This is a genomic window from Mammaliicoccus vitulinus, from assembly GCF_029024305.1.
Classification (GTDB): domain Bacteria; phylum Bacillota; class Bacilli; order Staphylococcales; family Staphylococcaceae; genus Mammaliicoccus; species Mammaliicoccus vitulinus.
This window is the reverse complement of the sequence record NZ_CP118974.1, coordinates 1,384,111-1,845,483: the sequence shown is the minus strand read 5'-3', so window position 1 is coordinate 1,845,483 and position 461,373 is coordinate 1,384,111. Positions and strand designations below refer to the sequence as shown.

458 protein-coding genes, 1 tRNA gene, 9 pseudogenes and 3 riboswitches (2 of these 471 cut by a window edge) are annotated in these 461,373 nt (G+C 32.1%); of the genes and pseudogenes, 380 read left to right on the top strand and 88 right to left on the bottom strand.

Annotated features, from left to right (window positions below; translation table 11 throughout):
* Together PYW35_RS09335 and PYW35_RS09330 are read left to right on the top strand one after the other, a co-directional pair.
* On the top strand, positions 1-365 hold the 3' end of the coding sequence (locus PYW35_RS09335) for a glycosyltransferase (RefSeq protein ID WP_103323325.1). Its footprint begins 961 nt before the window's first position; the window shows 365 of its 1,326 coding nt (coding positions 962-1,326); the start codon falls outside the window, past its left edge; its stop codon occupies positions 363-365.
* Positions 366-489: 124 nt separating this feature from the next.
* Positions 490-771 carry a hypothetical protein gene (locus tag PYW35_RS09330; RefSeq protein ID WP_016911267.1) on the top strand — a complete coding sequence of 94 codons (282 nt, stop codon included), beginning with the start codon at positions 490-492 and terminating at the stop codon, positions 769-771.
* A 143-nt stretch (positions 772-914) separates the two neighbouring features.
* Here the strand turns inward: PYW35_RS09330 and qoxD are convergent, their stop codons facing one another.
* The 7 genes and pseudogenes from qoxD to PYW35_RS09295 all read right to left on the bottom strand — a co-directional run bounded on the left by qoxD (position 915) and on the right by PYW35_RS09295 (position 6,705).
* Complete coding sequence (gene qoxD, locus PYW35_RS09325) at positions 915-1,208, bottom strand: cytochrome aa3 quinol oxidase subunit IV (protein ID WP_016911266.1); 294 nt, start codon at positions 1,206-1,208, stop codon at positions 915-917.
* Positions 1,205-1,813, bottom strand: coding sequence for a cytochrome aa3 quinol oxidase subunit III (gene qoxC / locus PYW35_RS09320; RefSeq protein WP_016911265.1), 609 nt, complete (start codon positions 1,811-1,813; stop codon positions 1,205-1,207). Before qoxC ends, qoxD begins: the two co-directional genes overlap by 4 nt.
* Positions 1,806-3,800: a cytochrome aa3 quinol oxidase subunit I gene (qoxB, locus tag PYW35_RS09315; RefSeq protein ID WP_016911264.1), complete on the bottom strand. Its 1,995-nt coding sequence runs from the start codon at positions 3,798-3,800 to the stop codon at positions 1,806-1,808. Before qoxB ends, qoxC begins: the two co-directional genes overlap by 8 nt.
* Complete coding sequence (gene qoxA / locus PYW35_RS09310) at positions 3,800-4,915, bottom strand: cytochrome aa3 quinol oxidase subunit II (protein ID WP_016911263.1); 1,116 nt, start codon at positions 4,913-4,915, stop codon at positions 3,800-3,802. The genes qoxB and qoxA overlap by 1 nt, the downstream gene beginning before the upstream one ends.
* Before the next feature lie 334 nt (positions 4,916-5,249).
* Positions 5,250-5,675: pseudogene (locus PYW35_RS09305) on the bottom strand (immunoglobulin-like domain-containing protein); the annotation flags it as partial.
* Between the two features lie 159 nt (positions 5,676-5,834).
* A pseudogene (locus PYW35_RS09300) lies at positions 5,835-6,146 on the bottom strand (immunoglobulin-like domain-containing protein); the annotation flags it as partial.
* 130 nt (positions 6,147-6,276) lie between these two features.
* Positions 6,277-6,705, bottom strand: coding sequence for an RrF2 family transcriptional regulator (locus PYW35_RS09295; RefSeq protein WP_103323327.1), 429 nt, complete (start codon positions 6,703-6,705; stop codon positions 6,277-6,279).
* A 184-nt stretch (positions 6,706-6,889) separates the two neighbouring features.
* Here PYW35_RS09295 and PYW35_RS09290 point away from each other — a divergent pair, with 184 nt between their 5' ends.
* Positions 6,890-8,047, top strand: a complete 1,158-nt coding sequence (locus tag PYW35_RS09290; RefSeq protein WP_103323328.1) for a globin domain-containing protein — start codon at positions 6,890-6,892, stop codon at positions 8,045-8,047.
* Between the two features lie 158 nt (positions 8,048-8,205).
* Here PYW35_RS09290 and folD read toward each other — a convergent pair whose 3' ends face one another.
* A complete protein-coding gene (gene folD, locus PYW35_RS09285) occupies positions 8,206-9,063 on the bottom strand; it encodes a bifunctional methylenetetrahydrofolate dehydrogenase/methenyltetrahydrofolate cyclohydrolase FolD (RefSeq protein ID WP_016912082.1) in 858 nt (285 codons plus the stop codon).
* A 208-nt stretch (positions 9,064-9,271) separates the two neighbouring features.
* Here folD and purE point away from each other — a divergent pair, with 208 nt between their 5' ends.
* From purE to purD, 11 genes are read left to right on the top strand one after another with little or no spacing between them, the layout of a single operon-like run.
* Positions 9,272-9,754, top strand: a complete 483-nt coding sequence (gene purE / locus PYW35_RS09280) for a 5-(carboxyamino)imidazole ribonucleotide mutase (RefSeq protein WP_026023237.1) — start codon at positions 9,272-9,274, stop codon at positions 9,752-9,754.
* A complete protein-coding gene (purK, locus tag PYW35_RS09275) occupies positions 9,741-10,868 on the top strand; it encodes a 5-(carboxyamino)imidazole ribonucleotide synthase (protein WP_103323329.1) in 1,128 nt (375 codons plus the stop codon). The genes purE and purK overlap by 14 nt, the downstream gene beginning before the upstream one ends.
* A 1-nt stretch (position 10,869) precedes the next feature.
* Positions 10,870-11,571 carry a phosphoribosylaminoimidazolesuccinocarboxamide synthase gene (purC, locus tag PYW35_RS09270; protein WP_103323330.1) on the top strand — a complete coding sequence of 234 codons (702 nt, stop codon included), beginning with the start codon at positions 10,870-10,872 and terminating at the stop codon, positions 11,569-11,571.
* Complete coding sequence (purS, locus tag PYW35_RS09265) at positions 11,572-11,832, top strand: phosphoribosylformylglycinamidine synthase subunit PurS (RefSeq protein WP_016912086.1); 261 nt, start codon at positions 11,572-11,574, stop codon at positions 11,830-11,832.
* On the top strand, positions 11,832-12,503 hold the full coding sequence (gene purQ / locus PYW35_RS09260) for a phosphoribosylformylglycinamidine synthase subunit PurQ (protein ID WP_103323331.1): 672 nt from the start codon (positions 11,832-11,834) through the stop codon (positions 12,501-12,503). The genes purS and purQ overlap by 1 nt, the downstream gene beginning before the upstream one ends.
* Positions 12,496-14,685: a phosphoribosylformylglycinamidine synthase subunit PurL gene (purL, locus tag PYW35_RS09255; protein WP_103323332.1), complete on the top strand. Its 2,190-nt coding sequence runs from the start codon at positions 12,496-12,498 to the stop codon at positions 14,683-14,685. The genes purQ and purL overlap by 8 nt, the downstream gene beginning before the upstream one ends.
* Positions 14,664-16,160 carry an amidophosphoribosyltransferase gene (gene purF / locus PYW35_RS09250; RefSeq protein ID WP_016912089.1) on the top strand — a complete coding sequence of 499 codons (1,497 nt, stop codon included), beginning with the start codon at positions 14,664-14,666 and terminating at the stop codon, positions 16,158-16,160. The genes purL and purF overlap by 22 nt, the downstream gene beginning before the upstream one ends.
* A complete protein-coding gene (gene purM / locus PYW35_RS09245; protein WP_103323333.1) occupies positions 16,144-17,178 on the top strand; it encodes a phosphoribosylformylglycinamidine cyclo-ligase in 1,035 nt (344 codons plus the stop codon). Before purF ends, purM begins: the two co-directional genes overlap by 17 nt.
* Complete coding sequence (purN, locus tag PYW35_RS09240) at positions 17,175-17,741, top strand: phosphoribosylglycinamide formyltransferase (RefSeq protein WP_016912091.1); 567 nt, start codon at positions 17,175-17,177, stop codon at positions 17,739-17,741. The genes purM and purN overlap by 4 nt, the downstream gene beginning before the upstream one ends.
* 15 nt (positions 17,742-17,756) lie before the next feature.
* The gene (gene purH, locus PYW35_RS09235) at positions 17,757-19,235 is read left to right on the top strand and encodes a bifunctional phosphoribosylaminoimidazolecarboxamide formyltransferase/IMP cyclohydrolase (RefSeq protein WP_016912092.1); all 1,479 of its coding nucleotides are present in this window, start codon (positions 17,757-17,759) and stop codon (positions 19,233-19,235) included.
* A 9-nt stretch (positions 19,236-19,244) separates the two neighbouring features.
* Positions 19,245-20,495 carry a phosphoribosylamine--glycine ligase gene (gene purD / locus PYW35_RS09230; RefSeq protein WP_103323334.1) on the top strand — a complete coding sequence of 417 codons (1,251 nt, stop codon included), beginning with the start codon at positions 19,245-19,247 and terminating at the stop codon, positions 20,493-20,495.
* A 105-nt stretch (positions 20,496-20,600) separates the two neighbouring features.
* On the opposite strand, the gene PYW35_RS09225 is transcribed toward purD, so the two are convergent.
* The 4 genes from PYW35_RS09225 to PYW35_RS09210 form a co-directional block, all read right to left on the bottom strand.
* Positions 20,601-21,392 (bottom strand): energy-coupling factor transporter transmembrane component T family protein, encoded by a 792-nt coding sequence (locus PYW35_RS09225; protein ID WP_103323335.1) that lies wholly within the window; start codon positions 21,390-21,392, stop codon positions 20,601-20,603.
* On the bottom strand, positions 21,382-22,785 hold the full coding sequence (locus PYW35_RS09220) for an ABC transporter ATP-binding protein (RefSeq protein WP_016912094.1): 1,404 nt from the start codon (positions 22,783-22,785) through the stop codon (positions 21,382-21,384). Before PYW35_RS09220 ends, PYW35_RS09225 begins: the two co-directional genes overlap by 11 nt.
* An 11-nt stretch (positions 22,786-22,796) precedes the next feature.
* The gene (locus PYW35_RS09215) at positions 22,797-23,372 is read right to left on the bottom strand and encodes an ECF transporter S component (RefSeq protein WP_016912095.1); all 576 of its coding nucleotides are present in this window, start codon (positions 23,370-23,372) and stop codon (positions 22,797-22,799) included.
* A 91-nt stretch (positions 23,373-23,463) separates the two neighbouring features.
* A riboswitch (TPP riboswitch) is annotated at positions 23,464-23,568 on the bottom strand.
* A 171-nt stretch (positions 23,569-23,739) separates the two neighbouring features.
* Complete coding sequence (locus PYW35_RS09210) at positions 23,740-23,865, bottom strand: hypothetical protein (protein ID WP_016912096.1); 126 nt, start codon at positions 23,863-23,865, stop codon at positions 23,740-23,742.
* Positions 23,866-24,012: 147 nt separating this feature from the next.
* Between PYW35_RS09210 and auxA the strand changes: the two genes are divergently transcribed.
* From auxA to ptsP, 7 genes are all read left to right on the top strand, one after another.
* Positions 24,013-25,311, top strand: coding sequence for a lipoteichoic acid stability factor AuxA (gene auxA, locus PYW35_RS09205; RefSeq protein ID WP_103323336.1), 1,299 nt, complete (start codon positions 24,013-24,015; stop codon positions 25,309-25,311).
* A gap of 547 nt (positions 25,312-25,858) precedes the next feature.
* Positions 25,859-27,031, top strand: coding sequence for a class I SAM-dependent rRNA methyltransferase (locus PYW35_RS09200; RefSeq protein ID WP_016912880.1), 1,173 nt, complete (start codon positions 25,859-25,861; stop codon positions 27,029-27,031).
* Between the two features lie 72 nt (positions 27,032-27,103).
* Complete coding sequence (locus PYW35_RS09195) at positions 27,104-27,640, top strand: hypothetical protein (RefSeq protein WP_016912881.1); 537 nt, start codon at positions 27,104-27,106, stop codon at positions 27,638-27,640.
* A 150-nt stretch (positions 27,641-27,790) separates the two neighbouring features.
* Positions 27,791-28,882 (top strand): carbohydrate kinase, encoded by a 1,092-nt coding sequence (locus tag PYW35_RS09190; RefSeq protein WP_103323337.1) that lies wholly within the window; start codon positions 27,791-27,793, stop codon positions 28,880-28,882.
* The gene (locus PYW35_RS09185) at positions 28,882-29,799 is read left to right on the top strand and encodes a pseudouridine-5'-phosphate glycosidase (protein WP_103323338.1); all 918 of its coding nucleotides are present in this window, start codon (positions 28,882-28,884) and stop codon (positions 29,797-29,799) included. Before PYW35_RS09190 ends, PYW35_RS09185 begins: the two co-directional genes overlap by 1 nt.
* A 136-nt stretch (positions 29,800-29,935) precedes the next feature.
* Positions 29,936-30,202 carry a phosphocarrier protein HPr gene (locus PYW35_RS09180; RefSeq protein ID WP_016912884.1) on the top strand — a complete coding sequence of 89 codons (267 nt, stop codon included), beginning with the start codon at positions 29,936-29,938 and terminating at the stop codon, positions 30,200-30,202.
* The gene (ptsP, locus tag PYW35_RS09175; protein ID WP_016912885.1) at positions 30,202-31,914 is read left to right on the top strand and encodes a phosphoenolpyruvate--protein phosphotransferase; all 1,713 of its coding nucleotides are present in this window, start codon (positions 30,202-30,204) and stop codon (positions 31,912-31,914) included. The genes PYW35_RS09180 and ptsP overlap by 1 nt, the downstream gene beginning before the upstream one ends.
* A gap of 413 nt (positions 31,915-32,327) precedes the next feature.
* Here the strand turns inward: ptsP and PYW35_RS09170 are convergent, their stop codons facing one another.
* Together PYW35_RS09170 and PYW35_RS09165 are read right to left on the bottom strand one after the other, a co-directional pair.
* Positions 32,328-33,098 carry a metallophosphoesterase gene (locus tag PYW35_RS09170; protein ID WP_103323339.1) on the bottom strand — a complete coding sequence of 257 codons (771 nt, stop codon included), beginning with the start codon at positions 33,096-33,098 and terminating at the stop codon, positions 32,328-32,330.
* Entirely contained in the window at positions 33,095-33,328 is a 234-nt protein-coding gene (locus PYW35_RS09165) for a glutaredoxin family protein (protein ID WP_103323340.1), read from the bottom strand. Before PYW35_RS09165 ends, PYW35_RS09170 begins: the two co-directional genes overlap by 4 nt.
* Positions 33,329-33,513: 185 nt before the next feature.
* On the opposite strand from PYW35_RS09165, the gene PYW35_RS09160 reads away from it, so the two are divergent.
* Genes PYW35_RS09160 through PYW35_RS09150 form a run of 3 tightly spaced genes read left to right on the top strand, consistent with a single transcriptional unit; the run spans position 33,514 to position 36,566 of the window.
* Positions 33,514-34,860, top strand: coding sequence for a cytochrome ubiquinol oxidase subunit I (locus tag PYW35_RS09160; RefSeq protein ID WP_016911296.1), 1,347 nt, complete (start codon positions 33,514-33,516; stop codon positions 34,858-34,860).
* Positions 34,860-35,879, top strand: a complete 1,020-nt coding sequence (locus tag PYW35_RS09155) for a cytochrome d ubiquinol oxidase subunit II (RefSeq protein WP_016911297.1) — start codon at positions 34,860-34,862, stop codon at positions 35,877-35,879. The genes PYW35_RS09160 and PYW35_RS09155 overlap by 1 nt, the downstream gene beginning before the upstream one ends.
* A gap of 24 nt (positions 35,880-35,903) precedes the next feature.
* Positions 35,904-36,566: a potassium channel family protein gene (locus tag PYW35_RS09150; RefSeq protein WP_016911298.1), complete on the top strand. Its 663-nt coding sequence runs from the start codon at positions 35,904-35,906 to the stop codon at positions 36,564-36,566.
* A gap of 62 nt (positions 36,567-36,628) precedes the next feature.
* Here PYW35_RS09150 and rnjA read toward each other — a convergent pair whose 3' ends face one another.
* Together rnjA and PYW35_RS09140 are read right to left on the bottom strand one after the other, a co-directional pair.
* Positions 36,629-38,302, bottom strand: a complete 1,674-nt coding sequence (gene rnjA / locus PYW35_RS09145) for a ribonuclease J1 (RefSeq protein ID WP_103323341.1) — start codon at positions 38,300-38,302, stop codon at positions 36,629-36,631.
* Entirely contained in the window at positions 38,303-38,515 is a 213-nt protein-coding gene (locus tag PYW35_RS09140; RefSeq protein WP_016911300.1) for a DNA-dependent RNA polymerase subunit epsilon, read from the bottom strand. It lies immediately after the preceding gene.
* A 233-nt stretch (positions 38,516-38,748) separates the two neighbouring features.
* On the opposite strand from PYW35_RS09140, the gene PYW35_RS09135 reads away from it, so the two are divergent.
* Together PYW35_RS09135 and PYW35_RS09130 are read left to right on the top strand one after the other, a co-directional pair.
* Positions 38,749-39,528 carry a Cof-type HAD-IIB family hydrolase gene (locus PYW35_RS09135; protein WP_103323342.1) on the top strand — a complete coding sequence of 260 codons (780 nt, stop codon included), beginning with the start codon at positions 38,749-38,751 and terminating at the stop codon, positions 39,526-39,528.
* A gap of 12 nt (positions 39,529-39,540) precedes the next feature.
* Positions 39,541-39,813, top strand: coding sequence for a hypothetical protein (locus tag PYW35_RS09130; protein WP_016911302.1), 273 nt, complete (start codon positions 39,541-39,543; stop codon positions 39,811-39,813).
* 102 nt (positions 39,814-39,915) lie between these two features.
* On the opposite strand, the gene def (PYW35_RS09125) is transcribed toward PYW35_RS09130, so the two are convergent.
* Positions 39,916-40,470: a peptide deformylase gene (gene def, locus PYW35_RS09125; protein WP_103323347.1), complete on the bottom strand. Its 555-nt coding sequence runs from the start codon at positions 40,468-40,470 to the stop codon at positions 39,916-39,918.
* 120 nt (positions 40,471-40,590) lie between these two features.
* On the opposite strand from def (PYW35_RS09125), the gene PYW35_RS09120 reads away from it, so the two are divergent.
* The 13 genes from PYW35_RS09120 (at position 40,591) to PYW35_RS09060 (ending at position 52,727) form a co-directional block, all read left to right on the top strand.
* Entirely contained in the window at positions 40,591-41,223 is a 633-nt protein-coding gene (locus PYW35_RS09120) for a YkyA family protein (RefSeq protein ID WP_016911304.1), read from the top strand.
* A gap of 163 nt (positions 41,224-41,386) precedes the next feature.
* Positions 41,387-42,499 (top strand): pyruvate dehydrogenase (acetyl-transferring) E1 component subunit alpha, encoded by a 1,113-nt coding sequence (gene pdhA, locus PYW35_RS09115; protein ID WP_016911305.1) that lies wholly within the window; start codon positions 41,387-41,389, stop codon positions 42,497-42,499.
* A 3-nt stretch (positions 42,500-42,502) separates the two neighbouring features.
* On the top strand, positions 42,503-43,480 hold the full coding sequence (locus tag PYW35_RS09110) for an alpha-ketoacid dehydrogenase subunit beta (RefSeq protein ID WP_016911306.1): 978 nt from the start codon (positions 42,503-42,505) through the stop codon (positions 43,478-43,480).
* A 42-nt stretch (positions 43,481-43,522) separates the two neighbouring features.
* Positions 43,523-44,809 carry a dihydrolipoamide acetyltransferase family protein gene (locus tag PYW35_RS09105; RefSeq protein ID WP_016911307.1) on the top strand — a complete coding sequence of 429 codons (1,287 nt, stop codon included), beginning with the start codon at positions 43,523-43,525 and terminating at the stop codon, positions 44,807-44,809.
* Between the two features lie 2 nt (positions 44,810-44,811).
* Positions 44,812-46,218: a dihydrolipoyl dehydrogenase gene (gene lpdA / locus PYW35_RS09100; protein ID WP_016911308.1), complete on the top strand. Its 1,407-nt coding sequence runs from the start codon at positions 44,812-44,814 to the stop codon at positions 46,216-46,218.
* Positions 46,219-46,284: 66 nt separating this feature from the next.
* Positions 46,285-46,557, top strand: a complete 273-nt coding sequence (locus PYW35_RS09095) for a UPF0223 family protein (RefSeq protein WP_016911309.1) — start codon at positions 46,285-46,287, stop codon at positions 46,555-46,557.
* A gap of 113 nt (positions 46,558-46,670) precedes the next feature.
* Entirely contained in the window at positions 46,671-47,213 is a 543-nt protein-coding gene (locus tag PYW35_RS09090; protein ID WP_016911310.1) for a helix-turn-helix domain-containing protein, read from the top strand.
* Positions 47,214-47,223: 10 nt separating this feature from the next.
* Positions 47,224-48,321, top strand: coding sequence for an ABC transporter ATP-binding protein (locus PYW35_RS09085; protein WP_016911311.1), 1,098 nt, complete (start codon positions 47,224-47,226; stop codon positions 48,319-48,321).
* A complete protein-coding gene (locus tag PYW35_RS09080) occupies positions 48,314-49,117 on the top strand; it encodes an ABC transporter permease (protein WP_016911312.1) in 804 nt (267 codons plus the stop codon). The genes PYW35_RS09085 and PYW35_RS09080 overlap by 8 nt, the downstream gene beginning before the upstream one ends.
* Position 49,118: 1 nt before the next feature.
* Positions 49,119-49,931 carry an ABC transporter permease gene (locus PYW35_RS09075; RefSeq protein WP_103323343.1) on the top strand — a complete coding sequence of 271 codons (813 nt, stop codon included), beginning with the start codon at positions 49,119-49,121 and terminating at the stop codon, positions 49,929-49,931.
* On the top strand, positions 49,928-51,001 hold the full coding sequence (locus PYW35_RS09070) for an ABC transporter substrate-binding protein (RefSeq protein ID WP_103323344.1): 1,074 nt from the start codon (positions 49,928-49,930) through the stop codon (positions 50,999-51,001). The genes PYW35_RS09075 and PYW35_RS09070 overlap by 4 nt, the downstream gene beginning before the upstream one ends.
* A 79-nt stretch (positions 51,002-51,080) precedes the next feature.
* Positions 51,081-52,109 (top strand): DUF4064 domain-containing protein, encoded by a 1,029-nt coding sequence (locus PYW35_RS09065; RefSeq protein ID WP_103323345.1) that lies wholly within the window; start codon positions 51,081-51,083, stop codon positions 52,107-52,109.
* Positions 52,110-52,169: 60 nt separating this feature from the next.
* Entirely contained in the window at positions 52,170-52,727 is a 558-nt protein-coding gene (locus PYW35_RS09060) for a DUF4064 domain-containing protein (protein ID WP_103323346.1), read from the top strand.
* Between the two features lie 141 nt (positions 52,728-52,868).
* Here PYW35_RS09060 and PYW35_RS09055 read toward each other — a convergent pair whose 3' ends face one another.
* Positions 52,869-53,480, bottom strand: coding sequence for a YktB family protein (locus tag PYW35_RS09055; RefSeq protein ID WP_103323136.1), 612 nt, complete (start codon positions 53,478-53,480; stop codon positions 52,869-52,871).
* Positions 53,481-53,584: 104 nt separating this feature from the next.
* On the opposite strand from PYW35_RS09055, the gene PYW35_RS09050 reads away from it, so the two are divergent.
* On the top strand, positions 53,585-54,409 hold the full coding sequence (locus tag PYW35_RS09050) for an inositol monophosphatase family protein (protein WP_103323135.1): 825 nt from the start codon (positions 53,585-53,587) through the stop codon (positions 54,407-54,409).
* A 71-nt stretch (positions 54,410-54,480) separates the two neighbouring features.
* Here the strand turns inward: PYW35_RS09050 and PYW35_RS09045 are convergent, their stop codons facing one another.
* Positions 54,481-54,666 (bottom strand): DUF5325 family protein, encoded by a 186-nt coding sequence (locus PYW35_RS09045; RefSeq protein WP_016911319.1) that lies wholly within the window; start codon positions 54,664-54,666, stop codon positions 54,481-54,483.
* Between the two features lie 222 nt (positions 54,667-54,888).
* Here PYW35_RS09045 and typA point away from each other — a divergent pair, with 222 nt between their 5' ends.
* Complete coding sequence (gene typA, locus PYW35_RS09040) at positions 54,889-56,730, top strand: translational GTPase TypA (RefSeq protein WP_016911320.1); 1,842 nt, start codon at positions 54,889-54,891, stop codon at positions 56,728-56,730.
* Between the two features lie 5 nt (positions 56,731-56,735).
* On the top strand, positions 56,736-57,074 hold the full coding sequence (locus PYW35_RS09035) for a YlaH-like family protein (protein ID WP_016911321.1): 339 nt from the start codon (positions 56,736-56,738) through the stop codon (positions 57,072-57,074).
* Positions 57,075-57,242: 168 nt separating this feature from the next.
* Here the strand turns inward: PYW35_RS09035 and PYW35_RS09030 are convergent, their stop codons facing one another.
* Positions 57,243-57,386: a DUF2197 domain-containing protein gene (locus tag PYW35_RS09030; RefSeq protein ID WP_083840514.1), complete on the bottom strand. Its 144-nt coding sequence runs from the start codon at positions 57,384-57,386 to the stop codon at positions 57,243-57,245.
* Positions 57,387-57,391: 5 nt separating this feature from the next.
* Positions 57,392-57,874, bottom strand: a complete 483-nt coding sequence (locus tag PYW35_RS09025; RefSeq protein ID WP_016911323.1) for a hypothetical protein — start codon at positions 57,872-57,874, stop codon at positions 57,392-57,394.
* A 140-nt stretch (positions 57,875-58,014) separates the two neighbouring features.
* Between PYW35_RS09025 and PYW35_RS09020 the strand changes: the two genes are divergently transcribed.
* The 3 genes from PYW35_RS09020 (at position 58,015) to PYW35_RS09010 (ending at position 63,143) form a co-directional block, all read left to right on the top strand.
* A complete protein-coding gene (locus tag PYW35_RS09020) occupies positions 58,015-58,290 on the top strand; it encodes an Fpa/YlaN family protein (RefSeq protein ID WP_016911324.1) in 276 nt (91 codons plus the stop codon).
* 66 nt (positions 58,291-58,356) lie between these two features.
* Complete coding sequence (locus PYW35_RS09015; RefSeq protein ID WP_103323134.1) at positions 58,357-59,556, top strand: FtsW/RodA/SpoVE family cell cycle protein; 1,200 nt, start codon at positions 58,357-58,359, stop codon at positions 59,554-59,556.
* Positions 59,557-59,693: 137 nt separating this feature from the next.
* The gene (locus PYW35_RS09010; protein WP_103322629.1) at positions 59,694-63,143 is read left to right on the top strand and encodes a pyruvate carboxylase; all 3,450 of its coding nucleotides are present in this window, start codon (positions 59,694-59,696) and stop codon (positions 63,141-63,143) included.
* A gap of 52 nt (positions 63,144-63,195) precedes the next feature.
* Here PYW35_RS09010 and PYW35_RS09005 read toward each other — a convergent pair whose 3' ends face one another.
* The gene (locus PYW35_RS09005; protein WP_103322630.1) at positions 63,196-64,107 is read right to left on the bottom strand and encodes a COX15/CtaA family protein; all 912 of its coding nucleotides are present in this window, start codon (positions 64,105-64,107) and stop codon (positions 63,196-63,198) included.
* 375 nt (positions 64,108-64,482) lie between these two features.
* Here PYW35_RS09005 and cyoE point away from each other — a divergent pair, with 375 nt between their 5' ends.
* From cyoE to PYW35_RS08970, 7 genes are all read left to right on the top strand, one after another.
* The gene (cyoE, locus tag PYW35_RS09000; RefSeq protein WP_040808144.1) at positions 64,483-65,370 is read left to right on the top strand and encodes a heme o synthase; all 888 of its coding nucleotides are present in this window, start codon (positions 64,483-64,485) and stop codon (positions 65,368-65,370) included.
* Positions 65,371-65,407: 37 nt separating this feature from the next.
* Positions 65,408-66,475, top strand: a complete 1,068-nt coding sequence (coxB, locus tag PYW35_RS08995; RefSeq protein ID WP_103322631.1) for a cytochrome c oxidase subunit II — start codon at positions 65,408-65,410, stop codon at positions 66,473-66,475.
* Positions 66,476-66,498: 23 nt separating this feature from the next.
* Positions 66,499-68,400: a cytochrome c oxidase subunit I gene (gene ctaD / locus PYW35_RS08990; RefSeq protein ID WP_016911330.1), complete on the top strand. Its 1,902-nt coding sequence runs from the start codon at positions 66,499-66,501 to the stop codon at positions 68,398-68,400.
* Complete coding sequence (locus tag PYW35_RS08985; protein WP_016911331.1) at positions 68,400-69,029, top strand: cytochrome c oxidase subunit 3; 630 nt, start codon at positions 68,400-68,402, stop codon at positions 69,027-69,029. Before ctaD ends, PYW35_RS08985 begins: the two co-directional genes overlap by 1 nt.
* A 1-nt stretch (position 69,030) precedes the next feature.
* Positions 69,031-69,384 (top strand): cytochrome C oxidase subunit IV family protein, encoded by a 354-nt coding sequence (locus PYW35_RS08980; protein ID WP_016911332.1) that lies wholly within the window; start codon positions 69,031-69,033, stop codon positions 69,382-69,384.
* A gap of 160 nt (positions 69,385-69,544) precedes the next feature.
* A complete protein-coding gene (ctaG, locus tag PYW35_RS08975; RefSeq protein WP_016911333.1) occupies positions 69,545-70,498 on the top strand; it encodes a cytochrome c oxidase assembly factor CtaG in 954 nt (317 codons plus the stop codon).
* An 11-nt stretch (positions 70,499-70,509) separates the two neighbouring features.
* A complete protein-coding gene (locus tag PYW35_RS08970; RefSeq protein WP_016911334.1) occupies positions 70,510-70,971 on the top strand; it encodes a DUF420 domain-containing protein in 462 nt (153 codons plus the stop codon).
* A gap of 143 nt (positions 70,972-71,114) precedes the next feature.
* Here the strand turns inward: PYW35_RS08970 and ytvI are convergent, their stop codons facing one another.
* Positions 71,115-72,161, bottom strand: coding sequence for a sporulation integral membrane protein YtvI (gene ytvI, locus PYW35_RS08965; protein WP_103322632.1), 1,047 nt, complete (start codon positions 72,159-72,161; stop codon positions 71,115-71,117).
* Between the two features lie 85 nt (positions 72,162-72,246).
* Entirely contained in the window at positions 72,247-72,618 is a 372-nt protein-coding gene (locus tag PYW35_RS08960; RefSeq protein WP_016912901.1) for a YugN family protein, read from the bottom strand.
* A 168-nt stretch (positions 72,619-72,786) separates the two neighbouring features.
* On the opposite strand from PYW35_RS08960, the gene PYW35_RS08955 reads away from it, so the two are divergent.
* Entirely contained in the window at positions 72,787-73,854 is a 1,068-nt protein-coding gene (locus tag PYW35_RS08955) for a CAP domain-containing protein (RefSeq protein ID WP_103322633.1), read from the top strand.
* A 14-nt stretch (positions 73,855-73,868) separates the two neighbouring features.
* Positions 73,869-74,309, top strand: a complete 441-nt coding sequence (locus PYW35_RS08950) for a YlbF/YmcA family competence regulator (RefSeq protein ID WP_103322634.1) — start codon at positions 73,869-73,871, stop codon at positions 74,307-74,309.
* Between the two features lie 57 nt (positions 74,310-74,366).
* On the opposite strand, the gene PYW35_RS08945 is transcribed toward PYW35_RS08950, so the two are convergent.
* Positions 74,367-75,281: a glycerophosphodiester phosphodiesterase family protein gene (locus PYW35_RS08945; protein ID WP_016912904.1), complete on the bottom strand. Its 915-nt coding sequence runs from the start codon at positions 75,279-75,281 to the stop codon at positions 74,367-74,369.
* Positions 75,282-75,440: 159 nt separating this feature from the next.
* Here PYW35_RS08945 and PYW35_RS08940 point away from each other — a divergent pair, with 159 nt between their 5' ends.
* Positions 75,441-75,707 (top strand): DUF2129 domain-containing protein, encoded by a 267-nt coding sequence (locus PYW35_RS08940; RefSeq protein WP_016912905.1) that lies wholly within the window; start codon positions 75,441-75,443, stop codon positions 75,705-75,707.
* A 1-nt stretch (position 75,708) separates the two neighbouring features.
* On the opposite strand, the gene PYW35_RS08935 is transcribed toward PYW35_RS08940, so the two are convergent.
* Complete coding sequence (locus PYW35_RS08935; protein WP_016912906.1) at positions 75,709-76,098, bottom strand: DUF7147 family protein; 390 nt, start codon at positions 76,096-76,098, stop codon at positions 75,709-75,711.
* A gap of 81 nt (positions 76,099-76,179) precedes the next feature.
* Between PYW35_RS08935 and rsmD the strand changes: the two genes are divergently transcribed.
* The gene (gene rsmD, locus PYW35_RS08930) at positions 76,180-76,734 is read left to right on the top strand and encodes a 16S rRNA (guanine(966)-N(2))-methyltransferase RsmD (RefSeq protein ID WP_016912907.1); all 555 of its coding nucleotides are present in this window, start codon (positions 76,180-76,182) and stop codon (positions 76,732-76,734) included.
* Positions 76,727-77,221: a pantetheine-phosphate adenylyltransferase gene (gene coaD, locus PYW35_RS08925; RefSeq protein WP_016912908.1), complete on the top strand. Its 495-nt coding sequence runs from the start codon at positions 76,727-76,729 to the stop codon at positions 77,219-77,221. The genes rsmD and coaD overlap by 8 nt, the downstream gene beginning before the upstream one ends.
* A gap of 171 nt (positions 77,222-77,392) precedes the next feature.
* Here the strand turns inward: coaD and PYW35_RS08920 are convergent, their stop codons facing one another.
* Positions 77,393-78,550 carry a nucleotidyltransferase gene (locus PYW35_RS08920; RefSeq protein WP_103322283.1) on the bottom strand — a complete coding sequence of 386 codons (1,158 nt, stop codon included), beginning with the start codon at positions 78,548-78,550 and terminating at the stop codon, positions 77,393-77,395.
* 125 nt (positions 78,551-78,675) lie between these two features.
* On the opposite strand from PYW35_RS08920, the gene PYW35_RS08915 reads away from it, so the two are divergent.
* The 5 genes from PYW35_RS08915 to pheT all read left to right on the top strand — a co-directional run bounded on the left by PYW35_RS08915 (position 78,676) and on the right by pheT (position 84,126).
* Positions 78,676-79,221, top strand: a complete 546-nt coding sequence (locus PYW35_RS08915; RefSeq protein ID WP_016912840.1) for a YceD family protein — start codon at positions 78,676-78,678, stop codon at positions 79,219-79,221.
* 38 nt (positions 79,222-79,259) lie between these two features.
* On the top strand, positions 79,260-79,433 hold the full coding sequence (gene rpmF / locus PYW35_RS08910) for a 50S ribosomal protein L32 (RefSeq protein ID WP_016912839.1): 174 nt from the start codon (positions 79,260-79,262) through the stop codon (positions 79,431-79,433).
* A 192-nt stretch (positions 79,434-79,625) separates the two neighbouring features.
* Positions 79,626-80,366 carry a TrmH family RNA methyltransferase gene (locus tag PYW35_RS08905; RefSeq protein ID WP_016912838.1) on the top strand — a complete coding sequence of 247 codons (741 nt, stop codon included), beginning with the start codon at positions 79,626-79,628 and terminating at the stop codon, positions 80,364-80,366.
* Between the two features lie 296 nt (positions 80,367-80,662).
* Positions 80,663-81,721 (top strand): phenylalanine--tRNA ligase subunit alpha, encoded by a 1,059-nt coding sequence (gene pheS, locus PYW35_RS08900; RefSeq protein WP_016912837.1) that lies wholly within the window; start codon positions 80,663-80,665, stop codon positions 81,719-81,721.
* Positions 81,721-84,126 carry a phenylalanine--tRNA ligase subunit beta gene (pheT, locus tag PYW35_RS08895; protein ID WP_103322282.1) on the top strand — a complete coding sequence of 802 codons (2,406 nt, stop codon included), beginning with the start codon at positions 81,721-81,723 and terminating at the stop codon, positions 84,124-84,126. Before pheS ends, pheT begins: the two co-directional genes overlap by 1 nt.
* 190 nt (positions 84,127-84,316) lie before the next feature.
* On the opposite strand, the gene rnhC is transcribed toward pheT, so the two are convergent.
* A complete protein-coding gene (rnhC, locus tag PYW35_RS08890) occupies positions 84,317-85,243 on the bottom strand; it encodes a ribonuclease HIII (RefSeq protein ID WP_103322281.1) in 927 nt (308 codons plus the stop codon).
* A 178-nt stretch (positions 85,244-85,421) separates the two neighbouring features.
* Between rnhC and zapA the strand changes: the two genes are divergently transcribed.
* The 16 genes from zapA to PYW35_RS08810 all read left to right on the top strand — a co-directional run bounded on the left by zapA (position 85,422) and on the right by PYW35_RS08810 (position 100,212).
* The gene (gene zapA, locus PYW35_RS08885) at positions 85,422-85,694 is read left to right on the top strand and encodes a cell division protein ZapA (RefSeq protein WP_103322280.1); all 273 of its coding nucleotides are present in this window, start codon (positions 85,422-85,424) and stop codon (positions 85,692-85,694) included.
* Positions 85,691-86,218: a CvpA family protein gene (locus PYW35_RS08880; RefSeq protein WP_103322279.1), complete on the top strand. Its 528-nt coding sequence runs from the start codon at positions 85,691-85,693 to the stop codon at positions 86,216-86,218. The genes zapA and PYW35_RS08880 overlap by 4 nt, the downstream gene beginning before the upstream one ends.
* 61 nt (positions 86,219-86,279) lie before the next feature.
* Positions 86,280-87,983 carry a DNA polymerase/3'-5' exonuclease PolX gene (polX, locus tag PYW35_RS08875; protein ID WP_103322278.1) on the top strand — a complete coding sequence of 568 codons (1,704 nt, stop codon included), beginning with the start codon at positions 86,280-86,282 and terminating at the stop codon, positions 87,981-87,983.
* Positions 87,984-88,010: 27 nt separating this feature from the next.
* The gene (locus PYW35_RS08870) at positions 88,011-90,359 is read left to right on the top strand and encodes an endonuclease MutS2 (protein ID WP_016911442.1); all 2,349 of its coding nucleotides are present in this window, start codon (positions 88,011-88,013) and stop codon (positions 90,357-90,359) included.
* 122 nt (positions 90,360-90,481) lie between these two features.
* Positions 90,482-91,228, top strand: coding sequence for an enoyl-CoA hydratase/isomerase family protein (locus PYW35_RS08865; protein WP_016911440.1), 747 nt, complete (start codon positions 90,482-90,484; stop codon positions 91,226-91,228).
* Between the two features lie 111 nt (positions 91,229-91,339).
* Entirely contained in the window at positions 91,340-91,654 is a 315-nt protein-coding gene (gene trxA, locus PYW35_RS08860; protein ID WP_016911439.1) for a thioredoxin, read from the top strand.
* Positions 91,655-91,828: 174 nt separating this feature from the next.
* Positions 91,829-93,610: an excinuclease ABC subunit UvrC gene (uvrC, locus tag PYW35_RS08855; RefSeq protein ID WP_103322277.1), complete on the top strand. Its 1,782-nt coding sequence runs from the start codon at positions 91,829-91,831 to the stop codon at positions 93,608-93,610.
* Positions 93,611-93,804: 194 nt separating this feature from the next.
* Entirely contained in the window at positions 93,805-94,416 is a 612-nt protein-coding gene (locus tag PYW35_RS08850) for a succinate dehydrogenase cytochrome b558 subunit (RefSeq protein ID WP_103322276.1), read from the top strand.
* A gap of 32 nt (positions 94,417-94,448) precedes the next feature.
* Positions 94,449-96,212: a succinate dehydrogenase flavoprotein subunit gene (sdhA, locus tag PYW35_RS08845; protein WP_016911436.1), complete on the top strand. Its 1,764-nt coding sequence runs from the start codon at positions 94,449-94,451 to the stop codon at positions 96,210-96,212.
* 2 nt (positions 96,213-96,214) lie between these two features.
* A complete protein-coding gene (gene sdhB, locus PYW35_RS08840) occupies positions 96,215-97,024 on the top strand; it encodes a succinate dehydrogenase iron-sulfur subunit (protein WP_016911435.1) in 810 nt (269 codons plus the stop codon).
* 160 nt (positions 97,025-97,184) lie between these two features.
* Positions 97,185-97,619 (top strand): MarR family winged helix-turn-helix transcriptional regulator, encoded by a 435-nt coding sequence (locus tag PYW35_RS08835; protein WP_016911434.1) that lies wholly within the window; start codon positions 97,185-97,187, stop codon positions 97,617-97,619.
* On the top strand, positions 97,616-98,413 hold the full coding sequence (gene racE, locus PYW35_RS08830; protein WP_016911433.1) for a glutamate racemase: 798 nt from the start codon (positions 97,616-97,618) through the stop codon (positions 98,411-98,413). The genes PYW35_RS08835 and racE overlap by 4 nt, the downstream gene beginning before the upstream one ends.
* A gap of 12 nt (positions 98,414-98,425) precedes the next feature.
* Positions 98,426-99,010, top strand: coding sequence for an XTP/dITP diphosphatase (locus PYW35_RS08825; RefSeq protein ID WP_103322275.1), 585 nt, complete (start codon positions 98,426-98,428; stop codon positions 99,008-99,010).
* A complete protein-coding gene (locus PYW35_RS08820) occupies positions 99,007-99,513 on the top strand; it encodes a YfcE family phosphodiesterase (RefSeq protein WP_103322274.1) in 507 nt (168 codons plus the stop codon). The genes PYW35_RS08825 and PYW35_RS08820 overlap by 4 nt, the downstream gene beginning before the upstream one ends.
* Before the next feature lie 287 nt (positions 99,514-99,800).
* A complete protein-coding gene (locus tag PYW35_RS08815; protein WP_016911430.1) occupies positions 99,801-100,016 on the top strand; it encodes a hypothetical protein in 216 nt (71 codons plus the stop codon).
* A 122-nt stretch (positions 100,017-100,138) separates the two neighbouring features.
* Positions 100,139-100,212 (top strand) — tRNA-Arg (locus PYW35_RS08810).
* A gap of 124 nt (positions 100,213-100,336) precedes the next feature.
* Here the strand turns inward: PYW35_RS08810 and PYW35_RS08805 are convergent.
* From PYW35_RS08805 to PYW35_RS08795, 3 genes are read right to left on the bottom strand one after another with little or no spacing between them, the layout of a single operon-like run.
* Positions 100,337-101,368: a tyrosine-type recombinase/integrase gene (locus PYW35_RS08805; protein ID WP_103322273.1), complete on the bottom strand. Its 1,032-nt coding sequence runs from the start codon at positions 101,366-101,368 to the stop codon at positions 100,337-100,339.
* A 48-nt stretch (positions 101,369-101,416) separates the two neighbouring features.
* Positions 101,417-101,989, bottom strand: a complete 573-nt coding sequence (locus PYW35_RS08800; protein WP_103322272.1) for a hypothetical protein — start codon at positions 101,987-101,989, stop codon at positions 101,417-101,419.
* 43 nt (positions 101,990-102,032) lie between these two features.
* Positions 102,033-102,377 (bottom strand): helix-turn-helix domain-containing protein, encoded by a 345-nt coding sequence (locus tag PYW35_RS08795; protein ID WP_103322271.1) that lies wholly within the window; start codon positions 102,375-102,377, stop codon positions 102,033-102,035.
* 164 nt (positions 102,378-102,541) lie between these two features.
* On the opposite strand from PYW35_RS08795, the gene PYW35_RS08790 reads away from it, so the two are divergent.
* Positions 102,542-102,742, top strand: a complete 201-nt coding sequence (locus PYW35_RS08790) for a helix-turn-helix transcriptional regulator (RefSeq protein ID WP_103322270.1) — start codon at positions 102,542-102,544, stop codon at positions 102,740-102,742.
* Between the two features lie 39 nt (positions 102,743-102,781).
* Positions 102,782-102,976 (top strand): hypothetical protein, encoded by a 195-nt coding sequence (locus PYW35_RS08785; protein WP_103322269.1) that lies wholly within the window; start codon positions 102,782-102,784, stop codon positions 102,974-102,976.
* On the opposite strand, the gene PYW35_RS08780 is transcribed toward PYW35_RS08785, so the two are convergent.
* Positions 102,963-103,343 (bottom strand): DUF2513 domain-containing protein, encoded by a 381-nt coding sequence (locus tag PYW35_RS08780; RefSeq protein ID WP_103322268.1) that lies wholly within the window; start codon positions 103,341-103,343, stop codon positions 102,963-102,965. The two genes, PYW35_RS08785 and PYW35_RS08780, sit on opposite strands and share 14 nt — an antisense overlap.
* A gap of 49 nt (positions 103,344-103,392) precedes the next feature.
* Between PYW35_RS08780 and PYW35_RS08775 the strand changes: the two genes are divergently transcribed.
* The 3 genes from PYW35_RS08775 to PYW35_RS08765 are packed head-to-tail and all read left to right on the top strand — an operon-like array spanning position 103,393 to position 103,949.
* Positions 103,393-103,623, top strand: coding sequence for a DUF771 domain-containing protein (locus tag PYW35_RS08775; protein ID WP_103322267.1), 231 nt, complete (start codon positions 103,393-103,395; stop codon positions 103,621-103,623).
* Positions 103,620-103,799, top strand: coding sequence for a hypothetical protein (locus tag PYW35_RS08770; protein WP_103322266.1), 180 nt, complete (start codon positions 103,620-103,622; stop codon positions 103,797-103,799). Before PYW35_RS08775 ends, PYW35_RS08770 begins: the two co-directional genes overlap by 4 nt.
* A complete protein-coding gene (locus PYW35_RS08765) occupies positions 103,800-103,949 on the top strand; it encodes a hypothetical protein (RefSeq protein WP_169925674.1) in 150 nt (49 codons plus the stop codon). It begins immediately after the preceding gene.
* Here the strand turns inward: PYW35_RS08765 and PYW35_RS08760 are convergent.
* Positions 103,939-104,145, bottom strand: coding sequence for a hypothetical protein (locus tag PYW35_RS08760; RefSeq protein ID WP_103322265.1), 207 nt, complete (start codon positions 104,143-104,145; stop codon positions 103,939-103,941). The genes PYW35_RS08765 and PYW35_RS08760 overlap by 11 nt on opposite strands.
* Before the next feature lie 169 nt (positions 104,146-104,314).
* Between PYW35_RS08760 and PYW35_RS08755 the strand changes: the two genes are divergently transcribed.
* The 37 genes and pseudogenes from PYW35_RS08755 to PYW35_RS08575 all read left to right on the top strand — a co-directional run bounded on the left by PYW35_RS08755 (position 104,315) and on the right by PYW35_RS08575 (position 128,790).
* The gene (locus PYW35_RS08755) at positions 104,315-104,590 is read left to right on the top strand and encodes a hypothetical protein (protein WP_103322264.1); all 276 of its coding nucleotides are present in this window, start codon (positions 104,315-104,317) and stop codon (positions 104,588-104,590) included.
* Complete coding sequence (locus PYW35_RS08750) at positions 104,590-104,988, top strand: VRR-NUC domain-containing protein (protein ID WP_204107835.1); 399 nt, start codon at positions 104,590-104,592, stop codon at positions 104,986-104,988. Before PYW35_RS08755 ends, PYW35_RS08750 begins: the two co-directional genes overlap by 1 nt.
* Before the next feature lie 58 nt (positions 104,989-105,046).
* The gene (locus tag PYW35_RS08745) at positions 105,047-106,144 is read left to right on the top strand and encodes a helicase-related protein (RefSeq protein WP_240594795.1); all 1,098 of its coding nucleotides are present in this window, start codon (positions 105,047-105,049) and stop codon (positions 106,142-106,144) included.
* On the top strand, positions 106,145-106,366 hold the full coding sequence (locus PYW35_RS08740) for a DUF2483 family protein (RefSeq protein WP_103322262.1): 222 nt from the start codon (positions 106,145-106,147) through the stop codon (positions 106,364-106,366).
* The gene (locus tag PYW35_RS08735; RefSeq protein ID WP_226908862.1) at positions 106,359-107,117 is read left to right on the top strand and encodes an ATP-binding protein; all 759 of its coding nucleotides are present in this window, start codon (positions 106,359-106,361) and stop codon (positions 107,115-107,117) included. The genes PYW35_RS08740 and PYW35_RS08735 overlap by 8 nt, the downstream gene beginning before the upstream one ends.
* 45 nt (positions 107,118-107,162) lie before the next feature.
* A complete protein-coding gene (locus PYW35_RS08730) occupies positions 107,163-107,696 on the top strand; it encodes a DUF669 domain-containing protein (protein ID WP_103322260.1) in 534 nt (177 codons plus the stop codon).
* A 78-nt stretch (positions 107,697-107,774) separates the two neighbouring features.
* Complete coding sequence (locus tag PYW35_RS08725) at positions 107,775-107,963, top strand: hypothetical protein (RefSeq protein WP_103322259.1); 189 nt, start codon at positions 107,775-107,777, stop codon at positions 107,961-107,963.
* On the top strand, positions 107,960-108,337 hold the full coding sequence (locus PYW35_RS08720) for an SA1788 family PVL leukocidin-associated protein (protein WP_103322258.1): 378 nt from the start codon (positions 107,960-107,962) through the stop codon (positions 108,335-108,337). Before PYW35_RS08725 ends, PYW35_RS08720 begins: the two co-directional genes overlap by 4 nt.
* Complete coding sequence (locus tag PYW35_RS08715) at positions 108,334-108,570, top strand: hypothetical protein (RefSeq protein ID WP_103322257.1); 237 nt, start codon at positions 108,334-108,336, stop codon at positions 108,568-108,570. Before PYW35_RS08720 ends, PYW35_RS08715 begins: the two co-directional genes overlap by 4 nt.
* A complete protein-coding gene (locus PYW35_RS08710; RefSeq protein ID WP_169925672.1) occupies positions 108,571-108,744 on the top strand; it encodes a hypothetical protein in 174 nt (57 codons plus the stop codon). It begins immediately after the preceding gene.
* 2 nt (positions 108,745-108,746) lie between these two features.
* Positions 108,747-109,046, top strand: coding sequence for a hypothetical protein (locus tag PYW35_RS08705; protein ID WP_103322256.1), 300 nt, complete (start codon positions 108,747-108,749; stop codon positions 109,044-109,046).
* A 1-nt stretch (position 109,047) separates the two neighbouring features.
* Positions 109,048-109,263 (top strand): hypothetical protein, encoded by a 216-nt coding sequence (locus PYW35_RS08700; protein ID WP_103322255.1) that lies wholly within the window; start codon positions 109,048-109,050, stop codon positions 109,261-109,263.
* A gap of 93 nt (positions 109,264-109,356) precedes the next feature.
* A pseudogene (locus PYW35_RS08695) lies at positions 109,357-109,661 on the top strand (MazG-like family protein).
* Positions 109,662-109,732: 71 nt separating this feature from the next.
* Entirely contained in the window at positions 109,733-110,125 is a 393-nt protein-coding gene (locus PYW35_RS08690; RefSeq protein WP_103322254.1) for a YopX family protein, read from the top strand.
* Between the two features lie 3 nt (positions 110,126-110,128).
* Positions 110,129-110,326, top strand: a complete 198-nt coding sequence (locus PYW35_RS08685) for a hypothetical protein (RefSeq protein ID WP_103322253.1) — start codon at positions 110,129-110,131, stop codon at positions 110,324-110,326.
* Complete coding sequence (locus tag PYW35_RS08680) at positions 110,323-110,559, top strand: hypothetical protein (RefSeq protein WP_103322252.1); 237 nt, start codon at positions 110,323-110,325, stop codon at positions 110,557-110,559. Before PYW35_RS08685 ends, PYW35_RS08680 begins: the two co-directional genes overlap by 4 nt.
* Before the next feature lie 2 nt (positions 110,560-110,561).
* Entirely contained in the window at positions 110,562-110,729 is a 168-nt protein-coding gene (locus PYW35_RS08675; protein ID WP_169925671.1) for a hypothetical protein, read from the top strand.
* Positions 110,730-110,845: 116 nt separating this feature from the next.
* Positions 110,846-111,697 (top strand): primase alpha helix C-terminal domain-containing protein, encoded by an 852-nt coding sequence (locus PYW35_RS08670; protein WP_103322251.1) that lies wholly within the window; start codon positions 110,846-110,848, stop codon positions 111,695-111,697.
* Positions 111,698-111,717: 20 nt separating this feature from the next.
* Entirely contained in the window at positions 111,718-113,091 is a 1,374-nt protein-coding gene (locus tag PYW35_RS08665; RefSeq protein WP_239102417.1) for a DNA primase family protein, read from the top strand.
* A gap of 309 nt (positions 113,092-113,400) precedes the next feature.
* Positions 113,401-113,763, top strand: a complete 363-nt coding sequence (locus PYW35_RS08660; protein ID WP_103322846.1) for a hypothetical protein — start codon at positions 113,401-113,403, stop codon at positions 113,761-113,763.
* Between the two features lie 5 nt (positions 113,764-113,768).
* Complete coding sequence (locus PYW35_RS08655) at positions 113,769-113,987, top strand: hypothetical protein (RefSeq protein WP_103322847.1); 219 nt, start codon at positions 113,769-113,771, stop codon at positions 113,985-113,987.
* A 6-nt stretch (positions 113,988-113,993) separates the two neighbouring features.
* The gene (locus PYW35_RS08650; protein WP_103322848.1) at positions 113,994-114,407 is read left to right on the top strand and encodes a DUF722 domain-containing protein; all 414 of its coding nucleotides are present in this window, start codon (positions 113,994-113,996) and stop codon (positions 114,405-114,407) included.
* Positions 114,408-114,645: 238 nt separating this feature from the next.
* Positions 114,646-114,966: an HNH endonuclease gene (locus PYW35_RS08645; protein WP_103322849.1), complete on the top strand. Its 321-nt coding sequence runs from the start codon at positions 114,646-114,648 to the stop codon at positions 114,964-114,966.
* Between the two features lie 105 nt (positions 114,967-115,071).
* Positions 115,072-115,374: a P27 family phage terminase small subunit gene (locus PYW35_RS08640; RefSeq protein WP_103322850.1), complete on the top strand. Its 303-nt coding sequence runs from the start codon at positions 115,072-115,074 to the stop codon at positions 115,372-115,374.
* On the top strand, positions 115,371-117,023 hold the full coding sequence (locus PYW35_RS08635) for a terminase TerL endonuclease subunit (RefSeq protein ID WP_103322851.1): 1,653 nt from the start codon (positions 115,371-115,373) through the stop codon (positions 117,021-117,023). The genes PYW35_RS08640 and PYW35_RS08635 overlap by 4 nt, the downstream gene beginning before the upstream one ends.
* A gap of 41 nt (positions 117,024-117,064) precedes the next feature.
* Entirely contained in the window at positions 117,065-118,216 is a 1,152-nt protein-coding gene (locus PYW35_RS08630) for a phage portal protein (RefSeq protein WP_239102415.1), read from the top strand.
* A complete protein-coding gene (locus PYW35_RS08625; protein WP_103322853.1) occupies positions 118,197-119,039 on the top strand; it encodes a head maturation protease, ClpP-related in 843 nt (280 codons plus the stop codon). Before PYW35_RS08630 ends, PYW35_RS08625 begins: the two co-directional genes overlap by 20 nt.
* A gap of 2 nt (positions 119,040-119,041) precedes the next feature.
* The gene (locus PYW35_RS08620) at positions 119,042-120,247 is read left to right on the top strand and encodes a phage major capsid protein (RefSeq protein WP_103322854.1); all 1,206 of its coding nucleotides are present in this window, start codon (positions 119,042-119,044) and stop codon (positions 120,245-120,247) included.
* A 15-nt stretch (positions 120,248-120,262) separates the two neighbouring features.
* The gene (locus PYW35_RS08615; protein ID WP_103322855.1) at positions 120,263-120,448 is read left to right on the top strand and encodes a hypothetical protein; all 186 of its coding nucleotides are present in this window, start codon (positions 120,263-120,265) and stop codon (positions 120,446-120,448) included.
* Complete coding sequence (locus PYW35_RS08610) at positions 120,442-120,726, top strand: hypothetical protein (RefSeq protein ID WP_103322856.1); 285 nt, start codon at positions 120,442-120,444, stop codon at positions 120,724-120,726. The genes PYW35_RS08615 and PYW35_RS08610 overlap by 7 nt, the downstream gene beginning before the upstream one ends.
* A complete protein-coding gene (locus PYW35_RS08605; protein WP_103322857.1) occupies positions 120,713-121,063 on the top strand; it encodes a phage head-tail adapter protein in 351 nt (116 codons plus the stop codon). Before PYW35_RS08610 ends, PYW35_RS08605 begins: the two co-directional genes overlap by 14 nt.
* Entirely contained in the window at positions 121,060-121,455 is a 396-nt protein-coding gene (locus tag PYW35_RS08600) for a hypothetical protein (protein ID WP_103322858.1), read from the top strand. Before PYW35_RS08605 ends, PYW35_RS08600 begins: the two co-directional genes overlap by 4 nt.
* Complete coding sequence (locus tag PYW35_RS08595; RefSeq protein WP_103322859.1) at positions 121,455-121,850, top strand: hypothetical protein; 396 nt, start codon at positions 121,455-121,457, stop codon at positions 121,848-121,850. Before PYW35_RS08600 ends, PYW35_RS08595 begins: the two co-directional genes overlap by 1 nt.
* Positions 121,851-121,905: 55 nt before the next feature.
* Positions 121,906-122,538, top strand: a complete 633-nt coding sequence (locus PYW35_RS08590) for a major tail protein (RefSeq protein WP_103322860.1) — start codon at positions 121,906-121,908, stop codon at positions 122,536-122,538.
* Positions 122,539-122,614: 76 nt separating this feature from the next.
* Complete coding sequence (gpG, locus tag PYW35_RS08585; protein ID WP_103322861.1) at positions 122,615-122,929, top strand: phage tail assembly chaperone G; 315 nt, start codon at positions 122,615-122,617, stop codon at positions 122,927-122,929.
* A 95-nt stretch (positions 122,930-123,024) separates the two neighbouring features.
* Entirely contained in the window at positions 123,025-123,171 is a 147-nt protein-coding gene (locus PYW35_RS08580; protein WP_169925688.1) for a hypothetical protein, read from the top strand.
* A gap of 39 nt (positions 123,172-123,210) precedes the next feature.
* Complete coding sequence (locus PYW35_RS08575) at positions 123,211-128,790, top strand: peptidoglycan DD-metalloendopeptidase family protein (RefSeq protein ID WP_103322862.1); 5,580 nt, start codon at positions 123,211-123,213, stop codon at positions 128,788-128,790.
* On the opposite strand, the gene PYW35_RS08570 is transcribed toward PYW35_RS08575, so the two are convergent.
* A protein-coding gene (locus PYW35_RS08570; protein ID WP_204107834.1) for an IS3 family transposase occupies positions 128,787-129,928 on the bottom strand; the annotation gives its coding sequence in 2 pieces (ribosomal slippage) (positions 128,787-129,658 and positions 129,658-129,928; 1,143 coding nt in all). The two genes, PYW35_RS08575 and PYW35_RS08570, sit on opposite strands and share 4 nt — an antisense overlap.
* A 298-nt stretch (positions 129,929-130,226) precedes the next feature.
* Here PYW35_RS08570 and PYW35_RS08565 point away from each other — a divergent pair.
* Entirely contained in the window at positions 130,227-140,057 is a 9,831-nt protein-coding gene (locus PYW35_RS08565) for a putative Ig domain-containing protein (RefSeq protein WP_204107833.1), read from the top strand.
* A 108-nt stretch (positions 140,058-140,165) separates the two neighbouring features.
* Here the strand turns inward: PYW35_RS08565 and PYW35_RS08560 are convergent.
* A protein-coding gene (locus PYW35_RS08560; protein ID WP_204107796.1) for an IS3 family transposase occupies positions 140,166-141,307 on the bottom strand; the annotation gives its coding sequence in 2 pieces (ribosomal slippage) (positions 140,166-141,037 and positions 141,037-141,307; 1,143 coding nt in all).
* A 94-nt stretch (positions 141,308-141,401) separates the two neighbouring features.
* Here PYW35_RS08560 and PYW35_RS08555 point away from each other — a divergent pair.
* The 11 genes from PYW35_RS08555 to PYW35_RS08505 all read left to right on the top strand — a co-directional run bounded on the left by PYW35_RS08555 (position 141,402) and on the right by PYW35_RS08505 (position 154,000).
* Entirely contained in the window at positions 141,402-142,946 is a 1,545-nt protein-coding gene (locus tag PYW35_RS08555) for a phage distal tail protein (protein WP_103322830.1), read from the top strand.
* Positions 142,947-142,961: 15 nt separating this feature from the next.
* Positions 142,962-147,827 carry a phage tail spike protein gene (locus PYW35_RS08550; protein WP_103322829.1) on the top strand — a complete coding sequence of 1,622 codons (4,866 nt, stop codon included), beginning with the start codon at positions 142,962-142,964 and terminating at the stop codon, positions 147,825-147,827.
* Positions 147,827-147,991 (top strand): hypothetical protein, encoded by a 165-nt coding sequence (locus PYW35_RS08545; RefSeq protein ID WP_169925687.1) that lies wholly within the window; start codon positions 147,827-147,829, stop codon positions 147,989-147,991. Before PYW35_RS08550 ends, PYW35_RS08545 begins: the two co-directional genes overlap by 1 nt.
* 37 nt (positions 147,992-148,028) lie before the next feature.
* Entirely contained in the window at positions 148,029-148,310 is a 282-nt protein-coding gene (locus PYW35_RS08540) for a hypothetical protein (RefSeq protein ID WP_103322828.1), read from the top strand.
* A 66-nt stretch (positions 148,311-148,376) separates the two neighbouring features.
* On the top strand, positions 148,377-148,700 hold the full coding sequence (locus tag PYW35_RS08535) for a hypothetical protein (protein ID WP_103322827.1): 324 nt from the start codon (positions 148,377-148,379) through the stop codon (positions 148,698-148,700).
* A 9-nt stretch (positions 148,701-148,709) separates the two neighbouring features.
* Positions 148,710-149,159, top strand: a complete 450-nt coding sequence (locus tag PYW35_RS08530; RefSeq protein ID WP_103322826.1) for a hypothetical protein — start codon at positions 148,710-148,712, stop codon at positions 149,157-149,159.
* Positions 149,152-149,403 (top strand): phage holin, encoded by a 252-nt coding sequence (locus PYW35_RS08525; RefSeq protein WP_078356257.1) that lies wholly within the window; start codon positions 149,152-149,154, stop codon positions 149,401-149,403. The genes PYW35_RS08530 and PYW35_RS08525 overlap by 8 nt, the downstream gene beginning before the upstream one ends.
* A 50-nt stretch (positions 149,404-149,453) precedes the next feature.
* Complete coding sequence (locus tag PYW35_RS08520) at positions 149,454-150,869, top strand: SH3 domain-containing protein (RefSeq protein WP_103322825.1); 1,416 nt, start codon at positions 149,454-149,456, stop codon at positions 150,867-150,869.
* Positions 150,870-151,068: 199 nt separating this feature from the next.
* On the top strand, positions 151,069-151,872 hold the full coding sequence (locus PYW35_RS08515; RefSeq protein WP_103322824.1) for a glycerophosphodiester phosphodiesterase family protein: 804 nt from the start codon (positions 151,069-151,071) through the stop codon (positions 151,870-151,872).
* Positions 151,873-152,499: 627 nt separating this feature from the next.
* The gene (locus tag PYW35_RS08510; RefSeq protein ID WP_103322823.1) at positions 152,500-153,342 is read left to right on the top strand and encodes a hypothetical protein; all 843 of its coding nucleotides are present in this window, start codon (positions 152,500-152,502) and stop codon (positions 153,340-153,342) included.
* Positions 153,343-153,361: 19 nt separating this feature from the next.
* Complete coding sequence (locus PYW35_RS08505; RefSeq protein ID WP_275068753.1) at positions 153,362-154,000, top strand: hypothetical protein; 639 nt, start codon at positions 153,362-153,364, stop codon at positions 153,998-154,000.
* A 44-nt stretch (positions 154,001-154,044) separates the two neighbouring features.
* Here PYW35_RS08505 and PYW35_RS08500 read toward each other — a convergent pair whose 3' ends face one another.
* A complete protein-coding gene (locus PYW35_RS08500; RefSeq protein ID WP_103323583.1) occupies positions 154,045-154,317 on the bottom strand; it encodes a hypothetical protein in 273 nt (90 codons plus the stop codon).
* Positions 154,318-154,342: 25 nt separating this feature from the next.
* A complete protein-coding gene (locus PYW35_RS08495) occupies positions 154,343-154,753 on the bottom strand; it encodes a YolD-like family protein (protein WP_103323582.1) in 411 nt (136 codons plus the stop codon).
* A gap of 561 nt (positions 154,754-155,314) precedes the next feature.
* On the opposite strand from PYW35_RS08495, the gene PYW35_RS08490 reads away from it, so the two are divergent.
* A complete protein-coding gene (locus PYW35_RS08490) occupies positions 155,315-155,611 on the top strand; it encodes a hypothetical protein (RefSeq protein WP_103323591.1) in 297 nt (98 codons plus the stop codon).
* A 365-nt stretch (positions 155,612-155,976) separates the two neighbouring features.
* Here the strand turns inward: PYW35_RS08490 and PYW35_RS08485 are convergent.
* Positions 155,977-156,171, bottom strand: a pseudogene (locus tag PYW35_RS08485) (tyrosine-type recombinase/integrase); the annotation flags it as partial.
* Between the two features lie 156 nt (positions 156,172-156,327).
* Here PYW35_RS08485 and PYW35_RS13295 point away from each other — a divergent pair.
* The 5 genes and pseudogenes from PYW35_RS13295 (at position 156,328) to PYW35_RS08460 (ending at position 158,325) form a co-directional block, all read left to right on the top strand.
* Positions 156,328-156,705: a DUF6941 family protein gene (locus PYW35_RS13295; RefSeq protein WP_410250563.1), complete on the top strand. Its 378-nt coding sequence runs from the start codon at positions 156,328-156,330 to the stop codon at positions 156,703-156,705.
* Entirely contained in the window at positions 156,686-157,057 is a 372-nt protein-coding gene (locus PYW35_RS08475; RefSeq protein WP_226908846.1) for a hemolysin XhlA family protein, read from the top strand. The genes PYW35_RS13295 and PYW35_RS08475 overlap by 20 nt, the downstream gene beginning before the upstream one ends.
* Positions 157,058-157,215: 158 nt before the next feature.
* A complete protein-coding gene (locus tag PYW35_RS08470; RefSeq protein WP_016911404.1) occupies positions 157,216-157,410 on the top strand; it encodes an LSm family protein in 195 nt (64 codons plus the stop codon).
* 144 nt (positions 157,411-157,554) lie between these two features.
* Positions 157,555-158,031 (top strand): annotated as a pseudogene (locus tag PYW35_RS08465) (DUF4355 domain-containing protein).
* 114 nt (positions 158,032-158,145) lie between these two features.
* Positions 158,146-158,325 carry a hypothetical protein gene (locus PYW35_RS08460; protein WP_103323474.1) on the top strand — a complete coding sequence of 60 codons (180 nt, stop codon included), beginning with the start codon at positions 158,146-158,148 and terminating at the stop codon, positions 158,323-158,325.
* Between the two features lie 164 nt (positions 158,326-158,489).
* Here PYW35_RS08460 and PYW35_RS08455 read toward each other — a convergent pair whose 3' ends face one another.
* Positions 158,490-158,753 (bottom strand): YrhK family protein, encoded by a 264-nt coding sequence (locus PYW35_RS08455; RefSeq protein WP_103323473.1) that lies wholly within the window; start codon positions 158,751-158,753, stop codon positions 158,490-158,492.
* A gap of 539 nt (positions 158,754-159,292) precedes the next feature.
* On the opposite strand from PYW35_RS08455, the gene PYW35_RS08450 reads away from it, so the two are divergent.
* Positions 159,293-159,529, top strand: a complete 237-nt coding sequence (locus tag PYW35_RS08450) for a hypothetical protein (RefSeq protein WP_103322466.1) — start codon at positions 159,293-159,295, stop codon at positions 159,527-159,529.
* 52 nt (positions 159,530-159,581) lie between these two features.
* On the opposite strand, the gene PYW35_RS08445 is transcribed toward PYW35_RS08450, so the two are convergent.
* Positions 159,582-160,664, bottom strand: coding sequence for a branched-chain amino acid aminotransferase (locus PYW35_RS08445; protein ID WP_103322440.1), 1,083 nt, complete (start codon positions 160,662-160,664; stop codon positions 159,582-159,584).
* Positions 160,665-160,830: 166 nt separating this feature from the next.
* On the opposite strand from PYW35_RS08445, the gene PYW35_RS08440 reads away from it, so the two are divergent.
* Entirely contained in the window at positions 160,831-161,823 is a 993-nt protein-coding gene (locus tag PYW35_RS08440; RefSeq protein WP_103322441.1) for a YdcF family protein, read from the top strand.
* A 164-nt stretch (positions 161,824-161,987) separates the two neighbouring features.
* On the opposite strand, the gene PYW35_RS08435 is transcribed toward PYW35_RS08440, so the two are convergent.
* Positions 161,988-162,434 carry an N-acetyltransferase gene (locus tag PYW35_RS08435; protein WP_103322442.1) on the bottom strand — a complete coding sequence of 149 codons (447 nt, stop codon included), beginning with the start codon at positions 162,432-162,434 and terminating at the stop codon, positions 161,988-161,990.
* 134 nt (positions 162,435-162,568) lie between these two features.
* Here PYW35_RS08435 and bshC point away from each other — a divergent pair, with 134 nt between their 5' ends.
* From bshC to PYW35_RS08275, 32 genes are all read left to right on the top strand, one after another.
* Positions 162,569-164,185, top strand: coding sequence for a bacillithiol biosynthesis cysteine-adding enzyme BshC (gene bshC, locus PYW35_RS08430; protein ID WP_103322443.1), 1,617 nt, complete (start codon positions 162,569-162,571; stop codon positions 164,183-164,185).
* Positions 164,186-164,330: 145 nt separating this feature from the next.
* Complete coding sequence (mraZ, locus tag PYW35_RS08425; RefSeq protein ID WP_016911082.1) at positions 164,331-164,762, top strand: division/cell wall cluster transcriptional repressor MraZ; 432 nt, start codon at positions 164,331-164,333, stop codon at positions 164,760-164,762.
* An 11-nt stretch (positions 164,763-164,773) separates the two neighbouring features.
* Positions 164,774-165,709 (top strand): 16S rRNA (cytosine(1402)-N(4))-methyltransferase RsmH, encoded by a 936-nt coding sequence (rsmH, locus tag PYW35_RS08420; protein ID WP_103322444.1) that lies wholly within the window; start codon positions 164,774-164,776, stop codon positions 165,707-165,709.
* A 19-nt stretch (positions 165,710-165,728) separates the two neighbouring features.
* A complete protein-coding gene (gene ftsL / locus PYW35_RS08415) occupies positions 165,729-166,109 on the top strand; it encodes a cell division protein FtsL (RefSeq protein WP_016911080.1) in 381 nt (126 codons plus the stop codon).
* A complete protein-coding gene (locus PYW35_RS08410) occupies positions 166,096-168,336 on the top strand; it encodes a penicillin-binding protein (RefSeq protein ID WP_103322445.1) in 2,241 nt (746 codons plus the stop codon). The genes ftsL and PYW35_RS08410 overlap by 14 nt, the downstream gene beginning before the upstream one ends.
* Positions 168,337-168,382: 46 nt before the next feature.
* A complete protein-coding gene (gene mraY / locus PYW35_RS08405; protein WP_016911078.1) occupies positions 168,383-169,348 on the top strand; it encodes a phospho-N-acetylmuramoyl-pentapeptide-transferase in 966 nt (321 codons plus the stop codon).
* 1 nt (position 169,349) lies between these two features.
* Positions 169,350-170,699, top strand: a complete 1,350-nt coding sequence (gene murD, locus PYW35_RS08400; protein ID WP_103322446.1) for a UDP-N-acetylmuramoyl-L-alanine--D-glutamate ligase — start codon at positions 169,350-169,352, stop codon at positions 170,697-170,699.
* A gap of 26 nt (positions 170,700-170,725) precedes the next feature.
* On the top strand, positions 170,726-171,670 hold the full coding sequence (locus tag PYW35_RS08395) for a cell division protein FtsQ/DivIB (RefSeq protein ID WP_169925678.1): 945 nt from the start codon (positions 170,726-170,728) through the stop codon (positions 171,668-171,670).
* A 109-nt stretch (positions 171,671-171,779) separates the two neighbouring features.
* Positions 171,780-173,159, top strand: coding sequence for a cell division protein FtsA (ftsA, locus tag PYW35_RS08390; protein ID WP_103322447.1), 1,380 nt, complete (start codon positions 171,780-171,782; stop codon positions 173,157-173,159).
* 28 nt (positions 173,160-173,187) lie between these two features.
* Positions 173,188-174,345 (top strand): cell division protein FtsZ, encoded by a 1,158-nt coding sequence (gene ftsZ, locus PYW35_RS08385; protein ID WP_103322448.1) that lies wholly within the window; start codon positions 173,188-173,190, stop codon positions 174,343-174,345.
* A 59-nt stretch (positions 174,346-174,404) separates the two neighbouring features.
* Complete coding sequence (gene pgeF / locus PYW35_RS08380) at positions 174,405-175,196, top strand: peptidoglycan editing factor PgeF (protein ID WP_103322449.1); 792 nt, start codon at positions 174,405-174,407, stop codon at positions 175,194-175,196.
* 8 nt (positions 175,197-175,204) lie between these two features.
* Positions 175,205-175,876: a YggS family pyridoxal phosphate-dependent enzyme gene (locus PYW35_RS08375; RefSeq protein ID WP_103322450.1), complete on the top strand. Its 672-nt coding sequence runs from the start codon at positions 175,205-175,207 to the stop codon at positions 175,874-175,876.
* Positions 175,877-175,887: 11 nt separating this feature from the next.
* A complete protein-coding gene (locus PYW35_RS08370; protein ID WP_016911070.1) occupies positions 175,888-176,463 on the top strand; it encodes a cell division protein SepF in 576 nt (191 codons plus the stop codon).
* A 12-nt stretch (positions 176,464-176,475) separates the two neighbouring features.
* The gene (locus tag PYW35_RS08365; RefSeq protein WP_103322451.1) at positions 176,476-176,772 is read left to right on the top strand and encodes a YggT family protein; all 297 of its coding nucleotides are present in this window, start codon (positions 176,476-176,478) and stop codon (positions 176,770-176,772) included.
* 71 nt (positions 176,773-176,843) lie between these two features.
* Positions 176,844-177,617, top strand: a complete 774-nt coding sequence (locus PYW35_RS08360) for a YlmH family RNA-binding protein (RefSeq protein ID WP_142381053.1) — start codon at positions 176,844-176,846, stop codon at positions 177,615-177,617.
* Between the two features lie 18 nt (positions 177,618-177,635).
* Complete coding sequence (locus tag PYW35_RS08355) at positions 177,636-178,220, top strand: DivIVA domain-containing protein (RefSeq protein WP_016911067.1); 585 nt, start codon at positions 177,636-177,638, stop codon at positions 178,218-178,220.
* A 199-nt stretch (positions 178,221-178,419) separates the two neighbouring features.
* Complete coding sequence (gene ileS, locus PYW35_RS08350) at positions 178,420-181,170, top strand: isoleucine--tRNA ligase (protein ID WP_103322453.1); 2,751 nt, start codon at positions 178,420-178,422, stop codon at positions 181,168-181,170.
* Positions 181,171-181,283: 113 nt separating this feature from the next.
* Positions 181,284-181,763 carry a signal peptidase II gene (gene lspA, locus PYW35_RS08345; protein WP_103322454.1) on the top strand — a complete coding sequence of 160 codons (480 nt, stop codon included), beginning with the start codon at positions 181,284-181,286 and terminating at the stop codon, positions 181,761-181,763.
* Entirely contained in the window at positions 181,760-182,683 is a 924-nt protein-coding gene (locus PYW35_RS08340; protein ID WP_016911064.1) for an RluA family pseudouridine synthase, read from the top strand. Before lspA ends, PYW35_RS08340 begins: the two co-directional genes overlap by 4 nt.
* Before the next feature lie 213 nt (positions 182,684-182,896).
* Positions 182,897-183,424: a bifunctional pyr operon transcriptional regulator/uracil phosphoribosyltransferase PyrR gene (gene pyrR / locus PYW35_RS08335; protein ID WP_016911063.1), complete on the top strand. Its 528-nt coding sequence runs from the start codon at positions 182,897-182,899 to the stop codon at positions 183,422-183,424.
* 142 nt (positions 183,425-183,566) lie between these two features.
* A complete protein-coding gene (locus tag PYW35_RS08330) occupies positions 183,567-184,868 on the top strand; it encodes a uracil-xanthine permease family protein (protein ID WP_016911062.1) in 1,302 nt (433 codons plus the stop codon).
* A gap of 19 nt (positions 184,869-184,887) precedes the next feature.
* Positions 184,888-185,790 (top strand): aspartate carbamoyltransferase catalytic subunit, encoded by a 903-nt coding sequence (locus PYW35_RS08325; RefSeq protein ID WP_016911061.1) that lies wholly within the window; start codon positions 184,888-184,890, stop codon positions 185,788-185,790.
* Complete coding sequence (locus tag PYW35_RS08320; protein WP_103322455.1) at positions 185,778-187,052, top strand: dihydroorotase; 1,275 nt, start codon at positions 185,778-185,780, stop codon at positions 187,050-187,052. The genes PYW35_RS08325 and PYW35_RS08320 overlap by 13 nt, the downstream gene beginning before the upstream one ends.
* Position 187,053: 1 nt before the next feature.
* Positions 187,054-188,154: a carbamoyl phosphate synthase small subunit gene (locus tag PYW35_RS08315; protein ID WP_103322456.1), complete on the top strand. Its 1,101-nt coding sequence runs from the start codon at positions 187,054-187,056 to the stop codon at positions 188,152-188,154.
* Complete coding sequence (carB, locus tag PYW35_RS08310; protein WP_103322457.1) at positions 188,147-191,320, top strand: carbamoyl-phosphate synthase large subunit; 3,174 nt, start codon at positions 188,147-188,149, stop codon at positions 191,318-191,320. Before PYW35_RS08315 ends, carB begins: the two co-directional genes overlap by 8 nt.
* Before the next feature lie 12 nt (positions 191,321-191,332).
* Positions 191,333-192,091 (top strand): dihydroorotate dehydrogenase electron transfer subunit, encoded by a 759-nt coding sequence (locus tag PYW35_RS08305; RefSeq protein ID WP_103322458.1) that lies wholly within the window; start codon positions 191,333-191,335, stop codon positions 192,089-192,091.
* The gene (locus PYW35_RS08300) at positions 192,088-193,014 is read left to right on the top strand and encodes a dihydroorotate dehydrogenase (protein WP_016911056.1); all 927 of its coding nucleotides are present in this window, start codon (positions 192,088-192,090) and stop codon (positions 193,012-193,014) included. The genes PYW35_RS08305 and PYW35_RS08300 overlap by 4 nt, the downstream gene beginning before the upstream one ends.
* Entirely contained in the window at positions 193,015-193,707 is a 693-nt protein-coding gene (gene pyrF / locus PYW35_RS08295; RefSeq protein WP_103322459.1) for an orotidine-5'-phosphate decarboxylase, read from the top strand. It begins immediately after the preceding gene.
* A 3-nt stretch (positions 193,708-193,710) separates the two neighbouring features.
* Positions 193,711-194,319 (top strand): orotate phosphoribosyltransferase, encoded by a 609-nt coding sequence (gene pyrE / locus PYW35_RS08290; RefSeq protein WP_103322460.1) that lies wholly within the window; start codon positions 193,711-193,713, stop codon positions 194,317-194,319.
* 25 nt (positions 194,320-194,344) lie between these two features.
* Complete coding sequence (locus PYW35_RS08285) at positions 194,345-194,623, top strand: hypothetical protein (protein ID WP_103322461.1); 279 nt, start codon at positions 194,345-194,347, stop codon at positions 194,621-194,623.
* Between the two features lie 199 nt (positions 194,624-194,822).
* Positions 194,823-196,406 (top strand): SLC13 family permease, encoded by a 1,584-nt coding sequence (locus tag PYW35_RS08280; protein WP_204107831.1) that lies wholly within the window; start codon positions 194,823-194,825, stop codon positions 196,404-196,406.
* A gap of 244 nt (positions 196,407-196,650) precedes the next feature.
* Entirely contained in the window at positions 196,651-197,058 is a 408-nt protein-coding gene (locus PYW35_RS08275; protein ID WP_016911051.1) for a VOC family protein, read from the top strand.
* A gap of 99 nt (positions 197,059-197,157) precedes the next feature.
* On the opposite strand, the gene PYW35_RS08270 is transcribed toward PYW35_RS08275, so the two are convergent.
* Positions 197,158-198,846 (bottom strand): Rqc2 family fibronectin-binding protein, encoded by a 1,689-nt coding sequence (locus PYW35_RS08270; protein ID WP_103322462.1) that lies wholly within the window; start codon positions 198,844-198,846, stop codon positions 197,158-197,160.
* A gap of 173 nt (positions 198,847-199,019) precedes the next feature.
* Here PYW35_RS08270 and gmk point away from each other — a divergent pair, with 173 nt between their 5' ends.
* The 4 genes from gmk to priA all read left to right on the top strand — a co-directional run bounded on the left by gmk (position 199,020) and on the right by priA (position 203,618).
* The gene (gene gmk / locus PYW35_RS08265; protein WP_016911049.1) at positions 199,020-199,643 is read left to right on the top strand and encodes a guanylate kinase; all 624 of its coding nucleotides are present in this window, start codon (positions 199,020-199,022) and stop codon (positions 199,641-199,643) included.
* Entirely contained in the window at positions 199,643-199,843 is a 201-nt protein-coding gene (rpoZ, locus tag PYW35_RS08260; RefSeq protein WP_016911048.1) for a DNA-directed RNA polymerase subunit omega, read from the top strand. The genes gmk and rpoZ overlap by 1 nt, the downstream gene beginning before the upstream one ends.
* A gap of 167 nt (positions 199,844-200,010) precedes the next feature.
* On the top strand, positions 200,011-201,213 hold the full coding sequence (gene coaBC, locus PYW35_RS08255; protein ID WP_103322463.1) for a bifunctional phosphopantothenoylcysteine decarboxylase/phosphopantothenate--cysteine ligase CoaBC: 1,203 nt from the start codon (positions 200,011-200,013) through the stop codon (positions 201,211-201,213).
* Positions 201,210-203,618 (top strand): primosomal protein N', encoded by a 2,409-nt coding sequence (priA, locus tag PYW35_RS08250; protein WP_103322464.1) that lies wholly within the window; start codon positions 201,210-201,212, stop codon positions 203,616-203,618. Before coaBC ends, priA begins: the two co-directional genes overlap by 4 nt.
* A 556-nt stretch (positions 203,619-204,174) precedes the next feature.
* Here priA and PYW35_RS08245 read toward each other — a convergent pair.
* The gene (locus tag PYW35_RS08245; RefSeq protein ID WP_103322465.1) at positions 204,175-205,062 is read right to left on the bottom strand and encodes a nuclease-related domain-containing protein; all 888 of its coding nucleotides are present in this window, start codon (positions 205,060-205,062) and stop codon (positions 204,175-204,177) included.
* A gap of 309 nt (positions 205,063-205,371) precedes the next feature.
* Here PYW35_RS08245 and def (PYW35_RS08240) point away from each other — a divergent pair, with 309 nt between their 5' ends.
* From def (PYW35_RS08240) to PYW35_RS08180, 13 genes are all read left to right on the top strand, one after another.
* Complete coding sequence (gene def / locus PYW35_RS08240) at positions 205,372-205,860, top strand: peptide deformylase (protein WP_016911568.1); 489 nt, start codon at positions 205,372-205,374, stop codon at positions 205,858-205,860.
* Positions 205,853-206,785 (top strand): methionyl-tRNA formyltransferase, encoded by a 933-nt coding sequence (fmt, locus tag PYW35_RS08235; RefSeq protein ID WP_016911567.1) that lies wholly within the window; start codon positions 205,853-205,855, stop codon positions 206,783-206,785. Before def (PYW35_RS08240) ends, fmt begins: the two co-directional genes overlap by 8 nt.
* Positions 206,782-208,092: a 16S rRNA (cytosine(967)-C(5))-methyltransferase RsmB gene (gene rsmB / locus PYW35_RS08230; RefSeq protein WP_103323478.1), complete on the top strand. Its 1,311-nt coding sequence runs from the start codon at positions 206,782-206,784 to the stop codon at positions 208,090-208,092. Before fmt ends, rsmB begins: the two co-directional genes overlap by 4 nt.
* Before the next feature lies 1 nt (position 208,093).
* Entirely contained in the window at positions 208,094-209,185 is a 1,092-nt protein-coding gene (gene rlmN, locus PYW35_RS08225; protein WP_103323479.1) for a dual-specificity RNA methyltransferase RlmN, read from the top strand.
* A gap of 3 nt (positions 209,186-209,188) precedes the next feature.
* Positions 209,189-209,935, top strand: a complete 747-nt coding sequence (locus PYW35_RS08220) for a Stp1/IreP family PP2C-type Ser/Thr phosphatase (protein ID WP_103323480.1) — start codon at positions 209,189-209,191, stop codon at positions 209,933-209,935.
* Positions 209,932-211,923, top strand: coding sequence for a Stk1 family PASTA domain-containing Ser/Thr kinase (gene pknB / locus PYW35_RS08215; RefSeq protein WP_103323481.1), 1,992 nt, complete (start codon positions 209,932-209,934; stop codon positions 211,921-211,923). Before PYW35_RS08220 ends, pknB begins: the two co-directional genes overlap by 4 nt.
* Before the next feature lie 161 nt (positions 211,924-212,084).
* Entirely contained in the window at positions 212,085-213,281 is a 1,197-nt protein-coding gene (locus tag PYW35_RS08210) for a hypothetical protein (protein WP_103323482.1), read from the top strand.
* Between the two features lie 75 nt (positions 213,282-213,356).
* Positions 213,357-214,646: a cytochrome P450 gene (locus tag PYW35_RS08205; protein ID WP_016911561.1), complete on the top strand. Its 1,290-nt coding sequence runs from the start codon at positions 213,357-213,359 to the stop codon at positions 214,644-214,646.
* A gap of 152 nt (positions 214,647-214,798) precedes the next feature.
* Positions 214,799-215,479 carry a response regulator transcription factor gene (locus PYW35_RS08200; protein ID WP_016911560.1) on the top strand — a complete coding sequence of 227 codons (681 nt, stop codon included), beginning with the start codon at positions 214,799-214,801 and terminating at the stop codon, positions 215,477-215,479.
* Positions 215,469-216,854, top strand: a complete 1,386-nt coding sequence (locus PYW35_RS08195; RefSeq protein ID WP_016911559.1) for a sensor histidine kinase — start codon at positions 215,469-215,471, stop codon at positions 216,852-216,854. Before PYW35_RS08200 ends, PYW35_RS08195 begins: the two co-directional genes overlap by 11 nt.
* A gap of 58 nt (positions 216,855-216,912) precedes the next feature.
* Entirely contained in the window at positions 216,913-217,788 is an 876-nt protein-coding gene (gene rsgA / locus PYW35_RS08190; protein WP_103322978.1) for a ribosome small subunit-dependent GTPase A, read from the top strand.
* On the top strand, positions 217,788-218,435 hold the full coding sequence (gene rpe, locus PYW35_RS08185; protein WP_103322977.1) for a ribulose-phosphate 3-epimerase: 648 nt from the start codon (positions 217,788-217,790) through the stop codon (positions 218,433-218,435). Before rsgA ends, rpe begins: the two co-directional genes overlap by 1 nt.
* A 2-nt stretch (positions 218,436-218,437) precedes the next feature.
* A complete protein-coding gene (locus PYW35_RS08180) occupies positions 218,438-219,079 on the top strand; it encodes a thiamine diphosphokinase (protein WP_103322976.1) in 642 nt (213 codons plus the stop codon).
* Between the two features lie 54 nt (positions 219,080-219,133).
* On the opposite strand, the gene rpmB is transcribed toward PYW35_RS08180, so the two are convergent.
* The gene (gene rpmB, locus PYW35_RS08175) at positions 219,134-219,322 is read right to left on the bottom strand and encodes a 50S ribosomal protein L28 (protein ID WP_016911555.1); all 189 of its coding nucleotides are present in this window, start codon (positions 219,320-219,322) and stop codon (positions 219,134-219,136) included.
* 312 nt (positions 219,323-219,634) lie between these two features.
* Here rpmB and PYW35_RS08170 point away from each other — a divergent pair, with 312 nt between their 5' ends.
* From PYW35_RS08170 to rplS, 22 genes are all read left to right on the top strand, one after another.
* Positions 219,635-220,009: an Asp23/Gls24 family envelope stress response protein gene (locus PYW35_RS08170; protein WP_016911554.1), complete on the top strand. Its 375-nt coding sequence runs from the start codon at positions 219,635-219,637 to the stop codon at positions 220,007-220,009.
* A 15-nt stretch (positions 220,010-220,024) separates the two neighbouring features.
* A complete protein-coding gene (fakA, locus tag PYW35_RS08165; RefSeq protein WP_103322975.1) occupies positions 220,025-221,674 on the top strand; it encodes a fatty acid kinase catalytic subunit FakA in 1,650 nt (549 codons plus the stop codon).
* Between the two features lie 124 nt (positions 221,675-221,798).
* Entirely contained in the window at positions 221,799-222,461 is a 663-nt protein-coding gene (sdaAB, locus tag PYW35_RS08160) for an L-serine ammonia-lyase, iron-sulfur-dependent subunit beta (RefSeq protein ID WP_026023204.1), read from the top strand.
* Between the two features lie 16 nt (positions 222,462-222,477).
* The gene (gene sdaAA / locus PYW35_RS08155; protein ID WP_016911551.1) at positions 222,478-223,347 is read left to right on the top strand and encodes an L-serine ammonia-lyase, iron-sulfur-dependent, subunit alpha; all 870 of its coding nucleotides are present in this window, start codon (positions 222,478-222,480) and stop codon (positions 223,345-223,347) included.
* A 188-nt stretch (positions 223,348-223,535) separates the two neighbouring features.
* A complete protein-coding gene (recG, locus tag PYW35_RS08150; protein ID WP_103322974.1) occupies positions 223,536-225,575 on the top strand; it encodes an ATP-dependent DNA helicase RecG in 2,040 nt (679 codons plus the stop codon).
* Positions 225,576-225,633: 58 nt separating this feature from the next.
* Positions 225,634-226,254 (top strand): class A sortase, encoded by a 621-nt coding sequence (locus tag PYW35_RS08145; RefSeq protein ID WP_016911549.1) that lies wholly within the window; start codon positions 225,634-225,636, stop codon positions 226,252-226,254.
* 154 nt (positions 226,255-226,408) lie between these two features.
* Complete coding sequence (gene fapR / locus PYW35_RS08140) at positions 226,409-226,978, top strand: transcription factor FapR (RefSeq protein WP_103322980.1); 570 nt, start codon at positions 226,409-226,411, stop codon at positions 226,976-226,978.
* Positions 226,971-227,957: a phosphate acyltransferase PlsX gene (gene plsX / locus PYW35_RS08135; protein ID WP_103322973.1), complete on the top strand. Its 987-nt coding sequence runs from the start codon at positions 226,971-226,973 to the stop codon at positions 227,955-227,957. Before fapR ends, plsX begins: the two co-directional genes overlap by 8 nt.
* Positions 227,950-228,870, top strand: coding sequence for an ACP S-malonyltransferase (gene fabD, locus PYW35_RS08130; protein ID WP_103322972.1), 921 nt, complete (start codon positions 227,950-227,952; stop codon positions 228,868-228,870). Before plsX ends, fabD begins: the two co-directional genes overlap by 8 nt.
* Positions 228,870-229,607, top strand: a complete 738-nt coding sequence (gene fabG / locus PYW35_RS08125) for a 3-oxoacyl-[acyl-carrier-protein] reductase (protein ID WP_103322971.1) — start codon at positions 228,870-228,872, stop codon at positions 229,605-229,607. The genes fabD and fabG overlap by 1 nt, the downstream gene beginning before the upstream one ends.
* Positions 229,608-229,694: 87 nt before the next feature.
* Positions 229,695-229,928 (top strand): acyl carrier protein, encoded by a 234-nt coding sequence (locus PYW35_RS08120; RefSeq protein ID WP_016911544.1) that lies wholly within the window; start codon positions 229,695-229,697, stop codon positions 229,926-229,928.
* Between the two features lie 210 nt (positions 229,929-230,138).
* Positions 230,139-230,753: a CHAP domain-containing protein gene (locus PYW35_RS08115; RefSeq protein ID WP_103322970.1), complete on the top strand. Its 615-nt coding sequence runs from the start codon at positions 230,139-230,141 to the stop codon at positions 230,751-230,753.
* Between the two features lie 216 nt (positions 230,754-230,969).
* Positions 230,970-231,689 carry a ribonuclease III gene (gene rnc, locus PYW35_RS08110; protein WP_016910734.1) on the top strand — a complete coding sequence of 240 codons (720 nt, stop codon included), beginning with the start codon at positions 230,970-230,972 and terminating at the stop codon, positions 231,687-231,689.
* 10 nt (positions 231,690-231,699) lie between these two features.
* Positions 231,700-235,266, top strand: coding sequence for a chromosome segregation protein SMC (gene smc / locus PYW35_RS08105; RefSeq protein ID WP_103322969.1), 3,567 nt, complete (start codon positions 231,700-231,702; stop codon positions 235,264-235,266).
* Positions 235,263-236,435, top strand: coding sequence for a signal recognition particle-docking protein FtsY (gene ftsY, locus PYW35_RS08100; protein ID WP_016910736.1), 1,173 nt, complete (start codon positions 235,263-235,265; stop codon positions 236,433-236,435). The genes smc and ftsY overlap by 4 nt, the downstream gene beginning before the upstream one ends.
* Positions 236,422-236,757 carry a putative DNA-binding protein gene (locus PYW35_RS08095; protein ID WP_016910737.1) on the top strand — a complete coding sequence of 112 codons (336 nt, stop codon included), beginning with the start codon at positions 236,422-236,424 and terminating at the stop codon, positions 236,755-236,757. Before ftsY ends, PYW35_RS08095 begins: the two co-directional genes overlap by 14 nt.
* Positions 236,758-236,769: 12 nt before the next feature.
* Entirely contained in the window at positions 236,770-238,134 is a 1,365-nt protein-coding gene (gene ffh, locus PYW35_RS08090; RefSeq protein ID WP_016910738.1) for a signal recognition particle protein, read from the top strand.
* Between the two features lie 175 nt (positions 238,135-238,309).
* Complete coding sequence (rpsP, locus tag PYW35_RS08085) at positions 238,310-238,585, top strand: 30S ribosomal protein S16 (protein ID WP_016910739.1); 276 nt, start codon at positions 238,310-238,312, stop codon at positions 238,583-238,585.
* Between the two features lie 13 nt (positions 238,586-238,598).
* On the top strand, positions 238,599-238,826 hold the full coding sequence (locus tag PYW35_RS08080; RefSeq protein WP_016910740.1) for a KH domain-containing protein: 228 nt from the start codon (positions 238,599-238,601) through the stop codon (positions 238,824-238,826).
* A 62-nt stretch (positions 238,827-238,888) separates the two neighbouring features.
* On the top strand, positions 238,889-239,389 hold the full coding sequence (rimM, locus tag PYW35_RS08075) for a ribosome maturation factor RimM (protein WP_103322968.1): 501 nt from the start codon (positions 238,889-238,891) through the stop codon (positions 239,387-239,389).
* Positions 239,389-240,111: a tRNA (guanosine(37)-N1)-methyltransferase TrmD gene (gene trmD, locus PYW35_RS08070; RefSeq protein WP_103322967.1), complete on the top strand. Its 723-nt coding sequence runs from the start codon at positions 239,389-239,391 to the stop codon at positions 240,109-240,111. The genes rimM and trmD overlap by 1 nt, the downstream gene beginning before the upstream one ends.
* Before the next feature lie 128 nt (positions 240,112-240,239).
* Positions 240,240-240,590 (top strand): 50S ribosomal protein L19, encoded by a 351-nt coding sequence (rplS, locus tag PYW35_RS08065; protein WP_016910743.1) that lies wholly within the window; start codon positions 240,240-240,242, stop codon positions 240,588-240,590.
* A 179-nt stretch (positions 240,591-240,769) separates the two neighbouring features.
* Here rplS and PYW35_RS08060 read toward each other — a convergent pair whose 3' ends face one another.
* The 3 genes from PYW35_RS08060 to PYW35_RS08050 all read right to left on the bottom strand — a co-directional run bounded on the left by PYW35_RS08060 (position 240,770) and on the right by PYW35_RS08050 (position 247,082).
* Complete coding sequence (locus PYW35_RS08060) at positions 240,770-243,331, bottom strand: YfhO family protein (protein ID WP_103322966.1); 2,562 nt, start codon at positions 243,329-243,331, stop codon at positions 240,770-240,772.
* 186 nt (positions 243,332-243,517) lie between these two features.
* On the bottom strand, positions 243,518-246,127 hold the full coding sequence (locus tag PYW35_RS08055; RefSeq protein ID WP_103322965.1) for a YfhO family protein: 2,610 nt from the start codon (positions 246,125-246,127) through the stop codon (positions 243,518-243,520).
* Between the two features lie 25 nt (positions 246,128-246,152).
* Positions 246,153-247,082 carry a glycosyltransferase family 2 protein gene (locus PYW35_RS08050; RefSeq protein WP_103322979.1) on the bottom strand — a complete coding sequence of 310 codons (930 nt, stop codon included), beginning with the start codon at positions 247,080-247,082 and terminating at the stop codon, positions 246,153-246,155.
* A gap of 72 nt (positions 247,083-247,154) precedes the next feature.
* On the opposite strand from PYW35_RS08050, the gene ylqF reads away from it, so the two are divergent.
* The 26 genes from ylqF (at position 247,155) to infB (ending at position 277,684) form a co-directional block, all read left to right on the top strand.
* On the top strand, positions 247,155-248,039 hold the full coding sequence (gene ylqF / locus PYW35_RS08045; RefSeq protein ID WP_103323023.1) for a ribosome biogenesis GTPase YlqF: 885 nt from the start codon (positions 247,155-247,157) through the stop codon (positions 248,037-248,039).
* Positions 248,020-248,796 (top strand): ribonuclease HII, encoded by a 777-nt coding sequence (locus PYW35_RS08040; protein ID WP_103323024.1) that lies wholly within the window; start codon positions 248,020-248,022, stop codon positions 248,794-248,796. Before ylqF ends, PYW35_RS08040 begins: the two co-directional genes overlap by 20 nt.
* Before the next feature lie 104 nt (positions 248,797-248,900).
* Entirely contained in the window at positions 248,901-250,067 is a 1,167-nt protein-coding gene (gene sucC / locus PYW35_RS08035; protein ID WP_103323025.1) for an ADP-forming succinate--CoA ligase subunit beta, read from the top strand.
* A 17-nt stretch (positions 250,068-250,084) separates the two neighbouring features.
* The gene (sucD, locus tag PYW35_RS08030) at positions 250,085-250,993 is read left to right on the top strand and encodes a succinate--CoA ligase subunit alpha (RefSeq protein ID WP_016910750.1); all 909 of its coding nucleotides are present in this window, start codon (positions 250,085-250,087) and stop codon (positions 250,991-250,993) included.
* 504 nt (positions 250,994-251,497) lie between these two features.
* Positions 251,498-252,382, top strand: a complete 885-nt coding sequence (gene dprA / locus PYW35_RS08025) for a DNA-processing protein DprA (protein WP_103323026.1) — start codon at positions 251,498-251,500, stop codon at positions 252,380-252,382.
* A 96-nt stretch (positions 252,383-252,478) separates the two neighbouring features.
* On the top strand, positions 252,479-254,551 hold the full coding sequence (topA, locus tag PYW35_RS08020) for a type I DNA topoisomerase (protein WP_103323027.1): 2,073 nt from the start codon (positions 252,479-252,481) through the stop codon (positions 254,549-254,551).
* A 185-nt stretch (positions 254,552-254,736) separates the two neighbouring features.
* Positions 254,737-256,038 (top strand): FADH(2)-oxidizing methylenetetrahydrofolate--tRNA-(uracil(54)-C(5))-methyltransferase TrmFO, encoded by a 1,302-nt coding sequence (gene trmFO / locus PYW35_RS08015; protein ID WP_016910753.1) that lies wholly within the window; start codon positions 254,737-254,739, stop codon positions 256,036-256,038.
* A 62-nt stretch (positions 256,039-256,100) separates the two neighbouring features.
* The gene (xerC, locus tag PYW35_RS08010; RefSeq protein ID WP_103323028.1) at positions 256,101-256,982 is read left to right on the top strand and encodes a tyrosine recombinase XerC; all 882 of its coding nucleotides are present in this window, start codon (positions 256,101-256,103) and stop codon (positions 256,980-256,982) included.
* A gap of 13 nt (positions 256,983-256,995) precedes the next feature.
* Positions 256,996-257,538 (top strand): ATP-dependent protease subunit HslV, encoded by a 543-nt coding sequence (gene hslV, locus PYW35_RS08005; protein WP_016910755.1) that lies wholly within the window; start codon positions 256,996-256,998, stop codon positions 257,536-257,538.
* Between the two features lie 36 nt (positions 257,539-257,574).
* Positions 257,575-258,957 (top strand): ATP-dependent protease ATPase subunit HslU, encoded by a 1,383-nt coding sequence (hslU, locus tag PYW35_RS08000; RefSeq protein ID WP_371868268.1) that lies wholly within the window; start codon positions 257,575-257,577, stop codon positions 258,955-258,957.
* 18 nt (positions 258,958-258,975) lie between these two features.
* On the top strand, positions 258,976-259,749 hold the full coding sequence (codY, locus tag PYW35_RS07995) for a GTP-sensing pleiotropic transcriptional regulator CodY (protein ID WP_016910757.1): 774 nt from the start codon (positions 258,976-258,978) through the stop codon (positions 259,747-259,749).
* 156 nt (positions 259,750-259,905) lie between these two features.
* Positions 259,906-260,682 (top strand): 30S ribosomal protein S2, encoded by a 777-nt coding sequence (gene rpsB, locus PYW35_RS07990; RefSeq protein ID WP_016910758.1) that lies wholly within the window; start codon positions 259,906-259,908, stop codon positions 260,680-260,682.
* Between the two features lie 92 nt (positions 260,683-260,774).
* The gene (gene tsf / locus PYW35_RS07985) at positions 260,775-261,662 is read left to right on the top strand and encodes a translation elongation factor Ts (RefSeq protein ID WP_182475362.1); all 888 of its coding nucleotides are present in this window, start codon (positions 260,775-260,777) and stop codon (positions 261,660-261,662) included.
* 84 nt (positions 261,663-261,746) lie between these two features.
* The gene (pyrH, locus tag PYW35_RS07980) at positions 261,747-262,469 is read left to right on the top strand and encodes a UMP kinase (protein ID WP_016910760.1); all 723 of its coding nucleotides are present in this window, start codon (positions 261,747-261,749) and stop codon (positions 262,467-262,469) included.
* 17 nt (positions 262,470-262,486) lie between these two features.
* A complete protein-coding gene (frr, locus tag PYW35_RS07975) occupies positions 262,487-263,041 on the top strand; it encodes a ribosome recycling factor (protein ID WP_016910761.1) in 555 nt (184 codons plus the stop codon).
* Positions 263,042-263,181: 140 nt separating this feature from the next.
* A complete protein-coding gene (locus PYW35_RS07970; RefSeq protein WP_103323029.1) occupies positions 263,182-263,934 on the top strand; it encodes an undecaprenyl pyrophosphate synthase in 753 nt (250 codons plus the stop codon).
* Between the two features lie 11 nt (positions 263,935-263,945).
* Positions 263,946-264,728 (top strand): phosphatidate cytidylyltransferase, encoded by a 783-nt coding sequence (locus PYW35_RS07965; RefSeq protein WP_016910763.1) that lies wholly within the window; start codon positions 263,946-263,948, stop codon positions 264,726-264,728.
* A 15-nt stretch (positions 264,729-264,743) separates the two neighbouring features.
* The gene (dxr, locus tag PYW35_RS07960) at positions 264,744-265,874 is read left to right on the top strand and encodes a 1-deoxy-D-xylulose-5-phosphate reductoisomerase (RefSeq protein WP_103323030.1); all 1,131 of its coding nucleotides are present in this window, start codon (positions 264,744-264,746) and stop codon (positions 265,872-265,874) included.
* Positions 265,875-265,876: 2 nt separating this feature from the next.
* The gene (rseP, locus tag PYW35_RS07955) at positions 265,877-267,163 is read left to right on the top strand and encodes an RIP metalloprotease RseP (RefSeq protein ID WP_103323031.1); all 1,287 of its coding nucleotides are present in this window, start codon (positions 265,877-265,879) and stop codon (positions 267,161-267,163) included.
* Positions 267,164-267,180: 17 nt separating this feature from the next.
* Positions 267,181-268,884, top strand: a complete 1,704-nt coding sequence (locus tag PYW35_RS07950) for a proline--tRNA ligase (RefSeq protein WP_103323032.1) — start codon at positions 267,181-267,183, stop codon at positions 268,882-268,884.
* 103 nt (positions 268,885-268,987) lie between these two features.
* Positions 268,988-273,304: a PolC-type DNA polymerase III gene (locus tag PYW35_RS07945; RefSeq protein ID WP_204107886.1), complete on the top strand. Its 4,317-nt coding sequence runs from the start codon at positions 268,988-268,990 to the stop codon at positions 273,302-273,304.
* A 121-nt stretch (positions 273,305-273,425) separates the two neighbouring features.
* A complete protein-coding gene (rimP, locus tag PYW35_RS07940) occupies positions 273,426-273,893 on the top strand; it encodes a ribosome maturation factor RimP (RefSeq protein WP_016910767.1) in 468 nt (155 codons plus the stop codon).
* 18 nt (positions 273,894-273,911) lie between these two features.
* Positions 273,912-274,979, top strand: coding sequence for a transcription termination factor NusA (gene nusA / locus PYW35_RS07935; protein ID WP_016910768.1), 1,068 nt, complete (start codon positions 273,912-273,914; stop codon positions 274,977-274,979).
* Between the two features lie 17 nt (positions 274,980-274,996).
* Positions 274,997-275,281 (top strand): RNase P modulator RnpM, encoded by a 285-nt coding sequence (gene rnpM / locus PYW35_RS07930; RefSeq protein ID WP_016910769.1) that lies wholly within the window; start codon positions 274,997-274,999, stop codon positions 275,279-275,281.
* A complete protein-coding gene (locus PYW35_RS07925; RefSeq protein WP_016910770.1) occupies positions 275,278-275,604 on the top strand; it encodes a ribosomal L7Ae/L30e/S12e/Gadd45 family protein in 327 nt (108 codons plus the stop codon). Before rnpM ends, PYW35_RS07925 begins: the two co-directional genes overlap by 4 nt.
* A 4-nt stretch (positions 275,605-275,608) precedes the next feature.
* Positions 275,609-277,684: a translation initiation factor IF-2 gene (gene infB, locus PYW35_RS07920; RefSeq protein ID WP_103323034.1), complete on the top strand. Its 2,076-nt coding sequence runs from the start codon at positions 275,609-275,611 to the stop codon at positions 277,682-277,684.
* 135 nt (positions 277,685-277,819) lie between these two features.
* On the opposite strand, the pseudogene PYW35_RS07915 reads toward infB, so the two are convergent.
* Positions 277,820-279,418: pseudogene (locus PYW35_RS07915) on the bottom strand (IS1182 family transposase); the annotation flags it as partial.
* 353 nt (positions 279,419-279,771) lie between these two features.
* A complete protein-coding gene (locus PYW35_RS07910; protein WP_204107830.1) occupies positions 279,772-279,987 on the bottom strand; it encodes a hypothetical protein in 216 nt (71 codons plus the stop codon).
* 145 nt (positions 279,988-280,132) lie between these two features.
* On the opposite strand from PYW35_RS07910, the gene PYW35_RS07905 reads away from it, so the two are divergent.
* The 33 genes from PYW35_RS07905 (at position 280,133) to rny (ending at position 315,174) form a co-directional block, all read left to right on the top strand.
* Positions 280,133-280,453 carry an ArsR/SmtB family transcription factor gene (locus PYW35_RS07905; RefSeq protein WP_103323483.1) on the top strand — a complete coding sequence of 107 codons (321 nt, stop codon included), beginning with the start codon at positions 280,133-280,135 and terminating at the stop codon, positions 280,451-280,453.
* Entirely contained in the window at positions 280,450-281,739 is a 1,290-nt protein-coding gene (arsB, locus tag PYW35_RS07900; RefSeq protein WP_103323484.1) for an arsenite efflux transporter membrane subunit ArsB, read from the top strand. Before PYW35_RS07905 ends, arsB begins: the two co-directional genes overlap by 4 nt.
* A gap of 20 nt (positions 281,740-281,759) precedes the next feature.
* Positions 281,760-282,167 carry an arsenate reductase (thioredoxin) gene (arsC, locus tag PYW35_RS07895; protein WP_103323485.1) on the top strand — a complete coding sequence of 136 codons (408 nt, stop codon included), beginning with the start codon at positions 281,760-281,762 and terminating at the stop codon, positions 282,165-282,167.
* Positions 282,168-282,436: 269 nt separating this feature from the next.
* Complete coding sequence (locus tag PYW35_RS07890) at positions 282,437-282,862, top strand: GNAT family N-acetyltransferase (protein WP_233709571.1); 426 nt, start codon at positions 282,437-282,439, stop codon at positions 282,860-282,862.
* Between the two features lie 223 nt (positions 282,863-283,085).
* Positions 283,086-283,859, top strand: coding sequence for a MurR/RpiR family transcriptional regulator (locus PYW35_RS07885; protein ID WP_103323411.1), 774 nt, complete (start codon positions 283,086-283,088; stop codon positions 283,857-283,859).
* A gap of 122 nt (positions 283,860-283,981) precedes the next feature.
* On the top strand, positions 283,982-285,541 hold the full coding sequence (gene malX / locus PYW35_RS07880) for a maltose/glucose-specific PTS transporter subunit IIBC (protein WP_103323410.1): 1,560 nt from the start codon (positions 283,982-283,984) through the stop codon (positions 285,539-285,541).
* A 19-nt stretch (positions 285,542-285,560) separates the two neighbouring features.
* Positions 285,561-286,721, top strand: coding sequence for a MalY/PatB family protein (locus PYW35_RS07875; RefSeq protein WP_016910778.1), 1,161 nt, complete (start codon positions 285,561-285,563; stop codon positions 286,719-286,721).
* A gap of 184 nt (positions 286,722-286,905) precedes the next feature.
* The gene (locus tag PYW35_RS07870) at positions 286,906-287,520 is read left to right on the top strand and encodes a LysE/ArgO family amino acid transporter (RefSeq protein WP_103323544.1); all 615 of its coding nucleotides are present in this window, start codon (positions 286,906-286,908) and stop codon (positions 287,518-287,520) included.
* 80 nt (positions 287,521-287,600) lie between these two features.
* A complete protein-coding gene (locus tag PYW35_RS07865) occupies positions 287,601-288,590 on the top strand; it encodes an alpha/beta hydrolase fold domain-containing protein (protein ID WP_103323543.1) in 990 nt (329 codons plus the stop codon).
* 26 nt (positions 288,591-288,616) lie between these two features.
* The gene (locus tag PYW35_RS07860; protein ID WP_016910781.1) at positions 288,617-289,060 is read left to right on the top strand and encodes a hypothetical protein; all 444 of its coding nucleotides are present in this window, start codon (positions 288,617-288,619) and stop codon (positions 289,058-289,060) included.
* A gap of 89 nt (positions 289,061-289,149) precedes the next feature.
* On the top strand, positions 289,150-289,494 hold the full coding sequence (gene rbfA, locus PYW35_RS07855) for a 30S ribosome-binding factor RbfA (RefSeq protein ID WP_016910782.1): 345 nt from the start codon (positions 289,150-289,152) through the stop codon (positions 289,492-289,494).
* A gap of 175 nt (positions 289,495-289,669) precedes the next feature.
* On the top strand, positions 289,670-290,854 hold the full coding sequence (locus PYW35_RS07850) for a glycerate kinase family protein (protein WP_103323542.1): 1,185 nt from the start codon (positions 289,670-289,672) through the stop codon (positions 290,852-290,854).
* Positions 290,851-292,230, top strand: coding sequence for an SLC13 family permease (locus tag PYW35_RS07845; protein WP_103323541.1), 1,380 nt, complete (start codon positions 290,851-290,853; stop codon positions 292,228-292,230). Before PYW35_RS07850 ends, PYW35_RS07845 begins: the two co-directional genes overlap by 4 nt.
* A gap of 11 nt (positions 292,231-292,241) precedes the next feature.
* Positions 292,242-292,919, top strand: a complete 678-nt coding sequence (locus PYW35_RS07840; RefSeq protein WP_103323540.1) for a response regulator transcription factor — start codon at positions 292,242-292,244, stop codon at positions 292,917-292,919.
* A 4-nt stretch (positions 292,920-292,923) separates the two neighbouring features.
* Entirely contained in the window at positions 292,924-294,276 is a 1,353-nt protein-coding gene (locus tag PYW35_RS07835) for a sensor histidine kinase (RefSeq protein WP_103323539.1), read from the top strand.
* A 4-nt stretch (positions 294,277-294,280) separates the two neighbouring features.
* Complete coding sequence (locus tag PYW35_RS07830) at positions 294,281-294,919, top strand: hypothetical protein (RefSeq protein WP_103323538.1); 639 nt, start codon at positions 294,281-294,283, stop codon at positions 294,917-294,919.
* A gap of 86 nt (positions 294,920-295,005) precedes the next feature.
* Positions 295,006-295,917, top strand: a complete 912-nt coding sequence (gene truB, locus PYW35_RS07825; protein WP_103323537.1) for a tRNA pseudouridine(55) synthase TruB — start codon at positions 295,006-295,008, stop codon at positions 295,915-295,917.
* A 12-nt stretch (positions 295,918-295,929) separates the two neighbouring features.
* Positions 295,930-296,883, top strand: a complete 954-nt coding sequence (gene ribF / locus PYW35_RS07820) for a riboflavin biosynthesis protein RibF (RefSeq protein WP_103323536.1) — start codon at positions 295,930-295,932, stop codon at positions 296,881-296,883.
* A gap of 104 nt (positions 296,884-296,987) precedes the next feature.
* Positions 296,988-297,257 (top strand): 30S ribosomal protein S15, encoded by a 270-nt coding sequence (rpsO, locus tag PYW35_RS07815; RefSeq protein ID WP_016910790.1) that lies wholly within the window; start codon positions 296,988-296,990, stop codon positions 297,255-297,257.
* 120 nt (positions 297,258-297,377) lie between these two features.
* Positions 297,378-299,492: a polyribonucleotide nucleotidyltransferase gene (gene pnp / locus PYW35_RS07810; RefSeq protein ID WP_016910791.1), complete on the top strand. Its 2,115-nt coding sequence runs from the start codon at positions 297,378-297,380 to the stop codon at positions 299,490-299,492.
* A 70-nt stretch (positions 299,493-299,562) separates the two neighbouring features.
* On the top strand, positions 299,563-300,780 hold the full coding sequence (locus PYW35_RS07805; RefSeq protein WP_103323535.1) for a M16 family metallopeptidase: 1,218 nt from the start codon (positions 299,563-299,565) through the stop codon (positions 300,778-300,780).
* Positions 300,781-300,925: 145 nt separating this feature from the next.
* Positions 300,926-302,599, top strand: coding sequence for a ribonuclease J2 (gene rnjB, locus PYW35_RS07800; protein WP_016910793.1), 1,674 nt, complete (start codon positions 300,926-300,928; stop codon positions 302,597-302,599).
* 87 nt (positions 302,600-302,686) lie between these two features.
* Entirely contained in the window at positions 302,687-304,999 is a 2,313-nt protein-coding gene (locus PYW35_RS07795) for a DNA translocase FtsK (protein WP_103323534.1), read from the top strand.
* Between the two features lie 9 nt (positions 305,000-305,008).
* Entirely contained in the window at positions 305,009-305,722 is a 714-nt protein-coding gene (locus PYW35_RS07790) for a GntR family transcriptional regulator (protein ID WP_103323533.1), read from the top strand.
* A 73-nt stretch (positions 305,723-305,795) separates the two neighbouring features.
* Entirely contained in the window at positions 305,796-307,070 is a 1,275-nt protein-coding gene (gene yfmF, locus PYW35_RS07785; RefSeq protein ID WP_103323532.1) for an EF-P 5-aminopentanol modification-associated protein YfmF, read from the top strand.
* Entirely contained in the window at positions 307,063-308,352 is a 1,290-nt protein-coding gene (yfmH, locus tag PYW35_RS07780; RefSeq protein WP_103323531.1) for an EF-P 5-aminopentanol modification-associated protein YfmH, read from the top strand. Before yfmF ends, yfmH begins: the two co-directional genes overlap by 8 nt.
* Entirely contained in the window at positions 308,345-309,049 is a 705-nt protein-coding gene (ymfI, locus tag PYW35_RS07775; protein ID WP_103323530.1) for an elongation factor P 5-aminopentanone reductase, read from the top strand. The genes yfmH and ymfI overlap by 8 nt, the downstream gene beginning before the upstream one ends.
* Positions 309,050-309,065: 16 nt before the next feature.
* Entirely contained in the window at positions 309,066-309,881 is an 816-nt protein-coding gene (locus tag PYW35_RS07770; RefSeq protein ID WP_016910799.1) for a YmfK family protein, read from the top strand.
* 21 nt (positions 309,882-309,902) lie between these two features.
* A complete protein-coding gene (locus PYW35_RS07765; RefSeq protein WP_016910800.1) occupies positions 309,903-310,298 on the top strand; it encodes a helix-turn-helix domain-containing protein in 396 nt (131 codons plus the stop codon).
* Positions 310,299-310,362: 64 nt separating this feature from the next.
* Complete coding sequence (gene pgsA / locus PYW35_RS07760) at positions 310,363-310,944, top strand: CDP-diacylglycerol--glycerol-3-phosphate 3-phosphatidyltransferase (RefSeq protein WP_103323529.1); 582 nt, start codon at positions 310,363-310,365, stop codon at positions 310,942-310,944.
* A 57-nt stretch (positions 310,945-311,001) separates the two neighbouring features.
* Positions 311,002-312,159 carry a CinA family nicotinamide mononucleotide deamidase-related protein gene (locus PYW35_RS07755; protein ID WP_103323528.1) on the top strand — a complete coding sequence of 386 codons (1,158 nt, stop codon included), beginning with the start codon at positions 311,002-311,004 and terminating at the stop codon, positions 312,157-312,159.
* A gap of 202 nt (positions 312,160-312,361) precedes the next feature.
* A complete protein-coding gene (gene recA, locus PYW35_RS07750; RefSeq protein WP_050997830.1) occupies positions 312,362-313,399 on the top strand; it encodes a recombinase RecA in 1,038 nt (345 codons plus the stop codon).
* A gap of 215 nt (positions 313,400-313,614) precedes the next feature.
* Positions 313,615-315,174: a ribonuclease Y gene (gene rny / locus PYW35_RS07745; RefSeq protein ID WP_016910804.1), complete on the top strand. Its 1,560-nt coding sequence runs from the start codon at positions 313,615-313,617 to the stop codon at positions 315,172-315,174.
* A gap of 208 nt (positions 315,175-315,382) precedes the next feature.
* Here rny and PYW35_RS07740 read toward each other — a convergent pair whose 3' ends face one another.
* The 4 genes from PYW35_RS07740 to PYW35_RS07725 all read right to left on the bottom strand — a co-directional run bounded on the left by PYW35_RS07740 (position 315,383) and on the right by PYW35_RS07725 (position 318,282).
* On the bottom strand, positions 315,383-315,964 hold the full coding sequence (locus PYW35_RS07740) for a DUF5067 domain-containing protein (protein WP_103323527.1): 582 nt from the start codon (positions 315,962-315,964) through the stop codon (positions 315,383-315,385).
* 39 nt (positions 315,965-316,003) lie between these two features.
* Positions 316,004-316,675, bottom strand: coding sequence for a hypothetical protein (locus PYW35_RS07735; RefSeq protein ID WP_103323526.1), 672 nt, complete (start codon positions 316,673-316,675; stop codon positions 316,004-316,006).
* Between the two features lie 19 nt (positions 316,676-316,694).
* Positions 316,695-317,762 carry a type I restriction endonuclease gene (locus PYW35_RS07730; protein ID WP_413481914.1) on the bottom strand — a complete coding sequence of 356 codons (1,068 nt, stop codon included), beginning with the start codon at positions 317,760-317,762 and terminating at the stop codon, positions 316,695-316,697.
* Between the two features lie 139 nt (positions 317,763-317,901).
* Positions 317,902-318,282 (bottom strand): helix-turn-helix domain-containing protein, encoded by a 381-nt coding sequence (locus tag PYW35_RS07725; protein ID WP_103323666.1) that lies wholly within the window; start codon positions 318,280-318,282, stop codon positions 317,902-317,904.
* Between the two features lie 116 nt (positions 318,283-318,398).
* Between PYW35_RS07725 and PYW35_RS07720 the strand changes: the two genes are divergently transcribed.
* The 4 genes and pseudogenes from PYW35_RS07720 (at position 318,399) to PYW35_RS07705 (ending at position 321,201) form a co-directional block, all read left to right on the top strand.
* Positions 318,399-318,620, top strand: coding sequence for a helix-turn-helix transcriptional regulator (locus tag PYW35_RS07720; RefSeq protein ID WP_204107828.1), 222 nt, complete (start codon positions 318,399-318,401; stop codon positions 318,618-318,620).
* Between the two features lie 722 nt (positions 318,621-319,342).
* Positions 319,343-319,798 (top strand): annotated as a pseudogene (locus PYW35_RS13320) (hypothetical protein).
* Positions 319,799-320,057: 259 nt separating this feature from the next.
* The gene (locus PYW35_RS07710; protein ID WP_103323625.1) at positions 320,058-320,606 is read left to right on the top strand and encodes a hypothetical protein; all 549 of its coding nucleotides are present in this window, start codon (positions 320,058-320,060) and stop codon (positions 320,604-320,606) included.
* Entirely contained in the window at positions 320,596-321,201 is a 606-nt protein-coding gene (locus PYW35_RS07705) for a hypothetical protein (protein ID WP_204107827.1), read from the top strand. The genes PYW35_RS07710 and PYW35_RS07705 overlap by 11 nt, the downstream gene beginning before the upstream one ends.
* A gap of 748 nt (positions 321,202-321,949) precedes the next feature.
* Here the strand turns inward: PYW35_RS07705 and PYW35_RS07700 are convergent.
* Positions 321,950-322,387: a GNAT family N-acetyltransferase gene (locus PYW35_RS07700; protein WP_103323626.1), complete on the bottom strand. Its 438-nt coding sequence runs from the start codon at positions 322,385-322,387 to the stop codon at positions 321,950-321,952.
* 243 nt (positions 322,388-322,630) lie between these two features.
* On the opposite strand from PYW35_RS07700, the gene PYW35_RS07695 reads away from it, so the two are divergent.
* From PYW35_RS07695 to PYW35_RS07680, 4 genes are all read left to right on the top strand, one after another.
* Positions 322,631-322,843 (top strand): hypothetical protein, encoded by a 213-nt coding sequence (locus PYW35_RS07695; protein WP_204107826.1) that lies wholly within the window; start codon positions 322,631-322,633, stop codon positions 322,841-322,843.
* A 15-nt stretch (positions 322,844-322,858) separates the two neighbouring features.
* Positions 322,859-323,554 (top strand): hypothetical protein, encoded by a 696-nt coding sequence (locus tag PYW35_RS07690; protein ID WP_204107825.1) that lies wholly within the window; start codon positions 322,859-322,861, stop codon positions 323,552-323,554.
* A 335-nt stretch (positions 323,555-323,889) separates the two neighbouring features.
* Positions 323,890-324,099 (top strand): hypothetical protein, encoded by a 210-nt coding sequence (locus PYW35_RS07685; protein WP_239102408.1) that lies wholly within the window; start codon positions 323,890-323,892, stop codon positions 324,097-324,099.
* 96 nt (positions 324,100-324,195) lie between these two features.
* Positions 324,196-324,330, top strand: a complete 135-nt coding sequence (locus PYW35_RS07680; protein ID WP_267910609.1) for a hypothetical protein — start codon at positions 324,196-324,198, stop codon at positions 324,328-324,330.
* A 591-nt stretch (positions 324,331-324,921) separates the two neighbouring features.
* Here PYW35_RS07680 and PYW35_RS07675 read toward each other — a convergent pair.
* Positions 324,922-326,649 (bottom strand): IS1182 family transposase, encoded by a 1,728-nt coding sequence (locus PYW35_RS07675; RefSeq protein ID WP_204107824.1) that lies wholly within the window; start codon positions 326,647-326,649, stop codon positions 324,922-324,924.
* A gap of 334 nt (positions 326,650-326,983) precedes the next feature.
* Between PYW35_RS07675 and PYW35_RS07670 the strand changes: the two genes are divergently transcribed.
* The 11 genes and pseudogenes from PYW35_RS07670 (at position 326,984) to PYW35_RS13275 (ending at position 334,909) form a co-directional block, all read left to right on the top strand.
* A complete protein-coding gene (locus PYW35_RS07670) occupies positions 326,984-327,511 on the top strand; it encodes a Panacea domain-containing protein (RefSeq protein ID WP_103323564.1) in 528 nt (175 codons plus the stop codon).
* Between the two features lie 263 nt (positions 327,512-327,774).
* Positions 327,775-329,019, top strand: a complete 1,245-nt coding sequence (locus tag PYW35_RS07665; protein ID WP_204107823.1) for a Fic family protein — start codon at positions 327,775-327,777, stop codon at positions 329,017-329,019.
* A 101-nt stretch (positions 329,020-329,120) separates the two neighbouring features.
* Positions 329,121-329,768, top strand: a complete 648-nt coding sequence (locus tag PYW35_RS07660; protein WP_103323581.1) for a hypothetical protein — start codon at positions 329,121-329,123, stop codon at positions 329,766-329,768.
* 21 nt (positions 329,769-329,789) lie between these two features.
* A complete protein-coding gene (locus PYW35_RS07655) occupies positions 329,790-330,023 on the top strand; it encodes a hypothetical protein (protein WP_103323580.1) in 234 nt (77 codons plus the stop codon).
* Between the two features lie 249 nt (positions 330,024-330,272).
* Entirely contained in the window at positions 330,273-331,313 is a 1,041-nt protein-coding gene (locus tag PYW35_RS07650) for a YdcF family protein (protein ID WP_338086583.1), read from the top strand.
* 153 nt (positions 331,314-331,466) lie between these two features.
* Positions 331,467-331,910, top strand: coding sequence for a selenium binding protein (locus tag PYW35_RS07645; protein ID WP_204107821.1), 444 nt, complete (start codon positions 331,467-331,469; stop codon positions 331,908-331,910).
* Positions 331,911-332,052: 142 nt separating this feature from the next.
* On the top strand, positions 332,053-332,322 hold the full coding sequence (locus PYW35_RS07640) for a hypothetical protein (protein WP_204107820.1): 270 nt from the start codon (positions 332,053-332,055) through the stop codon (positions 332,320-332,322).
* Positions 332,323-332,340: 18 nt separating this feature from the next.
* Positions 332,341-332,946, top strand: a complete 606-nt coding sequence (locus tag PYW35_RS07635; RefSeq protein ID WP_204107819.1) for a phospholipase A2 family protein — start codon at positions 332,341-332,343, stop codon at positions 332,944-332,946.
* Between the two features lie 31 nt (positions 332,947-332,977).
* Positions 332,978-333,208 carry a hypothetical protein gene (locus tag PYW35_RS07630; RefSeq protein ID WP_204107818.1) on the top strand — a complete coding sequence of 77 codons (231 nt, stop codon included), beginning with the start codon at positions 332,978-332,980 and terminating at the stop codon, positions 333,206-333,208.
* Between the two features lie 651 nt (positions 333,209-333,859).
* Positions 333,860-334,153 (top strand): annotated as a pseudogene (locus PYW35_RS13280) (collagen binding domain-containing protein); the annotation flags it as partial.
* Complete coding sequence (locus tag PYW35_RS13275) at positions 334,130-334,909, top strand: SpaA isopeptide-forming pilin-related protein (protein WP_338086594.1); 780 nt, start codon at positions 334,130-334,132, stop codon at positions 334,907-334,909. The pseudogene PYW35_RS13280 and the gene PYW35_RS13275, both read left to right, overlap by 24 nt.
* A 246-nt stretch (positions 334,910-335,155) precedes the next feature.
* On the opposite strand, the pseudogene PYW35_RS07615 reads toward PYW35_RS13275, so the two are convergent.
* Positions 335,156-335,452 (bottom strand): annotated as a pseudogene (locus tag PYW35_RS07615) (transposase); the annotation flags it as partial.
* On the bottom strand, positions 335,421-335,576 hold the full coding sequence (locus tag PYW35_RS07610; protein WP_169925724.1) for a hypothetical protein: 156 nt from the start codon (positions 335,574-335,576) through the stop codon (positions 335,421-335,423). The gene PYW35_RS07610 and the pseudogene PYW35_RS07615, both read right to left, overlap by 32 nt.
* A 144-nt stretch (positions 335,577-335,720) precedes the next feature.
* On the opposite strand from PYW35_RS07610, the gene PYW35_RS07605 reads away from it, so the two are divergent.
* Positions 335,721-335,933: a YozE family protein gene (locus tag PYW35_RS07605; RefSeq protein WP_103323639.1), complete on the top strand. Its 213-nt coding sequence runs from the start codon at positions 335,721-335,723 to the stop codon at positions 335,931-335,933.
* A gap of 560 nt (positions 335,934-336,493) precedes the next feature.
* Here PYW35_RS07605 and PYW35_RS07600 read toward each other — a convergent pair.
* The 4 genes from PYW35_RS07600 to PYW35_RS07585 form a co-directional block, all read right to left on the bottom strand.
* Complete coding sequence (locus PYW35_RS07600) at positions 336,494-337,060, bottom strand: LysE family translocator (RefSeq protein ID WP_103323605.1); 567 nt, start codon at positions 337,058-337,060, stop codon at positions 336,494-336,496.
* A gap of 71 nt (positions 337,061-337,131) precedes the next feature.
* On the bottom strand, positions 337,132-337,542 hold the full coding sequence (locus PYW35_RS07595; RefSeq protein ID WP_103323604.1) for a YolD-like family protein: 411 nt from the start codon (positions 337,540-337,542) through the stop codon (positions 337,132-337,134).
* Entirely contained in the window at positions 337,529-337,858 is a 330-nt protein-coding gene (locus PYW35_RS07590) for a hypothetical protein (RefSeq protein ID WP_142381100.1), read from the bottom strand. The genes PYW35_RS07595 and PYW35_RS07590 overlap by 14 nt, the downstream gene beginning before the upstream one ends.
* A 133-nt stretch (positions 337,859-337,991) precedes the next feature.
* Positions 337,992-338,327 carry a magnetosome magnetite crystal formation protein family gene (locus tag PYW35_RS07585; RefSeq protein WP_103323602.1) on the bottom strand — a complete coding sequence of 112 codons (336 nt, stop codon included), beginning with the start codon at positions 338,325-338,327 and terminating at the stop codon, positions 337,992-337,994.
* 150 nt (positions 338,328-338,477) lie between these two features.
* Here PYW35_RS07585 and PYW35_RS07580 point away from each other — a divergent pair, with 150 nt between their 5' ends.
* The 3 genes from PYW35_RS07580 to PYW35_RS07570 all read left to right on the top strand — a co-directional run bounded on the left by PYW35_RS07580 (position 338,478) and on the right by PYW35_RS07570 (position 341,692).
* Complete coding sequence (locus PYW35_RS07580; RefSeq protein WP_016911592.1) at positions 338,478-338,639, top strand: hypothetical protein; 162 nt, start codon at positions 338,478-338,480, stop codon at positions 338,637-338,639.
* Positions 338,640-338,665: 26 nt separating this feature from the next.
* Positions 338,666-339,169 carry a Rossmann-fold NAD(P)-binding domain-containing protein gene (locus PYW35_RS07575; protein ID WP_103323601.1) on the top strand — a complete coding sequence of 168 codons (504 nt, stop codon included), beginning with the start codon at positions 338,666-338,668 and terminating at the stop codon, positions 339,167-339,169.
* Between the two features lie 216 nt (positions 339,170-339,385).
* The gene (locus tag PYW35_RS07570) at positions 339,386-341,692 is read left to right on the top strand and encodes a CDP-glycerol glycerophosphotransferase family protein (protein ID WP_103323407.1); all 2,307 of its coding nucleotides are present in this window, start codon (positions 339,386-339,388) and stop codon (positions 341,690-341,692) included.
* 64 nt (positions 341,693-341,756) lie between these two features.
* Here the strand turns inward: PYW35_RS07570 and PYW35_RS07565 are convergent, their stop codons facing one another.
* Complete coding sequence (locus PYW35_RS07565) at positions 341,757-341,975, bottom strand: hypothetical protein (protein ID WP_103322964.1); 219 nt, start codon at positions 341,973-341,975, stop codon at positions 341,757-341,759.
* A 161-nt stretch (positions 341,976-342,136) separates the two neighbouring features.
* Between PYW35_RS07565 and PYW35_RS07560 the strand changes: the two genes are divergently transcribed.
* The 19 genes from PYW35_RS07560 (at position 342,137) to hfq (ending at position 364,889) form a co-directional block, all read left to right on the top strand.
* On the top strand, positions 342,137-342,928 hold the full coding sequence (locus PYW35_RS07560; RefSeq protein WP_016911588.1) for a TIGR00282 family metallophosphoesterase: 792 nt from the start codon (positions 342,137-342,139) through the stop codon (positions 342,926-342,928).
* A gap of 105 nt (positions 342,929-343,033) precedes the next feature.
* Positions 343,034-344,791 carry a 2-oxoacid:acceptor oxidoreductase subunit alpha gene (locus PYW35_RS07555; RefSeq protein ID WP_103322963.1) on the top strand — a complete coding sequence of 586 codons (1,758 nt, stop codon included), beginning with the start codon at positions 343,034-343,036 and terminating at the stop codon, positions 344,789-344,791.
* Complete coding sequence (locus tag PYW35_RS07550; protein ID WP_103322962.1) at positions 344,792-345,658, top strand: 2-oxoacid:ferredoxin oxidoreductase subunit beta; 867 nt, start codon at positions 344,792-344,794, stop codon at positions 345,656-345,658.
* A gap of 74 nt (positions 345,659-345,732) precedes the next feature.
* On the top strand, positions 345,733-346,023 hold the full coding sequence (locus tag PYW35_RS07545; RefSeq protein ID WP_016911585.1) for a thiamine-binding protein: 291 nt from the start codon (positions 345,733-345,735) through the stop codon (positions 346,021-346,023).
* Positions 346,024-346,171: 148 nt separating this feature from the next.
* Positions 346,172-347,896, top strand: a complete 1,725-nt coding sequence (locus PYW35_RS07540; RefSeq protein WP_103322961.1) for an ABC transporter ATP-binding protein — start codon at positions 346,172-346,174, stop codon at positions 347,894-347,896.
* Positions 347,893-349,737, top strand: coding sequence for an ABC transporter ATP-binding protein (locus tag PYW35_RS07535; protein WP_103322960.1), 1,845 nt, complete (start codon positions 347,893-347,895; stop codon positions 349,735-349,737). The genes PYW35_RS07540 and PYW35_RS07535 overlap by 4 nt, the downstream gene beginning before the upstream one ends.
* A 13-nt stretch (positions 349,738-349,750) precedes the next feature.
* Positions 349,751-350,257 carry a GNAT family N-acetyltransferase gene (locus PYW35_RS07530; RefSeq protein ID WP_103322959.1) on the top strand — a complete coding sequence of 169 codons (507 nt, stop codon included), beginning with the start codon at positions 349,751-349,753 and terminating at the stop codon, positions 350,255-350,257.
* 148 nt (positions 350,258-350,405) lie between these two features.
* Positions 350,406-351,941 carry a tRNA (N6-isopentenyl adenosine(37)-C2)-methylthiotransferase MiaB gene (gene miaB, locus PYW35_RS07525; RefSeq protein WP_103322958.1) on the top strand — a complete coding sequence of 512 codons (1,536 nt, stop codon included), beginning with the start codon at positions 350,406-350,408 and terminating at the stop codon, positions 351,939-351,941.
* Positions 351,942-352,373, top strand: coding sequence for a YlbF/YmcA family competence regulator (locus PYW35_RS07520; RefSeq protein ID WP_016911580.1), 432 nt, complete (start codon positions 351,942-351,944; stop codon positions 352,371-352,373).
* Between the two features lie 9 nt (positions 352,374-352,382).
* A riboswitch (TPP riboswitch) is annotated at positions 352,383-352,474 on the top strand.
* Positions 352,475-352,539: 65 nt separating this feature from the next.
* Positions 352,540-353,037, top strand: a complete 498-nt coding sequence (thiW, locus tag PYW35_RS07515) for an energy coupling factor transporter S component ThiW (protein WP_016911579.1) — start codon at positions 352,540-352,542, stop codon at positions 353,035-353,037.
* 122 nt (positions 353,038-353,159) lie between these two features.
* Complete coding sequence (mutS, locus tag PYW35_RS07510) at positions 353,160-355,685, top strand: DNA mismatch repair protein MutS (protein ID WP_103322957.1); 2,526 nt, start codon at positions 353,160-353,162, stop codon at positions 355,683-355,685.
* Positions 355,686-355,699: 14 nt separating this feature from the next.
* The gene (gene mutL, locus PYW35_RS07505; RefSeq protein ID WP_103322956.1) at positions 355,700-357,712 is read left to right on the top strand and encodes a DNA mismatch repair endonuclease MutL; all 2,013 of its coding nucleotides are present in this window, start codon (positions 355,700-355,702) and stop codon (positions 357,710-357,712) included.
* 9 nt (positions 357,713-357,721) lie between these two features.
* Positions 357,722-358,255: a glycerol-3-phosphate responsive antiterminator gene (locus PYW35_RS07500; RefSeq protein WP_016911576.1), complete on the top strand. Its 534-nt coding sequence runs from the start codon at positions 357,722-357,724 to the stop codon at positions 358,253-358,255.
* A 192-nt stretch (positions 358,256-358,447) separates the two neighbouring features.
* Positions 358,448-359,266 (top strand): MIP/aquaporin family protein, encoded by an 819-nt coding sequence (locus tag PYW35_RS07495; protein ID WP_016911575.1) that lies wholly within the window; start codon positions 358,448-358,450, stop codon positions 359,264-359,266.
* Between the two features lie 26 nt (positions 359,267-359,292).
* Positions 359,293-360,786, top strand: a complete 1,494-nt coding sequence (gene glpK, locus PYW35_RS07490) for a glycerol kinase GlpK (RefSeq protein ID WP_103322955.1) — start codon at positions 359,293-359,295, stop codon at positions 360,784-360,786.
* 117 nt (positions 360,787-360,903) lie between these two features.
* A complete protein-coding gene (locus tag PYW35_RS07485) occupies positions 360,904-362,580 on the top strand; it encodes a glycerol-3-phosphate dehydrogenase/oxidase (protein WP_103322954.1) in 1,677 nt (558 codons plus the stop codon).
* 198 nt (positions 362,581-362,778) lie between these two features.
* Complete coding sequence (locus PYW35_RS07480; protein ID WP_169925693.1) at positions 362,779-363,726, top strand: alpha/beta fold hydrolase; 948 nt, start codon at positions 362,779-362,781, stop codon at positions 363,724-363,726.
* Positions 363,719-364,648 (top strand): tRNA (adenosine(37)-N6)-dimethylallyltransferase MiaA, encoded by a 930-nt coding sequence (gene miaA, locus PYW35_RS07475; RefSeq protein WP_103322952.1) that lies wholly within the window; start codon positions 363,719-363,721, stop codon positions 364,646-364,648. The genes PYW35_RS07480 and miaA overlap by 8 nt, the downstream gene beginning before the upstream one ends.
* Before the next feature lie 13 nt (positions 364,649-364,661).
* The gene (gene hfq / locus PYW35_RS07470; RefSeq protein WP_016911571.1) at positions 364,662-364,889 is read left to right on the top strand and encodes an RNA chaperone Hfq; all 228 of its coding nucleotides are present in this window, start codon (positions 364,662-364,664) and stop codon (positions 364,887-364,889) included.
* Between the two features lie 88 nt (positions 364,890-364,977).
* Here the strand turns inward: hfq and PYW35_RS07465 are convergent, their stop codons facing one another.
* On the bottom strand, positions 364,978-365,451 hold the full coding sequence (locus PYW35_RS07465; protein ID WP_103322951.1) for a glutathione peroxidase: 474 nt from the start codon (positions 365,449-365,451) through the stop codon (positions 364,978-364,980).
* Between the two features lie 108 nt (positions 365,452-365,559).
* Between PYW35_RS07465 and hflX the strand changes: the two genes are divergently transcribed.
* From hflX to PYW35_RS07440, 5 genes are all read left to right on the top strand, one after another.
* Complete coding sequence (gene hflX, locus PYW35_RS07460) at positions 365,560-366,798, top strand: GTPase HflX (RefSeq protein WP_016912285.1); 1,239 nt, start codon at positions 365,560-365,562, stop codon at positions 366,796-366,798.
* An 11-nt stretch (positions 366,799-366,809) separates the two neighbouring features.
* Complete coding sequence (locus tag PYW35_RS07455; RefSeq protein WP_103322950.1) at positions 366,810-368,057, top strand: methionine gamma-lyase family protein; 1,248 nt, start codon at positions 366,810-366,812, stop codon at positions 368,055-368,057.
* Positions 368,058-368,145: 88 nt separating this feature from the next.
* A complete protein-coding gene (locus tag PYW35_RS07450) occupies positions 368,146-368,502 on the top strand; it encodes a MerR family transcriptional regulator (RefSeq protein WP_016912283.1) in 357 nt (118 codons plus the stop codon).
* An 18-nt stretch (positions 368,503-368,520) separates the two neighbouring features.
* The gene (gene glnA / locus PYW35_RS07445; protein ID WP_016912282.1) at positions 368,521-369,861 is read left to right on the top strand and encodes a type I glutamate--ammonia ligase; all 1,341 of its coding nucleotides are present in this window, start codon (positions 368,521-368,523) and stop codon (positions 369,859-369,861) included.
* 155 nt (positions 369,862-370,016) lie between these two features.
* On the top strand, positions 370,017-370,634 hold the full coding sequence (locus PYW35_RS07440; protein WP_103322949.1) for an FMN-binding negative transcriptional regulator: 618 nt from the start codon (positions 370,017-370,019) through the stop codon (positions 370,632-370,634).
* Between the two features lie 52 nt (positions 370,635-370,686).
* Here PYW35_RS07440 and PYW35_RS07435 read toward each other — a convergent pair whose 3' ends face one another.
* Positions 370,687-371,208 (bottom strand): MepB family protein, encoded by a 522-nt coding sequence (locus PYW35_RS07435; RefSeq protein WP_103322948.1) that lies wholly within the window; start codon positions 371,206-371,208, stop codon positions 370,687-370,689.
* 132 nt (positions 371,209-371,340) lie between these two features.
* Here PYW35_RS07435 and PYW35_RS07430 point away from each other — a divergent pair, with 132 nt between their 5' ends.
* The 3 genes from PYW35_RS07430 (at position 371,341) to PYW35_RS07420 (ending at position 372,756) form a co-directional block, all read left to right on the top strand.
* A complete protein-coding gene (locus PYW35_RS07430; protein ID WP_103322947.1) occupies positions 371,341-371,832 on the top strand; it encodes a GNAT family N-acetyltransferase in 492 nt (163 codons plus the stop codon).
* A 77-nt stretch (positions 371,833-371,909) separates the two neighbouring features.
* Entirely contained in the window at positions 371,910-372,383 is a 474-nt protein-coding gene (locus tag PYW35_RS07425) for a pyrimidine dimer DNA glycosylase/endonuclease V (protein WP_103322946.1), read from the top strand.
* Positions 372,384-372,387: 4 nt separating this feature from the next.
* Positions 372,388-372,756, top strand: coding sequence for a YbgA family protein (locus tag PYW35_RS07420; protein WP_103322945.1), 369 nt, complete (start codon positions 372,388-372,390; stop codon positions 372,754-372,756).
* Here PYW35_RS07420 and PYW35_RS07415 read toward each other — a convergent pair whose 3' ends face one another.
* Entirely contained in the window at positions 372,757-372,948 is a 192-nt protein-coding gene (locus PYW35_RS07415; RefSeq protein ID WP_016912274.1) for a hypothetical protein, read from the bottom strand.
* A gap of 125 nt (positions 372,949-373,073) precedes the next feature.
* Between PYW35_RS07415 and PYW35_RS07410 the strand changes: the two genes are divergently transcribed.
* The 3 genes from PYW35_RS07410 (at position 373,074) to PYW35_RS07400 (ending at position 373,964) form a co-directional block, all read left to right on the top strand.
* Positions 373,074-373,238 (top strand): hypothetical protein, encoded by a 165-nt coding sequence (locus tag PYW35_RS07410; protein WP_169925685.1) that lies wholly within the window; start codon positions 373,074-373,076, stop codon positions 373,236-373,238.
* Between the two features lie 156 nt (positions 373,239-373,394).
* Positions 373,395-373,604, top strand: coding sequence for a hypothetical protein (locus tag PYW35_RS07405; protein WP_103322737.1), 210 nt, complete (start codon positions 373,395-373,397; stop codon positions 373,602-373,604).
* A 156-nt stretch (positions 373,605-373,760) separates the two neighbouring features.
* Positions 373,761-373,964 carry a TM2 domain-containing protein gene (locus tag PYW35_RS07400; RefSeq protein WP_103322736.1) on the top strand — a complete coding sequence of 68 codons (204 nt, stop codon included), beginning with the start codon at positions 373,761-373,763 and terminating at the stop codon, positions 373,962-373,964.
* Between the two features lie 246 nt (positions 373,965-374,210).
* On the opposite strand, the gene PYW35_RS07395 is transcribed toward PYW35_RS07400, so the two are convergent.
* Positions 374,211-375,134, bottom strand: coding sequence for a diacylglycerol/lipid kinase family protein (locus tag PYW35_RS07395; RefSeq protein ID WP_103322735.1), 924 nt, complete (start codon positions 375,132-375,134; stop codon positions 374,211-374,213).
* 128 nt (positions 375,135-375,262) lie between these two features.
* On the opposite strand from PYW35_RS07395, the gene PYW35_RS07390 reads away from it, so the two are divergent.
* A complete protein-coding gene (locus PYW35_RS07390; protein ID WP_016912269.1) occupies positions 375,263-375,802 on the top strand; it encodes an N-acetylmuramoyl-L-alanine amidase in 540 nt (179 codons plus the stop codon).
* A gap of 136 nt (positions 375,803-375,938) precedes the next feature.
* Here the strand turns inward: PYW35_RS07390 and PYW35_RS07385 are convergent, their stop codons facing one another.
* Complete coding sequence (locus PYW35_RS07385; protein ID WP_103322734.1) at positions 375,939-376,655, bottom strand: hypothetical protein; 717 nt, start codon at positions 376,653-376,655, stop codon at positions 375,939-375,941.
* Between the two features lie 255 nt (positions 376,656-376,910).
* On the opposite strand from PYW35_RS07385, the gene PYW35_RS07380 reads away from it, so the two are divergent.
* The 3 genes from PYW35_RS07380 to PYW35_RS07370 all read left to right on the top strand — a co-directional run bounded on the left by PYW35_RS07380 (position 376,911) and on the right by PYW35_RS07370 (position 378,805).
* Positions 376,911-377,795, top strand: coding sequence for an NAD(P)-dependent oxidoreductase (locus PYW35_RS07380; RefSeq protein ID WP_103322488.1), 885 nt, complete (start codon positions 376,911-376,913; stop codon positions 377,793-377,795).
* A 4-nt stretch (positions 377,796-377,799) separates the two neighbouring features.
* On the top strand, positions 377,800-378,129 hold the full coding sequence (locus tag PYW35_RS07375) for a nucleoside triphosphate pyrophosphohydrolase family protein (protein WP_103322487.1): 330 nt from the start codon (positions 377,800-377,802) through the stop codon (positions 378,127-378,129).
* Positions 378,130-378,211: 82 nt separating this feature from the next.
* Complete coding sequence (locus PYW35_RS07370) at positions 378,212-378,805, top strand: hypothetical protein (protein WP_103322486.1); 594 nt, start codon at positions 378,212-378,214, stop codon at positions 378,803-378,805.
* Positions 378,806-379,119: 314 nt separating this feature from the next.
* Here the strand turns inward: PYW35_RS07370 and PYW35_RS07365 are convergent, their stop codons facing one another.
* The gene (locus PYW35_RS07365) at positions 379,120-380,493 is read right to left on the bottom strand and encodes an aspartate kinase (protein ID WP_103322485.1); all 1,374 of its coding nucleotides are present in this window, start codon (positions 380,491-380,493) and stop codon (positions 379,120-379,122) included.
* Positions 380,494-380,690: 197 nt separating this feature from the next.
* On the opposite strand from PYW35_RS07365, the gene PYW35_RS07360 reads away from it, so the two are divergent.
* From PYW35_RS07360 to PYW35_RS07345, 4 genes are all read left to right on the top strand, one after another.
* Entirely contained in the window at positions 380,691-381,968 is a 1,278-nt protein-coding gene (locus PYW35_RS07360) for a homoserine dehydrogenase (RefSeq protein ID WP_016911673.1), read from the top strand.
* Between the two features lies 1 nt (position 381,969).
* Positions 381,970-383,034: a threonine synthase gene (gene thrC / locus PYW35_RS07355; RefSeq protein ID WP_016911672.1), complete on the top strand. Its 1,065-nt coding sequence runs from the start codon at positions 381,970-381,972 to the stop codon at positions 383,032-383,034.
* Positions 383,031-383,942, top strand: coding sequence for a homoserine kinase (gene thrB, locus PYW35_RS07350; protein WP_103322484.1), 912 nt, complete (start codon positions 383,031-383,033; stop codon positions 383,940-383,942). Before thrC ends, thrB begins: the two co-directional genes overlap by 4 nt.
* 70 nt (positions 383,943-384,012) lie before the next feature.
* On the top strand, positions 384,013-384,819 hold the full coding sequence (locus PYW35_RS07345) for a Cof-type HAD-IIB family hydrolase (protein WP_103322483.1): 807 nt from the start codon (positions 384,013-384,015) through the stop codon (positions 384,817-384,819).
* Between the two features lie 98 nt (positions 384,820-384,917).
* Here PYW35_RS07345 and PYW35_RS07340 read toward each other — a convergent pair whose 3' ends face one another.
* The 4 genes from PYW35_RS07340 to rpmG all read right to left on the bottom strand — a co-directional run bounded on the left by PYW35_RS07340 (position 384,918) and on the right by rpmG (position 388,593).
* Positions 384,918-386,315 (bottom strand): phosphoribosyltransferase domain-containing protein, encoded by a 1,398-nt coding sequence (locus PYW35_RS07340; protein WP_103322482.1) that lies wholly within the window; start codon positions 386,313-386,315, stop codon positions 384,918-384,920.
* Positions 386,316-386,327: 12 nt separating this feature from the next.
* A complete protein-coding gene (locus PYW35_RS07335) occupies positions 386,328-386,642 on the bottom strand; it encodes a hypothetical protein (protein WP_016911668.1) in 315 nt (104 codons plus the stop codon).
* 150 nt (positions 386,643-386,792) lie between these two features.
* Complete coding sequence (locus tag PYW35_RS07330) at positions 386,793-388,238, bottom strand: amino acid permease (RefSeq protein WP_016911667.1); 1,446 nt, start codon at positions 388,236-388,238, stop codon at positions 386,793-386,795.
* Positions 388,239-388,443: 205 nt separating this feature from the next.
* Positions 388,444-388,593: a 50S ribosomal protein L33 gene (rpmG, locus tag PYW35_RS07325; RefSeq protein ID WP_083840518.1), complete on the bottom strand. Its 150-nt coding sequence runs from the start codon at positions 388,591-388,593 to the stop codon at positions 388,444-388,446.
* Between the two features lie 161 nt (positions 388,594-388,754).
* Between rpmG and PYW35_RS07320 the strand changes: the two genes are divergently transcribed.
* The 3 genes from PYW35_RS07320 to PYW35_RS07310 all read left to right on the top strand — a co-directional run bounded on the left by PYW35_RS07320 (position 388,755) and on the right by PYW35_RS07310 (position 391,801).
* On the top strand, positions 388,755-389,699 hold the full coding sequence (locus PYW35_RS07320) for a metal ABC transporter solute-binding protein, Zn/Mn family (protein WP_016911666.1): 945 nt from the start codon (positions 388,755-388,757) through the stop codon (positions 389,697-389,699).
* 88 nt (positions 389,700-389,787) lie between these two features.
* Complete coding sequence (guaC, locus tag PYW35_RS07315) at positions 389,788-390,765, top strand: GMP reductase (protein WP_103322481.1); 978 nt, start codon at positions 389,788-389,790, stop codon at positions 390,763-390,765.
* A gap of 19 nt (positions 390,766-390,784) precedes the next feature.
* Positions 390,785-391,801 carry a CAP domain-containing protein gene (locus PYW35_RS07310; protein ID WP_103322480.1) on the top strand — a complete coding sequence of 339 codons (1,017 nt, stop codon included), beginning with the start codon at positions 390,785-390,787 and terminating at the stop codon, positions 391,799-391,801.
* 309 nt (positions 391,802-392,110) lie between these two features.
* On the opposite strand, the gene lexA is transcribed toward PYW35_RS07310, so the two are convergent.
* Complete coding sequence (lexA, locus tag PYW35_RS07305; RefSeq protein WP_016911663.1) at positions 392,111-392,731, bottom strand: transcriptional repressor LexA; 621 nt, start codon at positions 392,729-392,731, stop codon at positions 392,111-392,113.
* Positions 392,732-392,875: 144 nt separating this feature from the next.
* On the opposite strand from lexA, the gene sosA reads away from it, so the two are divergent.
* From sosA to PYW35_RS07275, 6 genes are all read left to right on the top strand, one after another.
* Positions 392,876-393,085 (top strand): DNA damage-induced cell division inhibitor SosA, encoded by a 210-nt coding sequence (gene sosA / locus PYW35_RS07300; RefSeq protein WP_016911662.1) that lies wholly within the window; start codon positions 392,876-392,878, stop codon positions 393,083-393,085.
* Positions 393,086-393,163: 78 nt separating this feature from the next.
* The gene (locus tag PYW35_RS07295) at positions 393,164-393,400 is read left to right on the top strand and encodes a DUF896 domain-containing protein (protein ID WP_103322479.1); all 237 of its coding nucleotides are present in this window, start codon (positions 393,164-393,166) and stop codon (positions 393,398-393,400) included.
* An 85-nt stretch (positions 393,401-393,485) separates the two neighbouring features.
* Positions 393,486-395,474 (top strand): transketolase, encoded by a 1,989-nt coding sequence (tkt, locus tag PYW35_RS07290; RefSeq protein ID WP_103322478.1) that lies wholly within the window; start codon positions 393,486-393,488, stop codon positions 395,472-395,474.
* A gap of 126 nt (positions 395,475-395,600) precedes the next feature.
* Positions 395,601-395,831, top strand: coding sequence for a YneF family protein (locus PYW35_RS07285; RefSeq protein ID WP_016911659.1), 231 nt, complete (start codon positions 395,601-395,603; stop codon positions 395,829-395,831).
* Between the two features lie 176 nt (positions 395,832-396,007).
* Positions 396,008-396,694: a cytochrome c biogenesis CcdA family protein gene (locus PYW35_RS07280; protein WP_016911658.1), complete on the top strand. Its 687-nt coding sequence runs from the start codon at positions 396,008-396,010 to the stop codon at positions 396,692-396,694.
* Between the two features lie 38 nt (positions 396,695-396,732).
* A complete protein-coding gene (locus PYW35_RS07275) occupies positions 396,733-397,203 on the top strand; it encodes a CcdC family protein (protein WP_016911657.1) in 471 nt (156 codons plus the stop codon).
* 18 nt (positions 397,204-397,221) lie between these two features.
* Here the strand turns inward: PYW35_RS07275 and PYW35_RS07270 are convergent, their stop codons facing one another.
* Positions 397,222-397,734 carry a DUF2621 family protein gene (locus PYW35_RS07270; RefSeq protein WP_390894089.1) on the bottom strand — a complete coding sequence of 171 codons (513 nt, stop codon included), beginning with the start codon at positions 397,732-397,734 and terminating at the stop codon, positions 397,222-397,224.
* Between the two features lie 69 nt (positions 397,735-397,803).
* Here PYW35_RS07270 and sbcD point away from each other — a divergent pair, with 69 nt between their 5' ends.
* The 3 genes from sbcD to PYW35_RS07255 all read left to right on the top strand — a co-directional run bounded on the left by sbcD (position 397,804) and on the right by PYW35_RS07255 (position 402,672).
* On the top strand, positions 397,804-398,931 hold the full coding sequence (gene sbcD / locus PYW35_RS07265) for an exonuclease subunit SbcD (RefSeq protein WP_103322477.1): 1,128 nt from the start codon (positions 397,804-397,806) through the stop codon (positions 398,929-398,931).
* Position 398,932: 1 nt separating this feature from the next.
* Entirely contained in the window at positions 398,933-401,956 is a 3,024-nt protein-coding gene (sbcC, locus tag PYW35_RS07260) for an exonuclease subunit SbcC (protein WP_103322476.1), read from the top strand.
* Between the two features lie 95 nt (positions 401,957-402,051).
* The gene (locus PYW35_RS07255) at positions 402,052-402,672 is read left to right on the top strand and encodes an SCO family protein (protein WP_103322475.1); all 621 of its coding nucleotides are present in this window, start codon (positions 402,052-402,054) and stop codon (positions 402,670-402,672) included.
* Positions 402,673-402,753: 81 nt separating this feature from the next.
* Here PYW35_RS07255 and mscL read toward each other — a convergent pair whose 3' ends face one another.
* Positions 402,754-403,113, bottom strand: a complete 360-nt coding sequence (gene mscL, locus PYW35_RS07250) for a large conductance mechanosensitive channel protein MscL (protein WP_016911652.1) — start codon at positions 403,111-403,113, stop codon at positions 402,754-402,756.
* Between the two features lie 195 nt (positions 403,114-403,308).
* On the opposite strand from mscL, the gene PYW35_RS07245 reads away from it, so the two are divergent.
* The 3 genes from PYW35_RS07245 to menI all read left to right on the top strand — a co-directional run bounded on the left by PYW35_RS07245 (position 403,309) and on the right by menI (position 408,488).
* A complete protein-coding gene (locus PYW35_RS07245; RefSeq protein ID WP_016911651.1) occupies positions 403,309-404,934 on the top strand; it encodes a glycine betaine uptake BCCT transporter in 1,626 nt (541 codons plus the stop codon).
* Positions 404,935-405,246: 312 nt separating this feature from the next.
* The gene (gene acnA, locus PYW35_RS07240) at positions 405,247-407,952 is read left to right on the top strand and encodes an aconitate hydratase AcnA (RefSeq protein WP_103322474.1); all 2,706 of its coding nucleotides are present in this window, start codon (positions 405,247-405,249) and stop codon (positions 407,950-407,952) included.
* 89 nt (positions 407,953-408,041) lie between these two features.
* Positions 408,042-408,488: a 1,4-dihydroxy-2-naphthoyl-CoA hydrolase MenI gene (gene menI, locus PYW35_RS07235; RefSeq protein WP_103322473.1), complete on the top strand. Its 447-nt coding sequence runs from the start codon at positions 408,042-408,044 to the stop codon at positions 408,486-408,488.
* Positions 408,489-408,541: 53 nt separating this feature from the next.
* On the opposite strand, the gene PYW35_RS07230 is transcribed toward menI, so the two are convergent.
* Both PYW35_RS07230 and plsY read right to left on the bottom strand, forming a co-directional pair.
* The gene (locus PYW35_RS07230) at positions 408,542-408,841 is read right to left on the bottom strand and encodes a HesB/YadR/YfhF family protein (RefSeq protein WP_103322472.1); all 300 of its coding nucleotides are present in this window, start codon (positions 408,839-408,841) and stop codon (positions 408,542-408,544) included.
* Between the two features lie 13 nt (positions 408,842-408,854).
* Entirely contained in the window at positions 408,855-409,436 is a 582-nt protein-coding gene (plsY, locus tag PYW35_RS07225; protein ID WP_232059961.1) for a glycerol-3-phosphate 1-O-acyltransferase PlsY, read from the bottom strand.
* Between the two features lie 200 nt (positions 409,437-409,636).
* On the opposite strand from plsY, the gene parE reads away from it, so the two are divergent.
* The 3 genes from parE (at position 409,637) to alsT (ending at position 415,711) form a co-directional block, all read left to right on the top strand.
* Positions 409,637-411,640, top strand: coding sequence for a DNA topoisomerase IV subunit B (gene parE / locus PYW35_RS07220; protein ID WP_103322470.1), 2,004 nt, complete (start codon positions 409,637-409,639; stop codon positions 411,638-411,640).
* Entirely contained in the window at positions 411,640-414,054 is a 2,415-nt protein-coding gene (parC, locus tag PYW35_RS07215; protein WP_016912514.1) for a DNA topoisomerase IV subunit A, read from the top strand. The genes parE and parC overlap by 1 nt, the downstream gene beginning before the upstream one ends.
* A gap of 85 nt (positions 414,055-414,139) precedes the next feature.
* Positions 414,140-415,711, top strand: a complete 1,572-nt coding sequence (alsT, locus tag PYW35_RS07210) for a glutamine transporter AlsT (protein ID WP_103322469.1) — start codon at positions 414,140-414,142, stop codon at positions 415,709-415,711.
* A gap of 205 nt (positions 415,712-415,916) precedes the next feature.
* Here alsT and PYW35_RS07205 read toward each other — a convergent pair whose 3' ends face one another.
* The gene (locus PYW35_RS07205; RefSeq protein WP_103323043.1) at positions 415,917-416,903 is read right to left on the bottom strand and encodes a DUF1002 domain-containing protein; all 987 of its coding nucleotides are present in this window, start codon (positions 416,901-416,903) and stop codon (positions 415,917-415,919) included.
* Between the two features lie 100 nt (positions 416,904-417,003).
* Here PYW35_RS07205 and glcT point away from each other — a divergent pair, with 100 nt between their 5' ends.
* From glcT to mprF, 4 genes are all read left to right on the top strand, one after another.
* A complete protein-coding gene (gene glcT, locus PYW35_RS07200) occupies positions 417,004-417,840 on the top strand; it encodes a glucose PTS transporter transcription antiterminator GlcT (RefSeq protein WP_016912984.1) in 837 nt (278 codons plus the stop codon).
* A 123-nt stretch (positions 417,841-417,963) separates the two neighbouring features.
* The gene (gene ptsG / locus PYW35_RS07195) at positions 417,964-420,030 is read left to right on the top strand and encodes a glucose-specific PTS transporter subunit IIBC (RefSeq protein ID WP_103323042.1); all 2,067 of its coding nucleotides are present in this window, start codon (positions 417,964-417,966) and stop codon (positions 420,028-420,030) included.
* Between the two features lie 218 nt (positions 420,031-420,248).
* Entirely contained in the window at positions 420,249-421,403 is a 1,155-nt protein-coding gene (locus tag PYW35_RS07190) for an AI-2E family transporter (RefSeq protein WP_083840533.1), read from the top strand.
* A 563-nt stretch (positions 421,404-421,966) separates the two neighbouring features.
* Entirely contained in the window at positions 421,967-424,492 is a 2,526-nt protein-coding gene (mprF, locus tag PYW35_RS07185; protein ID WP_103323560.1) for a bifunctional lysylphosphatidylglycerol flippase/synthetase MprF, read from the top strand.
* Positions 424,493-424,564: 72 nt separating this feature from the next.
* Here mprF and PYW35_RS07180 read toward each other — a convergent pair whose 3' ends face one another.
* Together PYW35_RS07180 and msrA are read right to left on the bottom strand one after the other, a co-directional pair.
* Positions 424,565-425,182: a DedA family protein gene (locus PYW35_RS07180; RefSeq protein WP_016912288.1), complete on the bottom strand. Its 618-nt coding sequence runs from the start codon at positions 425,180-425,182 to the stop codon at positions 424,565-424,567.
* A gap of 96 nt (positions 425,183-425,278) precedes the next feature.
* On the bottom strand, positions 425,279-425,779 hold the full coding sequence (gene msrA / locus PYW35_RS07175; RefSeq protein WP_103323445.1) for a peptide-methionine (S)-S-oxide reductase MsrA: 501 nt from the start codon (positions 425,777-425,779) through the stop codon (positions 425,279-425,281).
* A 154-nt stretch (positions 425,780-425,933) separates the two neighbouring features.
* On the opposite strand from msrA, the gene PYW35_RS07170 reads away from it, so the two are divergent.
* A complete protein-coding gene (locus PYW35_RS07170) occupies positions 425,934-426,911 on the top strand; it encodes an LCP family protein (protein WP_016912290.1) in 978 nt (325 codons plus the stop codon).
* 87 nt (positions 426,912-426,998) lie between these two features.
* Here the strand turns inward: PYW35_RS07170 and PYW35_RS07165 are convergent, their stop codons facing one another.
* Together PYW35_RS07165 and PYW35_RS07160 are read right to left on the bottom strand one after the other, a co-directional pair.
* Complete coding sequence (locus tag PYW35_RS07165; protein WP_016912291.1) at positions 426,999-427,184, bottom strand: 2-hydroxymuconate tautomerase; 186 nt, start codon at positions 427,182-427,184, stop codon at positions 426,999-427,001.
* A 2-nt stretch (positions 427,185-427,186) separates the two neighbouring features.
* Entirely contained in the window at positions 427,187-428,197 is a 1,011-nt protein-coding gene (locus PYW35_RS07160; RefSeq protein ID WP_103323444.1) for a cation diffusion facilitator family transporter, read from the bottom strand.
* A 400-nt stretch (positions 428,198-428,597) separates the two neighbouring features.
* Here PYW35_RS07160 and mqo point away from each other — a divergent pair, with 400 nt between their 5' ends.
* The 7 genes from mqo (at position 428,598) to PYW35_RS07125 (ending at position 436,411) form a co-directional block, all read left to right on the top strand.
* Positions 428,598-430,082 (top strand): malate dehydrogenase (quinone), encoded by a 1,485-nt coding sequence (gene mqo / locus PYW35_RS07155; protein ID WP_103323293.1) that lies wholly within the window; start codon positions 428,598-428,600, stop codon positions 430,080-430,082.
* 225 nt (positions 430,083-430,307) lie between these two features.
* A complete protein-coding gene (locus PYW35_RS07150; RefSeq protein ID WP_016912294.1) occupies positions 430,308-430,712 on the top strand; it encodes a sporulation protein in 405 nt (134 codons plus the stop codon).
* Between the two features lie 135 nt (positions 430,713-430,847).
* Complete coding sequence (locus PYW35_RS07145; protein ID WP_103323292.1) at positions 430,848-432,071, top strand: Y-family DNA polymerase; 1,224 nt, start codon at positions 430,848-430,850, stop codon at positions 432,069-432,071.
* A 168-nt stretch (positions 432,072-432,239) separates the two neighbouring features.
* Positions 432,240-433,319: an energy-coupling factor transporter transmembrane component T family protein gene (locus PYW35_RS07140; RefSeq protein WP_103323291.1), complete on the top strand. Its 1,080-nt coding sequence runs from the start codon at positions 432,240-432,242 to the stop codon at positions 433,317-433,319.
* A 26-nt stretch (positions 433,320-433,345) separates the two neighbouring features.
* Positions 433,346-434,626, top strand: coding sequence for a hypothetical protein (locus PYW35_RS07135; protein ID WP_103323290.1), 1,281 nt, complete (start codon positions 433,346-433,348; stop codon positions 434,624-434,626).
* 112 nt (positions 434,627-434,738) lie between these two features.
* Complete coding sequence (locus PYW35_RS07130; protein ID WP_188350450.1) at positions 434,739-435,155, top strand: VOC family protein; 417 nt, start codon at positions 434,739-434,741, stop codon at positions 435,153-435,155.
* Positions 435,156-435,268: 113 nt separating this feature from the next.
* Entirely contained in the window at positions 435,269-436,411 is a 1,143-nt protein-coding gene (locus PYW35_RS07125) for a glycerate kinase family protein (protein ID WP_103323289.1), read from the top strand.
* A 78-nt stretch (positions 436,412-436,489) separates the two neighbouring features.
* Here PYW35_RS07125 and PYW35_RS07120 read toward each other — a convergent pair whose 3' ends face one another.
* Positions 436,490-438,004, bottom strand: a complete 1,515-nt coding sequence (locus PYW35_RS07120; protein ID WP_103323288.1) for a Na+/H+ antiporter NhaC family protein — start codon at positions 438,002-438,004, stop codon at positions 436,490-436,492.
* Positions 438,005-438,212: 208 nt separating this feature from the next.
* Here PYW35_RS07120 and PYW35_RS07115 point away from each other — a divergent pair, with 208 nt between their 5' ends.
* Both PYW35_RS07115 and PYW35_RS07110 read left to right on the top strand, forming a co-directional pair.
* Positions 438,213-438,416, top strand: coding sequence for a helix-turn-helix transcriptional regulator (locus PYW35_RS07115; protein WP_016913215.1), 204 nt, complete (start codon positions 438,213-438,215; stop codon positions 438,414-438,416).
* Complete coding sequence (locus tag PYW35_RS07110) at positions 438,413-439,138, top strand: DUF3169 family protein (RefSeq protein WP_103323287.1); 726 nt, start codon at positions 438,413-438,415, stop codon at positions 439,136-439,138. Before PYW35_RS07115 ends, PYW35_RS07110 begins: the two co-directional genes overlap by 4 nt.
* Before the next feature lie 128 nt (positions 439,139-439,266).
* Here the strand turns inward: PYW35_RS07110 and PYW35_RS07105 are convergent, their stop codons facing one another.
* Positions 439,267-440,358, bottom strand: a complete 1,092-nt coding sequence (locus tag PYW35_RS07105; RefSeq protein ID WP_103323286.1) for a prephenate dehydrogenase — start codon at positions 440,356-440,358, stop codon at positions 439,267-439,269.
* Positions 440,359-440,471: 113 nt separating this feature from the next.
* Here PYW35_RS07105 and PYW35_RS07100 point away from each other — a divergent pair, with 113 nt between their 5' ends.
* The 12 genes from PYW35_RS07100 to PYW35_RS07045 all read left to right on the top strand — a co-directional run bounded on the left by PYW35_RS07100 (position 440,472) and on the right by PYW35_RS07045 (position 452,347).
* The gene (locus tag PYW35_RS07100; RefSeq protein WP_103323285.1) at positions 440,472-441,518 is read left to right on the top strand and encodes a M42 family metallopeptidase; all 1,047 of its coding nucleotides are present in this window, start codon (positions 440,472-440,474) and stop codon (positions 441,516-441,518) included.
* A 508-nt stretch (positions 441,519-442,026) separates the two neighbouring features.
* Positions 442,027-443,430: an anthranilate synthase component I gene (locus PYW35_RS07095; protein ID WP_103323284.1), complete on the top strand. Its 1,404-nt coding sequence runs from the start codon at positions 442,027-442,029 to the stop codon at positions 443,428-443,430.
* Positions 443,427-444,023: an anthranilate synthase component II gene (locus tag PYW35_RS07090; RefSeq protein WP_016911474.1), complete on the top strand. Its 597-nt coding sequence runs from the start codon at positions 443,427-443,429 to the stop codon at positions 444,021-444,023. The genes PYW35_RS07095 and PYW35_RS07090 overlap by 4 nt, the downstream gene beginning before the upstream one ends.
* Positions 443,989-445,005 carry an anthranilate phosphoribosyltransferase gene (gene trpD, locus PYW35_RS07085; RefSeq protein ID WP_103323283.1) on the top strand — a complete coding sequence of 339 codons (1,017 nt, stop codon included), beginning with the start codon at positions 443,989-443,991 and terminating at the stop codon, positions 445,003-445,005. The genes PYW35_RS07090 and trpD overlap by 35 nt, the downstream gene beginning before the upstream one ends.
* Complete coding sequence (gene trpC, locus PYW35_RS07080) at positions 444,989-445,783, top strand: indole-3-glycerol phosphate synthase TrpC (protein ID WP_103323282.1); 795 nt, start codon at positions 444,989-444,991, stop codon at positions 445,781-445,783. Before trpD ends, trpC begins: the two co-directional genes overlap by 17 nt.
* Complete coding sequence (locus PYW35_RS07075; protein ID WP_103323281.1) at positions 445,773-446,390, top strand: phosphoribosylanthranilate isomerase; 618 nt, start codon at positions 445,773-445,775, stop codon at positions 446,388-446,390. Before trpC ends, PYW35_RS07075 begins: the two co-directional genes overlap by 11 nt.
* A gap of 5 nt (positions 446,391-446,395) precedes the next feature.
* Entirely contained in the window at positions 446,396-447,616 is a 1,221-nt protein-coding gene (gene trpB, locus PYW35_RS07070) for a tryptophan synthase subunit beta (protein WP_103323280.1), read from the top strand.
* Positions 447,609-448,340, top strand: a complete 732-nt coding sequence (trpA, locus tag PYW35_RS07065) for a tryptophan synthase subunit alpha (protein ID WP_016911469.1) — start codon at positions 447,609-447,611, stop codon at positions 448,338-448,340. Before trpB ends, trpA begins: the two co-directional genes overlap by 8 nt.
* Positions 448,341-448,420: 80 nt before the next feature.
* Positions 448,421-449,080: a type 1 glutamine amidotransferase domain-containing protein gene (locus PYW35_RS07060; RefSeq protein WP_016911468.1), complete on the top strand. Its 660-nt coding sequence runs from the start codon at positions 448,421-448,423 to the stop codon at positions 449,078-449,080.
* Between the two features lie 144 nt (positions 449,081-449,224).
* The gene (locus tag PYW35_RS07055; protein ID WP_103323279.1) at positions 449,225-450,478 is read left to right on the top strand and encodes an aminoacyltransferase; all 1,254 of its coding nucleotides are present in this window, start codon (positions 449,225-449,227) and stop codon (positions 450,476-450,478) included.
* A 32-nt stretch (positions 450,479-450,510) separates the two neighbouring features.
* Positions 450,511-451,770 carry an aminoacyltransferase gene (locus PYW35_RS07050; RefSeq protein ID WP_016911466.1) on the top strand — a complete coding sequence of 420 codons (1,260 nt, stop codon included), beginning with the start codon at positions 450,511-450,513 and terminating at the stop codon, positions 451,768-451,770.
* A 280-nt stretch (positions 451,771-452,050) separates the two neighbouring features.
* Positions 452,051-452,347: an MFS transporter gene (locus PYW35_RS07045; RefSeq protein ID WP_204107816.1), complete on the top strand. Its 297-nt coding sequence runs from the start codon at positions 452,051-452,053 to the stop codon at positions 452,345-452,347.
* Between the two features lie 258 nt (positions 452,348-452,605).
* Here the strand turns inward: PYW35_RS07045 and PYW35_RS07040 are convergent, their stop codons facing one another.
* Both PYW35_RS07040 and PYW35_RS07035 read right to left on the bottom strand, forming a co-directional pair.
* Complete coding sequence (locus PYW35_RS07040; protein WP_267910607.1) at positions 452,606-452,728, bottom strand: hypothetical protein; 123 nt, start codon at positions 452,726-452,728, stop codon at positions 452,606-452,608.
* Between the two features lie 416 nt (positions 452,729-453,144).
* Positions 453,145-453,894: a MerR family transcriptional regulator gene (locus tag PYW35_RS07035; protein ID WP_103323278.1), complete on the bottom strand. Its 750-nt coding sequence runs from the start codon at positions 453,892-453,894 to the stop codon at positions 453,145-453,147.
* A gap of 143 nt (positions 453,895-454,037) precedes the next feature.
* Here PYW35_RS07035 and PYW35_RS07030 point away from each other — a divergent pair, with 143 nt between their 5' ends.
* On the top strand, positions 454,038-454,616 hold the full coding sequence (locus PYW35_RS07030) for a GNAT family N-acetyltransferase (RefSeq protein WP_016911461.1): 579 nt from the start codon (positions 454,038-454,040) through the stop codon (positions 454,614-454,616).
* An 82-nt stretch (positions 454,617-454,698) separates the two neighbouring features.
* Here the strand turns inward: PYW35_RS07030 and PYW35_RS07025 are convergent, their stop codons facing one another.
* Positions 454,699-455,040, bottom strand: coding sequence for a hypothetical protein (locus PYW35_RS07025; protein ID WP_016911460.1), 342 nt, complete (start codon positions 455,038-455,040; stop codon positions 454,699-454,701).
* 228 nt (positions 455,041-455,268) lie between these two features.
* Between PYW35_RS07025 and pepF the strand changes: the two genes are divergently transcribed.
* Both pepF and PYW35_RS07015 read left to right on the top strand, forming a co-directional pair.
* On the top strand, positions 455,269-457,065 hold the full coding sequence (pepF, locus tag PYW35_RS07020) for an oligoendopeptidase F (protein WP_103322319.1): 1,797 nt from the start codon (positions 455,269-455,271) through the stop codon (positions 457,063-457,065).
* A 154-nt stretch (positions 457,066-457,219) separates the two neighbouring features.
* Positions 457,220-457,966 carry a DeoR/GlpR family DNA-binding transcription regulator gene (locus tag PYW35_RS07015; RefSeq protein ID WP_197932457.1) on the top strand — a complete coding sequence of 249 codons (747 nt, stop codon included), beginning with the start codon at positions 457,220-457,222 and terminating at the stop codon, positions 457,964-457,966.
* 236 nt (positions 457,967-458,202) lie between these two features.
* Here the strand turns inward: PYW35_RS07015 and PYW35_RS07010 are convergent, their stop codons facing one another.
* On the bottom strand, positions 458,203-459,105 hold the full coding sequence (locus tag PYW35_RS07010) for a CvfB family protein (RefSeq protein ID WP_103322318.1): 903 nt from the start codon (positions 459,103-459,105) through the stop codon (positions 458,203-458,205).
* Between the two features lie 143 nt (positions 459,106-459,248).
* On the opposite strand from PYW35_RS07010, the gene PYW35_RS07005 reads away from it, so the two are divergent.
* Together PYW35_RS07005 and PYW35_RS07000 are read left to right on the top strand one after the other, a co-directional pair.
* Complete coding sequence (locus tag PYW35_RS07005) at positions 459,249-460,847, top strand: ABC-F family ATP-binding cassette domain-containing protein (protein ID WP_016911456.1); 1,599 nt, start codon at positions 459,249-459,251, stop codon at positions 460,845-460,847.
* A gap of 202 nt (positions 460,848-461,049) precedes the next feature.
* Positions 461,050-461,225, top strand: a riboswitch (Lysine riboswitch).
* Between the two features lie 87 nt (positions 461,226-461,312).
* On the top strand, positions 461,313-461,373 hold the start of the coding sequence (locus PYW35_RS07000; RefSeq protein WP_103322317.1) for an aspartate kinase. Its footprint extends 1,142 nt past the window's final position; only the first 61 of its 1,203 coding nucleotides appear in the window; it begins with the start codon at positions 461,313-461,315; the stop codon falls past the right edge of the window.

Here is a 461,373-nt window from a genome sequence, read left to right as displayed (position 1 = left end):
GAGAAGCTTATTTAGGCTTTCAAGTATTGCAAAATATATGTTTCAATCATTATTCCGCCAGTTCAAATAAATTATTTGAATATATGATGGCACATGTTCCTGTAATAAGTTGTGACTTTCCAGAAATTAAAAAAGTTGTAAATGAAACAAAAACAGGATTAGTAGTTGATCCTCACAATGCAGCTGACATTGCACGAGCAGTTAATAAGTTGGTAAAAGATGAGGCATTGAGAAATAGTTTGAGTGAGAATACTAAGCATGCTAAAGAAATATATAATTGGAATAATGAAAAAGCAAAGCTAATTGATATTTATGACGAATTTGCCCCTTTAACGAGTAAAGCCATTCTACTAAATATTAATTAATTTAAACTGTCTACAAAGCTCTATGCTTGTAGACAGTTTTTATTTAGTTAACTTGTATTTAGTAAACATAGATATTACAATGATATAGCTAATATAGATAGGGATAAAAGGAGTTTAGTTTAAGATGTACATAAATAAAGGCATTAATCGCGTGAGCAATTTTATAGAAGCAGGTAATGATTATGAAGCAATGATGTTATTAAGAGACCTGGAAGCTAACGTAATGAGATATGATTTTGAAATTATGGGTGAAGGATTTAACAACTTTGCAGATTTATATGTTTCATTAAAAAATAGAAAGAAAGCAATTGAAATGTATCAAAAAGCCATTCTATACTTTAGAGAAGTAGGGAATCAAAATAAAGTAGGCGAGGTTAGTCGTAAGTTCGAAAATCTAATTTTATAGAATTAAAGAGTTTAGGACATAAACGTTCTAGAAACTTACAAAATTAGAAATATAAAAAACACCCAATCCGTAAATGAATCCAACGGATTGGGTGTTTTATTTTGAGAAAGGGAATGATATCCCAAGCTCTTAATATATAGATATTACATATGGGCGCTGTGTCCGCCAACCATAACCCAATAAGTACCGATTACTACTAATAAAGTAATAATGACTGCGAAGAGTACTTTGAAGGCTGTTGCGCGTCCATCTGGTCCTTCTGTTAAATGCATAAACATTAATAATTGAACGATTGCTTGTATAAATGCAAAACCTATAATGATTGATGTTCTTACTTGTAATGACATGCCAGTGTATAACATGACATAAACAGCTAACAACGTAAGTACAATTGAGAAAATTAAACCGACTGTATGCGAAACGACTGTTTTATTCATGATCCACTCACCATCCCTACAAGATAGACTAGTGTAAAGATAAAGATCCATACAACATCAAGGAAATGCCAATACAAACTTCCGATAAATACTTTTGGTGCGTTATGTTCATTTAATCCACGAGTAGCAATTTGGATTAAAACGCCTGATATCCAGAATATACCTACAGTTACATGGAGACCATGTGTTCCTAATAGGATAAAGAATGAAGACCAGAATGATCCTAGTTGTGGTGTAACACCTTCATGAACGTAATGTGTGAACTCGTAAACTTCAAATCCAACGAATCCTGCACCTAATAATATTGTGATAATCATCCATACCATCATCATTTTGACATTTTGTTTACGCATGTAATAAACTGCGATACCACAAGTGTAACTACTTACTAATAATAAGAATGTCATAATCATAACTAATGGTAATTCAAATAGTTCAGGTGTAGTGAATCCACCATATGAACCACTTTTTTGTAATACTAAGAATGTAGCAAATAATGTACCGAATAACGCAACTTCCGCAGTAAGAAAGACCCAAAATCCGAGTTTATTTAATTGCCCTGTTTCATTAACAGTATCAATTGTATTATGTTGTTCATTACTCATCTTTATTGTCCTCCTTTTCCTGCAATTCTTGTTTGCGTAATTCACGTAGTTTTGCTTCATTTTCTTCTAATTCTTCAGCATGAATATGGTAACCATAGTCTTTTTCGAAACTTCTCCATATCATACATGCAAATATACCTGCACCAAAGATGATTGCTGGAATATAAGTTTCGAATATGAGGAAGAATCCACCAAATAGGAAGCAGACTGCCATCCAGAAACCAACATGTGTATTGTTAGGCATGTGTATATCTTTATAATCTTGATCATCAAGATAGTGTTTACCATTTTCTTTCATTTCTACAAATGTTTCAGTGTCATACCATTTTGGTGTAATCGCAAAGTTGTAGTGAGGTGGCATAGCTGAAGCAGTAGCCCATTCTAATGTTCTACCTAAGCCATTCCAGTTGTCACCAGTTGCTTCACGTTTAGCTTTACCAAAGCTATATACGACGTTCCATACTAAAGCTAAGAATCCTATACCCATCAAGAATGCACCCATCGTTGAGATGAAGTTTAATGTGAACCATCCATCTGCTTGAGTGTATTTGTATAAACGACGAGGCATACCATCTAAGCCTAATAAGAATTGTGGTAAGAAACAAAGGTTAAATCCTAAAGTAAATGTCCAGAATAACCATTGATTAATTTTTTCATTCAATTTGTAACCAAACATTTTTGGATACCAGAAAATTAAACCTGCGAAACATGCGAATACAACACCAGCAATAATAACATAGTGGAAATGTGCCACTAAGAAATAAGTATTGTGGTACTGATAGTCTGCAGCTGCCATGGCAAGCATGACACCTGTAACACCACCTAAAGTAAAGTTAGGGATGAATGCTAATGAGAATAGCATTGGTGATTCAAATGTAATTCGGCCTTTATACAAGGTGAATAGCCAGTTGAATATTTTAACACCGGTTGGTATTGCGATCAACATAGTTGAGATTGAGAAGAATGAGTTTACTAATGCACCATTACCCATAGTGAAGAAATGGTGAACCCATACTAAGAAACTTAGGAACGCAATACCACTAGTTGCCCAGACCATACTTTGATGTCCGAATAAACGTTTTCTTGCAAATGTTGGGATAATTTCTGAATAAATACCGAATGCTGGCAATACAAGTATATATACTTCAGGGTGACCCCAAACCCAGAAGAAGTTAGCCCATAGCATTGGCATACCACCATTAGCTATTTCAAAGAAGCTTGTGCCCATTAAACGGTCGAAAGTCATTAAAGCAAGTGCGACAGTTAAAATAGGGAAGGCTAATATGATTAATAATGATGTTATTAATGTTGTCATAGAGAACATTGGGATTTGCATAAATTTCATAGATTTAGTACGCAATTTTAAGATAGTAACAAAGAAGTTAATACCAGTCATTAATGTACCAATACCTGAAATTTGAATAGCAACTAAATAATAATTAATACCTGTACCTGGACTGAAATCAGTTGCTAGTGGAGCATAGTTTGTCCAACCAGCAGCTGGAGCGCCACCAAGTACGAATGAAATATTGAATAGACCCATACCTGCAGCAAATAACCAGAAACTCAAGTTATTTAACATAGGGAATGCAACATCTCGAGCACCTAATTGTAATGGTACAACGACGTTCATTAAACCAATTAAGAACGGCATAGCCATGAAGATAATCATGATAACACCATGTGTTGTAAAGATTTCATTATAGTGCTGAGATTCGAGTAATTTACTATCTGGTGCCATTAATTGTAGACGAATAAGAAGTGCATCCATACCACCACGGAAAAACATAATGATTGCAGATATAATGTACATTACACCGATTTTTTTATGGTCTACTGATGTTAACCATTCAGTATACAACCATTTCCATTTTTTGTAATAAGTCAATCCACCAACAACAGCTATACCTGTTAATACAAGCATAACTTGCGCTATTGTGATCATCCAGTCATTTTGTATGATTAATTCATTCCATGGAAAATTCATTACTTGTCACCTCCATGGTTATTGTTAGAAGACTGCTTATCTTGTTTTTCATCTTCAGATTTAGCGTCTTCTTGGATTTTTTCCATTTCATCCATATGATGTTCTTCTTCTTTTTTGAAGTCACTGTCATATTTTTCATTATTTTTAAGAATCGTAGGTTTCATTCCATGACGTTCGTAGTTTGGATTAGTAACAGTTACTTTACGAGCTGGTAATACTGGTTTATCTGTTACGCCTTCACTTTCGTCATAGAAGTTTGGATCTTTCGGCTCATAACGGTAACGTTTAAATGCATGGAAGATATATTCCGGATCCGCAGCTGGATCAACATATGCTAAATGTGTACCACTATAAGTAAGTTCCTGATTCTTAGTTGTAGGTAAAAGTTGGTGATCAAATGTGTCTTGATCTATTGTTTTACGTTTCTGTGATTTTGAAACCCATTTATCGTAATCTTTAGAGCTTACTGAGTTTACGTTAAATGTCTGTCTAGAGAAACCTTCACCATTAAAGTTTGAATTTCTTCCTTTAAAAGTACCAGTTTCATTGGCTTGTAATGTCCAATCCATTGTCATGCTTGTCATAGCATATTTCTGACCACCTAATTGTGGAATCCAGAAACTTGTCATCATATCCATAGATTGTAGTTTGAATAAAACTGGACGACCTTCTGGAATTGTTACATGATTTACTGTTTCAACTTTTTCATCTGGATAACTAAAGAACCATTTATAACCAGCACTTGTTGCATAAATAACTACTGGATCTTCATCAGATTTAGGTGGTTCCTCATAAGAATACAGAGATTTAATCGTTGGTACAGCTAAAATCACAAGTATGATAACAGGAATTGTAAACCATACTGCTTCTAAGATGACGTTGTGATGCATAGTACCTGATGTTTCATTTTTTGTTTTTCTATATTTTATAATAAATATTAAAAACAAAATTGAGACCACTATAACAATAAAGACCATCATGATAATTGAAAAGATAATTAAGAAATGTTGATCTTCTGCCATAGGGCCTTTGGGGTTTAATACTTCTAAATTTGAACAACCACTAAGTAAAATACCTAATGTTGACATGAGAAGTATTGATTTTAACTTTGCCACGTTTTTTACCTCCCAATTTTCTATATACCTATATATATGGCTAGACCTCAATTTTAAAGGATTTGAACATATTTACAAGGCTAGTAAAAGGGATGTAAGCGTTATAATTTGAAAATGTATGAGAATAACTTTGATATGACGGCTTTTTATCTAAATGTTAAATTTTTGTGTACATTTAAAAAGATAATAAAATAAGCAAAATATTAGTAAAAACATTGATTTTTCAGCATATTAAGAAAATTGAAAGGTGAAAAAATTTGTAAATTGATACTATAATTTTGCTCATAAATAAAAAAGGAAGATTTCAATTAAATATTGAAATCTTCCTTTTGTGTTATTTCACTGTTATTGTTCTACCTTGAGCAGTAATATGGCCATCAGCATCTGATACTGCATATCCTACTTTATACTTACCAGGTTTATCTGTATTTACTTCACCACTTGTTACAATGTCTGAAGTTAAGTCTTTACCTGAGTTGTCTTTAGCTTTTACATCTTTTAATAGATCGAAATCTTTACCTTTTTTCACTGTTATATCTTTTATACCCGTTATTTCTGGTTTAGGTGCTAATTCAGCATCATTTACATAAACGCCACGTTTATAAGTGTAGTAATAACCATCTGAATCTTTGACGTGATAAGTGATATATTGCAAACCAGTTTTCGAAGTATCAATATTACCTTTAACAGTAACTTTATCAGTGATGTCGCCATCTTTCTTATCTAAAGCTTTAACACCTTTCATTGTGTCAAAATGATCGCCTTGATAAACTAAATCTTTAGTTGGTACCGTAATAAGAGGCATGTTATCGTCTAAGTTTTTAGTTGAAGTTTTTTTGTTAGAAGCAACTTCTGCTTTTGATTTATCTTTATCATGAGTCGTTTTATCTTTAGATCCGTTTAAAGAACCTTCTTTGACTACATAAACATAGTGCCACTTAGTTCGATATGCACCATCAGAATCAGTAACTTTATACTGTACTTTATATTTACCTAATTTAGAAGTATCAACATCTCCACTAACTTTAATTTTGTTAGTTAAGTCGCCATCTTCTTTATCATAAGCTTTAATGCCTTTTAATGAATCATAATCAGCGCCTTTTTCAACAACGTCTCCTTCAACACCTTTAATTTGTGGAAGACTGTTACCAGTAGCACTAGCAGTTAATGAAGGTGTAACTAATGATGCCGACACACCAAGAACTGTTAATGACTGTATTATTTTGTTCATCATAATTATGTACTCCTTTGTTGTAAGCTATAAGGAAAGAATAACATGACTCGTGCATCAATTCCTTATTAATTTAAATATTATCGCAATCTTGTCACATTTACATCGACCTTAAGACCGATTTCAACGTTTAAGGTGTATAAAGTGTTTCTTTTAGAGTATTTTTAGGGATAATATCACTTAAATAATATTTATCTAAAGTAAGTAAGTATTCATTTAAAGCATGATTAAGTGCACCTTTTAATCCACAGTTTAATACAATGGGGCATGTGTTTGTCTCCATATTAAAACATTCTACCAATTCGAAGTGATCTTCAGTTTGTCTGACAAGCTTTCCGATATTTATTTCAGAAGGAGATTGATTAAGAATTATGCCACCATTTCTTCCACGAATAGATTTTAAGTAGCCTAATTTTACAAGTTGATGTACGACTTTAGTTAAATGATTTTTGGAAATGCCATAAAATGTCGCAATCTCTTCTATTTGAGATTGTTTATTCTGTTGAGCAAGGTACATAAGTACGCGCAACGAATAATCCGTATATTGGGTGAGCTTCATAAAGTTCATCCTCCTTATAATATATTAATTATACTTAAAACAAAGTCTAAAAAACAATGATTGAATTTGAAAATCATGAAATATTGACAATTTTGTAAACAAACACAAATTATATTGAAAAACATTGTGAAACTATTTACAATTAAACATGTATTTAAAATATATCTTTAAGAGGGGGATTCTGATGTTATCAGAACAAACTAAAGAAATCGTTAAACAAACAGTACCAGTATTAGAACAATACGGAAATGAAATTACTAAAGTCTTTTATGAAAGATTATTTGAAGCACACCCAGAATTATTAAATATCTTTAATAAATCAAACCAAAAACAAGGGAAACAACAAACGGCATTAGCACAAACTGTATTAGCAGCAGCTAAACATATCGATCAGTTAGAAGCAATTGTGCCTAATGTTAACCAAATTGCTCATAAACACCGTGCGTTACAAGTAAAAGAAGAACACTATCCAATAGTTGGAGAGTATTTATTAAAAGCGATTAAAGAAGTATTAGGCGACGCAGCTACAGACGATATTATGAATGCTTGGGAAGAAGCATATGGTGAAATCGCGAGCGTATTCATTCAAATGGAAAAAGCAATGTATGAACAAGCTGCTTGGGACGACTTTCAATCATTTAAAATTACTAATATCGAAGACCAAGGTACTTCAATGAAATCATTCGAAGTTGAACCAGAAGAAAATATTAAAGTACCAGAGCTTATAGCTGGTCAATATATTACAGTACGTATTAAACCAACAAATGATGAAAACTTGGCGTTAAGACACTATTCAATTTTTTCAGTTAAAAATGATGGAAAAATCAGATTTGCTGTTAAAAGAGAAGGTGCGGGCGAGAAAAAAGGACTTGTATCACATGACCTACACGATAGTTACTCAGTAGGAGATACTTTAGAAATCTCAGCTCCAGCAGGTGATTTCAAAGTAGAATCACCTGAAGATAAAAAATTATTGCTATTATCTTCAGGAGCTGGTGTAACACCAATGTTAGCTATGTTAGAAGATGAAGGTTATAAAGGTAGAGATGTTCATTTCGTACATGTTAACGAATCAGAAGCAGATGTACCATTCAAAAAAGAAATAGATGCATTAAATGTAATGAACAATAATGTTGAAGTTACTTACCACTTAAGAGAAAGAGACGGTTACTTAACAAGTGACGAACTAAAATCTTGGATAAATGAAGATGTAGAAATTTATTTATGTGGTGGTATAACATTTATGGATACAATTTTTGAAGAATTAAACAAATTAAACATTGATCAATCAGGTGTACATTTCGAACCATTTGGTCCAAAAATGAGTATTACAAACGTATAATTCCGATACACGCAAAAAACCAATCCGTTGAATTCATTTCAATTAGCGGATTGGTTTTTTTATTAATCAACTTATAAAAAAATATGAAAAAACAGAGCCAACATTGGATAACATGTGTTGGCTCTGTTTTCATTTTTAGTCTAGAGACTATTATATGTTTATTCTATTCCATTTTTCCATTTTTCAGCTAATAGTGTGTTGTTCAAGACCATTGTGATTGTGAGTGGGCCGACACCGCCTGGTACTGGCGTGATTGCTCCGGCAACTTCTTTAACCGCTTCGAAATCTACGTCACCTTTAAGTTTACCGTCTTCGCCTGGTGTGTTACCAACGTCAACAATGACTGCACCTGGTTTTACTAAGTCTTTTGTTACGAGGTGTACGCGTCCTACTGCACTTACTATTACATCTGCTTGTTTTAAAACTTCTTCTGTATTTGTCGACTTAGAATGCAATAGCGTTACAGTTGCATCTTGATCTGTTAATAATTTACTTACAGGTTGACCGACGATATGACTTCTACCGATTACAGCCACGTTTTTACCTTTTAAGTCGATATCAGCATGTTTGAGTATTTCCATAATGCCTAATGGTGTACATGGAATAAACGTACGTTCACCAGTATATAATCTACCAATATTAATAGGGTTGAAACCGTCTACGTCTTTATCTGGATTAATTGTTTCTAATACTTTAGCTTCAGAAACTTGTTTAGGAAGTGGTACTTGCACTAGAATACCGCTCACAGAATTATCGTTGTTTAATCTTTCTAATTCATTAAGAACTTCTTCTTCTGTAGATGATTCGTCCATATGTATGATTTCAGATATCATACCGATCTTCTCAGCTGCTTTCTTTTTAGAATTAACATAACTTTGGCTCGCACCGTCATTACCTACAAGAATGACAGATAGTTTTGGTACGATGTTATGTGTCTTTAATCTTTCTACTTCACTTTGAAGACCAGCTCTGTAAGCCTTCGCTATTTCTCTACCGTCTAATATCTTAGCTACCATGAAAATTGCCTCCTAAATAATAAATCGAACTTTAGTGTTGGTTACACTGTAAATTATCTCTTTAATACGAACATAAATCAATTATTTTTGTAAAAAAGATATAAAATGTTCGTTTTTCCATTGAAAATAGCATTATCAATTGTTATGCTATATCTGTAATATACACAATAAAAGTTAAATATTTCAACTATTTGAAAGGGTGACTTACATGAAAGTGGCAGTAATAATGGGTAGTTCATCAGATTGGCCTATCATGAAAGAAGCATGTGATATGCTTGATTATTTTGGAATTCAATATGATAAGAAGGTTGTATCTGCACATAGAACACCATTAGAAATGGTTGATTTTGCAAAAAATGCTACTAGTCAAAACATCGATATTATTATCGCTGGAGCAGGAGGCGCAGCGCACTTACCAGGAATGGTTGCTTCGCTAACGACAGTTCCAGTTATAGGTGTACCAATTGAATCGAAAAGTTTAAAAGGCATGGATTCTTTACTATCTATAGTACAAATGCCAGGTGGAATTCCTGTCGCAACTACTGCTATAGGAAAAGCAGGATCTAAGAATGCTGGTATTTTAGCAGCGAGAATGATTGGTATGACTGATGAAAATGTAAGAAATCAATTAGTGAATTATGAAAAAAGTTTACGCGATAAAGTGGAGGAAATGCAAAATGACTTATTATAACCTTGAATCAGGTGACATGATAGGTATTGTGGGCGGCGGTCAATTAGGCAAAATGATGGCGCAATCTGCACAAAAAATGGGATTTAAAGTCGCAATCCTAGATCCTGATGAAAATTGTCCTGCACAATTTGTAGCACATGAATTTATAAATGCTGATTACTCTAATGAAAAGGCACTTAATCAATTAGGTAATATCTCAAAAGTCGTTACTTATGAATTTGAAAATATAGATGCACAACAATTAGAAACACTTTCCAATAAATATAATATACCTCAAGGAAGTGAAACAGTTGCTTTATTACAAGATAGATTAACTGAAAAGCAAACTCTAGAAAGCGCTCATGTAAATATAGTGCCGTTTTTAGAAGTGAAGCAATCTCAAGACTTGGATGAAGCGATTGAAACAATAGGCTTTCCATTTATTATAAAAACACGTTTTGGTGGTTATGACGGAAAAGGACAACTTGTCATACGGTCTAACGATGACTTGGATGAAGCAAGAGAACTTATTGCCGATACACCATGCGTAGTTGAAAAATATCTCCCTCTATATAAAGAAGTATCCATAACAGCTACACGTGACATTTATGATCAAACAGTTTATTTTCCTCTACAAGAAAATGAACATAGAGATCAAATATTATATAAAACAATCGTTCCAGCTCGTTTAGATTTTGAAGAACAAGCTATAAATGAAGTTGAAAAGATCATGTCTAAAGTTCATTTCATTGGTATTTTTACTGTGGAATTTTTCGTGACTGATGATTATAAGCTATTTGTAAATGAAATTGCACCTAGACCTCATAATTCTGGACATTATTCTATAGAAGCTTGTGATTATTCTCAATTTGATACACACATACTTGCTGTAGCAGGGTGGCACTTGCCAGAAAAAATTAATTTATTACAACCAGCTATTATGATGAATTTATTAGGTCAAGATGTATCGAACTTGAAGCATGAATTTTATAAGCATCCAGATTGGCATGTTCATATATACGGCAAAAAGATTAATAAAGTTAACCGTAAGATGGGACATATTACTAAACTATCAACAGATTTAGATAAGGATGAACAACAATTTAATCAAACTTTTGAAGGGCGGAACAAGTAACATGTCACTACTTTATGAAGGTAAAGCTAAAAGAGTATTCAATACAGAACAAGAAGATGTTTTAAGAATTGAATATAAAGATGAAGTAACAGCAGGTAACGGAGCTAAAAAAGATGAAATGTTAGGAAAAGGTAGATTAAACAATTTAATTACATCTAAAATTTTTGGAATATTGAAACAAAAAGGTGTTCCGAGCCACTTTATAGAACAAATATCTGAAACAGAACAACTTGTTAAAGCTGTAGAAATCTTTCCATTAGAAGTCGTTGTTCGTAACGTAGCTGCAGGGTCTATTTGTAAAAGGCTTGGCTTTGAAAAAGGTCATACATTTGAAGAACCATTATTAGAATTATTTTATAAAAAAGATGAGTTAAATGATCCTCTAATTACAGACGATCACGTCGCATTACTTAATATTGCTACACCTGATGAACTATCTACTATTAAAAATGAAGCTTTAAAAGTTAATGCTGTATTAAGTGAAGTAATGAATGAAATGAACTTGATATTAGTAGATTATAAAATCGAGTTTGGTGTTACGAAAGATGGTCAAATTTTATTAGCTGATGAAATATCTCCAGATACTTGCAGAATTTGGGATAAAGAGACACAAGAAAACTTTGATAAAGATGTATACAGAGAAGATACTGGCTCATTAATCGATACTTATGAAACTTTTTACAAAAAATTGGAGGAACTATAAATGAAGAAGATTGAATTGCACATCACATTACAAGGTCAGGTTTTAGATACTCAAGGTCAAGCATTAAACAGAGCAGTACATGATTTAGGATACGAGCAAGTAAATGATATTAGAGTAGGTAAAGTTATATATATGACAGTTGATGAAACAGATGAAAATACAATCAAAAATGTTGTCAATACGTTAAGTGAAAAGTTATTTGCTAATACTGTAATTGAAGAATATAGTTTCAAAATCTTAGAAGACGAGGAGAACGCGTAATGAAATTAGCTGTATTAGTATTTCCGGGATCTAATTGCGATCGTGATATGTTTAATGCTGCTAAACATTCTGGTGTTGAAGCGGCATATGTAGATTATAGAGAAACTTCACTTGAAGGTTTTGATGGTGTCTTAATACCTGGTGGGTTCTCTTTTGGTGACTATCTAAGATCTGGTGCGATGGCTCGTGTAGCACCAATTATTAGTGAAGTAAAAAGACTTGCTCGTGAAGGAAAACCAGTATTAGGCGTTTGTAATGGATTCCAAATCTTAACTGAAGTTGGATTGTTACCAGGTGCTTTATTGCATAATGATAGTCATTTATTTGTTAGTAGAAATGAACAATTAACAATTGTAAATAATAAAACGAAATTTACTCATCAATATGACAAAGATGAAACAGTCGTTTATCCTGTTGCGCATGGTGAAGGACATTATTATTGTACAGATGACATTTATGATGATCTTGTAAAAAACAATCAAATTATTTTAACTTATAATGACAATCCAAATGGTTCATATAAAGATATAGCTGGTATAACAAATAAGGAAGGTAATGTTTGTGGAATGATGCCACATCCAGAACGTGCGATGGAAACATTACTTGGCTCAGATAGCGGTGTTAAATTATTTCAATCTATAATCGAAAGTTGGAGGGAACAACATGTCTAAGTTTTTAGAACCTAGTATAGAAGAAATAGAAAAAGAATATTTATATAGAGATATGGGCTTAACAGATAAAGAATATCAAAAAGTAATCAGTATTTTAGGTAGAAAACCTAATTTTACTGAGATTGGTATTTTTTCAGTAATGTGGAGTGAACATTGTTCTTATAAGCATTCTAAGCCATTTTTAAAGCAATTCCCTACTTCTGGCGAACATGTATTGATGGGACCAGGTGAAGGTGCTGGTGTTGTCGATATCGGCGATAACCAAGCAGTTGTATTCAAAGTAGAATCTCACAATCACCCTTCAGCGATAGAACCTTACCAAGGTGCTGCAACTGGTGTCGGCGGAATTATTCGTGACATCGTTTCAATTGGTGCAAGACCAATTTCATTATTAAATAGTTTAAGATTTGGTGAATTAACAAATAAAACTAATCGTAGGCTATTTAGTGGTGTCGTAAAAGGTATTGGTGGCTATGGTAACTGTATTGGTATCCCTACAGTTGCTGGTGAAATTGAATTTGATGGCCGTTATGATGGTAATCCACTTGTAAACGCAATGTGTGTCGGCATTATTGATCATGACAAAATTCAAAAAGGTACTGCTAAAGGTATAGGTAATCCAGTTATTTATGTTGGATTAAAAACAGGTAGAGACGGTATTCACGGTGCTACTTTTGCTTCAGAAGAATTAAGTGAAGCATCTGAAAGTAAGAGACCATCTGTACAAATAGGTGATCCTTTCGTCGGTAAAAAATTAATGGAAGCTACTTTAGAAGCGATAACATATCCAGAATTAGTCGGAATTCAAGATATGGGTGCTGCTGGTTTAACGTCATCATCATCAGAAATGGCTGCTAAAGGTGAAGGTGGTATACATCTACATTTAGAAAAAGTCCCTACACGAGAAGAAGGTATTTCTCCATATGAAATGATGTTATCAGAAACGCAAGAACGTATGTTATTAGTAGTAGAAAAAGGAACAGAACAAAAATTCTTAGATTTATTTGAACATCACGAATTAGATTCTGCAGTAATTGGTGAAGTAACTGATACAAATAGATTTGTATTATCTTACGAAGACGAAGTTTATGCAGATATTCCAGTTGAACCATTAGCTGACGAAGCACCAGTATATATTTTAGAAGGTGAAGCGAAAGAGCATAATGAAGATGCGCATCAATACGACAATATAGATGTTAAAGATGTATTTTCTAAGCTGATTAATCACCCTACAATTGCTTCAAAACATTATGCATATGACCAATATGATCAACAAGTTGGTGCGAATACAATTATTAAACCAGGTATTAGCGCCGGTGTCGTTAGAGTTGAAGGTACTAAAAAAGCAATTGCTTCAACGATAGATGGTGAAGCAAGATATGTTTATAACAACCCATATGAAGGCGGAAAAATGGTTGTAGCTGAAGCATATAGAAACCTAATATCTGTAGGTGCTAAACCTTTAGCAATGACAGATTGCTTAAATTATGGATCTCCTGAGAAGAAAGAAATATATCAACAATTAACTGATTCTACACGAGGCATGGCAGAAGCATGTGAAGCTTTAAATACACCAGTCGTATCTGGAAATGTTTCTTTATACAATGAAACTAAAGGAACTTCAATCTTCCCAACGCCTGTAGTAGGAATGGTCGGCTTAATTGAAGATGTAAGTTATTTGAATGACTTTGAACCAAAAGTTAACGAACGTATTTATATCGTTGGAGAAACAAAAAATGATTTTGGTGGAAGTCAAATCGAAAAATTATTATATAAAGAAGTTAACCATGAACCAAGTTCAATAGACTTAAACGCAGAAGTTCAACGTGGCGAACAAATTAAAGAAGCGATTCATGCTCAAACTGTTTCTCACGTCCAAGCAATAGGTAAGGGCGGTATTGCAATAAGTCTTGCAAAAGTATCATCACACTTTAATTTAGGATTAGATGTTACAGTACCACTTTCAAATGCACAATTATTCAGTGAAACACAAGGTAGATATATTTTAGTTGCTAAAGAAAGTCAAACAGTAGAAGTAGATGGTGCAGTTGAGATAGGTAAAATAACTGACGACGGTGAATTTACATTAACTAATGAATCATCACAAATTAAATACCATGTATCTGATTTGGATGAACAGTTGAAAGGGGCAATCGCTCAATGCATGAAATCAAGAGTTTAAATGAAGAATGTGGTGTATTTGGCATATGGAACCATCCAGATTCTGCACAATTAACTTATATGGGACTTCATAGTTTACAACATAGAGGTCAAGAAGGTGCAGGTATAGTTTCTTCAAATGGATTTGAGCTTAAAGGTGAAAGAGGTTTAGGATTGTTGACTGATGCAATTTCTGATGTTCAATTAGAAGGATTTAAAGGTAATCAACATGCAATTGGTCACGTAAGATATGCAACATCTGGAAATCAAGGTATTGAAAATATCCAACCTTTTTTATATCACTTTTATGATATGAGTGTAGGTGTTTGTCATAACGGAAATTTAGTTAATGCACAAAGTTTGAGAAAAGATTTAGAAAAAGACGGTGCTATTTTCCATTCTTCTTCAGATACAGAAGTGATCATGCATCTTATTAGAAGAAGTAAAGCATCCACTTTTGAAGAAGCATTAAAAGAAAGTTTGAATATAATAAAAGGCGGATTTACATTCGCTTTATTAACTAAAGATGCGCTATACGGTGCTGTAGATCCAAATGCAATTAGACCGTTAGCAGTAGGAAGAATGAAAACGGGTGCTTATATAATCGCTAGTGAAACATGTGCAATTGATGTTCTTGGCGCAGAGTTTATTAGAGATATTCATGCAGGAGAATTTATAGTCATTAATGATGATGGTATAAGAGTAGAATCATATACAACAGATACGACAACAGCAATTTCAGCTATGGAATATATTTATTTCGCTAGACCAGATTCCACAATAGCAGGTAAAAATGTACATGCTGTGCGCAAAGAATCAGGAAAAAGATTAGCACAAGAAAGCCCTGCTATTAATGCTGATATGGTTATAGGTGTGCCGAATTCATCACTTTCAGCAGCGTCTGGATTTGCTGAAGAAAGCCATTTACCGTATGAGATGGGACTTGTTAAAAATCAATATGTCGCTAGAACATTTATACAACCTACTCAAGAGTTACGTGAACAAGGTGTACGCGTCAAATTATCAGCTGTAAAAGATATTGTACATGGAAAAAATATTGTGCTTGTAGATGACTCAATTGTGAGAGGTACAACAAGTAAAAGAATCGTGAAAATGTTGAAAGACGCTGGAGCAAATGAAATTCATGTTCGCATTGCTTCTCCTGAATTTATGTTCCCTAGCTTTTATGGTATCGATGTATCCACATCATCAGAATTAATATCTGCAAATAAATCACCTGAAGAAATTAGAGACTATATTGGTGCAGATTCTTTATCTTATTTATCAGTTGATGGATTAATTAATTCTATTGGTTTAGATAAAGAGGTGCCATATCACGGTCTTTGTGTTGAAAGCTTTACGGGTGACTACCCTGCAGGACTGTATGATTATGAAGAACGATATTATGAAAATTTAAGTCCACGTCAAAAGGCTTATTTAGCAAATAACAAACAATACTTTGATAAAGAGGGTAATCTTAATGTCGAAAGCATATAAAGCATCTGGTGTAGATATAGAAGCAGGTTATGAAGCGGTAAATAGAATGAAGTCTCATGTACAAAGTACGATGAGAAAAGAAGTTTTAGGTGGATTAGGTGGATTTGGTGCAGCCTTTGATCTATCTCAATTAAATATGGAAAAACCAGTATTAGTATCAGGTACTGATGGCGTTGGAACTAAATTAAAACTCGCTATTGATTATAATAAGCATGACACAATAGGTATTGATGCAGTTGCAATGTGTGTAAATGATATTTTAACAACAGGTGCAGAGCCTTTGTATTTCTTAGATTATATTGCGACAAACAAAGTGGACCCAGAAACAATTGAAGCAATTGTTTCTGGCGTGTCTGTTGGTTGTAAGGAGACAAACTGTGCATTAATAGGTGGAGAAACTGCTGAAATGGGCGAAATGTATCATCAAGGTGAATATGATATTGCAGGATTTTGTGTTGGTGCAGTTGAAAAAGACGCGTATATCGATGGCAGTACCGTTGACGACGGTGACATATTAATCGGTATAAAATCAAGCGGTATACATTCTAACGGATACAGTTTAGTAAGAAATTTAATTAAAGAAAGTGAAATTGATTTAAATGATCAGTTTGATGAAAATAGAACGTATTTAGAGGCGTTTCTTGAACCAACTAAATTATACGTTAAACCGGTCCTTTCAGTATTAGAAAAAGTGAAAGTGAAAGGTATGTCACATATAACTGGTGGTGGCTTTATAGAGAATATCCCTAGAGCCATTCCTGAAGATAAAGACGCTGATATAGATGTGAGTTCATATGAAGTGCCTAAAATCTTTGATTGGTTAAAAGAACAAGGCAAGATTGAAGCAACAGAAATGTATAATGTCTTTAATATGGGTATTGGTTTTGTACTGATTGTTAATAAAGAAGATCAAGAGGAAACGCTGAATATTCTAAAAGGTCATAATGAAGAAGCTTTCGTTATTGGTAAAATTTCTAATGGAACAGGAAATGTCAATTTGTCGGGGGTTCAATCATGACAAAAATTGCTGTATTCGCATCAGGAAACGGATCAAACTTCGAAAAGATAATGGAAAATATTGAAGCAGGTTATTTAGATCATATTGAAGTGACAGCTTTATATACAGATAATCCAAATGCTTTTTGTATTGAAAGAGCAAGACGTTTTAATTTGCCGGTATATATTATCGATCCAAGAACATACGATAATAAAAAAGATTACGAAGAAGCGCTTTTAACAAAATTATCTCAAGATAGAGTCAGTTGGATTATTTTAGCAGGTTATATGAAAATTGTAGGTCCAACATTACTGAAGCAATATGAAGGAAAAATGTTAAACATTCATCCTTCTATTTTACCGAGCTTTCCAGGTAAAGATGCAGTTGGACAAGCACTTGATTATGGTGTTCGAGTGACAGGTGCAACAGTACACTATGTTGATAGTGGCATGGATACAGGTGAGATTATTGATCAATTAAGTTGCTCAGTACATCCAGATGACACAAGAGAAACATTGCAATTAAGAATACAAAACTTAGAATATGAATTATATCCACGTGTCATAAAAGAAATTATTCAATAAAGGAGTCTTTACAAAATGAAGAATGCAATATTAAGTGTTTCAGACAAAACCAACATAGTAGAATTTGCAAGCAAACTTATAGAAAATGGTTATAAAGTATATTCGACTGGCGGTACTAAAAAAGCATTAGAAGAGGCGAATATTGAAGTGTATTCTGTCTCTGATTTAACAAATTTCCCTGAAATAATGGATGGAAGAGTAAAAACATTACATCCAGGTGTACACGGCGGGATCCTTGCCAATCGTTCTATACCTGAACATTTATCAGCATTGAAAGAACAAGATATCGATTTAATTGATTTAGTTGTCGTAAACTTATATCCATTTAAAGAAACAATCAAAAAAGAAAATGTTACTGAAGATGAAGCAATCGAAAATATAGATATTGGTGGACCAACTATGTTAAGAGCTGCTGCCAAAAACTATAAATTTGTGACGACTATTGTTGACCCAACTGATTACAATGAGGTTATTAATCGCATAGAAAATAATGAGTTAGATGAAGCATATCGTAAATCTTTAATGGTTAAAGTATTTAAACATACAAATGATTATGATAAAACGATTGTTGAATTTTTCGCAAATGAATCAGAACAATTGAGATATGGCGAGAATCCACAACAAAATGCAACGTTTGTCAAAACGTCAAACGAATCAAATACTTTAGCGGGTGCTAAACAATTGCATGGTAAAGCGTTAAGTTTTAATAATATTAAAGATGCGGACGCAACTTTATCTCTTATTAAAAAATTCGAACAACCAGCTGCCGTAGCTGTTAAACATATGAATCCATGTGGTGTAGGTGTGGGCGAAACAATTGAAGAAGCATACGATTACGCTTATGAAGCAGATTCTCAATCTATATTTGGAGGCATCGTTGCTTTAAACAGACCCGTTACTAAAAAATTAGCTGAATCACTACATGCAATATTCTTAGAAGTCGTGATTGCACCAAGCTTTGAAGAAGAAGCTTTAGAAGTATTAACGACTAAGAAAAATATTAGATTGTTAGAAGTTGACATGACAGAAACGAAAGATGAACAAGAATTTGTCTCAGTGTCCGGTGGATACTTAGTACAAGATAAAGATAATGCCACGATATCTAGAGAAGATATGAAAGTTGTAACTGACGTTGAACCTACTGAAGCACAATGGAAAGCATTAGAATTATCATGGAAAGTTGTACGTTCTGTTAAAAGTAATGCCATTGTACTTGCTAATGACCATCAAACTGTTGGTGTAGGAGCTGGTCAAATGAATAGAGTTGGTTCTGCAAAAATAGCAATTGATAGAGCAATTGAAATGAATGAAAATGTTGCTTTAGCATCTGATGGCTTTTTCCCAATGGGAGATTCTGTAGAAACAGCTGCCAAAGCAGGTATCAAGACAATTATCCAACCAGGTGGTTCTATTAAAGACCAAGATTCAATTGATATGGCTAATAAATATGGCATCAGTATGGTATTTACTGGTATGAGACACTTTAAACATTAGGAGGTCACTATGAAAGTACTTGTGATAGGATCAGGTGGAAGAGAACACGTATTAGCTCAAAAATGTAGTCATTCAAAGTTAGTTGATGAAGTATTTGTTATTCCTGGAAACGATGCGATGAGCAAAGTAGCTACAATTGTTTCTGAAATTCAAGAGTCAGATCATGAATTAATTAAAGATTTTGTTGTCGAGCATGAAATTGAATGGGTTATTATTGGCCCAGAACAACCTTTAATTGACGGTTTAACAGATGCATTAGAACAAACGAATGCAAAAGTGTTTGGACCTAATAAAGCAGCAGCACAATTAGAAGGTTCTAAAGAATTCGCAAAGAAAATTATGGAAAAATATAATATTCCTACTGCAGAATATCAAACCATTACTAATAAAGATGAAGCGGCTGAATATGTTGAACAATGCAAAATTCCAATTGTACTTAAAAAAGACGGCTTAGCTGCTGGTAAAGGTGTTATCGTTGCTTTAACGCGTGACGAAGCGAGAGAAGGTATTGAAACATTATACGAAACACAAAATGAAAAAGTCGTTTTCGAAGAATTTCTTGATGGTGAAGAATATTCTGTGATGACTTTTGTTAATAATGAGTTTGCTGTTCCATTCGATTGTATTGCGCAAGATCATAAGAGAGCTTTTGATGGTGATCAAGGACCAAATACAGGTGGAATGGGGGCATATTGTCCAGTTCCTCACATTTCTGAAGAAGTATTACAAGAAACGAACCAAAAAATAGCACAACCTATAGCGGACGCTTTAGTAAGCGAAGGTATAAATTATTTCGGCTTAATTTATATTGGTGCTATCCTAACGGAGAATGGGCCGAAAGTAATAGAATTTAATGCGAGATTTGGTGATCCCGAAGCTCAAGTACTACTTACTCGATTAGACTCTGACTTTGTCGAGCTTTTAGAAAAAGTATATAAAAAAGAACCTATAACATTAGAGTGGAAAGACGAAAGTGTGGTAGGTGTAGTGCTTGCTTCTAAAGGTTACCCTGGTACTTATAAAAAAGGTTATGTAGTTGAAGGATTAGAAGAACTGGATCAATATTTTGTTAGTGCTCTGAAAAAGAATGACAATGGGCAATTTGAGAACAATGGCGGTCGTGTTATGATTGCAATTGGTACTGGAGATCATATCGAATCAGCTCAAAAAAATGCTTATGAACAAGTTAGTAAAATTAAAAGTGATATATTGTTTTATAGAAATGATATAGGGCATAAAGCTTTAAAAGCTCAAAAATAATCAAAAGGTCGATTCAAATTTATGGAAAATAAATTTGAATCGACCTTTTTCATTGCGCTATATTTCAATCTTTTTGGGAAAGGTATGGTCAAATATAACGCAATGTTATCTAATATCTGCAATATTTGTAATCGGTATATAAATACTTAATAAATATGCAATAACGACTAGCAATATCGTTAATAGTACAAAATATAAATCATTTATTGTAAAAGGAACTTTATAATAGTATGTTCTTTTTTGATTAGTGAAACCTTTAGCTTCCATGGCAACAGCTAATCGATGAGACTTTCTAATGCTTTGACTTAAAGTAGGTATGAGTAGATGATTGATCCATTTCAAACCTTTGCGATTACTTTTATCGATAACGGCGTAACGCATCTTTAAAGCTTGTCTTAACTGCATAAAAGAACTAAACATTATTGGAATCATTCGTATTGAAGCCATAAAAGCATATGCTATTTTAGGTTTTAATTTTAAATGTTGCATGAAACTGTAAAATACAAAAATTATTTGAGAGGTAAAAGGGATTACCATGCCATAAAATGAAATGACGAGTGTACGCATAGTAACATGCAAACCTCTTAGCAAACTTTCATTTGTTATATGAATAATGCCGAATTTTAGTAATGTACGTTCTCCTTCACCGTAAAAAATCATAAATAACGATGAGGTGATTCCAAAGAACATTGTAATGGCTATTACGATAAGAAGTGGTAACCATCTAACGCCACTCATTACAATTAAATATATAAACATAATGATTGTTAAATAAATCATGAAGTCAAATTGGTGAATAAATATCGCATAGAAAAATAACATTATACCTAATAACAGTTTCGTTAAAATATTCACATGATCAATAAAAGTAGAGTATTTCTTCCAGTTAGTTAACATGTGATTCACCACCGTTAACGGTTAATTGCGCGTCATTTATGGTAAATGTCCTTGTCGCATATCGATTTATAATTTCCTGTTCATGTGTAATCATTAAAATGGTTTGACCGTTACGAACTCTATCGTGGAATAATTTAATGAGCTCGAATGTATTGTGACTATCTAAACCAAATGTTGGCTCATCTAGAAGTATAATTTCTGAGTTCGTACTTAACGCTGTAGCGACACTTAAACGTTTCTTTTGTCCTATGGATAGTTCAAATGGATGTTGATCTTTAACATGATCTAGTTTTAATAAATTCAACATTTCATTAGTTTTTTCGTAAGCGGTATTTTTATCTTGATGTGAGAAATTAATCATAATTTCATTGAAAACAGATATTTCTATAAATTGTAATTCTGGATTTTGGTACACAAAGTACATATGTTTGGATGCATCTTTCACTTTCTTAATGTGCTCATCTTTATATTTAATTTGTCCCTTATACTTTATAAGCTGCATAAGTGACTCTAAAAAGGTGGTCTTTCCAGCACCATTTTCTCCTGTAAGCGCAATCCACTCGCCTCTATATATAGACAAGTTATCTACATGGAATAAGTTCTTGTGCTTGCGCAGTATATCTAAATGATTAATATTTAATAATGTTTCTTGTGTAGAAGGTATTTCACTTAACTTTGGCGCGTAATGCCAAGAGTTTGGATGCCACACACCATAGTCATTTAGAACATCCGTATGATTACGTAATATATCATCAGGTGTACTATCGTGTGTGATTTCTCCGTGCTCGTTCATCACAATTACTCTGTCTACATAATTCCAAATATAGTCTACTTTATGCTCTACAATCACTACAGTTTGATTTTGCCAATTTTGCATAATTAAATCCCATAGCTGCGTTGTAGATTGATGGTCAAGCATAGCAGTAGGTTCATCTAGAAATAATGTACTCGTATCTTGTAACAATATAGAAGCAATGGCTAATTTTTGTTTCATGCCTCCGCTTAAACGGTTGATTTTCAATGAAGGATCAGCATTTAAATTTACTTTATTCATTGCTTCAATAATTAACTTATCCATCTCAGTAGGTGGAATATTCATGTTTTCCAACACGAAGGCTAATTCTTCTTTAATTTCTGGCATACAAAATTGTGTATCGGGATCTTGGAATATAACGCCAGGAAGGGTATCTATTTTTTTAGAATCGACTTTCATTGGAATATCCATTGATCTCGGAATAATGCCACTTAAAACATTTAATAACGTGCTTTTTCCTGAACCACTAGGTCCTAATAAAAGTACTTTTTCTTTATCGTTAATTTGAATATCTAAATTTTTGAAAATAATGCGTTTATCGTCAGGATACTTAAGTCTTAAATTTTTTAGTGATAACAATTGGCTAACTCCTATAATAAGTCATAATCTTTTTTAGATGCTGGTCTAAACAACTTAGTGACACCAGTTTGGTCAAGTGCTCTTACAATCGCATATCCTAATGCGCCACCTACAATCGCGCCACTCAATATTCTAATTGCGAACATTAAGATTACATTCCATAATGCAACATCACTTAAATAATTATAGAACCAATCAATAGGTAGTGTGATAATACCAGCAGTCATCCCAGCTACAACAGCAACAGATAACTTTCTCGTTTTATAACGAACTGCCAAAAAGACAATTTCGCAAGCTAAACCTTGAAGTAATGCATAGATAAATGTAGGGATATCAAATTGTCCCATTACAATTGTTTCACCAGCACCTGCAGCAAATTCAGCAAGTAATGCGACACCTGGTTTTTGAATTATTAAATACGTTACAATTGCTGCAATAAACCAAAGGCCATATACTGATTGTTCTAAATGTAATCCTAAAGGTTTTAAAATTTCATATGGAATCCATAAAAATTTATAAATGATTGCAAATAACGCACCAATCAATACCGTAACTAGAATATCAGACAAAGTTAATCTTTTTGACATGTTATATATCTCCTTTTTTATAAAAAAATGTGCACTCCTATATCTAAATAGAAGCGCACAAAAATATTGTTATCATTTAAAATGAATATTATATGATTTACGAACACTTTCCTACGCTAGTATCATCTAGATCAGGTACAAAGGGTTCAGACCTTTTCATGTCTGTCTCAGTTTTTAAACACCCCTAGTGCAGTTATTAAATTGTTAACACTACGATAAGTCTTATCATACCTTTTGTCAATAGGTTATAATAAACGTGAAATCTATTTTTTTAAAAGAATGAGTTGATTATAAGCATAATAAAATCCTCCATGAAATGAAGTATTCATTTACGATGGAGGATTATTATACAGATGAGGGAAATAGATTATTCGAAAGTATCTTGAATATTATCTTTTGTTTCGTCTTGTCCTTTTTTATCATCTTTTTTATGATCTTGTTCCTTTTTCTTAGCTTTTTCTGCTTCGTCTTTATGTTTATCGTTTTGAGTCATGATAACACTCCTTTAAAATGTATGATATTATTATATACCCAACTACGTATGAGTTTTAAACTTCTTGCTAGTACTTGGGACCGATTTTCAATATAATTAAAGACAATTGAAAACGAAACAATTATAATGTTCAATGAGGTGAAGAACATGTCTATAAAGAAAAAAAGCTGGGAAGTTCATTTTAGTCGTATTATAGGTATATTCATTTTAATTACAGGATTACTTATATTATTTAATGCGCCACGTATTAAAGATTATAATATCAAAGATTCAAATGATATCCATATAAGAAATATTTGGGACTTTTTTGTAGCTTTTTTTGATGAACTGGTTAGAATAATGCACCATTATATTGGTGGTTTTCCAGTGATAGCAGCAATCATAATTTTATTGATTGGTATTTTTGTTTTACTTATTGGACGTACTTTAAGAAGAACGACGAATTATGATTACGATATTTCTATATTTTATATAGGACTAACGATCTTATTAATGATTGTCATTATGATGACGATGTTTCAAGTTTACAGTTTTGCATCATTCTTATTTATCATTCCATTTAGTATTCACGTGGGATATGTTGTTTATAAAAATGAACTGAACCCGATGAATCGTAAAAAACATTATTTATGGATTATCATTTCATATGGTATGTGTTATTTCATTTCACAATTTGCAATGAACCATAATATTGATGCTGCAAATGTAAAACCTATAGATGTAATGAGTATTAATTTATTCTTTATATTATTATGGTGTTTTAGCCAAATGTCCGTTTGGATTAGTTTATATTTAAGAAGATCATTACCAGTAAGTGATGAAGATGCAGAAATGATTATTGATGAAAAATACTCAAGAGTAAAAAATAATCGACTAACGCGTAAAATATTTAGTATGTCTCAAGGTTTTTATCAGAAACTACAAACTTTCAAACAAACAACTTTAGAGAAATTCAATTCTGAAGAGGCTATTGCTAAACGAAAAAAACGTAATGAAAAATGGAAAGAAATGATTAGAATAGAAGACGATGACATTCCTAAATGGATGAGAAGACCTAAATGGTTAAAGAAAAGCTATATAGAATGGATTAGTACAGCTATTTTATTCTTATTTACATTTATTGAATTTAATAATCGTAACGGTTTGTTCTTGTCAGGTGAATGGAAATTATCACAAATACAATATGTGTTCGAATGGTTAACATTGTTTATTTTAATGTTACTCATCATTTTATATGCATACTTTAATTACACGACAAACTACAAGAATAAAAATAATTTTGGAAAACTTTTTGTTATATCGGCACTGTTCTTTGAAATTGCAACAACGTTCTTTGTTTCAGCGTTACAAACGTCGCAATTATCAGTATTTATAACACCAATATCCTTCTTATTATTACTGTTTGTCACACCAGCATTTATTATTCATTTGAAAAAATCTTTCTAACACATTTAAAATCATGTGTGACAAAACATACTAAGATTAATATAGAAGAGCGTAAATTCTTAAAAAATAAGAATTTACGCTCTTTTTACTTTATTTTTCGATTCTTCGTGCGCTTTATCTAGTTATCACTTGAATTATTCCTCACGATTTTGCAAAGTGCTGACGCCCGAGGGAATAGTATGAGAGAGAGACTACAGGCTCGAACCATACCCCTAGGCAAGCATGCACTTTACAAAATCGTAAGATTTTAAAATATAAAAAGATCTCTTCACTACTAATCTTAGTACCTTTTATTTATATTCTAATATGTAATAAGTAAACTTTTTTAATGAATTTCTTTGAAAAATGTATTGCACGGAACAATCTTATCCTTTATACTATTTTTAGTAAGCGTTTACATAAAAGGGGATCAAAACTTTCTGGGGGAAATTTTGATTAATAAATTCGGTTAACAGAGTATTCTAAAGGGGGATACTCTGTTTTTTTGGTGTTTTGCGTAATATACGTTATAATATGTGAGACATTTCGAAAGGATGGCCAAAAAATAATGAAACAGTTAATGCTTAAAAGAGGTAAAGAAGATAAATATTTAAGAGGTTACCCTCTAGTTGAAAAAGATGACATATTTGATATGCCTAACACAGATGAAGGTGAATTAGTAGCGCTTGTAGATTCTGGTAAAAGATTTATTGCTACTGCTTATTATGGTGAACAAAATAAAGGTATCGGTTGGGTATTATCACTAGAATCAACTGAAAAGATAGACCACCAATTTTTTGTAGATTTATTTACTACAGCTAAAAATGAAAGAGAATATTATGATCGTGTTAATGGCATCAATGCATACAGAATTTTTAATGCTGAAGGTGATGGTATTGGCGGATTAACAATTGATAATTATGACGGACATTTATTAATTCAATGGTATTCTGTTGGAATCTATCGTTTGAAAGACAGATTATTACCTGCAATTAAAGAAGTATTTGAATATAAATCTATTTTTGAAAAAAGAAGATTTAAAGGTATGGAAACTGCTTCTGACTTTGTTGACGGAAAAGCACCTGGTTTCCCATATGTAATAGAAGAAAATCATTTATTCTACAATATTGATTTAGATGATGGACCGATGACTGGAATTTTCTTAGATCAAAAAGATGTAAGAAAAAAATTAAGAGATCATTATAGCCAAGATAAAGATGTACTTAACTTATTCAGTTATACGGGCGCTTTTTCTGTTGCAGCAAGTGCAAATGCTAACTCTACAACGAGTGTGGATTTAGCAAATAGAGCTAGATCGCTAACTGAAGCTAATTTTGGATTAAACACTGTGGATTTAAATAATAATCATATTTTCATCATGGATGTGTTTGATTATTTCAAATACGCTTTACGTCACGGTTTAAGTTATGACGTAGTAGTCGTTGATCCTCCAAGCTTTGCTCGTAACAAGAAAAAAACGTTTAGCGTACAGAAGGACTATCCGGAATTAATAGAAGGATCATTGGAACTTTTAAATGAACAAGGTACTTTAATATTAAGTACGAATTCTAGTGCATTCCCTCAAAAAGCATTTAAGAAAATGATTAATCAAACTTTAGATGCTTTAGATGTAGACTATACTATTCTGGATGTTATGGGATTACCTAAAGACTTTAAGAGCCATCCACATTACAAACCTAGCAAGTATTTAAAAGTAGTGTTTGTACAAATAAATGGTTAAAAATTCCTCATACGGGTATATATTAGTATTCTAATTATTGAATATTAATGAACTGTGAGGAGAATGGAAATAATGGGTATATTTAATAAAATTACTAATAAAGCCGGAAATAAAGCATTAGGCATAGAAGAAATTAAAAAGCGTTCTGAATTACCAGTAACGCAAGATGAGTTATTAAATCGTAGAAAAAGAGCTAAAGACTTAATTCATAAAAAATCATTAATGTCATCTGCAGCAAATGTTGTTCCAATACCTGGATTAGGTGTTGGTATGGACATCAAGCTAATGAGCGATATCATTGAAGATATTAACAAAATTTATGGATTAAGCCATAAGCAAGTGAATAAAATGCAAGATGACTTAAAACAAAAAGTGCTAACATCTGCCGCTATGAAAGGTAGCCAATTTATTGGACAAAAAGTTACAAATGCTATGGTAAAAGTATTCTTTAAATCTGTAGTTAAACGTGAAGCGGCTAAACAATCTAGATGGATACCACTTGTAGGTCAAGCTGTTGCTGGATCTATTAGTTATTATTTAATGAAAAAAATGGGTGAGGATCACATTAAGAAATGTGAAACAGTCATTCAAGACTTTATAAGTGAATAAATTTTAAAAAGTTAGTATCAGGAATTAATCTTGATACTAACTTTTTTTATTTGAATTATTTTAATATTTGCATTATTTATGAAAGCGCTTTATAGTATGATGTGTAAACTAAAGTTTAAAATGTAAACATTTGTTTGTGAGGTGAGTGGTTTGAATAAAAATGAAAAGATTATACTTAATTTAATTAAAGAGAATCCATTTATATCACAACAAGAATTATCAGAAGAAGTTGGATTATCAAGACCAGCTGTAGCAAATATCATATCGGGGTTGGTTAAGAAAGAATATGTGCAAGGGAAAGCATATGTTTTGAATGAACAAAATCCTATTGTGTGTATAGGTGGTGCAAATATTGATAGAAAATTTCACATTACCGATAAATTAATAGAAGGCACCTCTAATCCTGTTACTTCAGAATTATCTATTGGTGGTGTTGCTAGGAATGTTGCAGAGAACTTAGGAAGAATAGGAGAGGATGTCCTGTTATTAACAACGTCTGGAAATGATGCAGAATGGCAACATATTGCAGATTTATCATCACCATTTATGAATGTAGATTATGTTGAAAAAATATCTAGTGAGGCTACGGGAAGTTATACAGCATTGTTAGACCAAAATGGAAACATGACGATGGGACTCGCAGATATGTTAGTATATGACAAAATCACGCCAGAGTTTATGATCAAAAATACTTATTTATTAAATAAAGCAAAGTGTATTATTGCAGATTTGAACTGCCCAAAAGAAACGATTGAGTTCTTGTGTGCTTATGCTGAGAAAAAACAAATTAAATTGGTATTAATTGCAGTTTCAGGACCAAAAATGAATCGTCTGCCAAATAATTTACATGCTGTAGATTGGCTGATTTTAAATAAAGATGAAGTTGAATCCTTTGTAGGCAAAGAGGCAGAGTCAGAAGAATATTTACTAAAATTTATCAATGACATTAAATCATTAGGCGTTACCAATATCATTGTTACATCAGGTAAAGAAAAAATATTTTATGATGGCATAGAAGGAAAACGGCAGTTTAAAGTTAAAGCAATTGAGCATGTTGTCGATGTGACAGGTGCCGGAGATGCATTTACGTCAGGTTTAATTTATGGATGGTTAAATTCATATGATATACGACAAATTATTGATTTAGCTAAAGCTAATGCTTCTAAGACAATACAAATATCTTATACCGTTAGACAAGATTTAGACAGAAAACAACTTATAAAAGACATGGAGGCGTTATAATGAAAAGCTATATTCAATTCTCAGAAGAAGTGGAAAATGCTAAACAGGAAGGCAAAGCAATTGTTGCTTTAGAATCTACAATTATTTCACATGGTATGCCATATCCACAAAATGTACAAATGGCAAAAAACGTAGAACAAATTGTAAGAGATAACGGCGGTGTGCCTGCAACTATCGCTATTATTAATGGAGAAATCAAAATTGGATTAAATGATCAAGAATTAGAGTTATTAGCAAGTGCTGAAAATGTTGCTAAAGTTTCAAGAAGAGATATAGCAGAAATTATAGCAACTCAAAGAATTGGTGCAACTACAGTAGCTTCCACAATGATTTGTGCACAATTAGCAGATATTAAGTTCTTCGTTACAGGCGGTATCGGCGGTGTTCATAAAGGTGCAGAGGATACAATGGATATTTCAGCCGATTTAGAAGAACTTTCTAAAACAAATGTAGCTGTCATTTGTGCTGGTGCAAAATCAATCCTTGATTTAGAAAAAACATTAGAATATTTAGAAACTAAAGGTGTACCAGTTGTAGGCTATCAAACAGATGAACTTCCTGCATTTTTTACAAGAAAAAGTGGGCTTAAATTAAATACTAGAATGGATGACGTTGAAACGATAGCACAATTAGCAGAGGTGCACTGGGATTTAGGTTTAGATTCTGGTATTGTGATTGCCAATCCGGTTCCTGAAGAAGATCAATTAGAGCCTACATTTATAAATAATATTATTGATAAAGCATTAGCAAAAGCTGAAGAAGAAGGTATACATGGCAAAGATTCAACGCCATATCTGTTAGGTGAAATTGTTAAGCAGTCTGAGGGTAGATCATTAGATACGAATATTAAACTCATTGAACACAACGCAATGGTTGGGACACAAATAGCAGTTGAATATATGAAGCTTCCTAATTAAGGCAGAATTGACTCAAATAATTGCATACTTATGTAATTTGATTGAATTGTAAGTGTTTTTTTGATATTCTTTAATCGTATAGATAAAATTTGATTTTATACAAATTAAATATAGGAATCAGAAGGAGATAATAAATATGGAACAAAATTCTTACGTAATAATTGACGAAACGGGTATTCATGCACGACCAGCAACTATGTTAGTTCAAACTGCATCTAAATTTGATTCAGATGTACAATTAGAATATAATGCTAAAAAAGTAAACTTAAAATCTATTATGGGTGTAATGAGCCTTGGTGTTGGTAAAGATGCTGAAATTACTATCTACGCTGAGGGTAGTGATGAGAAAGAAGCAATTGAAGCAATCACTGAAGTATTATCTAAAGAAGGATTAACTAAATAATGTCTGAATTATTAAAAGGTATAGCTGCATCTGATGGTGTGGCTATTAGTAAAGCATACTTATTAGTCGAGCCTGACTTATCTTTTTCTAGCGATAATATCAGCGATGTAGATGGCGAAGTTGAAAAGTTCAAAGCAGCTGTTAATCAATCTAAAGTTGAATTAACTCAAATTCGTAATAATGCTGAGAAACAACTTGGAGCTGATAAAGCTGCGATTTTTGATGCGCACTTATTAGTGTTAGAAGATCCAGAGTTATTAAATCCGATTGAAGATAATATTCGCAATAATAAAGTCAATGCGCCAACTGCATTAAATGAAGTATCAACAAATTTCATTACGATTTTTGAAAATATGGATAATGAATACATGAAAGAACGCGCGGCAGATATTCGTGACGTTTCTAAACGTATTTTGGCACATATATTAGGAGTGGAATTACCGAATCCTAGTATGATCAATGAAAGCGTTATTATTGTTGGAGAAGATTTAACACCATCTGATACAGCTCAACTTAACAAAGAATTTGTTAAAGGTTTTGCTACAAATATTGGTGGAAGAACTTCACACTCAGCGATTATGAGCCGTTCATTAGAAATTCCAGCTGTAGTAGGTACAAAAGACATTACTGACCGCGTTAAACACGGTGATGGTCTTATCATCGATGGATTATCTGGTGATGTAATTATTAACCCTACAGATGATGAAGTTCTAGCATATGAACAAAAACAAAAAAACTTCTTAGCTGAAAAAGAAGAATTAGCAAAACTTGTTAATGATGAATCTGTTTCTAAAGACGGTGTTCATGTTGAGCTTGCAGCTAATATTGGTACACCTAATGATTTAAAAGGTGTTAAAAATAATGGCGCAGAAGGTATTGGTTTATACCGTACTGAGTTCTTATACATGGGTAGAGACAATATGCCTTCAGAAGAAGAACAATTTGAAGCATATAGTAAAGTGTTGAAAGAAATGGATGGTAAGCGAGTAGTTGTTCGTACTTTAGACATTGGTGGAGATAAAGAATTATCTTATCTAAACTTACCTAAAGAGATGAATCCATTCTTAGGATATAGAGCAATTCGCTTATGCCTAGATCAAACAGATATCTTTAGAACACAATTAAGAGCTTTATTACGTGCATCTGAGTACGGTAAATTAAATATCATGTTCCCAATGATAGCTACAATTAACGAATTCAGAGACGCTAAAGCAATCTTACTTGAAGAAAAAGAAAAATTAGTTTCTGAAGGTGTTAAAGTAGACGATGATATCGAAATCGGTATTATGGTTGAAATTCCAGCAACTGCTGCACTTGCAGATATCTTTGCTAAAGAAGTTGATTTCTTTAGTATCGGTACAAACGATTTAATCCAGTATACGATGGCTGCTGACCGTATGTCTGAACGCGTTGCATACTTATACCAACCATATAACCCAGCAATTCTTCGCTTAATTAAGCAAGTAATTGAAGCATCTCATAAAGAGGGTAAATGGACAGGTATGTGTGGAGAAATGGCTGGAGACAATACGGCAATTCCATTATTACTTGGATTAGGCTTAGATGAATTCTCTATGAGTGCGACTAGTATTCTTAAAGCAAGAAAACAAATCAAACAATTAGATCAAAAAGAAATGCAAGAATTAGCAGGTAGAGCAATTAATTGTGCAACTGAAGAAGAAGTTGTAGAACTTGTTAATCAATTATCGTAAATTAATAAATGAAAATAGTCCGGGATATTAATATCTTAGATTAATGTAAAAGAGCGCAAATTCTTGTTTCGAAGAATTTACGCTCTTTTTACTTTATTTTATGAGTCTTCGTGCGATTTACCAGTGAATTTATCAAGTCGAGGTCCACATGATAAATAGAGCTGTTGAATTTATCAAGTCAGCGTCCACATGATAAATAGGGCCGTTGAATTTATCAAGTCGAGGTCCACATGATAAATAGCAATAAATTTTTATAATATTCCTCACGAGACTACAGGCTCGAACCATACCCCTAGGCAAGCATGCACTTTCAAAACCTTGAAATTCCTCAATATAAAAAGATTTCTTCACTAGGCTATAACCTAATGAAGAAATCTTTTATTTTAACTATATTCACTTAATGTTAATGATATCTACTGAGTATGATTAGGTTTCAAGTTAAAGACAGCTATTTCTGGTGAACAAAATATTCTAATAGGTAATCTTGTCATGCCTATCCCTTTATTTACAAAGAGATATTGCTCATTTCTAATATGATATAAACCTTGTATATAATTTTTGCCAAAAGTAGGTGTATATATAGCACCTATTATGGGTATACGGACTTGACCGCCATGTGTATGACCAGATAATACTAAATTGATATAAGGATCTAACAATTTAACTTTGTCTGGTTCATGCATTAGTCCTATTCTATAATCGATGAGCTCATCTGGTGTTTGGAATGAACTATTGAAATTGGGTTGGCCGAAACATATATCATCTATGCCATGAATTAAAATATTACCGTCTAGTGTCTTAACTTTAAAATAATCATTTAAAAGTGATTGGAAACCAGACTTATTCATGATGTCCAGTATGATATCAATGCCATTTGATCCATAATCATGATTACCTGGAACAAAAAACTTTCCATATTTTGATTGAATAGTTCTAAATAAAGGTATAACTAGACAAGGATCAAATGAAACATCGTTAATATTGTCAAAACAGTCACCTGTAAAACAAACGATATCAGCTTCTTGTTGATTAATGAGAAGTACGAGTTGATGTAAATCTTTTAAATCAGAATAATAACCTAAATGTAAATCTGAAATATGAACAACTTTCAAATTGTTTTTAAGATTACTTTGTAGATCGTGCTTTACAATTTTTATTTTAGAACTAGGGAATTGAATGCTCATGAGTTTATACCTAATTCTTTATTGAAAGAATCTATATCAACTTGGTAAAAAACTTTATCATTAATCAGAACAGTAGGTGTTGAAAAGCTATCTAAATCTATTAATTCACTTTTATACTGTTTGTTTTTTATGTTTTTTTCAATGTAATCAATTTCTTTTTCCTTGAAATATTGTTTTACAAATTGGCAAGGAGGGCATTGGTCTTGAGTATAAATAGTAACTTTATTCATTTCTTTCACCTCGACTTTATATAGTCATATTATAATGATTTCTTACAGTGTTCAACGATTATGTTTAAATACTGACATGAATTTGTCATTACTTTGTAAATGTTAAACATTTTACTAATGTTTAAAATGTTGTATAATAAGAATAAATTGTGATATAAATCACAAACGTTGAATGGAGGAATATTATGGATGCAGTAGTTATAAGTCGTTTACTGACTGCGATGACCTTGGGATTCCATATCATATTTGCAACAATTGGTGTGGGAATTCCTTTAATGTTTGCGATTGCTGAATTCATAGGAATTAAAAAAAATAATCCTATGTACATTGCAATGGCAAAACGTTGGTCTAAAGGTTACACGATTACTGTAGCGGTCGGAGTAGTTACAGGAACGATTATAGGGTTACAATTATCATTATTGTGGCCATCATTTATGCAATTGGGTGGGCAAGTCATTGCACTACCATTATTCATGGAAACATTTGCCTTTTTCTTTGAGGCTATTTTCTTAAGTATTTATTTGTATACTTGGGATAGATTTAAAGGGAAGTGGACACACTTTTTAATTAATTTACCAGTTATTATTGGTGGTACTTTCTCAGCATTTTTCATTACATCCGTGAATTCTTTCATGAATACGCCTAGTGGTTTTGACTTTATTAATGGGAAATTAATGAATATCGATCCAATAGCAGCGATGTTTAATGCATCATTTGGTGTGAGAGCATTTCATGTCATTTCAACTGCTTTCATGACAGCAGCATTTATTTTAGCAAGTATCGCAGCTTATCGTTTAATTAAAAATAAATTTATTGATGATAAAGAATATCATAAAAAAGCGCTAAAACTTACAATGACAGTAGGGCTTATAGCGAGCTTACTTGCGATGCTTGCAGGTGACTTATCTGCAAAATTCTTACATCAAGAACAACCGGAAAAATTAGCAGCCATGGAATGGCATTTTGAAAGTGAATCTAAAGCTGACCTTGTATTATTTGGTTTAGTAGATGAAGATAAACAAGAAGTTAAAGGTGCTATTAAAATTCCAGGAGCTTTGAGTTTCTTATCAGATAGTAATTTTAATACAGAAGTTAAAGGTTTAAATGAATTTAAAAAAGATGAGACACCACCGCTTATCATTCATTACTTCTTCGACTTAATGGTATTCTTTGGTGTTTACTGTTTTGTCGTTTCAGCATTATTCATTGCCTTAAAATGGTTCAAAAAATGGTCTCAATTTAGTAAACCAATACTATATTTAGCTGTTTTAACTGGTCCATTAGCAATGTTTGCTATAGAGTTTGGATGGTTCTTAGCTGAAATGGGTAGACAACCATGGATTTTAAGAGGTTATTTAAAAGTTGCACAAGCAGCAACTCATGCTGACGGTTTAAGTCTTGTGTTTATAGCATTTGCAATTCTTTATTTAATACTAGGCATTTCATCAAGTTATGTCCTTATTAGAATGTTCAGTCACAGTAAAGCAACTGATGATGTGAATAAAATAATAGACAGAAAGGGTGAAGTATAATGGATTATCAATATATAGGTATTACAGTACTTTGGCTCTTTTTGTATAGTTATATCATCATCGGTGCGATAGATTTTGGTGCTGGATTCTTTGCTTTTCATGCAAAATTAACGAAACAAGATCATATCATTAACAATTTAATTTCAAGATATTTAAACCCGGTATGGGAAGTGACCAATGTATTCTTTGTATTCTTCTTTGTAGGTATAGTTGGATTCTTTCCTGATTCAGCATATTACTTTGGATCAACGCTATTAATACCAGGAAGTGTTGCATTGATACTTCTATCCATTCGTGGTAGTTTTTACGCATTTGAAAACTACGGTCAAGATAGCAAGTTATCATGGTTATTCTTATATGGTGCAACAGGACTACTTATACCTGCATCATTTTCAACAATATTAACGATTGCTGAAGGTGGGTATATTACAGAAACAAGTAAGGGCGTCCATTTAGAGTGGCTTGATTTATTATTAAGTCCTTATGCTTGGTCAGTTGTATTTTTAGCAATTATCTCTGTATTGTATATTTCTTCAGGTTTCTTGACATATTATGCGAATAAAGCAAAAGACACTGAAGCGTATCATTTATTGAGACAATGGTTCCTTATATGGGCTGTTCCAATGATTATCATTTGTCAATTTGTGTTCTTATCATTAAGACAACATAACGAAGACCACTTTAATAATGCAGTTGGAAGCTTTTGGTGGTTATTTGGCTTAAGTGTCGTATTTTTCATTATTGCAGTTGCACTCATTTACTTTAAGAAAGCACATGGGTTAGCATTTATTATGATATTACTACAATTCGGTACTGCATTTTTCGGTTACGGTTTGAGTAAATTACCATATCTTTTAGATCCATTTATCAACATTGATAAAGCGGTCGTAAATGATCAAATGGCCTTATCGCTTGTAATCGTATTTATTTTAGGTTTACTTTTACTCGTACCATCGCTAATATTATTATTAAGATTATTTATCTTTGATGCAGATTACGTTAAAGGCAAAAAGAAATAACAATCTATAGTATGGAGGCGTATCATGGGTAAGGAATATGTAGTAATAGGTTTAGGTCGTTTTGGTGGAAGTATTGTTAGAGAGTTAAACGCTTTAGATATGGATGTCATGGCTATTGATGCTGATGAAGCAAGAGTGAATGAATATAGTGATATCGCCACACATGCAGTTATTGCGGATACAACAGATGAAGCGGTAATGAAGAGTCTAGGTATACGAAACTTTGATCATGTGATTGTAGCGATTGGAGAGAACATACAGGCAAGTACACTGACTACATTAATACTTAAGGAACTAGGTGTTAAAAAAGTTACTGCTAAAGCTCAAAATGATTATCACGCTAAAATATTAAACAAAATTGGTGCAGATACAGTTGTACACCCAGAAAGAGATATGGGTCGTAGAATTGCCCATAACGTCGCTAGTGCTTCAGTTTTAGACTATTTAGAACTGTCAGATGAATATTCTATCGTTGAAATAAAAGCAGGGGAGAAACTTGCTGGAAGTTCGATATTAGAACTAGACGTTCGTGCGAATTATGGCATTAATATTATTGCAGTAAAAAGAGGTAAAGATATTATCGTTGCCCCTGATCCAAATGAAAAAATAGAATATCATGATATATTGATTGTAATAGGTCATGATAATGATTTAAATAGATTTGAGAAAAAACTCGTAAATGAATAATATTTGAAATATAGAAAAATGACCCACAATGTCAGAAGACGTTGTCGGTCATTTTTCTATTATTATTTAATTTTCATGATGATTGGTAAAATCATTGGTTTACGAGCTGTTTTTTCATATAAATATGGTTGTAATGCTTCAGTAATTGTAGATTTAACATGATGCCATTCTACTTTTTCGTTATTATTTAACTTTTCAATGACTGATTTTTTAATTAAACGTTGTGCATCGTAAATTAAATGTCCTGATTCTCTCATGTAAACAAATCCTCTAGAGATGATATCTGGACCTGAAAGTAATTGCTTCGTTTTAAAATCAATACTTACAACAACGATTACAAGACCTTCTTCAGATAACACTTTACGATCTTTAATAACGACGTTGCCGATATCTCCTATACCACTACCATCAACAAATACGTTGCCAGAAGGTATACGTCCAGCATATCTTGCTGAATCTTTCGTAAGTGCTAGGACATCGCCAATTTCATAAACGAATATATTGTCAGGTTCTACACCACAGTTAATCGCTGTTTCACTATGTTTTCTAAGCATTCTGTACTCACCATGAATTGGCATAAAGTACTTCGGATTAATTAAACGTAACATCAATTTTTGTTCATCTTGTGAACCGTGACCTGATGTATGAATGTTGGATAATTTTCCGTGAACAACATCAGCACCAGCTTTATATAAAGAGTTGATTGTTCTATTAACACTCTTAGTGTTACCAGGAATAGGTGAAGAACTGAAGACAACTGTATCATCAGGGATAATACTTATTTGTCTATGTGTACCATTGGCAATTCGAGATAATGCTGCCATAGGTTCACCTTGAGATCCTGTACATAAAATAAGAATTTCATGTTTAGGAACGGAATTAATTTTGTTAGGTTCAATAAATGTTTCTGGTGGTACTTTAATATATCCTAATTCGGTACCGATTTTAATGTTATTCTCCATAGAACGACCGAAGACAACAATTTTACGATTGTATTTAACAGCAGCTTCAACAGCTTGCTGAACTCTGTAAATATTAGATGCAAATGTTGCGAAAATAATTCTACCAGAACATTTACGGAAAATTTCGTCGACATTTTGTCCTACTTCTTTTTCACTTAAAGTAAAATTAGGAATTTCTGAGTTTGTAGAGTCTGATAATAAACAAAGAACGCCTTCTTCACCAAGTTGAGCCATTTTAGCGATATTAGCAGGTTTACCTACAGGTGTGAAATCAAATTTGAAATCTCCTGTATGAACAATTTTACCTTCTGGTGTGTCTGCAATAATACCATAAGCTTCTGGGATACTATGCGTCGTTAAATAGAAAGAAATTTTGAAGTGTTTAAATTCAAAAACAGAATCTTCGTCTATTTCATTTAATTGAGCTGTTTTTAACAAATGGTGTTCTTCCAACTTGTTTCTAATAAGTCCTAAAGCAAGTGGACCACTATAAATTGGAACGTTCATTTGTTTGAGTAAAAATGGAACGCCACCAATATGGTCTTCGTGTCCATGTGTAATAAATAAAGCTTTAACTTTATGTTTATTTTGAATTAAGTACGTATAATCCGGTATCACGTAATCGATACCAAGAAGATCATCGTCTGGGAATTTTATACCCGCATCAATCACGATGATTTCATCTTGATATTCGAGGGCGTACGTGTTTTTACCAATTTCACCGAGACCACCCAGTGCGTATACGCCTACTTCATTTTTTTGTAGAGGTTTCATCTAGATATTCTCCACTTTGAAGTGATCTGATTGTTTTTCATAATCTAAATGAGCGCCCTCTAATTTTTGGACAAATTCGATATTGTAATTACGGTCTGTTAAATATTTTCTAATTTCTTCTTCAGTTTGTCCTTCGAAATACTTTGTTTGTGTACTTTCACGTACAATTACTTCACTTTTATCTTCTTGAAAAAATACTTTAAATACTGACATATATAAATCCTCCTAGGTTAATTAACATAAATAAAGCCCTAGTTTTAAGTCTAGGGTGAGTCAATGTTGAATTTTGATTCCCGTACATTTTTAAAAGTAGTTATATGAATATATATAAATACCTTTTTAATAAGTTCATTTTACATGATAATTAGAGATAAATAAAGTTATTTAACTAAATCTTTCATATATATTGAATATGGACTAAAATAGATTTAAGGAGGCGATCAAAGTTGGATAAGAAATTAATATTTTTTGATATAGATGGAACAATCTATGATGAAAATAAAGAAATACCCGAATCTACAATTACTGCCATAACAAAATTAAAAGAAAAAGGGCATATAGTCGCTATTGCAACGGGAAGAGCGCCTTACATGTTTAAAGAAGTTATTAAAGAAACTGGAATAGAAACATTTGTTTCATTAAATGGACAAATTGTCGTTTATAACGGAGAAATCATTGGCAAACATCCATTAAATAAAGAAGAATTAAGTAATATAGTAGACAAAGCACATGAAAATAATCATCCGTTAGTATTTTTCGGAGAAACGACTGTTTACGCAAATGCCGAAAGCCATAATGACATATCAGAAAGTTTAGGGTCATTAAAAATGGATTACCCTGAATATCACAATACATATTATCTTGATCATCCAGTTTATCAAGCACTTATTTTTCATGGTGATGATGAAGATGACAAATACGATAATCAATTTAATTCATTAAAATTTTACAGATGGCACCTTCTAAGTAGAGACGTTGTACCGAATGATCGATCAAAAGCAGAAGGAATAAAAGAATTAAGTGAAAAATTAGGATTTTCATTAAGTGAAGTCATAGCATTTGGAGACGGACCTAACGATATCGAAATGATTTCAGAAGTAGGCTGTGGAGTGGCAATGGGGAATGCTGTTGATGCTTTAAAAACAGTTTGTGATTATGAAACATCGTCAGTTGATGAAGATGGCATATACAACGCATGTATAGAATTAGGATTGATAGAAGAATAGGAAGTGAAACATATGGATAAAGTGGAACGTATTATTAGAACCGTTGAAGGTGAAAAAGAAAGATCTGACAAACAATTTAAAGGCATTGAATTTAATATACGTAAAAATGAAGTTGTCATGATTTATAATTATGATGAAATGGTCAATAATGTTAAACAAGACCCACATTACATTAGACACAATAAAGATCCAGAATGGTTAAGCTTAGACGAACTTACAACAGTCCAAAAAGCATTAAAAGAAAAAAATATACATTTTATAGAGCGTAGAGACGAATTTATGTAACGTGTATTTTGTTTAAAATCTCTAAAAAAATAAACGCATCAATCCGATTAGAAAATTTAATGGATTGATGTGTTTTTATATGACGATATTGATATTTGATTATTAGTTTATTTCAACTGCATCTTCTAACGGTTTGAATGGATCTTCTTGATTAATATAATCGTAGAACATTACACCATTTAAATGATCGATTTCATGTTGCAACACGATTGCCGGATATCCTTTGAATCTTTTTTTGAATAGATCTCCATTTATATCATAGGCTTGTATTGTTACTTTAAAGTTTCGATGTACTAATCCTGGTTTGGATTCATCTACGCTTAAACATCCTTCACCGCCGTTTAAATACGCTTTTTGTACACTATGACTAACAATTTTAGGGTTGATCAGTTGTAGTTCTATTGAATTTCCTTTGCCATCATCTTGAATATAAACTGCTAACATTTGTTTAGAAACGTTTATTTGTGGCGCAGCAAGACCAACACCTGAACGTAATCCATATTTTTTAGCTAATACTTCATCTTGAGAATTTTTTAGGAATTCTAGCATATCATTTAACGTTTCTTTCTCTTCATTTGAAATTGGTAAATCTACTTCAGCGGCTTTTTTTCTAAGTGTTTCGTGGCCGTCACGAATAATATTTTCCATTGTTATCATTTTCATGCACCTTCCTCATATAAAATATATCAAAAACTATTCATTTTTACATCTATTATTAATTGTATAAATAAAAAAAACAGAGTAACATGTTTATAGATATGTAAGGAGGCAATATAAATGATTGGCAAGAAATTTTTAACATTAACACTAGCAACCACAGTCATTTTATCAGCATGTGGTCAATCTAAAGAATCACTTGAGGCTTTTTATAAAAAGGTAGAAAAAGCTAACCAAGAAGAAAAAGTAATTGTTGATTTAAACGAAAAAATGGCGAAAGCTGAAAAAGAAAAGGTTAAGAAAATTGAAGAACTCAATAAAGCTAAAGATGGAGAATTTAAATCTAAAGCTGAAGAGATTACAAATGATATTAAAAATAGAGAAAAAATCATAAATGATGAAAAAGAAGCAATGGATAAATCTAAAAAAATATACGAATCTTCTAAAAATGATTACAAAGCAATAGAAGATGAAGAACAATCAAAAGAAGCTGCTGATTTAAAGAAAGCTTTGGATGAGAAATATAAAGTACATGATAAAGTAATCAAAGGTTATAAAGAGGTGCTGAATACAGAAGAAAAATTATTTAGCTATCTATCTGATGACAATGCAACGCAAGAAGGCGCGAACGATCGCTCTAAAAAATTAGCAGAAGTAAACAAAAAGACCGAAAAAGTAGTAACGGAATATCAAAACAATCTTAAAAAAGTACAACAAGAAAAGAAAGATGTTTCAGCTATTTTAAACGAATAATTTGTATTAGTACAGATGCAAATATGTTGTAATACAGTTTTTAAAAAACCTTTTGTACAGGGCTTTTTGTAATGTTAGTATTTTTTATTTAACAGTAAAACAGATTTATGTTAAACTAATTAAGAAATGATTATTTAATATAGGGAAAGGTATGGTGAATTGAATGGCTCCGAGAAAAAAAGCCCAATTCGATGCAGTAGCGACTTTAAATGAAATAGAGTCTAATTTTGAAATGGTTCAAGTGTTAGATGAAGAAGGAAACGTCGTAAATAATGACTTATTACCAGACTTATCAGATGAAGAACTTGTTGAATTAATGGAAAGAATGGTTTGGACTCGTGTTCTAGATCAACGTTCTATCTCATTAAATAGACAAGGTCGTTTAGGTTTCTATGCTCCAACAGCAGGTCAAGAAGCTTCACAATTAGCTTCACATTATGCTTTAGAAAAAGAAGATTACGTACTTCCAGGTTATCGTGATGTACCTCAATTAATTTGGCATGGTTTACCATTAACTAAAGCGTTCTTATTCTCACGTGGACACTTTATTGGTAACCAATTCCCAGAAGGTGTTAATGCTTTAAGTCCACAAATTATTATCGGTGCACAGTTTATTCAAACTGCTGGTGTAGCACTAGGTCTTAAAAAACGTGGTAAGAAAAATGTAGCAATCACTTACACTGGTGATGGTGGTTCTTCACAAGGTGACTTCTATGAAGGTATTAACTTTGCGTCTGCTTACAAAGCACCTGCAATTTTCGTAATTCAAAACAACAACTATGCGATTTCAACACCACGTGACAAACAAACTGCAGCTAAAACATTAGCTCAAAAATCAGTAGCAGTTGGTATTCCAGGTGTATTAGTTGATGGTATGGATGCATTAGCTGTATATGCAGTGACTAAACAAGCTCGTGACCGTGCTGTAAATGGTGACGGCCCATCTCTAATTGAAACTTTAACTTATCGTTACGGTCCACATACAATGGCTGGTGACGACCCAACTCGTTATAGAACATCTGATGAAGATTCAGATTGGGAAAAGAAAGATCCATTAGTTCGTTTCAGAAAATATCTTGAAGCTAAAAACTTATGGTCTGAAGAAAAAGAAAATGAAGTTATGGAAAAAGCAAAAGAAGAAATTAAAACAGCTATCAAAGAGGCAGACGGTACACCTAAACAAAAAGTTACAGACTTAATGGAAAATATGTATGAAGAAATGCCTCATAATTTAGCTGAACAATATGAAATTTACAAAGAGAAGGAGTCGAAATAAGTCATGGCACAAATGACAATGATTCAAGCGATTAACAATGCGCTTCAAAACGAATTGAAAAGAGACGAAGACGTTCTATTATTCGGTGAAGACGTTGGTGTAAACGGCGGTGTATTCCGTGCAACAGAAGGTTTACAAAAAGAATTCGGTGAAGATCGTGTATTTGATACACCTCTAGCTGAATCAGGTATTGGTGGTCTAGCTTTAGGTTTAACGCTTGAAGGTTACCGTCCTGTCATGGAAATCCAATTCTTTGGTTTCGTATTTGAAGTTATGGACTCAATTGCTGGTCAAATAGCTCGTCATCGTTTCCGTTCAGGTAACTCAAAAACAGCTCCAGTAACAATCCGTGCTCCATTCGGTGGTGGTGTTCATACACCAGAATTACATGCTGATAACTTAGAAGGTTTAATGGCGCAATCTCCAGGTTTGAAAGTTGTTATTCCTTCAAATCCATATGATGCTAAAGGATTATTAATTTCTGCAATCCGCAGTAATGATCCAGTTGTATATTTAGAGCATATGAAATTATACCGTTCATTCCGTGAAGAAGTACCTGAAGAGGAATATGAAGTGGAAATCGGTAAAGCTAAAGTTAAACGTGAAGGTACTGACTTAACAATCATCACTTATGGTGCAATGGTTCAAGAATCATTAAAAGCAGCAGAAGACTTAGAAAAAGATGGTTATTCAGTTGAAGTAATTGACTTAATCACTGTTCAACCTTTAGATGTTGAAACAATTGTGAAATCAGTTGAAAAAACAAACCGCGTAATTGTAGTTCAAGAAGCTCAAAAACAAGCTGGCGTTGGTGCAACTGTTGTAGCAGAAATCTCTGAAAGAGCTGTTCTTTCATTAGAAGCTCCTATTGCACGTGTAGCTGCTGCTGACACTATTTATCCATTCACACAAGCTGAAGGTGTATGGTTACCAAACAAAAAAGATATCGTAGCGCAAGCTAAACAAACATTAGAATTTTAATGCGCATTAAAATACGGATTTAATATTTAGGAGGAAAAAATCGTGTCATTCGAATTTAAATTACCAGATATCGGAGAAGGTATCCACGAAGGTGAAATTGTAAAATGGTTTGTTAAAGCAGGAGACGAAATTCAAGAAGACGATGTATTATGTGAAGTTCAAAATGATAAATCAGTCGTTGAAATTCCATCACCTGTTTCAGGTAAAGTAGAAGAAGTTATGGTTGAAGAAGGAACTGTTTCTGTTGTTGGTGATACAATTGTTAAAATTGATGCACCAGATGCAGAAGGTATACAATTCAAAGGCCATGATGACGATGAAGAAGAAGCACCAGCAGAAGAAGCGAAAGAAGAATCTAAAGAAGAAGCAACTGCTGAAACTCAATCAGAAGATGTTGATGATTCTAAACGCGTAATCGCTATGCCTTCAGTTCGTAAATTTGCTCGTGATAACGATGTAAATATTAAAGCTGTTTCAGGTTCAGGTAAAAATGGACGTGTCTTGAAAGAAGACGTTGAAGCTTACTTAAACGGCGGTTCTAAATCAGAACAACCAGCTGCAGAAGAAGCTCAATCTTCAAGTGAAGATACTCAATCTGTACAAACTCCACAAGTACCAGAAGGAGAATATCCTGAAACTCGTGAGAAAATCCCAGCGATGCGTAAAGCAATTGCTAAAGCAATGGTTAACTCTAAACAAACTGCTCCTCACGTAACATTAATGGATGAAATTGATGTTCAAGAATTATGGGATCACCGTAAAAAATTCAAAGAAGTTGCTGCTGAGCAAGGTACTAAATTAACATTCTTACCATACGTTGTTAAAGCATTAGTATCAGCACTTAAGAAATATCCAGCATTAAATACTGAATTTGATGAAGAAAATGGTGAAATTGTTCATAAACATTACTATAATATAGGTATAGCTGCAGATACTGATCGTGGTTTATTAGTACCAGTAGTTAAAAATGCTGATCATAAATCAATGTTCGAAATTTCAGATGAAATTAACGAATTAGCTGTTAAAGCACGTGACGGTAAATTACAAGCTAACGAAATGAAAGCCGCAACTTGTACGATTAGTAATATTGGTTCAGCAGGTGGACAATGGTTCACTCCAGTAATCAACCATCCTGAAGTTGCAATTTTAGGTATTGGTCGTATTGCTCAAAAACCTATCGTTAAAGATGGAGAAATTATAGCAGCACCTGTGTTATCATTATCATTAAGTTTCGACCATAGACAAATTGATGGTGCTACTGGACAAAATGCTATGAACCATATTAAGAGATTATTAAATAATCCAGAATTATTATTAATGGAGGGGTAAAAATGGTAGTTGGAGATTTTCCTATTGAAACAGATACTATTGTAATTGGAGCAGGTCCTGGTGGATATGTTGCAGCAATTCGTGCAGCACAATTAGGACAAAAAGTAACAATCGTTGAAAAAGGCGAATTAGGTGGCGTTTGTTTAAACGTTGGTTGTATTCCATCTAAAGCTTTATTATCAGCATCACACCGTTTCCATAATGCACAACATTCAGAAGACATGGGTGTTATTGCTGAGAAAGTTGCATTAAATTTTGAAAAAGTTCAAGAGTTCAAAAATGGCGTAGTTAATAAATTAACTGGCGGCGTTGCTGGATTAATGAAAGGTAACAAAATTGATGTAGTTAAAGGTGAAGCGTATTTTGTAGATGAAAATAACTTAAAAGTTATGACTGAAAAAGCTTCTCAAACTTATACGTTTAAACATGCAATTATTGCTACAGGTTCACGTCCAATTGAAATTCCTAATTTCAAATTCGGTAAACGTGTGATCGATTCAACTGGTGCTTTAGCACTTCAAGACGTACCAAAAAAATTAGTAGTAGTTGGTGGCGGTTATATCGGTTCTGAACTAGGTACTGCTTATGCTAACTTTGGTTCTGAAGTAACAATCCTTGAAGGTGCAAAAGATATTTTAGGTGGATTTGAGAAACAAATGACTCAAATCGTTAAAAAAGGTCTTAAAGCAAAAGGTGTAGAAATCGTTACTGAAGCAATGGCTAAATCTGCTGAAGAAACTGATAATGGCGTAAAAGTTACTTACGAAGCTGGCGGAGAAACAAAAGAAATCGAAGCTGACTATGTATTAGTTACTGTAGGACGTCGTCCAAATACTGACGAATTAGGTCTAGAAGAATTAGGTCTAAAATTATCAGAACGTGGATTAGTTGAAGTTGATGAACAAAGTCGTTCTTCAATTGAAAACATCTATGCAATCGGTGATATCGTTGCTGGACCTCCACTTGCTCATAAAGCAAGTTACGAAGCTAAAGTAGCTGCTGAAGCTATCTCTGGTGAAAAATCTGCTGTAGATTACTTAGCAATTCCTGCAGTATGTTTCACAGAACCAGAATTAGCAACAGTTGGTCATTCAGAAGCAAGTGCTAAAGAAGAAGGATTAGAAGTGAAAGCTGCTAAATTCCCATTCGCTGCCAATGGCCGTGCATTAGCTTTAAATGAAACTGCTGGTTTCGTTAAACTTGTAACATTAAAAGAAAATGGATTATTAGTTGGTGCACAAGTTGCTGGTACAGGCGCTTCAGATATTATTGCTGAATTAGGTTTAGCAATTGAAACAGGAATGACTGCTGAAGACGTATCATTAACTATTCATGCTCACCCAACATTAGGTGAAATTTCTATGGAAGCTGCAGAAGTAGCTCTTGGAACACCTATTCATACAATGTAATAATTGACAATACTAAAGAATCACTGTTCATTCAGTGATTCTTTTTTTATAAAGGAGAAAGGTAAAATGGAATATAGTTATCCAATAGATGTTGATTGGACGCAAGAAGAAATACTTCAAGTGATAGAGTTTTTCAATCATATTGAAGATGCATATGAAAGTAGTACTGACAAAGAACAATTTAAACGAGCATATAAAAACTTCAAAAAAATTGTTCCAGGAAAGTCAGATGAAAATAATATTTATAAAGAATTTAAAGAAGTAAGTGGTTACGATGGTTATAAAGCAGTAAAAGCGTTAAATGAAAATAACGAAGAATCAAACATTACAATTAAATAAAATATTGATATCCCCCAAAAAAGTGTTGAACTATAAAATAATTTCTGTTATTTTATTAAAGGTACTAAACTTAATGTTTAGTAAAAGTAAACAACACATTTTTTGGGGGATTTATGAATATAGGAGAAAAACTTAAAAATTTAAGGTATCAGAAAAATTTAACTCAAGAAGAATTAGGTGAACGTACAGATTTGTCAAAAGGTTATATTTCACAGCTGGAAAGAAATTTATCTTCTCCTTCTATGGAAACTTTTCTGAATATATTAGACGTATTAGGTGTAGAGCCAAGCGAATTTTTTAATGAAAAATTATATCAAGCTCGTATACATTATCCTTTAGATGAACAAACAATATATGATGAATTTGATCTTGGATATAAGATTAAATGGTTAGTACCTGATTCAAATGAATTTGAAATGGAACCAGTCATTATAACTTTGAAAAGTAATTCGAAATATAAATCATTTAGTCCATCATCATCAGAGACATTTGCTTACGTTAAAAAAGGTTATATAACATTGAAAATAGGAAAACAGACATACACCGCTAAAAGTGGGGAATGTTTTTATTTTAAAGCGCATGAAGAGCATCAGTTCTTAAATGAATCAACTAAAGATGCAGAAGTATTAATAGTTGCTACAGAATCGTATTTATAGGAGGTAAGGCATGAAACAGCCCATCATAAAGTTTGAAAATATTTCAAAAAAATTTAATAATACTCAAGTATTAGATGATGTCAGTTTTGAAATTGAAGAAGGTAAATTTTACACATTATTAGGTCCTTCAGGATGTGGAAAAACAACGATTTTAAAGTTGATAGCAGGATTTGAAACGCCATCTAATGGTGACATATTATTCAATAATAAAATAATCAATAAAGTACCAGCTAATAACAGAAAAGTTAACACGGTGTTTCAAGATTATGCTTTATTTCCACATTTGAATGTGTACGATAATGTAGCATTTGGACTAAAGATAAAGAAACTCAATAAAAAAGATATTCAGCAAAAAGTAAAAGAAGCCTTAAAATTAGTAAAGCTTGAAGGTTATGAACAGCGTAATATTACTGAAATGAGTGGTGGTCAAAAGCAAAGAGTTGCTATAGCAAGAGCGTTAGCTAACGAACCAGAAATCATTCTTTTAGATGAACCTCTATCAGCATTAGACTTAAAATTAAGAACTGAAATGCAGTATGAATTGCGTGAATTACAACAAAGGTTAGGGATTACGTTTATATTTGTTACACATGATCAAGAAGAAGCTTTAGCAATGAGTGACTACATATTTGTAATGAAGGACGGTAAAATTCAACAAAGTGGTACGCCCGTTGATATTTATGATGAACCTGTAAATAGATTTGTTGCAGATTTTATTGGAGAGTCGAATATCGTGAGCGGTGTTATGAAACGTGATTATGAAGTCGAAATGTATGGCATTTCATATGAATGTGTTGATGCAGGCTTTAAAAAAGATGCTAAAGTTGATGTTGTCATACGTCCAGAAGATATTACGATAAAATCAGAAAGTGAAGGCCGTATTTCTGCAGTCGTAGATTCTCAATTATTTAGAGGTGTTCATTATGAAATATGTTGTTTTGATGTTCAAGGTAATGAATGGATTATACAATCGACTAAAAAAGCAACAATTGGTGAAACTGTCGGATTAGATTTTGACTCTGAAGCCATTCATATTATGTTACCTGGTGAAACTGAAGAAGAATTTGATCGTCGAATTGAAAGTTATGAGGAAGATGGCAATGCGTAAAATAAAATCAATATTACTTGTACCTTATATGATATGGATTGTATTGTTCATTATTGTACCTATAGCTATGATTTTTTATTCTTCTTTATTAGATATTCATGGACACTTTTCTTTTGAAAATTATAAGAACTTTTTTACAAGTAGTTATTTGGAAATGACTTTAAGCTCAGCATGGTATGCATTTATTATTACGTTCTTTTGTTTAATCATTAGTTATCCTTTAGCACTCATATTGAGAAACGCTAAGTATAAAGAAATATTACTTTTACTTGTCATATTACCAACTTGGATAAATTTATTGTTAAAAACGTATGCCTTTATCGGTATTTTAAGCCATGATGGATTATTAAACAAAATTTTAAACGTCTTTAATGTGCCTTCTACTGAATTATTATTTACAAGTACAGCCTTTATCATCGTTTCTGTATATATTTATATACCTTTTATGTTATTACCCATCTTTAATTCGATGGACGAAATACCTGAGAATTTACTACAAGCTTCTAAAGACTTAGGTGCAAGCCCTTTAACAACTTTTAGAAGGGTAATCGTGCCATTAACTTTAGAAGGCGTCAAAACAGGTATACAAATTACATTTATACCTGCATTATCTTTGTTTATGATTACGAGATTAATTGCAGGAAATAAAGTGGTTAACTTAGGTACCGCTATACAAGAGCAGTTTTTAGTGACACAAAATTATGGAATGGGTTCAACGATTGCAGTGTTTTTAATATTAGCAATGGCATTTATACTCATTGTGACAAAATCTAAATCAGAGAATAAGGAGGTATAGTATGAAAATAACTGGAAAAATCTATTTTACATTTATACTCATATTTCTATACTTACCAATATTCTTTTTAATTTATTATTCCTTTAACGATGCGGGGAATATGACACAATTCAAAGGATTTACGCTTGATCATTATATATCAGTATTTCAAAATAAACGTTTACTTGTCATAATTGTGAATACGATAGCGATTGCGTTATTAGCAGCTAGTATATCAACTGTAATTGGTATTTGTGGCGCGATTGGTATTTACTATTTGAAAAATAAAAAATTGAAAGTTGGCTTATTAACTTTAAACAATATATTAATGGTTAGCTCTGATGTAGTCATCGGTTCTTCCTTCTTATTATTATTTACTGTGATTGGACACTTCACAGGTATGGGACTAGGATTTTGGTCAGTATTAATTTCACATATTGCTTTTTGTGTGCCTATAGTCGTTCTATTAGTGTTACCGAAACTATATGATATGAATACATCTATGATTGATGCAGCTAGAGACTTAGGAGCATCTTCATGGCAAACACTTATTAAAGTGATTATTCCTCATATACTTCCTGGCGCTATCGGTGGTTTCTTTATGGCGCTAACATATTCTTTAGATGACTTTACAGTAAGTTTCTTCGTTACGGGTAGTGGATTTAGTGTATTATCAGTCGAAGTTTATTCAATGGCTAGAAAAGGTATTACGATGGAAATTAATGCGATTTCTACATTGCTATTTGGTTTAGTTATGATACTGATTTTAGGTTATTATTTCATAAAAAGTGGTCAACAAAGAAGAGTTGAAAAAAGAGGGGGCAGTTTAAGATGAAACAATTAATGCAATTAGTTGGTATTTCGTTGATCGTTGGATCACTATTAATGCTATCAACTAAATTGATTGATCCGCCACCTTCTAAAGGAAAAAAAGATGTTATATACGTATATAATTGGGGAGAATATATAGATCCTGAGCTGACAAAGAAATTTGAAAAAGAAACAGGTATAAAAGTCGTATATGAAACATTTGATTCAAATGAAGCGATGATGGCTAAAATTAAAAATGGTGGTACATCATACGACGTTGCAGTACCAAGTGAATATACTGTACAAAAAATGAAGAAAGAAAAATTATTAATTCCAATTGATCATAATAAATTATCAAACTTAAAAAATATGGATAAATCTTTCATGAATTTACCATTTGATCCTGGAAATCAATATTCAATTCCTTATTTTTGGGGCACTGTCGGAATATTGTATAATCCTGAAAAAACGAAAGGTATCAATTTCAATTCTTGGAATAGCCTGTGGGATAAACGATTAAAAGATGATGTGTTAATTGTCGATGGCGCAAGAGAAGGAATTGGATTTGCTTTAAACAGTATGAATGAAAGCTTGAATGAAACGGATGAACAAAAACTTAAAAAAGCTCAAAATAAATTAATTAAACTATCTCCTAATGTAAGAGGTGTTGTAGGAGATGAAATTAATACGATGATGGTTCAAAATGAATCAGATGTTGCAGTTGTATGGAGTGGAATGGCCGCGGATATTATGACTGAAAATGACCAATTAGACTTTGTTGTACCGAAAGAAGGTTCAAACTTATGGTTTGATAATCTCGTTATTCCAAAAACTGCTCAAAACGTGGAAGGTGCATATAAGTTTATTGATTTCTTATTAGACGAACAAAATGGTAAACAAAATACGGAATGGGTTGGTTATGCTACACCGAATAAAGCTTCATTTAAACTTCTAGATAAAAATGTTAGAGAAGATGAACGATTTTATCCTGATTCAACTCTTAGAAACAAGCTTGAAGTTTATCAAGATTTGGGTAAAGAAAATATTTCAGAATATAATGAAGCATTTCTTAAATTTAAGATGTCATTAAATTAATGTTTATAAAGGGTCTTTGTGAGAAACAAGGCCCTTTTTTTGTTATAATTAAAACCAATTCATTATAGAGGAGGTAAATATGATGAATTCATATGTAGAACATGTGAAACAGCCAGTTAGTAGAGGCGCAGAGAAGTTTTTTGGATGGCTAGCTTGGATAATAGTGTTAGGTATTACAGCATTGTCTCTATTTGCTGCACTTGTCGTATTAAATAATCCTGACAATTTAAATAGACTAGAATCTTTGATTAATCGCTTAAATATTAATATCACAGCTAATGGTCAATTATTATCTGCGAGCGAAGTTGCACTCAATATTCAAAATGGAATATGGCTATTCATAATTTATTTGATAATTGTTTTAATTTTTTCTTTTATAGGATTAGTATTGATGAGATGGAGAATATTTTCAGGTATTGTATTTTTACTTTTAGCAGTTATTACTATTCCATTATTTATTGTTTTAGTTCCACTCTTTTTCTTTATAGTAAGTATTTTATTATTTGTAAGAAAAGACAAAATATTACCTATCCAAGGTATGGGACAACAACAATATTTTCAAGATGATCGTGAAAGTGTGAATCAACAACCTAGACAAACTCAACCATTACAACCTGCAAGGAAGCATCAAGAAAAAACAGAGCCACACAATGATCAAACAATAGGTTCAAATCAGCCAAATACAAAACAAGAAGAGCCTATAAAACAAGAAGAACCTATAGAACAAAAAACTGAAGAAGAGACTTATCACGACGCTTCTAACAGCGAAGAAGTTTTATCTCGTCGTAAAAAGCATCAAAAGCATAAAAAACAAAAAGATCAAATTGACGAATCATACAATGATGAGAACGAGCTTGACCAAGAAGATTTAGAGCATCAAGAAGATTTAAGTCAAAGGAAACAAGATCCGTATAATTATGAAACGACTCAATCAGATGAATATCAAGAAAATCTTGGGAAACAAAAGAAAGAAAAGAAAGTTAAAAAAGAAAAACCAAATGCTACAATAGAAAGAAGAAATAATTACGAAAAACGAATGCAACAACAGAAAAAATATTTTGAAGGAAAAAATAGTTCTGACCAAGAAGTTGCAAAAAATGATAAATAAGGTTGAAAAATAAAGAGTAGATTGAGATAATTAGAAGTGACAAATTTTAGGAGGATTTCAATGAAAAGAACTATTGAATATACATTATTAATATTAGGTGCTATTTTTTCTTTAATTGGTATCGTATTTGCTTTTATAATTAAAACTTTTTCCAAAACACCTGAGTTTAAATCAGAATTTGAAAAGTCATTTAATGAGCAAATCCAAGGTTCACAAGATGTACCTAGTTCAGTTACAGCAGATCAAATGTTAAACGGATTTTCAGCATTTGGGAATTTTGCAATAGTGATTCTCATAATAAGCATCTTATTAACAGTTGTTGCGGTTGTATTTGTTAAAAAACAAAGAATTTTATCAGGTGTATTAGCAGTAGTAGCAGGATTAATTTCAATCCTTACACTAAACGTTATATCATTCTTATTATTGATTATTGCAGGTATAATGCTATTTGTGAGAAAAAATAAAACAAATAATCAATTTGAAGATGTAAACTTCCAAAATGATATAAAGCATGATCAAAATCAAAGTGAAAATGAATTTGATTCAAATGAACAGCAACAAAATCGTATAGAAGAAACAGATAAAAAGAAAAAAGACGATGATCCATACATTTATTAAATCAATTATTTTATAGAACATTACAGTTATATAGATTAGTGCTAAATATTATATTACGACACAAATCAAAATCCTCCCAATCCGCTAAATTTTACATTTGGATTGGGAGGATTGTTTTGTCTTATGGAAAATAGGTAATGATTAACTATAGAATTTTATTAATTCATTAAATGTCTCGTCTAAATATGCTGTGAACGATTTATCAGAATTTAATACTTCTGATTTAGGATCGAGTGTTCTAGCTACGAAAAACTCAGCTTTTTTAACATCTTTAAGTCTTTTAATATGATGTTTTAAATCTTCTTGTGACAATGAATCAATTGGTGATTTATCAATATTATAATGGTCAAAACATAATGAATAGTCACTTGGTAGTGATTCAAGTAAATGTATGTTTTTATTTAAAAAGTCTGCCATATGACCTTTATTTTTATTTTCATGCATCACACCAAACATAATGAATAATTGAGACTCAAATAAACCTATTTGAAAATGTGGTAACATTTTGTAACCACGTTGATTAGTAGCAAACGCAACCCACGTATCTTTTGGTGGATTCACGGTTCTACGAGCATGTTTAGCAACATGATAATAGAATGTATCACCTGTTTGTTCAGTTAAATAATTGCTGTATCTTTCGCCTAAAGCATTTAATTGAGGTCTTACTTGTTCGTCTAGTGCTTGCATCCTATTTTCTAAACCTTCAACACTAAAAACTTTAAAATCCTTTTGTTTAAAAGTATACTTAGTCATAGTTGTCCTCCTTGTAACTGTGGTACATATGTATATTTTATCATAATTTTTTTTGAATATATAAAGAACAATGCTAATATAAAAATAACATAGGAGGTCTTGTCATGGAAATATACAAATTTGCATATCAAATTATAGCTGAAGCCGGTAAGGTTATTCGTGATTCGATTGATGAAGAAATTCAAATTGAAACGAAATCAAATCCTAACGATTTAGTTACGAACATAGATAAAGAAACAGAAGAAAGATTATTTAATCAAATTATGTCTACATACCCTGAACACAGAATTTTAGGGGAAGAAGGGCATGGTAAAGATATTCAAGATACAAGTGGTGTGTTATGGATAGTTGATCCAATAGATGGAACATTGAATTTCGTTCATCAACAAGAGAATTTTGCGATTTCAATCGGTATATATATAGATGGTGAAAAGTATGCTGGATTTGTATACGACGTTATGAATGATAAGATGTATCACGCTTTAGCTGGTAAAGGGGCATGGCTAAATGAAGAACCATTAAAACCGTTAAAAGATACTGAATTAAAGACAAGTTTAATTTCCACGAATCCATTATGGTTAACTAAAGAAAAGCTTTCAGGTATATATGTTCCTATTGTAGACAATTCTAGAAGTACAAGAGCATATGGATCAGCGGCGTTAGATTTTGCAAATGTCGCTAAAGGTATTACAAGCGCTTATTTAACAATGAGATTACAACCATGGGATTTTGCAGGTGGTTTAATTATCGTTGAAGAGGTAGGAGCTGTTGTAACGAATCAATTAGGTGAGCAATTAAATATATTAGAAGCAAATTCTATTTTGATAGGTAATAAGGCTATTCATAATGAGCTGCTAAATGAATATTTCTTACCTCATAAACCTCTATTAGAACAAATTCATACTGAAAGATTTCGAGGGAAGTCATAAGTGAATATAAATAGATAAAATAAAAAAGATGCGAAGTCATATCGCATCTTTTAATTTTATGTTGTTTGAAATTATAGCCAGCCGTTTTCACGGTATTTCTTTTTAAGTGTAAAACCAAATCCCATAGTCGCGACGATTAGCAATACTGCTAATAGCATAAATAATATAGAACCTTCAGCTAATGCAAAGCTAAACACTAAAAGGAAAAATGTTACAATTAAAGCAAGTAGTACAAAAATTGCTTTAGATTTTTTCATTTATATCCATCCTTTAACCGTTTTCATAACTTTATTATGCGTTACATTTTAATAAAAATCAACCAGTTAATATTAAACAACTCATATAAAAAATAAAGAAATTTGAGTAAATATGGTCAATAATAGTTATTTTTCTAATGATTTGTGTTATAATTATCTGGTTATAAATATAAGTCGAATAAAAAGTCGATTAATTTTAAATCGGAGAGGAAAATTTCTTGCATGACTAATTTAAGAGAGAATGTACGTAACATTGCAATTATAGCCCACGTTGACCACGGAAAAACAACTTTAGTAGATGAATTGTTAAAACAATCAGGTATTTTTCGTGAAAATGAACATGTAGCAGAACGTGCGATGGATTCAAATGATATAGAAAAAGAACGAGGAATTACAATTTTAGCTAAGAATACGGCTATAGATTATAAAGATCACCGTATCAATATATTAGATACACCTGGACATGCTGACTTCGGAGGAGAAGTTGAGCGTATTATGAAAATGGTTGATGGTGTCGTTTTAGTTGTAGATGCTTATGAAGGTACAATGCCACAAACGCGTTTCGTACTTAAAAAAGCGCTAGAACAAGATTTAAAACCTGTAGTAGTCGTAAATAAAATAGATAAACCTTCTGCAAGACCAGAACAAGTTGTAGATGAAGTATTAGATTTATTTATTGAATTAGATGCTAATGACGAACAACTTGATTTCCCAGTTGTATACGCTTCAGCATTAAGTGGTACAGCTAGTTTGAATTCTGACAAACAAGATGAGAACATGAAATGTCTTTATGAAACAATTTTAGATTATGTTCCAGCCCCAGTTGATAATAGAGACGAGCCATTACAATTTCAAGTTGCATTATTAGATTATAATGACTATGTAGGACGTATCGGTGTTGGTCGTGTATTTAGAGGTACAATAAAAGTAGGACAACAAGTTTCATTAGTGAAAATTGATGGTACAGTCAAAAACTTCAGAGTATCTAAAATATTCGGTTACTTCGGTTTAAACCGTGTTGAAATTGAAGAAGCTTACGCTGGTGATTTAATTGCAGTAAGTGGTATGGAAGATATCAACGTTGGTGAAACAGTAACACCTCAAAATAATGTTGAAGCATTACCTATTTTACGTATTGATGAACCAACATTAGAAATGACTTTCTCAGTAAATAATTCACCATTTGCTGGTAAAGAAGGTACTTTTGTTACTGCTCGTAAAATTGAAGAAAGACTAGAAATGCAATTAGAAACAGATGTATCTTTACGTGTAACACCAACTAATTCACCTGATTCATGGGTAGTTGCTGGACGTGGAGAACTGCATTTATCTATTTTAATTGAAAATATGAGACGTGAAGGTTTTGAACTACAAGTTTCTAAACCTCAAGTTATTGTAAAAGACGTAGACGGTGTTAAATCAGAGCCTTATGAACGTGTACAAATTGACGTGCCAGATGAATATACTGGTGCTATCATCGAATCTTTAGGATCTCGTAAAGGTGAAATGTTAGATATGCAATCGAACGAAAATGGACAAACTAAATTAACATTTATGGTTCCTGCACGTGGTTTAATCGGTTACTCAACTGAATTTATGTCAATGACTCGTGGTTACGGAATTATTAACCATACATTCGATTCATATCGTCCAAAAATTAAAGGACGTATTGGTGGAAGAAGAAATGGTGTTCTAGTATCAATCGATAAAGGTGTAGCAAGTACTTATGCGATTATGAACCTTGAAGATAGAGGTATCAACTTCATGGAACCTGGTACAGAAGTATATGAAGGTATGGTCGTTGGAGAAAACAATCGTGAGAATGATCTATCTGTAAACATTACAAAAGTTAAAGCTGCAAACAACATTCGTTCAGCTAATAAAGAACAAACAACTACTATGAAAAAACCAAGAATTTTAACACTTGAAGAAGCGTTAGAATACTTGAATGATGATGAATTATTAGAGGTAACTCCAGAATCTATTCGTCTAAGAAAGAAAATTCTAGATAAATCTGAAAGAGAAAGAGATCAAAAGAGAAACAAAATATCCGATGAGGAGTGATATAGATGCTCTTAGTTGCTAAAAATGTAAGTGTTAATCCGACAGACAGGCTTTCATTTTTTGGTAAGTTATTTAGAGTAGATGAGAACCCAGAACTTGGTATGTGGCTTTTGTTATTAACAATATTCGCATTAAGTGCGATTGTTTATAATCTAGGGTTTGCAAGAAAGCTTAAGTTTTGGCAGAACATTATTATCTATATATTACTGTTTCTAGGTTGTCTATTATTAACATTCCTTGCAGTATTTTTACCTGTAGGAGAAAGTTTAATAATAGCAGCAATTGTTTTAGGTCTATATCGTTACAGACTTCATAAAGAACGAAGTGGCGAAAAACAACAGTAAAAAGGTAGCTCACTTGTAGGTGGCCTTTCAGAATGTCGACAAAGTCTTTTATTAGACTTTGTCGACATTTTTTGTATATATAATTAGAGACAAACAGTATAGTTACAAAAAAATAAGTATATCACTTTGAATACTGAGTATCTCAGTAGCGTGATATACTTATTTATTTTAATCTTTAGGTTTATCTAATCTAGCTTTACAATCATCACACATGAATGTGCGAATAGGGTGATTTCTTAGTCTTTTTGCTTCTTTAGATTTAGAATCTAAGTTGACGACTGAATCACAGATAACGCATTTTACTTTCATAATCATGGTTATACAACCTCGATTTCAGCTACATAGCTGAATTTATTTTGGTAACCATTTTCTTGGTCGTAAGTGAATGCATCAATTTTCCCATCTTTGTATATCATTTTTCCTTCATTTGAAAAGTGGAAAAATAAATACGGCCATTGTTCAATTGGAATATCTATAGATTCTTTGTCATTTTTTAAAACAACTTTTGTAGCATTTTCATTCGGCTCTGAATTTTTTATGAAAGGCATTGCATTGATTACAAAACTTTCTTGTAAAAACGAACGTTTTTTATAAGTTGTTTCACTATTTAATGTAGGAGGCATTGTAGCGCCTTCTAAAATAGCGCGGTTCCATGCTACGTTGTTCTCAAATTCAATTGGTCTTTCTCCATTGAAAATGCCTTGTTCTAAATCTTCAATTTTCACTTTACGATCGTCAAAGATCCATGTTGTTGCGTCTAAAGTAATATTAAATTTTGAATTCCCTTTAATTTGTATCATTTTTTTCACTCCTATCAATCTCACATTTTAATTTTAACATATTTGTAATTAATAACCTTCTGTTTTCGCTTGCAATTTTCACATTTCTAGTCTAAAATTTTATAAGTATAGAAACTAAAAAGATTAAGGGGGAGTATGTCATGCATAACGATTCAGAAATTTGTCAAAAGGCATATGACCAATTATATAACGATTCTGAAAAAATCCTCCAGTTAATAAAGGTACAAATGGACAATTTAACTATGCCACAATGTCCTTTATATGAGGAAGTTTTAGATACGCAAATGTTTGGTCTTCAAAAGGAAGTAGATTTTGCAGTACAAATTGGACTTGTTGATAGAGAAAAGGGTCAGACACTTATGGCAAGTTTAGAAAAGGAACTATCTAAATTGCATGATGCTTTCACAAATGCTTAAATGATACAAAGTCTAGAGAGGAGAAATCTTTCTTTAGACTTATTTTTTTAGAATTGGAATGAGTAGATGGACTATATTAAGATGTTTTTTCGCTACATTAAAAATTACTCGAAATACATAGATTTCACATTGTTAATTACGTATATCATTTTATCTTTCATTGGCTTAGTGATGGTTTATAGTGCAAGTATGGTAGCAGCTACAAAAGGAACGTTAACAGGTGGATTACCTGTATCAGGTACATACTTTTTCATAAGACAGTTAGTGTATTGTATTGTTGGATTTTCCATAGTATTTTTCATGTCATACTTTATGCACATTAATATTTTGAAAAATAAACGTGTACAACAAATTGTAATATTTACGATTTTCGGATTGTTAATACTGACATTATTAATTGGTACTGAGATAAATGGTGCGAAAAGTTGGATTAATCTTGGCTTTATGAATTTACAAGCTTCAGAAATTCTTAAAGTAGCGATGATTTTATATTTATCTTTTATTATTGATAGAAGACGAAATCGACTCAAACAGTTTAAGCTCGCACTCATGATGCCATTATTTTTAATTGGTACTTGTATTGGTTTAGTTTTACTACAAAATGATACTGGACAAGCTCTTATATTATGTATGATAGTGTTATGTATTTTCGCTTATTCTGGTATAGGTATTAAAGCTATTTTAAAATGGTCGGGTCCCATTTTTGCTGGTGTAGTATTATTGATCATTTTTAGTATTATATTTAAAGGCGGTATACTATCCCAGCACCAAGCAGACCGTTTTCACGTATTAGAAAATCCATTTAATTATGAAAGTGGCATCGGTTATCATTTAGCTAATTCATTGTTAGCAATCGGCAATGGTGGCATTTTTGGTAAAGGATTAGGTAATGGTATTATGAAGTTAGGTTACTTACCTGAGCCACATACAGATTTTATCTTTGCAGTTATTGCTGAAGAATTAGGTTTAGTCGGTGTATTATTTATTCTTGGATTATTGTTCTTTATTGTATATAAAGGATTTTTATATGCTGCACTTACAGATTCATATTTCTTCAAACTTGTATGTGTAGGGATCTCAAGTTATATTGGCGTACAAACATTTGTAAACTTAGCAGGTATTTCTGGAACGATTCCATTAACAGGTGTCCCATTACCATTTATGACGTTCGGTGGTTCGTCCATGTTGAGTTTAAGTATAGCTACTGGAATATTACTTTTAACGGCAAAACAAATTAGAATTGATGAATCTCATAGAAACAAATAAAATGCATATTTAATCAGTGAAATTAATAAATTATATGAAAAAAACGGATTATAGTAGAATATAATCCGTTTTTTTAATATAATAGAGTAATATATTGTTTTTAGAATATTCAAATACATTGAGGGGAGCCTCCAAACATGAGCAAAATAAACAAATTATTAGTAGCCAATCGAGGCGAAATTGCAATCAGAATTTTTAGAGCAGCAACAGAATTAGATATAGAAACGGTAGCAATTTATTCTAATGAAGACCTAGGTGCTTTACATAGGTATAAAGCGGATGAATCATATTTAGTTGATGAAAATCTAGGACCAACAGAAAGTTATTTAAATATAGAAGCGATTATAAAAGTAGCTAAAAAAGCAGATGTTGATGCGATACATCCAGGATATGGTTTCTTAAGTGAAAATAAAATGTTCGCCAAACGATGTGCTGAAGAAGGCATCAAATTTATAGGGCCAGAACTAAGGCACTTAGATATGTTTGGTGATAAAATTAAAGCAAGAGAAACGGCTATTGCAGCTGGTGTGCCAGTTATACCTGGGACTGAAGGTTCTGTAGAATCATTTGAAGAAGTTGAAGAATTTACTAAACAAAGCGGATTTCCAGTAATTATTAAAGCGATCTCTGGTGGCGGTGGTAAAGGTATGCGTATCGTAAACGACGCAAGTGAATTAGAAGATTCATACCAACGTGCTAAATCTGAAGCAGGAAAATCATTTGGTAATAGCGAAGTTTATGTCGAAAAATACATAGATCAACCTAAACATATTGAAGTACAAGTAATAGGTGACGAACATGGAAATCTTGTTCATTTATATGAAAGAGATTGTTCCGTTCAACGTAGACACCAAAAAGTTGTAGAAGTAGCACCATCTGTATCACTAGGTGATGAACTAAGACATCGTATTTGTAATGTTGCATTAGATTTAATGAAAAAAATTGGTTATGTCAACGCAGGTACGGTAGAATTTTTAGTTTCAGGAGATGAGTTCTTCTTTATTGAAGTTAACCCACGTGTGCAAGTTGAGCATACAATAACTGAAATGGTAACGGGTGTAGATATCGTTAAAACTCAAATATTAGTAGCTGAAGGCGAACCTTTATTCGGTGATAAAATTGAAATGCCACAACAAGAAGATATTACAACTTTAGGTTTTGCAATTCAAAGTCGTATTACGACAGAAGATCCATTAAATGACTTTATGCCAGACACAGGTAAAATTATTGCTTACCGTTCAAGTGGTGGTTTCGGAGTTAGACTAGATGCTGGTGATGGATTTGAAGGCGCAGAAATCTCACCATACTATGACTCGCTATTAGTGAAAGTTTCAACTCATGCAATGTCATTAAGACAAGCAACTGAAAAAATGTTACGTTCACTGAAAGAAATGAGAATAAGAGGTATTAAAACGAATATACCGTTCTTATATAATGTCGTTAACCATGAGAAATTTGCCAAAGGAACATATACAACTAAATTCTTAGAAATCAATCCAGAGCTATTTGATATAACGCCATCACGAGATAGAGGAACTAAGACATTACAATATATTGGAAATATATCCGTTAATGGTTTCCCTAGTGTTGAAAAACGGGAAAAACCACATTTTGAAAAATTTAAAATAGAAGAAGTAACGGATGAAGAAATAAAAGCTTTATCAGGTACTAAACAAATATTAGAGCAACAAGGACCTGAAGGTGTGAGCAAGTGGTTAAAAGAGCAAAATGAAGTATTGTTAACAGATACAACATTTAGAGATGCACATCAATCATTATTGGCAACACGTATGAGAACGTATGATATGTTGCAAATTGCACCTGAAACTGCGAAATATTTAAATGACGCATTTTCTTTAGAAATGTGGGGTGGCGCAACATTTGATGTAGCGTATAATTTCTTAAAAGAGAATCCTTGGGAACGTTTAACGAGATTGCGCAAAAAAATTCCGAACGTTTTATTCCAGATGTTGTTAAGAGCATCAAATGCTGTAGGTTATAAAAACTATCCAGATAATGTTATAGAAAAGTTTGTTAAAGAAAGTGCGGACGCAGGAATAGATGTATTTAGAATATTTGACTCTCTAAACTGGTTAGATCAAATGAAAGTAGCTAACGAAGCGGTACAAAAATCAGGTAAAATATCTGAAGGAGCTATTTGTTACACGGGTGATATTTTAAATCCGGAAAGATCTAGTGTCTATACTTTAGATTATTACATCAACTTAGCTAAAGAATTACAAAGTGAAGGTGTTCATATTCTTGGAATTAAAGATATGGCCGGTTTATTAAAACCAAAAGCTGCATATGAGTTGATCAGTGAGTTAAAAACACAAATAGATATTCCAATTCATTTACACACACATGATACAAGTGGAAATGGTTTATTAGTATATCAAAGTGCTATTAACGCAGGGGTAGATGTAATTGATACAGCTGTTGCAAGTATGAGTGGTACAACATCTCAACCTTCTGCTAACTCTTTATACTATGCTTTAAGTGGTAACGAAAGAGATGTAAGAACGAATATAGATGGACTAGAAAGATTATCTCAATATTGGGATACAGTTCGTAATTATTATTCAGACTTTGAAAGTGATATACGTTCACCACATACAGAAATTTATCAACACGAAATGCCTGGTGGACAATATTCGAACTTGAGCCAACAAGCTAAAAGTTTAGGTTTAGGTGAAAGATTTAATGAAGTTAAAGACATGTATAAACGTGTTAACTTATTATTTGGAGATATTGTTAAAGTTACACCATCTTCAAAAGTTGTAGGTGATATGGCTTTATACATGGTCCAAAATGACTTAGATGAAGAAAGTGTTATTAAGCGAGGTCACTCATTAGATTTCCCTGAATCAGTCGTATCATTCTTCAAAGGTGAAATAGGTCAACCAGTAAATGGATTTAATAAAGAATTACAAAAAGTAATCTTAAAAGGTCAAAAAGCAATCGAACAAAGACCTGGAGAATTATTAGAACCTGTTGATTTTGATGCTTTACGTGAAGAGCTACAAACTAAACAACAAGGTGAAGTGACAGAACAAGACTTAATAAGTTATGCAATTTACCCTAAAGTTTATGAGCAATATATTAAGACGTACGAAAGTTTTGGTAACTTGTCATTATTAGATACGCCGACATTCTTGTTTGGTATGGCTAAGAATGAAACAGTAGAAATTACGATAGATAAAGGTAAAATCCTTATCGTTAAATTACTTTCTATTGGTCATGTATATGAAGATGGACATCGTTGGGTATACTATGAATTAAATGGTCAGCCAAGAAAAGTATATGTTAAAGATGAACATGTAAAAGTTTCAGAAGCAGTACTTCAAAAAGCAGATTTAAGCAATGAATCTCACATTGGAGCGCAAATGCCTGGAACAATATCTGAAGTTAAAGTTAAACAAGGTGATGAAGTTAAACAAGGTGATGCATTAATTATTACTGAAGCTATGAAAATGGAAACAACAATTCAAGCACCATATGATGGAACAATCAGTAATATTTACGTATCAGCAGGTGATAGTATTCAAACACACGATTTAATCATAACGATAGATAAATCAGAATAAGATACAAAAAAGAAGGCTTGGGTATTTATAACCCAAGCCTTCTTTTTAATGATTAATTTTTTCGTTTTGATCGTACGATTAACATGATGAAATAACATAATAATCCAAATAACATTGTAATAAATAAAGCGTGTAGTAACGCGATAAATAAATTCACTCTCGTTATGACTGATAAAGCACCAGTTGTAACTTGTAAACAAACTAATATAAAGGCTAAAGTCCAACCATATTTAATGACACGATATTGTGCATAATTTTTAAATGCATAGATGAAAATGTATAATATCCAAATAAATATGATAAATGCTAATGATCTATGGGACATTTGAACCCATTCATAAAAGTTCTGAGGTAATCCTGCATTACCATTTTGACAAAGCGGCCAACTTAAACATGCTAAACTTGCATCTGCATGTCTTACTAAAGCGCCAGAATAAATGACGATGTAAATGAAAGTTGTTACAGCGTAAGTGTGAAATTTTAAATGATTATCTATTATTAAACTTTTTGCTTCGAATTTTTGATCAATTTCATAAATAATCAATGTAAGTAATAATACTGAAGCAAAACTAATGAGCGATATTCCAAAATGTAAAGATAAAATGAAATCATTTTGTTGCCAAATAACTGCAGCTGCACCTATAAGAGCTTGTGCAAAAATGAATGCAATACTTGTTATGCAAAGCGGCTTAACTTCTTTGATATATCCGATTTTGACCCAACTTATATATGCGAGCATACATACTAATATAAGTGCTAATCCAGATACACCTCGGTGAGCTAATTCAATAATCGTTTCAATTGGCCAATTTGAAGGAATGAAAGACCCATTACATAACGGCCAAGAACTCCCACAGCCATCAGCAGACCCTGTTTTTGTTACTAAAGCTCCACCTAGTTGGACAAATAACATGACAATTGTCGCTAAAGTCGATAGCCATTTTAAAAATTTATCAGTAAACAATACGAACACCTCAAGTAAAATTTAAATTCATATTTAAAGTACTATAAAATGGGCTATATTCAAAAATAAACCTTATTTATATCTAAAAATATGATAGAATTTAAGAGAACAACGTATTAACAATTATTATTACCTTAATACGATTATAATTTAAACACTAATATCTATAGTATAACAATGAATGAGCATTGTAAATGTTACACAATAATGACTTTTTATGCGAACTGATTACAAGTAATAAAATGTCAAAATTTTGTTTCAAAAATGTATAGATTATGTGACAATTTTCATATATCATTGAGTTATATGTGAAAGATAATGGAAGGAGGGACAAAATTGCAACAAAATCAATATAGTGTGACTTCTGAAAAAGAAATGGATACAGGACGTCTCACGTTATATGAAATTAAAGCCATCATTAAAATGGGCCTTGTTCAAGGGAATCTGATCCCAACATTTGCAGGTGCATGGCTTGCAATAGTTTTTGGTGGATTTAACTTCTTCCAAAGTTTGCCTGTTGTATTATTAATGATTGTAGGGTCAACACTCATTATGGGTGGAGCTTGTGCTATCAATAATTACTACGACCAGGATATTGACTCTATCATGCCGTCTAAACAAAAGAGACCAACTGTTAATGGACGAATTAGTGATCGCCATTTAATTCAATTAAGTTTTGGTTTAATGGTTGTGGGTGAAATTTTATTATTCATGATTAATATTCCAACAGGGATAATTGGATTGCTTGGTATATTTGGATATGTCGTATTGTACTCAATTTGGTCTAAAAGACATACCGTATGGAATACTGTAGTAGGTAGTTTTCCTGGCGCAATACCACCACTAATTGGTTGGGCGAGTATTGATCCAGCATTAAGCCCATTAGCATGGACGCTATTTTTAGTGTTATTTGCATGGCAACCTGCTCATTTTTATGCTTTAGCTTATCGTCGTAAAGACGAATATGCCTTAGCTAATATACCGATGTTACCATCAGTTAAAAGTTTCAAGAGAACGCGATTAAGTATGTTACTTTGGGTAGTTCTTTTATTGCCACTACCGTTCTTGATGGCTCAACTAGGTATTGTGTTTATTGTTATTGCAACAATACTCAATTTAGCGTGGATGTTATTAGCTTTATATGGATTTAAAAAAGAAATAAACAAATCAAAATGGGCTACGAGTATGTTTGTTTTTTCATTAAATTATCTTGTTATTTTCTTTGTAATGACGGTATTAGTTACTGTTATACAATTGATATAAATAATATGAATGAATGCATGAAAGAGGGGTTAAACGAATGAAGACACGTTTAAAAAACACGAAAATGTTCGGTTTGCTTGCTACACTGCTATTTATTTTAGCGGGTTGTGGCGAACCACATTTATCAGTGCTTCGACCAGCTGGTGAAGTTGCTGATAAACAATTCTTTTTATTAATGCTTTCAATAGGCATTATGTTGCTTGTTATTGTTATAGTTGTTGTTATTTTCTTATTAGCAATGATTAAATTCCGCAGAAAAAAATTAGGTGAAGATTTTGTGCCTAAAGATGTGGAAGGAAATCACAAATTAGAATTAGTTTGGACAATCATTCCAATCATTTTACTTATTATTCTTGCTATTCCTACTGTTATGCTTACGTTCTCTCTTGGAGATACGAAAGCAATAGATAAAGTAGATGAAAAAGGTAAAAGTAAGGAACTTGTTATTGATGTGACTGCTAACCTTTATTGGTGGGAGTTTAGTTATCCAAATGAAAAAATTGTTACCAGCCAAGAGCTTGTAGTACCAACAGATAAAAAAGTTTACTTCAGATTACATTCTGCTGACGTTAAACACTCATTCTGGGTACCTGCAGTTGGAGGGAAACTGGATACTAACGTAGAAGGTATTAATAAGTTCTACTTAGAATTCAATGATAAAAAAGCTAAAGAAGTTAAAAATCTATTCTATGGTAAATGTGCTGAGCTATGTGGACCATCACATGCATTAATGGACTTTAAAGTGAGAGCCCTACCACAAGATGATTTTGACAAATGGGTTAAAGATATGAAATCTGTTGATAAGCCTGTAGCTGCTACGAGTAGTCAAGCTAAAGAAGGTGAAAAGGTATTTAATAAATCATGTGCCGGATGTCACGCTGTTACACCAACAGGAGAAGGTGCTAAAGGACCTAACCTTACTAACTTTGGTGATCGTGATTTAATTGCTGGTTACTTAAAACATGATGAAGAAAACCTTAAAAAATGGATTAAAGACCCAGAAAGCGTTAAACCTGGTAATAAAATGACTGGTCAATACAAAGTTTCTGATGAAGACATTGATGCTTTATCTGCCTACTTAATGGAAAGAAAAGTTGATAAGTAAGAATTGAAAGGGAGGTTACTCTAGTGTCTACTCAAAGTAAAAAGGGGTTTGGATCAACTGTTTGGGACTATTTAACAACAGTTGACCACAAAAAAATTGCTATTTTATATTTAATTGCTGGGGGATTATTCTTTGCCGTTGGTGGAATAGAAGCAATGTTAATCCGTATCCAGTTAATAGTTCCAGAAAATGACTTTGTGTCAGCTGGTCTGTTTAATGAAATTATAACGATGCACGGTACAACGATGATATTCTTAGCTGCCATGCCATTGCTATTCGGCTTTATGAATGCTGTTGTTCCATTACAAATTGGTGCACGAGATGTTGCATTTCCATTTTTAAATGCATTAGGTTTTTGGTTATTCTTATTTGGTGGAATATTCTTAAATTTATCTTGGATTTTAGGTGGCGCACCAGATGCAGGTTGGACATCTTATGCAAGTTTGTCTCTTGAATCTGCAGGACATGGAATTAACTTCTATGCTCTTGGTTTACAAATTTCAGGTGCTGGTACATTAATTGCTGGTATCAACTTTGTAGCAACAATTGTTAACATGAGAGCACCTGGTATGACGTATATGCGTATGCCTTTAATGACTTGGACAACATTTGTTGCTTCAACATTAATCGTATTTGCGTTTCCACCATTAACTATCGGTCTTTTCTTATTAATATTCGATAGAATGTTTGGGACATCATTCTTTGTTGCTTCTCAAGGTGGTAACACAATTATTTGGGAACATCTATTCTGGATCTTTGGACACCCAGAAGTTTACATTCTAGTATTACCAGCATTTGGTATATTCTCAGAAATTATACCTGTGTTCGCTAGAAAACGTTTGTTTGGTTATTCAGCGATGGTATTCGCAACAGTATTAATCGGTTTCTTAGGATTCATGGTATGGGCTCACCACATGTTCACAGTAGGTTTAGGCCCAGTTGCCAATGCTATTTTCGCGGTTGCGACTATGGCAATTGCAGTACCAACAGGTGTTAAAATCTTTAACTGGTTGCTCACTGTTTGGGGCGGTAGTGTAGAATTTACAACACCTATGTTATATTCACTATTCTTCATTCCATCATTCGTTATGGGTGGGGTAACAGGTGTCATGCAAGCATCAGCTCCTGCTGACTATCAATTACATGACTCATACTTTATCGTTGCTCACTTCCACTACGTTATCGTTGGTGGTGTTGTACTTGGAATATTAGGTGGATTACATTATTGGTTCCCGTTAATAGCTGGAAAAATGTTAAGTGAAAAATTAGGTAAAATCTCATTCTGGTTATTCTTAATTGGTTTCCATTTAACATTCTTAATCCAACATTTCTTAGGACTTTGGGGTATGCCTCGTCGAGTATTTACATATTTACCAGGACAAGGATATGATATTCCAAACTTAGTATCTTCAATTGGTGCTTTATTTATGGCAGTAGCTGTCGTTATTTTACTAACTAACGTGGTTATGACATTGATTAAAGGTGAAAAAGTTGGTAGAGATGCTTGGGGAGATGGCCGTACTCTAGAATGGTCATTGCCAATACCTACACCACATTACAACTTTGCACAAACACCTTTAGTGCGTGGTTTAGATGCATTATGGGTTGAAAAAACACAAGGTGATGGAAAAATACTTCCTGCTGAATCTCTTGATGAGATACACATGCCTAATAATTCAATAGTTCCATTTATGCAAGCTTTCGGACTATTTGTAGCATCATTTGGTGCAATGTATTTTGCAGATGGTAAAGAATGGGCTTTAGATGCAGTGAAAGATTTAAATGAAAAACCTTGGGCAGTATACGTACTTATTCTTGGTTTAGGTATTACTGCAGGAAGTATGATTGTAAGATCACTTAAAGATGATCACGGTCATCATATTTCTAAAGAAGAGTTATTAGAGTATGAAAGGGGTGAACGTTAATGTCACATGAAGAAGTTAAATTTACTGCTGACAATTGGCCAGAACATCCTGAAACAGCATCAATGGAAGGGAAAAATAAACTTGTAGGTTTTTGGATATTCCTAGGTGGAGAGGTTGCATTATTTGCTTCATTATTTGCAACTTACTTAGCATTGAAGGATGCTGTGCCAAGTGAAGATCATTTATTAGCTAAAGATTTATTCCATCTACCATTAGCGTTCGTAATGACGATGTTATTATTAACATCATCTTTAACAAGTGTTTATGCTTTATATCACATGCGTAACTTTAATGCTAAAGGCTTGTTTATATGGATTGGCATTACCGTATTACTAGGTTTAGGATTCTTAGGACTAGAAATTTATGAATTCGTGGAATACGTACATCAAGGTCATACATTCCGTTCAAGTGCCTTTGGTAGTGCATTCTACTTCTTAGTAGGAACACACGGTTTCCACGTAGTTATTGGTCTAGTATGGTTGTCATTACTTGTCATCCGTAATAAGGGTAGAGGTTTAAGTATTTATAATGCACATAAATTTAATACTGCTGCTTTGTATTGGCACTTTATTGATGTTGTATGGGTGTTTATCTTTACAGTAGTATACTTGATGGGAGCGTTAGGATAATATGAGCCAACAATTAAATCATGACGCACAATTACTAAAAGCATATAAAAAGCGTAAAAGTACAAAAGAAATGCGTATGCAGGTTACGAACTTTTCGATTATGATTTTTGTTACATTTATTGCTTTCGCATTAGTAGCTGCAGAACTTCCTAAAGAATTTGTTATTCCAGTAATTTTAGGATTAGCAGTTTTACAAGTCGTGTTACAATTCTATTATTTCATGCATATGAAAGCTGAAAAACATGGTGTGCCCAAATTGTTTATGATTACAGGTATATTCTTTGGATTATCATTTGTTGTAACATTTATCTATATTGTATGGTTAGGCGATCCATTATTTGTTAAAACAAAATAATGATTTTAAGACTCAAAAACTTTGTTATATAAGTTTTTGAGTCTTTTTATCCTTTTCATTATTTGGTCATATCATTGTCATAATTATTTATATAGTTGGGTTGTTTAACTGAGCATTAAATTTTATAATAAGAGTAATGACTTTATGAGGAAGTGTGATTATGGGTAACTTAACCTCAATATCAATATTTGGATTTTGGGCAAATTGGACTCCGTTCTTTTTTGTAGGGGTATTATGCGTTATTGTTTTATACTTTTTGATTTGTGGGAAATGGTATAAAGATATACCAGGAGGTAGACCATTAAAAAAAGGAGAGGCAATTTTATTTGTCATATTGATGCTATCTATATATTTATTAGAAGGTGGACCGATAGATCTGCTTTCTCACATTATATTTAGTTTTCATATGCTTCAAATGGCAGTGCTGTTTCTAATTATTGCGCCAATGTTATTCTTTGCGATTCCTGAATACATTGTGAAATACGTAGAAGGACTGCCTGTTATCAATAAAATTGTTCATTTATTTACTAAGCCTATTTTAGCGATATTTCTTTTTAATGGTTTGTTCTCTGTATACCATATACCATTGGTATTAGATACTTTAAAACAAGATGTTGTATTGCATGATTTATACACTATTATTTTATTCATTAGTGCTTGGTTTATGTGGCATCCAATATTTAATAGACATATACCTGAAGAAAATCATATGTCTAATATCAAAAAGATACTTTATATTTTCTTCATCGGCGTGTTATTAACGCCATCATGTGGTTTAATTATCTTTAGTGGAAACGCTATGTATGACACATACACGTCAGGAGAGGCATGGTTAGGCGCAATGACTCTATGTGTACCTACAGATACCTTGAACGCTGTCGTCCAAGGTACAGGCTTATCTGGTCCTGAATACTTTACGAACTTTACACCATTAGAAGACCAGCAAACTGGTGGCGTCATTATGAAAGTAATGCAAGAAATCGTATTCGGTATCTATTTATATATTATATTTATAAAATGGTTCCGTTACGAAAGAAAAAATGAAAAACAGATTACAGATGATAGCTTGAAAAAATTACAAGAACAAAGAGCTTTATACAAACAATTCAGATAGGATGTATGAAAATGAACTTACCTATATTACCTACAATTAGTACGACTTTTATAGTATTAAGTGCAGTCTTAGTAGCTATAGGATGGTATTTTATTTCTCAAAAAAAAATAGAAACACATAAAAAATTTATGTTGTCTGCTGCAGTTGCTGCCATAATATTTTTCACAATTTATGCTAGTAGAACAATATTTATCGGCAACACTTCTTTCGGTGGACCCGATAGTATCAAAATTTATTATACTGTTTTCTTAATTTTCCACATAACGCTTGCTACAGTTGGGGCAATGATGGGAATATACACAATATATTTAGGATTGAAAAACAAATTGGACCAACATCGTAAATTTGGACCAATTACATCTATAATATGGTTTTTTACAGCCATTACAGGTGTTGCAGTTTATTTATTATTATATGTTTTCTACCACGGTGGCGAAACAACTTCAATGATAAAAGCAATCTTAGGACATTAAATTAAAAGAGTTTTGAACATAAATCTCAACTTAAAATAAAACACCCAATCCGTTGGAATCATTTTCGGATTGGGTGTTTTTTATATTTCTGATTTTGTAAAGTGCTGACGCCCGGGGAAATAGTATGTGCCAGACTCTTATTTTTATATTTTAAAGTCTGTTTTAATAAATCCTGATTCTAAAATTGTTTTGATAATGATTAAAAATAATGGACCGACAAAAAATCCTAAAAATCCTAGTAATTTTAATCCGATAAACATTGAGATTAAAGTAGGTAGCGGTGTTAAACCAACACCTGTACCAAATATTTTTGGTTCTAATATCTTTCTTTGTACTAATAATATAATAGAAAGTATAATCAGTTGAATACCTAAAGTAGGGTCTCCAACGATATATGCATAAATAGCCCATGGTATTGTTAAACCTGTCGCGCCAATGATTGGTAGCAAGTCAATAAACCATATAAATAGGCTAATGACAAATGCTGAGTCCACTCCGATTATGAGGAGTCCTACATAAGTAAACACCCATGTAATAAAGCTTAAAACAATACTTGCTGTAAGCATTCCGATTATAGAATGTCCAATTTTGTTATATATTTTAAACACTTCTCTATAAGTTGAAGGGTATAAGTGTTTTTTTATGAAGTTATGAATGTTCGGTATTTCTAACATAAATAGAAATAGTGCTACAAGAAATACTACAAGACTGATAATAAATCCAGGTAACGATGAAACAACCTCTGTTATATTTTGTACGCTAAAATAATGCGTGATGGAATCCCTCAATGTTGCGACAAAATTTTGGAGTTCTTTATTGATCGTTACAGCCATTTCATCAGGTAGCACGGCTTTCATTTTGTCATCGTATTGTTCAATAATTGTTATTAAGATATTTATTTTATTAGGCAAATCTTTTATAAATAGCACGATTTGATCAATTAACTTTGTTGAAAATAAATATATAACAAATCCTGTTATTGTAATCATAAGTGAATATATAAGCGCTACGCTCCATTTTCGACTATTAATTTTATGTGTCAATTTGTTAACTAAAGGATTTAATGCAAGCGCAATAATGAGTGCTAAAATTAAAGGTATGGATATTGGAATAATAAAATAAATAAATAGTATAAATAGAAATATGATGATAAATATACTGACGTTACGTTTGTTTATCCATTTTTTCATAATTATGACCTCTTTACTTAACTTAGATATAAATTAAGAGACGTGAAAAATCACGTCTCCGATTATATCTTTTGGAATTGTATAATTAATGAGCACTTAATGTGTTTAATGCTTTAATCTCTGACGTGATACGTTCAATTAATAAATTGCAATGTGCAACTAAATTATCTGGATAAACTTCGTCATCACCGTATTCTACACCAGTTGGATAGTAATGTTTACCTAGATAAGGATCCATTAATTGAATTGTTGCGTTATTAGCACCGATGTCCCCTTTAAGTGCATAACCTGGAATTCTTAAGTAATAAATACCTTCACTTATTTCGTATTTAAAATCATAAGTGATGCGTTCATAATCCCAATGTCCTCCAGCAGCAAAACCATGCTTATTCATAACATCTTTTAATAGTTCTTGTTCAATGATTACCTTTTCAAGACCTGTATTATCAAATACCATGTATTTTTCCTCCCTCTATGTACCTTTATGTATATTTTATGATAAAAGCTTCAATGTTGCAATGTACATTTAAATTTAACAAGAATATTAAGATTTAGATTGATTTAACTAAAAGTTTTACTGTAAAATGATATAATTAATGTTAGAAATAAAAGAGGAGGTAAATAGTTGAAAAATATTATTATTAAAGTTGTAGCAATAACTATTTTAATCATTGTACTCTTTTATTTATTCTATTCGCCTAAATTAGAATTTGATGTCTTGAAGAATCCTAACTATTCACATGACAAAGCAAATGAAAATTATTATGAGCAACAAGCTGAAAAATCAACTGGCAATGCCAAGTTGAAAGAGGGCGTAGGTACATATATTTATAAAAATATAGACGACGTCATTAACGATTTAGGCCAACCAGATAGGGTATATAAGGCAGAGCATGATAGAAAAAATTATGTCTTTAAAAATAAAGAACATTATTATTTAGTTTCGACTAAAAATAATAAAGTTTCATCAGTATTTGCTACAGGAAACAAAGTTAATGTTTCTCCGATAAAAATCAAACAAGATGCTACAAAATTCTTTAATGGAACAAATATAGATATGGAACCTGTTGTCGATAGTTCATACGGTAAATATCAACTTGAGCTTTCAGAAAGAGATATAAAGACACAGTTACTGATTAAATATGGCAATGTGTATGCTCAAGTCTTAATCGATAGTGAAACAAATGAAGTCATGGGTGTACAATTTATGGATTCAAATGTTGTTATTGAAAACGCACCATTCTCAATGTCGAAAATATCAGGAGATAAAGATCACAAACTCAATCGAACAGATAAACAAAACTTCCAATCACACATGAATAAAGATTTATCTCTTCTTGAAATTGTAAATGAAATCAGAAAAATGAAGGGTGTTAAACCTTTAGAAATGAATGATCAATTAACATACATTACGCAATTAGAAGCCGACTTAATAGAAGATGATGTTGATGAAGAAGAAGCGGTTAAATCATTAGAAGATGGTATAATGAAACATATCAACAATCAAAAAATTGAATACGAAGCAATTAACCAAAACTTAGCATTTAATTACTATGATGTACCAAGTTTAATTAATAGTTGGTTGAATAATAATACTTATAGAGAAAAATTATTAGGTAGTCAATATGATGAGTTTGGTGCTGGTAATTCACGCGAATACTATTCACTTGTTTTTAAAGAGAATAAAAAATAAGGAGGTCTCATATTATGTTTACAGTAGAAACAGTTCACATACTAGATCAATCTGATGAACTCAGTGCATGTATAAAAGAATCAGATATTTATCAAGAATATCAAGAAGCAAAATATAGACTTGAAACAGATTTAGAAGTGAGAATTTTAAAACAGAAATTTGATCAAATTAAATCACATTATGATGATTGTCTGCGATTCGGAAGATATCATCCTGATTATAATAGAGTTATGAAAGAAACGAGACAGCAAAAAAGAGCATATGAAATGCATCCTGTAGTATCTAACTTCAAAACTAAAGAAACAGCACTACAAAACTTATTAGACGAGGTTATAAGCATTGTATCTTACTCTGTTTCAAACAACGTTAAAGTTGATACGGGTAATCCATTTTTCAGTAGTGACAGCCATGGTGATAGTTGTTCGACTGGTGGCTCTTGCGGATGTTCATCTTAAGATAATAAAAAAGGAACTTTCCATTAGATTATATCTAGTAGAAAGTTCCTTTTCTTTTTAATACTGTTTTTTAATTAAAAAATGTGCCGTATCTGGACGGTCAGTTACAATTGTATGTGCACCTTTTTGGATAAGGTCATCCATTGTATCTATTTGATTAATTACCCAATAAGCAACGGAAATATTAAGTGAAGTTAAAAATTGAATAAATCCTTTAGAATCTAATGGTAGCCCTTTAGATTGTGCGGGTATTTGGAAAGTATCTGTTTTAGGTTGGTAAGTGTGACCATACCCTGAGTGATAAGCTAAAAATGCTTTTGTCACTTCATTTTGACCAGTTCCTAATGAAATAGAATCTTGTGCATATAAGTTAAATCTTTCTATTTGTTCATCATAAAAACTTGTAATATTAACACGATCTTCAGCTTTTAATTCAGAAATAACTCGGAATAAATGAGAAGGTGCTAAACTTCCTGTGTATGATTCAGGATGATCTTTAATATCGATATTAACCAATACATCTGGATATTCAGTTAATAATTCTTTTAAAGTAACAATTTTAGCTTTGTCATCCCCTCTATATGGATGTTCGTTATTGATATCTTTAAAGTGATAACCAAAATCTAATTGTCGTAATTCTTCTAATGTGTGATCACCTACAAAGCCAGAACCATTACTCGTTCTATCTACAGTGTCATCATGTGTGACAACAAGTACTTCGTCTCTAGTAAGACGTACATCGACTTCGAATCCAGTTACTTCATACTTTAATGCATGATCAAAAGCTAAACGTGTGTGTTCTGGTCTTAAAGCCATACCTCCACGATGTGCAAAGACATACGGAGCTGGTTGTGTGAAGAATGGTTTGATTTTGCGCGGTTTAACGTTTGAAGTAGATTTTGTAACTACCCATGAACCCGCAACGATGCCTCCGATAAGACCTGTTGTTTTTAATAAATTATTTTTTGACATTTTATCCAATCCTTTCGAAATGCAAATAAAGACTCATATATATTCTATCAAATTGGTATAAGATAGAAAAGCAAGTCACTTGTTGTATGAAGTTATCTTCTTCCATCATCTTCTATAAAATGCTAATATAAAAATAAAAAGCGTAAGGAGGATATTTTAATGGAGCTAGTTGAACGAATTAGTATAATTGTATATTTAAAAAATATGAAACACGAAAGACAACTGCGTAAATTTGGTAATATATATCATTCAAATAAAAAAGAGCAGTATGTCATGTTATATACTAACGAAGATAAAATAGATGATACTGTTCAACACTTAATGAAACTTAAATATGTTAAAGATGTTAACGTATCACCATTTAAATACGTTAAAAGAGATTATTCAAATGCTAAAACGGATAAAAAAGAATATTTGAATTTTTAATTTACTGAAGTGGTGGCAAATAACGCTCAAGTCGTAATACACCTTTTAAATAAGCGAAGTAAAGTTCATCTTCTGCAAAATCAGAGCGAGGCTTTACATCCAACCCTTTAATTTGGATATTATATTCATTTGCCCATTCAGTAATTAAATCGAATTTTTTATTAGATTCTGGATATGGATATTTAAATCCATCTAAAATTGTATAAATGGCTTGGAAATGCTTACCTTCTGTTGGTTTCATAATGATACATGCAGAAGATAATTTTTCTTGAGATAATGGTGTGTGTAACATTAAAATATCGGAAATACGTTCGTGATTGTATTCAATTAATGTTTGGAACTCAAATAAATCTGTTAGACCGTGACCAATGACGATAAATGATTGTTTCATTTTTATAACCCTCGTTTTCGTTAATATACTACAACACTAAGTATAAATAATAATTAATAATAAAGAAAGTGATGATTAAAATTGAGAGTAATAGGTGGAAAATATAAAAGATTACATATAAAAACGATAGATGGTCAATCAACTAGACCGACCACGGATAAAGTGAAAGAAAATATTTTTAATGGTCTACAAGACATAGAAGGATTAGGATTAGATTTGTTCGCAGGTAGTGGTGGTTTAGGTATCGAAGGATTATCTAGAGGATTAAGTAAGGTTATTTTTGTAGATGGTAATTTTAAAGCTACAAAAATAATTAAAGAAAACTTAAACACATTACATATACCAGATACGCAATTCGAAGTTTATAAAAATGATGCAATTAGAGCTTTGAAAGCTTTAAATAAACGCGACATAAAATTTGATTATATATTTTTAGACCCACCATATAAGAAAGAGTTAATTAATCGTTCATTAGAAAAAATCGAAGCATTTGACTTATTAAATGTAAATGGTACAATAATTTGCGAATTTGATAAAAGTGAAAAAATAGATACAGGTAAGTTTGAGGTTCTCAAGAAATATGAATATGGACTTACTCACGTAATGTTGCTAACAAAAGGAGAAAACAATGACTAAGAGAATAGCAGTTGTTCCAGGTAGCTTTGATCCAATTACTTTGGGACATATTGATATCATTAAACGAAGCGCTAAAATATTTGATGAGATTCATGTATCGGTATTAAAGAATTCATCTAAAAAAGGGCTGTTCACAACCGATGAACGCGTTGTTCTAATCGAAGAAGCGGTAAAAGACGTACCGAATATAGTGGTCCATTCATTTCATGGTTTGCTCGTTGACTTTTGTAAAGAAATTAATGCTACAACTATTGTAAGAGGCCTTAGAGCTGTTAGTGACTTTGAATATGAAATGCAACTGACATCTATGAACAAGAAACTAGATGATGATATTGAAACATTATATATGATGACAAATAATAATTATTCATTTATCAGTTCAAGTGTTGTAAAAGAAGTAGCACAATTTCATGGCGATATTTCAGAATTCGTACCTGAAAATGTAAATAAAGCATTAAAAGAAAAAATTAAAAATAAAGAATCATAATCAAAAACGCATGATATTTATCATGCGTCATATCGTGGACAAACTAAACGTGGACAAACGTTTGGTTTGTTTTTTGTCTTTTTTGCTTGTTTCATTCAAAATCGTAAGATTTTAAAATATAAAAGGATCTCTTCACTAGGCTTAACTAATGAAGAAATCTTTTATTTTGAGTTAGGAATTATGTCCCAGATCTTTGATATATACTGGTTGGTTGAAATCTGTTGCGGTGTCACCTGATATCATTTGGTATAACTCTGTAGCTTTTATTTCATTTGTGAAATAAGATGCGGATTGTTTATTCACATTTGTAATAATCGGAAGGGGACATTGATCTTTAATGGATTTCAAATATGCCTGACCTTTTTGAGACATTGCGAGTACACGAATTGCTGATGGTTCATAATTTATGACGTCGACTGTTTTAATATTTAATAATATAGCGGTCAACAGACGTTGTAATCGTGTCCAAGTATACCTTTTTGATTTTAGCCTTTTGACAAACATTTCAAAATTGGTGCTATCTTTAATTTCTTTTTTGATTTTATATTCTAAACCTTCAGTCATCATATAGATTTCTCTTAATTCTTCATGGGTTGATCTTAAAATAGTCCATTTTAATAAAGTGAAGAAATGCTCCCAATTGAGACCATTAGATTGACTTAAAATCTCAGAACTTGTTTGAGGTAAACTGAGTTTATAATTTTCTTCATGATTAAAATAAGCATTTCGGATAGAGGTTGCACTTGAAATATGCGTCGTTCTATTTAAGTCTGGATCTAAATACATATTATCTTTTCTTTGTATCGTAACAGGTTTAATGGATAGGTTATTTTGCATAATGTGCTTAACATATTCTATAGCGAGAAGGTTGTTAGATCCTTTAAGTAAGTGCGTATCTTGAACTAATTCAGCAATAATTCTAGGATGGGATTTACCTTCTTTAATCATGCTTTGATATCTGTCATCTTTAGTCAATTGTTCAATTTGGTGAATGGCACTTTTTATATCTTCAATATTTCCTGACTCACTTCCAAAAGATAATGCATCACATTGAAGTTGTTCTGCAATTTGGACGCCACCTTTTGCAAACAAGTCACCTGAAGAAATGGCATATACAAGTGGTAATTCTACGACTAAATCTACATATTGAATCGCCATTTCAGCACGTTTGAATTTATTTAAAATAGCAGGTTCTCCCCGCATAGTAAAAGAACCGCTCATAATAGAAATTGTCACATCACTATTCGTTTTATTTCGAGAAGACTCCGCATGATAAACATGCCCATTATGAAATGGATTGTATTCAGTAATTAAAGCAACACTTTTCATTTGCATTTCCTCCCGTTTCACTTCATCATTAGTATTGTATCAGATAATGAATGTTAAGAAAAAATCTTGACAAACATTGTCGTTAAGGTTACAATAATTTTTGTGTTTGTAAGAGGTGAACCCAGATGAAGTGGTCAATAACGCAACTTAAAAAAAACCAAAACGAACCATTTACTTTTGATAAAGAAATCGATATGAATTATCTTACCGATAGGGTAGATGAACTTATCGATATATCTCCAATAAAAGTAACAGGAGACGCTCAAGTGCGAATGCATGAGATAATTGTCAATCTTGACATTAGTGGTGTATTGACGTTACCATGTGCCCGTACTTTAAAGCCAGTAGAGCTACCATTCGATACTACATCCGTAGAAATATTTGAATTAGACGAGTTCAGTGAAAGTAATGATGAAGATGATGACGATTTGAGGCATAAACTCGAAGGTGGCATGATTAATTTATTACCGATTATTGAAGAACTTGTCATTTTAGAGAAACCATTACAAGTGTTCTCTGAAGAAAGTGAGAATATATCAATGGCAGGCAATGGTTGGGAAGTTATTGGCGAAGATCAATTTGAGTCAACCGATGATTCAGTGGAAGAAACTGAAAAATCAGTTGATCCAAGACTTCAAAAATTACAACAATTCTTCGATGACGAAAAATAATCGGACAAGTGTTTATAAAATTTAAGGAGGAATAAGACATGGCAGTTCCAGCTAGAAGAACTTCAAAATCAGCTAAGAGAAAACGTCGTACGCATTTCAAAATCTCAGTACCAGGTATGGTAGAATGTTCAAACTGTGGAGAAATGAAATTATCTCACCGTGTATGTAAAGCTTGTGGATCATACAAAGGTAAAGAAGTCGTTTCTAAATAATAAGTTATATGTAAATATCCTGAATAAGGACGTTTCAGACTGTCGATATTATCGGCAGTCTTTTTTTATGAAATTTTAAAAGGGCAATAGTGAATATCGTGGTATGTATGCATTATGAAAGATATTCTATTAAATTAGGTTTTTTTCATATATACTAGGTATATAAGTCTATATAGAACATGAGGAGTTTTTATGGAAGAGATTACTTCAGTACAAAATAATAAAATTAAACAAATGAATAAGCTAAAGAAGAAAAAAGAACGTGTTAAACAAGGTCAATTTTTAATTGAAGGTTTCCATCTGGTTGAAGAAGCTTATAATAGCAAACTTAAAATCGTTTCTTTATTAGCTGTTGATTATTCAAGAGTTGACGATCAAATTGTTCAATATGCGGATGAGTCATACGTTATCAACTTTAAAGTGGCTGAATCTTTATCGGATACAACAACACCACAAGGGATTTTTGCTGTCGTTGAACTTCCAACATATGAAATAAGCAATTTTAAACAAGTGCTTGTGCTAGATAGAGTGCAAGATCCTGGCAATATGGGTGCATTGATTCGTAATGCTGATGCTGCTGGAATGGACGCTGTTGTATATTCAAAAGGCAGTGCAGATCCTTATCAAGATAAAGTATTGCGCGCATCTCAAGGTAGTGTATTTCACTTACCAGTAGTTGAAGAAGATATTTATGAATTTATCGAAAAATTTGAAGGTAACACTTATGGCACAAGTTTGAATCATGCAGTTCACTATAAAGAAATTGAAAGCCAAGAAAACTTCGCTTTAATCATGGGTAACGAAGGTGCTGGAGTTGAAGAAGAATTATTGAACCAAACTACAGAAAACCTCAACATTCCTCTTTATGGAAAAGCTGAAAGTTTAAATGTTGCTGTATCTTGTGGCATATTACTTTACCATTTGAAAGGTTGACCAAAGATATAATATTTAATATAATGATTTCATAATCAATATGAGCTTATAAAGGGACGTAAATTAATGGATACGCATAATTAGGGAAAGGATTCTAGACTGAGAGATCCTATGTCGTAACTTAATTTTTTTCATCCTTTTAGCTACTTAAAGAAATTTAAGTCGGAATGTAGATCCGTTATCAACATATAAGTGTATGCATAAGTATGTATAAATTTGGGTGGTACCACGGAAGACTTCGTCCCTCTATTATGAGGGGGCGAAGTCTTTTTTTTCGACTAAATAGGAGGATATATATGTCATTACAAGAGAAATTATCTGAATTACGACAAGAAGCCCTTGTAAGAATTAACGAGGCAAAAGCTGAAAGAGCGTTACAAGATGTAAAAGTGAATTATTTAGGTAAAAAAGGTGTTATAACAGGTCTTATGAAAGAAATGAAAGCATTACCTAAAGAAGAAAGACCTGAATTTGGCCAATTCGTTAATGAAGTGCGTAAAGCAGTTGAAATAGAAATTGAAGCTAAAAAAGTGCTTTTAGAAGAAGAAGCCTTAAATGCACAACTAGAAAACGAAACGATTGATGTAACATTGCCTGGTAGAAAAGTGACTTTAGGTGCGAAACATCCTCTTACTAAAATAAATGAAGATTTAGAAGATTTATTCATAGGATTAGGTTATGAAATCGTTGAAGGTTATGAAGTAGAATCAGATTATTATAATTTCGAAGCTTTAAACTTACCAAAATCACATCCAGCACGTGACATGCAAGATACTTTCTATATTTCAGAAGAAATTTTAATGCGTACACATACTTCTCCAGTTCAAGCTAGAACTTTAGAAAAGCGTAATGGCGTTGGACCAGTTAAAATTATTTGTCCGGGTAAAGTATATCGTAGAGACTCTGATGATGCGACACATAGTCACCAATTCACGCAAATTGAAGGTTTAGTTGTTGCTGAAAATATTAAAATGAGTGATCTTAAAGGAACGTTAGAATTATTAGCACGTAAACTATTTGGTGCTGATCGTGAAATTCGACTAAGACCAAGTTTCTTCCCATTCACAGAACCTTCTGTAGAAGTGGATGTTTCATGTTTTAAATGTAAAGGTCATGGTTGTAATGTATGTAAACAAACTGGATGGATTGAAGTACTAGGATCAGGTATGGTACATCCAAACGTATTAGAAATGGCAGGATTTGATTCAAGTAAATATTCAGGCTTTGCCTTTGGTTTAGGACCAGACAGAATGGCGATGTTGAAATATGGAATTGAAGACATTAGACATTTCTATACAAATGACGTGAGATTTTTAGAGCAATTTAAGCCTGTAGAAGATGGTGGTGAAGCATAATGTTAGTGAGTAAAGAATGGTTAAATGAATATATTAAAATAGATGCTGATATAGATGCATTAGCTGAGAAAATAACAAGAAGTGGTATAGAAGTAGATAGCATTAAAAAATACGGTGAAGATATTAAAAAATTAGTTGTAGGACATGTTGTATCAAAAGAAAAACATCCTGAAGCTGATAAACTAAATATATGTAAAGTAGATGTTGGGGAAGAAGAACCCGTACAAATCGTATGTGGTGCACCTAACGTTGATGTAGACCAATATGTAATTGTAGTTAGAGTTGGTGGACGTTTACCTGGTGGCGTTAAAATTAAAAGAGCGAAATTAAGAGGCGAAGTTTCTGAAGGTATGATTTGTTCTTTACAAGAAATAGGTTTAGATGCTAATGTCATGCCTAAAAAATATGCTGACGGAATCTATGTATTTTCTAATGAACCGACTCCTGGTAGCGATGCTTTAGAAGCTTTATTGCTTAATGATGAAGTGATGGACTTTGATTTAACACCAAACAGAGCAGATTGTTTAAGTATGTTAGGTGCAGCACATGAAGTGAGTGCACTGTATGGTAATGAAATAAAATATCCAAATACAGATTTAACTGAAGCGCCAGAAAAAGCAACTCAAGAGATTAGTGTTGCGGTTCAAAATGAAGAAGCGATACCTTATTACGCAGCTAGAGTAGTTAAGAATGTTACGATTGCACCATCACCAACTTGGTTACAATCAAGATTAATGAAAGCTGGAATTCGTCCAATAAATAATGTAGTTGATATTTCGAATTATATTCTATTAGAACATGGTCAACCTCTACATATGTTTGACCAAGATCACATTGGATCAGAACAAATTGTTGCGCGTTATGCACAAGAAAATGAAAAAATCACTACACTAGATGGTGTTGAAAGAGAATTACTTGCTTCTGATGTTGTCATTACAAATGGTTCAGAACCGATTGCAATTGCTGGTGTTATGGGTGGAGATTTCTCAGAAGTAACAGACAAAACACAAAATGTCGTTATAGAAAGTGCGATATTTAATGCTACAAATGTAAGACAAACTTCAAGAAGATTAGGTTTAAGAAGTGAAGCATCAAGTAGATTCGAAAAAGGCATCGCAAGTGAAAGAGTTATAGATGCTTTAAATAGAGCAGCATTCTTGTTACAAGATATTGCAGGTGGCACAGTACTCAGTGAAGTTGTGTCAGATGGTACTTTACCTGAAACATCTAAAACAATTGAAATCTCTACTCATGATGTAAATCAATTAATAGGATTTGAACTTTCAACTGAAGAGATAAATGTTATTTTTAACCGTTTAGGATTTGCGACAAACGTGTCAGAAGATTCATTTGAAGTTAACGTTCCTTCAAGAAGAAATGATATTTCTATTAAAGCAGACTTAATAGAAGAAGTTGCAAGAATTTATGGATACGATCAATTACCATCAACTTTACCAAACTTTGAAAGTACAACAGCTGGATATTTAACAGATAATCAACTTAAAACACGTAAAGTTAAAGAAATACTTGAAGGTGCTGGATTAGATCAAGCCATTACGTATTCATTAGTTCATAAAGATGTTGCTAAAGATTACGCACTTGAGGAACAAGAAGTTGTAGAACTTATGATGCCTATGAGTGAAGATCAAGCCGTATTGCGTCAAAGTTTATTACCAAGACTAATAGATGCAACGCGTTATAACGTAGCTAGAAAAAATAAAAACGTAGCATTATATGAGCTAGGCAGAGTTTTCTATAGTAATGGAGAAAATCAATTACCTACAGAAGTTGAATTTTTAAGTGGTATATTAACGGGTCAATATACAGGTAATAAATGGCAACAAAAAGATGAACCTGTAGACTTCTTTTTAGTTAAAGGGATTGTAGAACGTATTGCAGAGCAATTAAACGTTTCATTCACATTTGAAGCGGCGAAATTAGACTTGTTGCACCCAGGTAGAACAGCGTACGTGAAATTAAATGATGAAGTAGTAGGTTTAATAGGAGAATTGCATCCTAAGGTAGAAAAAGAAAATGACTTAGACCGTACTTATGTTTTTGAGTTAAACTTTACAAAAGTGTTAGAACAACCAGTCGGTAAAATAGAATATGAAGCTATTCCTAGATTCCCTGGCGTATCTAGAGATATAGCATTAGTGGTAAATACTGAAGTAACGACATCTACATTAATTAGCACAATTAATGAAAATGGTGCTGATATACTGAACCATGCTGAAGTATTTGATGTTTATGAAGGTGAACATATGGAAGAAGGTAAGAAGTCAGTAGCAATTCGAATTGATTATTTAGATGTTACTGAAACTTTAACAGAAGAAAAAGTTTCATCAGTTCATAATCAAATATTAGAAGCATTAGAACAACAAGGTGCTACTTTAAGAGCATAATTAATTTGAATATCAAATTTATATTTAATAAAACCACAGTAATCTGTATATTTTGCAGATTACTGTGGTTTTTACTTATTTTTTATTCTTATTTGTGATTTTGATAAGTTGTTTGCCGATAAACCAGATTAAGTAGCAGATAATAACAATGGCTAATATAACTTGCCAACTAAGTGTTATGAGTAACATACTAATTTCTCCTTTTACGTTTTATGAGATCTAATACTTTATCTCTATTTTTAAAATGTTTTTTAGTTATTGCATCAAGCTGATTAATATCATATTTTTGAACGATTTTGGCTGCTTGTAAGTCTACTTTATTACTTGCGCCTTTTGGTATGATGACGTTTAATTCTTGAGCTAATCTATCCATATGTTTAACAAATGCATATCTTGCTATGATGCTTGCCGCAGCGATTGCGATAGATTTTGATTCACCTTTTGTTTCGAAAAATGTAATATCTTTTCGTGGCATTGAACCTATAATATTCTTTTCATATGTACTGGCTTGGACAAATTGATCGATTACAATTTGTTCTAATTCAGATTCCTCTACGCGCGTTATGACATTTTTGATCGCTTGATTGTGTAAGACGGCTTTCATTTTAACTTGACTCCATCCCTCTAATTGCTTCGTATTATAGTTGGGATTATCAAGTACGATTAATGAATGTGGACATATTTGAATAATATGTTCTGCTAGTTCTACTATTTTTATGTCCGTTAATGATTTAGAGTCCATCACACCTATTTCTTTTAATATTTTAGCATTCTTTTTAGAAACGTATGCTGCACACACGGTTAAAGGTCCAAAATAATCGCCACTGCCTGCTTCATCACTACCAATTGTATTGTGTAAGTCGAAGGTATGTGTTTTATTTGGAATAGATTTACTAGGAGTAGAAGGCATAATTTTTTCTCCTAATACTGAACTTGCAACTTGCTCAGCATCTTTGCCTTGAAACATGATTTTTTGAGAACGATATATTTGTACTTGTGTGCTTTTTATTTTTTTACGCGCTAAAGTACCAGTTGGTAGGTTTTCAGTGTCCATATTATATTGTTTTATTAGTTTATTGATTGTTTGAGAATCAATCTTTTTTACGATATTTGCCAAGTTTGTGTCCTGCCTTTAATATATTTTCTATAAATAGAGTAGCACAAATTTATGATATAAACGAATATTCTCAGATGAACTTAGTGGATATCCATACACAAATGAACATATGTCATGTATAATATAGTATGATTAAATATATAGAAATTCCATTTATAATTTGAACAGGGGTAGTATAATGAGTGAAAACAAAAACAGAGTGACAGTAGTTATAAATGATCAACATTATACAATAATTGGTGAAGACGATCCTTCGCATATTCGATATGTAGCTGGAAGAGTCGATGAGAAGATTCAAGCGTTAGGACAGCTGAATGCTGGATTAGATACTACGCGTAAATCTGTACTCACGGCTGTTAATGTTATGCATGAATATGTTAAATTAGAAGAGGAAAATGAAAAGTTAAAAGAAGAAATCAAACAATTAAAAAATAAAGGATATTTAGAATGATTACATTATTTATAATTTTATGTTTAATATTAGGAGTCATCATTGGCTATAGACGTAGTTTAGTACTCCAGTCACTACACACTATTGGTACTATTTGTTCATTGGTAATCGCCACTATATGTTATGCACCATTTAGTAAACAACTGCATTTAATTTTGCCTTACCCTAGTGCGTCTACGGAAGGGAAAAATACTATATTTAATAATATTAATAATGAGAATGCATTTTATAATATTATGGCGATTCTCATTTTATTTGTTTTTACTAAAGTGATTTTACAAATTGTAGCAACAGTGTTTGATTTTTATCACCAAATGGATTTTGGAGGCAAATATGCAAGATACTTTGGTATGGCACTTGGTTTTATAGAGGCGTACTTAGTCGTTATTATCACGTTAGCTGCAATTGCAGTCATTCCAGTTCCATCATTTATAGATGCATTCCACCAATCATCTATTGGGAATGTGATATTATCGAAGACACCATTCTTATCTGAACAATTAGTAAAATGGCTTGCAAATTAAATGAATTTATATTAAAAAAAGTCATGGGACAACCTATGACTTTTTTTACGGAGGAATAGATATGTTAACTAAAAAAGATATCGTAAAAATGTTAGAAACAATCGCAATTTATATGGAAATTAAAGGAGAAAATCCTTTCAAAGTCTCTGCTTATCGAAAAGCAAGTCAATCTTTAGAAACAGATGAAAGAACGATCAATGAAATAGAAGACGTTACAACTTTAAAAGGTATTGGTAAAGGAGTGGGTGATGTGATTAATGAATATATTAATCATGGCACTCAAAGTTACTTAGACGAACTTAAAGAAGAAATTCCAGAAGGATTAATACCATTGCTTAAAATACCTGGATTAGGTAGCAAAAAAATTGCTAAACTATATAAAGAATTAAATATTAAAAATAAAGAAGACTTAATTGAAGCGTGTGAAAATAATCAAGTTTCTGCATTATCTGGCTTTGCTAAAAAAACAGAACAAAAACTTTTAGAAGAAGCAAAAGTTTTAGGACAAAGACCTGAGAGATATCCAATTAATACAATCATTAAAGCACACGAAGTGATTAATCAATTTTTGGACGACATTGATGAAATTATTCAATATCAAGTAGCGGGTAGTTTTAGAAGAATGAGAGAAACGAGCAAAGATTTAGATTATATTATTTCTACAGAAGATGAGTTGAAAGTACAACAACTATTGTTAAAATTCCCAGAAATTAAAGAACAAATTGCAGTTGGACAAACGAAAGTTTCATTAGATTTGTTAATTGGAGATGAAGTCATAGGTGTTGATTTTAGACTCATTAAACCAGAAGCGTTCTATCACACTTTACAACATTTCACTGGATCAAAAGACCATAACATTAAAATTAGACAACTCGCCAAACAAAGAAATGAAAAGGTGAGTGAATATGGTATAGAAGAAAGCAATGGTAACGTTATTACTTATCAAAGTGAAAAAGAAATATATGACCATTTCAATGTTCCATACATTCCTCCAACTATGAGAGAAGATGGGACGGAGTTTGATAAGAATATCCAAGATATTATTAAATTAGAAGATATCAATGGAGATATTCATATGCACACTACATATAGTGATGGTGCATTTAAATTAGAAGAAATGATTGAAGCGGCTATTGAACGTGGGTATCAATTTATTTGTATCACAGATCATTCTAGAAGTTTAGCGGTCGCTAATGGTTTATCAATAGAACGTTTATTAGAACAAAACAAAAAAATTAAAGCGTTAAATGAAAAGTATAAAGAAATCGATATTTATAGCGGAACAGAAATGGATATTAAGCCAGATGGTACGCTAGATTATCCTGATGAAGTTTTGAAAGAATTAGACTATGTCATAGCAGCTATTCACCAAAGTTTTAATCAAACTGAAGGAGAAATTATGAATAGACTGAAAGTGGCATGTGAAAACAAATATGTAAGACATATTGCACATCCAACTGGTCGTATTATCGGGAGAAGAGAAGGATACAAAGTAAATATTGAACAACTTGTTAAAATGGCTAAGGAAACAAACACAGTATTAGAATTGAATGCTAATCCACAAAGATTAGATTTAAATGCGGAAGTGTTGAAAAACAATCCTGATTTAATGATTACAATAAATACTGATGCACATCATATTGATCATTTTGATTTTATGAAATATGGTGTCGGTACAGCACAAAAAGGTTGGGTAAAACAATCACAAGTAATCAATGCTAAAACACGTGAAGAATTTAAACAATGGATTAAATCTAATAAATAAAAGTATTCAAAGAAGAGGGAAGATAGTATGAATGAAAAAACATTAAAAGTTCTTGAGTATCCCTTAATTATTCAACAATTATCTGCTCATGCAACAAGTGATATTGCAGAGCGACTCATTAATGAACTTAAACCAAGTGATGAAATGGAAACAGTTCAACATAGTTTGAATGAAACAGATGAAATGACTCAAATATATAATAAACATAGAGTGCCAGGTTATTCAGGGTTAAAAGATATTAAATCTTTTGTTAGAAGAGCTGAAATCGGTAGTTTACTAAATGTTGAAGAACTGAATCAAATTAAACGAAATATTCAAGTTCAAAATAGATTTAAAACGTTCTATGCAAGTATCGTTGACGAAGATGAAGATATTCTTTATCCAATCATTGATGGATATGTTGCTCAACTACCTGTGTTGAGTGAATTACTCAATCAAATTAGTGAACAATGTGATGAACACGATTTATTTGATACTGCGAGTCCGAAGTTAGCAGAATTAAGACATCAAATTAAAAAAACGAATGATCGCATTAAATCAAGATTAGAACAAATGGTAAAATCATCAGCCAATCAAAAGAAATTATCTGATTCTATTTTAACGGTTAGGAATGATAGATACGTACTGCCGGTTAAAGCTGAATATCGCCATGATTTCAGTGGTATCGTGCATGACCAATCTGCATCAGGACAAACTTTATATATTGAACCAAGTGCAATAGTAGAAATGCACAATCAAATATCACAAGTTAAAGCTAAAGAGAAAGAAGAAAAAGATAGATTGCTTTATATCTTAACTGAGTTGGTTAGCGAAGTGGGTTACGAATTATTGTCGAGCACGAAAGTCATGGGACATTTAGACTTTATAACAGCTAAAGCAAAATTTGGGGCAACAATTAAAGCGACAAAACCTGTTTTATCAGATGATAGAGCAATTTATTTACCAAAAGCGAGACACCCATTAATTAACAAAACTGAAGTAGTTAGTAATACAATTGAATTTAAAGAAAATATAAACGCTGTTATTATTACAGGTCCAAATACTGGTGGTAAAACAGTAACACTTAAAACAGTAGGTTTGATTACATTAATGGCTCAGTCAGGATTGTTGATTCCTACATTAGATGGCGCAATTATTACGATTTTTAAAAAAGTATTTTGTGACATTGGTGATGAACAGTCTATAGAACAGTCGCTTTCAACATTCTCATCTCACATGAAAAACATCGTCAATATTATAGATCAAGCTGATAAAGATTCTTTAATTTTATTTGACGAACTTGGTGCAGGTACTGATCCGAGTGAAGGTGCAGCTTTAGCGATGAGCATACTTGATTACACAATTGAAAGAGATGCTTTAATTATGGCTACAACACATTATCCTGAACTTAAAGCATATAGTTATAATCGTGATAAAGTTATGAATGCGAGTGTTGAGTTTGATGTGGAAACGTTAAGACCAACATACAAATTATTAATGGGCATACCAGGACGATCTAATGCATTTGAAATTTCGAAAAAATTAGGATTAAAGAATGAATTAATTAACCATGCAAAATCTTTAATTGGTCAAGATGAAAAAGAAATTAATGTGATGATTGAATCTCTAGAAAAAAATGCGAAGTCTGTAGAAAATGATAGAATTGAAGTTGAGAAATTAAAACAAGAATCAACAGAACTACATCAATCATTAGCTCATGAATTACAACGTTTCGAAAATTTCAAAACACAATTAATGGACGAAGCAAGAAATAAAGCAAATCAAGAAGTAAAACAGAAAACAAAAGAAGCTGAAACAATTTTACAAGAATTGAGAGATATGCGAGACAATTCAGCCGCTAATGTTAAAGAACACGAACTCATTGAAAGAAAAAAACGACTAGACAATCAATATACAGCTGAATCAATTAAACAAAATGTTAAAAAAGAGCGTCATGATAAAATTGAAAAAGGCGATGACGTTAAAGTATTATCTTATGGTCAAAAAGGTGAAGTGATTGATGTTGTAAATGATGACGAAGTAGTCGTTCAAATGGGTATATTAAAAATGAAAATCGAAGTAAAAGATTTAGAAAAACTTGATAAAAAGAAACAACAACCAAGTAAAGTCGTACCAAGAACAAACCGTTCAACAATAAAAATGGACTTAGATTTACGTGGCTATCGTTATGATGAAGCTATGGTAGAATTAGATCAATATATCGACCAAGCTGTTCTTTCAAATTACAGTACTGTAAACATTATTCATGGTAAAGGTACTGGAGCATTACAAAAAGGTGTAACGGACCATCTGAAAAGACATCGTTCAGTAGATTCTTATAGAACAGGCATGCCATCAGAAGGTGGGTTTGGTGTTACAGTTGTGACATTGAAATAAGGAGGAAACATATTGGATAATTTTGATATGTATAAACTAGCAAAAGTGTTGCTCGTTATTTCTGCTTTAACATTTATTGCAGGTATTGCTTATTTAATATTCTTATAGAGGTGGTTATTAAATTGATTAAAACACATGTAGAGAACCAAGTTCTTTTTATTCATTTAAATCATGGTCCTGTTAATGCTTTGAATGAAGAAGTTTTAACAAATATTATTGAGGCAATAGAGACTCAAGGATTTGATGATCATATAAAAGTTATCGTCATTAAAGGGAATGAAAAATGTTTTTCTGCTGGTGCAGATATTAAATCATTCCCAGATTTAACTAAACATGAAAGACTAGATCTCGCATCAACAAGTGCTAAATTATTTAGATTAATCAAAACTTGTCATAAACCAGTTATAAGTTCTATTCATGGTGTGTGTTTAGGTGGCGGATTTGAACTCGCTTTAGCATGCGATATGAGGTTGATTACGAAAGATACGAAAGTAGGATTACCTGAAATTAATTTAGGTATATTTCCTGGATTTGGTGGCGTCAGAAGACTGTCTTATATGATCGGTCAACATAAAGCGTTACAAGTTGCTTTAACTGGTGAGAATGTCAATTTAGATGACATTCAGCATTTGTTCAATGAAATTGTTGAAGATAAAGAAGAACTAGAAAAAGCAACTGAAAAGTTAGCTTATAGTATTGCTTCTAAGTCTTTAAATTCTATTAAAGTGATTAAACAAATGTCTAATTTAGATTTATCATTAGAAAGTGATCAAATAGAAGAAAGACATTTTGTCGATATTATTGAAAGTGAAAATGCAGAAGAAGGCATAAATGCATTTATCACTAAAAGAAAACCGCAATTTAAGTAATTGATTCCAAGTGCAACATCTATTACAATACAGTTTGAGCAAACAACATGCATTGCTAAATAAAGCGTGCTATACTCTCATTATCATAAGTTAACAAGGAGGATTTTTCCAATGGCATTAGTAAAAGCAACAGATGCAAATTTTGACGAACAAATTAAAGAAGGCGTAAGTTTAGTGGACTTCTGGGCACCTTGGTGTGGACCTTGTAAAATGATCGCGCCAGTATTAGAAGATTTAGCTAAAGACGTTGAAGGTAAAGCTAATATCGTTAAATTAGACGTAGATGAAAATCAAGCAACAGCTGCTAAATACGAAGTAATGAGTATTCCAACATTAATCGTATTCAAAGATGGCGAAGCTGTAGATAAAGTAGTAGGTTTCCAACCTAAAGAACAACTAGAACAAGTATTATCTAAACACTATTAATATAAACGTGTAAAGGTAACCATAGACTGTCTACAAAGTGAAAGACTTTGTAGACAGTTTTTTTTGCGTAACTATTGTAAAAACTTATGGTTATTTCTAATATAGTATAGAACGTATGTTTTGGTTAAACTAAATTTTGTTGATATAATTACTATAAAAAGGTAGGTGAAAAAGGTGGAAGACTACCAAAAAAGAATTAAACAAAAACTAGATGTACTGCCTACTGATCCGGGCTGTTACATTATGAAAGATAGACATCAATCTGTTATATATGTTGGGAAAGCAAAGCGTTTAAGAAACAGAGTGAGAAGCTATTTTACAGGCGCACATGATGAAAAGACAACTCGATTAATCGGAGAAATAAGAGATTTCGAATTTATTGTGACATCTAGTGAAATTGAATCATTATTACTAGAGTTGAACCTTATAAAAAAGCATCAACCTAGATACAATATATTATTAAAAGATGATAAAAGTTATCCATTTATTAAAATAACGAAAGAAAAACATCCACGATTAATCGTGACGAGAACGGTGAAAAAAGATTCAGGTAAATACTTTGGTCCATATCCAAATGCTTATGCAGCACATGAAACGAAAAAGTTACTAGACAGAATTTATCCTTTAAGAAAATGTGTAACGATGCCGAATAAAGTTTGTTTATATTACCATATAGGACAATGTTTAGGTCCATGTGTATATCCTGTAGAGCAAGCTCAATATCAGGCGATGATTAAAGAAATTACAGACTTTTTAAATGGCGATGATAAAACGATTGTCAATGACTTGAATGATAAAATGAACGCAGCAAGTGAAATGTTGAAATTTGAAGAAGCTAAAGAATATAGAGATTTAATACAACATATAGAAATGTTGAATTATAAACAAAATATGATGTCATCTGATATGACAATGAGAGATATATTTGGTTATTCAGTAGATAAAGGCTGGATGTGTATTCAAGTATTCTTTATTAGACAAGGGAAATTAATAGAAAGACAAGCTTCTATGGTTCCAATCATACAAACTGCTGAAGAAGAATTTTATACATTTATAGGTCAGTTTTATACTTTAAATCAACATTTAACGCCTAAAGAAATACACATACCAATGAATGTGGATATTAAAACTGTAGAGTCAGTAGTTGATTCAAAGGTTATTCAACCTAAAAGAGGTAAGAAAAAAGAAATGGTGGATTTGGCAATTAAGAATGCGAATATTTCATTGAAAAATAAATTTGAACTTATCGCTAAAGACGAATCTAGAACTGTTAAAGCTATAGAAAATTTAGGGGAAGCTATGGGTATACAGACACCTATAAGAATTGAAGCTTTCGATAACTCTAATATACAAGGTGTGGACCCTGTATCTGTAATGATTGCCTTTGTAGATGGTAAGCCAAGTAAAAAAGATTATCGTAAATACAAAATTAAATCTGTCAAAGGACCTGACGATTATAAATCTATGCAAGAAGCAGTTAGAAGAAGGTATACGAGAGTATTAAAAGAAGGCCTGCCAATACCAGATTTGATCATTGTTGATGGTGGTAAAGGACATATGTCTTCAGTTAGAAATGTGTTAGAGAATGAGTTAGGACTCGATATTCCAATAGCAGGATTAAGTAAAAATGATAAACACCAAACGTCAGAATTACTTTATGGTGCGCAAGCAGAAATTATACCACTAAAGAAAAACTCACAAGAATTTTATTTACTTCAACGTATCCAAGATGAAGTGCATAGATTTGCCATAAGTTTTCATAGATCGACGAGACAAAAGACAACTTTAAAATCTGCGTTAGATGAAATAGAAGGAATAGGACCGAAACGAAAGCAATCATTGTTGAAACATTTTGGTTCTATTAAAAAAATGCGTGAATCAAATATAGAAGATTTTATTAAAATTGGCCTTCCAGAAAAAGTTGCCCAAAACTTAGTAAATAAGCTTAGTAATTAAAGAGTAAATTTACAATAAAAAATGAATATATTTGGGCATGAGAATAATTCTCATGCCCAAATTCTTACTTAATGATGTTACAATATACATGTAATGCTCATCGAATTTTTTTTAGGATATATGTAATCGTTTTCAGGTTATGATATCTATAATATAACGATAGAGCCATAGAATAAAGTTAGGGGGGACTTCTTTTGGCGTCAAGCGAAAAACAGTTTATTTTACGTCGTATTCATTCATTATTAGGTGTAATTCCTATAGGAATATTCTTAATTCAGCATTTATTAATTAACCACTTTGCAACTATTAGCCCAGAGGCTTTTAATAAAGCGTCTGATTTTATGTGGAATTTACCATTTAAAATAGTGTTAGAGGTTGTAGTTATTTATATTCCTATACTATTCCACGCTATTTATGGATTATACATAGCGTTTACAGCTAAAGAAAATGTAGGAAGACATTCATTATTCAGAAACTGGATGTTTTTATTACAACGTGTAACTGGCATAATTTCATTTATATTTATAGCTGTACATGTGTATCAAACACGTATTCAAGCTGCATTAGGTCATCATGTTGATTTTGATATGGTATCAGATATTTTATCTAATCCTATTTCTGTAACGCTTTACGTTGTGGGTGTATTAAGTGTTATATTCCATTTTTCAAATGGTCTATGGTCATTCTTCATCACATGGGGAATTACACAATCAGCTAAATCACAACGTGTTATGACATATGTAACTTTATTTGTATTTATCGTAATTAGTATTATTGGCTTAAGAGCTATATTTGCATTCGTATAGGATTTATACTTTTTAGGGGAGTGACAATTTTTATGGCAAACAACAAAATCATTGTTGTCGGTGGTGGTTTAGCAGGTTTGATGGCAACGATTAAAGCTGCAGAAAAAGGTGCACATGTTGATTTATTCTCATTAGTACCTGTTAAACGTTCACACTCTGTTTGTGCACAAGGTGGTATTAACGGAGCTGTTAATACAAAAGGTGAAGGCGACTCTACTTTAATTCACTTTGATGACACAGTGTATGGTGGAGATTTTCTAGCTAACCAAACACCAGTAAAAAATATGACTGCAGCAGCACCTAGTATCATACATTTATTAGACAGAATGGGTGTTATGTTTAACCGTACGCCAGAAGGTCTATTAGATTTCCGTAGATTCGGTGGTACTTTATATCATAGAACTGCATTTGCAGGTGCAACAACTGGACAACAATTACTATATGCATTAGACGAACAAGTTAGAAGTTATGAAGTTAAAGGATTAGTTACAAAATATGAAGGCTGGGAATTCTTAGGAATCGTTAAAGATGATGAAGATGCAGCTCGTGGTATTGTAGCTCAAAACTTAACAGATTCTAAGATAGAAGCATTCGGATCAGATGCTGTCATTATGGCAACAGGTGGTCCTGGTATTATCTTTGGTAAGTCTACAAACTCAATGATTAATACTGGTTCTGCAGCTTCTGTCGTTTATCAACAAGGTGCTAAATATGCAAATGGTGAGTTTATTCAAATCCACCCAACAGCTATACCTGGTGATGATAAGTTAAGATTGATGAGTGAATCTGCACGTGGTGAAGGTGGACGTATTTGGACTTATAAAGACGGTAAACCTTGGTATTTCTTAGAAGAAAAATATCCGGATTACGGAAACTTAGTACCTCGTGATATTGCAACACGTGAAATATTTGATGTGTGTGTAAACCAAAAACTTGGTATTAACGGTGAAAACATGGTTTATCTTGATTTATCACATAAAGACGCACATGAATTAGATGTTAAGCTTGGTGGTATAATTGAAATATATGAAAAATTCACTGGTGACGACCCTCGTAAAGTCCCAATGAAAATTTTCCCAGCTGTCCATTATTCAATGGGTGGAATTTGGGTAGACTTTGATCAAATGACTAATATTAAAGGTTTATTTGCAGCAGGTGAATGTGACTACTCTCAACATGGTGGTAATAGATTAGGGGCTAACTCTTTATTATCAGCAATATATGGCGGTATGGTTGCAGGACCAAACGCAATGGAATACGTTAAAAATATTGAAACATCATACACTGAGTTAGGTGAAGAAATATTCCAAAAACGTATTGATGAAGAACAAGAGAAGTTTGACCATCTTCTAAATCTTAAAGGTACTGAAAATGCTTATAAGTTGCACAAAGAATTAGGAGAAATAATGACTGCAAACGTTACTGTTGTTCGTCATAATGATAAACTGCTCGAAACAGATAAGAAAATTGTTGAATTAATGAAGAGATATCAAAATATTGATATGGAAGATACTTCAACATGGAGTAACCAAGCTGTATTCTTCACACGTCAATTATGGAATATGTTAGTTCTAGCAAGAGTTATTACAATTGGTGCATACAATCGTAATGAATCTCGTGGGGCACACTATAAACCAGAATTCCCTGAACGTAATGATGAAGAATGGTTGAAAACGACTATTGCTCAGTTCAGAGGACCAGAAGAAGCACCTGAGTTTTCATATGAAGAAGTGGATATTAGTCACATTAAACCTCGTAAACGAGATTACTCTAAGAAATCTGAAGGGAGTAAATAATAATGGCAGACACTCAAACAGTTGAACAAAATGAACAAAGTCAAAAACAAGAAAACAAAACAATTTCAATTATTATAAAGCGTCAAGAAAATGGCGAATCACAACCATACGAAGAAAAATTTGAGATTCCTTATAGACCAAATATGAACGTAATTGCAGCTTTGATGGAAATACAAAGAAATCCAATTACTTCAAATGGTGAAAAAACAACACCAGTCACTTGGGATATGAACTGTCTTGAAGAAGTATGTGGTGCTTGTTCTATGGTTATCAATGGCAAAGCGCGTCAATCATGTTCAGCAATTATTGATCAGTTAGAACAACCGATTAAGCTAGAACCAATGAAGACATTTCCAATAATACGTGACTTGCAAGTCGATCGTTCTCGTATGTTTGATAACTTGAAAAAAGTTAAAGCATGGGTTCCGATTGATGGTACTTATGATTTAGGTGCCGGTCCACGTATGCCTGAGAAAAAGCGTCAAACTGCTTATGAGTTATCTAAATGTATGACTTGTGGTGTATGTTTAGAAGTATGCCCTAACGTTAATGTGAATAATAATTTCATGGGTGCTCAAGCAATTTCTCAAGTTCGTCTTTTCAACTTACACCCAACAGGTAGTATGACTAAAGATGAGAGAATTAAAGCATTAATGTCTGATGGTGGTATTCAAGAATGTGGTAGTTCACAAAACTGTGTTAATGCTTGTCCAAAAGGTATTCCTTTAACAACATCTATTGCAGCTATGAACAGAGAAGCGACATTCCAAATGTTTAAATCATTCTTCGGATCAGATCACGAAGTTAACTAAATATTTTAACTCAAGAACCTTTAAAGCCAATTATAAAGTTGGTTTTAAAGGTTTTTTGCTATTTTGAATAGGGGAAAATAGACCAATTAATTAACTGCAAATATATGTATGTGTTATTATAAAGAATATAAGTTTTAAGTGAAAAGAGGTACAAACAACAATGGAAGAAATAACTAAACAGATTGAATATTCGTTACGACATATTGTAGAAAGAACTAAATTAAGATCAAGAGGACAGTTAAAAGTATATGAAATTTCACCACCACAATTTATAGCATTACAATGGTTAAATGAACATAAACAATTAACGATAGGTGAATTATCAAAAAGATTATTTTTAGCATATTCGACGACAACCGATATCATTGATAAACTTGAACAAAAAGAATTAGTTTTAAGAATTCAATCTGAAGAAGATAAAAGAGTATTCCATGTTAAGTTGTTAGAAAAAGGTACAGCATTGATTGATGAAGTCGTTCACGCAAGACAATTATATACTGAAGAACTTTTATCGGTGATGGACGATGAAGATAAAAATAAATTTAATGAAGCTTTAGAGATTATGTTAAAAAGAATGAGAAGTGAAGATAAATGAATAAACCAATAGGAGTAATTGATTCAGGTATCGGTGGGTTAACTGTAGCTAAAGAAATAATGCGACAATTACCTAACGAAACGATTTTTTATTTAGGTGATATAGGGAGATGTCCTTATGGTCCGAGATCAAAAGAAGAAGTAAAAGCATTTACAATTCAGTTAGCTGAATTTTTAGTTGAAAAGGAAATTAAAATGCTTGTAATTGCTTGTAATACTGCAACTGCCGTAGCTTTAAAGCCATTACAGGAGATGTTGTCGATTCCTGTTATAGGCGTTATTGATCCAGGTTCTAGAACAGCCATTATGACAACGAATAATAATCGTGTGCTTGTATTAGGAACAGAAGGCACAATCAAGTCTGAAGCATATAGAAGAAGTATAAAGTCTATTAATCCACAAGTAGAAGTTAAAGGTATAGCATGTCCAGGATTCGTCCCATTAGTAGAACAAATGAGGTACAAAGACCCAACGATAACAAGTATTGTTATACATCAAACACTTAAACAATGGCGTTATGATGATTCAGATACAGTGATATTAGGTTGCACGCATTATCCATTATTATATGATGCGATTCACCAATATTTTGATGATGGGAAGACCATTATATCTTCAGGTTTGGAGACTGCTAGAGAGGTCAGTGCTTTATTAACATTTAGTAATGAGCATTCTTATTATACGCCAAATCCTAAGCATAAATTTTTTGCAAATGGTGATGTAGAGCATATAACGAGAACAATTAAAGAATGGTTACATATAAAAGATGCTAAAGTAGAAAGAATAACTTTGTAAGGAGAGATAAACATGAATGAAATCATTGTCGCATCAAACAACAAAGGTAAAATAAATGACTTTAAAGCAATTTTTCCTAAAGCGAATGTTATAGGTATTTCTGAAATTGATCCAGATTTTGATGTAGATGAAACAGGCACAACATTTGAAGAAAATGCTGTTTTAAAAGCAGAATCAGCGTCAAAACAGCTTAATAAAATCGTTATAGCAGATGATAGCGGACTATCCGTTAAAGCTTTAAACGGTGAACCAGGCATATATTCAGCACGATATGCTGGAGAACAAAAAAATGATCAAGATAATATTAATAAATTATTAAATAATTTAAAAGGCGTAGAAGATAGAGAAGCAGAATTTGTGTGTGCTATAGCTGTTAGTGAACCAGGTAAAGATACCCTTACTTATATCGGTAAAGCACAAGGTGAAATAATAGACGAACAACGAGGTGAAAATGGATTTGGTTATGATCCGATTTTCTTCGTACCATCATTAGATAGAACGATGGCAGAATTAACAGCTGCAGAAAAAAGTGCAATTAGCCATCGAGGAAATGCTATTAAATTAATGAACGAAGATATAGGGGAGAGATTCCAATGAAATGGATAGTTGTCAGTGATAATCATGGAGAGCAAGGGGTTCTACATGAAATATATGATAAATATAGAGAAGCGGATTTATTTCTACATATAGGAGATTCAGAATTTGATTATGATGATACTGAATTAAGCTTATATCAAAGAGTAAAAGGAAATTGTGATTTTGATCCACGTTTCCCAATAGAAGATCAAGGTAAGATGCAAGATGTACCATACTTCTTTACGCATGGACATCGATACGAAGTTAAAGGTTCTAGAAATGTATTGAGTGCGCACGCTAAAAATGCACGTGCTAAATTCGCATTCTATGGTCATAGTCATGTAGCTTTATGTGAATTAATTGATGGCGTGTATTGCATAAACCCAGGCAGTATTTCTCAAACGAGAGGTCGATGGGAAGAAACATATGCGATGATAGAATTTGATCGTGAACTTAAAAATGCTAGTCTAACATTTTTAAATAGAAATCATGAAGAAATAGATAAACAAATTTTAGCATTATAAAAAAGTTTCTTCATTAGGTTATAGCCTAGCGAAGACAATTTTTTATTAAAATCTCACGATTGTGAAAGTCATGCTTGCCTAGGGCTATGGTTCGAGCCTGTAGTCTCTCACGCATACTATTCCCCCGGGCGTCAGTATTTTGCATTAACCTCAAATGTTAATCTTTCAGCCTCTTTAATAAATAATTAGAATAACTTTCAATTAAAGTCAAATTGTTTTATAATTATTAATGTCGTTAATTTAATGTAAATAAGTAGGAGCTGTAATGTTATCGGGAGGGTGTTAAAATGAATAGAACACATGTAACATCAGTTATTAATCAAGAAAAATTTTGTATTAATAAAAATGAAGACAATGATTTGCATAAAAGTGAAAATATATATGTATTAACTGCACAAGGACTTGTTCACGCTAGTGTACTAGAAATATTTGAAGATCAATCGATATGTAAAGCAGATAAAGCAAATGCAGTTAAAGTAAATGACATCGTAATCATAGAATAAAAGCAGAACATTTATATCAAACATGTAATAATACTTGTAAAGCGATTTAATAAACCTTTTTCTTTTTAAAAGGTATTGATAAATCAGCGCCGATTAGATATAATTATTCTTGTGTTGAAGATGTCCTGGTAGCTCAGTTGGATAGAGCAACGGCCTTCTAAGCCGTCGGTCGGGGGTTCGAATCCCTCCCAGGACGTAAATTACCAATATCCCGTTGTATCTCGTGGTTAAAAACCTTGATATGACGGGATTTCTTTGTATATAGATATACCTCGTTATATTCGGTAACTACACCAAAACTACACCAAAACTACACCAAGCTATAAAACTTTCAAAGCTTCAACTGCTTTCTTATTCTCTTCTTCAAAACTTTCTTCTAGTAAGTGTGAATAAACCTCTAATGTCACTTTAATATTTTTGTGACCTAATCTCTTAGAAATATAATGTATAGATACATCTTTAGATAATAAATAAGAACAATGAGTATGTCTGATGGCGTGCGTTGTAATTTGTTTAATGCCTAATCGTTCACAATAACCTTTTAAAGCCTTGTTTACTGCGTTAGTACTTATACCATTACTAAATACAAAACCGTCCATTGTAGCAGGTCTTTGCTCCAATACTTTTAAAATATGGTCCATATCTTCTTTAGATACTTCTACTGTTCTAGGTGAAGTGGTTGTTTTTTGCTCATTGATATAAATCGTTCTTTTAAACCTATCTATATATTCATATTTCAAATTGATAGCACCAGATATTCTACAACCCGTAACGACCATAACAAATAGAACTAGTGATGAATCGGTATATTTTGTTTTCAATTCTTTCTTTAGATCTGAATATTGTTTTAATGTGATATATTTATCATCTTCTTGCTGTGCTTCATTTTTACCAACATACTTTATTTTGTATGTGAAGTTCTTTTTAAGTATTCCTTCATATATAGCATCATCTATAGAACTTCTTATTTTACCGTTTAATTTTCTTACAGACTCATCTGTGTGAGTTTTAGCAAACTTATTTATAAACTTTTGATATTTAACTTTGGTAATATCTTTTAGTGTTATCTTACCGATAGATGCCTTTTCCAAATGATTCATGATAGTAGTATAGGACACATAAGTTTTTTCACTTACAACAGGTTTTTTATATGTTTCTGACCATTCTTTGAAATAATCGAACAATGTAATATTGTTATCAAACTGAAACCCGTCTAATAAATCATTCTTAGCTTTTGTTTCTGCTTCTACTGCTTCACGTTTAGTTGTAAATCCACTTTTTCTATAAGTCTTACCTTCATGTCCAAAAGCGTATTGCCATGTGCCACGCTCTTTCCTTTTTGTTACTGTCATATTTATCGCTCCTTATAAGAAAACCCCACGATTTGTGAGGTATGTTAGTTATTTTGCTAATTCTTCTTGCATCTCGTCTTCAGTCATCAAACCGGCATCAACCCATGATTGATATCTTTCCGCTAGTTGATCTTTTTCTGATTCTCCATTCTGAATACCTTTAGAACTTTCATATGCTGCTTGAGCTGAACCTTCTGATACAGTTCCTTGAGGTATTACTCCATTTGCAACTGCGCTATTATATGCTTGAATTTTCTGTTCTTCACTAAAATTTCCATTTAATACACTTTGTAACTGAGTTTCATTAGAAATGTTAGAAGTATTCACTTGTGTTTGTTGTTCTTGAACAACTTCTTCGGTAGAGTTAGCTTCTCCTTGTGTAGACTGTTGTTCATTAGTTGCTACTTCTTCAGTAGTTTGTTCTTCTGTCTTAGGTTCAGACTTTTTAGCAGACTCTTTTTCTTTTTTAGTTTTAGCTTTGCCTGATTCTTCCTTTGTTTTATCTTTCTTAACTTCTTTTTTCGTTTCCTTAGCATCATCTTTAGATGAACTTTCTTCTTTTTGACCACATGCACCCAATACTAATAAACTTGCGAATAATAATACCAATAACTTTTTCATTCCACATTCTCCTTTATTTATATTAAGCACCACCGAAGTGATGCTATTTCCCTTGTTGTGATTTCAAAAACTTCACATATTCTAACACTTTTTGCATTTCGTCTTCGTTTAGATCAGCAACTTCTCCATCAAGATGAGCTGCAATTGTAGTAGGTTGATAAGTAGGTTCTTTCTTCTGTTCAGTTATAGAAGATTTAGGAACATTAAAATACTGGGCTAACATTTCTATTTTATCAATTCTAGGATATTTAGTTTCTTGTATCCAATTAGATATAGTTGACTGACTTACGCCTAATTCCTCAGATAATTCTTTTTGAGTCACATTTTTTCTATTCATAAGACTTTGTAGATTTTCTGATAAAATTTTTCTAGCGCTTTTATATTCCATAGTTTTTGCTCCTTTAATATTACTTAATGTAATATTAATTTACCACATATCAATTTACTTTACAAGAAGAAATATCACTTTTAGGAAATTTTAATTACTTTAAGTGTTGAAATATTACTTTAAGTCATAGTAGTATTGAGTTACCGAAAGCGAGGTGAACAAAAATGCCACAGACTTTTACTATAAAAACATGGCGTATTAATGCCAAAATGACACAACAAGATGTTGCTGATCGATTAGGTGTTAGTAAACCAACAGTCATCAAGTGGGAACGTGAAGATGCGGTACTAAAGAATTTAGAGGTATATGCACTTGCATACTTATTTGGTGTTAGTGTGGACAATATTCAAGTTAAAATTTTATGACCAATATCACTTTAAGTAATAATACAAGGAGGAGACAGAATGAAAGAAGTAAAAAAAGTCATCCATTACTACTATGACAAAGCAGGTAATAGACGACCGTTAGACGTCCAGATAAATGAGGGTTATGACTTAATGGTCGAAAGTCACTTTATCGATAGTTTTTTAAAAGAAAATCCTCATTTACGTAATAACTTTTATGCATTAGTTGATGGAATTGAATTTAAGTTAGATTGAATTCATCAGAGAGATATTTAAATGCCAGTTTACCCAATAAACTAACCGACATACTGGAAGACTTTTTAGCAACATCTTTGACGTATTTCCAAGTTTTATCATCTCTAATATTATCTAAAAATTCATGCCCTGACCAAGTGATGTCATTTATTATCCATGCATGTATTTTTCCTGAAGACCAAGTAAGTTTTACATTGATGTATCCGGCTTCTTTCAATTTTAGAAGTGTATACATTACAGTATCAAAATCATATTTTTCAAATACAATATTATCTTTGAAATTATATTCAGAAAGTGCCTCACCTAACTTTTTATTAGATTCGATTTCTAATAACAAATGTCTAACGCAATCATGATTTAATTTCATATTTATCACCACCTTATAAAAATATTATACACGAAAGGAGTGATAAACAATGTACACAAAAACATGGTGGAGCATGGAAGATTTAGAAAATGAAACTGGACGTAATAGAAATTGGTTGAAGGCAAGAGTTTTAAAAGTACCTAGGTTCAGAGAAGAAATTCAAAATTTTGCACATTATCCAATAAACAATAATGATCAATATCGTTTCGTAGGTTCTGAAATGCGAAAGTTCTTAGAAGATAATTTCAAAGAAATATTTGAATTGGAGGAAGTCAAATGACAGCAACTTGGAACGTATTAAAGTATCCAATGCTTACATTGTTAGTCGTGATTGAGTTCTTCATCATAGCATCATTCAGTACAGCGCCAATTGAACACTCATTACTGATGTGGTTAATGACTGGAATAGCATTTGCAATGTATGACGAGAGTTTGAAAGAAGTGGAGGGAGAATAGATGAAAAAAATAAAACTTATAAAAATAACACTCCTAATCATCATCTTGGCGGAGGAGATTAGAAGTGTTAGAAAACCAAAATATTTTATAAAAATGGATTTAGATGAACATAAATTAAAAGAAATTGTAAATGATTATCTTACTTCTTGAAGTTTAAGTCTAAGTTAATAGTTGAACCACAATATTTACATTTCCCTTTACCATTTTTAAATTTTATTTTTCGTTTCTTTTTGCATTCTGGACATTCAATTTCGTGAGTGGTATTTAATAATTCTTTATTCACATGAGATTTCATATCTTTTTCAATGTTTTTGAAAAATTTATTAATATCCTTATTTTTAACCATATTTTCTCACCACACTTTCATAACAAATTAATTTAATTGTACCAAATAAAAGGAGTGAGAATATGATTTATCAGAATAAAAAACTCCTACTGTTGGCAGACAGAAGGAGTAATGAAATTAAAAATATTATATACCAATAATATACAACAAATTTGAAAGGATGACAAGTATGCATAATACACATCCATTGAATATATTGAATCGTATTAACAAAGAAGTTTTTCAGTTCTTGCATTTGAATGGTTATACCTTCGATTACAAAATTGAAAACTACTACGGTGATATGACGTTGAAGTACTCAATAGATTTCACACAAGGCACTGAACGTGGACAAGTCATTCTCGATATAGAAGGATTACAAACATTGAAAAATAAAATGAACATTGCATTTTTCAATGAACCAGAACGTTTTACTCACCCAATAACTATGAAAGTTGTTTTCTAATGGGACCAGAGAAGAAAGTAGAACAATCAATCATCAAATGGTTGGAGTCGTACAACGGAGTAGATGGACCACCTTATCACACAGTGGTTTATAAGATACATGGTGGTAGTCAATTTCAGAAGTCTGGTATACCAGATATCCTATGCAATTATTTTGGTCACTTCGTAGCAATCGAAGTTAAGCGACCAGATGGTCAAGGTGAATTAAGCACTAATCAAATTATCAATTTAATAAAAATAAATATGTCTGGAGGAGTTGGGATTGTCGCAAAGTCACTCGATGAAGTTAAACAAGGACTTAGTAAGCATGGTATCTACAAACCTAATCCTCAAGCCTACGCAAGTGGAAGTACTCAAAGAATCACCCAAGAACACATTGATGGCTTTAGGGACATCTAGTGGCAAAACCTTAATGTCACTGCACCATTTCTTGAAATGGAATGAAGGAGAAAAGTTATTGATTGTCGCACCACCAGCGAAAATATTAGAAGGTGGTTGGTCACATGAAATTGATTTTGTGAATACGAGATACAACATTGATATACCTTACGAAATGTTAAGTTACGGCAAGTTAAGACAAAAAGACGTGTGGAAACAATATCAAGACTATTACGTGATATTTGACGAGTGTCAAGGTATTAAAAACCCCACAAGCAATCAAGGTAAATTTGCTCGTAAGTTAATTGATGTAAGTACAGGTTGGTGCATGTTATCAGCTACACCAGCAAGTAATGGTTGGGGTGATTGTATTAATTACTTCATCATCAATGATTACGTTAAAAACAAAACGCAATTTGAACGTGACTTTGCTATCAAAGAAATGAAGAAACGAAAAGATGGCAAACAATATCCAGTGATTACTGGTTACATCAATGAACGTACTTTAAAACAATGGTTCGATTCTTTTAGTGTAAGTCGTGACACAGATTACTTTCACGATCTACCAGCAATACAGTTTGAGGAAATCAAGTTACCTAAGTCAACGGAATACAAGAAGATATTAAAAGATAGAGCGTTAATTGATATAGATACACAAACAATCATTCAATATGATACGCAACCTAAATTACAAGCAGCACTAAGATACTACGGTAACCAACAAGCAAAGTTAAGTTGGCTTGAAATGTTACTTGATGGCACAAAAGAGAATGTACTGATTTTCTACCACTTCACGAAAGAAAAAGACGAAATGGTTAAGTTAGCAGAGAAGTTATGCAAAACCATATATGAAGTAAGTGGTCAACGAAAGGTATTAGCTCCTAAAAATGAATGGGATAAGTTACAAAACAGTGTAACCATTGTTCAGTATCAAGCGGGTGGTGCAGGGATTGAATTACAGTACAACTCATTATGTGTCATATATACACCAACGTACAGTTATCAAGATTACACGCAAGCACTAGGTAGAGCGCAACGTGTAGGTATGAAAAACCGTTTGACAGTATATGAATTAAAAGTTAAAGGCACAGTTGATATGAAAGTTTACCAAGCACTAAAAAATAAAAAAGATTTCACTGATGAATTGTTCAGTGAGTATGTAAATGAGGTGGAGTAAATGAAACAAATAACCACTTATATTATTAAACACAAATTATTGAAAGCATATGTAACTAACAAGCCATCTGAAAATGCACCAGACATCAGTTACTCAACTAACTTTGGTAGAGCAAGAGAGTTTGATGGTTTAGATAATTCAAAAATAGATATGAATGATCATATCGCAATCAGAAAAACAGTAACAGAGCAAGTTGAATATGAGGAGGTTTCACATGAGTGACATTTTAAGTAAGTTACGCATACAAGATATATCGAAACGTAACAGTGATAAGTATTACAAGTTCGTTGTATATGGTCGATTTGGTACTGGCAAGACAACAACATTAACGAGAGAAAACAACGCACTAATATTAGATATAAACGAAGATGGTACGACAGTAACAGAAGATGGAGCAGTAGTAGAGATTAAGAATTACAAACACTTGGAATATGTTATTACGAGTTTACCGCAAATATTAGAAGCGTTACGTGAACAAGGTAAGCAAATAGATATAGTGGTCATCGAAACGCTTCAAAAATTACGTGATATCACAATGGAAGACATTATGGAAGGTAAATCTAAAAAACCGACATTTACAGACTGGGGCGAGGCAGCTACAAGAATAGTTGGCATGTATAGATTGATTGGTAAGTTACAACAAGCACATAAATTCCACTTTGCCGTAACAGGTCATGAAGCGATGAATAAAGATAAAGATACAGAAGGTGCAATACTTAATCCTACTGTAACGATTGAAGCACAGGAACAAATTAAAAAAGCAGTCGTGAGCCAATCGGATGTGCTAGCAAGAACAGTAATTGATGTAGCAGAAAAGGACGGCAAAAAACATTTTAAATATATCTTTTCAGTTGAACCATCAGACTTATTTGAAACGAAAGTTAGACATTCACCAAACGTGACGATCACAAATAAAAGATTTGAAAATGCAACGTTAAGCACATTAGTAGATGCAATTAGAAATGGAAACTAAGCATTACACAAAAAAACTAAAAATTAAAAGGACGGTATATAAATTATGAAAATGACAATTGATTTCTCAAACGCAAAAGAACAAGGAAACTTCTTACCAGCAGGAAAGCACACAGTAAAAATTAAAAACATCGAAGCAAAAGAAACAAAAAACGGACACCCACAATTAATTATCACATTTGTAGATGCGAATGGCAGAGAATTTACACATTACCAATTAGCAGATTTTGAACAAGATTGGGTTAAGAACTGGTTTTATAACTTTACAAAAAACGCTGGTCTACCAGTTAAAAAAGAAAATTTCACATTTGATACGAATGATCTAGTAGGTAAACCAATATTTGTTGACATTCAAAGAGAGTATAACGATTACAGCGAAAAGTATAAAAATAAATTGAAATACACTGCTAAATACGACAAAGGCAAAGCAGACCAATGGGATGAAGAATACGCAATAAGTGATGAAGAAAAAGCATTAAAAGCAAAACAAGGCGGTGCCACTTCGTCAAGTAACAACAGTAACCCGTTCGCAAATGCTGATGGACCAATTGATATAGATACGAACGAATTACCTTTCTGAGTTTAATACAAGCGCTAGCAATTTATAAGTCTAGCGCTATCTTTATATCAAAAATGAGGTTAATTAAGGAGTGATCCAATGAAAGCATACAAAGTTGTGACTGAAACACCTATGACATATAGAAAGACTTATTATATTGAAGCACACGACGAAGAAGATATAAGAAATCAATTAGATATAAGAATGAAAGCTAATCCATTAGATTTTACAGATACTCAAGATTATAAAATTGGCGAATATGAATTAGAGGAGATAGATATCAGATGACGAATTTAACTGTTAAGTATAAGCAACCATTTCATGAAGATAACATAACTATTGCAGAAAATAATAACATACCAAAGATTATTTATAGATCAAGAATATTAGGTGGTTGGACTATTGATGAAGCAGTACATGCATTTCCTTCTAATGAGGAACTCGAAAAAAATAAATTAAAAAGTAATGACTTAAAGTATACAGGAAATCATTTAGGTACTTTAGAAAAAGTAATGGTTTTCGAAGAAGAACAAAGACGTGTTCGTTATAGAGTGCGTTATAAAAAGCAAAAACCATGGTTAGAGAAGTACCCTCAAACATCAGAATTTGGTGATTATGCTCAACGGTTATTTAACGAGTGTTGTGGAAGTTGGGCGAAATGATAACCAAAATTTATGACAATTACTACACATATGAAGTAGGCGTTAAAAATGTTGGCTACATTACAGAGTGGTCAGTTGGTAAAGACACAGTCGATATATTCCATATAGCAGACGAGAACAATAAGATTATTGTATTTCATGGATATACACATAAGGATTATGTTGTAGAACATGATGACGAACCAATTGAAGATGGACAGATAACATTATTCGATTTAAAGGAGATTAATTGAATGAGTACGATTTTAGACGAATTAAAAGTAGCTAACCATAACTTGAATAAGAATAACACTGGAGATTTGCATATAGATAATATGACCGATTCATTCGGCAAAGAAATATTCAGAGAAGTCATGAAACAAATTGAGAACGGTGCAAAATTAGATGATGAATATAAGAAGTGTTAAGTATGGTCACAATCAAACACACACGAGAATCAATCGCAGAGTTAGAGAAACAACTCGATCTATACAAAACAGCGCATCATAAATTAACTGCTGGATTAAAAGAAGCAGTCGCAGAAAGTATTAAGTATAAGCGTGAGCGTGACTCGCTTATCAAAGATGTATCAAACTATCGCAGAGTGTTAAAAGTATTCGCTAGATTAATCAAAAATAAATTAGATATCAATGCTAGCGATAGATATATTCCGTATCAGCATATGTTAGATGATATTGGCATTAATACAGATGAATTGGAGGCTGATTAGAATGGCTAAAGTGAATTACAAAGATGCGTGGCAGACGCTAAAAGAAGAAATATTAAAAGAATATCCAGGTGCAGTTAACATTCAAAAATATTATGCAGGTAGTTATGAATTTGCCATTGCTCAGAAACTAGAAGAAATCGGTAAGAAAATGGATAAACTAGACGGCACACATGAATTTAGCAATTTACTAGATGATATGAATAGGGAGGAAAAATAAATGACTAACACTGTAACTATAGATTTAAAAACTTATAACAAATTACTTGTGAATACATTAATGTATAACATTAAAAAAGAAGAAAAAAGTAACATGAACAACTTAATCAAACAAATAGAACAATGGTCAATAGATAAAGGGTTAGATAAGGGTAATAGTTTCACACAATTTACTAAGACGATTGAAGAACAAGGTGAAATTGCAGCAGCACTTTGTAGGAATGATATAGACGAACTTAGAGACGGTATAGGGGACGTTATCGTTACATTGGTTATATTGTGGCATAACAAAACGATATGACATTATATGAGTGCTTAGAACAAGCGTACGGAGAAATCAAAGATAGAACAGGAGTTATGAGTAAAGATGGGACGTTCATCAAAACCGAAGATCTATGAGGATAAGGGTGGCGAAAGTCACCCAGATATTTTAGATAAGATACGAGAAATATTGAATAGGAAGTGATTAGATGTTACCGAAGTTTAGAGTTTGGGATAAAGTCGCAGAAGATATGTTTACACCTGAAGTATTAGAATTAGATAAATATGGTAAAGTAACTGGAATTTTTTCGAAAGGAACGATGTTTAGCATTGAAGATTTCGAACTCCTACAATCAACAGGATTATTCGACAAGAACGGTGCAGAGATATTTGAAGGGGATATATTAAAAGTGTTTGTTTTAGGTGATGAAGGGGCAATAGCTAAAGTGATTTTCAAAAATGGAATGTTTGGAATCGAAGATGATATGCATGGATATGGTTATGATAGAGGACTTTATTCATTACACCAAATACTATCGCTTAGAGATGCTGAAATCATAGGTAACAAATTCACACACCCACACTTACTAGAGGAGGAATAAGTTATGAACAGACTAGAAGAAATAGTAAATAAATTAAATAATAATATCAAAAATTTTAACTTCGGAGTTATCCATGACTGTATATATGATTTGCACAATGAAGGATATATAACCCAACATGATGCGCAATATTTACTTGAGGATATTATGAACGATAGATGTCCTATACCACTTTCTTCATTTAAGGAGGATACACAATGAAACCAACACTAATTAGCAAATTAATGGAAAAACAAATACATTTTACTATAGAGTCCGACACAAAAGGAGAAGGGACAATAACAATCCCTTTGAGTGATATAGCTGAAATAGAAATCATCAAAAATAGCGACTATAAGATATCGATGCCATCAACTAGACCATTCACACCACCAACTATAACAACTTTTCAAACCGAACAAGAAGTTATAGAGTTTTTATTTAAGGAGGACTAACAATGAAACTATTAATCACACTATTACTAAGTACGCTCACATTAATCGTATACATTAAGCATTCATATAAATACGCTACTGTGCAAGACACAGTTGATGCACCAATAGATTATGAATCAGATCAATATAAAGAAGCTGAAACGTGGTTCAGCGGAGTTGGTAGACATTGACATTCGGATTAATACTATTCGCAGTTATAGTCATTGCGTTAGTGATAAATGCAGTTAAGGAATAATTATTATAGAAGGAACACGTCACAATAAATTAAAAGGAGAGTTTAATAACAATGATTACTTTGCAACACGATACACAAGTATCTATGACACTTTATAAATCACCAGATGCCACAACTTATATCAACACTTACAACTTGAAATGGTCTGAACTATTACACGCATTATCTAAACCAGCATTACACACTAGGAAATATGCAAGAGGAACTGGTGTGTATGGTCAAATAAAAAATAATGATAACTACCGTCGTAAAAACGATAATGTCATTGATCGTTCTATCATCGCAATAGATTATGACGAACTGCCACTTGATGTAGATTTTAACCAACATGTATCTGATGTTGTAAAGTTCTCATATGGTATTTACTCATCACATAATAATGCACCAAATAATCAGCGTTACAGACTCTTAATACCAATCAGTCAACCAATTACTCCAGAATTATATGGTGGTGTTGTACGAGCGTTTCAGTACGCTTTGAAGTTACATGGATATGATGAACAATCAGAAATACCATCACAAGCTATGGCATTACCAACAGTTGCAGATGATGGACAATATTTCGAGTTCTATTACCAAGATGCACCTATATTACCTTATGAGTCGGCAGTTAAAATGGGTGAACACTTTAAAAAACGAGATACAGATAACGAAATCAAAGCAGCAACATCAGATGAAGATTGGTTAGTCATACTAAGTGGACTTAATCAATCAGAAGGACCAGGTAGAAATAACGGTATGACAAAATTATTAGGTCACTTACTATCTAAAAATGTTAATCCAACTGTTATATATGGACTACTTAAACATTGGGACTACTCAAACACACCACCATTGCAAGACGAAGGAGCATTCGATAAAACGTTTCAATCAATATTTAAAAAACATCATAGATCTAAATAGGAAGGAGTGAACAAGTCAATATGGAATTACCAGATGACATCAAAAAAGTTATAGAAGAAAATCAATCACCACATCAAAGTATGTTCTTTAGTTCTAAAGGCGTATTCTTACACTTTGAATTTGCACAATATCTACAAGAAAAACACAACGGTGTACTGTTAGATGGCAAACCACATATATTTACAGGTAAGAAGTACGAGCCACTAGACGTTAACACCATACGTAACTTAACACTTAAATATATACCATCGCTTAAAGAGTCACAGAATAAAGAAGTGTACTACAAATTATATGCACTATGTTCGCAAAAAATAGTACAACACGCACCACCACAATATATTGGCGTTAAAAATGGTATATACGATTTGTTCAAAGGACAATTAGAACCATTTAGTCCAGATATTCACATCACAAATATTATAAACGTTGATTATGATCCAAACATCAAGAGTTATGACGTTGATAATTTTATCGCTAACATATCGAATGATGACAAGGATATACAAAAATTAATTGTTCAACTTATTGGTTACGGATTATATAGAGAAAACTTTTTACAAAAAGCATTCTTCTTCTATTCACCAGGTGGTAATGGTAAGTCAACGCTATTTAAACTACTACATCATTTTTATGGTAGTGAAAACACAACAGCATTATCATTCAAAGATATTCAGTCACGATTCAAACCAGCATCGCTACAAGGTCAATTAGTTAATATAGCAGATGATATTGATGCAAGCTACATCACAGAAACAGGGAACTATAAATCAATCGTTACAGGTGATGACATCAACGCAGAACGCAAAGGTCAAGATGACTTTAACTTTAGTCCATACGTTAAGTTATTATTTGCAGGTAACGCATTACCACAAACAAACGACAGAACGGACGGTTTTTATAGACGTATGGTTATCATACCTATGTTACGTAAATTCGGTGACGGTCACCACAAGATTGACCCAACACTTATACACAGATTGAAACAACCTAAGAACTTATCAGCATTATTAAACAAGGCATTAACTGGACTCAAACAAATCATAGATGACACTTACATTCATATGCCAAACGTATCAAAAGAATTAGTTGAGAAGTATAAATATGAGAATGATCCATTCATGCAATTCATTGAAGAAGCGCAGGATGACAAATATAGAGAAATACCAGTAGTAGAAGGACGACCAACAGAAAAAGCATTTAACATATATGTACAATGGTCTGAACGTAACAAACACGCAACAGTCAGTAAGACGAAGTTCACGCAAGAAATGAGAAGGTTAGGATACGAAACCAAAGTTAAACGTTCACCAGATAACGAAGGCAAGACTACAAGGTTTTACGCTAAAGAAAGTACTATTACATTCTATGATTTTCATGGTTTAGCTTTATATTAATAGTTAAAAAAATCAGTTGTAACAGTTTGTGTAACACTTTTTAACAGTTTTTAAACAAAAGTGTTACAGCTGTAACCGTTGGGGCAATAAGGTTACAAGAATCTTGATACACTTCTACACTTTTTCACGAAATTTCTTTATATATATACTACTTTACTATTTATATTAACTTAATAATAAAAGTGTAATAGTGTAACAGAAGTAGTATATCCATTGGGGCAGTAAGAACGAAAGGTGTTACGCTTTTTTTGAATAAGTGTTATAAAGTGTTAAAAGTGTTACAAGAATAAAAAGGAGACGAATTAATTAATGAAAACATTCAATAAAAGTTTGATAAGAAAATCGCTAACTTATGAAAAAACAATCGCAAAAGATAAATGGATAAAGTTGCAAGAGTTGATTAGAGAGTCTGGCGTTAATATAAAAATAGATAGAAATGATGAGATGTTTTTAACTGTAGATTATAAAGTTGATATTGAGTTGTATCCATTAAATAATGATTATAATGTTGAATTCGTACATGTTCAATTATGGTATTACAAGTTCGAAGCTGAACGACTTAACCAAATCCATTTAGAAACAAGTCATAACTTTAGTGGCATACCTGCTGCGTTTGAATATATCAATAGAATATATTGGGATGTAAACATAGATAAGAGGTTAAAGGAGTGAGTCGTATGACAACAATCTGGGTCATCATATCAATCTTATTAGCCATTAACTCAATGTGGCTACTTAAATTAAATAAGGATTTAGCACAAACGAATGACGAACTGATAGCTAGGAATATAATGAGGAGTTTAATAGAGAATGAATATAAGATACCAATTAAACCATTAACAGACAAACAAAAAGAATTAGTCAATAGATGGTTCAATAACAACAAGGAGGACTAACAGTATATGCGAAACAGTACGATTAAATACTTAGAAGAAGAGTTATGTAATTATGATCATACACGTAAGCGTATGAAAGAATTAAGGGAAGAGGTTAGAACTCCTTGGAAGCCTCAAGATGAGAACATTGGTGGAGGTCGAAGTAATAGTAATGTAAGTACAACAGAAATGACCGCTACAAGGTTGGTTAATGATAAACGTATAGAACATCTCGAGCGTGTAACAATAGCTATAGAGAAGGTATTTGAAGAAGGGAATCTATTAGAACAGCAACTCATGAATCTATATTACTTTAAGAAACCTAGACTATTAACAGTAGATGGAATTGTAGATAAGTTACACATTAGTCGTAGTCACTTCTTTAGAATAAAGAAAGGTATCATCATTAAGTTAGCAGATGAGTTAGGCATAGAACATTAGTAATGAGACTATCATGAGACTTTTGAGGTGTGTCAAGGTGTTATTATGGTAGTGTAGAAAGATTATAGATATCAATTAATCACATCCTTTACGATAGACAACTAATCTCATATCTATAATTAATCAACGGACTGTACTCAATAGAGTATGGTCCTTTTGTTTTGCTTACTCAAGCTGAGAGGTATGTGATCCATTATGGTTGTAATGTATCTATGATATGCAGGAGGCAACAGGTTAAATGAATACTGATTACAACGATATTAAAAACAGAAAAGCCTTTTATAAAAGTAAACAATGGAGAATGATAAGATTAAGAGTATTGAAAAGGGATAATTACGAGTGTGTGAATTGTCGTAAAGAAGGTAAGGTCACTTTGAATAGATTTGATAAACATAAAACCTTAGATGTTGACCATATAAAAGAACTTGAAACACACCCAGAATTAAGATATGACTTAGACAACTTACAAACATTATGCATTTGGTGTCATAACAAGAAACATAATAGATACCAAAAGAAAATAAATAAAAAAAGATGGACTGACGAAAGATGGGACTAGCCCCCACCCTAAAACAAATCAACTAAAATTTTGATATAAAGGGAACGGCGAGGGGGTCGAGTCTACAATAATATTCAAAAAAATATACGTTAAGGGGGTATGAATATGAAGAATGTTAGGGTTCTAAAAGAATATTTACTTACAAAAATAGAAAAAGACAATCCAGTTCAACTTGAAAAAGTGGAGCGGTACATCAATTTACTTTTAATATTTTACAAGTTAGATGAAAACATCAAAGAACATGGCACGATGGTTGAAACCGTAAATGCTACTCAAACATTTTTAAAAGCAAATCCGGCAGTAGCAGAAAAGAATAAGATTAATGGTTCACTTCTTGCACTAGAAAAATCATTTGGATTTGGAAAAAACGAAATAGAATTAGATAAACCCTCCGATGATTATGTATGATCAATCAAAAGTATGTATCTGAATATATCGAGATGTGGAGAAAAGGAGAAATTGTACTAAATCAAGAAAGAATTGATTTAATCCATTATCTTGAAAACCATATTTTGACAAGGGATGATGTTTATTTCGATGAAAAGACAATCGAGAACTGTATTAAATTTATTGAAAGATGGTACTTTCCAACTGAACCTTTTCAAAGATTTATTATAGCTTTTGTTTTTATGATAGACAAAGAACTGAAACAAGCTTACTTTACTGAAATAGTTATTTTTATGGGACGAGGCGGAGGAAAAAACGGACTCATAAGCGCGATAAGTGATTTTTTATCTACACCTTTGCATGGTGTTGAAGACTACGATATATCTATTGTTGCAAACAGTGAAGAACAAGCTAAAACATCATTCAATGAAATCTATAAAACGATAACAAAAAGTAAAAGAAACAAATCAGCTAAAACGCCAAACGGACAATACATTGTGAGTAAAACAGAAATTCAAAATAGAGATACAGGTTCCATTATTAAATACAACACATCAAACACAAAGACCAAAGATGGTGGGCGTGAGGGGTGTGTTATTTTTGATGAAATTCATTATTTTGAGGGTCCCGGTATGGTTAACGTAAAGCGTGGTGGATTAGGTAAAAAACTTAATCGTCGTACATTTTACATAAGTACAGACGGTCATTTGAGAGAAGGGTACATGGATTCGATGAAAGATAAAATTAAAGCTATTTTATCCGGAGAATATAAGAACAGTCGCATGTTTCCTTTCTACTGCAAATTGGATGATTTAAAAGAAAAGGACGATGAAACAATGTGGGAAAAAGCTAATCCTATGTTTCATAAACCTCTTTCAGATTATGCAAAAACATTATTAAGCACAGTAAGAGAAGAATATGAGGACTTACCTTTCAATAGATCTAACAGAGCTGAATTTGTAACTAAACGAATGAATCTACCAGAACAAGACCCAGAAAGCGTAGTAGCACCATATGAAGAAATCAAAGCAACAAATAGACCTATGCCGGATTTAAAAGAAAAAGTGTGTATAGGTGGTTTAGACTACGCATTCGTAAAAGACTTTGCAAGTGTAGGACTACTTTTTAGAGATGGCGAAGAATATATATGGAAAACACATTCGTTTATTAGGAAAGGGTTTTTAGACACTACTAATTTGGACCCACCAATTGAAGAATGGGCAAAAGACGGATTATTAACAATTGTAGATACAGAAGTTATAGAAATTAAGTTCATCATTGATTGGTTTATTGAAATGTCAAAAGACTACAATTTAGTTAAAGTTATAGCAGATAACTATCGTACTGATATTGTAAGACATGCTTTTGATGAGGTGGGTGTTGAATTAGAGGTATTAAGAAATCCAAAAGCACTACATGGACTATTAGCACCAAGAATAGATACAATGTTCGCTAAAAAACAAATTATATTTGGCGATAATCCATTAATGAGATGGTTCACTAATAACGTAGCAGTTAAGATGATGCCTGACGGATCTAAACAGTATATCAAAAAAGATGAAATCTACAGAAAGACAGATGGATTTCACGCAATGCTACATGCATTATATCGTGCGGATGAGTTATTAGATTATGACCAACCATTTATTATGAACGAAATTGCATTTTAATAATGAAAGAGGTGATTAAAATTTCAATTTTTGAAAGAATCATGGGAAAAAATGAAGCAATCGAATTTAGCTATGATTTAGATTTGTTAAGAGACACTTCTCATAAAGCGTACATAAAAAAATGGGCGTTGAACACATGTATAAATCATATTGCTAGAACGATTAGTCAAACAAAGTTTGAAGTAATAGATAAAGGTGTGAAAGATGAGACGTCAGTCACTTACTACAAATTAAATGTTAGACCTAACACTGATGAATCAGCATCTACATTTTGGCAACGTGCAATCAGAAAACTTATTTTTGATAATGAGGTTTTGATTGTTGTGACAGACACAAAAGATTTAATCATTGCAGATGATTTTGAAAGAGAAGAATACGCATTATACGATGATATATTTAAACATGTGAAAGTAAAAGATTTTGAGTTTGAACGCAATTTTAAAATGAGTGAAGTCATTTATATAACGTATTCAAATGAATCTATTTCAAGTTTATTAGATGGATTGTTTACTGATTATGGAAATATATTTGCAAGAATTGTTAAATACAATTTAATGAGTAACCAAATAAGAGCGACACTTTCATTTGATGGTAATGTAAACGCTCAAACACAACAAAACATGCAAAATTTTATTAATAAATCTTATGAAGCGTTTGAACAAAACGATATTGCAATTGTACCTGTACAAAAAGGATACGAGTATAAAGAACATACAACGCAGTCGCAAAGTAAAAGCACATCACAGATTGAAGATTTAACAAAAGTACCAAACCAACTTTTGAAATATGTAGCTTCTAGCTTAGGTATACCATTCCCACTCATAGATGGTTCTGTAGCAGACATTGAAGCTATGACTGATAACTATATGAAGTTCTGTATTATGCCAATTTTAGAAAATATCGTGGACGAATTAAACGCTAAATGTTTCAGCGAAAAAGACTATAGAGAAGGTAAACGAATTAAAGCTATATCTATAGATGCATATGATCCGATTCAAAAAGCAGAAGCGATAGATAAATTAATAGCGAGTTCAGTATTCACTGCAAATCAAGTGTTGGATATGTTCGGCTACCCACCTAGTGATGATGAGGATGCGGATAAACGTGTCATTACTAAAAACTTACAATCTGTAAAAGAAGTGAGTGAAAGTTCATTGAAAGGTGGTGAGAATAATGAAGATAGACCGCAGTAAAGGTTTTTTTAATGCCACTAAACAATCGGATAAAAAAGCTAAAATGGATATTTTCGGAGAGATAGTTGACGACCAAATATCCAACTCACAAACAAGCGCAATTTCATTTAGAGATGCTTTAAACAGTTTCGGAGATGTAGAAGAAATTGAAATAAACTTAAATTCTCCAGGTGGTTCGGTATTTAGTGGTATCGCAATAGCGAATCAGATATCGAGTCATTCAGCTAGAGTTACTGTAAATATCAGTGGTGTAGCAGCAAGTATCGCATCAGTGATTGCTATATCCGCAGACCATGTAAAAATGGCTAAGAACTCAATGATGATGATACATGAAGTATGGTCACCTTTTGTAGGGTCACACAATGAAATGAGAAAGTTTGCAGATGACTTAGAAAAAATTAATGAAACGGTGTTTAACAGCTACTTACAGAAGAACCCTAAAATTGAGCATGCGCTTCTAAAAGATATGATGGCTAAAGAAACATGGTTGAGTAGTGATGAAGCACTTGAATTAGGATTAGTTGATGAAGTAACGCATGCCAATAAAGCATCTGCAAAAATTTCAAAAGAAATGGAGGCTCAATTTAAAAATATGCCTGAATTAAATAATGATGTGGTTGAAACACCTAAAGAAACCGAAGAAGTAACAGTTGACGATGTTATGGCAATATTGAAAGCAATTCAGTCAGACGTCAAAGAGATTAAAGAAAACACTAAAACTAAAGAAGAAAAAGAAGAAAAGTCTGACGAAACTAAAACGCAGGAAGTTCCTGTTAACAGTTTTGCTAGGCTTTTTAATTTATCAAGAGAGGATGACAAATAATTATGGCAATTAACGATGTATTAGAAAAACAAAAGTTTCAAAACTCACAGGAGTTATTAAAAGAATTCGCTGAATTAAATCCAGAAGCAAAACAAGAGGACGTTGTAAAAGCGTACTCAAAATACATGAGTGCTTATACAGAAGATTTAACAAAAGCGTTAAAAGAAGAAATCAGACAAGAACAAGGTGACGTAGCAGTATTGAATAAACGTAGTGTGAACGCGTTAACTTCAGATGAAAAGAAATTCTACAATGCTTTAGTTTCTGAAGACCACGTTAACACAGATACAAACTGGAAAGATGGAGAGTTATTACCTGAAACAGTTGTTGACCGTATCTTTGAAGATATTGAAGCAGACCACCCATTATTAAAACACATCAACATTCAACGTTCTGGATTAAAAACACGTGTTATTCGTTCGAATACAGAAGGTCAAGTAGTGTGGGGAAAAATCTTCGGAGAAATTCGCGGACAATTAGAAGCAACATTCTACGAACAAGACATTTCACTTGGTAAAGCTACAGCATTTGTAGTTGTTCCTAAAGACTTAAAAGATGCTGGTGTACAATGGGTTGACCGTTTTGTACGCGCACAAATCAAAGAGGCGTTTGCAGTAGCAATTGAAAAAACAGCTATACAAGGTTTAGGTAAAGCACAATATCAACCTGTTGGATTAATGAAAGAAATTAATCGTACAAATGGTGCAGTTGCTGATAAAGTTGTTGCAGGTAACTTAACATTAGCAACACCTGAAACGGCTATAAAAGAAATTGGTAAGATTATTAGTAACTTATCAACTAAAGAGTATTACGACAAAGACGGTAATGTTAAAACATCTAAAGGTGCTAATGTGATTAACAACGTCGTTATCGCATTAAATCCAGTAGATTATATCTATACAGGCGTTGCGTTTATGCAAGTACACAATGGTGCATTTGTAAGCCCAATTCCATTCAATGTAACATTCGAACAATCTGAATTTGTCCCTGCTGGTAAAGCTGTTGCTTATGACAAATCACGTTACAATTTCTACGCAGGCAGTGAGGTTATCGTACGTACGTTTGACCAAACGTTAGCATTAGAAGATATGGATTTATATACTGCGAAACAGTTCTTATACGCAGAGCCTGATGATAACAAAACATCATTTGTATATGATGTAGACTTCTCATCACATGGTGCGCCTGTATCTACACCAGAAGCATAATAAGGAGGAACTCAAATGGCTAAATTTAAAGTTCTAAAAGAATACAAAGATAAAAAACTTAATAAGATTGTTAAAGCTGGAGAAGAAATCGACATCACAGTAAAACGTGCTGACGAAATCAACGAAGCTTTAAAATCTCATGATGGTCCTTTTGTTGAACGTGTTGAAGAACCTAAAGAAAAGAAGTTATCTAAATGGTAGAACAAGAACATGTTCAAGAATTTAAATCACGTAACAGAATATTTTATGATATGGAGGACGCGAGGTTAAAAAGAGACCTCGAGTTCTCTTATCAAGATATTCAAGACAAGTGTGGAGTGTTTAACATTAACGAAAGCTTTAAAGGTAGAGAACTTGTGTATGAACGTACGAGATATGAATTTAATGACTGTTTAGAAGACTTTTATGACAACTTTTTATCTGATATAGTTCAATTCCAATTAACGAATATGGAAGTGATAGAAGATGGCACAATATAATAGGAAATTTGTAACAGGCGGTCAAATGAGAACACCTGTTATTTTTTATGTCGTAAAACCGAGTGACGATTTTATGCCTGGTGAATCGGTCAGTGAAACCTATTACCAATGTTTTGCGAATGTATATCCACCTTCACAAAAAGATATGAACATGACAGATAACAAAGCAGTCGTCACAATGGTCACATACTACCCAGTAGGTTTAGAGATAACAGATGATATGAAATTCGAAATCGATTTACCTCGTTATAAAAGGAAACTATTCAACATTCACACTTTAGAAGACGATACCGATAATCATAGAAATATAAAAATTATTGGAGAATATTCTGAATGAGTGCAGAAATAAAAGGCACACGCTCAATGCTTGAAAAGATAAGGGCTAAATACGGTGAAACTAAAATGTTGAAAGCTCAAGATAGAGCATTGAGACGTGGTGCTCAATATTTTACCAGTGTGATGAAAGAAGAATTTGAAGTTTTCAGAGATACGGGGGCAACAATTGACGAAATGACCACAACTGAACCTTACTTCATACATGGTCAAGTTCGTATCATAAAAGTATATTGGAGCGGTTCTAAAAGTAGACAATCTATTATTCATATTAATGAGTACGGAAGTGTCAAAAATACCAATCCAAGAGGTAGAGGGGCTATCGCTCGAACGATGTATAGGACAGAAGAACCTTACAAAGATATTATCAGAGAAAGCTTGAGAGGAGACTTGTAATGTTAGACATGATTAATATCATTAAGACGCATTTATTAGAAAATGAAGTAATTGCTACGCATTGTACAGGTCGAATAAGAGCATACCATTATGATGAAACCTCTGATACAAAAGGACCTTACATCCTAATTAGCCCTTTAATGCCACCTCAACCTACAACATACGCAAGCGATAAGAACTTAACAACAGAATACCTATATCAAATAGACGTTCGTACAGATAGTGAAAAACAAGCTAAAATGCTATCTGAAGAAATTAGAAAAACAATGTTCACGATTGCCTTTAGGCAACAACGTGGTGGACTAGATGATTATGATCACACAGTAAAAAGATATTTAGATGCAAGAAGATATTTAGGTATGCCTTACACAATTGAGGGCTTACAAAATTTGTAGCTTTACGTGAGAAACGTAAGGCTATTTTTTATATAAAAATTAGGAGGAATAAAGAATGGGAAAATATAATGCTAACACTGGGTTAAGTGAAGTATGGTACTCGGTATTACAAAGTGAATCAGGAAGTGCGGTAACACTAAGTGATATCGACATGATTGATTACTTAAAAGAAATGTCATTTGAAGTTGGGGAAGAATTAACGCGTGGTTATGGTTCTAACAAAACGGCAGAGGTTGCTAAATCTGGTGGAGAACCTACGTTAAACTTAACGTTCCACAAATTACCTGTATCAGTACAAGAAAAGATTCTAGGCTTAACAAAACATGCAACAAATCAAAAAGTGTACGGTATGGTCGGAAGTAAGAAAATCGTTTATGTTGCACTTGCATTTGCGAGAACAATGGAAGACGGCTCAAAAGAATGGTTTGGATTTGCTAAAGGTGTATTCACTAAACCTAACAAAGAAGGACAAACAAAAGAAAATGACGTCGAATTTGGTCAAGATGAGATTGAAGGTCAGTTTATGGAACGCTATATCGACGGATTCGACGAAAAAGAAGCGGTTATCATGACTTATGATGAAGCGGGCGAAACTGATGGACGAGATACAGTGTTCGAATCAATCTTCGGTAAACCTTATCCAGGTATTATTGATGAGCCTGTAGTACCAACAGTACCAGAAGCTTAAAACATGAGGGCATAAAGCCCTCTTTTTATTTATGCGCATATTTAAAAAAACTACAAATCGAAAGAGGTAAATAAACATGACAAAATCAATTACTTTAGAAATTAATGGCGAAGAGAAAAAATACCATAGAGAAAACATTAAAGGTCGTCAAGCAAGAAAAGGTATTAATTTAACAATGAAAGTATCAGCATTAGCGAATGACATGAAAGTTGATGAAATAGATAAATTTGACGACCTACTCGATCAATGTGAAGAATTTATCGTTAATGATTTATATGGTAAACAATTCACTAAAGACGAGTTACTAGACGGTGTAGACGGAGATAAATATGTCGAGTTCTTAATGGAACAAGTAGCTGGAACTGATGAAACATCGGGAAAGAAAAAATAGATGATTCTGCTTTAACCGATGAAGATTTCACATATGAAAAACAAGCTGAATATATTGATTTAATTTATAAAAATTTACTTGAAGCAGATTGGAAAATGCCTGATATAGATAATACTGATATATATGAGTTGTTGAGAATCATGAACTCAACACCTTCTAAAGATTCTAATGTGAAAACAGTGAAAGCAAACGAAAGTTTAATTGGTGCAATTACAGGTACAGACCCTCGTAATACTGGTTAAACTTTTTTATTTGAATAAATTTAAGAAAGGAGGATTTACATGGCAGGAGAACATATTGATGGCTTTACAATTGATCTCGGAATAGATACATCCGATGTTGACAGAGGCATGGCTAATCTTCAACGTAAGTTAAAAACAGCTGATGCACAAATGAAAGCAAATTTATCTACATTCAATAAAGTTGAAAAATCAGTTGATAAGTTCGAGACACAATTAGATGGCTTGAATAAATCTATGACACAACAAGCAAGAGCCGTAGATAAATCAAAAGAAAAGTTGGATAAGTTAAAAGGCGCACAAGATAAAACGACAGAATCGCTTAAAAAAGCAGGTATTGAAGCAGACAAAGTGAAACAGAAACATGAACGTCTTACTAATGAATATGAAGATATTAACAAAGTGTTGAAAGAGCATAAAGCGAATGTGAAGTCTGCTCAAGATGCGCAAAAACAAATGCAAAATACGGTAACAGCATTAAGTGCTAAAACTAAAAATGCTAAAAGTTCATTAGATAGTTTAAGTAATGAATTAAAAGAATTAGAAAAAGATACTGCTGGAAATGCAGGAGAAATATCAGACCTCACTTTTGAAATAGGACGTGCAGAAAGAGAATATAAAAAGCTATCTACTTCACTAGATGGAGCAACACGTGATTTAAACGAATCTAAAGCAGCGACTGCGAGTGCAAAAAATGAGTTAGAAAATTTCAGCAATGCGAATAAAGAAGCGATGGCAAGCGCTAAAACTGCAATGTCCGAAGCTAAGAAACAAGCAGACAGTGCAGAAAGAAGTTATGCAAAGCTAAATAGAGAAGTAGGAGAACTTCCTTCTAAACTAGATAAAGCTGAAAAAGAAGTATACGAACAAGCACTTGCTTATAACGTACTTCAAAATCGTATTGATGAAACAACTGATGAATTAAAAGAATTGAATAGACAACAAACATTCTTCGGTAAAATGTCACTTGGTATAAAATCATTTGATGAACGTTGGCAAGCTGTTAATGCTAAGATCAATAAAATCGGCGATAGCTTCAGAAATGTCGGATATGTCGCACAAGGTGTTATTAACGGCATTCTTATTCAGAATATATCTACAATTATTCCGGTTGCTGGTGCTGCTACAAGTGCCGTTGCCGGTATTGGTGGTGCTGCAGTTGCTGCAGGTGGTGGCGCTATAGGTCTAGCAGGCGTATATGGTACGGCTCTCGGTGGTGTTTCAATATTTGCTGGAATGGCTGCATCTTCATTGAAACGTTTAGAAGATGGAACGCTTAAAATCACTGGAGAAGTTACAAGGTATCAAGGTGCTTTAGAATCGCTTAAAAATACATGGAACGGATTAGCTGACAGAAACCAAGCAAACATATTCAATACGATAACAAATGGTATTAGAATAGCCATTCTTTCGTTACAAAGATTAACACCTGCGATAGATAGTATTTCAGGTATCATCAGTAAAGCAACACTCAAAATGTTTGAGTGGGTACAAAACAGTAAGAACGCTAATCAAGTATTCACTGTTATTAATTCAACTGCGCCACCTATATTCCAAAATTTAGTTAACGCTATTATGAAAGTAACAGACGGACTAGCACATATGTTTGTACAGTTCGCACCGTTATTTACATGGGTAGGTACAGGTATTGAAAGTTTAGCAACTAAATTTAGTAAATGGGCGAACAGTGCAAGTACAGATTCAAGTACTGCTAAATTCATACAGTACACGAAAACGAATTTACCTATTGTAGGTGCGATATTCGGCAATATATTCGGTGGGATTATTGGATTAATTAAAGCGTTTAGTGGTCATTCACATACCGTTTTAATTGGCATGCAGAACGTTACTAAAACATTTAAAGAATGGGGTCAAAGCCTTTCAAGTTCTGATAAGTTTAAAGCGTTTATTGATTATTTAAATACGAATGGTCCGATAGTTTGGCAATTACTAAAAAATATTGGTTCTATATTAGTAGGATTAGTACAAGGTATGGCGCCTATCGGTGCAATAATGTTGAGAGTAACAACATCGATCACTGGATTTATTTCTAAAATAGTAAACTCAAGCCCTGCAGTAGGCGCGTTCATTGGTATTCTATCTGCAATTGTAGGTGGATTAATGGCATTAGTACCACCAATCGCTTTAGCACGTACTGTTTTTGGTGGACTAGGAGGTGCAGCAGTAGCCTCTGGTGGAAAAGTAGGCTTTATGAGTAAAGCTTTAGGTGTGTTACGCGGTGCCTTTAGATTACTATTAGGACCGTGGGGTCTTGCAATCGCCGCCTTAGTCGGAGGTTTTGTATTAGCGTATAAGAAATCAGAAACGTTCAGAAATACAGTGAATAGGGCTTTAGAAAGCGTTAAAAATACATTTAGTAATGTCGCTACTATTGTGAAGGGTTTCTTCCAATTATTTCAAGGAAATGGTCAAGATGGTGTAATAACATTATCTAAAATTTTACCACCTAACGTTGTTGTAGGATTGACTAATTTTGCTAACGCAGTTAAGACTAACTTTTTTATTGCGTTTAATGCGTTAAAAGCATTTGGCACTCAAGTATCCAACCAACTTTCTACAGCATGGGCTCAAATTAGTAACAGTTTTAAAAAATCAGTTGGCAACAATACTTCTGTAGTGAATAGTATTTATACAGTTATAAAAGTTGTGTTCACGAAAGTTTATCAATTTATCAATTGGATAATGCCTGCTTTAAAAATAATTGTAAAAAATAGTTGGCAAGGGATTAAACAAATTATTTCTGGTGCGCTCGATATTATTATCGGTGTTATTAAAGTGTTTTCAGTTATATTCACTGGAGATTTTAAATTAATGTGGTCGGGCATTAAGCAAATTTTCAGAGGTGCAATTAAGATTGTAGTTGGATTTATTAGAACGTCACTTGTCGGTCAAATAATAGCGTTAATACGTGGGTTTAGTTCTAACATAAAAGGCTACTTCTCAAAAATGTGGGCGACTGTTAAATCAATATTCTTTGCATCTGTAAACTATATTTATAAACAAGTGAGATTAAAATTCAATCAATTGTATAGATCAATTCGTGCAATATTTAGTAGTGTTTCTAAATATATTCGGGTTATTTGGTCGTCAATTAAAAAATCTATTGTGAAACTTGCAATAAGTATTTGGACGAACGTAAAATCTAAATTTAACGGATTGTATAAGTCAGTTAAATCTATTTTTAACAATGTATCTAAATTCAGTAAAACTGTTTGGAACAATTTAAAGAATGCGATTACTAAAACAGCGAGTAATTTATGGAAAAATATCAAGAATAAATTTAATGGATTATACAAATCTACACGATCTATTTTTAATAGTTTATCTAAATTCGCTCGTAATCTTTGGACTAATTTAAAGAACGCAATTACTAAGACGGCTCAAAACTTGTGGAATAATGTACGCAATAGATTCACAGGTATGTACAAATCAATTAGAACGATATTCACAAATGTCAAAAATAGTATGGTCAATAAATGGCGTGAAATTTCATCTTCCGTAACAGGCATTGCATCAAATATTTGGAAAAAAGTTGGCGGAACTTTCCGAGGTATGCGTGACGGATTGAAAGGTATTATAGGGAAAATTAAATCGCATATTAACGGTATGGTTACTTCTGTTAAAAAAGGTTTGAATAAACTAATTGAAGGTGTTAACTGGGTAGCAGGTAAAATTGGTATGGATAAATTACCGAAATTCAAACTATCAACAGGTACAACACATACACAAACAATCAACAGACAAGTTAAAACAACATCAGATGGACGATTAAAACAACCAACACGCGCTATTGTAGGCGACAGAGGTCGTGGCAATGGTCCAGGTGGTTTCAGAAATGAAATGATTGAATACCCTAACGGTAAATTTGCAATGACACCTAGCAAAGATACGGAAGTCATGTTACCTAAAAATGCAAGAGTGCATAACGGTACGGCAACATATAATGCGTTACAAGCACAACAAGCGCCTATGCCTAGATTTAGTACAGGAACATTGCCACGTTTTAAACTTGGTACGGTCACAGACGGATTAGTTAAAATTGGTTTAGGTGTTGAAAGTGGAAAAGCAAAAGCCAAGCAGAAAAAGAAAGAAGTTAAAGCAGGCGCGAAAGCAACAATTGACGGTGGTAAAAAATACGCCAAGAAGAAAACGGGCGAGGCATTAAGTTACGCAGGCGATAAAGCAGGCGAGGCTTTCGCGTTCGGTAAAGATATATATGATTGGGCAAGTAATCCCGGAAAATTAGTAAACAAAGTATTGTCTAAATTCGGAGTTAACTTCGACTTTGCTAAAGGTGATATTTTAGGCGGATTAATGAAAGCAGCATACAAGAAATTACAAGGCGGCGTATCTGATTTATTCGGTGGTTGGTTAGAAGATAGCGGCGGTGGCGACGGAAGTTCATTTATGAAATTTAAAGAAACGGTTGGCTACAGTCCTAACAAACCATTACCCGGATATCCATACAACGGTGGACGACATTGGGGACGTGACTATGCAACACCAATTGGAACGCCATTAGAGGCACCGACAAAAGGTACGGTTTCAAGACAACATGACCATGGTGGTGGATTAGTTGCAAGATTGGTAAACGGTAAGTTTGCACAATACTTCTTACACTTATCTAAAATTCTTAAAACTGGTCCTGTTAAAAAAGGTGAGAAGTTCGCAGAAACAGGTAATAGTGGCGCTTATACATGGGGACCACACGTACATTACCAAGTTGAGAAAGGGCCAACGCCAAGTATTTCTAATAGTAATACAATCGACCCACTTAAATTCCTAAAAGGAAGTGGTGGAGGTAATCACGGCAGTGGCAGTGGCGCAGCACGAAGTATTATTAAGAGCGCACAAAATATCATGGGCGGTAAGTTTAAATCCGGTTATGTAACAGAACAAATGATGAGATTAGCAAAACGTGAAAGTAATTATGACGTCAACTCAATCAACAATTGGGATAGTAACGCAATGGCAGGTAATCCATCACGTGGTATGTTCCAGATGATTAAAACAACATTTGATGCTTACAAAACTAAAGGACATGGTAACTATAAAAATCCTGTAGACCAAGCTACAGCTGTATTGAATTACATCAACAAAAAATATACACCACATTACGGATTTAACGGTGCTTTCAAACGTTCAGCAGATCGTGCATATGCTACTGGTGGACTTATCAACCAAAAAGGTATGTACAATCTTGCTGAAGGTGGTTTCCCTGAATATGTTATCCCTACAGACCCTAAACGTCGAACTGATGCTATGAAATTATTAGCATTAGCAGGACAAGATATTCAAAAAGGTAAAAACAAACGACCTAACCAATTGAAAACACCTAAGACTAATAATAGTGGTAGTGATGATACAGCTTTATTACTCAAAATGATTGAAGGTCAACAACAACAAATCGCTTTATTAGCTGAAATGGTTAAATCTAATCAAGAAATAGCAAGTAAAGATTATGAGCCTAGCATAAGCAAGTATCCTTTTGAAGAACAAGTAAAAGGTGTAATAGACAAATATGACAGAACAAAACAACGTGCAGGTAAATTCGGCACTGCACCCTTACTAAGGGAGCTCAATAAAAACACTATTTTCTAGGCTGCTAATTTCCTATATTCTATAGGGGATAAGTAGCCTAGTTTTTGTTGAATTCTAACTTTATTATAGTTTTCAATGTAATTTTCGACAATATCTATTACAATGGTATTAGAGCTTCTAAGCTCACTGTTTAAGTAGAATGTTTCACACTTTAGAGAGGCATGAAAACATTCCATTGGGGCATTATCAGCTGGCGTTCCCTTACGGGACATGCTTCTGGTAATGCCTTTTTCTGTACATAGGGCATAGTATTCATAAGAAGTATACACACTTCCTTGATCACTATGTAATATAGTACCTGGTTCCAATTGAAGTTGTTTTAATGTCTCATTTACTAATTCTTGATTTTGTTTATTACCGATTTTATATGCCACAATTTCACCATTGTAAGCATCCATGATAGATGAAAGATACAACATTGTATTCCCGAAGGGTAAATAAGTGATATCTGTTAAAAGTACTTCTAAAGGTTTCTCTGCTTTGAAGTTTCTATTTAATAGATTATGTGTTTTATAATATGCATTCCCTGGTCTTTTCGATTTTTTCATTCGTACTTTACAATTTAAATTATGTTTTTGCATAATCCTTTGTACTTTTTTGTGATTAATTGGTTTATTATTTTTTCTATTTAACAAGGCAGTTATTTTTCTATAACCATATGTAAAACGATGTTTCTTACATAGTTCTATAATTTCTCGTTCATCCTCAGATATACTGAAATCTTTGTTTTTCCATCTGTAATAATTTGATTTTGGAATATCTAAAGTTTCTAAAATGACTTTCACTGTATATTTAGATTTCAATTCATTTACTAATTCAACAACTACCTCTGGGACCACTTCCTTTCCAATTCCTTGTACTTTTTTAAAATTTCATTTTCTACTTCTTTGCGCTTTAATTCAATTTTTAGCGTCTCAACAGTACTCAATTCTTCATTTCCTTTTCCGTAGGAATATTGTTTACCTACTTGTTGATTGAATCTATGTGTTTCCCCATTTCTATACCATTTCCACCACACTTTAACTTGAGATTCATTTTTAATATTTAAAGCATCCATTATTTCTCTTGTACTATATCCTTTAAGTTTCATTTCTACTACTTTATATTTTGTTTCAACTGAATATGCCACTCTTTTCATAGAAAAAACACCTCCGTATAAATTCATTTTAATATGAATTCAACGAAAGTGTTTTTATTTTACTCCCACATCATGGGGTTAGCGCAAAAGGGGTTCGTTGGCTTTTTGATTTTAAGAATAAAATTTTGATTAATGAAAAGTTTAATAAATAAAATTTTTTTGTTTTTAAAATTGCTAATATTTAAATGTTATCTATGTAATAATTTCGAATTTACAAAAAAAGTATATTCACATCTTATTTTTTTTGTTACTATTATGCTAATTATTATTATATCCAAAATATGAGAGGAAGTATTTAATGTTTAAAAATAACAGATATTCTATTCGCAAATTTTCTGTTGGAACTGGGTCAGTAATCATTGGTGCAATGCTTTATTTGAGTACACCTAATATCGTAAATGCAGAAGAATCAAATGCATTAAAAGAAGAAAGTCAGAGTACAGAAACGACTACAAATACAGATTCAAATAAGAATATAGAAACATCAAATGAAACTGAAGTACCAAATTCAGTTGAAATACCAACTGAAGAATCGACTGAGAATTTGCCAACTGAAGAGAAAACAAATGATTCTACAGAAACAGCAGAAGATTCAACAACAGAAGAAAATACATCAGATTCAAATGCTTCAGGAGATAATACGACAGCAGAACCAAAAGAACAAAGTGATTTTACTATTGAACAAATTGATAATCAAACTGTGAATTCAGAAGACGCAATTAATCCAATAAGGATTAATGTGGAAGGTTCTGAGAATAATACAAATGAAGTCCGAGGATTACCAGATGGCCTTACATATGATTCAAATACTGATACAATTTCAGGCACCCCTAATACTCCTGGTAACTATATGATCACAGTTACTTCTAAAAATGATTCAGGCGTTCAAAAAGAGTCTACTTTTACCATTAATGTAGAAGAAGCTGAAAAACCATCAACAGAGGAACCACAAACAAACGATGACTCGAAATCAACTGAAGAAGATACGACTGAAGTGCCAACATCAGATGAACAAAAATCAGATGGAAATTCAAAAAGTGAAGATCCTAAAGAAGATAAAAGTGATACAACAGAGGAACCAAAATCAACTGAAGAAGATACAACAGAAGAACCAAAAACAGATGACAAAAAATCTTCAGAAGACTCAAAAGAAGCTGACGCAGATCAATTGAAGAATCCTTCTGAAGAACAAAAAAGTGATAAAGACTCAATAAAAGAACAACCAAAAGCTGACGACAAGAACTCATCAAAAGAAGATGCAAAAACTGATGAAAATTCAACGAATGAAGATTCTAATGAAAATAAAAAAGACACAACAGAAAAACCGAAATCAACTGAAGAAGACACAATAGAAGAACCATCAACAGGGGAACCATTAAATAATAATAATCAATCTGATAATGTTGGCAATGGTTTGTCTACAGGTGACTCTGAAAATGATAACAAAATAGACCCAAATGTTGATGCTACAGACTTAAAAACAACTAAGCCATTAACAGATAAAGAAAAAGAAGATATAGACCAGAAATCAAAAAATAAAAGTAAGACTGATAAAAATTTAAAAGCTTTAAGTGCATCTTCATCAAAAGTGGAAAAAGAAGCAACAAAAGCTGATGGTAGTCCATTGGGTGGAGATGATGTAAATAGCAAGATTAAATCTAGTAATGTTAAGTTTCAAGATGGTACTTGGAAAAAGGGTGCTGCTTTTGAAATAGGTTTTGATATTTCCATTCCAAATGATGTGAAAAGAAATGACTATTTTACTGTACATATACCTAAAGAGATTAATCCAACATCAGCAGATAGAGATAATGGCATACTATTAGGAAATGATGCAAATAGTATTTATGCAAAAGGTACTTATAATCGCTCCGATAATTCATTTACTTTCAAGTTTACAGATAATGTAGAAAAATATAAAAACAATAGTGCACATGTTGATTTCCTAGGTTTAATCAATTTTAAAGAAGCAACTAAAACAGATAACTATAACTTGAATTTAAAAATTGGTGATTCAGAATATAATGCTACAAGAAAAATTGAATATTCAACTGATGCACGAAATTTAGATTTATATCAAGATTCAAGTGTTCAAGAAAAAGTTGATGATCATAATCCATATAACACAACTTATACAGTAAACGGAAAAGCTAGAACTTTAAATAATGCCAAGGTTAAAATAACTCCATATAATGGTACTAAAAAGAATCCTGATGTAATTAGCCAATTTAATAAAGATATTACTAAAGTTCAAATTTTGAAAGTTACTGATAGGAATACATTGAATCAAAGTGGAAGTGATAAGAATGTCGCTTATGTAGATGTATCATCATCACATAATATAATCTTTAATAGTGACGGTACTATTAGTATAGATTTAGGAAATACTAATAGTACATACTTAATCGTAGTGAATTCTGAAACAAGTAAACCTTTTGTGCCTGAAACTTTTATAGAAGGTACAATACAATTAAGTGCAAGCAATGCTGCCACTGGAAGTAGCCAATCTAAAATAGGAAAAAGCAAACCTTCAAGTAATAACTCATCAGGTGTAATTGTTGATGACACAACTCCACCAGTTGTTGATAAAGTTAATAATCAAACAACAGAGGTAAATTCGGCAATAGATCCGATTGTTATCAATGCGAATGATAATAGTGGTGAAACAGTTCGAAATGACGTATACGGACTACCAGATGGTGTCACATATAATTCTGAAACGAATACAATTTCAGGTACACCAACAAAAGCAGGAACATATGAAGTAACTGTTATTTCGTCAGATAAAGTATATAACGAAATAGAAACGACATTTACAATCACAGTAGAAGATACAACAGCACCAACGGTAGATCCAATTGAAGATCAAACAACTGAGGTGAACACACCAATAACTGATGTTACTTTAAACGGTAAAGACAACAGTGGAGATGCAGTGACTCATAATGTAACTGGTTTACCAGACGGTGTGACTTACAATGAAGAAACAAATACAATTTCAGGTACACCAACAAAAGCAGGAAACTATAATGTGATTGTTATAACGAGTGATGATGCAGGCAACGAAACAGAATCAACATTTACGATCACAGTAGAAGATACGACAGCGCCTGATGTGGATCCGGTTGAAGACCAAACAACAGAAGTAAACACACCTATTAAAGATGTAACATTGAATGGTCAAGATAATAGCGGTCAACCAGTGACACATGAAGTAAATGGCTTACCAGAAGGTGTGACGTATGATCCAGAAACGAATACCATTTCAGGCACACCGACAACAGTAGGAAGTTACGACGTAACAGTAATTTCAACAGATGAGTCTGGTAATACAACAGAAACAACATTTACAATCACTGTTGAAGACACAACAGCACCTGATGTAGATCCAGTAGAAGACCAAACAACAGAAGTAAATACACCAATCAAAGATGTAACATTGAATGGTAAAGATAATAGTGGAAAGCCTGTCACACATGGAGTAAATGGCTTACCAGAAGGTGTGACGTATGATCCAGAAACGAATACAATCTCAGGTACACCAACAATGATAGGTAGTTACGACGTAACAGTAATTTCAACAGATGAGTCTGGTAATACAACAGAAACAACATTCACGATAACAGTTGAAGATACATTACCACCAACGGTAGATCCAATTGAAGATCAAACAACAGAAGTGAACACACCTATTAAAGATGTAACGTTGAATGGTAAAGATAATAGTGGAAAACCAGTGACACATGAAGTATCAGGGCTACCAGAAGGTGTGACGTATGATCCAGAAACGAATACTATTTCAGGTACACCAACAATGGTAGGTAGTTATGAAGTAACAGTAGTTTCAACAGATGAATCAGGTAATACAACAGAAACGACATTTACAATCACTGTTGAAGACACAACAGCACCTGATGTAGATCCAGTAGAAGACCAAACAACAGAAGTAAATACACCAATCAAAGATGTAACATTGAATGGTAAAGATAATAGTGGAAAACCAGTGACTCATGAAGTGTCAGGATTACCAGAAGGTGTAACATATAATCCAGAAACAAATACAATTTCAGGTACACCAACAAAAGCAGGAAACTATAATGTGATTGTTATAACGAGTGATGATGCAGGCAACGAAACAGAATCAACATTTACGATCACAGTAGAAGATACGACAGCGCCTGATGTGGATCCGGTTGAAGACCAAACAACAGAAGTAAACACACCTATTAAAGATGTAACATTGAATGGTAAAGATAATAGCGGTCAACCAGTGACACATGAAGTATCAGGGCTACCAGAAGGTGTAACATATAATCCAGAAACAAATACCATTTCAGGTACACCAACAACGGTAGGTAGTTACAATGTAACGGTTGTTTCAACAGATGAATCAGGTAATACAACAGAAACGTCATTCACAATAACAGTAGAAGATACAACAGCGCCTGATGTGGATCCGGTTGAAGACCAAACAACAGAAGTAAACACACCTATTAAAGATGTAACATTGAATGGTAAAGATAATAGTGGAAAACCAGTGACTCATGAAGTGTCAGGATTACCAGAAGGTGTAACATATAATCCAGAAACAAATACCATTTCAGGCACACCGACAACAGTAGGAAGTTACGACGTAACAGTAATTTCAACAGATGAGTCTGGTAATACAACAGAAACGTCATTCACAATAACAGTAGAAGATACAACAGCACCTGATGTGGATCCAGTTGAAGACCAAACAACAGAAGTAAACACACCTATTAAAGATGTAACATTGAATGGTAAAGATAATAGCGGTCAACCAGTGACACATGAAGTATCAGGGCTACCAGAAGGTGTGACGTATGATCCAGAAACGAATACTATTTCAGGTACACCAACAATGGTAGGTAGTTACAATGTAACGGTTGTTTCAACAGATGAATCAGGTAATACAACAGAAACGTCATTCACAATAACAGTAGAAGATACAACAGCGCCTGATGTGGATCCGGTTGAAGACCAAACAACAGAAGTAAACACACCTATTAAAGATGTAACATTGAATGGTAAAGATAATAGTGGAAAACCAGTGACTCATGAAGTGTCAGGATTACCAGAAGGTGTAACATATAATCCAGAAACAAATACCATTTCAGGCACACCGACAACAGTAGGAAGTTACGACGTAACAGTAATTTCAACAGATGAGTCTGGTAATACAACAGAAACGTCATTCACAATAACAGTAGAAGATACAACAGCACCTGATGTGGATCCAGTTGAAGACCAAACAACAGAAGTAAACACACCTATTAAAGATGTAACATTGAATGGTAAAGATAATAGCGGTCAACCAGTGACACATGAAGTATCAGGGCTACCAGAAGGTGTGACGTATGATCCAGAAACGAATACTATTTCAGGTACACCAACAATGGTAGGTAGTTACAATGTAACGGTTGTTTCAACAGATGAATCAGGTAATACAACAGAAACGTCATTCACAATAACAGTAGAAGATACAACAGCGCCTGATGTGGATCCGGTTGAAGACCAAACAACAGAAGTAAACACACCTATTAAAGATGTAACATTGAATGGTCAAGATAATAGCGGTCAACCAGTGACACATGAAGTAAATGGCTTACCAGAAGGTGTGACGTATGATCCAGAAACGAATACCATTTCAGGCACACCGACAACAGTAGGAAGTTACGACGTAACAGTAATTTCAACAGATGAGTCTGGTAATACAACAGAAACAACATTCACGATAACAGTTGAAGATACATTACCACCAACGGTAGATCCAATTGAAGATCAAACAACAGAAGTGAACACACCTATTAAAGATGTAACGTTGAATGGTAAAGATAATAGTGGAAAACCAGTGACTCATGAAGTATCAGGGCTACCAGAAGGTGTGACGTATGATCCAGAAACGAATACAATTTCAGGTACACCAACAAAAGCAGGAAACTATAATGTGATTGTTATAACGAGTGATGATGCAGGCAACGAAACAGAATCAACATTTACGATCACAGTAGAAGATACGACAGCGCCTGATGTGGATCCGGTTGAAGACCAAACAACAGAAGTAAACACACCTATTAAAGATGTAACATTGAATGGTCAAGATAATAGCGGTCAACCAGTGACACATGAAGTAAATGGCTTACCAGAAGGTGTGACGTATGATCCAGAAACGAATACCATTTCAGGCACACCGACAACAGTAGGAAGTTACGACGTAACAGTAATTTCAACAGATGAGTCTGGTAATACAACAGAAACAACATTTACAATCACTGTTGAAGACACAACAGCACCTGATGTAGATCCAGTAGAAGACCAAACAACAGAAGTAAATACACCTATTAAAGATGTAACGTTGAATGGTAAAGATAATAGTGGAAAACCAGTGACTCATGAAGTATCAGGGCTACCAGAAGGTGTGACGTATGATCCAGAAACGAATACAATTTCAGGTACACCAACAAAAGCAGGAAACTATAATGTGATTGTTATAACGAGTGATGATGCAGGCAACGAAACAGAATCAACATTTACGATCACAGTAGAAGATACGACAGCGCCTGATGTGGATCCGGTTGAAGACCAAACAACAGAAGTAAACACACCTATTAAAGATGTAACATTGAATGGTCAAGATAATAGCGGTCAACCAGTGACACATGAAGTAAATGGCTTACCAGAAGGTGTGACGTATGATCCAGAAACGAATACCATTTCAGGCACACCGACAACAGTAGGAAGTTACGACGTAACAGTAATTTCAACAGATGAGTCTGGTAATACAACAGAAACAACATTTACAATCACTGTTGAAGACACAACAGCACCTGATGTAGATCCAGTAGAAGACCAAACAACAGAAGTAAATACACCTATTAAAGATGTAACGTTGAATGGTAAAGATAATAGTGGAAAACCAGTGACTCATGAAGTATCAGGGCTACCAGAAGGTGTGACGTATGATCCAGAAACGAATACAATTTCAGGTACACCAACAAAAGCAGGAAACTATAATGTGATTGTTATAACGAGTGATGATGCAGGCAACGAAACAGAATCAACATTTACGATCACAGTAGAAGATACGACAGCGCCTGATGTGGATCCGGTTGAAGACCAAACAACAGAAGTAAACACACCTATTAAAGATGTAACATTGAATGGTCAAGATAATAGCGGTCAACCAGTGACACATGAAGTAAATGGCTTACCAGAAGGTGTGACGTATGATCCAGAAACGAATACCATTTCAGGCACACCGACAACAGTAGGAAGTTACGACGTAACAGTAATTTCAACAGATGAGTCTGGTAATACAACAGAAACAACATTTACAATCACTGTTGAAGACACAACAGCACCTGATGTAGATCCAGTAGAAGACCAAACAACAGAAGTAAATACACCTATTAAAGATGTAACGTTGAATGGTAAAGATAATAGTGGAAAACCAGTGACTCATGAAGTATCAGGGCTACCAGAAGGTGTGACGTATGATCCAGAAACGAATACAATTTCAGGTACACCAACAAAAGCAGGAAACTATAATGTGATTGTTATAACGAGTGATGATGCAGGCAACGAAACAGAATCAACATTTACGATCACAGTAGAAGATACGACAGCGCCTGATGTGGATCCGGTTGAAGACCAAACAACAGAAGTAAACACACCTATTAAAGATGTAACATTGAATGGTCAAGATAATAGCGGTCAACCAGTGACACATGAAGTAAATGGCTTACCAGAAGGTGTGACGTATGATCCAGAAACGAATACCATTTCAGGCACACCGACAACAGTAGGAAGTTACGACGTAACAGTAATTTCAACAGATGAGTCTGGTAATACAACAGAAACAACATTTACAATCACTGTTGAAGACACAACAGCACCTGATGTAGATCCAGTAGAAGACCAAACAACAGAAGTAAATACACCAATCAAAGATGTAACATTGAATGGTAAAGATAATAGCGGTCAACCAGTGACACATGAAGTATCAGGGCTACCAGAAGGTGTGACGTATGATCCAGAAACGAATACTATTTCAGGTACACCAACAACGGTAGGTAGTTACAATGTAACGGTTGTTTCAACAGATGAATCAGGTAATACAACAGAAACGTCATTCACAATAACAGTAGAAGATACAACAGCGCCTGATGTGGATCCGGTTGAAGACCAAACAACAGAAGTAAACACACCTATTAAAGATGTAACATTGAATGGTAAAGATAATAGTGGAAAACCAGTGACTCATGAAGTGTCAGGATTACCAGAAGGTGTAACATATAATCCAGAAACAAATACCATTTCAGGCACACCGACAACAGTAGGAAGTTACGACGTAACAGTAATTTCAACAGATGAGTCTGGTAATACAACAGAAACGTCATTCACAATAACAGTAGAAGATACAACAGCACCTGATGTGGATCCAGTTGAAGACCAAACAACAGAAGTAAACACACCTATTAAAGATGTAACATTGAATGGTAAAGATAATAGCGGTCAACCAGTGACACATGAAGTATCAGGGCTACCAGAAGGTGTGACGTATGATCCAGAAACGAATACTATTTCAGGTACACCAACAATGGTAGGTAGTTACAATGTAACGGTTGTTTCAACAGATGAATCAGGTAATACAACAGAAACGTCATTCACAATAACAGTAGAAGATACAACAGCGCCTGATGTGGATCCGGTTGAAGACCAAACAACAGAAGTAAACACACCTATTAAAGATGTAACATTGAATGGTAAAGATAATAGTGGAAAACCAGTGACTCATGAAGTATCAGGGCTACCAGAAGGTGTGACGTATGACCCAGAAACGAATACTATTTCAGGTACACCAACAATGGTAGGTAGTTATGAAGTAACAGTAGTTTCAACAGATGAATCAGGTAATACAACAGAAACAACATTTACGATAACAGTTGAAGATACATTACCACCAACGGTAGATCCAATTGAAGATCAAACAACAGAAGTGAACACACCTATTAAAGATGTAACATTGAATGGTCAAGATAATAGTGGAAAGCCTGTCACACATGGAGTAAATGGCTTACCAGAAGGTGTGACGTATGATCCAGAAACGAATACTATTTCAGGTACACCAACAATGGTAGGTAGTTACAATGTAACGGTTGTTTCAACAGATGAATCAGGTAATACAACAGAAACAACATTCACAATAACAGTAGAAGATACAACAGCGCCTGATGTGGATCCGGTTGAAGACCAAACAACAGAAGTAAACACACCTATTAAAGATGTAACATTGAATGGTAAAGATAATAGTGGAAAACCAGTGACTCATGAAGTATCAGGGCTACCAGAAGGTGTGACGTATGACCCAGAAACGAATACTATTTCAGGTACACCAACAATGGTAGGTAGTTATGAAGTAACAGTAGTTTCAACAGATGAATCAGGTAATACAACAGAAACAACATTTACGATAACAGTTGAAGATACATTACCACCAACGGTAGATCCAATTGAAGATCAAACAACAGAAGTGAACACACCAATCAAAGATGTAACATTGAATGGTAAAGATAATAGCGGTCAACCAGTGACACATGAAGTAAATGGCTTACCAGAAGGTGTAACATATAATCCAGAAACAAATACAATCTCAGGCACACCGACAAAACCTGGTGAATACACTGTTACAGTTGTAACTAGAGATAGTGAAGGCAATGAAACAACGACAAAATTCGTTATAATTGTAAAAGATGATTCATCAAATGATGGTAACAATCCAGGCGATGATGAAGATGACGACAACTCAGGAGATAACGGAGACGATTCATCAAACGATGGAAACGACAACTCAGGAGATAATGGAGACGATTCAACAAACGGTGGAAACGACAACTCAGGAGATAATGGAGACGATTCAACAAACGGTGGAAACGACAACTCAGGAGATAATGGAAACAATTCATCAAATGATGGGAATGATTCTAAAGAATTGCCAGATACAGGTGAACAGGATAAAAACTTAACTTTATTTGCATCTGTTATTGCGTTATTTGGTGGAATTTTAACATTTAGAAGAAAGAAAAAAGATTCTAAGACCGATAAGTAAAATAGTTAGAATCTTAACTAAAAGATAAACATTTTTAAACACAAAAGGACTGATAAGAAAATTTGGCACTGCACCCTTACTAAGGGAGCTCAATAAAAACACTATTTTCTAGGCTGCTAATTTCCTATATTCTATAGGGGATAAGTAGCCTAGTTTTTGTTGAATTCTAACTTTATTATAGTTTTCAATGTAATTTTCGACAATATCTATTACAATGGTATTAGAGCTTCTAAGCTCACTGTTTAAGTAGAATGTTTCACACTTTAGAGAGGCATGAAAACATTCTATTGGGGCATTATCAGCTGGCGTTCCCTTACGGGACATGCTTCTGGTAATGCCTTTTTCTGTACATAGGGCATAGTATTCATAAGAAGTATACACACTTCCTTGATCACTATGTAATATAGTACCTGGTTCCAATTGAAGTTGTTTTAATGTCTCATTTACTAATTCTTGATTTTGTTTATTACCGATTTTATATGCCACAATTTCACCATTGTAAGCATCCATGATAGATGAAAGATACAACATTGTATTCCCGAAGGGTAAATAAGTGATATCTGTTAAAAGTACTTCTAAAGGTTTCTCTGCTTTGAAGTTTCTATTTAATAGATTATGTGTTTTATAATATGCATTCCCTGGTCTTTTCGATTTTTTCATTCGTACTTTACAATTTAAATTATGTTTTTGCATAATCCTTTGTACTTTTTTGTGATTAATTGGTTTATTATTTTTTCTATTTAACAAGGCAGTTATTTTTCTATAACCATATGTAAAACGATGTTTCTTACATAGTTCTATAATTTCTCGTTCATCCTCAGATATACTGAAATCTTTGTTTTTCCATCTGTAATAATTTGATTTTGGAATATCTAAAGTTTCTAAAATGACTTTCACTGTATATTTAGATTTCAATTCATTTACTAATTCAACAACTACCTCTGGGACCACTTCCTTTCCAATTCCTTGTACTTTTTTAAAATTTCATTTTCTACTTCTTTGCGCTTTAATTCAATTTTTAGCGTCTCAACAGTACTCAATTCTTCATTTCCTTTTCCGTAGGAATATTGTTTACCTACTTGTTGATTGAATCTATGTGTTTCCCCATTTCTATACCATTTCCACCACACTTTAACTTGAGATTCATTTTTAATATTTAAAGCATCCATTATTTCTCTTGTACTATATCCTTTAAGTTTCATTTCTACTACTTTATATTTTGTTTCAACTGAATATGCCACTCTTTTCATAGAAAAAACACCTCCGTATAAATTCATTTTAATATGAATTCAACGAAAGTGTTTTTATTTTACTCCCACATCATGGGGTTAGCGCAATTCAGACCTGCATATTAAGGAGGTTTTTATTATTGAAACAATAATCGTAAATGGTAAAAAACTTCCATGGTTAGAAGTTGAAAGAGGGTTTAATATACCCTCTTTTAATTTTGTTACTGAACGAGAAAAAATAAATGGAAGACCAGGAAGTGTTAAGAAGTCTAGACAATTAGATGAATACGAAATAGAAATACCAATACTTGTGAGAAACGATTATTTATCAGATGGTGGTATTAAAGACCATGACGAAATCTCACAAGAAATAATTAAATTTGTAAACTATGATGAACCCATCACTTTTCGTTTCAGTTCCCAAAGTTGGTATTGGAATGTACAAATAGATGGACCTATTGAAATACCTTTAAATACAGAAGGGCAAATCATACAATTTACCTTGAAAATTATTCTTACTGATCCTTATAAGTATTCAACAAATGAATATACAAACACTGCAATATCTGATGAAGTAGCAATAGTGAATAAAGGGACGGCTGATACACCAATTGTTATTGAAGCAAGGGCAATAAAAGATAGCACAAACTTTATGATTGCAAAAGGTAAAGATGGCGTAGCTGAAGATTATTTTATGATTGGTAAGTCGGAAGACGCCAATAAAGTAAATAAAGACGAAGAACCTATTTTATTTAATGATGAATTTCATACAGGTATTGGTAATTGGGCTTATGTTGCAGCGAACACGTCGTTTGGTAATAAATTAGACGGTGGGGATGCAAATGGGGGACGTTTTGGTGTTTCGGAATTAAAGGATAGTATTTATCCAAGTAACTATGGAACAACAATTTCAACGAATTGGCACGGTGCAGCGATATATAAATCACTTGGTAAAAGTTTAGGAGATTTAAGAGTGAAATTTAAAGTACTTGTAAGACATCATGCAGATACAGGTCCTGGCAAAGGATTTACTTATATATTAGATGAGAAAAATAGAACATTATTCAGTATTGGTTATGTTAATACTTCTACAAGTCGTAACTTTGGACAAATCATTGCATATGCTTATAACGAGCATGGTGAGGCACAACGTATTTATACAAGAGAAACGCCTTTTAAGTATTTGAAAATTGATAATATGCATGTGTTCATGACATTGGAACGTAAAGGTAATGAAATATATATCGAAACTTGTAAGTACGATTATGCTAAAGACAAAGGACGTAGAAAGCCTTTAGATAAGCATTCCAGAACTTATACAGATAGCGGTAACTTTTATCAACGCAAAGTACGCATCAGTCAAATGTATGTTGGTAAATCTGCTAAATATGAAAAGAGATTGTATGTCAATATATTAGGGTATTCCATTCAGGAATTATTGCCTAAACAATCGGATGTTACACCAATAGTGATACGTACAGGAGATTTAATTGTAATCGATACAGGACAAAATCTTGTCACGCTAAATGATGAGAGTGTTTTGAAAATGAAAGACTTCGGTTCAAATTATTTTAATATTGATAGTGGTTCGTCAGAATTAGTTATAGATCCACAAGGTAAGTTTGATACAAAAATTATATGGCGAGATAGATTCTTGTAGGGAGGAGGTGGAATTTTGATACATGTACTCAATTTCAATAGCGAAATTATAGATTTTATTAGCAAAGATGATTTGTCAGTTATTCGTGCGGAGTATACAAGAAGCAGAGAAGATAAGAGTGAAATGTTAAACCTCACAATATTATCAGAACGTGCAGAATATTTTAAAGAACGTAACAGAATTATTATTCAAGATAAGAATAATGCATATCGTGAATTTATTATTAATCGCGTAGAAGATGTAGAAGACTATATAGAGGTCGAGTGTGATGCTTCATACGTTGAAGATATAGGCAAAGCTAAGCCTATACCAGCTGGTCAATTCACTAAACTAACTGTAAACCAAGCTTTGTCTGAAACATTAAAAGATTCTGGTTGGGAAGTCGGATTGTGTGAGTATGGTGGCATTAAATCCATGTCATGGACTTCTGTTAGAACACCACACGAAATGATAGACCAATTAACCACAACTTATAAACTGGAACCGGATTATGAAATTGAAATTAAAAATAACGAAGTTGTAAGTCGTAAAGTAAATATGGTACAACCTAAACCTTTATTTGAAGGCAAGGAAATTATATACGGTAAAGACTTGATATCCATGAAAAGAACAGTTGATATGACAGAAGTTAAAACAGCTTTATTTGCTTTTGGTCCAGAAAAGGACGACGGAACAAGAATAAGTACTGTTGTAGTAGATGATGAGGCACAACAACAATTCAATTTACCAAAACGATACTTATGGGGTATTTACGAACCAGAATCAGATGACCAAGATATGACGCTTGAAAGACTTATCACTCTAACTAAAACAGAATTAAATAAACGTAAGTCATCAGCGCTTAGCTATGAAATTGAAGCTTTTGATTTAGAGAAAGAATACCCGCATGAAATTATAAGATTCGGGGATATCGTCCGAATCAAAAATTCAGATTACACGCCAAGTTTATATGCTGAAAGTGAAGTAGTAGGCTTTACGCATGAGCTTATATCTGATGAACTAACTTGGAATATTGGAAATATTGTCGAATATAAAGAAGATGATTTATTAAAGTATTTTAGAAGTCGAATGGAAGAAATTGAAAAGAAATTAACCAATAACATCAATAATTCAAATACAATTATTACTGATCGTATTGAAGAAGAAATCGATAAATTGCAACAAAAAATACACAAAGGCACAACACCACCCGACAATCCAGAAGAAGGACAGTTTTGGTATGATACATCAAATCCAAACGTTGCAGTATTACGTGAATTTGTTAATGGTAAATGGCAAAACGCGTCAGCACATGATGTCGAACAAATTGGTGGTATGACAAAAGAAGCAATCATATACAACGAAATAAATGGCACATACATTATTTTATCAGTACAACATGCAAAAATAACCAACGAGGTGTATGAGGCTTTAAATAGTGAATATTTAGTTGATGAAGATATAAGAGCTTGGTTAAACAATGAATTAGACACAGTTAACAGTTTATTTAATAACGCTAGAGATTTAATTGGAAGTATGACAATTGAAACAGCAACTATAGGTAAATTAATGGACGCGCAAAGTATGATTGTTCAATATCGAGCGCAAATATATGCGCTTAATGACGCGTTACTAAATGCTAGAATGGCTATTGATGAACGATTTAAATTGTTACAGGCTCAATATACAGAAGAAAAATTTAACGAGGCTATGCAAGGTGTAGCAACAGCGATAGGTGGAACGTTTAACGAAGATACAGGGCAATTAATAGCAGACATACCTAATAACGATATGTTAGAAGATTTACGCGCCACGCTTGAACAATCATTAAGTGATTTAACACAAGCAAACCAAGTTAAATTACAAGAGTTGCAAGATGGCATAACAGAAACTAATCAACGTATAACAAATACTAACGAGGAATTAAGCGCAGGTATTACGTCGGTAACTCGAAAAGTCGACGGTTTAAAAGTTGGCGGTAGGAATTTATTACAATCATTTAACGAAAGTGAAGCAGGTAAAATTTACCCTAATTTAACAAGCACTAAAGAATTTGATTTTTCTGGTTGGGCTACTGAATTATATAGTGCTAATTATCTTAAAAATGTTTTAGAAGAAGGAAAAACTTATACGCTTTCATATGAATTAGAAATAACGGAATTAGCAACGTCTGAAATGGTATACGGCAAAAGTCATGGACTACTATTCCATGTTGCAAGTGGTAATAGTAGCATGTCTATAGACACTCAACAACAACTTGAACGTGAATTAGGTAATAAAATGATAGTGAAACATACTTTCACTATCAATACTTTATATGATTATAGATTGATTGGATATTCTGGAAGATATACAGGAGACGGAACAGCTTATGGAGAACCTATTACTTTTAATAAAACGAAAATAACTAAATTAAAACTTGAAGAAGGTAACATAGCAACATCATGGACGGCCGCACCAGAAGATATTGAACAGCGAATAGCGTTAGCGCAACAAGACGCAACAAACGCAGCGCAAGCATACGCGGACGCACAAGATAACTTGAAAGCGATTGAAACAAAAGCATATGCGGACGGTGTAGTCGACGAAGAAGAAAAACGCGCAATAGCCGACGCGCAAGCTAAATTAGCACAAGCTAAAACTTATGCCGATCAAAAGGCAGCGGAGGCAAAAACTCACGCAGATAATGCAGTAGGCACTATAAGTACAACCGTTACAACACAAGCAGCAGACATAAAAATCTTGAAAGACGGCATTGCATTAAAGGCAAACAATACGGAAGTTACTAAGATATACGACCAGTATTTAACGCCGTTACAAACGCAAGTAGATGTGCAAAAGGCAACGCTTGATGTCTTACCTAGCCAAATAGCCGCAAAGGTATCACAAGCGCAGTATGACGCAGATATAAACAGCGTAGTTGGTCGATTAAACACATCAGATACTGAACGTGTTCAACTTGCCAATCAAATAGCCGATCGTGTGACGTTAAACGAATACCAAACAACTAAAAAGAAAATTGATAATTTAAGCGTTGGTACGCGTAACTTATTAAAAAATAGTAAAGAGCGTTCTGATTTGTTTGGTAGCACTACGCACCGAAGAATTGTATATGATTTAACTACGCCTTTAAAAATAGGTAGCGAGTATACTTTAATATTTGATATGGAGGTTACAAGTGGCGATAACTTCGGTAAAACGACAGTGTTACCTTATGAGCCTAGTGGTGGTTCTATTAACATCAATATTGATAATAGTACGCATAACAAACTTACCTTTACAGCTACAGCGCCGAGTACGTTATTCCTAATTTATTCAGCTACCAATTCAACGCCAGAAAATACAACAACAGAGGTAAAAGTAACTAATGCAATGTTAGTTGAAGGCAATACAATAGGGAATTATCACCAAGCACCCGAAGAAACAGATGAAAGATTATCAACCATGCAAACAAGCATTGAACAAAATGGTAAAGATATTGAATTAAAAGCTAGTGAAGAAGAATTTAATAAAACTAAACAAACCTTATCAAAGACAATATCAGAAATTTTAATGAACACGACTACAGGTGTCACACTCTCTTATGATGACAATGGGGACGTAATTGATTTAAATGTCGGACCAAGTGGTGTGAAAATAAATACCAATGTTTTTGAAATAAACGACGGTGACGTGATTGTTAAAGACGGCGTAACTACTATCAAAGACGCTTATATTGATAAATTATTTTCTAAACAAGCGACGATCAATTATTTAAACAGTGTTGATATTACTGCAAAACGTATTCAAGCTAAAGATAACAAGTCAGAAGTGAATATCGAAAATGGCACGATAACTATGAACAGAACTGACGGTTATAAATTAGATATGGGTATAAATGGTATTACAATGACTAATCCTAATGGGTCAACTAGATTTACAATGAATACAACTTTTGTACAATCGGCAGCTATAGGCACAACAAATGCAAATGTATATTTAGCTGCTCAACAAGGCTATGAAATACGTGCGGTTGATTTTACACAAATACCAAGTGATGGAGCGTGGGATAGTTATCGTTATGTACCGATTAGAGCAGATAGCTTTATAGGAGATAAATTAATGACTAACGCAGGTACTAATTTGTATTTAGGTACGGATAACGAAGTGCGAGCAACTGCGAGAGGTGGATATAACGGAACAGATACTGTTTATCGTAACGTTAGGGCATTAGGTTACTATGGTGACTTTATTGAAACGAACAGTGTAACTAGCGGTGTAAACATTTATATACGACCTGATTCAAACGCAGAAGTACGATTTACTGCAAAAGGTACAACCGATTCCTATGTAGATACTAGAGCAAAGAACATATATGGTAGTTCATTAATAACACGAGATACTGGTAATTTATATTTGGGTACTGATGACGGCGTAAGAATAACAGGACGGTCTTTATATAATGGAGGAAGTCCAATATGGCGTAATCTAGCAGCAAATGGATTGTACGCTAACTTTTTAGATATCAACCCTAATACCAGTGCCACAAATCTTTATTTAAGAGCAGATAATGAGGTGCGAATAACTAAAAGAAATACTACTGATAGCTATATTCCAATCCGAGCAGCAAGTGCTACATGGACGTCATCTGAAAGATATAAATACGACATTGAAGATTGGAATATTGATGTGTTAGATCATCTCGTTAATCGCATTAAATTATATAGTTATAAATTATATTCGGAACAAGATGACGAAAGCGATCGTATCAGACATGGCGTTATTTTAGAGAGAGAAACGCCAGACGAATGGAAAAATGGTGACGGTGTTGATTCGTATGAAATGACAGCATGGTCAATTAAAGCAATACAAGAATTGGCAAAAAAAGTGCAAATACTAGAGGCGAAATCGGAGGAAAAATAATGAACGAACAAAACAACATTCAAGCAAACCCTCAAATTGTTATCAACAATTTAGTACAGGAAAACGCAAGATTAATGCATGAAAATGCAGTTTTAAAAGCAATAGTGCAAGAACAAAATGAACAACAACAAACTGATAATCAAGCACCTACTCAAAGTGAGTAAGGTGTTTTTTATATAAAAAATTAAAGGAGTGTTTTAAATGGAAATGAATATTAAACAATATTTTTTAGTAGAGCGTGATAGTAATAGTCAAGAGTCTTGTTTGATCAAAAATTATGGTAATGGTTTTAATAGAGGTGGCACACCTCAATCTGCTCACAAGTTTTCAAGTGAGGAAGACGCAAAAACTTCATGTACAGTACAAAACACATTAGCAACTATCTTTGGTAATAATACATTCACTTATTACGTTGAAGAAACAATTACGCGTGTTAAAAAGCAAGATAATGGTACTGAACTTGCAGAAGAGACACAAGCATAAATCACAAGGCACTGATTAATTTCAGTGTCTTTTTATATAGATAAATAAATTAAGGAGGGTGTCGAGGTGATAGATGACCTAACTAATGAAGATTTACAAGACCCTACTAAACTTAGATTAGTAATCAAAGATGTAGATAGAAACTTGAGAAATCTCAAACGGAAATTAGATGAAATAGATAGAACTCTAAATGATGATGAAAAGGGTTTGAAAAATGTTTTGAAAGATGTCATTGATGATGTAGAAAAAATTGATGATAAGTTAGAAGAAATATTAGAATCGCAAAAGGACACCCGCAAGACAGTAAAAAATATACTCCTTTCTGGAAGCATAGGAACAGCCGTCACTTCAATTTTCGGCTTTGTGCTTAAACAGTTAGGCATATGGTAGGTGATTTAAATGAGAAAGTTAGGAACTGGAGAACAAATCGGTGCACTATATGGCGCTTATTTCTTTATAACACTTTATTATTCAGAAAATTTGTTTGGAGAGCCAAATTCAGATCTATATAGAGCGTTTTTACAAGTAATACCGAGTCAAAAAGCTTGGATGTTGTTTGGGTTATCCATCACGTTATTTTATGTGGTAAGTATGATTTGGCAACATCATATTGTCATCATGTTTGTGAACGTGTTAAGTGGTTTATTCTTCACACTTATAGCGGTAACATATTTATTTACTTATCCAAATATCGGATTGGCACTATATACATTAGTCGGTTTTAAGAATTTTCAATTTGTGTTTAGGGTGAGTAACGAACATGAAAAACATAAGACGGATAAATTAAAAATGAAAATGAAATCAAAAGGTAGTTTGAATGATTACGAGAAGGAGGATAACAATGAATAAAGATAAAACGAAACAGTTCATCGCATTAGTCGGTGGTTTTCTAGGTGCTTTATATCTAGCGTTAAACGCATCAGGTATAAGCGCTGAATGGATTAATCCACAAAAGGTTGACGCGTGGGTAAACGTGCTTAACACAGGCATACCAATCGCGTTAACGTTCTATGGCGTATATAAGAATACGTTTATTGTAACTGATAAAGCTAAGAAACAAGAAGAAATGTTGAAACAAAAAGGTATGAAATGAGAGTCGGCTAAATAGTCGGCTTTTTTAATACAATAAAAGGAGTGTTATTAATGACTGCGAAATTAACGAAGAATGAATTTGTGAAATTTTTAAACGGTACAATTGGGAAACAATATGACTTTGACGGTTGGTATGGTTTCCAATGTTTTGACTATGCTAATATAGGTTGGCAACAATTATTTGGTCATGGTTTAAAAGGCGACGGTGCTATCGATATACCATTCAATAAAGAGAATAAACAGTATTTCAAAAAAGAAGCTACTGTATATGAAAATACACCAGATTTTTTAGCACAACCAGGAGATATGGTTATATTTAACGCTAACTATGGTCAAGGTTATGGTCATGTCTCATGGGTAATTAATGCTACATTGAACACAATTACAGTATTGGAACAGAATTGGTTAGGCTATGGCTGGACTGACGGAATTGAACAAGGTGGCAAAGGTACTGAAACAGTTACTAAACGTAATCATACTTATGATACTAAGATGTGGTTTATCCGACCAAACTTCAAAACAGAAATTCATAAAACTGCAACTGCTAAAAAACCAAGTAAAACTAAAACCAAAACTTTAAAATACAATCGTGATGAAGTAACGGGTTATAAATTGCCTAAACGTGGTTATAAACCTAAAGGTGTAGTTATCCACAATGATGCTGGAAGTTTATCAGCTATGCAATATCTCGACAGTTTAGTAAACGCACCATTAAGTCGATTAGAGAACGGCATAGCGCATAGTTACATTAGTGGTAATACAGTATGGCAAGCACTCGCAGAAGGGCGTACAGCATGGCATACAGCTAATAATGATGGCAATACTAATTATTATGGCATTGAAGTATGTCAATCAATGTCAGCAAGTGATAAAGACTTCTTAGCAAGTGAACAATCAGCATTTCAAGAGGCAGCGAGAATGTTGAAGAAATGGGGACTGCCAGTCGATAGAAATACAGTTAGACTTCATAATGAGTTTGCGCCAACAGAATGCCCACATAGATCAATGAAATTACATGCTGGCTATGCGTCTAGCGATAGAGCGCCACAATCTGTTGTGAATAAAACTAAAGATTATTTCATTAGCCAAATTAAAGCATATTATAATGGCAATATACTGATAGGTACAACTGTTAAACTAAGTAAACCTAAACCAAGTAAACCAAATGTATCAACTGGCAAATGGCAGAAGAATCAATACGGTACATGGTGGATGAAAGAATCTGCAACATTCACTTGTGGCGGAAGTCCAATACTAGCGCGTGTAGGTTCACCATTCTTAACTGCACCAGAAGGTTATTGGTTTCAACCGAAAGGGTACACACCTTATGACGAAGTTTGTATTCAAGATGGTCATGTATGGATTGGTTACACATTCAAAGGTGTAAGATACTACTTGCCAGTAAGAACAGCTAAAGGTACGCCACCGAATCACATCGTCGGTGCAGCATGGGGGACTTTCTCATAAATATTAGACCTAAAAATTATTGAAAGAATAGTCTGATAATGATACGATGTTTATAGGCTAACTATGCTCACTAAAATTATCTCCATAATTTTACAACACTATTATTTACCCTAGCTTACTGGAATAGGCTAGGGTTATTTTTTGTATTATTTATGATAATATAGCGAAGAATACTAAAATGCGAGCGAGGTTTTTAAAGTTGAATAGAATCATAGTAGTAAGCTTAATAAGTTGTATAGCATTAGTTGGTTGTAATAGTAAAGAAAGTGTATTAGAAAAAGACTATATAAATATAGCACATAGAGGTGCAAGTGGCAGTACTCCAGAGCATACATATGCTGCATACGACAAAGCGATAAAACAAAAAGCTGATTATACAGAACTTGATTTACAAATGACTAAAGATAATAAACTAGTAGCGATGCATGATAGCAAAGTGGATAGAACTACAAACGGTACAGGAATGGTTAAAGATAAAACATTGAAAGATATAAAAAAACTCGATTCTGGATCATGGTTTGATAAGAAATATAAGGGTGAGAAAGTACCAGAATTAAATGACGTATTAAGCAAATATAAAAAGAAAACAAACTTCTATATTGAAACTAAAAAACCCGATATGTATCCGGGTATGGATGAAAAACTAATAAAAGATTTAGAAGATAACACTATCTTAAAAGAAAATGATTTAGATAATGGAAAACTAATCATTCAATCATTTTCTGAAACAAGTTTGAAAAATATACATAAATTAAATGAAAATATTCCGTTAATCCAGTTAGTAGACGATAAAGTAGTAAAAAGCTTAAACGATAAAGAATTAAAAAATTTATCCAAATACGCATATGGTTTGGGATTTAATAAAGAGGTTGTAAATAAAGATTTAGTAAAAAAATGTCATGAAAATGGGTTGAAAGTTCATGTCTTTACATTAAATAATCAAGATGAAGTTAAAGAAATGAAAGAGTTAGGTGTAGATGGAGCATTTAATAATAATCCGTAACAATCTCGTGCAAGTTCTAATCTTTAAAAATAATTTTAATGTAAAAATATATTTATAATGACTAAAGAAAAAAACCTACTTAGCGTATACTAGGTATGGTTATTTTTTATGCCTTTCACAAATTATATGTTATTATTCAGAAAGACATATTAAACACAATATGACGGCGACCCTACTTTTTATTAAGTGGGGTATTTTTATGTTTATGATAAAAAAGTAAGGGGTAATAAGTTAATGTCAAGATACCCCTGTTTTATAGATCTTGATGCATTTTCATGTATTAAACACCCTTAAGTGATTTTGGCACCTCGCTAAAAAGCGGGGTGTTATTATTTGATTAAATACTAAAAGTGTATTATTACTATATATAAGCACTTTTGTTATGCTTGAGTATCATATTAAACACCTGTTACCTTACCCTGTCACAATAGTGATGGGGTTATATTTTTGCCTATAATTAGTATCTACTAATAGTATCAACTCTTAATATGTGGTATAATATAAGTGTGTATTAGCAACTAATGTCCTTCCCTGATGTTAGTTGCACTTTTTATAAATTAACTCTTTCAACTTTATTGTGTAAAATGTATAATATTGTTAAATACACAATGAAAGAGGTTTGGGGAAATGGCAAATATATATTTAGCGAAATTAAATGTAAATGAAAAAATCCACAGTGTCTATAAAGGGGAAACTACAATAAAAACCTTTTTAGATCAACTGTATATAGACATTGATTCCAATCGAGTCATGGAAGATGAAATGTCTGGCGTAAGATATAAGATAGTAGACATTGAAAAAAATCCAAATGATTTTGTAATAAATGGAAAGTTTTTAAGAATTGAAAAAAGTAAAACTCAAAATACTTATGATGAGAAAAATGATGAATTAAAAGAACAAATAGTAGAAAGTCCAGCAGACTATATAGCTTTTTCATTTTTTGTACATAGGGAAATGATAGCATTTGTTCCAAAACAAGCATTCTCAAGACAACATTTCTTGAAAGTTTTTGCTGATTTTATTTATCTTTGTAGTCCTCAAATAGGTCGAGTTAATTTGCAAATAAAGTTAGATAATAAAGAATTAGATAAAAAATTTGCAGAAATAAATACTATGAAAAAGATATCAGTTGTGATAGTTCCTCCAAATTCAGATAAGGATTTATGGAAAGGACTTGAAAGTATATCAGAAGAATTAGAAGAAACTGAAGCGACAGAAATGGAGTTTTCTTTAAAAGCCAGTATCAGAAAACCATTAGTTAAATCATCAGAATTAGTAAAGGGACTATATAATTTTGTGAAAAGAGGATATGGTGAAATGGTTGCAGAAGGAAAAGGTATTGATGGCATGCCACTTGAAATAAATACTTTAAAAAACAAAGAATTAATAGAAAAACATAAAATACCCGAAAGTATAAAAAACTCTCCAAATGAAATCGCATCAGAAGTAATAGATAAAAATATTTTATAATGAAAAAAGAGGTGTTAAATTGAAAAATATAATGAATAAAATTTTTATTGAAACCTCTCCGAATATATACTTATTAAAAAGAATAAAAGAGTTGATTTGGTCAATCGAAGCATTAATATCATTGTTATTGTCTGCGATCACTATATTTATTATGTACTATTTTTTTCAATTAGATTCTATATTATATAAATCTGTGATTTCAGAGTTGATTTTAACTTTTATTGGTGGACTTATCACGATGATTGCTTTTTCTCTATCAGCACTAGCTTTAGTTTTATCGATTTTTAAAACCGAGGATATTGAACGTATATCAAAAGTAGGTATAGAAGAGTTTTCTAATAGTAACAAGAAATTAATTTTTAGCAAAGTAGAAATTTTTGCTATCTTAATTTATAGATTTTATGCATCAGGTATACTTAATTTGATTTCTATATTTTTATTGATTATAGGGTATTTTATTGTTAATTTACCAATAACTTTTTCTAATTTTGTTCTATATCCTTTAACCCTGGTAAGTGTATATATAGTCTATTTTAGTTTGATTTTTACAGTTCTATTAATACCTACTTGTATTAAGTTTAAGTTTATTGAATATATAGATACGAATGATAAAAAACAAAATCCCATATCATCTGATGATTCAGTCGATAATCAATAAGATAAATAACATAAAGAAACCCACCTTAATTGGTGGGCTTTTTTTTATATTAGTCCTTCACGTTCGACTTCATTCAATTTATGCATATTAACCATAAAGTCGTGTTCTCTAAATTTTCCATTCAGCTCATAACGAGGCCTATCAATTATACCCGAATACAGAAGAACATTTAGAATATCAGAAACATCTTTGTCATCATGTCCGTTTTGATAGACCCTGTCTTTTAATACTTGTGTACTCGTTATTTCTTCCTTGAAAATGGAATTAGTAATTACTTTTACAACTTCCTTATCATAATTGTGTATTTCTTGATTCATTTATATCCCCTCCATTATATTAATATTACTCTATCTCCACAATACAATCCATACTCAATATTACTTTCTCACCATTCTCTAATACTTCTAACTTATTACGTTCACTATCAAACTTGTTAATCTCACATTCAATTGTCTTATAATATCCGTTATCCCAATATTTAATCGTCGCTGGTGGATCATAAAATAACTTTTGTGCTAACACATCATTTAAATCACGTAGCGCTAATTCATCAAATACAGGCTTATCAACTTTGTTTTGATTTTCTTTATACTGCCTAATCGTTTCATACTGTTGTGGCATCGTTGCAAATGGCGCCCACTTAATCATCTTACGACCTTGCGGAATATTAGTATTCAAATACTCCTTAGGAATCTTACGATAGTCAGTTTCATACTTATATGGTTCGGGCATAGTAGGGTTAATGATTTTCATTTTTTACACCTCACGTATAATTAGTAGTTTCATTATACGAACGAGTGTTCTGTTTTGTAAAGGGGCTAAGCGAGAGGTCTTTTTTATGATGAAAATCATTTACTACACCAGGACTACACCAAATGTACATAAATATTGGTGTTATAGCGTTTAGGGAATCCCTCCCAGGACGCTAAATTACCAATATCCCGTTGTATCTCGTTATTCGTAACGATGGTACAACGGGATTTCTTTGTATAAAGAAATAGCTTGTTATATTTGAATTAGACCAAACTATTCTTAAACCTGATTAAAGCACCTACATTAAGTTGTGGGTGCTTTAATTTTAATATGTTAAATAAAGATAAAGAAATCGAAATTGGAAAGTTGCAACAAAAGATTAACTATATTGATGAACATGTGGGTATTATATTAAAGGATATATCATATAACTAAAATAAATACTTCTATTATTAAACTCTACTTAGTAGAAACTAGGTAGGGTTATTTTATGTTTATTGTATATAATATAGGGATAAAGCAAAACTACGTATATTCAGTAAAAAGGAGGATTAACTGATTATGTTTGATATAGTAATCTCTATTAGTTGCTTTTTAGTATCTATTTTATTGGCAATATATGTCGCATACTCTAAAAACTTAAAAATTATTGCATCAATCGATCATGAAAAGGTGCGACCAGAAAATAAAAATAAAATAGCGTATTTATTTTCAATTTGTTTAGTATTAGGAACTATTTTTATTATTTCAAGTGGATTGTTACACGACTATAATTTTTATTTATCGATTTTACTTTTTGTGGTTGGTTTTGCAATATTAGTTTTATTTTACATTATTTTCTTAAAATTGAATAAATGATTTATTTAGAACTTCATAATTTGCCTGTCACTTTGAGTGATGGGGTTTTATATATAAACTAATTTATATGAAGAGTTATAAAAAATATTAGGATACCAATTATATTAAGAATGGGAAAATGGATTTAGTTTTAAACTAAATGATGTTTATATAGTATTCTTTAAAGTAGAAGAAGAATATAAAGAACACGGTTATCACAGAAAAAGCATTGGATTGAATCATTTAGCTTTTGGTGTAAAAAATAAAGGTATATCTATACTATATAAAGATAAACACCTATATGCTAGGGGACCAGATAATGACGTATACTAGCCTATAATATTAATGTTTCAAGCTTGCAGGTGTCAACATATGTGCCAAGAGAATCATTCTCTGACACGTTGACCTTGTTCTTTTTTATATACTTCTAACAGATGAGAGTGAATTTCTAAAGTTATAGATATATTCCCATGTCCTAATCTTTTACTAATGTATTCTATTGGAATGGACTTACTTAATAAATAAGATGTATGTGTATGTCTTAATGCATATGGTGTAATAGAATCATCTTCAAAGCCAATTTTTCTACTGAACATGAATTTATGCAATTAGTTATTCAAACTGAAAAAGAATACCCTGAAATTTCATATGAAGATGAAATATTAAAACGGATTTGTTTGACGGATTTAGATTATTATCGTGAAGGTAAAAGTTTTTAATTTACCCCACCTAAATGAATAGATGGTTGTTCGATTCACGTTCTATCTTTTGCACAATTAAATTTAGAAGTATTACCTAATAACTATTCTTTTGATGTATCATTTGGGATAATAGGTATAGATGAAATAAAAACTTATACTTTACAATTTGAGTTAATAGATCCTGATGATAAAATTATGTTTAATACTACTGTAAAAATTGATAAGAAAAAGATGGATGAAGAGAATGGAGATAAAAAACACTTAAATGTCTTTGAAACTAATGCTCGCTTTAATAATTTGAGATTCGAAAAAGAGGGTATTCATTCTATTAAGTTAACTATTGAAGATAATACATCTAATGCATACTTTAATGTTATGAAAGGTAATCTAGAAAATGGCGAACGAAAAAATTAGTAGACTTGATAAATTTAAATTAGAAAATAGGGACGAAAGAATAACAAAAGATTTAAAAGAATTATCAAAGGCTAGTGGATTAGATTTTCATCAATATAGTGCAGGTAGTATAAGTTCAAATGAGGTGTTAAATATGAATGAATATATAAGTAGAAAAGAATTTGAACAGTTCGAGAAAAGAATCGACGATAAATTCGATAATCTAAACCATAAAATAGATGACCTACCTATGAAAATAGAAGATAAAATAAAACTTCAAATTTCTGAAATGAAGAACACACAAATGAAATGGTTTATTGGAACACTTATCGCTATTTTGGGGGTAGCAGGGAAAGTTTTTGGTTTTTATTAATAACAAAACCCACCTTAATTGTGTACTGCACCCCGAAAGTTAGAGTAAAAACCTAACATTCGGGGTGTTTTTATGTCCAAAACGTACTTAAGGCGTTAAAAGGTGCACTACTCAAAAACTGGAACTCATATTGTACCGTACGAAAAGGAGGATAAGTTATGAAACTATGGACTTATGTGGGAAAAAAGGTACGAATAGAATTGACGAATGGAAAACAATTTATTGGTGAAGTTACAGATTACGATGATGAAATAGTTAATAACAGTGGGGAACCTTCTATACATTTGGCTACTGGATTTCAATTATATGACTTCGATGAAAGCAAAATAAAGTCGATTGAAACTTTAGATTAAGCACCTAACCGAAAATTAATGGTTATGGCGCTATTTTTATACACTTTTTTAAGCTATTACAACAATGTAATGGCTATTTTTTATGTCCAAAACGTGCTGATGACTTTAAAAGCTTGTATGGAATATAGAGTCGACGGACTATAAATGGAGGTATATTTTATGGAAAAAAATAAACTTAAGCTTAATTTACAATTCTTTTCCAATCAAGAAGGAACAAACGAAAATACCAATGATAATAATGATTCTAAAGATGAACAAGACAAGCAAGAAGAAGTAACTTTTACACCAGAACAACAGAAAAAAGTTGATGAAATTATCGAACGTCGACTAGCAAAAGAAAAGAAAAATGCAGATAAAAGAGTGCAAGATGCAGTCGAAGAAGCCAAACGTTACGCCAAAATGAATAAAGACCAAAAAACAGAATGTGAGAATGAAAAGTTGTAGCAAGAATTAGCAGAGCTAAGAAAAGAAAAAGCATTAAACGAAATGAAAAATACTGAAAGAGTTGCATTTAATGATTCTGGAATAGTAGCAACTGACGAGTTGCTAGATTTGGTGGTAACTGCAGAGGCAGAAACGACAAAAGCAAATGTTGAATCATATACAGAATTAAGGATATAATTAACTAAATTAGGTATTAAAGGAAGTGTACCTGGTATATTAACTAATATAGGTTATATGGAAGTATCTTGTTCACTAAGTGTAGATCAAAAGTTTAAAAAGTAGGTTTTAAAAATGAAGAATATATTAAAAGGTATTGCTTACGTAGCGCTCATGTTTTTATTATTAACATTACTAAATATAATCGTTGATGATGAAATAGATTGGTCTAAGAACATAATCATTTCTATTTTTAGTTATCTTGCTTATCTTTTTTTTGAATGGGCATTTGATTCTAATTCGACTAAAAAATAATGATTATATATGTATTATTAGCAATGTTAACCACTCATATCAATGGGTGGTCTTTTTCATTTTATCCCCACAATCCTATCCGAATTCAAAGACATTTAAAGTGTCTAATGCGTGTCAAAATAGTCCGATTTATGATGAGCAGTTAAGTATTATTGCTTATTAATTTATTTATTCTTTTTGATTTTACTAATATGAATATCTCTTGATATCGCAATTAAAGGACGAATTAGCATTTGAAAACTGCCGATAACAAATAAAACAGTGCCAGCAAAAGTAGTAGATTCATTAAAGAATAGGAAACTACCAACTATAAAGAACATTGCAAGGATTATATCGTTAACTTGATATAGGAACTTATAAAATGTCACAACTTTTATATCAATATTGAAAATGTTGAATTCAAGTTCTTTTTTGTTATCTGTATACATTTTCCTCACCTCAAGCTCATGATAACAATGTGCCTATTAAATTCAAAGCAAACACAATATGAAATAAATGATTTAGTCTAAAACAATTAAAGGGAAATATGAACGAGGGTGGAGCAGGGTTGAGTGATCAGTTAAGAACTTTAAAGTTAATAAGCTATTTTGAACCTTTACATAAATACCAATAAATACAATTGTATATAAAAAATTTATATAATTTAGTGTTTTTAAGATTTATAATAAATACTATTGATATAAATGAATAAATGTAATAAAATGTATTTTCAAGTGCTACTTTAGAGTTAAAATACAATAAAATAAAGAGGTGAAAATGTATATAGCGTATTGAAAATGAACGTTCGACTAAAAAGTTAATCTAAGTTATTGCACTTGCACTTTAGTATAGTAATTAATATTAATGACAGGATTTTTTAGTTCCTATAGTTTTTAGTAATACAGTTTTGGATATTTATTATTTTGTTATGACGGATTTTTAATAAATCTAAATGATTATATTCTTTGAAAAAAATGGAGGATTACTGATGACATATATAAATTTTTGGAAGCAAATATTCGATTATAAAAGCAAATCTAGTTTTAAAGAACTTATCATAAGCATGGTTATGAATATTGTAATATTAGTTTTATTAATGGCACTTGGATTTATTGTTCCAATGTCTTGGGAGAACGCTGTTGTTAATATTTATTATATCGTTTTAGTGTTAATGATATTTCCAACGGTAGCTATGATCGTTAGGGTTATAAAAAACTATAAATAATATACAGAACACCCTATCCGAAATTTCAAATTTCGGATAGGGTGTTTTGTTTTTATATTGTTGTAGGTTCTCGTTGTATTGAATAATTCCAGTTACGTATGTCAGGCAGTGTTTTATTTTGTATGAAGCTATAAGTTTTAAATAAATGTTGTGTGATCGGTCCGGTCTTATGATTATTTATAATTAATGTATCACTTTTATATTTAACTTCACTTACTGGTGTTAGTGAATGTAAAGTATCTGTACAAAATATTTCTGTTAATGATCCTTCTTTGTAGCGCTCACTTATTTCTTCAATGCTTATTTTACGTTCTTCTATTTGATATCCGAGTTCTTTTGCGAGTTCTATTATTGACTGGCGTGTAACTCCTGGAACAATACTACCATTTAATTCAGGTGTTATGATTTGCTGATTGATGACGAAAAATACATTCATATTACCTATATCTTCTATATAGCTTCTATTGATTCCATCTAACCACAATACTTGATCATATCCTAGCTGTGTCGCCATTGACGTAGCTGCATATGTTGAGGCGTAATTGCCTCCATACTGAGTGTATCCCGCGCCTCCAGGAACGGATTTAACATAGTTATCTTCAACATAGACTTTAATAGGCTCTGGGATATGGCATTTTGTATTTGAAGTTAATGGTGATAAGAATGCTATAAACTCGTAAGTATCAGATTTACTAACGCCTAGCTTACTTTCGGATGCATACATAAATGTTCTAATGTAAATTGAATGATTATGATTTTCTTCAAATAGTTGTTGTTCTTGATTGAGTAATTGATTTAACCTTAATAATACACTTTCTACTTCTACTTCTGGCATTTCTATTCTTTTTAAAGAAAGGTTGAATTTTTCTAAATGTTCTTGAGGCTTAAATATATGTATTGAATGTTTAATAATATATGCTTTCATATCTTCGAATACTGTTTGTCCATAATGAAGGCATTGTGCACTTGGAGAAATTGTAATGGGCGCATAAGGTTTAATATGTGGTGAAGACCAACCTTTGGCTGAATCATATGACATGATTAACATTTTATTGCCAAACTGATGACCAAATGGGGATTCACCTTCATCTAATGTCTCAACCGCTGCTGATTTTCTTGAACTTTTGTTTTCCATGATAAATTGCCTCCTGTATGTATATTGGTAATGTGAAATATTATATCAGCTGTGTTGACCTAATTCAATATTTATTTTGAAAATTCTGAAAATAATTAAATGTGTATAATATTCACGATGATGATATACTTTTATTGTTGAAATAATATATTAGGAGGTGACAATCATGTTCATTACATTATTCTTTTTAATGTTGCTCATCATTAGTTATATTGTAGACTTTAGGCAATATAAGAACGTTTTTTTGCTTGGAATTTTTCTTGTAAGTTTATTTACCAGCATTGTTGTTGAAGTTTTAATTCCATTTTTAAATTTGCATATGAATATTAATTATCTTTTAATGTCAAATATCATTTATGCTTTAATTGTCATTGTCGTCATGCTCTTGTCACTTTTGAATATAAAGAAGAAGATTGCAAACGAAGGCAGGTTCGTCACGAACATGATTGTCTTAGGTTATGGCACATTTATTCTTATTAACTTTTTGATTATTATCTTTAAACCTCATATCTTAGTTGACGATTTAAATGGGCTTATCGTTATTGTCATTTCATGCTTGTTTTATTATTTGAATCTATTCTTCATCCTTCATAACTTATACTCTTGGATATTAAGTGGTGTAGCTAAAAGAAAAAAGGGTGACTTTATCATAGTTCTAGGTGCAGGTATCATTGGTGAAAAAGTGACACCGTTATTACAAGCGAGACTACACAAAGCTATTAAATTGAAAAAGAAAAGTTTAGATACAATGATTATCGTAAGTGGTGGGCAAGGACCCGATGAAATAATTAGTGAAGCGGAAGCAATGAGAAGATACTTAGTCGATCAAGGTATTCGAAATGAAGAGATTATAATGGAAGATGCGTCAACAAATACCGAAGAAAATTTAGTTTTTTCAATGAAGGTAATGGACGAGTATAAAAAAGGAGCAATTGCTACAATTGTGTCGAATCATTTTCATATATTGAGAGCGGCGTTTTTATCTAAAAAACTAAATATAAATGCAACTGTAACAGGTGGATCATCAAAGTCTTATTTTTATCCTAATGCATATATTAGAGAATATTTAGCAATTATGTACATGTTCAAGAAGACACATGCAACTGCAATCATTATGATGTTAGTTTTCGTAATTGCATATACTTTGCTGCGATCTTAATTAAAGATGCATTGTTTATCAAAAAAAGAATTTGGGACATAAATAACCATTCTCAAAATAAAAATTCTCTTCATTAGGTTATAGCCTAGTGAAGAGATTTTTTTAATTTCACGATTTTGAAAGCACTTTATAAGTGTCTTCTCTGCTTTTTATTTTTTAAGCTATTAATTATCTGGCGTCCAAATGACAATATCTTCGCCAGATTGGTTTTGCTGTTCTATATCTTGGAAACCATGCTTCAAGAAAAAGTCTTTAGATTGGTTACGAGCGATACATTTGATAGGTAACTTGAAACTCTTAGCATAATCTAATAACTGATTACCATATCCTCTGTCTTGGTAATCTTTAATTACTTCAAGTTTCCATAATATAAGGTAATCATTAAATTGTGGGAAGTAAGTTTTTTCGATTTCATCTTGTTTATATAAACACATTCGCGCTACTAACTTGTCCCCAACGTAAATACCATAAAATGGTGAATCTGAACTAGCATCTATCATTTTTCCTTTTAGTTCTTCAACCATATATAAACCTTCGTTACCGAAGTTACGGAATTGTTCAAATGCTTCTTCAGTCTTGTAATTAATTTGTAAATGTACTACTTTAGCCATGATAATCCCCCTTGCTCTTTTCTCAATTATACTTCATTTAGATAAAATTTTAAATTATAAGCCGTTAGATTGTTTTATTTAACTACAATCTTTATACTATTGGTAGTAATTAATTTTGAAGGAGAAAGACTCGTATGGACTGTAAGAAGACTGTAATTGATCAACAAAATAGCTTTATAGATAGATATACAAATCAAAGCGATGAAATTTTGGATTTTTATGAATATAAACCTGGAGAACAATCTGAATTTGAAAGACGTGCTAAATTAAATTCTAATGGTAGAGAAAAAGCATTGTCAGAAGTGATTCATAGTTATATGTCTGACTTAGAACTGACAGAAGCACAGCTTAAGAATATTGAGAATTTAAGAAATGGTCACAAAGTTATAATTGGTGGTCAACAAGCAGGTTTATTTACTGGGCCGCTTTATACTTTCCATAAAATTATTTCTATAATAATTTTAGCGAATGAACAAAGTGAAAAATTAAACACAACAGTTGTGCCAGTTTTTTGGATAGCAGGAGAGGATCATGATTTTGATGAAGTAAATCATACTTTTGCTTATGACCGTGTTTCTAGGCAGTTAAACAAAGTGAAATACAGCACTTTAGAACCTCCTGAAAAAAGCGTGTATCAGTATCAGTTCGATAAAGAACTTGTCATGGATGCTTTAAGCGATATGTTTAGTGCTATAGGGGAAACAAATCATTCAAAGGCTGTTAAAGAAATGGTTACGGATGCGATAGAAGCATCTGATTCATGGAGCGATATCTTTAAGGTTATGACGAATGAAGTGTTTAAAGAGCATGGTTTATTATTAATTGATGCGAGCTATTCAAAATTAAGAAAAATCGAGATACCATTATTTAAAGAAATAATCGAAAAACGTGAAGAGATAGATAATGCCTTCCGTAACACGCAAGATCAATTTGCTAATGTTATTAAAAAACGTATGATTTTAACAGATAGTAACGTACATTTGTTTTATGACTACAATCAGAAAAGACAATTGCTTATGTATGAAAATGAAAAATATTATTTAAGCAAAGATACGGATGTAACTTTTAGCAAAGATGAATTAATCAGTGTGTTGGAAAAACATCCTGAAAGATTTTCTAATAACGTTGTCACAAGACCTTTAATGGAAGAATATTTATTTAATACGTTAAGCTTTATTGGTGGCCCAAGTGAAATTATATATTGGGGCGAACTTAAAGAGGTATTTAAAACGTTAAATATTGAAATGCCTATCGTTACGCCGAGAATGCGTATTAGTTATCTTACTCAAGAAAGCAAGAAGTGTATAGATACTTACGAACTGGATTTAGATAACCTGTTGATAAACGGTATTAAAGATGACAAAGATAAGTTTATTAGAGAAAAAGCGTCTGATGAAGTATTGAGAGAAATTGAAGAAATAAAAGTAGTTCAATCAAGTTTCCATCAAAAGCTTATCAATCAAATTGGTGATAATTATCAAAACAGAAAATTGGTTGAAAAGAACAACCAGATTCATCAGCATCAATACCAGTATTTGATAGATAGATACTTGTTAAATGTAGAAAGAGAAAACGAAATTAGTATGAGACATTTTGAAATAGTGGAGAATACATTACATCCTCACCACGGACTACAAGAAAGAGTGTGGAATCCTATCCAATTAATGAATCAATTTGGGATTACTATGTTCAGTCCCTCCACTTATCCACCACTTCGTTACACTTTTGAACATATCACGCTTGAACTATAGTCAAATCAATGTTTAGCACCCAATTTACGAAATCGTAAATTGGGTGTTTTTTTAACTTTTTACACAAAGTTTAAGAAAACTTGCATAAATAGTGGAGGATTGTGGGGGAATGTGGTAAATTATAAATAAGGTGAGGTGAAATAAAATGTTCATGGGTGAATATCAACATCAATTGGATATAAAAGGTCGTATAATTGTGCCTTCTAAATTCAGATATGATTTGAACGAACGTTTTATTATCACTAGAGGCCTAGATAAATGCTTGTTTGGCTACACTCTTGAAGAGTGGGCGCGCATCGAAGAGAAACTCAAAACCTTACCCATTACAAAAAAAGATGCCCGTAAATTTATGAGAATGTTCTTCTCAGGTGCTATTGAAGTGGAGTTAGACAAACAAGGACGTATTAATATTCCTCAAAATTTAAGAAGTTACGCTAATTTAAGTAAAGAATGTACTGTAATTGGTGTTTCTAATAGAATTGAAATTTGGGATAGAGCTACGTGGAATGATTTTTATGATGAATCTGAAGACAATTTTGAGGACATTGCGGAAGATCTCATTGATTTTGATTTTTAGGAGTGAATTAAATGTTTCATCACGTATCCGTACTATTAAAAGAAACAGTAGACAAGCTAGATATTAAACCCGATGGTACATACGTTGATTGTACATTAGGTGGAGCTGGGCATAGTTTATACCTGGTTGAACAATTGAGTGACGAAGGTCGACTGATTGCAATCGATCAAGATGAAACAGCGCTAGAGCATGCTAAAGAGATTTTAAAAGATCACTTGCATAAAATAATTTTTGTACAAGACAACTTTAGAAATTTAGAACATATATTAGAAGAACTACATATTAGTGAAGTAGATGGCGTACTATATGACCTAGGCGTATCTAGTCCACAACTCGATACACCTGAACGAGGTTTTAGTTATCACTATGATGCTAAGTTAGATATGAGAATGGATCAATCACAATCATTATCTGCTTATGAAGTGATAAACGAATGGTCATATGAACAACTTGTGAGAATCTTTTTTAGATATGGTGAAGAGAAGTTTTCTAAACAAATAGCTAGAAAGATTGAAGCAAGAAGAGAACAAGTACCTATAGAAACGACTTTCGAATTAGTGGATTTAATTAAGCAAGGTATTCCAGCTGCTAAACGTAGAAAAGGTGGACATCCAGCAAAACGTGTCTTCCAAGCAGTGAGAATTGCAGTGAATGATGAGTTAGGTGCTTTTGAAACATCAATTGAAGCTGCGATACAACACGTGAAAGTTGGCGGAAGAATCTCGGTAATTACGTTCCATTCTTTAGAAGATCGTTTGTGTAAACAAGTCTTTCAAGAATATGAAAAAGGACCAGATGTACCAAGGGGATTACCGGTTATACCGGAAGAGTACAAGCCGAAATTGAAACGAGTAAATAGAAAACCAATTATTTCTGATGATCAAGAACTTGAGCAAAACAAACGAGCAAGAAGTGCGAAGTTAAGAGTAGCAGAAATTTTGAAGTAAGCAGAGGAGTGGCAATTGAATGGCAGTAGAAAGAATATATCCAAATTATAGACCTGATGAGTGGCAAGAGCCACAACTCGAACCGAAGAAGAAAAAAGTTACAAGGACCAAAGTTGTAGGTATATCTAGAATCGAAAAAGTCGTATACATATCATTAATAACTATGATTGCGTTGATAAGTATTTATATGCTATCTTTAAAAATGGATGCGTATAACAACAAGACTCAAATTGCAGAATTAGACAGTAAGATTGAACAACAACAAACAACTAATAGTGATTTGAAGACGGAATCTATGAAACAATCGTCATACGAGCGCATCTACGAAAAAGCTGAAGACTACGGTCTAAAGTTGAATAATGACAATGTAAAGGTAGTGCGTAGTGATGCCAAAAATTAAAATAAAGAAAAATAAAATAGGAGCAGTCCTCTTAGTAAGCTTTTTCGGACTGCTCTTTTTTATATTGGCTGTAAGATATTCATATTTAATGATCAGTGGACACTCTGCTGGTGAAGATTTAACTTACAGGGCCAGTGAAAAATATTTAAGACAATCAGTTGCAGAGCCAGAACGTGGAAAAATTTATGATAGAAATGGGAAAGTTTTAGCTGAAGATACAGATAGCTATAAATTAGTAGCAATTTTAGATAAAAAAATGAGTGAAGGTAGCGATAAGCCAAAGCATGTTAAAGATAAAGAAAAAACTGCTAAAGCGTTATCTAAAATCATTGATATGGATGAAAAAGATATATTAAGTAAACTTAAGACAAAAAAAGCCTTTCAAGTTGAGTTTGGACAAAAAGGTAAAGATTTAACATATAAACAAAAAACGCAAATTGAAAAATTAAAATTACCTGGACTTACATTTGAAACTGAGAAAAAAAGATTTTATCCTAATGGAAACTTTGCATCTCATCTTATTGGTCTGGCAGATAAAGACCAAGAAACAAATCAATTAAAAGGCGTTGCAGGTGCTGAAAAAGTGTTTGATAGTTATTTAAGTGGTAAAAAAGGTAAAAATTCATATAAACAAGATATATGGGGCATGCTCGTACCAAACAGTGAAAACAGTATTAAAGCTAAAAATGGTGATGATGTGCACTTGACTTTAGACTCTAATATTCAAGTATTCGTTGAAAATGCACTTAATGAAATGGATGATCGATATAAACCTAAAGACTTATTTGCTGTCGTAATGGATGCAAAGACTGGAGAAATATTAGGTTATAGTCAACGTCCAACATTTAATCCGGATACAAAAAAAGATTTTGGTAAAAAATGGGCGAACGATTTATATCAAAATACATATGAGCCAGGTTCTACATTTAAGACATATGGACTTGCTGCAGCAATTGAAGAAGGTAAGTTTGAACCTAAGAAAAAATTCAAATCTGGTCATAGAGAAATTGATGGATTTAAAATTTACGATTGGAACGATGATGGTTGGGGCAATATACCTATGACGACTGGGTTTACTTATTCAGCTAATACACTCATGATGAAATTACAAGATTTAGTTGGAGAAGATAAAGCGAAAGCTTATTATGAAAAGTTTGGTTTCGGTAAGAAAACAGGAGGCTTGTTCGATAGTGAAGCGCCAGGTAATATTGCGTTTGACAATGAACTTCAAAGAAAGACATCTGCATTCGGACAATCAACTACTGTAACACCAGTACAAATGTTGCAAGCTGAAACAGCAATATTAAATCAAGGTAATATGTTAGAACCTTATTATGTACAATCAATTCAAAATAAAGAAAATAATGAAACAATTAAAAAAGGCGATAAAAAAGTCGTCGGCAATCCAATTTCTAAAGATACTGCTCAAAAAACAATGGATGAATTAGATAAAGTCGTAAATAGTAAAGAAAGCCACGCAACAAATTACCAAATTGATGGCTATCGTGTAGCAGGTAAAACGGGTACTGCTCAAGTTCCAGATACTAAAAATGGTGGTTATGTTAATGGCGCAAACCCTTATTTTGTTAGTTTCATGGGTTACGCACCTGCAAAAGATCCAGAAGTAGTTGTTTATGCAGGTATGTCATTGGCACAAAAGCGTGACTTAGAAGCATATGAATACGGTGTTTCAAGAGGGTTTAATCCTATTATGGAAAACACATTGAAATATTTAGATGTTGAAGAAACTGAAGGAAAGACTAAGGATAAATCGTCAGAAGTTCCGGATGTTGTCAACATGAGTATTCAAAAAGCAACTGATGCAATTAAAGGTAAGAAATTAGAACCAATTGTCATCGGCAATGGTCAAAAAGTTAAAAAACAATTGCCTCTTAAAGGGAAAAATGTTCAAGACAAAGAAAGAATCTTGCTAGTCACTGACGGAGAAATGACGATGCCAGATACTCAGAAATGGACTAAACGTGATCTCTTGAAACTACAAGAAGCTACTGGAATCGATGTGGAAACAGAGGGTTCTGGTTATGTGTCTGAACAATCAATAGAAGGAAATCAAACGATTAAAGCTGGTACAAAAGTGAAATTCACACTTTCGAATAATCATCCAAATGGTGATGATTCTATAGGGCAAGTACCAGAAGAAGATGCTTCTAAAGATACAAAGGAAAGTAAAGATGATAGTAAAGAAGAGACATCTAGTGATTCATAAAATCACTAGATTCCCGATAAAAAAATAAAAGAAAAGGTGAACAATTATGAATTTTACGCTACCTGTCATTGCGTTTTTATTGACTTTGATACTCGTGCCAGTTTTAATTCCAACACTTAAAAAATTAAAGTTTGGTCAGAGTATAAGAGAAGAAGGACCAAAGAGTCATATGAAAAAAACAGGCACACCAACAATGGGTGGGTTAACATTTTTACTTTCAACTATTATTGTTACAATCATTGCATTATTTTATGTAGAACAAGTAGGTCCACTTATTCTATTGCTATTTGTAACAATTGGATTCGGTTTAATTGGTTTTATAGACGACTATATTATTGTCGTTAAAAAAAATAATCAAGGCTTAACAAGTAAACAAAAATTCTTCGCACAAATTGCGATCGCGATTATATTTTATATTGTGAGCGTTATTTTACCGAATTATGATTTTGAAACTGCAATCAATATACCATTTACCGATTGGTCATTACCTTTATCTATCTTTTACATAATATTTATTGTGTTCTGGCAAGTTGGATTCAGTAATGCTGTAAACTTAACAGATGGATTGGATGGCCTATCAACAGGTTTATCTATCATTGCATTTGGTTTTTATGCAGTTTTATCGTTTATCTTAGATAAACCAGAAATAGGTTTATTCTGTTTAGTCATGTTAGCAAGCTTGATTGGATTTTTAATTTATAATAAATATCCAGCGAAAGTATTTATGGGAGATACAGGAAGTTTAGCATTAGGTGGTATTTTTGCGACAATTTCAATTATGCTTAATCAAGAAATCACTTTGTTATTGATAGGTTTAGTATTTGTAATTGAAACATTGTCAGTAATGTTACAAGTTACATCATATAAACTTACAGGTAAGAGAATATTTAAAATGAGTCCATTGCATCATCACTTTGAACTAGTTGGTTGGAGTGAATGGAAGATTGTCTTAGTATTCTGGGCTACAGGTATCATTACAGGTGCAATTGGTTTATGGATTGGAGTAATGTGATATGAAGGAATATGATGTATTAAAAGGAAAAGATGTACTCATATTAGGTTTAGCTAAGAGTGGGTATGAAAGTGCGAAATTATGCCATAAACTAGGTGCAAATGTCACTGTGAATGATGGTAAAGATTTAACTTCTGATCCTCACGCGCTTGAATTGATTAACCAAGGTATTGACGTGATTAGCGGTGAGCATCCAATTAGTTTACTGGATAATAATCCGTTAGTGGTAAAGAATCCAGGTATTCCATATAGTATTCCTTTATTACAAGAAGCGCTTAATAAAGGGTTAGATATCATTACAGAAGTTGAATTGAGTTATTATATTTCTGAAGCACCTATTATCGGTATTACAGGAACGAACGGGAAAACAACTGTGACTTCTTTAATAGGGGACATGTTTGGAAATAGTAAAGTTAATGGACAAGTTTCTGGGAATATTGGTGTAGTTGCATCGAAAGTGGCACAAGAAGTTACAAAAGACGATTACCTCATTACCGAATTATCATCATTCCAACTTTTAGGAACGATTAATTACAGACCTCATATTGCAATTGTTACGAACATCTATTCTGCTCATTTAGATTATCACGGTAATTTGGAAGAGTATCAAAATGCTAAAAAGAATATTTTTAAAAATCAATCTGAAGATGATTATTTAATCTTTAATTATGAGCAAAGACATCTCATCAATAAAGATGACATAAAATCTAAAATTCTTTATTTCTCTACTCAACAACAAGTTGATGGTATTTATATAGAAGATGATTACGTCGTTTATAAAGGTGTCAGAATTATTCATACGAATGATATTGTTTTACCGGGTAAACATAATTTAGAAAATGTACTTGTAGCTGTTCTAGCTGCTTTATTATCTGGAGTAGATGTTAAATCGATTGTTCATACATTAACGACATTCTCTGGTATTAAGCATAGACTACAATATGTTGGTAATAATCGAGGAAATAAATATTATAATGACTCTAAAGCAACAAATACTTTAGCTACTCGATTTGCTTTGAGTGCCTTTAATTCTCCAATTATATGGTTGTGTGGAGGCTTGGATCGAGGTAATGATTTTGATGATTTGATACCTTATATGGACAATGTTCGATTGATGGTTACTTTTGGAGAAACAAAAACCAAGCTTAAAACATTAGGTGCAAGTCAAGGTAAAGAAGTTATACAAGCAAATGATGTAAAAGATGCTGTCGATAAGATACAAGATTATATCCAGTCAAATGATGTTGTATTATTATCGCCTGCATGTGCGAGTTGGGACCAATATGATACGTTTGAAGCGCGTGGTGAAGAATTCATCGAAAGTTTCCAAAAACATTTACCAACTTTTTAGAAATTGTATAAAAAGGAGTGACAACCGTGAATAAAAGTTCTGATAATAATGAGGATATATTGCAATTTGAAACGACTACTGAAGACGAACGTTTGAAAATTATAAGAAAAAAAAGAAAACGTAGACGTCAAATTCAATTAGGTGTATTCATAGGTGTTATACTCCTTGTCATTTTGATTGTTATTTATATGTTTACAGATATAAGTAAAGTTGATCAAGTTGATATTAAAGGTGAAGAAATCGTAGCAAAAAAAGATATTGAAAAAGCCTTGAATATTCAATCTGATTCTAGAATTTATAATTTGTCAAAAAGTGATATGACAACAAAAGTCGAAAAAATCGAAGGTGTTAAAAGTGTTAAAATTAAAAGACACTTCCCAAATGATTTAACCGTTGAAGTGAATGAGTATGAACCAATTGGTTTGATTAAAAGTAAAAAAGGATATACGCCTTTGTTAGAAAATGGATCAACTATGAAAAAGTTATCGACTGATTTACCAATTGATGTTCCTATTTTAAATGATTTTAGTTCGAAAAAATTAGAGAAATTGATTCCTGAATTAAAGAAAGTTAAGCCTAAAGTCAAAGCGATGATTTCAGAAGTGAATTATAAACCAGGTGAAAATAATGAAAATAGAATACAGTTGTTTATGACAGATAATGTCGAAGTTGTTGGAGATATTCAAACTTTCGCGAGCAAAATCAACTATTATCCGAGTATTTCTGATAAATTAGAAAGAGATAACTCTGGAGCGCTCAAAACACCTGGATTTGTAGATTTGCAAGTTGGCGTGACGTTTTTACCTTATGAATCAAAAGAACAACAAAAAGAACGTTCTGAAAAAGAGTCTGAACAAGACGAAAATGCTCAAACAGAACAAAAAAAATTAGACAAAGCGCTGCAAGATTTATCTAAAGAATTGGATAAATCAGGTGAAGAATCAAAATCATCTGAGAAATCGGAAGAATAAGTAAAAAAATCAATAAATAAACCTATAATTAGTTCACATTAAATCATCTATCATGTAAACTAATAATAGTGTAAATTTGATTATCATGTGTTAGAGGAGGTGCCTATCGATGGAGGAACATTATTATATCAGTTTAGATATAGGTTCATCGAGTGTAAAAGTAATAGTAGGAGAAAAGTTTCATAATGGCATTAACGTGATAGGTACAGGGCAAACGTATACGAATGGTATAAGAAATGGTTGTATTGATGATTTTGATATTGCTAAACAAGCAATTAAAGATACAATCAAAAAAGCAGCGATTGCTTCTGGTGTAGACATTAAAGAAGTATTTTTGAAAATGCCTATCGTGAATACAGAAATATACGACGAGAAATTTGAAATACCTTTTGAAGGAACAGAAACTGAAATAAATGGAAGTCATATTGAATCAGTATTAGACGGGATTAGAGATTTAAATGACGTTCCAGAAACTGAAGTGATCGGCGTATTTCCAATGAAATTTATTGTCGATGATTTGCATGAAGTATCTGACCCTAAAGAAATGGTAGCAACTCAATCATTAAAAGTAGAGGCAGGCGTTATTGCAACATCAAAATCACTTTTAATCAATATAATTAAATGTGTTGAATCATGTGGAGTAGATGTTTTAGAAGTATTTTCAGATGCTTATAATTATCAATCTATACTATCGCCAACTGAAGTAGAACTAGGTGCTTGTGTAATTGATATAGGTGAAGATTTAACTCAAGTAGGTTTTTATGAAAGAGGAAATCTTGTTGATGCTGATACGATTGAGATGGCAGGTAGAAGTATTACAACAGATATCGCAAAATCGTTAAATACTACATATGACAACGCTGAGAAGATTAAACAACAATATGGACATGCATTTTATGATTCTGCATCAGACCAAGATGTTTTTAGCGTTGAGCAAGTCAATGAAGATGGTCACGCACAATTTACTCAAAAAGAGCTTAGTGAAATTATCGAATCTAGAGTAGAAGAAATATTCTTTGAAATATTCGATTTACTACAAGACATGGGTATAACTAATGTTAATGGTGGATTTATTGTGACTGGAGGTACTTCAAACCTACTTGGAATTAAAGAACTATTACAAGATATGGTCAATGAAAAAGTACGTGTACATACACCGTCACAAATGGGTATACGTAAACCTGAATTTACTTCTAGTATATCTACAATATCTAGTGGAATAAACTTTGATGAGCTACTAGATTATGTTACAATGAATAATTATGATATCGATAATGTTGAAGAAGAAACATACGAAGATGTAAATCAAGAAACTAAAGCTAAACCATATGAACAATGGTTTAAGAAAAAAACAAACAAAGACAAAAATAATGACGCAAAAGCTTCAAATTCTGGTACAGACAATTACTCCGAAGCTGATTATGATTCGGATAGTCAAGAAGAGAAGCCTAGTGTATTCAAAAAATTAATGAAATCGTTATTTGATTGATGGGTCATAAAGATTAGGAGGATAATAAATGTTAGAATTTGAGCAAGGGTTTAATCATTTAGCTACTTTAAAAGTAATTGGTGTTGGTGGCGGAGGTAATAACGCTGTTAACCGTATGATAGATCACGGTATGAATAATGTAGAATTTATTTCTATTAATACAGATGGTCAAGCTTTAAATTTATCAAAAGCTTCATCTAAAATTCAAATTGGTGAAAAATTAACGCGTGGACTTGGCGCAGGAGCTAACCCAGAAATCGGGAAAAAAGCTGCTGAAGAATCACGTGAACAAATAGAAGATGCGATCCAAGGTGCTGATATGGTATTCGTTACTGCTGGTATGGGTGGCGGAACTGGTACAGGTGCGGCACCTGTAGTTGCTAAAATCGCTAAAGAAATGGGCGCTTTAACAGTTGGTGTTGTAACACGTCCATTTAGCTTTGAAGGTCGTAAACGTCAAACTCAAGCTGCTGCTGGTGTAGAATCTATGAAAGCTGCAGTAGATACGCTAATCGTTATACCAAATGACCGCTTATTAGATATCGTTGATAAATCAACGCCTATGATGGAAGCGTTCAAAGAAGCAGATAACGTATTACGCCAAGGTGTACAAGGTATCTCAGATTTAATCGCTGTATCTGGTGAAGTTAACTTAGACTTTGCAGATGTTAAGACAATTATGTCTAACCAAGGTTCAGCATTAATGGGTATCGGTGTATCTTCAGGTGAAAACAGAGCAATCGAAGCTGCTAAAAAAGCAATTTCTTCACCGTTATTAGAAACATCTATAGTCGGTGCTCAAGGTGTCTTAATGAACATTACTGGTGGAGAGTCATTATCACTATTTGAAGCTCAAGAAGCAGCAGATATTGTACAAGACGCAGCAGATGAAGATGTGAATATGATATTTGGTACAGTTATTAACCCAGAATTACAAGACGAATTAGTCGTTACTGTAATTGCTACTGGTTTCAATGACAAACCTTCTAGTGCTCGCAAACCTCAAACTGGTGGAGCATTTGGTGGAACTACAGAAGAACCTACTTCTAAAAGAGAAGAAGGGGAATCACTAGGTAGAACAGCTTCATTTGAAAATAAATCAGCAAATGAATCAACTGATGATAGTGATATCCCAAGTTTCATTCGAAATAGAGAAGATAGACGTTCTAGACGCTCTAGACGATAAATGAACTTAAAAAGTCATCAGGCTAAGTCCTGATGACTTTTTTTGTTAGGAGAGATGAAATGAAAGAGATATTTAGTCAGCATAAACATTATTTGGCATATGACATCGATGACAGATCTGATATAACGCTTGGCATAACAACACGTCGAGATGGTTATAGTTTATATCCGAAGAATGCGTTCAATATGGCACGTTATATAGATGACAATCCAGAAAATGTTACAAAACACCAAAGCATATTAGCTGATGAAATTGATTTCAGTCGTGAAAATTGGGTCTTTCCAATTCAAACACATGAAAACAAAGTGCAAGAAGTATTTTCAACAGATAAAGGTAAAAACATTAATGAATTAACAAATGAACTGCATGGTATTGATGGACTATATACTTATGAATCTGATTTACTATTAACAATGTGTTTTGCTGATTGTGTGCCTATTTATTTGTATGATATTAAAAATGAGTATGTTGGTATTTGTCACGCTGGTTGGAGAGGGACTTATTCTGAAATATTAAAAGAAATGATTGCTAAATTTAAGGGAGATAAATCCGATTTAAGAATCGTTATCGGCCCATCTACTTCTAATAGTTATGAAATAAATGAAGATATTTATAATAAATTCACAACTTTGCCTATAGACGCTCATTTATATACAGAACAAAGAGGTTATGATAAATACGGTATTGATTTAAAACTTGCTAACGAGTTGTTAGCTATTCATTACGGCATCAGTCCGAAGCATATTGTTAAAACGAGTCATTGTACTGCAAGTGAAACAGATTTATTCTTTTCATATAGGGTAGAAAAAGGTAAGACCGGTAGAATGTTAGCATTTATTGGCAGAAAGTAGGTAAAACTTTGAAATCAGTAAAAGAAAATTTGATCGATATAAATTCACAAATTTGTAATAGTAGTAAAGAATCAGCATTCGAAACGACACCTCAAGTGATTGTTGTGACAAAATATGTTACAATAGACCGAGCTATAGAAGCTTATCAAGCTGGATTGAAAAATTTTGGTGAGAATAGAATAGAAGGTTTCTTAGAGAAGAAAAAACATCTACCTGATGATGCTGTAATGCACTTTATTGGTTCATTACAAACAAGAAAAGTTAAAGAAATAATCAATGAAATTGATTATTTACATGCGTTAGATAGAATAAAATTAGCTAAAGAAATTGATAAACGTGCTAATCATGTTGTAAAATGTTTTGTTCAAGTGAATGTTTCTGGTGAAGAATCTAAGCATGGTATTTCACCTGAAGAAGTGATTCCATTTATTAAAGAACTTGAAACTTTTAAACATATTGAGATAGTTGGTTTAATGACTATGGCACCTTTGACTGAAGATAAATCAAAATTAAGACAATATTTTAATCAACTAAGAACAATAAAAGATAAAGTGCAGTTATTAAATTTAGCATATGCGCCATGTACAGAATTATCCATGGGTATGAGCAATGATTTTAACGAAGCAATTTTAGAAGGTGCTTCATACGTAAGAATTGGGACTAAATTAGTTGGTGAATAGGAGTGTAAATTATGGCAATTAAAGATGTATTTAAAGGTTTCTTCGTAGTTGATGAAGAAGAAGAAGTTTACGAAGAACCCGAGAGAGAACAAAGCAAAACACCACAACAAGAACCATCAACTCAAGACAAAAAAACGAATCAACAATCTATTCAAAGTATACCTACACAAAAAACAAATACAACAAGATATCAATCACAGCGTTCACGTGATTTTAAAAAACCTGAAAGGAAAGAGGCCATGACTGAAAAACGTACAAATTCATCTCAAACGAATGTGGTTAGCATGAGTGGTAATATGGATTTTGCGCAAAGTTCTAAAATGTGCTTATTTGAACCGAGAGTGTTTTCTGATACACAAGATATCGCTGATGAGTTAAAAAACAGAAGAACGACATTAGTAAATTTACAGCGCATTGATAAAGTATCTGCTAAAAGAATTATAGATTTCTTAAGTGGTACTGTTTATGCTATAGGTGGCGACATTAGAAGAGTTGGTACTGATATTTTCTTATGTACACCTGATAACGTTGAAGTAGCAGGATCTATAACTGAACAATTAGAGCAAGTTGAACCTTATCAAGAATAGAGGAAATAAGATATGGATAGTGGATTATTAAGTACAATTTTAGGATTTGTATTATTTATAGTTAAAATTTATCAATATGGTATGATCGTTTATTTCCTTACATCTTGGTTGCCAGGCGTTAGAGAAGGCGCATTAGGACAATTTTTAGGAAAAATATATGAACCGTTTTTAGAACCATTCAGAAAAATCATTCCACCTTTAGGTATGTTAGACATATCTTCAATAGTGGCATTTATTACTTTGAGTTTATTCTATGTCGGTTTAATCAATATATTTAATATGATTGTGCCTGTAGTACCTATTTTATAAATGAACAATGAATGACAGTAGGGTGAGACGAAATGTCACATCCTATTTTTTATATAATTAGAGGTGTAAAAATGGATATATATCAACACTTTAGAAAAGAAGAAAAAGAAGAAATTGATTTATTTTTAAATAAATGTGAAATTGCCGAAAGAAATTACCAACATGTATTAACAGATTTTTTAGACCCTAGAGAACAATATATTTTGCAAACGATCGTTGGAGGATTTGACGAGCTGAACGTACATTATTTTGGCGGGGATGATAAATTAGAAAGAAAACGTGCAATCATTGCGCCAGATTATTTTGTTCCAACAGAAGAAGATTATGAAATTGTTCTGATTGAACTTACATATCCTTCTAAGTTTGTTAAACTGACGCACAGAAATGTTTTAGGAACGATTATGTCTCTTGGGATAGATAGAAACCAACTTGGCGATATTATTGTCAATGATCGCATACAGTTTGTTTTGACAAAAAGATTTGAATCATATATTATGATGGAATTAACAAAGATTAAAGGCGCTGGAATCAAATTGAGTTCTATTCCATTCGGAAATATGATACAATCAAGTGAGAATTGGATTACTCATGATATAACAGTTAGCACGATGAGACTTGATGTAATCATTAAACATATTACAAATACAAGTAGAACGATAAGTAAAAAGCTTATCGAAGGTAAACGTGTTAAAGTGAATCATAGAGAAATTGAATCAGTAGACTTTACAGTCGAAGAGAATGACTTATTATCTATTAAAGGATACGGTCGAGCTTTGATCATAGCAAACAATGGAGAGTCTAAAAAAGGCAAGATAAGAATAACTTATCGAACTTTGTTTAAATAGTGCTGAGGAGGAAAACTTATGGCATTTACCCCTGAAGAAATCAAACAAAAAGAATTCAGTAGAGTCCATAAAGGATTAGATGAAACAGAAGTACGTGAATACTTACAGACTTTAAGTAATGAAATTGAAAAGTTAAAAGCTGATAAAGAACAATTACAAACTTTAATAAATGATAAAGATGAAAATATCAACCGTTTTAAAGCGGTTGAAAATACAATATCTGAAGCGTTATTACAAGCACAAAAAGCAGGCGAAGAAACAAAGCATACGGCTATTTTGAGAGCAGATGCTATTGTTAAAGAAGCAGAAGGTCGTTCTGATCAAATCATTAACGATGCACTTCAAAAAGCGCGTCATATCAGTTTCCAAACTGAAGATATGAAACGTCAATCTAAAGTATTCCGCTCTCGTTTCCGCATGTTAGTAGAAGCGCAATTAGATTTATTGAAAAATGAAGATTGGGATTATTTACTGAATTATGATGTCGATCAACAAAAAGTTACTGAAGAAAATATTGACATTTTGAATAAAGAAGAAGAAAATAATCAAGAACAGATAAATAATCAATCAGTTAAAAGTGAAGAGGACACGTCTAAAGAATAATGAATTGCTAAGCGAATTAGGGATAGTGAGAGCCTAATGAATTCAAAGCTTTAGGTATCACCTGTTTACAAAATGATATATTGTTGATGAGTGAACTCTAAGTTGAGTTAATGAGGGTGGTACCGCGATTAAAGTCGTCCCTATTATTTCAACTTAGAGTTTTTTATTTTAATTTAAATGATGAAGGAGATTAAGACTTATGGATTACAAAGATACGTTACTAATGCCTAAAACAAGTTTTCCAATGAGAGGTGGTTTGCCAAACAAAGAACCACAAATTCAAGAAGAGTGGAAAGAGAAAGACCTATTTAATAAAATTTTAGAGAAAAATAAAGGGAATACACCATTTATTCTTCATGATGGACCACCATATGCAAATGGTAATTTACATATGGGACATGCCTTAAATAAAATTTTGAAAGACATCATCGTTAGACAAAAATCAATGTCTGGTTATTATGCACCATACGTTCCTGGTTGGGATACACACGGTTTACCAATTGAGCAAGCTTTAACGAACAAAGGTGTTAAAAGAAAAGAAATGTCTATAGCGGAGTTCCGTGAAAAATGTAAAGAGTTTGCATTAGAGCAAATTGAATTACAAAAAGCAGACTTCAGACGTTTAGGTGTTAATGGTGATTGGGATAACCCATACATTACTTTGAAACCTGAATTCGAAGCAGCTCAAATTAGAGTGTTTGGTGAAATGGCTGCCAAAGGATTAATCTATAAAGGGAAAAAACCAGTATATTGGTCTCCTTCAAGTGAATCTTCATTAGCAGAAGCAGAAATTGAATATCAAGATAAAAAATCTCCTTCAATATATGTAGCATTTAATGTAGTCGATGGTAAAGGAATCGTTGATGAAGATGCAGCGTTTGTTATTTGGACAACTACACCTTGGACAATTCCATCTAACGTTGCAATTGCTGTAAATCCAACATTAAATTATGTTCAAGTAAACGTTGAAGGTAAAAAATATGTTGTTGCAGAAGCTTTATTAGATACAGTTTGTGAAGCGTTAGAATGGAATAAAGAAACAATCGTCAGAGAGAAAGAATTTAGTGGTTCTGAATTAGAATATGTAACAGCGCAACATCCATTTATCGATAGAACATCATTATTAATTCTAGGTGACCATGTTACAACTGATGCTGGTACAGGATGTGTTCACACAGCACCTGGACATGGTGAAGATGACTATGTTGTAGGACAAAAGTATGGTTTAGACGTTATTAGTCCTATTGATGACAAAGGTGTATTCACTGAAGAAGCTGGTGAATTCGAAGGACAATTTTACGATAAAGCAAACAAAACTATTACTGAAAAATTAGATGAAGTTGGCGCACTATTAAAACTTTCATTCTTTAAACATGCATACCCTCATGACTGGCGTACTAAAAAACCAGTCATCTTTAGAGCAACAGAACAATGGTTTGCATCTATCAGCAAAGTAAGACAAGACATTTTAGATGCAATTGATGATACGAAGTTCAAAATTGATTGGGGTAAAACGAGATTATATAACATGATTAGAGATAGAGGAGAATGGGTTATCTCACGTCAAAGAGTATGGGGTGTACCATTGCCAGTATTCTATGCTGAAAATGGCGATATCATCATGACAGACGAAACAATTAATCATGTTGCAAATCTATTTGAAGAGCATGGTTCAAACATTTGGTTTGAAAGAGATGCAAAAGATTTATTACCTGAAGGATTTACACACGAAGGTAGTCCAAATGGAGTATTCACTAAAGAAACAGATATTATGGACGTTTGGTTTGATTCAGGATCAACACATAGAGGTGTTCTAGAAACACGTCCTGAATTATCATACCCAGCAGATATTTATTTAGAAGGTAGTGACCAATATAGAGGTTGGTTCAACTCTTCAATTACAACATCTGTAGCAACTAAAGGTATCTCTCCATATAAAATGTTACTATCACATGGTTTCGTTATGGATGGAGAAGGTAAGAAAATGAGTAAATCTTTAGGTAACGTTATCGTGCCAGATAAAATTGTTAAGCAAATGGGTGCCGATATTGCTAGATTATGGGTAAGTAGTGTAGATTACTTAGCAGACGTACGTATCTCAAATGACATCTTAAAACAAACTTCTGACGTATATCGTAAAATTAGAAATACGTTCCGTTTCTTACTAGGTAATGTGAGTGATTTCAATCCTGCTACAGATAGCGTTAAATATGAAGACATGCTTGAAATTGATCAATATATGCATAACAGATTAAATCAATTTATTGGTAGAACGTTATCTCATTATGAAGCATTTGATTACTTAGATATTTACCAAGATATTCAAAACTTTATTAACGTAGAATTAAGTAACTTCTACTTAGATTATGGTAAAGATATTTTATATATCGAAGAAGTTGATTCATTGAAACGTCGTAGTATGCAAACCGTGTTAAACGAAACATTAGTGAAGTTAACTAAAGTGTTAGCACCTATTATTCCACATACTGCTGATGAGACTTGGGGACACATTCCACACGTAGAAGAAGAAAGTGTTCATTTAACGAATATGCCTAATCCACATGAAGTTGATATTGAATTAGTTGAAAAATGGTCTAAACTTATGAAAGTAAGAGATGATGTGAACAGAGCTTTAGAAGTTGCGCGTAACGAAAAAGTTATTGGTAAATCATTAGAAGCGCATATCACACTTTCAAATTCAGAAGACTTTAATACTGTAGAATTCTTAAGTCAGTTCCAAGACTTACAACAACTATTTATCGTATCAAAAGTTGATGTAGTTGATGAATTAACAGACGGTGAAGCTTACGAATATGTTAAAGTAAAAGTTGAACATGCTGACGGAGAAAAATGTCAACGTTGTTGGAATTACTCAGATGAATTAGGTTCAGTTGGTGAACTTGATCATCTATGCCCACGTTGTCAATCAGTTGTTAAAACATTAGTATAAGAATTCAGAAAAGCACAAATCAAAATGAGTTGATTTGTGCTTTTCATTGTTTATGAAATTAACATTCCAGTCGTATTATGTGGTAAAATAATCAAGATTGGAGTGAAATATAGATGCGTAAAGGTTACAATATACCGATATGGAGTACTTTTATTATATTATTAATAGCAATTGATCAATTTACTAAGCTTTTAATTGTTAAATCATTAGAAGTTGGTGACTCTATAAAAGTAATCAGTAATGCTATATATATAACGTCTCATAGAAACCAAGGTGCTGCTTGGGGGATTTTACAAGGAAAAATGTGGTTGTTTTATATCGTTACTGTTGTTGTACTTGTTATTTTATTTATGTTCTTTAAAAATGAAGGATATGGTCAACCTGTTATACAACTTGGTTTAAGTTTATTAATTGCAGGATCTATTGGTAATTTTATAGACCGTTTATTTAGAGGCGAAGTTGTTGATTTTATTGATACATATATCTTTAGTTATAATTTTCCGATATTTAATGTAGCAGATGCTGCTTTAACAATAGGCGTAATTGTACTAATCATTGTGATTTTATTTGAAGGTAAGGAGGAAAAAGCTTGAATACATTTGAATTTAAGATTGAAAAAGATAGTGAAAAAGGCGTTAGAATAGATAAGTTATTACCTGAATTAAACCCAGATTGGTCTAGGAACCAAATTCAAGACTGGATTAGATTAGGTTTAGTTGAAGTAAATGGCAGTGTTATTAAAGCTAACTACAAAACAAAATTAAACGACGTAATCGTTGCTACTGAGAAAGTCATCGAAGAAGTAGACATCGTTGCAGAAGATTTAGGTATTGAAGTATATTATGAGGACAAAGATGTAGCGGTAGTATACAAACCTAAAGGCATGGTCGTTCATCCAGCACCAGGGCATTATACAGGTACTTTAGTAAATGGTTTAATGCATGTTATTAATGATTTGTCTGGAATTAATGGTGAAATTAGACCGGGAATTGTTCATCGTATCGATAAAGATACTTCAGGTTTATTAATGATTGCTAAAAATGACATTGCTCATAGAGGCCTTGTTGAACAATTAGTTAATAAAACGGTGACAAGAGAGTATACTGCGCTCGTTCACGGAAATATACCACATGAATTTGGAACGATTGAAGCTCCAATAGGAAGAAATCCTAGAGAACGTCAAGAAATGGCCATTGTTGATGATGGTAAAGAAGCAGTGACACATTTTAATGTTATTGATAAATTCGATAAATATACATTAGTAAATTGTCAGTTAGAAACTGGCCGTACTCACCAAATTAGGGTTCATATGAAACATATTGGCTTCCCATTGGTCGGCGATCCAAAATATGGACCTAAAAAGACGATGAATATAGACGGTCAAGCACTTCATGCTGGTTTATTAGGTTTTGAGCATCCAGTCACAGGTGAATATATTGAAAAAGAAGCACCACTACCTGAATACTTTGCAACAATATTAGAAAAATTAAGAAATCACGAAGATAAAAAATAAATAGAACGTGTAAAAATACTTAATTAATTCAATATAAACTTTGACATCAACAGAAAAAAACGATAATATAGGTTTAACAATTAAATCGTCTTTAACAGACAGTCCAGAGAGGCTGAGAAGACTTAATATGTACGTGTGGACCTATTTATAGGTACCAGTATATACTCATGTCTTCTAAAGACGTGAGTATTTTTTTGTGGAAGGAGATTGAATATGGCTGAAAGGTTAATCATGGATGATGCTGCTATAAATAGAGCATTAACAAGAATGTCACATGAAATACTTGAGAAGAATAAAGGTACTAAAGATATCGTCTTGTTAGGTGTTAAGACAAGAGGCGTATTTCTTGCGAATAGAATCGAGAAAAAAATCGAAGCGATTGAACAAGTTCAAGTGCCAACAGGTGAAATTGATGTGACACATTATCGCGATGATGTTCAAAATCAGCATGATGCAATTAAAGTGAAATCATTTAATATCGATGTTGATATTAATGATAAGCACGTCATTATTGTTGATGATGTCTTGTACACGGGTAGAACTGTCAGAGCTTCATTAGATGCTATATTAGATCATGCGAGACCACGAAAAATAAGTCTAGCTACCTTAGTTGATAGAGGCCATAGAGAGCTTCCAATTAGAGCTGATTATGTTGGTAAAAACGTACCAACATCTTCTAATGAATCAATTGTTGTAGAACTAGAAGAATTCGATAATCAAACAGCTGTAAAATTAAATTAAATAAATCCTTTTAAATCAGTACGAGAGACTGGCAAAGGAGTATATATGAGACAGGATACATCTATTACGATAGGTGTCACTGTACCCATAGATCCCTTTGCATATCTTGTGAAGGGATCTTTTTTTGAATAGGAGAATGAAAATGTCACACAACGAAGAAATGTTTGAACGCACCGTCGAGCCAATACTTGATGTAAATGAAAAACCAAAAGCATCGCAATGGTTTTTCTTAAGCTCGCAACACTTGTTTGCAATGTTTGGAGCAACGGTACTTGTACCATTTTTAACAGGATTGCCTGTTTCAGCAGCACTTATCGCTTCAGGACTTGGAACATTGCTTTATATTTTGATTACGAAAGGTAAAATACCTGCATATCTCGGATCAAGCTTTGCTTTTATAACACCTATAATCGTGGGACTTAAGACACATGACTTAGGTGAAATGCTGGTCGCACTATTTATGAGTGGTGTGCTTTATGTCATTATTGGCATCATTATTAAAATAACAGGAACAAATTGGTTGTTAAACTTATTACCACCAGTTGTAGTTGGACCAGTTATTATGGTAATCGGACTTGGTTTAGCACCAGTTGCGGTTAATATGGCAATGTATACAGATTCTAATGCAATGGAAGGATATAGTGGTGTTTACATTACAGTAGCGCTTATAACATTAATAACAACAATAATTGTCTCGGTATTCTTTAAAGGTTTCTTATCAATTATTCCAGTACTTATTGGGATAATTGTTGGATATATATCATCATTATTATTCGGAATTATAGATTTGAGTCCAATTTCAAAAGCTAAATGGATACAAATGCCTGACATTTACGTGCCATTTCATGATTACACACCATCTATACAATGGGGACTTATATTAATCATGTTACCAATTGTTTTCGTAACAGTGAGTGAGCACATAGGCCACCAAATTGTTATCAATAAAATTGTTGGAAAAAACTTTTTTAAAGATCCAGGCTTACATAGATCATTAATCGGCGATGGTGTATCGACAATGGTGTCTTCAATTATCGGTGGACCACCGAGTACGACATACGGTGAGAACATTGGCGTATTAGCTATAACAAGAATTTATAGTATTTGGGTAATTGGTGGTGCAGCCACACTTGCTTTAATTTTAGGATTTGTAGGTAAGTTTACAGCTATGATTTCTACAATCCCTACACCAGTAATGGGTGGTGTATCCATTCTATTATTCGGTATTATTGCATCAAGTGGTTTAAGAATGTTAGTAGAGAACAACATCGATTTCGGTGATAATAGAAATTTGATTATCGCTTCAGTAATTCTAGTATTAGGAATTGGTAAAGCACATTTAGACTTCACAGGTATCGGCATTCATTTAAACATTGAAGGTATGGCTTTAGCTGCAACAGTGGGTATCTTGCTCAATGTTATATTGCCTAAGAAAATAAAATAATGCTCAGGAGGCGTGTCACTTGAAAAATTTATTAACTATGACTGATCTAACTAAAGATGACATCATGAACATCATTACAAAAGCACAAAATATTAAAGAAAATGGTGTTAAACCATTTGAAAAAGGCATGACGGTCGCGAATTTATTCTTTGAAAATTCCACTAGGACGAAATGTAGTTTTGAAATGGCTGAAAGAAAGTTAGGATTAGAAGTTATACCTTTTGAAACAAGTACTTCTTCAGTTCAAAAGGGAGAATCTTTATATGATACGTGCAAAACATTAGAATCAATTGGTGTAGATGCACTCGTCATTAGACATAGTGAAAATGCCTATTATGACTCTTTAGAAGGGCTTAATATTCCAGTATTAAATGGAGGAGATGGTAGTGGACAGCATCCAACTCAATGCTTACTAGATCTTATGACTATTTATGAAGAATATGGTTACTTTGAAGGCTTAAAAATACTTATTTCAGGAGATATTAAAAACTCAAGAGTAGCAAGAAGTAATGCAGAAGCTTTAACGAAGTTAGGTGCAGAAGTCGTGTTCTCTGCACCAGATCAATGGAAATCAGACTTCTCAAATGTCCCATATGTTAACATTGATGATGTAATAGAAGAAATTGATGTATGTATGTTATTGAGAGTACAAAATGAAAGACACGAATCAGGTACAACATTTAACACTGAAAAATATCATGAAGCGTACGGTTTAACAATGGAGAGATATGAAAAACTGCCTGAACAAGCGATTGTCATGCATCCAGCACCTGTTAATAGAGGTGTTGAGATAGATAGTTCATTAGTAGAAAGTTCAAAATCAAGAATATTTAAGCAAATGGAGAATGGCGTGTTCATTAGAATGGCATGTATATATGATGTACTTAATCACAAGGAGGAAAAAGTAAAATGTCACTTATAATCAAAAATGGAAAAATCTTATCAGAAGGTCAACTCATTAACAAAGAAATTGAAATCGAAGACGGTAAAGTTAAACGAATAGATGATTATATTGAAGTTACAAATCAAGAAACAATTGATGCGAAAGGACATTTTATTTCTGCAGGATTTGTAGATGTGCATGTACATTTGAGAGAACCTGGTGGAGAGCATAAAGAAACAATTGAAACAGGAACAAAAGCAGCAGCAAGAGGTGGGTTTACGACGGTATGTCCTATGCCAAATACGAAACCAGTACCTGATTCAGTTGAACATTTAGACCGTTTGCATAACATTATAGATGAACATGCTGTTGTAAGAGTGTTACCTTATGCATCGATTACAGTAAGACAAGCGGGTAAAGAACATGTTGATTTTAAAGCTTTAAAAGATAGAGGCATGTTCCAATTTACAGATGATGGTGTAGGTGTTCAAACTGCATCTATGATGTATGAAGCAATGAAAGAAGCGGCTAAAATTGATAAAGCAATTGTTGCACATTGTGAAGATAATTCATTAATATATGGTGGCGCGATGCATGAAGGTAAACGCAGTGAAGCATTAAATATACCAGGCATTCCATCAATTTGCGAAGCAGTTCAAATAGCACGAGATGTATTATTAGCAGAAGCTGCGAACTGTCATTATCATGTTTGTCATGTTTCTACTAAGGAAAGTGTAAGAGTTATAAGAGATGCTAAAAAAGCTGGTATTAAAGTAACGGCTGAAGTTACACCTCATCACTTATTGCTTACTGAAGAAGATGTACCTGGAGACGATGCGATTTATAAAATGAATCCGCCGTTAAGAGCAAAAGAAGATAGAGATGCATTAATAGAAGGTTTACTGGATGGAACAATTGATTGTATTGCGACAGATCATGCACCACATGCTAAAGAAGAAAAAGAAGTTTCAATGATTGACGCACCATTTGGTATAGTGGGCAGTGAAACAGCTTTCCAATTACTTTATACACACTTCGTTAAAACAGGTAAATTCACTTTAGAACAACTTGTAGCATTCTTAACAACTAAACCGAGCGATACTTTCAACTTACCGTATGGTCGTTTAGAAGAAGGAAGTTACGCTGATATAACAATTATTGATTTAGAAACAGAAAGACCAATACTTGCTGAGGAATTTGCTTCTAAAAGTAGTAATACCCCATTTATTGGAGAGGTCGTGTCAGGTTATCCGATTTTAACAATTTGTAATGGTAAAATCGTCTATAAGGAGGAAATATAAAATGAAAAAAAAACGTTACTTAGTATTAGAAGATGGTACGACTTATACAGGATATACGTTAGGTTCAGATGATTTAACTGTAGGTGAAATTGTATTTAATACTGCTATGACAGGCTATCAAGAAACGATTTCAGACCCATCTTATACTGGGCAAATCATTACGTTTACGTATCCTCTTATTGGTAATTACGGCATTAATAGAGATGATTTTGAATCATTAAGTCCGACTTTAAATGGTGTAGTGGTGAGAGAAGCATGTGACTATCCAAGTAATTTTAGATCGACGAAATCATTAGATGAAACATTGAAATTCTACCATATACCAGGTATTTCAGGTGTAGATACAAGAAGTTTAACGCGTAAAATTAGAAAGTTTGGCGTGCTTAAAGCAGGTTTCACAGACAACGTGGATGAAATTGATACATTAGTTCAACGTTTAAATACAGAGCCGTTGCCAACTGATGAAGTAGCACAAGTATCTTCAGTTAGACCTTATATTTCTACAGGTGACGGTTATAAAATCGTACTCATAGATTACGGTAAAAAAGAAAATATCGTAAGAGAATTAAATAGAAGAGGATGCGATGTGACAGTGGTACCGTATCAAACTTCTATAGAAGAAATTATGAATATTTCCCCAGACGGTATCATGGTTTCTAACGGTCCAGGAAATCCAGAGAGTGTTCAAGAAACGATACAAACGATCGAGAAATTAGTAGGAAAAATACCATTTTTCGGAATTTGTTTAGGCCATCAACTATTTGCACTATCTCAAGGTGCAACTTCATATAAAATGAAATTTGGACATAGAGGTGCGAATCATCCAGTACAAAATTTAGAAACTGGTAAAGTTGATTTAACAAGTCAAAACCATGGTTATGCAATAGATGAAGATTCAATCGCTAACACAGATTTAGAAGTAACACATATAGCATTAAATGATAAATCTATCGAAGGACTCAGACATAAAAAATATCCAGCATTTTCAGTGCAATATCATCCAGAAGCATCACCTGGACCGCACGATTCAAACTATTTATTCGATGAATTTATTGAAATGATTAAATTACATAAAGCGAAGGAGCGTACAATCAATGCCTAAACAAACAGATATTAAATCCATCCTAGTAATTGGTTCAGGTCCAATCATCATCGGACAAGCTGCAGAATTTGACTATGCAGGAACTCAAGCATGCCTAGCACTAAAAGAAGAAGGTTATAAAGTTATTTTAGTGAACTCTAATCCAGCAACAATTATGACTGATACAGAAATAGCTGATACAGTTTACATTGAGCCATTAACGCTAGACTTTGTAAGTCGTATTATTCGTAAAGAACAACCAGATGCATTACTTCCAACGTTAGGTGGACAAACTGGTTTAAACATGGCAATTGAATTACATGAAAATGGCGTATTAGAAGAAAATAATGTGCGCTTATTAGGTACACAACTTACTTCAATTGAACAAGCGGAAGACAGAGACTTATTCCGTACACTCATGAATGAGCTTAATGAACCAGTACCAGAAAGTGATATCGTAAATGATTTAGAAGGCGCTTTAAACTTTGCTAATAAAATCGGCTACCCACTTATTGTTAGACCAGCATTTACTATGGGTGGAACAGGCGGCGGAATTTGTAATGATGAGAAAGAACTGCGAGAAATTGTTCAAAATGGTTTGAAATACAGCCCTGTTACACAATGTTTATTAGAAAAATCAATCGCAGGATTTAAAGAAATAGAATATGAAGTGATGAGAGATAAAAATGATAACGCAATCGTTGTTTGTAATATGGAAAACATTGACCCTGTAGGTATTCATACTGGTGACTCAATTGTAGTTGCACCAAGCCAGACGTTATCTGATGTTGAGTATCAAATGTTAAGAGATGTGTCTTTAAAAATTATTCGCGCATTAAAAATTGAAGGTGGATGTAACGTACAACTCGCATTAGACCCACATTCTTTAGACTATTATATTATCGAAGTAAATCCACGTGTTTCAAGATCGTCAGCATTGGCTTCGAAAGCAACAGGTTATCCAATCGCTAAGTTAGCAGCTAAAATTGCAATTGGCATGACTTTAGATGAAATGTTAAACCCAGTTACTGGGACTTCTTACGCAGCGTTTGAACCTGCATTAGACTATGTTGTTTCTAAAATCCCAAGATTTCCATTCGATAAATTCGAAAAAGGGGAACGTGTTTTAGGGACACAAATGAAAGCTACTGGTGAAGTAATGGCAATAGGTAGAACATACGAAGAATCACTACTAAAAGCTATTCGTTCATTAGAGTATGGCGTGCATCATTTAGGATTACCAAATGGTGACGAATTTGAACTTGATTTTATTGAAGAAAGAATTAAAGCACAAGATGATGAAAGGTTGTTCTTTATAGGGGAAGCGATTAGACGCGGAACATCTTTAGAAAGAATTCATGAATTAACTCAAATTGATTATTTCTTCTTAAATAAATTTAAACATATTATCGATATTGAACACGGCTTAAAAGGCAATAAAGGTAACCTAGAAGCATTACAATGGGCTAAACAATATGGATTTAGTGATAAAGTAATTGCACATAGATGGGAACAATCAGAGCGTGAAATTTACGACTTAAGACAAGAAAATGGCATCAACCCTGTTTATAAAACAGTAGATACTTGTGCTGCAGAATTTGAATCTGAAACACCATACTTTTACGGTACTTATGAACAAGAAAATGAATCTGTAGTTACAGAGAAAGAAAAAATTATCGTGCTTGGATCAGGACCGATACGTATTGGACAAGGTGTGGAATTTGATTATGCTACAGTCCATGCAGTTTGGGCTATACAAGAAGCTGGATACGAAGCGATTATTATTAATAATAATCCTGAAACAGTATCTACGGATTTTTCTATATCAGATAAATTATACTTTGAACCACTTACTGAAGAAGATGTTATGAGTATCATTAACCATGAACAACCTAAAGGCGTAGTTGTACAATTTGGTGGACAAACAGCTATCAATTTGGCAGACAAAATTTCTAAAAAAGGTGTTAAAATTCTTGGAACAACGCTTGAAGATTTAAACAGAGCAGAAGATAGAAAAGAATTCGAAGCATTATTACAAAAAATAGATGTACCTCAACCACTAGGGAAAACAGCGACTTCAGTTCAAGAAGCAATTGATAATGCCAATGCTATAGGGTATCCAGTTGTAGTTAGACCTTCATATGTACTTGGTGGAAGAGCGATGGAAATTGTTTATGCAGAACCAGAATTGAGAAATTATATGGAACAAGCTGTTAAAGCTAGTCCAGAACATCCAGTGTTAATTGACCGTTACTTAACGGGTAAAGAAATCGAAGTAGACGCAATATCAGATGGAGAAACGGTTGTTATACCAGGTATTATGGAACATATTGAAAGAGCCGGCGTACATTCTGGTGACTCAATAGCTGTTTATCCACCTCAAACTTTAACGGATGAGGAAATCGATTTATTAGTAGATTACACAACAAAATTAGCTAAAGGTTTAAACATCATTGGTCTCATCAATATTCAGTTTGTACTTTCTAAAGGTGAAGTGTTTGTACTAGAAGTAAACCCAAGAGCAAGTAGAACAGTACCTTTCTTAAGCAAAATAACAGATATTCCAATGGCTAAAATTGCTACAAAATCCATTGTTAACATTTCATTAAAAGAACAAGGTTATGAAAGTGGATTAGTACCATATAAAGAAGGCGTGTATGTTAAAGCACCGGTATTCAGCTTTAGTAAACTTAAAAATGTGGATATCACTTTAGGACCTGAAATGAAATCAACTGGTGAAGTAATGGGTAAAGATAGCACTTTAGAAAAAGCGTTATACAAAGGTTTAACAGCTAGTGGGTTAAAAGTACAAGATACAGGCACAGCATTATTTACAGTAAGTGATAAAGATAAAGCAGAAGCTTTAATGGTTGCAAAAAGATTCCATGAAATTGGTTATCGCATTTTTGGTACATCAGGCACAGCTAAATACTTTAAGGAACAAGGCGTTCCAGTATACACTGTAGGTAAAATTGGTGGAGAACATGATTTACTATCCGTCATTCAAAAAGGTGAAGTTCAAATCGTTGTGAATACGATGACGAAAGGGAAATTATATGAAAGAGATGGTTTCCAAATTAGAAGAGAATCGGTTGAGAACGGAATACCTTGCTTAACTTCATTAGATACTGCTAATGCTTTAGCAGATGTGATTGAAAGCATGACATTTAAAACGGAACAAATGTAGAGGGGGATTATGATGTCCAAATTAATGACAGTTGTATCTAACAATCAAATAGCAGACGCCATCTTCGAATTGAAAGTACATGGAGATCTTACGAAAAACATGAAAAAACCAGGACAGTTTGTTCATATTAAAGCTGGTACAGGTACTGAACATATGTTGAGAAGACCTATATCCATTTGCGAAGTGAATCGTGAAGAAGGCACTTTCACGATGCTTTTTAGAAGAGAAGGTCATGGTACTGAAATGATTTCTACTTTGAAATCAGGTGATCCAATTGATGTAATTGCACCGTTAGGTAATGGATTTCCTGTAGAAGAAGCACAAAATACTGCTTTATTAGTAGGAGGCGGTATTGGTGTGCCACCACTTTATGAATTATCCAAACAGCTCAATCAAAGAGGTATAAAGACAATTCATGTGTTAGGATTCCAAAGCGATAAAGATGCTTTCTATATTGATGAATTTAATGCACTAGGTGAGACGTATATTGCAACTGTGGACGGCAGCTTAGGTACTAAAGGATTTGTTACAACTGTTATTGATCATATCGAAACACCCTTCGACATTTTTTATAGCTGTGGACCAAAAGCAATGCTTAAAGCTTTAACAGAGCAATTAAGTGATGTTAAAGGTTATATTTCACTTGAAGAACGCATGGGCTGTGGTATTGGCGCTTGTTATGCTTGCGTTTGTCATACTGATGATGAAGCGGGTTATGTTAAAGTATGCACAGATGGACCAGTATTTGAAAAAGGAGCTGTGATCATATGAGTAGATTAAATGTAACTTTGCCAGGTTTGAATTTGAAAAATCCGGTTATGCCAGCAAGTGGGTGCTTTGCATTTGGAAAAGAGTTCAGCCAATTTTATGATTTGTCTGAACTCGGTTCTATTATGATTAAGGCAGCAACGCAACATGCTAGATATGGTAATGAAGCACCTCGAGTTGCTGAAACAGCTAGTGGTATGATTAATGCGATAGGTCTACAGAATCCAGGTGTACAGCATATAATAGAACATGAACTGAAATTTTTAGAACAATTCGATGTACCGATTATTGCAAACGTGGCTGGTTCAACTGAAGAAGAATATGTTTATGTAGCTAAACATATTTCACAAGCGCCAAATGTTCATGCACTAGAATTGAATATTTCATGCCCGAACGTTAAAGAAGGTGGCATACAATTTGGTACAGTACCAGAAGTAGCACGTGAGTTAACAAGAAAAGTCAAAGCAGTTTCAGAAGTTCCGGTATATGTGAAATTATCACCAAATGTTACGAATATCGTTGAAATGGCTAAAGCAATTGCAGAGTATGCAGACGGTATTACGATGATCAACACATTAGTTGGTTTAAGAATAGATGCTAAGACTGGTAAGCCAATCATAAGCAATATAATTGGAGGATTAAGCGGTCCTGCAATTAAACCTGTAGCGTTGAGAATGGTTTATGAAGTTAGCCAAAACGTTGATATACCAATCATCGCAATGGGTGGTGTAAGAACTGCTCAAGATGTCATAGATTATATATCAGTTGGGGCAGATGCAGTCGCTGTAGGTACAGCTAATTTCGAAAATCCTACTGTTTGTAAAGATATTATAGATGAATTGCCAACATTACTCGATCAACTTGGCGTGCAACACATTACTGAACTTAAAGGAAGAACTTACAATCAACAAGGAGTTGTGAAATAAATGAAAAATTCACCAATTATCGCTTTAGACTTTGCAACTCTAGAAGAAGTTGAACAGTTTCTAGATTTATTCGACGAGCCCCTTTTTGTGAAAGTAGGAATGGAACTCTATTTACAAAATGGTCCTGAAACTTTAAAAATGATTAAAGATAGAGGTCATGATATCTTTCTCGATTTAAAACTACATGATATTCCTAATACAGTAAAAGGCGCTTTAAAAGGGTTAGGTAAATATAATGTTGATCTAATAAACGTACATGCAGCTGGCGGCGTGAAAATGATGGAAGCAGGACTTGAAGGATTACGTTCAACAAATCCAGAAGCCAAATTAATCGCTGTTACACAATTAACATCAACGACTGAAGAACAAATGCGAAATGAGCAAAACATCCAAACAACAGTAGAAGATTCTGTCGTTCATTTTGCCAAAATGACGCAACAAGCAGGCTTAGATGGTGTCGTTTGTTCACCTTTAGAATCAAACCTTATTAAAGAACATATCGGAAAAGCGTTTTTAAAAGTAACACCTGGTATACGTTTAGAATCTGACAAAACGCACGATCAACAAAGAGTAACGACACCGGAAGATGCTAAAAGCTTTGGATCAACACATATAGTGGTTGGGCGTTCTATCACTCAGCATCAAAATCCAGTTTCACGATATCATGAAATATTACAAAGATGGGAAGGATAATATATGACACAAAATATTGCGCAATCACTATTAGAAATTAAAGCTGTTACACTATCACCTGAAAATCCGTATACTTGGAGTTCTGGCATTAAGTCACCAATTTATTGTGATAATAGGGTCACTTTAGCTTATCCAGAAATAAGAAAAACGATTTATAAAGAACTTATTGAATTAATTAAAGAACATGCACAAGATGTTGAAATTATTTCAGGAACGGCAACAGCAGGTATTCCACATGCTGCATTCATAGCCGATCAATTAGGATTGCCGATGAGTTATGTGAGATCTAAAAGTAAAGGCCATGGTAAAGGTAATCAAATCGAAGGTGCTGTAAGCAAAGGCAAAAAAGTAGTTGTAATTGAAGATTTAATTTCTACAGGTGGCTCATCAATTAATGCTGTAGAAGCTTTAGTAGAAGATGGTGCAGAAGTTGTAGGCGTCTTCGCAATCTTTACATATGGCATCAAAAAAGCAGAAGAAGCATTCAAATCAATTGATGTTCCTTTCTATACACTATCAAATTATGATGAACTTATTTCTGTCGCTGAAAAAGAAGGGTATATCCAAAATAAAGATATAAAAACTTTAAAAGCGTGGAAAGATACTTTATAATAAAGTCAAGATAAGGGGGGTCTTTATGGAAAGCCAACATAAACTATCTGCAGAAGAACAAGAAGAGCAGATACAAAAATGGGGACATATTAATGATTTTCTAAAAAAAGATTCTGAAAAAACGACTGACTTTAATCACTATAAAGTAAGAGATCATAATTTGTATGAACGCACTGGATACTCAAATAATACGAATGTTAATAGACAAAGAAGATATGATTTAGATGACAAAAATATATTTAAAAGCATTAAAAAAGAACTCGAGAAAAAAGGGTTCTTTGAAGATCAAAAGCATCAAAATTAACACATGACACTATAGGAAAGCTTTGCTGAAGTTTCCTTAAGGATGAGGTTGGGACAATAAATTGTCTCAGCCTTTTTTGTTATATGTAAATTTTTTTTCGATTTTATGAATAATTATTATAGAATATTCAGAAAATAGTACTACTTTTGTATAAACTTTGTTAAAATGTTAACAAATACACTAAAGGGGGCGTAATAATATGCGTAATAAAAAGAAAAAAATTACTGAACAGCTTTGGAAAGAAAGTGGAAGAACTAAAGAGATGTTGAAATTCTTTTCATCTGATGCATTAAAGTCTCAAAATAAGCCGGATCCTGAATTGAAAGCTTATAATACAGCTCAATTAATTGGATTGATATTAGGACCTTTACTATTTTTAGTAATATTGCTATTTTTCAAGGCAGATGGATTAAGTCAAACTGGTGTATATGTTATGGCAGCTACTTTATGGATTGCAGTATGGTGGATAACAGAAGCTATTCCAATTCCTGCTACGAGTTTAATGCCTTTATTCTTATTTCCATTAGGGGGCGTAATGGATAGTGAAACAGTATCTAGCGCTTATGGAAATGATATTATATTCTTATTCCTCGGTGGGTTTATTATTGCGATTGCGATGGAAAGATGGAATTTACATACGAGAATTGCACTTGTCATTATTAAAAGTATAGGTACAAGTACTGGTAGGATTTTACTAGGCTTTATGATTGCAACTGGTGCACTTTCAATGTTTGTATCAAATACAGCGGCTGTTATGATTATGATTCCAATTGGTATGGCGATTATTAAAGAGGCTAATGAGCTTACAGCCAATGGAAATGAAAACCATAGTTTAACTCAATTTGAAAAATCACTTGTTTTAGGTATTGGTTATGCTGGTACGATAGGTGGGCTTGGAACTTTAATAGGAACACCTCCTTTAATTATTTTAAAAGGTCAGTATGAAAAAATATTTGGTGAAGAAATAGGTTTCGGGCAATGGATGGTAATGGGTGTGCCGACTGTCATCATACTATTAGCAATTACTTGGGCATATTTAAATTTTGTTATGTTTAAACATGATATGAAAGAATTGCCCGGTGGTAAAAAAATTATTACGCGAGAATTAGAAGCATTAGGTAAAACAACATACGAAGAAAAAGTTGTATTTACATTATTCTGTTTAGCTGCATTTTTATGGGTATCAAGAGAATTCTTATTAACACAGTTACCTTTCACAGAATTAGTTAAAGACGGAACGATATCTATGTTTATAGCTGTTATTTTATTCTTAATACCGGCTAGAAGAAAATTTGCTAGAATTTTAGATTGGTCAGTTGCTAAAGACTTACCATGGGGTATTTTATTACTATTCGGTGGAGGTTTAGCTTTAGCATCAGCTATTACAGAAAGTGGATTAGATAAATGGATGGGTAAACAAATTTCTGGATTAGAAGGTATAAATATCATTTTAATTATCTCTATTGTAACGTTATTTGTATTATTCCTAACAGAAATCACATCCAATACAGCTACTGCTACAATGATATTACCGATATTAGCTACAATAGCAGTAGGTATAAATGTGCATCCTTTAGCATTAATGATTCCAGCTGCAATGGCAGCAAACTGTGCGTTTATGTTACCAGTAGGTACGCCACCAAACGCAATTGTATTCGGTACAGATAAAGTGACAATACGAGAAATGGCTACAACAGGATTTTGGTTAAACTTAATCAGTTGTGTTATTATCGTTGGCTTCGTATTATTTATGGTACCTTGGTTGTTCGGAATCGATTTATAAGCTATTAAATAAAATAATTAAAAGCCACGATGCAAAATTTGATTTTGCATCGTGGCTTTTTGTATAACACTAGTCCATAAATAGTTTAATGAAGACATACCCGATTATAATAACAGCGAGCATGATGACGGTAGGTAACAATAATGAAAATGACATAAAATCTCTCCTTTGTCTTTGGCTCTTATTACGATTATACTAAAAGATATAAGAAATTTTTAAAATATGATATTGGAGTGTTCATTATATGATACCAAAAATAACGACCTTTTTAATGTTTAATGGTGAAGCAGAAGAAGCTATTAACTTTTATACATCCATTTTTCAAGACAGTGAAATATTAACCATGGTTAAATATGGCGAGGATGGCCCTGGAGAACCAGGTACAGTACAACATTCTATTTTCAAAATAAATGGACAAATCTTTATGGCGATTGATCAAAGTAATGGTGTAGAAATTGAAATGAATCCAGCAATGTCGTTGTATGTAACATGTGAATCAGCGATAGAAATGGACAATCTTTATTCAAAATTAAAATCAGGTGGCGCTATTCTTATGCCAAAAACTGAATTACCTCCAACTTTTAGAGAATTTGCATGGGTACAAGATAAATATGGCGTTAATTTCCAATTAGCATTACCTGAACAACAATAAATATGCATGTAGGCAAGCATGCACTTTACAAAATAAAATCAGCAAAATAAAAATCACCCAATCCGAAAATGAATCTAACGGTTTGGGTGATTTATTTTATTATTTTAATAATTTTTTAATATCGTCATAATCTGTTGTGACGTAAAGTGTTGTTTGGTTGTCATATGTTACAAAACCTGGTTTCGCGCCACTTGGTTTGTGGACGTTTTTGACAGTAGTATAGTCTACAGGTATTTGTCCAGATTGACTTGCTTTAGAATAATATGCAGCAATCATTGCCGCTTCTTCTATTGTTGTTTGTGTTGGCTCATCTTCTTGAATGACAACGTGTGAACCTGGAATATCTTTCGTATGGAACCATAATTGATTTTTTCGAGCTACTCGATGTGTTAAATAATCATTTTGTTTATTATTTTTACCAAGTAATATCGTTTGGCCATCCGATGAAATGAATGTCGTAATTGTAATTTTGTTTGATTTTTTCTTTTTCTTACTTTTACGTTTTTTGACAAAACCTTGATCTTCTAATTCTTCTCTTATATCATCTATATCTTCTACAGATATATGCGCAAGTTGTTGCTCTAAAGACTCGAAATATAAAATATTAGACTGAGTAAGTTTGATTTGTTTTTTTAATTCAATTTCTCTTGTCTTAAGTCTATTATATTGTTTGTAATAAGACTGCGCATTCATTGAAGGTGATTTAGTTGGATTCAAAGGTACGGATATAGGTTCATTATTATAATAATTGATTGTTTCTAAAGTTTTATCGCCTTGTTTAATTTGATACATATTGGCTGTGATTAATTCACCATATAATTGTTGTTCGTCTTTAGTACGCGCAGCTTCTTTTTCATTAATTAATTTTTCTAATTTATGACGATTTTTTTGTAAATGCTGATCAACTATTTTCACTAAGTCAAGTGCACGTTGTTTCACGCGTTCTCTTTCGCCACGTGATTCATAAAATCGATCTAAACATTCATGAATCGTGTCAAATGTCATATAATCATTTCCGTATGAGTGTAACGGCATGAAATAAAAAGTTTCTTTACTTATTGAATCATCACGATATATAACAGGTTTAGGTGATTGTTTTACTTCGTTCATCACTTCATTAAAAGATTCTACTAATGTTTCTTGATTCATAAACGGTCTTCTAGAAACAATCTCTTTTGTTATAAGTGGACTAAAGCCTTCAAACTGTTGTAATAGTTGTCGATCTATTTTTCCTGAATTAAAATCAATATATTTATTAATATCTTCTACTTCAAAAGGATTAAGTTTTTTTACAGTAGGTGGATATTCATATTTGAACCCAGGCATAATTGTACGAGCAGTATTCGTATTAGGCGTATGGTGTTTAAAACCATCAATAATTTTACGTTCTCCATCAACTAAAATGATGTTACTATGTCTGCCCATAATTTCTAATATAATAGTACGTTTTCTTAAATCACCAATTTCATCTCTTGAATGAATATCGATTTCTACTAATCTATCGTTTCCAATTTGCGTAATACTTTGTACAATACCACCATCTAAATGTTTTCGTAACACTCTTAAAAACATTGGTGGGTCAAATGGATTGTCATATTTTTCTGTAGTTAAATGAAATCGACTAAAATTAGCATGTGTCGATAATAATAATTGTTTGTTTTTTCTTTCACTTCGAATTGTTAAAATAATTGTATCTGAACTTGGTTCAGTAATTTTATGAATTCGCCCTGTAACGAGCGATTGAATATCTTCAACAATCTTTCTTGTAAATAAGCCATCAAAAGCCATTTGCATTTCCACCTTTATCAAAAGTCAATTTATTGTAACATGTTAGGGGTTAAATGAGTATAATTCTGTTTAATCTTTACAACCTCTCTAGCCATATAGAAATGAAATATGGTAAGATATAAAAAACAAAATGATAATAAATCGTTAGTATTCATTAGGAAAGGTCGTTTGACATGAACATTGAAAAAGGGTTACTGATAGTGCTCTCTGGCCCATCTGGAGTTGGTAAAGGAACGGTACGTAAATCAATCTTTGATGATCCAAGTACTGATTTTAAATATTCTATCTCTATGACAACGAGAAAGATGCGCCAAGGTGAAACAGATGGTTTAGATTATTTCTTTAAATCTAGAGAAGAATTCGAAGCTTTAATTGCTGATGATCAATTTATAGAGTATGCTGAGTATGTAGGTAATTACTATGGTACGCCAGTACAATATGTAAGAGATACGATGGATAAAGGTTATGATGTATTTTTAGAAATCGAAGTTGAAGGTGCTAAACAGGTTAGAAAGAAATTTCCTGAGGCATTATTTATTTTCTTAGCACCGCCGAGTTTAGAACATTTGAAAGAAAGATTGGTCGGACGCGGTACTGAGTCAGATGAAATCATCAAAAATCGTATTTTAGAAGCACGTAAAGAAGTAGAAATGATGAATCTTTACGATTATGTTGTTGTGAACGATGAAGTTGAATTAGCTAAAGCACGTATTCAATCAATCGTAGAAGCAGAACATTTAAAAAGAGAACGAGTTGAAGCACGCTATAGAAAAATGATATTGGAGGCAAAGAAATAATGTTATATCCACCACAAAATGAATTAAAAGACAGTATTAATTCTAAATATTTAGTTGTAACAACTGCAGCTAAAAGAGCACGCGAATTGCAAGAACATCCTGATAGTTTATTATTAGATGAATATCGTTCACTTAAAAATGTAGGTCAAGCACTCGAAGAAATCGCAGCACATAAAGTGTATGCTAAACTAGAAGACTAATGATCATTATTTACTGAAGACCTTTTATGAATGGGAATTATAGCCATTCATAAAAGGTCTTTTTTTATTTAAATGAAATGATGTAATTTAGATTCATGACAGTCTATTTTAAAGGATGTATAATAAATATTAAGATTAAGAATCGAATTTATCGGAGGAGTACACAAATGAAGAATATACTTCTAGCTGTAACGGGTGGTATAGCTGCCTATAAAGCTATAGATTTAACGAGTAAACTAACTCAAAATGGTTATTGTGTTCGCGTGATGTTAACAGAGCATGCACAACAATTTGTTACACCATTAGCTTTTCAAGCAATTAGTCGTAATCATGTTTATACAGATACTTTTGATGAAAAAGATGTAAGTGAAATTCAACATATAACGTTAGCTGACTGGGCAGACGCTGTCATAATCGCACCAGCTACAGCAAATACAATTAGCAAGTTAGCAAATGGTCTTGCTGATAATATGGTGACTTCCACTTTACTTGCAACAACTGCTCCAGTATTTATTGCACCTGCTATGAACGTGCATATGCTTGAGCACCCTGCAACCGTTGAAAATATGTCACGTCTAAGAAGTTACGGATATAAATTTATTGCACCCGGAGAGGGTTATTTAGCATGTGGTTATGTTGCAAAAGGTAGAATGGAAGAACCCATTACTATATTAACAATTATAGATGATTATTTTAAAGAACAAAAAAATCCACAAACATTCGCACTTCAAGGGAAAAATGTTTTAGTTACAGCTGGTCCGACAGTAGAAAAAGTAGATGCAGTAAGATATTTCACAAATCGTTCAAGCGGTAAAATGGGATATGCTTTAGCGGAAGCAGCAAGAGATTTAGGGGCAAATGTCATATTAGTCAGCGGTGAGACAAATTTAACGCAACCAACAGGGTTAGAGTTTATTCAAGTTTCAAGCGCTGAAGAAATGTTTCAAGCAGTAAAAGCGAGAATGCATGATATGGATATGATTATTAAAGCGGCGGCTGTTGCAGATTATACACCCGTTGAAAAGTCAGATAACAAAATGAAAAAGAAAGACGGCGATTTAGAACTTACTTTTAAAAGAACAACAGATATATTGAAATATTTAGGGGAACATAAAGAACAACAATATTTAGTTGGATTCGCTGCCGAAACAGATAATGTTGAAGCTTATGCTATGGGTAAACTGAAAAAGAAAAATGCTGATGTAATCGTTGCTAATCATGTAGCGAACCAAGAAATTGGATTTAGATCATCAGACAATGAAGTAGAAATGTTTTTTGCAAACGGAGATCGTGTACCTTTAGCTAAAGAATCAAAACAAAAAATAGCTTTTAAAATATTAAATGAAATCACTAGTAGGTGGGAAGATTGATTGCAAATGTTGTAGTGGATATTCCAGCTAAAAATGTCGACAAAATTTTCGATTATATCATCCCCCAAGATATTGAAGATATTGTTAAAGTTGGCGTTAGAGTTGAAGTACCTTTTGGTCCAAGAAAAATTCAAGGATTTGTTATTGGCATCAGTGAAGAATTATCAAGTGATATTGATGAATCTAAATTGAAATCACTTATTAGAGTGAAAGATTTTAAACCAGAATTAACTGCAGAATTAATTGAATTAAGCGAATGGATGTCTAATTTTCATCTTGTTAGACGTATTTCCGCTTTAGAAATAATGTTGCCAAGTGCTGTTAAAGCTAAATATCAAAAGGTCTATTGTGTAAATGACCCAGAAGCTATTCCAGCTGAATACTTAAATCATTTTAATAAAGATGGCATTTTAACTTTTGATCAAGCACAAAACTATCAAATTGTAGCTGAACTTGAAGGGTATGTGAAATCTGAAGCATTAACGAAAGATACAATCGTTGGGCAACAATTAACGAGGAAATACGCAACATGTGTAAGACTGTTACCGACAGACAGATTAGATGAAATCATTGAATCTTTGCGTAAAAAAGAAAAACAATTAGATATCATCAATTATTTAATTGAACATAGAAATGAAGATGTCATGTTAAAAACTTTAAAAGAAGAAGGTTTTTCTAATTCTAGTATAAATACGCTAGTTAGAAATCAAGTTCTAGAAAAATTCGAAGCAATTGTAAATAGAGACCCATATGAACATCGTATATTTGAAAAAGAACATAATAAAGCTTTAACTGAAGCTCAGCAAGATGCGTTTACTCAAATTGATGAAGCGGTTAAAGCACATGAATCTAAGACTTTCTTATTACATGGTGTAACAGGCTCAGGTAAAACAGAAGTTTATTTGCAAACCATTGAAAATGTGTTGAAAAAGGGTGAACAAGCAATCATGCTTGTACCTGAAATTGCGTTAACACCACAAATGGTCAATCGTTTTAAAGCGCGCTTTGGCGATGAAGTAGCAGTGTTACATTCAGGACTATCCAAAGGTGAAAAGTATGATGAATGGCAAAAGATTAGAGATGGTAAAGCAAGTGTTTCAGTAGGTGCTAGATCAAGTGTCTTTGCACCATTTGAAAAACTAGGTCTCATTATTATAGATGAAGAACATGAAGCAACATATAAACAAGAAGATTATCCGAGGTACCATGCTAGAGAAATCGCTATATGGCGAAGTGAATACCATAATTGTCCAGTAGTATTAGGATCAGCGACACCTAGTTTAGAAACTTTTGCTCGAGCTGAAAGAAATGTATATCAATATCTAGGATTGCCAGATCGCGTAAATCAACAAAAAATGCCGGAAATTGAATTGATCGATATGAGAGAAGAATTGCAAGAAGGCAATAGATCAATGTTCTCGAAGGATTTAACTGAAGCAATCCAAGAGAGAATTGATAAAGGTGAGCAAATTGTTCTCTTTTTAAATAGAAGAGGACATTCGTCATTCGTATTATGTAGAGATTGTGGACACGTGCCACAATGTCCAAACTGCGATATTTCTTTAACATATCATAAGACTCATGATGACTTGAAATGCCATTATTGTGGATATAGTGAAGCAATGCCACAAAAATGTCCGAGTTGTGAAAGTGAACATATTCGACAAATGGGTGTAGGTACTCAAAAAGTCGAAGAAATTATTTATGAAACTTTTGACCGTGCTAAAGTGATTAGAATGGATGTCGATACAACTTCTAAAAAGGGTGCACATGAAAGACTGCTAACAGCTTTTGGTAATCAAGAAGCCAATATTTTATTAGGTACACAAATGATTGCGAAAGGTTTAGACTTTGAAAACATCACTTTAGTAGGCGTGCTTAATGCAGATACGATGCTAAACTTGCCAGACTTTAGATCAAGTGAGAAGACATTCCAATTGTTAACACAAGTAGCAGGTAGAGCAGGCAGACACGAAAAACAAGGAGAAGTAATGATTCAAACGTATAACCCTGATCATTACGCAATTCTAGACGTTACGAAAAATGACTTCTTATCATTTTATCAAAAAGAGATGAAATTTAGACAAGTCGGTAAATATCCACCATATTACTATCTTGTAAATTTAACAATTAGTCATTTCGATAAAAGAAAAGTATTACAAGCATCCAAGCATATTCACGGAATACTTGTACAACACGTCACAACACAATCCTTTGTATTAGGACCGTCACCAAGCCCGTTATCAAGAATAAACAATCAACATAGATTCCAAATTCTTATAAAGTTCAAAAACGAACCAGACTTATTAACAGCATTGAGATATCTAGACGATTATTACCATGAGCAATATTTGAAGGACAAATTATCATTGGAGATTGATATCAATCCACAAATGTTGATGTAATGTAGGAAAGAAGTGCAAATAAGGATTCGGTTATTAGCAAAAGTAGGAAAAAGTGCAAATAAGGCTAGCGTTAGAAGCAAAAGGTAGAGCAAATGCAAATAAGGCTACAGTTAGAAGCAAAAAGTAGAGCAAATGCAAATAAGGCTAACGTTAGAAGCAGAAAGTGGAAGAAGTGCAAATAAGGCTAGTGTTAGAAGCAAAAGTAGGAGCAAATGCAAATAAGGCTACAGTTAGAAGCAAAAAGTAGAGCAAATGCAAACAAGGCTAGTGTTAGAAGCAAAAGTTGGAGCAAATGCAAATAAGGCTATCGTTAGAAGCAAAATGTGGAAGAAGTGCAAATAAGGCTAGTGTTAGAAGCAAAAGTTGGAAGAAGTGCAAATAAGGCTATCGTTAGAAGCAAAAATAGGAAGAAGTGCAAATAAGGCTATCGTTAGAAGCAAAAATAGGAAGAAGTGCAAATAAGGCAGCGGTTATTAGCAAAAAGTGGAACAAATGCAAATAAGGCTACAGTTATTAGCAGGAGTGACTCGAAATACTTATGAAAAAGTCGTATCTGTTATTTTAAATAAAACTTTCTATTTCTACGTGTCCCAGATGTAAAGTGCTTGTTGCAAACACGAGCGATTCTGTATTTACTGATTGGGCTACACCATGTTATTGCTTCTTCTAAAGTGAAACTATCTCTTTTCAAAATATATAGTTCTTTCAAATTGAATAATACAATTTTTTCGCATGTCATGCTTGTATGACAGTATGTGCAATTATAATGTACTTTTTGTTCTAATACTTTTATTGTATGCATTTTTCTACAGCAAGGACATTTTAATCCGGCTAAATTCAAATTATAGTAAGTTAAAAAGTCTTTTTGATAATATGTGGAATGCTTTGATTCATGTTCTAAAAGTAAGTTTAAAATTTGGTGGTTATTATTAGGGAGTTCAGATGATAATATTGCCACTATTTTATTAAGCTGATTTAAGAATAGGATGTTTTGATCATGAGGCCAATTACCAGCAGGTATGAATTGGGGATTTGTAAAAACTATAAAGGATTCGATTTCTAAAAAGATGCCATAGTCGTGTAATAATTTGTGAAGCTCATTTTTCATATATTGTACTTGAGTTATTGGAGATTTCGTAACTATACCGTAATTATTTTTTAAAGTGCCATTTTCAAAGTACCACTCATCTCTATAATGTTTGACTTCGAAAATAAAAAGTTTATGAGGAGTGGCAACTAAAAAGTCAATTTGTACATGGTTCGTTGTACCAAACTCGAATGAATGTATATATGATATGTTTTCTAAAGTATTTAAAAATGCCTTGAAATACGCTTCACCTTCCTTGCCATTATAGTGAGTCATCAAGTCAGTTCTTTCATCTTTACTTAATATTCTTCTTCCTTCAAGAGCAGTTATATAATCAATATATTCATTTGATTTCATATGGTGGTCCTTTCTATGTTGGTTTTGAATGATATGTAATTCTAAATAGATTTTATAATATTCAATAATCTATTTCTAGAATGAATCACCATTTTGAATTAGGAATTTTTATTTATAGATAGGCCTCACGTCAAAGGTGTGATGTTCATTGAAAAAATGAAGGTTATTAATATATGAGCAAATGCATTATTATATAGAACTAAAAATTAACCTTATATAAAAAGCGACGGATGATAAATATTCTCTGTCGCTTTTTATATTGATTTACGTTATAATTATACGATGAGTTTTTAAAAAGGAGCGATAGATATGGCTGTAAAACCACTTGTTACGGTACCAAATCCAATGTTAAATAGAGAAGTTAAAGATGTTGTTACTTTTGATGAATCACTGAAAGCGTTGATTTCTGATTTAGAAGACACAATGTATGAAAATGATGGTGTCGGCATTGCAGCACCTCAAATTGGTGTTGATCTTAAAGTTGCGATTGTTGATATGGAGCAAGAGGGTATTTTGCAGCTTATCAATCCAACGATTGTTTCCCAATCTGAGGAAATTGAAGCGGACGTTGAGGGTTGCTTGAGTGTTCCGGGTGTATTTGGAGAAGTTAATAGAAGTAAGATGATTGTTGTGAGTAGTAACGATTTAAATGGTAATGAAGTTGAACTAACGGCATATGATGACGTTGCTAGAATCATTTTACATGAGGTTGATCATCTATACGGTGAGTTGTTTACTGACAAAATGACGAGAGAAATTAGTGAAGACGAACTAGAGGAGATGTATAAGGATGAGTAAGATTGTATTTATGGGTACGCCTGATTTTTCTACAGGTGTTTTAGAAATGCTTATCGAAGAGCATGATGTCATTGCTGTTGTTACTCAACCAGATCGTCCTGTAGGCAGAAAGAAAGTCTTGACGCCTCCTCCTGTAAAAGAAGTAGCGATTAAACATGATATCCCAGTTTATCAACCTGAAAAATTAAATCACTCTTCTGAATTAGAAGAAATTATTAATTTGAAACCTGATTTAATTGTAACTGCTGCGTTTGGCCAATTGTTGCCTAAGTCATTACTTGATGCGCCGAAATATAAAGCGGTCAACGTACATGCTTCTTTACTACCTCGATATAGAGGTGGTGCACCGATTCATTATGCAGTGATGAATGGCGAAAAGAAAACAGGTGTCACAATTATGTATATGGCAGAAAAGTTAGATGCCGGTAACATTATTAGTCAAGACGAGATTGATATTAAAGAGAACGATACAGTAGGAGATGTTCATGATCAACTAGCAGTACTTGGTACAGAGTTATTGAAACGAACTTTACCTACTATTTTTAATGGAACAAACGAAAGCATACCTCAAGATGAATCTTTAGTAAGTTTTGCTTCTAATATTTCAAGAGAAGATGAAAGAATTGATTGGACTAAAGATGCACAATCTATTCACAATCATATAAGAGGATTATCTCCATGGCCGGTTGCTTATACAACAATGAATGATAAGAACTTGAAATTGTGGAGAAGCGAAATCGTTGAAAATGTTAAAGGCGAACCTGGAGAAATTGTAGAAACGACAAAAGAATTGATTATTGTTGCGACTGGATCTGAAGATGGCGTTGCTTTAACTGAAATACAATTAGCTGGTAAAAAACGTGTTAAATCACGTGATTATTTAAGCGGATTGCAATCAAAAATTGATGGGACTAAATTAATATGATGAAATTTAATGTAAGATATGTTGCATTAACGATACTAGATGATGTGCTGACAGGCGAGGCATATAGTAATCTACAACTTAATGAAGCGATTAAAAATGAAGCTATTTCTAAAAAAGATGTTGGGTTATTAACTGAACTAGTATATGGTACGTTACAAAGAAAAATCACTTTAGAATACTTAATAGAACCTTTTATTCAAACACAGTTAAAAGGTTGGATGAAACGTTTATTAATTATGAGCGCATACCAATTTGTGTATTTAGATAAAGTACCTAATCATGCAATCATTAACGAAGCGGTTAATATTGCAAAAGACCGTGGTGACTTGCATAACAGTAAAGCAATTAATGCAATACTTAGAAACTTCATGTCATCTCCACTCAGAACTTTAGATGAGATTAAGCACGATGATAAAAAATTATCTATCGAAGGAAGTGTACCATTATGGTTAACAAAACATTGGATTACACACTTTGGTTATGAGAAAACGAGAGAAATGTGTTTATTAAGCTTAACACCACCTGATACGACTGTTAGAGTGAACACGACAAGAATATCGATTGACGATGCAGTTGAAAGATTAGAAAGTAATGGTTATACTGTCCAAATGGATAAAGATATCGAAAGATGTTTACACATTAAAGGTGAACCAATCGTCAATGATCGATTATTCAAAGATGGATTATTATCCGTCCAAGATAAGAGTTCAATGTTTGTAGCAGAAATTTTAAATCCGAAAGAAAACAGTACTGTATTAGATACATGTAGTGCTCCAGGTGGGAAGACTTGTCATATAGCAGAAATGATGAATCAAACTGGTCAAGTTGATGCTTATGATATTTACCCACATAAAATTGATTTAATTGATTTTAATATAAAAAAATTAAGATTGAATAATGTTACAACAGATGTTCATGACGCAACACAACCTTTTGATAAAACATATGATTATGTACTTGTTGATGCGCCTTGTAGTGGATTCGGTGTTATGAGAAGAAAGCCAGAAATAAAATACGACAAAACGGCTAAAGACGTAGAATCTTTATGGCATTTACAATTGAAAATTTTGGAAAATGCAAGTAAATCGGTAGCACCGGGTGGCGAGCTTGTTTACTCAACATGTACGATTGAACAAATGGAAAATGAAAATGTCGTTTACTCATTCTTAAAAGCAAATCCGGAATTTGAGTTTGCTCTATTTAATGATCCAAGAACCAATCAAGAGACAAAAACATTACAATTATTACCACAAGATTATAATTCAGACGGTTTCTTTATTACTAAAATTAAGCGAAAGGAAAGATAATATGCCAGCGATACAGAAAAAACGCAATAAGTTTATGCCAAACTTCGAAAGACCTTCTATATACTCTTTAGAATTAGGAGAATTAGAAGATTGGTTAATTGAACAATTAGAACCGAAATTTAGAGCTAAACAAATTTTTGATTGGTTATACGTTAAAAGAGTAAATGCTTTTAGTGAGATGACTAACTTATCAAAAGAATTAAGAGATAAACTCGTTAATTCATTTGAAATTACGACGTTAGAAGTAGCAGTTAAACAAGAAAGTAAAGACGGTACAATTAAATTCTTATTTGAACTACAAGATGGATATACAATTGAAACTGTTTTAATGAGACATGAATACGGAAATTCAGTATGTGTTACAACACAAGTAGGCTGTAGAATTGGATGTACATTCTGTGCATCTTCTATTGGAGGATTGAAACGTAACCTTGAAGCAGGAGAAATTGTTGCACAAGTATTAACGGTTCAAAAAGCTTTAGATGAAACAGATGAACGTGTAAGTCAAGTAGTTATTATGGGTATTGGTGAGCCATTTGAAAATTATGACGAAATGATGGGCTTCTTAAAGATTATCAATCATGATAAAGGGTTGAATATTGGCGCACGTCATATTACAGTATCTACATCAGGTATTATTCCTAAAATTTACGATTTCGCTGATGAATCACTTCAGATTAATTTTGCATTGAGCTTACATGCTGCAGATAATGAAACACGTTCAAGATTAATGCCAATTAATAGAGCGTATGATTTAGATAAATTAATGGAAGCTATAGAATATTATGTCAACAAAACTAACAGAAGAATCACTTTTGAATATGGTTTATTTGGTGGCGTGAACGACCAAGTGCATCACGCGAAAGCATTAGCTAAATTAATCAAACATTTAAATTGTCACGTTAACTTAATTCCAGTTAACCACGTACCAGAACGTGACTATGTTAAAACGCCAAAAGAAGATATCTTTAAATTCGAAAAAGAATTAAAAAGAAATGGCATAAATGCTACAATAAGACGTAATCAAGGTGCAGATATTGATGCTGCATGTGGACAACTAAGAGCAAAAGAGCGAAAAGAAGAAACGAGGTAAGAAATCATGGAAGCACGTTTTTTTACAGATGTCGGTCAATTTCGAGAACAAAATGAAGATGCAGGTGGTATTTATACTAACCAAACTGGACAAGTATTATTAGTGATTTGTGATGGTATGGGTGGACACGCTGCAGGTGAAGTTGCAAGTCAATTTGTGAATAATTCACTTAAAGATAGATTCGAAGAGGAAAATTATATTGAATATGATCATGCAGAAAATTGGTTAAAATCCAACCTTGCTGATATTAATAGACAATTATATAACGAGTCTATGGACAACGAAGCATACAAAGGCATGGGCACAACTTGTGTTTGTGTATTAGTTTACGAAAAAGATATCGTTGTGGCTAATATAGGTGATTCACGTGCTTACTTGGTTAATAGTCGTGAAATGATGCAATTAACAAATGATCATACATTTGTTAATCATCTTGTTACGATTGGAGAAATTACAAAAGAAGAGGCTTTTACACATCCTCAAAGAAATATTATAACGAAAGTAATGGGTACAGATAAACGCGTAAAACCAGATGTTTTTTATTATAATACTAAATTTTATGACTATCTTTTATTAAATTCTGACGGATTAACAGACTATTTACATGAAGAAGATGTACAACAAATTATTATGTCACATAAAGGTTCAACGGATGATATAGGTGAAACGCTTATAGAAGAAACGATTGAAGCTGAAGGTAAAGATAATATTTCGTTAGTATTATGCCCATTTGAAGGTGGGAAAATATGATAGGTCGCATAATCGCCGGACGCTATGAATTTGTGAGATATTTAGGTGGCGGTGGAATGAGTAATGTCTATTTAGCGAAAGATAATATCTTAAATCGCGACGTAGCAATTAAAGTCATCAATATACCGCCATATGAAAAAGAAAAAGCAGTTGAACGTTTTGAAAGAGAAGTTCAAAATACAACTATTTTAAGTCATAGCAATATCGTAAATGTGTTAGATGTTGAAGAGGATGATAATTGTTATTACCTCGTGATGGAATATATAGATGGTCCTACTTTAAAGGAGTATTTATGTAAAGAAGGTAAATTATCAGCTGAAGAAGCAGTTGAAATGACGCTTCAAATATTAAAAGGCATCGGACACGCACATCATCATAGAATTATTCATAGAGATATTAAACCTCAAAATATTTTAATGACTAAAAACGATACGTTAAAAATATTAGACTTTGGTATTGCGAGAGCTTTAAGTGAAACGGCATTGACGGAAACGAACCATGTAATGGGGTCAGTTCAATATTTGTCGCCTGAACAAGCTAAAGGTCAATCTACAGATGAATCTTCAGATATATACTCAATAGGTATTGTGTTATTTGAGCTGTTAACAGGTCATCCACCATTCAATGGAGAAACGCCAGTTAGTGTTGCTATTAAACATATTCAAGAAGAACTTCCATCTATTAGAAAAGAAAGACCATCTATACCTCAAAGTATAGAAAATGTCATCATGAAAGCAACACAAAAAGAAAAGACATTGAGATATCGTGATACAAATGAAATGTACTATGATCTTCTAACTGCGTTAGATGAAGAACGAAAAGATGAAACGCCGAGATATGATACAAGTTCTGAAACTAAGGCGATTCCCATTGTTAATGCAAATGAAACAGAAGACCAAACTAAAACAGTACCAGTTGCAGCAGCTGTAGCTAGTCAAAGTGCAACGAATAGCAACGTACAGCATGGAAACGAAAAACCTAAGCGTAAAAGGAATAAATGGTTGATTGTCTTTATACCTATCCTTTTAATGTGTATGTTGGTCGGTGCAATAGGATTTGCAATAACTGCACCAAAATACGAAGATGTGCCAAACTTGTTAGGTAAATCTAGAGGTGAAGCAACCGCAATATTAGATGAAAAAGGATTGCGCAAAGGTGAAATCACCGAAGCTTTTAGTAATAATTTCAAAGAAGGCGAAGTCATGAAAGTTACGCCTAAAGTTGGTGCGAAAGTAAAAGAAATGTCTAAAGTAGACTTAGTCATTTCTAAAGGTGTTAAGACGTTTACAGTAGAAGATTATGTAGGTAAAACTGCTGACAAAACTAAAAAGCAGTTAGAAAATCAAGGTTTTGAAGCTGTTCGTATTAAAGAACAATATGATAAAGCAGAGAACGGGACAATTATTAACCAAAATATAGAGCCCGGCAGTAAGGTTGTACCTAAAGATACAATGATTATATTAACGAAATCAATAGGTGTTCAACAAGAGTATGTAAAAGATTACACTGGTGAGGACATTAGCACAGCAACCTCTGAACTAGAATCATTAGGCTTTAAAGTTGAAACTAAAGATGTCGATAGTGACGAACCAGCAGATACAATTGTGAAACAGTCATACAAAAATGATCAATTGCCAATAGAATCAACTATTTATTTTGATGTTTCTAAAGGCAAAGCGTCTAAAACAGATAAAGATAAATCGAAGGATAAGTCCGACGATGATAACGATAGTATAAGAGATAAAACTTACACACAATCTGTTTATATACCATTTACAGGCTCAGATGAGAAAAAGGGTCAAAAAGTAGAAATATTCGTAAAAGATAAATCTAATGATATTAAAGATGTATCAGATTCATTTACGATTAAAAAAGATACAACAAGAAGTATTAATTTCACGATTCCAAAAGGGAAATCAGCCGAATATCTTGTAGAAGTAGACGGTAAAGAAATAGAAAGTAATACAATTGATTACGATGATTTTTAATGAATTTAAAGAGTTTGCGACATAAATCCCAATATAAAATAAAACACCCAATCCGTTGGAATCATTTTCGGATTGGGTGTTTTTTTTATATTTTTTATAACTTTTGTTGATTTAATAGGCTGTTATTAGTAAAATTTAGGAAATGAATACGAGGTGAGTATATGCTTCCATATGTGTCTTTATATGAATATGTCCATAAACAGATTGAACATGCTATTGATAATGTAGATGAGCAGTATCGTATCTATAATGAATATAAGAATATCTTTACCTCACCCCAATTAACTGATCAAGTGTTTATTGAAGTGATGAACAATTATTTCTATGAAGTTGGGTTATTAAATACAAATATAAAATCTTTAAAAGAACTTGCACAACAAGTTGGTATTAAAGTAAGAGCGACTAAAGATGCTTTAGTCGTAACGGAAGTATTGGATGATATTCGTTTTGTTGTGGGTGATGAAATTGTAGCTTTATCAGGAGATCCTATTGCTTTTTGCAGGAAACGATATAACCGTTTATTAGGAGATGAGCCATACCATCGTGAAGAGTGGGGGCATATTTTGACCTTTCAAAATGAAGTAGATGTTAAGAGAGGGAATCAAAATTACCATTTTGAATTAAAAAAATATCCGTTGAATTCTGATCATATTGTGAATGTATATACGAGAGATGGTGTTCCTATTGTAGAATTCGTAGGCAATATTACGTTTGAACAAGCTGTTGAAGCTTTATATCATTTATCTAAAGTTCAACATGAATCAAAGAAAATAACATTTGATTTTAGAGGTGCAAAATTTGATAAACTAAGTATTGCAGAATTTCTGATGCCTTATTTTTATGAAATCGGTACTCAAGAATGTATACAGACACGTGATACGCATGTTGTAATTGAACATGAGCGTCATAAATCATTGTACAAGCATAAATTAGAACGCTTGTTTAAACAATGTGAAGAAATGAATGAGCAAGCATTCTATCAGAATTTAATTGATCAACCATATGGCGACTGGAAATATTTTGATGAAAATAAAATCGATTTTATCGGTCTTAGTCGCTTTGAAAATATAACGGTATTAATTGATAAAGATACTGAAAATGCTGCTGAATGGCTCGTTTATAAAGTAGCAAATTCGGGAATCGTTAATCTTGTAGGACGTCCAACTAAAGGTAATCTATCATTTTTTAATTTAGTAGAAGAAGTGATTGACCAGAGATTTGTATTAACGTTTCCAATCGCGAACATGAATAAAGTAATTAAAGATGAAGTAGTATACCCGGAGGTTTTAATAGAATGGTCAAAAAGACATGCGATTGTTGATAAAGATATAAAATTTTCAATTGATAATAGTAGTTGATTGATTATTTTCTTAGAAAATGAAATAATATATAAGTATATGAAATTTAAAATAATTATAGGGGGCAATGACTTTATGGGTAAGCAAATACCAAAAGATCGTGGGCTTGATAGTACGTTAAAGGTTTTAAAAGAAGGTTATAAATATGTGCCAAATAGACTAGAAAAATTCGATACTAACATTTTTGAATTAAGAGCTTTAGGCGGAAGAAGAACAGTAGTTATAAGTGGTAAAGAAGCTGCAGAACTTTTTTATAACAATGAGTTAACTGAAAGACAAGGAACGTTACCTAAACGTGTTGTAAACACTTTATTTGGTAAAGGTGCTATACATACTACAGGTGGTAAAAAACATATAGACCGTAAAGCGTTATTTATGTCATTAATGACTGAAGAAAACTTAGATTACTTAAGAGAACTTACACGCAGTACTTGGTTTATGAATACTGAACGTATGGAAAGAATGGATGAAGTAAACGTTTATAAAGAATCTATCATTCTATTAACTAAAGTAGGATTTAGATGGGCTGGTATCATCGCTTCTCCAGAAGAAATCGAAAGTTGTGCGCAAGATATGGATACAATGATTGATTCATTTAAAAATATCGGTACCGTATTTAAAGGTTATAGAGAAGCTAAACAAGCTAGAGCTAGAGTAGAAACATTCCTTGAAAATCAAATTATTGCAGTACGTGAAGGTAAATTAACACCTCCACAAGGTACAGCTTTACATGAATTTAGTCATTGGGAAGATTTCGAAGGTAACTTAATGGATTCTAGATTATGTGCCATTGATTTAATGAACGTTGTACGTCCTTTAGTAGCGATTAACCGTTTTATTAGTTTCGGTGTTAAAGCACTACATGATTATCCAGGTGAAGCTGAAAAAGTCTTCAACAACGAAGATGACTATGCTTACAAATTTGTACAAGAAATAAGAAGATTCTATCCGTTCGTACCATTCTTACCTGGTAAAGCGGCGGTTGATATCGAATTTGAAGGATATACAATCGAAAAAGATACGTTCTTAGTATTAGATATTTACGGAACATTACACAGAGAAGGTTTATGGGAAAATCCTGAAAGATTCTATCCTAACCGTTTCAGCGACTGGGATGGTAGTCCATTCGATTTAATTCCTCAAGGTGGAGGAGATTATCATACAAACCACCGTTGTGCTGGTGAATGGATGACGCTTATTATTATGGAAGAATCAATGAAATACTTCGCAAGAAATATTTCATATGATGTTAAAAAAGACCAAGATTTATCAGTTAACTTGAATAAATTACCTGGTCGTGTTGTAAGTGGTACAATCATTGAAAATGTTAATGCATTAGTTAATCGTAACGTAGAATCTGTTTAATCATTTTATGTTATTTTAATAGTTAAATGAAACGGGCTGCCAACAAAAATATAACTTGTTGGCAGCCTTTTTTATATTGATGAGTAGAAGATTTGAGTTTTTTGTAATAAATATACCGCTAATTTGGTATCATAATAGAAAGAGGTGATAACATGGTAACTTGCTTAGTAGTTGATGATGATCGATTTATATTAAACGATTTAAAAAGAGAAATCGAACGTGAAAATATACATGTTGTAACAAGTCTAAGCGGCGAAGAAGCAATGGAAGTTGTCGAACATAAATATATAGATATTGCTGTTGTAGATATTATGATGCCTGGCATGAATGGCTTTGAATTGTGTAAAACACTTAAAGATAGTTTTGACATACCTGTTATCATGCTAACTGCTAGAGATGAACTAAGTGATAAAGAAAATGCATTCTTATCTGGGACAGATGATTACGTCACGAAACCGTTTGAAATGAAAGAGCTGATTTTTAGAATTAAAGCGGTCTTAAGAAGGTTTAAAATTAATTCTTCTAGCGAATTAAAAATAGGCAATACACTTGTAAATTCATTTGATATGGAAATTACGATTAACAATAAATCAATGCTTTTACCTAAAAAGGAATTTGCCTTATTGGATTATTTAATGAGAAACAAAGATAAAGTCATGCAAAGAGATAAAATTATTGAAGTTGTATGGGGAATAGATTTTGAAGGCGATGAACGAACGCTTGATGTCCATATAAAGCGTTTAAGAAAACGATTAGAAAAATTAGAAAGTGACGTCTTGATTAAAACTGTGAGAGGTGTCGGATACAAGGCGGTGCTAGAGCATGAAGTTTAAATCTTTAGCACAAAGGATTACAATATATACGATTGTCGTTATGACAGTGAGTTCTATATTAGGGTTTGTATTGACAAATATTTATTATCATATCGACTTAAAAGAAAAAAATGACTATAAAGTGATGGAAACTTTAAAGAAAGTTCAGAAGTATATAGATCATGATCATGAAATGAACTTAGATACATATTTAGAGCATTTGAGTGAACTTCATTATCAAGCAATCATATATGATGATAAGATGGAATCAACGTATTATGGTGACCATTTTAGGAAATATAATTTAGATGAAAAGTCCGTTAAAAAAGTACTTAATGGCAAAACATATCATGGTATAAAAGAACGTCCATTTAATATATTTATAACTGGCTTTTTTGATAATGAAACGAGAAATACGGTAGGCATGAAAATAAACCATCAAGGTTCTGAATATGCATTATTTTTAAGACCGAGCGTAGGTTCAATGCTTGGTGAATTTAGAATATTTTTAGCGATTCTACTTGTTTTATTAGTCGTGATATCTTTAGTATTAGTCATGTTTTCAAGTCATTCACTTGCTAATCCAATTAGAAGATTGATGAACACGACAGAGTCATTAGGTAAAGGTGACTTCGATGTAGATATTAAAGTAACAAGAGATGATGAAATTGGTATTTTACAACATAGATTCATCAAAATGAGAGATGAATTAAAGCAACTTGAGACGATGAGACAATCTTTTGTACAAAATGTATCTCATGAAATAAAATCACCATTACAATCGATTTTAAGTTTGCTAAGGGAACTTGAATACGAAAAGAACGAAAGTAAAAGAGTACAAATTATTGAAGATATATACGGCAGAGCATATCGTTTAAGCAATTTGACGAAACAGTTATTATTATTATCAGAATTAGATAATAGTGATCATCTTACATTTAATGAGTCGATCGAGTTGGATAAAGTGATAAAAGAAGTCGTAAGAAATTTAAATTACTTGTTAGATGATAAAGAAATTTCAATCGTCTTTGATATGGAAGAAATAACGATTCAAGGTAACAATAAGTTGTTATACCAGGCGTTTTATAACATTTTAAATAATGCTATTAAATATTCACCTGAATATAGCATGATTCAAATTAACGTTTCTAAGCAAGATGGATTCATCAACGTATCATTCATAGATGAAGGATATGGTATGACGCAAAAGCAGTTAAGCCAAATTAGAGATAGATTTTATAAAGGTGATCAATCGCATAATGTACATGTTGATAGCAATGGTCTTGGCCTATCGATAGTGGATTCTATTATCGAGCATCATAATGCTCAAATATTCTTTGAAAGCGTGCTTGATGAAGGTACGAAAGTTACAATATTATTCGAACATGATGAGTAAAGTAGTATAAATGGATTGTCATTTGGTATAATTAAAATAAAGTGAGGTAGGTGTTATATTGAAAACTGGTCGTATAATTAAATCAATTAGTGGTGATTACTCAGTTCAGACTAGTGATGGTGTTTATATTACGAAAGCGAGAGGTTTATTTCGTAAAAGAAAAACATCTCCAGTAGTGGGAGATATGGTAGATTTTCAAGTTGAAAATGAAACTGGAGGCTACATTCATCATATACACGAAAGAGAAAATATGTTGTTAAGACCTCCTGTGTCTAATATAGATAAAGTTATTGTCGTAATAAGTGCTATTGAACCTGAATTTAGTCAACAATTGTTAGATCGTTTCTTAGTCGTCGTTCACTCATACAAGATCACACCTATAATATGTGTGACTAAAAAAGACTTAGCTAACGATTCTGAAATTAATAAAGTTCAAGAAATATTAAAGGATTACGAAACTATAGGTTATGAGACATTATTTGTTGGAAATGAAGATGACTTAACACAATCTATAAAACCATTAATTAAAGGCATTATTGTATTAAGTGGACAATCTGGTGTCGGTAAATCAACAATTATGAATCGACTATTTAAAGATTTGAATTTGGAAACAAATAAAATTTCCAAAGCACTTAATAGAGGGAAACATACGACAAGGCATGTTGAACTATATGAAATGGAAGACGGTTATTTAGCGGATACACCTGGTTTTAGTGCGTTAGATTTTTCTCATATAGAAAAAGAAGAACTCGCTAATTTATTTCCAGAGTTTGAATCGATTAAATCAGAATGTAAATTTAGAAATTGCACACACATTAACGAACCGAAATGTGCTGTGAAAGCATTAATAGAAGAAAAAGAATTTTATAAATTGAGATATAAGCATTATTTAACACTGTTTGAAGAAATACAAAATAGAAAGGTAAGATATTAATGGTAAAAATAGCACCTTCACTTTTAGCGTGTGATTTTGCAATATTAAAAGAAGAAGTTACGAGTGTGCGTGAATCTGGAGCGGATTTATTACACTTTGATGTAATGGACGGTCAATTCGTCCCTAATATTTCTGTAGGTTTACCCATTTTAGAATCATTAAGAAAAGTAACAGACATGACGATTGATACGCATCTAATGATTGAAAATCCTGAACAAATGATAGATTTATTCTGTGAAGCTGGAAGTGATATGGTATCAGTACATTATGAAGCAACAAACCATATTCATAGAGCAATCCAACAAATAAAGTCTCACGATAAATTAGCAGGCGTTGTTATTAATCCAGGTACTCCAGTAGAGTCATTATCTCAAATTCTGCAAGATGTAGACTTTGTACTTATTATGACCGTTAATCCTGGCTTTGGTGGACAAGGATTTATCGATTCTACATTAGATAAAATTACTTGGTTAGATCATTTCAGAAAAAATAACAACTTAAGCTTTGAAATAGAAGTAGATGGTGGTATAAACGATCAAACAGGGAAATTATGCGTAGATCAAGGCGCAGATATTTTAGTAGCTGGATCATATTATTTCAATCATGATGATTATAATGAACCAGTTCGTAAATTAAAGGGTGAATAATATTGAAAGTGAATTTATTATGTAGTTTACGTAATGTAGATAAGGATGTTCTTCAAGAACAACAAAATGACTGGATAGGCGTAGATAGAGGTACATTAGAACTATTAAACCATCAAATAATGCCGATAGCGGCAGTTGGTGATTTTGACTCAGTTACAAATGAAGAGTTGCATCAAATCAAAAAACAGATTGAAATTGACCCAGTCAAAAAAGAAAAAGATGATACAGACTTAGCATTAGCCGTTAATCTTGCAGTTGAATTAGGTTATGATGAAATTAGAATATATGGCGCGACTGGTGGTCGATTGGACCATTTTATGGGAGCTGTTCAAATATTAACTAAGCCAGAATTTTTAGCGGAGGATATTAAAATATCGCTGATTGATTCTCAAAATGAGATTACTGTGTTGAAACCTGGTAGTCATAGAATATCGCAAGTTGAAGGTATGAAATATGTTTCTTTTATTCCTTTAAATACCAATATCCGTATAAAATTGGATGAATTTAAATATGAATTGCCGTATACTACTTTGGAACAAGGTTCGACTTTAACAATTAGTAATGAATTTAAAGAAGGGTACGACCAACCTTTAGTAACGGTAGAGCTTGGAAATATTTTGATGATTCAAAGTAAAGATAAATAAAAAAAGAGAACCTTCCACACAAAGGTTCTCTTTACTATATGTGACTTATATTCATTAAACGCGCGTAACTTTACCTGATTTAAGCGCACGAGCTGAAACCCATACACGTTTAGGCTTACCGTCAACTAAAATTCTAACTTTTTGTAAGTTAGCGTTCCAACGACGTTTGCTAGCATTTAATGCGTGAGAACGATTATTACCCGTTCTAGCTTTACGACCTGTAACGAAACATTCTTTAGCCATAAATATCCTCCTTTAATGAAATATAAATACACATTTATTTACGTTTACACACTTTAATAATATACCATGCACTTATGATTTATTCAACGTATATTTTTAAAAAAACAGAAAAAATAATAACAAATTTCGTGAAAAGTGTTTTAAAGTTGGATTTATTTGTTATAATAATATCTTGTGAAAACGTTATATAAAATAACGTGGTTAAAATGATGAATTCTTGCGATGTGAATGTGATATTAAGTATAATTAAACAGAACATATAAAAGTAAAAATAATAATTTATAAACTTAGATGTGTAGGAGGGACGTAATCATGACTTTAGAAATTACGAATGAGTATGGAAGTATCGATATTTCGAATGATGTTATTGCAACACTTGCAGGCGGTGCTGCCGTAGAATGTTATGGTATCGTAGGAATGGCAAGTAAACACCAAGTTAGAGATGGAATAGCTGAAATTCTAGGACGTGACAATTATGCCAAAGGTGTTATAGTATCTCAAAATGAAGGTGTTCTTGATGTAGATATGTATATAATTGTGAGTTATGGTACGAAAATCTCAGAAATAGCAAACAATGTCCAATCTGCTGTTAAATATACTTTAGAACAATCATTAAATTTAAAAGTCAACGCAGTAAACATATATATCCAAGGTGTTAGAGTTATTAATGATGATGAGGAAGCATAGGGAGGCAATTAGAGTATGAAAAAGATTGACGGCAAATTGTTTGCTGACATGATCGTTCAAGGATCAGACAGTTTATCAAACAATGCAGATTTTGTAGATTCTTTAAACGTATTTCCAGTTCCAGATGGAGATACAGGAACAAATATGAATTTATCTATGTCATCTGGTGCAGCGGAGATTAAATCTCAAAATAGCGCGCATATAGGTGAAGTAGGTAAAGTATTTTCTAAAGGTTTATTAATGGGAGCGAGAGGTAACTCAGGTGTTATCTTATCTCAATTATTTAGAGGGTTCTCAAAATCAATCGAGAACGAGCATGAAATAGATGCTAAACAATTCGCTAAAGCATTTCAATCAGGTGTAAACACTGCTTATAAAGCTGTAATGAAACCAGTTGAAGGTACTATTTTAACAGTTGCAAGAGTTGCTGGGGAAGCAGCAGTGAAATCTTCTGAAACTACAGATGATATCATGACAATTATGGAAGCAGTTATCGAACAAGGACAAAAAGCATTAGAGAATACACCAAATCAATTACCTGTTCTTAAAGAAGTAGGTGTAGTTGACAGTGGTGGTCAAGGCTTGATGTTTGTATACGAAGGATTCCTAGCAGCTTTAAAAGGTGAAAAAATCGAACCAAATAAAGAAAAAGTTGATACAGACGAATTTATAAACGATGATCATGACTTTGGTGGCGTTATGGATACTGAAGATATTGTGTATGGTTATTGTACAGAAATTATGGTTCGTTTTGGTAAAGATAAAAAGCCTTTCGATGAAGATCAATTTAGAGAAGACATGAGCCAATTCGGTGATTCATTGCTCGTCATTTCAGATGATGAAATCGTTAAAATTCATGTTCACTCAGAAACACCGGGAGAAGTGCTTACATATGGCAGTCAATACGGTGAACTTATTAAAATTAAAATTGAAAATATGCGCGAACAACATAGAGAAGTACTAAGAAAAAGCGCAGACAAGAAAATAAAACAAGAACAGCAAGAAGATATAGAAACTGCTATTATTACAATTTCTATGGGTGAAGGGATAACTAAATTATTCAAATCACTCGGAGCTACACATGTAATAAGCGGTGGTCAAACTATGAACCCATCAACAGAAGATATTGTAAAAGTTGTTAAACAATCTGGTTGTAAAAATGCAATTATATTACCAAATAATAAAAATATTATTATGGCAGCTGAGCAAGTAGAACATTTAGTTGATATTCCAGTAGCTGTTGTTACTTCAAAAACAGTTTCACAAGGACTTTCAGCTATGCTGAATCTTAACTTGGAACAATCTATTGAAGAAAATAAAGCTCAAATGGAAGAAGCGATGAGTTTTGTTAAATCTGGTTCTGTAACTTATGCGGTCCGAGATACAAATATTGATGGAATCACAATTAAAAAAGGCGAATTCATGGGTATACACGAAAGTAGTATTAAAGTAAGTGACGCTGATCACCTTTCAGTAAGCAAAAAATTAATCGATGAAATGATCGATGAAGATAGTGAGATTCTTACAATTATAAAAGGTGAAGATGCGACTGATAAAGAAGTTGCTCAATTAGCATCATACGTTGAAGAAAACTATGAAGAAGTTGAAGTAGAAGTTCATCAAGGAGATCAACCAATTTATTCATTTCTATTCTCTGTAGAATAATCTTATATGATAAAAAACAACAATGTTAAACACGTTGTTGTTTTTTATATTTTAAAACGCTTACAAAACTTGTTATAGTTGTTATAATAGTATGGTGAAATTAAAAGAGAAGCGAGTGATTATGATGAAATATAGAAGTGTCTTTGACATTATAGGTCCAGTTATGGTTGGACCATCTTCATCACATACTGCTGGAGCAGTTAGAATTGGATTGATAGCCAGAGGGCTATTTGATGGAAAACCAGATCATATAGATATTTATTTGTATGGTTCTTTTATGGAAACATACAAAGGACATGGGACAGATGTTGCACTTGTTGGTGGCATATTAGGTTATGATACCGATGACGACAGAATTAAGACGAGCTTACAAGAGGCAGAACAACGAGACATAGATGTAAACTTTATCGAAATGTTCGAGGAAAGATCACATCCTAATACTGCAATTATCAGTATGAGAAATAAAGAAATGGAAATTTCCGTAGAAGGTATATCAATTGGTGGCGGTAAAGTAGAAATCGTTGCAATAAACGGTTTCCAAATAGCTATTAGTGGGAATTATCCTGCGTTACTTGTGTTTCATAAAGATACATTTGGCACAATCGGAAAAGTTACAAATATTTTCGGTGATTATCAAATTAATGTTGGAAGCATGCAAGTTGCTCGTAAAGAGAAGGGTGAACTTGCTTTGATGACTTGTGAATTAGATGATGATATACCGCAAGAAGTTTTAGGGAAGATTAAAGAAATCGATGGTGTACAAACAGTGTCATTAATGGGGGACTAATAAAAGGAGGATTATCATGTTTCAAAGTGTGAAAGAACTTATAGAAATTTGTGAACGAGAGAACAAAAAAATTTACGAAGTCATGATTGAGCAAGAAATGCGCGTTTCTAAGCTCTCCAAAGAAGAAATTTATCAAAATATGGAACGTAATCTAGATACAATGGAAAAAGCGATAGAGCGTGGCATAAACGGTGTTACATCTACGACAGGGTTAACAGGTATGGATGCTGTATTGTTACAGAAATATTTAGAAAGTGGTCAATCACTTTCAGGAGATTTAATGATTGATGCTGTAAGTAAAGCTGTAGCGACGAACGAGGTTAATGCTGCAATGGGTAAAATATGTGCAACACCAACAGCAGGTTCAGCTGGCGTAGCACCTGGCGTATTATTTGCACTTAAAAAAAGATTGAATCCGTCTAGGGAAGATATGATTCATTTCTTATTTACAACTGGCGCTTTTGGCTTTGTTGTTGCAAATAATGCATCTATTTCAGGTGCAGCAGGTGGTTGTCAGGCAGAAGTTGGTTCTGCGGCAGCTATGAGTGCAGCTGCAACTGTGGAAATGGCAGGAGGATCACCTCAACAATCTGCAGAAGCATTTGCAATTAGTTTGAAAAATATGCTTGGACTTGTTTGTGATCCAGTGGCAGGTTTAGTTGAAGTACCATGTGTGAAAAGAAATGCAGCAGGTGCTTCAAATGCAATTATTTCAGCTGATATGGCGTTAGCAGGCGTAAAATCAAGAATTCCTACTGACGAAGTAATAGAAGCAATGTATAAAATTGGTCAAACAATGCCATCTGCTCTACGTGAAACAGGGCGTGGTGGTTTAGCAGGTACGCCAACTGGTGAAAGATTAAAACAAGAAATATTTGGTAATTAGAACGTATTTAAAAATAAATAGCATTTAAAAATATTGAGACAAATCAGAAATGTGTAACATCATTTCTGATTTGTCTCTTTAATTTTGTAACGTTTTTTTACAGTGCAAATGGTGATCTAATAGATTCAATTGGTTTATCGTAAATATTTGTTCTATAATTAGAGTATTAATTAATATAGGTGATAAAAATGAGAAAGCAACATCTGATCTATACAGACCATACGTTGGAAGAGCTTAAAGGTGTTGGACCTAAAAGTCTTCAGTTGTTAAACGAATTAAATATATACACATTAGAAGATCTTGTATTGTATTTACCAACTCGTTATGAAGATGAATCCGTTGTCAATTTAAATGAGGCTAATGATGGTGATGTTGTAACAGTAACTGGAGAAGTATATTCTAGTCCGACTGTTGCATTTTTCGGTAGAAATAAGTCTAAATTAACATGTCATATGATGATTGATAATATAGCTGTGAAAATAACCTTTTTTAACCAACCGTATTTGAAAAAAAGACTTGTGATGGGTGAAACAGTGACGGTTAAAGGGAAATGGGAACAGAAGAAACAAGTTATAACAGGACAAAAAGTTATGGCTGAAAAAGAAGACGGAGGTAACGCATTAACGCCAATCTATAGGCTGAAAGAAGGGCTTAAGCAAAAACAACTCAATAAATATATCGAGCAATCCTTAAATCTAGTCGATATAGATGAATGGTTATCTCCAGAATTAATGCAAAAATATAAATTAATGTCTTTGAAGGATGTCATTCCTATATTACATAAACCAGTAAAGTTTGAGCATTTAAAACTAGCTCGTCGTACATTTTCATTTAATGAATTATTTTTATTTCAATTGAAAATGAAGTGGTTAAGTAAATTAGAAAAAGAATCCAATAAAATCGAAGGACTTAAATATGATGTAAATGACGTCAAATCTTTTATTGATACATTACCATTTGAATTGACAGATGCTCAAAAAAATAGTGTGAATGAAATTTTTAGAGATTTAAAAGCGCCTATAAAAATGCATCGATTATTACAAGGTGATGTAGGTTCAGGTAAAACAGTCGTTGCAGCTATTGCGATATATGCTATGTATAATGCAGGAAAACAAAGTGCGTTAATGGTTCCAACAGCCATACTTGCAGAACAACATGCTATCAGTTTAGATGAATTATTCGGTGGAAAGTTGAACGTGGCTTTATTAACCAGTTCAGTAAAAGGTAAAAAACGGAAAATACTATTAGAGCAATTAGAAGCGGGAGAAATTGATATTATCGTTGGCACACATGCTTTAATACAAGATGATGTTGCCTTCCAAAATATAGGTTTAGTTATTATAGACGAACAACATCGTTTCGGTGTTAATCAACGAAAAAAATTACGAGAAAAAGGTGCCGATACGAACGTGTTGTTTATGACTGCAACACCTATTCCAAGAACATTATCTATTTCCGCATTTGGAGAAATGGACGTAACTTCGATCAAGCAAATGCCTAAAGGTCGTAAAGAAATTATGACATCTTGGGCTAAACACGATGAAATTGATAATGTATTAAACAAACTTAATAGTGAAATTGTAAAAGGCCGACAAGCTTATGTCATTTGCCCATTGATTGAGGAAAGTGAAGCGTTAGACGTACAAAATGTCGTAGCCATATATGAACAATTACAATTAAGATTTGGTTCGGAAAAAGTGGGCCTCGTGCATGGGAAGATGCATGCAGATGAAAAAGATGACATTATGAAACGTTTTAGCAACAATGAAATTGCGATACTTGTATCTACAACAGTTGTTGAAGTAGGCGTTAACGTCCCTAACGCAACATTTATGGTTATATATGATGCAGATCGATTTGGTTTATCTACACTTCATCAATTAAGAGGGAGAGTCGGTCGTAGTCATCATCAAAGTTATTGTACTTTAGTTGCATCTCCGAAAACAGAAAGCGGCGTAGAACGCATGCACATTATGACTGAATCAACGGATGGGTTTTATTTATCAGAAAGAGACTTAGAAATGAGAGGTCCTGGTGATTTCTTCGGTGTGAAGCAAAGTGGGTTGCCAGATTTTAGAGTTGCCAATATCGTTGAAGATTATCGTATGCTAGAAGTTGCTCGAGATGAAGCGAGTGAATTAGTGCAGTCTGGTGAGTTTTTTAAACCGCAATATGATAAATTAAGAATGCTTGTACAAGAATCGATGGAAGAACAAAATTTTGATTGACATCAATAGATTGATTGTATAAATTTGAATTACCATAATTTGAGAGTAGGTAAGATACATGAGATGGTTTTTAAAGATTATCGGAATTATACTCATCGTTGCGGCTATTTCAATATTTTTTTGGAATGATATAAGAACTTACTTTACGGAACGTGTTAACGATAAAGTGATTCAATCTTATGAAAATCAAAATAATAAAGTCGAAGTCAATCCTGTTGAATCATGGATTACAAAGACTGAAACTGATCAACTTAAAATTAATGATAATATGGTAGGCTATTTAAAAGTCCCATCTGCTGACATATCAGAGCCTATATTCAAAGGGCCAGCAACTGAGCAAAACTTGAAAAACGGCTTGTCATTAGTTGATGAAAATGAACAACTTAATGAGCAAAATGTTGCAATTGCAGGTCATCGCGTTGAGGGTGCTGGTATACGGTTTAATAACTTGGATAGAGCTAAAGTAGGCGACGATGTAAAGCTCATAACAATTAAAGGTACTAAAACTTACAAAATTAAAAACATTAAAAATGTTAAGCCTAATCAAGTTGAAGTGTTAAATGAACATAAGGGCCAGCCTAATCAATTAACCTTAATTACTTGTGATACTTATAACCCTGAAACGTTATTGTTTGAAGAGCGCATGATATATACTGCTGTAGAGGTAAAAACATCATAAATTACATTAAAAGAGTGAAAAAGTAAATTTCACTCTTTTTTATTGTATTAATTGTTGAGTATAGTGTTATACCCGTGTTAGTATAAATAAGGTAGGTCATGATAGCAGGTGCTAATTTTAGCTATAAGTACATAATAGAATGGATATGGATGAAATGAAATTATCAAAAACAGATCGCCAGAGGGAATTAACAAATCGTTTGAAAGCAGAGCCTTTCATAACTGACGAAACTTTAAGTGAATATTTTAAAGTAAGCATCCAAACTATTAGACTAGATAGAATGGAGCTAGGTATTCCTGAATTAAGACGCCGTATTAAAGACGTAGCAACACAAAATCATGATGAAATTAAATCATTACCCATTGAAGATGTCATAGGGGAAATTATTGATATTGAGTTAGATAAATCAGCTATATCAATTTTAGATATTAAAGAAGAACATGTGTTTACACGCAATGGGATAGCAAGAGGTCACTATTTATTTGCCCAAGCTAATTCATTATGCGTAGCATTAATAAATGACGAATTAGCATTAACTACTAAGAGTAATGTGCAATTCAAAAAATCTGTAATTTTGAACGAAAGAGTTATAGCTAAAGCTACTGTTAAAAGTAAATCTAAGCATATAGCTAAAGTGGAAGTAACAAGTACTGTTCATGGAGAGCCAGTTTTCCAAGGACAATTTGAAATGTATTATTCGGACGAGGGTGAAAATAATGGTTAAAATTGCGATAGATATGATGGGTGGAGACGAAGCACCAGGTATCGTAATAGAAGCAATTAAGAAAGCAATTAATGATTTTCCGGATTTAGAAATATTGTTGTATGGTGATGAAAAACAATATAATTACCAACATGAGCGCGTTATTTTCCATCATACTGATGAAGTCATAACAATGGATGATGAGCCTGTTAGGTCTATTAAGAAAAAGAAAAACGCATCTATGGTGCTAATGGCAAATGCCGTTAAAGAAGGCACTGCTGAAGCATGTGTATCAGCTGGAAACACAGGCGCATTAATGAGTAGTGGTTTATTTATTGTAGGTAGAATGAAAGGCATTGAAAGACCAGCATTAGTTGCTACATTCCCTACTGTAACAGGTAAAGGATTTGTGTTTTTAGATATCGGTGCAAACTCTGATGCTAAGCCAGAACACCTTGTTCAATATGCAAAGATGGGTGAGATATACGCTAAACAAATTAGAAGTATCGAAAAGCCTTCACTTGCATTATTAAATATAGGAACTGAAGAATCGAAAGGTAATGCTTTAACTAAAAAGACGTATGAATTATTAAAAGAAGAAAAATTCGATAATTTTATTGGTAATATTGAAGCAAAATCTTTACTGTTAGATACTTGTGATGTAGTTGTGTCTGATGGATATAACGGTAACATGGTATTAAAAACAATCGAAGGTACAGCAACTGGTATATTCAAAATGTTAAAAGAAGCAATGACTGCTTCACCAAAAAATAAACTAGCTGCACTTACTTTGAAAAAAGATCTTAAGCAAATCAATAATAAAATGGACTCTGCTGAATACGGTGGTTCTGTTCTTTTAGGATTAAATGGTGTCGTAGTAAAAGCTCATGGTTCATCAAATGAACGCGCATTTTACAACGCAATTAAACAAGCTAAACTAGCTGCAGACACTAAACTAGTAGATAAAATGAAGAAAGCAGTAGGTGAAATTAATGAGTAAAGTTGCCATTATGTTTCCTGGTCAAGGTTCTCAAAAAGTAGGTATGGCTCAGGACTTGTATCAGCATGAAATTAAGTCAACATCAATTTTAGATAGAGCTAATGAATCTTTATCATTTGATTTACTTGAAATAATGTTTGAAGATTCAGAAGGCGTTTTAGGATTAACTGAATATACACAACCCGCTTTATTGACGCATAGTTCAGCACTTATGAACGCACTTGAAAATTTAAATTATGACTTTGCTTTAGGACATAGTTTAGGAGAGTATTCAGCTTTAGTATCAGAAGGTGTATTAAAATTTGAAGACGCTGTTCAAATCGTACATAAACGTGGTACGTTAATGTCTGAAGCTTTTCCACAAGGTGTAGGTTCTATGGCTGCAGTTCTAGGCTTAAACATCGATGAAGTAAAATCTATCTGTGATCAATTATCTACCGAAGATAAATTGATTGAACCAGCTAATATTAATTGTCCTGGTCAAATTGTCGTTTCTGGACATTCAGAATTAATAGACAAATTAGCTGCAGAAGGTAAATCATTAGGTGCTAAACGTGTCATGCCATTAAAAGTTTCTGGTCCATTCCATTCATCAATGATGAAAACAATTGCCGAAGATTTCGAAAATTACATTAATCAATTTGAATGGAAAGATGCGGAACATCCAATCGTACAAAATGTTTACGCTAAACCTGAAACAGATCATCGCATCATTAAAGAAAATATGGTAAAACAATTGTTCTCACCTGTTGAATTCAGTCAATCTATTGAGTATTTAATAGAGCAAGGTGTAGATCATTTTGTTGAAGTAGGTCCTAATAAAGTTTTATCTGGTTTAGTTAAAAAGATTAGCCGAGATGTTAAAATAACATCAATTCAAACAATTGATGATATTAAAGGATGGAATGAATAATGACAAAAACAGCAATCGTCACAGGAGCTTCTAGAGGTATAGGTAGAAAAATCGCATTAGAACTTGGTAAAGAAGGCTATAACGTAGTTGTAAACTATGCAGGAAACAAAGAAAAAGCTGAACAAGTCGTTGCTGAAATAAAAGAATTTGGCGTAGATGCTTTTGCTATTCAAGCCAATGTTAGTGAAATTGATGAAGTAAAAGCTATGATTAAAGAAACGACAAGTCAATATGGAACAATTGATGTACTTGTAAACAATGCAGGTGTTACAAGAGATAATCTATTAATGAGAATGAAACAAGATGAGTGGGATGATGTCATTAATACTAACCTAAAAGGTGTATTCAATTGTGTTCAAGCCGTTACAAGACCAATGTTAAAACAAAAATCAGGCCGCATTATCAATCTTTCTAGTGTAGTAGGTGCTTTAGGTAATCCTGGTCAAGTAAACTATGTTGCTACTAAAGCTGGAGTAGAAGGTATGACAAAAACTTTCGCGAGAGAGTTAGCATCAAGAGGAATAACTTGTAACGCAGTCGCACCAGGATTTATTGTTTCTGATATGACAGATCAACTATCTGATGAATTGAAAGAACAAATGAAAACACAAATTCCATTAGGTAGATTTGGAGAAGATGATGATATTGCACATACAGTAGCTTTCCTTGCTAGTGATAAAGCAAGTTATATTACTGGTCAAACATTACATGTTAATGGTGGCATGTACATGCAATAAAAATTGTGTTGTAGGCATAATTGATAGTAAGAGAAATTGCATTTCTTATTATATAGATAATACAATTATTTAAAGGAGGTGAATGGAATGGCAAGTTTCGATAAAGTTAAAGATATTATTGTAGATCGTTTAGGTGTAGACGCTGAAAAAGTAACGCCTGAAGCTTCATTTAAAGATGATTTAGGTGCTGATTCTTTAGATATCGCTGAATTAGTAATGGAATTAGAAGATGAATTTGATATGGAAATCCCTGATGAGGAAGCAGAAAAAATCAACACAGTTGGTGACGCTGTTAAATATATTGAATCATTAGATAAATAATTCTGATTTAAAAAGCTCGTAACTATAGGTTACGGGCTTTTTGTTTTGTGTTTTAATGGATCTTATAAGCGCTTTAGAAAAGATATATATATGTTATCTATTTGTAATCAAGAATTAATCTTTATAACCTATTCAGTATACTTTATATATGATAAAATATTTTAATATTCTGAACAAGAATATATAAATACATAATTATAAGGGGGATGTATGAAAATTAAGTCTAAATTAATATTAGCAGTCGCATTTACAAGTTTGACCGTACTTAATTTGAGCATGCAAGCGGATGCTAAAGAAGACGATACATCTAAAGACAAATCACCTAAGATACAGAACGTTGAGGTTGATCATAGAAATTACGATAAGAAATCAAGTGATATCCAAAAGGAAGTAGCCAAAACTTCAACAGCTGCGATGAGTTATGTCTATTCGTTAGAAGGTAAAGGTTGGGACTTCGATGGATATTACGGGTGGCAATGTTTTGACCTTGTAAACTACTATTGGAATTATTTATATGGTCACGGTTTACACGGCGATTATGCAAAAGATATTCCAACGGCTAATAATTTTAGTGGTGAAGCAACTGTTTATAAAAACACACCTTCATTTGTCGCACAACCTGGAGATATCGTCGTATTTAATGGAGATTTTGGTTCGGGTGCAGGACACACTGCAATTGTGTTAAATGGAAATGCTGATGGAAACGTCATGCAATTTCAAAGCTTAGATCAAAATTGGTACGGTGGTGGAACGGATAAAACTGAAGTTGCACAACGTATTACACATAATTACGAAACAGAAATGTGGTTTATAAGACCTAATTAATTTTGGTAGCTCATAGAGCTGCCATTTTTTCTTGTTTTGGTAGCGTTAAAGCAAGACGATTTCAAAAAAATAATGTGTTATATGTTTAGTTTTTCTCCTTTATTTGTAATTTGTACATAGATTCTAAACTGTTATTGTTGTTTATGATAATATTCTTTTTTTTTTACGAAATATAACGTAAAATAGATAGGAAACATAATGTTAAGGAGGAAAGGCATGTTTAATAATAAATCACAGATAATAACCCAGTTTAAAGCCAAATTCAATGAATTCATGAATGAAGTCGATATCGAATTTGAAAATTATGATATATATGTCCAGGCGTTCTCGCATTCTAGTTTTATTAATGATTTTAAACTTGATAAACTAAGTCACAATGAGCGTTTAGAGTTTTTAGGAGATGCGGTGTTAGAATTGACGGTGTCACAGTTTTTGTATAAGAAATTTCCATTACTTCCAGAAGGTAAGCTCACTAAACTGCGCGCATCAATTGTATGTGAACCATCACTTGTAACATTTGCAATGAGTTTAAATATGAACGAGTTACTTTTATTAGGTAAAGGCGAAGAAAAAACAGGTGGACGTGAAAGACCTTCTTTAATCGCTGATGCATTTGAATCATTTGTAGGTGCATTGTATTTAGATAAAGGCCTTGATACTGTTGAAGTATTTTTGAATAAAGTTGTATATCCTAATGTGATAGATGACAGTTATACTGCTAATCGTGACTATAAAACGGAATTACAAGAGTTTATGCATCGTCGCAATAAAGGTACTATAACGTATCATTTGTTAGATGAAAGTGGTCCTGCTCACCATAAGTTGTTCACGTCACAAGTTCTATTGAATGGTGATCCTTTAGAAAATGGACAAGGTAGAACGAAAAAAGAATCTGAGCAAAATGCTGCTAAAAAAGCGCTGAATAAAGGTCAATAAGGGGTAGTTTATGGTTTATTTAAAATCAATAGATGCATATGGGTTTAAATCTTTTGCTGAACATACACATGTAGATTTTGATAATGGTGTAACAGCTATTGTTGGCCCGAATGGCAGTGGTAAAAGTAACATTACGGACGCTATTAAATGGGTTCTAGGTGAACAATCTGCTAAAAGTTTACGTGGTTCAAAGATGGAAGATGTTATATTCAATGGATCTAAAGAACGCAAGAAATGTCAATATGCAGAAGTTAAGTTAACACTAGATAATCATTCTAGAAAATTAAATATAGATGAAGATACGATCACTGTTGAACGCAGACTTTATAGAAATGGTGATAGTGAGTACTATTTGAATAACGAACGTACACGTCTAAAGTCCGTCCTTGATTTATTTTTAGATTCAGGTTTGGGTAAAGAAGCATTTAGTATCATCTCGCAAGGTAAAGTTGATGAAGTATTAAATGCTAAACCGAGTGATAGAAGGTATTTAATAGAAGAAGCTGCTGGTGTATTAAAATATAAAAAGCGTAAAAAAGAAGCGACACATAAATTGGAACAAACTGAACAAAATTTAAATCGTGTCGAAGATATTGTGTTTGATTTAGAAGCGCGAGTGGAACCTTTAAGAGAAGAAGCTGCGATTGCTGAAGAATATATTGCTTTGAAAGAAGAAATGAAAAAAAGTGATATTACGGTAACTGTATATGATATTGAAAGTTTAAATGAAGATTTTAAACAATTAGAGAAAGATATAGAGCATTTTCAAAATCAAAAAGATCAAAAAACAAATGAACTAGATGCTATGACTTTTGAATTACGCGAAAAGAAAAAGTCGAGAGACAATGTTTCTTATCAAATTCAAGAATCTAATAAGTCATTAGTCGAAGCAACTGAGTCTCTAGAACGTTATACTGGTCAACTTGAAGTCTTAAAAGAACGTCAAAAAAATAGTGATGCAACAAACGAAAGACTTGAAGAAGAAAAACAAGCTTCACAATTAAGAATTAATAAGATTTCTGAACAAATTCAAGAAATCGATAAAGAATTAGCTACTTTTAAAAATAATTATCAAACAATGGTTCAAGAAATTAATCAAATGGAAGCACTTCTTACAAACCAAGAAGGAACATTTGAAGAACGAATTGAGCAACTTAAAGATCGTTATTATCAACTGATGACAGAGCAATCTGATATCAATAACGATATTCGATTTTTAGAAGATAAATTAGCATCATATCAAGAAAAACAATCAAGATTAGATGGTCGCCAAAAAGAAGTTTACGATGCACTTCAAAAAGTTTGGGACGAAAAAGAGACATATACTCAAAGATTGAATGAGGTAGAAACTGAACTTAAAAGTACGACTGAAAAGTATAAATTAGATCAGACATTACTGAAAAATAAAGAGTTAGAGTATAAAGATAATGAGTCAAAACTGTATCAAGCCTATCGATATACAGAACAAATGAAGACGCGTATTAATACATTAAAAAGTATGCAAGATGAATACTCTGGTTTTTATTCTGGCGTTAAGCATGTCTTAAAAGAAAAATCTTTAAAAGGTGTAGAAGGTGCTGTAGCAGAAATTATTGATACACCATCAAAGCTGACGACAGCAATCGAAATTGCGTTAGGTGCTTCACTTCAACATATTATCGTTCAAGAAGAAAAAGACGCGCGATTAGCTATAAAATATTTAAAAGATAAAAAGTTAGGTAGAGCAACATTTTTACCAATGAATGTTGTGAAAAAACGTTTTGTGCCTCAAAATATTGTCGATCAAATTAGTAGCAGTCGCGGTTTTGTTTCTATTGCTTCAGAAAGTGTTCAATTTGATCCTAAATACCGAAATATAATAGAACATTTACTTGGTAGCACAATCATTGCTGAAGATTTAGAAACAGCAAATGAAATTGCAAGAGCCATTCAATTTAAGCATAGAATTGTTACGCTTGAAGGAGATGTTATTACGCCAGGCGGAGCTATGACTGGTGGCGGTAAAGAAAAGAAAGCAAGTTTGTTATCTCAAAAGGATGAGCTTAAAACCACTGAAGATAAATATCAAAACTTCATGCAACAAACGACTCAAGTTGAATCAAAAGTAAAATCATTAAAAGCAGAAGTTCAACAGTTGGAAGAATCTCTTTCAAAAACACAAGAAAGAGGTACAGAACTGAGAGCTAGAGAACATGAAGTAACTTTACAACTAGATGCTGTATTAGCTAAAGAAAAGCGTCTGAAAGATGAGAACGAGACTTTTGAATTTGAGAAAAATGATGGATATAATTACGTGAAAGGTCAAGAAACATTACAAGAAAAGAAAAATAAACTTGTCACAATTAAGAATGACCTTGAAACAATTGATGAAGAAATCAATCAATTAAATGCTTCGTTATCTAACAATAAAGATAGTGAAAAGACAATCCAGAACGAATTGAATGAAAAGCGTTCAAATCTTGCAGTTGAAAAAGAACGAAATCGCTTGAAAGAGCAAGATAAAAGAAGGCTGAAAGAAGATTTAAAAGAATATGAACATACTTTAACGAAAATTAAAGATCAAATAGAATTGATTAATTCTGATGAATATACGGGTAGCGGACAGTTTGAAAAAGTAGAAAATCAAATTCAACAGTCCACTGTTTATAAGCATGAAATAGAAACTAAAATGATGGATCAACAAGATAAGTATAAATTGATTCAAAAAGAAATTGAACAATTAGAGCAAGATACACAATCATTACATCAAAGTATTTCGGGTATAGAAACTGGATTACAAGATATGGTGAGTAAACATTCTAAAATTGATATTATGATTGAACATCAACTGACGCATTTAAATGAAACATATCAACTTACATTTGAAAAAGCACAGTCACTCTATGAAATGCCTGAAGATATTTCAGAAGCTAGAAAAACTGTGAAATTAACTAAGATGTCTATTGATGAATTAGGTCATGTAAACATGAATGCTATTGATCAATTTAAAGAAGTCAATGAAAGATATACTTTCTTAAGTGATCAAAGAACTGATTTGTTAGAAGCTAAAGAAACATTAGAACAAGTCATTTTAGAAATGGATAGTGAAGTATCAACAAGGTTTAAAGAAACATTTGATGAAGTTAATCATCATTTCGGCAATGTATTTAAGTCTCTATTTAATGGTGGAAGAGCTGAATTACAGCTTACTGATAAGGACGTTTTAGATGCAGGTGTTGAAATTGTCGTTCAACCTCCAGGTAAAAACAGACAATATTTATCATTGTTAAGTGGTGGGGAACGAGCTTTATCGGCAATTAGTTTACTATTTGCGATATTGAAAGCAAGAACTGCGCCGTTTGTTATACTTGATGAAGTGGAAGCGGCACTTGATGAACAAAATGTAATTAGATATGCTGAATATTTAAATAAATTAAAAGCAGAAACGCAATTTATCGTAATAACACATAGAAAAGGTACGATGTCGTATGCTGATAGTTTATATGGTGTGACGATGCAAGAAGCAGGCATTTCTAAACTTGTGAGTGTTAATTTAAAATCAATTAAAGATGAAGAATTGGAGGCATTACAATCATGAGTTTTTTTAAACGATTAAAGAATAAATTTTCTCCGAGTGATGAAACGAAAAACGAACTAGAAACACAAGAAGAAAAACCAGTTCAAGATTTACCACCTGAATCAAATGAAAAAGAAAATCCTGAAGCTGTACAATTTGATGATGGCTTAATGTCATTAGATGAATTTGAAGAATGGGAATCTGAACAACTTGGTGCGAAATTTAAACAAGGTCTTGAAAAATCTAGAGAGAATTTCCAAAATAAATTAAATGATTTATTAGCAACGTATAGAAAAGTTGACGAAGATTTTTTTGAAGCATTAGAAGAAATGTTAATACAAGCCGACGTCGGCTTTAACACAGTTATGGAATTGGTAGACGAGCTACGCATGGAAGCTAAACGCCAAAATATTACTGAAACTGAAGAGTTAAGAGAAGTTATTGTTGAAAAAATAGTAGATATTTATGTTCAAGATGATGAAGAATTGGACCGTATGAATATTGAAGATGATCGATTAAATGTTATATTAATGGTTGGCGTTAATGGTGTTGGAAAAACAACAACGATAGGTAAATTAGCACACCGTTATAAGCTAGAAGGCAAGAAAGTCGTATTAGCAGCTGGTGATACATTCCGTGCCGGAGCTATTGAGCAGCTGAAAGTATGGGGAGATAGAGTTGGCGTTGAAGTTATTAGCCAAAAAGAAGGTTCTGATCCTGCAGCTGTTATGTATGACGCTGTGAATGCTGCCAAAAGTAGAGGCGCTGATATATTAATCTGTGATACTGCAGGAAGATTGCAAAATAAAGCAAACTTAATGAATGAATTGCAGAAGGTAAGAAAAGTTATTGACCGTAATATACCTGGTGCACCACATGAAGTATTATTAGCTTTAGATGCTACAACTGGACAAAACGCATTGTCTCAAGCAAAATCATTTAAAGAAGTTACGCAAGTTACAGGTATTGTACTAACAAAACTTGACGGTACTGCTAAAGGTGGTATTGTATTAGCGATACGTAATGAATTGCAGATTCCGGTAAAATTTGTTGGGCTAGGCGAAAAATTAGATGACTTACAGCCATTTGATGCGGAAAGTTATGTTTACGGATTATTCGCAGACATGATTGATTCAAATGAGTCTGTTGAAAATACTACTGAAGAAGTTGATCATAATGACGGAAAATAACGAACTTGTTAAAACGATGAGAATGAATTACTTATTTGATTTTTATCAAGGATTATTAACAGAAAAACAACGCAATTATCTAGAGTTGTATTATTTACAAGATTATGCACTTAGTGAAATTGCAGAGACTTTTCATGTGAGTCGACAAGCAGTATATGATAATATAAAGCGAACAGATGAATTATTAGAAGAGTATGAAACGAAATTACAACTCTTTAATAAATTTAAAGAAAGACAATCGATTATTGATGAATTAAAAAGGTTGTCAGGAGATAATCAAGAACTTAAGCAAGCAATAGAACGCTTAGAAATTCTTGAATAGGAGGAGAAATTTATGGCATTTGAAGGGTTGTCCGAAAGACTTCAAGCCACGATGCAACGCATCAAAGGTAAAGGTAAAGTTACAGAACAAGATATTAAAGCTATGATGCGCGAAGTGCGATTAGCATTGTTAGAGGCAGATGTTAACTTTAAAGTCGTTAAAACTTTCGTTAACACAGTATCTGAACGTGCATTAGGTGCAGATGTCATGCAATCTTTAACACCAGGTCAACAAGTTATCAAAATTGTTCAGGACGAATTAACGTCGTTGATGGGTGGAGAAAACAGTAAAATTAATATGAGCAGTAAGCCACCAACAGTAGTCATGATGGTAGGTTTACAAGGTGCAGGTAAAACAACTACTGCAGGTAAACTTGCATTGTTAATGAGAAAGCAATATAACAAAAAGCCATTACTTGTAGCATGTGATGTTTATAGACCAGCAGCTATTGAACAATTACAAACAGTTGGTAAACAAATTGATGTACCTGTCTATACAGAAGGTGATCAAGTGAGTCCTAAAGAAATCACCGAGAATGCTTTGAAGTATGCTAAAGAAGAGCATTTAGATTTCGTAATCATTGATACAGCAGGTCGTCTGCATATTGATGAAACACTTATGAATGAACTTGTAGATGTTAAAGAAGTATCTAATCCTGACGAAATTATGTTGGTTGTTGACTCAATGACTGGTCAAGATGCAGTAAATGTAGCTGAATCATTTGATAACACATTAGATGTGTCTGGTGTTACGCTTACTAAATTAGATGGCGATACTCGTGGTGGTGCTGCACTTTCAATTCGTTCTGTAACGAACAAGCCAATTAAGTTTATAGGTATGAGTGAGAAACTAGATGGCCTTGAAATATTCCACCCAGAACGTATGGCATCAAGAATTTTAGGTATGGGTGACGTTTTAAGTTTAATTGAAAAAGCGCAACAAGGCGTAGATGAAACGAAAGCTAAAGAATTAGAAAAGAAAATGAGAACTTCTTCATTTACTTTTGATGATTTCCTAGAACAATTGGAACAAGTAAAGGGACTCGGTTCAATAGATGATCTTATGAATATGATTCCTGGGGCTAACAAGATGAAAGGCATGAAAAATGCTAACATGGACCCTAAACAAATTGACAATGTTCAAGCGATTATTCGTTCTATGACTTTAGAAGAAAGAAATAATCCAGAAATTTTAAACGTATCTAGAAAACGTCGTATTGCAAAAGGTTCTGGTAGAACATTACAAGAAGTCAATAGATTGATTAAACAATTTGGCGATATGAAAAAAATGATGAAACAATTTACAGGTAGCAATAAAAAAGGTAAAAAAGGCAAAAAAGGTAGTAATCCATTCCAAGGTATGAATTTACCATTTTAACAAAGGATTACAGTGAACGATGTGCGATATAAACGTGTTTTATAATCGCCATCGTTCTTCTTTTTTAAATGAAATTTAAATTGGTAAAGAGAAAACACTTTACAAACAATTTATATCCTGTTATAGTATTTACTTGTAGAAAAGAAATTATAAATGAGTAAGGAGTTTTTTGAAAATGGCAGTTAAAATTCGTTTAACACGTAAGGGTTCAAAAAGAAACCCATTTTATCGTATAGTAGTAGCAGATGCACGTTCTCCACGTGATGGTCGTATTATCGAGCCAATCGGTACTTACAATCCAGTTGCTAAACCTGAAGCAGAAATTAAAGTTGATGAAGAATTAGCTTTAAAATGGTTAGCTGATGGAGCAAAACCTACTGATACAGTTCGTGATATCTTATCAACTCAAGGTATCATGGAGAAATTCCATAATTCTAAACTTTCTAAGTAAAGCGTAGATTATATTGGAAAAATTAATACAAACAATTATAGTACCGCTCGTAGATTATCCGGAGAACATCAATATATCTAAAGATGAACAAGATTCTAGCATTACGTTCAATATAGACGTTCATGAAGAAGACATTGGCAGAATTATTGGTAAGAAGGGCAGAATGATTAAAGCCATTCGTACAATTGTGTCTGGTTCAATGAACGAGTATGGCAAGAAAGTGTTTGTAGAAGTTAATTAAGAGTGCCTATGCGGTGCTCTTTTTTATTGTTAATAAAGAAACAATTGAGGAGGCTTGGCTCAATGAATGTTGAAATAGGCAAAATTGTCAATACACATGGTATTAAAGGTGAAGTTAAAGTACTTACTGATTCAGATTTTACTGACGAACGATTTCAAAAAGGTCAACTTATTAAAGTGAAGCATAAAAATGAAGAAATACCTTTTACAATTGCATCACATAGAATACACAAAAAATTTCATTTGCTAACTTTCGAAGGTATTCATAACATCAATGATATTGAATATTTAAAAGGTTGCAAGATTTTTCAAGATGAAGAAAATGAATCGATTGAACTTGAAGAAAATGAATTTTATTATGCAGATATTATAGGTTGTACTGTATTTGTTCAAGAAGACGCTCTAGGAAGAGTAGTTGATATTATGGAAACAGGTGCAAACGATGTATGGGTCGTTAAAGGTGATAAAGAATATTTAATACCTTATATAGAAGATGTTGTTAAACAAGTTGACGTTGATCATAAAACAATTAAGATTGAACCTATGGAAGGTTTATTAGACTAATGAAAATTGATTACTTAACATTGTTTCCAGAGATGTACGAAGGTGTGTTAAATCATTCCATAATGAAAAGAGCACAAGATAAAGAACTTGTTCAATTTAATACAGTGAATTTTAGGGATTATGCAAATAATAAACATTCACAAGTTGATGACTACCCTTATGGTGGTGGACAAGGTATGGTACTCAAACCTGAGCCAATATTTAACGCGCTCAAAGCATTAGATAAGACTGAAAAGACGCGTGTTATTTTAATGTGTCCTCAAGGTGAGCCATTTACACAGCAAAAAGCTGAATCTTTATCAGAAAGTGAACATATCATTTTTATTTGTGGTCATTATGAAGGTTATGATGAGCGCATCAGAGAACATTGTGTAACTGATGAAATATCAATAGGTGATTATGTATTGACTGGTGGCGAACTGGCCAGTATGACCATGACAGACGCCATTGTGAGACTTATTCCTGGCGTGCTTGGTAATCAAGTTTCTCATGAAGACGATTCATTCTCATCTGGTTTATTAGAACATCCACAATATACACGTCCTGCTGATTATGAAGGATTAAAAGTACCAGATGTATTATTATCAGGTAATCATGCAAACATTGATAAGTGGAGACATCAACAATCCTTATTGAGAACACAGTCGAGAAGACCTGATCTATTAGATCAATATCCTCTATCTGAAAAAGATAAAAAATTCTTAAATGACAATAAAAAATAGATTGAATCAATTTACACAATGTGATATATTATTATAAGTGTGTGAACACGAAATTACTATGGTCCGCTGCTAGCATTAAATTATTTTATATAAATTGGGCAAGAACATAGTCAGAAGGAGAGAAAATAATGAGTAATCATAAGTTAATCGAAGCAGTAACTAAAGACCAATTACGTACGGACATTCCAAATTTCCGTTCTGGTGACACATTAGTAGTACACGTGCGTATCGTTGAAGGAACACGCGAACGTATCCAGTTATTCGAAGGTGTAGTTATTAAACGTAATGGTGGCGGTATTTCTGAAACGTTTACAGTTCGTAAAATTTCTTACGGTGTTGGTGTTGAACGTACATTCCCTGTACACACTCCAAAAATCGAGAAAATCGAAGTTAAACGTCGCGGTAAAGTACGTCGTGCGAAACTTTACTACTTACGTAATTTACGTGGTAAAGCTGCTCGTATTAAAGAAATTAGATAAAATAAGACTTAGGTCATTGACCTTTGAACTTAAAAAGAGTAGAAATTCATTGTTAAAATTGAATTTCTGCTCTTTTTTGTACAAAATTAAAAATATAAAAATCACCCAATCCGAAAATGAATCCAACGGATTGGGTGATTTATTTTGAGAAAAGGCATGAAATTATAAAATACTAAGTTTTATAATTTTTTTCTAAGCCATATAAGTAACACGAGTCCTATAATCATTCCTAAAATACTGATTTTAAAGAATGGGGATTCATAAGTTATAGTTACTTTTTTATCATGTTTATCGACTTTGATACTAGACATGATATAATTCACTTTATTTATATCCACTTCTTTACCATCGATTGATGCTTTTAACCCTTTTTTATAAATGATGGGTAACACAAGATTTCCAGATGGATTCTTATTTAAATCTATTTCGTAATGTGTGCGTTTGTTATGAAATTTAATATTTTGTGACTGAGCGCTCTTAACTGCATTTTTCAGCGGTTGATAGTCTTCACCATATATATGTTTTAAATTAAAACGATACGATCCTTTTTTCAACTTTACATGTACTGTGTTTGCAGATTTTATATTAGCTGTTGTAGTGTGATGAGGTCTTATATAAGGATAATTCAATCTGTATCTAAAAATTTTATTTTCATTTGTTGAAATATAGTAATTCATATCTTTAGGCTTAATGATTTTAGCATCCATCATTAAATATAGTGTTTGATATTTGTCAGCTGTATTGTTCGGTAAATCGATTGTTAAGCCACCGCCATTTTTAGTAACAGTTAATTGTTTGCCGTTGTAAGATGCATCATTGTATGAAATATGAGCAGACTTGAGTAGGTCTTTAGCTGGTTTCACTTGCTGATTTGATTTTTGATCATTTGTAATAACGCCATTTAACATGGCATGTTCTTTTTCTATTGGTGAGTTTAATTGTGTATTGTGATAAGTATTTTTGACGACTCTAGCACTAGGTAATTTCTCTGTATTTTCGTATACATGGAAATACTCGCCTTGATCTTTAAAAGAATCTATCCTTTTTGAAAGGGCTGGATAGTGTAAGTCATCTTTAGATTTTATAGTATAGTCTACATTAAATAAACTGTTTAAGTTAGCTCTTTCCGATAAGCTCGCATAATAACTATTGCTATTTCTTGGCATGCTAATAAGTAAATCTTTTTCATAAAATTTCAATATTTCTGCACTGTAAATACTGCTATAAAGCTTCGTTCCATTAAAATGATAATACATTGGTGAATTAATAGAGATAGGTCTTAACATATCAATTCTGCGTAAATCATCAACTTGATTTTCTTTTAAATTTTCAATTTCCGAAGCTAATTTTTGTGAATAAATATTGGATTTTTTAACTGTATTAATATTCGGTGTATACTTTTTAAGCACTTTATCTTGGTAATTTTGTATAAGCGTAAACTGATAAGCAATAAGGACACAACAGATAGCGATATTCAAATGCTTAATTGGGTATCTTATTTTAAACAATAATAAAATAAACAATATTGGTATGAAAATCACCCAACTATAAAAAGATTGCTGCCAAATTGCTGAAATAGCTATAAATAATATCGGTAATATCGATGCCATAATAAACTGTTTTACTGTGACCATATGAATATGCTGTATAAGCATCACTGTAAGGCCAGCAGTTATTAATGCCAATGCATATACCCATCTTCTTTCAGGCATTGAAAAACCATTAAAAAATGAGTCCATATAAGGTGATAAAGATCCAATTAAAGATAGAATTGTGAATGTAGCAAATAATTTAAAGTAATACTTTGTATATAATGGTTTTAAAAATAAAGCAACTACGGATAAGAATGATATCGTAATATAAAACCCGCCATACAACATGTTATATTGTTTTTTAAATGGGATAACTGAATCAATGTGATTATTAATCAAGCTTCTATCGTTATCGATATAAGACATGACGCCTTGAACGAAACCAAAATTTCCAATTAAAAATCCAATAAAAATACAAACGATTAAATAAAAGAATTTTTGTTTAATTGATAACAAGTCATCTTTATAGTTAAAAATCATTCTATAAATAGCATAGCAAGCTAAAATAATAAATTCATAATATGTAAAATAAAAATTAGACGTAATCGTAATCGCAATTGCGAGTATGAGCACAGTTATTTTCTTCTGAGTAAAGAGACGTTCTATACCTAATAAAGCAAGTGGTAAATAGAACATGACATCACTGAAAAAGGACCAAGTAAACGTGAAGTAATAATAAACCGTTGAGCAAGCATAGAGCATGCTTCCGATAAATGCGTACGATTTATTGATGTTGTATTTTAAAAATAAAAAATAAGTCACAATTAAGATGCATGTACATTTAAATATAGCGATTACAATTTGGTTAGCGACTACTATATTAAACAATTGATCAGAACCAGCAAAAAACTGATAGATTAAGACAAAACAAATGCTAATCCATGCAAATGGAGAAGTTGAATAATAATAGCTTAAGTTAGAAAAATAATCACCACCAAGTCCAAATCCTATATCATAAAACATCGTAAATTGTTTAGCATGTTGGACAAGGTACATTTGAAAAGGGATCATTTGTTTTAATCCATCTCCAACACTCGTATATAAATCACCAAATTTTATAAATCTATATATAGTTGGTATGTAATATAAAACTGACAGGATTATCGATAGAAGTAATAAATAAAAAATGTGTTTAAATTGCTTTGCCATATTCGATACCTCGTATTTGTATGTTATGTAAACACTTACTTATTCCCAAACTCATAAATTGTTAAACTTTAACATTCATTTATAAGGCGTATATTAATAAGAGTTTAGTATATAAATCCCAACTTAAAATAAATCATCCAATCCGTTGGAATCATTTTCGGATTGGATGATTTTATATTTCTGATTTTAGTCAAGATGAGATGGATTGTTATTGATTTTTCTTGTGATTAAAATGCTTAAACTTATAAATAGAATTGAGACGATGATCATCGTTACAAAATAGGGTGGTTTATAAGTTATTTCTATATGTTTATCTTGCTTATCTACATCAATACCAGTCATAATATGATTGACTTTGTTAACAGACGTTTTTTTGCCATCAACTTTGGCTTTTAAACCATCTCTATAAGGCATATTGATTACAGCAGTTCCTGCTTTATGAGCTTTTAAATGTATATCAATTTTGCCATTCTTTTCTTGATATGTGTAATCTTTTTGTTTATCAGCTTGTTTCAAAGTATCATAATTTTCTCCGTACAAACCTTGTAATTTTAATTTGTATTTACCATTTGTCAATGCGATAAATATTTTGCCGTCTTTCGGTACAGGTATACGATAAAGTAAATCGTCTTGATTCATTCGATATTTAGAATCTTCAAACAAGCGATGATTATCATAGTCATTTATTTGAACCGTAAAGTTAGATTGAGGTAATGCGCGTTCTAAATGCATCATTAAATACATGTCCTCGTACTTGCTTGTCATTTCTTTAGGTAAAGTTATTGTGATACCATCACCGTTGTTAGGCACCGATAATGTATCGTTATGATAATTTGCGTTCCGTGCTGTAATAGTTGTTTCGTTTAATAAATTCGGTGACTTATTTATACGCGAATATTCTTTTGAATGATCAGAAGATACAACGCCTTTAATCATTGCATGTTCCAAATCTAAAGGATTGTTGATGGTGCGTTCATCATAATATTGATCTGTCACTTTGACAGCAGGTAACATTTGTTCATTTTCTAAAATTTGATATTTACCATCATCACTTTTTATTTTGAAGTTTGCCGGAGATTCTTTTTGATAACTCTTTTTCATCATGTATTTTGTAGACCATAAACTGTATAAGTTCGATCTGCCTTGAAAATTGCTGTATCTACTTAAAGACTCGTTTTGTAAATTGACTTTAGCGTCTTTAAACAAATATTGATTTAATTGACCATCAAAAATACTGGAATATAAACTCATGCCTTTAAAATGTTGATACATTGGTGTATTATCTTGTGTTAACACTCTCCAAGCAATTCTTTCGTCAGCATCAGTTTGATTTTTTAAAGTGGATACATGATTACGTTGAAGCCCGCTATCAAAAGTACTTGCCTGCATATAAAAGTCGTTTGCTCTACGTTCATGATCATCGTGATAAATTTGGTTTTTACTATGTTCTTTTGATACAAGAAATGATAAAAATAAAATCATTAAAGCATACGATGCAATGAGCAGTTTTGAACGTTTGACTTTTAAAGTTAAAACGAGCAGACCCATTACAAATAAAAGGGGAACCATCCAAATCCATATCACGTAATCGTTAGTTATGAAATAACTTGTAAATATCACGATAAAAGCAGGTAATGAAGTTAGGATGTATTGTTTAACAGGTATAGATTTAAAATAATAAACATAACAAGCGATTAAACCACTTGAGAAAAAGGTCAATAAGTAATGCCATCTCTTTTGAGGTGCAGAAAACCCATTAAATATACTATCAACATAAGGAATAAAGCTTGAAATAATTAATACGAACGTCAATATGCTGAATAACCTATAATAATAATGTTTATATAATTTATATGTAAGCAATGCTTGAATCGTAATGAATAACACAACGATTAAATAATTATCGTAAAAAATATTATCATGTTTCGTAAAGTCTGACAGTAAAGGAATTTTACCTTGATAAATTTCTCTATTATTGCCAATAAAACTACGCGCAGAATGGAAAAATATAAATAAACTACTGCCTAAACCAAGTATACTAGCAGTTACAAGAACCTTTAACTGTTGCATTCTTGGGATAATATCATCTTTGTGCGTAAATATAAATCGATATAGAAAGTAAATGAGACCTGTTAATAACTGATAGTATGCAAAGTAGAAATTATTAATGAACGTTATGGCGACGATTATAATGAGTAGGCCTATTTTTTTATCTTTTAAAAACCTTTCAATACTTAACAGCAAAAGAGGTAAAAGCATAAATACATCACTAAAAAAAGGCCAGTATACTGTAAATCTGAAATAAATAGGTGAAACCGCAAATAAAAATGCTGCAACAATTGAAGATAATTGATTTAATCCTAATTTTTTAAATAATAGAAATGTAAACATCATAATTAAAAACGATTTTACTATGGATATAAAAATTGCATTTTGAGCCCAAAAAAGCATATGCTCAGTATTAAAATTAAAAATAAATGACCCTATCCAAATTAAAATAACGTTCATAATAAATAAAATATTGGTTGAGAAGTAATATGAAAAATCCATAAACATATCTCCACCGAGACCTAAATCAGTTGAATAGAAAAATGAACCACTTGTCCAATGTTCGTATAAATACATTTGTATAGGTAGCATTTGTTCAATACCATCATTAGGGCCAGTGAAAATAATGCCATCATTAAGATATCTATAAAGAACGTAGCTATGGCCTAAAATAGCTAAAATAAGGAATAGGAAAATATATTTGATTGCATGTTTGTTATGTAAGTATTGTTTGAATTTGTTTATCATCTATTTCACCTATATCAATATTTAATTATTTATGCGCTTTTAAATTTGTTTGTTCAATAATATATTTCGGTCTATCTTTCGTTTCATAATATATGCGACCGATATATTCACCGATCACACCAAGACTAAATAACTGTAGTCCGCCTAAAAATAAAATAGCTGAAATAATCGTAAAATAACCAGGTTCTGCTATGCCGTGTAGAAGGATATTAATAAATGTTATAAAAATATATAAAAGGCATACAAACATCGTAATCCCACCAAAATAAAAGCATAATCGAAGTGGTTTATTATTAAAACTAATGATGCCATCTATAGCATAATCAATTAATTTAAAAATAGAAAATTTTGAATGACCATCATTTCTTTCTTGATGTTCAAATGTAATGGTTGTTTTACTAAAACCAACCCATTCGAAAATCCCTTTAGAGAATCTGTTATATTCTGTCATTTTTAAAATGGAATTTACGACTTCTTTTGAAATTAATCGGAAGTCTCCTTCACCGCTTTTTAATTTTACATCAATCATATATCGAGATAGTTTATAAAAAACTTTAGCAGGAATCTTTTTAATAAATGATTCATTCTGACGATTTCTTAATGCGACTACTTGATTATAGCCATCTTCGTGTAGTTGAATCATCTTAGGAATTATTTCAGGCGGATGCTGCAAATCTGAATCCATAATAATAACAGCATCTCCATTACAATGTTCTAAACCACAATACATGGCCGACTCTTTGCCGAAGTTATTAGAAAAGGAAATGTATTTAACATGTTCATCTCTTTCTGATAAAGATTTTAAAACATTAAGTGATTGATCAGTCGATCCATCGTTAATAAAAATTATTTCAAATTGATGTGATAAATTTAAAAAGACGTTCGATACTTTTTCATGTAAAATAGAGATGTTAGTTTCCTCATTATAAAGAGGAACTATTATTGATATGAGCATAACAAACCTCCTATATAGATATGGTAAATATATCATATTTCATAAGTTTTAGATAAGAAAGGATAAATATAAATGACAATTCAATGGTTCCCTGGTCATATGGCCAAAGCGAGAAGAGAAGTAACTGAACAATTAAAAATGGTAGATGTAGTTTTTGAGCTTGTAGATGCTCGTTTACCTCTATCTTCTAGAAATCCAATGATTGATGACATTATCAAACAAAAACCGCGTGTGGTTATACTAAATAAAAAAGATATGTCGAAACAAAGTGAAACAGATAAATGGACGCAATACTTTAGAAATCAAGGTTTCTATCCAGTACAAATAGATTCAAAACATGGTAAACATTTAGGCGAACTTATGAAAGCGGCACAAGCTGCAACTAAAGAAAAATTTGATAGAGAAAAGAGTAAAGGACTACGTCCGCGTGCTATTAGAGCTATGATAGTAGGTATTCCTAATGTTGGAAAATCTACCCTTATTAATAAATTAGCCAAAAAAGCGATTGCTAAAACAGGAAATACACCAGGTGTAACAAAAAAACAACAATGGATTAAAGTTGGTAAAGAGTTAGAACTGTTAGATACGCCAGGTATTTTATGGCCGAAATTTGAAGATCAAGCGATCGGTAAAAAACTAAGTTTAACTGGAGCAATAAAAGATAGCATCGTTCATTTAGATGAAGTTGCAATATATGGCTTGAATTTCCTTTTAGATCATGATCCTGAAAAATTAAAACAATTTTATCAAATAGAATTAAATGAAGAAGATGAAGTTATCGATTTATTTGATCAAATTGGCAAAAGAAGAGGTATGTTGAAACGAGGAAATGAAATCGATTATGAAGCTGTAACAGAACTGATTATTAGAGATTTAAGAAATGCAAAAATAGGTAATTATTGTTTTGATGTTTATGATGAAATGAAGGATGGCCTATATGAAACAAAAGAGCATTAAAGAAATAACATCTGAGATTCAACAATATGCAACCATTGATGCAATAAATGGCTCAATCCATAACGAAGATGAAAGAAAAGGCGTTCAAAACGCTTTAATTAAAAGGATAAAACAGTTAGAAAAGATAGAAGAACTGAATTTGAAATACGAAAAAATGAACCAATATGAGAATCGAATATTAAGCGAAAATCAAGACGCACTTATTTGTGGAATAGATGAAGTGGGTAGAGGGCCGTTAGCTGGTCCAGTTGTAGCGAGTGCCGTAATATTGGAACGTGGCCATCATTATTTAGGCATTACCGATTCTAAAGCTTTATCACAAAGTAAACGTTCGTTTTTCGAACAGGAAATTTATAATAAAGCATTGTCTGTAGGAATAGGTATTGCAACAGTTGAAGAAATTGATGAATTAAATATTTATGAAGCGACTAAAGTGGCTATGCAAAGAGCGATAGATCAATTGAATTATAAACCTGATCATTTATTAATCGATGCGATGACACTTGCAAACGATATACCGCAGACTTCAATTATTAAAGGTGATTTGAACAGTGTTTCAATAGCAGCGGCAAGTGTTATTGCTAAAGAATATCGAGATAAACTGATGACTGAATTTAATTTAGAGTATCCTGGATACGATTTCGACAAAAATAAAGGATATGGTACTAAAACCCATCTTGAAGGTATTGAAACTTGTGGAATTACACCAATCCATCGAAAATCTTTCGAGCCAATTAAATCAAAAGTGAAATATTAGTCTAACAATTCTGGAAATTACACTCTACTTGTTTACAATAACGCTTTCATTTTCTATAATTAAGAAGTAAGCAAACATTATTGTATGTAATAGGAGGATGGAGAATGAATATCCATGAGTATCAAGGTAAAGAGATTTTTCGCTCTATGGGCGTAGCTGTACCTAATGGTTCAGTGGCTTTTTCACCTGCTGAAGCAGTAGAAAAAGCAAAAGAATTAGATTCAAATGTATATGTAGTTAAAGCACAAATCCATGCTGGTGGCCGTGGTAAAGCTGGCGGAGTTAAAATTGCTAAATCAATTGATGAAGTTCGTGAGTACGCTAAAGAATTATTGGGCAAAGTACTTGTTACACACCAAACTGGTCCAGAAGGTAAAGAAATTAAACGTCTTTTAATTGAAGAAGGATGCGATATTCAAAAAGAATATTACATTGGGTTTGTAATTGATAGAGCAACAGACAGAATTACTTTAATGGCTTCAGAAGAAGGCGGAACTGAAATTGAAGAAGTTGCAGCAGCAACACCAGAAAAAATCTTCAAAGAAGTAATTGATCCTGTAACAGGATTAATGCCTTATCAAGCTAGAAGAATTGCATTTAATATTAACATCCCTAAAGAATCAGTAAATAAAGCTGTTAAATTAATGATGTCTTTATATAATGTGTTTGTAGAAAAAGATTGTTCAATTGTTGAAATCAACCCACTTGTTACAACGAGTGCAGGTGAAGTTTTAGCGCTTGATGCAAAAGTGAACTTTGATGATAATGCTTTATTTAGACATAAAGATATCGTTGAAATGCGTGACTTAGAAGAAGAAGACGAAAAAGAAATCGAAGCATCTAAATATGACTTATCATATATCGCTTTAGATGGAAATATTGGTTGTATGGTAAACGGAGCTGGTTTAGCTATGGCTACGATGGATACGATTAATCACTTCGGCGGAAATCCGGCTAACTTCCTTGACGTAGGGGGCGGTGCTACAAAAGAAAAAGTTACTGAAGCATTCAAAATCATTTTAGGTGATTCACAAGTAGAAGGTATTTTTGTAAACATCTTCGGTGGAATCATGAAATGTGATGTTATTGCAGAAGGTATTGTAGCAGCTGTTAAAGAAGTTTCATTAGATATGCCTTTAGTTGTTAGACTAGAAGGTACTAATGTTGAAAAAGGTAAACAAATCTTAAAAGAATCTGGTTTAGCAATCGAACCAGCATCAATCATGGCTGATGGTGCTCAAAAAATTGTTAAATTAGTTCAAGAACGATAAGAAAGGCGGAGACTTACGTGAGTGTATACATCGATAAAAATACAAAAGTATTAGTTCAAGGTATTACTGGTGCAACAGCACTTTTCCATACGAAACAAATGTTAGAATATGGTACTCAAATCGTTGCTGGGGTAACACCTGGTAAAGGTGGCCAAGTAGTAGAAGGCGTACCAGTATTTAATACAATAGAAGAAGCAGTTGCTGAAACTGGCGCAACTGTATCAGTAATTTATGTTCCAGCACCATTTGCTGCAGATGCAATTGTTGAATGTGCAGATGCTGAATTAGATTTAGCAATTTGTATTACAGAACATATTCCAGTTATTGATATGATTAAAGTTAAAAGATATTTAGAAGGCAAAAAGACACGTTTAGTAGGACCAAACTGTCCAGGTGTTATAACTGCTGATGAGTGTAAAATTGGTATTATGCCTGGTTACATCCATAAAAAAGGTCATGTCGGTGTCGTTTCACGTTCTGGTACATTGACTTATGAAGCGGTTCATCAATTAACGCAAGCAGGTATTGGTCAAACAACAGCAGTTGGTATTGGCGGAGACCCTGTAAACGGAACTGACTTTATTGATGTATTAAAAGAATTCAATGAAGATGAAGACACTTATGCAGTTGTTATGATTGGTGAAATTGGTGGTACAGCAGAAGAAGAAGCTGCTGAATGGATCAAAGCTAATATGACTAAACCTGTAATTGGTTTCATTGGTGGTCAAACAGCGCCTCCAGGAAAACGTATGGGTCATGCTGGTGCAATTATTTCAGGCGGTAAAGGTACTGCATCTGAAAAAATTAAAACACTTAATGATTGTGGCGTAGAAACAGCAGATACACCATCTGTTATTGCTGAAACATTAATTAACCGTATTAAAAAAGAAGACGGTTTATATGAAAAATGCTTAACAATTAAATAAAATCATTTATAAGAATAAGTACAGTGTTTTTACGAGTTGAAGACACTGTGCTTATTTGTCGTTTCAATTTTATTTTTACCACTAACAAATATAATGATTTGTTAGTGGTTTTTTATAGACTAAATTACATTTATGCTTTATAATAATTGTAAAATATTTACAATTAAGAGTGGGAGATATACTGCAACTCTTAATTTTTCCAAAAGAACCTCAAATTCAACACCTTTAAAACCTCTTTTTAAATCAAAATCACATAAACTTCTAAAATAATCCCAATTCAATCCAAATAAGATATTAATTTGTATAAATGACATATAAAGAACAGTCATATTATTTGAAGAAAGTACAATATAATAATGAAGAAATTAGTACGAATTATGTTTATTGCGCATCAGAAAAATTAAAAGCATTCGTTACTGCCCTTTATATTCATAACATCTACAACAAGTCATTTATCATGCTTATTTATCACCGAAAATCTACACTATAAGGGAGTGTATTTTAATGAATCATTATCAACAAACTGTATTAAGGCTAGTCTATGCGGGTTATACGACAAATCACATGCATAAAATGTTAAGGTATGATCAAACATTACATTTTGTCGATTCTCGTAATGAATTTCTTGAGTTTATCTATAAAAGTGGATTTAATTATAACAATATGGTAGAAATGTATAGTAAATATGAATGTAGTGATATTGATAAAATTCTTGCAGCATTACATCATAGAAATATAAAACTTTTATTTAGCGATGATGAAGCTTATCCAAGGCTTTTAAAGGAAATTTATGATTTTCCTTTAGCTTTATTTGGTATTGGTGATTTGTCAATATTGAATAATGAGAGAAAATTGGCTATAGTCGGTTCAAGGAAGGCTACAACGTATTCTGAACAAATTTGTCATGCGATCATACCAAAGCTTATAAATGAAAATATAGTTGTTGTTTCAGGTATGGCTATGGGCGCTGATTATTTCGCACATTTAAAAACGATAGAGCATGGTGGTTTAACGATTGGTGTGGCTGCTTTTGGACTAGATTACCATTACCCTAAAGCTACGAGATATATCAATGAATTAATGAGGGAAAATCATCTTGTCATATCAGAATATTATCCAACTACTAAAGTACAAAAGTGGCATTTTCCTGAAAGAAATCGGCTTATTAGCGGATTATCTCAAGGTGTTCTTGTTACAGAAGCTGATGAACGTAGTGGCTCTTTAATTACAATTGATTTAGCTTTGGAACAAAATCGAAATGTTTATTGTTGTCCTGGGACAATTTTTCAAACGTTAAGTAAGGGTGGAAATAAAAGAATTAAAGAAGGTGCAAAGCTTGTGCAAAACGCGCAAGATATTATAGAGGATTATGATACAGTTAGTATGTGAAAAAAGAATTTTATAAAATGTTTTAATTGACAAAGCTGAATTTGTCGGTTTATCATTTACACTTGTAATCAATAGAATAAGCAAGGGGGACTTACTTTGGCAGAAAATCTTGTCATAGTTGAATCGCCTGCAAAAGCTAAAACCATTGAAAAATATTTAGGAAAAAAATATAAAGTCGTTGCTTCTATGGGGCATGTAAGAGATTTACCTCGTAGTCAAATGGGCGTTGATGTTGAAAATAATTATGAACCTAGATATATAACTATTCGTGGAAAAGGACCAGTCGTTAAAGATTTAAAACGTTATGCTAAAAAAGCAACAAACGTTTATCTTGCAAGTGACCCGGACCGCGAAGGCGAAGCAATTGCGTGGCATTTAGCACATATATTAGATATAGATAAAACTAAAAAAACAAGAGTAGTATTTAATGAAATTACAAAAGATGCAGTGAAAGATAGTTTTAAGCATCCTAGAGAAATTGAACATGAGTTAGTAGATGCTCAACAGGCACGTCGTATATTAGATAGACTAGTCGGATATAACATTTCTCCTGTTTTATGGAAAAAAGTTAAAAAAGGCTTATCAGCAGGACGTGTTCAATCAGTAGCGTTAAGGTTAGTTATAGACCGTGAAAATGAAATTAATGATTTTAAACCAGAAGAATACTGGACAATTGAAGGTTTGTTTAAACATAAAACGAAATCGTTCAATGCGAAGTTTTTACATGAAAAAAGCAAGCCAGTTAAATTGAAAACAGAGAATGATGTGCAAAAAATAACAACACAATTAGACGGAGACAAATTTGAGGTTACTCAAGTTACTAAAAAAGAAAAACTTAGACATCCGGCTAAATCATTTACAACTTCTTCATTACAACAAGAAGCTTCTCGTAAGTTGAACTTTAAAGCGAGAAAAACAATGATGCTTGCACAACAATTATACGAAGGTATTGATTTAAAAAGACAAGGTACAGTCGGTTTAATTACTTATATGAGAACAGACTCTACTCGTATTGCAGATAGTGCTAAAGCTGAAGCAGCAACGTTTATTGAAAATCAATATGGTAAAGAATATTTGTCGAAAGCTAAAGAAGCAAAAGGTAAACAAGGTGCACAAGATGCCCATGAAGCCGTTAGACCAACTAGCGTTGATCGTACACCGGATCAAATGAAAGCATTTTTATCTAGAGATCAATATCGTTTATATAAACTGATTTGGGAACGTTTCATGGCAAGTCAAATGGCTCCAGCAATCGCAGACACAGTTGCGGCTGATATCACTCAAGGTGATTTGAAATTTAGAGCAAATGGTCAAACAATCAAATTTAAAGGTTTCATGAAAGTTTATGTTGAAGCTAAAGATGATACAGATGAAGAAAAAGAAGGTAAATTGCCTCCTTTAGAAGAAGGTGACATTGTCACTGCAGAAAAAATTGATCCAAAGCAACATTATACGCAACCACCTCCACGATATACTGAGGCGCGTTTAGTAAAGACTTTAGAAGAACTTAAAATTGGTAGACCATCAACTTATGCACCAACAATCGATACAATTCAAAAAAGAAACTATGTAAAAGTGGACCAAAAGAGATTTGTACCTACTGAATTAGGTGAAATCGTACATGAGGCTGTTAAAGAATATTTCCCTGAAATTATAGATGTTGATTTTACAGTTAACATGGAAACACTGTTAGATAGAGTTGCTGATGGTGAAATTGAGTGGAAAAAAGTAATAGACATGTTTTATGAGAATTTCAAAATCGATGTTGCAAGAGCAGAAGAAGAAATGGAAAAAATTGAAATCAAAGATGAACCAGCTGGTGAAGACTGTGAACTATGTGGTTCGCCAATGGTTTATAAAATGGGCCGATATGGTAAGTTTATGGCTTGTTCAAACTTCCCTGACTGTAGAAATACAAAAGCTATCATTAAAACAATTGGGGTTAAGTGTCCTAAATGTAAAGAAGGCGAAGTTGTAGAACGTAAATCTAAGAAAAATAGAATTTTCTATGGTTGTTCACAATATCCTGAATGTGATTACACATCATGGGATAAACCGTTAGATCGTTCTTGTCCGAAATGTGAGACTGTACTAGTTGAACGTAAAAAAGGAAAATCTGCTCAAGTTATATGTCCAAATTGTGATTATAAAGAGCAAGAACAAAAATAAAAATATAAAGTGCAAAAAGTTATTTTAGTAGATAACTTTTTGCACTTGTTTTTTGATTTCATGATTTAAAAGTAAAACGTCACTAATTTTTAAAAATTAACATCACTTTATCATTTGATTAAATTCAGATTTGTTATACAATTCAATGTGGAGTGAAATTTGGAAAAGTTGAGGAGGCATATTAAATGACTTCAATTAATGTTATAGGTGCTGGATTAGCAGGATCCGAAGCGGCGTATCAAATAGCCAAGAGAGGATTACATGTTAATTTATATGAAATGAGACCGGTTAAGCAAACGCCAGCACACCATACAGATAAATTTGCTGAGCTCGTATGTTCGAATTCTTTAAGAGGAGATCAGTTAACAAATGCAGTAGGTGTTTTAAAAGAAGAAATGAGACAACTTGATTCACTCATTATTCGAGCTGCAGATAATGCTCGTGTTCCTGCGGGAGGCGCACTTGCAGTAGATAGACATGATTTTGCGGGATATATTACGGACACTTTAAAGAATCATCCAAATATAACAGTGAAAAATGAAGAAATTACTGAAATACCAGATGGACCTACAATTATAGCGACTGGTCCATTAACAACAGAAAGTTTAACTAAGCAAATAATGGATATAACTGGTGAAGAGCAATTATACTTTTATGATGCAGCAGCACCAATTATTGAAAAAGAATCCATAAATATGGATAAAGTATATTTAAAATCGCGTTATGATAAAGGTGATGCAGCATATTTGAATTGTCCTATGACTGAAGAAGAATTCAATACATTTTATGATGCTTTAATTAAAGCAGAAGTTGTGCCTTTAAAAGAATTCGAAAAAGAGATTTATTTTGAAGGGTGTATGCCATTTGAAGTAATGGCTGAAAGAGGGAAGAAAACGTTATTATTCGGACCAATGAAGCCTGTAGGTTTAGAAGATCCGAAAACTGGTGAAAGACCATATGCAGTTGTTCAATTACGACAAGATGATGCGGCGGGCACTTTATATAATATTGTTGGATTTCAAACGCATTTAAAATGGGGTGCTCAAAAAGAAGTGATTTCACTTATCCCTGGTCTAGAAAATGTTGATATTGTTCGTTATGGTGTTATGCATAGAAACACATTTATCAATTCGCCAAGTGCATTAAAAGAAACGTATCAATTAAAATCAAGAGATGATTTATTTTTTGCTGGCCAAATGACAGGTGTTGAAGGTTATGTAGAAAGTGCTGCTAGTGGTTTAATTGCTGGTATAAATGCGAGTAAATTAGTTTCTGGTTTAGAACCTATCGTATTCCCTAGAGAAACGATTATTGGAAGTATGGCTTATTATATAACACATGCCAATCATAAAAATTTCCAACCAATGAATGCTAACTTTGGATTAGTACCTACATTAGAAAAACGAATTAAAGATAAAAAAGAACGATTTGAGAAACTAGCAAATCGTGCACTTAAACACTTAAATTCATTTAAAGTCATGTTATAGTAAATTATTTTAAGATTTATTAGAATTGTGATACAATTCAGATAAATTGGGAGGAATGAGTAATGGTACATACAGTTGAGCAGCAATTTGTTGATATGTTAACGTATGAAAAACATTTTTCCACCCATACATTAAATGCATATCAACTTGATTTAAATGAATTTAATGCATTTTTACAATCAGAACATTTAACTTTAGAATCCTTTGAATATAAAGATGCAAGAAGATACCTTGCGTTTTTGTATGATAAAGGACATAAGCGAACAAGTGTATCACGCAAAATTTCGACATTAAGATCTTTATATCAATATTGGATGAGCATAGATGGTGATATTCAAAATCCATTTATTCAACTTGTTCATCCTAAAAAAGAACATCATTTACCGAGTTTTTTCTATGAAGAAGAGATGGAAAAATTATTTGAAACGCTAGACGATGGTAAGCGAACGAATATTCGAGATCGCGTTATTTTGGAGTTGCTTTATGCAACAGGCATACGTGTTTCAGAATTAGTTCATATAAAAATGAATGATATTGATTTAACTTACTCATTTGTTAAAGTTTTAGGTAAAGGTAATAAAGAGAGGATTGTTCCTTTTGGAGAATATTGCCAAAGTGCTATAACGGATTATATCGAAAGCTTCAGAAGTCAATTGAAAATAGACCATGACTATTTAATTGTAAATATGAGAGGTCAACCGATCACAGAACGTGGTGTACGTTATGCACTAAATGAAATAGTAAAGAGAACTCAAGGGGTATATCATATTCATCCCCATAAATTGAGACATACATTTGCTACTCATTTATTGAATCAAGGTGCTGATTTGAGAAGTGTTCAAAGTTTATTAGGACATGAAAGTTTATCAACAACAAGTCAATATACACACGTAACAAAAGATCAGTTAAGAAAAGTATATTTATCCGCACATCCACGTGCGTAAAGGAGAATTGATAATGAGTTCATCATTACACGCAACAACAATATTTGCTATAAAACATAATGGCCATTCTGCAATGGCGGGTGATGGCCAAGTTACACTAGGTGAACAAGTCATCATGAAACAAACAGCTAGAAAAGTGAGAAGACTTTATCATGATAAAGTTATAGCTGGTTTTGCTGGTAGCGTTGCAGACGCGTTCACATTATTTGAAAAATTCGAAGTTAAATTACAAGAATATAGTGGTAATTTGACGAGAGCTGCCGTAGAACTTGCTCAAGAATGGCGTGGAGATAAAATGTTACGTCAACTTGAAGCGATGTTAATCGTTATGAATGAAACGGATTTACTCGTTATAAGTGGTACAGGTGAAGTTATTGAACCAGACGATGGTATAATTGCGATTGGTTCTGGTGGTAATTATGCATTGAGTGCTGGAAGAGCGCTTAAGTCATATGCACCACATTTATCAGCTAAAGAGATAGCGGAAGCTTCATTGAATACTGCTGCAGATATTTGTGTGTTCACAAATCACGAAATAAAAGTTGAAGAAATATAAATGGAGGGTTCAAGGTTGTCACAAAATCAATTAAAAATGACACCGCATGACATTGTTGATCGATTAAATGATCATATTATCGGTCAGCAAGATGCTAAACGTAAAGTAGCTATTGCACTTAGAAACCGATATAGAAGAAGTCAATTAGATGATCAACTTAGAAATGAAATTATTCCTAAAAATATTCTTATGATTGGACCTACAGGTGTTGGTAAGACTGAAATAGCTAGAAGAATGGCGAAATTAGTAGGTGCACCTTTTGTTAAAGTAGAAGCGACAAAATTCACAGAAGTTGGATATGTAGGTCGAGATGTTGAAAGTATGATTCGTGACTTAGTTGAAGTAGGTCGTCGAATCGTAAAGGAAGAAAAGAAAAAATTTGTGCATGATGACGCGAGTCAGAAAGCAAATGAAAAGTTAGTTAAATTGCTAGTCCCAAGCATGAAGAAAAAAGCTCAAAGCAATGGGAATAACCCATTAGAGTCTTTATTTGGAGGTCAATTTCCAAACTTTAACCAACAGGATGAAGTGGAAGAATCACCGACTGAAGAAATTAAAACAAAACGTGAAGATATTAAGAAACAATTAATGAATGGTGAGCTAGAAGAAGAAATCGTTAAAATTAAAGTAGAACAAGAGCAACAATCATTAGGTATGATGGGCATGGAAAACAATCCTCAAATGCAAGATATGTTGAGTCAAATGATGCCGAAGAAAAAACTAGAACGAAGCCTTCCAGTCAAAACTGCAAGAAAAATTTTGACGGATCAAATAGCAAATGAATTAATTGATCAAGAGTCTGTAAACGAAGAAGCGATACAACTTACAGAACAAATGGGTATGGTATTTATCGATGAAATAGATAAAATAGCTGCTAGTAATAGTAACAGTGGACAAGATGTTTCACGTCAAGGTGTTCAAAGAGATATTCTTCCAATTGTAGAAGGTAGTGTTGTTCAAACTAAATATGGTTCTATTAACACTGAGCACATTTTATTTATCGGTGCAGGTGCATTCCATATGTCTAAGCCAAGCGACTTGATTCCTGAATTACAAGGAAGGTTCCCAATTCGTGTTGAATTAGATAGTTTAACAACTGAGGATTTTGTCAAAATATTAAAAGAACCAAAACAATCACTTCTTGATCAATATAAAGCACTTCTTGAAACTGAAATGGTCACAATTAACTTTACTGACGAAGCTATCAATAGATTAGCTGAAATCGCATTTCAAGTGAATCAAGAAACAGACAATATTGGTGCGAGAAGGCTGCATACTATACTAGAAAAAATGCTTGAAGACCTTTCATTCGAAGCTTCAAATATGCCAAATGCAGTAGTGGATATTACACCAGAATACGTTAATCAAAAATTAGAATCAATTGCTACAAACAAAGATTTAAGTGCATTTATTTTATAAAAAAAGGAGAACAATTAAATGAGTTTATTAACAAAGACGAGAGAATTAAATACATTACTACAAAAACATAAAGGTATAGCTGTAGACTTTAAAGATATGGCGAAAACAATCAGTGATGTAACTGTAACGAACGTATTCATAGTGTCAAGAAGAGGTAAAATTTTAGGTTCAAGCTTAAACGAATTATTGAGTAACGACCGAATTATTAAAATGCTAGAAGACAGACATATTCCAAGAGAATATACAGATCAATTAATGCATGTTCAACAAACTCAATCTAACATTAGTATTGAGGATGTTTTAACTGTATTTCCACCAGAAAATAAAGAGTTATTCGTAGATAGCCGAACGACAATTTTCCCAATATTAGGTGGCGGTGAACGTTTAGGAACGCTAGTAGTAGGTCGTGTTACTCAAGATTTCAATGATAATGATCTTGTATTAGGTGAATATGCAGCAACTGTAATTGGCATGGAAATTTTAAGAGAAAAACATAATGAAATTGAACAAGAAGCTAGAGATAAAGCGGCTATTACAATGGCTATTAACTCACTTTCTTATTCAGAGAGAGAAGCGATCGAACATATTTTCGAAGAACTTGGTGCATCAGAAGGTTTATTAGTAGCATCTAAAGTTGCTGATAGAGTTGGTATTACTAGATCTGTAATTGTAAATGCATTAAGAAAATTAGAAAGTGCTGGCGTTATCGAATCTCGTTCTTTAGGTATGAAAGGAACATTCATTAGAATTAAAAAAGAACGTTTCCTAGAAGAATTAGGTTTAAATAAATAAAATACTTGATGAACGTTATAAGATGTGTTATATTAAACAACGGCTATAAAAGCCAAATTCACACATATTCACTAAAATTATAGAGTGGTGCAACATACTTTGTTGTTTCTATAATGAGTGTTTATGGCGGAATAAAACCAATTAGGAGGAATTATCATGGCAGTTATCTCAATGAAACAATTGCTTGAAGCAGGTGTTCACTTCGGTCACCAAACACGCCGTTGGAACCCAAAAATGAAAAGATATATTTTCACAGAAAGAAACGGTATCTATATTATCGACTTACAAAAAACAGTTAAGAAAGTTGACGAAGCATACAACTTTATTAAATCTGTTTCTGAAGAAGGCGGTAAAGTATTATTCGTAGGTACTAAAAAACAAGCACAAGAGTCAGTTAAAGAAGAGGCTGAACGTGCTGGACACTACTACATTAACCAAAGATGGTTAGGTGGTACATTAACTAACTACAAAACAATTTCTAAACGTGTAAAACGTATTTCTGAAATCGAAAAAATGGAAGAAGACGGCACATTTGATGTGTTACCTAAAAAAGAAGTTGTAGAACTTAAAAAAGAATACAACCGTTTAATCAAATTCTTAGGCGGTATTCGTGATATGAAATCAATGCCTCAAGCATTATTCGTAGTTGACCCTCGTAAAGAGCGTAACGCGATTGCTGAAGCACGTAAATTACACATTCCAATCGTTGGTATTGTTGATACAAACTGTGATCCAGATGAAATCGATTATGTTATCCCTGCAAACGATGATGCTATTCGTGCTGTTAAATTGTTAACTGGTAAAATGGCTGACGCTATTTTAGAAGGTCAACAAGGCGTTTCAAATGAAGATGTAGCTGCAGAGCAAAACATCGACTTAAAAGAAACAGAACAAGCACCTAAAGAAGAATCAACTGAAACTACTGAAGCATAATTTCAAAAAGGTGATAAGGTTCTATAACTTATCACCTTTTTTTAGAAAGATTTACTTTGAGAACTTATTATTTATATAAATGGAGGAATTAAATTATGGCTATTTCAGCTAAACTTGTTAAAGAATTACGTGAAAAAACTGGCGCAGGTATGATGGACTGTAAAAAAGCTTTAACAGAAACTGATGGTGACATCGATAAAGCGGTAGATTTCTTACGTGAAAATGGTATTGCTAAAGCTGCTAAAAAAGCAGACCGTATTGCTGCAGAAGGAACAACTTTTGTTGCTTCTAATGGTAACGATGCAGTTATTCTTGAATTAAACTCAGAAACAGATTTCGTTGCTCGTAACGAAGGTTTCCAAAACTTAGTTAAAGAAATGGCTGATCATATTCTTGAAGTTAAACCAGCTAACGTTGAAGAATTAAGCGCTTCTAAATTAGCAAATGGTCAAACTGTTGATGAAAAAATGAACGAATCAATTTCTACAATTGGTGAAAAATTAACGTTACGTAGATTCACTTTAAAAACTAAAACAGATAATGATTCATTCGGTGAGTACTTACACATGGGTGGACGTATCGGTGTATTAACTGTTGTTGAAGGATCAACTAATGTTGAAGCTGCTAAAGATGTTGCTATGCACATTGCTGCTTTAAATCCTAAATTTGTTTCTCGTGACCAAGTTTCTGAAGAAGAATTAGCTCACGAAAAAGAAGTTCTTAAACAACAAGCTTTAAATGAAGGTAAACCTGAAAATATCGTTGAAAAAATGGTTGAAGGTAGAATGCGTAAATATTTAGAAGAAATCTGTGCTGTAGATCAAGCGTTCGTTAAAAATCCAGACCAAACTGTTGCTGAATTCTTAAAAACAGAAGGTGGCGTGCTTGTAGATTTCGTTCGTTACGAAGTTGGGGAAGGTATCGAGAAACGTTCTGATAACTTTGCTGATGAAGTAAAAGGACAAATGAAAGGCAACTAAGTTTGCTTTTTAGAAAGAAGACACGCCTAGTGTCTTCTTTCGTTATATATAAAGACCTAATTATAAGCATAGAGAGGGATTAAGATGACTAAAAATTCTAAATATAAACGCGTCGTTCTAAAACTAAGTGGTGAGGCTTTAGCTGGAGATTCAGGCTTTGGTATCAATCCAGTCGTGATCAAAAGTATTGCACAACAAGTGTCAGAAGTAGCACAAATGGACTGTGAAGTTGCAGTGATCGTTGGTGGCGGAAACATATGGAGAGGTAAAACAGGAAGCGATTTAGGAATGGATCGTGGAACGGCAGATTATATGGGCATGTTAGCCACAGTAATGAATGCTTTAGCATTACAAGATAGTTTAGAACAATTAGAATGTGATACGCGTGTATTAACTTCTATTGAAATGAAACAAGTAGCTGAACCATATATTAGAAGACGTGCGATTCGTCACTTAGAGAAAAAGAGAGTGGTTATATTTGCAGCAGGAATTGGCAATCCATATTTCTCTACAGATACAACTGCAGCTTTAAGAGCAGCTGAAGTTGAAGCTGATGTTATCTTAATGGGTAAAAACAACGTAGATGGCGTTTACTCTGCTGACCCTAAATTAGATCCTAATGCAGAAAAATACGAAAGATTAACTTATATTCAAATGTTACAAGAGGGATTACAAGTAATGGATTCAACTGCTTCATCATTCTGTATGGACAATGATATCCCACTTGTTGTATTCTCAATTATGGAAGAAGGCAATATTAAACGTGCTGTACAAGGTGAAGAAATTGGTACAGTTATTACAAAATAAACATGAGGTGTGATTCCATGGCAGATGTTATTCATGAAACAAAATCAAGAATGAACAAAACAATTGAAAGTTTTAGTAGAGATTTAGCTGCAATAAGAACTGGACATGCAAATGCGAATCTTTTAGAAAGAGTCAATGTTGAATATTATGGTGTTCCAACTCCTATTCAACAGTTAGCTGGTATTTCAGTACCAGAAGCTCGACTACTTGTCGTACAACCATATGATAAATCTTCAGTAGAAAATGTTCTTAAAGCGATCAATGCAGCAAATCTTGGCGTTAATCCTACTAGTGATGGTACGGTTATTAGAATTGCTGTACCTGCATTAACAGAAGAGCGCAGAAAAGAATTAGTAAAAGAAGCTAAAAAAGAAGCTGAAAATGCTAAAGTGGCAATTCGTAACGTTCGTCGTGATTCAAATGAAGATTTGAAGAAACAAGAAAAGAACGGCGATATTTCTGAAGATGACTTGAGAAATCAAACAGAGCAAGTACAAAAAATTACGGATGATTTCATCAAAAAGATTGATGATTTAACTGTACAAAAAGAAAACGATATATTGGAAGTTTAAAGATAAGAACTGTACCAAATCAGACTTTGGTATGGTTTTTTTCTTTATGTACACAGAACCCTTCTTTTTGTGATAAAATGTATTACGATATGTTTAATAAATTATACATATAAATTCGCGTTTGTTTGATGGAGGACGCTATGATAAAAAAGTTTATAAAGCAAAAACAACAAATAAATAATCAAGACATTGAATTAACAGTCCCTGAACATATAGCAATCATTATGGATGGTAATGGTAGATGGGCAAAGAATAGAAAAATGCCTCGCATTAAAGGACATTATGAAGGTATGCAAACGGTAAAAAAAATCACACGTAAAGCAAATGATTTAGGTGTGAAATATTTGACTTTATATGCATTTTCTACGGAAAACTGGTCTCGTCCAGAAGATGAAGTGAAATATTTAATGAAATTACCTGTTGATTTCCTTAAAACGTTCTTGCCAGAACTCATAGAAAAAAATGTTAAAGTTACGACTATTGGTTTTACGGAAGCTTTGCCGAAGCATACTAAAAATGCTATTGGAGAAGCTATCGAAAAAACTAAAGATAATACTGGATTAAATCTTGTATTTGCATTGAATTATGGTGGAAGAGCCGAAATTCTTAATGCAGTTAAAGAACTTTATCATGAAGTAGAAAAAGGGCATTTATCTATTGATGAAGTATGTGAAGATAATTTGAAAAAGCATTTATTTACTTCTGAAATACCAGATCCCGAATTGCTTATACGTACATCAGGTGAAGAAAGATTGAGTAATTTTTTAATATGGCAATCATCTTATAGTGAGTTTATATTCACTAAAACATTGTGGCCAGATTTTGATGAACAATCTTTAATAGACTGTTTAAAAATTTACCAGTCGAGACAACGTAGATTTGGTGGGCTATAAAGGAGATAAAAATGAAGACGAGAACAATATCTGCAATTGTTGCAATGGCTGTATTTCTTCCGATTGTTATATATGGTGGACTACCAGTTATCGCATTAGCATATCTACTTGGTATAATTGCATTAAAAGAAATTTTAAATATGAATAATTTATCAATTATTTCTATACCAGGTTTTTTATCTACTGTTTCACTATGCATTATTTTATTACCTCAAGAACTGATTAATTATGATATACGTATACAATTACAATTATTAATCATTATGAGTTTCTTAATGCTAAGTTACACAGTTATGTCTAAAAACAGATTTAATTTTATGGATGCATCTTTTTGCGTGATGTCAGTTACATATATTGGTATAGGATTTATGTACTTTTACGAAACGAGAGAACATGGCTTACAATTTATCTTGTTTGCACTGTTATTAGTTTGGTTGACTGATACAGGTGCATATATATTTGGTAGATTATTTGGAAAGCACAAATTATGGCCGCTTATCAGTCCTAATAAGACTATAGAAGGCTTCATTGGCGGTATTTTCTCGAGCTTAATAGTAGCAGTTATTTTTGGACAATCTTTTGATATGGATGTATCATTATGGTTATTAATTCCTTTAACTATGTTATTAAGTATGTTTGGTCAATTAGGTGACCTTGTAGAATCAGGACTAAAAAGACATTTTGGTGTGAAAGATTCGGGGAATATTATGCCAGGACACGGTGGTATACTGGATAGATTTGATAGTTTTATCTTTGTATTACCATTATTAAATCTATTCCTATTTCAATTGTAAATTGGGGTGCAATCTATGAAAAATATAGCTATTTTGGGAGCAAGTGGTTCTGTAGGACAACAAGCTTTAGATGTAATTAGAGAACATGCTTCACAGTTTAATTTGGTGGCATTTTCTGTTGGCAAAAATATCGCATATGCTCAAAATATAATAGAAGAATTCCGTCCAGAACTTGTATCCGTACAACGTGAGGAAGATATGGAAAAGCTCAAACATTTAGATGTAGAACTCGTGCATGGAGAAATGGGTTTGCTGTCAGTAGCGACATATCACAAGACGGATTTACTATTGAATTCTATATTAGGCAGTATTGGATTGCGACCTACAATGTCTGCAATTGATGCAGGTATAGATATTGGTTTAGCGAATAAAGAAACTTTAGTAGCAGCTGGTGAACTTGTCATGGCAAAAGCAAAAGAGAAAAACGTTAAAATTTTGCCGGTAGATTCTGAACACTCTGCTATATTTCAATGTTTAAACGGAGAACATCAACAAGATATCAATAAGCTGATCATCACTGCAAGTGGAGGCTCGTTTAGAGACTTAACACGAGAAGATTTGAAAAATGTAACACTTGAAGATGCGTTAAATCACCCTAATTGGTCAATGGGTCAAAAAATAACTATTGATTCTGCAACGATGATGAATAAAGGTTTAGAAGTTATTGAAGCAAAATGGCTATTTAATTTAGATATTAATCAAATTGAAACAGTATTACATAAAGAAAGTATTATTCATTCTATGGTTGAATTTAAGGATACGAGTGTAATTGCCCAGTTAGGTACTCCGGATATGAGAACACCGATACAGTATGCATTTACATACCCAAAAAGAGCTACAAGAGATGCTGAAAAATTAAATTTAGCTCAAATAGGTCAATTGAATTTTGAAGAAATGGATTTTAGCCGCTTTAAATGTATACAGTTTGCTTATGATGCAATTAAAATTGGAGGTACAATGCCTGTTGTTTTAAATGCTGTTAATGAAGTAGCTGTGCACAAATTTCTAAATAATGAAATATCATTTTTAGCAATTGAAGATATGATTGAGGAAGCAATGAAAGAGCATGAAGTTATAGAGCATCCAGATTTAGATACAATTCTAAAAGTTGATGCAGCTTATAAATCTAAGGATTACGGGGTGTAAGCGTGATTTATACAATTTTAGCATTTATATTTGTATTCGGTCTGTTAGTTACTGTGCATGAATACGGACATATGTTTTTTGCAAAAAGAGCAGGAATTATGTGTCCTGAATTTGCGATAGGTATGGGGCCGAAAATTTATTCATATAAGAAAAATGAAACATTATATACGATAAGATTATTGCCGGTTGGTGGATATGTCAGAATGGCTGGGGATGGTTTAGAACAAAATCCATTGTCACCTGGTATGCATATTGCGATAAAATTGAATGATCAAAATGAAATCACTCATGTTATTATGGATGATCAACACAAATTCCAGCAAATTGAACATTTAGAAATTAAAGATAGTGATTTTGAAAAAGATATTTATATTGAAGGTATTACTGCAAGTGATGAAGAAAGACATCATTATAAATTAGCAAAAGAGGCTTATTTTGTTCAAGGTGGAGATTTAATTCAAATTGCACCAAAAGATAGACAACTAATGTCTAAAAAGCCTTATCAAAGATTCCTTACTTTATTTGCAGGTCCTTTGTTTAACTTTATACTTGCACTCGTTATCTTTGTAGGATTAGCATACTGGAATGGTGTACCTACAGATGAACCAGTATTTGGAGATTTAGAAGATGGTGCACCTGCTCAAACTGCTGGTATTAAAAAAGGTGATGAAATTAAATCAGTTGATGGTAAACAGATAAATGAATTTACTGATTTGCAACCTATTTTTAAAGAAAAGAAAACAGAACCAGTTGAAATTAAAGTAGACCGTGATGGTCAAGAGAAGACTTTCAAAGTAGCAGCTAAGAAAGATAGACAAGAAGTAAGTAAAGGTGAATTTGAAACAAGATATATCATAGGTGTTGCACAACCGACAGAACATACTGTATTTGGGCCTTTATTAGCGGGCATAGAGAAAACGATCGTCGCAGGTCAATTAATCTTCCAAGCTGTGCTAGGACTCATCGGTAGTATATTTACGGGTGCATTCTCATTTGATATGTTAAATGGGCCAGTTGGTATCTATAGTAATGTCGATACGGTCGTTAAACAAGGTTTTGAAACATTAATGGGCTTTACTGCATTGTTAAGTGTGAATTTAGGTATTATGAATTTATTACCAATTCCTGCATTAGATGGCGGTAGACTATTATTTGTAATTTATGAAATGATATTTAGAAAACCAATTAATAAAAAAGCCGAAATGGTTATGCTTTCAATCGGCGCAGTATTTTTAATATTTGTAATGATTATGGTTACATGGAATGATATTCAGCGATACTTCATGTAATTTATAGGAGGAAACTAATGAAACAGTCTAAAATATTTATACCAACATTAAGAGAAGTTCCGGCAGAAGCGGAAGCGATTAGTCATAAACTTCTATTAAAGTCAGGTATGATTAAACAAAATGCGCGTGGTATTTATAGTTATTTACCAACAGCTAAGCGTGTACTTAATAAAATTGAGCAAATCGTTCGTGAAGAAATGGAAAACATCGATGGTGTAGAAGTATTAATGCCTGTATTACAACAAGCGGAATTATGGAAAGAATCAGGCAGATGGGATGCTTATGGTCCAGAATTGATGAGATTAAAAGATCGTAACAAGCGAGAATTTAGTCTTGGACCTACGCATGAAGAAGTCGTTACTTCTCTCGTACGTGATGAATTAAAATCTTACAAACGTTTACCTATTACATTATTCCAAATTCAAACTAAATTTAGAGATGAGCAACGCCCAAGATTTGGACTATTACGTGGTCGTGAATTTATTATGAAAGATGCGTATTCATTCCATGCAGATGAATCTTCATTAGATGATACTTATAATGATATGTATCATGCATACCATAAAATTTTCACAAGAGTTGGATTAAACTTCAGACCTGTATTAGCTGATTCAGGTGCTATCGGTGGCGATCATACGCATGAATTTATGGCGCTAGCAGAAATCGGTGAAGATACGATCGTTTATAGTGAAACAAGTGATTTTGCAGCAAACATTGAAAAAGCAGAAGTTGCTTACACGCCAAATCATGATCATACACCTGTAAAAGAATTAGAAAAAGTTGAAACACCTAATATTAAAACAGCTCAAGCTTTAGCTGATTTCTTAAATGTTAGCTTAGATAAAATTATTAAATCTATGATTGTTAAAGTTGAAGATGAATATGTCATGATATTAATTAGAGGACATCATGAAGTAAATGATGTGAAGTTGAAATCATATTTCAAAACTGAAAATATCGAAATGGCGAGTGAGAATGAAATTGAAAACATTTTAGGTGCAAAACCAGGTAGTCTAGGGCCAGTAAATGTGAATCAAATAAAAATATATGCAGATAATTTTGTTCAAGATATTAACAATTTAGCTGTCGGAGCAAATGAAAATGACTTCCACTATTTAAATGCTAACGTAGATAGAGATTTTAATATTGAAGCTTACGGTGATTTCAGGTTTATTCTTGAAGGTGAAGAACTGCCTAATGATTTAGGTAAAGCGAAATTTGCTGAAGGTATTGAAGTTGGACAAGTATTTAAACTTGGAACAAAATACTCTGAAAGTATGGATGCAACATTCTTAGATGAACAAGGTAAAGCGAAGCCGCTCATTATGGGTTGTTACGGTGTTGGTATTTCAAGAACATTATCAGCAGTGATTGAACAACATCACGATGAAAAAGGTATTATTTGGCCAAAATCTATTTCACCTTATGAAGTGCATTTAATCGCGATTAACCCTAAGAAAGATGAACAAAAAGAACTTGCTGAACAACTTTATGGGCAATTGAAAAATCAATATGATGTATTATATGATGATCGTAAAGAAAGTGCGGGTGTTAAATTTAATGATGCAGATTTAATCGGCTTACCAGTACGTGTTATGGTTGGTAAAAAAGCTGGTGAAGGTATCGTTGAAGTTAAACGTCGTGATAATTCAGAGAGTCAAGAAGTACATATTGATGAATTAAATGATGTACTAGCATCGTTTTATAATGCAGTGAAATAGACTGATAAAAACAACTGAATCTGATATAATATAAGATATTTAAAGAGGCTATTTTAAGATTAGCCTCTTTTTCATTTTGACGAAGGTGGTCGTATAAGTGTCAATGACAGGGAAAGAGAAATTCCAAACGCTTCTCACACAGATGAACATTACAAATGAACTTGATAGCAGTATTGTTGAACATGGTGAATTATCAAGAATCGATGTATCACAATCAAAAAGATTGTGGCATTTCTACATAAAATTACCACAATACTTATCAAGCGAAATGTATCTTGTCTTTACGAATCAACTGAAGTCTGCATTCCAAAGTATTGCAGAAGTTGATTGGACAATTGAAGTGACGAATAAAGAACAGATAGATGAGCATGTACTAAAATATATGCCTCATTGTATTGATGGCACAGAACTAAGTGATAAAGTAAAACATCAATTGAAACAAAAACCGATAATTTTTGCAGAAGATGTCGTGAAAGTTCAAGTTAATAATGATATTGAGCGCGACTATTTTGATAAACGTGTAAATGGCTCATTAGTTAAAGCATTACAAAAATGTGGATTTCAAATTAATCGTGTTATTTTTGAAACGATGGATAACGAAGAGCAAATGAAGAGAGAACTCGAATCATTTGAAGCACATATACAACAAGAAGATGAAGAAGCTGCACGAATCGCATCAGAAAAAATGGAACGTATGAAGAAAGAAAAAGCTGAATCTGGTGATAGTGAAAATGCAGTTTCACGATGCCAAATTGGGAAAGACATTCAAGTTGATTCCATCCGTAAAATTGAAGAAATTATCGAAGAAGAATACAAAGTTGCACTTGAAGGTGTTATTTTTGATATCGAAATGAAAGAATTAAAGAGTGGCAGACATATTGTTACACTTAAAATTACAGATTATACGGATTCTCTTATTCTTAAAATGTTTACTAGAAAAGGTAAAGATGACTTAGAACATTTCAAAGCTTTAAAAGTCGGTACGTGGGTTAGAGCACAAGGTCGAATTGAGCAAGATCAATTTATTCGCGATTTAGTCATGATGATGACTGATATTCATGAAATTAAGAAAGCTCCGAAACTAGATAAAGCGCCTGACAAACGAGTAGAATTTCATTTACATACTTCAATGAGCCAAATGGATGGTATAAGTCATATAAGTAAGTATGTTGAACAAGCTGCTAAGTGGGGCCATAAAGCGATCGCAATAACGGACCATAATGGTGTACAAGGTTTCCCGGACGCACATGCCGCAGCTATGAAAAACGATATTAAAATGATTTATGGTATGGAAGGTATGTTAGTGGATGACGGTGTCCCAATAGCATATAAACCTCAAGATATTCTGCTTAAGACTGCTACATATATCGTGTTTGACGTGGAAACAACGGGTCTTTCAAGTCAATATGATCAAATTATAGAATTAGCAGCTGTAAAAGTGAAAAACGGAGAAGTTATTGATACGTTTGAACGTTTCTCAGATCCAGGAGAACGTTTATCTGAAACAATTAAGAACTTAACTGGAATCACTGATGAAATGCTACAAGGTCAACCAGATATTAAAACAGTCTTAACTGATTTTCATGAATGGGTTGGAGATGCGATATATATCGCGCACAATGCGTCATTTGATATGGGCTTTATAGATACAGGATTTGAAAGAATAGGAATTGGTGCTACTACAAATGCTGTAATAGATACATTAGAATTATCACGTACAGTTAATACTGAATACGGCAAGCACGGATTGAACTTTTTAGCTAAAAAATATGGAGTCGAACTTACTCAACATCATAGAGCGATATATGATGCTGAAACAACAGCGCATATCTTTATAAAAATGTTAAAACAGTTAGAAGAATTAGGTGTTCATAATCATAACCAAATTAACGAACGCTTAACGAACGATGAAGCATATAAACGTGCGAGACCTTCTCATGTTACGTTAATTGTTCAAAATCAAGTAGGTTTAAAAAATCTATTTAAAATTGTAAGTGCTTCTTTAGTAGATTACTTTTATCGTACGCCACGTATACCGCGTTCGTTGTTAAATAAACATCGAGAAGGTATTTTAGTAGGTAGTGCGTGTGACGAAGGTGAAGTATTTACAACTGTTATGCAAAAAGACCAAGATGAAGTTGAGAAGGTTGCTCAATATTATGACTATATTGAAGTTCAACCGAAAAGTTTATATCAAGATTTAGTTGATAGAGAACTGATTAAAGATAATGAAACGATGGAAGAGATATATTCTCGTATATTAAGTGTTGGTGAAAAACTTGATATTCCTGTTATAGCAACTGGTAATGCCCATTATTTAAATGAGCATGATGCTGTATCTCGAAAAATATTAATAGCAGCACAGCCAGGTAACCCACTTAATAGACAAACGTTACCGAAAGCGCATTTTAGAACAACAGATGAAATGTTAGATGAATTCCACTTCTTAGGTGAAGAAAAAGCATATGAAATCGTTGTGAAAAATACAAATGAACTTGCTGATCGTTTAGAAACAGTTGTACCTATTAGAGATGAACTTTATACGCCTAATATGGAAGGTGCAAATGAAGAAATTCGTGAAATGAGCTATGATAATGCTCGAAAATTATACGGTGAAGAACTACCTCAAATCGTTATTGATCGATTGGAAAAAGAACTTGAAAGTATTATCGGCAACGGATTTGCAGTTATTTATTTAATATCTCAAAGACTGGTTAAGAAATCTCTTAATGACGGATACTTAGTAGGTTCACGTGGGTCGGTCGGATCGAGTTTCGTTGCAACAATGACGGAAATTACGGAGGTCAATCCATTACCACCACATTATATTTGTCCATCTTGTAAAGAAAGTCACTTCTTTGATGATGGTTCAGTAAGTTCAGGATTTGATTTACCAGACAAGCAATGTGAAAAATGTCATGTAGATATGATTAAAGAAGGCCAAGATATTCCGTTCGAAACGTTCTTAGGATTCAAAGGGGATAAAGTCCCGGATATTGACTTGAACTTTAGTGGAGAGTATCAACCGATAGCACATAACTATACGAAAGAACTTTTCGGTGAAGATAAAGTTTTTAGAGCAGGTACAATAGGTACAGTCGCTGAAAAAACAGCATTCGGTTATGTGAAAGGCTATTTAAGTGATCAAGGTATCCATAAACGAGCAGCTGAAGTTGATAGATTAGTAAAAGGTTGTTCAGGCGTTAAAAGAACAACTGGGCAACACCCGGGTGGTATTATCGTTGTCCCTGATTACATGGATATTTATGATTTTACACCGATACAATTTCCTGCAGACGACCAAAAATCAGCATGGAAGACAACGCATTTTGATTTCCATTCGATTCACGATAATATCCTGAAACTAGATATACTTGGACACGATGATCCTACAATGATTAGAATGTTGCAAGACTTATCAGGAATTGATCCGAAGACAATACCAGTAGATGATAAGGAAACAATGAAAATATTTAGTACACCAGAATCTTTAGGTGTTACAGAAGAAGATATTCTTTGTAAGACTGGAACATTCGGCGTGCCAGAATTTGGTACAGGTTTTGTAAGGCAAATGCTTGAAGATACAAAACCAACGACGTTCTCAGAGCTGGTTCAAATTTCTGGATTATCACACGGTACTGATGTTTGGTTAGGAAATGCACAAGAATTAATTAAAACAGGTACGTGTGATTTATCGAGTGTTATTGGTTGTCGTGATGATATTATGGTTTATTTAATGTATAACGGCTTAGAACCTTCACTTGCCTTTAAAATTATGGAAGCGGTACGTAAAGGTAAAGGATTAACAGATGAGTTTGAAGAAGCAATGAAAGAAAATAATGTGCCAGATTGGTACTTAGACTCATGTAAGAAAATTAAATATATGTTCCCTAAAGCCCATGCTGCAGCTTATGTATTAATGGCCTTAAGAATTGCATATTTTAAAGTTCATTATCCATTGTATTATTACGCAAGTTACTTTACAGTACGTGCAACTGACTTTGATTTAAAGACAATGACTAAAGATAAAGAATCCATTAAATCAACTATTAAAAATGAGTATTACAGCAGATTCCATGAATTAGCTAAAAAAGAAAAAGATGTATTAACAGTTTTAGAAATCGCTAATGAAATGGCTCATCGTGGCTTTAAAATACAACCGGTTAGTGTAGAAAAAAGTGACTCATTCGAATTCAAAATCGAAGGTGACACGTTGATACCACCGTTTATTTCAGTTCCTGGCCTAGGTGAAAACGTTGCAAAACGTATCGTAGAAACGAGAGAAGAAGGACCTTTCTTAGCTAAAGAAGATCTTAATAAAAAAGCAGGTGTTTCACAAAAAGTCATCGAATACTTGGATGAACTTGGTTCACTTCCAAATATGCCTGATAAAGCACAGCTTTCTATTTTTGATTTGTAACGTATATCCTTGAGCATAGCGCCATTATATGATATACTATTATTGCTTAAAATAATACTCTGACGTTAAAAGAGTGGGACATTTCCCGCTCTTTTCTGTTTGTATTAAGAGGGAGGTCATTATGAGTAAAGTTGCAGCACACGTTGAGGAAATCATTCAACCAATACTTGAAACATTAAATTATGAACTAGTAGATGTGGAATATGTTAAAGAGGGATCAGACTATTATCTACGTATTGCAATTGATAAAGACGGTGGCGTTGATTTAAACGACTGCGCAATTGCTTCTGAAAAGATAAGTGAAGTTATGGACAAAGAAGATCCTATTAAAGAGCCGTATTTCATGGATGTATCATCTCCTGGGGCAGAACGTCCATTAAAAAAAGAAAAAGATTATCTAAATGCAATTGATCAACCTGTATTCATCTCATTATATGAACCTGTTGAAGGGGATAAAGAATGGTTAGGTACTTTAAAAGAAGTTACTGAAGAATCAATTACGCTCGAAGTGAAAATTAAAACAAGAACTAAAAATGTCACGTTGCCTCGCGAAAAAATAGCAAAAGCACGTCGATCAGTAATGTTATAATATAAAGGAGGATACATTGTGAAAGGTAATGAATTATTACTTGCAATTGAATACCTTGAGAAGGAAAAAAGAATACCACGTGAGGTATTAATTGATGCAATTGAAGCGGCATTAATTACTGCTTATAAGAAGAACTATGACAGCGCCAAAAACGTTAGAATTGAACTAAATCTTGACGAAGGTACTTATAGAGTTATCTCAAGAAAAGATGTTGTCGAAGATGTGGAAGATTATAGAGATCAAGTTGCACTAGACACAGCGCTTTTAACGAATCCTGCATACGAAATTGGTGATGTCTTTGAAGAAGATGTTACGCCTAAAGATTTTGGTCGTGTTGGTGCACAAGCTGCAAAACAAGCTGTCATGCAGCGTTTGAGAGATGCTGAACGAGGTATTCTTTACGATGAATTTATCGATAAAGAAGATGACATCGTAACAGGTGTTATTGACCGTGTCGATCATCGTTATGTATATGTTAACTTAGGACGTACTGAAGCCGTGCTTTCTGAAGCTGAAAGAAGTCCAAATGAACAATACTTACCTAATGAACGCATTAAAGTTTATGTAAATAAAGTTGAGCAAACTACTAAAGGACCTCAAATCTTTGTTTCACGTACACATCCAGGTCTATTAAAGCGTTTATTTGAACAAGAAGTACCAGAAATTTATGACGGTACAGTTATTGTAAAATCAGTAGCGCGTGAAGCTGGAGACCGCTCTAAAATAAGTGTTACTTCTGAGAATGGCGATATCGATGCAGTAGGTGCTTGTGTTGGTGCTAAAGGTGTTCGTGTAGAAGCTGTTGTTAATGAATTAGGCGGAGAAAAAATCGACATTGTTGAATGGGATGAAGACCCTAAAGTATTTGTGAGAAATGCGTTAAGCCCTTCACAAGTAGTAGAAGTCATTGTAGATGAACAAAATCAATCAACTACAGTAGTTGTACCTGATTATCAATTGTCATTAGCAATCGGTAAACGTGGACAAAATGCTCGTCTTGCAGCAAAATTAACTGGTTGGAAAATTGACATAAAATCAGAAAGTGATGCAAGAGAAGCTGGCATTATTTCAACTGAAGAATCATAAAGTGAGGTGCTTTTATCGTGAAAAAGAAAAAGATACCAATGCGTAAATGTATACTTTCAAATGAAATGAAACCAAAAAATGATATGATTCGAGTCGTTAAAAATAAAGAAGGCGAAATTAAAGCTGACGCAACTGGTAAAGCACCAGGACGTGGCGCTTATGTTTCTAAAGATTTAGATGTTGTTGAAACTGCTCAACAACAAGGAAAATTAGAACGTTATTTCGCTAGTGATAAAGATACACTTGAACCAGTATATAAAGAAATTATTCGTTTAATATATCGTGAGCGTATACCTAAATGAGTATAGAAAAGAAAGACCAAATTTTGAACCTTCTCGGTCTAGCGACAAGGGCTAGAAAGATTAAAACAGGGGAAGAAATTGTAATAAGTGAAATGAGAAGAGGCAACGTGAAACTTGTCATACTATCAGAAGATGCTGCAGCAAATGTTACAAAAACAATAAAAAATAAATGTGCAACTTATCATGTAACACTTTTAACTTTTGCTACACGCTTTGAATTAGGCTACGCAATTGGAAAAGAAAGCAGAGTGGTGTTGGGCATAACTGACATTGGGTTTAGTAAGAAACTAAAAACAATGATTCATGATTTTCATGAGGAGTGAGTATATGAGTAAAAAAAGAATATATGAGTATGCAAAAGAAATCAATTTAAAGAGTAAAGACATAATTGATGAATTAAAGAAGAATAATATAGAAGTATCAAATCACATGCAAGCATTAGAGGAGAACGACATTAAAATTTTGGATAAAACATTTAAAAAACAAGAAACTGCTAAAAAAGAGCAAACGACTACTCAAGCAAATACAAACAAACCGAATAATAAGCCTAACAATAACCAACAAAAAAATAATAAAAATAAGAAGCAAAATAATAAAAAGCAAAACAACCAACAACAACAACCTAAAGAAGTAGTTCAAGAGACACCATCTTTAATTACTTATGAAGAAGGTATTACAGTTGGTGAATTAGCTGATAAAATTAATAAAGATGCGTCTGAAATTATTAAAAAATTATTCTTACTTGGTGTAGTAGCTAATATAAACCAAGGATTAGATACAGAAACTGTTGAATTGATTTGTGCAGATTATGATATTGAATCAGAGTTAGAAGTTCATGTTGATGCAATGGACTTAGAAAATTACTTTGATGTAGAAGACGAAAATGATGAAAGCTTAATTGAAAGACCAGCAGTTGTTACAATCATGGGACACGTTGACCATGGTAAAACAACATTATTAGACTCAATCCGTAATACGCGTGTAACGGCTGGAGAAGCTGGTGGTATTACACAACATATTGGTGCATACCAAATTGAAAACAACAATAAAAAAATCACATTCCTAGATACACCAGGGCATGCTGCATTTACAACAATGAGAGCACGTGGCGCTCAAGTAACAGATATTACAATACTTGTAGTAGCTGCTGATGATGGTGTTATGCCTCAAACAATTGAAGCAATAAACCACGCTAAAGCTGCAGAAGTACCAATTATTGTTGCTGTAAACAAAGTTGATAAACCAACTGCAAACCCTGATCGTGTCATGCAAGAATTAGGTGAACATGGTTTATACCCTGAAGATTGGGGTGGCGACACTATCTTCGTACAACTATCAGCAATTCAAGGTGATGGTATTGACGATTTACTAGAAATGATCGGACTTGTTTCTGAAATCGAAGAATTAAAAGCTAAACCTGACCGCGCAGCAGTTGGTACAGTGATTGAAGCTGAGTTAGATAAATCACGTGGACCAGCCGCTTCTCTATTAGTACAAAATGGTACTTTAGAAGTTGGAGATTCATTAGTAGTAGGTAATACTTATGGACGTGTACGTGCTATGGTAAGTGATTTAGGTAAACGAATTAAATCAGCTGGTCCATCTACACCTGTTGAAATCACAGGTTTACATGATGTACCTCAAGCCGGAGATCGTTTTGTAGTATTTAAAAATGAAAAACAAGCACGTCAAATCGGTGAAAAACGTCAACAAGATAACATCTTAAAACAACGTCAAGATAGTAAGAGTGTTTCATTAGATAACTTGTTCGAACAAATGAAACAAGGTGAAATGAAAGACTTAAACATTATCATTAAAGGTGATGTACAAGGTTCAGTAGAAGCTTTAGCAGCGTCATTAATGAAAATTGATGTTGAAGGTGTTAACGTACGTATTATTCATACAGCAGTTGGTGCTATTAACGCATCAGACGTTACACTTGCAGCAGCATCAAACGGTATTATTATCGGATTTAATGTAAGACCAGATGCAGGTGCTAAACGTGCCGCTGAAGAAGAAAACGTAGATATGAGATTACACCGTATTATCTATAAAGTAATCGAAGAAATTGAATCTGCAATGAAAGGATTATTAGATCCTGAATATGAAGAAAAAGTAATTGGACAAGCAGAAGTACGTCAAACATTCAAAGTATCTAAAGTAGGTACTATTGCAGGTAGTTACGTAACTGAAGGTAAAATTACGAGAGATTCAAGAGTTCGTATTATACGTGATGGCATCGTTATCTTTGAAGGTGAATTAGATACATTAAAACGATTCAAAGATGATGCTAAAGAAGTAGCAACAGGATACGAATGTGGTATCACAATCGAGAAATTCAACGATATTAAAGAAGGCGACATCTTTGAAGCTTTCAAAATGGTTGAAATTGAAAGAAAATAAATTCGCATGATTGAGCAACTTAGCAAAGTTGAAAGAAATCAGATAGTGAAAATATAAATTTATGTACGAGGCTGGGACATTTACATCCCAGATTAACTTAAAAGAGCGTATATTCTTTAAAAAATAAGAATTTACGCTCTTTTTACTATAGTTTTTAATTTTGGTAGCTCTAAGAGCTACCATTTTTCTTATGTTTGTTGCCATTAAGGCAATCCCTAATTCACGTTTCACTTTTGTTTTCCCTCTAAGAGAAACTCGAGTGAAACCCAAAATAGCCTTCAAATATCCAAAAACTGGCTCTACATCAATCTTTCTTTGTTTGTAGATTTTTTCAGTTTCAGGTTTTGAAAGCAACTTTTGTGTCATATGTTTAAAGTATTCCCACACATTGTTTTTCATTATCTTTTTATTTGTACTCTGGTATGCATTTTTTCTACATAAATCAAATAGTTCGCAGTTATTACAATTATCACTTTCATATAACTTGAAATCTCGTTTATATTTATACTTATCGATTCGATAAGTGTATCGTTTGAATGGCAATCTGCGATTGCTTGGACATATGATTTCATCTATAAGTTCATCATACTTCCAATTTTGTGTGTTATATATGTTTTCTTTATATTTCTTGGTTTGTTCTTTTAAGTACATACTATAAGTTATCAATGGTGTTCTGTTAAATTCATCTAGAATCGTTTTATAATTTTCCTCACTGCCGTAGCCAGCATCTGCGACAATATAGTTTGGTAGATTAAAATAGTTATTTCTAATATTATTTAAAAATGGTGTAAGTGTTCTAGTATCAGTTGGATTAGGAAATATGTCATAAGATAAAACGAATTGTGAATTTGTTGCGATTTGTAAATTGTATCCTGGTTTTAATTGTCCGTTCATCATGTGGTCATCTTTCATTCTCATAAAAGTTGCATCATGATCTGTTTTAGAATAGCTATTTCTTTCACCTAATATATCCAATTGTTTTTTATACTTTATTTGTCTATCGATATTTTCACTTAACAATTTTTTAGTCTTTTTTATTTCCGTTCTTTCTGAACGCATCATTTTTCGTTCTGCTACATCTTTAGAGTTGCTAATATCATTGTTTAAATCTTCGATTTTTTCTTCTAATCTGTTTTTGAATTCGTAAAGTGTTTCAAGTGTAATATCTTGGGTCTCATCTTTTAACTCAGGTATTACTTCATTTACAATGGCTTCACGATAGATTTCTTTCGATTGTTCAACCACTTTTTTATTAAATCTTTCTGTGTTTTTTCTCCAAACAAAAGTGTATTTATTGGCATTTGCTTCAATCTTAGTACCGTCTATATAAATACTTTCCTCATCAATAAGGTTTTGTTCTATGAGTTGTGTTCTAAAATTTATAAATAGTGATTGTAATAATCGATCAATTATAGGATTAACTCTGAAACGATTTATCGTTCGATAAGAAGGTGTTTGGTTCTGTGATAACCACATCATACGAACACTGTCTTTAAGAAGACTTTCAATTCTTCTTCCAGAAAAAACAGATTGTGTATATGAATAAAGTATAATCTTTAACATTAATTTAGGGTGATATGAGGATGCACCACGAACGTGAGTAAATTCGTAGAATTCTTCATTAGGTATCGTTTCTACGATTTGATTTACAAAATGAGCAATATCATTTTCTGGAATTAAAACTTCAATATCTAGTGGTAGAGTTAATTGAGAGATGTTATAATTTTTATACATAGAGCACCTCGTTAATTTAGTTTTTGTTGTGATTAATTAAATTATACGAAAGTGCTTTATTTTTTTGTATAAGAATGGATATTTTGTCACGATTTTGTAAAGTGCTGACGCCCGGGGGAATAGTATGCGTGAGAGACTACAGGCTCGAGCCATACCCCCAGGCAAGCATGCACGAACAAAATCGTAGATTTTATAAATAAAGGAAAGAGAGCTAATCCGAAAATTATGGATTAGCTCTCTTTATTTGAGGTTAGGACATTTATGTCCCAACCTCGTTTTTTTGTGTTTATAAAATGTGTTGTGTATGTATGAATAAAAGACTAATCTCGAGAAGATTAAGAAAAGCGTATGTGCTAATTATTTTTACTATTATCAGTAAATAAGTTTACTATTATATCGGTATTAGATTCTTTTATTTTAAAAACATATTCTTTTAAAATACCAGAAACTATAATTAAAGTAATAATGCATAAGGACTTAGTTATTAATGAAAAATCAGTAAAAGCTAATATTGAAATCCCAATAGCGAAATACAACAGTGTACTTATAAGGAAATATTTTATTTTCATGATATCTCTCCTTTTCATTTTAACGCCATCTTTCTATTACCATACACCTTTATTTTTTACAAATATACCATAAAATGTAAAATATTCATACATAGACAATTATCTATATAGATGATAATCTATATAATGGAATGGAGGAGATCGTTTGGATTATCATGCACTATCAAAACTATTAAAAACTATTTCTGACCCAAGTCGTTTAGAGATTATAGATTTACTTTCTTGCGGAGAACTGTGTGCTTGTGACTTATTAGAACATTTTCAGTTTTCTCAACCTACATTAAGTCATCATATGAAATCTCTAGAAAATAGTAATATGATTTTTATGAGAAAAGAAGGAAACAAAAAAATGTATCGATTAAATACAAAGACTTTTGAACAGTTAGGTCATCAATTACAACTTATTCATCATAAAAATGAGTCATGTATTTGTAACACTATGAAATCAGAGGTGTGTGAAGCATGACGATATTAGCAATATTGATTTTTGTTATAACGCTTATTTTTGTTATTTGGCAACCTAAGGGGCTAGATATTGGTATTACAGCGCTTATTGGAGCACTTGTAGCTATTATAACTGGCGTAGTCAGTTTTTCTGATGTAATTGAAGTAACAGGCATTGTATGGAATGCGACATTAACATTCGTTGCCGTTATCTTAATATCACTGATTCTTGATGAAATTGGTTTCTTTGAATGGTCAGCTATACATATGGTCAAAGCATCTAATGGTAATGGATTAAAGATGTTTATTTATATTATGTTGCTAGGTTCAGTAGTAGCAGCATTTTTTGCGAATGATGGTGCGGCTTTAATATTAACACCAATTGTTTTAGCAATGGTTCGTCACTTAGGCTTTAACAAAAAGCATATTTTCCCTTTCATTATTGCGAGTGGATTTATTGCAGATACGACTTCATTACCATTCATAGTCAGTAATTTAGTTAACATCGTATCTGCAGATTATTTTGATATAGGATTTTTAGAATATTTCACACGTATGATTATTCCAAATATCTTTTCATTAATCGCGAGCATTACTGTATTATGGTTATTTTTTAGAACTTCAATTCCGCGTAAGTTTGATAGTAGTCATATGCAAAAACCGAAAGATGCGATTAAAGATGAAAGACTGTTTTATATATCTTGGATTGTGTTAGCAATATTACTGATTGGCTATTTAATAAGCGAATTTGTTCACGTGCCTGTGTCTATTATTGCGGGTGCTATTGCGATAGTGTTTATTTTACTTGCTCGAAAATCGAAAGCTGTACATACGAAAGCAGTGATAAAAGGTGCACCTTGGAATATTGTTATATTCTCAATAGGTATGTATCTTGTCGTGTTTGGACTTAAAAATGTAGGTATTACAGTTATGCTCGGTAACATCCTTTCAGCAATTTCAGAACAAGGCTTATTTGCAAGCATTATGGGGATGGGATTTATAGCAGCATTTCTATCATCCATTATGAATAATATGCCAACTGTACTTATAGATGCACTTGCTATCCATCAATCAAACGTGCTCGGCACATTAAAAGAAGGTATGATTTATGCCAATGTCATTGGTTCAGACTTGGGACCTAAAATAACACCTATAGGATCATTAGCTACATTACTGTGGTTGCACGTACTTTCACAAAAAGGCGTGAAAATTCCGTGGGGCACATATTTTAAAACAGGTATAATCATTACAATCCCAGTACTATTTATTACATTATTGGGTTTATATCTTACATTGCTTATATTCTAATAAAGAAAGTGGAGAGAATAATGACTAACAAAACAATTTATTTTATATGCACAGGAAATTCATGTCGAAGTCAAATGGCTGAAGGATGGGCAAAACATATAATAGGAGAAAATTGGAACATATATTCTGCAGGTATTGAAACACATGGTGTGAATCCTAAAGCAATCGAAGCAATGAAAGAAGTGAATATCGATATCACAGATCAAACTTCTGACTTGATTGATCAAACGATACTTAATCAATCAGATTTAGTTGTAACATTATGTGGTCATGCAGATGAACATTGTCCAACTATTCCTAAACATGTACATAAAGAACATTGGGGATTTGATGACCCAGCTGGAAAAGATTGGTCAGAATTTCAACGTGTAAGAGATGAAATAGGCTTGAAATTAAAAAGCTTTAAAGAAGACATGACAAATAAATAAAATATAATTTTTAAAGCTTATTATTTAATAAGCTTTTTTTGTTTGTAAATTGAAAAGGTGTTCATAAATAAAATCGATTGAATTTTATATAGATTATTACAAAGATGTAGGATTAGTATTTGTTAGACCCTTTAATAACATAATGAAATAGAGGCATTTCTATCAAAAGTTATTGGGCCAAATTAATTGGGATGTTAGTATTGTAAGTAGAATGTTATAAAAGTGAGGATATAAATAGACTATAGCAATAATTAGAGTTAAATAAGAAGGTGGACATTATATATATTTATGAAAATGAATTCAAAATTTCGTATGTAGACGGAATAAGAAAAGTTTATGAATCAGTTGGATGGATGGGCCATAACAATGAAAAAATAGAAGAAATATATAAAGCCAGCACACATGTTGTATTAGTAAAAAATGATGATGAAATTATTGCAGTTGCAAGAGCGTTATCAGATGGAGTGTTTAATGCCGCAATTTATGATGTAGTAGTAAAAGAAAAACACCAGGGTCAAGGTATTGCTAAAAGAATATTAGAAGAATTTTTAAATGAGTTTGATAGCTTATCATGTATTCATTTAATTTCTACAACCGAAAATGTCGAATTTTATCGTAAACTTGGCTTTAAGAAATTAAAAACAGGTATGGCCATTTATCGATCATTGAAATTAGAGAATGAGTATACTGAATAGAATCTTAATAAAGAATAAAAAAGTAAAATGGGAAGTATACCTTGGCTGGAGATATACTTCCCATTTTGGAAGATAAGCACTTTTATTGTTGAGACAAGAATATAAAATATTCTCTACAAGATATACTTGATAATATAAGTATATCTACTTATTTTTAAAAGTGAAATATGTGTTAATAAATATAACAGATAATGTAAAATTAGATAACATTAAGGGGGATAATATGGAACAAAACGCACTTATCGGTAAATTACAGAAAAAAAGAAATGATTTAAGCGAATTAGAAAAGCGAGTTTTAGACTTTATTCTGAATGATTATGAATTAATTGCAACTATGACTATTGATGATATAGCAAATCGTTTATATGTTTCTACTGCAACGGTTAGCAGATGTTCTCGAAAATTAGGATATGAAGGATTTAGAGAATTAAAATATACTTTAATACAAAATCAAACAAAATTGAAAAAAAGTAAGGAAGTACAGAATTTTAGCGCTGAAATTAATGAATTTATGATAGAAAATGTAAATAATCTACAAAATACTATTAATGATATAAATATTAAAGATTTAGAAACAGCAGTTACATATATAAATAGGGCACAAGTAATAGAAATCATTAGTGTTGGAGCAAGTCTTGCAAATGGACTAGATTTAAGTAGAAAATTAACTTTCCTAGGACAGATTGCTCACGCTAGAACGGATTGGGACGAATTAGAAGCCATATCTCATAATTTAAACGATGATTGCTTAGCTATATGTATAAGTTCTAGTGGAGAGACTTCATATATGATTAATTACGCTAAAAAGCTGAAAAGTAAACATGTACCTATTATCTCAATTGTAAGTAATCGCAATTCACAGTTGGCACAGTTATCAACAATTGCTTTAATTGCTAAAACAAATAATATATATATTGGGAATGTAGATTTGAGTTCTAGGCACGCTACTATATTTATAATCGATTTAATACTTATGATGTATGGAAAACAATTATAATGTAACAACTTTCATAATATGTAAGCGTAACCTAAATACTTAATTGCTATTGATACCCCTATAATATATTTGTATATTAGTGAATAATAAATGTACAAATATATTATAGGGGTGTGAAATTATTGGGGAATAAAAATGATAAACAGAGTAGTATGTGGGATTTTTTACAAAACATGGGAAAAACTTTTATGTTACCTGTTGCATTATTAGCTTTTATGGGCTTGATTTTAGGAATTGGAAGTTCTTTTACGAGTGATTCAATGATTGATGTATTTCCGTTTTTAGAAAATAATATGATACAACTTGTATTGAAATTTCTAGCAACAGTTGGTGGATTTGCATTCACATATTTACCAGTATTATTTGCTATTGCATTACCTATAGGTCTTGTTAAGCACGAAAAAGGGGTTGCTGCATTTTCTGGATTTGTAGGTTATACAATAATGAATTTAACCATTAATTTTTATTTAACTGAAACTAATCAATTAGCTGATCCTGATAATTTGCAGCAAGCTGGACAAAGTATGATCTTAGGTATACAAACATTAGAAATGGGCGTACTTGGTGGTATTATTTCAGGGCTAATTGTATATAAATTACACAATAAATTTTGCTATATTCAGCTACCTGATAGTTTTGCTTTCTTTTCAGGTTCAAGGTTTGTACCTATCGTAACTTCACTTGTTCTAGCTGTTATTGGTCTGATTATTCCTATTATTTGGCCATTTTTTGGAATGATTATCGGGAGTGTAGGTTCTCTTATACAACATTCAGGTGTATTTGGTCCTTTCTTATTTGGAGCAGGAGAAAGATTATTGTTACCATTTGGTTTACATCATATTTTAGTATCTATGGTAAGGTTTACTGAAGTAGGTGGACACTCGATTATAGAGGGTAAAGATGTTTTTGGAGCTTTGAATATTTTTTATGCTCAATTACAACATAGTATCCCTATATCCTCAGATGTTACTGCATTTTTATCGCAAGGTAAAATGCCAACATTTATGTTTGGATTACCTGCAGCAGCATTGGCTATTTATCATTCAGCACCTAAAGAAAATAGACATAAAATAAAAGGGTTATTGATATCAGGGTTTGTCGCTACATTTGTAACAGGAATAACTGAGCCAATTGAATTTCTATTTTTATTTGTCAGTCCTTTACTATGGATATTCCATGTTTTTATGACTGGATTAGGGTTTATGGTGATGAATATTCTTGGTGTAACAATTGGTAATACTGATGGCGGTGTATTAGATTTCTTAATATTTGGGGTTATGCAAGGAAGTTATACTAAATGGTGGCTAGTTATTTTAGTTGGCATAGTATGGTTTAGTATTTACTACTTTATATTTAAAATAGTTATTCTTAAATTTGATTTAAAAACACCAGGTAGGAATGTTGATAAAAATAAATCAAATAATACAAAGGATACATCTACACAACTAGATAATGTAGCAAATGATATGCTATTAGCAATTGGTGGATCTGAAAATATATTGAGTATAGACAATTGTATTACGAGATTAAGGTTAGTACTTAAAAATGCAAATAAGGTTGATGATGATAAATTAAAAGAATTAGGTGCATTAGGAGTTGTTCATTTAGATAAACAAAATGTGCAAATTATTATCGGTACAAAAGTAACAACAGTTAGAAAACAACTTGATGCAATCATTTAGGATTAGAAGGAGAATTTATATGTATAATTTTGATGAAGTTATCAATAGAAAAGGAACGAATTGTACACAATGGGACTATGTGCAAGATCGGTTTGGACAAAGTGGCTTATTACCTTTCACAATATCTGATACTGATTTTGCTTCACCAAAACAAGTAATCCAAAGCTTGAATGAAAGAATGAGTCATCCAGTGTTTGGTTATACAAGGTGGAATCATAAAGACTTTAAAAATTCTGTTGAAACATGGTATCAGAAAAGATTTGATACTAAAGTAGAAAAGAATTGGATATATTATACACCAACTGTAATCTATGCGGTTTCTCAATTAATAAAAATAAAATCAACTGAAAATGATGGAGTAATTATACAAACACCTGCATATGATGCATTTTTCAATGTTATAAAAGAAAATAAAAGAAAAATAGTAGAAAACAAATTATTATATGATGATGGTTTATATTCAATAGATTTTATAGAACTAGAAAAACAATTGTCGAAACAAACTAATAAAATATTATTGCTTTGTTCTCCTCATAATCCAACAGGAAGAATATGGAATGATTATGAATTAAATACAATAATTGAATTGTGCAAGCAGCATAATGTATACATTATTTCTGATGAAATTCATATGGATATAGTTAGAAAAGGTAAAAGTCATATACCATTATTTAAAAAAAGTACTGAAAATATCGCTATTGTCACAAGTGCTAGCAAAACGTTTAACTTTCCAGGACTACTTTTTGCTTATGTATTAATACCAAATGTAGAAGATGGTGATATGTTCTTGAAATATTTAAAAAAACAAGATGGTCTATCATCTCCTAGTATAATGGGAATGGAAGCAACTATTGCAGCATATAACGAATGTAGTGACTGGGTAGAGGAATTAAATAATTATTTAGATGAAAATATTAAGATTGTACAAGCATATTTGAAAGAAAATTTGCCAGATATTAAACTAGTGTATCCCGAATCAACTTATCTTCTTTGGTTAGATGTCTCAAGACTGAATATTAGCATGAATGATTTACAGGAACGTTTAATCAAGATTGGTAATGTTGCAATTATGGATGGCGCAACATATGGTGGGAATGGGGAATTATTTCTAAGATATAATATTGGTTGCCCAAAATCCAAAGTTATAGAAGGTTTAAATAGATTGATGTTAAGTATATAAGTAATGAAAAGTGCCGGACTCATGGAGGTCTGGTATTTCTGTTTTTAAAGTTAATATATTCATAATGTTATAAAATTTAAAAAATTACTCAGCTGAAATTAATTGAATAAACACTGTTTATTGATATGATTAAATTATGAGATTATAGTGTGCATTTGCATTTAAAGTATTGGAGGATTTTTGTGTGACTGCTTTTTTACATGGATTTTTATTAGCTTTAGGTCTGATTTTGCCTCTTGGTGCGCAAAATGTTTTTATCTTTAATCAAGGCGCGAATCATAAAAGGGTTAGCAAAACGGTGCCAGTTATTATTACGGCTGGTTTGTGTGATACGTTATTAATTGTATTAGCAATATTGGGCGTGTCTCTTGTTTTATTATCATTGCCTATTTTACAACTCATAGTTTATATCATTGGATTTATATTTTTAATTTATATGGCTATAAGCTTATGGAATGAAAAGCCTAAAAACTTAGAATATCAAAGTCCAATGTCTGCCAAAAAACAAATTGGTTTTGCGATGTCTGTTTCATTATTAAACCCACATGCTATTATGGACACAATAGGTGTAATCGGAACAAGTGCATCTATTTATGATGGCATGGATAAATGGATCTTTTCAATTTCTACGATTGCTGTTTCTTGGCTTTGGTTTATTTTATTAGCATTTTTAGGTAAAATGATTGGTTCGGTTGATAAAACTGGAAAATGGATTGTTTATTTGAATAAATTGTCGAGTGTTATAATTGTCATTGTTGCTATAATTATTTTGAAAAGCATTATTGGTCTTCTGATGTAAGATGAAGATTTAATATCGTATGTATACTTTAGTCGATAAATGGGAATATACAAGTATAAAGATATATGGAGTAGATATGTATGAAAACGTTATTTAAAGGTGTAGCTGCTGTCGGCGGAACATTAGCAGTTAGCCAAATTGTATTAAAGAAAGTATCTAAAAGAAGCATGAGAAGTCAATTAATTGAGTGGATGCTCGATTTAAAAATTATTCATCCTAATTATGGAGATGATGATTCTAAACATGAGTTTGTTAATGCATTGTACGATATGAATAAGGAAGCATTTAAACTACCTAAAATGTATAAACCAAAAACGCATATGGAAGAGTATTTTATAGATGAAATGAAAGTACTTAAACATAATGTGAAGGCACCATCAAATATAGGTATACTTTATTTACATGGTGGTGCCTATATATACCAACCGTCTATTTTTCATCATTATTTTATAGATGAATTGTCTTTAAAAGTTAATGCTACAGTAGAAATGCCAGTTTATCCTAAAGCACCTAATGATATATTTATAAGATCTTATGAACTGATCATTGATTTATATCGCAGAATGGTTGAAACATATGATGATGTCATAATTATAGGGGATTCAGCAGGAGGTGGACTCGCAGCAGGTTTAATTCAGTTATTGAAAGAACGATCAGTTAAACAACCGCTTCATGTTTTTTTACTTTCTCCATGGATAGACATTAATATGGATAACGATAAAATTACAAAAGATTTACTAGAAAGCGATCCAATGTTAACGATTGAATCATTGAAGTTTGCTGGTGATTTATGGAGTGGACATACTGATAAAAACCATTATCTCTTATCTCCTATTTATGGAGATTTACATGGTTTACCTCCCATTACGATATTCGTAGGAACAAGAGAAATATTATTACCAGATATTCAATTATTTAGCGATAAGTTGCAAGCATTTAATAATAATGTTGCTTATCATGAGTATGTGAATCAAAATCATGTATTTCTATTAGAGCCTATACCAGAAGCTAAAGATGCTAGAAGTATCATTTATAATACAATCAATAGATATAAAGGTAAGAACGTTTAAAAAAACTCAGAATAGGAGTGGTTCTTATGCAAACCCTGATTGTCTATTTTGTCGGGTGTTTTATTGGCTTCATAGTGCATCGTCTGTTCCAAACAGAAAATATTTGGATGTCCATCGCACAGTTTTCAATATTTATAACATTTATGTATACATTTTTAGGAAGGTTTATACCTTCAATTAGAAAATCACTTATACAAATGGTTCCAGATGGGATACCAAATCCTAAACTTGTAGTATATGTTACAGGCTGGTTAGAGTTCATAATAGCTATAAGCGTATTTATACCAAAATTGAATTATATCTTTAGTGTTGTAGGTATTATTTTATGTTTCATGTTGTTTCCAGGTAACATAAAAGCGCATGCTAGAAATATATCATTCGGAAGTAAAGCACCAACAAATATTTATTTAAGAGCATGCATTCAAATACTATTTATTGTCTCATTTATCATAATATTTAAACATGCTTAACTTTGATATGATTGTCTTTTTAAGCCTTCAAGCATGTGTTATAATTTAATAATGAATAGATTAGATAAGAATGTTAAGAGGTGAAAGAAATGAGTATTCGTTCTGAACGTGTAGGCGAACAAATGAAAAAAGAATTAATGGATATTATAAACAATAAACTTAAAGATCCAAGAGTTGGATTTTTAACAATTACAGATGTAGAACTTCCTGGTGATTTATCTCACGCTAAAGTTTATTTAACAGTTTTAGGAACAGATAAAGAAAAAGAAGATACATTTAAAGGTTTAGAAAAAGCAAAAGGTTTCATTAAATCTGAGCTTGGAAACCGTATGCAATTACGCATATTACCTGAATTACATTTTGAATATGATGAATCAATTGATTATGGTAATAAAATTGAACGCATGATTCAAGATTTAAATCGCAAAGAATAAAGTTTTACGATCATATATTTAAAAAAACACCTGATATTTTCACTGTTTAAGTGAATTTATCAGGTGTTTTTTCTTTTTAATCAAGTTTTAATTTTTCTCTAATTATTTGTGAACTTTGCAAAGGTACAGTGTAGTTAAGTTAAAAAAGCAAAGAATAAATAAGGAGGAAATAAATATGAGAATTGTCGTTGTACCTTCAGGTTTTAAAGAAAGTTTAAGTGCAGAGGAAGTAGGGCAATCAATTGCTAGAGGTATAAAAAAGGTTAATCCTGACCATCAAGTTACGACTATTCCGATGGTAGATGGTGGTGAAGGCTTTGTAGACACGATTACAAAATTGAAAGAAGGAAAAAAAGTTAAGACTCACGTGATGGGACCAGTTGGTAAGCCTATTGAATCTTTCTTTGGTGTATTTGAAGAAAATGGAGTTAAGACAGCTGTGATCGAAATGGCAGCAATTGCAGGGTTAAGACATGTCCCTCAGAATATGAGAAACCCATTAAATACAACTACTTTTGGCGTAGGAGAAACAATTATTAAAGCATTAGATATTGGTGCAGAACGCATTTTAATCGGTTGTGGAGATTCAGGTACATCTGATGGTGGCGTTGGAATGGCACAAGCATTAGGTGTAAAATTCTTGAATATAAACGGTGAAGAAATATTTGTAAATGGTGGAGGTGAAATTGACCAAATTCATGGTGTTGATATGAGATATATGGACGCTAGAGTTCACTTAGTAGATATAGATGTAGCAGTAAATTGGACGAATTTGTTATGTGGCAAGAAAGGTGTAGCAAGAGTGTATGGTCCGCAAAAAGGTGCATCTCCTGAAAATGTTGAGCAGTTGTCTAATAATCTAGAACACCTTGCAAGACTTATAAAAAGCTTTAAAAAAGAGGATGTTTCTTTAATGAATGGCGGGGGTGCGTCTGGTGGTTTAGGTGCTGGGTTGCATGGATTTCTTAATGCACGTTTACACCCTAGATTTGAAATTATCATGAAATATATTGAAATTTCTGATGCCATAAAAAATGCAGATTTAGTAATTACTGCTGAAGGTTGTATCGACTTTCAAACACCGAATGGAAAAATCCCATCAGAAGTTGCAAGAATCGCTAAAATACACGAAAAACCTGTTATCGCTTTTGCAGGTACGATAGGTCATAACGCAAAGATAAATTATCAAAGTGGCATTGATGCTTATAGTAGCATTATTCCAGAACCAACGACATTAGAAAATTCAATTTTAGACGCAGATAAATGGTTAGAAAATTGTTCTGAAAATGCACTGAGACACATTATGATTGGCATAAATTTAGGCAATCAAATGTATGTTACAAAAGATGTTGTTCAATGACCAATAAACAATTAATATATCTGTGTTTATATTTTGTATTTTCTATCGTTGTATTCTTATATACTGATTTACCTTATTTAGGGCAGCTCAGTTTAATTGTATTTGTATTATCTTTAGGTTTATTTTTGTTAACGAATATGCCTGCAGGGTTATCTGCATTTATAGCATTAGTCATAGGGATTGTGCTAGGCATTCCGGAAAAAGTATTGTTTGAATCGTTAAATGAGCAAGTTGTTTGGCTCATGATTGGTGCGTTTATGATTAGCGCAGCAGTTGAGATAAGTGGTTTGCTAGATAGACTAATTCATTGGATAGATGATAAATGTCATACAGAAAATAAAATGAATTTATTTCTATTTATGATTGTTCAATTAATATCTATATTGGTACCTTCTACATCAGGGAGAGCCGCATCAATGTTGCCTATTTATAAAGCATTTTCTACTAGGTTTCAATCCAATCAAAAATATTTTGCATTGCTGATACCGGTGCTTATTTTAATGGGTGCCAATCTCACACTAATTGGTGCTGGTAGTCATATTGTTGGGATTGGGTTGTTAAAAGGTCAGACGAATGAAACCATCTCTTATGTAGACTTTCTTATATGGGGTAGTCCATTCGGTATCATTATGGGATTGATAAGTTTAATTGTTATAAAGAAAATGTTTTTTATTAAAAATGACATCAATGATCAACCCATTTTAAATAATGTAAAAAGAACACGCTCACCATTAAGTGTGAAAGAACAAAAGACTTTGCTATATTTATTGATTACGATTAGTTTATGGATAACAGAATCTATACACGGGTTTGATATTGCTTTTATTACGATTGCTATGAGTATCGTTATGATGACCCCTAATGTAGGTGTCATCTCATGGAAACAAGGATTACAAAGTGTCTCTTGGAGTCTAATATTCTTTGTAGCTGGGGCAACGGCGCTTGGCGAACTACTTGTTTCATATAAGGTTATTCAATATATACAAGAAAATTTATTTGGTTACTTATCGCAATTTGAAAATATAAATGTACAAGTTATATTATTGATCATTGTTATAATAACAGTAACATCACATTTATATGTGACAAGTCATACAACAAGAGCTGTCGTTTTTGTTCCATTATTTTTATTGTTTAGTGATATGTTTAATTTAAATCCAGTTGCAGTCGTTTTTATAACTTTGATGGGAACGAATTATTGTGTTACTTTTCCAGTGAGTTCAAAAGCATTGCTGCTATTTTACGAACAAGATAAGAAGCCTTTTAAAAATAAAGATTTAGCGAAAGTTAGTAGTATTTTGATGCCTATATATATGTTAATAATGATCGCATGTTATTATTTTTGGTGGCAATATACTGGTCTATCGCTTAGGTAAGGAGCAATGAAATGGAAAAAATATTAATAGTAGAAGATGAAGTGAAAATAGCAAGAGTTATACAGTTGGAGTTAGAGTATGCAAATTACGAAATTAGTATCGCACATACAGGTAGGCAAGCTTTAGATTTATTTGAATCAAATGACTTTGATTTAGTCTTATTAGATGTCATGATCCCTGAATTAAATGGATTAGAAGTGTTGAGAAGAATTCGCGAAGTAGATGACAACATTAAAATTATTATGTTAACTGCGAGGGATGCAGTGATGGATAAAGTAAGTGGTTTAGATTCTGGTGCAAATGATTATATGACTAAACCATTTGAAATAGAAGAACTCCTCGCTAGAATTAGAGTTCATTTAAAGCAAAATAATGAAGTGTCAGACGAGAACAATAGTGAAATTCACTTTAAACATTTGGTTATTCATCCACTAAGTCGCGAAGTATATATAAATCAAACATTAATTAACTTAACACAGAAAGAGTATGATTTATTGTTATATTTTATTGAGAATAAAAACCAAGCCTTGACGAGAGAACAAATTATTGAAGCGGTATGGGGATACGAATATTATGGTGACACAAATGTCATTGATGTTTATGTTAGATATTTAAGAAAAAAACTAGATCAAAATGACATATCCTTGATATCTAGCGTTAGAGGTATTGGATATATGATAAAGGATTGAATCTATGAAACTCGGGACTAAAATTCAACTCTATACTACAGTCATGATAGTCATTGTTGTTATTTGCATCAATTTATTTGTTTACTTTGTTTATCAAAAGGTTTCGCTCGACTCTGAAGCTACACAACTCGAAAGCAGAGGGATTAATATTATGAAAGAGTTGCAAAACACTTCAGATACCGATGTTAACACAGAGGCAGTCTTGCAATCTTATTTACTTTCAGATGGATATATAACAGTAGTAAATCAAAAAAATAAAAGTGTCGTTCAAATATCAACAGATATTAAATATAAAAATTTAGCAGAATTATATAAAAATGAACAATATAAAAAAGTCGTCGATAAAAATGGTAACCATTTTGCGATGGTATCTTTACCGATTATTTGGAAAAATGGTGAAGTGAGTAATCTCCAAATATTTGAAAATATTGATTTTAAGTATGAGACTTTTGCTATCTTAAAGTGGATATTAATTGTTTCAACATTCATTATTTTAATCGTGATATTTCTGTTGAATCGAATCATTACGCAAATTATTTTGAAACCAATCAATGAGCTCATTGAACAAATGAATAAAACGAGAGAAACGAAACATTACAGCAAAATAGATATAAATAATAATGATACGAAAGAGTTGAAAGAACTTTCAAATACATTTAATGACATGATGCTCAATTTAAAAGATCATGATGAAAAACAACAAGCATTTATACTTAATGCATCTCATGAATTAAAAACGCCAATAACAGTTATGACTTCTTATAGCGAAATGTTAAAAAGATTTGGTAAAACGAGACCTGATTTATTAGATGAAGGTATTGATACCATTAATGAAGAAGCCAAAAGGTTAAAATATTTAACTGAGCAAATGTTAGATTTGGCTAAAATAGAACGAACTTTTCATGATATTAAGTTTTCAAAAGTGGATATTGTTGCACAAGTTTCGATTTTAACTAAAAAACTTTCACAAGTATATAAAAGAAAAATTAATGTACACACAACAGAAGATGTTTTGATTGGTAAAATCAATAAAGATAGTTTTGATCAGTTAATAACGATTTTCTTAGATAATGCATATAAATATAGTCAATCAGAAATTGATTTGGCATTAATAAATAAAGTGGAACATATAGAAATTAAAATTAAAGATTATGGTCCTGGTATACGTGAAGAAGATATTGAAAAAATATTCACGAGATTTTATAGAATTGATAAAGCGAGATCTCGACAGTCTGGAGGATCGGGATTAGGTTTATCAATAGCGAAAGAACTTGCATCCAAAAACCAAATTGATATACAAGTTAAAAGTAAAGAAGGCACCGGAACAGAATTCATTTTAAAAGTGAGAAAGGTGTGAAAATATGAAAAAATTAATTAAACCTATTCTTATCGTTATGATGGCAATACTACTAATAGCTTTAATTGCTATTATTTATATCAGGTCAACAGAACAGTTGATGGATAAAAATTCAGCTAAAACATTAGTATCAGAGAGGTATAAAGGGGATATTTCTAAATTAACGCAATCAAAAGATAATCGCTTGTTTTATGTAGAGATTAAAGATAAAGATAAAAAATATAGTTTGGAAATTGACCGAAGAAAAGAAACAATTAAAAATGTTACATCTCAATCAACATCTAAACAACCTACAAAACAACAGCCTAAAACAAAACAGAAAGCTAAAAAAGAAAACAAGAACAAATCAATTATTACTGAAAAAAGGGCGAAACAAATTGTGATGAATGAAGTTGGTGGCACATTCGTAGACATTAAGAAAAATGACAATTCTAAGCCAGCGACATATACAGTCACTCAGCATGTAGATCAAGATGAAGGCGCAGTCGTTTCTGTTAACTCGTTAAATGGAAAAGTAAATTCAGTATCTTGGTTTAATATCGAACAACCTCAAACTGACTATAATGAAGGTTACGCCAATAAAGAACAGTATTATTATGAAGATGATGACGACTACGATGACGACGAAGTTGATGATGATTAATATGGATTATCAGTTATTTCTTCTTTTTATTTGAGTTTTAATGTAAACTTGTAATGAATATAAGCATGTTTTTGGAGGTCGTAAATTTGGATGGCATATTAGCAATTCATAAAGAAGTAGGCATGACGAGTCATGATGTTGTGTTTAAACTTCGTAAAATATTAAAAACTAAAAAAGTCGGTCATACTGGAACGTTGGATCCTGAAGTGAGCGGTGTATTACCAATTTGTATTGGCAAAGCGACGCGTGTAAGTGACTACGTGATGGAAAGTGGTAAAACATATAAAGCTGAAGTTACAATCGGTGTAAGTACGACTACCGAAGATCAAACTGGAGATATTGTAGAAGAAAAAAATGTAAATGAAAATATTTGGAGCACTGATGATATACGTTCTACAATCAATAAATTAGAAGGCGAAATTGAACAAATACCGCCTATGTATTCTGCAGTAAAAGTAAACGGAAAAAAATTATATGAATATGCTCGTCAAAATATTGAAGTTGAAAGACCAGTTCGCAAAGTTTTTATTAACAGTATCGAACTTATTTCTGAAATATCATACGACAATCAAACTTGTAAATTTGAAATTGAAGTTGAATGTGGTAAAGGGACTTATATACGAACGTTAGCAACTCAAATAGGAGAGTTACTTGGATTTCCAGCACATATGTCTCATTTAATTAGATTGAAAAGCGGTGGTTTTTCTTTAGAACAAGCCATAAAATTGGATGAATTAAGACAAATAGTTGAGCAAGATAAGTTACAAGATGTGCTACTTCCATTAGAATATGGATTGAATGGTTTAGAAAAAACGACGATTAATGATGAAGAGATTGTTAAAAGAATACAGAACGGACAAAAAATAGAAAAACAGTTAATTGCTGATCATCAATTTGAAGGCATATTCGTAGTTTGGTATGGAGATAAAGCGATAGCAATAATGGATACATATGAAAAAAATAATGCACTATATAAACCGAAAAAAGTTTTTCTTTAAAGGAGTATTTTGATGGAAGTTATAGAAATTACACACCCAATAAAATCAACACAATTCGTAAATGAAAATATTGCTTTAGCTATTGGATTTTTTGATGGTATACATTTAGGTCATCAAAAAGTACTTCAAAAAATGATGGAAGTAGCTAAAGATCAACATTTGAAGAAAGCGGTCATGACATTTGACCCACATCCTTCAGTGGTGTTGAATCCTGAGAAGAAACGAACGACATATTTAACGCCTATAGCTGATAAAGTAGAAGCGATTGAAAAGTTAGGCGTAGACTATTGTTTCGTCGTAAACTTTTCTTCAACATTTGCAAATGTTTCTGCGGATGATTTTATAAATCAATATTTTATACAAAATCATGTGAAAGCAGTTATTGCAGGATACGATTTTAGCTTTGGTAAATACGGAAAAGGGAATATGTCTTCTCTTCAAGAGCATGATTATCCTTTCAGCGTACATGTTGTTTCGAAACAAACATTGCAAGATGATGATAAAATATCTACTACTGATATAAGAGCTTCATTAGAACTTGGAGAAATTGAAGCTTGTAATTTAGCATTAGGTAGACCTTACGTTATTAAAGGTATGGTCGTACAAGGCGAAAAAAGAGGTAGAACAATCGGATTTCCAACAGCTAATGTTGAACCGGTAGATGAATACGTACTACCTAGAAAAGGTGTTTACGCTGTAACATTGCTCATCAAATCTCGTGATAAAACGTATAACGGTGTTTGTAACGTTGGCGTTAAACCGACATTCCATGATCCATCTGTTTCTCAAATTAGCATTGAAGTAAATATATTTGATTTTGAGGAAAGTATTTATGGAGAACGTGTCGAAGTATATTGGCATCACTTTATTAGACCAGAACAAAAGTTTGATGGAATTGATGCGCTCGTTAGTCAAATAACAAAAGATAAAGAAGAAGCGAAAGCATTATTATCACTTGAAAGATAGTGTGGTTTTATGTATAATGGCTTGAGTGCCTAATCCTTGGCTAATCGACACTCCGACGATGCGCTCAGGTTTATGGTGAATACAATTATAGGAGGAAATTGACTATGGCAATTTCACAAGAGAAAAAAAACGAACTAATCGAACAATACCGCGTACACGAAACTGATACTGGTTCTTCAGAAGTACAAATCGCAGTTTTAACAGCAGAAATTACTGCTTTAAACGAACATTTACGTACTCATAAAAAAGACCATCATTCACGTCGTGGATTATTAAAAATGGTTGGTCGTCGTAAACATTTATTAACATATTTACGTGATAATGATGTTCAACGTTACCGTGATTTAATCAAATCACTTGGCTTACGTCGCTAATCACAATATCAATCGAAGGGAATCGATCAGATTTCTTTCGATTTTTTTATAAATAAATATAAAAAATAAGTATAAAATGGTATGATATAAGAGATTAATTGTATGAGAGGAGATTCATAAATGTCTCAAGAGAAAAAAGTCTTTAAGACAGAATGGGCAGGCAGTCCATTAATAATTGAAACGGGCCAATTAGCAAAACAAGCTAATGGTGCAGTATTAGTAAGATATGGGGATACAGTTGTATTATCAACAGCAACTGCATCTAAAGAACCTAGAAACGTAGACTTTTTCCCATTAATGGTAAATTATGAAGAAAAAATGTATGCAGCAGGTAAAATACCTGGTGGATTTAATAAACGTGAAGGTAGACCGGGTGAGGATGCTACTTTAACAAGTCGATTAATTGATAGACCAATTAGACCACTATTTCCTAAAGGTTATAGAAATGATGTTCAAGTCATTTCAATTGTAATGAGTGTCGATCAAAATTGTTCTCCAGAAATGGCAGCAATGATTGGTTCATCAATGGCTTTATCTGTTTCTGACATACCATTCGAAAGACCTATTGCAGGAGTGAATGTAGGATTAGTAGATGGTGAATTTGTCATCAATCCAAATGTTGAAGAAAAAGCAGTTTCTCAATTGGATTTACAAGTAGCAGGACATAAAGATGCTATTAACATGGTTGAAGCGGGCGCTAAAGAAGTAACTGAAGAAACGATGTTAAATGCGATTTTATTTGGTCATAAAGAAATTCAGAGACTAGTTGAATTCCAAGAAGCAATTATTGAAGAAATACAACCTGTAAAATCAGAATTTATACCAGTTGAAATCGAATCTTCATTTGAAGAAGCTGTTCGTGCGAAAGCAGAAGCTTTAGATATTAATTCAGCAATTAGAACAGAAGAAAAACAACAACGTGATATTAATATTACGGCTGTTAAAGCAGAAGTTCTTAATGCTTTCGATAATGAAGAAGATCCTGAGAATGCAGAAGTTCTTAAAACTGTAAGTAAAATTTTAGATACACTTGTTAAAGACGAAGTACGTCGTTTAATAACTGAAGATAAAGTTAGACCAGATGGCCGTAAACCAGAAGAAATTAGACCTTTAGCATCAGAAGTTGGTTTATTACCAAGAGCACACGGTTCAGGTTTATTTACACGCGGACAAACTCAAGCATTTTCAGTTGCTACGCTTGGTGCTCTAGGAGAACATCAAATTATTGATGGGCTTGGTACAGAAGATCAGAAACGTTACATGCACCATTATAATTTCCCTAACTTCTCAGTTGGTGAAACAGGTCCAGTAAGAGGACCAGGCCGTCGTGAAATTGGACACGGTGCATTGGGTGAACGTGCTTTATTAGAAGTAATGCCAGATGAAAAAGAATTCCCTTATACAATAAGAGTTGTTTCTGAAGTGTTAGAATCAAATGGTTCTTCTTCACAAGCATCAATTTGTGGGTCTACATTAGCATTAATGGATGCTGGTGTTCCTATTAAAGCGCCAGTTGCTGGTATTGCAATGGGCTTAATCACTAAAGATGATAACTATACGATTTTATCTGATATTCAAGGTATGGAAGATGCTTTAGGTGATATGGACTTTAAAGTTGCAGGTACTGAAAAAGGTATTACAGCTATTCAAATGGATATCAAAATTGACGGTTTAAGTGAACAAATTTTAAGAGAATCACTTGAACAAGCTAGAATTGGTAGATTATATATCTTAAACCACATGCTAGAAACGTTAAGTGAACCAAGAGAACAATTAAGTCAATATGCTCCTAAGATTGAAATTATGCATATTAAAGCAGCGAAAATTAGAGATGTTATCGGACCTGGTGGTAAAAAAATCAATGAAATCATTGATGAAACAGGTGTTAAATTAGACATTGAACAAGACGGAACAGTATTTATTGGTTCTAAAGATAAAGAAATGATTGATCGTGCTCGTAAAATTATCGAAGATATTGTACGAGAAGCTGAAGTTGATGCTATATATATGGGTACAGTTAAACGTATCGAGAAATTCGGTGCATTTGTTGAAATATTCCCTGGTAAAGACGCGCTTGTTCACATCTCTCAATTCTCAAATGAAAGAGTCAATAAAGTTGAAGATGTAGCGAAAATTGGTGATCAATTCTTAGTTAAAGTGACTGAAATTGACCGCCAAGGACGTGTAAATGCTTCGCGCAAAGTATTATTAAATGAAGAAAATGAACAAAAATAGTATTATAATTAAATAAATGGTTTAAATAGGGACATTGAGATGTCCCTATTTTTATTATGAGGTGGATAGCATGGTAGAATTAAAAAAATTAGAAAATGGTACAACTTTAATATTTGAGGATGTGCCAAGTAGTGAGACAATCAGCATAGGTGTATACGTAAAGACTGGCACAGCAAACGAAGGCGATTACCCAGAAGGTATTGCGCATTTTATAGAGCATATGCTGTTTAAAGGTAGTAAACATTATACTAGACAACAACTATCAACGGAATTTGATAAAATAGGCGGTTACAACAATGCATATACAACAAAAATGTATACATGTTATTTCTGTAAAACGTTGAAAAGATTTGAAAAGAAAGCAACAGATTTATTATTAGATATGGTCAAAAGACCGTTGTTTTTAGAAGAAGAAATTGTGCGTGAGAAAAAAGTCATCCTTGAAGAAATTAAAATGATCGATGATACACCAGAAGAATGGTTAATGGATAAATTAGAAAATGAAATTTATAAAGATCAACCATTAGGTAGAATGATTCTTGGTTCACCGCAAAGTGTGAATGAAATTGATAGAGCTACATTAGTTGATTTTCATGAAAAATATTATCAAAGTAATCGTTTGATTGTTTCTGTTGCTGGAGCATACAGTGAATCGTTAAAAGAAGAAATTATTGAACAATTAACAGATGAACAAAGTATTTCCATAGATGAAGAACAACCTAATATGCATTTTGTTGAGAAGAAAGAAACTTATTATAAAAATGAACTTGAACAGACTCACTTTATGAGAAGTTATGCAGCTCCTAGTTATAATGACGAACATTACTATGCAACGAATATTTTAAATACAATTTTAGGAGAAACAATGAGTTCTAAATTGTTCCAAGTTCTTAGAGAAGAACATGGTCTTTGTTATAATGTGTACTCAGACTTCCAAAGTTTTCACAACGATGGTTTACTGACAATATATGTTGCTACAGATAAAGAGAATGTCGATGCTTCAAGTGCGTTAATTACAGAGGTTTTAAAAACTTTACTTAATGATGGCATTACACAAGAAGAATTAGATGATGCGAAAAGTCATATTATCACAAGCTTTTTAATGGCGTCAGAATCAAATCAAAATAAAATGACGAGAAATGCACGTTCAATCATGTTTCATAATGAACTGATTTCAAATGAGAAGTTCGAAAAAGCAATCAATCAAATACAGTTAAAAGATATAAAAGAAGCTACAAAAATATTACTTGAAGCGCCATATTCTGAATTCATACTTACGGAGAAATAATATATATCTTAATAAGATAAATAATATTGCCCTCCTTTATTTTAATTATGTATAAGTCTGTTGTATGTGCTTGTATAAACGATTATATAAATGGTATGATTAAATAAATATATTATGGACGGGATTACATTTAGGAGGAACAATTTTGAGTTTAATAAAAAAGAAAAATGATAAAATTCGTATCATACCACTCGGTGGTGTTGGAGAAATAGCAAAAAATATGTATATCGTTGAAGTGGATGAAGAAATGTTCATGTTAGACGCTGGATTAATGTTTCCAGAAGACGAAATGCTTGGCGTAGACGTTGTTATACCGGATATACAATATGTTATTGAAAATAAAGAGAAACTTAAAGGAATCTTTTTATCACATGGACATGAAGATTCAATAGGAGCAGTTAGCTATATTCTTGAAAAGCTAGATGCACCAGTATATGGTTCAAGATTAACAATTGCTTTAGTTAAAGATCATATGAAAACTAGAAAAATAAATAAAAAAGTACGTTATTATACAGTAAATAAAGATTCAGTAATGAGATTTAAAAATGTTAATGTAACGTTCTTTAATACAACACATTCAATTCCAGATAGTTTAGGTGTATGTATACATACATCTTACGGCTCAATCGTATATACTGGTGAATTTAAATTTGACCAAAGTTTACAAGGTGCATATGCGCCCGATATCGCTAAAATGACGCAAATCGGTCAAAATGGTGTATTTGCGCTTATTAGTGATTCGACAGAAGCCGAAAAACCAGGATATAATGTTCCGGAAAATGTTATCGAAAGTCATATGGTAGATGAATTTGCTAAAGCGAATGGTCGAATTATTGTATCTTGCTATGCATCAAACTTCATTCGTATACAACAAGTGTTAAATGCAGCACATAAATTAAATCGTAAAGTATCTTTCTTAGGACGTTCACTGGAAAGTTCATTTAATGTTGCACGTAAGTTGGGATATTTTAATATTCCAGAAAATTTATTAGTTCCTGTACATGATATTAGTAAATATCCTAAGAACGAAATGATCATCATTGCAACAGGTATGCAAGGTGAGCCTATCGAAGCTCTTGGACAAATGGCTCAACAAAGACATCCAATTTTAAATATTTTAGAAGGCGATAATGTTTATATTTCTACAACTACGTCTGCAAATATGGAAGTAATTATTGGTCAAACTTTAAATGAGCTTGTTAGAGCTGGCGCACATATTATGCCTAATAATAAAAAGACACATGCATCAAGTCACGGTTGTATGGAAGAACTTAAATTGATGCTTAATTTAATGAAACCTGAGTACTTTATTCCTGTACAAGGTGAATTTAAAATGCAAATTGCACATGCGAAATTGGCTGCTGAAACAGGCGTGGATCCTGAAAAGATTTTCTTACTTGAAAAAGGTGATGTTGTTAACTTTGATGGTACAAAAATGCTTGCTAATGAAAAAGTAACAGCAGGGAATGTTTTAATAGATGGAATAGGCGTTGGAGATGTTGGTAATATCGTCTTAAGAGATAGACATTTATTAGCTGAAGATGGCATATTTATAGCTGTTGTTACATTAGATCCTAAGAATAGAAAAATTGTTGGGGGACCTGAAATTCAATCACGTGGATTTGTTTATGTAAGAGAAAGTGAAGAACTATTAAATGATGCTTCAGAAAAAGTACGTGAAATTGTTGAAGAAGGTTTACTTCAAAAGAAAATTGAATGGTCTGAAATGAAACAAAATATGCGTGATAAACTCGGCAAATATCTATATGAACAAACGAAACGTCGCCCGATGATTATTCCAATTATTTCTGAAATCTAATGGATTGTTTTATGGAAGATTTTTAACAGTCAAATAAGCCCATGAGTGGGCTTATTTTTTGCATTAAAGATAAGGAGGCTATTTCAAATGGTACAAAAGAAGAAGCCAGCAACACGTAAAACAAAAACAACACGTGGTAAGAAAAAACAAAAAGATCATACTTTAAAATACGTCATTCAAGTCATTGTGTTGTTTCTATTAGTGTTAGGTGTTTTTCAATTAGGGTTTATAGGATTAATGATAGATAGCTTCTTTCATTTTATATTCGGTTACGCTAAGTACTTCACTTATATACTCATTGCAATAATTTCAATGTTAATAACTGTAAACGGTAAATTGAAATTCACAAGAAGAATAAATGGACTGTTTATTTTCCAAGTTGCGCTCTTATTTGTTATGCAATTTATTTTATATTTTAAAGATAAATCTTTTGATACATTTAAAACGACTATAAGTGAAACATATTCTAGTTTAGAAAGAAATGCATTTTACTTTAATGGTGGAGGATACATAGGTTACTATGCTTTTAACATCATCAGCAAACTAATATCTGTCTTCGGTTACAGTTTATTAACATTGCTTATATTGTTTTCTAGTGTGATTTTAATTTTGAAAAAGAGACATCGTGATATTACAAAATCAGCTTTCGATGTTGCACAGAGCAAGACGAAATCTAAAATGACGCATATAGAAAAGAAACGTGAAGAAAAAGCAAGAACAAAACAGCTAGAAAAAGAACAACGTCAAAAAGAACAACAAAAAGAAGCGCCAAAAGAACAACCAAAAGATGTGTCACATTTAAAAGAAATAGAACCTGCGAAGGAAGTTTCAAATGTTGAAACAGAATCGGTAAATGAAGAGATACCAATTTTTGAATCACAAGAAAAATTAGCAGCTAAAAGAAAACAACAACCAACACAATCAACACAAAATACTGAAACAGTAGAAAATGAGATCAATGAGTCTACAATTGATGAAACTGAGAATTTAAATTATAAATTACCATCAATAGATATCTTAAATGACCCACCACAATCTCAGTCTGTTTCTAAAAAAACGGTTCAAGAAAAAGGTAAGTTATTAGAAGCAACTTTAAAAAACTTTAATGTAGATGCTAAAGTGACTCAAATTAGAATTGGCCCAGCTGTAACACAATACGAAGTTCAACCAGCACAAGGTGTAAAAGTTAATAAAATTGTGAATTTAAGCAATGATATCGCGCTTAATTTAGCAGCTAAAGATATCAGAATAGAAGCTCCTATCCCTGGTAAATCAGCGGTAGGTATTGAAGTACCGAATGAGCATATTTCTACGGTTACTTTAAAAGAAGTATTAAGTGAAGCTAAACCTACAAAAAACAAACTGGAAGTTGCGTTAGGTAGAGATATCTCTGGTGAACCTATCACTGCAGAATTAAATAAATTGCCACATTTACTTGTAGCCGGTGCAACGGGTAGTGGTAAATCAGTTTGTATTAACGGAATTATTACGAGTATTTTAATGAATGCGAAACCGCATGAAGTGAAGCTTATGCTTATTGATCCTAAAATGGTTGAATTAAATGTATATAATGGTGTGCCACATTTATTAACGCCAGTTGTGACCAATCCACAAAAGGCGAATCAAGCATTACAAAAAGTAGTATCAGAGATGGAAAAAAGATATGACTTATTCCAACATGTTGGTGCAAGAAATATTGAAGGATATAACCAATTTATTGAACGTACGAATCAAGAAATGGAAGAAAAGCAAGCACAATTACCGTATATCGTCGTTATTGTTGATGAACTTGCAGATTTAATGATGGTTGCTGGTAAAGATGTGGAATCTTCAATTATGAGAATTGCACAGTTAGCTAGAGCGGCAGGTATACATTTAATTATTGCAACACAGAGACCTTCAGTCGATGTTATTACGGGTAGTATTAAAGCGAATATACCATCCAGAATTGCATTTGCAGTAAGTTCTGCTACAGATTCTAGAACGATTTTAGATGGTGGTGGAGCTGAAAAACTACTTGGTAGAGGTGATATGTTATTTTTATCAAGAGATTCTTCTAAACCAACGAGAATTCAAGGTGCATTCCTTTCTGATGGTGAAGTAGAAACAGTCGTTCAACACGTAATTGGAGAACAAACTGTCAACTACATTAAAGAAATGGAACCTGATGAACCTACTGAAGCGAGCGAAATGGAAAGTGAAGATGCATTGTATAATGAAGCATATTTATTTATTGTCGAAGAACAAAAAGCAAGTGCGAGTTTGTTACAAAGAAGATTTAGAATAGGTTATAATAGGGCATCTAGGTTAATGGATGACTTGGAAAGTAATGGTGTTATTGGACCTCAGTCAGGTAGTAAACCTAGACAAGTATTGGTTGATATTTATCAAGACGAATAGGGGGATATTATGTCTACAAATGCAACTACAAATTTTGTGAAGAACTGGATATTAGATCAAATTCAATCAGGTGAACTTAATCCTGGTGATACGATTCCTAATGAGTTCGAAATCAAAAAAATGTTGAACATAAATTATAATGAGATTGAAAATGCTATACATGAACTTGTAACTGAGCAAATTTTATCTCAAAAATCTGGAGGCGTAACGGTTGTTAAACCTAAACAACCATACTATTATCCTTTAGATGAATTAGTGAGTATTACTAACATGATAGAAAAAAATGGAGAAGTTGCGGGCACTGAATTTATCAGTTTGGATGAAGAAGTGGCAACATCTAAAGATATAGAAGTTCTTAATTTAGAAAAAGATTCATTAATATCTGTAATTGAAAGACTAAGAACTGCAGATGGAGAACCTGTCGTATATTGTTTGGACAAAATTGCGACTGATTTATTTGCATGTAGTGATTATCGTTCAAATTCGTCAATATTATCTGCAATAGAGAGTAAAGTAGAATTTAAAATAACACATGCAAACACTTCTATGGAATCTATTAGCTATGAGCCATATATTAGTGAAATACTTAATTCTGATCCGGACGATGCGATGATGTTATTAACGCAAATTCATTATAATGAACATGGTACGCCTGTACTTTATTCTTTAAATTATTTCAAAAGTAGTCTTGTAAAGTTTCGAATTAAAAGAAATAGGATATAATAAATATATTGAGAGAAACAAAGTAACAAATGTTGCTTTGTTTCTCTATATACATATAAGAGAGGGGTCCAAGATGATTACGACAGAACATATACAATTAGCATCAAACGACGTTTATGTAATACCAACAAACAAATTTAAAACAACTACAATTGTTTTTAAATTTGTGGCACCGTTAAATAGTGCTACGATTACATCTAGGTCAATTTTAAGTAAGTTAATAACAAGAGTGACCAAAAAGTATCAATCAGATAGAGAAATGAATAATTTACTCGCTGATTTATATGGTGCGCATTTATTTAGTTATGTGAACAAGCAAGCTAATAACCACATTATGACAATTGGGATTGAAATTGTGAATGAAAAATATTTAAAAAGTGAATTACCACTATTTGAAAAAGCGATTCAATTGTTACACGAAGTGATATTTAATCCTTTAATTGAAAATGATAAGTTTAATGAAAAATTTACGAAACAAGAAAAATCACTTTTACATAAAAAATTAACAGCTATAGAAGATAATAAATCTCAACGTGCATTTATTCAGTTCATGAACCATATGTTTGAAGATGAACCATATAAATATTTAGCTTCTGGTCGTTTAGAAGATATTGAACAAGTGACGCCAGAAACATTAGTCGATACATATCATGATTTACTTCATGGAAATGCGATTTCCACATATATAATAGGAAATGTTAATTTAGATGAAGTTAAAAACTTATGCAATGAGTACTTTAACTTTGAATATAATAGTCATCTAGAAATTGAATCTTCATCTTTTAAAAATATAGAAAAAGTAAAAGAAATAGTAGACTACACTAAAATTGATCAAGCTAAATTAAGTATAGGTTATAGATTTCCTATTACATTCCATTCTAAAGAGTATTATTCATTCTTAGTATTGAATATGCTATTTGGTGGAGATGCTTCTTCAATTTTATTTAGTGAAGTAAGAGAAAAACAAAGTTTAGCTTATTCGATTCATTCTCAAATTGATCCAAGAAATGGTTTTTTATATATTGTAGGTGGCATTGCTAAAGATAAAGTACAACAAGCTCAAGATACAATATTAACGATATATAAAGATTTAGAAGACGGAAACTTTGATGAACAAAAATTAGTGTTAGCCAAAAAAGTACTGACATCTAATGCGAGAGAAATGTTTGATAAGCAGCGACAAATGATTGATTTATTACATACACATGCACGTTATCAATCCGTATATAATTACGATGATTGGATAAAGGAAATAGAATCCATTACTATGGACGATATTAAGAATATTGCACGACTTGGACAATTGGATACTATATATATACTGACTGAAGGTGAAAATCATGAGTAATCAATATTATGAACAGATTGATGAAACAGTATTTGAAGAAACTTTAGATAATGGCTTAAAAGTGGTTGTTATACCTAAAGCAGGATTTTCTAAAACATATGTTACTTATACAACTAACTTTGGTTCATTAGACCATACATTTAAACCACATGGTAAAGACAATTATGTAACTGTTCCAGACGGCGTAGCACATTTTTTAGAGCACAAACTTTTTGAAAAAGAAGAAGGCGATGTGTTTACGAGTTTTGCTGAAAATGATGCACAAGTTAATGCTTTTACAACTTTTGATAGAACAAGTTATTTATTCAGTGCAACAGGGAATGTGAATGACAATATTTTACGACTGCTTAATATGATAGAAAGTCCATATTTCACTGAGAAGACGGTGGAAAAAGAAAAAGGGATTATAGCTGAAGAAATAAAAATGTACCAAGAACAACCAAATTACAAACTGATGTTTCAAACATTAGGCGCGTTATATCATAATCATCCGGTACAAGTAGATATCGCAGGTTCGGTGGATAGCATTTATAACATTACAGCTGAAGATTTATATTTATCTTATGAAACATTTTATCATCCCGCTAATATGGTATTAATCATTGTTGGTGATGTGACACCAGAAGATACGATTGAATTAGTACGTGAGCATGAAGCTAAAAGAAACATGAAAGAAATGCCACCTATTAAGAGACAACTTATTGATGAACCAACATCAGTGCATCGTTCTTACGTTGAAACAAAGATGGATATTGTACAAGAAAAGTCTATGATTGCATTTAAATTTGAACCTAACACAATTTCAGATAAAATGAGAGTTAAAAATGATATGGAAATGATGATTGCATTAGATTTAATGCTTGGAGAGCAAACAGACTTTTATCAAACACTTCTTGAAGAAGATGTAATCGACGATACTTTCGGATATCAATTTGCTAATGAGATGACTTATAGTTATTTAATTCTTGCAGTTACAACTAATCATCATGAAACATTTAAAGAAGCGATATTTAATGAACTGAAACAACATATTCATGAAGGATTTAATTATGATGAGTTAGAAAGAGTTAGAAAACAAACATTAGGAGAAATTATTTCGAGTTTGAATTCACCTGAATATATTGCAAATCAATATACGAAGTTTTATTTTGAAGGTGTTGAATTGTTTGAACTTGTTGATATTTTAGAATCCATAACCGTAGATAGTGTACAACAAACATTAAAATCATTAATTGATTTTAATCATACTGTTGAAAGTCGTTTGGTGAAACAAAATGGCTAGAACACTTATACTAGGTGGAAGCGGAGATATCGGGCTTTCAATAGTGGATGAATGTTTATCACTCGGTAACGAAGTCATATTGCATTATAATAAGTCAGACTTAACTTTACTTAAACAAAGATATGAAGGTCAACCCGTCAGTTTTCTGCAATTTGATTTAACAAAAAGACACGATATAAATAGTCTGGATTCTGTTGGGAATATTGATCATTTAATTTATGTGGCTGGTCAATCTTCATTCGGTGCGATTCAAGATTTTTCTGATAAAGAAATTGATGCACAATACAATATAAATGTCTTTTCTTTAATTAAGGTAGTACAATTATTTGTAGATAGATTGCGAAAAAGTGAGCATGGCAGAATTATTGTTGTATCTTCTATATGGGGAGAAACAGGTGCAAGTTATGAAACGATATATTCGACTATGAAAGCAGCACAAATAGGCTTTGTTAAGTCATTAGCAAAAGAATTGGCATTAACATCCATTACAGTTAATGCTATAAGTCCAGGCGTTGTTCATGGTAAAATGACAGATGAACTTGATGCAGTTACACAAACGCAATTAAAAGAAGAAATACCACAAGGTCGATTTGTTACGACAGAAGAGATTGGTGGGACAGTAGCTTATTTACTAAAACCACTTTCTCAAAGCATAACAGGCCAAGTTCTTCGTGTTAACGGAGGATGGTACATTTAATATTGGGGTGGATATTATGGAAGAAGTTATTAAAAGAGAATGGTACTTAGAATATGATATACAAGTTAATAGAGCAGGTTTGTTAGGGGATATATCTAGTCTATTAGGTATTTTAGGTATTAATATCATTACAATTAATGGTGTGGATCAAGGTCGTAGAGGTTTGCTCATTAAGACAGATGATATGAACAAAGTTAAACGCTTCGAAAATATCGTGAAAGAAATTGATGATATTACCATAAAGAAACTGCGTACACCTGGGTTAAGAGATAGATTAGCAGTTAGGCACGGTCGGTATATTAAACGTGATGTTGATGATAAAAAGACGTTTAGATTTGAAAGAAATGATTTAGGTTTATTAGTTGATTTCATGGCAGAATTATTTAAAGAAAATCGTCATAAATTAATTGGTGTACGTGGTATGCCAAGAGTTGGTAAAACAGAGTCAGTAGTAGCAGCTAGTGTGTGTGCTCATAAAAAATGGCTATTTATCAGTTCGACACTTATTAAACAAACTGTAAGAAGTTCGCTACTAAAAGGTGAATATGGAGATGAGAATGTCTATATTATTGATGGTGCTGTAACATCTAAGCAAACTGATGAAAAGCATAAACAATTAGTTCGAGAAGTTATGAGCTTGCCAACAATTAAAGTCGTAGAACATCCTGACTTATTTGTACAACGCTCTGAATACAGTCTTGAAGATTTTGATTATATTATTGAATTAAGAGAAACTGAAGATCAAGAGATTACATATGAACAATTAAATAAAAATGATTTGTTTACAAATGACAACATGGCATTTGGAGATGGATTTGGTTTCTTTGAATAAATTGTTTGAGGTGAATATATTTTGAAATATATTGGGGAAACATTAAGAAATAAAAGAGAACAGTTAGGTATGACATTAGTTGAACTAGAAGAAAAGACAAAAATACAAAGACCATTTTTAGTGATGATTGAAAAAAATGATTTTGAAAATTTACCAAACCCTGATTATACAAGAGGTTTTATTACTAAATATGCATCAGCAATTAATGTGAGTCCTGCAGAATTAATCGATAAACACCAAAGTGAATTGCCTAAAACACCACCTTCTGCTAAAGAAGCTTTTCGTTTATTAACACAAGAGAAACGAAGTCAAACGGAAATCTCTGAGAATAAAATGGTTGCTAAGCTCATCACTCAAATGGTCACATTCTTCGGGTTGTGCCTTATTGGTTGGATATTATTAATAATTATCATTTAATTATATAAGCGATTGATTTATAATAGTATTATTATGTGCTTGTATGAAAAGAAGGAGAAAGTATATGAATATTCCTAATCAGTTAACGGTATTACGCGTTATTTTAATACCTGTTTTTGTATTATTTTTACTTGTTGATTTTAACATGGGACAAATGAGCTTTTTGTTCGGACAAGAAATGCGTGTTGAACAATTTATAGCTGGCATTATCTTTATTTTAGCATCTGTTACAGATTGGTTAGATGGCTACTTAGCTAGAAAATGGGAACTTGTAACAAATATGGGAAAATTTTTAGACCCATTAGCGGATAAATTACTAGTAGCTAGTGCATTAATTGCATTAGTAGAACTTGATAAAGTATCTTCTGTTATCGCAATCATCATTATAGCGAGAGAGTTTGCTGTAACTGGTTTGAGATTGTTGCAAATAGAACAAGGTTTTGTAAGTGCGGCAGGTCAATTAGGTAAAATTAAAACAGCTGTTACAATGGTCGCAATTGTCTTTATTTTACTACAAGAACCTTTCTCTACTTTATGGCAAATTGATTTAGGGCAATGGCTAATGTATATTGCTACATTCTTTACAATTCTATCTGGAATAGAGTATTTTTATAACGGTAGAGATGTATTTAAAGGATCAAAATAATATTAACATTTAACCTACAACATTGAGTTTGTAGGTTTTTCTGTAGGAGGTATATTTATGAAAGTGAGCATTTTAAGCGTTGGTACTGAAATTTTATTAGGACAAATTGCGAATACGAACGCCCAATTTATTTCTAAAGTTTTAAATGGACTTGGTGCAAGTGTTATGAGGCATGTTGCAGTTGGCGATAATCCTGCAAGATTAGAAAAAACTTTTAAAGAAGAATTGGCAAACCATGATGTTGTCATTCTCACTGGTGGTTTAGGTCCAACTAAAGATGATTTAACGAAACAAACTGTTGCTCAAGTGCTGAATAAAGGTCTTGAAACGAATAAACAAGCTATGGATCATATAGAGCAATATTTTAAAAGAGAAAATCGAACTATGACGCCTAATAATAGACAACAAGCGCTTGTAATCGAAGGTAGTGAGGTATTAAATAATGATTTTGGTATGGCACCAGGTATGTATTTAGAGGTTGACGATAAAAAAGTTGTATTGTTACCAGGTCCTCCTAAAGAACTTCAGCCTATGGTTAATCAATATCTTGTACCATATTTCTTAAATGAGGAACGTGTTATCTTCTCTGAATCATTAAAATTTGTTGGTATTGGTGAATCGAGTTTAGAAACAGAATTGATGGATTTAATTGATCAACAAACAAATCCTACGATAGCGCCACTAGCAGGTCAACATGAGGTGTCTTTACGAATTACTGCAAATGCAAATACGAAGCAACAAGCGATTGAGTTAATAAAGCCAGTAAAAACAGAAATCTTAAATAGAATTGGTGAATATTATTATGGGAGTGATGATTTAACGATTGAGGAAGCTGTATTCAATGAATTAAATCAATCATTTGTCATATATGATGAAATTACTGATGGTATTTTGTATTCAAGATTTAAACTGAGTGAACATCATAAAGCATACTTAAAAGCATACATCATTAAAAATGATTGGTCTGATCGTGTGCTTAATATTTCTGAACAAGACTCAACTGAAGAAATAGCAAACAAGTTAAAAGAGGCATTTGAAGTTGATAGTATCATTGTTCTATCACAGAATGATAAAGGATCTACAGTTTATATATCACATATGCAAAAAAGTAAAATATTTATTTCGTCTTTAAGTCAATCATATGCTGGAAAACGCGATAGAATAAGTAATATAGCCCTTATTGAATATTTAAATCTTTTACGACAGGATTCATAATTTAATAAAATCGGTACCTATGTTCGCATATATTGAAAAAATGCGTGTAAAAACACGAACAAATATTCGCTTTATACTTGCAATTTAGCATGAAAACATATATAGTAATAATAGCTAATTAAACAAGTAAATTCATTTTATATATATAGGAGGTTATCGCGTGAACGACCGTCAGAAAGCACTCGATACAGTAATAAAGAATATGGAAAAATCCTTTGGTAAAGGGGCAGTAATGAAGCTAGGGGATAATACAAGTAGAGAAGTATCTGCAGTTTCAAGTGGTTCTATCACACTTGATAAAGCATTAGGTGTTGGTGGATATCCTAATGGACGTATTATAGAAATTTACGGACCAGAAAGTTCTGGTAAAACAACTGTAGCATTACATGCTATTGCTGAAGTACAACGACAAGGGGGTTTAGCTGCTTTCATTGATGCAGAACACGCATTAGATCCTGTTTATGCCAAGAACTTAGGTGTAGATATTGATAACCTATACTTATCACAGCCAGACCACGGAGAGCAAGGATTAGAAATCGCTGAAGCTTTTGTACGTAGTGGTGCTGTAGATATCGTAATCATCGACTCAGTTGCTGCATTAACACCTAAAGCTGAAATTGAAGGTGAAATGGGAGATACTCATGTTGGTTTACAAGCAAGATTAATGAGTCAAGCTTTACGTAAATTATCAGCAGCTATTTCTAAATCTAATACAACTGCTGTATTTATTAACCAAATTCGTGAAAAAGTTGGCGTAATGTTTGGTAATCCTGAAATAACACCAGGTGGACGTGCACTTAAATTCTATAGTTCTGTTCGTTTAGAAGTACGTCGTGCTGAACAATTGAAACAAGGACAAGAAATAGTAGGTAACCGCACTAAAATTAAAGTTGTTAAAAATAAAGTTGCACCTCCATTTAGAATTGCAGAAGTAGATATCATGTATGGTGAAGGTATTTCACGTGAAGGGGAATTAATCGACTTAGCCGTTGAGTTTGATATTGTCGATAAATCTGGTGCTTGGTATTCATACAATGGTGAGCGTATGGGTCAAGGTAAAGAAAATGTTAAAACGTATCTAAAAGAAAATCCAAAAATTACTGAAGAAATTGATGGTATTTTAAGAGACAAATTAGGCTTCAACGGTAAAAAGAAAGAAGAAGCTAAAAAAGACGATAAATCTAAAAAAGATGACAAAGCAGATAAGTCAGATAAAGAGCAAGAAACTTTATTAGATTAAATTGTAAATCTCTATAAATTGAAACATTCTATTAATCACTTTTTTAAAGTTGATTGATAGAATGTTTTTTTATGAAAGAGTAATAAAAATAAAGTTGATGTTCTTGACACTTGTACAAATTTAAACGTACAATTGAGTTGTATGATTCCATTGTTCCATTTAATCATATTTTTGTATATATAAGACGTATAACCTAGATAGAAGGAGGTGTTTATGTGGACTTATTAACCCTCTTACTCATTTTGCTAGGAGTTATTCTAGGTGTTGTTGTAGGATACTTTTTCGCACATAATAGCTTAACTAAAAAGCAAGATCAAGCCCGTCAGTCTGCTCACTATATAATAAGTGAGGCTAATAAAGAAGCTGAGAGCCTAAAGAAAGAAAAGTTGATTGAAGCGAAAGAAGAAAATCAACAAATTAGAGATCATCTTGATAGTGAAATTCGAGAGAGAAGAAGTGACCTACAAAAGCAAGAAGCAAGATTACTTCAAAAAGAAGAGAACTTAGAGCGCAAATCTGATCTTTTAGACAAAAAAGATGAAATTCTAGAAAACAAAGAAGCTAAAATTGAAGAGCGACAACAACAGGTAGATGCAAAAGAGAGTAATGTTCAAGACATAATAACGAAACATGAGCAAGAACTAGAACGCATCTCCGGACTAACACGTGATGAGGCTCGTAAAGAGCAATTTTCACAAGTTGAAGAAGAACTGTCACATGATATTGCTGTACTTGTAAAAGAAAAAGAACGTGAACTAAAAACAAATGTAGATAAGAAAGCAAAAGAACTGTTAGCTATTACTGTTCAAAGATTAGCTGCAGATCATACTTCTGAGTCAACGGTATCAGTTGTTAATCTCCCTAACGATGAAATGAAAGGTCGTATTATAGGTCGTGAAGGTCGAAATATACGTACTTTAGAAACATTGACAGGCGTAGATTTAATTATAGATGATACACCAGAAGCAGTTATTTTATCTGGATTTGATCCAATTCGTAGAGAAATCGCTAAGACAGCTTTAACTAATTTAGTATCTGATGGACGTATTCATCCAGGTAGAATTGAAGATATGGTTGAAAAAGCAAGAAGAGAAGTAGATGAACTGATGAGAGAATCAGGCGAACAAGCTACCTTTGAATTAGGTATTCATAACTTACATCCAGAATTGGTTAAAATTTTAGGACGCATGAAATATCGTACAAGTTATGGGCAAAGTGTACTGAAACACTCTATTGAAGTTGCACAACTTTCAGGAATGTTAGCAGCTGAACTAGGTGAAGACGTCACTTTAGCAAAACGCGCAGGTTTATTACATGATATTGGTAAAGCTATTGATCACGAAGTTGAAGGTAGCCATGTTGAAATAGGGGTAGAACTTGCAAAGAAATATCATGAACATGATACAGTCATAAATGCAATACACTCACATCATGGGGATGTAGATCCAACATCAGTTATTTCTATATTGGTAGCTGCAGCAGATGCATTAAGTGCTGCAAGACCAGGAGCTAGACGTGAAACGTTAGAAAACTATGTGAAACGTTTAGAAAGATTAGAAGAAATATCAGAAGGTTATCAAGGCGTAGAAAAAGCCTTTGCTATACAAGCAGGTAGAGAAATTAGAGTAATCGTTTCCCCTGAAGATATTGATGACTTGAAAGCACATAGGATAGCAAGAGATATCAAAGATCAAATAGAAGGCGAGTTACAATATCCAGGGCATATTAAAGTGACAGTTGTCCGGGAGATGAGAGCAACAGAATACGCAAAATAGTTGCTTTCAAATTCAAAACCCTTTAACCGTAATGGTTAGAGGGTCGTTTTTTTATGATTTAGTGGAACTCGGGGCAAACTCGGGGCCGATTGATTCAAAACCTTATTATATTTATGTTTTTTTCTCCTAATAATATAACGTAAGTTCGTTTTTAAATGGTAAAAAAAGCCGACCAGTATATTTAATGGTCAGCTAAATTTCAAAAATTTTATTGTGGATCTAAATTATAAATTGCTTTCGTTCCACTGAAATCAGCGAACGGACTAAATTCTAACTCAAGTTTATTTGGGTTACCTGTGATAGCGAAACCTGTTTTTCCTTGTATAGATCTTCCAGGAGATAAACCGTCCATTAATTCGTCAGTAACTGGATAACTCTCTAATTGTTTCCCATCAGCATAAGCTTTAACATCTGTACCAACAGGAATATCTTCATCCCCATTGTTTGTAAATTCCATATCTACAACTAATACTTTATCAGCTTCTACTTCTGCAAATTCATTTCTTTCGTCAGTATAAGAGGCATCTACTAATTTAAATTTAACATCTTTGATAGTAACATCGTCGCCAACTTTATATCTTTTTTCTGAAGTTTTTTTATTTTTCTTTTGTTCTTCCTTAGTTCCATTTATTTCTTCGTCTACACTACCTACAAAAATAGCGCTACACGATCCGAATATAATAGCTAGAATTATGAAGATTCCTAAACATCCTCCGCATCCCCATAACCATTTTTTCTTACTTTTTTTAGTAGGTAATTCATTTTGATTGTTAAATTCTTGATTTGTCATTTGTTTTCTCCTTATTTGTATAAAATATTTAATATTTTATTATTCTTCATAATCATCTGGATCATACTCATATCCATATTCTTCGGCATCTTTTTTTCTAATTTCTTCTTTTTCAGATTCTGACGCATTATTCCATTCAACTTGTCCGTTTACCCAATCTTCATGAGCTTCTTGTTCACTAGGAGTTCGGTATATGCCGTTATCTTCATAATCATAAGATTCTTCTTCATCGGTTTCTGGTACTTCATCATATATTGATTTTTCTTTACCACTTTCTACTCTTAATGAGCTTTCATAAGCAGCACTAGCTGGTCCTTCTAACACATTTCCTTGAGCAATAACACCATTAGATACTGCACTATTGTATGCTAGGATTTTTTGATATTCAGTATAATTTCCATATATTATTTCAGTTAAAGAATTTCGATCAGTGACATTGTTATAATCTATACTTTTATTTTTTATAGTTTCTTCATTGGTATTTATTTCTTCTGTTGACTGTTGTTCATTAGTTGTCACTTCTTCAGTAGTTTGTTCTTCTGTTTTCGGTTCTGATTTCTTAGCAGTATCTTTTTCTTTCTTCTTAGAATCTTCTTTCTTAACTTCTTTTTTTGTTTCTTTAGTATCTTCCTTAGATGATGTTTCTTCTTTTTGGCCACACGCACCTAATAATAGAGTTCCAGTTATTGTTGCTATTAAAAGTTTTTTCATTTATATATCTCCATTTTATTTAAATAAATTTTTGAATACTATCATTAAGGACTTCTTTGTGTTTTAAAATATCAATAGATGTTGCAAATTCTAAAGTAGTTTTATCATCATCGTTAATTATTAAATAATTTCTATTTTTTGTGAAGTAAATTCTTGTTAACCATTTTCTGATATTGTCGTCAATTAAAATGTTAAAATAACTTCTATTATCTCTATAATTAACTCTTTCCGTGTCAATTGAGTCAGATAAAATAACTTTAATAATTGCATATGCTTCCAACTCTTCTGGAGTAGTAACTATTAAATCTTCTTTTTTAATATTCTCGTTAGTCACTTCAACACTCTTAACTTCAATTTTATTATCTGAACTATTGTTTAATGCAGCGTTAAGTTTGTCAGTAACCTTTTCATTAACTAGTAAATTAAATGTATTTCTAACAGTCGGACTAAATCGATCAATAATAGTCTTTGTTTTTACACCTTCATATACTGAACTCAATATTACCTTCACAAACTCTTCAGAAGGGTTATCTAATTCTTGAGTTAGGTAAGTTTTAATTAAATTCACATATTTTAATTCATAAGCAGAGCTTGAAATGTTTTCAATATCAAATAATTCTTTTGTAAACTTATATATTTCCTTAACATGGTTGTCTTTTAAATTGAGTAAATCAAATACTAAAAATGGTTTTGAATCCATTTTATTTGGTTCTTCTAAATCAGTGAAAAATCTATATTCAATACCATTTGTTAAAATACCAAATTTAGATGTGCTCGTACCATAATATCTGAACAGTTGAGAATCGTGATTTGTTAACTTTTCATTTACCGACTTGCATTCAATTAAAATTGTGGGATTTCCACTATCCATAATAGCGTAGTCAACTTTTTCACCTTTTTTAATTCCAACATCTGCTATATATTCTGGTGTGAATTCTAGTGGATTAAAAACATCATATCCTAATTTTTGAAAGAAAGGTAAAATCAGTGCAGTTTTGGTTGCTTCCTCAGTACTAACCTTATCTTTCAAATTAACAATTCTTGTAGACAGTTCTTCAAGTTCTTTAGTAAATTTCTCCATTTTTATTCCCCTTTTAAATTATTTTTAAGAACGAATGCCTTTCTTATTATAAAAATTATATCTATACGGTTTATTAATTTAACACAATCTAAAATTTGTTTAAAAAAATATAAACTAACTGCAGGTCAGCTTATATACTTATATATTATTTCTTACCTTTAGCTCTTTTATCTTTTTCGATATAAAAATCTGCAAGATCTGATAATTCTCTCATAATTTCTTTTTTGCGTTCTTCTGGGAGTTCATCCCAACCTTCTTTATCAGAGAACATTAATACTTCTGCATCTTTTAATGAAAATTTTTCTTTATCATTTTCTTTTACATCTATTAATTCACTTAAATTAATATCAAACAAAGTGCTAAGCTTTTTTAAGTTATCTATATTAGGCTCATTTGTATTAGTTTGAGACTCATAACGTTGATAAGCTTGAGGAGTTATATTTAGATGGTCAGCTACGTCTTTTTGAGTCAGTTTTTTACTCTTTCTATAAAACCTTAATTTAGACGCTAAATCTTTATTAGGCATATTTTCAACTCCTAAAATAACATATATTACTATGTAATAAATATAAACTATTAGTTTAATTATAACAAACAACAAAAAGGTGTATATTTTTATCTAAATAAACAAAAAGTTGTATTATGTTATATATAACAACTATAAGTTGTAAAATAGGGAGGGGTGAACAAACCATTACTTTGTCTTCTGTAAAAGATATTAGAAAGAATTTAAACCTTAATCAAAAGGATATGTCAAAATTATTAGGTATAACAGGGCAATATTACAATATGATTGAGAATAATAAAAAACAACCATCTGTTGCCATAACTAAGAAAATAGGTTCAATAATTGATGTTGAGTGAAATTTTTTTTTAAAATTATAAAACAACTAATAGTTGTAAAGGGATATATGTTTTATTCAACTAACTTAATAATACGAAATAGCAGAGAACATAATAGACCAGTCAGTTCACAGTTTGCTTCCTACTAGAGCGTTTAAGAGCTAGAACGAGCGAAGATATGAGCCGCACTTAAATAATATCTAATAGTCATTGCGAGGACTAAGCGTTGTAATAGGGCGCCAACAAACGAAAAAGAAGATATCTATCGAATAAACATAAAAAGTTTGTTATTTGTAGCGAACAAATAGGAATATATTATGAGTACGCTAATACTTTGGAAAAAGATAATATTAATTTACTTAATAAATTAGAAGATCATATTAAATATCATCCTGATATATCACGTAATACAATTCCTGAACAGTTTGCTATTATAAACAATCTGTTTTCTGAGGATAGTTCTTAAATTATTAATCCTAATATAAATATAATAGGATATTAAAAAAGATTTTTTGTTACTGTTAGATGCTGCTGAATCAACTTCTAGTGATGGTCATACAATCATTTGGCACACATTTAATCCAGATAGCATTGATAAAGGTATTCAAAATGCATTGGCTAATACAGTAGGTGTGATTCGTGGTATTATAGGACGTGACAATTTAGGTAATCCGAGAGTCGCTTCACAATTAGGCTTGTCTTATAGATTAGTAGAACTAGGTTTCATCACAAGTAAAAAAGATATGGACTACATTAAAAATAACTTACAATCGTTCACTAAGGCAATTGCAGAAGACATTAACGGCGGGGAAATTGGTAATGATAAACTTAGGCCACAAGCTAAACCTAAACCAATGCCTAAGCCTAAACCAGTAAGCAAGCCGAAACTAAAACCAGTAGCAAAAACTAAATGGAATTGGAAAGGTCGATTTTATCCTAACGCGCCTAAAGATGGTATTGTTGTAAGAAAACAACCAGGATTAAAAGGTGCTACTGTAGGTCAAAACTCATAGTTTTTCACTAAGAAAGATTGGATTGATTTCGATCAAGTGATTAAGAAAGATGGCTATTGGTGGGTACGTTTCATATATCCGACTAATCCTAAAGCTGGTTACTTCTACGCACCAGTTTGTAAGATAACGGACAAGAACGAGAAGATGAAGAAAGAAAAATACTGGGGAACTATTAATTGGAAGTAACAATTAGGTAGAAACCCGTCACACAATTTAGTGTAATATATATACTGCTAGACTTGATTACCAAGTCACATACTATATTATAAAACCCTACTTAGTGGAAACTAGGTAGAGTTATTTTAATTTATGAAATTTTGTAAATATTTGTAAATTATATAGATTTTTGTCTATATTATGTATATAATAATTAAAGAATAAGGTTAACATAATATACATAAATTAAAATTATAAACATTTTCAAATTTATACAGAGGTGATTTTTATGTTACGAAAGTTAATTTTGATTAGTGTTTCATTTATTTTATTATTCAGCATTTTTGGTGTAATAAATAATGAAGTTGAAGCCACAGAGCAAGTAGAAGAGTTAGGTTTAGATGAGTTACCTATAGAAAGCCAACAATTCTTTATGGAAAATGGTTTTGATGAGAATGATTTATTTTACAAGACAGATTATGTAGAGAATGAAAGTACTGCTAGTAACGAAATTTCAACAAGAGCAAAAGGTGGAGTAAACGTAGTATCTATGGTAGGAGCATCTAAAAAAGTCTCTAGTACTAAAGGTAAAGTAGTTTTACATTTAACATCATTTAGAAAAAATTTTAAAAGTGCAAATGCTAGAGTAACTGGTGGAGGTAAAAAGTGGACTAAAACCAAAATTAAAGGTAGTGGTAAATCAATGGGAATTACAATACCTGTAAGTCATACAGGAAAGAAAAAATACTTTGGCTTCCGAGCTAATGTACAATACGTTACGACAGCTGGTGCAGGAAATGTGACAAGTTCTGCAGGGGGGCTTACACTTGGAAAATAAACGATATCTTGAATTTTATATAGATTGGTACTGTATGTTTTTTCATTTATATGATTATGAAGTGAATTTCGGTTCTGATTTATATGGCGATTTTAAAGAAGAGCTTCAAAACTATTTTAATAATGTACATTTGAATGGAAAACATACCACTTTTTTTGGTGTTAAAAAAGAAAAAGCAGAAGAACGAGTCGAGAGCATAAGTAATGATACAAATCATTGCTTAAATGAATTGTATCAGGCTTTAAAACATAAAAAGATATATGATTTATTATTTGATCCAGAAGAACATTTTATTGAATTCCAAAGTAATCAATCAAGCTATTGTAATAGAGTATTACATGATTTAGTAAATGATTATTTCAATAGCGAACCTTATTACCCTTACTCTGAGATACTGAATGTACCTGTAACAGATGCAGATAAGGAAATCATTGATATCTATAAAAAAGTTTTTGCAGGGATTGATGTAAAGACTTATCTCTCCATAGATGAACATACGAATAAAATATATGAGTTACATGTTACTCTAGATAAAGAGGAAGAAAGTTATGAAAAGATGAAAGCTTATGAAAAGAAACATAATGTAATATTATAAAAGACTGATTTATTAAATTATTTCATTACTTGCCCTGTCACTTTGTGTGATGGGGTTTTTTATGTGAAATATTAACCAAATAGTAGAAACTCGTCATTTAATAAGTATTATGAAGTATAAAGAAACGTTAACAGAATACGCAAAATAGTTCCTTTCAAATTCAAAACCCTTTAACCGTAATGGTTAGAGGGTTATTTTTTTGTTTTAGTGGAAATAATGAACTATCAAAAATATTTAATATCTTTAATAGTTTTATCTTCAATTATTTCTGTGATAAACTTTGACTCATTCGAACAAAAGTAGTTACATTTGAAAATGCTCAAAGATATTTGTAAAGAAAGTAGGATTTAAATTATGAAAAAGGATTGGAAAATTCATGAAGTTATATTAATTATTATTGCTATTTTATTAATATCATCTGTTATTTGTTCCTTTATAGGAGTTATTAGTTTGACTAATAATATTATCGGTGTATTCTTATTTACATTTTATATTATGATTGCATTTCTCTTTTATAAAGAGAATAAAGTGTTTTTGTTAATGTTTGTGTTTGTGGCAATAATTAGTTCGATTTCATTTTTTCTGTAGATTTAACATTCATATATATTTTTGAGTTTAATAGATATTATATAGAAAGACATATTAAACACAATATGAAACGACCCTACTTATTTATTGAGTGGGATGTTTTTATTTATATACATAGAAGTAAAATTTAAACTCAAAGACAATAAAAAACTCATATTTATTACAACTCAAGTTCCATCATAAAGCCATCATTCGTTATTTCAAACTTATTATTAGAATAGAATTTCGATGCTGATTCTCCACCAGTAATAAGAAAAATTTTATTTACATTTTCTCGTTTTATCTCACCTTTAACAAAGTTCATTAATTTTTTTCCGATTCCCAATCCTTGTTGATTAGGTATAACATTAAATTCATCAATACAAAATTGATTAAAGTTACTAAAATAATAGTCAATACGACCTATACACATCGCTATTATTTCACCTTCATTTTCGATAACATATCCTCTTGAATTAAAGCCACTCATTGTTGCTTCAATTCTAAGTAACGCTTCTTGTTCAGTCCATTTATTATGCCAAGGTGGACCTGCATATGCTAAAACTAAATTTTTAGCACAATTATTATAATCTTCAGCATGAATATTTCTAAACTTCATAATTATCCCCCTTTATTCAATTGTTACCCATAGTTTAACTTACTCTATCTAGACAATACAATCCATACTCAAATTAACTTTTTCAGCATTCTCTATAATTTTTCACTATAACAGATGAATTAAACTCTTTATTATTTTTGGTTATTTCAATATTATGGAATATATATACAAATATTGTATTTTAGCTTATGATATTTTTAGTATTAATAATTTTTAGAATATAGGATGAAAGGGGAGTGTGGTATGAAGAAAAGAAAAAGAAATAAAACTGGTATCCTAGTTGCAATTATATACAGTATTATAATGTATTTTATTTTAAGTAACTATGATCAACGTATTAATTATGCTAATGGAAGTACCCATTATGTTCTCTTGCCTTTAGGTGTATTAATAATAATTATTCTTTTTGACTTTTTTATTAAGAAAGATATTTTTGATAGAGAAAATGATAAATAAAGGAGCGTGTAATTTATGAAATACTATAAATACTTTACTTGTTCTATAGCTGCGACTATGTTGATTACTGCTACAGATCCAATATATTCTGAAGCAAATATAACCCCAAACCAAAAAAGCGAACTAGATGTAAAGTCAGTTAATGGCAACACTGTAGAATTTAATAATGGTGAAAAAGCCGTTCAATTTAATAATAAAATAATTACAAAAAATAAAGATAATAAAGTCGAATTTGAAGTATATAAAATTGATGATAATAATGTTAAAGTAATCAATAAAAAAACTGGTGAAACAGAAACTATTTCAAAGGACTCTGAAGATGTAGTTTCTCCTCAAAAAAGTGAAGATAGTATAAATGTTCAGCAAACTAGTACTTCTAATTCGAATAATATAAATTACATACAAACTAAATCATCAGGTTACAAGTTTAATTATCAAAGAAAAAACTCTACCAATTTGAGGACCAATAGAGTATCTTTAGCGGCTTCAATATTAGCTTCATTTGCCGGAGTTGCAGTTAGTGTTATGGTTGGTGTAGCAACTTATTATGTATCTACTAAAGCAAAACAAGCATTCTGGATAGAAAAAGTGTATTCTAAACCGCGAGGTAAACATAGAAGGTCTGTAAAAACTAATTATGTTTATTATAAATATCATAATTATACAAAGCATGTAAAGACAATATCTAAAGTACGTGAATATGTAGGGTAATAATTCTTACATGTAATGAGTCCAAGCTTTTTGGAGGGGCTTTTTTTATTCTATTTCCACTATTTAATCCATAACAATGATTAATTTGCTCGATTGCATAATTACTTAACTCAAATTTCATAGACATCAAAGAACCCTACTTAGCGGAAAACTAGGTAGGGTTTTTTTATGTTCACTTTCGTGTTCTATCTTTTATACAATCTTATCTTAGTGTAATATATATTTAATTACATCCTAAATATCAAAAATACGGTAAAGATTATTCTAGAAGATATACAAGAAATAAAAATACAGGTACTTTAGGTTTTCAAGAAGTGGAGGTAGGTAATATGTGTATGGATTATATTACAAGACCAGAATTTAATGAACACAAAGCGCATTTAGATACAAGGTTTGAAAATGTTCAACATCAAATTAAAGAAGCAGTTTCTGATTTGAAAGATGAAATTAAAGATAGAAAAATTCCGTCAATAAAATTCTGGGTAGGTATTACCGTACCAGCAGTTATTAGTATTATAGGAATATTAATTCAAATCTTTACTTAAGATATAAACCCACCTTAATTGGTGGTTTTTTTATGATATAATTTATAAAGGTGAATAATTAGCTTACTCAACGTCAATAAAAAAGGAGAAATTTTTTTGAATTTTGGTAAATATTATTTAGATTCTTTTTGGGTAACTTCGATTGTTGCTTTATTATTATTTAGCTTTATCCAGCCAATGCTTTTAATTATCGCTTTATCTATTTTACTTTATGGAATTGAAAGAAAATAAGAAGTATTTATGTGGTTTTGGGTTGGATTTTGAAACGAGTTTTTTGTCTTGATACTGTTTAAATCGCTCCTCACGTATAATTTATAGCACTATTATTTGAACTAGCGTTCTGTCTTTTTAAGGTGCTTTAATGTCCAAAAGGGGCGATTGATTAAATGCCTTCTTAGCGGAAACGTGATTGTATTATGTTTATTTATCAAGTTAGGTTAATATTGATAATCAAGCACATAATGTGTTAATATTTAGATATAATAAAAATAGCCATCAGATTCTTAAGCTGAACTGATGACTATTGAGTAAAGGCTCACAGCGTGATTGTGATTACCAAACGAACCTTATTAGGTCAAGCTAACTATACCACTAATATAGTTGGCTTATTTTTTTTGTTTTTCTTTAATAGCACGGTACACTGTAAGTACAATTGTGACTGTCATAGTAATTGACCATGGTACTACAAGAGTAAAATCAAAATTGATGTTAATATTAATATCCATGCTACCACCTCTTTTCCTTACCAATTCAAGGCTCGAGAGGTGCCACAAAAAAATGTAAGGCTCTTTTACTCAAGTATTATTATATCATCTAACCCATTTAGTAGATGATAAAGATGTAAAAACTTTGATCTATTATTAGAAGTTTATTGTATATATATGAGGCTGGGACATTAACATCCCAGATTAACTTAAAAGAGCGTATATTCTTTAAAAAATAAGAATTTACGCTCTTTTTACTATAGTTTTTAATTTTGGTAGCTCTAAGAGCTACCATTTTTCTTATGTTTGTTGCCATTAAGGCAATCCCTAATTCACGTTTCACTTTTGTTTTCCCTCTAAGAGAAACTCGAGTGAAACCCAAAATAGCCTTCAAATATCCAAAAACTGGCTCTACATCAATCTTTCTTTGTTTGTAGATTTTTTCAGTTTCAGGTTTTGAAAGCAACTTTTGTGTCATATGTTTAAAGTATTCCCACACATTGTTTTTCATTATCTTTTTATTTGTACTCTGGTATGCATTTTTTCTACATAAATCAAATAGTTCGCAGTTATTACAATTATCACTTTCATATAACTTGAAATCTCGTTTATATTTATACTTATCGATTCGATAAGTGTATCGTTTGAATGGCAATCTGCGATTGCTTGGACATATGATTTCATCTCTAAGTTCATCATACTTCCAATTTTGTGTGTTATATATGTTTTCATTATATTTCTTGGTTTGTTCTTTTAAGTACATACTATAAGTTATCAATGGTGTTCTGTTAAATTCATCTAGAATCGTTTTATAATTTTCCTCACTGCCGTAGCCAGCATCTGCGACAATATAGTTTGGTAGATTAAAATAGTTATTTCTAATATTATTTAAAAATGGTGTAAGTGTTCTAGTATCAGTTGGATTAGGAAATATGTCATAAGATAAAACGAATTGTGAATTTGTTGCGATTTGTAAATTGTATCCTGGTTTTAATTGTCCGTTCATCATGTGGTCATCTTTCATTCTCATAAAAGTTGCATCATGATCTGTTTTAGAATAGCTATTTCTTTCACCTAATATATCCAATTGTTTTTTATACTTTATTTGCCTATTGATATTTTCACTTAACAATTTTTTAGTCTTTTTTATTTCCGTTCTTTCTGAACGCATCATTTTTCGTTCTGCTACATCTTTAGAGTTGCTAATATCATTGTTTAAATCTTCGATTTTTTCTTCTAATCTGTTTTTGAATTCGTAAAGTGTTTCAAGTGTAATATCTTGGGTCTCATCTTTTAACTCAGGTATTACTTCATTTACAATGGCTTCACGATAGATTTCTCTCGATTGTTCAACTACTTTTTTATTAAATCTTTCTGTGTTTTTTCTCCAAACAAAAGTGTATTTATTGGCATTTGCTTCAATCTTAGTACCGTCTATATAAATACTTTCCTCATCAATAAGGTTTTGTTCTATGAGTTGTGTTCTAAAATTTATAAATAGAGATTGTAATAATCGATCAATTATAGGATTAACTCTGAAACGATTTATCGTTCGATAAGAAGGTGTTTGATTCTGTGACAACCACATCATACGAACACTGTCTTTAAGAAGACTTTCAATTCTTCTTCCAGAAAAAACAGATTGTGTATATGAATAAAGTATAATCTTTAACATTAATTTAGGGTGATATGAGGATGCACCACGAACGTGAGTAAATTCGTAGAATTCTTCATTAGGTATCGTTTCTACGATTTGATTTACAAAATGAGCAATATCATTTTCTGGAATTAAGACTTCAATATCTAGTGGTAGAGTTAATTGAGACATGTTATAATTTTTATACATAGAGCACCTCGTTAATTTAGTTTTTGTTGTGATTAATTAAATTATACGAAAGTGCTTTATTTTTTTGAATAAGAATGGATATTTTGTCACGATTTTGTAAAGTGCTGACGCCCGGGGGAATAGTATGCGTGAGAGACTACAGGCTCGAGCCATACCCCCAGGCAAGCATGCACGAACAAAATCGTAGATTTTATAAATAAAGGAAAGAGAGCTAATCCGAAAATTATGGATTAGCTCTCTTTATTTGAGGTTAGGACATTTATGTCCCAACCTCAATTTTTGTGTTTACAAATTACAATTAACGGTATATATTTTAAACAAAGGAGTGGTTTTTATGACTGATATAAAACCAAGCAAAACTTTTATTATTGTTCAAAATCTAATCAGTAAATATCAAGAAATTACAGGTAATAGTCTAGTTGGCGATGAAATGAGAGTTCATAAATTAATGTATTATATACAAAAAACATCCTTGACTTTAACCGGAGAAACTATTATTGACGAAGAATTTGAAGGTTGGGTTCACGGTCCTGTACTCCCTTCATTACGTGGAATTTTTGACTTTTTTGTAGAGGATTCAAGTTATAAAAAAAATATATCTGTAACTGAAGAATATATAATAGAGAATACAATATATCAATATGGAAAATACGCAACTTGGGCGTTGAGAAATAAGTCTCATGAAGAGACATCCTGGAAAAAGAGTAGAGTGAATCTTCATGAAAATGAAAAGGGTCAAAGAAAAATATTGATTGAAGATATTATAGAAGATGCGAAAAATTCTAGAATTTATGATTTTCAATATGATATGTATTTAGATGATTTTGAAGATATTGATGAGGGGCATTTTGTAAGTGTGTAAGTACCCCCAAGAATATATCGGTAAAATTACTAATACGAACTTATATAGTAAAAACTGATCTTTTAATAAGTATCATGAAGTATAAAAATACGAAAAGAATACGCTAAATAGTTGCTTTCAAATTCAAAACCCTTTAACCGTAATGGTTAGAGGGTTATTTTTATGAAAAATAAAACTAACGCTTTGATACTTGTAAGAATAAGTATATAATAATCTTATGTATTAAACATATTAGCGATATATGTTGAATAGGAGGGATATAAATGGAGTATAAATCACTAAAAAAGCTTTTTCATATGTTTGGGAAAGGAAATATGGAATCCGAATATGAAATGAGAAAAAGACATTTTTCTAGTTATGTAACAAACATATATATTAATCCAATTCAAGACGGAAAACAGTTACTTAATGTTAAATATCCCTTGTTTTTTTCAATGAATAAAAACATTGTGAAAAAGCATGAAAGAATATTATTGAATTCTTCTAGAATTAAACATTTATCAGCAAATCAACCGGATATAGCAACAAATGCTTATATCAAAAAATTATTAATAAACGAACTACAAAGTACAAATGAGACAGAAAATATTAGAAGTACTAAAAAAGAGATAGCTGAAGCGTTGAATAATAAAAGTAATAAAAACAAGAGATTTAGTGGTTTGGTTACTCAATATTTAATGATACACTACGGTAAGTTTGAGTTGAATACTGTTTCTGATATTAGAAATATTTACGACGAAATAGTTTCGGATGAAATCAAAAAAGATGCACAACCAGATGGTATGATGTTTAGAAATGGGAGTATAGGGGTTTTTGATAATTCAAATAATAAGTGGGTACATAGAAACGAATATAGTGAAACTGAAATTTTTGAATTTCTAACAAAGTATATAGATTTCACTAAAAACTTTGATTCATCTGAACTTATTAAAATTATGGCTAGTCACTATATGTTTGAGTATCTACACCCGTTTTACGATGGAAATGGCAGAATTGGAAGATATTTAATAGCGAGAATGCTAAATGATATGTTAGATCCATATACAGCTCTATCTTTTTCGTATTCAGTCAATAATAATAAATCGAAATATTATAGAGCTTTTGAAGAAACGTCTAATTATTTTAATAAAGGTGAACTTACAATATTCATAGATGAAATGTTAAGTTTGTTAATTGAAGGACAAGAAAATATAATAGATACATTTGAAGAAAATGTTAACACTATAAACAAACTAAAATATACATTGAATGCTAAAAACATGGATAAATATGAATCTAAAATACTATATATCTTATTACAAGATAAAGTTTTTGGTAGCAAGTATTCAAGACTTAGTTTAAAAGAAGTTGAAGATATTACAGGCTACTCTAGAGGGAAAATAAATGATGTTATTCGTGAACATAATGAAAAATTAATTAAATTAAAGAGTAAACCTGTAGTTTATGAAGTGACAGATAAATTTATGTATGAATTAATTTCTGAGCCGATTGATGACGATGAAAACTAACTAAACCCACCTTAATTGGTGGGTTATTTTTATGCAAAAAATTATTTATATATACATATTTTGGATAATTGGTATATAATGTAAAAAAAGAGGTATTTCAAATGAAATATCAAAAATATTTAATATCTTTAATTGTTTTATCTTTAATTTTTTCTGAGGTATTTCAAATGAAATATCAAAAATATTTAATATCTTTAATTGTTTTATCTTTAATTTTTTCTGTGGTGAATATTGAAGCATTCCAAGCTAAAGCAGAAGAGAATGCTCAAGAAATTATAGAAGCTGATTCATATGAAGAATTTATAAATACTCAAGGTGAAGTAGCAATAGATCCTAGCAAGTTGACTGCCGATGAAATGATAAAATTAGGTTTAAATCCAGCGGAATACATAGATAACTATAAGACACAAGTTAACAGTGTCTTTAGAGCAAAAAAAATAAATGCACCCCAATATGGAAAAATATATGGAAAAAAGAAATGGTCTAAGAAAATATCTAAAAGTAAAATACAAGCTGTAGGAACTACAGCTGGAGGTATAATCACGATTGTAGGTTCTGCTTTTCCTCAAGCAAGAGTAGTATCTTTAGCGGGTGGCATTGTAGGTACTGTATCAGGTATCATTGGATTAAAAAATGTAAAAGGTGTTAAATTGAGTGGTACTGCTGTTAAAAAATTAGTAAGAAAGAATCCTTACCAAACACCAAGTTTAGGTTCGGTTTATAAGGTAACCAAAGTTCAAAGATTTTAATAAGAAAGTAGGATATAAATTATGAAAAAATCTTGGAAATTATATGAAATCATCTTAACTATAATTGCAGTATTATTACTATTAACTGTTATTTTTTCATTTGTAGGATTTATTAGTATAACCGATTTCACTGTAGGGGCTTTATTATTTGTATTCTATATCATAATTGCATTCTTATTTTTCAAAGAGAACAAGGTAATTTCATTGTTATTTGTGATTGTAGCCATAATTAATGCTCTTTCTTATATATTGTGATTTTATATACTCTTCAGAATTAAAGGATTCTTACTAATGAAAAATTAATACACCTCATAAAAGTGGGGTGTATTAATTTTACTATTATTCTATCTCCACAATACAATCCATATTTTTAAATTGTTAAAGACACCTTAATTGGTGGTTGTTTTTTTATTTTCATTCATCTAAATTTGAAAATAACTATAGCTAATATTTAAAAAACTCATTTTAAAAGGGTGATATTTGATGTAACATATAAATTAGTTAATGTTAACTTATAGTATAATTTATTTAAAAAAGGGGTGGTTTAAAATTATTTCAGTATTTTTATTAATTATGATATTTGTTTTAATTGTTATAATTGAACCAAGATTATACACGAATATATACATACTCTCTTTAATAATCATAATAGGAACCATCAATATATTTGATTATTTTTTACCTATATTTAATAGTGATTCTCAAGTGAATTTATTTTATTTACTTAGTTTAACGTTTTTGTTACCTATATTATTGATATCTATGTTCATAGCGGCATTATTTAATGCAAGTAAAATCATAGCAAATGAAGGAAGACGTTTAACTAATATGCTGATTTTAATGTATGGAATATTTTTAATTTTTGAATTTTGGCTAATTAATTATCAGCCCTATTTTTTATATCACTACAAGCATGGAATAATATCTATATATTTCAACTTTATATTTTGGTATTTTAATATTATATTGGTCTCTCAAATACTCTATTCTTTAATTTTAAGTCTATTATCACGCTATAAAAAGCCAGATTATATATTGATACTTGGTTCAGGATTAATTGGTGATCAGGTACCTCCATTGTTAAAATCACGTTTAAATAAAGGAATTGAATTAAAAAATAAATTTTCACAATCGAAATTAATAGTTAGTGGAGGGCAAGGTAATGATGAACTGATTAGTGAATCAGAAGCGATGGGTAACTACTTAATAGACAAGGGTATAAACGAAAGTGAAATTATATTTGAAAATCAATCAACAACAACATATGAAAACTTATTGTTTTCAAAAGAAAAAGTGGCAAACGAACATACTAGGAATCCTCATATTACAATTGTTTCTAATAATTTCCATGTTTTAAGAGCAGCTTTTTTATCCAAAAAATTAGGTATGAAAGCATCTGTTCTAGGAAGCCACACAGCTTATTATTTTTATCCAAATGCATTCATTAGAGAATTTATAGCATGTATTGCTATGTTCAAAAAGACGCATATATGTATTTTAGGGTTAGCTACAATGACATTTATTTATTATTTAATAAAAGGATAATGTTATAATCACAAAGGATATATTGATATCCGAAAATAATAATCCAATTATTGTCAAACACCCTACTTAGCGGAAACTAGGTAGGGCGTTTTTTTGTGTAAAAATGAATGTAATACATGTTTGAATAAACTAAGAAAGAAGGTGCCTAAATTCGTGAATAATATTACTAGACAAGCGATTCCAAGTAAAGAGTATAGAGAATTAATCGGTACTGCAATTTGTGTTTTTAATTCAAATAATTCATTCATAATCGAGAATATTTTATCAAGTGATTTATATGATGAATACAATTGGTATAACTTAATTGACAGTACGTCTGGTAGCCTTAATAAACCTATTAAGGAAACAATTAGTGCTAATTCAAACAAGGACATAGCAAGATTATTTGAGCATATCATTTATATTAGAAATAGAATTGTACACAGTTACCAAATCACCAGTAGTATACAATATGATTATTTAGATGAAAACAAACAGATTCTTTGCACAAAATATAATGACCAGACACAAAAAGTAATTGATAAAGAGTTCATATTAAATTTTATAAAATTTAATGAATCACTAAGTATAAAGTTGCATGAATATAGAGGTTATTAATAAAATCCTTGGTTAAATATCTGTATTTATACTGTCACTAAATCCACCTTAATTGGTGGGCTTTTTTTATGTAAAAAAATTATTTATATATACATATTTTGGATAATTGGTATATAATGTAAAAAAGGAGGTTTCTACAATAATGATTAAAACAATTTATACAGTAAATTTAATTAACTATCTATTATTTATAGTTGGTATATTTTATATTTACCTAAATAAAAATGACTTTGCAGATCTCTTAATATTTTTTGGAATCACTTCTGTAATAGCAGGTGTGATATCACTAATATTTGTTTTCTCAAAAATAGAAAAAGTTAGATATACAGGTTTAATATGGTTTGTGGTAAATATCGCAAACATTTTGTTTTTAATACCTTTTATAATATTTCTTTTATTTTTTGTAATTTAATTGATAAGGAGAATACATATGAAAAAACTTAATAAAATAGTGATTATTACTTTAGCAATTTTAATCTCTGTTTCATTTACTTTTGAAAGTATACGTGCTGAAGAAACAGACGTAAGTAATGATGATATACTCAAAGATCAAAATCTTTATAAAGAAGAAATAGATGATATAAATGATATGAATAAATATGAAAAGTATATTATTCAAAATAGCTTTGGAGATAAATACGCTAACAGTGAGCTAATGGCTCAAGATAATTTAAATGAAGATGAAAAACTATTAGTTAAAGAAATAGCTTTAAGTTATAATAATTTTGCTAGAGAAAGTGATTATACACCTAAAGCTTTTCCTATGTATCATGGAAGATATTGTGGAAAAGGAAATTTAGGTGGTAAACCAAAAGATAGATTAGATGCTGCTTGTAAGAAACATGATAATTGTTACGCGAAATATGGATGGGGTAAATGTAAATGTGATTATCCATTTGTTGTATCGGCTTTAAGTATTGCTAAAAATAAAAAGTATAGTACAAAATACAGAGCTAAAGCAAAAGGAGCTGCTTATGTTTTTGGTGTTAAGGCCACTTCTTGTATAGCTGTTAAAAAACTTTATAAGAAAAGCTAACCTATCTTAAATAATGTAAAGGAGAAAAAACATGACTTTTAAAGGTTTTGAAATTGAAGTAAATTATAAAGGGAATTATGATTTTTTTACTAGTGATAATAAAGTGCTTATTCTCAATCAAGACGGTGAAATATCTATATCGTTTGAAATAATTGGTAATAGTATTTCAATTACTAGTACAAATTATGATACAGGGATTTCTATTGATACAGCAACTAAAAAAGTTGAAGTAAATATTCCTGATCCAATGGAATTTGAATAAGTAAAAAAGACTATTAGTTTTTATTAATGGTCTTTTTTATTATATATCCACAATACAATCCATACTTTACATTACTTCTGAGCAAACTGTAACGCATGTGAACCAGTTATTAAATTATATTTTTTTAAACAAGACAATAATTGAGGTTTAAACTGAACACTTTATTAATTCTTAAAAAAATTTAAATGGACCAAAAATGAAACAGAAATCACTTCATATTAATCTATTAATTTTAAATCCAGCTTAGTTTATGTGGTATTTAAACTTATTAATAAAAATAATTAATTTTTTGAATAATTTACTAAAAAATATAGTTCTTTTCAAGTTAAATGGTATAATAGTAAAAAATATACATTTTTAGGAGACTAATATGAAAAAGATTTCAGTTTTACTAAGTTTTTTATTACTTTTTACTCAAATGATAATGTAGAAAAATTAGATAATATTAGAGGAGAATTCTTCTTTGAAGCAGAAATTAATAAATCAGAAGAAGGCACGCATAATGTAAATTTAAATTTTGGAAATACAAATATAACTAAATCAATTACTGTAAATAACGGTTCAGCTTCAGGTATAGAGTCTGATGAAATATTTTATAAATCAGGTCAAATACTACCTGATGACGTTGGTAATATATAATGGGCATTAAGATTTAATAATAAGCAAGATTATTTTAGAGGAAATGATCCCGCATTAATATCAGATACACTTGGAAGTGGTATGGAATTAAATAAAGATAGCTTGCAGTTATCTGTAAAACAAAAAAACGAAGCACAACCAAGATTTTATTCTGTTGAAGAATTTGAAAATGCTGGATTGGGAAATGTTACTGTAAATGGTAATAATATAAATGTGAGATTCAACACGCCGAGTTATAATGAATTGATGGTATATTATTCTACTAAAATCACTGATAATTCACTGAAGTCATTTGAAAATCAATCATCAGCCAGTTATATAGATAAGAATGAAAAACAAGTAACTGAAAATTCTAATGCAATTGTTCAGAATATTAATTCTGGTGGTAAGGCAGAGGGAGATTTAGCAAAATATAGTGGTAAAGTAGTTATTAATAAAGTAGGAAATGATGAAAATGGAAATTCTAAACCACTTGAAGGTGCAGAATTTGAATTAGTTAATTTAGATGGAGAAGTAGTTGGTAAAGGTACTACTGATTCAAGCGGATCACTTGTTTTTGATAATATTAAAGGTGGAACACATACACTTAAAGAAACTAAAATTCCTAATGGGTACAAAATTGATGAAACAAACTTCCCAAAACAAGTGGTTTTAGATTTTGAAAATGATAAGGGAATTAATCTGAACGTCGTTAATATTAAAGAGGCAAAGCCTGAGGAACCAACAACAGAAGAGCCAAAGGTTGAATCCAATAAAGGTGAATCAAACACAGGAAAGTCAACTGAAGAAAAAATGAATAAAGATCATGAAAATAAAAATATTATAGAATCCAAAGATCAAGTTAGAAATAATCAATCTGGAAAAGTAGAAAATAGTACAGGAACACCTGAAAAATCACAACAAAAAGATAATGAAAAATCCAAAGATAGTGGTGATAAAGGTGGAATTTTACCTAATACGGGTGAAGCAATTCAAAATCACCCAATAGTAACTACAGCTTCTATATTGTTATTATTAACATTCGGAATTGCTTTAGTGTTCTTTAGAAGAAAGCAACAATAATATATATGTTGATTAAATTACTCATTTAATATGGATGGATGGTTTAGAATGTTGGCAAAGTTTTATAACTTTGCCGACAATTTTTTATGCGCATGCTTTCCCGCAGGAGTCAGCGCTAAAAAACACTAAATATTAACAATATATTTTATAATATAGTTGAAAATTCACTTTGGGAGTTGATTCTGAACTGTACCCTGTCAAGTAGACAACTAAATAATAAAAATGTCTTTTTGGTCGAATTCATAGCTAAGCTATAGATTCGGCCATTTTTAGTGTAATTCGATTAGTATTATAGAAACGAATGTATTTTGTTATTTCAATCACTGCTTGTTCATAATTTATAAAAGAAAAATTCTTTTTTCCTTTATAGATTTCACTTTTCATCATTCCCCATACTGATTCCATTGGACCATTATCAATACAACAACCTACACGCGACATACTTTGAATCATGTTATAATCTCTTAATTTTGCTTTGAATCTTCTAGAAGTATATTGAAAACCTCTATCACTATGAAATATAATACCCTTGGTATTTTTCACTTAATAATCTATGGTTTGTATTCAATAACAACATTTTAATAACGTTTAAGAAGCTATAGCCTTGTTCATATAATTCAAAAGCTTCTAATAAGGTATTGATATCTACTTTAATATTTCTAGTCATAATAAAACTCCCTGATAAGTTTTCACTATTTAAGTGTTTACTTAACAGGGAGCATATCAGAAACTAGGTATGTTTATTTTTATGTTGAAATTTTTTTCTTTTAAGTATATTATAATAGCTAGCTCAAAAAAAAGAGGTGGAGAATTGAGCTACTACGAATTTATACAAAATTATTCAGATGATGATACACCTTTAGGAGAGTTAGCTAGATTGGTTATTCAAGATGCTTATTTTCCAAAAGATGAAGATTCAGAAGAAAAATTATTGTTATACTTTCGCAGTCTTAACCTAGAAGATAGATATTTGGAATATTATAAACTTTCTTTATATATATATGACCAATTAGCTACCTCCTAAGTTATCACCTTTTTGAATTCTTATCCCTACTTAATTTATTAGGTAGGGTATTTTAATGTTTATGAATAAAATGTAGTGGGTAATAAGTTAATGTCAAGATACCCATGTTTTATAGATCTTGATACATTTTTACGTATTAAACACTCCATTACTTGCCCTGTCACTTTGTGTGATGGGGTTGTTTTATGTTCGTATCTATGTTCTATCTTTTGCCTAATTAAATTTTAGTGTAATATTAATTTAATTAGACTAAAAAGGGGTATAATGTATATTTTTGATGGTATCGATGTAAAAATAGCTTTAACAAAAGAAGTAATATCTAAAGACATAAAAAATGCAGTATCTGAATAAAAAAATGAAATAAACCATAAAAAAGTTACTTCGAAGCGTTTTTGGATAGGTATTAGTGTGGCAGCAAGTTTAAGTTTACTTTCATTAGTAGTCACTATCTTAGTAGCGTTATTCTTTTAAAAACTAAACCCACCTTAATTGGTGGGTTATTTTTTATTCTATAATTTAATTAGAAAAACACTTTATATGTTTTAATTCAATAAATTAATTTACATTAATATACTAATTGCTGAATAAACTAGTAATAAAGACATAATTATTGACACAGGTTTATCGTATTTGTCTAAGAAGTTTTTGAATACTGACCCTAAAATCCCCCAAGTAAGTAGACATAACCAACCTACTAGAACCGTTAAAATCATGTAGAAAATAGTTGTTATTTGATTATTAGCTATAGCTAAAATGAATGCCCCTATAAGGGATATGAAGAACAATAAAGTTTTGATATTCAGTATTTGAATAAAGAAACCACTTTTAAAAGAGCTATATGTCTTGTTTGTTGTATTATTTTTGGATTTGTAAATTTTATAGGCTAAATAAATGAGATATACAAAACCAAATATTTCTAAATATATTTCAATTTGTGGTAGTATATTTTTTAATAACTGAAGTGTGACAAGAGAAATGACTGCTAAAAATAAAAAACCAGTTAAAACACCAGCAATGAAATTCTTGGATCCTTTAATGCCATAATTTTTAGAAGCGTTTAAAATAAATATGTTACTTGGACCTGGTGTTATAGAGGTGACAAAAATATAAATTAAAAAAGATAACATTTGATTCTCCTTTTCTTTTTTTCTTACCTTAATATTATAAAATAACTCAAACATAATAGACAGAGTGAATTTTACTCTATATCCACAATACAATCCATATTCAATCTCACGTTCTCGCCATCTTTAATCAATTCTAACTTATTACGCTCACTATCGAACTTATTAATCTCACACTCAATCGTTTTGTAATAACCATTTTCCCAATATTTAATAAGTGCTTGTGGATCATAAAATAATTTTTGTGCTAACACATCGTTTAAATCACGTAACGCTAATTCATCGAATATAGGTTTATCAACTTTGTTTTGGTTTTCTTTATACTGTCTAATCGTTTCATACTGTTGTGGCATAGTTGCGAACGGTTGCCATTTAATCATCTTACGACCTTGTGGGATATTAGTATTCAAATACTCCTTAGGAATCTTACGATAATCCGTTTCATACTTATATGGTTCGGGCATAGTAGGGTTAACGACTTTCATATGCAAGCTCCTGATTCATTTTATTTAAGTCGTGAATGGCGTTGTTTAATGCCACAATCATCGTATTTCTTTTTGTAGTTGATGTGTGTACGTCATTATATATGATAGACAACAAGTCTAAGTAATCTGTATATAAAATGAATTTTTCTGTCCGATCATCAAAAGATTTAAGATAGCTTTTAACTTTGTGTATCTCTTTGTAAATAACTTTATCGTTAAGGAATTTTGCGGTGTCATTAGTTGGCTCTACAGTATCTAACATGTAAATATAAGATTCGAATTTATTAATCATCAAGTTAATATATTTATTCATCATTAACACCTCTCGTAGAATTATTATCTTTATTATACGAACAAGTGTTCGCTTTTGTAAAGTGTTAAGTTGAAAATATAAAACGATAAATAAAAAAAACGCCTCATAGAAGGCGTTTAAAAACAATGTTTAATTGTTATTTAAGCAATACTTTAATACCTGCGTACAAATTATAAATAACGTAATAAAAAGCAAGTAGTGCTATAAATATCGCAATGATATTTAATGTGATCATTAATCCATTATTTAAATGACTTTCAAAACTACCATTTGCATAAGCTAACAGTAAAACACTTAGCACGCCTAATATATAAGGATAAACATGATATAAAAGAGAGCTTTTCGCGTGTGTTGAAACAGGTTTATCTGCAACTATCCATACAATTATCGGAAGTAAAAATGGTGCGAAAAAGACACTGAAATAACATAGACTTGATAATATCTTTTCGGATTGCGTTAAATTTTCATTCATTTTAATCACCTCGAAGAAAGCGTAACATAAAATAAAGTGAAAAATAGTGATGTGACAATAATGTTATGCGAATATTTAATAGATATTAATATTGAAACAACAAATTGTTAAAGATTAAATGGTATATTGATATAGAAGGAGCAATGATAAATGTTGACTTTAAAATCTATAATTATGAATCTATTTGTAAGTAATCTAATTGGAATGCTCGTTTATTATTTTATCGTTCAAGATTTGATGGTAGCTATTATAATAGGGTTCCTAAGTTATATAGTGAATATATTAATTGATTTAATACCTGTGAAAGAATAATGATGTAGAGTAGGTGGAATTTAAATATGAGCATTGTAATTGTTGGTGGATCTGGAATGTTAGCAAGGGCTACGGAATGGATTAAGGATAATTTTGATGATGATATTTGGTTGCTTTCAAGGAATAAGGATAGATATTCTTCTGAATTGCTTAACTTTCATAACGTGAAGTTTGTTGAATATGATTATGAAACTGATAATAAAATCGATTATGAATATATTAAAGATGTAAAAATTATGGTGAACTGGGTACATAGTAATGGCTACATTAATCATCAAAGCTTTATTGAAAGTGAAATGACGATTGATGACAACTGTACACCTGTTTATATACATATTGTTGGTTCAAATAGGCATGATGACTCAGCGTTTATAAAGTGGTTACAGAATAAAGGTTTTAAAGTTCTGATTGTGCAATTAGGTTTTCGATTGGATCATCAAGGTGGTAAAAGATGGCTGACTCATGATGAAATATCAGATGGTGTCATACAGGCTATACAATTAGGGGAAGATGTGTTGGTAAGTGAGTAAACGATAAATGTTTATTAAAGTAAATGAATTTAATATTGAGCATATAAAAAAGATAATCTAAATCAGGTTATCTTTTTTACTGTTTTAAATAAAATATATTTTAAAAACAATTCTTTTTCAAAAATTTGTTATTTATGGATAAAATATTTGATTAATGTTAATATAAAGGATAATTTAAATTGCCAATTACAATCGAAAACAAAGGGGTTAGATTGAATGAAGGTTAAAATTTTAGGGTTCAATCTTTTTGCTAAAGGTGGAACATCAAGAAGCAATATTAATTTAATTAAATCGTTTATTAAGTCGAATCATGAGGTGACGTATTATAATTTTAAATCGTTTGATAAAACTGCGAAGTTTAATACGATGATTAATGAACAGTTATTTGATAAGAAGTTGAATTTTGAACCATTTGAAGATGCTAAATGTTTTGGTGATACTGATTTAGTGATCTTGACGAGAGAAACTTTCTTGTATATAGCGAGAGAAATTAAATCAATAGATCATCGAATTAAGATTGTTGGCGAGATTCACGCGCCGTTAGCTTACATATATGATGGACAAGATTTAGCGTTTGATGCTATAGATGCCTATAGAGTAAGTACAACGGATGTTAAAAATGATTTTATGAAACGTTTTGAAGTCACAAATGTCTTTAATCAATATGTTGATGCAGCGCATATTCATGTGAATAGTGAACCTAGTGTAACAAAAAGGAATTTATTAATTAAAGCGCGTTTTGAAGACAATATTAAAGATATATCATATGTTATAAAGTTGATGAATCAAATTGTGAATATGAATGGTCATGATGATATTCAACTCTATATAAAGGGGTATGGTCCGTCTGAAATATTGTATAAAAATTTAATTGATTATTATCATTTGGAAGAGCATGTACATATAAATGAAAGAGAACCGAAAAACTATGTTTATGTTTCTTCTTCACCATATGAAACATTAGGCTATTCTATATTAGAATCAATTGCTGAAGGAAATAAAGCGTTTATATTCGCTGGTGAAGATGGTGTTCTTAAAAAGATTTATCAAGATTATCATGCAGTTGATTTTTTAGAAAAAGATATTCAAGCTGATTGTGAACGTCTGATTACTTTTATTGATGATAAGTATACAAAAGAGCAAAGAGCTGAAGATGTAGCATTAATGAAAGCTACTTTTATAGATAGAGACTATGCATCTGACTTCATTGAATCCGCAAATGCATGTATGGATGGTATTAAAAAAGGGTCAGCTGATCAAATTGTTAATAAAACAAATACAAATAAAAGAACTAAACTTGAACATGGTAGAGATTTGTATGAGCAGTATAAAACGAAGCCTGTGTTAAGAGCATTTTTGAATAATGAAAAAGTGTTTAAATTTGCTAAAAAGAAATATGAAAAAAGGAAAACGAATAAACTGAAACAATTATATGATCAAATAACACCTTCAGATCAAAAAGTGTTTATTGAATCATTTCATGGCAACAATTTCAGTGGAGATCCAAAGTATTTAGCTATTTATATTAAGGAACATTTTCCTGAAAAAGAAGTGTACGTGAGTTCTCGAAATGCTTTAGTGGATATGGAAATTAGAAACTATAAGCTCATTCCTGTAAGGTTTGGCAGTGAAATTTATAATCAAACATTTAGAGCGTGTAAATATGTAATCGTAAATGGTAATACTTTAGATAAAGTGTTTAAACATAAAGACCAAATATTTGTACAAACATGGCACGGTTTCCCACTGAAGAGAATGTTGAATGATTTAGAAGATGAAGTTGAAAGAAATGAACAAGTTCAAGCTTTTAAACCAAGAATGAAAAATTGGGATTATTTACTAACTTCTTCAGCAATAAACACAATGTTACTAGAATCATCATTTGGTATTAAGGATGAAGAAAATTTAAAGATACTACAACTTGGTGCGCCTAGAAATGAATATTTATTACAAAGTAGTGAAGAAGAAAGTGAGCACATTCGTTCTAAATACTTCTTTACTAAAAGTAAAAATAAGAAATTTATTCTATTCTGTCCAACATGGCGAAAAGGGAATAGAGAAATTTTATCGAAAATTAATTTGATTATTTTACTTGAACAGTTGCCAGAAGAATATGAAATTATCGTGAAATTGCATCCTAATGAATCACATTTAAGAATGACCTATAGTGAGTTAAGTGACCGTGTTCACTGCTTTTACAATGAACTTGTGGATATACAAGAATTATATTTGATTTCAGAAGCTATGATTACAGATTATTCTTCAACAATTTTTGATTTTGCACATTTGAATAAACCGATATTTTTATTACAAGAAGATACGGAAGATTATTCACAACAAATCGGCTTTTATTTTGATATATTTGAACTTGTGAACATTGAAATCGCAAGTAATGATGAAAGAATTTTAGCAAGGCAATTACTAGAAAAGAAAGCACTTGATTATCAAAATATTACGACAAGGTTATTAGAAGCAGACAAGATTGGCACAACAGAAAATATCGTGAACTTTATCATGAAATAATCCAAAACAACATCTCTACAAAATTTTGTAGAGATGTTGTTTTGGATTAATGTTTTATAATTAATTAACTTGTTAAGTTCAATTCTAATTCTAAAGCTTCTTTTAAGATGTTGGATGTTTCTTGTGAGTTAATAGCACAATTGCCATATTTTTCAGCAAGTTTAAATGCTGTTACGTATAGCTCCAAGCTGTCTTTCGCGATATCTTCTGCATTTTCATGTACGGACGGATTTGCTTTAACCACTAATTCTGCAAATTTTTCGGGTTCAATTTCAATTCCCATGTTTAAATAAACACTCCTATAATTTTTTGTAACGTTAATTAAACAAAACTGTCTATATAATGCTCATTTTTATTAATACCCCAATAAAAAAATAATAATCATCTCTTTTAAAAATTTTTATTTTGAATTAGAATATAGAGTGTATAGAGAGGATGTCAATATTGAGAATTTTATTTATAGGTGATATTGTTGGAAAATTAGGAAGAGAACAGTTAGAAACATATTTACCAAAAATTAAAGCAAGTTATAAACCGACTTTAACTATTGTGAATGCGGAAAATGCAGCTCACGGTAAAGGATTAACTGAGAAATTATATAAAGAAATATTACGTATGGGTGCTGACTTTTTGACAATGGGAAACCATACATATGGTCAAAGAGAAATTTATGATTTTATCGGTCAAGCTAATAGAATGGTACGACCAGCTAATTTTCCTGAAGAAGCGCCTGGAGTAGGCATGAGAATTATTAAAGTTAACGATAAAGATATTGCGATTATCAATTTACAAGGGCGTTCTTTCATGCCTGCAATAGACTGTCCATTTAAAAAGGCAGACGAATTAATCGAACAAGCATCAAAAGTAACACCATATATATTTGTAGACTTTCACGCTGAAACAACTTCAGAAAAGAATGCAATGGGATGGTATTTGAATGGTAGAGTGAGTGCTATGGTTGGCACGCATACACATATTCAAACTTCAGATGAGCGTGTGTTAAATGGAGGTACAGCATATATCACGGACGTAGGCATGACAGGATACTATGATGGTATTCTAGGTATTAAAAAGGATGAAGTTATAGAACGATTTATAACAAGTTTGCCACAACGTCATAATTTACCAGATGAAGGTAGAAAAGTACTCTCAGGTGTTATTATCGACCTTAATGGAGAAGGTAAAGCTAAAAAGATTCAAAGAATTTTAATTAATGATGATCATCCATTTGAATAGTATCGTCCATTAGACTGATTTTTACGAAAACCCTTTACATTCATAGGATTAAAAGGGTTTTTTTGTTATGATATTAATTGAGATATTACATGGGGAGGCCATAAGATGAAATCACAAATTTCATGGAAAGTTGGCGGACAGCAAGGTGAAGGAATTGAATCGACAGGTGAAATTTTTGCAACTGCTATGAACCGTCAAGGATATTATTTATACGGATACCGTCATTTTTCAAGTAGAATTAAAGGCGGCCATACGAACAATAAAATTAGAGTATCGTCAAAGCCAGTTAGAGCTATAAGTGACGATTTAGATATATTAATTGCTTTTGATCAAGAAACGATAGAAGTGAATTATAGTGAAATGCTTGAAGGAAGTATTATAATCGCTGATGAAAAAGCTAAGCCACAAAATCCAGAAGACAGTAAAGCGCAATTAGTAAGTCTTCCATTTACAGGCGTGGCTAAAGAATTAGGAACGGCTTTAATGAAAAACATGGTTGCTGTAGGTGCAACATGCGCAGTTATGGATTTAGATACGAAAGTATTTGAATCATTAATTAAAGACTTGTTCGGCAAAAAAGGTGAAAGCGTTGTTGATTTAAATATACAAGCTTTAAATGAAGGTTATCGTTTAATGAAAGCTGAAATGAATGACTTACAAAGCAAACATACATTAGAACCTATCGACTCAGAAGGCCACTTATTTATGATTGGTAACGATGCGATAGGACTAGGTGCAGTTGCTGCAGGTGTTAGGTTTATGGCAGCATATCCAATTACACCAGCATCTGAAATTATGGAATACATGATAGACAATTTACCAGCTCTAGGTGGAGCTGTTATTCAAACTGAAGATGAAATTGCAGCATGTACAATGGCAATTGGTTCCAATTATGCTGGTGTACGTTCGTTTACATCATCAGCAGGACCAGGTTTATCATTGATGATGGAATCTATTGGTTTATCAGGTATGACTGAAACACCACTTGTTATTGTGAATACACAACGAGGCGGACCTTCAACAGGTTTACCAACGAAACAAGAACAATCTGACTTAATGCAGATGATTTATGGTACACATGGGGATATTCCTAAAATTGTATTAGCACCAACAAGTGCAAGTGATGCATTCTACTTAACAGTTGAAGCATTTAATTTAGCTGAAGAATATCAATGCCCAGTAATTTTATTATCAGATTTACAATTATCATTAGGTAAACAAACGGTTGAATCTCTAGATTACGATAAAATTGAAATTCGTCGTGGTGCACTCGTAGAAGATGGCCTAGACTCACAAGAAGATAAAGCTTACTTTAAACGTTATGCTTTAACAGATTCAGGTATTTCACCTCGTGTATTACCTGGAACTAAAGGTGGTATTCATCACGTTACAGGTGTTGAACATAATGAGGAAGGTAAACCTTCTGAAAGTGCTGAAAATAGACAACAACAAATGGATAAACGTATGCGTAAAACGGCTCAATTGTTAATTGATGAGCCAGTTGAATCTAATGAAAAATATGATGAAGCGGATATTCTATATGTAGGCTTTATTTCAACTGCTGGAGCAATTGATGAAGCCATTACTAGATTGGATCATCAAGGCGCTAAAGTAAATCATATTCAAATTAGACAACTGCATCCGTTCCCTTCAGACGTTGTACAAGAAGCGTTCAATAAAGCTAAAAAAGTAGTAGTAGCTGAGCATAATTATCAAGGACAGCTATCTAATATCATAAAAATGAACATTAACCATCAAAATAAGATTATAAACCAAACAAAATATGATGGTACACCATTCTTACCGCATGAAATTGAAGATAAAGCATTAGAAATAGTAAGCAATATGAAGGAGCTGATTTAATTGGCAACATTTAAAGATTTTAGAAATAATGTTAAACCAAACTGGTGTCCAGGTTGTGGAGATTTTTCAGTGCAAGCTGCGATTCAAAAAGCTGCTGCTAACGTGGGGCTTGAACCAGAAGAAGTTGCCATTATTACAGGTATCGGTTGTTCAGGCCGTTTAAGTGGATATGTAAATTCATACGGTGTCCATTCTATACATGGTCGTTCTTTACCATTGGCCCAAGGTGTTAAGATGGCTAATAAAGACTTAACAGTTATAGCTTCTGGTGGAGATGGTGACGGCTTCGCGATTGGTATGGGTCACACAATTCATGCATTAAGAAGAAACATGGATATGACTTATATTGTAATGGATAACCAAATTTACGGTTTAACTAAAGGACAAACATCACCAAGTTCAGCAAAAGGATTTGTTACAAAATCAACTCCAAAAGGTAACATTGAACAAAATGTAGCACCTTTAGAATTAGCTATTTCATCAGGTGCGACTTTTGTTGCACAAAGTTTCTCTAGTGATATTAAAGAACTTACACATATCATTGAAGAAGCCATTAACCATAAAGGATTTTCTTTTGTTAACGTATTCTCACCTTGTGTCACATACAATAAAATTAATACGTATGACTGGTTTAAAGAAAATTTAACAAAACTTGCTGATATAGAAGACTATGATCATTCAAATAAATCTCAAGCTATGCAAACTGTGCTCGAAAAACAATCTATGATTACAGGGATTATTTATCAAGATAAAGAAATGCCTTCATATGAATCACAAATTGAGCAATTTGATGAAGAACCGCTTGTAAAAAAATCATTAAAACTTGAGCAAAATCAATTTGATGAACTTGTTTCTCAATTCAAATAATTATATAATGGTCACACTTTAAGCTCATAGAATTATCTATGGGCTTTTTTTCTAAATAGAAAGGAGCTTTTAAAATGACAAATACGTTGATGAGCATTCAAATTATTCCGGAACATAATGAAACAGGTGTTATACCATTAGTAGATGAAGCGATCAATATCATAGACCAATCAGGTATGAAATATGAAGTTCATCCTTTAGAAACAACTATTGAAGGTGACTTAAATTCATGTCTCATTTTAATAGAACAAATAAATGAGCGTATGGTTGAATTAGAATGTGCAAGTATTATTTCTCAAGTAAAGTTTTATCACGTTCCAGAAGGTATAACGATGGAGACTTTAACAGAAAAACATAAATCGTAAGTATATTTTATTAAAATATGTCTTTTTTATTATTTAAAAATAGTATAATGAGTAATATCACAACAATTAATTAAGCAAGTAAGATGTTATAAAAAAAGGAGAATGTTATAGAAATATTTCGTTTTAGGAAGTAAAGGGGACGAGCAAAGTGAATACAGTACTTAAGTTTATTAAACCTTATAAAATGCTTTTTATACTCGGTTTAGTATTAATGTTAGTAGAGTTAGCAGTGGAATTAATTCAACCGATCTTTATATCAGAAATTATAGATAATGGTATTTTGAAAAATGATTTGAACCATGTGTATTTGTACTTATTAATAATGCTTGTAACCGGTCTAATAGCATTAGCTTCCGGCGTGTGGAATAGTTTTGTGGCAGGACATGTCAGTCAAGCTTTCGCTTATGATTTGAGGACAGCACAATTTAGCAAGATTCAAACTTTTTCATTAGCAACTTTAGAAAAATTCAAAACTTCTAGTTTAATCACGAGGTTGACGAGCGACGTAAACAATTGTGATCAAGCAGTTTATATGTCTATAAGAATCATGTTAAGAGCGCCTCTTATGATTATTGGTAGTATCATTATGAGTTTTATTGTTGAACCTAGATTAGCAATTTATTTAGTGATAGGTACGCCTATTATTTTTATTATTATATTTTTAATTGCTCGAAAAGGTTCTAAACTATTCACTAAAATCCAAAGAAAATTTGATGAAATGAATAGGTTTTTTCAACAAAATTTAGAAGCTGTTAGATTAATAAAAGCGAGTCAAACTAGCAAGCAAGAAACAAACCAATTTAAAGAAAAAATTCAAGATATTAGACACAATTATACATATGCATTAAGACTTATGGAGCTAATCAATCCTTCATTATTGCTCATTATTAACGGGAGTATACTCGCAGTAATTTGGTTCGGTTCTGATATGGTTAATCAATCTACATTAGAAGTAGGTAAGCTCGTTGCAATATTAAATTATGGTATGAGAATGCAAGGTGGCTTTGGAATGTTGGCTTTTTTAATTATGACATTAAGTAGAATGAAAGCTTCAAGTGAGCGAATTGAAGAAGTGCTTATTACTCAGTCTGACGAACAAGTAATCAGTAAAACATTCAATCGTACTTCTAATTATGCTTACGGCATTACTTTTAAAGATGTGTCATTTACCTATCCAAATGGAAATAAGCCAGTATTAGAAAATATTACATTTGATGTTAAACTGAAAGAAACGTTTGCGATTATGGGAGCTACTGGTTCAGGTAAGTCGACATTATTAAGTTTAATACCTAAAATGTACAGAGCAACATCTGGAGAGATATTATTAAATCATAAAAATGTAAATGAATGGGAGATTGAATCTTTAAGAGATGCTATAGGTTATGTACCTCAAAAAGCACTTCTATTCTCAGGAACAATTTATGAGAATTTACAATTTGGAGATCCATCTGCTGAAGTTGAAGCTTTAGAAATGTCATCTAAAAAAGCACAAATTCATCATTCAATTGAGCATTTTGATAATCAATATGATACTTTAATTGGTCAACAAGGTGTGACGTTATCAGGTGGTCAAAAACAAAGACTTTCGATTGCTAGAGCACTCGTGAGGAAACCTGGTTTATTAATTTTAGATGATTCGACTTCAGCTTTAGATATTAAGACTGAATCAGCCTTATGGGATGCATTGGAAGATGAAGATACAACAAAATTAATCGTGACGCAAAAGATTTCAACAGCTAAGACAGCCGATCGCATTATGTTATTAGTAAATGGGCGTATAGAAGCAATTGGTACACATGAATCTTTACTAGAAACATCTGACCTTTATAAAGAAATCTCCAATAGTCAAGAAAGTGCGGTGAGTTCATCATGAGTATAAAACAACCTTATGGACATCAACCAGTATTCAAAGCTGAAGATTTTTCGAAAAAGAATCCTAAAAAGAAAAAGAGAGCACGAGATACTAAAGGAACATTGTTAAATATTTGGAATTTAATTGATGAAAAACGCATTCAATTGATTATTGTAATCTTTATGATTATTTGTTCGTCTATTTTAAGTTTAATAGGACCGTTTTTAATAGGTCGAATAATTGATACGAAAATTATTCCGAAAGATTTAAGTGGATTGTCAACGTATATTGTAATCTTCCTTATTGTTTACGTATTGTTATCAGTTACATCTTATATAGGCTCTTTTATGATGGTTAGCATTGCACAACGTACAGTGTATTTATTAAGAGATCAACTGTTTAAACACTTTCAAAAGTTACCTGTATCTTATTATGATAAAAAACAACATGGTGAATTGATGAGTCGAATGCAAAATGACATTGAGAATGTTTCACAAGTATTAAATTCTTCATTTATACAATTCACGTCTAGTGTAGTGACTTTAATCGGTACACTTTCAATTATGCTGTATTTGAGTCCATTACTTACGCTATTAACGATTATCATCATTCCTATTATGTTTGTAAGTTTAAGGTGGATTACCGCGCGTACAAGTGTATTATATGCTTTAAGACAAAAACAGCTCGGCATTATGAATGGCTATATTGAAGAAATTGTTAACGGACAAACAGTTGTAAAAGCTTTTTCACAAGAAAAATATGTGATGGAAACATTTAATGAAAAAGCGAAAAATGTAAGAGAGTATAGCTTTTGGTCAACAACGATTGGCGGCATGATTCCGAAAGTGATGAACTATTTAAATAATTTAAGTTTTGCAATCGTAGCGGGTGTTGGTGGTATTTTAGCATTAAACAATATTGCTGGCGTGACAGTTGGTGTTATCGTTATTTTTGCAGAATATGCGAGACAGTTTACACGACCGTTATCAGATTTGGCCAATCAATTTAATACGGTATTATCTGCTATAGCTGGTGCTGAACGTGTGTTTGATATTATGAATGAACCAGTTGAAAAAGATGAAGATGATGCAATAGATTACAATGATATAAATGGCAAAATAGAATTTGAAAATGTCGTATTCAAATATGACAAAGAACAAAAAACACCAACGATAAAAGACTTGTCATTCAAAATTAATAATGGAGAATCTGTGGCGTTAGTTGGGGCTACAGGAGCTGGAAAGACGACAATCGTTCAACTTATTTTACATTATTATGATGTAAATAGCGGACGTATATTAATAGATGATATTCCTATTAATAAAATGACGCGAAAATCATTAAGACAAGAAATTGGTGTAGTTCTTCAAGATCCATATTTATTCGATGGCACGATAAAAGATAACATTATGTATGGCACGCCAAATGCTACTTATGAAGAAGTCATTGAAGCGGCTAAAAAAGCTAATGCACACGAATTTATTGACGCGCTTGAAAATGGTTATGAAACAGTATTAAAAGGTGAATCAGGATCATTGTCTCAAGGTGAAAGACAACTTGTGTCAATCGCGAGATGCTTATTGCAAGATCCTAAAATTTTATTATTAGATGAAGCGACAAGTAGTATTGATACAGTGACAGAAATAAAAATTCAAGAAGCTTTAGAAACATTAATGGTGGGCAGAACGAGCATTATTATTGCGCATAGATTAAATACTGTTAAAAAAGCAGATTTAGTATTTGTACTGGCTCATGGAGAACTCATTGAATCAGGGACACAACAAGATTTAATAGAACAACAAGGGATTTATTATCATATGCTTAATGCTAGCGTTGAGGAGCAAATCAAAGAATTAAATTAGAGAGGATGGGCTTATGGAATTTAGAGAAATAGATACAAATATCGAAAGCTTATTTACAGAGTATATAAATGAATGGTATGCAAATGACGAAAGCGTTGTACCATGGACTACAGATGTGAAAGAACATGGTGGATTTCAAGAGATGTTAGTTATGCAAAAAGAAGCGATCAATCCGATTGATGCAGATTTTGTAAAAGCTAAAACTTTTGTATTAATTGTAGAACAAAAAATTGTCGGCGCGGTCAATGTTAGATATGGGCTAAATAATTTTTTGAGGAATAAAGGTGGACATGTGGGCTATGGTGTTAGAAGAAGTCAACGTGGAAAAGGGTATGCAACGAAACTATTAGAATACGCGTTAGTAGAATTACGCGAAGCGTCTGTAGAAAAAGCGTTAGTAACATGTGATGAAAATAATCATGCGAGTGCGCAAGTCATCCTGCATAACAATGGAGTCGAGTCGGACGCTTTTATCTCAGAAGACAATGAAGTGACACGACGATTTTGGATTAGTCTATAGTAAAAGACAGAGATATAAGAGAAGAAATACTATGAACGAAAATTTCTCTATTCATGAAAGTGCAAAAATGTTCAAACATTTTTGCACTTTGTGTTGAACTCTAATATAATATATAGGTATAAATATATGGGCAGAAAGGGTTTTGACATTGAATGAAGAGCAAAGAAAACATGGTGCTAATGCGAAGACAGAACCTAATTTAGAAAAGGATTATAGCAAATATTTCGAACATGTTTATCAACCGCCAAACTTAAAGGACGCTAAACAAAGAGGGGAATCTCAAGTTGAATATCATGATGATTTTAAAATAGATGAGCGACATAGAGGAATGGGGAAAGGTCGTAAATTCTATATTAGAACATATGGTTGCCAAATGAATGAACATGATACAGAAGTTATGGCAGGAATATTCCAAGCTTTAGGCTTCGCACCAACAAATTCAGTTGACGATGCAGATGTGATTTTATTGAATACATGTGCGATTAGGGAAAATGCTGAAAATAAAGTTTTTAGCGAAATAGGGAATCTAAAACATCTTAAACAAGAAAGACCAGATTGTTTAATTGGTGTATGTGGTTGTATGTCTCAAGAAGAATCCGTCGTAAATAAAATTCTTAAATCATATCAAAATGTTGATATGATTTTTGGAACACATAATATTCATAGATTGCCAGAAATTTTAGAAGAAGCATATATGTCTAAAGCAATGGTAGTTGAAGTGTGGTCTAAAGAAGGCGACGTTATAGAGAATTTACCTAAAGTCAGAAATGGCAGAATTAAAGCATGGGTAAATATTATGTACGGCTGCGATAAATTTTGTACATACTGTATTGTGCCTTTTACGCGTGGTAAAGAGAGAAGTCGTATGCCAGAAGAAATTATTGCTGAAGTTAGAGATTTAGCACGTCAAGGTTATCAAGAAATTTGTCTATTAGGGCAAAACGTTAATGCATATGGTAAAGATATTGAAGGGCTAGAGTATGGATTAGGCGATTTATTATATGACATCACTAAAATAGATATACCAAGAGTTCGTTTTACAACAAGTCATCCATGGGATTTCGATGACCGTTTAATTGAGGTGATCGCGAACGGTGGTAACATCGTGCCTCATATACATTTACCTGTTCAATCTGGTAATAATCAAGTGTTGAAAATAATGGGTCGTAAATATACCCGTGAAAGTTATCTTGAGCTTGTTCAAAAAATTAGAGCAGCAATACCAGATGTTGCATTGACAACTGATATCATTGTTGGCTATCCTAATGAGACAGAAGAACAATTTTTAGAAACGATTAAGCTTTACCATGAAGTTGGTTTTGAGCATGCATATACTTACGTTTACTCACCTAGAGAAGGTACACCAGCTGCTAAAATGAAAGATAACGTTCCTGACAAAGAGAAAAAAGAACGTCTTCAAAGATTAAATAAAGTTGTTGGAGAATATACCGCTAAATCATTGAAACCATACGAAGGACATGAAGTATATGTTCTATGTGAAGGTTCTAGTAAACGAGATGACGCGGTAATGGCTGGGTACACTGAAAAAAATAAATTAGTAAACTTTAAAGCATCCAAAGATGTAATTGGAAAAATCGTAAAAGTTAAAATAATTGAAGCGAAACAATATTCATTGAATGGTGAATTTATAGAGATTGTATCTAAAGAAAAGGTGGTACATTAAATGTATACAAAAGATGATATTCTTGATCAAGCGCGCAAACTGGGTAAAATGATGTCTGAAACAGAAGAAGTGGAATTTTTTAAACGTGCTGAAGCTCAAATACATGAGAATCAAACAGTTAGAGAGAAAATGGCTAGTCTGAAGTCTTTGCAAAAACAAGCTGTTAATTTCCAAAACTACGGGAAAGATAAAGCATTAGCGATGGTCGAAGAAAAAATAAAAAATATTGAAAAAGAATTAGATGAAATGCCTATCGTAAGTGAATTTAAAGAAGCTCAAGTTGAAGTAAATGAACTTTTACAAATGGTATCTCATTCAATTAGTCATACAGTTACAAATGAAATTATTGAATCAACTGGTGGCAATCAATTAACTGGTGAAACAGGTGCTGCTGTGAATAATGCACCTAACACGAGTAGCTGTTCACATTAATAAAGAAAATTTTTGCACACACGGTGTCCTATGAGGCTGAGATCATACGTGTATATTTGAACCAGATCATGCTGGCGTAAAGATTGTGCAACTAAAGATTATATACACTCATAATCATTAGTCTGCCAATGCGTAGGCTAATGATTTTTTTAGGAGGCAATATAATATGAAGACTAAGTTAATGACTTTAACAGCTATATTAACGACAATCAATGTTGTGCTGAGTACATTTGTAACAATCCCAATTGGACCTATAAAGGCATTGCCGATACAACATTTTATCAATGTCATATCAGCTGTTTTTCTAGGGCCTTGGTATGGTTTAGCACAAGCTTTGTTATCATCTTCAATTAGGAATTTACTAGGAATCGGTACGATTTTTGCTTTTCCAGGTAGCATGATTGGTGTATTATTAGCAAGTTTGCTCTATAAATATAGTCGTAAATTATATATGGCTTCCATAGGTGAAGTCATAGGCACTGGCATAATAGGAAGTTTAGTTTGTCTTCCAATTGCCTGGCTACTTGGACTAGGAGAAATGGCATTTTGGCCATTGTTTATCTCATTTTTCACGAGTAGCTTAATTGGCGCGATTGTGAGTTATATGATTTTAACAGCTTTTGAAAAAAGAGGTATACTTAAAAAATTGAAAAACGATATTTAACCATCTAAGCAATGCGTGTTTTAGATGGTTTTTTATTAAATAAATTTCACCATACTCGTTAAATGTTAGAAATTTTGATAAAATAGATAAATCGAAAGTTAAAAAAAGGAACGTGAAAAAAGATGTCTAAACCAACGCCAATGATGGCTCAATATTTAAAAATAAAATCCCAATATCAAGATACATTATTATTTTTCAGATTAGGTGACTTTTATGAAATGTTCTATGACGATGCAGTCGAAGCATCTAGAGTATTGGAAATTACTTTAACAAGAAGAGATGCGAAAAAAGACCCGATTCCAATGTGTGGTGTACCTTATCACTCCGCTTCAGGATATATAGAAAAGTTAATATCTAAAGGATACAAAGTCGCGATTTGTGAACAGATGGAAGATCCAACACAAACTAAAGGCATGGTTCGTAGAGAAGTCGTGCAAGTTATTACACCTGGTACAGTGATGGAACAAAAAGGTATGGACGAAAAAGCGAATAATTATATATTAAGTTTTATTAAAGAAGATGGTGAATTTCATTTAAGTTATTGTGATGTTACGACTGGCGAATTAAAAGTTACTTCATTTGATGATGAAACGACTTTAATGAATGAAATTACAACGATTTATCCTAATGAAATTATTGTGAACAAAATTTTACCTGATAATTTGTACAAACAAATTCAACTTATAACTGAAACAATTACTGTTGTTGATAGTTACGAAGAGCGTGAATATGAAGTTGTTACTGGAACATCTCAATCTCAAAAAAGATCATTGAATTATTTGTTAAATTATATTCATGATAATGGTAAGAGAGAGATGCCACACATAGAAGAAGTTGTTGTGTATAGAGCGCTAGATTACATGAAAATGGACTTTTATGCTAAAAGAAATCTTGAATTAACAGAGAGTATTAGACTTAAATCAAAAAAAGGTACACTTTTATGGTTAATGGATGATACGAAAACACCAATGGGCGCAAGAAGATTAAAACAGTGGATTGATAGACCGTTAATCAAACTACGAGACATTGAACAAAGATTAGATGCGGTTGAACAATTGGTTAATGGCTTTATCGAACGAGACGAGTTAAGAAGTTATTTAAATATGGTTTATGATATAGAACGATTAGTTGGAAGAGTGAGTTATGGCAATGTGAATGCAAAAGACTTAGTCCAATTAAATTATTCGATTAAACAAATTCCATACATTAAAGAAATTATAGAGCGTTTAGATTCTCATTCTATCGATCGATTTAAAGCGCTTGAACCACTTAAAGATTTAGAACAGCTATTAGAAGATAGTTTAGTTGAAGATCCACCCTTATCAGTAAAAGAAGGTGGAATATTTAAAAAAGGATATCATGAAGCACTTGATCAATATAAAGAAGCATCTACAAACGGTAAACAATGGATTGCAGAATTACAGCTGAAAGAAAGAGAAAGAACAGGTGTAAAATCATTAAAAGTAAGCTTTAATAAAGTGTTTGGCTATTATATTGAAATTACGAAGGCTAATGTAAACAATATAGATACTGATGCACTTGGATATCAACGTAAACAAACGTTATCCAATGCTGAAAGATATATTACGGAAGAACTTAAAGAAAAAGAATCTATTATATTAGGTGCAGAAGATAAAGCGATAGAATTAGAGTATCAATTATTCTTAGAATTAAGACAAGAAGTAAAAGCCTATACTGAAAAATTACAAGCACAAGCTAAATTGTTGTCCGAAATAGACTGCTTACAAAGCTTTGCTGAAATTGCTCAAAAGTATCATTATACGCGACCGATATTTAGTGAAGATAAGACATTATCATTAAAATCATCTCGTCATCCTGTAGTTGAAAGAGTAATGGATCACAATGATTATGTACCAAATGATTGTTATTTGGATAAAGAAGGCTTTATTTATTTAATCACTGGACCTAATATGTCTGGTAAAAGTACATATATGCGACAAATTGCAATAATCAGCATTATGGCACAAATGGGTGCATACGTACCGGCAGATTATGCACAATTACCTATATTTGATCAAATATTTACAAGAATAGGTGCTGCAGATGATTTAGTATCTGGTAAAAGTACATTTATGGTTGAAATGTTAGAAGCGGAGAAAGCGATGGTTGGTGCCACTGAAGATAGCTTGATTATATTCGATGAAATTGGCAGAGGTACATCAACATTTGATGGATTAGCATTGGCGCAATCTATGATTGAATATGTGCATCATCATACGAAAGCAAAAACATTATTTTCAACACACTATCATGAATTAACACATCTGGATGAAACGTTATCCGGATTAAAAAATATTCACGTAGCAGCACAAGAATATCAAGGAGAGCTTATTTTCTTGCATAAAGTTAAAGAAGGCGCAGTTGACCAAAGTTACGGTATACATGTTGCAAAATTAACAGATTTACCAGATGAAATTATTGAGAGAGCGCATGCGATTCTTCAAGAATTAGAATCAAATACGAAAACAGAACGTGAAGTTGAAAAATTTAATCAACCGTCATTCCAATTGTTTGAAGAACAAAGCCCATCAGAAATTGAAAAGAAAATTAAATCGATAGACTTAATGAATATAACACCAATAGAAGCATTAACGAAACTTCAAGAAATACAAAATCAACTTAAATAGAAAGTGTGAGTGCGTTGGGAAAAATTAAAGAACTTGAATTATCTTTAGCCAATAAAATAGCCGCTGGAGAAGTTGTAGAAAGACCTGCTTCTGTCGTCAAAGAATTATTGGAAAATGCTATTGATGCACAAGCAACTCAAATTGACATAACAATTAAAGAATCAGGCATACAATCCATTAGAGTTGTAGATAACGGAACTGGGATTGAAGAAGAAGATATCGATAAAGCATTTGGAAGACATGCAACTAGTAAAATTAATAATGACTATGATTTGTTTCATATACGCACGTTAGGCTTTAGAGGCGAAGCATTAGCGAGTATTTCATCAGTAAGTAGAGTCACGATGAAAACTTGCACAGATGGTATGCTAGGTCATGAAGTGCAGGTTGAAAATGGAGAAATTATTAAACGACAACCTGCAAAAGCTAAAAAAGGTACAGATATCCTTGTGAAAGATTTATTTTATAATACGCCAGCAAGATTAAAGTATGTTAAAAGTCTATATACTGAATTGGGTAAAATAACGGATATTGTCAATAGAATGGCGATGAGCCACCCGAATATTTCGTTTAATCTTGTATCAGATGATAAAAACGTACTTTCAACAAATGGATCTGGTAAAACGAACGAAGTAATGGCTGAAATATATGGTATGAAAATAGCTAAAGACTTAGTAGAAATAAAAGGTGAAACAGACGATTATGTAATGAACGGCTTCGTCTGCAAACCTGAACATACGAGAAGTAATAGACATTATATTTCTATTTTTATAAATGGAAGGTATATCAAGAATTTTGTTCTCAATAAAGCAATTATTGAAGGGTATCATACACTTTTACCAATTGGACGTTATCCAATTGCCTATATCAATATTGAAATGGATCCTATATTAGTAGACGTGAACGTTCACCCGACTAAACTAGAAGTTAGACTTTCTAAAGAGCAGTTATTGTATGATTTGATTAATAACAAAATTAAAGAGGCGTTTAGAGGTTTGTCTCTTATACCGGATACTTCTTTAGATCAGCACAAGCCTAAAAAGTCACAAAAAGAAATTTTCGAGCAACAGAAATTGGATTTTGAAGCTCGCAAAAAGCAAGAACCTATAAACCCTCTACCTCAAATGAATGAGGATACAGTAGTACCGTCGAATGATATTGATAAACTTACTGAAAACGATACAAAGCAGAAATCGTCCAATAATGTAGGTTCACAGCAATGGCAATTTAAAAATAAAAAAGATCACCATTCTGTTATACAAGAAGATGTTGCTACGCATATAGAACATGATGATATGCATGCTAACGAAGTGCATACTGAAATAGAAAAAGAGATGAATCACGAATCTAATGATGTCATTGAAAATGAGCCGTTTATAGATTCGGCTGACAGAATCGCCAACTCTAATGATATTGATGTGCAAGAAGCTAAATCAGACACACCACGCGTGCCCTATATGGAAGTTGTTGGACAAGTACATGGAACATATATTATTGCTCAAAATGATACTGGAATGTTTATGATTGACCAACATGCTGCTCAAGAACGTATAAAATATGAATTCTTTAAAGAAAAAATTGGCGAAGTGACAAATGAAACACAAAGCTTATTGTTGCCATTAACTTTTAACTTCTCGCGTGATGAACATATGATTATCGAAAAATATCTTCATCCTTTAGAAGAAGCGGGTATATTTTTAGAAACGATTGGACATCATGATTACATGGTTAGTGAATATCCTGTATGGTTGCCACATGTCGATGCAGAAGAAATCATAAAAGATATGATAGATTATGTATTAAAACATGAAAAAGTGGATATTAAAAAATTGCGTGAAGACGCGGCTATTATGATGAGTTGTAAAAAATCGATTAAAGCCAATCATTATTTAAGAAATCATGAAATGAGTCACTTAATTGATGAATTAAGAGAGACGACTGATCCATTCACTTGTCCACACGGTAGGCCGATTATTATTGAATTAACGACTTATGAACTAGAGAAATTATTTAAAAGAGTTATGTAGGAGGATAAGATGAATAAATATATTTTGCCGGCTATTCGATCTATGAAAGACATGGAAAAGTTCTTTAAGATGGATTATGATCGCTGCGTACTATTAGATACACATATAGGTCATTTGCAAGGTATTTTAGAACAAATGAAAAAGCATAATAAAGAGGTTATGTTGCATATTGATCTTATAAAAGGTTTGTCTAATGATGAAGCAGCTGTTGAATATGTTATACAACAATATAAGCCTCACGGTGTGATTTCAACTAAATCTAAAATTATTAAACGTGCAAAGAAATTAAATACATTAACGATATTAAGAGTGTTTATTCTAGACAGCACTGCATTAAGTAGAAGTATTGAACTGATTAAACAATCAGATCCGGATTTAGTAGAAGTTCTTCCAGGCGTTGCAACTAAAGTCATAAAAGAAATTAGCGATCAAACTGGTAAGCGTATTATTGCAGGTGGATTAATCAATACAGAAGAAGAAATTAACCTTGCTATTGAAAGCGGTGCCCAATACATCACATCAAGCGATGTATCAATTTGGTAAATTAATTTGACAACGTTTTCATTAAGTATTATACTTCTAATTAAGTTAATATATGAGATGAGTAAATGAGACCCTCTATAACTAAAACTATGCCATTAATTTGTATAATAATTATACGAATATTAGGTATAGCTGTATGTTTGTAGAGGGATTTTTATGTATTAGCACGTAAATTATAGGAGGGTGTTTAATATGAGTGAATTTTTAGCAGAGATAATTGGTACAGCCATCTTGGTATTATTTGGTGGAGGTGTATGTGCTAACGTCAATCTTAAAGGCGCTTTAGGTAAAGGCGCTGATTGGATTGTCATATCATTAGGTTGGGGGCTTGCTGTTATGCTAGGCGTATATGCAGCTGGAAGTGTTTCGGGGGCACATTTAAATCCTGCTGTAACACTTGGCTTTGCAATTGATGGATCATTTCCATGGTCTAAAGTTGTGCCATTCATTATTGCTCAAATGATCGGTGCCATGATTGGTGCAGGATTTGTATGGGCTACATATTTACCGCATTGGAAAAAAACTGAGGATAAAGGTGCAAAATTAGCTGTATTCTCTACTGGACCATCATATCCAAACTATGTTGCTAACTTCATGAGTGAGATTATTGGTACTATGGCTTTAGTTATGGGATTATTGTTTATAGGAGCTAATAAATTTACAGATGGTTTAAATCCACTTATCGTAGGACTATTAATCGTAGCAATTGGTTTAAGTTTAGGTGGTGCGACTGGTTATGCAATTAACCCAGCTCGTGACATTGGTCCACGTATTATGCATATGCTATTACCAATTCCAGGTAAAGGATCATCTAACTGGAAATATGCGATTGTTCCGATTTTAGGACCTATCTCAGGTGGTATGTTAGGTGCAGCATTGTATAACATTTTATTTAACGGGATTGTTAATGGATTCATTATTTTCTCAATCATCTTTACAGTTATTGTAGTATTATTCGGTATCGTATTGAATAAAACTATCCTTAAAGATGAAGTTTCAGAAATTCTGTAACAAACAAATTTATAGGAGTGTTTAATATGGAAAAATACATTTTATCAATTGACCAAGGTACAACAAGTTCAAGAGCTATACTATTTGATAAAGAGGGAACTATCAAATTTGTTAGTCAACGAGAATTTAAACAATATTTTCCAAAAGGCGGTTGGGTTGAACATGATGCAAATGAAATTTGGACATCTGTTCTAGCTGTTATTTCAAGTGTACTTAATGAAAATAACATCAGCCCAAAACAAATTGAAGGTATTGGTATTACAAACCAAAGAGAAACAGCAGTTGTATGGGACAAAAATACTGGTCGCCCAGTATATCATGCAATTGTATGGCAATCGAGACAAACACAAGAAATTTGTGCAGAATTAAAAGCTAAAGATTTAGAACCTATTTTCCGAGAAAAAACTGGATTATTACTAGATCCTTATTTCTCAGGTACAAAAGTAAAATGGATTTTAGATAATGTTGAAGGTGCAAGAGAAAAAGCTGAAAACGGTGATTTATTATTCGGAACAATTGACACATGGTTAATTTGGAAATTCACGGGTGAAACACATGTAACAGATTATTCAAATGCAAGTAGAACATTAATGTATAACATTTACGATTTAAAATGGGATGAAGAATTACTAGAATATCTTGATGTGCCAGCATCAATGTTACCTGAAGTTAAACCTTCAAGTGAAGTTTATGGATATACTCAAGAACATCATTTCTTCGGTGAAAAAATTGCGATTGCCGGTGTAGCGGGTGACCAACAAGCTGCATTATTCGGTCAAGCTTGTTTCGAAAGTGGAGATGTTAAAAACACATACGGAACTGGTGGCTTTATGTTAATGAATACAGGAGAGAAACCTGTGAAATCGGAGAGCGGTTTACTTACAACATTAGCATATGGTTTGGATGGAAAAGTAAATTACGCGCTTGAAGGTAGTATTTTCGTTTCCGGATCTGCCATTCAATGGTTAAGAGATGGACTAAGAATGATCAAATCTGCGCCAGCTTCTGAAGCTTACGCTAAACGTGTTAAATCTACTGAAGGTGTTTATGTAGTACCAGCATTTGTTGGTTTAGGTACACCATATTGGGACGCTGATGCAAGAGGTGCAATCTTTGGATTAACACGTGGTACTGAAAAAGAACACTTTATTAGAGCAACGTTAGAATCATTGTGTTACCAAACAAGAGATGTGTTAGAAGCGATGGAAAAAGATTCAGGAATTAATGTAGAAACATTAAGAGTAGATGGTGGAGCGGTTAAGAATAATTTCTTAATGCAATTCCAAGCGGATATTGTGAATACACCAGTTGAAAGACCTGAAGTTAGTGAAACGACTGCGCTAGGTGCTGCATACTTAGCTGGATTAGCAGTAGGATTCTGGAAATCAAAAGATGAAATACAACAAAGATGGAAATTAGAAACAGAATTCAAACCTGAACTTGAAGAAGAAGAAAGAGAAAAACTTTATAAAGGTTGGAAAACTGCAGTAAAAGCCACTCAAGCTTTTAAATTAGACTAAGTTGTGTTATCATTAAGGTAAGTTAATATTCCGTAGAGACGTGAGAGGCTTTGTTCGTACAATTTATTGTAGGGATGAGTCTCTCATTTTTTTACATTTTAATAGGAGGAAATGATTATGCAACAATTATCAGCATTAAACCGTAATCAAGTTAAAGATCAACTTAAAAAGACAGATTATGACGTAGTAGTTATAGGTGGAGGTATTACTGGTGCAGGTATCGCATTAGATGCGTCTCAACGTGGAATGAAAGTAGCTTTAGTTGAAATGCAAGACTTTGCACAAGGTACAAGTTCAAGAAGTACTAAATTAGTTCACGGTGGTTTACGTTATTTAAAACAATTCCAAGTAGGCGTAGTTGCTGAAACAGGGAAAGAAAGAGCAATTGTTTATGAAAATGGTCCACACGTAACAACTCCAGAGTGGATGTTATTACCATTGCATAAAGGCGGAAGCATGGGGCCTTTCTCAACTTCTATCGGCCTAAAAGTATATGACTTCTTAGCGGGCGTTAAAAAAGCAGAACGTCGTACAATGTTAAGTAAAGATGAAACAATTAATAAAGAACCACTTGTTAAGCAAGATGGTTTAAAAGCTGGCGGATATTACGTTGAATATCGTACTGATGATGCTCGTTTAACAATTGAAGTAATGAAACGTGCACGTGAATTTGGTGCGGATATCATAAACTATGCTAAATCAAATGATTTCTTATATGACAAAAAGAATAAAATTTCTGGTATAGAAGTTACTGACTTATTACAAAATGAAATTTTTGAAATTAAAGGTAAACGAGTAATTAATGCAGCAGGACCTTGGGTAGATGAAGTAAGAGGTAAAGACTACTCAACAAACAATAAACAACTTAGATTAACTAAAGGTGTGCATATTGTAATCGATCAAAGTGTATTCCCATTACAACAAGCAGTATACTTTGATACTGAAAATGATGGCAGAATGATCTTTGCAATTCCTAGAGATGGAAAAGCATATGTAGGTACTACAGATACGATATATGACAATGATAAATCATCACCTAAAGTTACAGAAGAAGACCGTCAATATTTACTTGATGCAATTCATTATATGTTCCCTACAGTTAAAGTAGAAGATAAAGATATAGAATCTACATGGGCTGGCGTAAGACCATTAATCTTCGAAAAAGGTAAAGATCCTTCAGAAATTTCACGTAAAGATGAAATTTGGGAAGGCGACTCAGGATTACTTACGATTGCAGGTGGGAAATTAACAGGTTACCGTCACATGGCTCAAGACATTGTTAACTTATTAAGCAAACGCCTAAAAGAAGAATACAAATTATCATTCAAACCATGTAACACTAAAGAAACTTATATTTCTGGTGGTAACGTTGGTGGTAGTAAAAATTATGAATCATTTGTTGAAAGCAAAGTTAAAGAAGCTAAAAACTACAACTTATCAGAAGATGCAGCACGTTACTTAGCTAGAAAATACGGTTCAAACGTAGATGAAGTATTTGAAATAGCGCACGCTACGCAAGTTGCAGATGTTAATTTACCAATAGAAGTATATGCTGAAGTAATTTACAGCATTCAAAAAGAAATGGTTCATAAACCAACTGACTTCTTAGTACGTCGTTCAGGACGTTTATACTTCGATATCAACTATGTGTTAGAACATAAAGACGCTATTGTTGAAGTAATGGCGAAAGTATTAAATTACGATAATGACAGCAAACGTGTATATAAAGAAGAATTAGAACAAGCAATTAAAGAAGCGGTTAATCCAAACGATCAACCAGCAATCGTAAAATAATAAAAATATAAAGTATATTAAATTCTAACAAATGTTAGAGTGAACATAAGCTGCCCAAAAGTTATGAAAATTTTGGGCAGTTTTTTTGTGCTAAAATGTACATGAATGAAAAAATAACAGTATTAATATATAGTGTGGTTAATATATTTTTAAGCAGTATAGAATTTGCTATAATGATTCAAAGGGAGGCGAATGTCTTTGAGACGATTTAATCATAGAATCACTTTATCTACAGGACAAACTTTAGAAGTTACGATAGATAAATCAGATGAAAAACCATTAGGCATCATACATATTTTGCATGGTGTGGCTGAACATAAAGATAGATATGATCACATTGTAGAATATTTATGTAAGAGAGGTTTTCATGTTATTCGCCATAATCACCGTGGGCATGGCATTAATATTGAAGAGTCTACGAGAGGGCATTTTAATACGTTACAAGATTTAGTAGATGACGTAAAAGAGGTAGGAGACACTTTTAGAAATGAATTAAATTCAGATTTGCCTTATATATTACTAGGCCATTCAATGGGCTCGTTAATTGCTAGAAAATTTGTACATGACTATCCAGATGATGTTGATATTTTATTGTTATCAGGTACGGTCGTATATTCTAATTTACGAGGTAAATTGAATTTATATGGATTAAAAATAGTGAATTTGTTTTTAGGTAGTAGCACTAAGTCTAAATTTATTAACAATATTGCATTTAAAACAACGAACCGAGAACATAAAGATTTAAACAAAGATAATAAATGGATTAGCGAAAGTGATGAGAACCGTGAACAATACGAACAAGATACCTATGCTGGATTTCCAGTTTCGCATAAAGTGTTATTAGAAACCGTCAAAGCAACTGTACAAACTAAAAAGCCAAGTTTCATTAAAAAGCAAAATTTTAATATGCCTATTTTACTTGTATCAGGAAAAGAAGATCATTTCGGTGGGTTTGGAAAAGGTATTAAACAATTAGCTTCTATTTATAAACGTTCAGGTGTTAAACATGTCACCGTACAATTATATAAAAATAAACGTCATGAAGTCTTATTTGAAACGAATCAATATGCCGTTTACGAACATTTATATAATTGGTTAATCATGCAAATTAAATTATTAGAAAAAGAGGAATCCCCCAATGAATGATAAACCATTAATTGCAATAGTAGGTCCAACTGCTGTTGGCAAAACAGAATTGAGTATTAAATTAGCTAAAGCGTTAAATGGGGAAATTATAAACGGTGATGCTTTTCAAATATATAAAGGGTTAGATATCGGTACTGCAAAAGTGACCGAAGAAGAAAAAGAAGGTATCGTTCATCACTTAATCGACGTTTATGAACCTGATGAACCATATTCTGTTTACAAATTTAAACAAGATTTCACAGAAGTAGTAGATGATATTCATAGTAGAGGTAAATTACCAATTTTAGTTGGTGGAACGGGATTGTATGTTCAATCTGTTCTGTACGATTATCAACTTGAAGAAGAAGATATTAGTTCGGAAAAAATGGAAATTATTAAAAATAAATTAAAAGAATTATCTAATTTTACAAATATTGAATTGCACAATTATTTAAAAGAGTTTGACCCAGAAACCGCGTCAACAGTGCATCCAAACAATCGTAAAAGAGTTGAGAGATCTATTGAATTTTACTTGAAAACTAAAAAAACTTTAAGTGAAAGAAAGAAAAGCCAGACATTTTCTGGAAAATATAGTACAATATTAGTTGGGATAGAAATGTCGCGCGAAATATTATATGAAAGAATTAATATGCGTGTGGACATGATGTTGCAGCGAGGATTATTAAGAGAAGTGTCTAATCTTGTTGAGGAAGGGTATGAATATTCGCAAAGTATGCAAGCCATTGGATACAAAGAATTAATACCTGTAGTTAAGGGAGAAATAGACATAGAAACTTCTAAAGAACAAATCAAGCAAAATTCACGAAGGTACGCCAAGCGTCAAATGACATGGTTTAAAAATAAAATGAATGTTACTTGGTTTCAACGGGATAAACAGTCTTTATCAGAAATCGCGGACAACGTAATCCAATTATCCAAGTGAAGGGGAAAGTCATATGGCAGAGAAAGAAAATATTCAAGAAGTATTATTGGAGAAGTTCAAATCAGAAGGTACTGAACTGACAGTATTTTTACTGAATGGATTTCAAATGAAAGGCAAAATCGTCAATTTTGACGATAATGTTGTGCTATTAGATATTCAAGGGAAAGAAAATCTAATTTACAAACATGCTATTTCAACTTTCGTAGATGCGCAAGACGAAGAAAATAAAGAAAACGAATAAAATCTTGTGACGAATAACAGAGGCTGAGACAAATTAATTGTCTCAGCCTCTGTTTTGTTAAAAAGACGTTCTATATTGTGTCTATATTTTATAAGACTTCTTCTATAGAACTTCTTAATTGTTCTGGACTTTTTTGTGGAGAGAAACGATTAACGACATCTCCATCTTTGTTAACTAAAAACTTCGTAAAGTTCCATTTAATCGATCCGTTTAAAATACCTTTTTTAGCAGATGTAAGGTAATCATAAAGTGGATGCTGTTCTGAACCTTTAACTTTTATTTTTTCGTGCATAGGAAAAGTGACACCGTAGTTTAATTTACAGTTTTGATACGCTTCATATGAGTCGCCGGGTTCTTGATTACCAAACTGGTTACAAGGAAAACCGAGTACGACAAAATCTTTATCTTTATAATCTTGATAAAGTTCTTCTAATCCTTCAAATTGTGGAGTGAAACCACATTCACTAGCAGTATTAACGATTAATATTGCTTTTCCTTTATATTCAGATAATGAATATTTCTCACCGTTTGTTTTCGCAACTTCGAAGTCATAAATGGACATTGCAATCACTCCTTTTCTTATTTCCATTATAATCAAAAATTAATCAAAGTCATATCAATATGCATATCGATTTATATGTTAAAATGAAATTAAAGAGAGCGTGATAAAATGAAAAATGATATGAAATCGACTAAACGTGATACTGAAAAGGTAATATTACTAGCTTTTCATGATAAAAAAATTGATGAAGCTACTTTTCAATCAACAGTTGATGAGTTGAAATCTTTAGCAACAACGAGTCAACTTGAAGTGATAGAAGTATTCACTCAAAAAAGAGAAAGACCTGACCAACAATATTATTTTGGTAAAGGGAAAATCGAAGAAGTTATTGAATTTATAGAACTAAACGACATAGAAGTTAATGCTATTATTGCTAACGATGAATTAACAACTGGACAATCTAAACATTTAGACGAGTTGTTTAATACGAAAATTATCGATAGGACACAGCTTATATTAGAAATATTTGCTCAAAGAGCATCTAGTAGAGAAGGACAATTACAAGTTGAACTTGCTCAATTAGATTATTTGTTACCAAGATTGTCTGGGCACGGAAAAAGCTTGTCGCGTCTTGGAGGCGGAATAGGTACAAGAGGTCCAGGTGAAACGAAATTAGAAACAGATAGAAGACATATTAGAACGAGAATGAATGAAATAAAGCATCAGTTAGAAACAATTGTTTCCCATCGTTCAAGATATAGAGAGCGACGTCAACAAAATCTAGCTTACCAAGTTGCATTGATAGGATATACGAATGCTGGTAAATCTTCGTGGTTTAATCAGTTATCAAATGATGAAACATTTGAACAAGACTTACTGTTTGCTACATTAGACCCAAAATCAAGAGCCATTACGATTAATAATGGGTTCAATGTCATATTGTCCGATACTGTTGGATTTATTCAAAAATTACCTACGACACTTATTGCAGCATTTAAATCAACTTTAGAGGAAGCGAAGTACGCCCAATTGCTTATTCATGTTGTAGATGCAAGTCATCCTCATCATATGGAACAATATGAGACGGTAATGTCTCTAGTCAATCAGCTAGAAATGGGACATATCCCGATGCTAGTCGTCTTTAATAAAAAAGACATGGTTGAAAGTGCTCAATTAGCCGTTTCTGAACATTCTATATTCGTATCTGCAAGAGATGTTAAAGATAAAGTTAAAGTGAAAGAAAAATTAGTACAAATGATTAAAGAAACGATGGAATATTATGAAATGACAATTCCATCCACAAATGCTGATCAATTATATTGGCAAAGAACACACACTTTAGTGGAGACATTAGAATTCGATGAAGAAACGAATTCATATCACATTAAAGGTTATAAACAAAAATAAGAGGTAGAATAATGGAACAAAAATTAAATAAATTAATCAAAGAAGTAGAAACTGAATTAAGACCGTATTTCGATGGCATAGAAGAAAATGCATTGACTGCTCAAGAACGTGTATTAGATGCATTTCATGATGTGAAAATTACTGAATCGGATTTAGTAGGCACAACAGGATATGGTTATGATGATATTGGACGTGATCATTTAGAAGAAGTTTACAGTAAAGTATTTAAAGCAGAAGATAGTTTAGTTCGTCCACAAATTATTTCTGGTACACATGCCATAACGTTGGCGCTAAATAGTCAGCTTAAATATGGTGAAGAATTATTATATATAACAGGTACACCATATGACACACTGTTAGAAGTTATTGGTGTGAATGGAAATGGTATTGGCAGTTTCCTAGAACAAGGTATCTCATATAACGAAGTTCCATTAAAAGAGCATGAGATAGATATGGACGCCGTTTTTGAAAGCATCAACGAAAGCACAAAAGTCATTGCAATTCAAAGATCGAAAGGATATAGTTCAAGACCTTCATTAACCATCGATCAAATTGAAGTTGCTATAAAACTTATTAAAGCTAAATATCCAAATATCATTATATTTGTAGATAATTGCTATGGAGAATTTGTAGAAGATAGAGAACCTATTGAAATAGGTGCAGATCTTATAGCGGGATCACTTATTAAGAATCCAGGTGGTGGACTTGCTAAAATAGGTGGATATATTTCGGGGAAACGTGATCTAATCGAACGATGTGCGTATCGTTTAACGGCACCAGGAATAGGTAAAGAAGCGGGTGCATCTTTAGGAAGTTTACCTGAAATGTATCAAGGATTCTTTTTAGCGCCGCATGTTGTCAGCCAAAGTCTGAAAGGTGCTTTATTCACATCATTATTATTACAAAAGTTAAATATGACAACTACACCACATTATCAAGATAAACGAACTGATATTATACAGTCCGTTACATTTGATACAAAAGAACAAATGATTGCATTTTGTCAGTCAATTCAACACGCATCACCAATTAATGCGCATTTTAGTCCTTTACCAAGTTATATGCCAGGTTATGAAGATGATGTCATTATGGCGGCAGGTACATTTATTCAAGGATCATCAATTGAATTAACTGCTGATGGCCCTATAAGAGCACCGTATGAGGCGTATATACAAGGTGGTCTCACTTATGAACATGTTAAACTAGCTATTACACGAGCTGTAAAAAATTTAATCAATAATGAACTTGTTGTATTATAATTTTTATGTAAGGTTTTCTAACATTTATTTGTTTTCTGAAAATTTATGTGCTAAATTTATTTTAAGTTCTTAATAGAAGGAGGCGGTCGTGCTGTCAAGAGACATAATTAGAAGAAACATGGCCGTGTTCCCTATTGGTGTTGTGATTAAGTTAACAGAGCTTACAGCAAGACAAATCAGATATTATGAAAGCAATGAGCTAGTCTCACCCAAAAGGACTGAAGGTAATCAACGGTTATTTTCTTTGAATGACCTTGAAAGATTACTTGAAATTAAAAATCTTATCGAAAAAGGTTTTAACATGAAAGGGATTAAACAAATTCTTTTACAAGAACAAAACGACCTTTCTGATGAAGAACTGAAGATGAGAGAGCGGGTAATTAGAGGAACTTCTAAAACAGAAGGACCACTTAACCGTGGAGATTTATCAAGATTTTTTAAATAAAAACTGGAGGATAATCACATGGCTAAACAATCATTTACAAAGGAAGACATTTTTCATTTTGCTGACGAAGAGAACGTGCGTTATTTAAGATTACAATTTACGGACATTTTAGGAACAATCAAGAACGTAGAAGTACCAATTGCACAATTAGAAAAAGTTTTAAACAACGAAATGATGTTTGACGGTTCTTCAATTGAAGGATTCGTGCGAATTGAAGAATCGGATATGTATTTATGTCCTGACCTAGATACTTGGGTAATTTTCCCTTGGACTGCAGGTAAAGGTAAAGTAGCACGATTAATCTGTGACATATATAGTCCGGATGGTTCCCCATTCCCTGGTGATCCACGTACAAACTTGAAACGTGTATTAAAAGAAATGGAAGAACTCGGATATACAGATTTCAACTTAGGGCCTGAGCCAGAATTCTTCTTATTCAAATTAGATGAACAAGGAGAACCAACATTAGAACTAAATGATAATGGTGGATACTTTGACTTAGCACCAACAGACTTAGGTGAAAACTGTCGTCGTGATATCGTTCTAGAACTAGAAGATATGGGCTTTGATATTGAAGCTAGTCACCACGAAGTAGCACCAGGTCAACATGAAATAGATTTCAAATATGCTGATGCAATTACAGCATGTGACAACATCCAAACATTCAAATTAGTTGTAAAAACAATCGCTCGTAAACATAATTTACATGCAACATTCATGCCGAAACCATTATTTGGCGTGAACGGAAGTGGTATGCACTTTAACGTTTCTTTATTCAATGGTAAAGAAAATGCATTCTTCGATCCTAACGGAGAAATGCAATTAACAGATGATGCATTTCACTTTATTGCGGGTATCTTGAAAAACGCACGTGGATTTACAGCAGTATGTAACCCATTAGTAAATTCATATAAACGTTTAGTACCAGGTTATGAAGCGCCATGTTACATTGCATGGAGTGGACAAAACCGTTCACCATTGGTAAGAATTCCAGTATCACGCGGATTATCAACACGTGTTGAAATTCGTTCAGTAGACCCAGCAGCTAATCCATACTTAGCATTAGCAGCAATTTTAGAAGCTGGTTTAGATGGTATTAAAAACAAATTAACACCTCCAGAATCAGTAGATCAAAACATCTATGAAATGGATAGAGAAGAACGTGAATCAGTAGGCGTTCAAGACTTACCATCTACACTTTACACAGCTGTTAAAGCAATGAGAGAAAATACAGTTATTAAAAAAGCATTAGGAAATCATATCTATCGCCAATTCATTCAATCTAAATCATTAGAGTGGGACTACTATCGTACCCAAGTGTCTGAATGGGAAAGAGAACAATATATGAAGCAATATTAATTGCTAAAACCCTTGAAGCATATAGCTTCAAGGGTTTTTTATTGTGAAAAATGAAGTATCAAACTATGCTCGAAATAAATGATGAATTGTTACAATAATTTTCAATTAAACCTTTTTTTATAATCTAGTATATTATTAAGTGAGGGGGGGATTTTATGTATATTCCAAAACATTATCAAAAGAAGGATTATCAAGAAATTAAGAAGTTTTTAACAACTTATAATTTTGCAACGATTGTTACAAATGATGGAACAATGCCAATTGCAACACATTTACCAGTTAACATTGAAGAAACAAATGATGCATTAGTGATTTCTGGACATTTTGCTAAAAATAATAATCAATGGAAAACGATTGAGAATAATGACAATGTACTGATCATATTTCAAGGTCCACATGCGTATATTTCTTCAACTTGGTACGAAACAGAAGATATTCCAACATGGGATTATCAAAGTATTCATGTGTATGGGAAAGGGCGTTTATTAAACGAAGCACAGCTAGAAGTAGATTTGAAAAAACTGTTGGATAAATATGAAAGCCATCATGAAGATGGAGCAACATGGGATAATTTATCACCTCAAACTCAAAAACAAATTAAAGGTATAGTAGGGTTTAAAGTAAAAATAAATAAAATCGAAGCTGCTTATAAATTAAGTCAAACACGTAGCGAAACCGATAAAGAAAATATTGTAATTAACTTAAATCATAGTGATGACCATAATGATAAAAATTTAGCACGAGAAATTGAAAAAGAAAATAAAAATAAATAAGAGCTTGAAATATCATTTCCTTTCTTAAAAAAAATCACCCAATCCGTTAGACTCATTTTCGGATTGGATGATTTTTTTTATTTTTGAATACCTTTTGATATAATTTAGCAATATTTTGAGAATCAACGCTATCTGATAAATCTATAAAATAATCTTGTTGCCAGTTTTGTGTTTGGGTAGCTGTCTTATTTAAATTTTCTTCCCAACTAGGATAAACTCTCATAGCCATTTTTCCTTTTATATTATTATGACTTATAATATGTTTCTTAAGCAGTACTTCTTTTGGAATGATGAATTGACCTTTTTTAGCGGCATCCATTATCGTAATGATCAGTTTGTCTGCTGATTCTCCATAAGTATAGGGTCTGTTCTTATTGTTTTCATCTTTAACCCAAAATACGACGAAATATCCTTTTTTATTCGGTGTCTTTTTAGCGCGTCTACTTCTATATGTATGATTAGCGAGTCGGAAATAACAGCTTTCATATTCGATATTCAAAGGTTCTATATTTAGGTCTTGAATGGTATGATGTTCCTCTAAAACGTCTCGTGTAAATTTGATTGACTCGAACAACTGATCAACTCCAATTTTATTTATCGTTATGATTTCATTAAAAAAACATATACACATATTATATCAAAGTCTTTACTTTTTAAGGTGGATTGATATGATTAAATAAATTAAAAAGATGTCGGAGGATACTTAATGATTAGAAATGCAACTGAGCATGATTTGAATGGTATATTAAATATTTATAATGATGCAATTGTTCATACAACAACTGTTTATACATACGAGAAAACAAATCTTGAGGAAAGAAAAGAATGGTTTAATAGTAAACTGAAATCCAATCTTCCAGTACTAGTATTTGAAAAAGATGGTGAAGTTGCTGGTTTTGCTTCTTACGGTCCTTTTAGAGATTGGGCAGCTTACCAATATACGATTGAGCATTCCATTTATGTAAACCCTAATTATAGAAGACAAGGCATTGCTTCACAGTTATTAGATCAATTAATTTTAATTGCAAAAGAAAATGGATATAGAACGATGGTAGCAGGTATCGATTCATCAAACGAGGGTAGTGTGATACTTCATAAGCGAAAAGGTTTTAAACACGTTGGTACACTTGAAAAAGTGGGATATAAATTCGCAACTTGGTTGGATTTAGTATTTTATCAAATCGATTTGCATGACTAGTATATAGATAGTTTCAAAATTGATTTGTTTTTGGAGTTGTTATGATGAATAAATGATGAGAAGAGGTATAAGCATATATGCAAATCTTTAGAATAAGTGAAGATCATGAAATAAGTGCTAAATTTTTAGATAATCGCAGACTGTCTAAACAAGTATTAGAACTATACCAGATTATTAATGTTTGTCTAGCAAAGTTGGGATATATAAAAGGCGATACCCGTTATCTTAATCATCCGATTGTAAAACATGTGTTTAATAATGGCCAACCTTATTTATTAGATGCATATCAAATATTATTAGAAATGGATAAAGAACATAAAAGAAGAGGCGGAAAAAGATCGCTTGAATTTGAACATAAAATTCAAACAATGGGTGAAGTCATTAACTTAGGACTTCAAGATGGTGTGCTTTCAAATGAAAAATTACCGCCATTTTATGTATACGGTGATTGTAAACTACTAAGTGATAAAGCATACTTAGAATATCAAAAATTACTATATTTAAAGTGGTCTCAAGACAATATAGCACCTCGTTGCAATGTGAGAAGGTGATGAAATGAAAAGTAGGTCAGAGATTGAAAAATTGTGGAGATATGAAAAATATAACGTAATGATGCATAGCCAAAAGGCATATTTAGATATTAGAGAATCACTAAAAGGTAACTTGTCGTATGAAGCGTTAGAATTTAAAATTAAAACAGCTAAAAAAACAGAGCCAACTAAAGGATCAATTATGAATACATTTGATCATATGTGGGGATATTTCAAAAAAATTGCAACCAACGAGGAAAAAGCTCAATATATAAAATATAAAGAGCAATTTCAAAGCAATCATATTAGCGCTCATGAATTACTGCAATTTATACATCAGTTAGCAGTGAAATATGAACAAACATATTTATTAGAATCTACAATTTTACATTAATTATTTATCAGTTTGAACATAAATAATTTGTTTCTTCGCTACATTTATGATGTGATCAGGTGTTTCAATTAAAAGATGTTCGAAACCATCTTTAAGTAACTCTTCTACTTTAATCTCGATATGATCAACAGTCATAATATAAACGTTCTTGTTGGCTTTTAACCCTTTTTTTATCGCGGTACTAAATTCCATTAGAAACACTCCTATATAATATATTATATAAAGTCTATCATATTAAAAATATTATATAAATGATTGTTTATATAATATAAGGGTAAATATTAAGTGTTAGATTTATGAATAGGAGGTTATTCATCATGGATGAAAGTGTTTATCATGAAATGTGGAGTACTTTAAAAAAAGAAGTGGATTTTAATTTAGTGGAACTTCAATACAAAAAAGAAGAAACTGAGTCTCCTGGATTAAAAAAAGCGAAAAAAATGATTGAGCATTTAGAAGCAGAATTTATTAAAGAATCATAAACGGTCAAAATCATTAACTATCACTCAAATTTGTTTTGTTATTTTACACACATTGTGTATAGAAGTTTAATTTGTATTAATTTACATCAATTGCCCCTAGCCTCACTTAATATAGTTTTGTAGTATTTATATATTAAGTTTTTTTTGGAGGCAGTTATGTTTTTTGATGAGAAGATTTTAGTATTTGAAAACCTAAAGAATAATTACAATCAAGAAGATGCAAAAAATATATTTTTGAAACATTCCATTGATTATGACTTTATTACAGTAAGTAGCCAGTCGATTATGTTAGGCGGGTTAAACTATCATTCAGCAAACGATAAAGAACAATTTATAGCTGAGTTTAACGATTATTTAGGGAACTAGAAATGATTGTTAACCTGCCGATAAAGTCACTGACTATGTCGGCAGGTTTTTTTTATGTTACAAAAACGTCACTTTATATATGATATTGTTAGTTCACATTAGGGTATTACTATAAAGTAGGAGATATAATGAATTTATAGTTGAAGGAGGGGTATAATGTTAGTTAATAAATGGATATATATTGCATTAGCAGTTCTATTAGGCAACTTTGGTGTTCATAAATTTTATGCACAAAAGCCCGTAGTAGGTTTGTTACATTTAGCTTTTTGTTGGACGGGAATCCCACATATTATAGCGATAATAAGTGCTGTTTTAGCACTTCTAAGACCATCAGATGAACAAGGGAACATCCAAGTTTAATAGTATTTGAAACTAAATAGCAAAAGTGTCTAGGACATAAATTTCCTAGAAATTAAAAAAGAGTAGAAATTCATAATTAAAATTGAATTCCTACTCTTTTTCTTATAATCGAACCATACCCTAGGCAAACCTGCACGAACAAAATCGTAAATTTTATAGAAAAACAACTCGTTTCTAGCTGAATGAATCAGTGAAATGAGTTGTTTTTTTGAGTTTGGATTTATGTACCAGCTTCTTTTTTGATATTTATTGATTATTAATATCTAAATATAGTAGTTTAACTTGATCTTTTAATAATTTAATATCCACTGGTGTTTCAAATAATATTTCGCCATCTATGTCTAATTTTGCATGTGGATCTGTTTCTAAAGATGCTGATTCGCAAGAAATATGTGTGATACTTTCGCTAATTTCATTCCAATTCATGCTATCTTTTACTTTGAAAAAGTCATTAATGATACTAAAGTTTTGTTTGTCGAATATAAAGATATTCATCTTGCCATCGTTTGGTGATAAATCTTCTAATGGAATTTTACTACCACCAACATTTTGACCATTTGCTACTAAAATCATGGAAGTTTCACCAGAATACTCTTTTCCATCTGCTATTAATTTATAGTTATAAATTTCAGGATTTGAAACTGTTTTTATTGTAGAAAATACATAACTGAACTTACCAAATAATTCTTTTTGATTAGATTCAACGTTCTCTGCATTTTGAACCATTAAGCCTATACCAGCAAAGTTAAGTGCATATGTACCATTTACATCTAAAACATCAAACGATTTAATTTGACTATTTAATAAATCTTGAGATGCTTGCATTGGTTTTTGAGAAAGATTTAACGTTTTTGTAAAATCATTGAATGTTCCTCCAGGCAACACACCAATCGGTATTTGTAGATTGTTTTCTACAACGCCATTTATAAGTTCATTTAAAGTTCCATCGCCACCTAGTATGAAAAAAACATCAAAAGAACTAACATGATTATTTTCAGCGATTTCTTTGCAATACGATTTAATTTGTCCTTCTTCTTTACTTAATTTTATTGTTAAGTCATCACAAAGCTGCGTTAAGTTTTCAGTAACTTGTCCAAGTTCTTTGTATATATTACCTTGTCCAGCTGCTTTATGATAAAATAATATGCCTTTATGAAAATGTTGTGTCATAAATATATAACCTCCTGTAATCGTTCTTTTATTACATTACCATTTATTTAGATGTATAAACAGTTTCAAGTTCATGAATTATTTATGTTAAGATAAATAAAAGTTAATATTTATGGGGGAGGATAACGATGACATCACAAAATGATTATATTAATTACGATATGCAGAAAAGAACCGAACCTCTATTAGGTGTAGTTATTCATAATGATGCCAGTGAATTAAATGCAAATGAATGGCGCGAAGTATTAATAAATGCACCTGAAGAACGATATGTACAAGGGATCGCACATTACTATATTGATCGGAATCAACAATGGCAAGCAATCGATACTGAAAATATCGCATGGCATACTGCTCATCCTATTGGCAATGAACAATATATCGGTTACGAAGTGTTAGAATCTCTTTCAAGTACGGATGAAGAATTTTTATTAAATGAACAAGAAACATTTCGAACAATAGCGACAGACATGATAGATTATAATTTAACGCCAAATAGGGAAACAGTGAGACTACATTTAGAATTTAGTGAAACTGAATGTCCGCACCGTTCATTAGAAATTCATACGAATTGGAAAACAACAGTTGATGGTATGCCAGATGAATGGATTATCAATGAGATGAAAGATTATTTTATCGAACAAATAAACCAGTATATGCTGAATTAAGTACACACTTAACATTTCAAGGTTATGATTAGTCTTCGTGCTACCCCTAGACAAACATGCACTTTCAAAATCATGAAATTTAAAAATATAAAAAGGTCTCTTCACTAGGTTATAACCTAATGAAGAGACCTTTAATTTATTGTGCATATTGTTGTTGAATTTGAACTAATGCATTATAGAATAATTCAGGTTGTTCAGGACCGTTATAATTACCTATCTCTAATGCATTTAAAGAAGCTTTTTCAGGGTTAGTTAGTCCACCTTCGTACTTTTGTCTCCAATCTGCATTAATGGAGTTTAAATAGGCATTAGAGCCTGTTTCGTTATAAATTTGTTGTGCTTGTTCAGATCCAAGTGCTGAAACTGTTTGATTATTGCTTGCAGAAGCATTTGCATTTGTAGCTGAACTTGTATTTGCAGCTGATTGATTCGCATTGCTTTGAGCCGAATTATTATTTGATGAAGCATTTGCATCAGCTGAACTATTATTTGAATTACTGGCGTTACTTGTTGCATCAGAACTTGAAGTTCCATTGTCATCTGAAGAATTGGAACTGTTAGAATTAGAGTCAGAAGAAGCACTGCTATTACTAGCGTCTGAATTGTTATTATCTGTACTTTCAGAAGGTTTATCATTGCTCTCAGAGTCAGCGTTAGCATCATTGTTAGATTTACTATCGCTATCAGAATTAGAATCTTTATCGGATTTACTATCTCCTGATTTTGAAGAATCGTCAGATTTAGATGAATCTTTACTTGCAGAAGAATCATTTTTGCTACTATCGCTATCTCCATTGCCACAAGCTGCTAAAAATAGGAATGAAGATAATAGCAACATTATAAATTTCTTCATGTTAGAACCTCTTTTCTATTTATATGTTTGACACTTATGTATCAACATTAATTGAATACCACTATAAATTAAAATCAAACTAAATTCATTAATAAATTTTTATAGTTTTTTTCAATTTTAATAATAAACCTTAAATAATGTTTGTTTTATGTAAATGGATTGTAAAATTTATGATTGTCTATATGTTCAATGATTTAGATTTTTCTGATAAATCGGTATAATGACTGTATATGATAAAAATAGGGGGCATTTTTGATGACTAAACAAACAATTGGATTTGTAGGAACTGGTGTCATGGGGAAATCTATGGCAGAGCATTTAATTAAAGAGGGATATACAGTAAATGTTTTTAATAGAACAAAATCAAAAGCTGATTCACTAGTTGAACAAGGTGCCGAGTGGTGTGATACGGTTAAATTATTATCGCAGAATAGTGATGTTATTATTTCTATCGTAGGATACCCTAAAGATGTTGAATCCATTTATTTAAGTGAAGAAGGCATTTTAAACCACGCTAAAGAAGGTAGCATAGTCATTGATATGACAACTTCAAGTCCAGCATTAGCTGAAAAAATTTATAAAAAAGCTAAATCTCAAAATATTAAAAGTTTAGACGCACCTGTTTCAGGTGGAGATGTAGGTGCGAAAAATGCAGCACTAACAATTATGGTCGGAGGAGATGAAGATGCATATCGTCAAGTAGAGAACATCTTCAAAGTTATTGGCAAAAACGTTGTATATCAAGGTAAAAGTGGTAATGGTCAACATACGAAATTATCTAACCAAATAGCGATTGCAGCTGGAATGTTAGGTGTAGCAGAAGCAATTATTTATGCAGAAGAAGCAGGTTTAAATATAGAAAAAGTGTTCAATTCTATCGAACACGGTGCAGCAGGTAGCTGGTCATTATCTAATTTAGGACCAAGAATGGTTAAAAATGATTATGCAGCTGGATTCTATGTTAAACATTTTATAAAAGATATGAAAATCGCGATTGAAGAAAGTGAAAAAATGGGACTATATATGCCTGGTTTACTTAAAGCAAAAGAAGTATATGATGCCCTTAGTGAGGCAGGATTTGATGATAACGGCACACAATCTGTTATACAATTGTTAAAAAATCAAATTGAAAAGAGGTAGCATTATGGAATTAAATGAGTATCAACAACTCGCATTAAGAACGATGTCAGACATAAAAAGAGATCCAGAACAAAGCTTAATTAATGGTGCTTTAGGACTAACAGGAGAAGCAGGCGAAGTCGCTGATATCGTAAAAAAACATGTGTTTCATGGTCATGAATTAGACGAGCAAGAATTAAAGAAAGAGTTAGGGGATGTATTGTGGTATATCGCTTGTTGCGCTAAAGCACTCGATATGGATTTAAATGATATAGCCATGTCCAACATAGCAAAGCTTGAAAGACGATATCCAAATGGTTTTACTAAAGAAGATTCACTAAATCGTAAAGATTAAACAATAAATAGCTATTGGATAATTATTACAAAACTGATAAAATGAAAGGAGAATGAAAACGCTTACTTAGGAGGTACCTGATTTGGAAAGAAACGAACAATATTTATCAATAGATGAATTAAAACAGATTATGTCTGACTACCCATTTCAATATATTGTTTGTGGACAATGTGCGATTGATTTATTTCTAAACGAGTACACATATACAAAGGAACTAATGAGTATAACAGTAAGTAGAGAAGAAGTAGATTTGTTGACAAATTACTTTTTAGAACACCAATATCAGTTGGTAGTCAAAACACCTTTATACGAACTAGAAGAAATCAATGCTAGCGATCTTTATAATTATACTAAGTTTTATGTATATGATAAAAAAGCACAATGTAGGATTATTATAGTGTATATTTATGAGACGAAAGATGACAAATGGCAATTTAGACATGATCACAATATAGAAGTGGAAGACTATAAAATATATTTTCATAGTTTAGAAACTGATGTTAAATATTTACGTCCAGAGATTCAAATGATGTATAAACTATATCATGAACTGAGACAAGACGACATATATAAATATCAAAGACTGATTCAGCACTTAAGTTATTATCAATTTTTCATGCTTAGAAAAGTAATTGGAAAAGATAAATTAAATCAAATTATTTTGTCAGAAACATAAAAAGGTTGGGACAAAAATACTTATACTTAAAATAAAGAGATATTCAGTAGGTTATAGCCTACTGAATATCTCTTTTTTGAATCTTACGATTTTGAAAGTGCATGCTTGCCTAGGGGTATGGTTCGAGCCTGTAGTCTCTCTCGCATACTATTCCCTCAGGCGTCAGCACTTTACAAAATCGTGCGAAGTAATTATAAAGATTTTTTGCTATTTATCAAGTGAAGCCTGACATGATAAAATCACGGGTTCTATTTATCATAAAGTAAAAAGCGTAAATTCTTGTTGTATAAAGAATTTACGCTCTTTTAAATGATTTAAATAATTTGTGTAGTTTCTTTAGCGAAATATTCGTTATATATTGCTTGAACAGCTATATCAGAATATTGTTCATCTATACCAAACATCATTGAAATTTCTGAAGAACCTTGGTTAATCATATTAAGGTTAACTTTATTTTTACTTAACGCTTTTGTAGCGCCTGCTGCTGTGCCGATTGCTTTGTTCATGCCTTCGCCAACAATCATTAATATAGCTAAATCATAATCTATAGTAAGTTCATCGACTTCGATTTCTTCTCGAATTTTATTTAACACGCGTTCTTCTTTTCCTTTTATTTGTGCGCTTCTCATGATAATACTTAAATTATCAATACCAGAAGGAATGTGTTCGATAGAAATATTCTCTTCTTCTAATATGCTAAGAACTTTTCTTGTGAATCCTACTTCTCTATTCATTAAGTATTTTTTGACATTAATGATTGTGAAACCTTTGTCACAGCTTACGCCAGAAACAATATGAGATAAGTTTGAAATTTCTCTTTCACTTACTATGAAAGTGCCTTTATCATGTGGTCTGTTCGTATTTTTAATAACGACGGGAATGCGATCTTTGTATAGTGGCTCTAAAGCTTCGTCATGGAAGACACCAAATCCTGCATAAGATAATTCACGCATTTCTCGATATGTGATTTCTGGGATCACTTCTGGTTGCGAAACCACTGTTGGATTTGCACGGAATATACCTGATACATCAGTGAAGTTTTCGTAAAGACTTGCTTTTATACCTCTAGCTAAAATAGCGCCAGTAATGTCAGAACCTCCACGCGGAAATGTTACGATATCGTCGTTCTCAGAATACCCAAAGAACCCAGGTATAATAAGGGTTTCATCGTACTCACGCAATTGATAAATTTTTTCATATGATGATTCTAATATCATGGCATTTCCTGGTTCATCTGTCACAATAATGCCTGCTTCTTTTGGAGATAAATAACGTGTTGGATAGCCTAACTGATTATTATATTGTGCAATGATTTTTGCATTAAAATTTTCTCCGCAACTTTTCAATGCATCTAATAATCGCTCAGGTTGATTTTTGTATACATCAATTAAGTATAGCAAGTTATCCTTTATTTCTTTTAAAATAGCATCGTCCATTTCAAGCTCTGTAACAATTTCTTCATAACGTTCAATAATTTGTCGTAGTTTGTTTGAATAATCCAAATTATTGATTACTTTGTCATATAAACGGATGAGTAAGTCTGTTGTTTTAATATCTTCTTTGAACCTTTTACCTGGCGCTGATACAACGACAATTTTTCTTTCATCATCAGAGTTGATAATGTTTAATACTTTTTTAATTTGTACACTATTCGCGACGGAACTTCCGCCAAATTTTGAAACTTTCATTTTATCAGTCCTTTTACTGGGGGTAATGTAATTGTAACTCTTTACAAAGCTAGAAATAATGATAATATTACTATTAATTCTAATTATTCAAACTTTACAAAAAACTTTAATGAATTTATACTATAATAAAGTTGAGTCTATTTCAAGTAGACATTTGTATTTTTAACAAGAACAATATATTTAAGGTGAGTGAGAAAATGAAAGTATTAAATGTAGCAGTATTAGGTCTCGGCACTGTCGGAACAGGCGTCGTAAAGATTGTAGAAGAAAATAAAGAGCAAATAGAAGATACAATAGGTAAATCTATACATATTAAACATATTCTCGTTAACTCAACGAGTAAGAAGCGAGCAATTAATACTTCTAGCTATCATTTAACTGAAAATATTGACGATATTTTAAATGATGATGAATTAGATATCGTTGTAGAAGTAATGGGTGGAATTGAACCAACTGTAGAATGGTTGAAAGCATTCTTATCTAAAGGTATTCATGTTATTACAGCAAACAAAGATTTGTTAGCTGTACATTTAAGAGTCTTAGAAGACTTAGCAGAAAAAAATAAAGTTGCGTTAAAGTATGAAGCAAGTGTTGCAGGTGGTATACCTATTGTTAATGCGATTAATAATGGATTAAATGCAAATAATATCAATCAATTTATGGGTATATTTAATGGGACATCTAATTTTATACTAAGCCAAATGACTCGAGAAGGTAAATCTTATGAAGAAGCATTACAACTTGCAACTGATTTAGGATATGCAGAAGCCGATCCAACTGATGATGTTGAAGGTGTAGACGCAGCTCGTAAAGTTGTCATTACGAGCTATTTATCATTTAATAGAGTTATTTCCTTGGATGATGTCGAAAGAGTAGGTATTTCAGATGTTGAAATTGAAGATATTAAAGTTGCAGAAAGATTAGGATACAAAATAAAATTAATAGGTCAAGGGAAATACGAAAACGGTGAAGTGGTTGCAAGTGTAAAACCAACATTACTTCCAAATAGTCATCAAATGTCTCATGTTGAAGATGAGTATAATGCTATATATGTTATAGGTGACGCTGTAGGAGATACGATGTTTTATGGTAAAGGTGCAGGAAGTTTAGCTACAGGTAGTGCAGTCGTTTCAGATTTATTAAATGTAGCTTTACAATTTGAATCTGATTTACATACTTTACCGCCTCACTTCGAACTTAAGACTGAACGAACTAAAGAAATCGTTGAAGAAGAAGTTGTTAAATTCCCGTTAAAAAATAGTCATTTCATAATTGTTGAAACCGACAAAGAAGAAGACGTTTTAAGAGATGAGATTAAAGCGACTATAGAGTTTCATAGAAGCGTGAAAGTAGAGCAACGTACAGAAAATACTTACGGTATTGTTATTAGAGGTATTGACGAGTTGCCAATTAAATCATTAAAAGAAAACGGCTTAAACATTGTTAAATACTATCCAATTGAAGGAGACAAATAATATGGGAAGATGGCAAGGATTAATTCATAATTATAAAGAATATTTACCGGTAAATGAAAGTACACCTAAATTAACTTTAAATGAAGGAAATACGCCTTTAATACATTTACCATATTTATCAGATAAATTAAATATCAATTTATTTGCTAAATTTGAAGGACTTAACCCAACTGGATCATTTAAAGATAGAGGAATGGTTATGGCCGTTGCAAAAGCTAAAGAAGAAGGAAAGAAAATTGTTATTTGTGCTTCGACTGGTAATACTTCAGCATCTGCTGCGGCATATGCAGCTAGAGCTGGATTAAAAGCGATTGTTGTAATTCCAGAAGGTAAAATTGCACTTGGAAAATTAGCTCAAGCTGTGATGTATGGTGCTGAAATTGTATCAATTAAAGGTAATTTTGATGAAGCATTGAACATCGTTAAAAAAGTAGCAGAAAACGGCGAAATTGCATTAGTTAACTCTGTTAACCCTTATAGAATCGAAGGTCAAAAAACAGGTGCATTTGAAATTGTTGAACAACTTGATGGCAAAGCACCAGATTTATTTGCGATACCAGTAGGGAATGCTGGGAATATTACAGCATATTGGAAAGGTTTCAAAGAATTCGATAACTTAAACCAATCAGGTTTACCAGTAATGTGCGGTTTTCAAGCAGAAGGTGCTTCACCAATCGTTCAAGGTAAAGTTGTTAAAAACCCTGAAACTGTAGCTACTGCAATTAGAATTGGTAATCCAGCAAGCTGGAAGTTAGCAGAAGCTGCACGAGATGAATCTAAAGGCTTAATAGATAGCGTGACTGACGAAGAAATCTTAAAAGCATATAAACTGATGACGAGTAAAGAAGGTGTCTTCAGTGAGCCTGCAAGTAACGCTTCTATTGCTGGATTGTTAAAGTTACATGAACAAGGTAAATTAGAGCCTAATCAAACTGTTGTTGCTATCTTAACGGGTAATGGATTGAAAGATCCAGATACAGCTATCGACTTGTTAGATTCGCCAATTACACCATTAGAGAATGATGAACAAGCTATTATTGATTATATTGAGCGTGCATTAAAATGAAAAAGTTAAAGCTTAAAGTACCAGCGTCAACAGCTAACCTAGGAGTAGGTTTTGATTCTATCGGAATGGCTCTTGATAAATATTTAGAGGTTGAGGCGCATCTTTCAGAAGATAAAAAATGGCATTTTGAACATATAGGTCCACATTTGAAAGGATTACCAAATGATGAACAACACTATATTACAAAAATTGCTCAAACAGCTACAGCAAAATTCTCTAAAAGTATGCCAGCATTAAATTTGAAAATGTATAGCGATATCCCTTTAGCAAGAGGTTTAGGTAGTTCAGCTTCAGCTCTAGTGACTGGATTATTTCTCGCAAACTATTTTGCAAACTTAAAGTTATCTAAATACGAATTATTGCAGCTTGCAACTGAAATTGAAGGTCATCCAGACAACGTAGCGCCTACAATTTATGGTGGTTTAGTGCTCGGTGTTTATGATCCTGAAGTGAAACAAACAGATGTTTCATATATAGATATTCCAAAAGTTGATGTTATTGCTACAATTCCTGAATATGAATTATCGACGGAAAAGGCACGTAAAGTATTACCTGAAACATTATCTTTGAAAGACTCTGTCAAATATAGCGCAATAAGTAATACAATGATTAGTGCTTTAATTCAACATAATTATGAATTGGCAGGTAAAATGATGATGAAAGATGGTTTTCATGAACCATATAGACAACATTTAATTCCTAACTTTGAAAACATTAAAGCATTAGCGCTTGAGTATGGGGCATACGCTACAGTAATTAGTGGTGCTGGTCCTACAGTTTTAACTTTAATTAAAAAAGAGTTGAGTGGTAAACTCGTTAGAGAATTGCAAAATAGATTCCAAGATTGTGAATCTGAATTAGTCACAATCAATCGATATGGTGTTAGCCAAAAAATTATTAATTTATAAACGAATGATGAGATGCTTATATTCTGTATATGATAGAATATAAGCATCATTATATTTTAAGGAGATAAACATGGCATATAAATACATAGTAATGGATATGGATGATACACTTTTAACTTCAAAAAATGAGATAAGTGAAAAAACATATACATATTTAAAAGAAAAACAAAAAGAAGGTATGAAATTAATACTTGCATCTGGAAGACCGACAGCTGGTATGATGAAACACGCTGATGCACTAGATTTAAAAAATAATGGTGGATACATTGTCAGCTATAATGGCGCATTTGTTATAGATGCGAAAGATAATAATGTTGTGTTTAAACAAACGATCAATAAAGATGATGCAAATAAAATTATCGATTATTGTAGAACACAAAACTTCTTCTATTTAACATATATAGACGATCAAATTATACATGATAGAACGCACGAATATATGAATATCGAAAGTGATTTAACGGGCCTTCCTATGAAAAAAGTTGATGATATTAAAGATGTTATTAACGAAGATGTACCTAAAGTGATGGGCGTTGATTACGAAGAGAATATTGCAAAAGCAAATAGCGAACTTAATGGTGAATTTAGTCATGAAGTATCTTCAACGATAAGTAAGCCATACTTTTTAGAATTTATGGATGGACAAGTTTCGAAAGGGAAATCATTACAAAAATTATTTGATCAAATTAACGCTGGTTTTTCTGAAGTGATTGCATTTGGTGATAGTTTAAATGATTCAGACATGCTAGAAAAATCTGCTGTTGGCGTAGCGATGGGAAATGCTAACGATACAATAAAAGGTATTGCAGATTTAGTTACAGATGATCATGATAACGACGGTATTGTAACAGCATTAGAAAAAATACTGGCTCAATAATAAGGTATAACACTTTCTTGAGATACTAATATCTTAAAAATCTAAAAAGCAGCAGAAATTCAAATTTGAATTTCTACTGCTTTTTTAATGTTTGGTTGTCAATATCGGTCTTCATTAAATGAAATTGAAGTCATTTCAATAACGAGTATAGACTTAGCACCGAGTATTTTTAACTGTTGTACTAAATCATCAATTTCAGTTTTATGTCGTAATCTTTCTACAAAAACAATGATTTCATCATATTGATCTATATCTAAATTATATAAATAATGTGTGATCGTTCTTTCGAGTGGAGACATAAAGCTTATTTTTTTATTAGAGTGTTTTAAAGTACTTGAATCAAAATTAAATCTTGTTGTTCCTTGCACATATACATCTTTGCCAGGTAAATAACGAGCAATCTGGAGAGGCGCATACAAGAACTCACCAACGCCAATAACGAGCTTCGGTGAATCATCTAGTAAATCATTTAACAACTCTCCCATACGCTGAAACAACGCTTCAGAAGTTTGTTGTTCTTTGCCATTCAATGTAAATCTACCTGTTGAAATGAAATATGGATTATCATGAATCGTTTCATCTCGTAACATATTTTGTGCTTTTACGATGAAATGATCATTAATAACATTTCTAAAAGAATGATATTGTACTTTAGTTTCTTGATGTTGATTTTCTAAAAATTCGTTTTGTATTAAATCTTCGGTTGCATGCTCTATTTCTTGAACTTCAACATCAAAAGTCATGAGCGATATAATATTAATTTTAATATTCAAAGATTTTTCTAAGCTAGAAAAAGATTCTTTAACACTTGATGATCTTAAATCTATCGGTGTTAATACAGTAAACGTTTCTCTTTCAGGGTATTTATCATAAATCTTTTTAATAAGGTTTAAGACAGAATTACCATTTAATAAATGGTTGTCAATAATAGCAATACGTTCGTCGTTATCAAAGAAATCTTTATCTTTTGTATAAAAGAATAAACGTTCTAGTGGATCAACGATATCTTTATGATCTAACAAAGGTGGATGTGATATGATTTTATCTCTTGTAGAGGCTAAAAACATAACTTCATCTTCAAATAAACTAAATATTGATTGGCCTAAATTAACAGCACGTTCGCTTAATCCAATGAAACGAGTGGGTGGGTAGTGACCGAGTTTATTTGCCTCTATTATATTTAATGCTTGAATCATTTTACCGCGATTTTTACTATTGATTGCTTTCGCAATACTATGAATGCGTTCATCTGTTTCACCAGTTAAAGATTCATGGTATAAAAAACCTAATAATAAACCAATAAGTAAAGGATGTTCCGGGTAAAGTCCTCTAGAATAACCTAAACAAGGTGAAACAGGAATAAAAGGAAATTCAGAATTTTCTTCTTGTGTAATTGCCAACATTTCATCAATTTCAAAATCAAATCTATTTTTAACGACTTTTACTTCAACTTGCTTTTCGTTATCTAAAGGAAAAACTTTGCTTACGTGGGACATATCATTACTCCTTTATTTACTTGTATGCGTCCATTCGTGACTATGTTTTTTTCTTTTAATATGCGCATAAATTTGGTCAGCTGCATAGTCTTGATTTGTATAAACAGTAATATCAAAGAATGCTTGGTTCTCCTCAAAAGGTTCAGTTAAATATAAATCTTTAAGATGATCAAATAAGGATTGCATCTGTTCTCTTGTTAAACTTGTATATTCTCTTAATGTTTTTTTGACGAGTTGAGCATTTGTATCATAAATACTTTGTACAACAATCACAAAGCGCTCATCTTGTTCCATAACGTCATCAAATAAATTAGTTTGACCAGCCATTATTACACCTTCTTTGTTAAATATTCATTATTAATGTTTATTATACTATATATGATGCCATATGAAAAAGTTCATCACTAAATTATAAGTGCATAAATAAAAAAATAAGAAAAGCATCCACTCAAAATATAACTGAGTGAATGCTTTTCATTATTTATTATTATATTGATGTTTAGATAAATCGATATCTTTAAGTTTGATAATTTTAGATTTTGTCGTGATTTTATGAACGAAATAAACAACAATTCCTAAAATGATTGGTAAGAATGATTCAATTAATACTGGGTAGTTTAACGTCATAATACTATCAAATGATTGACCAATTAGTAAAAAGGCAATGACAGCAATAACAATTATAGGTCCCAATGGATACAATGGTGCTTTATACTCTAATGTATCGGTTGTTGATTGTCCTTGCTTTTTAATTGCCATTCTTAAACGAATATGACTGATGATGCTCATCAACCATACGAGTGTTACGAGTGCGCCAAGCATGTTTAACAATCTGTAGTATCCATCTGTATTGATAGTTGCGTATATAATGGATAAAAAGATTAACACGATTGTCACACATAACGAAATAAATGGCATGTTATTTTTGTTTAATTTGTTAATAAATTTTGGTGCTTGCTTATGTTGTGCCAATGAGTAAAGTAATCTACTTGTTGCATATAATCCAGAATTACCTGCTGAAATAAGCGCGGTTAATATGACTGCATTGATAATTGAAGCGGCAAAAGCAATGCCAACTCTATCAAATACAATCGTAAACGGACTTTGTGTAACTGTATTTGATTTGTTTAATAATAATGGGTCTGTATATGGAATGATAGCTGCAATAACTGCAATTGCTAAAATGTAAAATAATAAAATTCTCCAAAATACTTGTCTGATTGCTTTAGGCATAGATTCTTTAGGATTTTCTGATTCTCCAGCAGTTACAGCAACAACTTCTGTACCACCAAAACTAAATCCTGCTACAAGAAGTACACCTAGGAATCCTGACATGCCATTCACAAAAGGTGCGTCTTTATATGTGAAGTTTGTTAAACCTAGTGGTTCGTTACCACCTAAAATACCAAATATAATAAGTACACCTACTATTAAAAAGATAATAATAGTTGCTACTTTAATAAAGCTTAACCAATATTCAGCTTCCCCAAATGCTTTTACTGTAAAAGCATTAAGTAAAAATAAAATAACTAGAAAAATGATGCTCCACACAAATGGATTGATATTTTGGAAAACATCCCAGTATGTTATGATTTTTGCAGCTGTTAAAATATCTACACTTGTTACGAGTGCCCATATAATCCAGTATAACCAGCCAACTGTAAAGCCAGCAGACGGGTCTATAAATCTACTTGAATAAGCACTAAATGATCCTGAAACAGGATAGAATGTTGCCAATTCACCAATAGCGGTCATTAAAAAGTAAAGCATAACACCGATAATAGAATATGCTACAAGTGCACCAGCAGGTCCAGCCTGTGTAATTACTGCACCACTAGCCATAAACAAGCCAGTACCAATTGATCCACCGATTGCGATCATAGATATATGTCTTGTCTTTAATCCTCGTTTCATTTCTTCCATATAAATCACCATACTTTCTATATTTGAAAACTCTTCTGAAATGAAAATATACATTATATTTTATTAGGTAATCATAAAATAAGCAACAAAAATTTTAACGCATAAATGCTTTAAAGCGATAAAAAAAGAGAAAGATAAAAAATAAAAAGTCATTTCATATAGTTGAAATGACTTTTTATGTCGTATATTGCTTAAAAATAAGAACTTATTTAGTTTCGCGATGTAACGTATGACGACCTAATCTTGGAGAATATTTTTTCATTTCAATACGCTCTGGATTAGTACGTTTATTTTTAGTTGTAATATAGGTTCTGTCGCCAGTTTCCGTACATGCTAACGTGATATTGACACGCATGTTCATCAGCCTTTCTATTCAGTAATCATTACGTTTTAAATTTTATCACATTTCAAAATGGTTATCAACACGAAATTATTTTGATTTTATATGATTGCGATATGAAGTGTAAAAGCGTATATTGTTATAATTAAAGAAAATACTAAATTAGGAGTTATCAGATGAAAAGTATCTACAAAAGTTTAAGTTTAATGATTGTAATTCTTGTATTTATATCGGGCTGTGGAAATCAATCTTCCAAAAATGACAAATTAAAAATTTATGCTACAAATTATCCTTATGAAAGCTTTGCTGAACAAATTGGGGGAGAACATGTCGAAGTAGATTCGATTTACCCAAGCGGAACAGATTTACACAATTATGAACCAACTCAAAAAGAAATGCTTAATGTTGCTAAAAGTGATCTTTTTATATATTCATCTAATGAACTTGATCCAGTCTCTAAAAAGATAAGTTCTACTATTAAAAATGATGATCATAAATTAGAAGCCATTTCGAAATTAAATGAAAGTGACCTATTAGAACATCATCACGAGCATGGGGAGGAACATGAACATGATCATGGTGAAGAAGAAGTAAACGCACAAGACCCTCACATTTGGTTAGATCCTATCGCTAATAAAGAAGCGGCTAAATCGATAAAGAATAAACTTGTTAAAAAGGATCCTGAACATAAAAAAGACTATGAGGAAAATTACAAAACATTAATTAAAGAGATTGATGGCATTGATCAAAAATTAAAAAACATTACAGATCATCCAAAAAGAGATACAGTGTTTATATCTCATGACTCTTTAGGTTATTTAGCTAATCGATATCATTTTAAACAAACTGGTGTTACCGGAATGAATAATGAAGAACCTAGTCAAAAAGAAATACTAGAAATTATAAAAAATATTAATCAAGCTAAAACACCATATATATTATATGAACAAAATGTAAGTTCAAAAATTACAGATATCATTAAAAAAGATACAGATAGCAAACCACTCAAGTTCCATAACTTAGAGGTACTAACTAAAGACGAAGAAAAAGAGAACAATATCTCGTATCAATCTTTAATGGAAGAAAATATAAAAACACTTGATAAAGCATTAAATAAATAATAATAGACTTATTTCGTTTACTTTTAGCAGTTAACCATGTATAGTAACTAATGGATTATTATTAATAGTTTTGAAAGAGGTCATTGATATGAAAATTTTTGATTATGAAGATGTACAATTAATTCCAAACAAATGTATAGTAGAAAGTCGCTCAGAATGCGATACTTCTGTTAAATTCGGACCAAAAACATTTAAATTACCAGTAGTACCAGCTAACATGCAAACAGTTATGAATGAAGAACTCGCTGAGTGGTTTGCTAGTAACGATTATTTTTATATCATGCATCGTTTTGATGAAGCGGGACGTATCCCATTTATCAAGAAAATGCAAAGTCAAAACTTATTTGCATCTATATCTGTAGGTGTAAAAGACAATGAATATACTTTTGTTGAACAACTTTCTAATGAGGGACTAGTTCCTGAATATATAACGATAGATATAGCACATGGTCATTCTGAGCAAGTTATTAGAATGATTAAACACATTAAGCAACACATTCCAGAAACATTTTTAATTGCTGGTAATGTTGGTACGCCTGAAGGTGTTCGTGAGCTAGAAAATGCTGGTGCAGACGCTACTAAAGTAGGTATTGGACCAGGAAGAGTGTGTATCACTAAAATTAAAACTGGATTTGGAACGGGTGGTTGGCAATTAGCTGCTATTAATTCATGTAGTAAAGCTGCTAGAAAACCTATGATTGCTGATGGTGGTATTAGAACGAATGGTGACATCGCTAAATCAATCAGATTTGGTGCAAGCATGGTAATGGTTGGTTCATTATTTGCTGCGCACGAGGAATCACCAGGTGAAACAGTTGAATTAGAAGGTAAATTATATAAAGAGTATTTTGGTAGTGCGTCTGAGTTCCAAAAAGGTGAACGTAAAAACGTAGAAGGTAAAAAAATGTTTGTAGAACATAAAGGCTCATTAAAAGATACTTTAGTTGAAATAGAACAGGATTTACAAAGTTCGATTTCATATGCAGGTGGAAAAGACTTACATTCTATTACAAAAGTTGACTACGTAATTGTACGAAATTCAATCTTTAATGGTGACCGTGACTAAATATAGGTGAGGTGACGACTTGAAAAAAGTATTTTACTTATTTTTATTGTTATTGTTTGTAACATTGATCAAGCCTGTCCCTGATTCAGATTTGTCTAGACAAATTCAACAAAGAGTATTAACCGTTCAACAGGGATTACTACACGAACAAACAGCTGAAAAAGTTGAACTTAAAACACCAAATGACCAAGAGTTTGCGATTAATAATATTCAAATCAATCAAACAAAAAGTGAAGTTGAAAAGAAACTTGGCAAACCAAAGCGTATAACCGCTAATGAGTATAACGAGAAATGGCATGTATATCATAATGATTACCATGAATTTGTAATGGTAAGTTATGATAATGACAAAGTAACAGGTTTATATACGAACCAAGACTTAATAACATCCCAAAAAGGGATCACAAGTAAAATGAACAAGGAAAAAGTTCGTTCTATACTTGGTGAACCAGAAAAAGAAATTCAAAAAGAAAAAGTGAAGCTCATTCAAAATGATGAAGATTACGATGTTTTCAAATTTGATAACATCTATACAACCGTTTTTTATGATAAACATGAGAATAATCAAATTAAAGGTATAATGCAAATAGCATCATCAACTGAAGATAAACGAACGAACCAATATCATGCAGGATCTGATGATTATAAAAATGCATTAGAATTACAAAACTTTGATCTTATAAATGCTGAGCGTGTTCAATTTGGCTTACCGACATTATCTTATAATGAAAATGTAAGTCAAACTGCAAGAAAGCATAGTCAAGATATGGTTGATAACGATTATTTTGATCATACTAATAAACAAGGTTTATCTCCATTTGATAGATTAGATAATGATGGCTTTGACTATATTACTGCTGGTGAAAACTTAGCATATGGTCAAATAAGTAGTATTTATGCACATCATGGTCTTATGAATTCACTGGGACACAGAAAGAACATTTTAAATAAAGATTATAAAGAGTTAGGTGTAGGTGTTGATATAGGCGAAGATTTACAGCCTTATTGGACGGAAAACTACATCACACAACAATAAGAAGAGAGATAGATAAATATTCTATCTGAGCAACTTTGATATAATTGTATCGAGATAAGTCATATTTCATATTTCCTTAAATGTTTAACACATGTTGTTTCTAATAATTTGATTGGTGGAATAACATATAAAGGGGAAGTTTTACATGGAAAGTAAAGAAATAAAGCATAAAGATTTAGATGTATTAGAACGTATTAAAGAATTATTAAATAAAAAAGATGTTTCATAAATATATGACATTAGTAATAAGAACTCGATAAAGGGAATATGAAAAAAAGGAGATGCGATTGCATCTCCTTTTTTATATGGTTACATTTCTCTAAATAATCCTACGACTTTACCTAATACTGTTACGTTATCTAAATAAATAGGTTCCATTGTATTATTTTCAGGTTGTAGTCTATATCTTGTTTCTTCTTTATAGAAGCGTTTAACAGTTGCTTCATCATCGTCAGTCATGGCAACGATAATATCTCCATTCTCTGCAATGGATTGACTGCGAACAATTACTTTATCACCATCAAGTATGCCAGCTTCAATCATACTATCTCCAATAACATCTAAAATAAAGATATTGCTATTATGAGTAGAAGTGAAATGAGCAGGTAATGGGAAGTACTCTTCAACGTTCTCAACAGCTGTAATTGGAATACCTGCTGTAACTTTACCTATAACCGGAACATGGATAGTATTCTCTTGGTTAATGTTTTCACCAGTTGTTTCGATTATTTCGATTGCACGAGGTTTAGTTGGGTCACGTTTGATATATCCCTTTTCCTCTAATCTAGATAGATGACCATGTACTGTAGAACTTGATGCTAAGCCAACCGCTAAACCAATTTCACGTACACTAGGTGGATAACCTTTCGTATGTACTATATGTTTGATGAATTGATATATTTCAGATTGACGTTTAGTTAATTCTTTCATAGTCGCACGCTCCCAATAAATTATTTAACCATATTATAGCACATACGTTTCCTTCGAACAAACATTTGTTCGTATTTTTATTGACTACGAACAGTTGTTCTGTTATCATAAAAATACAAACAAACGTTCTAGGGGGAATTGATTATGACAATTACAGTTAAGAAGACAATATTAGTATATGTGGCAGTATTCTTAATGACTCTATTAATAGGATATTTATATTTAGCTCAGTCAAATGATATCTATACAACAGAACAGACGTACGAGATGACAGATCATCAAATTAAACAACACGAACATAAACAACCTAATCATTTATCTGATTCAAATACAATAGTAGGGTCTATAGATTAATTATAAAACACGAGTAAATCCATTTGGATTTACTCGTGTTTTTTGGTATCTTTTATGTATGTAGAAAGTGGGGATAAAATGTTAGAAAAAACTAAAATAGATAGAATTAATGAACTCGCTAATAAAAAAAAGACAGAAGGTTTGTCAGAGACAGAAGCTAAAGAACAAACTAAATTGCGAGCAGAGTATTTACAAGCTTTTAGAGGAAACTTCAAAAGCACTATAGAAAATACTAAAGTAATAGATCCAGAAGGAAATGACGTAACACCTGAAAAAGTAAAAGAAATTCAAAAAAATAATAATATTAGGAAATAAATATAAATTAAGAGATAATAATTAATTTTCTAATTTTTTTCATGTATAATGAAAAGGGATTACAAGAATAAAGGAGACTACATTTATGTTTAATGAAAAAGATCAACTTGCAGTAGATTCAATTCGTGCTTTGAGTATAGATGCTATTGAAGCAGCAAATTCAGGACACCCTGGTTTACCAATGGGTGCAGCACCTATGGCATATACTTTATGGACTAAGCATTTAAATTTTAATCCTCAGTCTAAAAACTATTTTAATAGAGACCGTTTTGTTCTATCTGCAGGACATGGTTCAGCGTTATTATATAGTTTATTACATGTTTCAGGTAGTTTAGAACTTGAAGAAGTGAAAAACTTTAGACAATGGGATTCAAAAACACCTGGACATCCAGAGTTTAATCATACTGATGGCGTTGAAGTTACAACTGGACCATTAGGACAAGGTTTTGCTATGAGTGTTGGTATGGCAATGGCTGAAAAACATTTAGCAGGTAAATTTAATAAAGAAAATTATGATGTAGTAGACCATTACACTTATGTATTAGCAAGTGATGGCGATTTAATGGAAGGTGTTTCTCACGAAGCCGCTTCATTAGCTGGTCATTTGAAACTTGATAAATTAATCACGCTATATGATTCTAATGATATTTCATTAGATGGTGATTTAAATAAAGCATTCTCTGAAAATGTTAAAGAAAGATTCACTTCATATGGTTGGAGTTATATCTTAGTAGAAGATGGCAATGACCTTGAAGCTATTGATAAAGCCATCACTGAAGCAAAAACTTTAGAAGGTCCAACGATGATCGAAATCAAAACAGTTATAGGTTACGGTTCTCCTAATAAAGCTGGTACAAATGGTGTTCACGGTAATCCACTTGGAGAAGAAGAACGTGAATTAGCATTGAAAGCATACGGCTTAGATCCTTCTAAACGCTTTAATGTACCACAAGAAGTCTATGATGTATTTAGCGAAACAATGTTAACACGTGCTAACGAAGATGAATCAGCTTGGGATAAATTAGTTGAAGAATATACAAAAGCATATCCTGAATTAGGTGAAGCATTTAAACAAGCTATCTCTAATGAATTACCAGCTGATTATGCTAAAGAATTACCAGTTTATGATGCTGGCAATAGTAGTGCTACCCGTGCAGATTCAGGAGAAGTGATTCAAGCCTTAAGTAAATCAGTTCCTGCATTCTTTGGTGGTTCAGCTGACTTAGCATCATCAAACAAATCAAATGTTAAAGACGAAGCAGACTTTGACAGCGAAACACCAGAAGGACGTAACATTTGGTTCGGTGTTCGTGAATTCGGAATGGCAGCAGCAGTTAATGGTATGACTGTACACGGTGGTGTTAAACCTTATGGTGCAACATTCTTCGTATTCAGTGACTACTTGAAACCAGCAGTTCGTCTTTCAGCAATCATGGGCATACCATCAACATTCGTATTTACTCATGATTCAATCGCTGTAGGTGAAGATGGTCCAACTCATGAACCAGTAGAACAATTAGCTGGTTTAAGAGCAATTCCAAACTTAAATGTTATTCGTCCAGCTGATGGTAACGAAACAAGAGTAGCATGGAAAGTTGCGTTAGAATCTAAATCAACACCAACAGCATTAGTTTTAACAAGACAAAACTTAACTGCTTTAGATGTTGAAGAATCAGTATTAGAAGAAGGAGTTCGTAAAGGCGGATATGTTGTATATCGTTCAGAAATCGAACCTGAATACTTATTGCTAGCTTCTGGTTCAGAAGTATCTTTAGCTGTAGATGCAGCAAGAGATATCGAAGCACAAGGTAAAGGGGTACAAGTTGTATCATTACCTAACTGGAATGCTTTCGATCAACAAGATGCTGCGTATAAAGAATCAGTACTACCATCTTCAATTACGAAACGTGTCGCTATAGAAATGGCTTCATCTCTAGGTTGGCATAAATATGTAGGTCTTGAAGGTAAAGTTATTGGCATTGATACATTCGGTGCAAGTGCTCCTGGTGACCTAGTCGTAGAAAAATACGGATTCACTAAAGAAAACGTATTAAATCAAGTATTAAGCTTCTAATTATTTAACAAAAGCCTCATCCAAGAAATTTGGCTGAGGCTTTTTTATTTTAAACATCAAGTTTCGTCTTGATAAAATGTAATGAATTTAGTAAACTTTTAAAGGATACAGAAAGTGGGTGAAATAATGGCAACATGGTTAGCTATATTATTAATCATCGTGGCATTAATCGGTGGGCTTGCAATTGGATTTTTCCTTGCACGTAAATATATGATGGATTACTTGAAAAAGAATCCACCAATTAATGAAGAAATGTTACGTATGATGATGATGCAAATGGGTCAAAAACCATCTCAAAAGAAAATTAACCAAATGATGACAATGATGAATAAGAATATGGATCAAAAAACTAAATAGTCTTATATTAATCATAAGTAAAAATAAAACGTATAATCGTGATATTTTTAAAAGCCAGTTACACTATTATCGTGTAATTGGCTTTTTATCTTGAGGTTTCACTTATTGTTCAAATAAAAGTGTTTTAACTTATTTGTAATTTGATAGAATAGAATTAAGAGTGAGGGGGGACGATTGTGGAATTAACAGTTTTTGTAGCGTTTGGTGCAGGCATATTAAGTTTTGTATCTCCTTGCGTATTACCAATTTATCCTGCATTTGTTTCATATATAACTGGAATGAGTTATGATGATTTGAAAAGTAAAGGACTTAGTCGTAATGCGATATTACATACAATTACCTTTTTAATAGGATTTAGTTTCATTTATATGATATTAGGTATGGGTATAGGATATATTTCGGGTATGCTCATTAACTACCAAACTTTAATAAGACAAATAGGTGCAATTATTATCATCGTATTTGGTCTCATTATATTAGGTGTATTTCAACCTCAATTTTTAATGAAAGACCGTAAAATTAATTTTAAAACTAAGCCATCAGGTTATGTCGGTACATTTTTAATTGGTATGGCATTTGCAGCAGGTTGGACACCTTGTAACGGACCAATTATCGCAGCAATTGGCACATTAGCAGCTACTAACTCTTCACAAGCATTATTGTATATGTTGTTATATGTGCTAGGATTTAGTATTCCATTCTTTGTATTGACGTTCTTTATAACAAAATTACAAATTATTAAAAAGTACAATGTTGCTATCATGAAGTTTGGTGGTATAATTATGATAATTATGGGGATATTATTGTTCTTTGATTTGTTAACAGAGATAACGATATTTTTCCAATCTATAGGTTTGGAATAACCATAAATGAAATTTCGTACTTATAAGGGGTTTTAGATATGTATTTGCTTTTTTCATTTGTAATAGCTGCTTTAATGGGTTTAGCAGTTATTGTTGTTAGAATGAAAGCTCAAAATTATCCAACTAATACTAAAAAAATTGTATTGCCGCCGTTTTTTATGGCAACAGGTGCATTAATGTATGTGGTGCCATATTTCAGATTAAATGGTGGAGAAATTATAGAAGCCGTTTTAGTTGGGTTATTCTTTTCATTGTTTCTGATTTTTACTTCGAACTTTGAAATTAAAGATTCAAAAATATACATGAAACGATCTAAACTGTTTCCAGTCATTTTGATTACTTTATTAATCATCAGAAGTGTAGGTAAATTCTTCTTAAGTGATTCAATTGATCCAGGTCAATTAGCAGGTATGTTTTTCTTGCTAGCATTTAGCATGATTGTACCGTGGAGAATAGCTATGTATTTAAAATATAAAAAGTTAAAAGACCAAATGTCTATCGTAAATTAAAAACAACGCACAACTCATCTATTGAGTGTGCGTTGTTTTTGCTTCGGAAATTTCTTCTCTATGATCAAAGATAGAAAATTTATTTTTTTCGTCGTCTGCTAATTCGAACAAATTTAAATATGGTGTATAATCAATATTAAGTTCTGTTAGCTTTTTCTTCATAAATTTGTGATCCCTTTTTGGTGTCGCTACTATATAACCTCGCATAATATGATCGAGTTCAATTGTTGTGGCATGTTCTTCTAAAGCTATTTTAGATATTCGACCACCTATTTTTTCTTTAGCGACATCTCTAAATAAATCAGGTACCGGTGAAACTAATTCGTTTAATAAACTACGCGCCTCGTCATTCCATAAAGGTAAAGCCTTATGAATGTAATATTCTTGCCAATCTAGTTCACTCATACCGTTATCTTTAGGCATGCGCTTTAAAAATTTACGGAACATAAAGAATCCACCAATTGCAAGTAACGAAATAAATACTATGCACCATAAAACTATAAAAAATATAAATGCGTTACTCAATGAAATCACTCCTTAAATTAAGTATAAATGAAGCATTTCAACCTGTCTAACAAATATTTGTAAAGGAGCATTATAATGAAAATATTACATACTGCTGACTGGCACATCGGTAAGACGATTAATGGCCAATCATTAATAGAAGACCAAAAATTTATACTCAATCAATTATTTGATGCAATTAAAGAACATAATCCAGATGTTGTTGTAATTAGCGGTGATTTATATGACTTACACTATCCTAATAAAGAAGCGATGGTTGTTTTGGAAGATGCATTATCAATGATTAATTTAGAACTTGATACACCAATCATCGCAATTAGTGGTAATCATGACGGAAAAGAGCGTCTTAATTACGGTGAAAAATGGTTTGAAAAAACAGGTTTAAAAATCATGACGAGTTATGATCAATTATTGGAACCTATAAAAATGAATGACGTCAATATATATGTTATGCCTTATTTTACACCAGCTGACGTAAGACAAGTATTCGAGGTTAAGGACATCCATACACATCAAGAAGCGACGGAACATATTGTTGGTGAAATAGAGAAGGTTATGAATAAAGACGAAACAAATATATTAATTGGACATTTGTTTGTAGCAGGTGGAGCATCATCAGACTCTGAAAGACCACTTTCAATCGGTACAATTGAAACAGTTACTGCAAATACATTTAATGCTTTTGATGCGGTATTATTAGGGCATTTACATCACCCGTTTGCAATTCAATCAGATTATATATTTTACGCGGGAACGCCAATGCAATATTCGTTCTCTGAGGCAAATCAGGCAAAAGGTTATCGATTATTTGATATCGAGAAAAAAGGATTTAAGCAAACATTTATCCCTCTTGAACCAAGACGTTCATTTAATGTTGTGAATGCGCGCTATGAGGATGTTATACATGAGGAAGTTAAAATTAAAAATAAAGATGACTACTTTCATTTTAAGTTAACAGATATGGATCATGTGACGGATCCACTAATGAAGATTAGAAACATTTATCCTAATACGCTACAAATATCAAGACAAGATTATGAAGTAGCATATGATGAGATAGATGTAGATGTGCATACATTAAGTGATCTTGAAATTATTGAATCTTTCTATAATCATGTGACTGAAGAAACATTAGAAGGTATTAAGAAAGATAAAGTCATTCAACTGCTAGAAAAACATCTGAATAAAGGAGCGACTGAATAATATGAGACCTTTATCATTAAATATGCAATACTTTGGCCCGTTTATTGATGAGAAAGTTGATTTTAGACATTTATCTAAATCCCAGCTTTTCTTAATATGTGGTAAGACAGGATCAGGTAAAACGATGATTTTTGATGCGATGGTATATGCATTGTTCGGTAAGACATCTACAGAGTCCAGAGAAGAAGTAGATTTGAGAAGTCACTTTGCAGATCCAAAGTTACCTACAGAAGTTCAGTTTGAATTTGAAATTAAAGGTGAATCGTACCTCGTTACGAGAACGGTAAAATACATAAAAGAAGGCAATAAGAATCCTACGAATGCTACTGTTGAAGTATATAAGAAAGTAAATGACAAATGGGAACTCGAGACAAAGTCTATTAATACTAGTAATGATTACTTAAAGCAGTTATTACATATGAATGTGAAGCAGTTTAGACAAATACTTATTCTCCCACAAGGTGAGTTCAAACAATTTTTAGTATCAAATAGCACGGATAAGCGCAGTATACTTAGAACGCTATTTGATAGTGATAGGTTTGAAGAATTACAAGAACAGTTAGAATCAGAGATGAAGAAGGAATTAGCGCTAATAGAAAGTCATTATCAAAAAATATCTCAATATATGAGTGATATGCACGACTTTGAAGATGAACATCTCAAAGATATAAAGGCTATTGAAGGATATCGATATCAAACAATCATGCTTTCAATAGATTTATACGATAAAGTGGGTAATGAAAAGTTAAAAGTGTCGTTAGCAGAGAAAGAGAAGCAAGAAAAACAAGTTAGTGAAATAGAGAAAGCTTTTGAAAACGAAAAAACATTAAACGAAAACTTTAACACTTTATATGAAAAAGAAGCATTACTAAAAGCATTAAGAAAAGATGAAGCAGAAATCAATGATTTACGAAAACATTTAAAGTATTTAAAAACAGTTCAAAGCATGACATATCAATATAATCAATTAACAGATAAAGAACAGGCGTTAAATCTCGAAATAAAGAATGAAGAGGAACTACAACAAAGTATAGAACGTAATAAGTTGAAATTAAATGAATTAACAGAGCGTCTTTCAAAATTAAATGAGGATAGTGTGAAGATAGAACAGTATAGACAATTTGTGCAAAATACTAAACATATCAAAATGAGTTTAAATAAGTATCTAGAAGCGGAAACTAAACTTCCAAAAGTTATAGAAGAACAACAAGCATTGAATAAAGAGACAGATAAAGATAAACAAGAATTACAAACTTTTAAAAATAAACTTAATGCTATCAGTTACGATGAGTCTGAAGAACAAAATAAGACAAAACACCAAGAAACGTTAAAGCTCAACTTACAAGATCTTCAAACTAAACAAAAGCAGTATCATGAAAAGCTTGAATTATTAGAAAAACAGCAAGCATATACAAGTGAACTCGTTAAACTGGAAAAAGAGAAAGCTCATTTTGAAGAAAAGCTAAAAGTTAAGCGACAGTTTGACATATTAAGTGTAGAAGATGAAATTTTAAAAATTCAACAGCATGTACATCAAGGTGATGATTGTCCTATATGTGGATCAATGATTGAAACGATTAATGGAGATTATGATTTTGAAAGTTTAAGAAAAGAGAAAGCTCAACAATTAGAAGTGGAGCAAAGCCTACAAGGTGTTATTTATAAGATGACAACTTATAACGAAAGATTGAAATTAACGAAAGAACAGTTAGACAAATTAATGGATATTTCAGACGTACAAACAGAAATAGACAATACGACGGAACAAATTAATCAACTCGTAAATGAGATTCAGCTATATAGAGAGCGTAGACAATATAAGCAAAGTTTGCAAAACCAAATTCACGACATTGAAAAAGGTTTAACGCAAAATGAATTGCAACTGAATGATTTGAAAAACCAAATAACGATATATGAGAATGATGTCATCTATTTTAAGCAAGAAACAAAATTTGATGAGGTCGTACAATTTGAGAAGCAAGTACAGCAATATGAAAAAGCATTAACAGTATATGATGACGAGTTAAATCAATTAAATGTTCAAGTGGACAAGTGCAAAGAAGATAAGCAAGGCCTTCAAATGAAAGCAGCTACTGTTAAAGAGCGTAAATCGATGATAGAGGAACAAATCAAATTAACACGTGATTATTTAAGCAGAGAGATGGAACAACATCAAATTACATCTTATGAACAATTAGATGAGTTGTTACAACAAATTAATGACATTGATGAACATGAAGAAAAAATTAACCAATTTGATAAAAAATATATAGAAGTAGAAGCGGTTGTTAAAGAATTAGGTAAAAAAGTGAAGGATAAAGAAAGACCAGATACTTTGAAAACTGAGCATTTATTGAATGATGCAAAAGAAACGTTATCGGTCATTGTTAAGCAGTTGAATCAGCTTCAATTGAAAATAGATCAAAACAAGCAAAAATCAACTGCTATAAAAGGTGTAGTAGATAAGATTGAGCATGATTTACAAGAGCAAGCAGAAATGATTGAGCTATCAAGAATTATGAATGGTAAAAACAGTCAGAAATTATCTTTAGAGAATTATGTGCTTATTTATTATTTAAATCATATTTTAGATAATGCTAATAGACATTTCCTTAGAATGACGAATAATAGATATCAGCTTGTGCGCAAAAAAGAAAAGTCTCAAGGACTGAGTGGGTTAGAGATAGAAGTATTTGATCGTTTTTCTAATAGAACAAGGCATATTACTTCGTTGTCAGGTGGAGAAACGTTCCAAGCTTCTTTATCTTTAGCGATAGGCTTATCGGATGTTGTGCAGCAAGAAGCGGGTGCGATACATTTAGAATCGATGTTTATTGATGAAGGATTTGGTACATTAGACTCTGAAACTTTAGAAACAGCATTAGATACTTTAGTTAACATACAAATATCAGGTCGTTTAGTTGGCATTATTTCACACGTATCGGAATTGAAGACGAGAATACCGACTATTTTAAAAGTTAATAAAAATGGATTTTTAAGCACAACATCTTTTAGTTATAACTGATTGACACATCAAAGACATAAATAGCTTAAAATACGTATTTAAGTAGAGAATTTTATTTGATATATTTTAAGTAACAGAGTTATGGGAGTGTTGAGATGAAAAAGGGAATATTATTGAGTTTAATTGCGGGCATTATGTTAATCGTAAGCGCGTGTAGCAATAACGCGATTGAACCAGATAGTCAATTCGGTAATAAAATGCAGTCTTTTAATGTTACTGATCAAAATGGGGATAAGTTTTCACAGAAAGACATGAAAGGTAAAGTTTATATAGCTGATTTTATCTTTACAAACTGTGAGACAGTTTGTCCACCCATGACTTATAACATGAGCACGGTAATAGACGAGTTAGAAAAAGATGGTGTGAAGGATTATAGCGTTATAAGTTTTAGCGTAGATCCTAAAAATGATACACCTAAGAAATTGAAAGACTATGTTAAGCAATACAATGTGCCTCCAAATAAATGGACATTGCTTACAAATTACGATTTCAAGTTTATTAAGCAATATGCAGAAGATAACTTTAAGTCAATAGTAGCACCGCCGCCAAAAGGTAGCACACAAGTTACGCATGGTACAAGCTTCTATTTAATTGATCAAAACGGTAAGATTGTTAAGTCGTATAGCGGTCAAGACGCGGGAGATAAAAAGTTTCCAAAATCAGAAATTGTGGCAGATGTGAAAACGTTAGTAGAAGAAGGACCAATTGAAGATTAGTATAAACATCCACAATAAAAAGCACCCATTAACCGTCTTAAGGCGATTAATGGGTGCTTTTTATTTACTAATATGTAAAACTTACTTTTCACGTAAAGTATCGCGGATTTCTGTAAGTAATACAGTTTGCTCGTCAACTTCTTCTTCAACTTCACCTTTTTTCATTACAGTATTTGCAATTTTGATAAAGATGAATAAAGCGAAGGCAACTATTATGAAGTCGATAATAGATTGTATGAATAAACCATACTTAATACCCATAAGTGACCATTTTTCAGCAAAGTCAACTTCTCCGAATATTAAACCAATAAGTGGCATAATGACGTTTTCAACTAATGATGTAACAATTTTGTTAAAGGCAGCACCAATAACAACGGCGATTGCTAAATCTAAAACGTTACCTTGCAACGCAAAGTCTTTAAATTCTTTTAATAATGACATATTAAACACCTCCTTGTCGACATTATCATACATTAAACTACTAAAAATTGAAATAGTCAATTTGATTTTATTCCTATTATTTGTTAAAGTGTTGCATGTTGCTGTTTTATATTGACTTTTAAAATTAATAGGATTATGAACAGTCAAAACGGGAATACATAAATACGAGTTTGTAAATTTGAGAGGAGAATGAAAATGTCTAATATGCCAATGCAACCAAATGGTAGGAAACTATCGAATGTTTTTACGGCATCTGCAATTGTTATAGGTATTATTGTGGCAATTGGAGCTATTTTTCCAACACAGTTTGGCGATGTAACAAGCGACATTAGTAGTTGGATTTCTACATATTTTGGTTGGTACTACATGATTATTACTATTGGTATGGTATTTTTCTGTATATTTATCATATTCAGCCCAATTGGTAAGTTGAAACTTGGTAGACCACAGGATAAACCAGAATTCAATACAGTTTCATGGTTTGCGATGTTATTTAGTGCTGGAATGGGTATAGGTTTGGTCTTTTATGGAGCAGCTGAACCGATGTCTCATTATCTATCACCTCCAACTGCTGATCCAGAAACAAGAGAAGCAATGACTGAATCAATGCGTTCTACTTTCTTACATTGGGGCTTCCATGCTTGGGGCATTTATGGAGTTGTAGCATTAGCACTTGCTTATGCACAATTTAGAAAAGGTGAACCAGGCTTATTATCTAAAACTTTAAGACCATTATTAGGAAATAAAGTTGATGGCCCGATAGGTACGATCATTGATGTATTATCTGTATTTGCAACAGTAGTAGGGGTTGCAGTTTCATTAGGTATGGGTGCTTTACAAATCAATGGTGGTTTAGAATACTTATTTGGTGTTCCAAATAACATTGTTGTACAAGGGATTATTATTATTATTGTTACTATACTATTCCTAGCTAGTGCTTGGAGTGGTTTGAGTAAAGGTATTCAATATTTAAGTAATACAAATCTAGTTTTAGCTTCAATATTATTAGTTGTTACTTTAATTTTAGGTCCAACAATTTTAATCTTAAATATGTTTACATCATCAACAGGTGCACTGTTTGACGGTTTCTTATTTAATAGTTTTGATGTTGCACCATTAAATGAGCAAAAAAATAAATGGCTAAATACTTGGACCCTTTACTATTGGGGTTGGTGGATGAGTTGGAGTCCATTCGTAGGTATATTTATCGCACGAGTATCTAGAGGACGTTCTATTCGTGAATTTATTTTAGGCGTTATGCTTGTACCTACAATCATTAGTTTTATTTGGTTTAGTGTATTTGGCGTTACAGGTATCGAAGTCGGTAAAAAAGTACCAGAAGTATTTAAAATGTCAACAGAAACTCAGTTGTTTGGTGTATTTAATGAAATGCCAATGGGTACAGCTTTATCTATATTAGCATTAGCGTTAGTTTGTATATTCTTTGTTACATCTGCTGATTCAGCTACATTTGTACTTGGAATGCAAACGACTCACGGTTCATTAAATCCATCAGGTATGGTAAAAGTCATATGGGGTATAGCTCAGTCATTGATTGCATTTGTATTGTTACTATCAGGCGGTAATGCCGGACTAGGTGCTTTACAATCTGCAGCGATCATATCGGCATTCCCATTTAGTTTTATTATCATATTAATGATAATTGCGTTTTATAAAGATGCTAACCAAGAAAGAAAATATCTTGGTTTATCCATTACACCAAATAAACATCGTATGAAAGAATACGTAGAAAAATCTAAACGTGAGTATGAACAAGAACTCAAAGAACAAAGACGTTTAGAGAGAGAAATGGAAGATTAAATTAATAAGCATCTTTTAAATTAAAGCATGATATATTGAGGTTGAGACAAAATAATTGTCTCAACCTCAATTTTTTTGTATATGGTTTCACTTTTCCCGAAAGATTTTAGTCCTTTAGTTGATAATAGTTATCAATTAATAACTAATTATTATGAATAACTGAATATACATAAGTAAAACTTATGGTTCCGTATCATAAACTTGAATGATAAATATAGTTATTTTTAAGAGTAATGTATTGTTTTACTAAAGTATTGATTATACAATTGTATATGAAGCATTAACTTGCACAATTTTAAAGGGGGAACAAAAATGAGCTCAAGTTTAAAAGAACAATCTAAAAAGTCTTTTGAATTGAATGGCAAAACTTACACGTTTTATAGCTTGAATACGTTAGATGAATTAGGTTTATCTAATGTGGACAAACTACCATATTCTATACGTGTATTATTAGAATCGGTATTAAGACAATTTGACGGTCGTGTGATTAAAGAAGAACACATCATGAATTTAGCAAAATGGGGTAAATCTAACGATGAAAATGCAGAAGTACCATTTAAACCATCACGTGTTATCCTACAAGATTTCACGGGTGTACCTGCAGTAGTTGACTTAGCTTCATTACGTAAAGCAATGGATGATGTAGGCGGAGATGTTTCTAAAATCAACCCAGAAGTGCCAGTTGATCTAGTTATTGACCACTCTGTACAAGTAGATAGTTATGCATTACCGAATTCATTAGAAATGAACATGAAGCTAGAATTTGAACGTAATATTGAACGTTATCAGTTTTTAAACTGGGCAACTAAATCGTTCGACAACTACCGTGCTGTACCACCAGCTACTGGTATTGTTCACCAAGTTAACTTGGAATACTTAGCAAGCGTTGTTCACATTAGAGAAGAAGAAAACGAACTTGTAACATATCCAGATACGCTAGTAGGTACTGACTCTCATACTACTATGATTAATGGTATTGGCGTACTTGGTTGGGGTGTCGGTGGTATTGAAGCCGAAGCTGGTATGTTAGGTCAACCTTCATACTTCCCAGTTCCTGAAGTAATCGGTGTTAAATTAACGAATGAATTACCTCAAGGTACAACAGCTACTGACTTAGCTTTACGTGTGACTGAAGAGTTACGTAAAAAAGGCGTTGTTGGTAAATTTGTAGAATTCTTTGGCCCTGGTGTTGAAAAGTTACCATTAGCTGATAGAGCTACAATTGCTAACATGGCACCTGAATATGGTGCAACTTGTGGATTCTTCCCAGTAGACGAAGAATCATTAAGTTATTTACGCTTAACAGGTCGTAGTGAAGAACAAGTACAAGTTGTAGAAAAATATTTAAAAGAAAACAACATGTTCTTCAAAGCTGAAAAAGTAGAACCAACATATACTGATGTTGTGGATTTAGATTTATCTACTGTAGAAGCTTCATTATCAGGACCTAAACGTCCACAAGACTTAATTAAATTAAGCAATATGAAAGAATCATTTGTTGACTCAGTTACGGCTCCTGCTGGTAACCAAGGTCATGGATTTGATAAATCAGAATTTGACAAAACAGTTGATATTGAATTAGCAGATGGTAGGAAGACATCAATGACTACAGGTGATATTGCAATTGCAGCTATCACGTCTTGTACGAATACTTCAAATCCATATGTTATGTTAGGTGCTGGATTAGTAGCGAAAAAAGCTATTGAAAAAGGATTAAAAGTACCTGATTACGTTAAAACATCATTAGCGCCTGGTTCTAAAGTTGTTACAGGTTATTTAAGAGATGCAGGATTACAAGAATATCTAGACGAACTTGGATTTAACTTAGTTGGTTATGGTTGTACAACTTGTATCGGTAACTCTGGTCCTTTATTACCAGAAATTGAAAAGGCTATAGCAGACGAAGATTTACTTGTTACTTCTGTATTATCAGGTAACCGTAACTTTGAAGGTCGTATTCATCCACTAGTTAAAGCAAACTACTTAGCTTCACCACAATTAGTAGTAGCATACGCGTTAGCTGGAACAATGAATGTTGATTTACAAAAGGATCCGTTAGGTAAAGATTCAAATGGTGAAGATGTGTACTTAAAAGACATCTGGCCATCAATTCAAGAAGTTAAAGATACAGTTCTTTCTGTCGTAACACCTGAATTATTTAAAACAGAATACGATTCAGTATTTGAATCTAACGAAGTTTGGAACTCAATTGAAACAACAGATCAACCGTTATATGACTTTGATCCAACTTCAACTTATATCCAAAATCCTACTTTCTTTGAAGGCTTATCTACAGTACCAGCAGATATCCAACCTTTAAATGATTTACGTGTAATGGGTAAATTTGGGGACTCAGTTACAACTGACCATATTTCTCCTGCCGGTGCAATTGGTAAAGATACACCAGCTGGTAAGTACTTACAAGAAAATGGTGTTGCAATTAGAGACTTTAACTCATACGGTTCTCGTCGTGGTAACCACGAAGTAATGATGAGAGGTACATTTGCTAACATTCGTATTAAGAACCAATTAGCGCCAGGTACTGAAGGTGGATATACAACATATTGGCCAACTGAAGAAGTAATGCCTATCTTTGATGCTTCAATGAAATATCAAGAAAATGGCATCGGCTTATGTGTATTAGCTGGTAATGACTATGGTATGGGATCATCTCGTGACTGGGCTGCTAAAGGTACTAACCTTTTAGGTGTTAAAACAGTTATAGCTCAAAGTTATGAACGTATTCACCGTTCAAACCTTGTTATGATGGGTGTATTACCTTTACAATTTAAAAAAGGTGATTCAGCTGATAGCTTAGGATTGACTGGTAGAGAAGCAATTTCAGTAGACATTCATGAAGGTGTTAAACCTCGTGACATTCTAAAAGTTACTGCAACTAGTGAAGATGGTAAAGTAACTGAATTCGAAGCATTAGCTCGATTCGATTCTGAAGTTGAAATTGATTACTACAGACACGGTGGTATTCTACAAATGGTTTTAAGAAATAAATTAGCTTAATATATTAAGAGTCCGGGACATTAATGTTCCAGACTCTTTTCTATTTGTGGTATGATTAAGATAAGGAATTTAGAAAGAGGGATTGAAGAATGATATATAGTGAAACACCAATAGATGTAAGGTACGCAGAAACAGATAAAATGGGTGTTGTTTATCATGCCAATTATGCAATTTGGCTAGAAGTTGCACGAACAGACTACATTTATAAAGCTGGATTTAGTTATGCAGATATGGAGAAGGCAGGCATTATTTCTCCTGTAGTGGATTTGAATATTAAATATAAACAATCTATTACGTATCCTGAAAAAGTGATCATCAAAACGTGGATTTCTCATTACTCACCAATTAGGTCGATATATTCATATGAAATATTGAATGAAAATAGAGAAATAGTTTCTACAGGCACTACGACACATGTTTGCTTGAAAAAAGGATCAAACAGACCAATTAGATTAGATAAAAGTTTTCCTGAATGGCATGAAGCATATTTAAAAATTCATGAAGAAACTGAACAAGGTATTGATCGTAAACTATAAAAATAAGCAGATGTGTTTCGCTTGATAAACGAAATACATCTGCTTTTTATAGTTTATTTTGAAGTTTTAACTTCATATTTAATTTCTCCATTATCGTTTAAATCAATTACTAAATCATTACCTTCAAAATACCATAAATCTTTTTCATCAATAAAGAACGGAATGTCATTTTTAACATCTTTAAAACCTATTTCGGAAGCACTTAAAGGATCCACAGTGAAAGCTGGCGAAAAGCCTTGTTTTAATTGAAATTCACCACCATAGCGAACGAAAATTCGTAATGCTTGATCGTCATGGAATTCTAATTCATTTTTAAACCATTCAATAGCTTTTTCAGTAATTTCTAAATTCATAGTGCATTCTCCTTTACATCCATTTAATTTTGGGTTCATTTCCTTTAAATATCCTTACGATATTTGATTGATGTCTAACGAGTAGAATTAACATTATGGCGATGGATACGATTAAAAATGGTAAATCGCCAATGATAATAGCACCAATTACACAACCTATACCCGCAATCATACTAGATAATGATACATATTTTGTTGAATACAAAATAATAATGAATACAATAGCTAGTACGATAAGCAATACCGGATGTACACCGAGAACGGCGCCAGCGCTAGTAGCAACTGCTTTGCCGCCTTTAAATTTCAAGAAGATTGGAAATACATGTCCGATAACTGCACAAATACCTACGAATATACTAGGAATATCTACATTAAACCATAATGGGAAGAAAACTACAATGAAACCCTTGAATATATCTAGGAACATCACAATAAACCCAGCTTTTTTACCTAGTACTCTAAATGTATTTGTGGCACCTAAATTGCCACTTCCAAATTGTCGAATATCTTTTTTATAAAATAATTTACCTAACACAAGGCCACTTGGGAAACATCCAAATAAGTAGCTAAGTATAATAACAACAAATGTCATTATTGAAACACTCCTTTGATAGCAGGTACTAATAGTTTACCATAACTCAATATCGGTTACTATTTAAAAATATGCTAAAGTGGTCACAATGTAAAGTGAAATTGTACCACTATTATGGATAGGGCTTGCATTTTCTAGGGATTTATAACAAAATAACTAATGTATAGTTAAAAAACGAACGTACGTTTGTAGGAGGAGAAATATTGAATAAAGAAGCAAAAGTTCAATATGGTGAAGATTCAATACAAGTACTGGAAGGGTTAGAAGCAGTAAGAAAAAGACCCGGAATGTATATTGGTTCAACAGATGTTCGCGGACTTCACCATTTAGTATATGAAATAGTAGATAATTCTGTTGATGAAATTTTAAATGGATTTGGAACTGAAATCGAAGTGACAATTCATAAAGATGATAGTATTTCTGTTTCTGATAATGGGAGAGGGATGCCAACAGGATTACATAAAACTGGAAAACCAACACCTGAAGTTATTTTCACAGTACTTCATGCAGGCGGGAAATTTGGCCAAGGTGGCTATAAAACAGCTGGAGGATTGCATGGTGTAGGTGCATCAGTTGTCAACGCCTTAAGTGAATGGTTGGAAGTAACAATATATAGAGATGGTTATATTTACAAACAAAAATTTAAAGACGGCGGTACACCAGTTACAACATTAGAAAAAAAGGGGAAAACACGTAAAACGGGTACAACTGTTCATTTTAAACCGGATTCTAAAATCTTTAAAACTTCTACTCATTATAATTTTGAGACGTTATGTGAGAGATTACAAGAATCTGCTTTCTTATTAAAAGCTTTGAAAATTAAAATAACTGATTTAAGAAGTGATGAGCCTAGAGAAGTCTTTTATCATTATGAAGATGGTATTAAAGAATTCGTTAAATATTTAAATGAAGGTAAAGATGTACTTCATGATGTCGCGCTATTCACTGGCGAGTCAAATCAAATAGAAGTTGATATCAGTTTTCAATTTAATGATCAATATTCTGAAACAATCTTAAGCTTTGTTAACAATGTTCGTACTAAAGATGGTGGTACACATGAAACAGCATTAAAAGCTGCCTTTACAAGAGTGTTTAATGAGTATGCTCGTAAAATCGGTGAGATTAAACAAAAGGATAAAAACTTAGACGGTAGTGATATTCGTGAAGGGTTAACAGCTATTATTTCTGTGAGAATACCTGAAGATTTATTACAATTTGAAGGGCAAACTAAATCTAAACTCGGGACAAATGAGGCTCGTGCAGCAGTAGATTCTGTTATGTCTGACCAGCTACCTTTCTATTTAGAAGAGAAGGGACAGCTATCTAAATCTTTACTTAAAAAAGCTGTTAAAGCTTCTCAAGCTCGTGAAGCTGCAAGAAAAGCGCGTGAAGAGGCAAGAAATGGTAAGAAAAACAAACGTAAAGAAACGTTATTGTCTGGTAAATTAACGCCAGCACAAAGTAAAAACACTGAAAAAAACGAACTTTATTTAGTTGAGGGTGATTCCGCAGGGGGTTCAGCTAAATTAGGTAGAGACCGTAAATTTCAAGCGATTTTACCGTTAAGAGGTAAAGTCATAAATACTGAAAAAGCTAAACTAGATGATATCTTTAAAAATGAAGAGATTAACACGATCATTCATACGATTGGAGCAGGCGTTGGAGCTGACTTTAATGTTGAAGATAGTAATTACAATAAAGTCATTATTATGACTGATGCTGATACAGATGGTGCTCATATTCAAGTCTTATTGCTAACTTTCTTCTTTAAATATATGAGGCCGCTATTAGCAGCTGGAAAAGTATATATTGCATTACCACCTTTATATAAATTAGAAAAAGGTAAAGGTAAAAGCAAACAAGTTGAGTATGCTTGGACGGATGAAGATTTAGATGAATTGATGAAAAAAATTGGAAAAGGATTCTCCCTACAACGTTATAAAGGTTTAGGTGAAATGAATGCTGACCAATTATGGGAAACAACGATGGATCCAGAAACGAGAACATTAATTAGAGTGAGTATTGATGATGAAGTGCGTTCACAACGTAGAGTCACGACGTTAATGGGCGATAAAGTTGAGCCTCGTAGAGAATGGATTGAAAGACACGTGCAATTCGGTATGCAAGAAGATCAAAGTATACTTGAAAGTGAAGACATTCAAGTACTTGATGATGAAATAGAATCGTTAGAGGGGGAAGTTAAATAATGGTTGAACAAATTCAAAACCTTCCTTTAGAAGATGTCATAGGTGATAGATTTGGGAGATATAGTAAATATATTATTCAAGACCGCGCACTTCCTGATGTACGTGACGGTTTAAAGCCTGTACAACGTAGAATTTTATTTGCTATGTATAAAGATGGTAATACATTTGAAAGAAATTTTAGAAAGAGTGCTAAAACTGTTGGTAATGTAATTGGTAACTACCATCCTCATGGTGACTCATCAGTTTATGAAGCGATGGTTCGTATGAGTCAAGATTGGAAGTTAAGACATGTACTAATAGAAATGCATGGTAACAATGGGAGTATCGATAATGATCCACCAGCAGCTATGCGTTATACAGAAGCGAAATTAAGTAAATTAGCTGAAGTTCTTCTGCAAGATATAGATAAAGAGACAGTAGAACATATACAAAACTTTGATGACACTGCAATGGAACCAATGGTATTACCAGCTAGGTATCCTAATTTATTAGTCAACGGTTCGACAGGGATTTCAGCAGGTTATGCGACAGATATTCCACCACATAATTTAGGTGAAGTGATTGATGCGACACTGAAATTAATCGATAAACCTACCACTTCTATAGATGAATTGATCGGGCATATTAAAGGTCCTGACTTTCCTACAGGTGGTATTATACAAGGCTTAGACGGTATTAAAAAAGCATATCAAACTGGTAAAGGTAAAATAGTCGTTCGTAGTAAAGTTGAAATTGAAACCATTAGAGGTGGCCGCGAACAGATTATTGTCACTGAAGTGCCTTTTGAAGTAAACAAAGGTTCGCTCGTTAAAAAAATAGATGAACTGAGAGCGGATAAAAAAATTGAAGGTATCGTTGAAGTTCGAGATGAAACAGATAGAAACGGTTTAAGAATAGCAATTGAACTTAAGAAAGATATAAATAGTGAAGGTGTACTAAATTATTTATATAAGAATACTGACTTACAAGTTCTTTATCATTTCAATATGGTAGCGATAAATAATAGACGCCCAGAATTACTTGGGTTAAAACAAATTCTTGAAAGTTATATTGCGCATCAAAAAGAAGTTGTGACGAAACGTTCTCTATATGAATTGTCACAAGCTGAAAAGAGAATGCATATTGTAGAAGGTTTAATTAAAGCTTTATCTATTCTTGATAAAGTAATAGAAACGATAAGAGCATCGAAAAATAAACGAGATGCTAAAGAGAACTTAATCGCTAAATATGAATTTACAGAAGAACAAGCTGAAGCTATTGTAATGTTACAATTATATAGATTAACAAATACAGATATTGTTTCACTTGAAAAAGAATTTGATGAATTACAAAAAACGATAGATAGACTTAAAGATATTCTACAAAATGAAAATTCTTTATTAAAAGTTATTAAAAGTGAATTAAGAGCGATTCGTAAAGAATTTGCAGATGACCGATTAACTGAAATTGAAGAAAAAATAACTGAAATTAAGATAGAAAAAGAAATACTTGTACCTAGTGAGGAAACGATTGTTTCTGTTACACATGACGGATATATTAAACGCACATCTAATAGAAGTTATATCGCGAGTGGTGTTGAAGATGTTGGGCTTAAAGATGGTGATTACTTATTAATGCATGAAAAGATGAATACACAAGATACATTAATCGTATTCACTTCACAAGGTAATTATTTATTTATCCCTGTGCATGAAATTGTTGACTTAAAATGGAAAGATTTAGGGAAGCATATTTCTCAAATGATTCCGATAGGTGATGATGAGAGAATTGTTTCTGTATATAAAGAAACTGATTTCAAGCAAACATCTAGTTATATTATTGCTACAAAAGATGGCATGATTAAAAAGTCTACAAATGATAAATTTAAAGCTTCTAGAATTACAAAACCTTTAGTTGCAATTAAACTTAAGGGCGACGACGAGGTTGTATCTGTTCTGAAAATTACAGACAACGAACTTATTACGGTTATTACAAAAAACGGTATGAGTTTAACGTATGATACTGATGAATTGTCTGATATTGGGTTAAAAGCAGCAGGCGTTAAATCTATAAACTTAAAAGAGAATGACAGTGTCGTTATGACGGAAACATTACCAGATGATAAATTTGTATTCATCATTACAGATCGTGGCTCTGTGAAAAGAATGAAGGCTAATCAATTTGTACCTGCCAAAAGAGCTCAGCGTGGTTTAATGATATTAAAAGAATTAAAATCTAAGTCACATACAATTATTACAGCACTAACAAGTTCAGAGCAAGAAACGTGTGTCATTTTATCAGAAAAAGATCGTATAAAAGTTAACACGAAAGACTTTAATTATAGTGAACGATATACTAACGGTAGGTTTATTATTGATGAAAATGATTTCGGACAAATTATAAATGCTTATTTTGAAGAAAAAGCAATAGAATAAAAATATATAGTCATAATTAATTGCACATGGTAAAATCATGATAGCGTTTTTTTATGACTATATTAATTAGAATTGAGGGATTTCTTTGAAGAATTTTGATAGTTATATCCCAAGTTGGTTTCATGACTTTGTGCAATGGGGTAATGATTTAATTTGGACTCAAAACTTAATTTTCTTACTATTACTAGCTGGTGTATTCTTTACAATTAGTTCTAAAGTTGTACAGTTAAGATGGTTGCCAGAGATGTTTAGAGTGATATTTGAAAAAGCTGAAACACTTGAAGATGGTAGGAAAGGTATTTCTTCATTCCAAGCATTTGCAATTAGTGCTGCTTCACGTGTAGGTACTGGTAATATTGCTGGGGTAGCTACAGCAATTGTTTTAGGTGGCCCAGGTGCAGTATTTTGGATGTGGGTAATAGCATTTATTGGTGCTGCAAGTGCATTCTTTGAAGCAACTTTAGCACAAGTATATAAAGTTAAAGATAAAGAAGGCGGTTTTAGAGGCGGACCAGCTTATTACATAGAACGTGGATTGGGGCAAAAATGGCTAGGGGTTGTATTCGCAATACTGATTACAGTCACATTTGCTTTTGTATTTAATACAGTTCAATCTAATACGATTGCAGCTTCTTTAAATGAACAATATGAGTTTTCAAACGTTATTACTGGTATTATTTTAGCCATTATTACAGCATTGGTTATATTTGGTGGCGTTAGAAGTATTGCAACAGTATCTTCGTTTATTGTGCCAATTATGGCTATCGGATATATTATATTAGTTGGTTATATTTTGTTAATGAATGTAGACCAAATTTGGCCAATGATACAAAATATCGTAAAAAGTGCTTTCGGTCTGCATCCAGCATTTGGAGGCGCTATGGGCTTTGCAATCATGCAAGGTATTAAGCGTGGTTTATTCTCAAATGAAGCAGGTATGGGTTCTGCAGCTAACGCAGCAGCAACTGCAGCAGTCAGTCACCCTGTTAAACAAGGATTAATCCAATCGTTAGGTGTATTTTTCGATACAATGATTATTTGTTCAGCAACTGCTATCATGTTATTACTTTATACTGATCTACAATTTGGTGCTGATGCAGAACAAGGTGTTGCTGTTACGCAACAGGCGCTTACAACACATGTAGGTGAGTTTGGCGGTATATTCCTTACAGTCGCAGTATTTATGTTTGCATTTTCTTCAATTATTGGGAACTATTACTATGGACAATCCAATATTGAATATTTAACTAAGAATAAAATTGTGATGTTTATTTTTAGAATCTTAGTTATAGGTATGGTATTTGTTGGATCTGTCGTTCAAGTTCAAACAGTATGGGATACAGCAGATTTATTTATGGGGCTAATGGCAATTATTAATATTGTTGCATTATTCGGTCTAGCAACTGTTGTGTTTGAAGTTACAAAAGATTATAGAGCACAAAGAAAACGTAAATTAAATCCTGTATTTAAAATTGAGAATTTAAGCGCAAACTTTAGTAACATAGAAGCATGGGGAGATAATCCTTATAAAAAAGAGACTAAAGAAGTTGAAAAAACTAAACAATATCAATCGTCAGAAAATGATACAAAGTATGAAGAACCTAAAAATGATACTTTTGAAAATAATAATGACGAATCCGATCATAAAGATCAATAAAGCGTATATATTATAAAAAATAGCAACTCATTTCTAGCTGAATAAATCAGTGAAATGAGTTGTTATTTATTTTGAGTTGGGTCAAAATCTGAATGTTACTTGTTTGGATAGTCTTGCAACATTTAGCATGCACTTTCAAAATCGTAAGATTTTAAAATATAAAAAGATCTCTTCACTAGACTAACCTAATGAAGAGATCTTTTATTTATGATTTAAATAGATTTGCTATAGAATTGAATATTTCTTTAATCGCATTTACGATTTTATCCCAGAAACCTTCATCTTGTAATTTATCTTTAATATTATGACCTAGATCTTCTGCTTTTTTCTTAGCGTCTTTAAAGTCATCTGATTTAACAATATCATTAACATAATCTTTAGAGTTATTAATAAAGTCTTTTGCATTTTCACCACTAAAAACGCCATCTTTCTGAGCTTTATCAATGACATTTACAATCATGTTGATTTGATTTTGACTAATAACTTGCGTTAAGCCGTTGTCTTCAATTTTTTGATTTACAATATTAGTGATTTCGTTAACATTAACATTCCCCGTTTTTTCTGCTACTGCTTGTTTAGATTCTGCTATTGTTTTATTTAGCTGTGATTGTGAGAAACCTTCTTGGCCACTATTTTCATCTGATATTTGGTTAATAGTAGATAATTCTTCTTGTGCAACTTGTGTTCTATTTGAGTCGACGGATTCACCTTGAGCTTCAAATGCTTTATAAACCCCAGCTAAAGCACTTTCTCCAGTAACATCTTCACTAGAAGCTATCGTAACGTCTGCATCTTTAATACCAGCAGTCATTAACGCATTCTTGTAAGTATCTTCGGTAACTTTAGTTATTTTACCTGCATCTTGATTGATGTTTAAATTGAGTCCACTTCCCTTTGATGTTTTAGTAATTCGGATACTCGATTTCAAAACATCGTTTGACGATTGCATATTTATATATTTATTTAAGTCATTAGCATTAACGTATGTTGTTTTGTCACTATTCTTAGTGCCTAATAAATTTGCTGTAGTATCTTTAGCAGTTGGATTGTTTTCTAAAGCTGCACCATAAACAGTGACTGCATTATCCCACGCTTCCTCAGTTACTGCTTGGGCTTGGTGTTTCGGATAAAAAATGATTGATAGTAATAAGACAGATAATATACTAAATATATATGGATTTATGTTCTTCATATGCTTGCACGTCCTTAACTTTATTGATATAAATATATCTATCATTATATTATCATCAATTGTATAATATGTAATAGGTCTTCAGAATGAGGTTTAATATATGGGAAAATACATTATAGAAAAAACATTAAACAATAATGTGTTAGTTGCTAACTATTATGAAAAAGAAGTTATATTAGTTGGTAAGGGGATTAGTTTTGGTAAAAAACAGGGTGAAGAAATTAATACGGATTTAATAGAAAAAGTATATTTGCTTGAATCTGAAAATGATAAAAACAAATATAAACAATTATTAGATGGTACAAATGAACAAGTGTTCACGATCGTTTTAGAAGTTGTAAATGGTATTGATAAACAGTTAGGTGGAAGTGTAAGTGAAAAAACGTTAATTTCATTAACTGATCATATTTTATTTGCAATCAAACGTGTTAAAGAAGGCATTCATGTTCATAATCCATTTTTAAAAGAAACAGAGCTGTTATATCCAAGAGAATATCAAATTGCTGAAAAAGCTGTTAAAGCATTAAACGAAAAGCTAAACTTACAATTCATTGAATCGGAAGCTGGTTTCATTGCTTTACATATACATTCAGCTGAAGTAAAACATTCACTTCACGATATTCACAACATAAAAGAAATTATACAAAAAGCAATTATAATAATAGAAGAGGGCCTTGAAGTTAATATAAATAAAGATAGTATTAATTATAGTCGTTTTGTTAGGCACCTTCACTTTGCAATTCAAAGAGTTTTAGCTGATGAACGAATTCCAGACGCAACTAATATTGAAATGCTATTGAAAGCGCAATATCCAGTGTGTTATAATATATCCGTAAAGATAGTGAAGATGATGCAAACACAGTTGAAGAAACCAGTTTATCAATCAGAATTGGCATATTTAACAATGCACATCCAACACTTCAATAATAACTTATAAGTTGCGTGTTACTGATACGATCAGGCATGAGCAAATAAATTTTACCACTTAGGTAAGTTTCTTTGCTCATGCCTTTTTTCATGGCGTAATTTATAAAGTTAAACAAATAGGAGGGGTTTTAATATGTTTAAGAAATTCTTTGGTCAATTGCAACGTATTGGTAAAGCTTTAATGTTACCAGTTGCAATATTACCAGCAGCCGGTATTTTACTTGCATTCGGGAATGCAATGCAGAATGCTCAGTTCGTTGAAATTGCACCTTGGTTAAAATCTGATGTTATTGTTATGGTTGCATCAGTTATGGAATCATCGGGTCAAATTATTTTTGATAATTTACCATTACTATTCGCACTCGGTACCGCTTTAGGTTTAGCAGGAGGAGATGGCGTTGCAGCTTTAGCAGCATTAGTTGGTTATTTAATTATGAATACAACTATGGGTGTTGTTAAAGGTATTTCGATTGATGATATTTATAGTTATGCTGAAGGCGCTAAAACATTAGGCCAAACAGCTAAAGATCCTGCAAATGCATTAGTGTTAGGGATACCAACACTTCAAACAGGGGTGTTCGGTGGTATTATAATGGGGGCACTTGCCGCATGGTGCTACAACAGATATTATAATATCAGTTTACCACCATTCTTAGGATTCTTTGCAGGTAAACGATTTGTTCCAATTATTACATCAGTTATTGCGATTGTGGCAGGTATTGCACTTTCATTTGCTTGGCCACCAATACAAGATGGTTTAAATAATTTATCTACATTCTTATTAGATAAAAACTTAGCATTGACGACATTTATATTTGGTATTATAGAACGTGCTTTAATCCCATTCGGATTACATCATATATTCTATTCACCATTCTGGTTCGAGTTTGGTAACTATGTAAACTCTGCTGGAGAATTAGTTCGTGGTGACCAAAGAATCTTTATGGCACAAGTTAAAGATGGCGTGCCATTTACAGCTGGTGCATTTACAACAGGTAAATATCCATTTATGATGTTCGGTTTACCAGCAGCAGCATATGCGATTTACCGTCAAGCGCGTCCAGAGCGTAAAAAAATTGTAGGTGGTTTAATGCTATCTGCAGGTTTAACATCATTCTTAACTGGTATAACTGAACCATTAGAATTCTCATTCTTATTCGTAGCACCAGTACTTTATGGTATTCATGTTGTTTTAGCAGGTACATCATTCTTAGTGATGCACTTATTGCACATTCAAATAGGTATGACGTTCTCAGGTGGATTTATTGACTATATATTATACGGATTATTAAACTGGGATCGTACGAATGCATTATTAGTAATTCCAGTAGGTATTGTATATGCGTTAGTTTATTACTTCTTATTTACATTCGCTATTAAGAAATTCAATTTAAAAACACCGGGTAGAGAAGATAAAGAAACAAAAACGCACAATAGCTCAGTAGCAGAATTACCTTTTGATGTTTTAGATGCTATGGGTGGAAAAGAAAACATTAAACATTTAGATGCATGTATTACAAGACTTCGTGTGGAAGTGTTAAACAAATCTGAAGTTAATAAAGATGAACTGAAAAGTTTAGGTGCTTCAGGTGTGCTAGAAGTCGGTAATAATATTCAAGCTATTTTTGGTCCTAAGTCAGATCAAATCAAACATGATATGGCACGCATTATATCTGGTGAAATTTCTAAACCAAATGAAACAACTGTTACTGAAGAAGGTGACGAGGAAGGTGCTGCAATTCTAGCTGAAGGTGGCGCTACAATCTATTCACCAATTAAAGGTGAAGTGATTAATATTTCTGAAGTACCTGATAAAGTATTCTCTGAGAAAATGATGGGTGATGGAATTGCAATTATTCCTGAAACTGGTGAAGTCGTTGCACCGTTTGATGGTAAATTAAAAATGACATTCCCTACAAAACATGCAATTGGCTTAGAGTCTAATGAGGGTGTTGAATTATTAATTCACTTCGGATTAGAAACAGTTAAACTTGAAGGAAAAGGCTTTGAAATTTTAGCAGAAGCTGATACAGACATCGTTAAAGGCCAACCATTAATGAAAGTTGATTTAGACTTCATTAAAGAACATGCTGATAATACTGTAACACCGATTGTTGTTACAAACTTAAATGATTCAACTTTAGAAACTTTAATTACTGGTAAAGTTGAACAAGGCGATAAAATATTAGTTGTTAAATAATATAAAAGTCATTTTAAAATAGGAGATACATCTATAAGATGTTTATCTCCTATTTTATTTTTTAATTAGTATAATTTTATTATGTAAACTATAGGTGTAAATTTTTGTTTTTAAATTGATATGTTTAGGGTATAATAGACTATAAATATTTTAGAGGAGGGCTTTTTTTGGAAAGAGAACCAAAATCCAATAAATCTATCAATAATAAGAGTAGATTTATGAACTTTTTTGGTGGACGAGATATATACTTTATTTTAGGATTATTGATCTTGATAGGCTTAATGATCTTTATATTCCAAAATGTATCGTTCATTTTTCAACCCGTAGTAACGATTATTACAACTTTAATTGGCCCAATTATTGTTGCATTCGTCGCGTTTTATCTATTTAATCCAATTATTAATTTTATGGAAAGATTTAATATTTCAAGATTATGGGGTATCATCATATTATTACTTGCCATTATCGCAGCATTTACACTTGTTGTGACTTTATTGATACCTGTCGTACAACACCAAGTAACCAGTCTTTCAAAAAATTTACCAACATACGTTAATGAGTTTAGTGACAAAATAAAAATGCTTTCTAAAAATTCTTTTGTAGCTGATTATTATACGCAAGCTCAAAACTGGGTACAACAAAACTTTAGTGATATACCTAAAAAGATATCTAATTCAGTAGGAGACTTCAGTAATAAGTTTCAAACATTTATTTCTACAATTACACATGTAGTTGTGATCATTATTACTTTCCCGTTTGTATTATTCTTCTTGCTTAAAGACGGTGAAAAGTTTAGAAACTATTTTATAAGTTTAATGCCACCAAAATTTAGAAAAGATACACATGATTTAATTGATAAAATGAATGTTCAAGTAGGTTCATATATTCAAGGTCAAATGATTGTTGCTTTCTGTATTGGGGTATTATTATTCATTGGTTATTCCATCATAGGATTAGAATATGGATTAACATTAGCAAGTATTGCTGCAGTCACAAGCGTTGTACCTTATTTAGGTCCTATTATAGCGATATCGCCTGCAATCGTATTAGCAGCAATTGATTCACCATTTATGCTGTTAAAGCTTGCTATTGTATGGGCAGCCGTTCAATTTTTAGAAGGGCATTTTATCTCACCTAATATTATGGGGAAAACAATGCAAATACATCCTTTAACAATTATTTTCGTATTATTATGTGCAGGAAATTTAGCAGGTGTATTAGGTGTGATACTTGGTATTCCAGCTTACGCTATTATTAAAGTAGGTGTAACGCATCTCTTTACTTTATTTAAACGCCGATATAACAAATATTATCAAGATGATTCAGGACCATATGAATTTAAAGATGATGAAATTATACCGGAGAATGATTAAACTCAATATGATTTTGATTGAACTGTCTAGGACATAAATGTCCTAAACTATAATGATTTTGTAAAGTGCATGCTTGCCTGGGGGTATGGCTCGAGCCTGTAGTCTCTCTCACATACTATTCCCCCGGGCGTCAGCACGTTACAAAATCAAAAATATAAAATCACCCAATCCGAAAATGATTCCAACGGATTGGGTGATTTTTTTAACTTGGGATTTATGTCCCAACTTCTTTTTTTGTTTGTAAATTGATAAATAATTTTTATACATAGATTAAATAATACACACCATATGTTGCAAGACTGAACAAACAAGCAACATAGAAGGTCTGTATGTTGCAAGACTGAGCAAACAAGCAACATAGAAGGTCTGAATGTTGCAAGACTGATCAAACAAGCAACATAGAAGGTCTGAATGTTGCAAGACTGAGCAAACAAGCAACATAGAACGTTTGTAAGATGACCATATGATGAATGGGCAATTGAAACATGAATTATAAGAATAAATTCTAATTAATGTATTTTTATGGTATTATTTGGGAGAATAAAATAAGAGAAGGTAGAAAAATGAATATCATAAATCGAAAAAGAATTTTTTCTGTGTTAAAGTTTTTATTTATTTGCACTATATTATGTGTTGTTTTATATGTATTGCATCATGAATTAGTAAAAATAGATTTTAAAAAGGCAATTGTGCTGTTTAGAGAAATGAATACTGTATATTTTGTCGGTATAATATTACTTGGAATACTTTCAGTCTCAGTTTTATCTCTTTATGACATGATGTTAAAACAGTCATTAAAGATCAGTTTACCAATACATAAAGTGTTATCTATTAGTTATATTATTAATACTTTTAATAGTATATTAGGATTTGGTGGTTTAATCGGTGCGGGCTTAAGAATATATTCTTATCGTAATGATGTCCTAAATAAGAAGGAATTAATAAAAAGTACTTCATTATTATTAGTATCCATGCTCAGTGGATTAAGTTTATTGTGTGTATTAATCGTTTTTCGTGTTTTTAATGCTGATCCGTTATTAGATGATATAGCTTGGTCAAAAATTGTCATATATATAGGTAGTTTGTTTTTACCATTATTTATGATATTTTCATATTTGAAACCCTCTACACAAAATGATAGATTTTTAGGCCTTAAATTTACGATTGTTTCCGCTTTAGAATGGTTAGCTGCAAGCACGCTATTATTTGTTATTTTAAAATCGTTAAATATAAATATAGAGTATTCATACTTGGTTGGGATATTTGTAATAGCAGCATTATCAGGTTTGATTAGCATGATACCTGGTGGTTTTGGCGCATTTGACTTAGTCGTTTTACTGGGGATTAAATCACTAGGTGTCCCTGAAGAACAAGTCGTCATCGCATTATTATTGTACAGAGTAGCTTATTATTTCTTCCCATTTATTATCGCACTTGGCTTATCGACATTTGAATTTGGTAGCATAGCTAAAAAATATATAGAAGAAAGTAAGTTTTATACACCTGCTGTAGATACAACGTCATTTATTAAGTCTGTTCAAAGTGACTTTATGACGAAAATACCATCATTAGCATTAGGTTTACTTTCAGGTATTACAGGCTTTGTATTATATTTCAATCATATATTAATATTGTATGATGCAATATATTCTCATCATTATACGTTTTATTCCGTATTGTTAGCGTTACATACTGCTTCGACATTGATGTTGTTAATATGTGCTAAAGGTGTCATGTCGGGCACTATGAGATCTATTCTTATGAGTATCATATCAGTTATCGTCATGTTAATCGTTTGTATCTTAACGACGAGTACAATCATTGCGTTTTTATGGTTAGTCATTTTATTAATATTATTGTTTATCGGTTATAAGAAAGCAATAGTCGTTAAGAAAATAGTAACACCAATCAAAATATTATTAAGTGGATTGTTAATATTTACGATGTTTATTGTTAATAGAATTATTTCAAAAAATTATTTGGATCTCTATCCACATGAAGTCACTAAATTCGATAAATATGCGGTATTCTCAATGTTTTGGATTGTCTTGGCAATTTTATGCCTATTAGGTATGTGTATTACCTTTATACTTTCAAAAAGATTTCATAAAAGTTTAAATACAAATGCATCTTATGAAACGATTCAGAATATCATAGATCAGTACGGAGGATCTTACGTAAGCCATTTAGCTTTTACAGGAGATAAATCGTTTTATGTAAATGAAGATGAAGATGTTTTTATTATGTATAGACATACGATGAATGCTGTTATTGTGCTAGGGGATCCAGTTGGCAATCGCAATCAATTCAATCAAATTTTGAGTGATTTTTATGATCAAATGCAATTTTTAGGACATGATATTATTTTTTATCAAGTACAAAGTAAATTACTATCTTTATATCATGACTATGGAAATATCTTTTTCAAATTAGGGGAAGAAGCACTTATAGATTTAAACACGTTCAGTTTATCTGGTAAGAAAAAACGTGGTATGCGTGCAACATATAATAAATTGGAAACAGAAGGGTATCAATTCGATATCATGCATGCACCATATTCACAAGAAGACTTGAAAATGATGAAAGATATTAGCGATAGTTGGTTAGAAAGTAAGCAAGAAATGAGTTTTTCAGTTGGTTCATTTCAGTTAGATTATTTAAATAGAGCGCCAGTTGCAGTCATAAGAAATAAAAATAATGAAATAGTTGGATTTTGTTCATTGATGTTTACGAATTATAATCAATCTATTTCTATAGATTTAATAAGATGGAATAAAAATATAGATCTTCCATTGATGGATGCATTGTACATTCATATGTTGTTATGGGCAAAAGAAGAAGGATATAAACAGTTTAATATGGGTATGGCAACTTTATCGAATGTAGGACTTAATAAGCATGCCTATCTTAGAGAGAAATTTGCAGCAAAAGTATTTGAGAATATGAATAGTTTATATAGTTTTCAAGGATTACGAAATTATAAACAAAAATACGCGCCAGATTGGGAACCAAGATATTTAGTGTATAGAAAATATAGTTCATTATTTTGGAACTTAATTAGAGTTTCTTTAACCATTAATCATAAGTAAATAAGCGTTGATTATATATGCTCAACAGCACAAAAAAAGAAGACCGCTAAAGGTCTTCTTTTTTTGTGCTATTTATTGAACACGTGTTTCTTTAATTCTCTTATACCATAAATAAATGACGTAAAGTACAATTACGGCTATAACTATCATGAATATTTTAGAGTACATACTTACATAAACTATAATTTCATGCCAATGTTTACCTAATGTCTTACCGAGCATAATAAGAAATATATTCCACATGCCCGTTCCTATTGCTGTTAATAATATAAATAGAGGTATGTTCATTTTCGTAATACCTGCTGGCAATGAAATGAGCGTTCTGACAATCGGTATAAAACGTCCAATAAAGATAGCCCAATGACCGTATTGATCTAACCATTTAATTGTTTTATCTAAATCTTGAGTTTTGATACCTATATATTTACCACGTTTATGTATAAATTTATATAATCGATCTTCACCTATATATGCACCGATGCTGTATAAAACAAGCGCACCAAGTACAGCACCTATAACTGTGATAATACATACAATGATAATATTTAGGTCTGATTGAGATGTCATAAATCCTGCGAATGTTAATATAATTTCTGATGGGAAGGGATGTATAACATACTCTAAAAATACGAGTATAAAGACACCAATATATCCATATTGTGTCATAAATTCAGTAATCCATTGTTCCATAACATACTCCTTAATAAAAAATTCATAATGTGTGTACATAAAAATAACAGTATTGTATAACGCTATTGTATACTTTACTGTTATTTTATCACATCATTATTTTAAGCTTTTTCTAATTTCTTGTTCTTCTTGATAGCGAGTTGGATTTTTTTTGTAAAAATCTTGATGATAATCTTCAGCTTCGTAAAAAGGTTGATATGGTAATAGTTTCGTTACAACGGATTTACCTTCTGGCAGCTTTTTATTTAATTGTTCTATATATTCTTCAGCTAATTTTTTTTGATCGTCATTCGTATAGAAAATTGCTGTTTGATATTGTGTTCCACGGTCTTGATATTGTCCGTGTGCATCAGTAGGGTCGATTATTGCAAAATAAATTTCTAATAATCTGTTATATGAGAATAAAGCAACATCATATTGGATTTCGACTACTTCTAGATGACCAGTATCGCCTTTTTTCACTTCTTCGTAAGTTGGATTTTCTGTTGTACCTCCCATATAGCCAGAAGTTACTTTATCAATGCCTTCATATTCATCGAATGGTTTAACCATACACCAAAAGCATCCACCTGCAAAATACGCTTTATTCATATTCATTATATTTTTACCATCCTTTATTCAGTCTCAAGTCTTATTTTTTAATTAGGTTTGCAATTTTTCTTGATTTTTAATAGAGAAATTGGTTAACTTAATGTATGAGTCTCATTATAATATATTTAGACTCAATTTTGAAGATAAAAGGCTGGTTACAATGACTTCGCAAAATCAATCAGAAACAGAAGGCACTCGTCAAACGAATGTACCGAAAAGAAATAAAAAGCGTAGAATAAAAAAAAGACCTTTTATTATCTTAGGTATCATCTTATTATTAGTTTGTTTAGGATTTTATATTAATGCTTCTTATAAATCAGGTTTAAAAGTTTCTTCAGACCATGGTAAAAAGCAGGAATTACATAAATTCCATAGTACAACAAGAAACGATGGTAAAGTAAATGTTCTCGTATTAGGGGAAGACCGCAAAGTAGATAATTCACAACCTAGAACAGATTCAATTATGATTGTTCAATACGATTATTTGAAGAAAGATCTTAAAATTGTATCAGTCATGAGAGATATATATTCAGAAATTCCAGGTGGTTATCGTAATTATAAAATTAACACTGCATATTCATTAGGAGGTCCTGAGTTACTGCGTAAGACATTGAAGAAAAATCTTGATATTGATCCGGAATATTATGCGATTATTGATTTTGATGGATTTGAGCAAATGGTTGATGAAATATCACCTAAAGGCGTTCCAATCAATGTCGAAAAAGATATGTCTGAAAAAATAGGTGTTTCACTGAAAAAAGGTCAACATAACTTAAACGGTAAAGAATTGCTAGGTTATGCACGTTATAGACATGACGAAGAAGGTGACTTTGGACGAGTGAGAAGACAGCAGCAAGTGATGACAGGTCTTAAATCTGAGTTACTAAGTGTCGATTCAGTTGTGAAAGCACCCAAATTAGCAGGGATTGCAAGAGGTTATGTAAATACTAATTTAGATGACCAAACAATCTATAAAACGGGCGCTAGTTTTATAGCTAGAGGCGATAAAGATATAAAAACATTAACAGTTCCTGTTAAAGGTTCATATACGAATGCGAATGATCTTGAAAACGGAGCAGTTCTTAAAATCGATAAAGAAAAGAACAAAGAAGCAATAAAGAAATTTCTTAACGATTAATGAAACAATTTGAGACATAAATACCCATTCTCAAAATAAAAAATCTCTTCACTAGGTTTTAGACTAGTGAAGAGATTTTTTGATTTTTTATGAATCTGATTTACGTACGCCTGCAACGCCATAATGCTCAGGTTTCATTTCTTCTATGATCACTTGGATGTTCTCTTTTGGTGCTTTAGCATTTTGATGCACAGCTTCAGTGACATCTTTTACAAGACCTTTTAATTGTTCGTCTGATCTACCTTCAATTAATTTAATGTTTACGATTGGCATATTTAGCGCTCCTTTTTATATTGAATATTTGCTGAAGGACCTGAATCTCCGCTCCAGTCTGTTTGACCATCGTCTTCAATGAATTCTATATTGACATCTTCAACGTGTGATAAGTCTAACAGTTTTAATATAATCCGTTTTCTTATTTCTGACAACTCTTTCAGTGTGAAGTTTTGATTCACTTCTAATAAACTTTCAATATGAAGTGCTTCTCCTTCTTTTATTACTGCAAGTCGTTTAATGTCAGCAATTGATTTATCATCTAAAATAACTCTAGAAGCATGGATTTCTGATTCATGGTCAGCAATACCTAATACACCTTGAGCATTTTCTATAAAGATAATACCTACAATTACAAACATCATGATACCGATTATAACTGAGGCAATACCTTCTAACATGCCTAAACCAGTCAATCTTGCAATGATGATTGAAATAACTGCAATGATCCCACCAGCAGTTGCAACTGTATCTTCCATAAATACTAATTTAGTGGCTGGCTTTGCTTTTCCTATCAGTAAATAACTTTTAGTAAAAGGTGTTAATAACCCTTTACTGCTTTCACCAGCTTCTTCTAATATTTCTTTACCAGCTTTTCTTAAAACAATACCTTCAAGTACAATACCAATTGCTAAAACACCTATGTTTATCCAGAAGAATAATAACGGTCCATTTGTGTCATTAGGGTGGACAATGTGGTGAAAACCTTCTTTAACTGTTTCGTATGAAAGAATACCTACAATAATTACAGCGATTAAACAAACAAGGTTAATTAATCTTCCATAGCCAAGTGGGAATTTTTCATTTGGGCTTCTCTTAGAGAAAGCAGAACCTAAAAATACAAATAATTGATTGGCAGCATCACCAAATGAATGCATCATTTCAGCGAACATAGCAATATTTCCAGTGAAAATAAAGGCTAGTAGTTTTAAACAGCCAAGAATAAAATTAACGACGGCAGCTGTTAAGGAAGACATGCTTCCTTTTTTAAGTAAATTAAAAAGACCTTTCATATTGAGCTCCTTTGTAAATAGATTGTTATGATTATATCACTTTAATACCACGAATCAACGCATGATAAGCATTTATTTTATAAAAATCATAATTATATTATGTAAACTATAGATAAAGTTTGAAAAATTAAAAACACTCGATAGGGGGAATGTGTTATACTATTTATGTTGATATAGTAATTAGGTTATACTAATATACGACTATTTTAATGTAACTTAATATTAAAATATACTTATTACACTATGTGTACTTGTTGTCACTTTTTAAATGAATCTATAAGGTTTATAATAGAAGTAATACATAGATTATTTTAAACAAATTTGAAAATTTGTATATTTTTTTATGGGTATTTATATATAGTCGAGTAGATTAATATTGAAAGGGGCTCTGTAGTTAATTATGAATTCGATACATAAGAAAACAGATGTAATATTAATTGGTGGAGGCATTATGAGTGCAACTTTAGGTATTATGCTTAAAGAATTATCACCAAACATAGAAATTAAATTATTTGAAAAATTATCAAAACCGGCAGAAGAAAGTTCTAATGAATGGAACAATGCGGGTACAGGTCATTCAGCATTATGCGAGTTGAACTATACAAAAGAAGAGGCGGATGGTTCGGTTAATATAGATAAAGCTATTAAAATAAACGAACAGTTTCAACTATCAAAACAATTTTGGACTTATTTAGTGAATAAAGGAAGTTTACCTAGTCCTGAAACATTTATTCGTCCTGTACCACATATGAGTTTTGTATATGGCGAAAAGAACGTCCAGTTTCTAAAAAAGCGTTGTGAAGCATTGTCAGGTAATCCATTATTCCCAGGTATGACTTTTACGGATGATTTTGAAACATTGAAACATTGGATGCCTTTAATGATGGAAGGTCGTCCTGCAAACGAAAAAATTGCTGCAACTAAGATTGAATCAGGTACTGATGTCAATTTTGGTAATTTAACACGTTCACTATTAGATAACTTGAAAGAACAAGACGTAGAACTCAATTACAATCATTCAGTACAACATATACGTAGAAACGAAGATAATACATGGCAATTAAAAGTATATAATGCAGAAACTAAAAAAGTGGAGTACCACAATACTAAATTTGTCTTTATCGGTGCTGGTGGCGGAAGTTTACCTCTGTTACAAAAAACACATATTAAAGAAGCTTCAAATATAGGTGGATTCCCTGTAAGTGGATTATTCATGGTATGTAATAACGAAGAAGTTATTGCTAAACATGATGCTAAAGTTTACGGGAAAGCTAAAGTTGGTGCACCACCTATGTCTGTACCACATTTAGATACTAGATATATAGAAGGTAAGAGATCGTTACTATTTGGACCTTTTGCAGGTTTTTCACCAAAATTCTTAAAAACAGGATCTAACATGGATTTACTTGGTTCAGTTAAGCCTAATAATGTATTTACGATGTTATCTGCAGGTTTAAAAGAAATGGGTCTAACAAAATACTTAGTAGAACAAGTATTATTATCAGATGAAAAACGATTAGAAGAACTTAAAGAATTTGTACCAACTGCAAAACTAGAAGATTGGGATGTTGTCATAGCAGGTCAACGTGTTCAAGTCATTAAAGACACGAAAGAAGGCGGAAAGGGCACATTGCAATTTGGTACAGAGCTTGTAACAAGTGAAGATGGCTCGATTTCAGCTTTATTAGGTGCTTCACCTGGTGCTTCAACAGCTGTTCATGTTATGTTGCAATTATTAGAAAAATGTTTCCCAGCAGATTTCGTTGAATGGGAAGAAAAAATCAAAAAAATGATACCATCATTTAGATTGAATTTATCAGAACATCCAGATTTATTTAATGAAATAAATACATCTACTTCAAAAGCATTAGGTTTATATAAGTAATGAATCATATACGTAATAAAACGTAGATAAAATATCTATGTTTCAGAATGTAGACAAAGTCTTAGACTTTGTCTACATTTTTTATGCGCATGCTTTTCCCGCAAGAGTCAGCGTTAAAAATACCAAGTGTTATCTAGAAAATAATAAAAACTTTATATATTCTCTTTAAATTTTAGTTTAATCGGGTTAAACTATCTTTAATGAAGATTAAGGGGGATATGTATTATGTTTGAAAAATTACTTACCTCTATAGGTGTCGGTAATCTAACAATCGATACGCGATTAGAAAAAACAACTTTTAACGAAGAAGAACCAATTAAAGGAAAAGTTATATTTAAAGGTGGTTCATGTGACTTAAAAGTTGAATATATTATGTTGTCACTAATTGAACGTGTCAATAATCAAAATGAGGATAGCGATTTTTCAGAATTTGATTATGAATTGCATAAGCATAAAGTGAATAAATCCTTTTTAATTAAAAAGAAAGATCACCAAGAGTATGAATTTGAATTCAAACTTGAACAAATCGAATTTAAAGGTGAACCAGAAGAAATATTTCTTAAGACACATGTTCATATAGATCAATCAGTCGGTGCTGACGATGAAGAAAGACTAAATATAATTAGATAATTGTGATGGAGGCTAGGACAAATTAATTGTTTTAGCCTCCATTATTATATTAAAAACAGTTTGGATAATTCTTGAAATAGAACACGTGTTCGTATATAATGAAAATACATTAATACGACGATGGAAGGTGAATTTATGTATAAATATCGTTTACGTGAGAACAGATATATTTTGTGCATAGATCAAAGTAGTTTTTTTGCAAATGTTTCATGTGTGAGTAAAGGTATTAATCCTGTTGAGCATAAACTAGCTGTTATATCGGATACGAAAAGGCAAGGAGCTATTGTTATAGATGCTACAGAGCCATTAAAAGGCATAGGAATAGAAACTGGTTCAAGGTTGTTTGAAATACCTCATAGAAGTGATATATATATTATTAATCCAAATATGAATCACTATGTTAATGATTCATTAGCCATATATAAAGTGTTATTACAATATCTAGACTGCAAAGACGTAAAACAGTTTAATATCGATGAAATATTTATAGATATCACTCATATTTACAAATATTATTGCTCATCTCCAAAGGAATTTGCGAACATGATCATGGAAAAAATTGAACATGAAACGCAATTAAAGTGTCCAATAGGGATTGGACCTAATATGTTTATGAGCAAGATGGCATTAAAATCAGAAGCAAAGGTTAATAAACAACTTATCGCTGAGTGGAAATATGAGGATATCTCTACAAAATTATGGCCAATTCATCCACTTAATAAAATGTGGGGTATTAATCATCGTGTAGAAAAGAACTTAAATGATTTAGGTATATTTACAGTTCGAGATTTAGCACATTATCCATTAAATAAATTAATGAAATTATATGGAGAAATAGGGAAAGAATTGCATCTCAACAGTAATGGGTTTGATTTAAATAATATTCAAGATGCGCATCGTTTACTAAAGCCAAGTATTTCATGCGACATAGAGCTTACGAGAGATTATCAGTATTATGAAATGAAAAGTATGATACTCGAAACAGTAGAAAGTTTAACAATGCAATTAAGATCAAGAAATTTATTAGTAAAATCTATCTCATTTTCAATGAAAAGTCGCAAGAATGATCGTATATCTAAGCAATATACTTTAAAGGACGGTACAAATATAACAATGGATATATTTAGAGTTATATGGAGCTTTACCGAACAGCTATGTGATAAGCAAGAAAAATATCATGAATTGAATATTTCTCTTAATAACTTCGTACCTGAAAGGGCACGCGAGCTTAATACATTTATAGATAAATTTGAAAGAGAAAGAAACGAAGCACTTGAAATACTCATAAAAGAAACAAAAAGAAAACAGAAAGTTAATAGACAATCAAATAGTCCGTTAAGACTAAGTAACGTAAACTAAAGTGGGCAAATTAAACTTATAAAATCAGCCATACAAATATAGGCTGATTTTATGATGTATATTTTGTTTAAGCTAAATAATTCATATATACTTATTTAGAAACAACTTATGTTAATGATTTATGAATCGGCATAAGTTATGAAATTCACTATTGGGGGCATATTTTATATGCAAGTAAAACAGTTATACATGATATTGATTCAAATATTAGTACTTTTTATGATCATCTCTTTAATCTTTTCACAAACACCGGTAGCTTTTGTAGTGATATATGCAATATCTGCAGCAATTTTAATATTACATATTCACCTTACAAAACATAGTTGGAAAGTTAAAAGTATTTTCACGATCATTTATATAGCAATATTAGTGCTACAAGAAGTATATATTTCAGTTGGTGTCTTTGATCAGCAAGCACTTTGGATAACTTTGTTTATTAAAAAATTAATTGCTATCATCATTATTTTTATACCGTATTTTGTACGTTATTTACATTATATTTATACAATTGAACATCAATTTGCAATGAACGAACTATCGTCTGTTAGCTTTGATATGATAAGAGATGTTGTAAAAAGAAAAAATAATTTTAAAAGTAATATCACTAAAGGTAAAGTTGCTTTATCTAAAGAAAATATTAACGAAATTGCAAATGATATACCCAGGCATAGCTATTTTAAATACTTAAATAAAGACATATTAAATGATGACTACTTTAAAGATTGTGAAAATAGTTTAACTGATGAACATGTCTATATCATTATTTCCAGTACTGGAAGTTCAGCCAGTGAGTTAATATCATTATTCACACGTAAAATCTATAATCATGTATCACTTAGCTTTGATAAAGAATTAAGAACAACTATTAGCTATAATGGTGGAGAAAATGTGACTTTACCAGGATTGAATCAAGAACAGTTGCAGTCATTTAATAAAAAAAGTGATGCGAGTATAATGGTATATAAAATAAATGTTCCGAAAGAAAACAAAAAAATCATGATTGAGAAAATAAGAGAAATAAATGAAACAGGAAGTGCATATAATTTAGTTGGACTTGTTACCAAAATATCTATTAGACCTAACATCATGTTTTGTTCGCAGTTCGTATATAACATTTTAAAAATTGGCAACGTTCATTATTTCGATGTTGAGCAAACAAAAGTAAAGCCAACCGATTTTATTGAAAATGACTATTATAGGAAGTTGCAATTTTGTTATGAAATTCAGTTTAATGAATTAAAAGCGTAACTATAAAATGAGAGAAGGTCTCGTTCATGGGTGATATAAATAAATACAAAATGAAATTAGATAATACAGCTATCATTCATATGGCATCTAAGAATAAAGATTGGCTCAATATGTTTAGAATCTCAGTACATTTTAAAGAAGAAATAAATCCAGTAATATTACAAAAATCATTGAATAATATATATAAAAGGTTTCCGACAATTGCAGCGAGGATAACAAATGATTTATTTTGGTATTATCAACAGCCCATTAAAAAAGCGCCGAAAATAAAAAAAGATACAGCACTACTTAAACCTATGTCAAACGAAGCATTATATAATTGTGCGTTTAGAATTTTATACTCGGAGAAAAGTATACATGTTGAATTATTTCATTCTTTAACTGATGGTAGAGGTGGTATGATATTTGTTAAATCATTAGCATATGAATACCTTAAATTAAAACATCATATTAATATCAGTTCCACAACAGATATTTTACTTGCTGAAGATGATATATCGGATGGAGAAGTTGTAGATAGCTACCAAAAAGATAAAGTGATACAGGATAAGAAAATAAATAAAACATACAATAAGGTTTATCAATTACAAGGTAAGAAAATGAATCAATTAATTATTGAAAAATTTATTCTAGATATTGAAGACATTAAATCTTTAGCTAAAAAAATGGAAGTTAGTCTTACTGTATTAATATGTTCAATTATTATGAAGGCACTGCTAGATTTACAGGAGCAAGAAATATCAAAAAGACATCAACGGCCTATTAGTATCTTTCTACCAATAGATTTGAGAAATATGTTTAACAGTCAAACATTAAGGAATTTTGTATTATATATTAAACCTCAAATCCACCCAACTCTACAAAGCGAAACTTTAACAGATATAATAGACTCTGTTAAAAAACAGTTTGAAGAAGGTTTATCAAAAGAACGTATGCAAGATACGATGAATAAAAATGTAAGTTTACAAAATAATGTCCTGGTGAAATATATGCCATTGTTTCTTAAAAATTTATTCATGAAAAAGGCATTTAAGTTTAGTGAAAAATCAACTTGCTTAACAGTATCAAATATAGGATTAATTCAGCTAGACCAAAAAATGGATGAATATATTGAATCCTTCGATTGCATACTCAATACAAGATCTGATAGCCCATATAACTGTGGTATTATAAGCTATCATGATAAAATTCATATTAATTTCATAAGAAATATAGATAGTTGTAAGTTAGAAAGTAACATTGGTAAAATATTTAACGCATTAAATATTTCATGGGATGTTCAAAAACAAGTATATAAAACAACATAAATGTAATCATATATGACAATATATGAATTATGTAAATATTATTAACATTTGACAAACTTTACGCACATTTATATACTTATTTTGACCGACAATCAAATATGGGGAGTGGTGCATGGTGATTAAACAAGTTACACCTTATCTTTACTTTAACGGAACTTGCGAAGAAGCATTAGCATTTTATAGTGAAGCGCTAGATGGAAGTGTAAGAGAATCACAAACATATGGTGACGCAGGAGTAGATGTGGCACAAGATTCTAACAGAATTATTCATGCACAATTAGAAGTAAATGGTCATTTATTTATGTTTTCCGACATACCAAATGATGATGACTCATTAAACAAGAACCATAACATATACATTGTTTTAGAATTTGAAAACGAAGAACAAATTAATGAAGTTTATAATATTTTTAAAGAAGAAGGACAAGTTCAAATGGAACTTGAAAAAGCCTTCTGGGGCCAAACTTATGCTAAAGTGATAGATAAATTTGGTATAGGTTGGGATTTAAGTTATACACATCAAGAATAGATGATGATTATTACGTTAACGATAAAGTTAGCGTAATATTTTTTTACATATTTTAAGGGTATTTAAATGATAAAATATATATTGAATAACCTAGAATAAAGGTGGCGTTATACATGAAAGTTTTGATTGCACCAGATTCCTTTAAAGGGAGTACGGATGCTTTAAGTGTTGCTCAAGCTATTGAGAAAGGCATTCTAAAAGTTTCTCCTGAAACGGATACTGTTATTCTTCCGATGGCTGATGGTGGTGAAGGTACGATGATTAACTTAGTTCAGGCTACTGAGGGTCATGTTGTGGATGTTCAAAGTGTGGATCCTTTAAATAGAGCGATTAAATCAAAATATGGTATTACGGGCGATGGTAAGACTGCAATTATTGAGCTTGCAACGAGTTCGGGCATCGACTTGCTTAAAGATGATGAGCTTAATCCAATGATAACAACAACTTATGGTACTGGTTTGCTGATTAAAGATGCATTAGCACAAGGTATTAAAGATTTTATTATTTGTTTAGGTGGAAGTGCAACGAACGATGCTGGTGTTGGTTTGTTACAAGCATTAGGATACCAATTTTTAGATGAGAATGGACTGCCGCTAGAACTAGGTGGTCAATATATAAATCGCTTAGCAACTATTGATGAGCGTAAAGTAATGCCTGAAGTTAAAGATGCGAACTTTGAGATTGCTTGTGATGTTACAAATCCATTTATTGGAGCTAATGGTGCAAGTTATATATTTGGCGCTCAAAAAGGTGCTACAAAAGAGATGATTAAAAGTCTTGATAATGGTTTAGAACATTTTGCTAATATCGTTGAAAAGCAAAAAAGTATGTCTATTCATTATATTGAAGGTGCTGGTGCTGCAGGTGGAACAGCTGGTGGTATGCTTGCATTTTTAAATGCAGAATTAAAAAGAGGCATTGAACTTGTTGTGGATTTTGTGAAATTCAGAGATTTATTAAAACAAGAACAAATCGATTTGATTATAACAGGTGAAGGCAAAATAGATGGCCAAACAGCAGGTGGTAAAGTGATATCTGGTATATGTCAATTAGCAAAAGAAAACGACATTCCAACTATAGCATTAGGAGGTAGTGTTGAAGGAGAATTGTCAGAACTTTATACACAAGGTCTAACTGCTGCATTTAGCATTACAAATGGTCCAATGAATTTGAATGACGCAATGACAAATAGTGCATATTTAATAGAGAGACAAGCTGAACAAGTGTTTAGAACATTAATACGTAACATCAAATAAAAAAGAGTTTACGATATAAATACTAACTTAAAATAAATCACCCAATCCGTTGGAATCATTTTCGGATTGGGTGATTTCTTATGTACTATATTTATATTTTTGAACTTTATGGATAATGAATACGCCGATAACCATAAACATAATTGCTATAACAAGTGTGAACTTAAAGTCAATCATGCTTGTAATCAGTAATGCGATAGCTGTTACAACACCATTAAAGATTGCAATTGGTACTTGTGTTTTATTGTGATCTTTATGATCAGCACCTGCACCAGTAGAAGAAAGAATCGTTGTATCTGATATAGGTGAACTATGATCCCCAAATATACCGCCTGAAATGACAGCACCAATACATACTGTTAAAGGTAAATCTAAATGATAACCAAGTGGTATTGCTAATGGTAACATGATTGCAAATGTGCCCCATGAAGTACCATTGGCAAAGGACATACACGCACCGACTAAGAAGATGAGGGCAGGCACAATTGCTGGTGGAATTGTACCGTCTATCACTTGCACGATATAGTTAGCAGTTCCTAATTTATCTAACACACTTCCTAAAGACCATGCTAAAACTAAAATAATTAAAATATCCGTCATATTTTTCATGCCTGAAGTGTAAATGTTTAATGATTGACTAATAGTCTTTACTTTAAAAATCAGCATCATAATAATGATTGATATTGCAGAAAAGAAATAAGATAAGCTGAGCGCAATTCTAAAATCTTTTCCTTCTACACTTTGGAATGGAAATCCTTTAGGTGCTAATAATGTGAATAAAGAGATGATAAGTATAAGAATAGGTAACCATATAAGTATAGGTTTACTTTTACTTTCTACATCTTGATCAGTATCAATACTTTCTCTTAAAGGTTTAGCATTTTCCCAATAAATTTCGCCACTATTCATGATACGTTCTTCTGCTTTTTTCATTGGACCGAAATCTAATTTTAATATAACAATTAAAGGTACGATCAGAACTGCAAGTACAGGATAAATAAAATAAGGTAACGATGTGATAAAAGCATCCCATGAAGTCATATCAATACTTAAACGCTTAAATTCAGTGTCTATTAACCCCATAATATAAACACCCCACCCAATAAATGGAATCATAACTGACACTGGAGATGCAGTAGAATCGATGATCCACGCTAACTTTTCTCGTGAAATTTTAGCTTTATCAAATAAACTTTCATAAATTGGTCCAACAATTAGAGGTGTGCCCATCTCAGAGAAGAAAATGATAATACCACTAAACCACGCTGCCAATTGAATTTTAATTCTACTCTTAGTTCCCGAGATAAAATGATTAGCAAAAGCTTTAGCGCCACCTGAATTTTCGAGTAACGCTACAAATCCACCGATGAACACTAATAATATAAGAATGCCTGCATTATATTCATCAGCAACTGTAACGAATAGGTAGTCGCCTAATAATTTTTTTAATGAAGAAATAGGGTTGAAACTTGTGAGTAATAATATCCCCGAAAAAAGTCCTAAGAAAAGAGAAACGATTACACTACGTGTTAACAACACCATAATGATTGCGATGATTGGTGGTATGATTGACCAGAAGCCAAAACTATCCATAATATATAACCTCCCTGAAAATTAGTCTGAATGTTGTAATAAATTAAATCATTACATAAAATTTATAATTAGTAAATAAATTTTTAATAAATAAACATAAAAATGTATACTCATACATTATGAGTGACAAGTATAGTTATAAAAATGACAACTATACTTGTCATTTTGACGATAATAGTATATATTAGTGAAAGTAGGTGGTGGTCAGATGAAGAATAGGGTGAAAGAGTTAAGAGCACGAGAAGGCTTTAACCAAACTGAATTGGCAAAAAGAGCAGGCATATCAAGACAAACAGTTTCCTTAATAGAACGTAATAACTTTATGCCATCAGTATTGACTGCTGTAAGAATAGCAAGAATACTCAAAGAAAATGTAGAAAATGTTTTCATATTCGAGGAGGATGAATTATGAAAAAGAATAAAATCATGTTTATAGGAAACTTTATTCTATATATGATTATTGGTGGTTTAGCTGGAGGGCTAGCAGTAACATTGTTTGACTCTAGTCATAAATTTTTAGAAATTCAGCTCACAAAATTGCAGACGAATATCACAACGATAGTATTAGCCATCGTTATAGTTATTTTAATCTGTATATTAATGAATGTTTATAAAAAAGCAAAAAAATATAGGAAATTAGACACTAATACTGATGACGAAGATGAAATAGAAGTGCAATTAGAAAAAACATTAATATATCCACCAGTTTTGCTTGGACTTATAACAACACTAGCATTAATAATACTTAATATCGTGATTAATTTATCAGAAGAACCAAGTGTAATTGGGCTTATCATTACTTGCTTATCACTGGTTATAACAGCACCATTATCATATATGCATTTGTCGAATTTGAGAAAATTATATCCTGAAAGAAATTATCCAAAAGCAGGAGACAAAAAATTAAATGAAAAATTAGTAGATATGATGGATAGTGGCGAGCAATATATTACATTAGTGGCACTACAAAAAACATTTTCATTAAATCAACAATTAATCATTTGGATTATAGGACTAGCTTCTATATTCTCTATCACTTCAAATAACAATCAATTTTTCAGTGTATCGTTATTGATTATTTTATATTTAGTAAACACAATGTACTACACTAAAAAAGTATCAGAAACATTTTAAAACTGCCGTTACTTCGGTAGTTTTTTTATTTGATGTTGTATACAATATCATCACCAATTTATCGACTAGATACTAGCAAAAAAAGCCCAAACCTTATCACAGGTTTGGGCTTTGTGTTTAATTCATACTTACAAAGTATACGTATCGAATGTGTTTAAGGCTTCTATTGCTCTATCTCTATCATTACTTGATTTAAAGCTTAATCTTAAGGCACCCATTATATCTTCTCGGACTTCTAAGATTCGAATGTTTGTTATAGAGATATGGTTTTGACCTAATATTCTTGTGACTTCACTGATCATACCTGGTTTATCGGGGATATCCACATATAAATCAAATGTTGATGTTAATGCACCTTGTTCTTTTATAGGGAGTTTATCTCTATATGTTTTGGCTGATTGATAAAAATCATGAATTAATGCTGGATTTCCTTCTTGGATCATTTCTTTTGTATGTTCCATTTGTTCTATCCAATTTTCCATTAAAGTGACGAGGTGTTCTCGATTTTCTAATGTGATGTCTCGCCACATATCAGCATTACTACTTGCGATACGTGTAATATCACGGAAACCTCCAGCTGCTAATGTTTTAACATAATCTGAAACTTGAGTATTTTCTTCGTTCATATGAATTAAACTTGAAGCTATAACGTGAGGGAAGTGACTTACTACACCTGTTACGTAGTCATGCTCTTTCGCTGACATTTTAATAAATTTAGCTTTGGTATGTTCTAATAAATGTTTAACTTCACTATAAGCTGCTTCGTTTTCTTTCCTATCAAAAATTAATACATAATAAGCATTTTCAAATAAATGTTTTTTAGAATTGATGACACCAGATTTATGGCTTCCTGCCATAGGATGACCACCGATTAAATGGATATTTTTATTGAGTAATTTTGATTCTAATGAACTTAAACCTAATTTAGTACTGCCTGTATCTGTAACAATTAAACCTGGTTTCGTATCAATCTCTAATAATCTTTTACCGTATTCTATTGATTGTTGTACAGGTGTAGCGAGAATAATTAAGTCTGCGTTACGAGCACTTGAATCAAAGTCGGTAGCGATCTCATCAATCATTTTCATTGATAAAGCGATATCTGAATATTTTTCGAAATAATCGTAACCAGTTATATGTATATTAGGGTGATGAAATTTAATATTTTGAATTAAACTCCCACCAATTAATCCAAGTCCAACTATAAATATGCGTTGCATAAAATCCCTCCATTACTTTAATAGTTTAAAGTAAGTTAGTGTGTGAAAGCAAGTGTTATTGATTTATTTCTTAAAAAGTATAGAATGATAATAAATGTAAAAGGAGTGGAATCATGACAATTAATGTAAATGAAACGATAGAAACCATTAAAGAGCTCGTGCATATTAATAGTCCATCAGGCTTTGCAGATCCAGCAATTGAATACTGTAAAAAAATAGCTGAATCTTTAAATTATGATACGAGTGTAACACATAAAGGTGGATTATTTATTCATGTTCCAGGAAAAAATGATGACCAACAACGTCTTATTACAGCACATGTTGACACTCTCGGAGCAATCGTTAAAGATATTAATCAAGACGGCAGACTAAAATTAGACTTAATCGGTGGATTTAGCTGGAATGCGATTGAAGGGGAGTATTGTACTATTACGACTCAAAGTGGCAAAGAGATTTCAGGTACTATTTGCTTACATGAGACAAGTGTTCATGTTTATAAAAATAATACTGAAATTCCTAGAAATGCTGATCATATGGAAGTGCGCGTTGATGAAAAGACATTTAATGCTGAAGATACTAGAGCGTTAGGTATAGAAATCGGAGATGCAGTAAGCTTCGAACCGAGATTTGTGCATACGGAATCAGGATTTGTGAAATCACGTCATCTAGACGACAAAGCAAGTGTAGCTATGATTCTGCAATTTTTAAAATATCTTAAAGAAGAAAATATTGAATTGCCACATACAACTCAATTTTATATTTCTAATAATGAGGAAATTGGCTATGGTGCAAATTCAAGTATTCCTGAAAATGTTGTAGAATTTATCGCTTTTGATATGGGTGCATTAGGAGACGGTCAAGCTTCAGATGAATACACTGTCTCAATTTGTGTAAAAGATGCTTCAGGACCATATCATGTTGGCTTAAGAAATCATTTTGTTGAATTATGTAAAGAAAATGATATTAAGTATAAATTAGATATTTATCCTTATTATGGTTCAGATGCTTCTGCAGCTTTACATGCTGGTGCCGATATTAGACATGGTCTATTTGGTGCAGGTATTGAATCATCACATGCATTAGAACGTACACATGAAGATTCAATATTGGAAAGTGAAAAATTATTAAGAGCTTATTGTTTATCAAATATTAATAGTTAAAGTGGAATATAAGGGTTGACTTTTAAAATATATTCTCGTATAGTGATATTTAATTAATCCGAAGAAGTTATTCGGAATTTGAAAGATAAGTATCTCGTGATGTTTGTAGCGAATAGAAAGCTAATGGTTGATGAAAATTAGCACGACACACAGTGAGAGAAATGGGCTTTCGAATGATAAATTGAATGATTGTTAAAGTGAACATATTGATTAAATGTTAACTAAGGTGGCACCACGGTAACGCGTCCTTACAGAGAGCGTATACTGTGGTGTCTTTTTGTATACAAAATTAAGTGGTCATGAGTATAAATTAAAGATAGTAGCACATAGAAAGTTAGTGGGTGATGCAAACTAACACACTTTAATTTAGAAATGGGGATCATGTCATAAATAATTGAATATCGAATGAGTGAATAAGTGATAACTTATTAATCAAGGTGGTACCGCGCATAAGCGTCCTGTTACATTAGGATGTTTATGCGCGGTTTTTTTATTAAGGAGGATAACAATGATTATTAAATTCAAAAAATTAAATGCTGATATTACGCCAGAAACTTTAGCTCAAATTAAAAATAAAAAGATGATTTTAGAAAGTGCAAGTACAGATCAAATGAAAGGTAGATTTTCTATAGTTGCATTTGATGCAGTTGGAAAAGTTAAATTATATGATGATTACTTTCAAATACTGATAAATGGTGAAGAACAAATTAAAAAAGAAACACCATATGAATCTTTAGAAACTTTTATAAACGAAATGAAAGTTGAAGATACACCAGAAGCACTTAACCATTTACCTTTTATTTCTGGAATGATTGGATATTGTAGCTTTGATTTAATAAGGTATCAAAATAAATTATTACAGCAAATAGAAGTGAAGTCGGAGATACCTGATGCTTCGTTCAACTTAGTTGAATCTGCTTACATTTTTGACCATTTTAAAGAAGAACTTTTCATTATCACTTCAAATTTATTTAGTGGGAAAAATGAAGAACAAATCGATTCAGAACTTGATAACATGATCAATAATCTAAAAAATGTATCGCTATTTCAAAATAAAATTGAACATCATCAAAGAGGCGCGTTAGAAACTAATATAACTGAAGAAGATTTTATGAAAGAAGTTGAACATTATAAATCATTGATTAGTAAAGGTGACATGTTCCAAGTTGTCCCTTCAAGAATTTATAAATATAAACATTATTTTGAACAAGAAAATAGTGAGAATTTAAAACTTCAAATTTATAAAAATTTAAAAAGACAAAATCCAAGTCCTTATATGTACTATATAGACGACGATGATAGAACGATTATTGGATCATCACCAGAAAGCTTTATAAAAAAAGAAGGTGAAGTCATTACAACAAATCCGATAGCAGGTACGAATAAACGTGGACAATCAGAAGAAGAAGATAAACAAAATGAAATCGCATTATTAACAGATGAGAAAGAGTTAGCAGAGCACCGCATGCTTGTAGATTTAGGTAGAAACGACTTGAATATGATTGCTCAAACGGGTTCCGTATTTATGCCAAAGCTCATGACGATTGAAAGGTTTGAACATGTGATGCATATCGTTACAATCGTCGAAGGTAAAATTAAGCCAGAAGTAACACCGCTTCAAATGATAACAGCATTATTACCAGCAGGTACTGTATCTGGTGCACCTAAGACTAGAGCTATCACGAGAATTTATGAAAGCAGAAAACAAAAACGTGGTATTTATGCAGGTGGTGTTGGTTACATTAACTGTAATCATGATTTAGATTTTGCATTAACGATCAGAACGATGGTCGTTGATAAAGAATACGTTAATGTCGAAGCTGGGTGTGGCGTGGTTTATGATTCAGACCCGAAAAAAGAATTAAAAGAAACGATGATAAAAGCTAAAAGTTTATTGGAGGTATCGCCATGATATTAGTAATCGATAATTATGATTCATTCACTTATAACTTAGTTGACTTAATTAAACAATTTGAAGAAGTCGTCATTTATCACCCAGATGAAGCGCCTTTGAATTTAGAAATTGATGGGCTCGTCATATCTCCTGGGCCTGGTCATCCAGAAGATACGGATGATTTAAGAAAAATCATCGATGCATATAAAGATAAACCGATTTTAGGCATCTGTTTAGGTGCTCAAGCACTGACGACATACTATGGTGGAAAAGTCATAGTGGGTAAAGAGGTAAAGCATGGCAAAGTTGATCAAATCAATTTGATAGATTCATCTATATTATATGAAGCATGTGAACAGCATTTTAAAATTATGAGATATCACTCATTAATAAGTGACGAAGCAACTTTTCCAAGCTGCTTAAAAGTTACCGGAAGAACAATCGATGCCATTCAATCATTTGAACATATAAACAAACCACATTTCGGAATACAGTATCATCCTGAATCATTTGCTTCTGAATATGGTCGTGAAATTATAAAAGCATTTATAAATACTATGACGGAGGGTGCAAACAATGAACACTTTAAAACAACTCATTCAATATCGTAACTTAACACAGCAAGAAATGAAGAACTTTGTAGATCTTATGATGAACGAACAAGTAGATGTTTCATTGAAAGTTGCACATTTGGTTGCTTTAAGTATGAAAGGTGAAACATCAGATGAATTGTCTAATTTAACACAAAGTTTAATTGAGACAACATACAAAGATAGACCTTATATAGAAAATAGTATTTGTGTTTGTGGTACTGGTGGAGATCATTCTGGTAGTTTTAATATTTCTACAACCGCTTCTTTCGTAGTTGCAGCAGCTGGTTTAAAAGTATTGAAACATGGCAATAAAAGCATCACTTCTAAAACAGGAAGCATTGATATTCTATCAGCTTTAAATATCCATACAACACCTATTAGTGAAGCTACTGAAAGAGTAAACGAAACGCATTTAGCGTTTTTAAGTGCAACAGAAACTTATCCAATCATGAAAATTGTACAGCCAGTTAGAAAAACAATTCCAACACCTACAACATTTAATTTATTAGGTCCAATGATTCATCCATATAAATTAGATTATCAAGTCATGGGTGTGTATGACGAGACTAAACTTTATACAATTGCAGAAGCATTGTATAAACTTGGTCGTAAGCGTGCGATTGTAGTCCATGGTGCAGGTGGCATGGATGAAGCTACACTTTCAGGCGACAATAAAATATATGAAATTTCTCAAGAAAACGGAATTGAAAATTATACGGTCAATGCAAAAGATTATGGCCTTCAAACTGCAAGTAATGATGCTTTAAATGGAGGTACACCTGAAGAAAATAAAGAAATTACGTTAAATATTTTAACTGGTCTCGATCAAGGACCTAAAAGAGATGTTGTAGTTTTAAATGCAGCATTAGCATTATATGTAGGCGATAAAGTACATACCATCCAAGAAGGTGTTACTTTAGCAGAAGAATTGATTGATCAAAAAGTAGCGTTAAATATATTAGAATCTGTAGGAGGAAAAGTTTATGACAATATTGGATGAAATCGTTGAATATAAAAAACATTTACTTGATGAAAATTATTATGAACAAAAATTAGAGGCATTAGATAAAGTCGATGTTCAGCATAAAACGTCATTTTTAAGTCGCGTGAAAAATGATCATCAATTAAACATCATTGCAGAATTAAAAGCGAAAAGTCCAACCGTATCCGATATTCCTAAAAGAGATATGGCTACACAAATAAAGCTTTATGAACAACATGGTGCTTCTGCTATATCTATATTAACGGATGAAAAATATTTTGATGGTAGTTATGAACGACTACAAATTTTAACGACAAAAACAACGTTACCAGTATTATGTAAAGATTTTATAATTGATAAAAGACAAATTGATTTAGCATATCACGTTGGTGCTTCAATCGTATTGTTAATTGTTAATATATTAACGAAAGAGGAACTTAAAAGCTTATACGACTATGCAATCAGTAAAGGTTTAGAAGTTCTTGTTGAAGTTCATGATAAAGCTGAATTAGCTGTTGCACACGAAATTGACGCAGCATTAATTGGTGTGAATAATAGAGATTTAAAACGCTTTGTAACAGATGTTAAACATACAAATGAAATATTAAAGTCGATTAAACCTGGTGTCACATATATATCAGAAAGTGGCATTCGTACATTAGAAGATGTAGAAAGTATTATCGACAGTGGAATAGATGGTGCACTAATTGGTGAATCTCTTATGAAACATCCAAATTTAGAGGTGTTTTTACCAAGTTTAAGATTGAAAAAACAAGGTGACCAACATGTTCATTAAATGTTGTGGTTTCCAAGATGAAGCTACTATAGAAACGGCAGTTCATAATAAAGTTGATGCTATTGGTTTTATTACTTTTCCTAAAAGTAAACGCTATGTCACTATAGAAGACATTGGGACATTAAGTGAACGTATTCCTAACTATATAGATATTGTAGCTGTTGTTGTGAATTTATCTTTTGCAGAAATTGAAAGATTAGTAGAACAAACATCTATTAATACAATTCAATTTCACGGAGATGAAACAATCGATTTTATTAAACAAATAAAAGGGAAATACCCACACATCAAAATTTATAAAGCATTGCCTGCTAATGACTCATTATTCAATAATATTAAAACGTTTCAAGATGACGTTGATTTGTTTTTAATCGATACACCTTCTAAAAATTATGGAGGGACAGGTAAATCATATGATTGGTCCCTTTTAAATGAAATAAAAGATATTTCTTATTTAATAGCTGGTGGTATCAATGTCGATAAAATTAAGCAAATAGAACAATTGAATTTAAACAACGCTGGCTATGATATATCAAGTGGAATAGAAACGAATGGTCAAAAAGATCATAATAAAATAGAAACATTATTAACATATGTAAAGGGATGATAGCTGTGAATAAGAATATACAATTAGAAGCAGATGATTTAGGTTTCTTCGGTGAATTCGGTGGACAATATGTACCAGAAACATTAATGCCTGCTGTACAAGAACTCAATGACACATATCAAACATTAAAAGATGATCCAGAATTTCATAAAACGTTAAATGGTTATTTAAAAGACTATGTAGGTAGAGAAACACCATTAACATATGCTAAACGTTATACTGAAGAACTGGGTGGCGCTAAAATTTATTTAAAACGTGAAGATTTAAATCATACTGGCGCACATAAGATAAACAATGCATTAGGACAAGCGCTCATTGCTCAAAAAATGGGTAAACGCAAACTTGTTGCAGAGACAGGTGCTGGTCAACATGGTGTGGCGAGTGCAACTATTGCTGCGCTATTTGATATGGAATTGATTGTATTTATGGGCGAGGAAGATATTGAACGACAAGCTTTAAATGTATTTAGAATGGAATTGTTAGGTGCTAAAGTTGTTCCTGTAACAGATGGACAAGGAACACTGTCTGATGCCGTAAATAAAGCATTACAATATTGGGTATCAAATGTAGAAGATACACATTACTTACTAGGTTCTGCACTTGGACCACATCCGTTCCCTACAATCGTTAGAGACTTACAAAGCGTTATCGGAAAAGAAATTAAACAACAAATTTTAGAAAAAGAATCTCGTTTACCAGACGCTATTGTTGCTTGTATCGGAGGGGGTTCTAATGCTATTGGAACGTTCTATCCATTTGTTAATGATGAAACTGTTAAATTATACGGTGTAGAAGCTGCTGGTGAAGGTGTAGATACATCGAAACATGCACTTGCAATAAATAAAGGGAAACCTGGTGTGTTGCACGGTTCTAGAATGTATTTAATTCAAGATGATAATGGTCAAATTGAACTTGCGCATTCTATTTCAGCTGGGTTAGATTATCCTGGTGTCGGACCAGAACATAGTTATTACAATCAAATAGGTAGAGTAGAGTATCCAAACGCAAGTGATAAAGAAGCAATGGATGCCCTCATTAAATTCACACAATTAGAAGGCATTATACCTGCAATTGAAAGTGCACATGCATTAAGTTATGTTGAGAAATTAGCCCCGACTATGGGTAAAGACGAAATTATAGTTGTGACAGTCTCTGGAAGAGGAGATAAAGATATGGAAACAATAAGAAAATATATGCAAGGTGAGGAGGGGAATGAACATGAATAAACTTTTTATACCTTATATAATGGGGAATAAAGATTTTATAAAATCTGTGAAGTTAATGGATGAACATGGCGCAGATTATATTGAAATTGGTTTGCCATTCTCTGATCCTGTCGCCGATGGTCCAACAATTATGAAAGCAGGACAAGAAGCTATTAAACAAGGTATGTCAGTCAATAAAATTATAGATCAATTGATTCAACATAAAAACGATATCAACACACCTTATTTATTTATGACATACTACAATTTGGTTGATTCATACGGTGTTGAACAATTCATAGAAAGAATTGCTGAAGCAAATGTTTATGGATTAATTATTCCTGATTTACCTTTTGAATTAGGTGAACGTTTTAAAGAGAAGTTAAAGCCTAAAGGTATTAAATTAATTTCATTAATCGCTATGACTTCTAGTGATGAAAGAATTAAAAAAATTGCAGAGCATGCTGAAGGTTTTATTTATACAGTTACGATGAATGCCACTACTGGTGACGGAAGAGGTTTCCATGAAGGCTTAAAAGATAAAATACAATTCATTCAACAACATGCAAATGTGCCAGTCGTTTGTGGTTTCGGTATTAAAACAGTGGAAAATGCTCAAGAAATCAAATCATTTAGTGATGGTGTCGTCATCGGTAGTGAAATTGTCAAACGATTAGAGAATGATGCCACCGAACAAACTGTAGATTATTTAAAATCCATTAGAACAGCACTAGATGAAGATTAACGAAGTATAAACCTTCTCGGAAGAAAAAGACACGCACATCATGTATAATCGACATTAACAAAAGAAAAGGAGTGTTTCTAATGAGCAAAAAAGTTCTCATAGTTGTTACAAATGCATCTCAATTTAAAGATGGTAAACCGACTGGGTTATGGCTAGAAGAAGCAGCAATTCCTTACAAAGTATTCATTAAAAATGGATTAGAAGTAGACTTTGCATCTGTTACAGGTGGTAGTGTACCGATTGATCCTAATTCAACTCAAAATGATGAAACTAAAGAATACCATGATGTGTTAGAAAAATTACAACAAACATACAGTATTAGAGATATCGTATTTGAAAATTATGAAGGCATCTTTTTACCAGGTGGACATGGTACGGTGTTTGATTTTCCAAATAACGCAGACTTAGAAGATATGTTAGCTTATTATAGAAATAATGATAAAGTAATTGGTGCTGTTTGCCATGGTCCTAGTGCGTTTGTAGGCGCAAAACTTCCTGATGGAAATTATTTAGTTAAAGACGTTAAATTAACAGCATTTACAGATAGTGAAGAAAAAGCAATGGATCTTGAAGAAGATGTACCATTCTTACTTCAAACACAATTAGAGCAACAAGGTGCTAGATTTGTGAAAGGTGCTGACTTTGAATCTCATACAGTGACTGATGGGAAATTCGTAACGGGTCAAAATCCTAATTCGAGTCAAGAAGTTGCTGAAAAATTTGTTAATGTCATAAAATAATATGCAATTAAGAGAAAAACCTACCATTTGGTAGGTTTTTCTTTATGAAATAATGGTATAGTAATGAGTATTGTTTTCGAATAGAGATAAAATATTGTATAATTGTAGCAAATACATAAATATGAGATTGGGAGTATTGTATAAATGAAATTTACAAATTTAACGACAGGTGAATTTGAAGCTTTTACTAATAAGATGCCATATACGCATTTCACACAAACTGTAGGGAATTATGAATTAAAAACATCAGAAGGTACTTCGACGCATTTAGTAGGTGTTAAAGATGAGCAAGGTGAAGTACAAGCTGCATGTCTATTAACAAGTGTTCCAGTTATGAAAAAATTTAATTACTTTTACTCGAATAGAGGACCAGTAATGGATTATGATCGTAAAGACCTGGTAGACTTTTTCTTCAAAGAAATTGTTACATACTTAAAAGGTTATAATGGTTTGTTCTTTAGAATGGATCCTTACTTGCCATATCAACTAAGAGACCACGACGGTAATATTAAACAATCATTTAATCGTGATGGTTTAATTGATCAATTCGAATCGTTAGGTTATGAACATCAAGGTTTCACAACTGGTTTCCACCCAATTCATCAAATTAGATGGCATTCAGTACTTGATTTAGAAGGCATGGATGAAAAGACACTCATTAAAAATATGGACAGTTTAAGAAAGCGTAATACTAAAAAAGTTCAAAAAAATGGGGTTAAAGTACGTTTCTTATCAGAAGATGAAATGCCTATTTTCCGTCAATTTATGGAAGATACAACTGAGAAAAAAGATTTCCATGATCGTGGAGACGACTTCTACTATAATAGAATAAAGTATTTTGAAAATGTTAAAATACCTTTAGCATATATAGACTTTGAAACTTATATTCCTCAACTGGAAAAAGACCACGAACTATATAACAAAGATATTGCTAAAGCAGAAAAAGATTTAGAAAAGAAACCTGATAACCAAAAGACAATTAATAAAATCGACAATCTGAAACAACAAAGAGAAGCAAATGAAACTAAGCTTGAAGAAGCGCTACAATTAAGAAAAGAGCATGGTGATACGTTACCAATAGCTGCAGGTTTCTTCATTATAAATCCATTTGAAGTTGTATATTATGCAGGTGGATCTTCTAATGAATATCGTCATTTTGCAGGTAGTTATGCTATTCAATGGGAAATGATTAAGTATGCTTTAGAAAATAATATTGATCGTTACAATTTCTATGGTATTAGCGGTGACTTTTCTGAAGATGCGCCAGATGTAGGTGTTATTAAATTTAAAAAAGGTTATAACGCAGATGTTTATGAATATATTGGAGATTTTGTTAAACCAATTAATAAACCAGCGTACAAAGCATATACAACGATAAAAAAAGTTTTAAAAAAATAAATGATTTTCAGTAAGAGAGGAATTTAGATAATATGAAATTTACAGAATTAACGGTTACTGAATATGATGATTTCGTATCTGATAGTCAATACGAAAGTCACTACTTTCAAGTGAAAGAAAACATCAAGACTAGGGAAAATGATGGTTTTCAAGTTGTATTATTAGGTATTAAAGATGAAAATAATCAAGTAGTAGCAGCAAGTTTATTCTCAAAAATACCAACATTAGGTAGTTATGTATATTATTCAAATCGTGGTCCGGTAATGGATTATAGTAATCTAGATTTAGTAGAATATTATTTTAAAGCACTTGAAAAATATTTAAAACAACATCAATGTTTATACGTTAAAGTAGACCCATATTGGATTTACAACATTTATGATAAAGATATTAAACAAATTAAAGAAGACGGTGCCAACGATGAAATTATCAACCTTATTAAGTCATTAGGGTATAATCATCACGGCTTTACAACAAAATACGATCCATCAAGCCAAGTAAGATGGATGGGCGTATTAAACTTAAAAGATAAAACGTTAGCTGAAGTTAAAAAAGGCTTTGATAGTCAACGTAAACGTAATGTTAATAAAGCGCATAATTACGGCGTTAAAGTGCGTTTCCTTGAAAGAGATGAACTAGATATATTCTTTAAACTGTATAGAGAAACAGAAGAAAGAGCAGGATTCATTTCAAAAACAGATGAATACTTCTTAAACTTTATCGATACATATGGTTCTAAAGCACTTGTACCTTTAGCATATATCGATTTAAACGAATATATTAAGACAACACAAGAAAGCTTAAATGACTTAGAAACAAGACGCGATCAAATGATGGCAAAAGAAAATAAATCAGAAAAACAACTTAAAAAAATAGCTGAGACAGATAGACAAATTGATCATGCACAAAAAGAATTACTAGAAACAAGTGAACTGATTAAAACTGACGGTGAAGTATTAAACTTAGCAGCAGGTGTATTCTTTGAGAATGCATATGAAATTAATTACTTCTCAGGTGGATCTAGTGAAAAATATAATCACTATATGGGACCATATATGATGCATTGGCATATGATTAACTACTGTTTCGAAAATGGTTTTGAAAGATATAACTTCTACGGATTATCTGGAGACTTCACAGAAAATAGTGAAGACTATGGTGTATATCGATTTAAACGAGGATTTGATGTACAAATAGAAGAATTAATTGGTGACTTCTATAAACCAATCAATAAGAAAAAGTACTTCTTATACAATACATTACAAAAAGTAAGATCAAAAATTAAGAAATAGATAGATAAAAAGCTGAAATGAATATTTCAGCTTTAGAGTGCTGACAAAGTCTTAAACTTTGTCGGTATTTTTTTATGCGCATGCTTTCCGCGGCATGTTCTCAGCCTGTAGTCTTCGAATCATGCTTTTCCCGCAGGAGTCAGCGCTAAAAAAATACCGAATATTAACAAAATATTTTATAATATAAATGAAAGTTTATTCAGTAGTTGATTCTATGTCAAATTTTATTTTTGATACAATATAAATCGCACTTTATTTAATATTTTATCCATTAGCAGAAATGACAATACCAACTGCAATAATCATTCTGTTTTGGGGTATATTAGCCGGAATAGGCGCAAATATCAATCAATATTGGATCATGTCAGCAGCACCACAAGCACCAGATTTCGCCAATGGATTGTTTTTAACATCAGTTAACTTAGGTACAACCATAGGAACATCAATATCTGGCATAATCATTACAAGTTTAGGCACACAAGAAATTCTATTTGTTGGTGTAATCGCATTGATCATCAGTATGGTGTTTATAATAATGAGAAATATCATTTATCGCTCAGAAGCTAAAAAAGTTTAAATAAATGCTTTAATAAATTTATATGCGTATGTAACATAGTAATACAAAACTCTTTACTATAGGTGAATGATAGTAAAGAGTTTCTATGATGAATGAGATTGTCTAAGACTATATAAGTATGGTCATAATCGTAGAGTTAATGTAATGACATAATTAAATGATTAAAGTGCGTATAAATGAACATATCATTTTAAATTTCATAATTAGTTTACATAATATATATTATAGGAAGTTAAGTATATTGTCTTTAGGGGACACCTATTCTAATGTTATACGTTTAATTTGTTGTTCATTATCTATAACGTATAAATCTGGATTGTTTAAGTTTTTACATTCATCAAAACCAAACTGTTTATCAAAATGATTTAATAATAATGTCATGATGTTTCCATGCGTTACGATTAATGTGTTTTGATGCGTTGTTATTGAGTTATATACGCATAATCAATCAATTATTGATTATGCTACTTAAAATGCGGCATTAAATTAGCTGATATATGAATTATTGATTTTACATTCAATTATAAATGATTTAATTGTTTTATAAGTTTTGTCCATTTTACTAACATATATACGTCCATATGAAGTTTAATACAAGCATTAATTGTTTTCCTGCTAATTATCAAGCATTAATTGAGCTTATATATCATATACGGTAGTTATGCAATATCTAAATACATAAGATCATTTCATTAAATCTGAATTTTAGATTATGATAGCTTATCATATATATGAATAAAATTAAACAACGAACAAATCGTAATTAATACGATTTGTTCGTTGTGCTTTATCTCTTGTTATGAATGTTTACTAACATAAGCTTTAATTGCTTCGCTAGCAAATTGTGAAGTTCCTTTACCGAATTTATCTATATTTTTAGCGAATCTTTCATCAGCAACATACATTTCTCCAATTCCATCAAAGACTTCTAACGTATATTCATAATCTATATTAGCGTTTAAATAGTCATACCATCTTTGTACGATTGATTGTGCAGCTTCAGATTCTGGTGATGTTTCTCGATATTCAGCAAATGCTCTAAAGATTTCATTCATTTCTTCTTCCTTTGATTTCTTTTCTGTTTCAGATAAATTATAGATACGCTTATTCGCATGATCCACTGTCTTACCGCCCCACTTTTCACGTGCTTCAGCTTCATATTCATTTTTATTGAAATCGAATCCTATAAATTTTTCTTCTTTAGTCATGTTTATTTCTCCTTTCATATGTCTCGTTGTTTGATCTATCGTTTGTATCATTTGATCAATGCGTTTTCTTTTATTCATTAACAGTTTCTTATGCATATTCAATGCTTCTTGTTTATCAAACGATGAATCGTCGAGAATTTCTTTTATCTTTTTTAGAGGAAAATCAAGCTCTTTGAAAAATAAGATTTGTTGAAGTCTATCTAAATTGTCTTCAGAGTAAAGTCTATAGCCAGATTCTGAAATGTTAGATGGATTTAACAAATTAATGTCATCATAATGATGAAGTGTGCGCACACTTATACCTACTATTTTGGCTAGTTCTTTAACAGTCATTTCCATTTACTTAACCTCCTCATTTATTCACTATAAAGTCTAACGCAACGTAAGAGTCAACAACAAATATAATTTTTTATTTTTGAAATCATGTCAGATTAATAAGTGGTATAGTATATATAGAATAATAGAAAGACAGGAGTTTTAACATGAACAGAGAACCTCAATATGACTTAACTTTAGAAACATCTCGCTTAATACTTATGGCTGGAGAACAAGTATTAGCATATAAAAAAACGATTAAAGATGAATTACTCCATTCTGCTGGTACATTAAAAGAATGGGTTTCATTTTTCAATTATAATTTCGATGAATTTAAAGCGATAGATTTTATCAATAAAACAACAGATATGAACTATAACAAGCAAATTTTAAGATATTTTCTTTTTGATAAAGAAACTAAAACATTCGTTGGTTCAATAGTGTTGCAAGATATAGACTTAAGAATACCTTCTTGTGAAATTGGATATTGGACGGTCGTGTCAGCTCAAGGTAAAGGCTATATGACTGAAGCAATTCAATTTGTTACACGCTATTTAATTGAAACACATCAATTTGCAAGGATTGAAGCATATATTGACGTTAAAAACAGTAAAAGTATACAAACAATTGAAAGATGTAATTATGAACGTGAAGGTACATTGAAGAATTCTGATTTAAGTGCCAATCAATCAAAATTAATCAATGAAGCATTATATGCCATTACAACACCTATTCATTTTAAATAAGTGTTTCGCATAAACTGAATGAAACCATACATTAAGAAGCCTTAAGATTTTTGAAATCTTAAGGCTTCTTTTGATTTGTATTTTATTTATCACGTCTTTTGAGTTCATTAAATTGGCGTCCATCTTCAATGTCTTCATTTTGAGTATGTTTTGCAGCTTTTCTTCTTTGATTCTTTCTCATTAAATACCATGTAAATAAGCATACGATCAGACTAATGATAGCCATAAAAGCAGCGTATCCTAATAATGGTTCATATGTAATATCATAAAAATTAGGCAATATAAATGCGATCATACCTAATACGATAAATGTCAAAATTGCACTAATTACGTGTTTTTTAAGTATTAATGAAGATAAAACAGAAAAAATAATGACTATTACGAAAGAAATCCATAAATAATTTGGAAAATCGAATATGTTCAAGATGTTCGCCTCCTTCATTCTAGTTGTCTATATCTATACCCTGTTTCTTTTAGTTTAATTATAAATTTAATAGTAAATGTATTTATATTATTTAGAAAATGGTTTGTATATATTCAGCGAACACCATTAGATGATAGCTTCTCAATAATATGACGAGACACTTAATTATATGTATAATAAATTATATAAGTTAAATATTTTGAATAAATAATTAAAAAGGGTGATATGATGGGACAAGTATTAAGAAATGAAGTTCCTACTCAGGAAACGTGGGATCTTTCAAGCTTATATCATAATAATGATGCGTTTTATAGTTCATTAAAAGATTTAGTTAGCACTGTAACGGCTTTTAATGAAAAATATGTGAACCAATTAAATGAAATCTCAACTATAGAATCAGCTTTAAAAGATCAAGCTGACATTATTGTAAGCATTATACATTTAAGTACATATGCGGAATTATTATATTCTACAGACACTTCTGATGATAAGAGCCAAAAAGTAGCGGCACAATTTTCAACTACTTATGGAAAAGTAGCTGGCCTTCTATCATTTGTTGAATCAGAAATTTTACAGTTGGATGAAGAAGCGTTTAATGCTTTAATTAAGCAATCTGAATATCCTAAATATTTATCATTACTAAAACGTCAAAAAGCGCATACTTTACATCCAGAAGTTGAAAAAACGCTAGCTACGTTCTCACCTACTTTTGGTGCACCGTATGAAATGTATGGTATTACTAAAATGTTAGATATTGAATTCGGCACTTTTGAAGCTAATGGAGAGGAAATTCCTTTAGATTATGTGTCATTTGAAGGTGATTATGAAGTTGATTCAAACACTGAAGTGAGAAGAAATGCTTTCAAGAAATTTAATGAAGCATTACGTCGTTATGAAAACACGACTGCAGCAACATACAATGCGCATGTTCAAAAGGAAAAAATAGAATCTGAATTACGTGGTTATGATTCTGTAATAGATTTCTTATTAGAGCCTCAAGATGTAACGAGAGAAATGTATGATCGACAAATTGATGTTATTTCTGAAGAATTAGCACCACACATGCGAAGATATGCGCAATTACTAAAGCGTACTAATCAATTGGATACGTTGAAATTTGAAGACTTACGTATACCTTTAGACCCTACGTACGAACCAGATGTTTCTATTGAAGGTTCTAAAGCGTATATTAAGGATGCTTTGAGTGTTCTTGGAGAAGACTATATGGAAATGGTGAATGACAGCTATGATAAACGCTGGATAGATTTCCCTCAAAATAAAGGGAAACAAACAGGTGCTTATTGTGCTAGTCCATATGGCGTCAATCCATTTATTTTTATTTCATGGACAAGTAAAATGACAGAAGTATTTGTATTGGCTCATGAATTAGGACATGCAGGACATTTTAATTTAGCAAATGCTCATCAAAATGTCTATGAAGCTGATTGCTCAATGTACTTTGTAGAAGCGCCATCTACAATGAATGAAATGCTGATGGCCAATAGCTTGTTGAAAAAATCAGATGATCCTAAATTTAAGCGCTGGGTAATCAGTTCTATTATTTCTAGAACATATTATCATAATATGGTAACGCATTTACTAGAAGCTAAATACCAAAGAGAAGTATATAGACGTGTCGATAATGGTGAAGCTTTAACTGCCCCACTTCTCAATGAAATTAAGAAACAAGTGATTTCTGACTTTTGGGGAGACGATGTTGAAATCACTGAAGGTGCTGAATTAACTTGGATGCGCCAACCACACTACTATATGGGCTTATACCCTTACACATATTCTGCAGGACTGACGATTGGTACAGCGATGAGCCAAAGAATTGAAAAAGAAGGCCAACCTGCAGTTGAAGATTGGTTAAATGTCTTGAAATCTGGTGGTTCAAAATCACCAGTTGAACTTGCAGAATTAGCAGGCATCGATATCACGACTGATAAGCCTCTAAAAGAAACAATCGCCTATATTGGTAGTTTAATCGATCAACTTGAACAATTAACTGATGAAATCGAATAAATTTAATGTTTATTGAAGCAAATAAAGGGTTTATCCGTTATATAAAATGGATAAACCCTTTTTATATATTGTGCTTACTATATAAACATGTGTGCTACAATATAAGCAAACAAATTCGAACTTATAAAAAGTGTTATGACTAGGAGGACGAATCGTGAAACTAAAAGTTGATAGGCATAGATTCATTATGGATGAACTAAACCGCGAGCTATCGGTTAAAGTGTCTGCCCTTTCTGAAAAAATGAGTGTTGCTGAAATGACTATTCGAAGAGATTTACAAGAATTAGAGAATGAAGGCTTGTTAAATAGAATCCATGGTGGCGCAAAATTGAAAGAAGAACGTTTATATAATGAGAAATCTCATAAAGAAAAACAAACTATCAATGTGTCCAATAAATTAAAAATTGCCAAAAAATGTGGAGATTTAATAAATAATGAAGATATCATCTTTATTGGTTCAGGCTCAACAAACGAACTGATATATGATTTTATTAAAGACAAGAATTTAAGTATCTTTACTAATTCACTTGATATATTTTTACAGTATAAGGATTTATCAAATATAGATATTTTACTTGTTGGTGGAAGATTTAGATCTAAAACTGGCACATTTATCGGACACTTTGCTAATAAAATGATGGAAGACTTTCATGTTGCAAAAGCATTTGTAGGTGTAAGTGGTATATATGATCAGAAGCTGACGACTGCTAATGAAGAAGAAGGAAAAGGCATCCATATTATACTTGAGCATGCCAAGTTAAAATATATTACAGCGGATAGTACGAAATTTGGTGTACAAGCTTTATATAATTTCTATAATACCGATGATGTTGATGCTGTAATATCAGACGATGAAGTGACAGAAGATATACTAGAAGCCTATCCTAATAAAATTATTTGAAATAAAGAAAAGTAGAAGCGAGCTTTTAATATTTTATATTTTTACGATTTTGAAAGTGCATGCTTGCCTAGGGGTATGGCTCGAGCCTGTAGTCTCTCGCTCATACTATTCCCCCGGGCGTCAGCACTTTGCAAAATCAGAAATATAAAATCACCCAATCCGAAAATGATTACAATGGATTGGGTGATTTATTTTAAGTTGGGATTTATGTTCCAAACTCTTTTATTGATTCTTGATTAATCTTCTTTTTTAACTTGAGACCAGCCTTTTTGAGTGATGGTGATTTTACCTGTCTCTATTGTAATGAGCTTTTGTTTGTATAATCTACCGATTGCTCGTTTAAAGCTAGCTTTACTCATATTAAATACTTCTTTTATAGCTTCAGGGTTTGATTTATCCCAAAATGGCAGTTCTCCATCATATTCTACGAGTAAATCGAATATAACTTGGCCATCTTCGTCTAATCTTTCATGAGCTAATGGTAAGAATGATCCGTTTAGTTCACCGTTTTCTTTTACGCCGATGATTCTAACGTCCATTTCTTCACCAAGTCTTGGTTCATGTCTACGTTCTGATTCGTGTACAAATATTTTGTAGCCTTCTTTAGATAATAAGAAAGTACCTACTCTTAATAATCTATAAGGTCTAGCTGTAACGTGTTGATGTAATATTGATTCTTCTGCGACTTTAAACATTGTGTCAACGATTGTTTCAGTTGCTAACCTCGCAAACATTTGACTATGACTATCTATTCTAAGTGTACAGAAAATCATGTCACCATTTTGTGGCCACAATTCTTCTACTTTTGGTAAATCTTCCCAAGGTATTGATACTTCTCTTGGTAATCCTACATCTACTGATGCGCCATCTCTGTCTACTCTTAATACTTTTACCCAATCATAACGGTCTTTTGTTATTGAAGGCATGTTTTGAGTAGCGAATAATTCTCCTGATCGACTTGGATATACGAAGAAACTATAATCTTCTCCTATTTCTAACTGATCATCTTCGCCTACTTCTGAAGCATTCATTTTAATTCTTTCACTATTTGGTCCAAGTAAATGGTATGTTGAACCTTCTAATCTATCCACTTTTAAAAAGTCTATGCGACCTACAAGTGTATCTGTATCATTTGTCATGTCATTCTCCATTCTTAACTTTTTCGTTTATTCATTATAACATGTATTTTTCTTCGTGTAACGACTGTTCAATCTCTTGCCCTTTTTTGTTTGATTTATGATATAATTCATCGATAGAAGTATTAATGAAAAGGAGTCATTTAATGTTACAAGTCACTAATGTAAGTTTGCGATTTGGCGATCGTAAGCTATTTGAAGATGTAAGTATTAAGTTCATACCAGGAAACTGTTACGGACTTATTGGCGCTAATGGCGCAGGAAAATCAACGTTCTTAAAAGTCTTATCTGGGGAATTGGATTCTCAATCAGGCCACGTTTCACTTGGTAAAGATGAACGTCTAGCAGTATTAAAACAAGATCACTTTTCACATGAAGATGAAAAAGTAATCGATGTTGTATTAAAAGGTCATGAAAAATTATGGCAAGTTATGACTGAAAAGAATGAAATTTATATGAAACCAGATTTCTCTGATGAAGACGGTATGCGTGCAGCAGAGCTTGAAGGTGAATTTGGTGAAATGAATGGATGGAACGCTGAAGCGGATGCATCTGTTTTACTTTCAGGTTTAGGTATTAAAGATGAGTTGCATGACAAACAAATGTCTGAGTTAGAAAACAATCAAAAAGTTAAAGTGTTACTTGCACAAAGTTTATTTGGTGATCCAGATGTTCTATTACTAGATGAACCTACAAACGGTTTAGATATTAAGGCAATTGCTTGGTTAGAAGATTTCTTATTTAATTTTGAGAATACTGTTATTGTCGTATCACATGATAGACACTTTTTAAACAACGTATGTACGCATATTGCTGACTTAGATTACGGTAAAATTAAATTATTTGTTGGGAACTACGACTTCTGGTATCAATCAAGTCAACTTGTTTCTCAAATGGCTCAAGATCAAAACAAGAAAAAAGAAGAACGTATTAAAGAATTAGAAGACTTTATTGCTCGATTTAGCGCTAACGCTTCTAAATCTAAACAAGCAACAAGTCGTAAGAAAATGTTAGATAAAATTGAACTTGATGATATTCAACCATCATCAAGACGTTACCCATACGTTAATTTCACTATGGATAGAGATGTTGGTAACGAATTATTACAAGTTCAAGGTGTTTCTAAAACAATTGACGGTAAAAAAGTATTAAGCAATGTATCGTTCACGATGAATCCTAATGATAAAGCAGTATTAATAGGAGAAAGTGAAATTGCTAAAACTACCCTACTACGTATTTTAGCTGGAGAACTTGAACCTGATGAAGGAACAGTTAAATGGGGCGTTACGACAAGTCAGTCTTATTTACCAAAAGATAACTCAGAGTTCTTTGAAGGTGTTAATTTGAACTTAGTTGATTGGTTAAGACAATATGCACCACCAGAAGAACAAACAGAAACATTCTTAAGAGGATTCTTAGGACGTATGTTATTTAGTGGTGAAGAAGTTAAGAAAAAAGCAAACGTACTTTCAGGTGGAGAAAAAGTAAGATGTATGTTAAGTAAAATGATGTTGTCAAGCTCTAACGTATTATTATTAGACGAGCCAACTAACCACTTAGACTTAGAAAGTATTACTGCAGTAAATGATGGATTGAAGAATTTCAAAGGTTCTTTAATTTTCACATCATTTGACTTCGAGTTTATTAACACAATTGCAAATAGAGTTATAGATATTAAAGAAGACGGTGTTATTTCTAAAGAAATCACTTATGAAGAATACTTGAAAGATTCAGGTCTTTTATAATTAATATGATATATAGAGAAGCTTCAATCCACTTATAGTTGGATTGAAGCTTTTTTTATGTCAAAAGATAATATGAATGAATCTACATAGTATCCATGTTTTTCCAACAATTGTTGAAATAGTTAGAACTTTTGAATTTATCTGTTTTCTCTCTTTACATCAATATTCTTTCTATGTATAATGAATGCATACCAATTGAATATGTTTTTGATGAGGCGCATCAATCATTAGTAACTCCCCTATTAGACTGCAATCTTTAAGGAGCGAAAGGGTGCGATGCCGAAACATTATATTTTTGCAGAAATATTATGTTGGACATTTAGGTTAAGAGCTAGTTGTCTGTCATTATCTTAGGAATAATGGAGTGCATCACTTGTATATATAAATTAAAACAAGTTCGGATGCCGAGCTTGTTTTTTTATTTATATTACGGCGTTGACCTCCCGATTTATAGGAGGAATTATTTTGAAGCAAAGTGTATTAAAGTTTGGCGGTACGTCCGTCGGTGATTTTAACAAGATTAAAA

Excerpts from the sequence above, each read along its gene's own strand:
- PYW35_RS09330 (WP_016911267.1), top strand. The coding sequence starts at position 490 with ATGTACATAAATAAAGGCATTAATCGCGTGAGCAATTTTATAGAAGCA.
- qoxD (WP_016911266.1), bottom strand. The coding sequence starts at position 1,208 with ATGAATAAAACAGTCGTTTCGCATACAGTCGGTTTAATTTTCTCAATT.
- qoxC (WP_016911265.1), bottom strand. The coding sequence starts at position 1,813 with ATGAGTAATGAACAACATAATACAATTGATACTGTTAATGAAACAGGG.
- qoxB (WP_016911264.1), bottom strand. The coding sequence starts at position 3,800 with ATGAATTTTCCATGGAATGAATTAATCATACAAAATGACTGGATGATC.
- PYW35_RS09295 (WP_103323327.1), bottom strand. The coding sequence starts at position 6,705 with ATGAAGCTCACCCAATATACGGATTATTCGTTGCGCGTACTTATGTAC.
- PYW35_RS09290 (WP_103323328.1), top strand. The coding sequence starts at position 6,890 with ATGTTATCAGAACAAACTAAAGAAATCGTTAAACAAACAGTACCAGTA.
- folD (WP_016912082.1), bottom strand. The coding sequence starts at position 9,063 with ATGGTAGCTAAGATATTAGACGGTAGAGAAATAGCGAAGGCTTACAGA.
- purE (WP_026023237.1), top strand. The coding sequence starts at position 9,272 with ATGAAAGTGGCAGTAATAATGGGTAGTTCATCAGATTGGCCTATCATG.
- purK (WP_103323329.1), top strand. The coding sequence starts at position 9,741 with ATGACTTATTATAACCTTGAATCAGGTGACATGATAGGTATTGTGGGC.
- purC (WP_103323330.1), top strand. The coding sequence starts at position 10,870 with ATGTCACTACTTTATGAAGGTAAAGCTAAAAGAGTATTCAATACAGAA.
- purS (WP_016912086.1), top strand. The coding sequence starts at position 11,572 with ATGAAGAAGATTGAATTGCACATCACATTACAAGGTCAGGTTTTAGAT.
- purQ (WP_103323331.1), top strand. The coding sequence starts at position 11,832 with ATGAAATTAGCTGTATTAGTATTTCCGGGATCTAATTGCGATCGTGAT.
- purL (WP_103323332.1), top strand. The coding sequence starts at position 12,496 with ATGTCTAAGTTTTTAGAACCTAGTATAGAAGAAATAGAAAAAGAATAT.
- purF (WP_016912089.1), top strand. The coding sequence starts at position 14,664 with ATGCATGAAATCAAGAGTTTAAATGAAGAATGTGGTGTATTTGGCATA.
- purM (WP_103323333.1), top strand. The coding sequence starts at position 16,144 with ATGTCGAAAGCATATAAAGCATCTGGTGTAGATATAGAAGCAGGTTAT.
- purN (WP_016912091.1), top strand. The coding sequence starts at position 17,175 with ATGACAAAAATTGCTGTATTCGCATCAGGAAACGGATCAAACTTCGAA.
- purH (WP_016912092.1), top strand. The coding sequence starts at position 17,757 with ATGAAGAATGCAATATTAAGTGTTTCAGACAAAACCAACATAGTAGAA.
- purD (WP_103323334.1), top strand. The coding sequence starts at position 19,245 with ATGAAAGTACTTGTGATAGGATCAGGTGGAAGAGAACACGTATTAGCT.
- PYW35_RS09225 (WP_103323335.1), bottom strand. The coding sequence starts at position 21,392 with ATGTTAACTAACTGGAAGAAATACTCTACTTTTATTGATCATGTGAAT.
- PYW35_RS09215 (WP_016912095.1), bottom strand. The coding sequence starts at position 23,372 with ATGTCAAAAAGATTAACTTTGTCTGATATTCTAGTTACGGTATTGATT.
- PYW35_RS09210 (WP_016912096.1), bottom strand. The coding sequence starts at position 23,865 with ATGACTCAAAACGATAAACATAAAGACGAAGCAGAAAAAGCTAAGAAA.
- auxA (WP_103323336.1), top strand. The coding sequence starts at position 24,013 with ATGTCTATAAAGAAAAAAAGCTGGGAAGTTCATTTTAGTCGTATTATA.
- PYW35_RS09200 (WP_016912880.1), top strand. The coding sequence starts at position 25,859 with ATGAAACAGTTAATGCTTAAAAGAGGTAAAGAAGATAAATATTTAAGA.
- PYW35_RS09195 (WP_016912881.1), top strand. The coding sequence starts at position 27,104 with ATGGGTATATTTAATAAAATTACTAATAAAGCCGGAAATAAAGCATTA.
- PYW35_RS09185 (WP_103323338.1), top strand. The coding sequence starts at position 28,882 with ATGAAAAGCTATATTCAATTCTCAGAAGAAGTGGAAAATGCTAAACAG.
- PYW35_RS09180 (WP_016912884.1), top strand. The coding sequence starts at position 29,936 with ATGGAACAAAATTCTTACGTAATAATTGACGAAACGGGTATTCATGCA.
- ptsP (WP_016912885.1), top strand. The coding sequence starts at position 30,202 with ATGTCTGAATTATTAAAAGGTATAGCTGCATCTGATGGTGTGGCTATT.
- PYW35_RS09170 (WP_103323339.1), bottom strand. The coding sequence starts at position 33,098 with ATGAGCATTCAATTCCCTAGTTCTAAAATAAAAATTGTAAAGCACGAT.
- PYW35_RS09165 (WP_103323340.1), bottom strand. The coding sequence starts at position 33,328 with ATGAATAAAGTTACTATTTATACTCAAGACCAATGCCCTCCTTGCCAA.
- PYW35_RS09160 (WP_016911296.1), top strand. The coding sequence starts at position 33,514 with ATGGATGCAGTAGTTATAAGTCGTTTACTGACTGCGATGACCTTGGGA.
- PYW35_RS09155 (WP_016911297.1), top strand. The coding sequence starts at position 34,860 with ATGGATTATCAATATATAGGTATTACAGTACTTTGGCTCTTTTTGTAT.
- PYW35_RS09150 (WP_016911298.1), top strand. The coding sequence starts at position 35,904 with ATGGGTAAGGAATATGTAGTAATAGGTTTAGGTCGTTTTGGTGGAAGT.
- rnjA (WP_103323341.1), bottom strand. The coding sequence starts at position 38,302 with ATGAAACCTCTACAAAAAAATGAAGTAGGCGTATACGCACTGGGTGGT.
- PYW35_RS09140 (WP_016911300.1), bottom strand. The coding sequence starts at position 38,515 with ATGTCAGTATTTAAAGTATTTTTTCAAGAAGATAAAAGTGAAGTAATT.
- PYW35_RS09130 (WP_016911302.1), top strand. The coding sequence starts at position 39,541 with ATGGATAAAGTGGAACGTATTATTAGAACCGTTGAAGGTGAAAAAGAA.
- def (WP_103323347.1), bottom strand. The coding sequence starts at position 40,470 with ATGATAACAATGGAAAATATTATTCGTGACGGCCACGAAACACTTAGA.
- PYW35_RS09120 (WP_016911304.1), top strand. The coding sequence starts at position 40,591 with ATGATTGGCAAGAAATTTTTAACATTAACACTAGCAACCACAGTCATT.
- pdhA (WP_016911305.1), top strand. The coding sequence starts at position 41,387 with ATGGCTCCGAGAAAAAAAGCCCAATTCGATGCAGTAGCGACTTTAAAT.
- PYW35_RS09110 (WP_016911306.1), top strand. The coding sequence starts at position 42,503 with ATGGCACAAATGACAATGATTCAAGCGATTAACAATGCGCTTCAAAAC.
- lpdA (WP_016911308.1), top strand. The coding sequence starts at position 44,812 with ATGGTAGTTGGAGATTTTCCTATTGAAACAGATACTATTGTAATTGGA.
- PYW35_RS09095 (WP_016911309.1), top strand. The coding sequence starts at position 46,285 with ATGGAATATAGTTATCCAATAGATGTTGATTGGACGCAAGAAGAAATA.
- PYW35_RS09090 (WP_016911310.1), top strand. The coding sequence starts at position 46,671 with ATGAATATAGGAGAAAAACTTAAAAATTTAAGGTATCAGAAAAATTTA.
- PYW35_RS09085 (WP_016911311.1), top strand. The coding sequence starts at position 47,224 with ATGAAACAGCCCATCATAAAGTTTGAAAATATTTCAAAAAAATTTAAT.
- PYW35_RS09080 (WP_016911312.1), top strand. The coding sequence starts at position 48,314 with ATGCGTAAAATAAAATCAATATTACTTGTACCTTATATGATATGGATT.
- PYW35_RS09075 (WP_103323343.1), top strand. The coding sequence starts at position 49,119 with ATGAAAATAACTGGAAAAATCTATTTTACATTTATACTCATATTTCTA.
- PYW35_RS09070 (WP_103323344.1), top strand. The coding sequence starts at position 49,928 with ATGAAACAATTAATGCAATTAGTTGGTATTTCGTTGATCGTTGGATCA.
- PYW35_RS09065 (WP_103323345.1), top strand. The coding sequence starts at position 51,081 with ATGATGAATTCATATGTAGAACATGTGAAACAGCCAGTTAGTAGAGGC.
- PYW35_RS09060 (WP_103323346.1), top strand. The coding sequence starts at position 52,170 with ATGAAAAGAACTATTGAATATACATTATTAATATTAGGTGCTATTTTT.
- PYW35_RS09055 (WP_103323136.1), bottom strand. The coding sequence starts at position 53,480 with ATGACTAAGTATACTTTTAAACAAAAGGATTTTAAAGTTTTTAGTGTT.
- PYW35_RS09050 (WP_103323135.1), top strand. The coding sequence starts at position 53,585 with ATGGAAATATACAAATTTGCATATCAAATTATAGCTGAAGCCGGTAAG.
- PYW35_RS09045 (WP_016911319.1), bottom strand. The coding sequence starts at position 54,666 with ATGAAAAAATCTAAAGCAATTTTTGTACTACTTGCTTTAATTGTAACA.
- typA (WP_016911320.1), top strand. The coding sequence starts at position 54,889 with ATGACTAATTTAAGAGAGAATGTACGTAACATTGCAATTATAGCCCAC.
- PYW35_RS09035 (WP_016911321.1), top strand. The coding sequence starts at position 56,736 with ATGCTCTTAGTTGCTAAAAATGTAAGTGTTAATCCGACAGACAGGCTT.
- PYW35_RS09025 (WP_016911323.1), bottom strand. The coding sequence starts at position 57,874 with ATGATACAAATTAAAGGGAATTCAAAATTTAATATTACTTTAGACGCA.
- PYW35_RS09020 (WP_016911324.1), top strand. The coding sequence starts at position 58,015 with ATGCATAACGATTCAGAAATTTGTCAAAAGGCATATGACCAATTATAT.
- PYW35_RS09015 (WP_103323134.1), top strand. The coding sequence starts at position 58,357 with ATGGACTATATTAAGATGTTTTTTCGCTACATTAAAAATTACTCGAAA.
- PYW35_RS09010 (WP_103322629.1), top strand. The coding sequence starts at position 59,694 with ATGAGCAAAATAAACAAATTATTAGTAGCCAATCGAGGCGAAATTGCA.
- cyoE (WP_040808144.1), top strand. The coding sequence starts at position 64,483 with ATGGATACAGGACGTCTCACGTTATATGAAATTAAAGCCATCATTAAA.
- coxB (WP_103322631.1), top strand. The coding sequence starts at position 65,408 with ATGAAGACACGTTTAAAAAACACGAAAATGTTCGGTTTGCTTGCTACA.
- PYW35_RS08985 (WP_016911331.1), top strand. The coding sequence starts at position 68,400 with ATGTCACATGAAGAAGTTAAATTTACTGCTGACAATTGGCCAGAACAT.
- PYW35_RS08980 (WP_016911332.1), top strand. The coding sequence starts at position 69,031 with ATGAGCCAACAATTAAATCATGACGCACAATTACTAAAAGCATATAAA.
- ctaG (WP_016911333.1), top strand. The coding sequence starts at position 69,545 with ATGGGTAACTTAACCTCAATATCAATATTTGGATTTTGGGCAAATTGG.
- PYW35_RS08970 (WP_016911334.1), top strand. The coding sequence starts at position 70,510 with ATGAACTTACCTATATTACCTACAATTAGTACGACTTTTATAGTATTA.
- ytvI (WP_103322632.1), bottom strand. The coding sequence starts at position 72,161 with ATGAAAAAATGGATAAACAAACGTAACGTCAGTATATTTATCATCATA.
- PYW35_RS08960 (WP_016912901.1), bottom strand. The coding sequence starts at position 72,618 with ATGGTATTTGATAATACAGGTCTTGAAAAGGTAATCATTGAACAAGAA.
- PYW35_RS08950 (WP_103322634.1), top strand. The coding sequence starts at position 73,869 with ATGTTTACAGTAGAAACAGTTCACATACTAGATCAATCTGATGAACTC.
- PYW35_RS08945 (WP_016912904.1), bottom strand. The coding sequence starts at position 75,281 with ATGTCAAAAAATAATTTATTAAAAACAACAGGTCTTATCGGAGGCATC.
- PYW35_RS08940 (WP_016912905.1), top strand. The coding sequence starts at position 75,441 with ATGGAGCTAGTTGAACGAATTAGTATAATTGTATATTTAAAAAATATG.
- PYW35_RS08935 (WP_016912906.1), bottom strand. The coding sequence starts at position 76,098 with ATGAAACAATCATTTATCGTCATTGGTCACGGTCTAACAGATTTATTT.
- coaD (WP_016912908.1), top strand. The coding sequence starts at position 76,727 with ATGACTAAGAGAATAGCAGTTGTTCCAGGTAGCTTTGATCCAATTACT.
- PYW35_RS08920 (WP_103322283.1), bottom strand. The coding sequence starts at position 78,550 with ATGAAAAGTGTTGCTTTAATTACTGAATACAATCCATTTCATAATGGG.
- PYW35_RS08915 (WP_016912840.1), top strand. The coding sequence starts at position 78,676 with ATGAAGTGGTCAATAACGCAACTTAAAAAAAACCAAAACGAACCATTT.
- rpmF (WP_016912839.1), top strand. The coding sequence starts at position 79,260 with ATGGCAGTTCCAGCTAGAAGAACTTCAAAATCAGCTAAGAGAAAACGT.
- PYW35_RS08905 (WP_016912838.1), top strand. The coding sequence starts at position 79,626 with ATGGAAGAGATTACTTCAGTACAAAATAATAAAATTAAACAAATGAAT.
- pheS (WP_016912837.1), top strand. The coding sequence starts at position 80,663 with ATGTCATTACAAGAGAAATTATCTGAATTACGACAAGAAGCCCTTGTA.
- pheT (WP_103322282.1), top strand. The coding sequence starts at position 81,721 with ATGTTAGTGAGTAAAGAATGGTTAAATGAATATATTAAAATAGATGCT.
- zapA (WP_103322280.1), top strand. The coding sequence starts at position 85,422 with ATGAGTGAAAACAAAAACAGAGTGACAGTAGTTATAAATGATCAACAT.
- PYW35_RS08880 (WP_103322279.1), top strand. The coding sequence starts at position 85,691 with ATGATTACATTATTTATAATTTTATGTTTAATATTAGGAGTCATCATT.
- polX (WP_103322278.1), top strand. The coding sequence starts at position 86,280 with ATGTTAACTAAAAAAGATATCGTAAAAATGTTAGAAACAATCGCAATT.
- PYW35_RS08870 (WP_016911442.1), top strand. The coding sequence starts at position 88,011 with ATGAATGAAAAAACATTAAAAGTTCTTGAGTATCCCTTAATTATTCAA.
- trxA (WP_016911439.1), top strand. The coding sequence starts at position 91,340 with ATGGCATTAGTAAAAGCAACAGATGCAAATTTTGACGAACAAATTAAA.
- sdhA (WP_016911436.1), top strand. The coding sequence starts at position 94,449 with ATGGCAAACAACAAAATCATTGTTGTCGGTGGTGGTTTAGCAGGTTTG.
- sdhB (WP_016911435.1), top strand. The coding sequence starts at position 96,215 with ATGGCAGACACTCAAACAGTTGAACAAAATGAACAAAGTCAAAAACAA.
- PYW35_RS08835 (WP_016911434.1), top strand. The coding sequence starts at position 97,185 with ATGGAAGAAATAACTAAACAGATTGAATATTCGTTACGACATATTGTA.
- racE (WP_016911433.1), top strand. The coding sequence starts at position 97,616 with ATGAATAAACCAATAGGAGTAATTGATTCAGGTATCGGTGGGTTAACT.
- PYW35_RS08825 (WP_103322275.1), top strand. The coding sequence starts at position 98,426 with ATGAATGAAATCATTGTCGCATCAAACAACAAAGGTAAAATAAATGAC.
- PYW35_RS08820 (WP_103322274.1), top strand. The coding sequence starts at position 99,007 with ATGAAATGGATAGTTGTCAGTGATAATCATGGAGAGCAAGGGGTTCTA.
- PYW35_RS08815 (WP_016911430.1), top strand. The coding sequence starts at position 99,801 with ATGAATAGAACACATGTAACATCAGTTATTAATCAAGAAAAATTTTGT.
- PYW35_RS08805 (WP_103322273.1), bottom strand. The coding sequence starts at position 101,368 with ATGACAGTAACAAAAAGGAAAGAGCGTGGCACATGGCAATACGCTTTT.
- PYW35_RS08800 (WP_103322272.1), bottom strand. The coding sequence starts at position 101,989 with ATGAAAAAGTTATTGGTATTATTATTCGCAAGTTTATTAGTATTGGGT.
- PYW35_RS08795 (WP_103322271.1), bottom strand. The coding sequence starts at position 102,377 with ATGGAATATAAAAGCGCTAGAAAAATTTTATCAGAAAATCTACAAAGT.
- PYW35_RS08790 (WP_103322270.1), top strand. The coding sequence starts at position 102,542 with ATGCCACAGACTTTTACTATAAAAACATGGCGTATTAATGCCAAAATG.
- PYW35_RS08785 (WP_103322269.1), top strand. The coding sequence starts at position 102,782 with ATGAAAGAAGTAAAAAAAGTCATCCATTACTACTATGACAAAGCAGGT.
- PYW35_RS08780 (WP_103322268.1), bottom strand. The coding sequence starts at position 103,343 with ATGAAATTAAATCATGATTGCGTTAGACATTTGTTATTAGAAATCGAA.
- PYW35_RS08775 (WP_103322267.1), top strand. The coding sequence starts at position 103,393 with ATGTACACAAAAACATGGTGGAGCATGGAAGATTTAGAAAATGAAACT.
- PYW35_RS08770 (WP_103322266.1), top strand. The coding sequence starts at position 103,620 with ATGACAGCAACTTGGAACGTATTAAAGTATCCAATGCTTACATTGTTA.
- PYW35_RS08765 (WP_169925674.1), top strand. The coding sequence starts at position 103,800 with ATGAAAAAAATAAAACTTATAAAAATAACACTCCTAATCATCATCTTG.
- PYW35_RS08760 (WP_103322265.1), bottom strand. The coding sequence starts at position 104,145 with ATGGTTAAAAATAAGGATATTAATAAATTTTTCAAAAACATTGAAAAA.
- PYW35_RS08755 (WP_103322264.1), top strand. The coding sequence starts at position 104,315 with ATGCATAATACACATCCATTGAATATATTGAATCGTATTAACAAAGAA.
- PYW35_RS08750 (WP_204107835.1), top strand. The coding sequence starts at position 104,590 with ATGGGACCAGAGAAGAAAGTAGAACAATCAATCATCAAATGGTTGGAG.
- PYW35_RS08740 (WP_103322262.1), top strand. The coding sequence starts at position 106,145 with ATGAAACAAATAACCACTTATATTATTAAACACAAATTATTGAAAGCA.
- PYW35_RS08735 (WP_226908862.1), top strand. The coding sequence starts at position 106,359 with ATGAGTGACATTTTAAGTAAGTTACGCATACAAGATATATCGAAACGT.
- PYW35_RS08730 (WP_103322260.1), top strand. The coding sequence starts at position 107,163 with ATGAAAATGACAATTGATTTCTCAAACGCAAAAGAACAAGGAAACTTC.
- PYW35_RS08725 (WP_103322259.1), top strand. The coding sequence starts at position 107,775 with ATGAAAGCATACAAAGTTGTGACTGAAACACCTATGACATATAGAAAG.
- PYW35_RS08720 (WP_103322258.1), top strand. The coding sequence starts at position 107,960 with ATGACGAATTTAACTGTTAAGTATAAGCAACCATTTCATGAAGATAAC.
- PYW35_RS08715 (WP_103322257.1), top strand. The coding sequence starts at position 108,334 with ATGATAACCAAAATTTATGACAATTACTACACATATGAAGTAGGCGTT.
- PYW35_RS08710 (WP_169925672.1), top strand. The coding sequence starts at position 108,571 with ATGAGTACGATTTTAGACGAATTAAAAGTAGCTAACCATAACTTGAAT.
- PYW35_RS08705 (WP_103322256.1), top strand. The coding sequence starts at position 108,747 with ATGGTCACAATCAAACACACACGAGAATCAATCGCAGAGTTAGAGAAA.
- PYW35_RS08700 (WP_103322255.1), top strand. The coding sequence starts at position 109,048 with ATGGCTAAAGTGAATTACAAAGATGCGTGGCAGACGCTAAAAGAAGAA.
- PYW35_RS08690 (WP_103322254.1), top strand. The coding sequence starts at position 109,733 with ATGTTACCGAAGTTTAGAGTTTGGGATAAAGTCGCAGAAGATATGTTT.
- PYW35_RS08685 (WP_103322253.1), top strand. The coding sequence starts at position 110,129 with ATGAACAGACTAGAAGAAATAGTAAATAAATTAAATAATAATATCAAA.
- PYW35_RS08680 (WP_103322252.1), top strand. The coding sequence starts at position 110,323 with ATGAAACCAACACTAATTAGCAAATTAATGGAAAAACAAATACATTTT.
- PYW35_RS08675 (WP_169925671.1), top strand. The coding sequence starts at position 110,562 with ATGAAACTATTAATCACACTATTACTAAGTACGCTCACATTAATCGTA.
- PYW35_RS08670 (WP_103322251.1), top strand. The coding sequence starts at position 110,846 with ATGATTACTTTGCAACACGATACACAAGTATCTATGACACTTTATAAA.
- PYW35_RS08665 (WP_239102417.1), top strand. The coding sequence starts at position 111,718 with ATGGAATTACCAGATGACATCAAAAAAGTTATAGAAGAAAATCAATCA.
- PYW35_RS08660 (WP_103322846.1), top strand. The coding sequence starts at position 113,401 with ATGAAAACATTCAATAAAAGTTTGATAAGAAAATCGCTAACTTATGAA.
- PYW35_RS08655 (WP_103322847.1), top strand. The coding sequence starts at position 113,769 with ATGACAACAATCTGGGTCATCATATCAATCTTATTAGCCATTAACTCA.
- PYW35_RS08650 (WP_103322848.1), top strand. The coding sequence starts at position 113,994 with ATGCGAAACAGTACGATTAAATACTTAGAAGAAGAGTTATGTAATTAT.
- PYW35_RS08645 (WP_103322849.1), top strand. The coding sequence starts at position 114,646 with ATGAATACTGATTACAACGATATTAAAAACAGAAAAGCCTTTTATAAA.
- PYW35_RS08640 (WP_103322850.1), top strand. The coding sequence starts at position 115,072 with ATGAAGAATGTTAGGGTTCTAAAAGAATATTTACTTACAAAAATAGAA.
- PYW35_RS08635 (WP_103322851.1), top strand. The coding sequence starts at position 115,371 with ATGATCAATCAAAAGTATGTATCTGAATATATCGAGATGTGGAGAAAA.
- PYW35_RS08630 (WP_239102415.1), top strand. The coding sequence starts at position 117,065 with ATGGGAAAAAATGAAGCAATCGAATTTAGCTATGATTTAGATTTGTTA.
- PYW35_RS08625 (WP_103322853.1), top strand. The coding sequence starts at position 118,197 with ATGAAGATAGACCGCAGTAAAGGTTTTTTTAATGCCACTAAACAATCG.
- PYW35_RS08620 (WP_103322854.1), top strand. The coding sequence starts at position 119,042 with ATGGCAATTAACGATGTATTAGAAAAACAAAAGTTTCAAAACTCACAG.
- PYW35_RS08615 (WP_103322855.1), top strand. The coding sequence starts at position 120,263 with ATGGCTAAATTTAAAGTTCTAAAAGAATACAAAGATAAAAAACTTAAT.
- PYW35_RS08610 (WP_103322856.1), top strand. The coding sequence starts at position 120,442 with ATGGTAGAACAAGAACATGTTCAAGAATTTAAATCACGTAACAGAATA.
- PYW35_RS08605 (WP_103322857.1), top strand. The coding sequence starts at position 120,713 with ATGGCACAATATAATAGGAAATTTGTAACAGGCGGTCAAATGAGAACA.
- PYW35_RS08600 (WP_103322858.1), top strand. The coding sequence starts at position 121,060 with ATGAGTGCAGAAATAAAAGGCACACGCTCAATGCTTGAAAAGATAAGG.
- PYW35_RS08595 (WP_103322859.1), top strand. The coding sequence starts at position 121,455 with ATGTTAGACATGATTAATATCATTAAGACGCATTTATTAGAAAATGAA.
- PYW35_RS08590 (WP_103322860.1), top strand. The coding sequence starts at position 121,906 with ATGGGAAAATATAATGCTAACACTGGGTTAAGTGAAGTATGGTACTCG.
- gpG (WP_103322861.1), top strand. The coding sequence starts at position 122,615 with ATGACAAAATCAATTACTTTAGAAATTAATGGCGAAGAGAAAAAATAC.
- PYW35_RS08580 (WP_169925688.1), top strand. The coding sequence starts at position 123,025 with ATGCCTGATATAGATAATACTGATATATATGAGTTGTTGAGAATCATG.
- PYW35_RS08575 (WP_103322862.1), top strand. The coding sequence starts at position 123,211 with ATGGCAGGAGAACATATTGATGGCTTTACAATTGATCTCGGAATAGAT.
- PYW35_RS08565 (WP_204107833.1), top strand. The coding sequence starts at position 130,227 with ATGTTTAAAAATAACAGATATTCTATTCGCAAATTTTCTGTTGGAACT.
- PYW35_RS08545 (WP_169925687.1), top strand. The coding sequence starts at position 147,827 with ATGAACGAACAAAACAACATTCAAGCAAACCCTCAAATTGTTATCAAC.
- PYW35_RS08540 (WP_103322828.1), top strand. The coding sequence starts at position 148,029 with ATGGAAATGAATATTAAACAATATTTTTTAGTAGAGCGTGATAGTAAT.
- PYW35_RS08530 (WP_103322826.1), top strand. The coding sequence starts at position 148,710 with ATGAGAAAGTTAGGAACTGGAGAACAAATCGGTGCACTATATGGCGCT.
- PYW35_RS08525 (WP_078356257.1), top strand. The coding sequence starts at position 149,152 with ATGAATAAAGATAAAACGAAACAGTTCATCGCATTAGTCGGTGGTTTT.
- PYW35_RS08520 (WP_103322825.1), top strand. The coding sequence starts at position 149,454 with ATGACTGCGAAATTAACGAAGAATGAATTTGTGAAATTTTTAAACGGT.
- PYW35_RS08510 (WP_103322823.1), top strand. The coding sequence starts at position 152,500 with ATGGCAAATATATATTTAGCGAAATTAAATGTAAATGAAAAAATCCAC.
- PYW35_RS08500 (WP_103323583.1), bottom strand. The coding sequence starts at position 154,317 with ATGAATCAAGAAATACACAATTATGATAAGGAAGTTGTAAAAGTAATT.
- PYW35_RS08495 (WP_103323582.1), bottom strand. The coding sequence starts at position 154,753 with ATGAAAATCATTAACCCTACTATGCCCGAACCATATAAGTATGAAACT.
- PYW35_RS08490 (WP_103323591.1), top strand. The coding sequence starts at position 155,315 with ATGTTTGATATAGTAATCTCTATTAGTTGCTTTTTAGTATCTATTTTA.
- PYW35_RS08475 (WP_226908846.1), top strand. The coding sequence starts at position 156,686 with ATGGCGAACGAAAAAATTAGTAGACTTGATAAATTTAAATTAGAAAAT.
- PYW35_RS08470 (WP_016911404.1), top strand. The coding sequence starts at position 157,216 with ATGAAACTATGGACTTATGTGGGAAAAAAGGTACGAATAGAATTGACG.
- PYW35_RS08460 (WP_103323474.1), top strand. The coding sequence starts at position 158,146 with ATGAAGAATATATTAAAAGGTATTGCTTACGTAGCGCTCATGTTTTTA.
- PYW35_RS08455 (WP_103323473.1), bottom strand. The coding sequence starts at position 158,753 with ATGTATACAGATAACAAAAAAGAACTTGAATTCAACATTTTCAATATT.
- PYW35_RS08450 (WP_103322466.1), top strand. The coding sequence starts at position 159,293 with ATGACATATATAAATTTTTGGAAGCAAATATTCGATTATAAAAGCAAA.
- PYW35_RS08445 (WP_103322440.1), bottom strand. The coding sequence starts at position 160,664 with ATGGAAAACAAAAGTTCAAGAAAATCAGCAGCGGTTGAGACATTAGAT.
- PYW35_RS08440 (WP_103322441.1), top strand. The coding sequence starts at position 160,831 with ATGTTCATTACATTATTCTTTTTAATGTTGCTCATCATTAGTTATATT.
- PYW35_RS08435 (WP_103322442.1), bottom strand. The coding sequence starts at position 162,434 with ATGGCTAAAGTAGTACATTTACAAATTAATTACAAGACTGAAGAAGCA.
- bshC (WP_103322443.1), top strand. The coding sequence starts at position 162,569 with ATGGACTGTAAGAAGACTGTAATTGATCAACAAAATAGCTTTATAGAT.
- mraZ (WP_016911082.1), top strand. The coding sequence starts at position 164,331 with ATGTTCATGGGTGAATATCAACATCAATTGGATATAAAAGGTCGTATA.
- rsmH (WP_103322444.1), top strand. The coding sequence starts at position 164,774 with ATGTTTCATCACGTATCCGTACTATTAAAAGAAACAGTAGACAAGCTA.
- ftsL (WP_016911080.1), top strand. The coding sequence starts at position 165,729 with ATGGCAGTAGAAAGAATATATCCAAATTATAGACCTGATGAGTGGCAA.
- PYW35_RS08410 (WP_103322445.1), top strand. The coding sequence starts at position 166,096 with ATGCCAAAAATTAAAATAAAGAAAAATAAAATAGGAGCAGTCCTCTTA.
- mraY (WP_016911078.1), top strand. The coding sequence starts at position 168,383 with ATGAATTTTACGCTACCTGTCATTGCGTTTTTATTGACTTTGATACTC.
- murD (WP_103322446.1), top strand. The coding sequence starts at position 169,350 with ATGAAGGAATATGATGTATTAAAAGGAAAAGATGTACTCATATTAGGT.
- ftsA (WP_103322447.1), top strand. The coding sequence starts at position 171,780 with ATGGAGGAACATTATTATATCAGTTTAGATATAGGTTCATCGAGTGTA.
- ftsZ (WP_103322448.1), top strand. The coding sequence starts at position 173,188 with ATGTTAGAATTTGAGCAAGGGTTTAATCATTTAGCTACTTTAAAAGTA.
- pgeF (WP_103322449.1), top strand. The coding sequence starts at position 174,405 with ATGAAAGAGATATTTAGTCAGCATAAACATTATTTGGCATATGACATC.
- PYW35_RS08370 (WP_016911070.1), top strand. The coding sequence starts at position 175,888 with ATGGCAATTAAAGATGTATTTAAAGGTTTCTTCGTAGTTGATGAAGAA.
- PYW35_RS08365 (WP_103322451.1), top strand. The coding sequence starts at position 176,476 with ATGGATAGTGGATTATTAAGTACAATTTTAGGATTTGTATTATTTATA.
- PYW35_RS08360 (WP_142381053.1), top strand. The coding sequence starts at position 176,844 with ATGGATATATATCAACACTTTAGAAAAGAAGAAAAAGAAGAAATTGAT.
- PYW35_RS08355 (WP_016911067.1), top strand. The coding sequence starts at position 177,636 with ATGGCATTTACCCCTGAAGAAATCAAACAAAAAGAATTCAGTAGAGTC.
- ileS (WP_103322453.1), top strand. The coding sequence starts at position 178,420 with ATGGATTACAAAGATACGTTACTAATGCCTAAAACAAGTTTTCCAATG.
- lspA (WP_103322454.1), top strand. The coding sequence starts at position 181,284 with ATGCGTAAAGGTTACAATATACCGATATGGAGTACTTTTATTATATTA.
- pyrR (WP_016911063.1), top strand. The coding sequence starts at position 182,897 with ATGGCTGAAAGGTTAATCATGGATGATGCTGCTATAAATAGAGCATTA.
- PYW35_RS08330 (WP_016911062.1), top strand. The coding sequence starts at position 183,567 with ATGTCACACAACGAAGAAATGTTTGAACGCACCGTCGAGCCAATACTT.
- PYW35_RS08320 (WP_103322455.1), top strand. The coding sequence starts at position 185,778 with ATGTCACTTATAATCAAAAATGGAAAAATCTTATCAGAAGGTCAACTC.
- PYW35_RS08315 (WP_103322456.1), top strand. The coding sequence starts at position 187,054 with ATGAAAAAAAAACGTTACTTAGTATTAGAAGATGGTACGACTTATACA.
- carB (WP_103322457.1), top strand. The coding sequence starts at position 188,147 with ATGCCTAAACAAACAGATATTAAATCCATCCTAGTAATTGGTTCAGGT.
- PYW35_RS08305 (WP_103322458.1), top strand. The coding sequence starts at position 191,333 with ATGTCCAAATTAATGACAGTTGTATCTAACAATCAAATAGCAGACGCC.
- PYW35_RS08300 (WP_016911056.1), top strand. The coding sequence starts at position 192,088 with ATGAGTAGATTAAATGTAACTTTGCCAGGTTTGAATTTGAAAAATCCG.
- pyrF (WP_103322459.1), top strand. The coding sequence starts at position 193,015 with ATGAAAAATTCACCAATTATCGCTTTAGACTTTGCAACTCTAGAAGAA.
- pyrE (WP_103322460.1), top strand. The coding sequence starts at position 193,711 with ATGACACAAAATATTGCGCAATCACTATTAGAAATTAAAGCTGTTACA.
- PYW35_RS08285 (WP_103322461.1), top strand. The coding sequence starts at position 194,345 with ATGGAAAGCCAACATAAACTATCTGCAGAAGAACAAGAAGAGCAGATA.
- PYW35_RS08280 (WP_204107831.1), top strand. The coding sequence starts at position 194,823 with ATGCGTAATAAAAAGAAAAAAATTACTGAACAGCTTTGGAAAGAAAGT.
- PYW35_RS08275 (WP_016911051.1), top strand. The coding sequence starts at position 196,651 with ATGATACCAAAAATAACGACCTTTTTAATGTTTAATGGTGAAGCAGAA.
- PYW35_RS08270 (WP_103322462.1), bottom strand. The coding sequence starts at position 198,846 with ATGGCTTTTGATGGCTTATTTACAAGAAAGATTGTTGAAGATATTCAA.
- gmk (WP_016911049.1), top strand. The coding sequence starts at position 199,020 with ATGAACATTGAAAAAGGGTTACTGATAGTGCTCTCTGGCCCATCTGGA.
- rpoZ (WP_016911048.1), top strand. The coding sequence starts at position 199,643 with ATGTTATATCCACCACAAAATGAATTAAAAGACAGTATTAATTCTAAA.
- coaBC (WP_103322463.1), top strand. The coding sequence starts at position 200,011 with ATGAAGAATATACTTCTAGCTGTAACGGGTGGTATAGCTGCCTATAAA.
- PYW35_RS08245 (WP_103322465.1), bottom strand. The coding sequence starts at position 205,062 with ATGAAATCAAATGAATATATTGATTATATAACTGCTCTTGAAGGAAGA.
- def (WP_016911568.1), top strand. The coding sequence starts at position 205,372 with ATGGCTGTAAAACCACTTGTTACGGTACCAAATCCAATGTTAAATAGA.
- fmt (WP_016911567.1), top strand. The coding sequence starts at position 205,853 with ATGAGTAAGATTGTATTTATGGGTACGCCTGATTTTTCTACAGGTGTT.
- rsmB (WP_103323478.1), top strand. The coding sequence starts at position 206,782 with ATGATGAAATTTAATGTAAGATATGTTGCATTAACGATACTAGATGAT.
- rlmN (WP_103323479.1), top strand. The coding sequence starts at position 208,094 with ATGCCAGCGATACAGAAAAAACGCAATAAGTTTATGCCAAACTTCGAA.
- pknB (WP_103323481.1), top strand. The coding sequence starts at position 209,932 with ATGATAGGTCGCATAATCGCCGGACGCTATGAATTTGTGAGATATTTA.
- PYW35_RS08210 (WP_103323482.1), top strand. The coding sequence starts at position 212,085 with ATGCTTCCATATGTGTCTTTATATGAATATGTCCATAAACAGATTGAA.
- PYW35_RS08205 (WP_016911561.1), top strand. The coding sequence starts at position 213,357 with ATGGGTAAGCAAATACCAAAAGATCGTGGGCTTGATAGTACGTTAAAG.
- PYW35_RS08200 (WP_016911560.1), top strand. The coding sequence starts at position 214,799 with ATGGTAACTTGCTTAGTAGTTGATGATGATCGATTTATATTAAACGAT.
- PYW35_RS08195 (WP_016911559.1), top strand. The coding sequence starts at position 215,469 with ATGAAGTTTAAATCTTTAGCACAAAGGATTACAATATATACGATTGTC.
- rpe (WP_103322977.1), top strand. The coding sequence starts at position 217,788 with ATGGTAAAAATAGCACCTTCACTTTTAGCGTGTGATTTTGCAATATTA.
- rpmB (WP_016911555.1), bottom strand. The coding sequence starts at position 219,322 with ATGGCTAAAGAATGTTTCGTTACAGGTCGTAAAGCTAGAACGGGTAAT.
- PYW35_RS08170 (WP_016911554.1), top strand. The coding sequence starts at position 219,635 with ATGACTTTAGAAATTACGAATGAGTATGGAAGTATCGATATTTCGAAT.
- fakA (WP_103322975.1), top strand. The coding sequence starts at position 220,025 with ATGAAAAAGATTGACGGCAAATTGTTTGCTGACATGATCGTTCAAGGA.
- sdaAB (WP_026023204.1), top strand. The coding sequence starts at position 221,799 with ATGAAATATAGAAGTGTCTTTGACATTATAGGTCCAGTTATGGTTGGA.
- sdaAA (WP_016911551.1), top strand. The coding sequence starts at position 222,478 with ATGTTTCAAAGTGTGAAAGAACTTATAGAAATTTGTGAACGAGAGAAC.
- recG (WP_103322974.1), top strand. The coding sequence starts at position 223,536 with ATGAGAAAGCAACATCTGATCTATACAGACCATACGTTGGAAGAGCTT.
- PYW35_RS08145 (WP_016911549.1), top strand. The coding sequence starts at position 225,634 with ATGAGATGGTTTTTAAAGATTATCGGAATTATACTCATCGTTGCGGCT.
- fapR (WP_103322980.1), top strand. The coding sequence starts at position 226,409 with ATGAAATTATCAAAAACAGATCGCCAGAGGGAATTAACAAATCGTTTG.
- plsX (WP_103322973.1), top strand. The coding sequence starts at position 226,971 with ATGGTTAAAATTGCGATAGATATGATGGGTGGAGACGAAGCACCAGGT.
- fabD (WP_103322972.1), top strand. The coding sequence starts at position 227,950 with ATGAGTAAAGTTGCCATTATGTTTCCTGGTCAAGGTTCTCAAAAAGTA.
- fabG (WP_103322971.1), top strand. The coding sequence starts at position 228,870 with ATGACAAAAACAGCAATCGTCACAGGAGCTTCTAGAGGTATAGGTAGA.
- PYW35_RS08120 (WP_016911544.1), top strand. The coding sequence starts at position 229,695 with ATGGCAAGTTTCGATAAAGTTAAAGATATTATTGTAGATCGTTTAGGT.
- PYW35_RS08115 (WP_103322970.1), top strand. The coding sequence starts at position 230,139 with ATGAAAATTAAGTCTAAATTAATATTAGCAGTCGCATTTACAAGTTTG.
- rnc (WP_016910734.1), top strand. The coding sequence starts at position 230,970 with ATGTTTAATAATAAATCACAGATAATAACCCAGTTTAAAGCCAAATTC.
- smc (WP_103322969.1), top strand. The coding sequence starts at position 231,700 with ATGGTTTATTTAAAATCAATAGATGCATATGGGTTTAAATCTTTTGCT.
- ftsY (WP_016910736.1), top strand. The coding sequence starts at position 235,263 with ATGAGTTTTTTTAAACGATTAAAGAATAAATTTTCTCCGAGTGATGAA.
- PYW35_RS08095 (WP_016910737.1), top strand. The coding sequence starts at position 236,422 with ATGACGGAAAATAACGAACTTGTTAAAACGATGAGAATGAATTACTTA.
- ffh (WP_016910738.1), top strand. The coding sequence starts at position 236,770 with ATGGCATTTGAAGGGTTGTCCGAAAGACTTCAAGCCACGATGCAACGC.
- rpsP (WP_016910739.1), top strand. The coding sequence starts at position 238,310 with ATGGCAGTTAAAATTCGTTTAACACGTAAGGGTTCAAAAAGAAACCCA.
- rimM (WP_103322968.1), top strand. The coding sequence starts at position 238,889 with ATGAATGTTGAAATAGGCAAAATTGTCAATACACATGGTATTAAAGGT.
- trmD (WP_103322967.1), top strand. The coding sequence starts at position 239,389 with ATGAAAATTGATTACTTAACATTGTTTCCAGAGATGTACGAAGGTGTG.
- rplS (WP_016910743.1), top strand. The coding sequence starts at position 240,240 with ATGAGTAATCATAAGTTAATCGAAGCAGTAACTAAAGACCAATTACGT.
- PYW35_RS08060 (WP_103322966.1), bottom strand. The coding sequence starts at position 243,331 with ATGGCAAAGCAATTTAAACACATTTTTTATTTATTACTTCTATCGATA.
- PYW35_RS08055 (WP_103322965.1), bottom strand. The coding sequence starts at position 246,127 with ATGATAAACAAATTCAAACAATACTTACATAACAAACATGCAATCAAA.
- PYW35_RS08050 (WP_103322979.1), bottom strand. The coding sequence starts at position 247,082 with ATGCTCATATCAATAATAGTTCCTCTTTATAATGAGGAAACTAACATC.
- ylqF (WP_103323023.1), top strand. The coding sequence starts at position 247,155 with ATGACAATTCAATGGTTCCCTGGTCATATGGCCAAAGCGAGAAGAGAA.
- PYW35_RS08040 (WP_103323024.1), top strand. The coding sequence starts at position 248,020 with ATGAAACAAAAGAGCATTAAAGAAATAACATCTGAGATTCAACAATAT.
- sucC (WP_103323025.1), top strand. The coding sequence starts at position 248,901 with ATGAATATCCATGAGTATCAAGGTAAAGAGATTTTTCGCTCTATGGGC.
- dprA (WP_103323026.1), top strand. The coding sequence starts at position 251,498 with ATGAATCATTATCAACAAACTGTATTAAGGCTAGTCTATGCGGGTTAT.
- trmFO (WP_016910753.1), top strand. The coding sequence starts at position 254,737 with ATGACTTCAATTAATGTTATAGGTGCTGGATTAGCAGGATCCGAAGCG.
- xerC (WP_103323028.1), top strand. The coding sequence starts at position 256,101 with ATGGTACATACAGTTGAGCAGCAATTTGTTGATATGTTAACGTATGAA.
- hslV (WP_016910755.1), top strand. The coding sequence starts at position 256,996 with ATGAGTTCATCATTACACGCAACAACAATATTTGCTATAAAACATAAT.
- hslU (WP_371868268.1), top strand. The coding sequence starts at position 257,575 with ATGACACCGCATGACATTGTTGATCGATTAAATGATCATATTATCGGT.
- codY (WP_016910757.1), top strand. The coding sequence starts at position 258,976 with ATGAGTTTATTAACAAAGACGAGAGAATTAAATACATTACTACAAAAA.
- rpsB (WP_016910758.1), top strand. The coding sequence starts at position 259,906 with ATGGCAGTTATCTCAATGAAACAATTGCTTGAAGCAGGTGTTCACTTC.
- pyrH (WP_016910760.1), top strand. The coding sequence starts at position 261,747 with ATGACTAAAAATTCTAAATATAAACGCGTCGTTCTAAAACTAAGTGGT.
- frr (WP_016910761.1), top strand. The coding sequence starts at position 262,487 with ATGGCAGATGTTATTCATGAAACAAAATCAAGAATGAACAAAACAATT.
- PYW35_RS07970 (WP_103323029.1), top strand. The coding sequence starts at position 263,182 with ATGATAAAAAAGTTTATAAAGCAAAAACAACAAATAAATAATCAAGAC.
- PYW35_RS07965 (WP_016910763.1), top strand. The coding sequence starts at position 263,946 with ATGAAGACGAGAACAATATCTGCAATTGTTGCAATGGCTGTATTTCTT.
- dxr (WP_103323030.1), top strand. The coding sequence starts at position 264,744 with ATGAAAAATATAGCTATTTTGGGAGCAAGTGGTTCTGTAGGACAACAA.
- PYW35_RS07950 (WP_103323032.1), top strand. The coding sequence starts at position 267,181 with ATGAAACAGTCTAAAATATTTATACCAACATTAAGAGAAGTTCCGGCA.
- PYW35_RS07945 (WP_204107886.1), top strand. The coding sequence starts at position 268,988 with ATGACAGGGAAAGAGAAATTCCAAACGCTTCTCACACAGATGAACATT.
- rimP (WP_016910767.1), top strand. The coding sequence starts at position 273,426 with ATGAGTAAAGTTGCAGCACACGTTGAGGAAATCATTCAACCAATACTT.
- PYW35_RS07925 (WP_016910770.1), top strand. The coding sequence starts at position 275,278 with ATGAGTATAGAAAAGAAAGACCAAATTTTGAACCTTCTCGGTCTAGCG.
- infB (WP_103323034.1), top strand. The coding sequence starts at position 275,609 with ATGAGTAAAAAAAGAATATATGAGTATGCAAAAGAAATCAATTTAAAG.
- PYW35_RS07910 (WP_204107830.1), bottom strand. The coding sequence starts at position 279,987 with ATGAAAATAAAATATTTCCTTATAAGTACACTGTTGTATTTCGCTATT.
- arsB (WP_103323484.1), top strand. The coding sequence starts at position 280,450 with ATGACGATATTAGCAATATTGATTTTTGTTATAACGCTTATTTTTGTT.
- arsC (WP_103323485.1), top strand. The coding sequence starts at position 281,760 with ATGACTAACAAAACAATTTATTTTATATGCACAGGAAATTCATGTCGA.
- PYW35_RS07885 (WP_103323411.1), top strand. The coding sequence starts at position 283,086 with ATGGAACAAAACGCACTTATCGGTAAATTACAGAAAAAAAGAAATGAT.
- PYW35_RS07875 (WP_016910778.1), top strand. The coding sequence starts at position 285,561 with ATGTATAATTTTGATGAAGTTATCAATAGAAAAGGAACGAATTGTACA.
- PYW35_RS07865 (WP_103323543.1), top strand. The coding sequence starts at position 287,601 with ATGAAAACGTTATTTAAAGGTGTAGCTGCTGTCGGCGGAACATTAGCA.
- PYW35_RS07860 (WP_016910781.1), top strand. The coding sequence starts at position 288,617 with ATGCAAACCCTGATTGTCTATTTTGTCGGGTGTTTTATTGGCTTCATA.
- rbfA (WP_016910782.1), top strand. The coding sequence starts at position 289,150 with ATGAGTATTCGTTCTGAACGTGTAGGCGAACAAATGAAAAAAGAATTA.
- PYW35_RS07850 (WP_103323542.1), top strand. The coding sequence starts at position 289,670 with ATGAGAATTGTCGTTGTACCTTCAGGTTTTAAAGAAAGTTTAAGTGCA.
- PYW35_RS07845 (WP_103323541.1), top strand. The coding sequence starts at position 290,851 with ATGACCAATAAACAATTAATATATCTGTGTTTATATTTTGTATTTTCT.
- PYW35_RS07840 (WP_103323540.1), top strand. The coding sequence starts at position 292,242 with ATGGAAAAAATATTAATAGTAGAAGATGAAGTGAAAATAGCAAGAGTT.
- PYW35_RS07835 (WP_103323539.1), top strand. The coding sequence starts at position 292,924 with ATGAAACTCGGGACTAAAATTCAACTCTATACTACAGTCATGATAGTC.
- PYW35_RS07830 (WP_103323538.1), top strand. The coding sequence starts at position 294,281 with ATGAAAAAATTAATTAAACCTATTCTTATCGTTATGATGGCAATACTA.
- ribF (WP_103323536.1), top strand. The coding sequence starts at position 295,930 with ATGGAAGTTATAGAAATTACACACCCAATAAAATCAACACAATTCGTA.
- rpsO (WP_016910790.1), top strand. The coding sequence starts at position 296,988 with ATGGCAATTTCACAAGAGAAAAAAAACGAACTAATCGAACAATACCGC.
- pnp (WP_016910791.1), top strand. The coding sequence starts at position 297,378 with ATGTCTCAAGAGAAAAAAGTCTTTAAGACAGAATGGGCAGGCAGTCCA.
- PYW35_RS07805 (WP_103323535.1), top strand. The coding sequence starts at position 299,563 with ATGGTAGAATTAAAAAAATTAGAAAATGGTACAACTTTAATATTTGAG.
- PYW35_RS07795 (WP_103323534.1), top strand. The coding sequence starts at position 302,687 with ATGGTACAAAAGAAGAAGCCAGCAACACGTAAAACAAAAACAACACGT.
- PYW35_RS07790 (WP_103323533.1), top strand. The coding sequence starts at position 305,009 with ATGTCTACAAATGCAACTACAAATTTTGTGAAGAACTGGATATTAGAT.
- yfmF (WP_103323532.1), top strand. The coding sequence starts at position 305,796 with ATGATTACGACAGAACATATACAATTAGCATCAAACGACGTTTATGTA.
- yfmH (WP_103323531.1), top strand. The coding sequence starts at position 307,063 with ATGAGTAATCAATATTATGAACAGATTGATGAAACAGTATTTGAAGAA.
- ymfI (WP_103323530.1), top strand. The coding sequence starts at position 308,345 with ATGGCTAGAACACTTATACTAGGTGGAAGCGGAGATATCGGGCTTTCA.
- PYW35_RS07770 (WP_016910799.1), top strand. The coding sequence starts at position 309,066 with ATGGAAGAAGTTATTAAAAGAGAATGGTACTTAGAATATGATATACAA.
- pgsA (WP_103323529.1), top strand. The coding sequence starts at position 310,363 with ATGAATATTCCTAATCAGTTAACGGTATTACGCGTTATTTTAATACCT.
- PYW35_RS07755 (WP_103323528.1), top strand. The coding sequence starts at position 311,002 with ATGAAAGTGAGCATTTTAAGCGTTGGTACTGAAATTTTATTAGGACAA.
- recA (WP_050997830.1), top strand. The coding sequence starts at position 312,362 with ATGGAAAAATCCTTTGGTAAAGGGGCAGTAATGAAGCTAGGGGATAAT.
- PYW35_RS07740 (WP_103323527.1), bottom strand. The coding sequence starts at position 315,964 with ATGACAAATCAAGAATTTAACAATCAAAATGAATTACCTACTAAAAAA.
- PYW35_RS07735 (WP_103323526.1), bottom strand. The coding sequence starts at position 316,675 with ATGAAAAAACTTTTAATAGCAACAATAACTGGAACTCTATTATTAGGT.
- PYW35_RS07725 (WP_103323666.1), bottom strand. The coding sequence starts at position 318,282 with ATGCCTAATAAAGATTTAGCGTCTAAATTAAGGTTTTATAGAAAGAGT.
- PYW35_RS07720 (WP_204107828.1), top strand. The coding sequence starts at position 318,399 with ATGTTATATATAACAACTATAAGTTGTAAAATAGGGAGGGGTGAACAA.
- PYW35_RS07710 (WP_103323625.1), top strand. The coding sequence starts at position 320,058 with ATGTTACGAAAGTTAATTTTGATTAGTGTTTCATTTATTTTATTATTC.
- PYW35_RS07700 (WP_103323626.1), bottom strand. The coding sequence starts at position 322,387 with ATGAAGTTTAGAAATATTCATGCTGAAGATTATAATAATTGTGCTAAA.
- PYW35_RS07695 (WP_204107826.1), top strand. The coding sequence starts at position 322,631 with ATGAAGAAAAGAAAAAGAAATAAAACTGGTATCCTAGTTGCAATTATA.
- PYW35_RS07690 (WP_204107825.1), top strand. The coding sequence starts at position 322,859 with ATGAAATACTATAAATACTTTACTTGTTCTATAGCTGCGACTATGTTG.
- PYW35_RS07685 (WP_239102408.1), top strand. The coding sequence starts at position 323,890 with ATGGATTATATTACAAGACCAGAATTTAATGAACACAAAGCGCATTTA.
- PYW35_RS07675 (WP_204107824.1), bottom strand. The coding sequence starts at position 326,649 with ATGTATAAAAATTATAACATGTCTCAATTAACTCTACCACTAGATATT.
- PYW35_RS07670 (WP_103323564.1), top strand. The coding sequence starts at position 326,984 with ATGACTGATATAAAACCAAGCAAAACTTTTATTATTGTTCAAAATCTA.
- PYW35_RS07665 (WP_204107823.1), top strand. The coding sequence starts at position 327,775 with ATGGAGTATAAATCACTAAAAAAGCTTTTTCATATGTTTGGGAAAGGA.
- PYW35_RS07660 (WP_103323581.1), top strand. The coding sequence starts at position 329,121 with ATGAAATATCAAAAATATTTAATATCTTTAATTGTTTTATCTTTAATT.
- PYW35_RS07655 (WP_103323580.1), top strand. The coding sequence starts at position 329,790 with ATGAAAAAATCTTGGAAATTATATGAAATCATCTTAACTATAATTGCA.
- PYW35_RS07650 (WP_338086583.1), top strand. The coding sequence starts at position 330,273 with ATGTTAACTTATAGTATAATTTATTTAAAAAAGGGGTGGTTTAAAATT.
- PYW35_RS07640 (WP_204107820.1), top strand. The coding sequence starts at position 332,053 with ATGATTAAAACAATTTATACAGTAAATTTAATTAACTATCTATTATTT.
- PYW35_RS07635 (WP_204107819.1), top strand. The coding sequence starts at position 332,341 with ATGAAAAAACTTAATAAAATAGTGATTATTACTTTAGCAATTTTAATC.
- PYW35_RS07630 (WP_204107818.1), top strand. The coding sequence starts at position 332,978 with ATGACTTTTAAAGGTTTTGAAATTGAAGTAAATTATAAAGGGAATTAT.
- PYW35_RS07610 (WP_169925724.1), bottom strand. The coding sequence starts at position 335,576 with ATGACTAGAAATATTAAAGTAGATATCAATACCTTATTAGAAGCTTTT.
- PYW35_RS07600 (WP_103323605.1), bottom strand. The coding sequence starts at position 337,060 with ATGTTATCTTTTTTAATTTATATTTTTGTCACCTCTATAACACCAGGT.
- PYW35_RS07595 (WP_103323604.1), bottom strand. The coding sequence starts at position 337,542 with ATGAAAGTCGTTAACCCTACTATGCCCGAACCATATAAGTATGAAACG.
- PYW35_RS07590 (WP_142381100.1), bottom strand. The coding sequence starts at position 337,858 with ATGATGAATAAATATATTAACTTGATGATTAATAAATTCGAATCTTAT.
- PYW35_RS07585 (WP_103323602.1), bottom strand. The coding sequence starts at position 338,327 with ATGAATGAAAATTTAACGCAATCCGAAAAGATATTATCAAGTCTATGT.
- PYW35_RS07580 (WP_016911592.1), top strand. The coding sequence starts at position 338,478 with ATGTTGACTTTAAAATCTATAATTATGAATCTATTTGTAAGTAATCTA.
- PYW35_RS07575 (WP_103323601.1), top strand. The coding sequence starts at position 338,666 with ATGAGCATTGTAATTGTTGGTGGATCTGGAATGTTAGCAAGGGCTACG.
- PYW35_RS07570 (WP_103323407.1), top strand. The coding sequence starts at position 339,386 with ATGAAGGTTAAAATTTTAGGGTTCAATCTTTTTGCTAAAGGTGGAACA.
- PYW35_RS07565 (WP_103322964.1), bottom strand. The coding sequence starts at position 341,975 with ATGGGAATTGAAATTGAACCCGAAAAATTTGCAGAATTAGTGGTTAAA.
- PYW35_RS07555 (WP_103322963.1), top strand. The coding sequence starts at position 343,034 with ATGAAATCACAAATTTCATGGAAAGTTGGCGGACAGCAAGGTGAAGGA.
- PYW35_RS07545 (WP_016911585.1), top strand. The coding sequence starts at position 345,733 with ATGACAAATACGTTGATGAGCATTCAAATTATTCCGGAACATAATGAA.
- PYW35_RS07535 (WP_103322960.1), top strand. The coding sequence starts at position 347,893 with ATGAGTATAAAACAACCTTATGGACATCAACCAGTATTCAAAGCTGAA.
- PYW35_RS07530 (WP_103322959.1), top strand. The coding sequence starts at position 349,751 with ATGGAATTTAGAGAAATAGATACAAATATCGAAAGCTTATTTACAGAG.
- PYW35_RS07520 (WP_016911580.1), top strand. The coding sequence starts at position 351,942 with ATGTATACAAAAGATGATATTCTTGATCAAGCGCGCAAACTGGGTAAA.
- thiW (WP_016911579.1), top strand. The coding sequence starts at position 352,540 with ATGAAGACTAAGTTAATGACTTTAACAGCTATATTAACGACAATCAAT.
- mutS (WP_103322957.1), top strand. The coding sequence starts at position 353,160 with ATGTCTAAACCAACGCCAATGATGGCTCAATATTTAAAAATAAAATCC.
- PYW35_RS07500 (WP_016911576.1), top strand. The coding sequence starts at position 357,722 with ATGAATAAATATATTTTGCCGGCTATTCGATCTATGAAAGACATGGAA.
- PYW35_RS07495 (WP_016911575.1), top strand. The coding sequence starts at position 358,448 with ATGAGTGAATTTTTAGCAGAGATAATTGGTACAGCCATCTTGGTATTA.
- glpK (WP_103322955.1), top strand. The coding sequence starts at position 359,293 with ATGGAAAAATACATTTTATCAATTGACCAAGGTACAACAAGTTCAAGA.
- PYW35_RS07485 (WP_103322954.1), top strand. The coding sequence starts at position 360,904 with ATGCAACAATTATCAGCATTAAACCGTAATCAAGTTAAAGATCAACTT.
- miaA (WP_103322952.1), top strand. The coding sequence starts at position 363,719 with ATGAATGATAAACCATTAATTGCAATAGTAGGTCCAACTGCTGTTGGC.
- hfq (WP_016911571.1), top strand. The coding sequence starts at position 364,662 with ATGGCAGAGAAAGAAAATATTCAAGAAGTATTATTGGAGAAGTTCAAA.
- PYW35_RS07465 (WP_103322951.1), bottom strand. The coding sequence starts at position 365,451 with ATGTCCATTTATGACTTCGAAGTTGCGAAAACAAACGGTGAGAAATAT.
- hflX (WP_016912285.1), top strand. The coding sequence starts at position 365,560 with ATGAAAAATGATATGAAATCGACTAAACGTGATACTGAAAAGGTAATA.
- PYW35_RS07455 (WP_103322950.1), top strand. The coding sequence starts at position 366,810 with ATGGAACAAAAATTAAATAAATTAATCAAAGAAGTAGAAACTGAATTA.
- glnA (WP_016912282.1), top strand. The coding sequence starts at position 368,521 with ATGGCTAAACAATCATTTACAAAGGAAGACATTTTTCATTTTGCTGAC.
- PYW35_RS07440 (WP_103322949.1), top strand. The coding sequence starts at position 370,017 with ATGTATATTCCAAAACATTATCAAAAGAAGGATTATCAAGAAATTAAG.
- PYW35_RS07430 (WP_103322947.1), top strand. The coding sequence starts at position 371,341 with ATGATTAGAAATGCAACTGAGCATGATTTGAATGGTATATTAAATATT.
- PYW35_RS07425 (WP_103322946.1), top strand. The coding sequence starts at position 371,910 with ATGCAAATCTTTAGAATAAGTGAAGATCATGAAATAAGTGCTAAATTT.
- PYW35_RS07420 (WP_103322945.1), top strand. The coding sequence starts at position 372,388 with ATGAAAAGTAGGTCAGAGATTGAAAAATTGTGGAGATATGAAAAATAT.
- PYW35_RS07415 (WP_016912274.1), bottom strand. The coding sequence starts at position 372,948 with ATGGAATTTAGTACCGCGATAAAAAAAGGGTTAAAAGCCAACAAGAAC.
- PYW35_RS07410 (WP_169925685.1), top strand. The coding sequence starts at position 373,074 with ATGGATGAAAGTGTTTATCATGAAATGTGGAGTACTTTAAAAAAAGAA.
- PYW35_RS07405 (WP_103322737.1), top strand. The coding sequence starts at position 373,395 with ATGTTTTTTGATGAGAAGATTTTAGTATTTGAAAACCTAAAGAATAAT.
- PYW35_RS07400 (WP_103322736.1), top strand. The coding sequence starts at position 373,761 with ATGTTAGTTAATAAATGGATATATATTGCATTAGCAGTTCTATTAGGC.
- PYW35_RS07395 (WP_103322735.1), bottom strand. The coding sequence starts at position 375,134 with ATGACACAACATTTTCATAAAGGCATATTATTTTATCATAAAGCAGCT.
- PYW35_RS07390 (WP_016912269.1), top strand. The coding sequence starts at position 375,263 with ATGACATCACAAAATGATTATATTAATTACGATATGCAGAAAAGAACC.
- PYW35_RS07385 (WP_103322734.1), bottom strand. The coding sequence starts at position 376,655 with ATGAAGAAATTTATAATGTTGCTATTATCTTCATTCCTATTTTTAGCA.
- PYW35_RS07380 (WP_103322488.1), top strand. The coding sequence starts at position 376,911 with ATGACTAAACAAACAATTGGATTTGTAGGAACTGGTGTCATGGGGAAA.
- PYW35_RS07375 (WP_103322487.1), top strand. The coding sequence starts at position 377,800 with ATGGAATTAAATGAGTATCAACAACTCGCATTAAGAACGATGTCAGAC.
- PYW35_RS07365 (WP_103322485.1), bottom strand. The coding sequence starts at position 380,493 with ATGAAAGTTTCAAAATTTGGCGGAAGTTCCGTCGCGAATAGTGTACAA.
- PYW35_RS07360 (WP_016911673.1), top strand. The coding sequence starts at position 380,691 with ATGAAAGTATTAAATGTAGCAGTATTAGGTCTCGGCACTGTCGGAACA.
- thrC (WP_016911672.1), top strand. The coding sequence starts at position 381,970 with ATGGGAAGATGGCAAGGATTAATTCATAATTATAAAGAATATTTACCG.
- thrB (WP_103322484.1), top strand. The coding sequence starts at position 383,031 with ATGAAAAAGTTAAAGCTTAAAGTACCAGCGTCAACAGCTAACCTAGGA.
- PYW35_RS07345 (WP_103322483.1), top strand. The coding sequence starts at position 384,013 with ATGGCATATAAATACATAGTAATGGATATGGATGATACACTTTTAACT.
- PYW35_RS07340 (WP_103322482.1), bottom strand. The coding sequence starts at position 386,315 with ATGTCCCACGTAAGCAAAGTTTTTCCTTTAGATAACGAAAAGCAAGTT.
- PYW35_RS07335 (WP_016911668.1), bottom strand. The coding sequence starts at position 386,642 with ATGGCTGGTCAAACTAATTTATTTGATGACGTTATGGAACAAGATGAG.
- PYW35_RS07330 (WP_016911667.1), bottom strand. The coding sequence starts at position 388,238 with ATGGAAGAAATGAAACGAGGATTAAAGACAAGACATATATCTATGATC.
- rpmG (WP_083840518.1), bottom strand. The coding sequence starts at position 388,593 with ATGCGTGTCAATATCACGTTAGCATGTACGGAAACTGGCGACAGAACC.
- PYW35_RS07320 (WP_016911666.1), top strand. The coding sequence starts at position 388,755 with ATGAAAAGTATCTACAAAAGTTTAAGTTTAATGATTGTAATTCTTGTA.
- guaC (WP_103322481.1), top strand. The coding sequence starts at position 389,788 with ATGAAAATTTTTGATTATGAAGATGTACAATTAATTCCAAACAAATGT.
- lexA (WP_016911663.1), bottom strand. The coding sequence starts at position 392,731 with ATGAAAGAATTAACTAAACGTCAATCTGAAATATATCAATTCATCAAA.
- sosA (WP_016911662.1), top strand. The coding sequence starts at position 392,876 with ATGACAATTACAGTTAAGAAGACAATATTAGTATATGTGGCAGTATTC.
- PYW35_RS07295 (WP_103322479.1), top strand. The coding sequence starts at position 393,164 with ATGTTAGAAAAAACTAAAATAGATAGAATTAATGAACTCGCTAATAAA.
- tkt (WP_103322478.1), top strand. The coding sequence starts at position 393,486 with ATGTTTAATGAAAAAGATCAACTTGCAGTAGATTCAATTCGTGCTTTG.
- PYW35_RS07285 (WP_016911659.1), top strand. The coding sequence starts at position 395,601 with ATGGCAACATGGTTAGCTATATTATTAATCATCGTGGCATTAATCGGT.
- PYW35_RS07275 (WP_016911657.1), top strand. The coding sequence starts at position 396,733 with ATGTATTTGCTTTTTTCATTTGTAATAGCTGCTTTAATGGGTTTAGCA.
- sbcD (WP_103322477.1), top strand. The coding sequence starts at position 397,804 with ATGAAAATATTACATACTGCTGACTGGCACATCGGTAAGACGATTAAT.
- sbcC (WP_103322476.1), top strand. The coding sequence starts at position 398,933 with ATGAGACCTTTATCATTAAATATGCAATACTTTGGCCCGTTTATTGAT.
- PYW35_RS07255 (WP_103322475.1), top strand. The coding sequence starts at position 402,052 with ATGAAAAAGGGAATATTATTGAGTTTAATTGCGGGCATTATGTTAATC.
- mscL (WP_016911652.1), bottom strand. The coding sequence starts at position 403,113 with ATGTCATTATTAAAAGAATTTAAAGACTTTGCGTTGCAAGGTAACGTT.
- PYW35_RS07245 (WP_016911651.1), top strand. The coding sequence starts at position 403,309 with ATGTCTAATATGCCAATGCAACCAAATGGTAGGAAACTATCGAATGTT.
- acnA (WP_103322474.1), top strand. The coding sequence starts at position 405,247 with ATGAGCTCAAGTTTAAAAGAACAATCTAAAAAGTCTTTTGAATTGAAT.
- menI (WP_103322473.1), top strand. The coding sequence starts at position 408,042 with ATGATATATAGTGAAACACCAATAGATGTAAGGTACGCAGAAACAGAT.
- PYW35_RS07230 (WP_103322472.1), bottom strand. The coding sequence starts at position 408,841 with ATGAATTTAGAAATTACTGAAAAAGCTATTGAATGGTTTAAAAATGAA.
- parC (WP_016912514.1), top strand. The coding sequence starts at position 411,640 with ATGGTTGAACAAATTCAAAACCTTCCTTTAGAAGATGTCATAGGTGAT.
- PYW35_RS07205 (WP_103323043.1), bottom strand. The coding sequence starts at position 416,903 with ATGAAGAACATAAATCCATATATATTTAGTATATTATCTGTCTTATTA.
- glcT (WP_016912984.1), top strand. The coding sequence starts at position 417,004 with ATGGGAAAATACATTATAGAAAAAACATTAAACAATAATGTGTTAGTT.
- ptsG (WP_103323042.1), top strand. The coding sequence starts at position 417,964 with ATGTTTAAGAAATTCTTTGGTCAATTGCAACGTATTGGTAAAGCTTTA.
- PYW35_RS07190 (WP_083840533.1), top strand. The coding sequence starts at position 420,249 with ATGAACTTTTTTGGTGGACGAGATATATACTTTATTTTAGGATTATTG.
- mprF (WP_103323560.1), top strand. The coding sequence starts at position 421,967 with ATGAATATCATAAATCGAAAAAGAATTTTTTCTGTGTTAAAGTTTTTA.
- PYW35_RS07180 (WP_016912288.1), bottom strand. The coding sequence starts at position 425,182 with ATGGAACAATGGATTACTGAATTTATGACACAATATGGATATATTGGT.
- msrA (WP_103323445.1), bottom strand. The coding sequence starts at position 425,779 with ATGAATATGAATAAAGCGTATTTTGCAGGTGGATGCTTTTGGTGTATG.
- PYW35_RS07170 (WP_016912290.1), top strand. The coding sequence starts at position 425,934 with ATGACTTCGCAAAATCAATCAGAAACAGAAGGCACTCGTCAAACGAAT.
- PYW35_RS07165 (WP_016912291.1), bottom strand. The coding sequence starts at position 427,184 with ATGCCAATCGTAAACATTAAATTAATTGAAGGTAGATCAGACGAACAA.
- PYW35_RS07160 (WP_103323444.1), bottom strand. The coding sequence starts at position 428,197 with ATGAAAGGTCTTTTTAATTTACTTAAAAAAGGAAGCATGTCTTCCTTA.
- mqo (WP_103323293.1), top strand. The coding sequence starts at position 428,598 with ATGAATTCGATACATAAGAAAACAGATGTAATATTAATTGGTGGAGGC.
- PYW35_RS07150 (WP_016912294.1), top strand. The coding sequence starts at position 430,308 with ATGTTTGAAAAATTACTTACCTCTATAGGTGTCGGTAATCTAACAATC.
- PYW35_RS07145 (WP_103323292.1), top strand. The coding sequence starts at position 430,848 with ATGTATAAATATCGTTTACGTGAGAACAGATATATTTTGTGCATAGAT.
- PYW35_RS07140 (WP_103323291.1), top strand. The coding sequence starts at position 432,240 with ATGCAAGTAAAACAGTTATACATGATATTGATTCAAATATTAGTACTT.
- PYW35_RS07135 (WP_103323290.1), top strand. The coding sequence starts at position 433,346 with ATGGGTGATATAAATAAATACAAAATGAAATTAGATAATACAGCTATC.
- PYW35_RS07130 (WP_188350450.1), top strand. The coding sequence starts at position 434,739 with ATGGTGATTAAACAAGTTACACCTTATCTTTACTTTAACGGAACTTGC.
- PYW35_RS07125 (WP_103323289.1), top strand. The coding sequence starts at position 435,269 with ATGAAAGTTTTGATTGCACCAGATTCCTTTAAAGGGAGTACGGATGCT.
- PYW35_RS07120 (WP_103323288.1), bottom strand. The coding sequence starts at position 438,004 with ATGGATAGTTTTGGCTTCTGGTCAATCATACCACCAATCATCGCAATC.
- PYW35_RS07115 (WP_016913215.1), top strand. The coding sequence starts at position 438,213 with ATGAAGAATAGGGTGAAAGAGTTAAGAGCACGAGAAGGCTTTAACCAA.
- PYW35_RS07110 (WP_103323287.1), top strand. The coding sequence starts at position 438,413 with ATGAAAAAGAATAAAATCATGTTTATAGGAAACTTTATTCTATATATG.
- PYW35_RS07105 (WP_103323286.1), bottom strand. The coding sequence starts at position 440,358 with ATGCAACGCATATTTATAGTTGGACTTGGATTAATTGGTGGGAGTTTA.
- PYW35_RS07100 (WP_103323285.1), top strand. The coding sequence starts at position 440,472 with ATGACAATTAATGTAAATGAAACGATAGAAACCATTAAAGAGCTCGTG.
- PYW35_RS07095 (WP_103323284.1), top strand. The coding sequence starts at position 442,027 with ATGATTATTAAATTCAAAAAATTAAATGCTGATATTACGCCAGAAACT.
- PYW35_RS07090 (WP_016911474.1), top strand. The coding sequence starts at position 443,427 with ATGATATTAGTAATCGATAATTATGATTCATTCACTTATAACTTAGTT.
- trpD (WP_103323283.1), top strand. The coding sequence starts at position 443,989 with ATGAACACTTTAAAACAACTCATTCAATATCGTAACTTAACACAGCAA.
- trpC (WP_103323282.1), top strand. The coding sequence starts at position 444,989 with ATGACAATATTGGATGAAATCGTTGAATATAAAAAACATTTACTTGAT.
- PYW35_RS07075 (WP_103323281.1), top strand. The coding sequence starts at position 445,773 with ATGTTCATTAAATGTTGTGGTTTCCAAGATGAAGCTACTATAGAAACG.
- trpA (WP_016911469.1), top strand. The coding sequence starts at position 447,609 with ATGAATAAACTTTTTATACCTTATATAATGGGGAATAAAGATTTTATA.
- PYW35_RS07060 (WP_016911468.1), top strand. The coding sequence starts at position 448,421 with ATGAGCAAAAAAGTTCTCATAGTTGTTACAAATGCATCTCAATTTAAA.
- PYW35_RS07055 (WP_103323279.1), top strand. The coding sequence starts at position 449,225 with ATGAAATTTACAAATTTAACGACAGGTGAATTTGAAGCTTTTACTAAT.
- PYW35_RS07050 (WP_016911466.1), top strand. The coding sequence starts at position 450,511 with ATGAAATTTACAGAATTAACGGTTACTGAATATGATGATTTCGTATCT.
- PYW35_RS07045 (WP_204107816.1), top strand. The coding sequence starts at position 452,051 with ATGACAATACCAACTGCAATAATCATTCTGTTTTGGGGTATATTAGCC.
- PYW35_RS07040 (WP_267910607.1), bottom strand. The coding sequence starts at position 452,728 with ATGACATTATTATTAAATCATTTTGATAAACAGTTTGGTTTTGATGAA.
- PYW35_RS07035 (WP_103323278.1), bottom strand. The coding sequence starts at position 453,894 with ATGGAAATGACTGTTAAAGAACTAGCCAAAATAGTAGGTATAAGTGTG.
- PYW35_RS07030 (WP_016911461.1), top strand. The coding sequence starts at position 454,038 with ATGAACAGAGAACCTCAATATGACTTAACTTTAGAAACATCTCGCTTA.
- pepF (WP_103322319.1), top strand. The coding sequence starts at position 455,269 with ATGGGACAAGTATTAAGAAATGAAGTTCCTACTCAGGAAACGTGGGAT.
- PYW35_RS07010 (WP_103322318.1), bottom strand. The coding sequence starts at position 459,105 with ATGACAAATGATACAGATACACTTGTAGGTCGCATAGACTTTTTAAAA.
- PYW35_RS07005 (WP_016911456.1), top strand. The coding sequence starts at position 459,249 with ATGTTACAAGTCACTAATGTAAGTTTGCGATTTGGCGATCGTAAGCTA.